General features: G+C 35.0%; 463 protein-coding genes, 15 tRNA genes, 3 rRNA genes and 1 pseudogene (2 of these 482 running past the window's edge). 168 read left to right on the top strand and 314 right to left on the bottom strand.

All coding sequences use genetic code 11. The features are described from left to right. The 4 genes from SAUT_RS05365 to gltB all read right to left on the bottom strand — a co-directional run. Window positions 1–236: the 5' portion of a thiamine phosphate synthase gene (locus SAUT_RS05365; RefSeq protein WP_013326857.1), read on the bottom strand. 328 nt of this gene lie to the left of the window's left edge; the window shows 236 of its 564 coding nt (coding positions 1–236); its start codon is at window positions 234–236; the stop codon falls past the left edge of the window. Window position 237: 1 nt separating this feature from the next. Next, complete coding sequence (accD, locus tag SAUT_RS05360; RefSeq protein ID WP_013326856.1) at window positions 238–1083, bottom strand: acetyl-CoA carboxylase, carboxyltransferase subunit beta; 846 nt, start codon at window positions 1081–1083, stop codon at window positions 238–240. A 119-nt stretch (window positions 1084–1202) separates the two neighbouring features. Beyond that, the gene (locus SAUT_RS05355; protein ID WP_013326855.1) at window positions 1203–2585 is read right to left on the bottom strand and encodes a glutamate synthase subunit beta; all 1383 of its coding nucleotides are present in this window, start codon (window positions 2583–2585) and stop codon (window positions 1203–1205) included. A 1-nt stretch (window position 2586) separates the two neighbouring features. Next, window positions 2587–7026: a glutamate synthase large subunit gene (gene gltB, locus SAUT_RS05350; RefSeq protein WP_013326854.1), complete on the bottom strand. Its 4440-nt coding sequence runs from the start codon at window positions 7024–7026 to the stop codon at window positions 2587–2589. Window positions 7027–7205: 179 nt separating this feature from the next. On the opposite strand from gltB, the gene recO reads away from it, so the two are divergent. Beyond that, on the top strand, window positions 7206–7823 hold the full coding sequence (recO, locus tag SAUT_RS05345) for a recombination protein RecO (protein WP_013326853.1): 618 nt from the start codon (window positions 7206–7208) through the stop codon (window positions 7821–7823). Here the strand turns inward: recO and SAUT_RS05340 are convergent. Together SAUT_RS05340 and SAUT_RS05335 are read right to left on the bottom strand one after the other, a co-directional pair. Continuing rightward, complete coding sequence (locus SAUT_RS05340) at window positions 7818–8420, bottom strand: 3-methyladenine DNA glycosylase (protein WP_013326852.1); 603 nt, start codon at window positions 8418–8420, stop codon at window positions 7818–7820. The two genes, recO and SAUT_RS05340, sit on opposite strands and share 6 nt — an antisense overlap. A gap of 13 nt (window positions 8421–8433) precedes the next feature. Then, the gene (locus tag SAUT_RS05335) at window positions 8434–8988 is read right to left on the bottom strand and encodes a class I SAM-dependent methyltransferase (RefSeq protein ID WP_013326851.1); all 555 of its coding nucleotides are present in this window, start codon (window positions 8986–8988) and stop codon (window positions 8434–8436) included. A gap of 89 nt (window positions 8989–9077) precedes the next feature. On the opposite strand from SAUT_RS05335, the gene SAUT_RS05330 reads away from it, so the two are divergent. Continuing rightward, entirely contained in the window at window positions 9078–10085 is a 1008-nt protein-coding gene (locus tag SAUT_RS05330) for a hypothetical protein (RefSeq protein ID WP_013326850.1), read from the top strand. Window positions 10086–10093: 8 nt separating this feature from the next. Here the strand turns inward: SAUT_RS05330 and nspC are convergent, their stop codons facing one another. Genes nspC through SAUT_RS05295 form a run of 7 tightly spaced genes read right to left on the bottom strand, consistent with a single transcriptional unit; the run spans window position 10094 to window position 16995 of the window. Further along, window positions 10094–11233: a carboxynorspermidine decarboxylase gene (gene nspC / locus SAUT_RS05325; protein WP_013326849.1), complete on the bottom strand. Its 1140-nt coding sequence runs from the start codon at window positions 11231–11233 to the stop codon at window positions 10094–10096. Further along, a complete protein-coding gene (locus tag SAUT_RS05320; protein ID WP_013326848.1) occupies window positions 11230–12063 on the bottom strand; it encodes an HDOD domain-containing protein in 834 nt (277 codons plus the stop codon). Before SAUT_RS05320 ends, nspC begins: the two co-directional genes overlap by 4 nt. A 10-nt stretch (window positions 12064–12073) precedes the next feature. Next, the gene (locus SAUT_RS05315) at window positions 12074–12901 is read right to left on the bottom strand and encodes an HDOD domain-containing protein (RefSeq protein ID WP_013326847.1); all 828 of its coding nucleotides are present in this window, start codon (window positions 12899–12901) and stop codon (window positions 12074–12076) included. A gap of 6 nt (window positions 12902–12907) precedes the next feature. Next, the gene (locus SAUT_RS05310; RefSeq protein ID WP_013326846.1) at window positions 12908–14086 is read right to left on the bottom strand and encodes a saccharopine dehydrogenase family protein; all 1179 of its coding nucleotides are present in this window, start codon (window positions 14084–14086) and stop codon (window positions 12908–12910) included. A gap of 12 nt (window positions 14087–14098) precedes the next feature. Then, window positions 14099–14464, bottom strand: a complete 366-nt coding sequence (locus SAUT_RS05305) for a diacylglycerol kinase (RefSeq protein ID WP_013326845.1) — start codon at window positions 14462–14464, stop codon at window positions 14099–14101. Next, complete coding sequence (locus SAUT_RS05300) at window positions 14451–16280, bottom strand: MFS transporter (RefSeq protein ID WP_013326844.1); 1830 nt, start codon at window positions 16278–16280, stop codon at window positions 14451–14453. The genes SAUT_RS05305 and SAUT_RS05300 overlap by 14 nt, the downstream gene beginning before the upstream one ends. Next, entirely contained in the window at window positions 16273–16995 is a 723-nt protein-coding gene (locus SAUT_RS05295) for a DUF695 domain-containing protein (protein ID WP_013326843.1), read from the bottom strand. The genes SAUT_RS05300 and SAUT_RS05295 overlap by 8 nt, the downstream gene beginning before the upstream one ends. A 160-nt stretch (window positions 16996–17155) precedes the next feature. Here SAUT_RS05295 and SAUT_RS05290 point away from each other — a divergent pair, with 160 nt between their 5' ends. From SAUT_RS05290 to SAUT_RS05270, 5 genes are read left to right on the top strand one after another with little or no spacing between them, the layout of a single operon-like run. Continuing rightward, window positions 17156–18379, top strand: a complete 1224-nt coding sequence (locus SAUT_RS05290) for a porin family protein (RefSeq protein WP_013326842.1) — start codon at window positions 17156–17158, stop codon at window positions 18377–18379. A 44-nt stretch (window positions 18380–18423) separates the two neighbouring features. Further along, complete coding sequence (locus tag SAUT_RS05285) at window positions 18424–18957, top strand: FMN-binding protein (protein ID WP_013326841.1); 534 nt, start codon at window positions 18424–18426, stop codon at window positions 18955–18957. Beyond that, window positions 18958–19434 carry a hypothetical protein gene (locus SAUT_RS05280; RefSeq protein WP_013326840.1) on the top strand — a complete coding sequence of 159 codons (477 nt, stop codon included), beginning with the start codon at window positions 18958–18960 and terminating at the stop codon, window positions 19432–19434. Next, window positions 19424–19873 (top strand): hypothetical protein, encoded by a 450-nt coding sequence (locus tag SAUT_RS05275; protein WP_013326839.1) that lies wholly within the window; start codon window positions 19424–19426, stop codon window positions 19871–19873. The genes SAUT_RS05280 and SAUT_RS05275 overlap by 11 nt, the downstream gene beginning before the upstream one ends. Window positions 19874–19891: 18 nt before the next feature. After that, window positions 19892–20995, top strand: a complete 1104-nt coding sequence (locus SAUT_RS05270; RefSeq protein WP_013326838.1) for a cytochrome c3 family protein — start codon at window positions 19892–19894, stop codon at window positions 20993–20995. Here the strand turns inward: SAUT_RS05270 and SAUT_RS05265 are convergent. Both SAUT_RS05265 and SAUT_RS05260 read right to left on the bottom strand, forming a co-directional pair. Further along, entirely contained in the window at window positions 20981–21913 is a 933-nt protein-coding gene (locus SAUT_RS05265) for an FAD:protein FMN transferase (RefSeq protein WP_013326837.1), read from the bottom strand. The genes SAUT_RS05270 and SAUT_RS05265 overlap by 15 nt on opposite strands. Beyond that, window positions 21913–22941, bottom strand: a complete 1029-nt coding sequence (locus tag SAUT_RS05260) for a bifunctional 3,4-dihydroxy-2-butanone 4-phosphate synthase/GTP cyclohydrolase II (RefSeq protein WP_013326836.1) — start codon at window positions 22939–22941, stop codon at window positions 21913–21915. The genes SAUT_RS05265 and SAUT_RS05260 overlap by 1 nt, the downstream gene beginning before the upstream one ends. Window positions 22942–23107: 166 nt before the next feature. On the opposite strand from SAUT_RS05260, the gene SAUT_RS05255 reads away from it, so the two are divergent. Together SAUT_RS05255 and SAUT_RS05250 are read left to right on the top strand one after the other, a co-directional pair. Continuing rightward, window positions 23108–23184 (top strand) — tRNA-Met (locus tag SAUT_RS05255). A 19-nt stretch (window positions 23185–23203) separates the two neighbouring features. Beyond that, window positions 23204–23278 (top strand) — tRNA-Gln (locus SAUT_RS05250). Between the two features lie 198 nt (window positions 23279–23476). On the opposite strand, the gene SAUT_RS11055 is transcribed toward SAUT_RS05250, so the two are convergent. The 6 genes from SAUT_RS11055 to SAUT_RS05220 all read right to left on the bottom strand — a co-directional run bounded on the left by SAUT_RS11055 (window position 23477) and on the right by SAUT_RS05220 (window position 28280). Further along, a complete protein-coding gene (locus SAUT_RS11055; RefSeq protein WP_169302251.1) occupies window positions 23477–24598 on the bottom strand; it encodes a PDDEXK family nuclease in 1122 nt (373 codons plus the stop codon). 144 nt (window positions 24599–24742) lie between these two features. Then, a complete protein-coding gene (locus SAUT_RS05240; RefSeq protein ID WP_148218510.1) occupies window positions 24743–25687 on the bottom strand; it encodes an IS3 family transposase in 945 nt (314 codons plus the stop codon). Further along, window positions 25621–25941 carry a transposase gene (locus SAUT_RS05235; protein ID WP_013326833.1) on the bottom strand — a complete coding sequence of 107 codons (321 nt, stop codon included), beginning with the start codon at window positions 25939–25941 and terminating at the stop codon, window positions 25621–25623. The genes SAUT_RS05240 and SAUT_RS05235 overlap by 67 nt, the downstream gene beginning before the upstream one ends. A 141-nt stretch (window positions 25942–26082) precedes the next feature. Then, window positions 26083–27054, bottom strand: coding sequence for a Fic family protein (locus tag SAUT_RS05230; RefSeq protein WP_013326832.1), 972 nt, complete (start codon window positions 27052–27054; stop codon window positions 26083–26085). Window positions 27055–27145: 91 nt separating this feature from the next. Beyond that, complete coding sequence (locus SAUT_RS05225; RefSeq protein WP_281046545.1) at window positions 27146–27724, bottom strand: tyrosine-type recombinase/integrase; 579 nt, start codon at window positions 27722–27724, stop codon at window positions 27146–27148. Window positions 27725–27740: 16 nt separating this feature from the next. Beyond that, entirely contained in the window at window positions 27741–28280 is a 540-nt protein-coding gene (locus SAUT_RS05220) for a hypothetical protein (protein WP_041675161.1), read from the bottom strand. A gap of 581 nt (window positions 28281–28861) precedes the next feature. On the opposite strand from SAUT_RS05220, the gene SAUT_RS05215 reads away from it, so the two are divergent. Together SAUT_RS05215 and SAUT_RS05210 are read left to right on the top strand one after the other, a co-directional pair. Then, window positions 28862–29116 carry a hypothetical protein gene (locus tag SAUT_RS05215; protein ID WP_013326830.1) on the top strand — a complete coding sequence of 85 codons (255 nt, stop codon included), beginning with the start codon at window positions 28862–28864 and terminating at the stop codon, window positions 29114–29116. Further along, on the top strand, window positions 29116–29397 hold the full coding sequence (locus tag SAUT_RS05210) for a type II toxin-antitoxin system RelE/ParE family toxin (protein ID WP_013326829.1): 282 nt from the start codon (window positions 29116–29118) through the stop codon (window positions 29395–29397). Before SAUT_RS05215 ends, SAUT_RS05210 begins: the two co-directional genes overlap by 1 nt. 395 nt (window positions 29398–29792) lie before the next feature. Here SAUT_RS05210 and SAUT_RS05205 read toward each other — a convergent pair whose 3' ends face one another. From SAUT_RS05205 to efp, 18 genes are all read right to left on the bottom strand, one after another. Beyond that, window positions 29793–30101 (bottom strand): hypothetical protein, encoded by a 309-nt coding sequence (locus SAUT_RS05205; RefSeq protein WP_013326828.1) that lies wholly within the window; start codon window positions 30099–30101, stop codon window positions 29793–29795. A gap of 9 nt (window positions 30102–30110) precedes the next feature. Further along, complete coding sequence (locus tag SAUT_RS05200) at window positions 30111–31310, bottom strand: molybdopterin-dependent oxidoreductase (protein ID WP_013326827.1); 1200 nt, start codon at window positions 31308–31310, stop codon at window positions 30111–30113. Between the two features lie 66 nt (window positions 31311–31376). Next, a complete protein-coding gene (locus tag SAUT_RS05195) occupies window positions 31377–32591 on the bottom strand; it encodes a coiled-coil domain-containing protein (RefSeq protein ID WP_013326826.1) in 1215 nt (404 codons plus the stop codon). Window positions 32592–32631: 40 nt separating this feature from the next. Next, window positions 32632–33264, bottom strand: coding sequence for an HAD family hydrolase (locus tag SAUT_RS05190; RefSeq protein WP_013326825.1), 633 nt, complete (start codon window positions 33262–33264; stop codon window positions 32632–32634). Then, window positions 33264–34214: a ferrochelatase gene (hemH, locus tag SAUT_RS05185; protein ID WP_013326824.1), complete on the bottom strand. Its 951-nt coding sequence runs from the start codon at window positions 34212–34214 to the stop codon at window positions 33264–33266. Before hemH ends, SAUT_RS05190 begins: the two co-directional genes overlap by 1 nt. Before the next feature lie 3 nt (window positions 34215–34217). After that, window positions 34218–34517 carry a cupin domain-containing protein gene (locus SAUT_RS05180; protein WP_013326823.1) on the bottom strand — a complete coding sequence of 100 codons (300 nt, stop codon included), beginning with the start codon at window positions 34515–34517 and terminating at the stop codon, window positions 34218–34220. Beyond that, window positions 34510–35214, bottom strand: a complete 705-nt coding sequence (locus SAUT_RS05175) for a DUF2461 domain-containing protein (protein WP_013326822.1) — start codon at window positions 35212–35214, stop codon at window positions 34510–34512. The genes SAUT_RS05180 and SAUT_RS05175 overlap by 8 nt, the downstream gene beginning before the upstream one ends. A 169-nt stretch (window positions 35215–35383) precedes the next feature. Then, on the bottom strand, window positions 35384–38506 hold the full coding sequence (locus SAUT_RS05170) for a cytochrome c biogenesis protein (RefSeq protein WP_013326821.1): 3123 nt from the start codon (window positions 38504–38506) through the stop codon (window positions 35384–35386). Between the two features lie 77 nt (window positions 38507–38583). Continuing rightward, window positions 38584–39267, bottom strand: a complete 684-nt coding sequence (locus SAUT_RS11050; protein WP_013326820.1) for a toxin-antitoxin system YwqK family antitoxin — start codon at window positions 39265–39267, stop codon at window positions 38584–38586. A 5-nt stretch (window positions 39268–39272) separates the two neighbouring features. Further along, window positions 39273–41450, bottom strand: coding sequence for a hypothetical protein (locus SAUT_RS05160; RefSeq protein WP_223175434.1), 2178 nt, complete (start codon window positions 41448–41450; stop codon window positions 39273–39275). A 2-nt stretch (window positions 41451–41452) separates the two neighbouring features. Beyond that, window positions 41453–41656, bottom strand: coding sequence for a hypothetical protein (locus SAUT_RS11425; protein ID WP_013326818.1), 204 nt, complete (start codon window positions 41654–41656; stop codon window positions 41453–41455). Between the two features lie 174 nt (window positions 41657–41830). After that, a complete protein-coding gene (locus SAUT_RS05155; protein ID WP_013326817.1) occupies window positions 41831–42148 on the bottom strand; it encodes a hypothetical protein in 318 nt (105 codons plus the stop codon). Between the two features lie 57 nt (window positions 42149–42205). Next, window positions 42206–43189: a sensor histidine kinase gene (locus tag SAUT_RS05150; protein ID WP_013326816.1), complete on the bottom strand. Its 984-nt coding sequence runs from the start codon at window positions 43187–43189 to the stop codon at window positions 42206–42208. Continuing rightward, a complete protein-coding gene (locus SAUT_RS05145) occupies window positions 43189–44451 on the bottom strand; it encodes a M18 family aminopeptidase (protein ID WP_013326815.1) in 1263 nt (420 codons plus the stop codon). Before SAUT_RS05145 ends, SAUT_RS05150 begins: the two co-directional genes overlap by 1 nt. Window positions 44452–44460: 9 nt before the next feature. Further along, a complete protein-coding gene (locus SAUT_RS05140) occupies window positions 44461–46239 on the bottom strand; it encodes a sensor domain-containing protein (protein WP_013326814.1) in 1779 nt (592 codons plus the stop codon). 24 nt (window positions 46240–46263) lie between these two features. Continuing rightward, window positions 46264–49878, bottom strand: coding sequence for a DNA polymerase III subunit alpha (gene dnaE, locus SAUT_RS05135; protein WP_013326813.1), 3615 nt, complete (start codon window positions 49876–49878; stop codon window positions 46264–46266). Window positions 49879–49897: 19 nt separating this feature from the next. Further along, window positions 49898–51319, bottom strand: a complete 1422-nt coding sequence (locus SAUT_RS05130; RefSeq protein WP_013326812.1) for an ATP-grasp domain-containing protein — start codon at window positions 51317–51319, stop codon at window positions 49898–49900. Between the two features lie 29 nt (window positions 51320–51348). Beyond that, on the bottom strand, window positions 51349–51915 hold the full coding sequence (gene efp, locus SAUT_RS05125) for an elongation factor P (protein WP_013326811.1): 567 nt from the start codon (window positions 51913–51915) through the stop codon (window positions 51349–51351). 94 nt (window positions 51916–52009) lie between these two features. Between efp and tgt the strand changes: the two genes are divergently transcribed. Continuing rightward, a complete protein-coding gene (tgt, locus tag SAUT_RS05120; RefSeq protein ID WP_013326810.1) occupies window positions 52010–53134 on the top strand; it encodes a tRNA guanosine(34) transglycosylase Tgt in 1125 nt (374 codons plus the stop codon). A gap of 34 nt (window positions 53135–53168) precedes the next feature. On the opposite strand, the gene SAUT_RS05115 is transcribed toward tgt, so the two are convergent. Further along, the gene (locus tag SAUT_RS05115; RefSeq protein ID WP_013326809.1) at window positions 53169–54356 is read right to left on the bottom strand and encodes an amidohydrolase family protein; all 1188 of its coding nucleotides are present in this window, start codon (window positions 54354–54356) and stop codon (window positions 53169–53171) included. A 55-nt stretch (window positions 54357–54411) separates the two neighbouring features. Between SAUT_RS05115 and lpxB the strand changes: the two genes are divergently transcribed. After that, window positions 54412–55458 (top strand): lipid-A-disaccharide synthase, encoded by a 1047-nt coding sequence (gene lpxB, locus SAUT_RS05110; RefSeq protein ID WP_013326808.1) that lies wholly within the window; start codon window positions 54412–54414, stop codon window positions 55456–55458. On the opposite strand, the gene SAUT_RS05105 is transcribed toward lpxB, so the two are convergent. Beyond that, window positions 55455–56207, bottom strand: a complete 753-nt coding sequence (locus tag SAUT_RS05105) for a hypothetical protein (RefSeq protein ID WP_013326807.1) — start codon at window positions 56205–56207, stop codon at window positions 55455–55457. The genes lpxB and SAUT_RS05105 overlap by 4 nt on opposite strands. Before the next feature lie 105 nt (window positions 56208–56312). On the opposite strand from SAUT_RS05105, the gene SAUT_RS05100 reads away from it, so the two are divergent. After that, entirely contained in the window at window positions 56313–57566 is a 1254-nt protein-coding gene (locus SAUT_RS05100; RefSeq protein WP_013326806.1) for a DEAD/DEAH box helicase, read from the top strand. Between the two features lie 4 nt (window positions 57567–57570). Here SAUT_RS05100 and SAUT_RS05095 read toward each other — a convergent pair whose 3' ends face one another. The 14 genes from SAUT_RS05095 to dsbD form a co-directional block, all read right to left on the bottom strand. Further along, window positions 57571–58494, bottom strand: a complete 924-nt coding sequence (locus SAUT_RS05095) for a DUF302 domain-containing protein (RefSeq protein WP_013326805.1) — start codon at window positions 58492–58494, stop codon at window positions 57571–57573. A 9-nt stretch (window positions 58495–58503) separates the two neighbouring features. Beyond that, window positions 58504–58938 (bottom strand): DsrE family protein, encoded by a 435-nt coding sequence (locus SAUT_RS05090; RefSeq protein WP_013326804.1) that lies wholly within the window; start codon window positions 58936–58938, stop codon window positions 58504–58506. Window positions 58939–58948: 10 nt separating this feature from the next. Then, the gene (locus tag SAUT_RS05085) at window positions 58949–59323 is read right to left on the bottom strand and encodes a thioredoxin family protein (protein WP_013326803.1); all 375 of its coding nucleotides are present in this window, start codon (window positions 59321–59323) and stop codon (window positions 58949–58951) included. Further along, window positions 59316–60224, bottom strand: a complete 909-nt coding sequence (locus tag SAUT_RS05080; protein WP_013326802.1) for an MBL fold metallo-hydrolase — start codon at window positions 60222–60224, stop codon at window positions 59316–59318. Before SAUT_RS05080 ends, SAUT_RS05085 begins: the two co-directional genes overlap by 8 nt. Before the next feature lie 23 nt (window positions 60225–60247). Then, window positions 60248–61462, bottom strand: coding sequence for a porin (locus SAUT_RS05075; protein ID WP_013326801.1), 1215 nt, complete (start codon window positions 61460–61462; stop codon window positions 60248–60250). A gap of 106 nt (window positions 61463–61568) precedes the next feature. Further along, a complete protein-coding gene (soxB, locus tag SAUT_RS05070) occupies window positions 61569–63329 on the bottom strand; it encodes a thiosulfohydrolase SoxB (RefSeq protein WP_013326800.1) in 1761 nt (586 codons plus the stop codon). A gap of 10 nt (window positions 63330–63339) precedes the next feature. Then, on the bottom strand, window positions 63340–64110 hold the full coding sequence (gene soxA, locus SAUT_RS05065; protein ID WP_013326799.1) for a sulfur oxidation c-type cytochrome SoxA: 771 nt from the start codon (window positions 64108–64110) through the stop codon (window positions 63340–63342). A gap of 4 nt (window positions 64111–64114) precedes the next feature. Continuing rightward, complete coding sequence (gene soxZ / locus SAUT_RS05060) at window positions 64115–64453, bottom strand: thiosulfate oxidation carrier complex protein SoxZ (protein WP_013326798.1); 339 nt, start codon at window positions 64451–64453, stop codon at window positions 64115–64117. 51 nt (window positions 64454–64504) lie between these two features. After that, the gene (soxY, locus tag SAUT_RS05055; RefSeq protein ID WP_013326797.1) at window positions 64505–64972 is read right to left on the bottom strand and encodes a thiosulfate oxidation carrier protein SoxY; all 468 of its coding nucleotides are present in this window, start codon (window positions 64970–64972) and stop codon (window positions 64505–64507) included. Window positions 64973–64989: 17 nt separating this feature from the next. Next, window positions 64990–65544, bottom strand: coding sequence for a sulfur oxidation c-type cytochrome SoxX (soxX, locus tag SAUT_RS05050; RefSeq protein ID WP_013326796.1), 555 nt, complete (start codon window positions 65542–65544; stop codon window positions 64990–64992). A 79-nt stretch (window positions 65545–65623) separates the two neighbouring features. After that, entirely contained in the window at window positions 65624–66781 is a 1158-nt protein-coding gene (locus SAUT_RS05045; RefSeq protein ID WP_013326795.1) for a sensor histidine kinase, read from the bottom strand. Continuing rightward, window positions 66771–67424 (bottom strand): response regulator transcription factor, encoded by a 654-nt coding sequence (locus SAUT_RS05040; RefSeq protein WP_013326794.1) that lies wholly within the window; start codon window positions 67422–67424, stop codon window positions 66771–66773. The genes SAUT_RS05045 and SAUT_RS05040 overlap by 11 nt, the downstream gene beginning before the upstream one ends. After that, a complete protein-coding gene (locus SAUT_RS05035) occupies window positions 67421–68518 on the bottom strand; it encodes a cache domain-containing protein (RefSeq protein ID WP_013326793.1) in 1098 nt (365 codons plus the stop codon). Before SAUT_RS05035 ends, SAUT_RS05040 begins: the two co-directional genes overlap by 4 nt. An 11-nt stretch (window positions 68519–68529) precedes the next feature. Further along, window positions 68530–70281 carry a protein-disulfide reductase DsbD gene (gene dsbD / locus SAUT_RS05030; protein WP_013326792.1) on the bottom strand — a complete coding sequence of 584 codons (1752 nt, stop codon included), beginning with the start codon at window positions 70279–70281 and terminating at the stop codon, window positions 68530–68532. Between the two features lie 131 nt (window positions 70282–70412). On the opposite strand from dsbD, the gene SAUT_RS05025 reads away from it, so the two are divergent. Further along, on the top strand, window positions 70413–70634 hold the full coding sequence (locus SAUT_RS05025; RefSeq protein WP_013326791.1) for a bacterioferritin-associated ferredoxin: 222 nt from the start codon (window positions 70413–70415) through the stop codon (window positions 70632–70634). A 1-nt stretch (window position 70635) separates the two neighbouring features. Here SAUT_RS05025 and SAUT_RS11045 read toward each other — a convergent pair whose 3' ends face one another. From SAUT_RS11045 to SAUT_RS05010, 3 genes are all read right to left on the bottom strand, one after another. Continuing rightward, entirely contained in the window at window positions 70636–73230 is a 2595-nt protein-coding gene (locus SAUT_RS11045; protein ID WP_013326790.1) for an ABC transporter substrate-binding protein, read from the bottom strand. Next, window positions 73227–73727: a nucleoside 2-deoxyribosyltransferase gene (locus tag SAUT_RS05015; protein WP_013326789.1), complete on the bottom strand. Its 501-nt coding sequence runs from the start codon at window positions 73725–73727 to the stop codon at window positions 73227–73229. The genes SAUT_RS11045 and SAUT_RS05015 overlap by 4 nt, the downstream gene beginning before the upstream one ends. A 64-nt stretch (window positions 73728–73791) precedes the next feature. Then, complete coding sequence (locus tag SAUT_RS05010) at window positions 73792–74568, bottom strand: DnaJ domain-containing protein (RefSeq protein WP_013326788.1); 777 nt, start codon at window positions 74566–74568, stop codon at window positions 73792–73794. 137 nt (window positions 74569–74705) lie between these two features. Between SAUT_RS05010 and SAUT_RS05005 the strand changes: the two genes are divergently transcribed. The 11 genes from SAUT_RS05005 to SAUT_RS04955 all read left to right on the top strand — a co-directional run bounded on the left by SAUT_RS05005 (window position 74706) and on the right by SAUT_RS04955 (window position 86543). Next, a complete protein-coding gene (locus SAUT_RS05005; RefSeq protein ID WP_013326787.1) occupies window positions 74706–75068 on the top strand; it encodes a response regulator in 363 nt (120 codons plus the stop codon). Between the two features lie 9 nt (window positions 75069–75077). Further along, a complete protein-coding gene (locus SAUT_RS05000) occupies window positions 75078–75341 on the top strand; it encodes an STAS domain-containing protein (RefSeq protein WP_013326786.1) in 264 nt (87 codons plus the stop codon). Then, window positions 75338–77422, top strand: coding sequence for a chemotaxis protein CheA (locus SAUT_RS04995; RefSeq protein ID WP_013326785.1), 2085 nt, complete (start codon window positions 75338–75340; stop codon window positions 77420–77422). The genes SAUT_RS05000 and SAUT_RS04995 overlap by 4 nt, the downstream gene beginning before the upstream one ends. 14 nt (window positions 77423–77436) lie before the next feature. Then, entirely contained in the window at window positions 77437–78291 is an 855-nt protein-coding gene (locus tag SAUT_RS11040; RefSeq protein ID WP_013326784.1) for a PAS domain-containing protein, read from the top strand. Between the two features lie 11 nt (window positions 78292–78302). Beyond that, on the top strand, window positions 78303–80291 hold the full coding sequence (locus tag SAUT_RS11035; protein ID WP_013326783.1) for a methyl-accepting chemotaxis protein: 1989 nt from the start codon (window positions 78303–78305) through the stop codon (window positions 80289–80291). A 9-nt stretch (window positions 80292–80300) separates the two neighbouring features. Then, window positions 80301–80801 (top strand): chemotaxis protein CheW, encoded by a 501-nt coding sequence (locus tag SAUT_RS04980; protein WP_013326782.1) that lies wholly within the window; start codon window positions 80301–80303, stop codon window positions 80799–80801. Window positions 80802–80812: 11 nt separating this feature from the next. Then, the gene (locus SAUT_RS04975; protein WP_013326781.1) at window positions 80813–81751 is read left to right on the top strand and encodes a chemotaxis protein CheV; all 939 of its coding nucleotides are present in this window, start codon (window positions 80813–80815) and stop codon (window positions 81749–81751) included. 1 nt (window position 81752) lies between these two features. Continuing rightward, window positions 81753–82559, top strand: a complete 807-nt coding sequence (locus SAUT_RS04970; RefSeq protein WP_013326780.1) for a CheR family methyltransferase — start codon at window positions 81753–81755, stop codon at window positions 82557–82559. Continuing rightward, window positions 82559–83467, top strand: a complete 909-nt coding sequence (locus SAUT_RS04965; RefSeq protein WP_148218506.1) for a hypothetical protein — start codon at window positions 82559–82561, stop codon at window positions 83465–83467. Before SAUT_RS04970 ends, SAUT_RS04965 begins: the two co-directional genes overlap by 1 nt. Then, a complete protein-coding gene (locus tag SAUT_RS04960) occupies window positions 83467–84531 on the top strand; it encodes a protein-glutamate methylesterase/protein-glutamine glutaminase (RefSeq protein WP_013326778.1) in 1065 nt (354 codons plus the stop codon). The genes SAUT_RS04965 and SAUT_RS04960 overlap by 1 nt, the downstream gene beginning before the upstream one ends. A gap of 80 nt (window positions 84532–84611) precedes the next feature. Beyond that, a complete protein-coding gene (locus SAUT_RS04955; RefSeq protein WP_013326777.1) occupies window positions 84612–86543 on the top strand; it encodes a thioredoxin domain-containing protein in 1932 nt (643 codons plus the stop codon). Here SAUT_RS04955 and SAUT_RS04950 read toward each other — a convergent pair. Then, a complete protein-coding gene (locus SAUT_RS04950) occupies window positions 86515–87387 on the bottom strand; it encodes a CHAD domain-containing protein (RefSeq protein ID WP_013326776.1) in 873 nt (290 codons plus the stop codon). The genes SAUT_RS04955 and SAUT_RS04950 overlap by 29 nt on opposite strands. A 96-nt stretch (window positions 87388–87483) precedes the next feature. Here SAUT_RS04950 and ppk2 point away from each other — a divergent pair, with 96 nt between their 5' ends. The 5 genes from ppk2 to SAUT_RS04925 all read left to right on the top strand — a co-directional run bounded on the left by ppk2 (window position 87484) and on the right by SAUT_RS04925 (window position 92086). Beyond that, on the top strand, window positions 87484–88425 hold the full coding sequence (gene ppk2 / locus SAUT_RS04945) for a polyphosphate kinase 2 (RefSeq protein WP_013326775.1): 942 nt from the start codon (window positions 87484–87486) through the stop codon (window positions 88423–88425). A gap of 61 nt (window positions 88426–88486) precedes the next feature. Beyond that, window positions 88487–89194: a lysophospholipid acyltransferase family protein gene (locus SAUT_RS04940; protein ID WP_013326774.1), complete on the top strand. Its 708-nt coding sequence runs from the start codon at window positions 88487–88489 to the stop codon at window positions 89192–89194. Between the two features lie 5 nt (window positions 89195–89199). After that, window positions 89200–89982: a pyridoxine 5'-phosphate synthase gene (locus SAUT_RS04935; protein ID WP_041675404.1), complete on the top strand. Its 783-nt coding sequence runs from the start codon at window positions 89200–89202 to the stop codon at window positions 89980–89982. Beyond that, window positions 89979–90932 (top strand): 4-hydroxythreonine-4-phosphate dehydrogenase, encoded by a 954-nt coding sequence (gene pdxA, locus SAUT_RS04930; RefSeq protein WP_013326772.1) that lies wholly within the window; start codon window positions 89979–89981, stop codon window positions 90930–90932. The genes SAUT_RS04935 and pdxA overlap by 4 nt, the downstream gene beginning before the upstream one ends. Window positions 90933–91072: 140 nt before the next feature. Then, the gene (locus tag SAUT_RS04925; protein WP_013326771.1) at window positions 91073–92086 is read left to right on the top strand and encodes a cytochrome-c peroxidase; all 1014 of its coding nucleotides are present in this window, start codon (window positions 91073–91075) and stop codon (window positions 92084–92086) included. Between the two features lie 33 nt (window positions 92087–92119). On the opposite strand, the gene SAUT_RS04920 is transcribed toward SAUT_RS04925, so the two are convergent. From SAUT_RS04920 to SAUT_RS04895, 6 genes are all read right to left on the bottom strand, one after another. Next, window positions 92120–93484: a BatD family protein gene (locus SAUT_RS04920; RefSeq protein WP_013326770.1), complete on the bottom strand. Its 1365-nt coding sequence runs from the start codon at window positions 93482–93484 to the stop codon at window positions 92120–92122. After that, window positions 93462–95009, bottom strand: a complete 1548-nt coding sequence (locus tag SAUT_RS04915) for a VWA domain-containing protein (RefSeq protein WP_013326769.1) — start codon at window positions 95007–95009, stop codon at window positions 93462–93464. The genes SAUT_RS04920 and SAUT_RS04915 overlap by 23 nt, the downstream gene beginning before the upstream one ends. Beyond that, window positions 95009–95923: a VWA domain-containing protein gene (locus SAUT_RS04910; RefSeq protein WP_013326768.1), complete on the bottom strand. Its 915-nt coding sequence runs from the start codon at window positions 95921–95923 to the stop codon at window positions 95009–95011. The genes SAUT_RS04915 and SAUT_RS04910 overlap by 1 nt, the downstream gene beginning before the upstream one ends. Beyond that, complete coding sequence (locus SAUT_RS04905) at window positions 95916–96176, bottom strand: hypothetical protein (RefSeq protein ID WP_169302250.1); 261 nt, start codon at window positions 96174–96176, stop codon at window positions 95916–95918. The genes SAUT_RS04910 and SAUT_RS04905 overlap by 8 nt, the downstream gene beginning before the upstream one ends. Before the next feature lie 128 nt (window positions 96177–96304). Beyond that, the gene (locus tag SAUT_RS04900) at window positions 96305–97165 is read right to left on the bottom strand and encodes a DUF58 domain-containing protein (protein ID WP_013326766.1); all 861 of its coding nucleotides are present in this window, start codon (window positions 97163–97165) and stop codon (window positions 96305–96307) included. Window positions 97166–97169: 4 nt separating this feature from the next. Next, complete coding sequence (locus SAUT_RS04895; protein ID WP_013326765.1) at window positions 97170–98117, bottom strand: AAA family ATPase; 948 nt, start codon at window positions 98115–98117, stop codon at window positions 97170–97172. Window positions 98118–98246: 129 nt separating this feature from the next. Between SAUT_RS04895 and SAUT_RS04890 the strand changes: the two genes are divergently transcribed. Both SAUT_RS04890 and amrA read left to right on the top strand, forming a co-directional pair. Continuing rightward, window positions 98247–100535 (top strand): sensor domain-containing protein, encoded by a 2289-nt coding sequence (locus SAUT_RS04890; protein WP_013326764.1) that lies wholly within the window; start codon window positions 98247–98249, stop codon window positions 100533–100535. Window positions 100536–100547: 12 nt separating this feature from the next. Beyond that, a complete protein-coding gene (gene amrA / locus SAUT_RS04885) occupies window positions 100548–101102 on the top strand; it encodes an AmmeMemoRadiSam system protein A (protein ID WP_013326763.1) in 555 nt (184 codons plus the stop codon). A 2-nt stretch (window positions 101103–101104) separates the two neighbouring features. On the opposite strand, the gene SAUT_RS04880 is transcribed toward amrA, so the two are convergent. Genes SAUT_RS04880 through SAUT_RS04840 form a run of 9 tightly spaced genes read right to left on the bottom strand, consistent with a single transcriptional unit; the run spans window position 101105 to window position 106949 of the window. Continuing rightward, complete coding sequence (locus SAUT_RS04880; protein ID WP_013326762.1) at window positions 101105–101362, bottom strand: hypothetical protein; 258 nt, start codon at window positions 101360–101362, stop codon at window positions 101105–101107. 27 nt (window positions 101363–101389) lie between these two features. After that, window positions 101390–102073: an SAM-dependent methyltransferase gene (locus SAUT_RS04875; RefSeq protein ID WP_013326761.1), complete on the bottom strand. Its 684-nt coding sequence runs from the start codon at window positions 102071–102073 to the stop codon at window positions 101390–101392. Beyond that, the gene (gene hisG, locus SAUT_RS04870; protein ID WP_013326760.1) at window positions 102066–102689 is read right to left on the bottom strand and encodes an ATP phosphoribosyltransferase; all 624 of its coding nucleotides are present in this window, start codon (window positions 102687–102689) and stop codon (window positions 102066–102068) included. The genes SAUT_RS04875 and hisG overlap by 8 nt, the downstream gene beginning before the upstream one ends. After that, window positions 102683–103306: a type III pantothenate kinase gene (locus tag SAUT_RS04865; protein WP_013326759.1), complete on the bottom strand. Its 624-nt coding sequence runs from the start codon at window positions 103304–103306 to the stop codon at window positions 102683–102685. Before SAUT_RS04865 ends, hisG begins: the two co-directional genes overlap by 7 nt. Next, window positions 103306–103626 carry a hypothetical protein gene (locus SAUT_RS04860; RefSeq protein ID WP_013326758.1) on the bottom strand — a complete coding sequence of 107 codons (321 nt, stop codon included), beginning with the start codon at window positions 103624–103626 and terminating at the stop codon, window positions 103306–103308. The genes SAUT_RS04865 and SAUT_RS04860 overlap by 1 nt, the downstream gene beginning before the upstream one ends. A gap of 7 nt (window positions 103627–103633) precedes the next feature. After that, window positions 103634–105964, bottom strand: a complete 2331-nt coding sequence (locus SAUT_RS11030; protein WP_013326757.1) for a bifunctional diguanylate cyclase/phosphodiesterase — start codon at window positions 105962–105964, stop codon at window positions 103634–103636. Between the two features lie 6 nt (window positions 105965–105970). Further along, a complete protein-coding gene (locus SAUT_RS04850) occupies window positions 105971–106183 on the bottom strand; it encodes a hypothetical protein (protein WP_013326756.1) in 213 nt (70 codons plus the stop codon). 16 nt (window positions 106184–106199) lie between these two features. After that, entirely contained in the window at window positions 106200–106412 is a 213-nt protein-coding gene (locus SAUT_RS04845) for a hypothetical protein (protein ID WP_013326755.1), read from the bottom strand. Window positions 106413–106448: 36 nt separating this feature from the next. Then, entirely contained in the window at window positions 106449–106949 is a 501-nt protein-coding gene (locus SAUT_RS04840) for an HIT family protein (protein ID WP_013326754.1), read from the bottom strand. Window positions 106950–107007: 58 nt separating this feature from the next. Between SAUT_RS04840 and SAUT_RS04835 the strand changes: the two genes are divergently transcribed. Together SAUT_RS04835 and SAUT_RS04830 are read left to right on the top strand one after the other, a co-directional pair. Then, a complete protein-coding gene (locus tag SAUT_RS04835) occupies window positions 107008–108051 on the top strand; it encodes an inorganic phosphate transporter (protein ID WP_013326753.1) in 1044 nt (347 codons plus the stop codon). After that, a complete protein-coding gene (locus SAUT_RS04830; RefSeq protein WP_013326752.1) occupies window positions 108048–108674 on the top strand; it encodes a DUF47 domain-containing protein in 627 nt (208 codons plus the stop codon). Before SAUT_RS04835 ends, SAUT_RS04830 begins: the two co-directional genes overlap by 4 nt. 12 nt (window positions 108675–108686) lie before the next feature. Here the strand turns inward: SAUT_RS04830 and SAUT_RS04825 are convergent, their stop codons facing one another. Genes SAUT_RS04825 through SAUT_RS04795 form a run of 7 tightly spaced genes read right to left on the bottom strand, consistent with a single transcriptional unit; the run spans window position 108687 to window position 116187 of the window. Further along, window positions 108687–109970, bottom strand: coding sequence for a TRAP transporter large permease (locus SAUT_RS04825; RefSeq protein ID WP_013326751.1), 1284 nt, complete (start codon window positions 109968–109970; stop codon window positions 108687–108689). Then, complete coding sequence (locus SAUT_RS04820; protein WP_013326750.1) at window positions 109967–110455, bottom strand: TRAP transporter small permease subunit; 489 nt, start codon at window positions 110453–110455, stop codon at window positions 109967–109969. Before SAUT_RS04820 ends, SAUT_RS04825 begins: the two co-directional genes overlap by 4 nt. 8 nt (window positions 110456–110463) lie before the next feature. Next, window positions 110464–111909: a Mur ligase family protein gene (locus tag SAUT_RS04815; RefSeq protein ID WP_013326749.1), complete on the bottom strand. Its 1446-nt coding sequence runs from the start codon at window positions 111907–111909 to the stop codon at window positions 110464–110466. After that, window positions 111910–112644 (bottom strand): alpha/beta fold hydrolase, encoded by a 735-nt coding sequence (locus SAUT_RS04810; protein ID WP_013326748.1) that lies wholly within the window; start codon window positions 112642–112644, stop codon window positions 111910–111912. Continuing rightward, on the bottom strand, window positions 112645–113682 hold the full coding sequence (locus tag SAUT_RS04805; protein ID WP_013326747.1) for a D-alanine--D-alanine ligase: 1038 nt from the start codon (window positions 113680–113682) through the stop codon (window positions 112645–112647). It abuts the gene before it with no gap. Between the two features lie 13 nt (window positions 113683–113695). Beyond that, window positions 113696–114265: a Holliday junction branch migration protein RuvA gene (ruvA, locus tag SAUT_RS04800; RefSeq protein ID WP_013326746.1), complete on the bottom strand. Its 570-nt coding sequence runs from the start codon at window positions 114263–114265 to the stop codon at window positions 113696–113698. Between the two features lie 14 nt (window positions 114266–114279). Next, the gene (locus tag SAUT_RS04795) at window positions 114280–116187 is read right to left on the bottom strand and encodes a flagellar assembly protein A (protein WP_013326745.1); all 1908 of its coding nucleotides are present in this window, start codon (window positions 116185–116187) and stop codon (window positions 114280–114282) included. A 101-nt stretch (window positions 116188–116288) separates the two neighbouring features. Here SAUT_RS04795 and murJ point away from each other — a divergent pair, with 101 nt between their 5' ends. Genes murJ through SAUT_RS04775 form a run of 4 tightly spaced genes read left to right on the top strand, consistent with a single transcriptional unit; the run spans window position 116289 to window position 120970 of the window. After that, window positions 116289–117695 carry a murein biosynthesis integral membrane protein MurJ gene (gene murJ / locus SAUT_RS04790; RefSeq protein ID WP_013326744.1) on the top strand — a complete coding sequence of 469 codons (1407 nt, stop codon included), beginning with the start codon at window positions 116289–116291 and terminating at the stop codon, window positions 117693–117695. Further along, window positions 117682–119082 carry a cysteine--tRNA ligase gene (gene cysS, locus SAUT_RS04785; RefSeq protein WP_013326743.1) on the top strand — a complete coding sequence of 467 codons (1401 nt, stop codon included), beginning with the start codon at window positions 117682–117684 and terminating at the stop codon, window positions 119080–119082. The genes murJ and cysS overlap by 14 nt, the downstream gene beginning before the upstream one ends. Before the next feature lie 7 nt (window positions 119083–119089). Beyond that, window positions 119090–120043: a WD40 repeat domain-containing protein gene (locus SAUT_RS04780; protein ID WP_013326742.1), complete on the top strand. Its 954-nt coding sequence runs from the start codon at window positions 119090–119092 to the stop codon at window positions 120041–120043. Between the two features lie 12 nt (window positions 120044–120055). After that, complete coding sequence (locus SAUT_RS04775; RefSeq protein ID WP_013326741.1) at window positions 120056–120970, top strand: class I SAM-dependent methyltransferase; 915 nt, start codon at window positions 120056–120058, stop codon at window positions 120968–120970. A 7-nt stretch (window positions 120971–120977) separates the two neighbouring features. On the opposite strand, the gene SAUT_RS04770 is transcribed toward SAUT_RS04775, so the two are convergent. After that, window positions 120978–121538: a DJ-1 family glyoxalase III gene (locus tag SAUT_RS04770; RefSeq protein WP_013326740.1), complete on the bottom strand. Its 561-nt coding sequence runs from the start codon at window positions 121536–121538 to the stop codon at window positions 120978–120980. 151 nt (window positions 121539–121689) lie between these two features. Here SAUT_RS04770 and SAUT_RS04765 point away from each other — a divergent pair, with 151 nt between their 5' ends. The 8 genes from SAUT_RS04765 (at window position 121690) to olsF (ending at window position 133538) form a co-directional block, all read left to right on the top strand. Further along, window positions 121690–122592, top strand: a complete 903-nt coding sequence (locus SAUT_RS04765) for an ABC transporter substrate-binding protein (protein ID WP_013326739.1) — start codon at window positions 121690–121692, stop codon at window positions 122590–122592. Beyond that, complete coding sequence (locus SAUT_RS04760) at window positions 122589–124574, top strand: putative bifunctional diguanylate cyclase/phosphodiesterase (protein ID WP_013326738.1); 1986 nt, start codon at window positions 122589–122591, stop codon at window positions 124572–124574. Before SAUT_RS04765 ends, SAUT_RS04760 begins: the two co-directional genes overlap by 4 nt. A gap of 48 nt (window positions 124575–124622) precedes the next feature. After that, window positions 124623–125681 carry a quinone-dependent dihydroorotate dehydrogenase gene (locus SAUT_RS04755; protein WP_013326737.1) on the top strand — a complete coding sequence of 353 codons (1059 nt, stop codon included), beginning with the start codon at window positions 124623–124625 and terminating at the stop codon, window positions 125679–125681. Further along, window positions 125681–126973, top strand: coding sequence for a M16 family metallopeptidase (locus tag SAUT_RS04750; RefSeq protein WP_013326736.1), 1293 nt, complete (start codon window positions 125681–125683; stop codon window positions 126971–126973). The genes SAUT_RS04755 and SAUT_RS04750 overlap by 1 nt, the downstream gene beginning before the upstream one ends. A gap of 132 nt (window positions 126974–127105) precedes the next feature. Beyond that, window positions 127106–127855: an outer membrane lipoprotein-sorting protein gene (locus SAUT_RS04745; protein ID WP_013326735.1), complete on the top strand. Its 750-nt coding sequence runs from the start codon at window positions 127106–127108 to the stop codon at window positions 127853–127855. A 1-nt stretch (window position 127856) separates the two neighbouring features. Then, the gene (locus SAUT_RS04740; protein ID WP_013326734.1) at window positions 127857–129479 is read left to right on the top strand and encodes a hypothetical protein; all 1623 of its coding nucleotides are present in this window, start codon (window positions 127857–127859) and stop codon (window positions 129477–129479) included. A 16-nt stretch (window positions 129480–129495) separates the two neighbouring features. Next, window positions 129496–131787 (top strand): efflux RND transporter permease subunit, encoded by a 2292-nt coding sequence (locus SAUT_RS04735; protein ID WP_013326733.1) that lies wholly within the window; start codon window positions 129496–129498, stop codon window positions 131785–131787. Between the two features lie 20 nt (window positions 131788–131807). After that, window positions 131808–133538 (top strand): bifunctional ornithine lipid synthase OlsF, encoded by a 1731-nt coding sequence (gene olsF, locus SAUT_RS04730; protein ID WP_013326732.1) that lies wholly within the window; start codon window positions 131808–131810, stop codon window positions 133536–133538. Between the two features lie 11 nt (window positions 133539–133549). On the opposite strand, the gene SAUT_RS04725 is transcribed toward olsF, so the two are convergent. From SAUT_RS04725 to SAUT_RS04715, 3 genes are read right to left on the bottom strand one after another with little or no spacing between them, the layout of a single operon-like run. After that, the gene (locus SAUT_RS04725) at window positions 133550–135442 is read right to left on the bottom strand and encodes a putative bifunctional diguanylate cyclase/phosphodiesterase (protein WP_013326731.1); all 1893 of its coding nucleotides are present in this window, start codon (window positions 135440–135442) and stop codon (window positions 133550–133552) included. Continuing rightward, entirely contained in the window at window positions 135442–135855 is a 414-nt protein-coding gene (locus SAUT_RS04720) for a hypothetical protein (RefSeq protein ID WP_013326730.1), read from the bottom strand. Before SAUT_RS04720 ends, SAUT_RS04725 begins: the two co-directional genes overlap by 1 nt. After that, window positions 135852–137714, bottom strand: a complete 1863-nt coding sequence (locus tag SAUT_RS04715; RefSeq protein ID WP_013326729.1) for a TonB-dependent receptor plug domain-containing protein — start codon at window positions 137712–137714, stop codon at window positions 135852–135854. The genes SAUT_RS04720 and SAUT_RS04715 overlap by 4 nt, the downstream gene beginning before the upstream one ends. Before the next feature lie 169 nt (window positions 137715–137883). Between SAUT_RS04715 and dapA the strand changes: the two genes are divergently transcribed. Continuing rightward, the gene (gene dapA / locus SAUT_RS04710; protein WP_013326728.1) at window positions 137884–138777 is read left to right on the top strand and encodes a 4-hydroxy-tetrahydrodipicolinate synthase; all 894 of its coding nucleotides are present in this window, start codon (window positions 137884–137886) and stop codon (window positions 138775–138777) included. A gap of 3 nt (window positions 138778–138780) precedes the next feature. Then, complete coding sequence (locus SAUT_RS04705) at window positions 138781–139548, top strand: enoyl-ACP reductase (protein WP_013326727.1); 768 nt, start codon at window positions 138781–138783, stop codon at window positions 139546–139548. 92 nt (window positions 139549–139640) lie between these two features. Here SAUT_RS04705 and serA read toward each other — a convergent pair whose 3' ends face one another. Genes serA through pheS form a run of 7 tightly spaced genes read right to left on the bottom strand, consistent with a single transcriptional unit; the run spans window position 139641 to window position 148872 of the window. Further along, the gene (gene serA, locus SAUT_RS04700) at window positions 139641–141227 is read right to left on the bottom strand and encodes a phosphoglycerate dehydrogenase (RefSeq protein WP_013326726.1); all 1587 of its coding nucleotides are present in this window, start codon (window positions 141225–141227) and stop codon (window positions 139641–139643) included. Beyond that, window positions 141228–141707, bottom strand: coding sequence for a hypothetical protein (locus SAUT_RS04695; RefSeq protein ID WP_013326725.1), 480 nt, complete (start codon window positions 141705–141707; stop codon window positions 141228–141230). Window positions 141708–141721: 14 nt separating this feature from the next. Beyond that, the gene (locus tag SAUT_RS04690) at window positions 141722–143380 is read right to left on the bottom strand and encodes a 30S ribosomal protein S1 (RefSeq protein WP_013326724.1); all 1659 of its coding nucleotides are present in this window, start codon (window positions 143378–143380) and stop codon (window positions 141722–141724) included. Window positions 143381–143430: 50 nt separating this feature from the next. Then, on the bottom strand, window positions 143431–144261 hold the full coding sequence (locus tag SAUT_RS04685; protein ID WP_013326723.1) for a 4-hydroxy-3-methylbut-2-enyl diphosphate reductase: 831 nt from the start codon (window positions 144259–144261) through the stop codon (window positions 143431–143433). Continuing rightward, window positions 144258–145538, bottom strand: a complete 1281-nt coding sequence (aroA, locus tag SAUT_RS04680) for a 3-phosphoshikimate 1-carboxyvinyltransferase (RefSeq protein ID WP_013326722.1) — start codon at window positions 145536–145538, stop codon at window positions 144258–144260. The genes SAUT_RS04685 and aroA overlap by 4 nt, the downstream gene beginning before the upstream one ends. Continuing rightward, window positions 145535–147871, bottom strand: coding sequence for a phenylalanine--tRNA ligase subunit beta (gene pheT / locus SAUT_RS04675; RefSeq protein WP_013326721.1), 2337 nt, complete (start codon window positions 147869–147871; stop codon window positions 145535–145537). Before pheT ends, aroA begins: the two co-directional genes overlap by 4 nt. After that, on the bottom strand, window positions 147868–148872 hold the full coding sequence (pheS, locus tag SAUT_RS04670) for a phenylalanine--tRNA ligase subunit alpha (RefSeq protein ID WP_013326720.1): 1005 nt from the start codon (window positions 148870–148872) through the stop codon (window positions 147868–147870). The genes pheT and pheS overlap by 4 nt, the downstream gene beginning before the upstream one ends. Window positions 148873–148970: 98 nt before the next feature. Between pheS and SAUT_RS04665 the strand changes: the two genes are divergently transcribed. Then, the gene (locus SAUT_RS04665; protein ID WP_013326719.1) at window positions 148971–149327 is read left to right on the top strand and encodes a histidine triad nucleotide-binding protein; all 357 of its coding nucleotides are present in this window, start codon (window positions 148971–148973) and stop codon (window positions 149325–149327) included. 14 nt (window positions 149328–149341) lie between these two features. Here the strand turns inward: SAUT_RS04665 and SAUT_RS04660 are convergent, their stop codons facing one another. The 14 genes from SAUT_RS04660 to SAUT_RS11350 form a co-directional block, all read right to left on the bottom strand. Further along, a complete protein-coding gene (locus tag SAUT_RS04660) occupies window positions 149342–149806 on the bottom strand; it encodes an OsmC family protein (RefSeq protein WP_013326718.1) in 465 nt (154 codons plus the stop codon). A 3-nt stretch (window positions 149807–149809) separates the two neighbouring features. Continuing rightward, complete coding sequence (gene argH, locus SAUT_RS04655; protein ID WP_013326717.1) at window positions 149810–151192, bottom strand: argininosuccinate lyase; 1383 nt, start codon at window positions 151190–151192, stop codon at window positions 149810–149812. Window positions 151193–151307: 115 nt separating this feature from the next. Next, complete coding sequence (locus SAUT_RS04650) at window positions 151308–151643, bottom strand: hypothetical protein (RefSeq protein WP_013326716.1); 336 nt, start codon at window positions 151641–151643, stop codon at window positions 151308–151310. A 100-nt stretch (window positions 151644–151743) separates the two neighbouring features. Continuing rightward, a complete protein-coding gene (locus SAUT_RS04645; protein WP_013326715.1) occupies window positions 151744–153558 on the bottom strand; it encodes a menaquinone biosynthesis decarboxylase in 1815 nt (604 codons plus the stop codon). A 2-nt stretch (window positions 153559–153560) separates the two neighbouring features. Next, window positions 153561–154520, bottom strand: coding sequence for a hydroxymethylbilane synthase (hemC, locus tag SAUT_RS04640; protein ID WP_013326714.1), 960 nt, complete (start codon window positions 154518–154520; stop codon window positions 153561–153563). Beyond that, a complete protein-coding gene (locus SAUT_RS04635) occupies window positions 154520–155353 on the bottom strand; it encodes a DsbA family protein (RefSeq protein ID WP_013326713.1) in 834 nt (277 codons plus the stop codon). Before SAUT_RS04635 ends, hemC begins: the two co-directional genes overlap by 1 nt. Continuing rightward, window positions 155307–155738 (bottom strand): FxsA family protein, encoded by a 432-nt coding sequence (locus tag SAUT_RS04630; protein ID WP_013326712.1) that lies wholly within the window; start codon window positions 155736–155738, stop codon window positions 155307–155309. The genes SAUT_RS04635 and SAUT_RS04630 overlap by 47 nt, the downstream gene beginning before the upstream one ends. Continuing rightward, window positions 155739–157445 (bottom strand): proline--tRNA ligase, encoded by a 1707-nt coding sequence (locus SAUT_RS04625; protein WP_013326711.1) that lies wholly within the window; start codon window positions 157443–157445, stop codon window positions 155739–155741. A 3-nt stretch (window positions 157446–157448) separates the two neighbouring features. Next, window positions 157449–158729 (bottom strand): glutamyl-tRNA reductase, encoded by a 1281-nt coding sequence (gene hemA / locus SAUT_RS04620; RefSeq protein WP_013326710.1) that lies wholly within the window; start codon window positions 158727–158729, stop codon window positions 157449–157451. Then, window positions 158729–159616 carry a polyprenyl synthetase family protein gene (locus SAUT_RS04615; protein WP_013326709.1) on the bottom strand — a complete coding sequence of 296 codons (888 nt, stop codon included), beginning with the start codon at window positions 159614–159616 and terminating at the stop codon, window positions 158729–158731. Before SAUT_RS04615 ends, hemA begins: the two co-directional genes overlap by 1 nt. Continuing rightward, window positions 159617–160024: a hypothetical protein gene (locus SAUT_RS04610; RefSeq protein ID WP_013326708.1), complete on the bottom strand. Its 408-nt coding sequence runs from the start codon at window positions 160022–160024 to the stop codon at window positions 159617–159619. It abuts the gene before it with no gap. Window positions 160025–160051: 27 nt separating this feature from the next. Continuing rightward, a complete protein-coding gene (locus tag SAUT_RS04605) occupies window positions 160052–160339 on the bottom strand; it encodes a DUF2018 family protein (RefSeq protein ID WP_013326707.1) in 288 nt (95 codons plus the stop codon). A gap of 45 nt (window positions 160340–160384) precedes the next feature. Beyond that, complete coding sequence (argB, locus tag SAUT_RS04600; RefSeq protein ID WP_013326706.1) at window positions 160385–161236, bottom strand: acetylglutamate kinase; 852 nt, start codon at window positions 161234–161236, stop codon at window positions 160385–160387. Window positions 161237–161618: 382 nt separating this feature from the next. Next, window positions 161619–161780, bottom strand: a complete 162-nt coding sequence (locus SAUT_RS11350) for a hypothetical protein (RefSeq protein WP_169302249.1) — start codon at window positions 161778–161780, stop codon at window positions 161619–161621. A 77-nt stretch (window positions 161781–161857) separates the two neighbouring features. Between SAUT_RS11350 and SAUT_RS11345 the strand changes: the two genes are divergently transcribed. Genes SAUT_RS11345 through SAUT_RS04590 form a run of 3 tightly spaced genes read left to right on the top strand, consistent with a single transcriptional unit; the run spans window position 161858 to window position 163874 of the window. After that, complete coding sequence (locus SAUT_RS11345) at window positions 161858–162028, top strand: hypothetical protein (protein WP_013326705.1); 171 nt, start codon at window positions 161858–161860, stop codon at window positions 162026–162028. A 16-nt stretch (window positions 162029–162044) separates the two neighbouring features. Beyond that, window positions 162045–162590, top strand: coding sequence for an HdeD family acid-resistance protein (locus SAUT_RS04595; RefSeq protein ID WP_013326704.1), 546 nt, complete (start codon window positions 162045–162047; stop codon window positions 162588–162590). Next, a complete protein-coding gene (locus SAUT_RS04590; protein ID WP_013326703.1) occupies window positions 162591–163874 on the top strand; it encodes an APC family permease in 1284 nt (427 codons plus the stop codon). On the opposite strand, the gene SAUT_RS04585 is transcribed toward SAUT_RS04590, so the two are convergent. Genes SAUT_RS04585 through SAUT_RS04570 form a run of 4 tightly spaced genes read right to left on the bottom strand, consistent with a single transcriptional unit; the run spans window position 163855 to window position 167582 of the window. Beyond that, window positions 163855–164748, bottom strand: coding sequence for a tetraacyldisaccharide 4'-kinase (locus tag SAUT_RS04585; RefSeq protein ID WP_013326702.1), 894 nt, complete (start codon window positions 164746–164748; stop codon window positions 163855–163857). The genes SAUT_RS04590 and SAUT_RS04585 overlap by 20 nt on opposite strands. Before the next feature lie 4 nt (window positions 164749–164752). Continuing rightward, the gene (locus SAUT_RS04580) at window positions 164753–165889 is read right to left on the bottom strand and encodes a DegT/DnrJ/EryC1/StrS family aminotransferase (protein ID WP_013326701.1); all 1137 of its coding nucleotides are present in this window, start codon (window positions 165887–165889) and stop codon (window positions 164753–164755) included. Window positions 165890–165905: 16 nt separating this feature from the next. After that, window positions 165906–166712, bottom strand: a complete 807-nt coding sequence (locus tag SAUT_RS04575) for an NAD+ synthase (RefSeq protein WP_013326700.1) — start codon at window positions 166710–166712, stop codon at window positions 165906–165908. Between the two features lie 45 nt (window positions 166713–166757). Further along, complete coding sequence (locus SAUT_RS04570) at window positions 166758–167582, bottom strand: ferritin-like domain-containing protein (protein ID WP_013326699.1); 825 nt, start codon at window positions 167580–167582, stop codon at window positions 166758–166760. Window positions 167583–167622: 40 nt separating this feature from the next. Here SAUT_RS04570 and SAUT_RS04565 point away from each other — a divergent pair, with 40 nt between their 5' ends. Next, a complete protein-coding gene (locus SAUT_RS04565; protein ID WP_013326698.1) occupies window positions 167623–168216 on the top strand; it encodes an MBL fold metallo-hydrolase in 594 nt (197 codons plus the stop codon). Between the two features lie 11 nt (window positions 168217–168227). After that, a complete protein-coding gene (locus SAUT_RS04560) occupies window positions 168228–168827 on the top strand; it encodes a class I SAM-dependent DNA methyltransferase (RefSeq protein WP_013326697.1) in 600 nt (199 codons plus the stop codon). On the opposite strand, the gene SAUT_RS04555 is transcribed toward SAUT_RS04560, so the two are convergent. Both SAUT_RS04555 and cmoB read right to left on the bottom strand, forming a co-directional pair. Then, the gene (locus SAUT_RS04555) at window positions 168824–169333 is read right to left on the bottom strand and encodes a PaaI family thioesterase (RefSeq protein WP_013326696.1); all 510 of its coding nucleotides are present in this window, start codon (window positions 169331–169333) and stop codon (window positions 168824–168826) included. The genes SAUT_RS04560 and SAUT_RS04555 overlap by 4 nt on opposite strands. Continuing rightward, window positions 169333–170226, bottom strand: a complete 894-nt coding sequence (gene cmoB / locus SAUT_RS04550) for a tRNA 5-methoxyuridine(34)/uridine 5-oxyacetic acid(34) synthase CmoB (RefSeq protein WP_013326695.1) — start codon at window positions 170224–170226, stop codon at window positions 169333–169335. The genes SAUT_RS04555 and cmoB overlap by 1 nt, the downstream gene beginning before the upstream one ends. A gap of 54 nt (window positions 170227–170280) precedes the next feature. Between cmoB and SAUT_RS04545 the strand changes: the two genes are divergently transcribed. Further along, window positions 170281–171174, top strand: coding sequence for a cation diffusion facilitator family transporter (locus tag SAUT_RS04545; protein WP_013326694.1), 894 nt, complete (start codon window positions 170281–170283; stop codon window positions 171172–171174). 6 nt (window positions 171175–171180) lie between these two features. Here SAUT_RS04545 and SAUT_RS04540 read toward each other — a convergent pair whose 3' ends face one another. The 9 genes from SAUT_RS04540 to SAUT_RS04500 form a co-directional block, all read right to left on the bottom strand. Further along, window positions 171181–173178: a diguanylate cyclase domain-containing protein gene (locus SAUT_RS04540; RefSeq protein WP_083778301.1), complete on the bottom strand. Its 1998-nt coding sequence runs from the start codon at window positions 173176–173178 to the stop codon at window positions 171181–171183. Between the two features lie 35 nt (window positions 173179–173213). Further along, on the bottom strand, window positions 173214–174236 hold the full coding sequence (locus tag SAUT_RS04535; protein ID WP_013326692.1) for a tRNA pseudouridine(13) synthase TruD: 1023 nt from the start codon (window positions 174234–174236) through the stop codon (window positions 173214–173216). A gap of 8 nt (window positions 174237–174244) precedes the next feature. Then, window positions 174245–175066 carry a bifunctional riboflavin kinase/FAD synthetase gene (locus SAUT_RS04530; protein WP_013326691.1) on the bottom strand — a complete coding sequence of 274 codons (822 nt, stop codon included), beginning with the start codon at window positions 175064–175066 and terminating at the stop codon, window positions 174245–174247. Window positions 175067–175156: 90 nt separating this feature from the next. Further along, window positions 175157–175864: a 23S rRNA (cytidine-2'-O)-methyltransferase TlyA gene (tlyA, locus tag SAUT_RS04525; RefSeq protein WP_013326690.1), complete on the bottom strand. Its 708-nt coding sequence runs from the start codon at window positions 175862–175864 to the stop codon at window positions 175157–175159. Continuing rightward, window positions 175861–177813, bottom strand: a complete 1953-nt coding sequence (gene ligA, locus SAUT_RS04520) for an NAD-dependent DNA ligase LigA (RefSeq protein WP_013326689.1) — start codon at window positions 177811–177813, stop codon at window positions 175861–175863. Before ligA ends, tlyA begins: the two co-directional genes overlap by 4 nt. Before the next feature lie 33 nt (window positions 177814–177846). Continuing rightward, window positions 177847–179112, bottom strand: coding sequence for an MATE family efflux transporter (locus SAUT_RS04515; RefSeq protein ID WP_083778300.1), 1266 nt, complete (start codon window positions 179110–179112; stop codon window positions 177847–177849). Window positions 179113–179159: 47 nt separating this feature from the next. Further along, window positions 179160–179432: a hypothetical protein gene (locus SAUT_RS04510; RefSeq protein ID WP_013326687.1), complete on the bottom strand. Its 273-nt coding sequence runs from the start codon at window positions 179430–179432 to the stop codon at window positions 179160–179162. After that, on the bottom strand, window positions 179429–179680 hold the full coding sequence (locus SAUT_RS04505; RefSeq protein WP_013326686.1) for a hypothetical protein: 252 nt from the start codon (window positions 179678–179680) through the stop codon (window positions 179429–179431). The genes SAUT_RS04510 and SAUT_RS04505 overlap by 4 nt, the downstream gene beginning before the upstream one ends. Beyond that, window positions 179677–180882: an MFS transporter gene (locus tag SAUT_RS04500; RefSeq protein ID WP_013326685.1), complete on the bottom strand. Its 1206-nt coding sequence runs from the start codon at window positions 180880–180882 to the stop codon at window positions 179677–179679. Before SAUT_RS04500 ends, SAUT_RS04505 begins: the two co-directional genes overlap by 4 nt. 120 nt (window positions 180883–181002) lie before the next feature. Between SAUT_RS04500 and SAUT_RS04495 the strand changes: the two genes are divergently transcribed. The 18 genes from SAUT_RS04495 (at window position 181003) to SAUT_RS04410 (ending at window position 198647) form a co-directional block, all read left to right on the top strand. Next, the gene (locus tag SAUT_RS04495; RefSeq protein ID WP_013326684.1) at window positions 181003–181404 is read left to right on the top strand and encodes a flagellar protein FlaG; all 402 of its coding nucleotides are present in this window, start codon (window positions 181003–181005) and stop codon (window positions 181402–181404) included. 164 nt (window positions 181405–181568) lie between these two features. Next, window positions 181569–182795, top strand: coding sequence for an argininosuccinate synthase (locus SAUT_RS04490; protein WP_013326683.1), 1227 nt, complete (start codon window positions 181569–181571; stop codon window positions 182793–182795). Between the two features lie 9 nt (window positions 182796–182804). Beyond that, complete coding sequence (locus SAUT_RS04485; protein ID WP_013326682.1) at window positions 182805–183542, top strand: ferredoxin-thioredoxin reductase catalytic domain-containing protein; 738 nt, start codon at window positions 182805–182807, stop codon at window positions 183540–183542. A gap of 21 nt (window positions 183543–183563) precedes the next feature. Next, window positions 183564–184010, top strand: coding sequence for a 50S ribosomal protein L9 (gene rplI / locus SAUT_RS04480; RefSeq protein ID WP_013326681.1), 447 nt, complete (start codon window positions 183564–183566; stop codon window positions 184008–184010). Window positions 184011–184097: 87 nt separating this feature from the next. Continuing rightward, window positions 184098–184637: an ATP-dependent protease subunit HslV gene (gene hslV / locus SAUT_RS04475; protein ID WP_013326680.1), complete on the top strand. Its 540-nt coding sequence runs from the start codon at window positions 184098–184100 to the stop codon at window positions 184635–184637. An 88-nt stretch (window positions 184638–184725) separates the two neighbouring features. Continuing rightward, a complete protein-coding gene (hslU, locus tag SAUT_RS04470) occupies window positions 184726–186054 on the top strand; it encodes an ATP-dependent protease ATPase subunit HslU (protein WP_013326679.1) in 1329 nt (442 codons plus the stop codon). A 9-nt stretch (window positions 186055–186063) separates the two neighbouring features. Then, window positions 186064–186948, top strand: a complete 885-nt coding sequence (gene era / locus SAUT_RS04465) for a GTPase Era (RefSeq protein WP_013326678.1) — start codon at window positions 186064–186066, stop codon at window positions 186946–186948. Beyond that, on the top strand, window positions 186938–187930 hold the full coding sequence (locus SAUT_RS04460; protein WP_013326677.1) for a L,D-transpeptidase family protein: 993 nt from the start codon (window positions 186938–186940) through the stop codon (window positions 187928–187930). Before era ends, SAUT_RS04460 begins: the two co-directional genes overlap by 11 nt. Then, window positions 187931–189223, top strand: coding sequence for a M99 family carboxypeptidase catalytic domain-containing protein (locus SAUT_RS04455; RefSeq protein WP_013326676.1), 1293 nt, complete (start codon window positions 187931–187933; stop codon window positions 189221–189223). Between the two features lie 11 nt (window positions 189224–189234). Continuing rightward, window positions 189235–190770, top strand: a complete 1536-nt coding sequence (locus SAUT_RS04450; protein WP_013326675.1) for a hypothetical protein — start codon at window positions 189235–189237, stop codon at window positions 190768–190770. After that, entirely contained in the window at window positions 190767–191399 is a 633-nt protein-coding gene (locus SAUT_RS04445; protein WP_013326674.1) for a hypothetical protein, read from the top strand. The genes SAUT_RS04450 and SAUT_RS04445 overlap by 4 nt, the downstream gene beginning before the upstream one ends. Further along, window positions 191399–191845, top strand: coding sequence for a hypothetical protein (locus tag SAUT_RS04440; protein WP_013326673.1), 447 nt, complete (start codon window positions 191399–191401; stop codon window positions 191843–191845). Before SAUT_RS04445 ends, SAUT_RS04440 begins: the two co-directional genes overlap by 1 nt. A 9-nt stretch (window positions 191846–191854) precedes the next feature. Beyond that, window positions 191855–193483: a pilus (MSHA type) biogenesis protein MshL gene (gene mshL / locus SAUT_RS04435; RefSeq protein WP_013326672.1), complete on the top strand. Its 1629-nt coding sequence runs from the start codon at window positions 191855–191857 to the stop codon at window positions 193481–193483. Window positions 193484–193486: 3 nt separating this feature from the next. After that, window positions 193487–194296: an ATP-binding protein gene (locus tag SAUT_RS04430; RefSeq protein ID WP_013326671.1), complete on the top strand. Its 810-nt coding sequence runs from the start codon at window positions 193487–193489 to the stop codon at window positions 194294–194296. Next, the gene (locus SAUT_RS04425; protein WP_013326670.1) at window positions 194289–195116 is read left to right on the top strand and encodes a CDC27 family protein; all 828 of its coding nucleotides are present in this window, start codon (window positions 194289–194291) and stop codon (window positions 195114–195116) included. The genes SAUT_RS04430 and SAUT_RS04425 overlap by 8 nt, the downstream gene beginning before the upstream one ends. Beyond that, on the top strand, window positions 195113–195658 hold the full coding sequence (locus SAUT_RS04420) for a hypothetical protein (RefSeq protein WP_013326669.1): 546 nt from the start codon (window positions 195113–195115) through the stop codon (window positions 195656–195658). Before SAUT_RS04425 ends, SAUT_RS04420 begins: the two co-directional genes overlap by 4 nt. Before the next feature lie 8 nt (window positions 195659–195666). Continuing rightward, window positions 195667–197403 carry a GspE/PulE family protein gene (locus SAUT_RS04415; protein ID WP_013326668.1) on the top strand — a complete coding sequence of 579 codons (1737 nt, stop codon included), beginning with the start codon at window positions 195667–195669 and terminating at the stop codon, window positions 197401–197403. Beyond that, a complete protein-coding gene (locus SAUT_RS04410) occupies window positions 197400–198647 on the top strand; it encodes a type II secretion system F family protein (protein WP_013326667.1) in 1248 nt (415 codons plus the stop codon). Before SAUT_RS04415 ends, SAUT_RS04410 begins: the two co-directional genes overlap by 4 nt. Window positions 198648–198652: 5 nt before the next feature. On the opposite strand, the gene SAUT_RS04405 is transcribed toward SAUT_RS04410, so the two are convergent. Together SAUT_RS04405 and SAUT_RS04400 are read right to left on the bottom strand one after the other, a co-directional pair. Then, window positions 198653–199231: a YigZ family protein gene (locus SAUT_RS04405; RefSeq protein WP_013326666.1), complete on the bottom strand. Its 579-nt coding sequence runs from the start codon at window positions 199229–199231 to the stop codon at window positions 198653–198655. Between the two features lie 5 nt (window positions 199232–199236). After that, complete coding sequence (locus SAUT_RS04400; protein WP_013326665.1) at window positions 199237–199947, bottom strand: YebC/PmpR family DNA-binding transcriptional regulator; 711 nt, start codon at window positions 199945–199947, stop codon at window positions 199237–199239. 82 nt (window positions 199948–200029) lie between these two features. Between SAUT_RS04400 and SAUT_RS04395 the strand changes: the two genes are divergently transcribed. From SAUT_RS04395 to SAUT_RS04370, 6 genes are read left to right on the top strand one after another with little or no spacing between them, the layout of a single operon-like run. Further along, on the top strand, window positions 200030–200482 hold the full coding sequence (locus SAUT_RS04395; RefSeq protein ID WP_013326664.1) for a hypothetical protein: 453 nt from the start codon (window positions 200030–200032) through the stop codon (window positions 200480–200482). 3 nt (window positions 200483–200485) lie between these two features. Continuing rightward, window positions 200486–201751, top strand: a complete 1266-nt coding sequence (locus SAUT_RS04390; RefSeq protein ID WP_013326663.1) for an O-acetylhomoserine aminocarboxypropyltransferase/cysteine synthase family protein — start codon at window positions 200486–200488, stop codon at window positions 201749–201751. A 51-nt stretch (window positions 201752–201802) separates the two neighbouring features. Next, the gene (metX, locus tag SAUT_RS04385; protein ID WP_013326662.1) at window positions 201803–202909 is read left to right on the top strand and encodes a homoserine O-acetyltransferase MetX; all 1107 of its coding nucleotides are present in this window, start codon (window positions 201803–201805) and stop codon (window positions 202907–202909) included. Beyond that, entirely contained in the window at window positions 202902–203090 is a 189-nt protein-coding gene (gene xseB / locus SAUT_RS04380; RefSeq protein ID WP_013326661.1) for an exodeoxyribonuclease VII small subunit, read from the top strand. Before metX ends, xseB begins: the two co-directional genes overlap by 8 nt. Continuing rightward, window positions 203087–203881 (top strand): carbon-nitrogen hydrolase family protein, encoded by a 795-nt coding sequence (locus tag SAUT_RS04375; RefSeq protein ID WP_013326660.1) that lies wholly within the window; start codon window positions 203087–203089, stop codon window positions 203879–203881. The genes xseB and SAUT_RS04375 overlap by 4 nt, the downstream gene beginning before the upstream one ends. A 14-nt stretch (window positions 203882–203895) precedes the next feature. Next, window positions 203896–204570, top strand: a complete 675-nt coding sequence (locus SAUT_RS04370) for a HesA/MoeB/ThiF family protein (RefSeq protein ID WP_013326659.1) — start codon at window positions 203896–203898, stop codon at window positions 204568–204570. On the opposite strand, the gene SAUT_RS04365 is transcribed toward SAUT_RS04370, so the two are convergent. From SAUT_RS04365 to rsmH, 12 genes and pseudogenes are all read right to left on the bottom strand, one after another. Further along, window positions 204536–205339, bottom strand: coding sequence for an inositol monophosphatase family protein (locus SAUT_RS04365; protein WP_013326658.1), 804 nt, complete (start codon window positions 205337–205339; stop codon window positions 204536–204538). The two genes, SAUT_RS04370 and SAUT_RS04365, sit on opposite strands and share 35 nt — an antisense overlap. A gap of 15 nt (window positions 205340–205354) precedes the next feature. After that, window positions 205355–206503 carry a murein transglycosylase domain-containing protein gene (locus tag SAUT_RS11565; protein ID WP_013326657.1) on the bottom strand — a complete coding sequence of 383 codons (1149 nt, stop codon included), beginning with the start codon at window positions 206501–206503 and terminating at the stop codon, window positions 205355–205357. A 107-nt stretch (window positions 206504–206610) separates the two neighbouring features. Then, window positions 206611–206811, bottom strand: a pseudogene (locus tag SAUT_RS11560) (ATP-binding protein); the annotation flags it as partial. Window positions 206812–206910: 99 nt separating this feature from the next. Continuing rightward, window positions 206911–208938, bottom strand: a complete 2028-nt coding sequence (locus tag SAUT_RS04350) for a bifunctional DedA family/phosphatase PAP2 family protein (RefSeq protein ID WP_013326656.1) — start codon at window positions 208936–208938, stop codon at window positions 206911–206913. 96 nt (window positions 208939–209034) lie between these two features. Continuing rightward, window positions 209035–209118, bottom strand: coding sequence for an LPXTG cell wall anchor domain-containing protein (locus SAUT_RS11640; protein ID WP_425358061.1), 84 nt, complete (start codon window positions 209116–209118; stop codon window positions 209035–209037). Between the two features lie 85 nt (window positions 209119–209203). After that, window positions 209204–209467: a BrnA antitoxin family protein gene (locus SAUT_RS04345; RefSeq protein ID WP_013326655.1), complete on the bottom strand. Its 264-nt coding sequence runs from the start codon at window positions 209465–209467 to the stop codon at window positions 209204–209206. After that, window positions 209460–209759 (bottom strand): BrnT family toxin, encoded by a 300-nt coding sequence (locus tag SAUT_RS04340; protein ID WP_013326654.1) that lies wholly within the window; start codon window positions 209757–209759, stop codon window positions 209460–209462. The genes SAUT_RS04345 and SAUT_RS04340 overlap by 8 nt, the downstream gene beginning before the upstream one ends. Before the next feature lie 376 nt (window positions 209760–210135). Then, a tRNA-Ile gene (locus SAUT_RS04335) sits at window positions 210136–210212 on the bottom strand. Window positions 210213–210276: 64 nt separating this feature from the next. Next, window positions 210277–210714 (bottom strand): globin domain-containing protein, encoded by a 438-nt coding sequence (locus SAUT_RS04330; protein ID WP_013326653.1) that lies wholly within the window; start codon window positions 210712–210714, stop codon window positions 210277–210279. A 2-nt stretch (window positions 210715–210716) separates the two neighbouring features. Further along, complete coding sequence (locus SAUT_RS04325) at window positions 210717–213818, bottom strand: efflux RND transporter permease subunit (protein WP_013326652.1); 3102 nt, start codon at window positions 213816–213818, stop codon at window positions 210717–210719. Between the two features lie 9 nt (window positions 213819–213827). Further along, window positions 213828–214106 carry a hypothetical protein gene (locus SAUT_RS04320; RefSeq protein ID WP_013326651.1) on the bottom strand — a complete coding sequence of 93 codons (279 nt, stop codon included), beginning with the start codon at window positions 214104–214106 and terminating at the stop codon, window positions 213828–213830. Next, window positions 214103–215029 (bottom strand): 16S rRNA (cytosine(1402)-N(4))-methyltransferase RsmH, encoded by a 927-nt coding sequence (gene rsmH / locus SAUT_RS04315; RefSeq protein ID WP_013326650.1) that lies wholly within the window; start codon window positions 215027–215029, stop codon window positions 214103–214105. Before rsmH ends, SAUT_RS04320 begins: the two co-directional genes overlap by 4 nt. Window positions 215030–215137: 108 nt before the next feature. Here rsmH and SAUT_RS04310 point away from each other — a divergent pair, with 108 nt between their 5' ends. The 10 genes from SAUT_RS04310 to cobA all read left to right on the top strand — a co-directional run bounded on the left by SAUT_RS04310 (window position 215138) and on the right by cobA (window position 224119). After that, window positions 215138–216127 carry a response regulator gene (locus SAUT_RS04310; RefSeq protein WP_013326649.1) on the top strand — a complete coding sequence of 330 codons (990 nt, stop codon included), beginning with the start codon at window positions 215138–215140 and terminating at the stop codon, window positions 216125–216127. A 214-nt stretch (window positions 216128–216341) separates the two neighbouring features. Continuing rightward, on the top strand, window positions 216342–216668 hold the full coding sequence (locus tag SAUT_RS04305; RefSeq protein WP_013326648.1) for a hypothetical protein: 327 nt from the start codon (window positions 216342–216344) through the stop codon (window positions 216666–216668). 42 nt (window positions 216669–216710) lie between these two features. After that, complete coding sequence (locus tag SAUT_RS04300; RefSeq protein ID WP_013326647.1) at window positions 216711–217364, top strand: c-type cytochrome; 654 nt, start codon at window positions 216711–216713, stop codon at window positions 217362–217364. Next, window positions 217354–218802 (top strand): cbb3-type cytochrome c oxidase subunit I, encoded by a 1449-nt coding sequence (locus SAUT_RS04295; protein ID WP_013326646.1) that lies wholly within the window; start codon window positions 217354–217356, stop codon window positions 218800–218802. Before SAUT_RS04300 ends, SAUT_RS04295 begins: the two co-directional genes overlap by 11 nt. Window positions 218803–218811: 9 nt before the next feature. After that, the gene (locus tag SAUT_RS11340) at window positions 218812–218964 is read left to right on the top strand and encodes a hypothetical protein (protein ID WP_013326645.1); all 153 of its coding nucleotides are present in this window, start codon (window positions 218812–218814) and stop codon (window positions 218962–218964) included. Between the two features lie 58 nt (window positions 218965–219022). Next, window positions 219023–220660, top strand: coding sequence for a nitrite reductase (locus SAUT_RS04290; protein WP_013326644.1), 1638 nt, complete (start codon window positions 219023–219025; stop codon window positions 220658–220660). 195 nt (window positions 220661–220855) lie between these two features. Continuing rightward, the gene (locus SAUT_RS04285) at window positions 220856–221164 is read left to right on the top strand and encodes a c-type cytochrome (protein WP_013326643.1); all 309 of its coding nucleotides are present in this window, start codon (window positions 220856–220858) and stop codon (window positions 221162–221164) included. Beyond that, window positions 221164–222285, top strand: a complete 1122-nt coding sequence (locus tag SAUT_RS04280) for a radical SAM/SPASM domain-containing protein (protein WP_013326642.1) — start codon at window positions 221164–221166, stop codon at window positions 222283–222285. The genes SAUT_RS04285 and SAUT_RS04280 overlap by 1 nt, the downstream gene beginning before the upstream one ends. A 2-nt stretch (window positions 222286–222287) precedes the next feature. Continuing rightward, window positions 222288–223385, top strand: a complete 1098-nt coding sequence (locus SAUT_RS04275) for a cytochrome D1 domain-containing protein (protein WP_013326641.1) — start codon at window positions 222288–222290, stop codon at window positions 223383–223385. Continuing rightward, window positions 223385–224119: a uroporphyrinogen-III C-methyltransferase gene (cobA, locus tag SAUT_RS04270; RefSeq protein WP_013326640.1), complete on the top strand. Its 735-nt coding sequence runs from the start codon at window positions 223385–223387 to the stop codon at window positions 224117–224119. Before SAUT_RS04275 ends, cobA begins: the two co-directional genes overlap by 1 nt. Here cobA and SAUT_RS04265 read toward each other — a convergent pair whose 3' ends face one another. Both SAUT_RS04265 and SAUT_RS04260 read right to left on the bottom strand, forming a co-directional pair. After that, window positions 224120–224605 carry a tetratricopeptide repeat protein gene (locus SAUT_RS04265; protein ID WP_013326639.1) on the bottom strand — a complete coding sequence of 162 codons (486 nt, stop codon included), beginning with the start codon at window positions 224603–224605 and terminating at the stop codon, window positions 224120–224122. Window positions 224606–224618: 13 nt separating this feature from the next. Next, window positions 224619–224813, bottom strand: a complete 195-nt coding sequence (locus SAUT_RS04260; protein WP_013326638.1) for a hypothetical protein — start codon at window positions 224811–224813, stop codon at window positions 224619–224621. Between the two features lie 66 nt (window positions 224814–224879). Here SAUT_RS04260 and SAUT_RS04255 point away from each other — a divergent pair, with 66 nt between their 5' ends. After that, window positions 224880–225218, top strand: a complete 339-nt coding sequence (locus SAUT_RS04255; RefSeq protein ID WP_013326637.1) for a hypothetical protein — start codon at window positions 224880–224882, stop codon at window positions 225216–225218. 53 nt (window positions 225219–225271) lie between these two features. After that, window positions 225272–226165 (top strand): glycosyl transferase, encoded by an 894-nt coding sequence (locus tag SAUT_RS04250; protein ID WP_013326636.1) that lies wholly within the window; start codon window positions 225272–225274, stop codon window positions 226163–226165. Here the strand turns inward: SAUT_RS04250 and SAUT_RS04245 are convergent. From SAUT_RS04245 to SAUT_RS04225, 5 genes are read right to left on the bottom strand one after another with little or no spacing between them, the layout of a single operon-like run. Beyond that, complete coding sequence (locus SAUT_RS04245) at window positions 226162–226560, bottom strand: thioredoxin family protein (protein ID WP_013326635.1); 399 nt, start codon at window positions 226558–226560, stop codon at window positions 226162–226164. The genes SAUT_RS04250 and SAUT_RS04245 overlap by 4 nt on opposite strands. Then, window positions 226553–228358 carry a multiheme c-type cytochrome gene (locus tag SAUT_RS04240; RefSeq protein WP_013326634.1) on the bottom strand — a complete coding sequence of 602 codons (1806 nt, stop codon included), beginning with the start codon at window positions 228356–228358 and terminating at the stop codon, window positions 226553–226555. Before SAUT_RS04240 ends, SAUT_RS04245 begins: the two co-directional genes overlap by 8 nt. Further along, window positions 228355–229557 carry a cytochrome-c peroxidase gene (locus tag SAUT_RS04235; protein WP_013326633.1) on the bottom strand — a complete coding sequence of 401 codons (1203 nt, stop codon included), beginning with the start codon at window positions 229555–229557 and terminating at the stop codon, window positions 228355–228357. Before SAUT_RS04235 ends, SAUT_RS04240 begins: the two co-directional genes overlap by 4 nt. A 24-nt stretch (window positions 229558–229581) precedes the next feature. After that, a complete protein-coding gene (locus SAUT_RS04230; RefSeq protein WP_013326632.1) occupies window positions 229582–229959 on the bottom strand; it encodes a hypothetical protein in 378 nt (125 codons plus the stop codon). Next, a complete protein-coding gene (locus SAUT_RS04225) occupies window positions 229960–230526 on the bottom strand; it encodes a precorrin-2 dehydrogenase/sirohydrochlorin ferrochelatase family protein (protein ID WP_013326631.1) in 567 nt (188 codons plus the stop codon). A 137-nt stretch (window positions 230527–230663) separates the two neighbouring features. Between SAUT_RS04225 and ahbA the strand changes: the two genes are divergently transcribed. Genes ahbA through SAUT_RS04210 form a run of 4 tightly spaced genes read left to right on the top strand, consistent with a single transcriptional unit; the run spans window position 230664 to window position 232527 of the window. Further along, window positions 230664–231668, top strand: a complete 1005-nt coding sequence (ahbA, locus tag SAUT_RS04220; protein ID WP_041675147.1) for a siroheme decarboxylase subunit alpha — start codon at window positions 230664–230666, stop codon at window positions 231666–231668. Window positions 231669–231681: 13 nt separating this feature from the next. Next, on the top strand, window positions 231682–232086 hold the full coding sequence (locus tag SAUT_RS04215) for a hypothetical protein (RefSeq protein WP_013326629.1): 405 nt from the start codon (window positions 231682–231684) through the stop codon (window positions 232084–232086). 16 nt (window positions 232087–232102) lie between these two features. Continuing rightward, a complete protein-coding gene (locus SAUT_RS11555; RefSeq protein ID WP_281046543.1) occupies window positions 232103–232237 on the top strand; it encodes a hypothetical protein in 135 nt (44 codons plus the stop codon). Next, entirely contained in the window at window positions 232234–232527 is a 294-nt protein-coding gene (locus SAUT_RS04210; RefSeq protein WP_013326627.1) for a hypothetical protein, read from the top strand. Before SAUT_RS11555 ends, SAUT_RS04210 begins: the two co-directional genes overlap by 4 nt. 12 nt (window positions 232528–232539) lie before the next feature. On the opposite strand, the gene SAUT_RS04205 is transcribed toward SAUT_RS04210, so the two are convergent. The 5 genes from SAUT_RS04205 to SAUT_RS04185 all read right to left on the bottom strand — a co-directional run bounded on the left by SAUT_RS04205 (window position 232540) and on the right by SAUT_RS04185 (window position 236411). Next, on the bottom strand, window positions 232540–232839 hold the full coding sequence (locus tag SAUT_RS04205; RefSeq protein ID WP_041675381.1) for a metal-sulfur cluster assembly factor: 300 nt from the start codon (window positions 232837–232839) through the stop codon (window positions 232540–232542). A 16-nt stretch (window positions 232840–232855) separates the two neighbouring features. Beyond that, window positions 232856–234034: a hypothetical protein gene (locus SAUT_RS04200; protein WP_245534125.1), complete on the bottom strand. Its 1179-nt coding sequence runs from the start codon at window positions 234032–234034 to the stop codon at window positions 232856–232858. 66 nt (window positions 234035–234100) lie between these two features. Beyond that, window positions 234101–234448: a hypothetical protein gene (locus SAUT_RS04195; RefSeq protein WP_013326624.1), complete on the bottom strand. Its 348-nt coding sequence runs from the start codon at window positions 234446–234448 to the stop codon at window positions 234101–234103. An 86-nt stretch (window positions 234449–234534) separates the two neighbouring features. Then, a complete protein-coding gene (locus SAUT_RS04190) occupies window positions 234535–235179 on the bottom strand; it encodes a Crp/Fnr family transcriptional regulator (protein ID WP_013326623.1) in 645 nt (214 codons plus the stop codon). Beyond that, complete coding sequence (locus SAUT_RS04185) at window positions 235179–236411, bottom strand: glutamate-5-semialdehyde dehydrogenase (protein WP_041675145.1); 1233 nt, start codon at window positions 236409–236411, stop codon at window positions 235179–235181. The genes SAUT_RS04190 and SAUT_RS04185 overlap by 1 nt, the downstream gene beginning before the upstream one ends. A gap of 67 nt (window positions 236412–236478) precedes the next feature. Between SAUT_RS04185 and SAUT_RS04180 the strand changes: the two genes are divergently transcribed. Continuing rightward, entirely contained in the window at window positions 236479–237237 is a 759-nt protein-coding gene (locus SAUT_RS04180; RefSeq protein WP_013326621.1) for a pyrroline-5-carboxylate reductase, read from the top strand. Between the two features lie 12 nt (window positions 237238–237249). Here the strand turns inward: SAUT_RS04180 and SAUT_RS04175 are convergent, their stop codons facing one another. From SAUT_RS04175 to SAUT_RS04140, 8 genes are all read right to left on the bottom strand, one after another. Continuing rightward, window positions 237250–237657, bottom strand: coding sequence for a hypothetical protein (locus tag SAUT_RS04175; RefSeq protein ID WP_013326620.1), 408 nt, complete (start codon window positions 237655–237657; stop codon window positions 237250–237252). Window positions 237658–237748: 91 nt separating this feature from the next. Continuing rightward, a complete protein-coding gene (thrC, locus tag SAUT_RS04170) occupies window positions 237749–239221 on the bottom strand; it encodes a threonine synthase (RefSeq protein WP_013326619.1) in 1473 nt (490 codons plus the stop codon). 63 nt (window positions 239222–239284) lie between these two features. Continuing rightward, complete coding sequence (locus SAUT_RS04165) at window positions 239285–240511, bottom strand: murein hydrolase activator EnvC family protein (RefSeq protein ID WP_013326618.1); 1227 nt, start codon at window positions 240509–240511, stop codon at window positions 239285–239287. Beyond that, window positions 240511–241323, bottom strand: coding sequence for a hypothetical protein (locus tag SAUT_RS04160; protein ID WP_013326617.1), 813 nt, complete (start codon window positions 241321–241323; stop codon window positions 240511–240513). Before SAUT_RS04160 ends, SAUT_RS04165 begins: the two co-directional genes overlap by 1 nt. After that, window positions 241310–241981, bottom strand: a complete 672-nt coding sequence (locus SAUT_RS04155; RefSeq protein WP_013326616.1) for a cell division ATP-binding protein FtsE — start codon at window positions 241979–241981, stop codon at window positions 241310–241312. The genes SAUT_RS04160 and SAUT_RS04155 overlap by 14 nt, the downstream gene beginning before the upstream one ends. Next, the gene (gene trmB, locus SAUT_RS04150) at window positions 241974–243146 is read right to left on the bottom strand and encodes a tRNA (guanosine(46)-N7)-methyltransferase TrmB (RefSeq protein WP_013326615.1); all 1173 of its coding nucleotides are present in this window, start codon (window positions 243144–243146) and stop codon (window positions 241974–241976) included. The genes SAUT_RS04155 and trmB overlap by 8 nt, the downstream gene beginning before the upstream one ends. Next, window positions 243146–244531 carry a fibronectin type III domain-containing protein gene (locus SAUT_RS04145; protein WP_013326614.1) on the bottom strand — a complete coding sequence of 462 codons (1386 nt, stop codon included), beginning with the start codon at window positions 244529–244531 and terminating at the stop codon, window positions 243146–243148. Before SAUT_RS04145 ends, trmB begins: the two co-directional genes overlap by 1 nt. Continuing rightward, on the bottom strand, window positions 244479–245453 hold the full coding sequence (locus tag SAUT_RS04140) for an RluA family pseudouridine synthase (protein ID WP_013326613.1): 975 nt from the start codon (window positions 245451–245453) through the stop codon (window positions 244479–244481). Before SAUT_RS04140 ends, SAUT_RS04145 begins: the two co-directional genes overlap by 53 nt. A gap of 53 nt (window positions 245454–245506) precedes the next feature. On the opposite strand from SAUT_RS04140, the gene SAUT_RS04135 reads away from it, so the two are divergent. Then, the gene (locus SAUT_RS04135) at window positions 245507–246619 is read left to right on the top strand and encodes an FtsW/RodA/SpoVE family cell cycle protein (protein ID WP_013326612.1); all 1113 of its coding nucleotides are present in this window, start codon (window positions 245507–245509) and stop codon (window positions 246617–246619) included. Between the two features lie 43 nt (window positions 246620–246662). On the opposite strand, the gene SAUT_RS04130 is transcribed toward SAUT_RS04135, so the two are convergent. The 15 genes from SAUT_RS04130 to SAUT_RS04060 form a co-directional block, all read right to left on the bottom strand. Then, window positions 246663–247331 (bottom strand): hypothetical protein, encoded by a 669-nt coding sequence (locus SAUT_RS04130; RefSeq protein WP_013326611.1) that lies wholly within the window; start codon window positions 247329–247331, stop codon window positions 246663–246665. Window positions 247332–247349: 18 nt separating this feature from the next. After that, window positions 247350–248579: a restriction endonuclease subunit S gene (locus SAUT_RS04125; RefSeq protein ID WP_013326610.1), complete on the bottom strand. Its 1230-nt coding sequence runs from the start codon at window positions 248577–248579 to the stop codon at window positions 247350–247352. Continuing rightward, window positions 248572–249162 (bottom strand): Abi family protein, encoded by a 591-nt coding sequence (locus SAUT_RS04120; protein ID WP_013326609.1) that lies wholly within the window; start codon window positions 249160–249162, stop codon window positions 248572–248574. The genes SAUT_RS04125 and SAUT_RS04120 overlap by 8 nt, the downstream gene beginning before the upstream one ends. An 89-nt stretch (window positions 249163–249251) precedes the next feature. Continuing rightward, window positions 249252–250739 (bottom strand): class I SAM-dependent DNA methyltransferase, encoded by a 1488-nt coding sequence (locus SAUT_RS04115; RefSeq protein ID WP_013326608.1) that lies wholly within the window; start codon window positions 250737–250739, stop codon window positions 249252–249254. 146 nt (window positions 250740–250885) lie between these two features. Beyond that, window positions 250886–251953, bottom strand: a complete 1068-nt coding sequence (locus SAUT_RS04110) for a Fic family protein (protein WP_223175433.1) — start codon at window positions 251951–251953, stop codon at window positions 250886–250888. 118 nt (window positions 251954–252071) lie between these two features. After that, window positions 252072–252449, bottom strand: a complete 378-nt coding sequence (locus tag SAUT_RS04105) for a hypothetical protein (RefSeq protein WP_013326606.1) — start codon at window positions 252447–252449, stop codon at window positions 252072–252074. A gap of 3 nt (window positions 252450–252452) precedes the next feature. Next, window positions 252453–253505 (bottom strand): hypothetical protein, encoded by a 1053-nt coding sequence (locus SAUT_RS04100; protein WP_013326605.1) that lies wholly within the window; start codon window positions 253503–253505, stop codon window positions 252453–252455. A gap of 25 nt (window positions 253506–253530) precedes the next feature. After that, on the bottom strand, window positions 253531–255843 hold the full coding sequence (hsdR, locus tag SAUT_RS04095; RefSeq protein ID WP_013326604.1) for an EcoAI/FtnUII family type I restriction enzme subunit R: 2313 nt from the start codon (window positions 255841–255843) through the stop codon (window positions 253531–253533). Window positions 255844–255933: 90 nt separating this feature from the next. Then, window positions 255934–256010 (bottom strand) — tRNA-Asp (locus SAUT_RS04090). Between the two features lie 25 nt (window positions 256011–256035). Then, a tRNA-Glu gene (locus SAUT_RS04085) sits at window positions 256036–256111 on the bottom strand. A 119-nt stretch (window positions 256112–256230) separates the two neighbouring features. Further along, window positions 256231–256306, bottom strand: a tRNA-Val gene (locus SAUT_RS04080). Between the two features lie 16 nt (window positions 256307–256322). Continuing rightward, window positions 256323–256399 (bottom strand) — tRNA-Asp (locus SAUT_RS04075). Between the two features lie 14 nt (window positions 256400–256413). Further along, a tRNA-Val gene (locus SAUT_RS04070) sits at window positions 256414–256489 on the bottom strand. A gap of 17 nt (window positions 256490–256506) precedes the next feature. After that, window positions 256507–256582: transfer RNA gene (locus SAUT_RS04065), tRNA-Lys, on the bottom strand. A gap of 74 nt (window positions 256583–256656) precedes the next feature. Next, entirely contained in the window at window positions 256657–257745 is a 1089-nt protein-coding gene (locus SAUT_RS04060) for a CinA family protein (protein WP_013326603.1), read from the bottom strand. Between the two features lie 113 nt (window positions 257746–257858). Here SAUT_RS04060 and ileS point away from each other — a divergent pair, with 113 nt between their 5' ends. The 8 genes from ileS to SAUT_RS04020 all read left to right on the top strand — a co-directional run bounded on the left by ileS (window position 257859) and on the right by SAUT_RS04020 (window position 267969). Further along, window positions 257859–260627: an isoleucine--tRNA ligase gene (ileS, locus tag SAUT_RS04055; RefSeq protein WP_013326602.1), complete on the top strand. Its 2769-nt coding sequence runs from the start codon at window positions 257859–257861 to the stop codon at window positions 260625–260627. Between the two features lie 127 nt (window positions 260628–260754). Next, entirely contained in the window at window positions 260755–261078 is a 324-nt protein-coding gene (locus SAUT_RS04050; protein WP_013326601.1) for a c-type cytochrome, read from the top strand. A gap of 78 nt (window positions 261079–261156) precedes the next feature. Continuing rightward, complete coding sequence (gene gatA / locus SAUT_RS04045; RefSeq protein WP_013326600.1) at window positions 261157–262497, top strand: Asp-tRNA(Asn)/Glu-tRNA(Gln) amidotransferase subunit GatA; 1341 nt, start codon at window positions 261157–261159, stop codon at window positions 262495–262497. Between the two features lie 51 nt (window positions 262498–262548). Next, window positions 262549–262959, top strand: a complete 411-nt coding sequence (locus tag SAUT_RS04040) for a hypothetical protein (RefSeq protein WP_013326599.1) — start codon at window positions 262549–262551, stop codon at window positions 262957–262959. 89 nt (window positions 262960–263048) lie between these two features. Next, window positions 263049–263390 (top strand): hypothetical protein, encoded by a 342-nt coding sequence (locus tag SAUT_RS04035; RefSeq protein ID WP_013326598.1) that lies wholly within the window; start codon window positions 263049–263051, stop codon window positions 263388–263390. Between the two features lie 57 nt (window positions 263391–263447). Beyond that, a complete protein-coding gene (gene guaB / locus SAUT_RS04030; protein WP_013326597.1) occupies window positions 263448–264893 on the top strand; it encodes an IMP dehydrogenase in 1446 nt (481 codons plus the stop codon). A 79-nt stretch (window positions 264894–264972) separates the two neighbouring features. Then, window positions 264973–267453, top strand: coding sequence for an EAL domain-containing protein (locus SAUT_RS04025; protein WP_013326596.1), 2481 nt, complete (start codon window positions 264973–264975; stop codon window positions 267451–267453). Window positions 267454–267468: 15 nt separating this feature from the next. Continuing rightward, window positions 267469–267969, top strand: coding sequence for an RDD family protein (locus SAUT_RS04020; protein ID WP_013326595.1), 501 nt, complete (start codon window positions 267469–267471; stop codon window positions 267967–267969). Here SAUT_RS04020 and SAUT_RS04015 read toward each other — a convergent pair. From SAUT_RS04015 to SAUT_RS03880, 28 genes are all read right to left on the bottom strand, one after another. Beyond that, a complete protein-coding gene (locus SAUT_RS04015) occupies window positions 267953–268675 on the bottom strand; it encodes a tRNA 2-thiocytidine biosynthesis TtcA family protein (RefSeq protein ID WP_041675376.1) in 723 nt (240 codons plus the stop codon). The two genes, SAUT_RS04020 and SAUT_RS04015, sit on opposite strands and share 17 nt — an antisense overlap. Before the next feature lie 16 nt (window positions 268676–268691). Then, window positions 268692–269384 carry a 5'-methylthioadenosine/adenosylhomocysteine nucleosidase gene (locus SAUT_RS04010; RefSeq protein ID WP_013326593.1) on the bottom strand — a complete coding sequence of 231 codons (693 nt, stop codon included), beginning with the start codon at window positions 269382–269384 and terminating at the stop codon, window positions 268692–268694. Window positions 269385–269386: 2 nt separating this feature from the next. Further along, entirely contained in the window at window positions 269387–270109 is a 723-nt protein-coding gene (locus tag SAUT_RS04005) for a nitrilase-related carbon-nitrogen hydrolase (protein ID WP_013326592.1), read from the bottom strand. Between the two features lies 1 nt (window position 270110). Further along, entirely contained in the window at window positions 270111–271049 is a 939-nt protein-coding gene (gene fabD / locus SAUT_RS04000) for an ACP S-malonyltransferase (protein ID WP_013326591.1), read from the bottom strand. Beyond that, window positions 271046–271846, bottom strand: coding sequence for a helix-turn-helix domain-containing protein (locus SAUT_RS03995; RefSeq protein ID WP_245534124.1), 801 nt, complete (start codon window positions 271844–271846; stop codon window positions 271046–271048). The genes fabD and SAUT_RS03995 overlap by 4 nt, the downstream gene beginning before the upstream one ends. Continuing rightward, a complete protein-coding gene (locus SAUT_RS03990) occupies window positions 271797–272321 on the bottom strand; it encodes an FKBP-type peptidyl-prolyl cis-trans isomerase (protein ID WP_013326589.1) in 525 nt (174 codons plus the stop codon). Before SAUT_RS03990 ends, SAUT_RS03995 begins: the two co-directional genes overlap by 50 nt. A 70-nt stretch (window positions 272322–272391) precedes the next feature. After that, a complete protein-coding gene (locus SAUT_RS03985; protein WP_013326588.1) occupies window positions 272392–273306 on the bottom strand; it encodes a tetratricopeptide repeat protein in 915 nt (304 codons plus the stop codon). A 9-nt stretch (window positions 273307–273315) separates the two neighbouring features. Continuing rightward, a complete protein-coding gene (pal, locus tag SAUT_RS03980) occupies window positions 273316–273858 on the bottom strand; it encodes a peptidoglycan-associated lipoprotein Pal (RefSeq protein WP_013326587.1) in 543 nt (180 codons plus the stop codon). Window positions 273859–273929: 71 nt separating this feature from the next. After that, on the bottom strand, window positions 273930–275180 hold the full coding sequence (tolB, locus tag SAUT_RS03975) for a Tol-Pal system protein TolB (protein WP_013326586.1): 1251 nt from the start codon (window positions 275178–275180) through the stop codon (window positions 273930–273932). A 3-nt stretch (window positions 275181–275183) separates the two neighbouring features. Continuing rightward, the gene (locus SAUT_RS03970; RefSeq protein ID WP_013326585.1) at window positions 275184–275888 is read right to left on the bottom strand and encodes a TonB C-terminal domain-containing protein; all 705 of its coding nucleotides are present in this window, start codon (window positions 275886–275888) and stop codon (window positions 275184–275186) included. Further along, on the bottom strand, window positions 275881–276273 hold the full coding sequence (locus SAUT_RS03965) for an ExbD/TolR family protein (RefSeq protein ID WP_013326584.1): 393 nt from the start codon (window positions 276271–276273) through the stop codon (window positions 275881–275883). The genes SAUT_RS03970 and SAUT_RS03965 overlap by 8 nt, the downstream gene beginning before the upstream one ends. Window positions 276274–276276: 3 nt before the next feature. Then, entirely contained in the window at window positions 276277–276843 is a 567-nt protein-coding gene (locus tag SAUT_RS03960; RefSeq protein WP_013326583.1) for a MotA/TolQ/ExbB proton channel family protein, read from the bottom strand. Window positions 276844–276850: 7 nt separating this feature from the next. After that, window positions 276851–277243, bottom strand: a complete 393-nt coding sequence (atpC, locus tag SAUT_RS03955; protein ID WP_013326582.1) for an ATP synthase F1 subunit epsilon — start codon at window positions 277241–277243, stop codon at window positions 276851–276853. Window positions 277244–277268: 25 nt separating this feature from the next. Next, window positions 277269–278663 (bottom strand): F0F1 ATP synthase subunit beta, encoded by a 1395-nt coding sequence (atpD, locus tag SAUT_RS03950; protein ID WP_013326581.1) that lies wholly within the window; start codon window positions 278661–278663, stop codon window positions 277269–277271. Between the two features lie 11 nt (window positions 278664–278674). Further along, window positions 278675–279565, bottom strand: a complete 891-nt coding sequence (gene atpG, locus SAUT_RS03945; RefSeq protein ID WP_013326580.1) for an ATP synthase F1 subunit gamma — start codon at window positions 279563–279565, stop codon at window positions 278675–278677. Between the two features lie 10 nt (window positions 279566–279575). Further along, on the bottom strand, window positions 279576–281093 hold the full coding sequence (gene atpA / locus SAUT_RS03940) for a F0F1 ATP synthase subunit alpha (protein ID WP_013326579.1): 1518 nt from the start codon (window positions 281091–281093) through the stop codon (window positions 279576–279578). A gap of 23 nt (window positions 281094–281116) precedes the next feature. After that, complete coding sequence (locus SAUT_RS03935) at window positions 281117–281650, bottom strand: F0F1 ATP synthase subunit delta (RefSeq protein ID WP_013326578.1); 534 nt, start codon at window positions 281648–281650, stop codon at window positions 281117–281119. Continuing rightward, on the bottom strand, window positions 281651–282163 hold the full coding sequence (locus SAUT_RS03930) for a F0F1 ATP synthase subunit B (RefSeq protein ID WP_013326577.1): 513 nt from the start codon (window positions 282161–282163) through the stop codon (window positions 281651–281653). Window positions 282164–282172: 9 nt separating this feature from the next. Continuing rightward, window positions 282173–282595 carry a FoF1 ATP synthase subunit B' gene (locus tag SAUT_RS03925; protein ID WP_013326576.1) on the bottom strand — a complete coding sequence of 141 codons (423 nt, stop codon included), beginning with the start codon at window positions 282593–282595 and terminating at the stop codon, window positions 282173–282175. 85 nt (window positions 282596–282680) lie between these two features. Beyond that, entirely contained in the window at window positions 282681–283529 is an 849-nt protein-coding gene (locus SAUT_RS03920) for a ParB/RepB/Spo0J family partition protein (RefSeq protein WP_013326575.1), read from the bottom strand. Further along, window positions 283529–284311, bottom strand: coding sequence for a ParA family protein (locus tag SAUT_RS03915; protein WP_013326574.1), 783 nt, complete (start codon window positions 284309–284311; stop codon window positions 283529–283531). Before SAUT_RS03915 ends, SAUT_RS03920 begins: the two co-directional genes overlap by 1 nt. Then, entirely contained in the window at window positions 284308–284943 is a 636-nt protein-coding gene (locus tag SAUT_RS03910) for a biotin--[acetyl-CoA-carboxylase] ligase (RefSeq protein ID WP_013326573.1), read from the bottom strand. The genes SAUT_RS03915 and SAUT_RS03910 overlap by 4 nt, the downstream gene beginning before the upstream one ends. Beyond that, the gene (gene fmt / locus SAUT_RS03905) at window positions 284924–285838 is read right to left on the bottom strand and encodes a methionyl-tRNA formyltransferase (RefSeq protein WP_013326572.1); all 915 of its coding nucleotides are present in this window, start codon (window positions 285836–285838) and stop codon (window positions 284924–284926) included. Before fmt ends, SAUT_RS03910 begins: the two co-directional genes overlap by 20 nt. 2 nt (window positions 285839–285840) lie before the next feature. Further along, window positions 285841–286602: a glutamate 5-kinase gene (gene proB / locus SAUT_RS03900; RefSeq protein ID WP_013326571.1), complete on the bottom strand. Its 762-nt coding sequence runs from the start codon at window positions 286600–286602 to the stop codon at window positions 285841–285843. 2 nt (window positions 286603–286604) lie between these two features. After that, on the bottom strand, window positions 286605–287705 hold the full coding sequence (gene obgE, locus SAUT_RS03895; RefSeq protein WP_013326570.1) for a GTPase ObgE: 1101 nt from the start codon (window positions 287703–287705) through the stop codon (window positions 286605–286607). A 152-nt stretch (window positions 287706–287857) separates the two neighbouring features. After that, the gene (rpmA, locus tag SAUT_RS03890) at window positions 287858–288115 is read right to left on the bottom strand and encodes a 50S ribosomal protein L27 (protein WP_013326569.1); all 258 of its coding nucleotides are present in this window, start codon (window positions 288113–288115) and stop codon (window positions 287858–287860) included. Between the two features lie 162 nt (window positions 288116–288277). Further along, window positions 288278–288586, bottom strand: a complete 309-nt coding sequence (gene rplU / locus SAUT_RS03885; RefSeq protein WP_013326568.1) for a 50S ribosomal protein L21 — start codon at window positions 288584–288586, stop codon at window positions 288278–288280. Between the two features lie 173 nt (window positions 288587–288759). Beyond that, window positions 288760–289080 (bottom strand): hypothetical protein, encoded by a 321-nt coding sequence (locus tag SAUT_RS03880; RefSeq protein WP_013326567.1) that lies wholly within the window; start codon window positions 289078–289080, stop codon window positions 288760–288762. Window positions 289081–289220: 140 nt separating this feature from the next. Between SAUT_RS03880 and SAUT_RS03875 the strand changes: the two genes are divergently transcribed. Then, window positions 289221–290306 carry an Mrp/NBP35 family ATP-binding protein gene (locus tag SAUT_RS03875; RefSeq protein ID WP_013326566.1) on the top strand — a complete coding sequence of 362 codons (1086 nt, stop codon included), beginning with the start codon at window positions 289221–289223 and terminating at the stop codon, window positions 290304–290306. A 5-nt stretch (window positions 290307–290311) separates the two neighbouring features. Here the strand turns inward: SAUT_RS03875 and SAUT_RS03870 are convergent, their stop codons facing one another. The 14 genes from SAUT_RS03870 to SAUT_RS03805 form a co-directional block, all read right to left on the bottom strand. Beyond that, the gene (locus tag SAUT_RS03870; RefSeq protein WP_013326565.1) at window positions 290312–290878 is read right to left on the bottom strand and encodes a 4Fe-4S dicluster domain-containing protein; all 567 of its coding nucleotides are present in this window, start codon (window positions 290876–290878) and stop codon (window positions 290312–290314) included. Next, window positions 290878–293187 carry a molybdopterin-containing oxidoreductase family protein gene (locus SAUT_RS03865; RefSeq protein WP_013326564.1) on the bottom strand — a complete coding sequence of 770 codons (2310 nt, stop codon included), beginning with the start codon at window positions 293185–293187 and terminating at the stop codon, window positions 290878–290880. The genes SAUT_RS03870 and SAUT_RS03865 overlap by 1 nt, the downstream gene beginning before the upstream one ends. Window positions 293188–293243: 56 nt before the next feature. Beyond that, on the bottom strand, window positions 293244–294431 hold the full coding sequence (gene nrfD / locus SAUT_RS03860) for an NrfD/PsrC family molybdoenzyme membrane anchor subunit (RefSeq protein ID WP_013326563.1): 1188 nt from the start codon (window positions 294429–294431) through the stop codon (window positions 293244–293246). A 10-nt stretch (window positions 294432–294441) separates the two neighbouring features. Beyond that, complete coding sequence (locus SAUT_RS03855) at window positions 294442–295005, bottom strand: 4Fe-4S dicluster domain-containing protein (protein WP_013326562.1); 564 nt, start codon at window positions 295003–295005, stop codon at window positions 294442–294444. A 3-nt stretch (window positions 295006–295008) separates the two neighbouring features. Continuing rightward, on the bottom strand, window positions 295009–297417 hold the full coding sequence (locus SAUT_RS03850) for a molybdopterin-containing oxidoreductase family protein (RefSeq protein ID WP_013326561.1): 2409 nt from the start codon (window positions 297415–297417) through the stop codon (window positions 295009–295011). Between the two features lie 197 nt (window positions 297418–297614). Beyond that, window positions 297615–299192: a DUF3373 family protein gene (locus SAUT_RS03845; protein ID WP_013326560.1), complete on the bottom strand. Its 1578-nt coding sequence runs from the start codon at window positions 299190–299192 to the stop codon at window positions 297615–297617. An 89-nt stretch (window positions 299193–299281) separates the two neighbouring features. Further along, complete coding sequence (locus tag SAUT_RS03840) at window positions 299282–299674, bottom strand: RidA family protein (RefSeq protein WP_013326559.1); 393 nt, start codon at window positions 299672–299674, stop codon at window positions 299282–299284. Continuing rightward, window positions 299652–300083, bottom strand: coding sequence for a DUF255 domain-containing protein (locus SAUT_RS03835; protein ID WP_013326558.1), 432 nt, complete (start codon window positions 300081–300083; stop codon window positions 299652–299654). Before SAUT_RS03835 ends, SAUT_RS03840 begins: the two co-directional genes overlap by 23 nt. After that, window positions 300083–301183 (bottom strand): succinyl-diaminopimelate desuccinylase, encoded by a 1101-nt coding sequence (dapE, locus tag SAUT_RS03830; protein ID WP_013326557.1) that lies wholly within the window; start codon window positions 301181–301183, stop codon window positions 300083–300085. The genes SAUT_RS03835 and dapE overlap by 1 nt, the downstream gene beginning before the upstream one ends. Window positions 301184–301186: 3 nt before the next feature. Next, a complete protein-coding gene (locus SAUT_RS03825) occupies window positions 301187–301537 on the bottom strand; it encodes a hypothetical protein (RefSeq protein WP_013326556.1) in 351 nt (116 codons plus the stop codon). Then, on the bottom strand, window positions 301524–302327 hold the full coding sequence (trpC, locus tag SAUT_RS03820; protein ID WP_013326555.1) for an indole-3-glycerol phosphate synthase TrpC: 804 nt from the start codon (window positions 302325–302327) through the stop codon (window positions 301524–301526). The genes SAUT_RS03825 and trpC overlap by 14 nt, the downstream gene beginning before the upstream one ends. Continuing rightward, entirely contained in the window at window positions 302324–303619 is a 1296-nt protein-coding gene (locus SAUT_RS03815) for a tetratricopeptide repeat protein (protein WP_013326554.1), read from the bottom strand. The genes trpC and SAUT_RS03815 overlap by 4 nt, the downstream gene beginning before the upstream one ends. Beyond that, on the bottom strand, window positions 303612–303992 hold the full coding sequence (locus tag SAUT_RS03810) for a YkgJ family cysteine cluster protein (RefSeq protein WP_013326553.1): 381 nt from the start codon (window positions 303990–303992) through the stop codon (window positions 303612–303614). The genes SAUT_RS03815 and SAUT_RS03810 overlap by 8 nt, the downstream gene beginning before the upstream one ends. Further along, a complete protein-coding gene (locus tag SAUT_RS03805; protein WP_013326552.1) occupies window positions 303980–304675 on the bottom strand; it encodes a tRNA1(Val) (adenine(37)-N6)-methyltransferase in 696 nt (231 codons plus the stop codon). The genes SAUT_RS03810 and SAUT_RS03805 overlap by 13 nt, the downstream gene beginning before the upstream one ends. A gap of 52 nt (window positions 304676–304727) precedes the next feature. Here SAUT_RS03805 and kdsB point away from each other — a divergent pair, with 52 nt between their 5' ends. Continuing rightward, window positions 304728–305444 carry a 3-deoxy-manno-octulosonate cytidylyltransferase gene (gene kdsB / locus SAUT_RS03800; protein ID WP_013326551.1) on the top strand — a complete coding sequence of 239 codons (717 nt, stop codon included), beginning with the start codon at window positions 304728–304730 and terminating at the stop codon, window positions 305442–305444. Window positions 305445–305507: 63 nt separating this feature from the next. Here kdsB and rpsO read toward each other — a convergent pair whose 3' ends face one another. After that, window positions 305508–305783, bottom strand: coding sequence for a 30S ribosomal protein S15 (gene rpsO, locus SAUT_RS03795; protein ID WP_013326550.1), 276 nt, complete (start codon window positions 305781–305783; stop codon window positions 305508–305510). Between the two features lie 190 nt (window positions 305784–305973). Between rpsO and SAUT_RS03790 the strand changes: the two genes are divergently transcribed. From SAUT_RS03790 to SAUT_RS03780, 3 genes are read left to right on the top strand one after another with little or no spacing between them, the layout of a single operon-like run. Further along, on the top strand, window positions 305974–306378 hold the full coding sequence (locus SAUT_RS03790) for an RrF2 family transcriptional regulator (RefSeq protein ID WP_013326549.1): 405 nt from the start codon (window positions 305974–305976) through the stop codon (window positions 306376–306378). Between the two features lie 20 nt (window positions 306379–306398). Further along, window positions 306399–308585, top strand: coding sequence for a flagellar biosynthesis protein FlhA (gene flhA / locus SAUT_RS03785; RefSeq protein ID WP_013326548.1), 2187 nt, complete (start codon window positions 306399–306401; stop codon window positions 308583–308585). A 10-nt stretch (window positions 308586–308595) separates the two neighbouring features. Beyond that, window positions 308596–309675, top strand: a complete 1080-nt coding sequence (locus tag SAUT_RS03780; protein ID WP_013326547.1) for a DHH family phosphoesterase — start codon at window positions 308596–308598, stop codon at window positions 309673–309675. A gap of 11 nt (window positions 309676–309686) precedes the next feature. Here the strand turns inward: SAUT_RS03780 and SAUT_RS03775 are convergent, their stop codons facing one another. The 13 genes from SAUT_RS03775 to SAUT_RS03715 form a co-directional block, all read right to left on the bottom strand. Next, window positions 309687–311072 carry an N-acetylmuramoyl-L-alanine amidase family protein gene (locus SAUT_RS03775; protein WP_013326546.1) on the bottom strand — a complete coding sequence of 462 codons (1386 nt, stop codon included), beginning with the start codon at window positions 311070–311072 and terminating at the stop codon, window positions 309687–309689. Between the two features lie 6 nt (window positions 311073–311078). Next, on the bottom strand, window positions 311079–312170 hold the full coding sequence (locus tag SAUT_RS03770; protein ID WP_013326545.1) for a nitronate monooxygenase: 1092 nt from the start codon (window positions 312168–312170) through the stop codon (window positions 311079–311081). Between the two features lies 1 nt (window position 312171). After that, a complete protein-coding gene (tyrS, locus tag SAUT_RS03765) occupies window positions 312172–313371 on the bottom strand; it encodes a tyrosine--tRNA ligase (protein ID WP_013326544.1) in 1200 nt (399 codons plus the stop codon). Between the two features lie 22 nt (window positions 313372–313393). Further along, window positions 313394–315547: a RelA/SpoT family protein gene (locus SAUT_RS03760; protein ID WP_013326543.1), complete on the bottom strand. Its 2154-nt coding sequence runs from the start codon at window positions 315545–315547 to the stop codon at window positions 313394–313396. 4 nt (window positions 315548–315551) lie between these two features. Then, window positions 315552–315773 carry a DNA-directed RNA polymerase subunit omega gene (locus tag SAUT_RS03755; protein WP_013326542.1) on the bottom strand — a complete coding sequence of 74 codons (222 nt, stop codon included), beginning with the start codon at window positions 315771–315773 and terminating at the stop codon, window positions 315552–315554. A 19-nt stretch (window positions 315774–315792) separates the two neighbouring features. Further along, a complete protein-coding gene (pyrH, locus tag SAUT_RS03750) occupies window positions 315793–316500 on the bottom strand; it encodes a UMP kinase (protein WP_174250634.1) in 708 nt (235 codons plus the stop codon). 83 nt (window positions 316501–316583) lie between these two features. Further along, window positions 316584–317177, bottom strand: coding sequence for a GGDEF domain-containing protein (locus SAUT_RS03745; RefSeq protein ID WP_013326540.1), 594 nt, complete (start codon window positions 317175–317177; stop codon window positions 316584–316586). Between the two features lie 60 nt (window positions 317178–317237). After that, entirely contained in the window at window positions 317238–319526 is a 2289-nt protein-coding gene (locus SAUT_RS03740; RefSeq protein WP_013326539.1) for a molybdopterin oxidoreductase family protein, read from the bottom strand. Window positions 319527–319540: 14 nt separating this feature from the next. Continuing rightward, window positions 319541–321106 carry a DmsC/YnfH family molybdoenzyme membrane anchor subunit gene (locus SAUT_RS03735; protein WP_013326538.1) on the bottom strand — a complete coding sequence of 522 codons (1566 nt, stop codon included), beginning with the start codon at window positions 321104–321106 and terminating at the stop codon, window positions 319541–319543. Window positions 321107–321280: 174 nt separating this feature from the next. Continuing rightward, window positions 321281–321769, bottom strand: a complete 489-nt coding sequence (locus SAUT_RS03730) for a hypothetical protein (RefSeq protein WP_013326536.1) — start codon at window positions 321767–321769, stop codon at window positions 321281–321283. Next, on the bottom strand, window positions 321762–322367 hold the full coding sequence (locus SAUT_RS03725; RefSeq protein ID WP_013326535.1) for a hypothetical protein: 606 nt from the start codon (window positions 322365–322367) through the stop codon (window positions 321762–321764). Before SAUT_RS03725 ends, SAUT_RS03730 begins: the two co-directional genes overlap by 8 nt. A gap of 122 nt (window positions 322368–322489) precedes the next feature. Then, on the bottom strand, window positions 322490–324178 hold the full coding sequence (locus tag SAUT_RS03720) for a cbb3-type cytochrome c oxidase subunit I (RefSeq protein ID WP_013326534.1): 1689 nt from the start codon (window positions 324176–324178) through the stop codon (window positions 322490–322492). Next, complete coding sequence (locus SAUT_RS03715; protein WP_013326533.1) at window positions 324175–324789, bottom strand: cupredoxin domain-containing protein; 615 nt, start codon at window positions 324787–324789, stop codon at window positions 324175–324177. Before SAUT_RS03715 ends, SAUT_RS03720 begins: the two co-directional genes overlap by 4 nt. Window positions 324790–324998: 209 nt before the next feature. Here SAUT_RS03715 and SAUT_RS03710 point away from each other — a divergent pair, with 209 nt between their 5' ends. The 7 genes from SAUT_RS03710 (at window position 324999) to SAUT_RS03680 (ending at window position 335324) form a co-directional block, all read left to right on the top strand. Beyond that, on the top strand, window positions 324999–326279 hold the full coding sequence (locus SAUT_RS03710) for an MFS transporter (RefSeq protein WP_013326532.1): 1281 nt from the start codon (window positions 324999–325001) through the stop codon (window positions 326277–326279). Between the two features lie 20 nt (window positions 326280–326299). After that, window positions 326300–328216: a ferredoxin--nitrite reductase gene (locus SAUT_RS03705; protein WP_013326531.1), complete on the top strand. Its 1917-nt coding sequence runs from the start codon at window positions 326300–326302 to the stop codon at window positions 328214–328216. Window positions 328217–328290: 74 nt separating this feature from the next. After that, entirely contained in the window at window positions 328291–329931 is a 1641-nt protein-coding gene (locus SAUT_RS03700) for a bifunctional protein-serine/threonine kinase/phosphatase (protein WP_013326530.1), read from the top strand. Between the two features lie 10 nt (window positions 329932–329941). Continuing rightward, window positions 329942–331255: a hypothetical protein gene (locus SAUT_RS03695; RefSeq protein ID WP_013326529.1), complete on the top strand. Its 1314-nt coding sequence runs from the start codon at window positions 329942–329944 to the stop codon at window positions 331253–331255. 3 nt (window positions 331256–331258) lie between these two features. Continuing rightward, window positions 331259–332347 (top strand): trypsin-like peptidase domain-containing protein, encoded by a 1089-nt coding sequence (locus SAUT_RS03690; protein WP_013326528.1) that lies wholly within the window; start codon window positions 331259–331261, stop codon window positions 332345–332347. Between the two features lie 11 nt (window positions 332348–332358). Next, window positions 332359–334311, top strand: a complete 1953-nt coding sequence (locus SAUT_RS03685) for a M3 family metallopeptidase (protein ID WP_013326527.1) — start codon at window positions 332359–332361, stop codon at window positions 334309–334311. Between the two features lie 53 nt (window positions 334312–334364). Beyond that, window positions 334365–335324, top strand: coding sequence for an endonuclease/exonuclease/phosphatase family protein (locus SAUT_RS03680; RefSeq protein ID WP_245534123.1), 960 nt, complete (start codon window positions 334365–334367; stop codon window positions 335322–335324). Here SAUT_RS03680 and SAUT_RS03675 read toward each other — a convergent pair. The 14 genes from SAUT_RS03675 to aroQ form a co-directional block, all read right to left on the bottom strand. After that, on the bottom strand, window positions 335287–335973 hold the full coding sequence (locus SAUT_RS03675) for a uracil-DNA glycosylase (RefSeq protein ID WP_013326525.1): 687 nt from the start codon (window positions 335971–335973) through the stop codon (window positions 335287–335289). The genes SAUT_RS03680 and SAUT_RS03675 overlap by 38 nt on opposite strands. 99 nt (window positions 335974–336072) lie before the next feature. Next, window positions 336073–336188 (bottom strand): 5S ribosomal RNA (rrf, locus tag SAUT_RS03670). Window positions 336189–336421: 233 nt separating this feature from the next. After that, window positions 336422–339310, bottom strand: a 23S ribosomal RNA gene (locus SAUT_RS03665). A gap of 286 nt (window positions 339311–339596) precedes the next feature. After that, a tRNA-Ile gene (locus tag SAUT_RS03660) sits at window positions 339597–339673 on the bottom strand. 287 nt (window positions 339674–339960) lie between these two features. After that, a 16S ribosomal RNA gene (locus SAUT_RS03655) occupies window positions 339961–341479 on the bottom strand. Together the 16S, 23S and 5S rRNA genes with 1 tRNA gene alongside form the textbook arrangement of a ribosomal RNA operon. 432 nt (window positions 341480–341911) lie before the next feature. After that, a complete protein-coding gene (gene mnmA / locus SAUT_RS03650; protein ID WP_013326524.1) occupies window positions 341912–342937 on the bottom strand; it encodes a tRNA 2-thiouridine(34) synthase MnmA in 1026 nt (341 codons plus the stop codon). 20 nt (window positions 342938–342957) lie between these two features. Continuing rightward, on the bottom strand, window positions 342958–343842 hold the full coding sequence (gene fliY / locus SAUT_RS03645) for a flagellar motor switch protein FliY (RefSeq protein WP_013326523.1): 885 nt from the start codon (window positions 343840–343842) through the stop codon (window positions 342958–342960). Between the two features lie 3 nt (window positions 343843–343845). Beyond that, entirely contained in the window at window positions 343846–344946 is a 1101-nt protein-coding gene (fliM, locus tag SAUT_RS03640; protein WP_013326522.1) for a flagellar motor switch protein FliM, read from the bottom strand. A gap of 1 nt (window position 344947) precedes the next feature. Continuing rightward, the gene (locus SAUT_RS03635) at window positions 344948–345634 is read right to left on the bottom strand and encodes an RNA polymerase sigma factor FliA (RefSeq protein ID WP_013326521.1); all 687 of its coding nucleotides are present in this window, start codon (window positions 345632–345634) and stop codon (window positions 344948–344950) included. Continuing rightward, a complete protein-coding gene (locus SAUT_RS03630; RefSeq protein ID WP_013326520.1) occupies window positions 345631–345966 on the bottom strand; it encodes a hypothetical protein in 336 nt (111 codons plus the stop codon). The genes SAUT_RS03635 and SAUT_RS03630 overlap by 4 nt, the downstream gene beginning before the upstream one ends. 18 nt (window positions 345967–345984) lie before the next feature. Next, window positions 345985–346863, bottom strand: coding sequence for a P-loop NTPase (locus tag SAUT_RS03625; RefSeq protein ID WP_013326519.1), 879 nt, complete (start codon window positions 346861–346863; stop codon window positions 345985–345987). Further along, window positions 346860–348140: a flagellar biosynthesis GTPase FlhF gene (gene flhF, locus SAUT_RS03620; protein ID WP_013326518.1), complete on the bottom strand. Its 1281-nt coding sequence runs from the start codon at window positions 348138–348140 to the stop codon at window positions 346860–346862. The genes SAUT_RS03625 and flhF overlap by 4 nt, the downstream gene beginning before the upstream one ends. Continuing rightward, complete coding sequence (gene folK / locus SAUT_RS03615; RefSeq protein ID WP_013326517.1) at window positions 348137–348625, bottom strand: 2-amino-4-hydroxy-6-hydroxymethyldihydropteridine diphosphokinase; 489 nt, start codon at window positions 348623–348625, stop codon at window positions 348137–348139. The genes flhF and folK overlap by 4 nt, the downstream gene beginning before the upstream one ends. An 8-nt stretch (window positions 348626–348633) precedes the next feature. After that, on the bottom strand, window positions 348634–349110 hold the full coding sequence (gene aroQ / locus SAUT_RS03610; RefSeq protein ID WP_013326516.1) for a type II 3-dehydroquinate dehydratase: 477 nt from the start codon (window positions 349108–349110) through the stop codon (window positions 348634–348636). A 379-nt stretch (window positions 349111–349489) separates the two neighbouring features. Here aroQ and mqnF point away from each other — a divergent pair, with 379 nt between their 5' ends. Next, a complete protein-coding gene (gene mqnF, locus SAUT_RS03605) occupies window positions 349490–350713 on the top strand; it encodes an aminofutalosine deaminase family hydrolase (RefSeq protein WP_013326514.1) in 1224 nt (407 codons plus the stop codon). Then, entirely contained in the window at window positions 350714–351583 is an 870-nt protein-coding gene (gene sppA, locus SAUT_RS03600) for a signal peptide peptidase SppA (protein WP_013326513.1), read from the top strand. A gap of 12 nt (window positions 351584–351595) precedes the next feature. Here sppA and SAUT_RS03595 read toward each other — a convergent pair whose 3' ends face one another. From SAUT_RS03595 to nadA, 16 genes are all read right to left on the bottom strand, one after another. After that, window positions 351596–352195 (bottom strand): FmdE family protein, encoded by a 600-nt coding sequence (locus SAUT_RS03595; RefSeq protein ID WP_013326512.1) that lies wholly within the window; start codon window positions 352193–352195, stop codon window positions 351596–351598. Further along, on the bottom strand, window positions 352192–353445 hold the full coding sequence (xseA, locus tag SAUT_RS03590) for an exodeoxyribonuclease VII large subunit (protein ID WP_013326511.1): 1254 nt from the start codon (window positions 353443–353445) through the stop codon (window positions 352192–352194). Before xseA ends, SAUT_RS03595 begins: the two co-directional genes overlap by 4 nt. Window positions 353446–353455: 10 nt before the next feature. Continuing rightward, window positions 353456–354181 (bottom strand): bifunctional demethylmenaquinone methyltransferase/2-methoxy-6-polyprenyl-1,4-benzoquinol methylase UbiE, encoded by a 726-nt coding sequence (gene ubiE, locus SAUT_RS03585; RefSeq protein ID WP_013326510.1) that lies wholly within the window; start codon window positions 354179–354181, stop codon window positions 353456–353458. Beyond that, complete coding sequence (gene ribD / locus SAUT_RS03580) at window positions 354174–355193, bottom strand: bifunctional diaminohydroxyphosphoribosylaminopyrimidine deaminase/5-amino-6-(5-phosphoribosylamino)uracil reductase RibD (RefSeq protein WP_013326509.1); 1020 nt, start codon at window positions 355191–355193, stop codon at window positions 354174–354176. Before ribD ends, ubiE begins: the two co-directional genes overlap by 8 nt. Beyond that, on the bottom strand, window positions 355184–355636 hold the full coding sequence (locus SAUT_RS03575) for an LSm family protein (protein ID WP_013326508.1): 453 nt from the start codon (window positions 355634–355636) through the stop codon (window positions 355184–355186). Before SAUT_RS03575 ends, ribD begins: the two co-directional genes overlap by 10 nt. Continuing rightward, window positions 355633–356001, bottom strand: coding sequence for a 30S ribosome-binding factor RbfA (gene rbfA / locus SAUT_RS03570; RefSeq protein ID WP_013326507.1), 369 nt, complete (start codon window positions 355999–356001; stop codon window positions 355633–355635). The genes SAUT_RS03575 and rbfA overlap by 4 nt, the downstream gene beginning before the upstream one ends. A gap of 9 nt (window positions 356002–356010) precedes the next feature. Further along, window positions 356011–358650, bottom strand: coding sequence for a translation initiation factor IF-2 (gene infB, locus SAUT_RS03565; protein WP_013326506.1), 2640 nt, complete (start codon window positions 358648–358650; stop codon window positions 356011–356013). Next, the gene (locus SAUT_RS11605) at window positions 358634–358867 is read right to left on the bottom strand and encodes a YlxR family protein (protein WP_342610117.1); all 234 of its coding nucleotides are present in this window, start codon (window positions 358865–358867) and stop codon (window positions 358634–358636) included. The genes infB and SAUT_RS11605 overlap by 17 nt, the downstream gene beginning before the upstream one ends. Before the next feature lie 61 nt (window positions 358868–358928). Then, window positions 358929–359810 (bottom strand): homoserine kinase, encoded by an 882-nt coding sequence (gene thrB, locus SAUT_RS03555; protein ID WP_013326505.1) that lies wholly within the window; start codon window positions 359808–359810, stop codon window positions 358929–358931. A gap of 8 nt (window positions 359811–359818) precedes the next feature. Beyond that, window positions 359819–360277 (bottom strand): hypothetical protein, encoded by a 459-nt coding sequence (locus SAUT_RS03550; RefSeq protein WP_013326504.1) that lies wholly within the window; start codon window positions 360275–360277, stop codon window positions 359819–359821. Further along, window positions 360270–361154, bottom strand: a complete 885-nt coding sequence (gene lpxC / locus SAUT_RS03545; RefSeq protein WP_013326503.1) for a UDP-3-O-acyl-N-acetylglucosamine deacetylase — start codon at window positions 361152–361154, stop codon at window positions 360270–360272. The genes SAUT_RS03550 and lpxC overlap by 8 nt, the downstream gene beginning before the upstream one ends. Before the next feature lie 10 nt (window positions 361155–361164). Beyond that, on the bottom strand, window positions 361165–362532 hold the full coding sequence (pgp6, locus tag SAUT_RS03540; protein ID WP_013326502.1) for a peptidoglycan metallopeptidase Pgp6: 1368 nt from the start codon (window positions 362530–362532) through the stop codon (window positions 361165–361167). Window position 362533: 1 nt separating this feature from the next. After that, window positions 362534–363202: a hypothetical protein gene (locus SAUT_RS03535; RefSeq protein ID WP_013326501.1), complete on the bottom strand. Its 669-nt coding sequence runs from the start codon at window positions 363200–363202 to the stop codon at window positions 362534–362536. Window positions 363203–363231: 29 nt separating this feature from the next. Beyond that, complete coding sequence (gene flhB / locus SAUT_RS03530) at window positions 363232–364284, bottom strand: flagellar biosynthesis protein FlhB (RefSeq protein WP_013326500.1); 1053 nt, start codon at window positions 364282–364284, stop codon at window positions 363232–363234. Window positions 364285–364296: 12 nt separating this feature from the next. Then, the gene (gene nadC, locus SAUT_RS03525; RefSeq protein ID WP_013326499.1) at window positions 364297–365112 is read right to left on the bottom strand and encodes a carboxylating nicotinate-nucleotide diphosphorylase; all 816 of its coding nucleotides are present in this window, start codon (window positions 365110–365112) and stop codon (window positions 364297–364299) included. Further along, window positions 365109–366107 carry a quinolinate synthase NadA gene (gene nadA / locus SAUT_RS03520; RefSeq protein WP_013326498.1) on the bottom strand — a complete coding sequence of 333 codons (999 nt, stop codon included), beginning with the start codon at window positions 366105–366107 and terminating at the stop codon, window positions 365109–365111. The genes nadC and nadA overlap by 4 nt, the downstream gene beginning before the upstream one ends. Window positions 366108–366200: 93 nt before the next feature. Here nadA and plsY point away from each other — a divergent pair, with 93 nt between their 5' ends. From plsY to SAUT_RS03490, 6 genes are all read left to right on the top strand, one after another. Continuing rightward, window positions 366201–366815 carry a glycerol-3-phosphate 1-O-acyltransferase PlsY gene (gene plsY / locus SAUT_RS03515; RefSeq protein WP_013326497.1) on the top strand — a complete coding sequence of 205 codons (615 nt, stop codon included), beginning with the start codon at window positions 366201–366203 and terminating at the stop codon, window positions 366813–366815. Between the two features lies 1 nt (window position 366816). Next, window positions 366817–367146, top strand: coding sequence for a dihydroneopterin aldolase (locus SAUT_RS03510; protein ID WP_013326496.1), 330 nt, complete (start codon window positions 366817–366819; stop codon window positions 367144–367146). Window positions 367147–367245: 99 nt separating this feature from the next. Further along, window positions 367246–367917 (top strand): homeostatic response regulator transcription factor HsrA, encoded by a 672-nt coding sequence (gene hsrA / locus SAUT_RS03505; RefSeq protein ID WP_013326495.1) that lies wholly within the window; start codon window positions 367246–367248, stop codon window positions 367915–367917. 50 nt (window positions 367918–367967) lie between these two features. Next, complete coding sequence (locus tag SAUT_RS03500) at window positions 367968–369269, top strand: sensor histidine kinase (protein ID WP_013326494.1); 1302 nt, start codon at window positions 367968–367970, stop codon at window positions 369267–369269. A 78-nt stretch (window positions 369270–369347) separates the two neighbouring features. After that, window positions 369348–369599: a YfhL family 4Fe-4S dicluster ferredoxin gene (locus tag SAUT_RS03495; RefSeq protein WP_013326493.1), complete on the top strand. Its 252-nt coding sequence runs from the start codon at window positions 369348–369350 to the stop codon at window positions 369597–369599. Window positions 369600–369603: 4 nt separating this feature from the next. Next, a complete protein-coding gene (locus SAUT_RS03490; protein WP_013326492.1) occupies window positions 369604–371070 on the top strand; it encodes a Ppx/GppA phosphatase family protein in 1467 nt (488 codons plus the stop codon). Here SAUT_RS03490 and bamA read toward each other — a convergent pair. Beyond that, window positions 371067–373328, bottom strand: coding sequence for an outer membrane protein assembly factor BamA (gene bamA, locus SAUT_RS03485; protein WP_013326491.1), 2262 nt, complete (start codon window positions 373326–373328; stop codon window positions 371067–371069). The two genes, SAUT_RS03490 and bamA, sit on opposite strands and share 4 nt — an antisense overlap. Window positions 373329–373426: 98 nt before the next feature. On the opposite strand from bamA, the gene SAUT_RS03480 reads away from it, so the two are divergent. Then, window positions 373427–374257, top strand: a complete 831-nt coding sequence (locus SAUT_RS03480) for a prephenate dehydrogenase (RefSeq protein ID WP_013326490.1) — start codon at window positions 373427–373429, stop codon at window positions 374255–374257. Here SAUT_RS03480 and SAUT_RS03475 read toward each other — a convergent pair. The 8 genes from SAUT_RS03475 to SAUT_RS03440 form a co-directional block, all read right to left on the bottom strand. Then, complete coding sequence (locus SAUT_RS03475; RefSeq protein ID WP_013326489.1) at window positions 374254–375693, bottom strand: BatD family protein; 1440 nt, start codon at window positions 375691–375693, stop codon at window positions 374254–374256. The two genes, SAUT_RS03480 and SAUT_RS03475, sit on opposite strands and share 4 nt — an antisense overlap. Then, complete coding sequence (locus SAUT_RS03470; protein WP_013326488.1) at window positions 375677–377572, bottom strand: VWA domain-containing protein; 1896 nt, start codon at window positions 377570–377572, stop codon at window positions 375677–375679. Before SAUT_RS03470 ends, SAUT_RS03475 begins: the two co-directional genes overlap by 17 nt. Continuing rightward, window positions 377569–378501, bottom strand: a complete 933-nt coding sequence (locus tag SAUT_RS03465; protein ID WP_013326487.1) for a vWA domain-containing protein — start codon at window positions 378499–378501, stop codon at window positions 377569–377571. The genes SAUT_RS03470 and SAUT_RS03465 overlap by 4 nt, the downstream gene beginning before the upstream one ends. After that, entirely contained in the window at window positions 378494–378901 is a 408-nt protein-coding gene (locus SAUT_RS03460; RefSeq protein ID WP_013326486.1) for a hypothetical protein, read from the bottom strand. Before SAUT_RS03460 ends, SAUT_RS03465 begins: the two co-directional genes overlap by 8 nt. After that, window positions 378902–379732 (bottom strand): DUF58 domain-containing protein, encoded by an 831-nt coding sequence (locus tag SAUT_RS03455; protein WP_013326485.1) that lies wholly within the window; start codon window positions 379730–379732, stop codon window positions 378902–378904. Window positions 379733–379742: 10 nt separating this feature from the next. Continuing rightward, a complete protein-coding gene (locus SAUT_RS03450) occupies window positions 379743–380690 on the bottom strand; it encodes an AAA family ATPase (RefSeq protein WP_013326484.1) in 948 nt (315 codons plus the stop codon). Between the two features lie 94 nt (window positions 380691–380784). Beyond that, the gene (locus SAUT_RS03445) at window positions 380785–381771 is read right to left on the bottom strand and encodes an LPP20 family lipoprotein (protein WP_013326483.1); all 987 of its coding nucleotides are present in this window, start codon (window positions 381769–381771) and stop codon (window positions 380785–380787) included. After that, window positions 381768–382769 (bottom strand): CsgG/HfaB family protein, encoded by a 1002-nt coding sequence (locus tag SAUT_RS03440; protein ID WP_013326482.1) that lies wholly within the window; start codon window positions 382767–382769, stop codon window positions 381768–381770. Before SAUT_RS03440 ends, SAUT_RS03445 begins: the two co-directional genes overlap by 4 nt. Window positions 382770–382923: 154 nt before the next feature. On the opposite strand from SAUT_RS03440, the gene SAUT_RS03435 reads away from it, so the two are divergent. Together SAUT_RS03435 and SAUT_RS03430 are read left to right on the top strand one after the other, a co-directional pair. After that, window positions 382924–382999 (top strand) — tRNA-Lys (locus SAUT_RS03435). Window positions 383000–383013: 14 nt separating this feature from the next. Continuing rightward, window positions 383014–383088, top strand: a tRNA-Glu gene (locus SAUT_RS03430). A gap of 157 nt (window positions 383089–383245) precedes the next feature. On the opposite strand, the gene SAUT_RS03425 is transcribed toward SAUT_RS03430, so the two are convergent. From SAUT_RS03425 to SAUT_RS03415, 4 genes are all read right to left on the bottom strand, one after another. Further along, complete coding sequence (locus tag SAUT_RS03425; RefSeq protein WP_013326481.1) at window positions 383246–383773, bottom strand: methyltransferase family protein; 528 nt, start codon at window positions 383771–383773, stop codon at window positions 383246–383248. Between the two features lie 9 nt (window positions 383774–383782). After that, window positions 383783–384421: a sulfite exporter TauE/SafE family protein gene (locus SAUT_RS03420; protein ID WP_013326480.1), complete on the bottom strand. Its 639-nt coding sequence runs from the start codon at window positions 384419–384421 to the stop codon at window positions 383783–383785. A gap of 34 nt (window positions 384422–384455) precedes the next feature. Then, window positions 384456–384653: a flavin reductase gene (locus SAUT_RS11250; RefSeq protein WP_223175432.1), complete on the bottom strand. Its 198-nt coding sequence runs from the start codon at window positions 384651–384653 to the stop codon at window positions 384456–384458. Between the two features lie 77 nt (window positions 384654–384730). Then, window positions 384731–385099 carry a NifU family protein gene (locus SAUT_RS03415; RefSeq protein WP_013326479.1) on the bottom strand — a complete coding sequence of 123 codons (369 nt, stop codon included), beginning with the start codon at window positions 385097–385099 and terminating at the stop codon, window positions 384731–384733. A gap of 180 nt (window positions 385100–385279) precedes the next feature. Here SAUT_RS03415 and SAUT_RS03410 point away from each other — a divergent pair, with 180 nt between their 5' ends. Continuing rightward, window positions 385280–386875: a Na/Pi cotransporter family protein gene (locus tag SAUT_RS03410; protein ID WP_013326478.1), complete on the top strand. Its 1596-nt coding sequence runs from the start codon at window positions 385280–385282 to the stop codon at window positions 386873–386875. 15 nt (window positions 386876–386890) lie between these two features. Here SAUT_RS03410 and SAUT_RS03405 read toward each other — a convergent pair whose 3' ends face one another. From SAUT_RS03405 to SAUT_RS03390, 4 genes are all read right to left on the bottom strand, one after another. Next, complete coding sequence (locus SAUT_RS03405; RefSeq protein ID WP_049765261.1) at window positions 386891–387490, bottom strand: energy transducer TonB; 600 nt, start codon at window positions 387488–387490, stop codon at window positions 386891–386893. Window positions 387491–387625: 135 nt separating this feature from the next. Next, the gene (locus tag SAUT_RS03400) at window positions 387626–388801 is read right to left on the bottom strand and encodes an ammonium transporter (protein ID WP_013326476.1); all 1176 of its coding nucleotides are present in this window, start codon (window positions 388799–388801) and stop codon (window positions 387626–387628) included. Between the two features lie 185 nt (window positions 388802–388986). Further along, the gene (locus SAUT_RS03395; RefSeq protein ID WP_013326475.1) at window positions 388987–389325 is read right to left on the bottom strand and encodes a P-II family nitrogen regulator; all 339 of its coding nucleotides are present in this window, start codon (window positions 389323–389325) and stop codon (window positions 388987–388989) included. Between the two features lie 83 nt (window positions 389326–389408). Then, on the bottom strand, window positions 389409–390737 hold the full coding sequence (locus tag SAUT_RS03390) for an ammonium transporter (protein WP_013326474.1): 1329 nt from the start codon (window positions 390735–390737) through the stop codon (window positions 389409–389411). 198 nt (window positions 390738–390935) lie between these two features. Here SAUT_RS03390 and gyrA point away from each other — a divergent pair, with 198 nt between their 5' ends. From gyrA to SAUT_RS03345, 9 genes are all read left to right on the top strand, one after another. Then, window positions 390936–393416 carry a DNA gyrase subunit A gene (gene gyrA, locus SAUT_RS03385; RefSeq protein WP_013326473.1) on the top strand — a complete coding sequence of 827 codons (2481 nt, stop codon included), beginning with the start codon at window positions 390936–390938 and terminating at the stop codon, window positions 393414–393416. A gap of 63 nt (window positions 393417–393479) precedes the next feature. Then, complete coding sequence (locus SAUT_RS03380; protein ID WP_013326472.1) at window positions 393480–394004, top strand: LPP20 family lipoprotein; 525 nt, start codon at window positions 393480–393482, stop codon at window positions 394002–394004. Beyond that, entirely contained in the window at window positions 393953–394363 is a 411-nt protein-coding gene (locus tag SAUT_RS11415; RefSeq protein ID WP_013326471.1) for a hypothetical protein, read from the top strand. The genes SAUT_RS03380 and SAUT_RS11415 overlap by 52 nt, the downstream gene beginning before the upstream one ends. A gap of 22 nt (window positions 394364–394385) precedes the next feature. Then, a complete protein-coding gene (locus SAUT_RS11245; protein WP_013326470.1) occupies window positions 394386–395525 on the top strand; it encodes a sigma-54-dependent transcriptional regulator in 1140 nt (379 codons plus the stop codon). Between the two features lie 15 nt (window positions 395526–395540). Further along, window positions 395541–396572, top strand: a complete 1032-nt coding sequence (locus SAUT_RS11240; RefSeq protein WP_013326469.1) for an aspartate-semialdehyde dehydrogenase — start codon at window positions 395541–395543, stop codon at window positions 396570–396572. Beyond that, window positions 396573–397088 carry a YqhA family protein gene (locus SAUT_RS03360; RefSeq protein ID WP_013326468.1) on the top strand — a complete coding sequence of 172 codons (516 nt, stop codon included), beginning with the start codon at window positions 396573–396575 and terminating at the stop codon, window positions 397086–397088. It begins immediately after the preceding gene. A 49-nt stretch (window positions 397089–397137) separates the two neighbouring features. Then, window positions 397138–398175 carry a uroporphyrinogen decarboxylase gene (hemE, locus tag SAUT_RS03355; RefSeq protein WP_013326467.1) on the top strand — a complete coding sequence of 346 codons (1038 nt, stop codon included), beginning with the start codon at window positions 397138–397140 and terminating at the stop codon, window positions 398173–398175. After that, the gene (locus tag SAUT_RS03350; protein WP_013326466.1) at window positions 398159–399115 is read left to right on the top strand and encodes a radical SAM protein; all 957 of its coding nucleotides are present in this window, start codon (window positions 398159–398161) and stop codon (window positions 399113–399115) included. Before hemE ends, SAUT_RS03350 begins: the two co-directional genes overlap by 17 nt. After that, window positions 399116–400786 carry a Na/Pi cotransporter family protein gene (locus SAUT_RS03345; protein WP_013326465.1) on the top strand — a complete coding sequence of 557 codons (1671 nt, stop codon included), beginning with the start codon at window positions 399116–399118 and terminating at the stop codon, window positions 400784–400786. Here the strand turns inward: SAUT_RS03345 and SAUT_RS03340 are convergent. From SAUT_RS03340 to SAUT_RS03320, 5 genes are all read right to left on the bottom strand, one after another. Then, complete coding sequence (locus SAUT_RS03340) at window positions 400770–401051, bottom strand: DUF2905 domain-containing protein (RefSeq protein ID WP_083778297.1); 282 nt, start codon at window positions 401049–401051, stop codon at window positions 400770–400772. The genes SAUT_RS03345 and SAUT_RS03340 overlap by 17 nt on opposite strands. Continuing rightward, the gene (locus tag SAUT_RS03335; RefSeq protein ID WP_013326464.1) at window positions 400999–401496 is read right to left on the bottom strand and encodes a SixA phosphatase family protein; all 498 of its coding nucleotides are present in this window, start codon (window positions 401494–401496) and stop codon (window positions 400999–401001) included. The genes SAUT_RS03340 and SAUT_RS03335 overlap by 53 nt, the downstream gene beginning before the upstream one ends. Before the next feature lie 79 nt (window positions 401497–401575). Beyond that, window positions 401576–401650, bottom strand: a tRNA-Asn gene (locus SAUT_RS03330). A 25-nt stretch (window positions 401651–401675) separates the two neighbouring features. Then, window positions 401676–401750, bottom strand: a tRNA-Asn gene (locus tag SAUT_RS03325). A 24-nt stretch (window positions 401751–401774) separates the two neighbouring features. Further along, window positions 401775–401851, bottom strand: a tRNA-Met gene (locus tag SAUT_RS03320). A gap of 213 nt (window positions 401852–402064) precedes the next feature. Between SAUT_RS03320 and groES the strand changes: the two genes are divergently transcribed. The 5 genes from groES to SAUT_RS03295 all read left to right on the top strand — a co-directional run bounded on the left by groES (window position 402065) and on the right by SAUT_RS03295 (window position 405570). After that, entirely contained in the window at window positions 402065–402325 is a 261-nt protein-coding gene (groES, locus tag SAUT_RS03315; RefSeq protein WP_013326463.1) for a co-chaperone GroES, read from the top strand. Between the two features lie 35 nt (window positions 402326–402360). Beyond that, on the top strand, window positions 402361–404004 hold the full coding sequence (groL, locus tag SAUT_RS03310; protein ID WP_013326462.1) for a chaperonin GroEL: 1644 nt from the start codon (window positions 402361–402363) through the stop codon (window positions 404002–404004). Window positions 404005–404256: 252 nt separating this feature from the next. Continuing rightward, window positions 404257–404808, top strand: a complete 552-nt coding sequence (locus tag SAUT_RS03305; RefSeq protein ID WP_013326461.1) for a YceI family protein — start codon at window positions 404257–404259, stop codon at window positions 404806–404808. Between the two features lie 75 nt (window positions 404809–404883). Continuing rightward, the gene (locus tag SAUT_RS03300) at window positions 404884–405333 is read left to right on the top strand and encodes a hypothetical protein (RefSeq protein ID WP_013326460.1); all 450 of its coding nucleotides are present in this window, start codon (window positions 404884–404886) and stop codon (window positions 405331–405333) included. Further along, entirely contained in the window at window positions 405334–405570 is a 237-nt protein-coding gene (locus SAUT_RS03295) for a hypothetical protein (protein WP_013326459.1), read from the top strand. A gap of 9 nt (window positions 405571–405579) precedes the next feature. Here SAUT_RS03295 and exbD read toward each other — a convergent pair whose 3' ends face one another. From exbD to SAUT_RS03255, 8 genes are all read right to left on the bottom strand, one after another. Continuing rightward, window positions 405580–405972 carry a TonB system transport protein ExbD gene (exbD, locus tag SAUT_RS03290; protein ID WP_013326458.1) on the bottom strand — a complete coding sequence of 131 codons (393 nt, stop codon included), beginning with the start codon at window positions 405970–405972 and terminating at the stop codon, window positions 405580–405582. Then, complete coding sequence (gene exbB / locus SAUT_RS03285) at window positions 405959–406408, bottom strand: TonB-system energizer ExbB (protein WP_013326457.1); 450 nt, start codon at window positions 406406–406408, stop codon at window positions 405959–405961. The genes exbD and exbB overlap by 14 nt, the downstream gene beginning before the upstream one ends. After that, window positions 406409–407185 carry a sensor histidine kinase gene (locus tag SAUT_RS03280; RefSeq protein ID WP_245534122.1) on the bottom strand — a complete coding sequence of 259 codons (777 nt, stop codon included), beginning with the start codon at window positions 407183–407185 and terminating at the stop codon, window positions 406409–406411. A gap of 52 nt (window positions 407186–407237) precedes the next feature. Then, entirely contained in the window at window positions 407238–407897 is a 660-nt protein-coding gene (locus tag SAUT_RS03275) for a response regulator transcription factor (protein ID WP_013326455.1), read from the bottom strand. Beyond that, window positions 407887–408894, bottom strand: coding sequence for a dihydroorotase (pyrC, locus tag SAUT_RS03270; RefSeq protein ID WP_013326454.1), 1008 nt, complete (start codon window positions 408892–408894; stop codon window positions 407887–407889). Before pyrC ends, SAUT_RS03275 begins: the two co-directional genes overlap by 11 nt. Window positions 408895–408942: 48 nt before the next feature. Beyond that, window positions 408943–409284, bottom strand: a complete 342-nt coding sequence (locus SAUT_RS03265; RefSeq protein WP_013326453.1) for a hypothetical protein — start codon at window positions 409282–409284, stop codon at window positions 408943–408945. A gap of 71 nt (window positions 409285–409355) precedes the next feature. Then, window positions 409356–410726, bottom strand: a complete 1371-nt coding sequence (locus tag SAUT_RS03260; RefSeq protein ID WP_013326452.1) for a phosphomannomutase/phosphoglucomutase — start codon at window positions 410724–410726, stop codon at window positions 409356–409358. 79 nt (window positions 410727–410805) lie between these two features. Beyond that, window positions 410806–411120, bottom strand: a complete 315-nt coding sequence (locus tag SAUT_RS03255; protein WP_013326451.1) for a hypothetical protein — start codon at window positions 411118–411120, stop codon at window positions 410806–410808. Window positions 411121–411337: 217 nt separating this feature from the next. Between SAUT_RS03255 and SAUT_RS03250 the strand changes: the two genes are divergently transcribed. Then, window positions 411338–411556 carry a cold-shock protein gene (locus SAUT_RS03250; RefSeq protein ID WP_013326450.1) on the top strand — a complete coding sequence of 73 codons (219 nt, stop codon included), beginning with the start codon at window positions 411338–411340 and terminating at the stop codon, window positions 411554–411556. A gap of 30 nt (window positions 411557–411586) precedes the next feature. On the opposite strand, the gene SAUT_RS03245 is transcribed toward SAUT_RS03250, so the two are convergent. Both SAUT_RS03245 and pta read right to left on the bottom strand, forming a co-directional pair. Further along, window positions 411587–412639: an acetate/propionate family kinase gene (locus tag SAUT_RS03245; protein ID WP_013326449.1), complete on the bottom strand. Its 1053-nt coding sequence runs from the start codon at window positions 412637–412639 to the stop codon at window positions 411587–411589. Then, on the bottom strand, window positions 412636–414720 hold the full coding sequence (pta, locus tag SAUT_RS03240; RefSeq protein WP_013326448.1) for a phosphate acetyltransferase: 2085 nt from the start codon (window positions 414718–414720) through the stop codon (window positions 412636–412638). The genes SAUT_RS03245 and pta overlap by 4 nt, the downstream gene beginning before the upstream one ends. 59 nt (window positions 414721–414779) lie before the next feature. On the opposite strand from pta, the gene SAUT_RS03235 reads away from it, so the two are divergent. Both SAUT_RS03235 and SAUT_RS11135 read left to right on the top strand, forming a co-directional pair. Then, window positions 414780–415223 (top strand): YchJ family protein, encoded by a 444-nt coding sequence (locus SAUT_RS03235; protein ID WP_245534121.1) that lies wholly within the window; start codon window positions 414780–414782, stop codon window positions 415221–415223. Between the two features lie 25 nt (window positions 415224–415248). Next, window positions 415249–418059, top strand: coding sequence for a bifunctional diguanylate cyclase/phosphodiesterase (locus tag SAUT_RS11135; protein WP_013326446.1), 2811 nt, complete (start codon window positions 415249–415251; stop codon window positions 418057–418059). On the opposite strand, the gene SAUT_RS03225 is transcribed toward SAUT_RS11135, so the two are convergent. Then, the gene (locus SAUT_RS03225) at window positions 418039–418455 is read right to left on the bottom strand and encodes a GNAT family N-acetyltransferase (protein WP_013326445.1); all 417 of its coding nucleotides are present in this window, start codon (window positions 418453–418455) and stop codon (window positions 418039–418041) included. The two genes, SAUT_RS11135 and SAUT_RS03225, sit on opposite strands and share 21 nt — an antisense overlap. Window positions 418456–418529: 74 nt before the next feature. Between SAUT_RS03225 and SAUT_RS03220 the strand changes: the two genes are divergently transcribed. The 6 genes from SAUT_RS03220 to SAUT_RS03195 are packed head-to-tail and all read left to right on the top strand — an operon-like array spanning window position 418530 to window position 426362. Continuing rightward, entirely contained in the window at window positions 418530–420305 is a 1776-nt protein-coding gene (locus tag SAUT_RS03220) for a hypothetical protein (RefSeq protein ID WP_013326444.1), read from the top strand. Then, window positions 420295–422253 carry a sensor histidine kinase gene (locus tag SAUT_RS11025; protein ID WP_013326443.1) on the top strand — a complete coding sequence of 653 codons (1959 nt, stop codon included), beginning with the start codon at window positions 420295–420297 and terminating at the stop codon, window positions 422251–422253. Before SAUT_RS03220 ends, SAUT_RS11025 begins: the two co-directional genes overlap by 11 nt. Continuing rightward, a complete protein-coding gene (locus tag SAUT_RS03210; RefSeq protein WP_013326442.1) occupies window positions 422240–423511 on the top strand; it encodes a GGDEF domain-containing response regulator in 1272 nt (423 codons plus the stop codon). The genes SAUT_RS11025 and SAUT_RS03210 overlap by 14 nt, the downstream gene beginning before the upstream one ends. 47 nt (window positions 423512–423558) lie before the next feature. Further along, on the top strand, window positions 423559–425166 hold the full coding sequence (locus SAUT_RS03205) for an ABC-F family ATP-binding cassette domain-containing protein (protein ID WP_013326441.1): 1608 nt from the start codon (window positions 423559–423561) through the stop codon (window positions 425164–425166). A gap of 2 nt (window positions 425167–425168) precedes the next feature. Continuing rightward, window positions 425169–426017, top strand: a complete 849-nt coding sequence (locus tag SAUT_RS03200) for a DUF5718 family protein (protein ID WP_013326440.1) — start codon at window positions 425169–425171, stop codon at window positions 426015–426017. Then, window positions 426018–426362 carry a translation initiation factor gene (locus SAUT_RS03195; protein WP_013326439.1) on the top strand — a complete coding sequence of 115 codons (345 nt, stop codon included), beginning with the start codon at window positions 426018–426020 and terminating at the stop codon, window positions 426360–426362. Here SAUT_RS03195 and SAUT_RS03190 read toward each other — a convergent pair. Further along, window positions 426359–427594: a diguanylate cyclase gene (locus SAUT_RS03190; protein WP_013326438.1), complete on the bottom strand. Its 1236-nt coding sequence runs from the start codon at window positions 427592–427594 to the stop codon at window positions 426359–426361. The two genes, SAUT_RS03195 and SAUT_RS03190, sit on opposite strands and share 4 nt — an antisense overlap. 214 nt (window positions 427595–427808) lie before the next feature. On the opposite strand from SAUT_RS03190, the gene SAUT_RS03185 reads away from it, so the two are divergent. Further along, window positions 427809–428240: a hypothetical protein gene (locus SAUT_RS03185; RefSeq protein WP_013326437.1), complete on the top strand. Its 432-nt coding sequence runs from the start codon at window positions 427809–427811 to the stop codon at window positions 428238–428240. Here the strand turns inward: SAUT_RS03185 and SAUT_RS03180 are convergent. From SAUT_RS03180 to greA, 11 genes are read right to left on the bottom strand one after another with little or no spacing between them, the layout of a single operon-like run. Beyond that, complete coding sequence (locus SAUT_RS03180) at window positions 428212–429498, bottom strand: aminopeptidase P N-terminal domain-containing protein (protein WP_013326436.1); 1287 nt, start codon at window positions 429496–429498, stop codon at window positions 428212–428214. The genes SAUT_RS03185 and SAUT_RS03180 overlap by 29 nt on opposite strands. Further along, window positions 429488–430105 (bottom strand): ABC-type transport auxiliary lipoprotein family protein, encoded by a 618-nt coding sequence (locus tag SAUT_RS03175; protein WP_013326435.1) that lies wholly within the window; start codon window positions 430103–430105, stop codon window positions 429488–429490. Before SAUT_RS03175 ends, SAUT_RS03180 begins: the two co-directional genes overlap by 11 nt. Then, window positions 430095–431057, bottom strand: coding sequence for an MlaD family protein (locus tag SAUT_RS03170; protein WP_013326434.1), 963 nt, complete (start codon window positions 431055–431057; stop codon window positions 430095–430097). Before SAUT_RS03170 ends, SAUT_RS03175 begins: the two co-directional genes overlap by 11 nt. Next, window positions 431054–431791: an ABC transporter ATP-binding protein gene (locus SAUT_RS03165; protein WP_013326433.1), complete on the bottom strand. Its 738-nt coding sequence runs from the start codon at window positions 431789–431791 to the stop codon at window positions 431054–431056. Before SAUT_RS03165 ends, SAUT_RS03170 begins: the two co-directional genes overlap by 4 nt. Continuing rightward, window positions 431791–432897, bottom strand: coding sequence for an MlaE family ABC transporter permease (locus SAUT_RS03160; RefSeq protein WP_013326432.1), 1107 nt, complete (start codon window positions 432895–432897; stop codon window positions 431791–431793). The genes SAUT_RS03165 and SAUT_RS03160 overlap by 1 nt, the downstream gene beginning before the upstream one ends. Before the next feature lie 12 nt (window positions 432898–432909). Then, window positions 432910–433404 (bottom strand): chemotaxis protein CheW, encoded by a 495-nt coding sequence (locus tag SAUT_RS03155; RefSeq protein WP_013326431.1) that lies wholly within the window; start codon window positions 433402–433404, stop codon window positions 432910–432912. Then, window positions 433404–435806 carry a hybrid sensor histidine kinase/response regulator gene (locus SAUT_RS03150; protein WP_013326430.1) on the bottom strand — a complete coding sequence of 801 codons (2403 nt, stop codon included), beginning with the start codon at window positions 435804–435806 and terminating at the stop codon, window positions 433404–433406. Before SAUT_RS03150 ends, SAUT_RS03155 begins: the two co-directional genes overlap by 1 nt. An 11-nt stretch (window positions 435807–435817) precedes the next feature. After that, window positions 435818–436759, bottom strand: coding sequence for a chemotaxis protein (locus SAUT_RS03145; protein WP_013326429.1), 942 nt, complete (start codon window positions 436757–436759; stop codon window positions 435818–435820). A 3-nt stretch (window positions 436760–436762) separates the two neighbouring features. Then, complete coding sequence (locus tag SAUT_RS03140; protein ID WP_013326428.1) at window positions 436763–437503, bottom strand: UDP-2,3-diacylglucosamine diphosphatase; 741 nt, start codon at window positions 437501–437503, stop codon at window positions 436763–436765. Then, on the bottom strand, window positions 437493–438506 hold the full coding sequence (gene argC, locus SAUT_RS03135) for an N-acetyl-gamma-glutamyl-phosphate reductase (RefSeq protein ID WP_013326427.1): 1014 nt from the start codon (window positions 438504–438506) through the stop codon (window positions 437493–437495). Before argC ends, SAUT_RS03140 begins: the two co-directional genes overlap by 11 nt. A gap of 2 nt (window positions 438507–438508) precedes the next feature. Continuing rightward, complete coding sequence (greA, locus tag SAUT_RS03130) at window positions 438509–439006, bottom strand: transcription elongation factor GreA (RefSeq protein WP_013326426.1); 498 nt, start codon at window positions 439004–439006, stop codon at window positions 438509–438511. A gap of 159 nt (window positions 439007–439165) precedes the next feature. Here greA and SAUT_RS03125 point away from each other — a divergent pair, with 159 nt between their 5' ends. From SAUT_RS03125 to SAUT_RS03105, 5 genes are read left to right on the top strand one after another with little or no spacing between them, the layout of a single operon-like run. Then, complete coding sequence (locus tag SAUT_RS03125; RefSeq protein WP_041675127.1) at window positions 439166–440509, top strand: porin family protein; 1344 nt, start codon at window positions 439166–439168, stop codon at window positions 440507–440509. 10 nt (window positions 440510–440519) lie between these two features. Then, on the top strand, window positions 440520–441026 hold the full coding sequence (locus tag SAUT_RS03120) for a DsrE family protein (protein WP_013326424.1): 507 nt from the start codon (window positions 440520–440522) through the stop codon (window positions 441024–441026). A 30-nt stretch (window positions 441027–441056) separates the two neighbouring features. Further along, entirely contained in the window at window positions 441057–442148 is a 1092-nt protein-coding gene (locus SAUT_RS03115) for a cache domain-containing protein (RefSeq protein WP_013326423.1), read from the top strand. Then, complete coding sequence (locus tag SAUT_RS03110) at window positions 442145–442807, top strand: response regulator transcription factor (protein WP_013326422.1); 663 nt, start codon at window positions 442145–442147, stop codon at window positions 442805–442807. Before SAUT_RS03115 ends, SAUT_RS03110 begins: the two co-directional genes overlap by 4 nt. Next, window positions 442794–443993 carry a sensor histidine kinase gene (locus SAUT_RS03105; protein WP_013326421.1) on the top strand — a complete coding sequence of 400 codons (1200 nt, stop codon included), beginning with the start codon at window positions 442794–442796 and terminating at the stop codon, window positions 443991–443993. The genes SAUT_RS03110 and SAUT_RS03105 overlap by 14 nt, the downstream gene beginning before the upstream one ends. 101 nt (window positions 443994–444094) lie before the next feature. On the opposite strand, the gene SAUT_RS03100 is transcribed toward SAUT_RS03105, so the two are convergent. From SAUT_RS03100 to surE, 4 genes are read right to left on the bottom strand one after another with little or no spacing between them, the layout of a single operon-like run. Next, window positions 444095–444346, bottom strand: a complete 252-nt coding sequence (locus SAUT_RS03100) for a hypothetical protein (RefSeq protein WP_013326420.1) — start codon at window positions 444344–444346, stop codon at window positions 444095–444097. Continuing rightward, window positions 444330–444713, bottom strand: a complete 384-nt coding sequence (locus SAUT_RS03095; RefSeq protein ID WP_013326419.1) for a hypothetical protein — start codon at window positions 444711–444713, stop codon at window positions 444330–444332. Before SAUT_RS03095 ends, SAUT_RS03100 begins: the two co-directional genes overlap by 17 nt. 3 nt (window positions 444714–444716) lie before the next feature. Next, window positions 444717–445361, bottom strand: coding sequence for a ThiF family adenylyltransferase (locus SAUT_RS03090; protein ID WP_013326418.1), 645 nt, complete (start codon window positions 445359–445361; stop codon window positions 444717–444719). Next, the gene (gene surE / locus SAUT_RS03085; protein WP_013326417.1) at window positions 445361–446146 is read right to left on the bottom strand and encodes a 5'/3'-nucleotidase SurE; all 786 of its coding nucleotides are present in this window, start codon (window positions 446144–446146) and stop codon (window positions 445361–445363) included. The genes SAUT_RS03090 and surE overlap by 1 nt, the downstream gene beginning before the upstream one ends. Window positions 446147–446232: 86 nt before the next feature. On the opposite strand from surE, the gene SAUT_RS03080 reads away from it, so the two are divergent. From SAUT_RS03080 to rho, 3 genes are all read left to right on the top strand, one after another. Beyond that, window positions 446233–446757 (top strand): hypothetical protein, encoded by a 525-nt coding sequence (locus SAUT_RS03080; protein ID WP_013326416.1) that lies wholly within the window; start codon window positions 446233–446235, stop codon window positions 446755–446757. 25 nt (window positions 446758–446782) lie between these two features. Further along, complete coding sequence (locus SAUT_RS11550) at window positions 446783–447895, top strand: methyl-accepting chemotaxis protein (RefSeq protein ID WP_041675126.1); 1113 nt, start codon at window positions 446783–446785, stop codon at window positions 447893–447895. A gap of 115 nt (window positions 447896–448010) precedes the next feature. Next, entirely contained in the window at window positions 448011–449369 is a 1359-nt protein-coding gene (rho, locus tag SAUT_RS03070; protein WP_013326414.1) for a transcription termination factor Rho, read from the top strand. A 17-nt stretch (window positions 449370–449386) separates the two neighbouring features. Here rho and SAUT_RS03065 read toward each other — a convergent pair whose 3' ends face one another. The 4 genes from SAUT_RS03065 to SAUT_RS03050 form a co-directional block, all read right to left on the bottom strand. Next, the gene (locus tag SAUT_RS03065; protein WP_013326413.1) at window positions 449387–449716 is read right to left on the bottom strand and encodes a thioredoxin family protein; all 330 of its coding nucleotides are present in this window, start codon (window positions 449714–449716) and stop codon (window positions 449387–449389) included. 3 nt (window positions 449717–449719) lie between these two features. Further along, complete coding sequence (locus tag SAUT_RS03060; RefSeq protein ID WP_013326412.1) at window positions 449720–450949, bottom strand: Mur ligase family protein; 1230 nt, start codon at window positions 450947–450949, stop codon at window positions 449720–449722. Then, on the bottom strand, window positions 450927–452279 hold the full coding sequence (locus tag SAUT_RS03055) for a MurL-like N-terminal domain-containing (protein WP_148218499.1): 1353 nt from the start codon (window positions 452277–452279) through the stop codon (window positions 450927–450929). The genes SAUT_RS03060 and SAUT_RS03055 overlap by 23 nt, the downstream gene beginning before the upstream one ends. Window positions 452280–452366: 87 nt before the next feature. After that, window positions 452367–452810 carry a host attachment protein gene (locus SAUT_RS03050; protein ID WP_013326410.1) on the bottom strand — a complete coding sequence of 148 codons (444 nt, stop codon included), beginning with the start codon at window positions 452808–452810 and terminating at the stop codon, window positions 452367–452369. Window positions 452811–452918: 108 nt separating this feature from the next. On the opposite strand from SAUT_RS03050, the gene SAUT_RS03045 reads away from it, so the two are divergent. The 3 genes from SAUT_RS03045 (at window position 452919) to SAUT_RS03035 (ending at window position 456484) form a co-directional block, all read left to right on the top strand. Next, the gene (locus SAUT_RS03045) at window positions 452919–454094 is read left to right on the top strand and encodes a hypothetical protein (protein ID WP_013326409.1); all 1176 of its coding nucleotides are present in this window, start codon (window positions 452919–452921) and stop codon (window positions 454092–454094) included. 11 nt (window positions 454095–454105) lie between these two features. Continuing rightward, a complete protein-coding gene (locus tag SAUT_RS03040) occupies window positions 454106–454717 on the top strand; it encodes a protein-L-isoaspartate O-methyltransferase family protein (RefSeq protein WP_013326408.1) in 612 nt (203 codons plus the stop codon). 69 nt (window positions 454718–454786) lie between these two features. Continuing rightward, complete coding sequence (locus tag SAUT_RS03035; RefSeq protein ID WP_245534120.1) at window positions 454787–456484, top strand: DNA polymerase III subunit gamma/tau; 1698 nt, start codon at window positions 454787–454789, stop codon at window positions 456482–456484. Here the strand turns inward: SAUT_RS03035 and SAUT_RS03030 are convergent. The 4 genes from SAUT_RS03030 to SAUT_RS03015 all read right to left on the bottom strand — a co-directional run bounded on the left by SAUT_RS03030 (window position 456481) and on the right by SAUT_RS03015 (window position 458310). Then, window positions 456481–456693, bottom strand: a complete 213-nt coding sequence (locus SAUT_RS03030; RefSeq protein ID WP_013326406.1) for a hypothetical protein — start codon at window positions 456691–456693, stop codon at window positions 456481–456483. The genes SAUT_RS03035 and SAUT_RS03030 overlap by 4 nt on opposite strands. Window positions 456694–456772: 79 nt before the next feature. Continuing rightward, on the bottom strand, window positions 456773–457201 hold the full coding sequence (locus SAUT_RS03025; RefSeq protein WP_169302248.1) for a hypothetical protein: 429 nt from the start codon (window positions 457199–457201) through the stop codon (window positions 456773–456775). A gap of 51 nt (window positions 457202–457252) precedes the next feature. Next, entirely contained in the window at window positions 457253–457642 is a 390-nt protein-coding gene (locus tag SAUT_RS03020; RefSeq protein WP_013326404.1) for a hypothetical protein, read from the bottom strand. Next, window positions 457636–458310, bottom strand: a complete 675-nt coding sequence (locus tag SAUT_RS03015) for a response regulator transcription factor (RefSeq protein WP_013326403.1) — start codon at window positions 458308–458310, stop codon at window positions 457636–457638. The genes SAUT_RS03020 and SAUT_RS03015 overlap by 7 nt, the downstream gene beginning before the upstream one ends. Window positions 458311–458394: 84 nt before the next feature. Between SAUT_RS03015 and SAUT_RS03010 the strand changes: the two genes are divergently transcribed. Next, a complete protein-coding gene (locus tag SAUT_RS03010; protein WP_013326402.1) occupies window positions 458395–458844 on the top strand; it encodes a hypothetical protein in 450 nt (149 codons plus the stop codon). A 2-nt stretch (window positions 458845–458846) separates the two neighbouring features. On the opposite strand, the gene SAUT_RS03005 is transcribed toward SAUT_RS03010, so the two are convergent. Continuing rightward, on the bottom strand, window positions 458847–459653 hold the full coding sequence (locus tag SAUT_RS03005; RefSeq protein WP_013326401.1) for a TIGR00282 family metallophosphoesterase: 807 nt from the start codon (window positions 459651–459653) through the stop codon (window positions 458847–458849). Between the two features lie 126 nt (window positions 459654–459779). Here SAUT_RS03005 and SAUT_RS03000 point away from each other — a divergent pair, with 126 nt between their 5' ends. Together SAUT_RS03000 and SAUT_RS02995 are read left to right on the top strand one after the other, a co-directional pair. Next, window positions 459780–460790 (top strand): amidoligase family protein, encoded by a 1011-nt coding sequence (locus SAUT_RS03000; protein WP_013326400.1) that lies wholly within the window; start codon window positions 459780–459782, stop codon window positions 460788–460790. Further along, window positions 460769–461373, top strand: the 5' portion of a protein-coding gene (locus tag SAUT_RS02995; protein ID WP_013326399.1) for a gamma-glutamyl-gamma-aminobutyrate hydrolase family protein. Its footprint extends 79 nt past the window's final position; the window shows 605 of its 684 coding nt (coding positions 1–605); its start codon is at window positions 460769–460771; its stop codon lies beyond the right edge, outside the window. Before SAUT_RS03000 ends, SAUT_RS02995 begins: the two co-directional genes overlap by 22 nt.

The following is a 461373-nucleotide window of genomic DNA, read 5'->3' as shown; positions in this document are numbered from 1 at the left end:
CCTACATGTACACCGTCACAAAACTCTACAAGTTCATACGCATCATTGACTATTAAAAAACCGTCATATTGTTGTCTTATTTTAATTAACTGCTCTTTTATAAAAGCAATATCTGCATTTTTATTTCTATATTGTATAACTTCTGCATTATGTGATTTTGCAATATCTAAAAATGTCTCAAGAGAAATTCCTTTCTCATTAAGCATATCTTGGTCGCATAACGCATAAAGTCTCATACTAATCTTTTTTTAATAAAGTAAGCATATCAGAAAGAGTTTTTTTCAACTCATTTCTATTTACTATCATATCTATAGAACCGTGTTCGAGTAAAAATTCAGCTCTTTGAAATCCATCAGGAAGTTCTGAACCGATAGTCTGCTCAATTACCCTTTGTCCTGCAAAACCGACCAAAGCACCCGGCTCTGCTATAATTATATCACCAAGATTTGCAAAAGATGCACTCACTCCACCCATTGTAGGGTCTGTAAGCACTGATATAAAAGGCAGTCTATGGTTTGAAAGTTTTGCTAAAGCTGCAGATGTTTTACTCATTTGTAAAAGTGAAAAAGTAGATTCCTGCATTCTTGCACCGCCCGAAGCACTTAAAATAATCAAACCCTGCTTTTTCTCAATAGCTCTCTCAGCCGCACGGACAATTTTTTCACCTTCAACTGAGCCTAATGAACCGCCCATAAATGCAAAATCAAAAATGACAAGCTGTACATCAACACTGTTCATTTTACATTCACCGCTTACCACAGATGAATTTCGCCCTGTTTTTGTATAAGCTTCTTCAAGTCTTTTTTTATAAGGTTTTTTATCAACAAACTTCAGTGGATCGACAGGTTCAAGTGACTCATCATATTCTACAAATGTGCCCTCATCTGCAAGCATTTTCAATCTTTCTTTTACGCCTATACGAATATGATATCCACATTTAGGACATACATAATTTTGGTTTTCAACTTCTTTGTAGTACATTAAAGAGTGGCATGATTTACATTTTATCCAGTGAGAACCTGCTTCAGCTTTTTCGGGTTGTTTATTATCAAATGTTTTAGTAAAAAGGTTTAGTAAATTCAAAAAAAATCCTTAAATTATATAAATAGACTCTATTATAGCAAATTAATGCTGATTTTGAAGAATTTTTTTAGAAGAAAAACAAATTTACCCATTAAAAATGAGTAAATCTGTTTGAATTATTAGAGTAAAGAGTCTATGATACTTCTAGCTGCTTCACGACCGTCAAAAGCTGCCGTTACAACCAAATCAGCACCGCGGAAACAGTCACCGCCGGCATATATACCGGGTGTTGTTGTCTCATGTGTTTCTTCATCTACAATAATCCCACCCCATGAATTTGTCTCTATACCGTTTTCAGCCAAGAAAGGCGGAACAACAGGATCAAATCCAAGTGACATTATAACTACATCGGCATTTACTCTGTATGCAGAACCTTTAATTTCTTCCATACATTGACGTCCAGATTCATCTTTTGCACCTAAGGTTGTTTTAACAACTTCTACAGCTACAGCACGTCCCTGCTCATTTACTATAATCTCTTTTGGAGAAACTAAAAATGTAAAATCTACACCCTCTTCCATAGCATTTTTATACTCTTTTTTAGATCCCGGCATATTCTTTTCATCGCGACGGTATAAACATGTAACAGATTTTGCACCTTCACGTTTTGCAGTTCTTAAACAATCCATAGCCGTATCACCGCCGCCGATGACAACTACATTTAGATCTTTAAAGTCAAATTTTTTATCATATGTTTGTTTGAAATTTTTTCTTTGAATATTAGTCAAATAATCCATGGCTTTATAAACATTTGAAGCATTTTCACCCGTAATTCTAGCACTTTTGGCTTTTGTAGCACCGACACCGATGAACATTGCATCATGCTCATTAGCTATAGTCTCAAAATCAATATCACGCCCTACTTCACTGTTGAGTACCAGTTTTAGTCCTGCCTCTTCTAGCAGTTTTATACGTCTCTCAACTACCTTTTTATCAAGCTTGAAGTTAGGAATACCATATGTTAAAAGCCCGCCTGCACGGTCACTTCTTTCATACATTGTAACAGCAACTCCAGAACGTAAAAGATAGGTTGCAGCGGAAAGGCCTGCCGGTCCGCTTCCTATAACCGCAACTTTTTTATCAGTTGTAATACCCGGAAACTCAGGTTTGTACCCTGCTTTGAAGCCTAATTCTGTGATATGTGTTTCAACAGAACCGATAGTAATAGCACCGTGACCGTCATTTAGTGTACAATCACCTTCACAAAGTCTGTCATGAGGACATACTCTTCCCATTACTTCAGGGAATGGAGAAGGCTCATTTGAGAGCTTAAATGCAAATTCCAAATCTTTTTCAGCTATAGATTTCAGCCATTGAGGAATATAATTGTGTAAAGGACATTTATTTAAACAAAACGGATCCCCGCATTGAATACATCGCTCACTCTGCGTTGCTGCTTCATCTTTGTCGAAGACTTCATAAATTTCACCAAAATCTTTGGTTCTGTCAACAACCAGTCTCTTTGCCGCCTCAATTCTTTCAGTATTTAAATATTCACGCATTTTAGTCTCCGTTCTCTAGATTAAGAGGTAGTTTTGTTAAGTTTTTAGGTTTTACCAGCCAGAAGTTTCTTACTTCTACTCTAAAGTTCTCAAGTAAATCCTGTGCTTTTTGACTTTTTGTTTCTACTAAATAATCTTTTAGTAAACGTTTTAAATAATGTCTTGCTTCATCACCTTCATCCGTATCAATTCTTACGGCTTCAACAAGTTCACCATTGACATTTTCTATAAAATTATGATCTTCATCATAAACAAAACTTACACCGCCTGTCATTCCGGCACCAAAGTTAATACCAGTTTTTCCAAGAATTACAACCACACCACCTGTCATATACTCACAAGCATTGTCTCCCGTACCTTCAACGATTGCAAATGCACCTGAGTTACGAACAGCAAAACGCTCACCGACACTTCCTGAAATGTAAAGTTTACCGCCTGTGGCACCGTAAAGACACGTATTTCCACCTGCAGAGAATTGTTCACCCTCATTTTGTGATGTTATAATTATTTTACCACCGTGCATACCTTTTCCAATGTAATCATTTGCTACACCATCAAGATAAATTGAAACACCCGGAATCAAAAATGCACCAAGTGCCTGACCTGCTACACCGCTGAGACTTATTTTAATAGTATCTTGCTTGAGTCCCTCATCACCGTAATACTGTGCAATTTCGCCAGAGATACGTGCACCAAAACTTCTATGAATATTTTGAATTTCTCTTTGAATTCTTATCGGGTGTTCTGGATGTTTAATTGCATTCATAGCTTCTTTGAGCACATCTTTTTCAAACTCGTTATCATCAAATGGAGGATTAAACGGCTGCTGATGAGTATTTACACCCTCTTCTTCATGTAAAACAGCAGAAAAATCAAATTTCTTTGCAAATGTATCATCTTTAACCGCGAGTAAATCAACACGGCCTATCATCTCTTCCATTGTTTTGTAGCCAAGTTCAGCCATAATTGCTCTTACATCTTCAGCAAGATATGTGAAGTAGTTTATAACCTGATCAACATGTCCTTTAAAGAACTCTTGGCGAAGTTTTTCATTTTGTGTTGCAATACCCACTGAACATTTGTTGACATGACAGATACGAAGCATTTTACAGCCGACAATCGTTAAAACACCTGTACCGAATGCAAAAGATTCAGCACCTAAAAGAGCGGCTTTTACAATGTCAAGTCCTGTTTTTAATCCACCGTCTGTTTGTACTTCAACAAGACCACGAAGATTATTTGCTTTGAGAGCGTTATGTGCTTCAGAGAGACCGATTTCCCAAGGATTTCCGGCAAATTTAATAGAACTTAACGGTGCAGCACCTGTACCGCCGTCTCCACCAGATATAATAATTTTATCTGCATACGCTTTTGCAACACCTGCTGCAATGGTTCCAACGCCAACAGTAGATACAAGTTTTACAGCAATGCGTGCTTTAGGGTTTACCTGTTTCATATCAAAAATAAGCTGTGCCAAATCCTCAATAGAATAAATATCATGATGTGGCGGCGGTGAAATCAGTGTAACACCCGGCACAGTATGACGCAGTTTACCGATTAACGGTGTCACTTTATGACCAGGAAGCTGCCCTCCCTCACCAGGTTTTGCACCTTGTGCTACTTTAATTTGAATTTCCTCTGCTGAACGAAGATATGCAGGAGTAACACCAAAACGTCCAGATGCCACCTGTTTAATTTTTGAAACTCTCTCGGTTCCAAAACGTGCTTTATCTTCCCCTCCTTCACCAGAATTTGATTGACCTCCGATTCTGTTCATTGCAATAGCAATTGTTTCATGGGCTTCAGGAGAGATAGAGCCTAAACTCATCGCTGCCGAGGCAAAACGTTTAAATATAAGCTCTTTTGATTCAACTTCCGAGATATCAATCGGTTTTCTATCTGATTTTAAATCAAAGAAATCACGAATAAATTTTAATCCGCGTTTATTAACGAGATTTTTCAATTTGTCAAAATTTTCCTGTGAAGGATTTTTAGAGACATCATGAATAGCATGAATAACTGCAGGACCGAAATCATGGTGTTCCTGCCCTGTATAAAACTTATAATATCCACCGATATTCAATGGGAATATTTTATTAAAGCCATTCGTTTTAAAAGCAGCTTTATGCGCTTTTTCAAGTCTCTCATCAATATCACTGTATGTGAGTCCGCTAAGCGTACAGTTAGACGTTTCAAAACACTCTTTTACTATATCTTTATGGAGCCCCATTACATCAAAAAGACCGGAATTTCTATATGAAGCAATAGTTGCAATACCCATTTTTGACATAATTTTCAAAAGTCCGCTGTTAAGTGCCGTGTGTACAGATTTATAAGCATCTGCGCATGTTAGATTTAATGATTTTGATCTTTCAAGCTGTGATGCAATTGTTGCAAAAAGTACATTAGGGTAAATCGCAGAGGCACCATAACCGAGCAGTACTGCCGCACTGTGTGAATCAATAACTTCACCTGTTGAAGCAATCAAAGAGACCAAATGGCGTACTTTTGCTTTGAGTAGAGCAATGTTTAAACGCCCTATCGCCATTGCCATTGGAATAACTTTGTTCTCTTCGCTAAACTCACTGTCATCTAAAATAACTATTCTTATTCCATCATTTTCAACTGCTGAAATTACTTTTTTAACTAAGCTTTCCAGTGAAGCTTTTAAGTCTGACTTATATGCGGTTGAGAAAGTAGCATTTTTGTAAAATTCTTGATATCTAGGAGATGTTTCCTCACCGAATGATTTAAGAACTTCAAGTTTTTCACTTGTAATAATCGGAGAAATAGATTTTAATCTATGTGCATGTGACGGAATTTCATCTAAAATATTGTGCACTTCACCGAAACCTGTATTTAAACTCATAACAACTTTTTCACGAATAGAATCTATCGGCGGATTTGTCACCTGAGCAAATTTTTGTTTGAAAAAGTCTGTAAAATTTCGTTGTTTTTGTGAAAAAGCCGCAAGTGGAGTGTCATCACCCATAGAACCGACTGCCTCTTTGCCCTCTTTTATCATAGGTTCAATGACTTGTTCTACGATTTCTTGTGTCACATTAAAATATCGCTGTCTTCTTATTAAAGCATCTTCATCCATCTCTCTACATGTACTATACTGTTCTTCTACATGCTCTTGCAAGTAAATCATATGCTCATTGAGCCACTTCATATAAGGGTTGGCACCTTTTAAATAATCATCAATTTGGTGACTTTTAAGAAGTTTTCCGAATTTCAGATCAAGTCCAAGCATTTCACCTGACTGCAGACGTCCACGCTCTTTTATATCTTCTTCGGAAATGTCAACAACACCGTATTCTGAAGCTATTAAAAGGTTATCATCTTTTGTTACTATATATTTAGAAGGGCGTAAACCGTTTCTGTCAAGTACACATCCGATATATCTGCCGTCTGTAACTGAAAATGCTGCCGGACCGTCCCATGCTTCAAAAACAGTTGAATAATATTCATAAAATGCACGAAGTTCAGGATCCATATGCGGAGCATTTTGCCATGCAGCAGGAATCACTGCACGTACAGCCTTGAAAAAATCCATTCCATTGACAATTAAAAATTCAAAAAAGTTATCGGCTGAAGCACTGTCAGAAGAATCAGGCTGTAAAATAGGAAGCAGTCTTTTAATTTCTTCATCACTAAACACTTCACTTTTGATTGATTCTGATTTAATAGCAACATTGATACGGTTTGCCTCAACAGAATTAATCTCTCCATTATGAGCCACGGCACGAAACGGCTGTGCAAGACGCCATTGGGGAAGCGTGTTTGTTGAAAATCTTTGGTGAAAAAGTGAAAAAGATATTTTAAAGTTTTCATTTTGTAAATCTATGTAAAATTCTTTAATATGCGTAGGCATAACAAGTCCTTTATAAGAAAGAACTTTTGAACTCATAGAAGCTATATAAAAATCTCTGTCACTGCCGAGTTCATGTTCGGCTTCTTTGCGAGAAAGATATAAAAGAGCATCAAATCTGTTTGTTGCCATGATTGAGTTAGGAACGATAAAAAGCTGTACAATATGAGGCAGTGAAACAAGTGCTTGATCACCCAGTGCATTGGTGTTAACCGGTACATCACGAGAAAGTACTACTTTTAAATCGTTATTTTGGCAAATTGCTTCTAGAGCATCTAACTGTTTTTTATTCTTTGTAAAAATACTAGCCACTGCAAACTGACTCGGCAATTCGATACCTTTGGCTTCTGCTTCTGCTCTCAAAAATTCTTCCGGCATAGAAAGAAGTAAACCGCTTCCGTCCCCTGTTTTTCCATCTGCAGCAACAGCACCGCGGTGCATCATACGCTCTAATGCAGTAACTGCATCATTAAGCACTTTATGTGAAGGTCTGTTTTTGATATTGGCAACAAGACCAAAACCACAATTATCCTTAAATGATCTTAATAAATCATGATGTTCAATCATTTCAACTCCCAAATTTGTAAATTTTATACGAAAAACATATAAATTTAATCTCTTTTTAAAGAAACTTAGTCTATTTAAGACAAAGCAGATAAATTATACTTTCTTTTGGTTTAAATAAGCATAATAACTGTAAAATATTTTAAAAAAATTCACAAAGTGTGTATATAGGAAGCAATGAGGTGCAAGGTTTTATCATCAACTTAAATCGTGTCAAAGATGAAGATTTAATAGTAAGTATTTTATCACAAAAGAGCTTAGATACCCTTTATAGGTTCTATGGTGCACGCCATGGAGTTATAAATCTCGGTTTTAAAATTGATTATGAAACAGAGGCATCTGCCAAATCTACTATAGCAAGACTTAAAGATGTTATACATATCGGATATAGTTGGATCAATGATTATAAACTTTTACGTTTATGGCAAGATTTTTTGGGTCTTTTTTATAAACATCTTAAAGATTCTGAAGATATCGGTTCTTTTTATTTTGACTTGGTAGAACAGGCGTCGAAAAACTGGGACAAACAAAATCCTAAACGCGTAGCCGTTGAAGCCTATGTCAAACTTTTAGAGCATGAGGGACGGCTGCATAAAGATATGCACTGTTTTTTATGTTCTAAAAAAATCGAAGAAGATGTTTCTCTTTTACGTGCATACCTGCCGACACATGAACAGTGCTCACATACTTTGGCCATCAATAAAAAAGGGCTCAACGAACTCTTTGAAAACAAATCTTCTCTGTTTCTTAGTAATACAGAAGTAAACAGACTTTGGAGTGTATTGCTTGAAGGATTATAATTTATACAGTTTGTTATATTCTACAATCATACCGTGAAATCGTGAATAGACCAGATTTAGTTCTTTACATGTAAAGGCCTTTTCTAAATCATATTGTAAAAACTCTTTATATTGTTTATAGGATTTAAATTCGATATCAAATGTTTTTAACAGCCTTTTCGTGTAACTGTCCACAACCATTTCATTTCTAAAACAGCCATAACAAAGAATAGCATCTGCACTCTCTTCTCCTATGCCCTTTTGTAAAAGCAACCATTCTCTTGTCACCTCTTGTTGAAATGTTTCAAAATCATGAAATTCATTTTTAATATTTGCAGCAAGTGCCAAAAGTCTTGGAGCTTTTTGATTGTAAAATCCGCTTGGGCGTATTTGCTCCTTTAGTACCTTTACATGTAAAGAGGTAAAAGCATCTAAATCCATATAATTTTTTAAATTTTTTAAAGATTTTTCTACATTTTTCCAAGTTGTATTTTGCGTTAAAATTGCACCCACCACCACTTCAAATGTTCCGGCATTTGGCCACCACTGTTTTGGAGAATTTTGCAGTAAACTTTTCTCTTGTAAAAAATTGTATATTTCTAAAGAATTACTGTACATGTAAACAAAGCTCTTAGCATCTTTTTCTGGCAACAAGAGAGGCAACACGAGTATTTTCACCTCTTAGGTTTATGTCATCTTTTTCTTCATAGTAAACAATATCAAGTCCGATAAAGGCATGTAAAAGTTCATTGACTCTTAAAAGATATTCAGGGTTTGCCGGTTGATTAAAATCACCGTGCGCCACAATAAAAGTTTCAAATATCAGTAAACCGTTTGGTTTAAGTGCTTCTTTAATTTGAGGGAGCAATCGTCTACTGAGATAGTTAATATTTACAATCAAATCATACTCATTTTTCTGCAAATTATAACTATCTAAATCAACTTCTATTTTTTTTATTTTTGCATCATTTTTCACTTGAGAAAGCGCATAATCACTCAAATCAACCGCATCAACACTAAAGCCTTTTTCTGCCAAAAAATGTGTATTCCTACCAACTCCGCAAGCAATATCCAAAGCTTTGCCCACATTTGCCATCTCTACATATTTTTCGACAATCGGTTCCACATTTGTTCGCATTGGCTTTTCAACATGGCGTATATTCCAACGTTCTTTATCTTCTTGCATAGTAAACCTTGCTATAATCTTTTTATAGATTATTATATAGAAATTTTATTATATATATCTTGAAATATAACTCTTTAGGAAATTTTGTTATGAAACTTATTTTATTACTTTGTTGTCTATACCTCTTTAACCTTTATGCTGAGGATGTAGATACTAATTCATCCTATATTGATACAACACATAAAATAATTTCGAACAAAGTAACGGATTATTCAAGCACTTTAGACCAAGGAATAAATACACTTTTTACAGATAAAAATGCACAGAATAAACGTGATAATTCTAAAAATTCAACTAATGCTATTGATAATTTCTTTAAAAATGAAAAATATATAAATGAAACAGATGAATCATTTGTGAGTGTAAATTTCAATACCAAGTTTCAATCTAAATATGGGCATACCAACACAATGAGTGTCAATGCACATATTGCTTTAAAACGAACAAATAAAAAACTTAACCTCTTTATAAAAAGCGTGAATGAGAGTAATACCAATACTAATATAGAAGGAAATAAAGATTCACATACCGAAGTGGGAATGGAATATTTTAGAGCAGACTACTATAAGATTCAGAGTAAGTACTCGATAGGAATTAGGAGATTATACCCATTTATCAGAGCCCGATATTTTAAAAAATTTACTACTGGCAACTGGGAAATAGAACCGATGCAAATTTTCGAATATTCGACAAAAGATGATTTCAAAGAAGCCACGTATCTTTATTTTGACAGAACACTCATGGATAAAGCACTCTTTAGAATTGCTTTACATAGAGAGACACGAACAAAACTGACAGGAATGGATTATGATATTTCTGCTCAATATTACTGGAATTTCAACAAAAAGACTGCTCTAAATATATCTGAAATATTTTCTGGAAATACAAAATATAAAATGAATCTATCTTCCCAAGAGTATAGTGGCATAAATAATTATACCACTGTAGTGAATTTCAGAAAAAACGTATGGAAAAAATGGTTTTTTTATGAGATAAGCCCTTCACTAAACTTTCATAAAGAAAACGATTATCAAGCTAACTATGCAATAACGTTTTTAATAAATATCTATTTCGGTAATTTTGGCAATAAACTTTAACACAAAAATTATGAAAGCCTATTTTTATAATCTTCGTACCCAAACTCTTTTATAATCTCAATCTCTCCATTCTTACGCTTTATTGCCAAAGATGGAAGCTTAACACCGTTAAAAGTAGTATTTTTCACAAAAGTATAATGAATTTGATCTTCAAATATAATAGTATCGCCTACATGTAAAGGTGCATCAAAAGAATAATCACCCATAATATCTCCGGCAAGACAGGTATTTCCCCCTAATCGATAGGTATATTTTTTCTCATTTGCCACGCCGGCACCTCTAACCTCTGCTCGATACGGCATTGCCAATGTATCAGGCATATGAGCTTCTGCCGATGTATCAAGTATAGCTATATTCATACCGTTTTCAAACACATCTAAAACTGTCGATTCAAGATAGCCTGTTTCCCAACCGACTGCTTCACCAGGTTCTAAATAAACATCAACATTATATTTATTTCGAAATTCTTTGATTATCCAAATAAGTTTTTCAACATCATAGTCTTTTTTAGTAATATGATGTCCTCCGCCGAAATTAATATACTTCAGATTTGTAAAATATTTTGCAAATTTTTCTTCAAAAGCTGCCAAAACTTCTTCAAGTGCATCTGCATTTTGCTCACAAAGGGCATGAAAATTGAGTCCATCTATATATTTAAGTACTTTTTCGTCAAAATTTTGTAGTGTTGTTCCCAGTCTGCTGTATAAACCGCATGGGTTATAGATATCGACCGGTGAAGATGAAACTTCAGGATTAACTCTTAACGAAACATGAATATTTGGATTTATTTCTTTGACTTTACAAATATATTTTTGTAATTGATTTGGAGAATTAAAGACTATATGATCAGAAATTTTGGCTATTTCTTCTATTTCTTCTTCTTTATAGGCCGGGGAATAAGTATGAACTTCTGCATTTTTATTATATTTGCAAAATTCTTCACGTGCGAGTTTAGCTTCATATAATCCGCTTGCCGTGCAGCCTTTTAAATATTTTGCCGCCAAATCAAAAGTGCTCCACATGGCAAAACCTTTGAGTGCCAAAATAATTTTGGCACCGCTTTGCTGCTGTACATATTCTAAAATTTTTAAATTCTTTTCTAAAAGTTCTTCTTCACATATATAACAAGGCGTACTTATTTGACTCATCTGCTATTTCCAATATATGCCATTTGTATTTCTTCTGCCGTATCTATAAAGTTATCTACATTAAAGCCTAATTCTTCTACCATTTCGGAGGCTTTGGCAATTGATTTTTCATTTAGAATTTCTTTTATATTTATAGCTGTTCTCACTATATCCAATATATCTACATGTACATCTATTTTTGTCTTAGATTCATATTCAAAATCCAAACTTTTAAGAATATCAACATATCTGGGATTAAGATTCCAATGCTCAAAAAGTAAGCCGCCAACATAATAAGAAGAAGTTCCAAAAATATCATTTTCATACCGAGGTATATTTTCGCTCATTGATAAAGCGAGATTAAATTCTTTAATTTGTGAAGCACTCACTATCTCTTTTGCCAAAATGAGCTTGCCTGACTCCATTATTAAAGCCAAAGGTGATAAATATTTTGCCGTTTTCTTATCTATTTTGGAAAACCATTGTGAAACTAACCTACTTTGCAAATGGCTTATATCATTAAATACTCTGTTTGTAACTCCATAGGGTCTGATATTTGCACGAACAATGTTATTTATAGAATAAGCCAAAGCCAAACCATAAATTTTTTGTGTTCCAAAAAGAGTCACTGCTTGCGTTACAGAAACTATCTGCTGAGACAAACCATATAAAGGAGAATTAACCATTTTTAAAATATTAATACTTAAAAGAGAGTCAGATTCAATCGCAACTATAAGCTTTCTGATATCTATGTTTTCATCACCATCTGCATACAACTTGTTTATTATAAGTGTCGTATCTAATAATGGAGGCAAAGAATCAATAGTGCTTACAATCGCTTCAAAATTCATTTTATATTCCTTATAATTTCAAGTAGTTTTCTTTAATTTCATTCGCTACAGTAATAAATATTTCATCATCCATCCCCAATTCTTTTACTAATATAGAAGCGTTGCTGATTGCAGTGTCGGATAATATATCTTTTACATTTATACTTACGCGTATTATCTCTATAATATTAGCATAAAATAAAATCTGAAGATCATCTTCGTTGTCTGAGTCTAGAGCCTTTAACACTCTTATATATTTTTCATCTAAATTCCAATGTTGAAATAACAATGCACTCAGATAATAAGAAGTTGTACCAATAAGGCTTTTTTCAAATTCTTGAATATTTTGACATTCATTAAAGTATTTTCTAAATTCACCGACATAATCACTTTCTATCACTTCTTTTGCAAGAATTAATTTCCCACTTTCCATCATCAAAGCCAATGAAGTTAGATATTGTGCATCTTTTAAATTTATTTTAGAATACCATTGAAACAACAGTGCACTTTGGAGGTGACAAATTTCATTGAATTGTAAATTATTAAAGCCATATATACTTGGATCAGCTTTGACATGTTCTCTTATAGCATAATTAACAACTAGCATTTGTATTCGTCTGGCACCTATTAGGGGAATTGCCCTTGGTATGCTAGTTATTTTATTACGCATGCCAAAAAAAGGTGCATTTATGGTTTTTAATATATTGGCACTCAGCATTGCATCGGATTCAATGACTTTAATCAGCCTTTTCACGTCGATATTTTCAACTCCCGAACTATACAGCGACTGCACTATATTTGCAGCATCTGACAAAGGAGGCAATGAATCAATACCGTTGACTATATTGTTAAAAGTCATCTATTTTCACAATTCTTGAATCTTCCATGGAAGCCCCTGCTTATTTAGTTCTTCCATAAATGGATCCGGATCAAACTCTTCCATATTATGCACACCTTCTTTGTACCAAACTTTTTCAAGCATCAGTTTTGCACCTACCATTGCCGGTACACCTGTTGTATAAGATACGGCTTGAGAATTAACTTCTTTGTAGCACGCTTCATGATCACTAACTTGATATATATAGATCTTTTTCTTTTTGCCGTCTCTTATACCCTCTGCCACAATCCCGATATTTGTTTTTCCTTTTGTGCGTGATCCAAGAGAAGCAGGATCAGGCAGCAGTGTTTTTAAAAACTCTATCGGAATTATCTTTTGCCCTTTATATTCAACAGGCTCTATACCAAGCATGCCGATATTTTGTAGACATTTCATATGAGTAAGATAACTCGCGCCAAAAGTCATAAAAAATCTAATACGTTTTAAACCTTTAATGTGTTTGACTAACGACTCCATCTCTTCATGGTAAAGCAGATAGCTATCCTTAGGACCTACTTCAGGATAATCCCACACCATTTTTATTTCCATAGGCTTTGTCTCTATCCATTTGCCGTTTTCCCAATATCGTCCGTTTGCGGAGACTTCACGAAGATTTATTTCAGGGTTGAAGTTTGTTGCAAAAGGGTAACCATGGTCCCCTGCATTACAGTCAAGTATATCTATGGTATGAATCTCATCAAAGTAATGTTTTTGTGCATATGCGCAAAATACATTCGTTACACCCGGGTCAAAGCCGCTGCCAAGCAGTCCCATAATACCTGCTTTTTTAAAAGCTTCATCTTTTGCCCATTGGAGTTTATATTCAAACTTTGCTTCATCCGGATGTTCATAATTTGCAGTGTCCAAATAATCTGTCTTCGTTGCAATACAGGCATCCATAATCGTCAAATCCTGATACGGCAATGCAACATTTATCACTATATCTGCTTTGACTTTGTTTATCAAATCTGTAATTTCCTGCGTATTATCAGCATCAAGAGCATAAGTCTCAATGTCTGCATCAGGCAGCTCTGATTTTATATCATCACATTTTGATTTTGTTCTGCTTGCAAGCACTATTTTTCCAAAGACATCTGCATTTTGCACACATTTATGTACTACAACACGGCTCACACCGCCTGCACCTATAATTAAAGTCGTATTCATTATAAATTCTCCCTATGCAAAAGCATCTATTAAAGTAAAAATCCATATCATCAATGTGACTACTAAGCTCAATAAAACTAAAGTCGCACCGGCATCTTTTGCCTGTTTGGCTAAAATATGATAATCACTTGTCACCAAATCTACAACTCTTTCTATGGCAGAGTTTGCCACTTCTGCTAAAACAGGTATAAAAAGAGACATAAAAAGTATGCTAGAATGCACAAAGCCTACAGGCAGGATCCAAGCAACAATACCCATTACAAAAAGCATTAAAAGCTGCCATTTAAAAGATGTTTCATTTTTCACAATATCTATAAAACCCTCGACTGCATACATGCCATTTCTATAAAGGTTGTGTTTTGGTTTATTCAGCTTCATATTTTTCTCTCATTTTTAAAATTATATCTTGTAATTCTTTTGCTTTTATATCAATTGGCAGAAGTTTTCCGAAATAGATTTTAACTATTCTGCGCTTAAAAATATTTCTTTTACTGTTTTTTGGTTTATATTTTGTAAAAGAACTTCCAAATATTCCTTTATCTATATAAAATGGCACTATCACACCGTCGTAATCCTTAGGAATAAGCTCGTATCCTCTGTGAAATTCGTGTATTTCTCCGTCTTGTGTTATTTCACCTTCTGGAAACAGAGCTACAACACTCCCGTTTTGCAATCTTTTATGAGCCTCTTTAATGGCATCTTTAAAAGCTTTAGGCGAGAGAGCAATTGCTTCTCCTTTTTTAAAAATCGGATGAAAAAACTTCCAATTATAAATATCTTTGTCCATCATATAATTGATACGTCTTTGCAGTGGAAGCTGCAATATAATCCAATCAAGCCAGCTCACATGGTTACCAAGCAGTAAAACAGCTTTATCTTGCGGTATGTTCTCCAAACCGGCATATATATATTCATGTCTTAGTGTTGAAAATAAGCCCATCAATGACCAAAACATGTCCACAGCATACCTTTTATACAAATTACGTACCAAATAAATACCTACAAAAGTCATTAAATAAAAAAGCAGCTCGGCATTCATACCAAAATATGCAAAGAGTGTTGTTATGGTAAGAAAGGAGAACATGAAAATATTTTGTATAAAATTATTTGCCGCCAAAATAATGCCTAAATGTACACGTGAAGCCAAATACTGAATTCTTGCATTTAACGGAACCAAGATAAATGCCGCAAAAATACCAAATAATGTAAATACAACTGCCATCAGTACCATTGAATGCAAAAAGGGAACTATAAAAACTATAATTGTTATAATCGTTGCACCAATTCCGGCTAATCCCACATTAATATAAAATCTTGAAAGTTTTGAAACCATAATAGAGCCTGTAACAATGCCTATACCCGCGAGTGCCATAACACCTTGAACAAAAATAGTATTGGTTACATGTAACACATCTTTGGCATACTCGCCAAATACCGCCAAAACAACCTGCGATATAGACCAAAAAAGGCTGAGTGCAATAATTGCCTCAAAAATTTCTCTATTTCTTGTCACTGTTTTAAGATTTTTAAATAAATAGACACCGCCCATATATTTTCTCAGTTTAAAATCACGTTTACTGGCTTCTATCATTTTATTTGGCAGTTTGGAGGCCAAAAACCACTCTACCACCGAACCAATCACCAAAAGCCAGCCCAAAGGAGCAATAGCTTGTAAAATTTGGGACTCTGTTATTAATAAATCATTATACATCCCTTCAAAAAGAACCGTGTAAAAAATAATACCGCCCAAAATTGCAACTGTTGTTGTCGCCTGAACGGCACTGTTGCCACTACTGAGAAACTTTACGCCCACTAACTCTTTTATGTAGCCATACTTTGCAGGTCCGTAAATTGCACTCTGCATAGCAAGTAAAAAAGTCAAAATAAATGCAAAAATAAAATAACCGTGATAATACGCATAGGTAATTCCTAAAGTAATAACAACAGCAAAAACAGCAGAATACTCCATTATTTTATTTTTAGGAAATCTGTCAGCTAAAAAGCCCGAAGGAGAAAAAACCAAAATAAAAGGAAGCAATACCAAGGCATTCACAATTGCCGTCAGTACTATTTGTGTACTGCCGTCATAGACCTTAAATATAGTGTTTTGTATAATTATTTTATGCCCAAGGTCAGTAAAAGCGTTCATAAAAACTACAACTATGTAGTTAATAACACCTGCTATCTTAAACATTCTCATCTTGTGCTAAAAGTGTACTCCAGCCTTCATAATATCCCTGCTCTTTTTTAATTACTTCAAAGAGCTCGTTTACAACTTTTTGTATTTCCTCTGATGTAACAGCATGAGTTTTGACAAGAGCTACACCATGCTCAAATTCATCACTGCTGATTTCATCTTTAAAGCTAAAACCTTCAAGTTCTAATGAATTTATAAATCTATTTTTTTGTGTCGGCGTTGTAAATGAAACATAATGTTCCACTGTTCTGGGAATTTCTAAATTATCACCCTCTTCTTGAAGTAAAAAGATTATCTTTTCACTCTGTATATGGCATAATTCTAATTCAGTCGGAGCAAGATTGCGATAATGAAAATCCCATTTGGAATCACGAACCACATTACTTTCATACACATAATTTGCCGGTTGTAAAATACTTTTTACGACAAAATCCAAGCCTTTTGAATCAGCCGCATAAAAATAGAGTTCACTCCAGCCATCTACAACGCGTGAACCGACATATTTAGCCTTTTCTTCATGCTCCAGTGTGATGATTAACGACTCTTTTGCATCTAAAAACTCTTCAAATCCCTCTACACTTTCATCTAAAGCATCAAACTTTATAAATACACTCAATAACCATCCATACTTATTACTATATGCATATGCATTTAAATCAACTTCTATATATACTTTACTGCCGTCTTCATCTCTTATAAATATTTCTCTCATAAACTCTCAATCTAATTTTTTCTTTATTATATCAAAGAATTTGATTATATTTTAATAATAATTATCATAACTATTGACATTTATAAAAAAATATTATACACTTTCTCCATTCAAAAAGATTTTGATAGTAAATATCATAATCACATTAAAAGGATTAGCAATGAATAAATCAAAAATCTCACTAGCATTAGCGAGTATGTTATTAGTAAGTAGTGCCTCTTTCGGGGATGATAAAGCAGATATACAAATGCTCAAAGAAGAGATAAAGCAGCTTAAAGAGACAACACAGTCTCTTATAGACGAGACAAGTGATTTAAAAACAGGTTTCAGTTATACAACTGTTGATACAAAACAATCTCACAGCGGGTTAGGTGCTGCAGCTTCTAAAATCTATTATTCAAAATCACCTTTAAGTATCGGCGGATACGGTGAAATGTATTATGCGAATACTGATTCAGATGATAACAGTGCTGATTCTTCTGAGACACAGGTAAAAAGACTCATTATGTATTTAGGATACAAATTCAGTGATAATATTATTTTAAATACAGAAATAGAGTATGAAGGCGGCGGTGTTACTGCTGACGGCGGCGGTGATGAAGTTCTTGTTGAATTTATGTATCTTGATTTTTTGATAAACAAAAACTTTAATGTACGTCTGGGTAACTTTTTAATGCCTGTAGGATTAATCAATCAAAGACATGAACCGACACTCTTTACAACAGTACAGCGCCCGCAGACATCAAAGTATCTTATTCCTACTACCTGGAATGAAAGCGGTGCCATGCTCTATGGTAATATTACGGATGATATTGAATATAAACTAGCAGGTGTCAGTGCGTTACAGCCCGATGATACAGCAGGTGCGAAATGGTTACGGTCAGGTCGCGGGGGTTCTTTTGAAGTTGCAAATCCCGGTTTTGCAGGTGTCGGGCGTATTGATTATACCGGTATAAACGGTTTACTCGTCGGTGCATCTCTTTATGCTGATAGTAAAATAACAATGTACGATGTTCACCTAAACTATGAATATAACGGTGCTAGAGTATATGGTACATATACGCAAACAAGTCGTTCTGAGACAACAGGTACACAGGTTAAAGATATGAGCGGCGGTTATATTAATGCCAGTTTTGATGTACTTAGCCTGACATCAATTGAGAAAAAATTACCGGTGTTTATTCAGTATGAGACGATAAATCCTCAAGAAACACTCGCAAACGGAACAGGTTTTGACTCTGTTGATACGACAACAGTCGGTGTGAACTTCTTTCCACATGAGCAGGTTGTTCTTAAAATGGATTATGCAATGGCAAATAATGATTTAGCAAATACAAAAATAGATTCTGATACATTTAGTGTCTCTCTTGGTTTTATTTTCTAGAGTTTTGATATAATCATAAAAAATTTATAAAAGCGAGATAAAAAATGAAGCATATTCTTCTCCTGTCTTTACTCATTTTCTCTCTTACAAATTCTCTATCGGCGGAAGTTTTACTCTCCCCGATAGATGCAATGAAAGAAAATTACTCTCAAACAGCGACAATACGTAAAAAAAATATTCTGCTCTCTTCTGCTATGTTTAAAAAGATACAATCCAGTGCAAAAGTAAAACTGCAAACAAAAATTTATCGTATCTATATAGCCGAGAAACGTGGAAAAATTTTAGGGTACGGTATTTTAATCAATAAAAAGGTTCGTTCTAAAAATGCGGTAGTTATGTACCTTATTACAAAAGATGGTGTATTAAAAGGTATAGAAGTCATCGCTTTTAACGAGCCTCACGAATACATTCCTTCTAAAACATGGACTTCTCAGTTTCAAAATATACCGACAAATAAAATGCTCAAGCTCTCACGTGATATTCCTACCATTACGGGAGCGACTCTTAGTGCCAGAAGTATAACCGACGGCTCACGCATTGCCTTTGCAATCTACAATGAACTTTTACAAGAAAAATAATTGCGTTTTACTCTTATAAAAAATGTCAAACAAGACAAAGGTATGAAGCCTCTGCTCAACGGGCTTTTAATTTTTATAATGCTTTATCTTATCTTTGATATATTTGTAAAAAATCATACACTCGGCTTAAGTATTCATACAGTCAGTACAACACTTTTTGGCAATGCAGATGAATTTTTAGACCCCATGAACAAGTCTGTGTTTTTGGAATTTATACATATTCAGATTTTCTTTTTGATGATGCTGCTTCTGACCTTGAGTGCTGTTTTTATACGCCTCTTGTACAAAAAACAAAATACAATACTTATAATGAATCTTTTAATGGTATTTGGCATACTCTGCCCTATTGCATTAACAGCTGCTTATTTTTACTCTGCAGAATTTATAGGTATATACTTAGTATGTTTTTTTTCCTGGCATGTTATTGCATTTTACATGGCACTAAAATCCTTATGGGAACTTAATTTTGCCGAGTAAAGCCTACAAATATGCAATAGGCTGGTTTTTACTTTTTACTGTTTTACTGCTTGTCAGTGCAGCGCTTATTTTTGCCGATAAAATAGGCTTTTCATATGAGAGCATCCGGCAGTATTATCTTGGCAGTGAAGCTGCTTTTTCTACAGCAAAAACTTTTAACGGTCTTTTAAAAATAATAGTGCCTCATATTTTTGCTTTTGGGCTTTTTGTCATGGTTGTGCTGCATTTTTTAATTTTTACGGGCAAAAGAGATACTAAAGAGATGCAAATAATAATTTACAGCGCATTTATAACCGCCTTTTTGGAGCTTTTTTCTCCTTTTTTGATTATTTTTGGGCTTGATTTTTTTATTTTTATCAAATTAATTACCTATTTTTTCTTTAATTTTATTATTTTATATGGAATATTTATTCTTTTTAAAAGTATAATTTATGATTAATCCGCTACAATATTTCTTATGAAAACACTTATATTACTCTCACTGATTATACTTACATGTAACGTCTCTTTTGCAAATGACAATAAAGTTTGTCAAAAATGCCATCCTCTTATTTACAAAGAATACTACAACTCTATTCACAGAAAGTCATCACTTGCTAACGATAAAACATATAAAGCTCTTTTTGAAAAAGAGCATAAAAATAAAGAAAAAAACAATTGTAAGAGCTGCCACTCACCAAGTGCAAAGACTCCACGTGAAGAAAAAGAAGCTCCTATTTCATGTATTTACTGTCACACCATAAAAGATGTTCAAGAAGGTGATAAAGCCAACAAAAACATACTTAGCGGCGAGAAAAAGGACTTTTACACAGCACAAGCAGATAAAAAAAATGAATCAAAAGTAAAGTACGAGACAACAAGCTCTTTCTTTGGACTCGTAAAACATTCTAAAAATTCTCCTTATCATCAAATAGAATACAACAATGAAAACTACTATAACGGCAATGTCTGTATGGGATGTCATTCACATGTAAATAATAGTAATGATTTTGATATTATAATGCTAGATGCCTACATAGACAAAAAAGACAAGCATACATGCATATCGTGTCACATGCCGCAAATCATGGGCAGTAAAACAACACTTAGAGACAGTAAAACGCACGCTTATCACGGTATAGCAGGTGTACATATCTTTAGTGAAACTCTTGGCAAATATATAGATTTAACAGTAGAAAAAAACAGCAATGGCTTTGATGTAAAAATTATAAACCAAGCTAATCATGCTCTCTTTGGACAGGCATACAGAGAAGGTGTTCTTGATATTCAAATCAGAAGAGGGGATAAAACTATTTCTTTAAAACCATACATTTTCACACGTATTTTTGGGAAAAACGGCACCCAAAGTATGCCGTTTGAAGCAAAAAAAGTTTTAAAAGATACACTCATTTACGCAAAAAAGAATGTCAAATATAATACAAAACTCCAAAAAGAAGACAAAGTCATCATTACACTCGGCTTTCGACTTATTTCCAACAAAGCGGCAAAAGAACTGCATCTTCAAAATGATAAAGAGCTCAGCAAAATAAGAGTGTTAAAAACGCAATCATTTCAATTTTAAATCACTTATATAGTGGATAATATTTTGACTGACTATAAGTTTTTTATCTGCTTGTAAAATTATATATGCCAAAGGTTGAGAGTTTAAAAAAGCATATGCTTTTTTTACAGGCATAACACTCACAGCCGTTGCATATGCATCAAGTGTAGCCGATGGCAGGTTTGAAACAAGTGTGACAGAGAAAAAATTTTGTTCTGATTGTTTTGTTTTAGGATTTATAAGATGATTGTATTTTGGACTCTTAATATATCTGTTATAATTTCCGCTCGTACTCACACCGCTGTTGTTCATTGTAAAAAGGGCCAAAGGCTGATTTGCATCCAAAGGATTATTTACAGCAATCTTACATGTACCTATACATCGAATATCACCGCTTAAAGCTATGACGGCTTTTTTAACGCTGTTTTTCACTAAAAATGCACTGACTTTATCAACGCCAAACCCCTTGCCCATACCTCCAAGGTCTATTTTTATAGTATTATTAATATATGCCGTTGATTTATCAAATACAAGCCCGCCGATAGATGTAGAACTTTTTTGCAGCTCTTTAGAAGAAGCTACTCTTTCTTTTTCGCCAAAATGGTATAAATCTTTTGTAATCTTTCCTACGGCAATATCAAAATAACCGCCTGTCTCGTTATAGTATTGCAAAGAGAGCTTTAATGATTCATAGCTATAGGCATCTAAGTCTGCTTCTTTATTTTTATTGAGTTTAGCAATAGGAGATGTTTTTTTGTAAGAAGAGAGAGAGCTCTCAACTCCTTTTATTATTTCAAAGGATTGTTTTATAAGCTCTTTATGCCCCCTCTCAACAGAAACAGACACAAAGGTCCCCATCATTACTTTTGAACGCTGTGTCATCTGTATATCTGCATTACATGTAAGAAACAAACATGCAATGAGTAACAATTTATGCATTAAATATCTATAATTTCATTTACTTCCAGCCCGAATCCACCCAGCCCGACAAAATCAGTTTTTTTCATAGAAGTAATCAGGTTCATCTTTGAAACACCGAAAGATTTGATAATCTGCGCACCGATGCCGAATTCTTTCATAGCTGCATTGTCCTGATGGTTCGTTTTGTTGATAAAAACCAATAAACCACTGTTTTGCTTGAGATATTCTATAGAGTTAATAAGATTATTATATTTGTCTTGATTTAAAAGCAGTTCACAATCAGGTATAACGTTATGAACTCTTACATTGGCAACCTCACCTGCATTGTAAAAAAGTATAGCCGTATGATGAATGCCGTCATGGTCTTGGAATGTATGTCGCTGTACTTTTACACCGAAAAACTCTATCTCTTGCACATCTATCTCTTTTACGAGTCTTTCATTGGCAAGTCTGTATTCAACAATATCGGAAATAAACACCGTATGCAGATCATGCTTTTTTGCAAAAATATCTAAATCATCCCGACGAGCCATCTCACCGTTATCTTTAATAATCTCACAAATCACACCGGCCTCGTTAAGCCCTGCCAAACGGCATAAATCAACGGAACCTTCTGTATGCCCCGTTCTCACAAGCGTACCGCCTTCTTTTGCTATCAAAGGAAAAATATGTCCCGGTTTTACCAGCTCATCCGGCTTTGAAATAGGATTAGCCAGTATTTTTATAGTATCATCACGCTCTTTTGCAGAAATACCTGTCAAAGCATCTTTTGCATCCACAGAAACAGTAAAAGCAGTCTCATATGAAGATGTATTTGAACTCACCATAGGATTTAAATTGAGTCTGTCTGCAATAGATTTAGACAGAGCAACGCATATAAGCCCTCGTGCATGCGTTGCCATAAAGTTTACATGTGCAGGAGTTGAAAAAGCAGCAGCATAAACCAAGTCACCCTCATTTTCTCTGTCTTCATCATCAATCATAATTACCATCTTGCCTTTTTTAATATCTTCTATAGCCTGTAAAACTCTCTCTATCGGTTTCATATTTTCTCTTTATTTATTAATATTTTTTATTTTCTTTATTATAGGAAAATATTCATTAAAAAGAGTTCAAAAAAAATTTAATATTTTTAACAAAAAACTCTTGACATAAAAGAGATTTTTGTCTATAATTTCGCTCACAAACACAGAGTGAAAGTGTTTGAAACACCGCGGAATAGAGCAGTTCGGTAGCTCGTCGGGCTCATAACCCGAAGGTCGCTGGTTCAAATCCAGCTTCCGCAACCAATTTTTTTCTACAAAGCATTGGGGTATCGCCAAGCGGTAAGGCACCAGTTTTTGGTACTGGTATTCGGGGGTTCGAATCCCTCTACCCCATCCACCCGATAACACTCTTTAAATCCCTAAAATAAGCACTTCTTAGCTACTTTAAGTTTACAGATAAAGACTTTTTGCTACCCTATTGCTACCTATTACTTAAAAAAACACTCATTTTGATACATTTTTTTACATTATTAATATTGTCTTTAAAGCTAGTTCCACATTTTCATCATAACGAATTCTAAAAAGTTTATATTCACTATTTTTCAGCCCACTTAGTTTTAATCGCATCTTTTCGTTTCCTATCTATAAAACCCACTTCTCCACCAAAAAGTTCTATAGCCATATAATGCTGAGCACCATCAAATTCTATAAGTATTTTTAAAGTAGGGAGAAAAAAATCGAATGGTAATGTTGATTTATCTATACAATCTGAAAATCGTTTCTGCTCTTCAAACTCAATATTTTTATTTATAAGCCATTGTCTAACTATTTTTTCTCCTATAGAGCCCGACTCAATTAGGTATTCATCAAATTCATGTTGATATTTATTAAGTTTATCTTTGAGTGTCCTAATATTTGAAATAGTTTTTTTAATCCATACTTTACGTTTTTTTTCTTTTTGTGCAAAAGGAATAAGAGCATCCTCTGTAATTGTTTCTACTGTATACTCTTCCCAATTTATAGTATAAATCTCATATTCACTTTCCCCTCGCATAAACTTTTCTAATCGTTTTTTTCCTTTTCTATTTTGATATAAATTTTCTATATGTAATTTCAATGTATTAAATTTATTCTCAATTTCTTTAGTAACCTTTTTTATTCGTTCTGAATGATCTTCTTTTTGCTTAATTCCTTTATTTATTTGAGATATAGTATATGTTTTTTTATTATCTAGATTTTCTAAACTTTTCTCATGTTTTACGAGTGTGCTTTTAATTTTAGTGACTTCTGGACTGTAATCAATCATTGCTTCTCGTTCATAACTTGCTCTACTTTGCAAAAGACTTAGATATCTTCTAAAGTACAAATCAAACTCTATTTGATTCCCTACAAGTGTGTCTGAACCGGAATAGGTAGAAGCTATGTTATCTATTTTTTCTATGTAACTATCAATAGATTCTATAGTTTTAAAATTACTCTGTTCTAATTTAAAATCATTTATATACATAGGGATAACAAATGATGAAGGCTCTTCTATCCACCTATTAAAATATGAAATAATATTTTCTTTTTTCAAACTTACGTTAGTCTCATCAATATTTCTTTTTACATATTCATCTATGTTTTCAATAAAAGTTAAACGGCTATTTATTCTTCCTATCCAACTACTTAGCGTTCTAACTTTATTTTTCTTTTCTTTATGTGTCAACTTTCTCATAAACATATATTAGCATTTTTGAATATATAAACAAATAAGTTTAATTCATATTAACTATTACTTTATGAAACTCTCTTGATTGCTTAAAAAGTTTTCTTGACTGCATGATATGTCAACCCTATATCATACTCAGAACAAATATATCTAAGCTGCTGTTTCAACCTGTAACATCATTTTTTCTTCAAACTCGACAGGTGACAAATTATTATTTGAACTATGCATCCTTTGTCTATTGTAATAAACTTCAATCCATTCAAAAATACTCTGATTAGCTTGAGATTTTGTTTCATAAATCTCATGGTAAACAAGTTCAGTTTTCAAGGTATGAAAAAAGCTCTCTGCTACTGCGTTATCCCAACAATTACCCTTTCTTGACATGCTTTGAACGATTCCATATTTTTGCAATAAATCTTTATGCGCATAAGAAGCATATTGGCTGCCTCTATCTGTATGCCAAATTAAACTTTTTGGCGGTTTTCGGCTGATTAATGCCATATTTAGGGCATCATTTACAAGTGAAACTTTCATGGTATCATCCATTGACCAACCGACTATTCGTCTTGAGTACAAATCTATGACAGTGGCTAAATAGAGCCAGCCTTCATTTGTTGGAATATAAGTTATATCTCCAACATATTTCTCATCTGGAGTAGAAGCATAAAAATCTCTCTCTAAGAGATTGGGTGCAATTGGTAGATTGTGATTTGAATTTGTTGTATTGATTTTATATCGCTTTTTGGTCTTTGCGACAAGCCCCAAGTCCTTCATAATATCGCCTATACGGCGTCTTGAAACAAGAAATCCATATCTTTGTTTCAGTTTCTCTTTGATGCGTCTTGTACCGTAGTTCTGCCTTCCTTGAACAAATATTATTTCTATGAGTTCATTGAGCTTTTCATCAACTTTTTTAACAATACAACCCGCTTTTATCCAATGATAAAAGCTTGATTTGTCAACTTTTAAAACTTTGCACATTACTGTAATATTGAAGTTCATTTTATTCTTTTGAATCCATGCGTATTTTACAGAACTTCTTTTGCAAAGTACGCTGTTGCCTTTTTTAAAATGTCTCTTTCTTGCTTGAGTAATTTGTTCTCTGCTCGTAAGCGTTTGTTCTCTTCTTCTGCTGTCTCTTTTATGTTCTTCTTTCCATCTTCAGAAGCAGAATAACCCCTTGGAAATATAGGAATATTATTGGCTTTTTTATATTCCCTAACCCAATTATAAAGAGTCTTCTCGTTCACATCTAAATCTTTGGCAATTTTTGCAGTTGATTCGTCTGAATTTATCACCAATTGAACACTAGAATCTCTAAATTCTCTGGTGTATTTACTATTTCTCATCTTGTTCTTATCCTTACTCATACTGATATTTTATCTCAGAATCGCTAAATATTCTAAGTATGAATTAGTGTAGCCACATCAAAGGTCTATTTGGTATATGTCATTTAAAGATTGTCTACTTTTGCTATATTTATTCATATTTTAAATTACTGCCAGTAATTCCCAGTAACCTCTAGTTCCACCAACTCTTTGTAAAATCCCTTGCTCTTTTAGTTTGGCTAAATTTTCTTCAATCTTTCTTTTTGAAATACCTACAATATCAGATAGTTTAGATGCAGATATTTTATTATTAAGTTGAATCTGTTCAAGTATCATTTGTTGATTATCAGTTAGATTACCGACCTTATTACTGACTCTATTGCCGACCTTATCAATTGCTTCCAAAATTGATTGAAGTGCAAATTCTATAAACAGTGTACTCTCTCCACTGCTTCCACACTCTTCAAGCACATTATAGTATTCCTGCTGTTTGTCCCTTATGATACTCTCAATAGGAATAACACTAAAATAGTTGTTCCAATTATAAAGAATCAAACTCTGCCAAAATCTTCCCATTCTCCCATTACCATCTATAAAAGGGTGTATAAACTCAAACTCATAGTGGAATACGCTACTTACAATTAAAGGATGTTCATCTGTTGTACTTAACCAATCAAATAGGTCACTCATAAGCTTTGGTATATGTCCATTAGGAGGTGCAACATGAACTACACCACCTTCGCCACCCACACCTACATCTTTTGTTCGATATGTTCCAGCATTTTTTAAAAGTTCATCCATCAAAACCTTGTGTGATTTTAAAAGTTCTTGTTCATCTTTATAATTCAAATTATCAATCTGTTTATATAAAGCAATAGCACCATTTGCTTCTGCTATCTCATCAACTTTACCTAAAACTCTCTTCCCTTCAATAAGTGCAGTAATTCTCTCTTCATCAAGACTACTACCTTCTATTTGAAGTGTTCCAGTAATTGTTCTAATTTGATTTACTTTCCTCAGCAGAGGTAGAGTAGATGATGAATCAATTACCTCAAGTTTTCCAATATTCAAACTGATCTTACTGATTAAGTCAATTATTTTAGTAGTGATTTTAAATGGTGGTGCATAATTCATTTATTTCTCTTTTTTATATTAATCTTAATTTTAGCATAATTACTACTTTAATAGAGTTAAAGAATATCTGCAATCCCTTCCATATCTCCTGCTACATTTGAGTAGTTTTGACTGATGTATGATTTAAGAACAACATAGCGTGCATTATTCCTTTTGCCTTATAAACTTTTGTGCCAGCAGTTCTTCTTAAACTGTAAAATGAAACACGATGCATTAACTCTGTATTTGGTATTCCTACATTAAAAATTTTGTTAAAAACTTGTTGACCTTGCTTTCTGTATCCACTGTAAGCGGTAGCCTTATCTTTACCTTTCCCTGTTCTTATGAAAGTCTGCTGTGGATAAAATATATAATCGTTAAAACCAAGACTATGTTCTGAAATCCACTCTTTAATTAGCTCCATTAACTCTAGTCTTACCTGAGCCTGATAGCTTTTTCCTTTTTTCATAGCTTTGATAGTAATCTTATTTTCATCAAAGTTACAATGTTTTACCTGAATATCAATCACACCACTAGGCCTTGCTCCAGTAAAGTACAATATTTTAGAGAATAGATATAATGTAGGTCTAGGTTGAATTTCTAAATCATAATCTCCATTTTTAAATGTATTAAACATTAGTTCTAATTCTTCGTTTGTTAGTACTTTCCCTGGTTCAGTATTTTGTTCAATTTTTTGAATATCATCACTACTTATAACTACAGGATTGGAACCTACTAACCTCTTTTTTTTTAATTGCTTTATTATACAAAGCTCTCAAGCTATTTATAGTTTCATTTGTAGTCTTTGGGGCATACTTTTTAATCAGTTTGTCTTGAAGCTTTTGAATATCGTCTGTAGTAACTTTAGTTGCTATCTTAGAACCCAATATAGGAGCTATCCTATTTTTATAAGCTTGGTAATCTTTAATATTATCTTTAGCTTTACGTTGACCGAAATACCATTCTACTATTTGGTCTAAAGTAAGTTTATTTTTTATGGATTGTCGAGTAAAATCTCTTTCTTCGGCACTTAGTAGTTTCTTTTCCCTTTCAACCTCATGTTTAATATCAGATAAAATTTTACCTGCTTTTACAAGGTCTAGTGTTTCAAGTTTTTTCTTAACTGAAGTTCCACTTACATCTCTATATGATATATATAATGCTCTTGTTTCTTTATCATCAGAATTAGGATTAAAGTATTCTGTTATACCAGTATATTTTTTCTGCTTTAATTTTCTAAATGCCATAAATACTCCAAAAGTTTCCACAAAAAGTTTCCACAATTATGTCTAAAATATGTGGAAAACGCAAATAATTGCCAAATTAGGAAAAAAGAAGAAGTATGCTACAATACCTAAAATAAAGAGGGTTTACAAGGTTTGAAAGGATGTGAAAAGAGTGATATTCGTGGATTCGAATCCCTCTACCCCATTCACAACTTCTAAACTCCCATAAAACAGGCACTTTTAATAAACTGATTTAACAACTGTCAGTTGATTTTATAGGATTTTTACTGACAATTTTACTGACACTTATATAATCAATCTAAACCACTTATCAAACACGACAACTATTCTAAAAAAAGCTCCTGTTCAATAATTTTCTTATGAGCCTAAGTTCAAATCATAAATGCAATTTTCTTGAAAGTGTCTATATAGATAGAGCAAATTTAACTAGTAGTTAATATTATCTAGAAAAATAAAGTATAAGTTTATATTATTTTATTATTTATAGTAACAAGTGTAAAAAAGAGAGGTTTTGCTTGTATATTATCAGAGTATCAATTAATCTATGATATACTTCTTTAGATTAAAAAGTGAGGTTTATTATGCAAATATCTTTAAATATTCAAGATGATGTTTATCAAAAGCTTGTGAATGCTGGTGTAGATATGCAATCAAAAATAAATGATTATCTTGTGAGCCTTGCAGATAAAAAAGATGATTATCTGAACTCGAAGCAATTTCAAGAAGATAAAGCTTATTTTCATCAAACTTTAGAAGATATAGAGAGTGGTAAAACAGAACTATTAAGCCAAGAGCAGTATGAAAATGAGATGGAAGCTTTTGAAAAGTCTTTATAGTGCGAATAGTTAGAAGTAAAAAATACACAACATCACTTCAAGAGATAATGAAGTTTATATCTTTTGATAGTAAGAATAGAGCTTTAGGATTTAGGAATCAACTAGATAAACAAATCTCAAATATTGTAAATATGCCCTACAAGTGCAGAAAGTCAATTTACTTTGATGATGAAGATATAAGAGACTTAATTTACAAGGGTTATACAATAGTGTATAAAGTTGATGAAGAAAAATCCACAATCACTATTGCAGGTATTAAAAAATACAAGGCTGAGTTATAGGTCACTATAATTTTTAGGGGTACACATAGGGGTACTATTTTATATAGTATCTCTTAAAGTACCAGATATAGGATTGGGTAGAATCCCTCTACCCCATCCACAATTTAAATTCTCAAACAAAAGACTTATTATGAATGAAACAACTGATTTAACAACACTTACTATAAGAATGGGTATTTTTTTAATTATCGCAGGAATATTCTTTTTTGTTTTAAAATCAAAAAAAAAAATAAAAAGTTAGCTAAAGAAAATTATAACTTTTAATACACTAATATTTCCTTCGACTTCACTCATAGCTTTTTTTATAGTTTTATGAAATATTGATGATATTTTAATGAAGGGAAGCAAATTCTAAACTATATGTACTTTAGAATTTGCTTCTTTTTTTTGTAAAATTATTTTAGTTTACCATTACCATAATGTTTAAATAAATAATCCGTCACAATCCCCGCATCTTCTTTTGTTATCGGTGCCTTAAAATGTGTTACCATTTTTTCAATTTTTTTCGCCCAAAAATCGCGTGATTGTGGGCCTTGGTTTATAATGTAACCAAAAGAGTGGCACATCAAGCAGTTTGCCTGTACGGCATCAAAACCTTTACCCATTTTTATCTGATATGATATATATGGTACTTCGACATCACCTTTTACCTGTGCAAACAGTGAACTAACAGATAGTATTGCTATTAATAATAATTTTTTCATTTTTTCTCCTTAAACCACTTCTACTGTAACTTCATCAATACCATTATATTTGTATCCACCATGGTTCCATCCAATATCTTTTGCAAATGGCTGCTCATCTCCGAGACGATTTACCGCTTTTGTCATAAATGTTACTTTTCCATAATCTGCGGGCTTATAGGCATATCTAAACTCTGTATATGCATATCGTCCATTTTCTTGTTTTAGCTCTGCTTTATCCCATGTTTTACCACCATCAACAGAGACTAAAACTTCTCTAATTCCATGTCCGTCATCAAAGGCTACACCACGCACAACAACATGAGAGTTATGATATACTTTCATACCATTTTCAGGGTAACCAATGACTGACTTTACGTTCATATTTGTAATCGGCTTTGTAGGCTTAAAATGATGCTCGGGTGTTTCACATTCACATTTATTGTCTGGAACTCTGTATGCCATATCCATAAAGAAAAGAGATTTATATTTATCTGTTACGGTAATATTACTTAACATTTTAACCCAGCTGTCTGAATAATATCCAGGAAGAACCAAACGAAGTGGAAAACCATTTAAATAAGGTAAATCTTCACCATTCATTTGATAAGCAACAATAACATGATCATCAAGTTCTGTGAGTTCTAGCTCTCTGACAAAATTCGGTGTTTTATAATAAGCTGCTTTTTCAAGTCCGTTGAAGCCTATCCAATGTGCATCTTTTTTCAATCCTGCACGATTTAAAAGGTCACTTAATCTAACGCCTTTCCATTTTGCACAACCCATAGCACCACTACCCCACTGAATACCGCCAGGAATCGGTGTAAAAGCCGAACGAGAATTTCCACCACACTGTAGCACTGCCGTAACTTCTACCTGTTCAAAATCATTTTTTAATTCCTTAAGAGAAATTTCCAAATCTTGTTCTACAAGACCATCTATTTTAATGGTGTAAGAATCTGTATCTATATGAGTTGGAATATCCGGAAGATGCCATCTTACAAAAAATTCATCATTTTGTGTAATCCCTCTTGCAAATGTACTTCTTGGTGATTCCAAAAGTGGAGGTCTGTCTGAGTAAGTAATTAATGGTCTTTTTTGAGGAAAAGCCATATCAGACACTTTTCTGTTATCAATAGGCTGACGTGTTTCGCCAGCTGATAATGTAGTTGTACTTAAAATAGCAGCAGAAGCAGCTATAGAAGTTTTGAGAAATTCTCTTCTTTTCATATTTTTCCTTATAATTATTATTTATTTTGGATTATATCTATAAATATTTAAAATGACTTAAAAAAGCTATTTCTCCAACTCACTATAGCCTTTTTTAAGCTGTGCTTTTTTGGCCAGTAAATTTACATTTTGTGCTTTATCACTATCAATTTTGGCATAGTGTTCGCTTAATTTTTCTAATGAATTTTCTAATTTTTCATTCATTTTGTATAATTCATCTGCCGTTGAGGATTCTAAAGTTTTCAAAATATTACCAAGTTGTGATTGTGATTTAACATAATCTGATTTTATTGCTTCTATATCTTCGATTAAACTACTAAATTGAGAAAATATTTTAGGCAAATCTGCTGTTTTAGATTCAAGTTCGTGCATATTTTTTACCGATAATATCATTTGCTTAATTATCATTTCACTTTGATTTTTTACATTTACTAATCTGTTTTCACTCTCACTTAATGTTGTATCCATACTGCTTGCATGAGATTTTAAAAGCAATATTTCATTTTCAAAAGCTTTTGTTAAAGTGGATAATTTAGATGACGTTTGTGAAACAATGTCTTGTGAAATATCACCTGCCATCATTTTAAGTTCATCCAACTTAACCTTAACTTCATTAATTTCATTTGTAAAATTAAATCTGTTGTCAAGTGCTTCATTAAGTAAGTTTTGCAGTTTTTTATAGTGGTCTTGTTCTGCCACTCTTAATATGTCTATATGCGTGTGAACTATGTTATCAAGCTCCGGCAATTTCACTTCACTGAAATAATTAAATGATTTACTGACATCTTTAGATATATTTTCCATCATATCAAACTTATTAATCAGTTTTGTTTGATTTAACTGTATGCTATCTAATGCTTTTATGTCTTCTTTAAATTTTTCACGAATTTCTTCTTGAGCATTTCTGTCTTCAGAGCGTGAGATTGCTATTCTTTTTTCAATATCAAGTAAAAAGCTTTTAAGCTGATTCATTTGTTGCAGTAAAACTTTTATAAATTCTTCTTGTGTTTTTGCAAGTTGCGATTGCTGTGTTTGATGAAGAATATTCATTATTACATACAGAATTAAAGCAAATAACAGAGGAAAGAGGGATTCTCTTATAAGAAGTAAAATATTTGTATTTTGGGTATGAATAATAAAATGGACAATACTGCCAATCGCGCCGACACCAAGTATTAAGGGAGCATAATTAATTTTATTTGGACGTTTTAAAATAACTATTTGTCTTAAAAACAAAATGCCCATTACAATAAAAGCTATCATCAAATCATCATGGAGCATTTTCTCTCCCTTTTAGTTGCTTTTATTGTATCATAATTTTCTATAAAACAATATCCAATATTTCCTTGGGATGCTTCACAATCACAGAATGAGTGCCATGTGCAGAAAAGCCCCATGCTGCAAAAATTGCTCCAATTTCGGCATTATTCGCACTTTTTATATCTTTCGAGTTATCTCCAACCATCCAAGCTTTGTCTTTAGACTTATCATAATGATAAAAATTCAAAATTTTATGTATCATATCAGGATTGGGTTTTGATGCCTTTACTTTGTCTGCCCCTACTATCATATCAAACATATCAGCTACATGTAAATGCTTAAGCATTGTCAATGCAAATTGTGTCGGTGCATTTGTCGCCACAGAAAGTTTTACCCCATTTACATGTAAAGCTTCGAGCATCTCTTTTACCCCTTCATACAGGTAAGGATGTTCTATACACTGCTCTTTATAATGCTTTTCAAAAAGCTCTCTGTCAGCTGTTTCATAGACTTCGGTATTATAAAAAAGTTTAGGCAGATTTCGCACTTCTTTGTTAATCGCATCTACTATGAACTCTTCACCGAGCGGCGGCAGATTATGATTAATTTTTCTTACATAGTTTACTGATATAGTAATATCTTTTTTCGAATCAATCAACGTACCGTCCATGTCAAAAATAACTATTTTCTGCATTACTTCATCTTCTTATAAACTTCAGCCAAAGCATCTACAAACAAGTCGCTGTCATTTGGACATTTACATACACGATAGTCTTTAAAACCTAACTCTTGGGCAATTTCTCTATACTCAATATCTAGTTCATAATCTGTTTCTGAGTTATCAATAGTAAAAGCAATAGGAAAAATAATAACGCCTCTGTTTCTGACCGTTTTTAGCTTCTCTTCAAGTGAAGGTGTCAGCCATTGCATCCGCCCTACTTTTGACTGGTATGCCAAATGAACATTATGAAACTCCATCTCCTCTTGCTGCATCATCTCTTTTAAAATGCTTACATGACGGTTAACATGTTTTTCATACACATCACCGGCATCTATAATCTTTTGAGGCAGCCCGTGTGCAGAAAAAATAATATCAAAATCACGATATTCACTCTCTCCTACCCTTTTTTTGATGCTTTCAATTACAGCATTATTATATGTTGTATTTTCAAAAAAATGTTTTATTTCCACTAAAAGCGCATTGCCTTTACTATTATGATAGCACTCTTCGAAGTCTTCAAGCGATGACTTTGTCGTCGTTGTAGAATACTGCGGATACATTGGAATAAGATATATTTTATCAATATCTTCTTTGTTTAAACGATCCACCACTGCACATGCAAAAGGTGGAGTGTAGCGCATAGCAAAATCGACAATAAATTTTTCACCGAGTTTTTTTTGCAGTTTTTGCACAAGTTTTTTTGTATGTCCGACAATAGGTGATTTTCCGCCAAGCTCTCTGTAAATTTCTTGAGAAGACTCTGTGCGGTTAAAAACTATCAGCCCACCCACCATTTTTCTTACAAGGCTGCTTTTCATAGTAAGTATGTTTTTATCTGCAAACATATTTTTTAAAAATATTTCAACTTCATTCAGGTTGTTCGGTCCACCCATATTCAGTAAAACTATTGCTTCTTTTTTCAATCTTTATCCTATATATACACTCAGCCAGACAACAACTTTTTTTGTTTTAAGCAGTGTATGCTTTGTATTTGCGGCTATAAACAAAGTGTCTCCGCTTTTTAATTTGTGTACTATACCATTTATTTCTAATTTTGCACAGCCTTTTAAGACAACTACCCATTCGTCTTTCTTATCAACAAATGTCTGCGGTGTTTTCAGTGCGTTGCTTACTACTGTTTTTATCTCTACATTTTTTTCTTTGAGGAGAGTTTTAAAATGTTCACTGTCAGGTTTAGGCAACTCATAATCAAAAATATTAGTCATGTTCAACTCTGAGGCTCACTGCATACATAAACTGCTGCAAAGGCAGCATATCCTCATAGATTTTATAAAGTGTATTTATAAGTTTATCCCCGTCTTCGATGAGATGCGGGTCAAGCATCTTATATGTTGCCATACCTTTATAGAGACTCAAATCAGCATGTGCCATATCTGCAGAAAATCCTTTAGGGTAACGTTTATAGCCCTTTTCAAGATGCGTATATCCTTTGTCTTTGGCTTTTATATCTTCAAGTATTTTTGCAAGTTGGGTACGTTTATCATCATTTTTAATAGTTTCTCGAAAAGCATCAAGCATAGGTTTTTCAAACCATCTCACACCGACAGCCACATAGAGTTCATCAGGGGAAAAGTGTAAATAAAATGATGAACTTTGCATTCTTTTAGTATTTCCCTGCCAAAATATAACACCTATTCGCTCTTTAATAGGCATAGCTAGTGCATTGGGGCGTCTTGTATCACGATAGATTCTATAGAGAGATTTATTTATTTTTGGGATTGCATTTATAAAAGGTTCGAGAGCTTGAAGGTGTTCTCCCATCTCTGTAACAAAAGCACGAGATGGATTTAAAATGAGTTCTTCATACTCTTTTTTATGGGCACTAAACCACTCTTTATTATTATTTTTGCGTATTGATTCTAAAAATGGAAGTGTTTTTTTACTAAAACCTTTAAACTCCAAGGGTATTTCCTCTTTATATTACAGATATATTTTAGCCTAGGTTAAAACCTAGGTTCCGAAAAAATTTAGTTTTTTATAACTCACACTTTAGTGTTTGAAAACCTGAATTCCGAAAAAGTTTCAAGCTTTTCGGAAGCAAGGTTTCAACCTTGCCTAAAGTCTATCATATCTATGCTAATTTTCTGTTTCTAAAGGCAAGTGCAATGATTACAAATACTATGGCATACGTTACCGGAACAAAGTCAGGAATAGGAACAGGGTCGCCTTTTGCGTATGAATGCATACCTGCAAGATAATAATTTACTCCAAAGTAAGTCATTAAAACTGAGGTAAAGGCTAAAAGTGAAATAACACTGTAATTAAAATCATTATAGATAGATTTAATAAATCTTACATGTACAACAACGGCATAAACCAAAATAGTCACTAATGCCCAAGTCTCTTTTGGATCCCATCCCCAGTATCTACCCCATGATTCATTTGCCCAGACACCGCCTAAAAAATTTCCAACAGTCAATAGAACGAGCCCTATCATCAAACTCATTTCATTGATTGCATTCAACTCTTTAATTGAAAGTGATATCTGTTTGTCATTTTTATCATTTTTCACTATAAACAGAATCAGAGTAATAAATCCAAGCAGAGCGCCAAGCCCTAAAAAGCCGTAACTTGCCGTAATCATCGATACATGTATACTGAGCCAGTAAGAATTAAGTACAGGTACAAGATTTGTAATCTGTGGATTCATCCAGCTTAAATGTGCTACAAACAGAATCAAACCTGCCAAAATTGAGGTGGATGCCAGCGTTATCGGTGACTGTTTAGAGAAGATAAATCCTGCCAAAACTGTTGCCCACGCGATATATGTCATTGACTCAAAACCATTTGACCATGGTGCATGCCCTGAAATATACCATCGAAGAGTAAGCCCAAGCGTATGTACAATAAAGAAAATGGCTAAAAGTCCTAAAGAAAGCTTTGTGATTTTTTCCATTTGAAATTTAGGCTTTAAAATTTTTACAAAACTCAAAATCAACAGTACAAAACCCATTATAAAATATAATGGCCAAAGAATTTCAAAAATATTTGAGTGATTGTAAAAAATTTCTGCTTTTATTTTATTTTCACTCGGATAAACTGCTGAACCGTAAAACTTTTGATATTCATCTATCTTTTTCAATCCTGTATCAGCTTTACTCCAGTCTCCACTTGAAAGAGCGGCATCAACAGCCGTAAAATACTCTATGGCTATCGTTCTGACTTTTAAAGCCTGCTCGGCATCAAAAGTTTTTAAAGCTTCAATTGTTGCATACCATTTGTTATTTAAATCATTTGGTTTAGGCCAAATTTTCAGGAGTGAACCTGTAAAAACCATATATACAACATTCACTTTTTCATCAATTTTTAGAGCAGCTTTGTCTAATTTATTTCTGTCTTTTGGTGCCTTTCTTGAAGCTTCATCAACAAGATTTAAAATTTTATACCCTCTCATACCTTCAGGGTCTTGAAAGAATTGAGCAAAAGAAGCATATTTTGCATCTTTTCGTACACCGATAGCTTCATTTATTTTTTCATCATTTGTTTGAATGAGTTTTATATCTCTATATATATCAGGACGTATCATCATTCCAAGAAGAACCTGATTTGAGCTTAACTCTGTTTTGCCGACTTTTAATGTAGCACTTCTGTGTATTTTTGCCAACACTTCCAAAGAGAGCGTGTCTATAGGCTTCATACGTCCTTTTGTATCTTGCACTACCAAGTGTCCAAATTTTTGCGCATGATTTTTATCAAAAGAGAGTATTGTTTTAATCGCCGGATCAAGCTCGGCAGCCTTTCCCGGTGTAACAGCAAACGCTAACCCTGCAATAAGCAATGCCGGAACGATTTTACATTCACTTGCTTTTTTTGCTTTTGCCGAGAGCTTCGCAAATCTGTGTTTTTTTGAAAAAAGTGCCCAAAACATACCAAGTGCCAATAAAAAATAGCCTATATAAGTCGGCAATGTTCCCGGATCATGATTTACTGACAATACTGTTCCTTTTTCATCCATATCATAAGAAGCCTGGAAAAATCTGTAATGTCTATGCTCTAAAATGTGGTTCATATATATTCTGTATTTCATATCTATACCCATCTCTTTATCAATAAGCTCAACTTCACTTGCATACGATGCAGGACTCATAGAACCGGGATATCTGTCTAACTGAAAATCACGAAGCTTAATTTTAAACGGAATTTTTATCTCTTTTGAACCGTAAGCAATACTTACATGTAAACCGTTTATATCTACATTAGCCGGCATACCTTGAAGACCTTTTTGTGCATATACCAACACTTCTTTTTGCGCATCACTACTACGGACCAAAAACTTAAGGGCATCTACACCTGAAGCTCTCAATATAGATTTAGGGTTTGAAACAACTTTTTTATGTGCATGCAGCATAAAGTTACGTAGCACAAAACCACCTAAATCAGTACTGTACAAGACTCTTTTGTTGAATATTTCATTCTCATTTGCATTTAAATCGCCTTTAGAACGATCAGTCATTTTTAAATAAGAAAGTTTCATATTGTGTTTCATATACAGCGTGCCGTCTTTTATATACATAGCTATAACAGGCTTATTAAACTCTTCACCTGAATTAAAATCCAAGATAAAATTTCCCGCATTATAAAACTTGCCCTCTTCCAAAGCTACAGGTTTTCCTTTACCTCCGCCTGTAATCATGAGTTTAGCTATAGCTTTGCCATTTTTATCTTCCACCAAAGTTTCTATAGCATTAGGAATATACTCTACAAGTTTTACATCAACTTTTTTATCTTTAAATTTGAAAGATGCTTCAAAATCATTATTGCCTCTTTTAGAAAGATATAAAATTTTAGAGAGTTGCTTTTTATCACTACCCTCATTCACCTGCACATTCATATATGGATCTGCACTTAGAATAGACGAAGAAGTGCCTCCTTCACGAATATGCATAGTACCTTCATAACCAAAGTATCTGGTTACTGCCGCCCCAAACAATATGACTAAAAATGCCACATGAAATATAAAAAGAGGAGCTTTACTCAGCTTATACATCTTGAATTTATAAATATTATATGAAAGATTAAGTGCCAACAAGCCAAGTAAAACTTCAAACCATCTCGCATTATAAATTTCTGCTTTTGCAGTCATCGTTCCATAGTCATTTTCAACTATAGTCGCGTACCCTATGGTAAATGCAAATATAAGCATTAAAATTGCCATAGTATGCATTGAACCAATTAAAGAGAGAATTTTTTTCATTATTTAAGCCTTTTAAAAAAAAATTATTATACTGAGAATAAGATAATAGAGAGTGTCAAACAGCACTTAAAGAAGTGTTATTTTTGTTTTTGGGGAGAAAAATCAATATTGTTTATTAGAATATTAGCCTCTTTATTTTTATTTTTAATTTGCTTCATAACATTGACCGGTATGTCATGTTTAAATAGTTCAGTTTTCGTTGTTTTTCCATTATTATCATACCATTTTTGCAAACCTTCTTTATAATTATTTTTATAAAGAACTTCGCTGTATAATTTGCCTTCGTAGGTATATTCTTTTTGAACGCCCTCTTTTTTATTGTTAATATACTCTACATGTAATGCAACAATACCGTTATCATAATACTCTTTTAAAAAGCCTTCTTTTTTGTCATCAATATACGTCATAGTATGCTTTATGCTTCCATCTTTATAATATGATGTCTCTCGTCCATGCATAAGTCCCATTTTATAACTCACATCTGAGAGTTTATTGCCGTCTCTGTCATACCATGTCAAAATACCGTCTCTTTTTCCATCTATATAATTAACAACATATGCCAAAGCGCCAGATTGATAGTAAATTTTTTCTATACCGTCCTTAATTCCTTTAGCTATTTTTGTATGCGTACCGTCTATATAATGTGTTTCGCTTTTTAGCTCTTTATGGGTTTTATCAAAATACTCTTTAACAAGTTCAGCACTTAATGTGCTTGAACTTATACATGTAAAAAATACAATGAAATGTATATATTTATTCATAAATACTACTTCCACCCTTTTTTGACGATATTTGTAGATTTAGAATATGGATATTTTTTCACCAATTCATCTACTGAAAGTTTTTGGTCTCCACTTCTCATAAAGTGCGCCAAAGTAACAGAAGCCCAATAATCATTTGCATACTTAGTATCTTTAAGCTGTAAAGGAACACCTTTATCATTGACCGTATGACATGCTGAACATGTAACAGGTCCTGCATATTTACCATCAGGAGAATACTGAAGTGCCTGTTCGTGAGTTGTAACATCTACAGAACGCTCTTTTCCGTCATATCTCGTAGAGTACAGACCATGTGTTGATTCATGACAAGATTGACAAGCGATGTCTCCGTGTCCTTTTGAATATCTGTATAAAGAGTATTTATTCGGCAAATCAATCGGAAAGTATTTTCCACCTGTTTCACTCTCTACAAACGGAGCAACATGACAGTCCGCACAATGCGGCTCAGATGCTGCCAACCACCAGTCATTACCACCAGATGCCGCAGCATATGGAACAGCGCCGCCTTTTGGATGATTCCAAGGTTTAAGGTCTAACTTGCCATCTTTACCAACATTTTTCACCAATGTTGCAGATTTGTGCTCTGTATAATACTTCATAACTTCATTATTGCCGGTTGTTTTAGGATCTGCAATCGCGGCAAAAGCTTTGGCATCACCATGTGATATTGCTTTAATCATCTCTTTGAGTGTTTTATTTCTCAGAGTTTTACCTGACTGTGTACTGTCATGCTTAATATTATCATAATTTTGAAAAGCCTGTGCTGCTTTTGTATGACAGTTTGTACAGTATAAGCCTCTTAACTCTTTCGTAGGTTTACCATGTTCATCTTTTATAGAAACATTTTTATATTGCCATTTTCCATAATCATTTAGGAAAAACGGTGGTTTCGCATTTGGATTTGAGTGCGCATCACGACGTACATAACATCCGCCGCCTGATTTTCTAATATCTCCTTTAGAAAATCTTCCTTCACCGTATCTGTCTGTTACTCTAAATGGATTAGAGTCATCATTCATATTCGGATTCTGAAAGTGTGTCGGGTGACATGACTGACATGCTTGACTTCTTCCACCGCCATCAGGCATAGGAACCATTCCAAGGTGAAAACCGTGAATTGCTTCACTTAAAGGCATTGCTTTTACAGCTTTGTACCCTGTTGCAGTAGGACGAGGTTCTTGCAAGTTACCTGATACATTATCACCATGACAATCAGCACAGTTTACAAGTCCTGTTGAGCCAAGTCTATTTCCCGAAGCATTCTCTCTATAGTCTTTTAAAAATGTTGTCTCATGATGTTTATCATGTAATGAAAGAATATTTATAGAAGATTCCGCAAGTCTTGCCATATATTCACTCTCATCGGGATAGCTTTTCCAGTATTTATACTCTTTGTCAGAATATTTAATCCCTTCATCCCGAGCCATTTGTGCTGCCTTACCGTTTCGTGAGTGACAAGCATAACAGTTTGGTATATCTACAGGGTTTGTACCAAAATATGAAACAGGCATACCAGAAGAGTTTTTCATCCCTTTTCCTGTTCTGTCATGCATTTCAACTGTAGAATACTGGAAGGGTTGGAAATCTTTTTCTGTTACAGAACGAATAGTACCTTTTCGTGTTGTATCATTAAAAGCAGTAAGAGGAAGGCCGAGTGCATCCCAAAGGTGAGAAGCAGTAAGTACTAATTTAACATCTTTTACAGGGGGAACGAGTGTATCTGTCATGACAATATTTCCACCATTTTTTCCTGCATATTCCAAATAACCACCGGAGAGAGGTTTTCCAGAAGGTCCGCTGTCAATGTTAACAGGAATTTGACGTCCTATACGAAGGCGATCTTTATCTGTTGCACCTGCAGGTTTTGTGCCTTCTAAATCTTTATATATAAAAAGGTGTGTCCAAACATAATTGGCAACATTATCACCCGGAGAGTCAAAATGCCCATCGCCGTCTGCATCTTTTGCTACAGACCAGTATTTCATTTTATTACCTTCACTATAAGAGTTGTCTCTAGTATAATAATAAAGTTTTACATCATCATCAGGACTTAATAGCTTAGGTAATTTTCCGCTTTCGCCCGCTGCAACAGCCTGTGCCTGAATAGAGTTGTATGGAGGAATTACACAACAGTAACTCATCTCAAATCCAACACAATGCATGCCTAGTTCATAATTAATAAAAACATTGTAATCATTTTTCGGCTCATAGCCTCTAATTTTTTTCCATCTGCCCCAACTTCAGTATACTGCTTGAGCTTATCTAATTTGAACGGTGGGTTCTTATCATAAGCTAAAACAGAAGATGATGTTATGGACATAAATGCAACTGATGCAACCAAAGAAACTAATATCTTATTTTTTCTCATAGTTTCAAATCTCCCCTTTTCTAAAATCAAATTGAGTATCAAATTTTGTAATTTAAGGTAAGATTAAAAAATAAAAAAAACTTATATTATAGTAATTTTACTTATGTGATATTTATGTGATAAAAGTAATTAAAATAGATTATATAAAAATTCTATACAGCTTATACCATTAGACTAAAGACAAATATATTTATTATTTTGTGCATTCCATCTAAATTTATTGGATACTTTTTTAAATGCTTTATAGACTATTGTATTTTCATTTTCATTGCCATAAATGACAATTGGTGTGTGATAATATCTATTATATGACTTGAGAGGATGAAGTAAAATATCTTTATATGACAACTCTATTTTTCCATCATAAGGTTCAAATGGCACGATAGACACAACACTCTTATTTGTTTGAGAACACTTAAAATAACAAGTAACTGTATTTGAATCAATCTTAATATGGTCAAGTAAACTTAGAATATCTCTGTCTTTTATCATAAAGTGTATCCCTTATATTTAACTAAATGTTAGCAAATGTTATTCCAATTATATATTTTATATTCTAATTTTTACTTCAAAACATTTTTTTTCAGTAGTATATAAACATACACTCCCACCATGTGCTTCAGCTATTTGACGGGAAAGAACCAGGCCTAAACCATTTCCTTTTACTTTTGTACTTTTAAATGCTTCAAAAAGCTCTTTTTCATTGTCTATTGCTATACCGCTGTCATAAATTTTAAATATGTGATATTGTTCATCATTGTCATATATTATTTCGACAAGTCCGTCTTCATTATCATCTTCTTCTATAGCATCTATGGCATTGGTGATAAAGTTTGAAAACAACATTTCAAGCAAATCTTTGTCTGCATTCATTGTAAAATTATCTTTTGGAAAGTCAAATCTTATCTCTTTAGAATATCCATAATACGTAATAGACATATCTATGGACTCTTTGAGCTGACTCCAACTAATTTCATGTTTTTGAGCTTCAACACCCTTTGAAAACATCAAAGTTGCTTTTATTATTCTATCAATTCTGTATACCGATTTTTGTATCTCTTCGACTATAGGAATATTTTCAGGAATAACCCGTTTTTTCAACGTCGAACTCATAAGAGAAATTGCACCGATAGGATTTCTGATTTCATGAGAGAGATGTGCTGCCATCTGCCCCATTGTAGCAAGATTTTCTTTGCGTTTTTGCTCTGTAATATCTGTTGCACTGAGCATAATTTTATCTTTGTATGAAGAACTTTTTACAAGGTATGAGCGGGCATTAAACTTAATTTCATAATCTTCATCACGATATTGTAAAAGTTTTAGAAGTTCCCATAACTCTCTTGCATGCGAATTTTGTAAAAATACACTGTTGTCGCTGTTGAGAATCCAAATAGCATTAGGTAAAAATTCTACAACTTTTTCAACGGTATCCTGCAAATGGGCATAGGATGCTTTGAGTTCATTAAACTCGTTTTCTACTTTATAGGTCTGCTGAATTAAAACATCAAGTTCTTCTGGAGTAATAGATGCCATTAGGCCCTAAGTCCTATCAGTATTTTATATAAAGAGTGTGCATCATCACTCCCTGCAATCTCACGTATAGAGTGCATAGCCCAAGTTGGCAGGCCTACATCTATTGTGTCTATTCCTATTCTTGTTGCTGTAATTGGTCCTATGGTAGAACCGCAGCCCATATCACTTCTTGTCACAAAGTTTTGCAGTGGCTCATGAAGCGATGAAGCCGTATTCATAAACTTCGAAATAGTAGTTGAGTTTGAAGCATATCTTTGATTTGCGTTGACTTTTATAACGGCCCCCTTGTTTATATATGGCGCATGATTAGTGTCATGTTTTGAAGGGTAATTTGGATGAATTGCATGTGCATTGTCCGCACTAATCATTAAAGAGGCTCTTATCATCTGCATATACTCTTCATAATCATCAAACATTCTGTGCAGAGTATTTTCCAAAAAGCTGCCACCTGCCCCGCTTGTCGATTCACTCCCCACCTCTTCATGATCACTTGCAATAAAAAGCATCGGTTTATCTGCATTAATACTGCAAATACTAAGCATACCTGTGTAACAACTGAGTAAATTATCAAGTCGTGCGCTTGCAATAAAATCATCTCGTAAGCCTACAAATGCAGCCTTTTGCGTATCATAAAAACTCAGTTCATTCGCATATAATTCTTTTACATCATTAATACCGTTATTTGAGAGCTGCCACTTAATAAACTCATCAAAATCAAAATCTTCATTTGTTGTCAAAATTGGACAGATATCGGTTTGTTTATTGACAGTTCTGTCTTTATTCGCTTTGTCATCCAAATGAATAGCAAGTGATGGAATAACAGCTATTGGCTTTTGCACATTAATAAGAGCGCTTTGAAGTCTGTCATTAGAATCAAGATAACTTACACGACCGGCCAAAGACAAATCTCTGTCAAACCAAGGGTTTAAAAGAAGCCCTCCGTAGCTCTCTACTCCAAACTTTACAGCACCGTGCTCTTTTATAACAGAATTAGGTTTTAGTTTTAGATTTGGGGAATCTGTATGCACACCAACCATTGTATACTTTAGATCTGTTTTAGGGTAAGTAAAAGCGATAATAGAAGAATCATTACGGGTGACATAATACTTTTGTCCTGCCTCCAATTCCCATTTATCAACTTCATTGAGTTTTATAAATCCGGCATTCTCAAACATCATCGACATATTGTTTGTTGCATGAAAAGGTGTTGGCGAAGCATCTAAAAAGCCTAGAAGACCTTCATTGAAATCTTGTTTATTCAAATTATATCCTTAAGTATGTTTTTTTATAAATTCTTCCATATCTTTTACATTGATTGGATGAGAAAAAAGAAAACCTTGTATATCTTCACAATTATTTTCAAATAAAAAATCATTTTGATTTTCTTCTTCAACACCTTCTGCAATCACTTGCAGTTCTAAATTTTCACATAAATTTATTATAGTTTTTACTATGGCAGAATCAGATAAATCTTTAGGTATATTATCAATGAATGATTTATCAATTTTCAATTTATTAATAGGAAGTCTTTTTAAATAAGTTAGCGATGAATAGCCTGTTCCAAAATCATCAATAGCAACTGATATGCCTAATTCATTAAGTTTTTCTAAAGCCTTTATGGATGCATCTGGATTACCCATAATTTCTCTTTCAGTAATTTCAAATTCCACTTCACTTGCCGAAACATTTTCATATTCTAACAACTCTTTTATAAACTTATAAAAATCTCCTTCTGCCAATTGTGTCATTGTCAAATTAATAGAAACTTTTTTTGGCTCAAGACCGCTTTTTTTCCAACGAGAAAATTGTGAAATTGCTTTTTTCATCACTATCCTGTCAAGCTTTATAATCATTCCCGTTGATTCTGCCAAAGGAATAAATCTATCAGGATAAATAAATCCCATATCAGGATGTTGCCACCTTACAAGTGCTTCCATACCTGTTAAGATCTTTGTTTTTGCATGGACCTGCGGTTGAAAATAAACAACAAATTCATCTTTTTCAAAAGCTTTACGCATCTCGGTTTCAAGAAAAATTCTTTCGTATGCTTTTTTTGTCATTTCTTCATCATAAAAGCTATATCTATCTCGAGTATTTTGTTTTGCTTTATACATTGCAGCATCTGAATTTTTCAATAATGCAATAGCATCTTTTCCATCATTTGGGTACAAAGATACACCAACACTTATACTTATATATAAGGTATGCTCCTGAGTAATAAATGGATCTCTAAAAACCTCCATTCCATTTTCGATAATTTTGGACACATCATCTATATCTTTAATATTATTTATTATAATACAAAACTCATCACCACCAAGTCTTGCAAGTGTGTCAGATTTTCGCATTTTGAGTAACATTCTTTGTGTTACTTCAATTAGAATTTCATCCCCTACATGATGTCCCAATGAGTCATTTATCTTTTTAAAATCATCTATATCTAAGAAAAGAACTGCAACATGTTGTTTTTCTCTTTTAGCTAACTTAATTGCTTGCGTTAGTCTGTCCATAAAAAGAACACGATTTGGCAAACCGGTCAGAGCATCATGATTTGCCTGAAACTCCAATTGATCTCTTTTTGTATCTAATTCTTCTAAACTGTTTTCTAAATCAAATTGGATTTTTTTCAACTGTGTAATATCACGGCCTGCTCCCACAGTGCCTATGATATTTCCATCTTTATCATAAAATGGAGCTTTATATACCTCCAAATACATAAGTTTACCCTTAACATTCCCATACTCTTCAAACTTCATAGCCTTGTTGCTGTCAATCACCAATTGATCACTATTAAAGCAAAGTTCTCCAAATGTATGCCAATCAGCAATTTCTTTATGTGCTTCTCTTTCTCTTAATGCAAAAAAGATATCACCTTTTCCTATAGGCTCCTGTGTGTCTTTTGCCATCAATAAATCATTACATATAGCTTTGTTTGCATATATATATTTACCTTCTAAATCCTTTACCCACAACATATCTGGAAGATGTTGTGTTAAAAGATTTAGTAAACTCGAATTATTTTGTTTCAAATCCATAAGTTCAAACGCCATAGTAAATACCCTTACAATTATTTATTATATTAAATCCACAAATTCATTACCATCCAAGGCAGTAATAATTTTACTATCTACGCGTATTGCAGAGTCTATAACAACATTATGAAGTTTTGAAATTATTGTTATTTTGAGCGGTCGATTCCCCGGGTTTTGTCTTATCATACTATAGAGATTTTCCAATACATCAAAATTATTACTAAGTCTTACAGCCAGATTTATTGGTTCAGGCGGTGCTTCTTGAATCTCTGTTTTAACTTTTTTTGTCTCTTTTTTTGCCTGTTTGAGCGTCATTATTTTTGTTACATTCAAGCGTGGTCCAAAATCAGTATGTGTTACTCTTGCCTTAAATGCAACCGGTTCTTCCAAATCCATTTCACCTAGTTGTTCTAACTTGTCGGAAAAAAGCATAATTTCTATATTTCCATGAAAATCCATCAAGTTCACTATACCGAACTGATTTCCTTTTTTAGAGATTTTTTTCTGTATTTCTTCAACTTTTCCGATAAATATAGCGAATGAACCATCTTTAATACTCTCAAGTTCTGAAGAGAGCGTATAGTTTAATTCATCCAACTCTTCACGAAAATCATCCATCGGGTGCCCTGAGACATAAAAGCCCAGCGTGTCTTTTTCAAATTCCAAGATTTCTTTAAGTTCATACTCATCCGAATTTTTAAGTTCAAGCCTCACTGTTGTAATTTCTTCGTCATCACCAAAAAGACTGCCGACTACATTTTTCTTTGCTTCACTTGCTTTTTTTGCAGTATCAACTATAAGTTCTATTTGGTCCAATAGTGCTTTGCGCGAGTAGCCGTATCTGTCAAATCCGCCTGATTTTATAATTGCTTCAACAACACGTTTATTGACTTTTGAAGGTTCAATTCTATTGACAAAATCCTGCAAAGAGGCATAATCACCATTTTCTTCACGCTCTTCGATCATTGCATGTATGGCAGCTTCACCGACACCTTTTATGCCGCCCAAACCAAAAAGAATAATTTCACGATTCTCTTTGGTAATAGCTGAAAACTCCAAATATGAGTCACAGATATCAGGAGGAGAAAGCTCAATACCCATACGCTTTACTTCATCTATGTAGCGGACAACCTTTTCAGTATTGTCTTTATCGGACGTTAAAAGGGCTGCCATAAATTCATTTGGATAGTAAGTTTTTAGCCATGCTGTTTGGAATGTAACCATTGCATAGGCTGCCGAGTGAGACTTGTTAAAACCATATCCGGCAAACTTTTCAATTAAATCAAAAAGTTCTGATGCAGTCTTATAATCTAGTCCCTGTTTTGCTGCACCTTCTGAGAATTCTTTGTTATATTTGAGCATCTCATCGACTTTTTTCTTCCCCATAGCACGACGAACAATGTCTGCACCGCCAAGACTGAATCCTCCAATGGTCTGCACAATCTGCATTACCTGTTCTTGATAAACAATTACTCCGTAAGTAGGTTTTAGTATCTCTTCAAGCGCTTCAAAAACATAGGTAATTTCCTGACGTCCGTGTTTACGCTCGATGAAGTCATCAAGCATCCCCGACTCCATAGGACCCGGACGATAGAGTGCCAAGACCGCAATTAAATCCTCAAAATTTGAAGGTTTTAATCGTTTATTCAAATCCTGCATACCGGAGGATTCAATTTGAAACATCCCTACCGTTTCACCTGTTTGAATGACATCATAAACATTTTTGTCATTTTCATCTATCGTATGCCAGTCTATATCTTTATCATATCTTCTCTTAATCAGCTTAATTGCATTGTCAATAACATCAAGCGTTTTCAGCCCCAAGAAGTCAAACTTGATTAAGTCTACATCTTCCATATAGTTAAGCGAGTACTGTGTTACAAAGGTATCCTCACCAGATGGCTTATAAATAGGTGTCTTTTTCCAAAGCTCTTCATTGGAAATAACGACACCAGCTGCATGCATTCCGGCATTTCGTTTGAGGCCTTCAAGTTTTTTGGCAAATTCCCAAACACGCCCAACTTGAGGATCACTCTCTACAAGCTCACGGAGTTTCGGCTCTTTTTGAAAAGCACCATCTTTAAATTCACCGTTTTTTGTTTTACCATTGAGCGTAATACCAAGTTCATCAGGAACAAGTTTTGCCATCTGATCTGCTTTAGAGAGCGGCATATCAAGTACGCGAGCAACATCACGGATAACTCCTTTTGCAAGCAGTGAACCGAAAGTAATAATCTGTGCAACCTGATTACGCCCATATTTTTTCGTTACATAATCAATAACTTCTCCACGACGAGCCTGCATAAAGTCCATATCAATATCGGGCATACTTACACGCTCAGGATTTAAAAAACGCTCAAACAGCAGGTCATATTTCATAGGATCAATATCTGTAATTTCTAAAGAATATGCAACTAAACTCCCAGCAGCACTTCCTCGGCCAGGTCCAACCGCAACACCTATACGTTTCGCCTCTTTAACAAAATCCCATACAATCATCATATAACCGGGAAATTTCATAGAGTTAATAATATCCATTTCAAACTCTAATCTGTCACGATATTCTTGATGACGTTCTTTTGGAACTATTTTCAGGCGTTTTTCCAGCCCCTCTCGGCACTTAATTATAAAGTACTCGGCATCATTTTTATCAGCCGCGCTCAACCATTTTTTCTTTTCCTCTTCACTTGCATCATCAGCTAAAGGAGGGTCATCTTGATAATCTATATCCAAACCCTCTTCTTTTGCATATTCTTGTGTAAATTTAAAGTTGGGCGGAGTTGGTGTTTTTACAATCGGCACAAAATCTTCTATCTTATTTGTAATCTCCTGGGTATGTTCGAGCGCTTCAGGAATATCAGCAAACAGTCTTGCCATTTCATCTGGAGATTTTATATAAAACTCATGAACAGAGTGACGCATACGATTTGGATCATCATAAAGTTTATTCATACCAATACACATAAAAGCTTCATGATATTGTGCATCATCCGGGTATGTATAGTGCGTATCATTTGTTGCGACTATTTTAATACCTGTCTCACGAGAAATTTTAAGTATCTGCTCATCTATATAGAGCTGGTCACCAATCCCGTGACGCATAAGTTCAAGATAAAAATCATTTCCAAAAATATCTTGATATTCTCGTGCGACATTTAATGCACCTTCATACCCTAAGGCACCGTTTTTTACATTTCTTTCATTTTGAAGATTTAAGTGCCAGTTTACTTCGCCCTGAAGACATGCAGAAGTACAGATAAGCCCTTCACTATGTTCACGAAGCTCTTTTTTATTGATACGCGGAAAGTAGTAAAAGCCTTCTATAAAAGCTTTTGAAGAGAGATACATGAGATTTTCATATCCCTTTTTATTTTTGGCATATAAACAGATATGAAAACGCTGTTTTGTACTTTTATCACCCAAAGTCTCACCATTATGAATGTAACCTTCCATTCCGATAATTGGTTTAAGTCCTGCGCCCTTCATCTGCTTGTAAAAATCAATAGCTCCAAACATATTGCCATGATCAGTCATAGCTACTGAAGTCATGCCAAGTTCTTTGACTCTCGAAACAAGATTCGAGAGTTTATTTGCACCGTCAAGCAGTGAATATTCTGTATGGAGATGTAAATGTGTAAAAGAGGGTTGTTTGCTCAAAAGTATTGCCTTTTTTATATTATTTTAGAAGCTTTTTCCATGCTTTTTTTACTTTTTTTACAAGCTTGTCGGTAATACCTTTTATTTCTGTGAGCATTGTAGGATTTTGGTGAAGTACACCAATCACTTCTTCTACATCACCAAAATGTTTTACTATTTTTTTAACTTTCTTTTTACCAATTCCATTTATAGATGTTAAAAAATCACTCAGTTCATCCTTTGTAATTTTAACTTCATCTTTTGTAAAAGACTCACTTGATTCATCTTTGGTCGGTACAGGCACTTCTATATTAGAATCTTTTTTCAAAGAACGCAAAGGTTTTAACGCCAGTTTGTCTTGATAGTTCCATGTTTCGCTCGGCCACTCTTCGCTGTATCTTGGTTTTACAGGGTATATTTTATATTTTTCATCAAGTTCATGCATATAAACTTCTTTTTTACCATACATTTTTTTCTTATTTCCAAAGTATGCACCGTCATAACTGGCATTAAATTGACCAAATGTGATATGACGCATTGTTCTGAGTAAATCAGGAGAAATTTTACCCAGCTCTTCCCAGTTAAACATTGGAATATGCGGTTTTCTAAATCTGCCCTCACTTAAAAGCCACATTAGATACTGACCAATCCAATCTCGGATATAAGGGAATGCAGCAAATGCAGTAGCACACTCTAAAATGCGTACTTTACCATCTTTACCGTAAGCAACATCACAAGCCCAGTATTCTGCTTTTGCAGCTTTTGACACCTTTACTGCTAGATCAAGAACAGATTTTGGAACATCCATATAATCCATACTTCCGCCTTGAGAAGTGTTTGTCAGCCATTCACCCTCAGGAGCACGACGCCAGAACGCACATACCGGTTTGTGACCTATGAGCATAACACGGATATCTGCTTCCATTGGTACAAAATCCTGAAAATACTGAGGATGGTATCTTTTTTCATCAAAAAGTTCTCTAGCTTCTTTGTAACTGTCTACTTTATGCACAAAATAACCACCGTAGTTTGACGGCCCGTAAGATTTTTTAATTATCTTAGGATATTCACATTTTTGCAAAAATTTATCTGCATTTTTATGATTATAATAAATATATGTTTTTGGAATCGGCAAATCATATTTCCAAGCAAACCTTGTTACATTTTCTTTAGATTTGTTTGAAAACTGTGTATCTAGTGATGGAATAAATCTCACATGAGGAAGAGCGCGTGCAATCTCACGAAAAGTTTCATAAGCAGTAGCGGGAACATTACCTATAAGAACATCAATTTTTTTATCTTTGACTTCTTGAATAAATCTCTTTTTATCATTTTTCCAATGATATATTACAGTTTCTATTTTATTTGGCCAACCTTTAAAATTTGAATGGTCAAAAAATCTCAGGACATAGTCCATATACAAAAAGCCTAATTTTGGTAATTCTTTATTACTTAATCCCATGCTGCTTATTCCTTATAAGTTTTGTTAAATTATTTAACTTTTTCTAAATACTCGCCATCGACAGTATTAACTTTAATAGTATCACCCTCTAAAACATGGTATGGAACCTGAACAACAGCACCGCTTTCAAGTGTTGCAGGTTTTTTACTTCCGCTTGATGTGTCACCTTTAAAGTTTGGCGGTGTTTCAGTAATAACAAATTCCATAATTTCAGGAGCCTGCACAGAGATGGCATTCCCTTTATAAAATACTATATCTACATTTATACCGTCTTTGAACCATTTTGAAGCATCGTCACACTGCTCATAAGTGAGACCGAGCTGTTCATAAGTTTCATTATCCATAAACTGGTACATATCACCATCATCATATAAATACTGCATAGTTTTATAATCAATCACAGGTACTTCAAATTTATCACCTGCATGAACAGTTTTTTCAACTACCTTTCCATTTAGAAAACTTTTCATTTTCATACGAACAAATGCAGCACCTTTCCCCGGTTTTACATGTTGAAATTCTACTACTTTATACGGAACTTCACCTACTATTAAACGAACATTTTTTTTAATATCACTCATACCGACAGTTGCCATCAATACACCTTTGAAAATATTTTTAATAATTTTACAATAAAAGGGCTTAGAATGCTATAATTCTACTAATTATTTATATAGGATTTTTGCAATTATGGAATTTACTTTAGACGCTACTTCAAAAAATGCCCGTGCCGGGACTATTACCACGGCTCACTCAACCATCAAAACACCGGTTTTTATGCCTGTTGGAACTATTGGGAGCGTCAAGTCTTTAGATGCTCATGATGTTTTAGAGCTTCTTGGTGCTGAGATAATTTTAGCCAATACCTACCACATGTACCTTCGTCCTGGAGATAAAACAGTTGCAAAAATGGGAAAACTACACGGTTTTACAAAATACCCTAAAAGTTTTTTAACAGACAGTGGCGGCTTTCAGGCATTTTCTTTAAGCGATATGTCAAAACCAAAAACTGACGGCATCGAATTTCGCTCACACATTGATGGAAGTAAACATTTTTTTACGCCTAAAAAAGTTATAGATATTCAGCACAATCTAGGCTCAGACATTATGATGATTTTAGATGATTTGGTCGCACTGCCAGCAACACAGGAGAGAATTAAACTCTCCATTGAGCGAACAACTGCCTGGGCAAAAGAGTCTATAGAATATTTTCGCATGAAACAAAAAGAGGGTGTGGGAACCGAACAAAACATTTTTGCCATTATTCAAGGTGGGACGGACAAAGCATTCCGCACAAAAAGTGCAACAGAGTTATGTGCATTGGATTATGACGGTTTTGCCATTGGCGGGCTTTCTGTAGGGGAACTCAACAATGAAATGTATGATACCGTTGAACATACTGTACAATATATGCCAAAAGACAAACCGCGTTACCTGATGGGTGTTGGAACACCTGAGGATTTAATAGAAAATATCGAGCGAGGTATTGATATGTTTGATTGTGTAATGCCGACAAGAAATGCAAGAAACGGAACACTTTTTACTTCATTTGGAAAAATGAACATCAAAGGTGCAAAATTTAAAGAAGACCCTGCACCGATAGACCCAGAATGTCAGTGTCTTACATGTAAGACTTACAGCCGAGCCTACATAAACCACCTCTTTCGCTCACGTGAGATAACATACTTTAGACTCGCAACTATCCATAATCTTCACTACTATCTTACTCTTATGCGTGAGGTGCGTGAGGCTATCTTAGAAAATAGATTTGCGGAGTATAAAAAAGAGTTTTACAAAAAAAGAAGTAAATCTTAGGCTAAATGCTTTTCGGAAACCAGCTTTTCAAACGCTAAAGCACAACTTTTCCAAAAATTTCTTCACCATTATAAAGTGACTGTGCATTATCTACAACTCTCTTCTCGTTTAAATCAAACAGCACTAGATTTGCATTTTGCCCTACTTCTATAACTCCGGCTTCAATATTTATACTTTTTGCAGGATTTTGTACAGTAAGTTTTACTAATTCACTCATTGAAATCATGCCTGACTTTACCAGTTTTGTATAATAAATCGGCAGTGCATCTTCAAGTGCTTCACAGCCATACGCCGCGTCAAAAAATGCCACTTCTTTATTGACAGGTGAATTTGGCTGGTGCAGTGTTGTCAACACGTCAATTTCTCCGCGTTTGAGCGCATTTTGTAGTTCTTTGACATCATTTTTTGAAGCGAGTGGCGGGTTGAGTTTTGCTGTTGTATTAAAACCTTCGCACGCTTCATCTGAATTTAGTAAATGATGCACAGAAACTTCACAACTGACCGCCACCCCTTCACTTTTTGCTTTTGTTATCAGCTCGACCGAACGTGGTGAAGCGATGGAGTTAAAAAGTATTTTAATCCCGAAATGTCTTGCTATTTCTATCATTCTTGATACATGTAAGACTTCACTCAGTTCAGGAATACCGGCAAGTCCGAGTTTTGAACTTACATCACCTTCGAGCATCACACCGGCATTTATTAAAGAGTTGTCTTCTGGCTTACAAAAGAGTGTCACGCCATACATTTTAACATATTCCGCTATTTTGATGGCAACATTATTTTTTGCTATGGTACTCATATATGGAGCCACTATTCCTTTTTTAAGTAAAATGGCAATATTTGAGAGACTCATATCTTCTTTTAAGGAGTTGAGCATAAAATCAATTTTTACATCATTTATATCTTTGATACCATTTTGTGCAAATTCTAAAACGACTTCGTTATCTATGGCAGGGTTTGAATCAGCATTTAAGACAATATGCCCTACTCCACCTTTTCTTGCCTCTTTAGCAATGGCTTTAATATTTTTTGCATTCAAAGATGAGTCCAAGACTCTAACATTTGTATCAACAAGGCTAGGAAGCAGATAAATGCTTTTGGCATCTATAACGTTTTCATCACGTAAATTAGAGCCTATTTCTGTAATCATTCCGTTTTCTATTTTGACATCTACTTCTCGCTCACCGTTTACATCACAAACTATTGCGTTTGATATAAGCATTTCAGACCACCTTTGATATAATGACGGTATTATAAATTATTAAGGCTTAAAACTCATGAAAATTCTTGTATCAGCATTGGAACACTCTGCAAATGTGCATTTGAAATCTTTAAAAAAAGAATTAAGTGACGACATTGAGTTTATAGGTATCTTTGATGAAAGTCTGGGAGAGCCTATTGTTGATTTGAGAAGTCTTGCCATTATGGGGTTTGTCGACGCCCTCAAAAAACTGCGATTCTTTTTTAAACTCAATGATGAAATGCTCCAACTCAGTGAAGATGCCGACAAAGTTTTATTGATTGATTCTTCCGGTTTTAATCTCCCCCTTGCTAAAAAAATCAAGAAAAAATACCCTCAAAAAGAAATAATCTATTATATACTCCCTCAAGCCTGGGCATGGAAGAAAAAACGCATTCCTGTACTTGCAAAAACCATAAATAAATTATGTTCTATTTTGCCTTTTGAAAAAAGTTACTATCCAAAAGATGCACCTATAGAATATGTAGGACATCCACTATTAGACCAAATCAAAAATTTCAAAGAGTCACTTAATGCTGAAATAAAGGATGTTGCTTTTATGCCAGGCAGCAGAAAAGGTGAAATTAAAAAGCTTATGCCTGTTTTTAAACAACTCGTACAGAGTTTACATGTAAACGCGACAATCATCATTCCAAAACACTTTTCAGAGGCAGATATACAAGAGTTATACGGAGATTTAAGTGCTTTTTCTATTTCAAATGAGCCGCATGAAACACTCTATAAGTCTGATTTTGCCTTTATATGCAGTGGAACGGCTACCCTTGAAGCAGCTCTTATAGGAGTGCCTTTTGTTTTAAGCTACATTGCAAAACCGCTTGATTATTTTATAGCCAGCAGACTTGTAAAATTGGATTATATAGGACTTGGAAATATTATGTTTTCTCAGTATAAAAATGAGGCCCTGCACCCCGAATTTATACAAGAAGATGTTACAGTGGAAAACCTTTTAAAAGCCTATCATGATTATGACAGAGAGAAGTTTTTGCAAAATTCAAAATCTTTAAGAAGCTACCTGCAGCATGGCAGTTCAAAAAGAGTTGCGCAAATTATCGAAGAAAATTAATCTTCTTTTGGCTTGCGAGCTTTGATATTTATTTTTTTACCTGTAACTTTAGGTGCATCATATTTATCACGTGGTGTACCGTCATGACGATGATTTCTCTCACCGCTTTTACCTGAAAATATTGCTTTTCCATTTTCATCTTTGCCTAAAAATTTGTTAGGTGATTTTTTCTTTTTCGCCCATTTATCATCTTTTTTGTCATCATTTTTAAAGTCACGCTTTGGTTTGTCAAACTTTGGTTTTTCCTGTGTAGAACTTTCATAACGCTTTTTGGCAACCTCTTTGATTTCATCTTTGGAGAGCTTTTTCTTTGTGTGTTCTGCTGGTTTCTTGCTCTCTTTTACTTCATACTCAAAACCTTCAATGCGTTCTTGTTTAATTGCACGCCCGAGTAGTGTTTCTATCGAATGAAGTGCTTTTTGTTCACTCTCATCCAAAAGCATTACAGCTTTTTGGACAGCTTTGGAGACTCTTGCCATATAAACGATGGCTTTTATCGGCATATCATAGCTGATAAGATACTCACATGTTAAATCTTTCTCTTTGATAAGTTCCTTGTCTTCAATGACACGCACATCTTTATTTTGAAGTTTTTCTTTGATTTGCTGAGGATTTTTAGAACACATTACCAAAATATCTGCATTTGGATTTTCTTGAATTAGTTTATCTAAAAGGTCTGATTTTTTATCATTTGGACATTGATAAATACGGTGATTGTTTGGTTTAATTGAGATTGTATCTGCAGGCATTTGGTGTCCTATAAAAGTATTTTTGAAATTATACCCACAATTGCCATAAATTATGCTATTATGAAAGAATACACAAAAGGCAAAAGCCTTCATTAGGAAAAAACGATTAAAAAAGAAACTACATTTAACTCACTCGGTTTATCGGCTCCGATTTTAAAGGCCATCAAAGAGCAAGGATATAATACACCTACTCCAATCCAACAAAAAGCAATTCCGGTAATTTTAGAAAAAAAAGACATCTTAGCAGGTGCGCAGACCGGGACGGGAAAAACAGCAGGTTTTACACTGCCACTTTTAGAACTTCTTTCACGAGAAAAACCTACAAAACAAAAACATAAAATAAGAGCATTAATTCTTACACCAACACGTGAACTAGCTGCACAAGTCGGCGAAAGTGTTGCACTTTATGGTAAACATTTACCTTTTAAATCTACTGTGATTTTTGGCGGCGTCAAAATAAACCCTCAAATTTCAAACTTGAGAAAAGGTACGGATATAGTCATAGCAACACCGGGGCGTTTGCTTGATCATATTTCACAAAAAACTATTGATCTGCGTGAAGTTGAATATCTCATACTTGATGAAGCAGATAGAATGCTTGACATGGGTTTTATAAACGACATCAAAAAGATTTTAAACATTATTCCAAACCAGCGACAGACACTACTGTTTTCTGCAACTTATTCTGATGCAATAAAAAAACTCTCAAACCAGTTTTTAAATGCCCCAAAACTCATAGAAGTGGCTCGTGCAAATACTTCTAGCGAGATTGTAAAACAAGCCGTTTATCATGTAGATAAAACACGTAAACGCGAACTTTTAACACACCTTATCAATGAAGGGAAATGGCAACAAGTTTTAGTCTTTACAAGAACGAAACACGGCGCTAACCGTTTAAGCGGACAACTTGAAAGTGACGGCATAACTGCTGTTGCAATTCACGGCAATAAAAGTCAAAATGCAAGAACAAAAGCGTTAGCTGATTTTAAAAAAGGTGACGTACGCGTTTTGGTGGCGACTGATATTGCAGCAAGAGGTATAGACATTGACCAGCTTCCACATGTAATCAATTATGAACTTCCAAATGTAAGTGAAGATTATGTGCATAGAATCGGTAGAACAGGACGTGCAGGTAATGGTGGAGAAGCTATTTCACTTGTATGTGTAGATGAAGATGAATTTTTACAAAATATAGAAAAACTCATAAAAAAAGACATACCAAAAGTATGGCTAAAAGGTTTTAAACCGGATCCAAGCATAAAAGCAGAACCTATCAATATGGGTGGGAATCGTGGTGCAAGGAATAAGCCCAGAAGTGGAAATTCCCGCGGAAGAAATAGTAACAGAGGTAGAAGATAAACTTCTACTCTGTTATATCTTTTAAGATACTCTCAAAATCTTTCTGAGCTTTTAAAAGCTCTTTTTTTGCGTCTTTATTTTCAACTTTTGCAGAACTCAGCCAGTTGTAAACAGCAGGAAAACCTACAACGACTTTATTTTCATTTTTTTTCTTATATATTATCGTTGTACATGGTGCAAATGCCGAAGCTTCCGGTCTTGTTTTTGAAACAGTGTAGATAACCGGCAGTTTACAGATAGAGTATGTCAAATAAAAATCATATGGAGATTCTACTTTCCCATCTTCAGTAAGCACTTCATTAAGGTCCATATACTCCGGAACAACAAAGCCAAACGGTTTAAACCCTGCTTCAAGATTCATTATGAACTCGTCTTGCACATCATCAATATCTTCATCCTCATCGACTTCCATCTCATAGGTCGTTACAAGATTATGTGAAGTTTTCAGACTATCTTCACTCAAAGTATGTTTCGCTTTTGGAAAATTCTTTTTAATAACAGCCAATACCTGAGCCTCTATCTTTTTAAGAAGTGGATCTTGAATGCCAAGAATTTTTCCCTGCGCTTCTGCCGTTAAAACAGAAAAATGCAGTGTATCTTCATTCCTAGCTTGATAAATTCCCATACCCATCGGTGTAAAAGCACCCGCTTTTGGATATTTATTGACTAATTCTCTTGTATATTTCTTACTCCAGAATGTCATCAAAGTAAAGATTTTATACTTTGTCTCTTTAAACTGCTTTTTAAAAGGTCCTATCATATTACTGTTAAGTTCTACATGTAAGCCGTTTTTATTAAGTGCTTCTTCTATCATATAAGGAGTAATTTTTTCATCCTTATTATCAACACTAAAAAGATGTAAATCTCCTTTTGCCTGTAGTGAAGCAGCAAAGAATAATGCTGCGATTAAAAGTAAAATCTTTTTCATTGTATTTTCCTATGGTTTAATATATATCCAACCTGCTTTTACGCTCTCTAGTAATTCTACAACGCCTGCAGTTACTATTACAGAGCCGTCAACAAGGTCTTCTTTTTTTATATGCAGTGTTCTCATGGTATTACCACAAGCTACGAACTCCACATCATACTGCATCAGAGCATCCACTCGCAGTGCAGTTTCTCTCACATGTCTGTCTAAAAGTTTAATGCCCTTTGAATAAGCAACGATTTTCATCTCTACTTTTTCAGGTCCGTAAAACTTTAAAACATTGTTTGCGACACTGAGTATATGATCCAGCGCATGCGGACTGTCTTCCGTGACGGAAAAGACGATTTGTCTCGGATTGTCAATCGAAGGTTTAGGATCGGCATACTCTGTATCTGCAAATGAGAGAATACAAAAGCTTAGTAAAATTAGTGTAAATTTTATCATTAATTATCCTTTATTTTATGTTTTTTGTTAAATCTTTAAAGTCTTGAATATTCCATGAACCCGGAATTTTCTTTATAACTTTTTGATTTTGATCTACGAAGAAAAAAGTCGGCGTAAAATAGACATGTAAATTTAAAGGCAGCTCATCAAAATCAAGATTAAGTTCTACAGGAATAAAACGCTTTTGTATCCATGCAGACATCTCAGGATTGTCAAATACCTCTTTTTTCATTTTTATGCAGTAGTGACAATCTGAACGCATAACATCAATCATAATAATTTTATTATTTTTCTTTTGCAGTTTCAATGCTTCTTCATAACTGTGAAATTCAACACCCCATAAAGAAGTAATACTCAGCACAAGCAATAAGAATAAATTATTCACTTTCCCACTCCAACATTCTATAAGCTGTTTCTACATTTTGTCTATGAATAGAGTCGTAAAAAGGCACATTTTTATATTCTTTCATCTTCACTTCATTGACTACATCTGCGATATCTTCGCCATCATCGAGTCTTTTTTTCACTTCATTTCTTAAAGTTTTGAGATAATTATAGGTAAAATCTACTGCTTTTTTATCTATATTTTCTCCATGACCGCCGACAATATAATCAACATTTATTTTTTTGATTCTCTCAAGAGCCTCAAACCAGCCGTTTATGTCTCCGTCTCGTAGTGAAGGGAGTCTTTGATTGAAAACCAGATCACCGACAAAGACGATTTTTTCACTTGGTATGTAAACGTAAAGATCACTGTTCGTGTGCGCTTTATGATTTACACTTTTTATAACTATTTTTTTTCCATTAATATCTAAAACTTTTTCTTTGTCTACAAAAATAGTCGGAAAAACTTGTTTCGTCTGTTGATATGCCTCGGCAGAAATTCTTCTTTGCATACGTGTTTTTTCTTCTTTAGGAAGCTCTTTGAATGCCTCTGAGCCTATGATTTTAGCTCCAAGCGTAACATAATAACTGTTACCCAACCAATGGTCATCGTGAACATGAGTGTCAATGACATAAGAAACAGGGAGATTTTTGAGGTTTTTTATTTTTTTGTATGCCTGAGCAGCATACTGATACGTGGGACCACTATCTATCACAAGATAGCTGCTCCCAAGGTTAACAAAACATGAATTAGACATGTTACCGTTGTTATGCTCGTCCATTACTTCTGGTAGACCAAAAAAGCAGTAAGCAGCGGACTCACCAGCTTTTATGGGCTGAAGTTTGTAATCGTAAGAAAGGAGAGAATGAAATAATACAACACTCAACAAAAGTAATTTCAAAGCATAATCCTTAGTAATTTAGTCTAGAATTTGAATTGGTACTGAATGATGAATGCATCGTCTCTATACCCGCTTAATCCAGTCCATTTTTCTGCACCTTCTGTAGCACCGGAACCACTTGCTAAGATGTAGTTCGCTACAACTTTATGCTGGTTTCTTGCACGTTTTGCTTTACGTGAATAATCAGAATACGGCTGAGATAAGAAAAGGTTAAAACCTAAATATGTGTTTCCTAAATGTGTAGTATTTGCATTTGTACCTTTTTGTGCATTTCCTTGAATATGTTTTGCAACGAGTTCAAGATTTGGCATTACAAAATACCCTGCAGTTGCAGTATAAACATCTTCATCATAATCTTTTACACCTTTAATATTGTGTGCATTAAAATATTCTGCTTTTAAGCTTAACTTTTGAAGATTTGAGTCAATACCAACATTGATGTTTGAATAATCTTCACTATTCGTTGTTAATGCATCATTGCCGTCAGCATTTTCTGATACTGCATAAGAAGCTTCTACATGTATTTTTTCAGTATAATCATACATACCACGAACTGCGTAAGAGAGTCCACCAAATTCTTTACTACTTGCAGCAGCACTTCTACTTGCCTGGTTTCCTACCATTACATCATAACCAAATCCTTTCCAAGGACGTTCATGACCCATTTCGAACCCATTTACTTTATTTCCTTCATAACCTATGCCACGACCAGAAACCATCAAACCGATATTTCTTTCAAGAACTAAAGATTTATCAAAAGCACGTTCTGCAATATCTAAGTTCCAACCCGGCATAGTAAAACTCATACCATTTGGCATTTTGATAAGACCGGCTTTGATTACAAAAGCAGGATCAGCAACATAAGAGATAAATGCATCTTTAATGTATTTAGGCATAGAAGCACCATCTGTTGCATCACTACCAACAGCATTTACATCGCTATTTTGATTAAAATCTATAAAAACTTTTCCGCGGACTTTGCCGGCTACATATTTCCAACCAAGACGAATGCGCTGCGCACGAAATGCTACATCACTGTTAGCTTTTGCTACAGAACCTGCTTCTTTAATTTGCATACCGTCTCCACCGACTGCTTCAAGCTGTGCAAAACCAAAGAAAGTAAGTTTTGTATCAACATCACCTACTTTTTTCTTCATTGTGTAACCAGCTTGTGCTGAAGTAGCCATTAATAATACTGCAGCAGCACCAGCTGCTAATTTAATCATATTTTTCTTCATTTCTATTCCCTTTTATTAATATAAAAAGTGTTATAATAACTATGTTTGTTTATGTTATTATTAACACATCCAGATACAGGAGACAGTTGCAGCTGCCTCCTGTCAATTAGCAGCCTCTAGACCCCTTCGTAGGACAGCCACAACTGTAGTCAACCAAAGTAACATTACCTTTATTACTTACATCAACTACTTTTTCTCTTTTAATGTAATCACGCACTACATCATAAACCGGGCGAATTTTATCAGTCTGCAAGTTAGCACCTGCTTTTTGTAAATTACCACCCCATGAAGAGACTACATAAGTTTTTTTCAAGTCTATAGGTTTACCTCCAATCTTAAGATTTGATATTCTTTTGCCTGCTTTATTCGCAACAGCGATAGAATACGTTACACCGCCAAGACGGCTCATATCACCACCTTGTTGATATAAAGGATTTGCATTAAAAACATTGTCCGCAATATCTTCTAAAAGTGTTGCGATTTTTTCACCTTTTAACTCAAATGTATAAACATCAGGGTATGTAATACCACACATTTCATATACATTATCCATTAAAATATTATCACCTGCAAGAACTGTTGTTCCCCATCTATACCCAGGTGTAAAAGATATATCACATTTCATTTCATCTATAATCGCATCATTTATAAGCTGATCGAATGTTGAAAAGAATGTATCACGCTTATAAAGCATACCTTTTGTCTGACCTAAAACTTCATTAAACTCTTTGTCAAACGGAGCATATAACTTATTTACAAGCTTAACACCTTCCGGGTCAGCCGGAATGATGTTTGACGCAATCGGAATAAGTTTATACTCATAGCCATTCACTTTTCCGTCTTTTGCATCAATGTCTAAACGACCGATATATTTACCATGGCTTCCTGCAATAACAATAACAGTATCATTAATAACAATAGGTTCCGGTGAAGGGTCATGTGTATGACCGCTTAAAATAAAGTCAATACCTTTAACTTTACGCGCAACTTCTTGATCCACACTGAATCCATCGTGAGAAAGCACAACAACACAGTCAACTTTTTTTTCATTTTTCAACTCATCTACATATTCTTGAAGTGTTTCTAATCTTAAACCAAAACTCCATCCCTCAGTAAACTCTTTAGGGTTTGCAGTAGATGTAAACGGAAAAGACTGACCGATAATACCAATCTTGGCACCACCACGCTCTTCAATCGTATACGGTTCAAATATTAACTCTTCATATTCATCAGCAAAAGGATCATCGCCTACAATATTTTGAGAGATAAATTTCGCATCCAGCATATCTATAAGCTCTTTTACTCTCTCTTTACCATAAGTAAATTCCCAGTGACCAACCATAGTGTCAATACCAAGGTAATTTTGTGCTTTTACAATAGCTTCACCGCCGGTTTTAAGTGCTACACCCGTACCTTGCCAAGTATCACCAGAGTCAAGGAAAAGTACATTCTCTTTTCCACGCTCTTTTATAATGTGATTTGTCAAAGTTTTAATGTGAGCGATACCACCCATTTTCCCAAACTTTTTAGCTAGTTTGCTAAAGTCTATATATGTATCAAAATAAGCATCAAGAGAACTAGGTTCCAGTCCATAATGCTTCGCAAATGCTTCACCACATAAAAATCCAGGTGTTCCCACAAGGTTTGGAGCAGAAATCAAAGTAGACGGCTCTCTCCAATATAGTGGTTTTACATGCGCATGCAAATCACATATGTGCATAAGTGTAAAATTACCCATAGAGTTAAATTGATATATATCTTTTAAACCTATTTGCTCTATTTTTTGTGAACTTGCAAAACTACTCGTAGCTGCAGTCAGTCCAAATATAGCTGCAATATGCATAAAATCTCTTCTAGAAATTTCCATTATTAGCCTTCTATCTTTTTAAACCAGGGATTACAATTTCAGCACCCTTTGATTTATCTGTTAAATACACTTCAAGTGCTACCATCTCTTTAGAACCGATTGGTATAACTTTCAGCAGTGCATTTTTCATACATCCCTGGAAACGACGCTGCATAGTTCTTAAAGATGACTTCGTCATTCTGTATGCCGGCCATGTAGCTGCAGATTTTGCTCCTTTTGTACCCAAGTCAGGAAGCGGTTGTGTTCTTAATACTCGACCGACTACATCAGGTGAGTGACAAGAGTTACATGAAAGCCCGCGACCACCTCGTTTTGTCATAAACGTTTTCTCACCTAAAGCATATGCTGCTTTCATTTGCGGGTTCGCATTTACATCTATGTTAATTTTTTCATCATTAGCAATAGATTTAATATATGCCAGCATTGAAAACATATTTCCACTTTTAAGCTTCAATGGTTTATGCCCGCCGTCTGCCATCATAGCCTGAACAACCTGATCCAATCCTACAACCATATCAAACTTTTTGATATAACGAGGAAACCCTGCTATATATGCCGGTAAATCATCTTCACTGACACCAAGGTACTTGGCAAGACCCGCGTCTCCACCCATGTAACTTAGTAATTCCTCACCGTCTGCAACCATAATATCTGCAGGATTGTTTTCTGACATCTCTGCATACATTGCACGGTCTGCGTCGCTCATTGCAAATTGCTCACCACCAAATGATAATGAAGCAAGCATTGCAACCGATAGAGCTATTTTAATACCTGTTTTCATTTGATTATCCTTTTGGTTTAATCTTTTTAGTTTTTTCGTGCGCTTCACCAGTATTATCTGTATACTTAACAGTAAGTTTACCTTTGCCGTTAATTTTCATGTATGTTGTAAATACAGGGTTTACAGATAATGATTCCCAAACTTTCATGTTTGTAATCTCTTTTCCGTTATAAAAAAACTTCACGCTGTCAATATATTTAGCCGGAATAATTTTTTTAGTCTTTTTATTTTTACCCATACCAGTATCCATTGGGTGCATAACCATAAAACTAACTTTTACTACTTCGCCATCTTTATATTTCTTAGGTTTGATTTTAATCAGTGATTTTCTTTTGTCTGCCATTTTAATATCCTCTTATTATTATTTTTTTATCTTAGTTTAATATGGCTAAAATCAACCACAACCACCGATAGTTACTTTTACACTTTGAGAAGCTGTTAAAAACTCTCCATCGCTTAACTCTACTAAAGCAGTGACGTTTTGTGTACCGCCAAGTTTAATACGAGTCGCAAACATTGCTTTACCGTTTGCAGGAGTCAAAAATACATCTATACAACGTGCATTTGAATTTTTACCGCTTAAAATATGAATAGCTTTTACATAGTTACTCTGTGTCATTGGAGAATCTACTTCAACGGTTACAGGAACAACTGCACCGTTCTCAGCAATTTCCGGTACTTTAAGCTTTACTTTCTTAGATGGTTTAGGAGTTTTCCCGCCTGTTATAGCATTTACTGCTGTTTGAAAATCCATCTTGTTCGGACTTACAGGTTTTGCATCATCGGCAAAACTCATCGCTGGAATGACAGCTGTTACAGCAGCTGCAGTACCTAGTTTTTTGAAAAAATCTCTTCTTTGCATAGTTTAAATTCCTTTAATTATTTTGGAGATACAATATATGAAGTAATATCACATATTTCTCTTGGAGTGAATAACTTTGTTGTTAAGTTAATTGTCATATGAGTATCAGGATTGTCAATACGTGCATCAGCTATTTTTTGAAAAACAAACTGATTGTCTCTTGCTCCGCTGTCCACAAAGTTTTCTTTGTAATCAGTTAAATCTGGACCAATATTACCGGCACCTTTTGCACCTTCTATATTATGACATGCGACACAGTTTCCATATTGCTTGAATGGTACTTTTTGACCCGGTAAATATGTTTTTCCTGGTTTCATTTGTTTACGGGCAAGACCTTTAGGTGGTGCTTTTTTTGCTTTTTTTCCATTTAAGTTATGGAAAATATACTCACCTCTTGCTATTGCATCAGGGTCTGTTGTTACACAACCAGCCGGCATAGTATATACTTTTGGTGGTGCTAACAAATCTTTTTCTATCATCTTACTTGCGTCTGGGTGCGTTATAACTTTGCTATAATCAGTAGCAAATAATGAGGCACCTACAAGCAATGACATCATAACAGTTTTCTTCATTCTTGTTCCTCCTATTTGTTTTGTGGAGTAAGTTTAACTGCTAAGTGTAAAATTTATGTAAAATCAGTTTTATTTATATTTAATTTACGTTTTTTGGGTGAAATGTGTAGATAAATAGGCTTCCCTGACTGGGCAGAGACTCTATTTGAAGTTCTATATTTTCTTTCTCTATTATAGATTTGACAATATTAAGCCCTATTCCAAAGCCGCCTTTACTGCTGTTTTCTCTATAATAACGGCTGAATATTTTTTCAACTTTTTCAATACCGACGCCATAATCTTTAAAACTCAAGTGGCATCTTCCATTCTCTGCATGTAACTTTATATCTATATAGGAATTCTCATATGAGTACTTTATTGCATTAGATATATTGTTATCTATGAGACGCTGCAGCTCTTTATCATTTATATATATAACTCCGCATTCCTGTATAGAAGCATTTATGGTAATATTTTTCATACGGGCAACTTCATTAAAGTATTCTATACGCTCTTTTAGAAACTCACTTAGTTTGATTTCTTTTTTCTCATGCTCCAAGCGCTCGTGTTTTATCAAGTAGTCCATATCGTTGTAAATATTTGAGAGTACCTTTGCCGCGGCTTTCATTCTCTGCATATATTTATTTTGTTCATTTTTTCTGTTATATAAATCAATATTTACATTAATAATTGAAAGTGGTGTATTTATTTCATGCATAGAATCTTTTATAAAGTTATCTAGCTGTTTATTTATTTTTTGAAAGGGTTTTGCAAAGCTTCCTAAAAAAAAGAGACTGAGTATAAAAACAAAGATGACTATAGTAAAAAGTATAATAAAAACCTTTTCATAGACAGGTGCATAAGATATTTTATTTTTCAAGACAAGATATCTCGCACCGAAATATCTGTTTTTTGGCAGCTTCACAATAAGATAAGCATCATTCCCGTCCAAATAATACCCGCCTTTAAAATAATTAATAGGTGTTTTTATTAAAGTAAAAATCGGATGAAAGCTCTCATTATATAAGCCTGACTCGAATGTTTTAAATCTTGGATATTCAAAAAATTCATCATTTTGATTGAACTCCTGCATAGCTTTTACAACTAAAAGAGACTTTTCTTTTAAGAACAGTTCATTTTGAATCGAATGAATATTTTTCATATAGACAAAATAGAAAAACAGGGGTGTAAGCAAGATAACCGTAATTAAAGAGGTATAAATAAGAGCATATTTTGCCGAGTATTTATTATCTTTCAATAATGTATCCTAAACCGCGTCTATTTTGTATAATAGTGTCGGGAAGTTTCTTTTTAAGGTTATTCAACTGTACTCTGATTGTAGCGGGTTCAACATACTCTCCCCACACTTCATCTTGAAACATCTGCGTGGAGACGACAGAGTTTTTATGTTTTATCAATACTTCGAGCAAATCTTTTTCTGTCTTCCTTAAAACAATTTCCTCATCATTCTCTGTCAATTTACTTTTTTTCAAATCATACAGTAAACCGCATCCAAGTTCAACGGTGTTGCCGTCATTTTTGAGGTGACTTGCTATTGCCTGGTCAATACGCAATTCAAGTTCTTCCAAATCAAAAGGCTTGCGGATATAGTCACAGCACCCTCTTTTGTACCCCTCTTTTAAGTCATCCATATCTGTCATAGAAGTTAAAAATATAGCTGGTATTGTAATATCATCAACACGTATTTTTTTTAAAAGTTCAAACCCGTTTAATGATGGAACATTTACATCTAGAAGAAGTAAATCGTATGCTTTGTCATATACGGCATCATAAGCTTCAAGTCCATCCATAATGCCATCTACTTCATACCCCAAATCTGTTAAAAATTCTTCTATACTAATACGTAAAGAGTATTCATCTTCCAAAAGTAAAATTTTCATTTAATGTTCCCGTCTATTTTTTTGACTATTTTTCTGTCAAGCATCATTTGAATCAACTCATCTTTAGAGTATTTATCAAATTTTTCGTATGCTTCATCCAAAAAGAGCTGTCTGTCCTCTTTGTCGATAACATCTTGCAGATATACCATTGATTTAGCATTATAGTCTTTGTATATTATATTGTTTTCATACTTTTCTTCTTTAACAACATCATATAATCCGCTTCTTGTTACATTTATTAAAAAAGAGATGTCATCTTCTGGATTTCTAAAATAATCCAAGTACCTTTTTGGTAATACGAATACAAAACCACCTATTATTTTACCACTTCCGTCTTTCATATTTTCATAAAAAATATATTTTTTGTCAGCATAAACAACACCGTTAAGTTTTAGTTCTTTAAAATCTATATGATTGAGTGTACGCAAATGGGCATAGTTATAATTTCTGTTTGAGAGCACATATTCATCAATAGTTAAATTTTCCATCATTAAAACGGCTGTATCTGTATGTTTCACATCAAGTAAAACATATAAATCCACACCCATTGAACTAAAAAAATCTGTAATTGATTTAAAAAAAGAGATAACTTCTACAAAACCTAAAAATTCACCGTTTTTATATATAGGCACCGTAGCTTTTATACCCAAACGACGCCCGATTTCTATAGAAGTACGGGGATTTGTATGCGTATCAAAATATTGCAAGTCTAATCTGTAGTCACCTATAGGCATACCGGCATAAATATCATCCCAGCTTCTTGCAAATATATTCAACTCTTTAGTAATAATCTGAGCACGTATGCGCATAGCGGTATTTTTTTGAATAGATTTAGTAATATCATCAAGAATTTTATAACCTAAATCTTCATCATCATTTTCCAAGGCATTGACTAAGCCTTCATTTTTTGAAAGCATTAATGCAACTTTTAAATCATCCATTTGATGAGATTTCAACTGTGAATCAAGCGTTAAGCGTATTTGATCCATAATATGATAAATTTTTTCTTCTTTTACTTCATTTTTATAATAAAGAGCGACCAAAAGGACTATAAGTATCAGCCCTGAAAAAAAGATAACTATTTTTTTTAACAAACAGAACTTACCTATAAAGCATTAAGATGAGCCAAAAATTCTTGTGGCTCTATAAAACCTACAATTGTTTTTGATTTCTTTACATGTAAGTCTTTGTCAAAGAATAAAATAACAGGAGGACCAAAAACACCATATGCTTTGCTGAGAGCTTTTTCTTTTGCTCCGTTCGCTGTAACATCTGCACGAATCAACACAAATTCACTTAATTTTTCTCTTATGTTAGGGTCTGCAAAAGTCACCTCTTCGAGTTCCTTACATGCAGTACACCAATCTGCCGCAAAGTCAAGCATGATTTTTTTGCCTTTGTTTTTTTGTAAGAGGGCATTGAGCTCTTCCAGTGATGTTACTTTTGTAAATGTTAACTTTTTCTCATTTGCAGAAAATACTGTGCCGGCTGCTTGTGATTTTAAAAATCCCAGCGGTTGTTTTATACTTGGTGCACCTGCTAACACACTTATAAAAAGTGCTAAAGAGTAGATAAATAACATTAAAGATACAGTACGTTTAAAACTATGCCCTTCTTTATCAAACGCTCCAAAGTGCACACTAAATCCAAGTCCAACGATTGCATACATCAAGATAGTAATCGATGAAGGCAGTACTTTTTCAAGCATCCAAATAGCCACACCCAACATTAATGCGCCGAATATCTCATTAACCATAACCATCCATGGACCAGGTTTAGGCATAAATTTACCGGCACTCACACCTACTAAAATAAGTAAAATCCCCATACCTATACTCATACTAAACAAAGCCGCACCGCCAAGCAATGCATCGCCTGTTTGTCCGATGTATACTAAAGCACCGGCAAGAGGAGCGGCGACACATGGACCAACAATAAGTGCTGATAAAAATCCCATAATGGCTACACCCGCAAAACCGTTACGATTTGAGTTTGAGCTTACTTTTGTCACAAGTGCATCAGGAAGTTTCAATTCATAAAAACCAAACATACTAGCAGCAAGGGCAACAAAGACACCTGCAAAGGAATAAACGACCCAAGGCGTTTGTAATGCGGCTTGCAAATTAGATCCAAACAACCCTGCTAAAACACCCGCGATTGTATAGGCAATAGCCATTGCAAGTACATAAACTAAAGATAAGGCAAAAGCTTTTCTGGTTGTCAGTCCTTCTCCTTGAGAAATAATTACACCGGAGATTATAGGAATCATAGGAAAAACACATGGTGTCAAAGACAATAAAACCCCAAATCCAAAAAAAGTTGCTAAAACAACTAAAAAGCTGCTTGATTTTATCGTGTCAGCAATAGAATCTGTTTCTGATTTTACATTTTTTTCTGCAGTTTTTTCTACGCTTTTCGCGGTATTTGCAGAGAATTTGGAAGTGTCAATTTTTAAATTAAAAATTTTACTGCTCGGCTCATAGCATAGACCCTGTTCAGAACAGCCTTGATAAGAAATCTTCAACTTTACATCTTGCAGACCGCTTACTGAAGCATCTTTTTGAAGAGTAACAATAAAATTCGGTGATTTTAAATATACATTATCTCCACTATGCTTTGTTGTTGCAGGTTTTTGAATATTTTCAATCGACAATCCCTTGGCATCAACTAACTCAATCTTTAATTTATCTTCATACAGATATATATCTTTGGCTATTGTAACACCTGCTTCTATCTGTATTTCATCATTTACTTTTGCATAAGGTTTAAAAGCTTGATCGGGCATTAAAAAATCAGCTGCGTTCAGAAGCCCTAAACCCAAGGCAAATGCAAAAAATATTTTTAGTAAAAATTTCATATTTCCATCCTTCAAAAAAAGAATATAACATTTTTGTGTGTATTCTTTGTGCAATTGTATCTCATAAATGTAAAATTTGTATTAATTAAAATATATTATAATTGTGCAAAAAGAAAACGAGGTTTTAAATAATGATAGACTTAGATACTGAAATTTGTGTATGTAATTCATTGACTCTAAAAGATATAGCCCAATGTATAAAAGAAAATAATTTTACAACACTCCAAGAGCTTTTAGAAAACGACGTATGTCCTATGGGTGACAAATGTGAATCGTGTAAAGATGAAGGCTTTAACAATGATGGACTTAACCTTCCGATGGTTTTAGCAATGGTGAGAAACAAACAAGTATAAATTATTTTTTTTGTATATCTTTTGGTATAACTAGAGTAAAAGTCGTACCGAATATTGAACTTTTGACACTGATACTCCCGCCAAACTGCTTTTCTATAATCATTTTCGACATATACAGACCAAGTCCTGTTCCGTTTTTTCCTTTTGTAGAAAAATATGGTTCAAACAACTTAGGCAAGTGTTCATCACTGATTCCTCCGGCTCTATCTGTTATATTTATTTGTACATTTAAACCACTTTTTTTACATATAATTGTTATGATTTTATCATCCATATTTCTATTTTCATACACATCAACAGCATTATTTAAAATATTGAGTAAAACCTGTATAAGTTCATTTATATAAACATGTACATGTATAGATGAGTCACACTCTATTTTGAGTTCTATTTTATTTGATTTAAGTCTTGGTAAAATAAATTTCACCGCTTTATTAAGCAATGATTCAAGTGCTATATCTTCAGGGGTTTTGTTAGGGTGAAAATAAGTTTTAAAATCATCAATCGTATCTGAGAGATATACAATAGAGTTGCTGATATCTTCTAATGTCTGCATCACCTCTTCTTTTAAAATCTCTTGTCCCATCATGTATTTTAACTGCAAATTTGACACCTGAAGAGTAATTGTATTTAATGGTTGTCTCCACTGATGGGCAATCATACTTATCATTTCACCCATAACGGCCTGCTTGGATTGAGAAGTTAAAATTTCATCTTTTTTTATGAGTTCTTGCGCTTTTTTTTGTACTTTATGCTCTAAAAGTTCGTTTGCTTCTTGTAGTTCTTTTGTTTTTTGCGCAACTCTTTTTTCGAGTGCTTTGTTAAAGTACTTTAATTTTCTTTGATAATAGATCATAATAAGAAAGATAACACTAACAACGCCTAAAACAGCCCATAAAAGAATATAATCCACTCGCTCATGATACCGTGTTAATCTCCAGCTGTTTTGAATTGATTCTATCTTTTGTTTTGGAATATTATCAAGAGCTTTTTGTATAATGGAGTATAAAACAGGTTCATCTTTTTGTACACCGATACTCCCATGTAAAAGTTTATCTTTTGCCAAGAAGCCATTAATTTTCAACTTCCCGTAACCATACTTATCAATAAAATAATCCGCCTGTTCATCTATAGATGCAATAGAATACGCTTTGCCATCAAGAATTTTTTGTACCATGATATTTTTGTTATCTTCTACTTCAATATTTAAATATGGATACAAATAGTTCAAATAATTTTTAAATGATTCTTTTTGTACCAATAACAATTTTCCTTTTAACAACATAGGATTGTCAATAAAAGATCGGTCAAGTCTGCTTAATAGCGTAAAATTAGTTGCACTAAAAGATTTTGTCGGTTTTATGGTACTAAAATGCACATTGTCCGTTGCCACTACAGAGAGAAGTTTACATCTTTTTTCTTGTAAGTGTTCATACAAACCTTTTTCTGATTGTGATTCTAAAGGAATAAATTTCAAGCCTGTTTCATTTGAAATCAATTTAAACACATCAGCCATAATACCTATGTGTTTTCCGTCTTTAAAGCCGTCAATCGGAAAGAAATCATAATTTATGCACATAGGTATTTTCTGATGAGTTTCTATATACTTTTGTTCAGTTTCTGTCAAATCAAGTTTGTTTATTCTAGGTTTTAAAATAAAATCATCTAAACTTTTCCCCTCTCCAATATGAAAATTACTTTTAAAAAGCTGTATCTGTTTATTTAAAAAATTTCTGTCTATGGAGCCTATATCATATATAAAAGGCAGTATCAGTTTATTGATAGCCTCTGCTTCATACTCCAACGTGTCCATATCAAGTTGCGGCGCATATTTTTTTTTGATTATTTGTGCGATCTCTTTTCTGTGCGAAAGTGCATATTCCCAACCTTTTATGGAGGCTTCCTTAAATGCATAAACCTGTTGTGGATGATTTTTCAGTTCATCAGCGGAGGTAAATAGCTCCTCTTGAAGAACAAATAAATTATCATTTGATGGATTTAAAATATTATATTTTATACCAAGTTTATCGAGTTTGTAGGGTTGGTCGGAAACAAAGGCAGTCATAGCATCCACTTCACCTTTTGCAAACTCATCAACTCTATATGTCTGATTAACCATTTTAATATCATTTATATTCACACCGTAGCCATCTAAATAAGGTTTAAAATTTAGTGCAAAATCATCAACAAGAGAGGACATAACTGTTTTTCCGACTAAGTCCTTAGGTGAGTGAATGTATGGCTGTGTAATTAAAACAAGAGCCGAACGTTTAAAAAATGATGCCAAAAGGACAATAGGCTTTCCTTTTAAATACTCCAATAAAATAGATGAATTGTAAATTCCAAAATCAGCTCGATGAGAAAGGACTTCATCAACAACATTCATACCGGTTTGATACTCTTTGAGTTGGACATCCAAACCGGCATCACGATAAAAACCTTTCTCTTTTGCAGCAATAAAACCTGCGAATTCAAATTGGTATTTCCAATGCAGTTGCAAAGAAACTTTTTGTAAGTTATTAGAAGAATGCCCGGTTTGAGCGTTTAAAAAAGAAGAAAAAGATAAAAAAAGCAATATAAAAATAAAAGATTTCATTCTTTGCCTTTGAGGAATTTTAAAACAGTTTCAAAGTCACCTTCTAAAATTTTAGTAGAACAAGAGAGCATTAAATTAAGTGGATAATCAAAATCTTCTATAAGTCTTTTTTTATCATCACAAAAATACCCCTCTTTAGCAAATTTTTCATCTTCATTGAAGCTGTCTAGATAGTTACATGTATGGCTCAAATACCCATACACTTCTTTTTTTAACCCGTAAGCAAATCCGCATTCAAAAACAGTACCACTATCCGGCTCTTTTCCTCGAAACGGATTTAAATTAGCAATGACAATATCAGCTTTTTGTATCATTGCAATGTTTGCATCAAATATATCTTGCGCTGTTTTATGTTTACTTTGTGAAAAATCGACAACATTATCAAGAGGATACAGACCCTCATAGCCATACTTTTTACACATTTTCACTAATTTTTTTCCAATCTCTATGGAATTTTGTTCAAAAACATCAGGACCGGCTATATAGATTTTTTTCATGCACTGCTCTGTTAAATAAATTAGATACTATTGTATCATGTTTTTATATAATTAGTGTAAAATGTTATCCCACCTGTTTTAAAAGCATCTCATACGCTTCTAAAATATTTTGAAATTTTTGTGTATATAAGGCCACATTTTTATCATCTTTTGTATTGGCTTTATCAGGATGATATTTTTTTGCCAGTTTTTTATAACGTTTTTTCAGCATCTCCGCATCATCATTTGGCAATGTACCCAAAATAGTATGTGCTTTTTGTAAAGGAGTCATATGTAGTTTTTCCTTTTTACTAGGAACATACACAAATTCATTCATTTGCTTTGTATTAAATATATGTTTATGATTCATGAAAATAATGTCAGAAGAATCTAAAAGTTTTTTCACAAGCGCTTTTTCTTTTGGCGAGCTAACATATAAAGAACAATGTGTTTGAGTTACATGTAACGAAGTCGTAAAGTATGTTTGTAGTACATTTATAATACTACTGTTATATGGTTCAATCTTTAGTGCTATCTTTTGAGCATCAATTATATTCCAAATGATTTTATAGATAATATCGTGGGCCAATAAGATTTTTATAGCTTTATGCTGCCTGTTTAGAAGTGTATCTTTTAATTCAAAAAAATCATTATGAGTCTTCTTTGCATACAGCGCATAAAGCCATTTGAGTAAAAAAATACGATAATGACGGTTCTGATGTGATGCAGGTATATGTAACACCCTTTTGTTTATTATCACATCGCTAAAATGCTGATGTATAAAATACTGTATATAATCTATTTTGATCGACATAGAATTTATTTTTATAATAGTTTCGTGTACGCCGAGTAAAATCTGCATTAATAAACCTTTTGTAAGACAAAGCAAAAAACATACCAAATATCACACTTTTACACTTAGAGTTTACAGCTCAATTAAATTTAAGTTTTAAACAGTTAGAATATTATAAAATAATTTTATAATACAGGGAAACTCAAATGGGTAAGATATTAATAGTAGATGATTCAAGTCTGATTCGTGCTGTTGCTTCTTCGGCAGCAGTTGAAGCAGGACATGAACCGATAGTTGCTGAAAACGGTCAAGAGGGGTTGGATAAATTAGCTCAAGATAAATTTGATTTAATATTTAGTGATGTAAACATGCCTGTTATGGGCGGGTTGGAAATGGTTGAAAACATTAAAGCAAATGATGCATATAAATATATACCGATTGTTATGCTTACTACAGAATCAAACCCGGACTTAAAAACAAAAGGTCAGGCACTAGGCGTCAAAGCATGGATGCTTAAGCCATTTAATAAAAAGAAATTTTTTATGGCAGTAAAAAAACTAATTGCGTGAGTATAATTTATGAAATTTAATAACAACGAATTAAATATTTACGAAGTTGAATCACTTCACAAATCTTTACTTGAAGAATTTGCAAAGGGTGACTTGCTTTTAGATATGCAAAATGTAAACAGAGTAGATATGAGTGTTATTCAACTCTTTATATCTGCTCAAAAAACTGCCGGGGAGAGTTCAAAAAAATTCGCACTTCAAAATGTCAATGAAGAACTGGCACAAATCATCAAAAATTCTGCATGTGACTTTTTATTGGAGGAGACTGGATGAATGAAGAATTAGAACTATTTTGTGAAGATGCAGATGAGCAGCTTACCTTTATGGAAAATGCTCTAATCACGATGCAAGAAGATGGAGTCGATGAAGAAAGCATAGGTGCCCTTTTTCGTGCTATGCACACCATAAAAGGTACGGCAGGAATGTTTGGTTTCGATGCCATAGTAGGTTTTGCTCATGTGGCTGAAAGCCTTTTAAGTGAAGTCAGAGATGCTAAAGTTATGCTTACACCGGATATGATAGATATATTTCTCAAAGCAAAAGACCATACGCAGCATTTAATTGATTTGGCAATAGCACAAGAAGAGATAGATGAATTTACACAAGTTACAAATGATGAACTCTTAAAAATGCTCGAAGCATTTATGCCAAACCAACAAACAAAACCTGCTATAGAGGCACAACCTACAACTGAAATACAAGAAGAACAAACAAGTGAAGAAGAAATATTATGGCATGTTTCTTTTCGATTAAAACCAAACTTTTTTGCAACAGGTATGGATATTGTCAATATTTTAAGTTTCTTTCATGAACTTGGAGAGATAAAAAAAATATTTCCAATTACCTCAAATATCCCGAATCTGCAGGAGATAAACCCTACCCAAGCCTACATGGGTTATGAAATTCTTTTTCTGACTGATGTAGAGTATGAAGATATTGAAGAGATATTTGAATTTGTTTTAGATGATATTGAGCTCTCTATATTCAAAGCCAGCAATAAAGATGCATTAAAAAAATTAATTCAAGAATCCAAAGACAAGGCAAGCCTTAAAGATGAACTCATAAAACATGGCTTTTATGATGCTTCACTCCTTGAAGAGCCTCCGTCAGAAGAGGCTACACAAGAAGTACAGCCAGAAGCAGAACAAAAACAGGCCGCGCCTCAAGCAAAAAAAACGCCGCAAAAAGAACAGAACAAAAGCTTTTCTCTGCGTGTGGATTCATCAAAAATAGACCAACTCATCAACCAGATTTCTGAAATGGTTATTGCAAATGCAAAAGTGACACAAAGAGCAGATATTTTAGATGACAATGAACTGAGTGAATCGGCAACTATTCTTACCGATATGCTTGAAGAGATACGAACAGGAGTTATGAATATTCGTATGGTTCAAGTCGGTGACAGTTTTAACAAATTTAAGAGAATTGTTCATGATGTTGCTAAAAAAGTGAACAAGGAAATTGACTTTGAAATTATTGGAGGTGAAACAGAACTTGATAAAATGGTTGTTGAAAAAATTTCTGATCCGCTGATGCATATGCTAAGAAACTCTATTGATCATGGCATAGAAATGCCTGAAGAAAGAGAAAAGCTCGGTAAAGAGAGAAGCGGAAAAGTAACACTTACAACTTACCCGGATGCAGGTACTATAGTAATTGAAATAAGAGATGACGGAAAGGGTCTTCCAAAAGACAAAATCTTACAAAAGGCAATAAAAAACGGTCTCGTGCCTGAAAATAATAATCTCAGCGATAAAGAGATATATAATCTGATATTTGTGGCAGGTCTCTCCACTGCTGAAGAAGTTTCTGACATATCAGGACGCGGTGTCGGCATGGATGTTGTTAAAAGAAATATAGAAAGCCTCAGAGGAACAGTCGAAATTGATTCCAAAGAGGGAGAAGGCAGTCTCTTTACTATCAGGCTCCCTCTAACGCTTGCCATCATAGATGGGTTTTTAGTCCAAAGCGGTGATACAAAATATATTATACCGCTAGAGATGATACAAGAGTGTATAGAGTTAGACACCAACTACAAAAATCAAATGAACGGTAATGAATTTATAAACCTCAGAGATTCAATGCTTCCATTGCTTGATATAAGGAAATATTTTTCTGAGGCTGCATCACACAGTGAAAGAGAAAATGTTGTAGTGGTACGTTATGGTGATTACAAAATAGGAATGATGGTAGATGAACTTTTTGGTGAATTCCAAACTGTTATCAAACCTTTAGGTGAAGTGTTTAGTAATGTTCCGGGAATTAGTGGCGGAACTATATTAGGAAGTGGTGAAATAGCCCTTATATTTGATATTCCAAAACTAATGGAACACAAAATTAGAGAAATCAACTAAAAAGGAGGAAGTAAATGTTAGAAAAAGAAAAGATATTGGATGATGAAGATTTCCTAGTAAGCACAACAGATAAAAAAGGGGTTATTACGTATACGAATTTTGGTTTTGCAAACATGGCAGAATATCCGATAGAAGAGCTCTACGGAAAGCCTCATAACATTGTTCGGCATCCGGGTATGCCCAAAGCGGTATTTAAACTAATGTGGCAAAAACTCTTAAACAAAGAACCGGTTGTAGCATATGTTAAAAATCTTACAAGCAATAAGGAGAGTTTTTACTGGGTTAAGGCGTTTATATTTCCTGTAGTCAAAAACAATGAAATTGCTTATATTACTTCCTATCGAACAAAACCTTCACGTTTTGCAGTCGACCAAATAGAAAAAGTATACAGCCAAGTAAGCAACTACGAACAAGGGCACAGTATAGATGAGTCATTACAGTTTTTAAATTCTTTTTTAGAAGAGCGCAACTTAACATACGAATCATTTATAAATCGTTTAAATACACAAAAGCAAATTTTAAATTCCACTTTACTCAATATGAATCTTTCTAAATATAAAGCAGACCATATTGCGTTTAAAAGCAATATAGAATCACAGGTAAAAAGAGGGGTGCAAAACATCGAAGTTACTGAGAGTTGTTGCTGTGCGTTTGGAAAAACTTTAGAAAGTTATAAAAATGAACCATTTGCAAAAGACAGGCTTTTTTCAACACTTAAAAAACTCCACGACGGCGTACATAGTAATCTCAAAACGTACACTACTACGGAAGCTTCTCAGCGCCCTCAATTGGAAAGTGATATTAGTAGGGACACACAGGAACTTTTCGAGGCTCTCAATGGGCTTGTAGACAACTTTGTAGAACAATAAAGGAAAATATAATGGCAACTGAAAAAACAAAAACAAAAAACAAAAAAAAGGGAAATGCTATGGCAAAAATTTCTAATACAGATATGGAACTACTTACAAGCACATTAGAACAACTTTCAAAAGGTGATTTTAATGTCGACTTGAATTTAGAAGGTAAACATACATCAGTTTTATCAAAATATATCAATGACATTGCAAATAATCTTACACAGCTTCAAGACAGCAGTTTAGATGTGGCTGATGCTGTCAAAAATGGCACACTGGATCAGCGTATTGATCTTCGCAAATTAGAAGGTGGATACGCCGAAATAGCAAACAGTTTTAACAGCACCTTAGACATCATTAACGGAGCCAATCGTGATATACAAACTGCACTTAACGGACTTGCCAAAGGTGATTTCAGTGTACAAGTAGCTAGTAATTACAGTGGTGATTACGCGCAAATGAAAAATGCTGTAAATGATTTAGCCAACTCTCTAGAAAGTCTTATAAGCGACAGTAATATTGTGAATGAAGTTGTAAGCCGCGGAGAATTAAATATAACATTAGACACAACAAAACATCAAGGTGATTTTGCAACCATTATAGAAGGTATGAATACTTTCCTAAAAATTGTTAATGATGCATTTGCCGACACTATTTACGGTCTGAATGCCTTGCAAAACGGTCAGTTTGATGCAAGAATCACAACAGAGTATCAAGGTGACTTTGATGTAGTCAAGCAGGCAGCAAATGATACGGCTGCAAAACTCCAAGAACTTCTTACAAACTATGAAGAAGGTTATTCCGAGATAGAAAAAGGGAATGTAAAAGCAAGAGTTACTACTGAAGGTATGTCCGGGGATTACTTAAAACTTACGGCAGTCGTTAATGATACATTAGAAGTAGTAGACAAAGCATTTGCCGACACTATTTACGGTCTGAATGCTTTGCAAAACGGAAATCTTTCTGAACGTATTACAACAGAATACCAAGGTGATTTTGATGCAGTTAAACAAGCAGCAAATACAACTGCCACGGTTTTACAAGAGCTTTTTAATGAAGCTGGTGATGTGTTAGAAGGCATGGCAAACGGAGACATGACTGTTCGAATTGAAAAAGAGTTTGTCGGTGATTATACCCTTATAAAAACTGCAACAAATTCTATGGCAGAAAAACTTCAAACTATCGTAAGCCGTGTCAACAGCGGTGTAACAGAAATAAGTGCAGCATCAACACAGGTCAGTGCATCTTCTCAGTCTCTTTCTCAAGGGGCAACGGAGCAGGCTTCTTCACTTGAAGAGACAAGTGCAGCCTTAGAAGAGATGAGCGGAAGTGTCGCCGAGAGTGCCAAAAATGCCCAAAAAACAAATGATTTGGCGAATGAGGCTTCTTCAATGTCTATTGAAGGCGGGGAAGCTGTGAGTAAAACTGTTTCAGCAATGCAAACCATCAGTGAAAAAATCGGAATTATTGAAGATATCGTGTATCAAACAAATCTGCTTGCACTCAACGCTGCCATCGAAGCGGCACGTGCGGGTGAACACGGAAAAGGATTCGCAGTTGTTGCGGCAGAAGTAAGAAAACTTGCAAAACGTTCACAAATTGCGGCACAAGAAATCAGTTCTATTACAACAGACAGTGTAAAAATCAGCGAACGTGCGGGCGAGCTAATAAGCAGTGTCGTTCCAAAAATCGAAGAGACTGCAACGCTTATAAAAGACATAGCAAATTCGGCAAAGGAACAAGACATTGGCCTTGGACAAATCAGTACAGCTATGAGTCAGCTTGATCAGGTTACACAGACTAATGCAGCTTCAGCACAAGAGATGGCAAGTGCGAGTGAAGAGCTTAACTCTCAAGCAAGCTCGTTAGCGCAAATGATGAGCTTTTTTACAGTAAATGAAGGCGATATGTTTTCAAAACCTGTGCCTCTAGCACACTCGCCACATAACACATCCGCTCCTCAAGTTGCTTCACCTTCAAACGGTTTAGATTTGCGTGATTTTGACCGTTACTAGGAGACTTATATGAGGACTCTAGATGATGATTTAAATGCTGATACTGATAATACACAAGATCAATACCTGCTTTTTGTTGCAGGCGGTGAGCTTTACGCTATGGAAGCACTAAAAGCGCAAGAAATTGTGGAGTATATAAGTGTAACAAAAGTACCAATGATGAACTCATTTATCAAAGGGGTTACAAATATACGGGGTAATATTGTTGCAGTTGTTGATCTTGTAGATAGATTTGAATTATCAAAAACAAAAGTAAGTGACAAAACATCTATAGTTGTTATTAACTATAAAAAAAATGATGTAACCACACAAATAGGCATAATGATAGATGAAGTTTATGAAGTTGATACGATTGAAAAATCAAATATCAAAAATGCGCCTGAATTTGGTGCAAAAATAGACTCCAAATATATATTGAACATGGGTAAATATGAAAATAAATATATACCTATACTCAATATGGACACTATCTTAAATGTAGATGAACTCTCGACATTGTCGAGTGAATAAAAGAGATGCCCATGGAAGATTATAAAGAAAATATTGAAAACAGTGTTGAAGATGATGATGAACTAGATCTGGTTGCTCTGGTTAGCTCAAATGCAAACGATACAAGTCAGTATCTTGTGTTTAAAGGCAGTGATAATCAATACTATGCAAAAAATGTATCTAAAATTGAAGAACTTTTAGTTTATAAAGATATAGATATAGCTAGAACACATGATGCAAACCTCATCATAGGTACTGCTGATATACGCGGAAATATGACGACTATTATTAATTTTGACAAATGGTTTGGAAATGAGGTTTTACCTGATGAAGAGTATGAACTTATTATTGTAGCCCATTATGGCGGGCATAGACTAGGTATAGTTGTGAAAAGCGTAGAGTATATTGTCAACATTCCTGCAGACACTATGACTGACAACTCTCAAAATGATGAAAAAACCTCTTTTATAACCAAGGTACAAATAGGACAAAAAAAAGAGATGTGTATTATTTTTGACAGTGATAAAATGCTTCTTGACACTTTTGAAACTATAGACACCAAGGCTGCTGAAGAAACAAACAGACTGCACAAACTCCAAAATGACAAATTAGTCATTTTTGCCGATGACAGTCGTTTTATACGTAAAATGGCCCAGAGCCTCTTTATCAAAATGGGCTTAAAATATAAAATGTATGAAAATGGTCAGCTTTTACTTGATGATTTGCCAAATATTGCACCTGAAGATATAGGCCTTTTTATAACCGACTTGGAAATGCCTGTTCTTGGCGGTAAAGAAGTCATAGACTATATTAGAAGTCATAAAGAGTACAATAATATAAATCTTATTATACATACAAATATGTCTAATGACAATATGGGTGACAATTTAAAGCAAAACGGTGCTCAACAGATTATAGGAAAGGTAAATATGCTTGCATTAAGTGAAGCTATTGAAAAGCTGATGGTATAAAATGGCAATTATCTTAAATGATAATGAATTTAAAACAATACAAAAGTTAATTTTTAAAGAAGTTGGCATTGACTTGCAGTCTTCAAAAAAAATGCTTGTGCAAAGCCGGCTTTTAAAAAGATTACTTTTTTATAAGCTTAATTCTTATCTCGATTATATTCGTCTGATACAAATTAACGAACAAGAGCGTATTGAGATGATTAACCTCATCACAACAAATGAGACCTATTTTTTTCGGGAAATAGAGCATTTTGAGTATTTGCAAAGAGTCATTATTCCAAATCATCCTTTTAAAAAGAAATTTCGTTTTTGGAGCGCGGCTGCATCTGTCGGTGCAGAAGCTTACTCCGTTGCGATGCTTTTAGATAAAACTATGGCAAAAAGTGATTGGGAAATAGTAGGTACAGACATCAATACAAAAGTCATAAAAAAGGCAAGAGTAGGTTTGTACCCTGAAAAATGGGTAGATAAAATACCTACTGAACTAAAAAAAGAGTATTGTCTCAAAGGCAGAGGCAGCCATGAAGGACAGTTTTTAATTGACAGAAAACTCGTTGAAAACATTGACTTTAGAGTCGGGAACCTTCTGAAACACAATGGTGACGTTGGAGAGTTTGATGTTATATTTTTAAGAAATGTCCTTATTTATTTTGATGATGCAACAAAACAGCTTGTTGTAGACAATGTACTTAAAAATTTAAAAATAGGCGGATATTTTGTAATATCATTAACAGAAAACTTAAACATGGTAGATACTTCACCCCTTGAAAATATCACATCTTCTATCTATAAAAAAATAAGGAAATAATGATGCATAAAGATTACAGTGCATATATACAATTTTTAGCCGCTGATTACAATATTTTATATATTGGCAAAGAGAATGAAAACTTAATTGATAAAATATCAAGTTATTTTAAAACATTATCAAAAATAACCATGAATGAAAATATGCTAAACAAAATAGCTACCACACTGAGTAAACGCGATATTAATGTAGTTGTTATTGATGCAAAAGAGAATGAAACACTTGCAAATCAATTTTTTCAACGTATTCATGAATATGACAGTGATATTATAACTATATTGCTATTTGATTCAAAACAGTATGAAAAGCTGTCTGAAACTATCTATTTTGTTGATGCTGTCATCTTTTATCCTATAATTGAGCAGTTATTTTACAAAAAGCTTTTTAGTGTTTTAAGCACACCATACGCCATTAAATCAATAGGAAGACGAGAGATTGCTATAAAACAAGATGTTGTCAAAGAGAACTCCATAGATAAGTTTTTTGACACATATGAGGGAAGCTCCCTCTTTATAGCAGATGATCTAACAGATATAGTTATGCGGCTTAATGCAGGAGAACTTTCACAGGAACTTTTTAGTCAAATAGCAGAGAAACTCGATGATGTTGCAAATATTTTTTCTAAATCATCACAAACAATATCTATTACACCTATTTATCAGGAATTAGCATCATATTTAAGAAATATAAAGATTCAAGAGATTAAACCTGAACATTTAAAAGCTTTTGATTATCTCTCAGAAATTTTAAGTGATGTGAGTGTATATTTGCTCGATATGTTTGTTGACAGAATTTTTAAAGATGTCTATATATTTGAACACTCTTTAGAAAATAATATTATTTTTATGAAAAGTCAGTTAGAAGGAAAAGAAGATGATGAAGACAACAGCGAATTGGAATTTTTTTAATGATTAAAGTATTTATAATAGATGATTCAGCACTAGTAAGAAACGAGTTAAAAAAGATTTTTGCCTCTGCTCAAGATATTGAAGTAATCGGCAGTGCACCAAACCCTGTTGATGCTTTTGATATCTTTAAAAAAGTCGGGCTGCCTGATGTTTTTATACTCGATATAGAAATGCCAAAAATGGATGGACTTACATTTTTAGAACAAATTTCAGAACAAAAACCAATACCGACCATTATCTGCTCCACTCTCGTAACACAGGGAAGCAGTTCTGCTATTGATGCTTTAAGAATGGGCGCTGTTGACATTGTACTCAAACCTACCTCTGAGATAAATTCGTTTTTTAAAGATAAACAAAATGACTTTATATCAAAAGTAAGAATTGCAACACACTCGCATGTAAAAATACTTCATAATATTCAAAGACGCAGTTCAAGCAAAGTGCTCAATGAAAAGCAGGTCTCAAGTAGTGTTAAAGCTGCAAGTTCTCTTCCCGCATCGAAAAAAATCATAGCTATAGGAGCATCAACAGGCGGTGTTCAAACACTAGAAGAGATATTTATGATGCTAGAGCCAAATCATCCGCCTATTGTAGTGACACAGCATATGCCTGCAGGCTTTACTGCTTCATTTGCACAAAGACTCAATGAGGTACTGCCCTCTTCTGTGGTCAAAGAAGCCCAAGAAGGTGACACGCTTATGCATGGTAGAATTTTAATAGCACCGGGACATTTACATATGGAAGTCGTTAAAAGCGGGTTTATGTACAAAATTGCTTTAAAAAACTACCCAAAGGTAAATTCTCATAAACCCAGTGTCAACGTTTTGTTTCGCTCTATGGCAAAAGAGGTCGGCATATTTGGAGTTGGCATTATACTCACAGGAATGGGAGATGATGGAGCGACAGGTCTTTTAAAGATGAAAAATGCAGGAGCGGCCACTTATGCTCAGGATGAGCGAAGTTGTATAGTCTATGGTATGCCAAAACAGGCAGTAGATATCGGCGCTGTCATAAGTTCTTTGACACTTGGCGAAATAGCAAACCTTATTAACACGGTGAGGTAAGTAGATACAAAACATTATTTAAGCAAAGCATCAGCCTTTTTTTCATACCCTATCCTACAAAATAAAAGAGGTTATAGATTATGTCAAACAGATTAGCAAATGAAGATTCCCCATACCTGCAGCAGCACAAGGACAATCCGGTAGACTGGTGGCCGTGGTGTGATGAAGCTTTTGAGCGCGCAGAAACTGAAAATAAAGCAATTTTTATAAGTATTGGCTACAGCTCTTGTCACTGGTGCCATGTTATGGAAGAAAAAGTTTTTGAAGACAAAGAGTGTGCCCAAATTTTAAATGAGAGTTTCATTTGTATAAAAGTTGACCGTGAAGAACGCCCCGATATTGACAAATATTATCAGGAAGTGCATATGCTGCTCAACCGCCGTGCAGGCGGATGGCCGACGAGTATTTTTTGTACACCGCAAAACAAACCGTTTTTTGCCGGAACCTACATTCCTCCCGAATCCAATGCCGGCAGTATTGAAGGCATGGGCTTTAAAGAACTTACTCGTTTGATTGCTACAAAAATCAAAGAAATGGATCCAAAACTGTTTGAAAATGCAGATGAAATAGAAGGATTTTTAAATCATAAAGATCATCCAAAAGAGGCAACTGTTTTAAAAGAGGATTTTTATAAAAATCTTCTACTGCAGGCAAAAAACAATTATGATACAAGAAACGGCGGTTTTTCAGACAAACCAAAGTTTCCGCACTCTTCAACACTTACTGCTTTAATGGTTATTGACAGACTCTATAATGATGCCAGTGCAAAGGCCATGACAACAAATACACTTGAGCATATGATCAAAGGCGGTATATACGACCTTGTTGACGGCGGTTTTTGCAGATACTCCGTAGATGAAAAATGGCTCGTACCCCATTTTGAAAAAATGCTCTATGACAATGCTCTGCTCTGCGGCGTATATACTGAGGCTTATTTGACATATGAAGATGAAAAGTATCTTCATACGGCCAAAGAAGTGGCAGATTTTTGGTATAACTTTATGAGCGAAGATGACCTATTTTACAGTGCCAGCGATGCAGACAGTGATGGGAAAGAAGGAACTTACTTTGTTTACACCTATGATGAAGTTTACACCGTACTTACCCAAAACGGCTATGAAAATGCAAAAGAAATGTGCCAAGAGATGAGTGTCACTCATCACGGAAACTTTGAAGGTAAAAATATTATTCGCTTTGAAGATGAAATTCCTGAGTGGTTCAATGATATTAAACCACTTTTACAAAAAATAAGACAAAAAAGAAGTTATCCGTTTATAGACAAAAAAGTGCAAACATCATGGTCTGGTATGATGATAAATTCTTTGTTCAAACTTGGAGCCATCGATAGAAAATACAAAGAAAAGGCTATAAAAACTCTTAATAAACTGCTTGACACTCTGTTTATAGACGGTAAGCTGTATCACACGACTCTAATTCATAAAAAACCAAAAGTAGAAGCATTTTTGGAAGATTATGCATTCCTTTCTCAAGCACTGCTGAGTGCCTTTAAATATACACAAAATGAGGTCTATCTCATACATGCACAAAGATTTGTAAATAAGGCACTGGAAGAGTTCTATGACAAAGGCGTATGGAACTTCAGCAGCGGTGAATTTGCCGTAAAAGCTGAAATAACTGACACAACATATACAAGTTCGGTCAGTATTATGATAAATGCTTTAATAACTTTGGGAACGCTTCTTGAAGATGAGAAATACAGACATTTTGCTTTTAAAACAATGGAATATAACTCTTATGAACTGGGGCGCAGACCGATTTACTACCCTTACATGCTTACGCAGGCACTCAGATATGTCAAGGGAGACAGAATTATAAAAACAAATGAGCAAAATATTAATAACTATGCTTATGCACTTGCAAAAATAAAATATCCGTTTGTAGAATTCAAAAAAAGTGAAGATGATGACTTTATGATATGCGGAGACAAAAGCTGTTTTGCCAATACACAGGATTTACATCAAATTAACAAACTGATTGAACAATCTTTGTAAATAGTTTCCACTTTAGAAAAAAAGCTTCTTTGAGCTTTTCTTTCTTATATGTGTTGACTAATTCAACCTTTTTTATGTATGCATAAAGTTTTTTATCTTGCTGAAAATGTAAAAAAATTTTGTGCAGCTTTTTTGTTATATAAATATCATGCAGTTGTCCTAAAATATCTTGAAGCTCTTTTAGTATTTTTTTTAAATTATCTAATCTATTTTGAAAATACGGAGTAAATAACTCAGTTGCATACCTTAATTTTTTCAATTTTATTCGTAATTTATGTGCTTGTTCATCTTCCAATACAGGACCTATAGCAGAACCGTACAAGCATATATCATTTTGATAACTTTTTAAAAAATTTGCAGCAAAAGGAATTATATTTTCTTCAAGTACAGACAACTGTTTTTTAGTAAGCTTTTTTCTCCATTGTTTTGTTTTTATCCATTTTTTCAATTCTTTTTTAAATTTTTTATATTTTTTTGATTCTAAATACTTTTTGATTTTTCTGTACTCTTTTTCTCTGCATTTTAAAGCAATATTATAAAGCAACAACTCAGTAGAAGTTAATGCATCTTTATTTAAATATGTCTCTATATATACATCAATATCGCGAGCTTTGTCATAACAAGAAGCGACTGTTGAAATATTGGCATAAATATTTTTTGTTATTTTTTTTGGTATTACCGATTGAAAAGTAAAGAACACAGAACGCATCCTTCTCAGGGACACACGCATTTGATGCAGAGCATCTGTATCTTTTGATGCAAGCACTGCTTTTTCATATTTTTTTACTTTTTTTAAATCAATTTCTAAAAACTCTCTAAATGTAGCTTCAATTGTTGCGTGCATATTTTCATACCTTATTGCATTATTATAACAATATATATGTTAAGGTAAAACTGATATTAATATAATTTGATTTATAATAAAAAAAAGGATACGAATATGGGACATGAAAGAGATATACTTGATGATGAGATGAAAGATGGTGCCAATTTAGAAGAAATTGTGCATGAAGAGAGAAGAAAAAATAAAACAAATAAAAAGAATATTCAAGACAAAAGAGAAAAGGATCCGCACAAAAAGCGCGTTGCCGTCTGGGTAAAAGATGAAGTTCTGCGTTATGAAAGTGAGCTAAAAGAACTGCAGATAGAACTGTTAAAAATGCAAAACTATGTCAAAGAGACAGGACAAAAAGTGCTGATGATTTTTGAGGGTCGTGATGCCGCAGGTAAAGGCGGTACAATTAAACGTATTACGGAACATCTTAACCCTCGTGGTGCAAGAGTTGTCGCTCTTGACAAGCCGAGCGACAAAGAGACAACGCAATGGTATTTTCAAAGATATGTGCAGCATCTGCCCTCAGCCGGAGAAATTGTTCTTTTTGATAGAAGTTATTACAACCGTGCAGGGGTTGAACCTGTTATGGGGTTTTGTACACAAGAGGAACATAAAGAATTTTTACATGAGGTGCCTGAGTTTGAAAAGATGCTCATTAACTCCAATATAAAGATTTTTAAGTTTTACTTTTCTGTATCAAAAGCCGAGCAAAAAAGACGTTTTGACAAACGCAGAACCGACCCGCTCAAACAATATAAGCTCTCCCCTGTAGATGAAAAATCCCAAGGACTGTGGGACAAATATACTATAGCCAAATACTCTATGCTTTTAGCATCACACACAGATTATGCACCTTGGACAATCATTCGTTCCGACAACAAGAAAAAAGCCCGTATAAATACTATCAAACATATTTTAAATCATTTTGATTACCCCAATAAAATTGCAGATAAAAAGCTCAAAGCAGATGATAAAATTCGTATCTTTGCCAATGATGAAATCAAATTGATGGAAACAGAAATGACACTGAAAAAAAATAATGCCTAAAAGTGTTAGAAAATAGTTACATATTTTTAGCTATAATTTTCTTTTTATAAAAGAGGGTTATATGCTAAAAGACTTAGGAAAATATATATTTATGATAGAGCTCGGATATAAATATATAAAAATTTTCAAACAAACTTATTTTCATCCGTTTATTACTCAAAAGTATGCCTATCAAGAACTTTCAAAAGCACGTCAAGAGTATTCAAATCAGGTCTTGGACTTTTTAAATATTAAGATCAAACTTATCGGTGAACTTCCAAAAAAAGATAAAATTTTATATGCTATAAATCATCGTTCTCTGCTTGATATTCTCGTTATGGAAAATATTTTTTCAAAAAATAACAAAAGCGGTGCATGGATAGCAAAACAGGAACTTTTTAACGACCCAATATATGGAAAATTTTTTCAATACAGCGGATGTATTCCGGTTGACTTGGAAAATAAAAAAGGATTGGTGAGATTTTTTAAAACAATCAAAAGGACGCTTGCAAAAGTGGATGATATGAATATATATATTTTTCCAGAAGGTGAAAGATATAACGGCGAAGGCATTAAAAAGTTTCAAAGCGGAGCTTCAAAAATAGCCAAAGCCAATAACCTTGATATAGTACCCGTGTATATCAATAATAAACTTGAAAAAGTATTTAAAAGCTCTCCATACAAAGAGCCTTACACTGTGGAAGTTCATGTTGGGGATATAACAAATTACGAAAATTTAGAAGAAAAATATCTTAAATTTTATAAATCAGTAAAAGAGAAGAAATCATGAAACCAATGAAACTTGGCGTCAATATAGACCACGTAGCAGTTTTAAGAGAAGCAAGACAGGTGAATGACCCTGACATTTTACAGGCACTTTATGTTGCATGTGAGAGTGGAGCCGAACAAATTACCATCCATTTACGAGAAGATAGAAGACACATTCAGGATATTGATGTAAAAAATATTTTACAGTTTTCAAAACTGCCTGTAAATCTTGAGTGTTCCATCAATAAAAATATATTAGACATTGTCAGTAGAGTGAAGCCTCATCGTGCCACTTTGGTTCCAGAAAAAAGAGAAGAAGTCACCACGGAAGGCGGACTTGATGTGTTTAGTTATGAAAATGAAATAGCTTATGCAATAGAACAGCTACATGACAGTATTATCCCCGTCTCTTTGTTTGTTGATCCGAGCATTGAAGCGATGGAGCAGTCAAAAAAACTCGGAGCCGAGATGGTTGAGCTGCATACCGGTCTTTTTGCAAATCTTTTTGCGATGCTCAATTCCTCTTTGCCAAAATCAAATCATTCTGTAAAAGAGTTGGAGTTTCCGCGCTATGAACTTAGCGACAGGCTTGAGATGGCAATAGAGCAGCTAAAACTCTCTGCAAGACATGCCGATAAACTCGGACTCGAAGTAGCAGCAGGTCATGGGCTCAACTATCATAATGTGCATGAGATGATGCAAATAAAAGAAATAACAGAGTTAAATATCGGACAAAGCATTATTGCTCGCAGTGTTTTTACTGGTTTAAGTGAAGCCATAAAAGAGATGAAAAGTCTCACAACTCGATGAGTAAGCCAATTATAGCCGTAAGTATCGGTGATTTAAACGGTGTCGGTATAGAAATAGCACTCAAAGCACATGAAGTAATTTCCAAAATTTGTCATCCGATTTACTGTATAAACAGGACTATGTTGCAAAAAGCCTCTGCACGCTTACATGTAACGGTTCCTGATGATTTTGAGCTTTGTGAAGTTGAGGGAGAGTTTGATATTCAACCAGGAAAAGTAGATGCCGTAAGCGGTTTGTATGCTTATGAATCTTTTATGGCTGCAGTGCATTTGTGCGAAGAAAAAAAAGCGCAAGCAGTCGTCACCATACCAATACACAAAGAAGCCTGGATGAAAGCAGGACTTGAGTTTAAAGGTCATACTGACCTGCTGCGTCAACATTTTAACAAAGAAGCCATTATGATGCTTGGCTGTCAAAAAATGTACGTGGCTCTTTTTACAGAACACATTCCACTCAAAGATGTTGCAAAAAACATCAAATATAAAAAACTCAAGCAGTTCTTTTTGGATATGCACAATTCTATTCCTGAGGCTCCAATAGCAGTGCTCGGTCTCAATCCGCATGCCGGGGACAACGGTGTTTTGGGTCAAGAAGAGCTTATTATTACCAAAGCAATAAAAAGTGCCAACAAAAAAATAGGTTTTGAACAATTTGTAGGTCCAATCGTGCCTGATGTTGCCTTTGCACCCTATTGTCGCAATAATTACAACTATTTTGTAGCGATGTATCATGATCAGGGACTTGCACCGCTTAAAGCACTTTATTTTGATGAGAGTGTTAATATTTCACTCAATCTGCCCATTGTACGTACATCAGTTGACCACGGGACTGCTTTTGACATCGCTTATAAAGGCGAGGCCAAAACACTGAGTTATGTCAATGCTGTACAATCTGCATTGGACCTAATAGATAACAAGACGCACAGGCAAGGTTACAAAAAAGAAATTTAGTTTTTTCTAAGTCACGCTTTAGCATTTGAAAACCTTGCTTCCAAAGAGCCAGAAAAGCTAAAATTCCTTAAAAGATAATTATTTTCCTTTAAGATATTTTCTGCTACAATTTTATAAATACATCCCAGAAGGAAAATAAAATGAAAAAAATCGTAGCTCTAACACTTACAGCGGCTTCACTCATGGCAAGCTCATTGGTTCAAGATGCAAAAAATGCAGGACTTGCACCAATTCCAACAGAAGCAAGTAAACTGTTAAAATTAATTGACAATCCAAAAAACCCTATTACAAAAGCTAAAGTAGAACTTGGTAAAAAACTTTACTTTGACCCGAGACTTTCCAAAAGTGGTCTTATCTCTTGTAATACTTGTCACAACCTAAGCAAAGGCGGCGATGACGGTATGCAGGCGGCAGTCGGTCACAAATGGACAGCTAACCCGCATCACCTGAGCTCTCCGACTGTATATAATGCAGTGTTTAATGACAAACAGTTTTGGGATGGTAGAAGTCCAGACGTAGAAGATCAGGCTCAAGGTCCTATCCAAGCGGCTCCTGAAATGGCTGCTACACAAGAGCATGTCGTTGCAGTAGTAACTTCTATGCCTGCATATGTGAAAGAATTTCAAAAAGCATACGGCAAAAATGTAAAAATCACATTTAAAAAAGTGGCTGACACTATCGGGTTGTTTGAGAGAACACTTGTAACACCTGCTCCTTTTGACGCATTTATGAACGGCGATGAAAATGCCATGACGAAAAAGCAAAAAGAAGGTTTAAAAACTTTCATTCAAGTTGGTTGTGCATCATGTCATAACGGTGTTGGTATTGGCGGTGGAATGAATGCCTTTAATGTAGTTGCAAAATACAAATATATGAACGTAGGGGACTTTAAAGGGGATGCCAACGGTATGGTAAAAGTTCCGACACTTAGAAATGTAACCCAAACTGCTCCATACTTTCACAACGGTATGATACCAACACTCAAAGATGCAATCAAAGAGATGGGTCGCATTCAACTTGGAGCTAACATCAGTGACAAGCAGGCTAAATCTATAGAAGCATTTTTAGGTGCACTTGATGGTAAAAAACCATATGTGAAATTGCCAATGCTTCCAGCTACAAATGACAATACTCCTAAACCGGAGTTAAACTAATTTTATAGCAACATAATGTTGCTATAAATACTCTTATTTGCAAATATAAGTAATTATCTCTTTTTTTAGTTTCTTAAATTCAAAATTTTCTACATTCTCAAGAGTATATATTAAACGATTTAATGATCTGTCTTTCCCTAAATACGGCACGACTTTTTTCAAAAATTCCTCTTTTGACTGAATATTTTGCAGCTCTTTTTTGACTCTTTTTTGTTTATCAGTTGTTTTAGTATTTTTCAATACTTTATACATGTAAATTAAAAACAGTGTTACAAATACTCCCGACATAAAATAAAGTATTTTTTCCATAATAGTAAGTTTCTCCTCTTTAGTTGTTGTTTTTACACGCACAGAATCTTTTACAGTAATAGCAAAAGCCTGGGTATTTATGTTTTTTATTTTTTTCTCTTTAATATCAAAATATTGCAATGAAACAGAGGGAATAGTAAAATTTTTATCTGAAACTATTTCAAAGCTTTTTTGATAGATGTCACGTTGTCCTTTATGCAGTTTTTTTGTACTTTTTTCATATACAGTCGCACCCGGCACTCTAATATTCAAATCATCAAAATTATTGATATTGCCGCTGCCTTGTAGATAAAGTGTAAATTTTACCGGCTGATTTTTATGAATGAATTTTGTATTGACACTCGCATTGAGTTCATAGGATCCGACAATAGAAAGGTTGTTCGGAATCACTGTTACTGAGAGTGTAAGGGCATTAGAATAAATATTGCGTTTTTTATGTTTTGGAATTGAGAGTTCTATCTTGGCTTTTGCCGGGTATAAAACAAATGTACCACTTCTTTGAGGTGCTATATCATAAACAATCTCTTCTACCCATTCGCCTTTGTCATTTTTATACTCTTTGTCACTGAGTTCTTGCAGTGAAAAATCATTAAAGACAGGTGTAAAGAGATCATAATCTTGCAAATCTTTATATACAAGCTTTACATGTAATGTCAATTTTTCTCCTACCATAGGAGTTTTATTGCTTATGTCCATACTGAGTTTATAATCTGGTGAACGTGTTTGGGTGAGTTTTTTCACTGTTACATGTAAGGGTTGTGTTTTTTCAACCTTGCCATCCACTTCTATATTAAAAGCGGGTAATGTAACATCCTTGTCTGGAGTCAAAGAGTATATTTTACTCAACTTGTCTGCTTTTTTGGCATTGATTATCACCGCTTCATGTGAAGTCTTAATATGTTTTACCACATATCCGTCTATATATTCTACCTTGGGAAATTTGACATTAAAGCCCTTGGCAACGACAGTAAACTCCAATGCTTCTGTTTTCATAATATATTGGGGAGCAAATGTTTTAACCCATGCATGCGCATCAAAATAGATAAAAAGCAGCAGAAAAATTATATTACCAAGGTTTTTGCGCATCATCACTCATCCTTTTTATCTGAATTTTTTGTAAGAAAACCGGAGTTTTTTGCTTTTGTATTATTTTTATCCACTTTTCTTCCTCCGACAAGACTAACTTCTGCAGTTTTATCTTATATTTTGAACTGACTTTATAATCATTGTTGCGTTGTTCAAGCGTATTTTTAAAACATACTTTTGCCGAGCCTCTGTTAAAAATTTTTTTCAGTTTTTTTCTTTTTTTCAGCTCCTGCGTGATTATTTGTAAATTGTTTTTTGTCTGCTTAAAGAGATGCAGTTGTAAAGAGTGCTCAAAATTAGACTTTGCCAACTCCAGTTTGTCTCTTTGGACATAACAGTTTCCGATATTATAAAAAATTTTTGCGTTAAGCAGCTTATCTGTTGATAGAGCACGTTTATAAGAAATTACAGCTTTTAAATACTTGTGCTGTTTGTATAAAGCATTGGCAATATTGTAATTTACTTCGCTTGTCGGTGTTAGCTCTTTATAGTGTTGGATTGCTTTTTCATACTGCTTTTGCTCATAGTATGAGTGTGCCTTTTGTAATTTTATAAAGTCAAAAACACCGGCACTTGCAGGAGCACTTAAAAGAGTCAGTTGCATCAGACCGACTAACAACGAAAGTTTCACTATATACTTTTGCTTCAAGCCTATAATAAAAACAAAATAGAGTATCAATAATGCAGTGCCCAAAGGGTACACAAACAATTCTTGATACTGCTTCATATTATATTCACTTGTAATTATTTTTTGAGAGCTCTTTTGTATGGCGTCTAAAATGCCCTCAATATCACTTTGTGTCCATTGATATTTCATATAATACCCTTCACTTTTTTGCGTCATATTTTTTAAAGAATTATTCGGTTTGGGACCAAAATCAATTGCATAAAGCTTTAAATGATTTTTCAAAATATAAGAGATTTCATCTGCCCGGCTGACGTCTTCACCGCCGTCAGTGAGTAGAATTATATTTTTTGTTTTTTCTTTCTCCAGCATTTTTTTACCTGATTCAAGCACTCCAAAGAGATTGGTATTTGGTTCTAGTTTCTGCTTGATATCGGCATTTTTGAGCATATATGCCAATGCCTGTGTATCTTCGCTTAGTGGGTAAAGCATATAGGAATTTTTTGCAAATATAAGTATGCCTACATGTAAGTTATTCGCTTTTTGGATGAATTTTAAAAGTTTTAGTCTGGCTAAACCTAAACGGCTTGGATAGATGTCTGATGCATGCATAGATTTTGACACATCAAGAGCAATAACCGCAGAACTGCTCATCTGTTTTGTAACTGCATTTTGTTTCAAATAAACAGGACGAGCCAGAGCTATAATCATAAGAGCCATAACCAGTAAAAAATATCTGTAACGGGCCGAAGTTTTCAGTAATTGTGTGTTTAATGCGAGCTGCTTAATCACTGCTTGCGAAAAAATGTTTTCCATAGAATTTTTCGTTTTTTTGAAAGAGAGAACAAAGAGTAGCATAGGAATAAGCAAAAAATAGAGTGCATAACTGTATAAAAAAAACATTACAGCACTCCTCTGTTTTTAACATATGGCAGAAGCGCCGCAGCACATGACAGCGATATAATTAAAAAATAAAAATATATATGTTCATGCACACTCAGAGTATTATATTCCAGCTCACTCTTTTCTAAGCTATCAATACTTTTGTATACTTTTACTAAATCTTCTTTATTTTGTACCTCAAAGTTTTTTGCACCGTTTTTATTTGCAATCACTTTCATCATATCGCTGTAACTTTTGTCTATAGTTATCGTGTATATTTTTATATTGTACTTTTTTGCCAATTTCAAAGCAAATTCAAGCGGTATTTTACTTGCAGAATCCTCCCCGTCACTAAGCAGAATAATAATCTTCGATTTACTTTTTGAATTTTTCAAAAGCTGTATGGAAGAAACTATACCATCAATTAATGCTGTACTTTTTCCAAGCACTCCCACGTTAATGTTGCCAACTATATTTTTTTGAGCTTCTTTATCAAAACTCAAAGGAGAGGCTATACCTGCAGTTGTACCAAAAACCACCAGTCCTATTCTGTCTTTCACTCTTGAATTTATAAAATTTTGCACGACCTCTTTTACGACATTCAATCTGCTTTGCTTGTACTTTTTTTCATTAAAGCCGTAAGTGCTCATAGAATCGCTGGTGTCCAATGCCAAAACTATATCAACGGCATTGCTTTTTACTGCTTTTATTTTTTTCGTTATAATCGGGTCGCTTAATGCAAAAATCATACATGTAAACATTGTCCATTTTAAAATTTCTCTTACATAATGTTTTTTATTTGCGTGAGGCAGCAGTTGATAAAAATGCGGCATATAGTAGGATTCTTTCTCTTGCTTAAAGAGTAAAGCACTGAGTATAAACAAAGGCAGTAACAATAAAAAAAGAGGATATGTAAAACTAAATGAATCAAGCATAAAAGTCTCTTAATTCATCTAAAAATTTTCTTATTTCCTTTTGTAGTTTTTCAGGTATATTAAGCGATTTTTGTTGATACTTATAGATATAAAGTTGAGAAATTATGCTCTCAAGTTCTTTTTTCTGCTCTTTTGTTTTTGCCAACCTTCTTCCATAATATGTAAACAGATAAGCACTTTGTTTTACATTATAAAAATTTGAATGCAGCAATATATTCAAGTAATATGCTTCGTCTTTTTTATTTTTTTGCACTCTTTTTTTATAAAAAAAGTAAAGTATCAAAACAATTACTACACATAAGACTAAAGACAATAGAAATAGACTCAAAGAGTTGTCCGGTACTGTTTCGAGAGGAAAAATATCATTTATATTGAGCTGTTTCATATTCTGCTCATTAAGCTAATGATTTTTTCAGCCGGATCCTCATCCGTATAAATTTTAATAAAACGAATGCCTGCTCTTTGTAATTTTTTATATAACTCATTATCGTGTTCAAATATTTTTTTTGTATAAGACTTGAGAGTCGCTTTATTTAAAGTCATATCCGCACTCATACCTAGAGCAGGGTCAGTAATATTGAGCTCGCCCAGCTGGGCAGGATGTTCTTCAAAACGATCACGCACAATAATAACTATCACCTCATGTTTCAGACTTAATGCCTTAATATTTAAGTTTTGCGTATCAAAAAAATCACCGATTAAAAACAGAATACTCTTATGCTGCAACTGTGTATAAAGAGTCTGTGTTATCTGTACATAATCCAATGTTTTTCCAAGGACGTCATAAGCATCAATTTTTTCTACCAAGGTTCTCACACCAAACTTCTGTTTTGTTTTTTGAGTACACAAAAACACTTCATCACTGCAAATATAACTTTCAAACGGGTCATTTTGTTTCACACAGCTGTAACTGATTAACGCGCAAATCTGAGTCAGTAAATCTTTTTTTAGCGCTGTTGTTCCAAAATGGAGCGAACCGCATAAAAGAGGAGCGATTACTACATTTAATTCTCGCTGCTGATGAAAAAGTTTTACATAGGGCTTGCCTATTTTGGAACTTACTATCCAATCTATATGTCTTATATCATCACAGCTTTCATACTCTCTGAGTTCTATAAAATCATAGCCCTCTCCTCTTCTTTTGCTGGTATTGTCGCCTGTAATTTTACTAAAGACTTCCCTTTGTGTTTTAATAAGAATTAATGCCAGTTTCTTATTGGATTTGAAAAGTGTTTTTAGCATATTATTATGGTATTTCTATAGATTCTAATATTTTTTGAATAATATCATCACTGCTCAACCCCTCGGCAATGGCATCATAGCTTAAAATTATGCGGTGTCGCAATACATCTTTTATAGTCAGTGCAATATCGATAGGAGAGACGAAATCATGACCTCGTAAATACGCTCTTGCCTTTACAGCCTTTAACATGTCGATGGTTGCACGCGGGCTTGCACCAAATGCTATATAACGTTCTAACTCTTCAAGGCCGTATTTTTTTGGATCTCTTGTTGTAAAAACAAGTTTTACAATGTAGGCACTCAATTCCTCTTCAATATGGACAGCTTTAACTTCTTCTTTAATTTGTTGCAACTCATCAGCAAAGATGACCGGATTTATAGGTTCAAAAGTGTCATTGGCAACTTTTTGTGCTATTTCATACTCTTCATCCTCTGTGTTGTAGCCAACGACTACTTTAAACATAAAGCGGTCTAATTGTGCTTCAGGCAAAGTGTATGCACCTTCTTGTTCAATCGGATTTTGGGTTGCGAGCACTAAAAACGGATTCTGGATTTTAAAACTGCTGTCACCTATAGTAACCTGTCTTTCCTGCATAACTTCTAAGAGTGCCGATTGTACTTTTGCCGGAGCTCTGTTTATCTCATCAGCCAAAAGTAAATTTGTAAAGACAGGTCCATATTTGATTTTAAAGTCTCCGGACTTTACATCATAAATTTCTGCTCCAATAATGTCTAAAGGCAATAAATCAGGAGTAAACTGCACACGTTTAAACTCTAGACTCAATGCTTTGGCTATAGCATTGACAGCCGTTGTTTTGGCAAGACCGGGAACACCTTCAAGCAGTATATGCCCATTTGTCATAAGTCCAATCAGCAGAGCATCAATCATATCTTTATGACCGATTACGCCTTTTGCTATCTCTTGTTTTAGAAGTTTTATTTTATTTTTCATTTAAAGAGTGTAGTATTAATTTGTAAAAGATATGTAAAATATATTTCATGAAATTATATTTAGACTTCAGGGTTGAATAATAGATAATGAGGCATAATTCTTACTAATAATTAGCAAGAGGATTATTTTTTGAATTTATATGGTACACAACTCATAGACAATGCCTATAATAATCTCAAAATCTCGTCATCTGGTGCCTTCATAAACGCTACTGTCCTTGTTGGAATCTTTTATAACCATGTCAATAATAAAGAACTGTTAGTCTGGTATTTTTTAATAAGTTCTGTTTCCCTTCTTCGATTTTTTTCCTACAAACTTTATAAAAAAAATAATCATAAATTCAGTATACAACGATGGAAACAAATATTTTATGGTGGACTTATTGTTTCTTCTATTTTATTTGGACTGACACCATTTTTATTTTTTGTGCAACAAAGTCCTCTGCATCAAGCGGCACTCATTATCATTATATCCGGCTTAAGTGCGGGAGGTGTCAGTAGTCTCTCTTCCTTAATCCGTGCCGTACAACTGTTTTTAGTTTTTATTTTAACCCCGTTAATTATAAAACTTTTAATGCAAAATACACTACTCTATAATTCAATCGCATTTCTTGTGTTTTTATACTTAATACTTATGCTATACATAGCAAAAGAATTTTATAAAAATTATTTAAATATTTTAATCTCTAAACAGATGTATAAAAAAACAGCAGCAGAACTATCAATATCCGAGAATCGCTTTAAAACAGTTTTTAAGCAGGCTCCTCTTGGAATTTTTATGTATGATACAAATATGATTATTCATGAAGTCAATCAAGAATTTATGAATTTCTTAGAAGCCTCACAAGAGTTTTTAATCAGTCTTGATTTGCATACTCTGCCAGATCAGAGAATATTTCCATCACTTCAAGCTCCTTTAGATAATATCGAAGGATTTTATGAGGGCCAATACACAACAAAATTTAAGCAAAAAAATCTATGGATAAGTATGAACACATCGCCACTCAAAGATATAAACAATAATGTTATAGGCGGCATAGGAATCGTTACCGATATTACACACAGAATACAAACACAGCTCCAGTTTGAACATCAGGCAAAACATGACACCTTAACAGATATTGCAAATCGTTCTTTACTATTGGAAAAAATAGAACAAGAGATCATTCGTTATAAACGGCATAATATTATTTTTGGTGTTATTTTTTTAGATTTGGATCATTTTAAAAATATCAATGATTCACTTGGACATGCTGTAGGTGATGAACTTCTTATCCAAACTGCCCATAGATTAAAAGATGTCATTAGAGTTGAAGACACCATAGCAAGAATCGGCGGAGATGAATTCGTTATTTTATTACCGGATTTAGCCAATGAAATGCAATTTGCAGCTACAAATGCGGAACGCATCGCAGAAAAAATACACAATATTTTATCTAAAAGTTTTAAGATAAATGATCTCACACTCAATGTATCGGCAAGTCTGGGGATTGCTTTTATAGGAAATGGATCACAAAGTCCGGATGATATTTTAAAATATGCCGACATTGCTATGTATGAGGCTAAAAAAGCAGGCAGAAATACCACAAAATTTTATCAACACAAGATGGATGAATGGATAAGCAGACGAATGGCTATAGAAAACGGCCTCAGAGATGCTGTAAAAAATCAAGAACTAGAACTTCACTATCAGCCTATTATAGATTTCGCTACGTCAAAAGTCATAGGTGCTGAGGCACTGCTGCGATGGAATACACCGAAATTCAATGATGTTTATCCAGATGAATTTATACCTATTGCAGAAGAAAGCGGATTGATTTTAGAAATAGGTAAATGGGTTTTACAAACAGCACTAAAACAATTTGTTGCATGGCAAAAAGAGTTTACAGGCGTTATAGAACTTCAAAAAATAGCCGTAAATATCAGCGCGCACCAGTTTGAAAATTCAAATTTTTTACATGATGTAGATTCAATTATAAAAAAGACAAATATAAAACCTAGCTGTTTAGAACTGGAATTAGTTGAATCGGCACTAGTTGAAAACCTTAAAACTGTCAGTACAAGAATGCAAAAATTGCGAGATTTGGGAGTCAGTATTTCAATAGATGATTTTGGCACAGGATACTCTTCTTTGTCATATCTTAAAAAACTTCCATTTACAACACTCAAAATTGACAAATCCTTTGTCATGGATATTCAAAATGATGTAGATGATAAAGAGTTAATCAGTGCCATTTTAATGATTGCGCAAACTTTTAATTTTGAGGTAGTTGCCGAAGGCGTTGAAACGCAGGAACAATATCTATTTTTAAAAGAAAAAAAATGTACCTATCTACAGGGCTATTATTGTTCTAAACCTCTACCAAACGAACAGTTTATTCAATTTCTAAGAAAAAATAGTGTAAGATATTCCTTTTAAAGGAGTATTATTATGAATACAGATGAATTTTACCTCACGGATGAAGAAAAAAAAGCTTTAAAAGAGATAGCAAAAACGGCACTTTATGAAGCTGTTATAAATAATCAAAAAATAGCACTTGATGAGAGCAAACTGCCTGATAAATTCAAACTCCATCTCGGTGCCTTTGTCACACTCAAAGAAAACGGCATGCTAAGAGGCTGCATAGGTCGATTTGAACCTGATGAGCCTCTGTACAAAGTCATTATAGATATGGCCATATCCGCTTCACGGTATGATACACGTTTTAATCCTGTAACAAAAGAAGAACTTGACAATATAGAAATTGAAATTTCAGTGCTTACGCCGAGAAAAAAAGTAAATTCTATTGATGATGTGGTTGTCGGCAAACATGGTATATATGTTGAATACGGTTCAACAAACGGCACATATTTACCACAGGTAGCAACAGATATGGGATGGGATAAAGAACAGTTTGTCAGAAGTTGTTGTGTGGAAAAAGCGGGTATTGCACCCGAGCATTGCAAAGATGCAACGCTTTATGTTTATGAAGCTATAGTATTTTAATATTATAGCTTGTCTGGAGTAAGACCGACACTCTCTAAAAAGTGACGAAGTTTTACAATAGCATCTTTGGATAATTCCGGTCTGTGTGAAAGTGTCATTGAATGTTCTTTCCCATTAAGGTGAATAATTGCACGATGTTCTTTGTTTAAATCAATTTTTGCACCATAATGCTCTAACGCTGAAAGAAGCTTTTTGCTGTCAATATTTCCAGACATTGGATGTTCAAATATTTTTGAAAGTTTTGTTTTATGTTTACTCATTTTTTCTCCTGTGTTTATATACTTCAATTATCGTCTTTTAAAGATTAAAAGTGTCTTATCTTCAGTGTCATAGAGTGAAAAAGTCTGTTTTTCTACAAGCTTGAGACCTGAAAGGTTTTGAAATGTTTGTATTTTATGAAAATACTGCACGATTGTATCCTGATGCTTTGTATAGTTGCCATCATCATTTTTTTCAAAAAGTGTAAACCTGGTGTGGAGTTCATTGTTTTCAAATACGGCATCCACACTTAAAAATTCATTTTCACTTTCACTGCTCATTGTGCCCTCTGCAACATCGCTAAAGCCGTAGAGAGTATTGATATCTGCTATAAATATACCCTCATCATTAAGTTTGTCTGCTATTGTCTCCAAAAATGCAACAAGAGCCTCTTTATCCATAAAATTGAGTACATCAAAAATACTTACAACCGCATCAAATTTGCCCTCAATCTCTTTTACATCTATACACTCAGCGTCAAGTCCCTGTGCTTGGCACTCTTTAACCATCACAGCACTTAAATCGACACCTTTACATGTAACGCCGTCACTTATCATTCGCTGCATAAATCCGCCGCGTCCACAGCCGACATCAAGCAGTGTTTTTACATTGTATTCATCAAGCTCTGAGCGGTACAAATCATAAAGCGCTTCTGTCGCTTCTTCTATACCTAAAAGGTGTTCGGCTTTGGCATACAGGTCGAGATTAGTCATTTTCTGCTTTTATAACTTCATTTATTTTTTCATAAATATCTAAAACTTCATCTTTTTTACTGATGTAACTGTTCTTGTTTGCTATAAGGTAAGTAGAACTTGTCATAATGTCCTGCACAACTTCCAAGCCGTTTTGTTTCATAGTTGTTCCGGTTTCTACAATGTCGACTATCATATCCGCAAGACCGATTAAAGGTGCAAGTTCGATTGAACCGTAAAGCTTAATGATTTCTACACTTACCGCTCTCTCTTCAAAGTAACGCTTTGTAATGTTGACCATTTTTGATGCTACTTTGAGTTCAGGTTTTGTAAGGTCAAGCTTTTCGCCTTTTCGCATTCCTATGGCAACTTTACAGACTCCGCGACGCAAATCAAGCAGACGCACTACGTCAAGCCCCTGCTCTTCTAACGTGTCAAGCCCTACTACACCGATATCGGCTGCTTGATGATACACATAGGTTGCAACATCCTGATTACGAACCAGTAAAAAACGAAACTTTGGAGTCTCTAGTATTAATTTTCTGTCATCAAATTTAAAACCCTCACCAAAAATAGTTTCAAAAATTTCTAAAGTCTCTTTGGCAATACGACCTTTTGGCAATGCAACTGTTAACATAGTCTATCCTCGTTTTCTTTTATAATCTTTTTCATAGCATGAAAAATCAATGCTGTATCAATCTTCGCATCAGGAAATATTTTTTTAAATTCCAATGCATTTCCGCCTGTCAAAATAATAGGCAGTTGATGAGACATCACTTCACAATAAAGCGTTTTTAAGTATCCGTAACTTATCGCATCTTGTGAATTTTTTGGCATTATATCCAAGTCACACTCAAAGTTAAATGAATATGCCAATGCGGGAGAAATATTTTCATAAGTTTTTTGCATCGCTTTGATTCCCGGATAAATAAAACCGCCCATAAATTCGTCATTTTTTACAACATCAACAGTCACAGCACTCCCGGCATCAATGATAATACCGTTTGAAACTGATTCTACTGCAAAGATTCTGTCAATTCCCATTGTTTTATAATATTTCTCTTTATCAATATACTCAGATAAATCTATCCAGTTTGACAAAGATTTCAACCTTACATGTAAAGTGTTATTCACACAAATAAAATATACTTTTTCTTTTATAGATGAAGGATCGAAAGTTTTGACATCCTGTTTGTATTCTCTACTTCCATCAAGAAAATGATATGAAGTATTGCCTATATCACACAACAGCATTACTGAATTTTCCAGCCTGCTTCTTTAAAGGCTTTTGCAGCTTTAGAGCACAAAGGCGCATCTATAAAAATAACTTTATATTTAAAATTATGTTCACAGAAAAGTGTCAGTTTTGCATAAATTTCTTCAAATCTATGCACATCTTTCATAAGTATTCTACTCTTTTGACTCACAGAAAAAATAGCCCAAAAATAACCATGAACATCTGTTGCTTTATATATTTTTATTTTATTTCTTATGTCCAGTTCTTTTGGAGAAATCTCCTGCATTTTTTTAAATATTTTCCCCTTTTGTCTCAGGGAATCTACAACCATTTGCATATTTATACTATTTTCCTTTAGAATGTGCAATTATAAACTCTTTACATTCGTCAGCAGGCAGCGGTCTTGAAAAATAATATCCTTGGATATTATAACAGCCTTCATTCACTAAAAAGTCAAGTTGCTCTCTCTTTTCCACTCCTTCTGCAATTATTTCAAGCTTTAAATTTTCAGCCAAATTTATAATTGTTCTCACTATTGCCACATCATCTTTACTCGTAGGCAAATCTATCACAAAACTACGGTCAATTTTTATTTTAGTCACCGGCAATTTTTTCAGATAAGATAATGATGAATATCCTGTTCCAAAATCATCAATAGATATAGAAATACCTAAATCACGCAACTTATTTAAAATTTCAATAGATTTTTGTGGATTTTTCATAATTTGACCCTCAAGTATTTCCAGCTCTAAAACACTAGTATCAAATTGCAAACTGTCAATAATATATGTAAGTTCCTCTATATAATTACTACTCTCTATTTTTTTGGTAGAGACATTGACTGATACTTTGCCAAACTCAAGCCCCTCTTTTTGCCACTTCATTATCTGTTTTATGGATTGGATTAACATATATTTGTCGATTTCTAAAACTAATCCTGTTTCCTCACAAAATGGAATAAACTCATCTGGAACCATCATTCCTTTTTGAGGATGCATCCAACGGATAAGCGTTTCGAAGCCGACAACTTTTCCATTTCTTGCATCAATTTTAGGTTGAAAATAGGCTACAAACTCTTTATTTTTCAATGCTTTTCGTATATCTGCATCAAGTTGAATTTTTTGCAGTGCCATCTCTGTCATTTTCTTGTCATAAAACTGATAGGTATTTTTACCATCATCTTTTGCTTTATACATGGCAGTCTCTGCATTTCGCAAAAGCTGATTAGCCTTTGCAGAATCTTGAGGGTACAAAGCCACACCAATACTAAAGCTGGTAAATATTTCTATATTTTTCACATGAAATGGTTTTTTCATACGAATCAATATGTTGTCTATTAAATTTATTGTACTGATTTTTGTAGCATTTTTATGAAGTATTGCAAACTCATCGCCACCAAGTCTTGCTAATGTATCATCACTTTTTATACATTGTTTTAATCTGCTCTTTATTTGCAGTAATAATTCATCACCTATCTCATGCCCGTAAGTATCATTCACTTCTTTAAATTTATCTAAATCCAAAAAGAATACACTAAACTGTTCTTCTGTTGTTTTTGCATGTTTTATAGCTTCTTCTATTCTGTCTAACAACAAAACTTTATTTGCCAATCCCGTTAAATGGTCATGATATGCAATAAAAGTCAAAACATTCGTCTGTAATTCCAACTCTTCTGTTTTCTCCTGTACACTTGATTCAAGTATCTCATTTTGTTCTTGAATCAAACGCTTATAGTTTGCACTGTAAATATAATAAAAAAGGATAATAATCAATAGTAAAATCAATAAAGTTACTTCTAAAACACCATTTTTTGCTTGTTCAATCTCAGACAGATCAATCTTTTTCAAATCTTTTGCTATGATGAAATAGCCCATCGGGTTTCCATTCATATCGGGTAGCTGCAGTGTTGTTAAAAGCAGAGAGTTTTCTGTATCAACCATATAGGTTGTAATTTTGAGATATTTTTCAATTGTACTCTTTTGCACAATATGCAGAAGTTTTTCATTTTCAAATGGATTGGCTATATAATAATCATCTACAAAAGTTTGAGAATATGCTTCACTTAGTTGTTTTTTATAGCTTTTATCTACAACTATCAACAACTCATTGCCATGATTTTTCAACTTTTGAGTAATAGAGTAAAATTTCGCCAAAGTTTCAATAATACCTATAAATTTTCCATTATCAAAAATAGGCACCATCGCCTTAAAAGTCATATCATATTTACCGATGCTAATTGTAGACATAACTTTGGGTTCTAGTATTATTTGTTTGATATCTTGTCGTACACTCGACACATTATCACCTTTTTTATCAGTCCAACTTCTGTAAAAACTTTTCCCTTCAGGTGTAATGAGTTGAAACCAGACATTTTGTAATGACGAGTAATGCTGAAGTGTTATACTTAAGTCGTTAAAACCAATATTTTTGTAATGTTTCTTTTTTATTACATTTTTTATATTTTGATTTGCAGAAAGTCCAAGGGTCACAAGTAAGATGGCTTCAGATTTTTCTTTTATTAAACTCTGAAGTTCATCTCTCATATCTCCACTTGTGTCAAGATACTTTTCATTTTTTAAAGTATCTACTTTGTGTGTCAAGTAAATATAACTGCCCGTAAAAAAAATTGTAATTAGCAATAACGCTACAACAATAATTCTAGAAAGTTGATTCATTTATACTTATTTACTCAACCCTAATTCTGCAAACAGTGTTTCAAAAAACTCACTAATATTTAGCAACTCTTCTTTTAAAGTTCCAAAAGCTTTATCTTCTTCTATCCACTCTTCGATTCTTTTTACACTGTCACTTTTCTGCTTTTCATCCAGTTTATCACTCTCAACAACTGCATCTTTAATTTTTTCTAAATGTTCTTTATGTTTATGTGCGCTCATTTTATTTTCCTTTTTTTTAATAGTTTTCGTATTTTCCGGCTTTTACGTCACTCTTAAGTTGATGTATCTTTTTTTCCATAATATTGAGTATGATATCTGCCGCCTCTGTATCATCAGCTTCAGGAACATCCCAGTCTGTTATTTTCATATTTGCTTTAAAAAGTAACTCTAACTCTTTTTCAATTTCAGCTTTTCTTACTGCCAGCTCTTTAATTACAGCATCTGTCATTGTTACATCCTTTGTTTTTTTTAGTATACATCAAATTTATTTAATATCTATATAGTTTGGGATTAAACTTTTAATTTTTTTATAAATCTTTTCAAAATCTGTTGAGTATACTCTTGTATTACCAATAGCAGTAATAAAGTTAGTGTCTCTCTCCCAACGGGGAACAAGATGCATATGTATATGTTCGGCTATTCCTGCACCTGCAGATTTACCAAGGTTCATCCCGATATTCACCCCATGAGCACCAAAACCTTCTTTTAAAAGTCTTACACTCTGCTGGGCAAGTTTTGACATGTGCAGCCATATTTGTGCAGGTAAATCTTCAAGTTTATCAGTATGTAAATGAGGAATAATCATAAAATGACCCGGAGTATAAGGATAGCGATTCATAACGATAAAGCAGTATTCATCTCTGTATAGTACATGTAAAGTTTCATCTTCCTCGGCATGTCTGCTTATATGACAAAAAACACAACCTTCAATTTTCTCTTTGCTAACATACTCATCCCGCCACGGGGCATATAAAATATCTCTCATCTTTTCTCTTTTTTAGTTTATTATAACTATATTTAAATAAAAAGGAGTAAAATAAATTATGGATTTAACGACTATACTCATTATTTTAACTGTTATCAGTGTTTTTATTTTTGACTTTACAAACGGTTTTCATGATTCTGCCGATATGGTTGCTACCGCCATCGCTTCACGTGCAATGAAAGCGAGTGTAGCCATAGCCATTGTCAGTATTTTTACTTTTTTGGGACCTCTGTTGGCAGGGCTTGCTGTTGCCGACACAGTTGGTACCTTTGTTAATATTTCCAACGCACCGCTTAGAGATGCACAAGCATTGGTTATTGCAGCTCTTTTGGCCGCTGTAACATACAACTTAATTACATGGCGCTTTGGACTGCCCTCATCTTCTTCCAATTCACTTGCAGGCGGACTTGTAGGAGCCGGACTTTATATAGTAGGCGAGGCCCAAATCAACTGGGGTATAACAGCACTGCAAAACGGTGAACTTACAGGCGTTCTGAAAGTTGTTACAGGGCTTTTTGCTTCACCTTTTTTAGGTTTTATTATCGGCTTTTTAACAATGAAAATTTTCTTTTTTGTTTTTAAAAGATTTACAATGAAAATTCGTCCTTTTTTTGTTGTTTCACAATATTTCAGTGTTGCCTGGCTCGGATTTTCCCATGGTGCGAATGATGCACAAAAAGGCATGGCAATAATAGGGATGATGCTTTTGGCATCGCATGAAACACAAAGTTTTTCTATTCCTTTATGGGTTATTTTAATGTGTACGACAGCCATAACACTTGGAACGATGTTTGGCGGTTGGAGCATTATAAAAACACTTGGGTTTGAGCTTTATCATGTAAAACTCATCCACTCGGTTGCCAACCAACTCGGAGCTGCGCTTGTAAATACTTTGGCAACAATGATTGGTGCGCCTACCTCTACAACACAGGTCGTAACGGCGACGCTGCTTGGAAACGGAGCTGCTGAAAAACCATCACATGTAGGATGGAGGCGTGCCACAGAGATCATACTCGGCTGGCTTGTCAATGTACCGACATCCATGCTTTTTGGAGCACTCTATTCTTTCTTACTTATAAAATTACTGGAGATTTTATCATGATTACATCATTTATAAAAAAATATATTTTACCAAAAGAGGTCGATTTTTTATCAGCTTTAAATGAACATTCAATGATTATAAAAGATATTACAGATGACCTGTATAAATGTTTTTTAGAGTCCAACACTAAAAGTTGTAAAGCGATTCTTGAAGACCAGCATAAAGCAAAAGAGGTACGTGATACCAATATGAAAGAACTTCTCAACACTTTTATAACGCCTTTTGACAGAGAGTCCATTTATCGCGTTATTACAGAGCTTGACTGGATCGCCATCAGTGTCAGACATTTTGTCATAGAAACGCAGGCCTACAACATACACAAGCTGGATGAAGAATATGGTGTTATTATCAAGCATATTCAACTACAGGCAGAACTTTTAACAGCCGGCTTTAAAACGCTTAAGAAGAACTCAAAAAAAACAGCAAAAAATACAAAAAGAATCAGAGATACCTATGATGAGCTGATGGATTTGTATGTCAAAAAAATGGCAAAGCTAGCCAAATCTGAGAGCATTCAAACAATGTTTATACAAAAAGAGATACTCACACAGCTTAAAGAAATAAGCAAAAGAATGCGAATGACAGCAAACTCTTTGGAAGACATCGTAATGAAAATGTCTTAAAGAATCAGCCGTTTACAAAAATGCAAAAACCAAATCAGGAAAAACAACGACAAGCCCCAACCCTAACAACTGTAAAAGGATAAAAGGAATAATACCTTTGTATATATCCAGAGTTGTTACACTCTGCCCTGCTGCACCTTTTAAAAAAAAGAGTGAAAGACCGAAGGGCGGCGTTAAAAATGAAGCCTGCAAATTCATAGCTATAAGTACACCAAACCAAATCGGGTCGATTCCAAAAGCAGCCATTACAGGCACTAAAATCGGCACGATTATAAAACTTATTTCTATAAAATCTATAAAAAAACCGAGTATAAAAATACTCAGCATTGCAACGCCTATAAACACCCAGACATCACCGATATCCTGCGAGAAAAACTCCAAAATCAAATCAGTTCCGCCGAGTTCGTTAAAAACAAGGCTAAAAGCAGTCGCACCGATTAAAATCATAAAAATCATACCGCTGAGTTTCATAGTCTCAAAAAGCGCATATTTTATCATCTCAAAATTGAGTGTTTTGTTATATGCCGATAACAGCACACCGCCAAGTACACCAAAAGCAGCTGATTCAGTCGGAGATGCAATACCTGCAAAGATACTGCCCAGAACCGCCAGCATTAACAGAAGCGGTGGAACTATAGCAGACACTACATCAAACATACTTATTTTTTCTTTACTGACAAGGGCCGGAGCATCTTCTTTGTTAATGTAGGCACGAATAAGAATATATGTAATGTAGAGCGAAACAAGCGTAAGCCCCGGCAATACCGCACCCATAAACAAATCACCTACACTTACACTCATAACATCACCCAAGACAATCAAAATAATCGAAGGCGGTATAATTTGTCCGAGTGTTCCGCTGGCAGCTATGGTTCCAGATGCCAGTCCTTTATTGTAGCCCGCACTCAGCATCAAAGGCAGAGCGATTACACTCATCATAACCACAGAAGCCGAGACTATTCCCGTAGAAGCCGCTAATATTGCACCTACAAGCACGACACTTACGCCCAAACCGCCGCGAACACTTTTAAAAAGCGAACTCATAGAAATCAGCAGTTTTTCTGCCATGCCTGATTTTTCAAGAATTAAACCCATCATGATAAACAGAGGTACAGCCATTAGTGTTGTATTGCTCATAATACCGTAAATTCTAAACGGCAGTATATTAAAAACATCAAAGCCGAGAGAAGGGATAAAAAAAGCAAACATCATTGCCACACCGCCAAAAGCGAAAGCTACAGGAATGCCAAAAAGCAGTAAAATCAAAGCGGCCGCAAACATTATAAGCGCAATCATAGCGACTTCCATTTTTTAATGTCACTTATCAGTTCTTTGAGAGCCTGCAATAATAAAAATATAAAACCTAGCGGCATCAAAGCTTTCACTATCCAGCGGTATTTCAAACCACCCGGGTCTGAAGATGCTTCATGCTGCACAAAACTCATCTCCACAAAATCTATACCAATATAAATAATCAAAAAAGAGAGAGGGAGCACAAAAAACAGAGCTGAGACAATGTTTATAAAAGCCTGTGTTTTGGGTGAAAATCTGTCATAAAAAATATCAACACGAACATGGGCATTATAACGCAGAGTAAAAGCGATGCTGAGTAAAATCACAACATCAAAAAAGTGCCATTCCAGCTCTTGAAGTGCAGTTGAACCATGCGAAAAAAGGTAACGGCTTGTTGCATCAAAAACAACTAAAACAACAAGCAACGCAAGGATTACAGCGGTCAAATAAGCAACATATTTCATAAACTTATCGACTACATGTAACACTAAAAATCCTATATAAAATTCGGTGCATCATTTGCAAAAAGTATGATGTCACCTGATTTTGTCTGATTTGCCAATACATCCACCATCGCTGATTTGTCTTTGAGCATTATTTTATTCTTTACATGTAAGTTCTTGTCAAACAGTTCCGCATTTAAAGAACCTGTAACTATAACAATGTCAAATACTTTGTTTATAGCTTCAATCAACTTCAAGTTTAACTCATCACTGCTCTCAACAAGCCCCGGCGTTACTATAACTTTTCTGCCTTTATGAAGTGAGCACAATCGTATGCCCTCAAGCATTCCGTCAATATTACCGTTATATCCGTCATCCAAAATGATTTTTCCGCCGGCTTTTATAAGCTGGAGTCTATGCTCAACCGGTTCTAAATTTTTCACAGCGTCTATTATTTCATCATCACTCAGCCCAAAGCTTTTTGCTATTCTTACCGCTACGGCGATATTCATCGTCTGAAATGCACCCAAAATATCTGTATGAAGATGAAGTGTTTTACCCTCTAGTTCAATATCAAAATCGGTACCTTCAAGCCCTGCATCAATGTTTTTAATTTCATCACCGAAAAAGGTCACTTTTTCATGCGGCTCATCTGTTACAGAAGTATGAATAAAAGCCTGTTTCAGTTTAGGTGACTGCATAATCTCAAGCTTGGTGGCTATAATATTCTTCAAAGATTTAAAATACTCTATATGAGCCTCACCGACACGCCCGACAACAACTGTCTGCGGCTCTAAAAATGTAGTGATTTCATAGATGTCACCACTCTGGCGTGCCCCTGCTTCACATACATATATCTCTGTATCTTGGGACAGATTATTATTTATATCTGCAATAATTCCGCCTAAAGTATTGACACTTCTTGGGGTCGCATAAACTTTAAATTTATGAGAGAGTATCTGTGCTGTAAAGTTTTTAATACTTGTCTTACCGTAACTGCCGGTGATACAAATGATTTCTAAATCTTTCATAGAGCGCAGTTTTTTCTTTGCCTCTTTCATATAAACTTTAAAAAGAAACTTTTCTATAATATAACTGCCGATGTAAGCAAGAGCCAAAGGCATAAACACACCATAAACGGCACAGCCTTGTTTGAGCGTACATAAAACATCTTGAAAAAGTGTCAAAGAGACTAAAAGAATTAAAAAACGTTTGACACGCCAGGTTAAGACCAGCTTTTTATCAAGCTTTTTATACCAGATAATAATACCCGGAACAAAGGCAAATATGAAAAATATAACAAAAAACTTACCCGTCGTATAGTAGGCTATAAAAGGAATAATAAAATATAAAATGTGCCAATGCGGTTTATGATGTTTAAATAGTACACGTTCTAACTTATAATCATACCATTGCAGGTTTGTAATTAAGTACCAGCCTAAAAGCGTTACGAAAAGCACATTGGTTACAAAGGCTGTCAGTGTTTCATACTCTTGCATTTATTGTCCCAGTGTTTCTAAAAAAGCAGTTTGTATTTTTGCAGAAATATCTTGTGCATTTTTCATAAAAAAGTAGTGATCGCCATCATAGGTTTCAAGTGTTGCATCATTTATAAGTGTATTTATTTTCTTTGCAGAATCCAGCGGTGTGGCTGTGTCATCTTTGCCCCAAAAAAGGAGTGCTTTTTCATCAAATTTTGCAAATTCGTCACTAAAATCTTCATTTACCACATTTTTAAAAGTTTGGTACATATACTCACTGAGCTCTTTTGCATCATTCGCTACAAAGAGTGAACGGAATTTGGACAAACCAAGACCTTTTAATGCTTTAAAAACAGCTATTTTTGCCTGCACCTTTAAGGACTTAGGTGTATATATACCTGCACTTGCGACTAACACCAAAACTTTCGGTTCAAGCAGCAATGCAACTTTTCCGCCAAAAGAGTGTCCAAGTATAATATCTTTAGAAGCATTCATATGAATCATCAGCAACTCTACTATTCTTGCCACATCAGCTGTCGTTAATGCCGCACTGCATGTAGAGTTGCCAAAACCCGGTAAATCTATATAAATATGACGAAAAGCACTCATATAAGGTGAAAATGTCTGCTTCATCAAGTTTTTATTGCTTCCCCAGCCGTGCAAAATAATCAAGTCGACTTTTGCCTCCGGGTTAACAATTTCATAACTTATATCAAAAGTGTGTTGATTGTGCTGAATAGACTTAACCGCCATCTATTTCCCTTTCGCCTGAGAAATTGAATGAATGTACTCGTAAGTCACTTTCGGGCGTTTTGAATGCGGCAGAGATGATGAAAGTTCTTCAAGAGATACAGCAAAGTCTTCAAAAAGGTAATTTGCCATGGAACCCGGTATAGGATTAATTTCATTGAGTAAAACTTCATCATTGAAAACAAAGAAATCACAGCGTATCAAAGCACCTTCAAACAAACCGCGATAAACTTTTTCAAAATTGGTTTTCAGACGCAGAGTCAGTTCTTCGCTTACATCTGCTGTAAGTACCTGCTCACTTCTTGAAAAATCCATATATTTTTTTTCAAAGTCTAAAAATTCTTCTTTATGCGGTTCTTCAACGATTGAGTAATGCATAGCTCCGTTTGCATAATAACCCGCCAAATTGTACTCTTTTACACCCTCTAAAAAAGGCTCTACTATAACCGTATCATCAAATTCAAAAGCAACATCCAGTGCATAATCAAGCTCGCTTTCATCTTTTACTATACTTACGCCGATAGAGCTGCCAAGAGAAGAAGGCTTTATTATAATAGGATAAGGTGTTTGAATATTACAATGTTCATTTTTATGCATCACTTCATACTTCACACTTTTTACGCCGATAGCTTCACAAAGATATTTTGTATAGCGCTTGTCATAGGAAAATGTACAGGCATCAACACGCGGACCGATGTACTTTATAGAGTAAAAATCAAGCAGTGCAGCTATTGTTCCGTCTTCTCCGTCAGCTCCGTGAATAAGATTTAAAACAACACTGTTGTATTCACTCTTTGAAAACATACTTTTTTGCACAAATGCACCCTGAGCAAGTGTTAAAACGGGCATCTTTTTATGCTCACCCTTAGAAAATGTAACTGCTTTCATTTTAGAAGCTTCTACCAAATAAAAAGTATGATCACTATCACAAAATATAAATGTCAGATCAAAATTTGATAATTTTTCTTTTAAAGTTATTGCACTGACTATACTGATTTCATGCTCGAAACTTGCACCGCCGAATAAAATTGTTAATTTCAATAGATATTTCCTTTTAAATTGTTTGAAGTTGTTTTAGTGCACCTTTTACAAGTGATGCTGTATCATCACCTTCACATGCACTCAATGCTTTTGAGATTTTATCTTTTTTAAAGCCTAGGGCTTCAAGTGCTTCACTGGCTTCATTGAATGCCTGTGAGGCTTGAGGCGTCGCACTGTCACCGAGTATTTCAGCATCAAAACCGTTAAGTTCTACTAAAATACGTCCTGCACTTTTAGGACCGATTCCCGGTACCTTTTTAACACCGTTGACATCTTTGTTATTTATAACCGTTGCAAATTGTGAAGGTGTGTATGTGGAACATATGGCCATCGCTACTTTTGGTCCTACGCCGTTAATTTTAATCAAACGAGAAAACATTTTTTTCTCTGACATATCCATAAAACCAAAAAGAAGCTGTGCATCTTCACGAATAATTTGCGTCGTAAATAACGAAACATCTTCTTTTGGCAGTGCAGAAAAAGTATGCAAAGAGATAAAAACTTCATATACTATACCTTGTACGTTTACATGTACATATGCAGGCTCTTTGTATTCAACTTTTCCGTGTAAACCAACTATCATACTTCATATATTCCTTATTCACTCATTGGGCGAATGACATACTCGCCTTCATCTAATTGCACCAGACCAAAGACCTGTTCATGGGAACCTTCCATAGGTTTGTAAACCACTTCAATCGGAGGGTCAACCAGCTTAAATTTAATTTCGTTATACCCAATCCATTTATCTCTGTTTATAATTCTTGCATCCAAAATGTTGTCTTGAAAAGACGAAGTTCTTGTTGTTAAAAGATTTAGCTGGTCTTGCGTCACTTCATACTCTGCTTTTAAATTCTTCACATTTTCCTGCATTGACTGAAACTGCTTATACTTTTTTACAAAAGAATCAGGCATTTTTACACCATTTTTCTTGTAATGCATCAATCTTTTTTTAATTTCTATAAAAGCAGGAGTAGCTTCTTTAATCAAATGAGTCTGTTTTTTCAGCTCTTGTTTGAGCTCTTTTAATTCTAACTCTAAATTTTCTATACTCTCTTGATTTGAATCTAAATCTTCTTTCGCATCTTTTTTTAATAAAGGATCAATAGTAAAGACGTTCTCACTGCCCTGGAGTTTTTGAATTTCTATTCGTTTCGTTGCAGTTGCTTTTACATGTGAGGCACAAATGTCTATGTCTATTTCCTTGCCCAGAATTATACCACCTAAAGCTTGTGCTACCTTTACCTTCTCACCTTGTATCTTTCCATGCTCAAGTCTGGTAACTCGAATATTTTTTCCATAGGCTTTGCCTTTATGGACATTTATTTCCAAATCATCTGCTTGCACAATCGCTGTTTTATGCGTCTGTCCATGTATTACAGCTTCTTTAGCAATAACTTTTGCATTGGAGCCGACATTCCCCTCAATATTGATTTTGCTTACTTCAACAATCATACCTGTACCTACAGCATCTTTGATTGCATCTGTCTCTTTTACGGAAATGTCGACATCGGAATCCACACCGCTTTGAATGGACCCTGTCGTTTTAAAACTAATTTCACCGACATCTACTTCATTTTTAATGACATACGTCTCATTCTCAAAAGCAATATAACCGTTTTCATTTGCATAGTATTTTATTGACTCTTCATCTTCTACCACTTTAATCGTACTGTCAACTTTAAATGTCGGTTCATGTTTAACAACAGGTTCAGAAGGATTCATATACTCCCCACGACAGTTTCTTCCCGGTTTTCCGAGCTTTGGCTTGATGTATTCTATAAGTAATTCATCTTTTTTGACACTTTGTATAAACCCTCTCGAGGCATAATCTATCTTTTCATTATCTTTTAGCTCTTTATTTTTTTCAAAATGTAGTATCAATGCATCATCTGTTGTGGGTGTTGGTTCAAACCCTTCTGCAATTAAATGTGTTTCACTTTTTTCAAACTCTAAATGCTGTGCAACCCTTATACGCGCAGAAATTTTTGAAACCACATCTGGCAGCATTTCATCAAAAACATACACAAGAATTCCGGCTCTTATTTTTTTCTTATTAATCAAATCTATAAAATTATCTTCAAATCTGGGGTTATAATCAATACTCGACCCGGCCGAAATACTCAGGTAAACTTTACATTTTGTTGCATTGGCACCGACAGCTGTTATAAAGTTTTTACAAAAATCTTCTTCTTGAACTCTTTTTGAAAAAACTTCCACTTCATATGTCTGTTTAATTTGGAAATCAGGATTCAGGTAGGTTTTCTCATCATCAAGCTCACGCAATTCATCTTGTGATACTTCTTTCCATTCTGTTTCTTGTTTATCACTTTTTATTCTTGTGTAGGTTTGAATATCAAGTATATTAAAATCAAGCAGTTCCGGCTTTATTTCATAAGACTTTGCTATATTAAATATCTCTTTAGCAACGTTTTGAGTTCTTATAACTGTCGGACGGACTTTTCTTGCTGTTTTAGTCTTTTTATCAGAGCCAAATAATGCCATAATTAAGTTACCATACTTTTTTTTAATTTTAGTTATAAAAGATTTTAACCAAAAATTTGTTAAAATTGTGTAAAACTAATATTATATCGACAAAGAAGCCTATGTTTAAAGCAATATTTACTAATAGTTTTGGAATTCTAACCTCCCGTGTGTTAGGATTTTTCAGAGACCTTTTAACCGCATCAGCTCTTGGCGCAAACATATACAGTGACATATTTTTTATTGCCTTTAAACTGCCTAATCTGTTTCGTAGAATATTTGCAGAAGGTGCTTTTACCCAAGTTTTTATACCTGCCTTTACGCGAAGCAGACATAAGGCTGTATTTAGTATAAATATATTACTTATTTTCTCTTCTATAATACTCCTGATAACCTTACTTGTAAACCTTGTGCCCGGACTTTTCACAAAAGCAATTGCCACAGGTTTTAATGCAGACACTATAGCATTGGCCGCGCCCTATGTTGCCATTAACTTTTGGTATCTTCCGCTTATATTTTTTGTCACCTTTTTAAGTGCCATGCTGCAGTATAGACACCATTTTGCAACCTCGGCATTTTCGACTGCCCTGCTAAATCTTTCGCTCATTGGTGCGTTGTACCTCTCACAAGACAAAAGCCAGAGCCAAATCGTTTATTATTTAAGTTTTGGTGTGGTTATCGGCGGACTGCTGCAGCTTAGTGTGCACTGTATCGCTATATATAAACTGGGGCTTACAAAGCTGCTTCTGGGCGGGCTGAAATACTTTAAAGCCAAATCAGCATCCATAAAAAATGAAACAAAAAAATTTCGTACAAACTTCTTTCCGGCTGTCTGGGGTAACTCTACAGCACAGGTTTCTGCTTTTTTAGATACATTTCTGGCTTCATTTTTAGCAACAGGCTCAATCTCTTACCTTTACTATGCAAACCGTATTTTTCAGCTTCCTTTAGCGCTTTTTGCCATTGCTACTTCTATAGCATTGTTTCCAAGAATCGCACGCTATTTAAAAAATAATGATGAAACAAAAGCTGTGGCAAACCTGCAAAAAGCTTTTTGGTTTTTGGCCTTTTTACTTACCCTCAGCACTATCGGCGGTATTATACTCTCACACGAAATTATCTGGCTTCTGTTCCAAAGAGGTGCTTTTGACGCACATGATACAAACAACACAAGCGCCGTACTGCAAATGTATATGCTCGGACTTTTACCTTTTGGCATACAAAAGCTTTTTGTTCTATGGCTTTATGCAAAAGAGATGCAGGCAAAAGCTGCAAAAATAGCCACTATTTCTCTTGTTGTCTACATTACTTTTGCCTTAGCTTTCATTGCCCCTTTTGGTGTGGCAGGTTTGGCACTTGCAAGCACCATAGGCGGTTTTATAAGTCTCTTTTTTACACTGAGGGTTTTTGGGATGCAAAACTTTTTTGCTATACTTCGTTCAAAAAATCTCATCTATCTGGCTGTAAGTTCTTTTGTTCTTATCGCATTACTACTACTTTTAAAGGAATACCTCCGTGCATATATTTGATTCTGTACAAAAAACAAAACGTAAATTCACTCCGCTTAAAGAAGGAAAAGTCTCACTCTATGTCTGTGGTCCCACTGTATATGATGATGCTCACCTCGGGCACGCGAAATCAGCTCTTGTATTTGATTTGCTCACGCGTGTTTTGAGGGCAAACGGTTATGATGTCACTTATGCCAGAAACATTACCGATATAGATGATAAAATCATTAAAAAAGCCATAGAGCAAAAAAAAGAGATAAAAGAAATCACAGACTTTTACACAGAGACTTTTCATACAGAGATGGAAGCTATCGGCGTTAAAAGACCTACCATTGAGCCAAAAGCAACCCACAGTCTTGAAGCTATGGTTGATTTAATACAAAAACTTATAGACAAAGGGCATGCCTATCAAACACCTGAAGGTGATGTTTACTTTGATACGGCGAGTGACAGTGAGTATTTGAGTCTTTCACACCGTATGCAAAACGAAGAAGACAAACAAGAACGTGTGGTAAGTTCAACATATAAAAAAAATCATGCCGATTTTGCACTCTGGAAAAGTGTCAAAGACAACAGCATTACATTTTCCAGTCCTTTCGGAGCAGGCCGTCCGGGATGGCATTTGGAGTGTTCTGCCATGATTGAAAAACATTTAGCATATCGTGATACGCCTTTTGCTATAGATATTCACGGCGGCGGGGCTGACCTGCTCTTTCCACACCATGAAAATGAAGCGGCACAGACACGCTGTGGAACCAACCATGCACTTTCAAACTACTGGATGCATAACGGTTTTGTCAACATCGAGGGCGAAAAGATGAGTAAATCCTTGGGCAACAGCTTTTTTCTCAAAGATGCACTCAAAGAGTATGATGGCGAAGTGCTTCGTTTTTATCTTTTAAGCACGCATTACAGAAGTAATTTCAATTTTAACACGCAGGATTTGGCAGCTTCAAAAAAACGCCTTGACAAGCTCTACAGACTCAAAAAACGTCTTTTTGGTCTTGCACCGTGTAGTGACGAAACAACCTTTAAAAAAGAGCTTTTAGAAGCGTTAAATGACGATATGAATGTATCTTCAGCCCTTGCTCTTATAGATGAGATGATAAGCGGTGCGAATGAAACACTCGATATATCAGGCAAACATAAACAGCTCAAGCGTGAGACAATGGCAAATTTGGCTTATATAGAAGAACTTTTGGGCTTTGGTGTAAAAAATCCTTTTGAGTATTTTCAATTCGGTATAGATGAAGATACAAAAGGAAAAATAAATTTCTTGATAAAAGCACGAAATGGGGCAAAAGCAGAGAAAAACTTTGAGTTAGCCGACACACTTCGAGATAAGATTTTATCATATGGTGTCAATCTTATGGATACCCCTCAGGGAACTTTTTGGGAAAAATTTTAGATAAACTATGCTCAAAATCATACTTTTATTCTCTCTATTTTCACTTTTACAAGCAAGAGAAATCAAACCGATTTTCAAATATAAATCTGTCGGTTTTGTAAATGATTTTGTTGTAGCATATAACAAATTATATGTGGCAAATGATGTAGGTGTCATAGATATATTCAACTTAAAAACAAAAAAAATACAAGAGCAGATACCACTAGAACTCGTAACGAGTGATACTGGTGAACTCCGTTGTGCAAACATTATAAGCATTGACTATAAAAACGGCAAAATTCTTGCTGTGAGTATTGGAAAAAATGCCTATAGAAATGTTTGGGTTTATGAAAAACATCAACTCAAAAAAATTATAGATGAGCGTGCAAAACTCAGTATAAAAGAGGCAAGATTTTTAAATGACAATAAAATTCTTCTTGCTACCTTTGCCTCGGAAATCCTTGTTTATGATATTTCTGAAAAGTATATAAAATATAAAAAGCATATTACGCAAAGTGCATTAGGAGACATTGTTTTAAGTGAAGACAAAAAAAGAGTCATTATGGCAGATGAAAGCGGCGAGGTCAGAATTTTAGATACAAACAGTTCAAAAACACTGCAAATATTTGATTCACAAAATGTTGACAATATATTTCATCTGGCCCATGCCAAAGGTGTAACCATTACTGCAGGACAGGACAGACGCGTCGGTGTTTATCAAAAAGGCAAAAGTGATTACCATATAAAGAGCACTTTTCTTGTCTACTGCGTCGGAATAACACCCAGTGGAAAAACGGGAATCTACTCCAGTAATGAAGCAGGTGATTTACAGCTCTTCGAAACATATACAAAAAGAAAAACAAACATACTAACCGATCACACTAGTACCGTTAATCAAATCAGGTTTATAAATGAAAAAGAACTCTTCAGCAGTGAAGCCGGTCCTTATATTTATCATTGGAAACTTGATAAACTTCCATAAAGGCATTTTAAAATGACACTTACACAACTGCAGCAGCATATAGAAAAAAATTCACTTACATGTAACCAAGAGTTTAAACGATTGTTTCACGGACGCGGCGGTCTTTATGAAGGATGGAATCATCTCACTGTGGACTCTATTGATGAAATACTCAGTGCTGCTCTTTATTTTGAGAAGGAGAATGAAATCGAGCTTATAGAAATGCTCAAAGAGTTTACATGTAACACTAAATATACAACACTTGTAGTCCAAAGAAGATACCTCAAAGATGCGCCGAGTGAAGTACTCATCGGTGAAGTACCTGAGGCGTTACATGTAATAGAAAACGGCATAAAAATCAAACTCAATCTTCTCTCAAACAAAAACAGCGGTTATTTCCCCGATATGAAAAACGGGCGTACCTTTGTTAAAGAAAATGCCAAAGACAAACATGTACTTAACCTTTTTTCTTATACCTGTGCATTTAGTCTTGGGGCAAAAGTCGGCGGTGCAAAAAGCGTTGTCAATGTAGATATGAGCAAAGGTGCTTTAAAAACAGGCATGGCAAACCACTCTTTAAACAATTTGGACCCAAAAGGTGTGAGTTTTCTACCTTATAATATTTTAAAATCTTTCTCTTCATTAAAAAGAAAAGGTCCTTATGATTTGATTATCATCGACCCGCCAAGCTTTCAGCGAGGAAGTTTTGAAGCTACAAAGGATTATGAAAAACTCATAAAAAAACTACCCCAGATTGCCGGTGAAAACTGCATAGTTCTCTCCTCTTTGAACTCTCCGGAACTTGAAAGCAGTTTTATAATCGATATGATGCGTGAGTGGGCACCGAGTTTCACATTTGTAAAGCGCCTACAAAACCTTCCTGAATTTGCCAGTGCGGATGAAAAAAGAAGCCTTAAAAACCTCATTTTTCAAAGAGATGTAAAATAAAATGGATTTATTTACAATATGTAGCTAAAAGACCCTCTTTTAGTGCCTTATATGTATCTTCACCTTTTAATTTTCTCGCGATTGCCAAACCAAAACATATTGCAGTACCCGGTCCGCGTGAAGTCATCACATTTTCATCTTCTACTACCATCGCTGTATCGCCCATATAACCCTCTTGGCGTATCTGCTCTTCTACAGATGGGTAGCATGTGTATTTTTCTTTTAACACACCTGCTTTGTTTAGAGCAAACGGTGCAGCACAAATTGCACCGATATTTTTGCCTTTTGCATCCATTTCACGCAGGAGTCTTTGTACATTCTCATCGTCTGCAAGAGCATGCGTTCCGCCCCATCCACCTGGAAGCACCATCATGTCTATCATATCAGAGTTAATATTTCTTATGTCATAATCAGTTTGAACTGTAATACCGTTTACACCCTTTATAAGCATATTTTCACCCAGTGATGCAACAAGCACTTTAATTTCTGCACGTCTTAAAACATCTATAATGCTCACTGCTTCTATCTCTTCAAATCCGTTTGCCAACGGTACCAAAACTTTACTCATAATACACTCCTTATTATAGAACTTTTTATAATTTTAGCATGAATTCATTAATAGACTCCTTGCCAAACTCCTTACAGTCTCAGAGAGCTAATAAAAAAGTTAAGTACAATTAAAGGACAAAGATATTAAAATATTCAATATAGGTTATTATATGTTAAATTTAAATATTGGAGATATTTTGATAAGATTACTGTTCATACTCATATCTATATTTTTCATCTTCAGTGCCTGCTCTTCAAAGCCGCAAAAGCAAATAATCATATCTACAAACCAGTGGATCGGGTATGCTCCTTTGTTTTATGCGTTTGAAAAAGGAGAGCTTAATAAGTTAAACATTAAAATAATTACTAGCGTCTCACTTGCAGAAGCAGCCGATTTGTACAATATTGGCAAGGCTAACATGGTAACTACTACTCAGCATGAATATAATGTTTTAAAAAATACCACCCATGACATTAAAGCAGTTATTTTAATGGATCGTTCAAACGGCGGAGATATGATTTTATCAAACAAATCTCTCGATGAACTGAAAAAAAGTAAAAAAATAGATGCATATCTTGAAGTCGATTCTATCAATCAGGAAATTTTACTTGATTTTCTCAAAAAAAATGCTATCAGTGAAGATAAAATAAATTTTATAAACAAAGACCAGCGACAAATTCAAGATGTTAAAAATGATAAAACTCAAGATATACTCATTGTTACCTACAGCCCTTATAACATTGCTTTAGAAAAAAAGAGCTTTAAAGAAGTTGCATCGACAAAAAATATCAACAGTATTATCGTCATAGATGCTCTGTGTGCAACAAATGAGATTATAAAAAGTGACAAGAAAAGACTTATTCAACTCAAAAAAATTATAGACAATGCAATAAAAACAATTGAGAATGACCCTGAAGCATCTTATAAAGTTATTTCAAAATACTTGTCAGGCTTAAGTTACAAAGACTATATTGACTCTCTTAGTTTGATAAAATGGATTAACAAACCATCAAAAGAGTTGTTAGAGTATATACAAAAATACGGTTATAACAAGGATGATATTATTCAATGAACTCCATTTCTATAAAAAGTTTTATTATTTCTACTATGTTTGTTGCTTTTTTACTTGAAGCTTATATTTTTTATAATTTTTTTGAAAATTCTAAAGCAAGTATCAGTAAACTCCTTCAAACCAGTATACAAACTGATATACTAAATCTCAAACACTATATGGAAAAAAATTTAAAACTAAAAGACATAAATGAAATTGCCTCACATATCGATAATATCATTATTATTAACCCTACAATCAAAGATATACATATACTAAATAACAATAAAAATCTTATTTACCACCCTAAACTCAGATATAATGGGCATACACATCAAGCACAAAAATGTCTTCCAATATCTGCCATCACGGCTGCAAATATCTTTAAACAACAATGCTACTCCTTTTCTATAAAAACTTTTCATAAACTGCGAACAAAATACTATTATGCAAATGTATATATAGATGAAACTTATATAAACGGACTCATCACAAAACAGATTGAAAAAACACTCATTACATTTCTCATAACTGCTTTAATTTTTTCAATATTTTTATGGATACTATTTAGAGCATACATTATAATCCCTCTTGAAAAATTGCATCAGTATGCCTACTACAGTGAAAATCCTCCGCGAAACTTTTTTATAAAAGAGATTGAAAGCATTCGCTTTTCACTTAGCATGACATTTAAAAGATTAAAGCAGGAACAGGAAGAACTTTATAATTTATCTACAAAAGATCCTTTAAGCGGACTTTATAACAGGCTTAGTCTTGTAGAAAAACTCAACTGGCTGATTTCAAAAGGAAAAAGAGATAAAAATGAATTTGCCATGATTTTTCTGGATTTAGATAATTTTAAAAATATAAATGATTCAAAAGGGCATGAATTCGGCGACAAAATTTTAAAGTATATTTCCGATATTCTCTTAAATGCGACAAGAAACAATGACATTGTATCCCGCTTGGGCGGTGATGAATTTGTTGTAGTTTTACCTGATTATAAAGATGAAAATAAAATTGTAGAAATTGCCCAGAGACTCAAAGAAAAACTCTCAACACCTTTTAAAATTGATAATGAAGATTATCAAATAACTGCGAGTATGGGTATTGCGATTTATCCTAAAGATGGAGATAATGTACAAACACTGCTCAAAAATGCAGATATTGCAATGTACAAATCAAAAGAACTTGGAAAAAATAACTTTCAGTTTTTTACGGATGCCATCAATAAAGCAGTTCAAGAAAAAATCAGCATGCAAAGAATCATTAAAGATGCTTTGAGTCAAAATCATTTTAAACTTTTTTACCAGCCTAAAGTAGATATAAAAACAAATAAAATAGTCGGATGCGAAGCGCTTATACGACTCATTGACCCAATAGAGGGGTTGATTCCTCCGTATCAATTTATTAGTATCGCGGAAGAAAACCTGAGTATTATTCCTCTTGGAGAATGGATCATACAAGAAGCAGCATCTCAGATAAAAAAATGGGAACACACGCCGCTAAGAAACATAAAAGTCTCCATCAATCTTTCAGGTGTGCAATTTAAAGACCCATACCTTTTGCAAAAATTACAAACTTATACGCAAGAGATTGACAGAAGCAAATTTGATATAGAATTAACCGAATCTGTACTTATTGACAATTTCAACAAAAGGCTGGATATTATCAAAGGCATAAAAGAGTTGGGTATTTCACTCTCTTTGGATGATTTCGGTACGGGGTATTCCTCTTTGTCGTACCTCAAAGATATTCCTTTTGATACACTCAAAATCGACAAATCATTTATAGATAATCTTTATACGAAAGATGATTTAACATTTGTAAATATGATTATAGGCATTGCAGAAGATTTAGCACTTAATGTAGTTGCTGAAGGTGTTGAAACAGAGGAGCAGCTCAAACTCCTTAAAGAAATAAACTGTGAGTTATATCAAGGATATCTTTGTTCCAAACCAGTTGTGCCAAAAGAGTTTGAGGAGTTATTTATCTTAAATTGAGTATAATCTACTAGACTAAGTCTAATCATTTTAAATAAGTGGATAACTATGCTAAATTACGAATCTATAAAACCTTTACTTTTTAAGTTTGAACCTGAAACAGCTCATCACATTGCAGAATGTGTTTTAAGAATGCCAAATATTTGTCAAATACCTTTTAATCCTTTTTTAGAATCGCACTTTGTTAATGATGCAAGCCTAAAACAAGAAATTTTCGGCCATACTTTTTTAAACCCGATAGGCCTTGGTGCCGGATTTGATAAAAATGCGACAATGATACGCGGTATGCAAATCTTAGGCTTCGGCTTCACAGAAATCGGTACAGTCACACCCAAGCCTCAGCCCGGAAACCCAAAACCGAGAATGTTTCGCCATATAAAAGAGGAAAGTATTCAAAATGCTATGGGGTTTAACAATGACGGCGCCTATAAAGTTGTCAAAAGACTCAAACAACGCTATCCATTTACTACACCAATTGGTGTTAATATCGGGAAAAATAAAGTAACACCTGAATATGAAGCTATCAATGATTATACACATCTCATTAAAGCATTTGACGGTTTAGGCGATTATTTTGTAATAAATATTTCATCGCCAAATACACCGGGGCTTAGAGATCTGCAAAATGAAGAATTTATTAAAAATCTTTTTTCACAGGCAAAACAGCTTACTTCTATGCCGATACTGCTAAAAATTGCACCGGATATGGAAATAGAAGCTGCCGTAAATTTGACAAAAATGGCAGTACAACACGGTGCGGACGGCATTATAGCAACAAATACAACGATTGATTATTCGTTGGTAAAACATCCAAAAGATATTGGCGGACTCAGCGGTGCCGTACTCAAAGAAAAAAGTTTTAAAATATTTGATGCTGTTGCAGCAGAACTTTATGGAAAAACAATACTTATCTCTGTCGGCGGTATAGACTCGGCAAAAGAGGCTTATAAACGAATCAGAGCCGGTGCTTCTTTAGTGCAGATTTTAAGTGGACTCATTTTTCACGGACCGGATATGATTATGAACATCAACAATGAACTTATACAACTGCTCAAAGCAGATGGCTTTGAAAATATTTCACAAGCCATCGGAGCCGATAGAAAATAATGAAAACACTTCTTGTAATAATATTAACTTTAGGAACACTTATGGCATCATCATTACCAAAATATGAAACAAAAACACTCAAAAACGGTCTACAAATTGTAGTTATACCCTTAAAAAACCACTCAAATGTCATCAGTACGGACATTTTTTACAAAGTCGGAAGCCGTAATGAAGTAATGGGGAAAACAGGTATTGCCCATATGCTTGAGCATATGAATTTCAAATCAAGTAAAAATCTGCAAGCAGGTGAATTTGACAAAGAAGTAAAAAGTATCGGCGGTGTAAACAATGCTTCTACAAGCTTCGACTATACACACTATTATATAAAATCAAGTACGGACAATTTAAACAAATCAGTAGAATTGTATGCAGAGCTTATGCAAAACCTTAATCTCAAAGATGAAGAATTCCAACCTGAACGTGATGTTGTAACAGAAGAGAGACGTTGGAGAACGGACAATAACCCGCTCGGATATCTCTACTTCAGACTTTTTAACAATGCCTATATTTACCATTCATATCACTGGACGCCTATCGGCTTTATGAACGACATACGAACATGGAGTATTAAAGATATAAGAGATTTTCATGCGACCTATTATCAGCCGCAAAATGCCATTTTAATGGTTACCGGCGATGTCAATCCAAAAGATGTATTCAAATCTGCAAAAGCAGCATTCGGCAAAATAAAAAATCACGGAAAAATTCCAAAAGTAAAATTTATAGAACCCGAACAAGACGGTGCAAAACGCGTTATAGTCCATAAAGAGAGCGAAGTTGAAATGCTGGCAATTACCTTTCATATACCTGACTTTAAAGACCCAGACCAAGTTACACTCAGCGTAATTTCCGAGATTCTTTACTCAGGTAAAAGCTCTCGTCTTTATAAGGAGCTTGTAGATAAAAAACGTCTTGTCAACACTGTTTATGCATACAATATGGAAAATACAGACCCGGGACTTTTTATATTCATGGCTACATGTAACCCAGGTGTCAAAGCCGAAACAGTAGAAAAAGAGCTGATGAAACAGATAAACCTGATGAAAGAGACAAAAGTAACAAAAGCAGAACTTGAAAAAGTCAAAATCAATACAAAATCTGATTTTATTTACTCGCTTGAGAGTTCTACCTCTGTTGCAAACCTTTTTGGAAGCTATCTTGTCAGAGGTGATGTTACACCGCTTTTAACTTATGAAGATGATGTCAACAAAATAACTGCAAAAAAAGTACAAGAAGTTGCTAAAAAATATTTTGATTTTAACAAATCGACAACACTTATTTTAAAAAAATAATAAATACTTATATCATAAAGTTACAAAATGTAATTATTTTGTAACTTTATAAAAAAACATCACAAGATTATCACAAAAAATAAACTTCTATGCTATTATAAATAAAAATAATACTTTATAAGGTTCCTTCTCGTGTTAAAAACTTTTCTCTCTTTGCTTATTTCCCTTAATCTTTTTGCTATTTCAAACCAAGAAGTTGCTAACAAATGTGAAGCCGTTATGGACGGCTTTAAAGACTCTTCATCAAATATGAAAATGACGCTTATCAATGCCAACAATCAAAAGCGTGAACGTCAAATGAAAATGATAATGCTTGAAAAAGAGTCCGGCAACAAATCACTGATGACTTTTCTCTCTCCTGCAGACGTTAAGGGGACAAAATTTCTCAATTATGAGCATATTAATAAAGATGATGACCAATGGCTTTATCTTCCGGCTATAAAACGTGTTAAACGCATAGCTTCAAAAAACAAATCAGGTTCTTTTATGGGTTCGGAATTTTCTTATGAAGATTTGAGCTCTTTTAGTGTCAAAAAGTATATTTTTTCCGGTAATGCCAAAGAAGAAACAATCAATAAAGTGAAGTATTATATAGGAGAGAGAATTCCTGTGAGTAAGAACTCCGGCTATACAAAACAGATTTCATGGGTTGATGCAAAAACATTTTTAATCAAAAAGGTTGAATATTACGATAGAAAAAAAGAGCTTCTAAAAACAGCAGTTTTTGATGATTACAAAAAAATCAAAGGCATATGGCGCGTCGGTATGATGAGTATGACAAATCATCAAAACGACAAAAAAACAATTTTAATCTGGGAAAATGAGAAAATAAAGACCGGACTCAAAGACAGAAACTTTCATAAACGCGTATTGAAAAAATAGTATGAGAGTGCTTCTTCTACTGCTTTTGAGCATAAGTATCACCTATGCCAAATCAAATGACACCTGCTATTCTGTACAGCTTACAAGTTTTAAATTTAAGAAAAACTCAACATACGATTTTGCAAAACAGAATTATCCTGAGTCATGCAGGCTTATATCTTTTAGTAATATTAACAGTATACGATGCGGATGTTATGAGAAATACAGTGATGCACGAAAAGCACTTAAAAAATTATCTAAACATTATCCAAACCCTCTCATTGTCAATACCTACAAATACAGATTTAAGAAAAAAACAGTCAAAATTGCTAAAAAACCTGTAAAAATCACACCTAAAATAGAAACAGTTCAAAAAAAGACTTTACATGTAAACAAAGAAGTAAAAGAAAAAGAGGAGTCCGGTTTTTTAGATAATGTCACTTATCAGGGCAATATTGATATGACGCTCCAGTCATATATGAAAGCGCCGGCAGGTAAAGAAAAACAAAATGCTCTTCTATCTGCCAATCTTGAAACAAAATATATTCAGGAGAACTTCACCGCCTTTGCAAAGGTGCGTCTGCAGCAGGATTATTATGATTTGCAAGGTACTGCAAAACATACAAAAAGAAGTTCTGTCCGTCTTGATGAGCTTTACGGCAGTTATGATTTTGATGATGACACCATTCTTTTTGGAAAAAACATTCTCTTTTGGGGTGCGCTTGAAGTGCGAAATTTAGTCAATGTTTTTAATCCTGATGAACTCAGATCAGACCCTTTTTATACAGACAAACTCGGCGTCATCAATTTTGCATATACGCACTATACAGAGAGTGGAGAACTCTCAGCCATTATAAAACTCTATGAGCAGGACAGAAATATGCCGGCTTACCCTTATGTTTATTACTATTTTTCTGCCACCGTACGTGTCTCACCAAATGTCAATCTCCCTTTGCTCTATGATGACACGCTCAAAACAAAGGCAAGCCGATATAGACCGAGCATCTACCTGAAATACTCAGATTCTACAGACACAGAATATGCCCTTGATTATGCCTTTATATTTGAAAACGGTTACGATTCACAGCGATACTATACAAAAACCCTTCAAATAAACAACATAGTAACAACACAAGAAAATGCCTATCTTGTCAATAAGTTTATGACCTATGACACGCTTGTAATCGGCGCTACACTCTACAAACTTGAAGCCGCCTATACCGACATCATTGATGATGCATTAATTTCTGATTATATACATATTGGACTCGGTGCAGAACACACCTTGACACAAGTATACAAAGAAGCTGATTTAGGACTGCTTGTAGAGTATTACCGCTACATTACCTTGCAAAATGGTAAAAAAGATGATTTAGACCTTTTTGAGCTTTTCCAAAACGACCTCTTTTTAGGACTGCGTTACAGTTTTAACCAAGGCAATGATGCAAGTATAGTCGGAGGAGGTATCTTTGATCTTGATTACAATGAACAGGTCTATTATATGGAATATCAAACACGCCTCATGGACACTTTTAAACTCAATTTTGATTACAGATATATATCTCCCTCAAAAAATTACAATACTGCTTTTAAACTGATGGGTGCGCATGAACGTATAAGTTTAAAACTCGGCTACTACTTCTAAATATGACAGGAATAAAATGAAAAAATTTGTAGACTTACTCATTAAATTTCGCTGGTATATAGTTATAGTAATTCCTCTTATTACTATTGTACTCTCTTATCAGCTTAAATATGCACAGTTTGACGGTTCATACAGAATCTGGTTTGGTAAAGATTCAAAAACACTCCAGCAATATGACGCATTTAAAAATACCTTTGGCAATGATGACTCCATCATTATAGTCTTTCGTGATAACAATGGCATTTTTAACAAAAAGGCCTTACATGTAATAGAGCGGCTCACCGAAAAACTCTGGCAGACAAAATATATAGCCAGAGTCGATTCACTTACAAACTACCAGTATGTTCATAAAAATCCGCAGGACGCGGATGATATACTCATAGATAATTTTATAGAAGATATTGACGCCTTACATGTAAAGGATTTACAGAAGAAAAAAAAGATTGCTTTACGTGAAGATTTGATTGTCAACCGCATCATATCTAAAGATGCAAAAACGACAATGATTGTCGGACGTCTCACACCAAAGGCAGGAAATACATTCGGTGCATCCAAGCATATTATGCACGATATTAATAAATATATTAAAGAGGAACAAAAGAGCGGCTACAAGTTTTATCTCGCCGGCGGTCCTGTAGTAAATACAACATTCAGCTCACTCGGTCAGTATGATGTAAAAACCTTTACACCACTTGTCATTCTTATAGCTATGGTGATGCTGTGGGTTATTTTTCGTAAAATTTCAGGTGTATTGTTAACAATTCTTGTCGTTATTTTTACCTTCAGCATTGTTTTAGCGCTCCAAACTATCTTTGGCTATAAACTCAACAACTTTACCGCTAATATGCCTGTATTTATCATTGCTATCGGTATTGCCGATGCGATGCACCTCTTTTGGATTTATCTCTTGGGCAGAAAAGCGGGACTTGATAATTATGCGGCAATTCACGATACTATAGAAAAAAATCTTGTACCGACTTTTTTGACCTCTCTTACAACGGCAGTCGGTTTTGCTTCTTTGGGGATTTCCGACATTGTGCCTATAAAAACCTTAGGACTTGCAACGGCAAATGCAGCTATACTTGCTTTTATTCTTACTATACTTTTTATTCCTGCAGCACTCGCAATTTTAAATATAAAAGTAAAAGTAAGCAAAAAGCCGACATCACAGCAGGGCCTTGGAGACTTTGCGAAAAAATATGCAAAGTTCATCATTAAAAATGACAATAAAATCATCTTGGCAACACTTGTTCTTTTTTGCTTTATAGCTTTTGGACTGACAAATCTCAAAGTAGATTCAAATGCTGTCAGATACTTTAGAGAAGATGTTCCCTTTCGTCAAACTGTCAATGTCATACAAAAAAATCTCACCGGTCCTATGAGCTATGAAATCGTCATAGATTCAAAAAAAACAGACGGCATAAAAAATGCCCTTTTTATGAAAACTGTCGATAAATTCTCAAAAGAATTCAAAGCAAAGTTTCCTGATGCCAGACATACATCTTCACTTGTTGATGTGGTTAAAAAATTCAATGAAGTTATAGACGCGAACAAGAGCATACCAGACAACAACAATCTCATAGCTCAGTATTTACTGCTTTATTCCCTTTCACTCCCTCAAGGCATGGAAATCAATGATAAAATGGATGTTGATGAACGACTCCTGCGACTTACCGCTTCTATGAATGTTGTTGATACGTCAAAAGATTTACAGATGATAGAGTGGATAGAAGAGTGGTGGAAAAAGACACCCTACTCGGCACAGGTAAACGGTCAAACCCAAATGTTTGCCCATATGCAGGCAGATGTAACAGACACGCTGATTGAATCAATTTTACTCGCAATTGTCGTAACCTCGCTGTTGATGTTTTTCATTTTTAAAAAACTACGAATGATACCGCTCTTTTTAATTCCAAATATACTCCCGATAATTTTGGTGATAGGCGTTATGGGCTGGTTGGGAATTAATATAGATCTGGGTGTTGCCATCTCAGGTGCTATTATCCTCGGCATTGCCATAGATGATACGATTCACTTTTTAGTAAAGTATAAAGAAGCACGAAAAAAAGGCTTTAATTTTGAAAACTCACTCGCGTATGTTATGCAGTATGCAGGCTTGGCGATGGTGCTTACAACGCTTGTTTTAAGCACGGCATTTATTGTCTTTCGTCTCTCACAATTTATGCTCAATGCAAATTTCGGACTTATCACAGCCATTGCTTTAATTATTGCTCTGCTCGTAGACCTGCTTCTACTGCCCGCCCTGCTTGGCAAACTTGATGCACAAGATAAAAGTTTCTTAGAATAAAAAAAAAGGTATAAAATAATATGTTAGATATAGAAAAATCATATAAACAAAATTTTCCAAAAGCAGTAAAATATCTGCCAAAAAGTGTAAATAACTTTTTTATTAAAAGACTCAAAAAAGTATTTCATGAAAACAAATATAATGAAATTTATGAAAAAAATCATTACCTCAAAGGTCTTGAGTTTGTAGACAGTATGCTTGAACTTTTAGATATAGATTATACAATCAAACCAAAAGAGATTAAAAACATACCCTCAACTGGTAAAGTTCTTGTCGTAGCTAATCATATAACAGGGGCATCGGACGCCTTTGCACTTGTACAGCTCATAGCCAGTGCAAGAGAAAACAAAAAAGTCAGATTGATGGTCAACGGTATGCTTATGGGAGTTACACAGGCAAGTGATATTATTATTCCTGTTGATAACATTACAGGTGCTATAACAAAAACAAGTATAAAAGCCATTAATGAAGCGTTGACAAATGAAGAAGCGGTTGTCATTTTTCCCGCAGGTGTTGTCAATAGATGGTCATTCAAAGGGATTAAAGACATGCCTTGGAAAGCAAGTTTTTTAAAAATAGCCAAAAAGAACAATACACCTGTTTTACCGGTAAAAATCGAAGGAAGGAATAGTATTCTTTTTTATTTTGTTTCTCTTATATTACCAAAAAAACTAAGCGGTCTGTTAATGCTTCCCCATGAATTTGTAACAGCAGGCGAGCAAAAACCACTTACCTTTAACATTGGACGAGTTATACCCGTTGCGTCTTTTTGTGATGAAAATATTAGTATTAATGAATATTTAAAACTTTTTTATCAGCATCTTTATACACTCGGAACAAAAAAAGAGTGTGTTTTACAAACAGAAACAACTATCACGGCAGCGCATAATAAAATGCTTCTGCGCGGGGAAGTAAACAAAGCAGAAGTTTTGGGACAAACACTTGACGGCAAAAAAATCATATTGGCGCAAGCAGATGAAGCACCTTTTTTAATGCAGGAACTTGGACGTGTAAGAGAAATCTCTTTTCGCGCCATAGGCGGTGGAACAGGCGGTGCAAAAGACAATGATTTGTATGATAATTATTACAAACATCTTATACTCTGGGATGAAGATGATTTGGAGATTGTCGGAGCATACCGCATCGGAGAAGTTGCCCAAATAATTAAAAACCGCGGGATGGAAGGTTTATATACCTATAACCTGTGTGATTTCAATGAACATTTTCAAGACTACTGTCATAACTCCGTAGAGCTTGGGCGCAGTTTTGTTCAGCCAAAATATTGGGGCTCACGTGCACTCGACAATCTCTGGCAGGGAGTCGGCGCCTATCTGGCTAAAAATCCTCATATTGTCTATACATACGGTACAGTTACCATTAATGCCGATACACCAAAACAGGCAGTCGCTGCACTCGTATATTTTTACTCTCTGCATTTTTCCTGCGACACAGATATGATGAGTGCTAAAACGCCTTATTTTATGTCATATGAGCAAAAACAGGAGTTTGATATGCTTTTTAAATACAGATCTTATAAAGAGGGTTTTGTGGTTTTAAAAAAATATCTCAAAGATTTGGGAACATCTGTGCCGACTCTTTTTAAACAGTATGCAGAACTGTATGATGAGGGTGCTGTGCGATTTTTTGATTTTAGTATCAATGAGGGACTTCATGGTGTTGTTGAAGGGTTCATCATTGCAGATAATTCTAAAATGAAAGAAGCCAAGAGAAAACGTTACATTAAAAATTGATAAAATAAAACCTATAATATCTTAAAGCCAGGGCGACCTAAATAGTAGCCCTGAAGACAATCAACACCAAGTTCCACAAGCGTATCCATCTCTTCTTTTGTCTCAATCTGTTCTGCTACTGTTTCCATCTTCATACTGCGTCCAAATGCAACTATCGCTTTTACAATATTATAAGCCGCTTTATCTTTATCTATATTTTTAATGATAGTTCCGTCAATTTTAAGTATGTCTAAATCTAAATTCATCATATAGCTGAAGTTTGCATAACCACTGCCAAAATCATCTAAGGCAATTGAAAAACCTAACTCTTTTAACCCTGAGATACTCTTTTGAATTGCTTCAAAATTTGTGATCTCTTCATGCTCCAATATCTCAATGGTAACTCTCTGTGCCAAATCCTGCTTAGATTTAAATGTAAATTTTAGCAGTTCAATAATATCTTCATTTAAAATATCTTGAATGTCTAAATTTATTGACAAATGTACATCTTGCATGCTTTGAAGAGTTTCAATAGCTTTTTGTAAAACAATAGATGTCAGTCTAATGTAGATTTGTGTATGGCGAATAGAGGGTAAAAAGCTGTCAGGAGGAATCACTTTTCCCTCATGGTTTATCATACGAATAAGCATCTCATACTTGACAATTTTTCCTGTTTTTGCGAAATAAATTGGCTGAAAAGCACACTTGATTCCATCTTCATCAATTGCCAGACGAATATCACTGATACGGTTGGAAGCTTCACTCTCATATTTTTTTCCGTCATCGAAAATCTCTACTCTGTTACGACCTGAAGATTTGGCTACATAGAGCTGTTCATCTGCTATTTTTATAGCTTCATCCATATTTTTGGCACTATAAGGAAAAGGATTAACTCCGATAGAAAGAGTCATACTAATCTGATTATCATGACTCTGTATATCAAGATTCATAACAGCTTGCCTAATGCGTTCTGCTACTCCTATAGACTCTTTATTCTCTTTTTTATCTACAAGTAAAATAAACTCTTCACCTCCAAAACGGATGACAATATCTTCCTGACGAACAGTCGACTTTATCTCTTGTGCTACAGCTACTAAAACATCATCTCCGATATTATGTCCATAATTATCATTAACACGTTTAAAGTTATCTAAATCTATCATCATCAGATAATAGTTTTGCAAAGAAGTCGTCTCTAAAAATTCAGAGAGATATTGACGATTGTAAACTTGGGTCAAAGGATCAATAAAAGCTTTTTTTCTGGTTTTATAATAGAGATAAACAAGCACATAAGCCAGTATAAGCATAATAAACATAAAAAAACTAATATATAAAAATACATCTTCCATAGGTTTTAATATTTGCACAATACGTGTATAAACATCATACGTAAAGTCAGCACCAAGAACTGCTACTACATTATCGTTCACGACTACAGGGTATGCAATTGTAACCCAGAGTTTATCCAGTGAGTTTTGCTGAGTTATTTGGTATTTTTTTGTACTATATGCCTTTTCCCATATATCTGATTCTGTATCAAATTTTTGATTGAAAAATGCTCTATCTTGGGCTTCTTTTGTCGTATCTAATAGATATCTGTATTTATGCTCTTTATCTCTGTACAAAAGATACAAATATTTAACATCTTCTCCTTGCAAAAGTGAAAGTTGTGCTTCAAGTTTTTTTGCAGTATCGGGATGCAGCATGATTGTTTTGCGGAGATTATCACCATAATCTTTTTCTATATGAGTTACATATTTTTGAAATGTATATATCTTTTGATTGACAAGATGCTCTTTTATAACACTAAAAACATGTTCTTTTGTTTTAATAAACTCAATATATATGACTATGGAAGCAAGTGTTACCAAAGGAATAACAATGGCAAGCATGATAAAACTTCTGTTTAGTTTTGCATTTTTCATTATTGCTCAATATATTTATTAAAACTTTTATCAAGTTTTATATGGTTTTGATCTAATCTATACTTATAAAAAAGGATGTTTGGTCGTCCTTTTTGCCAAAAAAATGCTCCAAGAACATTAGGGTTTTTCAAATGTGAATATTTTGTTCCAAACATATTTTTGCCATAACAGACTTTTGGAATATCTTTTAACGTTGTAACTATAACAATGTCTGCATCTTTACAATTAGAGACCAGTTTTATATTGCCAGGATATTTTTCTAATGATTTACAATGTTTGTAAATGTAAACTTTAGGTTTTTCCTTTTTTGTAACAGCACTAATAATCTTATTATATATAGCTGATTCTACTTGTAGATCATCTGCCGATAAAATAGTGCCAATAAAGAGAATAATAACTAAGAGTAGTTTCAAAACAGATACTCCATACTCACCATAAATTTTTGTTCAATTACAGGAACTTCAAGCTGTTTTGGAGTTGGTGTAATATTGTAATAGTATTTTCTTGTCAACCCTGCATTAAAAATATTTTCACCCTTAACATTGATGTGCAGATCAGGGGTGACACTGTATTTTACACCGGCAGAGTAATCATAACCTGTATCTAAATTTTCAAATCCATGGTTAATAACAAGCTCATTGAAAATATCAAACTTAGAGATGCTGTTTACCATTCTTATAAGGTAGTTATAGTGTTCAACAACTCCACTACTGTCACCGGGAAACTTAAGTTTTGCATAATCAAATTGCAGTTGCAGTTTGTCTTTTTTTCTAAAAAAATAATTAAACTCCAAAGCACTGTAATATGTTATGAAATCATCTTTAGCATTTTGCATTACGCCTGAAGCATCTGACACAAGGAAGTTTTTTGTTTTAGCATATCCTAAAATCAGTTTTGACAAGGTCTGTTCATTTGTATAACTTGTTTCTTGTGTCAACGAGAGATATTTTTCAGGTTCTAACTTTGGGTTACCAACATGTGCTTCTGCCGTCATAAATGGTTCAGGAACAAACTTCTGGCTTGCTAAAAAGGTCTTTGAAATCCACTTTTTGTTCGAATAGATATAAGAGAGTCGCAGTTGAGAAATATCTTCATCCTTCATGGCTTTATTTCTATCATAATGCTGTTGCATAACAGAGAGACATACTAAATTATTCTCTGAGAGTGAAACAGCATCTTCTAAAAAGAGTGAGTAGATATTTTCATTATCATATTTCTGTTGAACCGGACTTTGAACAGAGTCATATTTTACATCATCCAAATCAAATTTTTTATATCTATACTGTACACCGACAGAAAGAGTATGATTACTAATTTGAAACTTTTTCTTTACAATTGCTGTCAGCACTTCAGAATCATACTTCTGCTCTATCAAAGAATAACCTCCAAATACAACTGGGGCACTGTATGCTGCATCATAACTTCCATAACTGTTTATGTAAGAGAGGTTAAAAGTCAAACTGTCATTTTGAAATTTTGAACCAAATGAAGCATTAATAAATTTCTTTTCCATATTTGTATCATTTGGAACAGCATAAGGCAAAAGCCCTAAAAAGCCATCATGTTTTGTTGCAAATGCATTCAACTCCACCTTATAGCTCTCTTTTTCTAAGGAGCCATAAAAATGATTTGTCGTCATATCTCTTTTAACATTTTGAGAATTTACTGTATATGTGTCTTGTTTATTCTGTGAATGGTTTGCATAGACAAAATAGGCTACATCCTCAGCAAATCCTGCGTTGTATACATTTTCTTTGTTTGAGCCATGTGAAGCACCAAGAACTTTTACCCGTGTTCCTGCATCTCGCTTTGCCTCTTTAGAGTAAAGTCTTATAACCACAGTAGCCGGCTCAATTCCAAAATCAAAAGAGGGAAATCCTTCATATATCTCAACATGATCAACGAAGTCCATATCGATGTTTCCAAACATTGAAAAACCGCTTCCTGTAATTGGCAGAACAAGTTCATTGTCATTTAAGTAAATTCTGATAGATTTGGAACTAAATACTACAGGATCAAGATTTATCATATCAGGTTCGCCAACACGATTTTCCAAGTATCTGAAAAATCGAATGGATTTTAAAACATCTTTTAAAGACTCTACCTGCATACGCTCCAACTCATCTCTGGTATAAACAATCAAATGACCCGCATTTTCATCTTTTGTTTTTTTAGAAAGTTCTGATTCTGTTTTATAATCTTCCAAAAGTGCATCAAGCCCATTTGCCCAACCAAAAGTTAAAACAATTAGCAATAAAATAATTATTCTCATCTATTCCCCTCTATCATTTATTATTATCTTCTTATGTGACTTAAAGTGTGATTAATCAAAGCAAACATATTCAAATATTTTCTCATTATATCTTTTGAATAAAAAACAAATAAAAGTTTTAAAACTTTTTAGATATAATTCGCCTATCAATTTTAAAGGGTAAAGTCTAATGAATATAGTAACAGGTTCTTCAACCGCACTTATTACTCCATTTAAAAATGGAAAACTTGATGAACAAAAATATGCTGAACTTATCAAACGTCAAATCAACAATGGTATGGATGCAGTTTGTCCAGTTGGGACAACAGGCGAGAGCGCGACACTTACACATGATGAGCACAAACGCTGCATAGAAATAGCTGTAGAAGTTTGTAAAAATACACAGACAAAAGTTCTTGCAGGTGCCGGAAGCAATGCAACGCATGAAGCCATAGAGATTGCAAAACATGCACAAAGCTGCGGTGTTGACGCTATTTTCTCAGTTTCACCATACTATAACAAACCTTCGCAAGAAGGTCTCTACCAGCACTACAAGGCTATTGCCGAGGCTGTAAGTGAGCTTCCTTTTATGCTCTACAATGTTCCGGGACGTACAGGTGTTGACATCTCTGCGGACACCACTATCCGTCTTTTTGATGATGTTAAAAACATTTACGGTGTTAAAGAGGCAACTGGAAGCTTAGAACGTACAGTTGAGCTGCTTTCACGCAGACCTGAGCTTAAGGTATTTTCCGGTGATGATGCTATTGATTACCCTATTTTGGCAAACGGCGGGGCAGGAATTACTTCTGTGACGTCAAACCTTATGCCTGATTTAAAATCAGAACTTGTACGCAAGGCACTCAGCGGTGACTTTATCGGTTCAAAAGCGATTAATGACAAACTCTACCCTTTAAATAAAGTGATGTTTTGTGAAGCCAATCCTATTCCGGTAAAAGCCGCAATGTATATAGCAGGGCTTACTGAAACACTCGAGTACAGACTTCCTCTTGTTGCTCCAAGTAAAGAAAATATGAAAAAAATCGAAGACGTAATGAAAAATTACGACATAAAAGGACTCTAAAATATGAAAGATAAAACTCTCTTTGTAAGCGGCGGAACGCGCGGAATCGGGAAAGCAATCGTATATGCTTTTGCAAAAGAAGGCTGTAATGTAGCTTTTACATATGCATCAAGTGCTGATACGGCAAATGAGATTATTGCTGATATTGAAGCAAACTACGGTGTAAAATGTCGCGCATACAAATTAGATATATTAGAGCCCAACACATATAAAGATGTTTATAAAGAGTTTGATGAAGATTTTGACAGACTTGATTATTTTATATCAAATGCAATCATTTCAGGTCGTGCCGTTGTCGGCGGATTTGGGCCATTTATGAGGCTCAAGCCAAAAGGACTTAATAATATTTACACTGCCACTGTCGATGCCTTTGTCGTCGGTGCTCAAGAAGCTGCAAAAAGAATGGAAAAAACAGGCGGCGGAAGCATCATCTCAATGAGTTCTACAGGCAATCTTGTATATACTCCAAATTATGCAGGTCACGGAACAAACAAAGCTGCTGTTGAAGCTATGGTGCGTTATGCTGCTGCTGAACTTGGTGAAAAAGGAATTCGCGTGAATGCTGTAAGCGGCGGACCGATTGATACCGATGCATTAAAAGCATTTCCAAATTATGAAGAAGTAAAAGCGGAAGTTGTCAAACGTTCACCGCTTTCTCGTATGGGTGTACCTGAGGATTTAACGGGAGCATGTAAGTTTTTATGTACTAACGAGTCATCTTGGCTGACAGGTCAAACAATAGTAATAGACGGCGGAACTACTTTTCAATAGTATGTTACGCACTATTATGAGCAATACTCAAAAGTACGAGTACATGACTCCATTATAGTGGCAGGGAGCAAAGTCTCCCTACAACCCCCTACTTATAAACGGGCGTAGTTAACGCTTATGCAGGCATCTAAAGATGCTAATTCACTGAGTGTCGTATCATTTACCGCATTATCTACTAAAATCACTGCAAGTGCTTCTGACTGTTCATTTCTTGCCAAAGAAAAATCTGAAATATTCACATTGTTATTTGCAAGTATAGTTCCAACACTTCCAATCACACCCGGAACATCCGAGTTTTTAAAGAAAATAATATCGCCTTTTACCGGGAACTCTATATCAAAACCGTCAGTCGCTACAATACGCTGCAGTCCGTCTTCAAAAATTGTAGCAGAAACAGAGGTTGTTCCTTCATTTGTAGTGATTTTTACAGTAATAAGGTTTTTATACACTTCTGAGTCACCAAGGTTTACAGACTCTACTTCTATACCTTTTTCTTTGGCAACAAAGTCAGCATTGACATAGTTAATTGATTCCGTAGAGTGGCTAAGTGCACCGACAGTTACAAAAGTTGCAAGAGAATCAATATAGTTTGCAATATCGCCCTGTCCTTTTACTTTTATAGATACTATTTTTGATTTATTTATCTGAGATTCTAAGAAACCTATTTTTTGACCCATTTCTAAAAACGGTTTAACAAAAGGAGGTATTTTACTCTCATCTATCGGCAGATTCATTGCATTTGGATATGCTATGCCTTTTGCTGCAGCAATAGCATTTCCAGCTGCCTGCGTACCAATATTGTACTGAGACTCATACGTATTTGCTCCTAAGTGAGGAGAAACTACGATATTATCCAAGTCAAGAAGCTTGTTATTAATCGCCGGTTCTTTTACAAATACATCTATACCGGCAAAACGGATTTTACCTGATTTTAGACCGTCATAAAGAGCATCTTCATTATACAAGCCGCCTCTTGCACAGTTTACAAGAACGACACCGTCTTTCATTTTTGCAACTTCTTCTTTATCAATGATATTAATCGTTTCTTGATTTTTCGGTGTATGAATTGTTATAACATCACAAGCCAAAATATCATCAAAATTTTTCGTATATGTCATTTCTAAATCGGTTACTTTTGAAGGGTTGATATATGGGTCATATGCAACGATGTCCATCTCAAAAGCTTTTGCGCGTTTTGCTACGCGAGAGCCGATATTACCAAAACCGATGATACCGAGTTTTTTACCCTTTAATTCATAACCGTACCATTTTTCACGTTTCCAAATTCTTTGATTTTTTAAATGATCATGAGAATATGGAAACATTCTCATACATGAAAGCATATGTGTCATTGTAAGTTCAACCGCTGCGATTGTATTGGCAGTCGGTACATTCATTACGATAATACCTTTTTTAGAACATTCAGGAATATTCACATTATCAACACCTACACCGGCGCGAACAATAGCTTTCATATTTGTAGCATGCTCTATAAAAAACTCATCTACATCTGTTGAACTTCTGGTAATTGCTACATCAGCTTGTGGAATAATAGTTTCAACCAGCTCTTTTTTATCAACGTCTGCTGCCATGATAAAGTTAATATTTTCATCTTCTTGAAGCATTTTTAAACCGGCTTCATGGATATGGTCACATACGACTACTGTATATTTTTGCATCTAATAATCCTCTTTATAAGGCACAATACTGGCCTTGATTTTATAATTTTTTAATACTTGCACTAACTTGTTCAATTTATCTACATTTTGTGAATAAATAAGTAAATCTACGCCTTTAAGATCTTTTTTTAGATAATACTTCAATCTGTATCTTTGCAGTTCTTCTTTTAGACAAAAAAGCTGATATGGGTCTAAAAGTTTTGCAGACAACTTATAGGTTATAGTTTTAGTTATTTTTTCATCTAAATCCAGTTTGACATAGACTTCATTTACAGGATAAAAATAGCCGAGTCTCTCAGATTTCGAAAAATGATTTAACCAAAGCTTTTCCGGTTTGCTCGGAACCGCTTTGGTTTTTAAAGCTAAAGGTTTTGTATCAACGATTTCCTCTTGGGAATTGATAGATACTAAAAAAAAGATAATAAACACTGCAACTCCCGCTGCCAAGAGGGGAGCAAACCATTTTATTATCTTTTGCATTTAAATAACAAAGCTTATTTAAATTTATCTTTTATCAAGTCACCAAGAGAGTGTGATTCAGTATCATTGATCTCTTCAAGCATTTCTTGATTTTTGATATAGTCTAATTTTTTAACAGATAAGCGGATACGGTCACGACGAGTATCAATATTTGCAATTGCAGCTTCTATTTCTTGACCAGGTTCTAACTCTTCTTTTACCAGTGGAGCTAAATCTTCATCACGAATAAGTGCATCAACACCGTCTTCTAGTGAAACAAATACACCGAAATCTTTAATATCACGAATAGTTCCTTTTACTACAGAGTTCACTTTATGCGTTGTAGCAAATTTATCTATTGGCGATTCTAAAAGAGTTTTACGGTTTAGTGATATTTTTTGCTCATCTTCATTGATTTTAGCAATTTTTACTTCAACTTCATCACCGGATTTTAATACATCTTTAGCTTTTGTGTTTTTGTCCCAAGATATATCTTGATTATGTAAAAGACCTTCAACACCGTCAATACGAACAAACGCACCAAAATCAGTAAGTGAAGTAACAGTACCTGTCACAACATCACCTTCATTGTATTTTTTCATAAATTCATCAAATGGCTTTGGTAAAAGTCTTTTTAATGAAACACGAAGTTTGTGTGTTTTAGAATTAATTTCTATAACTTCAACATCAATTTCTTGACCTACTTCTAAATAATCATTTGGATTTTTAACATTTTTATTCCAAGTAATTTCTGAAATATGTAAGAAACCTTCTATATCATTTCCAAGGTCAACAAATACACCGTATGCTTCAATGTTTGAAACAGTAACAGTAATTGTATCACCTTCATCTAGTTCACTTTCAACTTCTGCCCAAGGGTCAGGCTGAACAGCTTTAATAGATAATGAAAGATGACGCTTGTCTTTGTCATAAGAAATAGCTTTAACAGTAACTACATCACCCTCTTTATAAAGTTTTGACGGATTAACCGGACCTTTATAAGAAATTTCATTGTAATGTACTAAACCGTCAACACCGCCGACATCAACAAACATTCCGTAGCTGGTAATTTTTTTGATTACGCCTTCAACAATAACATCTTCTGCCATCAGCTGGTCAATAATCTCTTTTTTCTTCTTACGCTCTTCATTAAAAAGTTTACGACGTGAAAGAATGATTGAGTTTTCAGCAGGGTCAATTTTAACAACCTGTGCTTTAATTTTACGGCCTACAACATCATCAGTATCTTTAAACGCTGCTAATGAACGTGGCATAAAAAATGAAACAGCATCTGCTTCAACTACATATCCACCACGGTTTTTCTTAGTGATTATACCCTCAACAACTAAATCTTCATAGTCATCTTTGTGTGCATCTATAAATTCAATTGTTTTTTCCTGCTCTAAAACTTTTTTGTATGATATTTTAGGACGCTCATTATAGTATCCCATTACCATTACTTTGATTTTATCGCCGGTATTAAACTTCAGTTCACCGTTTTCATCACGGATTTCATCAAGAGAAATAATTCCCTCCAGCTTATCACCTACGCCAACTAATGCTCTGTTCTCATCAGCCTGTATCTCTACTACCTCACCTTCTACGATGCGGCTAGTTTCCTGTTGCTTTTCACTTGCAGCAAACATCTCTGCAAAATTTTCTTCTTCTTCAAATGATTCGTTATCGAACGCCATTGCCTATCCTCTGTTACATAAAAATTGTCGTGATTATAACTAAATTATGATTAATTTATACTTTTTTCAATTGAATTGATGACATTTTGTATTATCCAGTCCGGAGTAGAGGCACCCGCAGTAACACCACAGTGCTTTTTATCTCTAAACCACTCACTCTCTAACTCATTTTCATCTTCTATATGATGACTATTTGGACAGTTTTCTTTTGCGATACTAAATAACTGCTTTGTATTTGACGAGTTTTTACCGCCTATGACTATTATAATGTCTGCTTTTTTTGAGAGTTTGCGTACAGCATCCTGGTTTTCAAAGGTTGCATTACAGATAGTATTAAACACCCTTACCTCTTTATGGCGGGGAATCAAATAATTAGCTATTTGCATATACTCTTCTACTTTTCTCGTCGTTTGTGCAATAAGTGCTATGCGTTCATGCAGTTTTACATTTTCAAGTTCTTCTACAGATGTGACAACTCTCGCACCATACGTTGCATAAGATTTTACACCTTTAATTTCAGGGTGTGCTTCATCACCGAAGATAACGACATCGTAGCCTTCTTCACTCATTTCTTGTGCAATCTCTTGAGGTTTTGTTACAAACGGACAGGTTGCATCTACAACTTCAACGCCGCTTTGTTCTAAATCTTCAAGTTCTTCTTTTACAATTCCATGTGTTCTGACAATAGCTTTGTCCCCCGGTTGAAACGCTTTAAAATCCTCAATAAGGCTGACTTTAAAATCATTATCAAGTCTTGCTATCTCTTTAGAGTTATGAATCAGAGGGCCGTAAGTAGCCGCATTTGTATTCTCTTCTGCAATTTTAATCGCACGTTTTACACCAAAACAAAATCCGTAATTTTCAGCTAATTCTATCTTCATGAAAATTCCACCTGTGTAATCTTTTGTAAAAGTTCAAAGAAATTCGGAAAAGATGTATTAATACATTCCAAATCTGTCACTTCCATTCCGCATTTTAGTCCGGCGATAATAAAACTCATAGCAATTCTATGATCACCGTCACTGTCAACCTGAGCTTTTTGCAACTTAGAGCCGATAATTTTATAACCGTCTTCATATTCATCAACTTCTATATTGCAGGCTCTAAGTCCCTCTACAACAGTAGAAATTCTGTCAGACTCTTTAACCCGTAACTCCTCTGCATTTTTAACAAGACTCTCACCGTTGGCACATGCCATTGCAATGGAGAGTGCCGGCAGTTCATCGATGAGCCATGAGATATTCTCTTCTATAACAATTCCATGTAGAGGCGCATATTTTACATGTATATTGCCGACCGGCTCATATTTGTCATCACGCAGTTCATAAGAGATGTCTGCACCCATACGTTCTAAGGCTTTAAAAGCTTCAATACGTGTAGGATTAAGTGTCACACCTTCTAAGGTTACATGTGAATCAGGCATTATAGCTGCCGCAACAGCAAAGAAAAAAGCAGACGAAGGGTCAGCGGGAACTCTGATTTTTAAAGGAGAGAGTAAATTTTTTAACGGCGTAACAGTCGTTTTCAACCCCTCTACTTTTATATCTGCTCCCATACCTTTGAGCATTCTCTCCGTATGATCGCGTGAGAGTTCCGGTTCTATATATGTACAAACACCGTCTGCTCGCAAAGCTGCTAAAATCATCGCACTTTTAACCTGTGCAGAGGCAATTTTACTCTCATAATCAAAAGCTTTGAGTGAAGCACCGCGAATACTAAGCGGTGCTAAATCACCATTTTTCCTTCCGTCAAGCTTCGCACCGATACTTATAAGCGGTGCTGTTACACGCTTCATTGGGCGGCGGCGGAGGTATTTATCTCCGGTTAGAACAAAATGACCTTCAGCAGAACTCAGCAGTCCGCAAAAAAGGCGCATACCCGTTCCCGAATTTCCGCAGTCGAGTATTTCAAACGGCTCTTGTATACCACTTGAAGATATTTTAATTATTTTACCGTCGTCTTCAACTTTTGCGCCAAGATTTTTTACTATTTCCAAAGAGTTGATCGTATCTTCAGCCCGTAAAAAATTTTCTATCTCATTTACTCCATTACTCAGCATTGCAAACATAACGCTGCGGTGTGAAATCGATTTATCAGGTGCAATTTCTGAGATATTCAAAGAAAAATTCTGTGCAGGTAAGACAACTACTTTACTCATCGCAGACCAATTCCCAATTCACTATTTAATGCATTTAATATAGAATTCATTGCAGATGTAATGTCTTCTTCTTCCAATGTTTTTTCATCAGACTGCAGCACAAAACGCAAAGAAAGACTCATATTTTCACCCAATGATTCATCGCTGTATCTATCAACCGGATAAAAACGCACGACCTCTTTGAGAGCATGTGCATTTATAACATCTTTAACTTTCTCATAACTCATATCTTTTGGCATTATTATGCTTAAATCTCTAAAAGATGCTTGATATTTAGATTTTTGTTGCGCAGTTTTCAGTCCATAAGGTATTTTTGCAAAATCAAGTTCACACATAAAAGTTGTATCTAAATCATAAGCTTTTTCAACCTCAGGATGGACTCTGAAAAGTTCGCCTACGGCTTCACCCTTTAAGAACACCTGCGCTGACTGATATGTATGTGAAAGTTTATGCTTTGTTTCATACTCGCTTAGTTCAACATCACCTATAATATCAGCTATTTTTTGTGTAAAGAAAGCAAAATCTACTTTTTGCGGTTTTCCGCTGTTTGCAAGACTTTCGTTCTCTTTATCACCGCTAAAAATAAATGATATTTTATATGATTCTTCTCTTAAAGGTGTAAAAACAGAACCTATTTCAAAAAGTTTTACTGATGCATATCCGTTTTTTACATTTGCGGATGCTGCTTTTAATAAGCCTGTCAAAAGTGTCGGTCTGAGCGTATCTAAAGTCTGTACAATAGGATTTAAAAGTTCCAGCTCTTTTTTTGTCGTTTCAAAACCATAAGACTCTAAAACTTTTTTCTCATCAAAAACAAAATGAACAGATTCAAAAAAGCCGCTTTGCGCACATCTATGTCTAAAAAGGGAACGCTTTTTATACTCAAAATAATTATCTTCAAGCCTATTTGCTTCTTGGAGAGCAAAAGGTTTTGACGGAATATTGTCAATGCCTACCATACGTACAATTTCTTCTACAATATCCTGCTTATTGACTATATCATGGCGAAACTGCGGCACAGACACAACAAATTTATCAACAGATGATTTTGAAACATCAAAACCAAGATTTTTAAGAATTTTTGTAATAACAACTTTATCTATATCGGCACCGATAATTGCATCAATTTCCTGTTTTGTCACAATAACTATTTTTTCTTTAAAAGAATTAGAAAGCTCTATACTTCCGCTAAATGTTGATGATACAGAATTTGCTTCTATTAAGTCAATACAGTAAGAAAGTCCGCCGGTCAGTTCCGGTTCACTTCCTCTTGATGTTTTATAAAACATCGGACCAGATTCTATTTTACTTTGGGACATTTTTTTGGAGATAATATCCGGCGGAATATAACTTGCTTCTAAAAGAACAACACCCTCATTTTTCGTCACTTTAGACTCATCTTTTTGAATAATTCCGACTATAGAAGCAATTTTTCCGTCTTGTGTTTTAATACAAGCATAATTATTCTTATCTTCACCAAGAATAACTTTTGCCATAGGTTCATCATCATTAGTAAAAAATTCATGCTTATACGCTCGTAGTATTACACCTGTAGAGTGTGTTACATACAGTGTTATTGCTTCTACATCGCATTTTCTTGTATCTTCAATCTGACCAAGGCGCAGTTTGACAATAAATGGCAGTGTCAACTCTTTTAAATCAATAGCTTTATAGCGTAAATTTACATCTAAATCTTTTTCATGCGACAAATATAAAATACGTCCGATACCTCTTTTTTCATCATTATCTGTTTTTTCATACTCTTTGATAGGTCTGTCAAATGCAGCACTTAAATCTCGTGCAACACCACGAATACTCAAACAGTCTCCACGGTTTGCAGTGAGTTCTATTTCAATTAAATCATCATTAAAAAGAGGATTCTCGTTTACTTCTTGACCGAGCACAAATTTCCCAATGCTCTCATCGAGTTCCATGATTCCTTTGCCCAAATCAGGCAGACCAATTTCAGACGCTGAACATATCATACCCTCTGAATCAACACCGCGCAGTTTTACCGGTTTTATAGCAAGACCTGATGGCATTATGGCACCTACAGTTGCCACAACTACATAAAGACCTGCTCTTACATTTGATGCACCGCATACAATTTGGCGTACACATGAACCGATATCTACTTTACAAATATTTAATTTATCTGCATCGGGATGTTTTTCACACTCTAAAACTTTTCCGAAAACTATTTTTGCAGGCACTTGATACTCGTGAATTCTGTCAACCTCAAGACCAATAGAGTTAAAAGTCTTAGCTAATTCCTGTGTTGAAATCCCTTCAAGATCAATCCACTCATTTAACCAACTCTTAGTAACTATCATTGAAACTGCTCCAGTAACTTAATATCTCCCTCGAAAAGTGAGCGAAGGTCACCTATTTGATGAATCAGCATCGCAAAACGCTCAACACCTAAACCAAAAGCATACCCGCTGACATTTTTGTAATTGACCGCTTCAAAAACATTTGAATCGACAATACCGCAGCCAAGTACTTCAAGCCAGCCTGTATGAGAACATACACGGCACCCTTCACCTTTACAAAAAACACAAGAGATATCTACCTCTGCAGAAGGTTCCGTAAACGGGAAAAATGACGGGCGAAAACGTACATCCACATCACTGAACATATACTTTAGAAAATCTTCTAAAATAAATTTGAGATTGGCAAAAGAGACCTTGCCTTCTTCATCAACAAGCAAACCCTCAATCTGATGAAACATCGGAGTATGCGTTAAATCATAATCACGGCGGAAGACTGCTCCCGGTGCTATCATACGGATAGGTGGTTTTGATTCGAGCATAGTTCTGATTTGCACAGGCGACGTGTGTGTACGTAAAAGCATCTCATCTTTAAAATAAAAAGTGTCCTGCATATCACGTGCCGGATGGTACTTAGGCAGATTAAGTGCTTCAAAGTTATGAAAATCATCTTCTACAATCTGACCGGTCTTTACAGCAAAATTCATAGATGAAAAATATTCTACAATTCTATCCATTGTCTCCATAACAGGATGCAGGGCACCTGCTGAAGATTTTGTACTAAACATAGAAACATCTATAGCCTCTTCTTTCATAGCACGCTGTAATTCTTGCGTCTGAAGTGCAATCTTTTTTGCACTAAATTCATTCATAAGCGCACTTTTATGCTTATTTAAATCTTTTGCTATTTGAGCTTTCTGCTCATTAGGAGCATCTTTCATCTTAGCAAATTCGGCAGCAAGAACACCTTTTTTACCAAATACTGCAATGCGAATTTCTTCTAAACTTTCAACATCTTTTGCATCGTTTATTTTATCATACCACTCTTTCAATAGAGTCTCCATAATTATTAATTTAGCACCGATTATACTCAAAAATTTGTTATAAATAGCTTCATTTGAATATTTATATGCTACAATAGTCAAAAATTAAGGAATAAAGTATGTGTCTGTTTTGTAAAATTGTAAATAAAGAAATACCCGCAAATGTCGTTTTGGAAAATGAGAATTTTTTAGCTTTTCACGACATCAATCCAAAGGCCCCTGTACATATTTTAGCTATTCCGAAGTTACATGTAGACAGCTTTAATGAAGTCACGGGTGAAACGATGGCAGGAATGACAGAGTTTATTCAAGGATTAGTAAAAGAAATTAAAATTGATGCAAGCGGATACAGAGTTATTTGTAATGTAGGAGAAGACGGAGGACAAGAGGTAAAACATTTACATTGTCATATTTTAGGAGGAGCAAAACTCAAATGGGAACATTTTAGTGATGCAGACCCAAAGGACTTTTTATAGCTAGAGATTTTTCTCTAGCTAGGACAGGACTCTATTTCACCCATATCTATTTTACTTCCACCACCGCTAATCATTTTTTCATTTTCACGAATTAAGTTGCCGTTATGTGTGATAGAGTAAGAGATTTCCGTAGTATCTCTTATGGTATTGATAGTTGAGCAATATGTCTCAAGCGATGCCATAACCCATCTAGCAGCTGTTACATCATCAGCATCAGAATTAAAACTGTATGTTAAATGTAATTTAGTGATTTTTCTAGGATGATCTTCGGCACGCTCGGCATCACCGTCTACAACCAAATTTGTAACAGTTTTTCCTTGATTTTTCGGTATTAAAATCAAGTCAGTTGCACTGCAGGCAATAACGCCTGATAAAAAATACTCAACAGGTGAGATAACAGGACAGTCTATAATAAAACTACTTTTTGCGGTTTTAGCCTCAAACTTCATGCCTTCTTGATGGGATACACTTACTTTCATTGCTTATTTCTCCTCTAAATATTTTTTAAAATAATCTAACTGCTCTTTTGTTCTTTGTGTTGCCGTACCGCCTTGGGATTGTCGTGCATTCATTGAATTTTCCAATACAAGACAATCAAGTACATCTTCAGAAATTCTCTCATCAATTTCTTTCAAATATTTCAATTCAATTTCACTTAAATCAATGCCTAACTCTTCACTTTTTGCAACCGCTTTTCCTGTAATGAAATGTGCTTCACGAAATGGAATATTGCATTTTTCAACCAGATAATCAGCCAGGTCCGTTGCGGAGAGGTGTCCGACTTTACAAGCCAAATTCATATTTTGTGGTTTAACCTGCATCGTTTTTATAGCTTCTTTTAAAATCTCCAAAGAAATTTCAGCAGTCTCAACTGAATCAAATACACCCTCTTTGTCTTCTTGAGTATCTTTGTTATATGCAAGCGGCAGACCTTTCATAACGGTTAAAAGACCAATAAGTGCACCGTAAACACGCCCAGTTTTTCCACGAAGCAATTCAGGAACATCAGGGTTTTTCTTTTGCGGCATAATCGAGCTTCCTGTTGAATACTCATCACTCAGCTCTACAAATCCAAATTCATATGATGACCAAAGTACCAGTTCTTCACTTAAACGGGAAATATGCATCATCATTGTTGAAATATTAAATAAAATTTCAAGTGCAAAATCTCTGTCACTTACCGTATCTAAACAATTTACACTTACACTGTCAAATCCAAGAAACCCTGCACTATATTCTCTATCAATATTATGCGGTGTTCCTGCAAGAGCCGCACAGCCAAGCGGTGATATATTATTTCTTTTGTACGAGCTTTCAAATCTCTCAATGTCACGCTTAAACATTGAGAGGTATGCTCCAAGATGAAAACCAAAGTTAATTGGTTGTGCATGCTGCAAGTGTGTCATACCCGGCAAAAGCGTATCTGTATGCTTATCTGCGACAATAACAATCTCTTGCATTAAAAGTTTAAGAAGTTCTGCAATTTCAAGATTTTTTCGCAGTACATAACGACGAAAATCAACAGCTACCTGATCATTTCTGCTTCTTGCCGTATGGAGTTTTTTACCGGTGTCGCCTATAATTTGCGTTAAACGTTTTTCAATGCCCATGTGCAAATCTTCATCAGAAATTTTCCATTCAAACTCACCGGATTCTATCTCTTTTTTCACCTGAGCAAGACCATCTTGAATCTGCTTAAACTCATCTTGCGTTAATATGCCCTGTTTTGCAAGCATTTGCGCATGTGCCAATGAACCTTCAATATCTTCACGATATAACTTTCTGTCATACATAATTGAGGCATTAAATTGATCTAATAGATTTGAAGCAGATGCTGAAAAACGGCCTGACCACATTTTTTCCATAATTTTTCCTTAGTTTATAAATAGTATTAAAAAGTTTGATATTTTATCTAAAAAGAAGCATTTTACAAAGAGAGAAAAATAAAATAAAGCAAATATGCTTTATTTTACAGAGTGCTTAGTTGCAGGCAGGAACGTTTCCACTGTCTTTTGCATATTCAACTAAAAACTGTTTGAGATGTTTTGATTTTTTAGCATATTTTTTACTTTTAAAATATTTCCATGATTTTTTTGCTTTTTGACTTTTAAGATGGATTGCCGCTAAAGGCTTCCCCTTCTTTCTCATAAGTTTTTTCCATTTTTTCATTTTATATTTTGCAATAAAACTTTGTCCCGACTTATGGCATTTTAAACATTTTTTTATAAAGATTCGCTGCCCTTTATAAATAGCAGCATCTGATGAGGAGAGTGTAAATATGGCTAAAGAGAGTACAATCAATAAAAGTTTATTCATATATTAATCCTGAAATTTAATTTGTTAGACTGATATTACATTAGAAGTTATTATAGATTCCTTACACTGCTTGATTTTGACACAAAAAGAATATAAAAAGTTATAATTGAAACTTATTATAAAATTTTTCGTCTAATCCCCAAAGTCCTTTTTCTTTCAGACTCTTAACAATGCTTTGCGTGCACTCGACATCATCAGGCCATTCCCTTGTAAAGTTATCCAAAGAGTTTTTATTTGTACCGTCTAAACCTACCATTAAGCCTGATTTATATACATCACGAAGTGCATCCATATTATTTGTTACACGCCAAATCAACATATAAGAGTTATATATATCGTTTTTCTGGGCATCGACAAAAACAACGATTCTCATATGTGTACTCAGCACTAATAAATCATCAAAATATTCTTTTACATTTCTAGTTTTATTCACACTGATGACAGTTATAGGATTATTTGTTCGTCGCATAAACTGATGCAAATCAACAACATCAGGAATTAATTCTTTTACTCTGCTGAGGAGTTGTGCATCGCCTAAAAGCTGAGGACCTTCAACACTGTTTGCTGCTGTTGCGTCTATACCGAGCTTCCCGCCTACAAGTGTTTCGGGAGATGAGTGATCAAGCGCATCTAAAATACCCTCTGTGATAAACATAGATTTTGGTGTAAATCTATTTAACACATATGTAGCAAAAGCTTCATAATTTTCCAGTTTCGGAGCTTTTTCATCAACAAAAACAGCATGTTTTACAAAACTCATTTGTCCTGCACCCCAAAATGCATGCATAAACTGTTTGGCATGTCCCTTATACAAAGGCTGCATTTTTGCCAAAATTAAATTATGAAAGCCTGCATTTTCTGGCATATGATAATCTAGCAGATCCGGCGCAGTTGTCTTTAAAAGCGGAAAAAATATTTTTCCGGTCGCCCAGCCCATATATTTGTCTTCCAACGGCGGTTTACCGACAACCGTTGCCAAAAATGTTCGTTTTCTTTGCATTGTTATAGCAGAGACTTCCATTACAGGATATGGTTCTTCTAAGGTATAGTAGCCGGTATGGTCACCAAAAGGACCTTCGACTTTTAAGTCATCAGGATCAACCCAGCCTTCTATGACATAATCAACATCTTTTGGAATATATAAAGGTGTTGTTAAAGATTTTACAAGCTGTGCAGGTTTTTTTGTAATGAGTCCGTACATTAAAAGTTCATTGACACCATAAGGCAGCGGAGCCGTTGCACACCAGGTATAGAGCGGATTACCGCCGATGGCAATACTTACAGGCATTTTCTTTCCTGCTTTTTGATACTGGTCAAAAAAGTGTGAAGAGTCCTTATGTATCTGCCAGTGCATACCCAAATGATTTTTATCATAGACCTGCAGTCTGTACATACCAAGATTTACCATCGCACCGTCAAGACTCTGTGTATACACCTGCCCCATAGTGATAAAAGGTCCGCCGTCTTGTTCCCACGTTGTTAAAACAGGCATCTTGTAGAGGTCAATTTCATCTTCAAGATATTTTATCTGCTGGCATTCACCCTCGCCTTTAAGACGTTTTGGAAAAATATTTTTGAGTGAAAAAAGTTCACTTGCCATAGATATTTTCTCTTTCAAACCTGCAGGCGGCTTCATATGAAGCAGTTTGGTTATTTCATCAGCGACTGACTCAATTGTTCGTCCAAAGAGAAGTTCACAGCGCTTATAAGAGCCGAATACATTCATCAGCACCGGTTCTTCAAACTTTTTACCGCTTTTTTTATCAACAACATTGGTAAAAAGCAATGCTTTGCCGCCATCTTCTTTTTTTACTTCAGCATATGCCAAATGTGGAATTTCAAGATAAATATCGAGTTCAGTGTCAATTACTGTGAGTTCATCATTTTTTTTTAAAAGTTTTATAGTTTTATGCATTTTTATAATCTTTGTGGCATTTCATCTTTAAATGCAATTTTTTCTGCATTTTTTAAGAGTTTTAAAGCCCCGTTATTTATCATTTTCTGAGCAAGTTCTTTGCCTAAATTTTCACTCTCATTTTTTGATTTTACAACTTTTTTCTGCATAATATTTGTTCCGTCAGGAAAACCTATCATCGTTCTAAAAACAACATTATCACCGTCAATAACAGCATTACAAGCAACCGGCGCAGAACATCCCGCTCCGATTTTAGATATAAAATCTCTCTCAATCTGTGTACATGTAAAGGTATCTTCATCATTAAGACTTTTTGCAATTTCTCTCACCTTTTCATTGTCGCTTATAATTTCTATCCCAAGAGCAGCCTGTCCCATAGGCGGTATCATCATATCAAGTGAGAGTTTTTGCGTATAAGGAATGTCTTTAAGCAGGTCAAGTCTGTTCAGTCCTATCCATGCCAAAATAATAGCATCGTACTGACCCTCTTTGAGCTTTCTTAATCGTGTATTTACATTTCCTCGTAAATCTTTTACTTTTAAATCAGGACGTTTTTGCAAAAGCTGCATTCTGCGTCTGAGACTTGTTGTTCCCACTACTGCACCTTTTGGCAAATCATCAAGTGTTGCATAGGTGTGCGATAAAAAAACATCGCTTTGGTCTTGTCTTTGCGTTACAGCAACAAGTTCCAAACCATCTGGTATATATGTCGGAACATCCTTTAAACTGTGTACCGCAAGTTCGGCATTCCCTGCAAGCATCTCATCTTCAAGTTCTTTTGTAAAATGTCCTTTTCCGCCTATTAAAGCCAAAGGTTTATCTAAAACTTTATCACCGTTACTCACTATTTTATTAAGTACAACTTCTATTTCAGGGTAATTTACTTCAACCCTTTCTTTGATATGATATGCCTGCCAGAGTGCCAAGTCTGAAACACGTGTTGCTATTGTTAATTTTTTCATTACTTCACTTTCAAGTATTTTTTCTTGGTGTTGTCTACTGATCCATCTAAGTAAACTGTCGGAGTTCCTCCGACCATAAGGTCATTAGCCACCAATTTGTCATGGTTTAACTGCTTTATTACTGCAGGAGTGTTGATATCTTTAAGTGTAATGTGTGTCCCTTCAGCTTTATTAAACGCATCAAGTATTTTTTGTGCGTTTTTTTCTCTTGGGTTAATTTTCACATTATAAAGTTTTAATATTACATCCTTTGTACCTTTGTGTTCAGCAGCAACCGCAGCTTTAACCAAAGTTACAGAAGCAGGATGAATACGTGCCAGTGGAAAATGATAATAATAAATTGCAAATTTTTGAGGCTCTTTTTTCATATTTTTAATGGCACCAGGCACAAAACCTTTACAAAAAGGACATAGCGGGTCTGAAAATATCACTACTTTATGTCTTGCATCTGTACTGCCGTAAATGAGATGGTTTTTGGCATAATGTTCAGGCTTAACTTTCGGTTTGACACGTTCAACCAGACTCTCGCCTGTATTGATATCTGTCAAATCTTTTGTAATCATCTCACCGTTTGAGAACCAAATCATTTTTTGCTTTATAAGCTGTTTGGGTTTGTTTTTCAACACAGCTTGAACATCTATAATATAGGCATTCCATTTAGGCAGCTGCTTCAAAGCTCTAACTTCTTCTACCTGTACATCAGCTGATTTTAATTTAGGATTTTCACTAAATTTATCTTCTAAAAAATCTTCGATTTTTTCACTTGCTGTGCTGGCATAAACAAAACTACTTAAGAGTAGTGTCATGCTCAATAATTTCAACATCAATGACATCTGAATCCTTTTTAATATTATTTTGTTCTTCAAAAGAACTGTTACATTTTCCTGATTTTACATTATAACGGTTAACAATCATACTCGTAAAAACACTAAACTGCATTAAAACACCCAATATATCCGTTAAAAATCCGGGAATAATAAGTAAAATAGCCCCGATAAGAGTAAAAAGGTTCAATTTTTGAAACTGTTCCAAATCAATGCAGTTATATGAAACAGCCGTCATATTTTCAATCAAATTTTTCCTGAAATTCACCAATATTGACAACCCTATAAATGCAGTAAAAAGTATTTCAAAAAATGTAGCAAGTCCACCTATGGCAGAGGAGATTTGTACCGATATAAGGACTTCTAAAAAAAGATATACCAAAAAATAAATCATCTAAACTAATTCCATAATTTTATTAAAAATTTCTTCACTTTTTATATCTGTTTTTTCTTTTGTTACTCGCTCGAAAATCTGCATATGACCGTTTACAAGTTCTTTTCCAATGACAATCGTATATGGAAACCCGATAAGCTCCGCATCTTTCATTTTAAAACCGAAACGCTCTTTTCTGTCATCAAGCATCACTTCCACATCTGCATCCTGGAGTTGTTTATAAAGTTTTTCTCCTGCTTGAACCTGTGCTTCATCTTTGATGTTGCTTATCATAATATTTACCATATACGGCGCAGTTGCTTTTGTCCAAATACAGCCGTTGTCGTCATGGTGCTGTTCAATCACAGCCGCAACCATTCTTGAAACACCCATGCCATATGTTCCCATAATAAAAGGCTGTGCTTTGCCGTTTTCATCTAAAAATTCAGCTTTTAATGCCTCAGAATAAGTCGTTCCAAGCTTAAAAATATGCCCGACTTCAATGCCTTTTGTAAATGAAAGCGTACCTTCCTCACAATGAGGACAAATATCACCCTCATTTACCTCTGCTATATCTTCAAAATAGGCTACATCACTCAGGACTGATAAATCAACGCCTATATAATGATAACCTGCCTCATTCGCCCCGCAAATCATATCTTTGGCATCTTTTAAATCACTGTCTATCACATGCTTTGCCTTGTCTTGATCAAGCGGTCCTATAAAACCTGGCACAAGTCCGATTTCTTTAAGCTCTTCTTCTGTAACATCTACTATGTCAAGCGCTTCTGTCGCATTCACAGCTTTTACTTCTTGAAGATTATCGCACCCGCGTACAAAGAAAAGAACGATTTCACTTTCATCTTCATAAATAACTCTTTTTGCAATACATTTAATAGTGTAGTAAGGGTCTATTTTAAAGAATTCTGCAAGTTCATCTATGGTTTTTACATCAGGTGTTTTAAATTTATTGAATGTTACTTCAGGAGCCTCAGGAATATGTGAACGTTTGCTTCTTGAAGCCGCTTCTATATTTGCACCGTATTCGCACTTTGAGCAGACGGCAATTGTATCTTCACCACTGTCTGCCAATACCATCAGTTCTTTAGAACCGCTGCCGCCGATAGCACCGCTGTCAGCCTCTACAATTCTAAAATCAAGACCCAAGCGCGTCAATATTTTTTTATACGCTTCTTCAACCGTGTCAAATTCTCTGTCTAAATCTTCTGTCGTCGCATGAAAAGAGTAGCCGTCTTTCATAATAAATTCACGACCACGCATCAATCCAAAACGAGGACGGGCTTCATCACGAAATTTTGTCTTAATCTGATAAAGATTCAATGGCAGGTTTTTATATGAAGTCACACGGTTTCGGACTACATCAACCATCATCTCTTCATGCGTAGGACCAAGTACAAATAAGTTGTTTTTTCTGTCGTGAAAACGAAGCAGCTCTTTGCCGAACTTTTCTATTCTTCCGCTTTCCTGCCATAATTCAGCCGGTGTTACAAAAGAGAGTTCGACTTCCTGCGCGCCGATTTTTGTCATCTCTTCATTGATGATGTTTTCTATTTTTTTAATAACTCTTTTTGCAAGAGGCAGATAATTATATAAACCGGCGGCAACCTGTGTTATAAATCCTGCGCGTGATAAAAATATATGACTTGGAAGTGTAGCATCGGAAGGTGCTTCTTTTGTTGTCGGTATGAAAGCTTTACTTCTTCTCAAATTTTAATCCTTTTTCAAATGGTGTTTGTATTGGTCGGGAATGTTGTCATGTTCATCATTGAGAATATACTGCATAGCTCCCGTTACTGTGTCACTTTTGGCTTCATGCGAAGCCTTACGCATTTTTTTCGTCATATCATGCAAAAATCTTTTTATTGCCTGATGTGCCATTTTTTGCGCTTCTTGTTCATACTCTTTTGGAATAAAGCCTTTTTTTATGGCCCTTTGCGTCTCTTCTTTAACGGAGATATCTGCTTTTTTATAGATCTCTTTTATAATCGGTTCCACATTAAGTGCATCCAGCCATTCAAAAAATTCTACGACACCTCGTCCGACTATTCCATGCGCCTGTCGTACATACTGTTCACGTTCTGATTTGTTTGCATCGACTATAGTTTTTATATCATCCACAACAAAAAGATAAATATCTTCTCTGCCGTCTAAATCAATATCTCTTGGAATAGCCAAATCAAACCAAAATCTCTCAAACTCCACATCTTCTATTAAATCATTTGTAATAATCGGATATGCTGCACTCGTAGCGGTAAATATAATATCAAACTCATTGACCGCTTGATCTAAATTTCCAAACTCATACACTTCGGCACGACACTCTTTTGCCAAGGTCTCAGCCTTTTGTTTTGTTCTGTTTGTAATGTATGTTTTTACACCGTCAGAGATGAGATGTTTTGCACATATCTCACTCATTTCACCCACACCGATAACAAGTGCTTTTTTCTCTTCTAAATTTTGTATCTTTTCTTTAATCTGTTTAATCGCCACAGAGGCCACAGAAACCGGTTTTGAAGAGATATCTGTAAGATTTCTTACTTTTGCAGCACATTTAAATGCATGAGAGAGTGCTCTGGACATTTTTTTTGCCGAGTAACCTCTGTCATATGAAAATTTAAAAGCATCTTTTAGCTGTCCTGCAATTTGTGTCTCACCGACTACCATAGAGTCTATAGAGCTCGCAACCGCAAAAAGATGATGAATAGCACTACTGTCATCCACTATTTCAGCCGTTTCATATAAGAATTCTTCACTCAAGCCGGCTTTAAATGTCAAAAGCTTAATAATATGCTTTGTCGCTTCTTCAATATCGCTGCAGCAGACATACAATTCCATTCTGTTACATGTAGCGAGCATCATGGCTTCACTTACATTAGGCGAGCGCAAAAGTCTTTGCAGACATGCCTCTTTTTCTTCATCTGTATAAGTGAATTTTTCTCTGATTGTAATATCACTGTTTTTATGTGAAAGGCTAACGGTTAAATAATGCATTAATAACTTCTTTTTATCATAGTATCTAAAATATTGACTAAATCTTCATCTTCACTCATAGCCTGTTTTGCTTCATCCGAGAGCTGCTTTGCAAGTTTGAAAGATTTTTCTATTGTTTTATGCTCTTGCATTTTTTCCTGCATCCAAAGCAGTTCCTCCGGTGCAGGCTTCTTGGCATGAAGTGCAACAAGCTTTTCTCTCTCTATATCATCCAATTTTTCATAAAGATAAATATACGGCAGCGTACATTTCCCCTCAACATAATCATTCATTGCAGGTTTACCAAGTGTAGCTTCATCTGCCGTAATATCAAGAATATCATCAATAATTTGAAAAGAGAGTCCAAGGTTTCTGCCGTAAAGTGCATGCTTATCAGCATCTTTACCCGCCAAAAGCGCACTGGCTTTTGCAGCAGCTTCTATAAGTGTTGCCGTTTTAAGATAAAGCATATCAAGATAACGCTCTTCATCAGCATTAAAATTTTGTGCCATTTCTACATCCATCATCTCGCCTTTTGAAAGTGCTGTAACTGATGATGCGATTGTTTGTGCTACTTTTTTGTCAAAGGCAACCAGTTCCGTGAATGCTTTGGAGTATAAAATATCACCGAGCATTACAGCTGTTTTACTGCCGTCTGTTGCGTTGACAGAGGCTTCACCGCGTCTCGTCATTGCATCATCAATGACATCATCATGCAAAAGTGAAGCCGCATGAATAAGCTCAACAATAGCAGCCAGCAAAGGTGCATCTTTATGCTCTGGGGCAATTTTAAGAATAAGTTTTGCCCGAAGTCTTTTACCGCCTTGCAGTGTTGCAAATAGACGAGTTACCTCATCATAATCACACTCGTCAATCAGTCTTTTTATTTGTGCTTCTACTCTTTGCATTTATCTCGTCTTTTGTTTATTTTTCAATATTTCTAAACTTATTTGGTCTTTATCATCAGATAAATAAAGCTCAAACCTTGCAATATTTTTTTTTGCATCAAACTCTTTAAATTTAACCAGTATATAAGGTACATTATAAAAATCTGCGCCGCGGGTTTTTAATTCAACCCGAAAACTTTGATTTTTATGATTTAAGTACAGTATATTTTGCGCCACCGTTTTATCATATGAGCGTAAAATTACAAGTCCGTCATTGATGTACAAAGTCCATCTAAATTTAAAGAGTCTTGTTTTGTTGTCGTATTTTACAAGAATTTTCTTTTGCTCATCCTTTTTGAGTGAAATTTCTTTCACATCTTGTAAATCATTTGCAAAAAGAGCAGCGTTAAAAAGTAATAATACTGTCAAAAAAACCTGTAAAATACTTTGCAACAATTATTCGCTTTGAGAAAGGATACTGCCCATAATTTCAACAAAAATACTTTTTGTTTTTGTATTGACATCATCAAGATGACTATTTTTGTATCTTGCAATTGCATCATCGACATCTTCACCCAACTGCTCTTCAAGCATCAGCTCCATTGTAGCGGCTTTTTCTATAAAGTTTTCTAACTCCTGTCTCACAATATCGTTGTTTGCATTAAAAACCACATCCATAAATTTTGATCTTGGAGAACCTCCAAAGATATCTTCTTCATCTTCAAACAGTGCGCTGTAACTCATATTTTTCTTTCCTTTATTTTAAAATTTACGCGATTATAACAAAGCTTACTTAACTATTTGTGTGCCTACACCCTCTGATGTAAAAAGTTCAAGTAACATTGAGTGTTCAAGTCTGCCGTCAATGATATGCGCCTTTTGCACCCCGCCGTCAATCGCCTCTAAACAGGCATCAACCTTAGGCACCATGCCGCCATGAATCGTTCCATTGTCTTTAAGTAGTTTTACCTCATCTTTTGTAAGGGTTGAGAGCAGTTGTTTTTCATTGTTAAGCACGCCTTCTGTGTCTGTCAAAAAGATTATTTTATTAGCCCCTATTGCTTTTGCAACGTATGATGCACATAAATCTGCATTAATGTTATAGCCCGGATGTCCCATCTCCTCACCGGCTGCAATCGGTGCGATAACCGGCACAAAATTCTCTTTGATTAAGTTAGAGATAACTTCTGCTTTTACATTGGTTATATTTCCCGTCAATCCCCATTTAGAAAAATCTTTGGCACGGGCACTGATAAAATGAGCATCTTTCCCGCTGATACCTATTGCTTTGGCTCCGTGAGAATTCAGCAGTGAAACTATCTCTTTATTTATCTCACCGCTAAGTATCATCTCAACGATTCGCATGGTCTCTTTTGTAGTGACACGCTGCCCGTCTATAAACTGTGTATCAATTTTAAGCGCATCCAGCATATCGGTAATCTTTTTCCCGCCGCCATGTACGATTACAGGTTTGATACCCACAAGATACATAAGTAAAATATCTTCGGCAAACTTCTCTTTAAGCTGTGGAGAGGTTTGTGCGGAACCGCCATATTTTATAACGACTATCTCTTTTCTAAACTCCCGTATAAACGGCAGCGCGTCAAGAAGTGTTTTTACTGTTTCGATTTTTGCCTGCAATATAATTTCCTTAGTGCAATAATAATGCTGCAATTTTATCCAAGATTAGATTATTTAAAGATTATTTGCTAAGTTTTTTTCTGTAGTCTGGGCTAAATTGCTTTGAAGCCTAGAAAACAAGGTTAAAACCTTGCTTCCGCAAAGTAAAATACAAACTAATTAAGATACAATTTCATATGGATATTTATAACTTTTTATACGAACACTTTTCTTATGCAGAAAATATACTAAGAAACTATGAAACCAAAATAAAGAGTATAGAAAATGGTTTCAAAAATATGGCAGCTGGATTATTATATTTGAACGTTTTATATATGGTACGCACATTCCGGCACTTTTAGTTCTTGGCAGTTCAGGATACAGCTTTATAAAATTTCTTATTTTAGATACTCTCGGAGTAGTACTTTGGGCGGTAACTTTTACCACACTCGGATTTTATTTTGGACAAAATGCCATTGATGTTTTGGTATTTATACAGCATCATCTTTCTGTTGTCATTTTTTTGTTTTTCTTCTTTTTCATCATCTATCAATATAAAAAACAATAAATGTTACTTTTGTGGTATTACGTTTACAGCATTAATGTTACAATCTGTCTGAAAAAGAATATAAAGGATTTCTTATGGAAGACAAAGAGGTCATAATAAAAGGTTTAGATATACCCTTTTTAGATTTAGTTGTATTTTTAGTAAAATTGGCATTGGCATCTATTCCTGCTATTTTCATACTTTCTGTAGTCATTTGGGCTATCAGCGCACTGTTTGGAGCTGTCATGTTCCCACCAGTTTTATAATTACTAGGAGAAAGATATGTGGAACTATCCTATAAATGAAAATCTGTTTGACAAATTTAGTAAATATTCAAAAATTACGGGTGTAATTTTTATTATTTTAGGTGTAATTGGTATTATTTACCCTGTCTTTATGACACTTGCAACGGTAACTTTTGTTGCATGGCTGATGATATTTGGCGGTTTTATGGCCGGGTATTTTACCTATTTGAGTGACAAAAGAGATTATTTGGGCTGGCTAAAGAGTTTTATACTTATAGGCATCGGACTGCTTATGATATTTTATCCTATGACGGGTATCGGTACGGTAGGTCTGCTTTTGGCAATTTACTTTTTTATGGATTCATTTGCAAGTTTTTCTATTGCTATGACCATGCGCCCGGCAAAAGGTTGGGGCTGGTGGCTGATTAATGCAATATTTTCAATGCTTATCGGTATTTTATTCATCGTCGGCTGGCCGTTTACATCGACATATCTTATAGGACTGCTAGTCGGTTTCAGTCTGTTCTTTGACGGGTTTGCTCTTATTGTAACAGGCTCTATTTTTAAAAAGATGACAAAATAGATGAAGAATAAAGCATTTGGACTCTGGAGTGCTGTCTTCTTAGGCATCGGCTCTATGGTTGGAGCCGGTATTTTTGTTCTGCTCGGTGAAGCGGGTGCGATTGCAGGTAATTTAGTGTGGATATCTTTTATACTCGGCGGCATAATAGCACTGCTCAGCGGATATTCTCTTGCCAAACTGGCTTCGGCATACCCAAGTCGCGGAGGGATTGTAGAATATCTTGTGCAATGTTATGGAGAAGGAGTTTTTTCCGGATCTGTAGCTGTTCTTTTTTATCTCTCTGCCATTGTAGCTATTGCTATGGTTACAAAAACATTCGGTACCTATGCTTCTATGATGATGACCTCTCCCAGTACGGATTATGCAAATATCTTTGCCATAGGAATTCTACTTACTTTTGTAGCAATTAATCTCGCAGGAAGTACACTCATAGCAAAAAGTGAAAATACAATTGTTATAATAAAACTCTCAATCATTATATTATTTACCGTTGTAGTCTCGTTTTATATCCATCCATCTTATTTATCTATTAAAGATGCACCGCCTGTTTTAAATATATTTTCGTCTATTGCTTTGACATTTTTTGCTTATGAAGGCTTTCGTGTCATAACCAATACGGCAGAAGATATGCCAGACCCTTCAAAACTTATGATGAAATCTATGACGGTTGCCATTCTTTTAGTTATGGCTCTTTATATAACTGTAACATTTGCCGTATTTGGAAACTTGACTCTGCCTGAGATAATCAAAGCGCAGGATTATGCCCTTGCCGAAGCCGCAAAACCTGTTTTTGGGCAGATTGGCTTTACTATCATGGCAATAGCAGCACTTATTTCTACTTCATCATCAATTAATGCAAATCTTTACGCAGTTACCAATGTAACCTATGATATGGCAAAAAACGGGGATCTTCCCGAGGTGTATGAAAGAAATGTTTACAATTCGACAGAAGGGCTCATTATTAGTGCTGTCTTTTTGATATTTCTCATACTGTTTTTTGATTTACAAGAAATTGCGGCAATCGGGTCTATTTCAATGCTGTTTATTCATGCGCTTGTGCATATTGGCCATCTGCTTAAAAGAAAACATACCGGTGCTTCAACTGTTCTACTGCTTTTAGCGATTGTAACTATGTTTATAGCCATAATTTTGGCACTGCAATATACATCCAAACATATTCCGAATGTTGGGTATTACATTGCTATAGGATTTGTATTGGCATTTCTCATAGAAATCGGTTTAAGAATTCTTACAAAAAGAATAATTAAAAAACAAACTTTTTAACTACATCCTCTTTCACTTTTACTTCCAAATCCAGAAGTGAAAGCGGCAGTCCGAAGGTTTCCATCTTTACGTAATCTTTAAATGTTACCAACAAAGATGTTGCCTTATCTTTTTGCAAAATTGCTTCAAGTTCTTCTTTTGTAAAATTGTGATGGTCTTCAAAATAGTGTTTTGCTATCACGGGAGGCAGGTACTCATCGAGTCTTTGGGGTCTGGCTATAGCGGTAACAAGACTCATTTTTTGTGTAGGGTTTTGTACATGTACCTCACGTGTAAAGTCTATGCCTTCTTGGACAATAAGAGCTTCTTTACTCTGCCATAATCTTTCACGATACGGACCCGAGGGCAGACAAAAGTTGTTTTGTGTCTCTACATGTATAAGAATATCTTTCTTTTTAATATTATGCTTGGAGTAGGCATCATCTAAAAAAATAACTTCACAGCCCAGCTCCTTTGCCTTATGTATCGCCGTTTTTCTATTTTCACTGACTATAACCACTGCATGTGAAAGTTTTTTAGCATATATCATCGCTTCATCACCGCTTTTGTCTACATCGCAAAGTATGCCGTTTTCATCTTTGACAACAATCATTCCGCTTGATTTACGGCCGTACCCGCGAAGAATCACTGCCGGTTTCGCATATTTTTGCGCCAAAGCCGTCACTAGCGGTGTTTTTCCACTGCCGCCGACAGTCAAATTTCCGACACTGATAATATTTATGTCGAAATCTTCAGCTCTTTTCAATCGAAAACGCAGGTACATAATAAAACAATAAAGCCAACTAAGTGGGAGCAGTAAGTATGAAAGAAGTTTTTGCAAAAGGTTTGGGTTGTAAAAATATTTTTCAACCCAAAAAACAAGTGCTTTTTTCAAAGAATTAAACTCTTGTTTTTGCTATTTTTTTGATTTTGCTTATAACGCTTTTCACGTCTTCATCACTCATACTTGCATAAATAGGCAGTGAAAGCACCTGTTGAAATGAGCGCAATGCTACAGGAAAATCATTCACACGAAGCGAATATTTACTTTTATAGTATGTTAAAAGGTGCAGTGGAATATAATGCAGACCTGTACCGATGCCCTCTTCTTTAAGTGCTACGGCGAAAGAGTCACGGTTTTTGTCTATTTTTACAATATACAAAGAAAAAGGATTCTCTTTATTGCTCATATCAGGCGTAGTAACATGTTCAATACCATTAAGTGCCCCAGTATACATTTTTGCAATCTCTTTTTGTCTTGCTATATTGGCATCCTGCTCTTTTACCTGTGCACGAATATATGCAGCATTTAAATGACTCAGTGAGTAGTCATTTCCTATATCTATAACATCATAAATATATTCTAATGCATCTTCATCACGTACCATCGCATGATTTGCCAGCAGTCTTGCTCTTTGCATTATATCTTCATCATTGCTTACAAGCATTCCACCATTACAAATGTTTTTCTTCAGGTGTGGAGAAAAATTAAAACAAACTATATCCGCACCTGTTGCACCTATTTTTTGTCCCTTGTATGTAGCACCTAGCGCATCACTTGCATCTTCAACGATTTTCACGCCATAAATAGAAGCCATTGAATAAACTCTGTCCAAATCAACAGTAACACCGCCAAGATGAGTAATAATGACAGCTTTAAGTTTTTTTGATTTGTTGTCTTCTAAATAATTTTCTAATTTATCAAGATTAATATTATATGAATCTTCTGCTATATCTATAAACACAGGTTCTGCATCAAAATGACGAACAACCTCAGGCACGCTTGGGTGCGAATTTACACTGCAAATAACTTTATCTCCGCGTTTTAAATCAAGAGCAAGCATGGCAAGATGAAGCGCTGATGTGCCATGAGAAGTAGCAAGTGCATATTCAGAGCCGACATACTCACAAAATTCTTCTTCAAGTTTTTCAACCTGATGTATATCTTCTCCATCAAGTGCATCACTCACATTTGAATGTGCATCTCTTGAACTTTCGTATTTATTAAATGGTATATTTAATTCTTCATTTTTCATTTCTTACTCCTTAATCTTATAGTGTAATATCACGAGGATAATTAAAGTCATGATTCAATGTTCTTGATGTCAACTTTGCAATTACTGGCATTTTTCTTTTAAATTGATTTCTAAAAATTCTTTTTATTATCATGTCCAACATCTTCTCATCGACACCTTTTGCTATAACTTCTTCACGTGAAAGTCTCTCATCCACATAAAGTTTCATAGCTTCATCAAGCTGAGAATACGTGTAACCTAAATCGGCTTCATCACTTTGACCGCTCCATAAATCAGCCGAAGGCGGTTTTTCAATAATACTTTTACTTACTTCCAAATAGCGTGCTAATTCAAAAACTTCGCTTTTATATAAATCGCCTATGGGATTTATTGCTGATGCCAAATCTCCATACAGTGTTCCATATCCAAGCATTAACTCACTTTTATTGCTTGTTCCTAAGACCAAAGCATTTTCTCTTGCTGAAATATCAAACAGCGTTGCCATTCGCATACGGGCAGAAAAATTTCCTTTTCGCAAATTATCCAAATCAGGGTTCATCTCTTCATACGCTCGAAGCATCGACTCAACTGAACAAGTAATTGCTTTGAGTCCAAAGTCTCTGCAGAGTTCATCTGCATCATCTAGGGAACTTTGCGATGAATATTGTGAAGGCATCTTAACACACAACAAATCATCTCCAAAAGCTTTGTGAGCTAAAACAGCAACCACAGCAGAGTCAAGTCCGCCACTTAAACCGAGCACAACTTTTGTAATCCCTGTTTTTTTGACTTCATTATCCAAAAAAAGCGTCAGGTAATCGGTAATCTGTGAATATTTGCTCATTGTGTCTCTTTAACCTTTAGAAATTATTAACAAAACAGATTATATCTAATTTTCCCTGCAAAGCTCTTTTTTAGCCATAAAATTCAACTCTTTACAAGAAAACCCAGCCTCTTTTCTTGCCTGCAGGTTTAAATTTTTAGGGCGCAAAAATCCTTGCGGATAATATTTATCTATTATATCAAAATATATATCATTTGTCACACCCTCGCATTGACATGCATAAGAGAACCAAGCATCACCTTTTTTTACATGTGAAACTTCTTCTTGCAGTATTACATGTAAGGTATTTGTGATTTTCTCAAGCATTTTATTTTTTGGCATTCTTTGTATTTTTTGCAGTATCATCGGTGTAGCATCCAAGCCGTTTGCTTCAAGATAGCGCGGTACCACTGCCATTCGCTCAATCAAGGTCTGTGTTCTTTGGCTTGCTTCAAATAGGGCATTGTGCACTTCCGCATCCCCGTACTCGGCACCAAGTTCATTTAAAAGTTTTTCAAGCAGTAAAAAGTGGCGTATTTCATCATCTGCAACTTCGAGCCAGTCATCATAATAGCTTTTTGGTAAATCGGCAAACCTATATGCCCCGTCAAGTGCTAAATCTATGGCACTGTACTCTATATGGGCAATGGCATGCAGCAGATTTATCTGTCCCTCTTTTGTGGTTAAGTTGCTTCTTTTTGGCACATCATGAGGCGGTACTATGTTACATGTAACACTGTATGAGGGCTCTAAAAACTCTTTTGCTTTATAGTTTTTTTCAAATTTTACATTACCGGCTTTATATTGTGTATAAAAATCATTAAATTTACTGATTTTTTCTTTGGGCGATTTTATTTGTAAAATTAACTCTAATTCTTTATAAAAATTCATACCGATATAATGGTATAATTATGCTAAAAAAGAGATTATGATGCAGATAAAAAAGCAGCCTATGGGACCGTACCAGACCAATTGCTACATTGCCACCATTGATGGCAAAGATTTCATTATAGACCCCGGTGTCGGTGCAACAAAGTGGGTTTTGGACAATGTCACTAACCCTGTGGCAATTTTAAATACACACGGGCACTTTGACCACGTCTGGAGCAATGCCGAACTGCAAGAAAAACTGGGCATTAAACTCTACACGCCAAAAGATGATGTTTTTCTGCTTCAAAGTAGTGAATGGATGCCTGATCTGCCGCCTTCTATACCTGATGTGGCAGTTGAGGGCGATGAAGAGATTGATTTTGACGGTGTCAAGGTTAAATTTACCCATTTTCCGGGACACAGTAGAGGATGTTCTACAATTGAGATAGGCAATGCAATGTTCAGCGGTGATTTTATTTTTAACCGCAGTATCGGAAGAACAGATTTTCCATACTCCAGCCCGCAAGATATGAAAAAATCTTTACAAAAATTTAAACAAATTCCTTATAATAAAACTGTCTATCCGGGTCATGGTGAAAACACAACAATACAACAAGAACAGCAGTATGCAGATTACTGGATAAATCAACTATAAAGGCAAAACAGATGCAAGACCACTTCAAAGATAAAGCACAAAACTGGGACAGCGGTGACATACGCGTCAATGGAGCAAAAATAATTGCAGATGCCATAGAAAAAGAAATACAGCTGAGTAAAGATATGGAAATTTTAGATTTTGGTGTCGGTACAGGATTGCTAGGCTTCAGTGTTGCACCAAAAGTCAAACAGGTTTACGGTATTGATACCTCTGCAAAAATGCTGGAAAAACTTGAAGAAAAAAATACGCCCGAGTTACAAATAAAAGCTTATCATCAAGATATTATAAAAGAGCCTCTTCAACAGCAATTTGACGGGCTTATCAGCTCTATGACACTGCATCATGTAGAAGATTTAGATGCTTTTTTCAAAACTATTTATAACAATATTAAAACAAACGGATTTATAGCCATCGCTGATTTAGAGAGTGAAGACGGAAGCTTTCATTCAGACAACACGGGCGTTCACCATTTTGGGTTTGATGCACAAACTCTATGTGAAATCGTACAAAAGCATGGATTTGATGATATAAAAATACAAAATATAAACACTATCAACAAACCTCGTAAAGATTTTGGAGTATTTTTACTCACTGCTAAAAAATGCTAAGACTTCTGTCTTTGCGAATTTTGGGTTCCGCTCATTTTCTCTTCATCTTCTAGTAGTTTTAACTTAAGAATATGCTTTTCGGTTATAACAGTTTTAAATTCTCCTTCAAAAACTTTTATGTCAAGGACAAAGGCCTGTACATGTACATTTCTTTTTCGTCCTTCTTTGTGCCGGAGGCGGGCTACTACATCGACAACATCATGCAGCTTGACAGGGGAGAGAAACTGGCAGTCACTTGCAACCAACACCACATTGCGCTCATTAACCGCAAGCATAGCCGCATAATCGGCAGCACCGAAAATAAAGCCGCCATGAATCAGTCCGACATCATCGGCAAGCATATCAGGAATAGTTGTGAGGCTGAGTTCAACATAGCCCTCTTCCATCTTTACAATTTCACCGCAAAGATTTTGGTTTATTCTTTCATGCGTTTTAATCATCACCTGATTTTCAGGATTTTGATACTCATCAAGTTCTAAGTCATCTTCAGCTTGTTCATTTTCCATTATTTTTTATCCTTTATCAATCTTACATACACTCTTTGGGGTGCCGGGTAACCTTCCACTGTTTTACTGCTGTCCTCAGGGTCTAAAAAATCTTCTAATGACTGTCCCTCTATCCACTCCGTTTTACGTTGTTCTCCGGCATCAGTTACAGAAGTATGTAACACTTCAAAGTCATTAAATCCTGCTCGCAGACACCAATTTTTCAATGCTTTTATCGTCGGTACAAAATAAATATTGGGTATTTTAGAATACGAAAATTTCGGACATAATGCCGTTTCTTCCTCCCCGTCTATATAAAAGGTATCTAAAATAACTTCGCCTTTTTTATCCAGCCCTTTATATAATGACTTCAGCATTGCAACAGGATCGCTTCTATGATACAAAACACCTAAACAAAAGATGGTATCAAACTTCTCTTCATAAAACTCAAGATGTTCAACACCTAAGAGCTCATACACAATATCACTTTTGACAAAATGATTTATAAAATCAAACTGCGTTTTATACAGCGGTGACGGGTCAAAACCTACCAACGATTTCGGCTCATCTTCCTGCATACGAAACATATAGTAGCCGTTATTACACCCTATATCGGCAACTCTTTTATCTTTTAAATCAAAATAGGGTCTAAGCAGATTATATTTTACATAACTTTTCCACTCACTGTCTATAAATGTCTTCCCAATTTCAAAAGGCCCTTTACGCCATGGCATAAGCATTCTTGCTGTTTCATAAATCTTTTTTTCATCGAAATCGCCAGATATTTTTACAACATCGCCAAGAGTAACATTACATGTAACATCTTCAAGACTTTGTATTGCTTCTCTGAGCGGTGCTATATTTTTCCATGTCATCCACTTTTGTCGTTCTTTTCTTAATTCTTCTAAGTTCATTTTATGCTTTTTATATATAAATTTGAATATAATTGTATCTAAAAAAGGTTTTTTATGCGATTAGAGAAAAAAGCAACTGTTGCCTCAAGCAGTGTAGCAGCTCTCCTTGTTTTACTGAAGTTAACAGTGGGTATTTTAAGCGGCTCTATCGCTGTTTTGGCATCAGCTATTGACTCTTTGCTTGACTTAACTGTTTCTATGTTTAATTACTTTGCTCTTCATAACGCAGAAAAACACCCTGATGAGCAGTTTCATTTCGGTCGTAGTAAACTAGAACCGCTTGCAGCTGTAATTGAGGGAACGATTATCTCGTTTTCGGCACTCTTTATTCTCTATGAAGCTATATCAAAAATTATGCATCCTGCGCCTATGGAATATATGGGTGCAAGTATTTATGTTATGGTTGCTTCTTTTATAATTACCGGTTTTTTAGTTGTATTTCTTAATTATGTCGCAAAAAAGACAAAAAATATGGTCATTCGTGCCGATGCTCTTCACTATAAAACAGATATTTTTTCAAACGGTGCAGTTCTTTTCGCACTTGTTGCTATTGAGTATACGGGAGAACAATTAATTGACCCGATTTTAGGTATTGCTATTGCATTTTATATGATTTATTCTGCTGTTCCTATCATAAAAGAGGGTGTGTTAATGCTTCTTGATGTTGCACTTGCAAAAGAAGATGTACAAAAAATAGAAGCTATTTTGAAAAGTGAACCGGAAATTACCGCTTATCATTATCTGCAAACACGAGAATCCGGTTCACACATCTTTATCTCCTATCATTTAGTCTTTAATATCAGTATCTCTTTATATGATGCTCACCTAATCGCCGATAAAATAGAAGCAAAAATCAAAGCTCTTTTTGATGATAAAAAAGTCCATATTTTAACACATATGGACCCTTATGATGATTCGGAAATAAATGAAGAAGAGGAAGAGTGGTAAAATAACTTATAACTGAAGGTCATGAATAATATCTCTTTGATGATTTGCAATATAGTGTGACAACATATCTTGATTCTCATTGTTTAAATGACATAATAAAACCAGTTTATATCCACCTAGTATTTTTTCAATTCTTGTTACTGTACAATTTGAACTAAATTGTTTAAAAACATCTCTTAGAGGTAACTGCATCTCCAAATATACTTGCGAATTAATATCCAAGCTTCTTTTTCTGCCTATTTTTACTGCAATATATTGTATATTCATATTTAATACCTCAACATCATCTTCTCTCTCTCCAGCTGCAAGATATGCTTTGATATTTTTATCTGCTTCAATTCTATATAGTTTTCTTCTTAATGGGGAATGTTTATCAAATCTAAATCTATCAATCCAAACAGTTTGATTATCTATATCTATGCTTTGTATAGAAGCCTTAACAGTATCAAACAATGTTAATTTAAAATAAATTATCATATCATTTTGAACTGCTTTTATCTGCTTCAATGATAATTTTACATTAATACGCTCATCTGATACCGATAAAATTTTTGCATTTGAAACCAAAGGTAATTCCTTATAAAAAACAGTTATTTCTATAGAATTTAACTTCGATAATTTATCCGTAAACTGACTTTGTAACGGCAATTTATTATATTCAATAATATCTTGAAAGTCATGAAGAACAAAACTATCTTCTATTGTATTTGCCTGATCGATTAATGCATAAGCTCTCACCATAAGTTTGCTGATACTTTCCGTTGCATCAACTTCTGTTATTGCTAAAGTCTTTTTTTCAGCTCTTTGTTCCATTTTATTAAATAACTTAACACACCAATCATAAGCTGTTTGTTCATTTTCATACTGTATTAATATACCGAATCTGCTCCCTTCTAATCTTGCAAGATATATATGACTGTCAACTAAATATCTTAAATCCTCTGCAACTTCACAGATAACCATATCTCCTCTGTTTCTGCCCTTGTTTTCATTTATTTCTCGTAACTCTGGAATATCAGCAATGGCCAAAAAGAGTTTTATGTCATTTCTTTGAGCTCTTTGAATTATTTTTCCAAGCAATTTTTCAAAAGTTGCATAATTTCTAAAACCTGTTAATTCATCATGGGTAAGCATATCTTTTAATATTTTTTCATCCAGTATATATTTTGAAATATTATTCAGAGTGATTATATACTGGGTCGTTTGATGCATCTGCATCGTTGTTATATTCCCACTGAATACAAACCCTTTTTTTAGTTTTTGATTATATATTTTTGTCTTAAAAGTTTTATTGCTTTGATGTACTTTTTCTATCCACTGTTGTATATTCTTTTGATACTCATCTTCATAAACATCCACGCCTTCTAAAAAATAAAATACGTTTGTGTGCTTTTGATATAATTCCTTCAAATTGTCAACATTGAGCATCTCTAAAAATGTTTTATTTGCAAGTATGATGCGCCCATCTTCTACAATAATTATTTTTGTATTTATTGCATTTATAATCTGCGAAGTTTGCTGCCACCTTTTATTTTTCATCTTTGCATGTTCTAAATTTTCTTGCATTTTATCATAGAGGTCTGTAAAACTTTCAAGAACTCCGGATAGGTTGGCATCAAACACCATTGCCATTTCATCCATTAGCAATGCTGGATTTGCTATATCTTTTCTTAGCAAAAATGCTACTAGGCTTTTGCGTAATCCCATACAGATATCAAAAACTTCTCTAGGTGTAATACCTTTTTGCATCAAAAAATGCACCAATTTACTCATAAAAGGACATGCACCCAAAGGTTTTTCACCCTCTACGACAGCTAAAAAATATTCAATAATTGGAATACCATAAGAGTCTCTAAACTTTTTTGCAGATATTTTTCTTCTCTCAAAAATTGCTTCTACAGTATCGACTTTAATCCCGCGAGTTGCTATTAGAACAATATTCTTTTCTATTTCTTTTGAGAATTTCAGCAGATTTGAAACATCTTGATTTGTAATTAGCATCATGTCATCCTGAGTTAAATTCTACAAATTATAACATTTTATTTAGTAGTTTTTGAAGTTAATCTTTTAGCTCTAAAATTGTTATTTGCTATCGCTTCTAGAAAAACTGTCGCATACGAGCCTTTTGGAAGCATAAAGCTGATATTCAAGATATCAAAATTATTTTTATAGTCAAGTTTTATATCAGTTGGGAAGATGACAGCTTCACGACGCAATCCTTTGTCATATAAAAAAGCATCATCATATTTTGCCTCTATCTCACCCGCTTTAGCACGCGCTCGATAAACATCACGTCCACATAAAAGTCCTGTTGGTACGACCTTATGAGCTTCAAAATCTTTTTGCACAATATTTTTAGGTGTAAAGAGTTTACCATCTTGCGTGAGATAAATATCCCCCTCTAAAAGTAAAAATTTTCCTTCATTTTTATTGCGTGAGAGTACAACACGTTCATGCAGCCACTCGTTAAAGTAATAAGATTGATAGATAGAGATAAGAAATTTTTTCAGTTTTGCATCATTTATGTGTAACTCACCGGCTATCATCTCACGTGCCTGCTCTATAGAGTCCTCATCACGTCCAAAACGCTGATAACCAAAATAATTCGGTAGTCCGTTTTTCGCAATCTTGGCAGCTCTTTTTTCAATCTGCCCTGCTTCTATGGGGCTTACTCCAAAAAGGTTAATACTAAAATGGTTCCCCGCCAAATCACCCATTCTGATGGAGTGTGTGTGCCTTGTGCTATTTAGTATTTTAATCTGTGGATGCTTGAACCTTTTAAGCTGTTTTTCATATTTGGCTTCAACCGAAATATACTGCGTCGTAGTAGCATGTTTGTCTTTAAGTCCTGCATAGCCGATTTTTTCAGCCGAAATGTTTAAAAATTCGGCGAAAGCCGCTATCATATCCCAGGTTGTGAGTTCCACCTTCTTTACATGTAAAATGGCAAAATTACCGTTTCCTTTAAATGCAAGAGGAATTTCATCCACTATAAAGTCTTCTTTGTTTTGTTCAAATTGAAAGTGTATGGTGTTTTTGTTTTCTAAATATTCTCTGTTCAAGTTTTTCCTTAGAGTTGTAAGAACTTCAGTTCTTTGCCAGCTTTTGCTATATCTTTTTTAATTGCCTCTTTGAGCTCTTGTATCGAGTCAAACTTTTCATTGTTTCTTATAAAATCGACAAAGCTTATTTCAGCCTTGTCTTTACATGTAAGCTCTCCGTCAAGTATATGCGACTCCACTGCAAAAGTGCCGTCCGTACTTACACGATGTCCTATAAAACTTACAGAAGGATGATAATGTTCTTCATCATCTATTCGTGTGAGTGTTGCATAAACACCCTCTTTTGGCAATAAAAAGTCCTTTACATCTAGATTGATTGTGGCAAAGAGTTCTTTTGAGCCAAGCCCCTGCCCGTCAATTCTTTTGCCTACGACCATATAATTATGTCCGAGAAATTCATTGGCGCCTTTTATATCACCAATTTGAAGTTTGGCACGTATTTTATGCGAATGTACCGAGTCATTATTATGTTTTACTTCTTCTACCACCACAACTTCTCCTTTAAATATGTTTTTTAAATCATCATAAGAGTATTTTCTGTCTTTACCGAAATGAAAATCATACCCAACAACGATTTTTTTTAATTTTGGAAACTTAACTTTTAAGAGGTTGACAAAGCCTTTTGCGTCCAAATGACGTATATCATCAAGCTTCAAGTAAACAATACGATGAGTTGTATAACGCTCTCTAAACCTGTCAGGTGTAAGATTTGCATAGCCTGTTTCAATAACTACAATAGTACCCTTGTCATCAAGCTTGTCAAAAAGTGCCTGATGACCAATATGCATACCATCAAATCCGCCTATGGAAATTGTCGTCGTTTTGTTCATTCACACCTCTTAATTATAAATCATTCTTTGTTGAATTATAGTATATATTAACTTATTTAACTTCTATAATTTTTTCTCAATTAAAAGAAATCACTTTTTAAAATAGTAGCAGTACTCCAAGTTACCTTCTTTTCCTGTGAGTTTTGAAGGAGACTTTTGCAATAACTGCCAGTTTTTCAGTCTGCAGGCATCTTCAAACTTTGTCATGGCATTAGCTATGGCTTTTTTGTCTGTAACAACACCGTTTTTATCTCGTTTTGCCTCACGCCCTACTTCAAACTGCGGTTTAAAAAGTAGAATAATGTCTTCACTGCCAAGTCTGTCGACATCGTCTAAAATATAAAGCAGTGAAATGAAAGCCACATCACTTACTATCAAATCAAATTGCTTGTCAGGTTCAAATTTGCGAATATCACAGTTTTCATATACATGTACCCGTTCATCTTTACGTAAAGAGTGATGTAACTGCTCTCTTCCGACATCCACGCAGCTTACCTTCCCTGCACCTCGCTCAAGTAAAACCTGAGTAAATCCGCCGGTAGAAGAACCGATATCCAATGCTGTTTTACCCTTTACATGTAAACCTGTTTCATTTAAAAATTCATCAAGTTTAAAGGCCGCACGCGAGACATAAGACCTATGTTCCAAAACACGCACCTCATCACTCTGCTGCACTTGAAAAGCAGGCTTCTTAACAAGCATATTATTAACATAAACAAGCCCTTCTTTAACAATAGTCTGAGCTTTATTCCTGCTCTCTACAAAATCGTTTTCTACCAAATAGTTATCTAATCTCACTGTAATAACTCTTTAAGTTCATCTTCTGTAAGTGTTTTCACACCTAAACTAATGGCTTTGTCATACTTGCTTCCGGCATCTTCACCGTAAATGACATAGTCTGTTTTTTTACTCACACTGCCGCTTACTTTTGCGCCTAAGTCTTCGAGTTTTTCTTTTATAACCGGTCGCGGTTCGCTCATTGTTCCTGTGAGTACAATTCTTTTGCCTTTAAAAGGATTATCTTGTGCTTCTTCTCGTTTTTTTGGCTCTACGGGACGGAGTATCTCTTGAAGTTTGACTACTGTCTCTTCGTTGACCCGCATAAATTCTAAATAAGACTCCGCCATCTCATCGCCTATACCTTCTATAGTAAGAAGCTGTTCTTTATTCTGATGAATATACTCCAGACCAAAAGCCTCAGCTATCCTTTTTGATGCCACTTCTCCGATATGCTCAATCCCCAGTGCATTGATAAAACGCCAAAGTTCACACCCTTTTGCATTCTCTATGGAACGAAGTAGATTTTGTGCTTTTTTCTCTTTAAAGCCTTCAAGTTCAAGCAGTTTTTCTTGAGTTAGTGAAAATAAATCAAGTACACTTCTTACAAGTCCTGCATTAAAAAGCTGTTCAACTATTTTATTGCCCAGTCCATCAATATTTAGACACTGTTTTGAAGCAAAATAGATAATGGAATTTACAACACGCGCTTCACATTTAAGGTTTTGACATTTTATAAGCACCTCTTCTTGCAGCAGTTCACTCCCGCAAACAGGGCAATGCGTAGGACGCTCAATTTTCACTTCACTGCCGTCTCTCTCCTGCGTAAGCACTTTTACGATTTTAGGAATGACATCCCCGCTTCGCAAAATTATCACTTGATCACCTATGCGGATATCCATACGCTCTATCTCATCGAAGTTATGCAGCGTTGCCCTCTCCACCACGGCACCTTCTATCTCTGTCGGTTCAACCACGGCAACAGGTGTCACTACCCCTGTACGCCCCACCTGTAATATGATATTTTTGAGGCGAGTAATCTTTTCAACTGCAGGAAACTTGTAAGCCACTGCCCAGCGCGGAACCTTTACAGTATAGCCCATATCTATTTGCGCGGCTATTTCATTCACTTTTACCACCATACCGTCAAGCATCATAGAGTAACTCTCACGTTCTTCTTTCATCCTCTCATAAATGGCTTCTATTTCATCATACCCTTTTGTAATGGCACGAAGCGGCGGTTTACGAAATCCAAGTTCATAAATATAAGACATTTTATCATTCAAGAGTTTATGAGGCAGCGTATTGACACCTACACCGTAAGGAAGAAAAACAAGATTGCGGGCAGCGGTAATACTCGGGTCAAGCTGACGAAGACTCCCCGCAGCCGCATTACGCGGATTTGCAAAAGGCGGTTCTCCTTTTTTTAATCGTTCTTTGTTTATTTTGTCAAATTCATCTTTAAAAATCACAACCTCACCGCGAATCTCTATAAGCTCTTTATGCTCAATGCTTAAAGGAACAGTGTGTATGGTTTTGACATTTTGTGTAATACGCTCACCGACTGTTCCATCTCCTCGAGTAATTCCTTTCTGCAATTCACCATTTTCATATACAAGATTGAGCGAAGCACCATCATACTTTGGTTCACAATAAAATGTGACATGAGAATCAAGCCTATATACTTTCTCCAGCCATTTTTTCAGCCCATCAGCATCAAAAATGTCTTCTAAAGACCACATACGCGAAAGATGCGGCTCTTTTGCAAAACCCTCACTGACAACATCACCCACTCTTTGTGTCGGAGAATTTTTTAATATATCTTCAGGATGTGCCTCTTCATACTGCTCAACTTCTTTATAAAGCTTATCATAAACCTCATCCGTCATTATAGGATCATCCAAAACATAATAGTGATATGCCCAAAGATTCAATTTTTCTACTGCTTGTTTATACTCTTGTTTATTCATACTGTGATTTTATCTTAAACTTGCTAAAAAAACTTAGACTTTGGTATAGAGCCACTCTTTTTTCGAATATAAATAAGAGTAAATAATCCCTTTTATCAAGGTTTCTATATTCATAATGGCAAATATAACTGCAAGACCAAAGCCCATTTTATAAGCTATATAAGAGGGAATAACACGAAAAAGCCATAAAGAAGTTACATTGACTTTAAGTGTTGTTTTTGTAGCCCCTGCGCCTCGAAGTGCCGCAGAGTAAACAAACATAATTGCAAGTGGAATCTGAGCAAGCCCGACTAAAATCAAATACTGTGACGCAACGGCAATCGTAAGCGTATCTTTGGTAAAAAAGCTGACGAGAAACTCAGGAAAAAGTATCATAACAAGACCAACACTCCCCATAAAAATATAAGCAATTCGTCCCGAAATAATGCCCATATTGTATGCCTGTTCAAAGTTTTTCGATCCTATATTCTGCCCGACCAAAGCCATAGCGGCAATGGCAAAACCAAAACCGGGCATAAAAGCAATACCCTCAACCCGAAGCCCGACCTGATACCCTGCAAGTTCTGCCGTTCCGTATGCTGTTATAATGGAGACAAAAACCAGAAAGCTCATACTTGATATACCACGGTCAAGTGCTGCACTCCAGCCGACTTTCAGCACTCTTTTCACATCTTTTATCCGTATTATCGGTACAAAATCAAGACTAGAATTCATCTTTTTTATCAATATATAGTAAGCAATGACATTAAATATATAAGAGATAACCGTTGCAATAGCCGCACCCTCAATGCCCATCGCTTCAAAGCCGAAATGACCGAATATCAATACATAGTTCATAAAAGCATTCATGCCTGCTGAGGAAAGCTTTATATAAAAAGAGCTCTTTGTATCTCCCGCAGCACTCAGGGCATTATAAAGCAGGTTATCCAAAAATATCACGACAATGCCGAGGGAAAGGATTTTAAAATAAATACTTCCCTGCTCTACAACAGCCGGTGTTGCACCCATCCAGCTGTAAAAATGTTCACTCCCGAAATAACCGCCGATGGTTACAAAAAAAGCTAGAATGACGGCAAGAATTACAAGAGAAAAGAGCAGTGCAGAGGCTCTGTTTTTTCTCCCCTGCCCTATAAAACGCGAAATGAGCGCATTTCCACCAATGACATAAAGTGTCATCAAAACATTGACTATCATCATAAACTGCATACTCATACCTACAGCTGCAAGTGCTGCAACACTTACCGTTCCGACCATCAGCATATCTATAAGGACTTGAAGAATATCTACAAGATGTTTCAGTGCCGCAGGAAAAGCCAGTGAGAGTACTTTTTTAGTATCTTGTGAAATTATTTTTGAAAAAATTGTGCTACCTCTTGCATCGTCTCTATAAGTGCCTCTTTTGTATCAAATTCTAAGACTTTTTTATCTCTGACATTTTCTCCCGGCAATGTATAATCAAACACAAGTACATAATGCATCAATTTAACTTTATCGCCATACAGATCAAACCATTCCAGACTCATTTCGGCAATTTCACCCTGCATGTCTATCACAACTGCACCGTAAAGCCGGGTTAACTTCTCCAGACTAATATCACCTTCTTTTGATTTATATATCATTCAGTTTCCTCTTTGTTCAAACTTTTCTCCATTGCACCATTTTTCATCTTTATGAATGCTAAAAATCCAAATATCGTGCCTGTAATAATAAACCCCGCACCAAGCATATCCTCTTTTTGCACTGCCATCACTATCCAACAGATATCCGCAAATATATAGACAATAACTGCCTGATATATCTTTCCTTTATATGTAAGGTATGCACCGATATTTAAAAGTATGCCGCCTATAATTGCAAAACTTATCATGAAATCTCTTTAATTTTTTGACTTTTTAGTACGTATTTATAGTAAATTGCTCCTATAAAAAAACCACTGCCCATTATAGCTGTAATTGCCTCTAAAGAAAATGAATGTGTCGCCAAAAATCCAATCATATAGGATGTAAAGGCAGCGGATGATAAAAAGAGCATATCATTATAGGCAACAATACGCCCATAATATTTTTTTTCTATATTTTTTTGCAACAGCGTATAACTGTAAGACCATAAAGTCGTCGTAAAAAATCCCACAATGACACTTGCTGCAAGTGACAAATAAAAATTGTGCATCACAAATGCCCATAGCCAGACGGCCAATCCCTGCGCTATGAATATATACATTAGTCTTTTATTGTTTATCCATTTGCCAATATATATGGGACCGATTACAAGTCCGACTGCCCGTGCGGAGTGCAAAAGACCAAGAGCCAAAGATGTAGCTATTACAGATGCATAATATCTCTCTACCATTAATGCTACAAGAGCATCAAAAGCCGTTAACCCGACAAAAGAGTGTACCAGCATCAAATGCAGTGCTTTAGGATTCTTTTTTACATAGACAAAAGTCTCTTTCATCATTGCAAAAATATTTTCTTCCACATGAAGCATCTCAATTTGTATCTGCGTTTTATAAAGCAACACAAAAGCTATAACAAACATAAAACCGTCAAGTAAAAAAGCGGTTTTAATGCCAAACCAATAAACGACAAAACCGCTTACAGCCATTCCCAATGTATATGAAAGCGACCAAATAATAGAATGCAGTTCATTCGAGCGCTGTAATTTACTGCCATGCAAAATTTTCGGCAAAAGTGACATTTCCGTCGTAAAATAAAACGAAGCTGCCGCCATTTTAAAAAAAATCAGCAGGTATAAAAGCCATAAATCTGAAATCTGTGTGACAAATATCAAAGAAATCGTAGCAATAATTTCCACAACTATAAGTGAAAGCATCAATTTTTTCGGGTTCATTCTGTCGATTATAGGACCAGAGAGCGGTGCCTGAATAACACCTGCCAAAAAATTCAGCATTGCTACAAAACCAATAACCCAAGCCGATACATGTAACTCAATAAGCAACGTATAAATAGCAACGTTGGAAAACCATGCGCCAAAATAGGAAATCAGCTGTATGGCAGAGAGTTTTCTGAGTACTTTTTCTTCTTTTAAAAGTGTTATATATTCTTTCATCAATGCAAGATTATCATAAAATTTTTAGGATAAACAAAAAAAAATCAAATATTTTCTAAAGTTATTAAACTAATGGTCGATTTTGTCACTAATAATTATACTTTTCAAGAGGAGTAAGTCATGGATGGCATTGCAAACGTTGCAAGACAGCAACAATCACAGGTAGGTTCTGCAGAAGTTCAAGGAAGAGCACAAGAACAGTCTCAACAGGTACAACAAAGTACGCAAACAAGAACAAAACAGTCTGATGTAGTCAAAGAAATACAGGAATCTGCAGTAGACAATACAAAAAGAATGGATTCGAAAGAAAGTGTAGAAGATTTGGTAAAACAACTCAATGATGCACTTGCACCGCTTAACACAAATATAAAATTCGGTGTGGATAGAAATGACATCTTTTATGTTGCGGCAATAGATGTAAAAACAGATAAAATGATTAGAAGATTTCCAGCTGAACAAGCACAAGATTTTCTTCCAAAGATGCAAGAAGTAAGTGGAATATTATTCGATTCAAAAGGATAATTTTCCTTGCTTGCAGACATTAATCTCTCTGCGGCACTTCTTTACATGTAACCCTTTCCTTTACTAATCTTTATCTAAAACCTCAAATACAAATATCATAAGAAACTTCTCACTTATTTTTCGCTATAATCGCGGTAATTATTTTATTATCAAAGGTTTTTTACATGAAAAAAAGTGTTAAAAAAGTTGTTTTAGCATACTCTGGCGGACTCGACACAAGTGTTATACTAAAATGGCTGCAGGATGAATACAAATGCGAAGTTGTTACATTTACGGCAGATTTAGGACAAGGCGAAGAGCTTGAACCCGCACGCACAAAAGCACTTGAACTTGGCATTAAACCTGAAAATATTTTTATTGATGATTTACGTGAAGAATTTGTAAAAGATTTTGTTTTCCCAATGTTTAGAGCCAATGCAATTTATGAAGGTGAATATCTTCTTGGTACTTCTATTGCCCGTCCTCTTATAGCAAAACGTCAAGCAGAGATCGCAAAAATTACCGGTGCCGACGGTGTTGCCCATGGTGCCACAGGAAAAGGAAATGACCAGGTTCGTTTTGAAATGGGCTACCTTGGACAGGATTCAACACTTACTATCATTGCACCTTGGCGTGAATGGGATTTAAACTCTCGTGAAAAACTTTTGGCTTATGCAGCCGAGCATGGGATTCAAATTGAGAAAAAAGGAAAAAAATCTCCTTATTCTATGGATGCGAACCTGCTTCACATCTCTTATGAAGGCGGAATTTTAGAAGATCCTGCAGCAGAGCCTGAAGAGTCTATGTGGCTTTGGACTGCTTCTCCTGAAAAAGCACCTGATGCTGCTGAGTATATTGAACTTACTTACAAAAACGGTGACCCGATTGCACTTAACGGCGAAGAGTTAAGCCCGGCGACAATGCTTAAAACACTAAATGAAATAGGCGGCAAACATGGTATTGGTCGTGTTGATATCGTTGAAAACCGTTTTGTCGGCATGAAAGCCCGTGGATGTTATGAAACTCCGGGCGGAACTATCATGCTAAAAGCGCACCGCGCAATGGAATCAATCACACTTGACCGTGAAGCGGCACATTTAAAAGATGAGATGATGCCTCGCTATGCAAAACTTATATATAATGGTTTTTGGTTTGCACCTGAGCGTGAAATGTTACAAGCAGCAATTGATCAAACACAAAAGTGGGTTGAAGGAACTGTAAGATTAAAACTTTATAAAGGCAATGTTACAGTTGTCGGAAGAAGCTCTGATGTATCACTTTTTAACCCGGAATACTCAACTTTTGAAGAAGATGAAGTCTATAATCAAAAAGATGCGGAAGGTTTTATTAAACTCAATGCATTACGTTTTATCATTGAAGGTAAAGCAAGAAATAAATTCAAAAACAAGTAGGAAGTAAAGATGAGTATGATTAAAATTGATATGAATTCGCCGGAGTTTCAGGCTGAACTAGAAAAAACAATCAAATTTACCGATAAAGTAAATGCGCAGTTTGGCTGGGTGTACAACCCTCAAGAAGATGTAAACGAAGGTGTGCAGATGGGTCTTGCGCGTAACAAAATGATGTACAAAAAACGTTTTTGCCCTTGTTTTATGGTTGACACTACAGGTGAAAAGCCAAAATCTGTTGATGACAGAGTCTGCCCATGTAAGCCTGCCATAGAAAAAGAGATACCACAAGACGGTGTCTGTCACTGTGGAATTTTCTGTACTCCAGAATATGCTGAGAAAAAGCGCGTTGAACTAGGAATGGAAGAGGTTTCCCATACACATTCAAGAGGGCTTACAAAAGAAGAGTGTGAACTGCTTGTAAACAAAAATGAGTTAGATGGTGATGAACTTGTTTCACTTCTTGAAGCACGTGAACTCGGGATGGTTAATTTTAAACTTGTGGATGTTCGTGAGTACATGGAGTGGCAAATGGGGCACATTAAAGGTGCGGACAAATTGGTACCTACAAGTTCATTTTTCCAGACATGGGAAGAAGCAAAAATCGGCAAAGATGAAAATATCATACTTTACTGCCATGTAGGAAGCCGTTCTGCACATGTTGCGAGAATTTTAACAGATAACGGTTACACAAAAATTGGCAACCTTACAAATGGTATTGTTTCTTACTCTGGTGAAATTGAAAGATAATATAAAAATTAGGAATAATATATGAAAGTATTGTTAGTAAAAGATGTTAAAAGTTTAGGTAAAGCCGGCGACGTCAAAGAAGTAAAAGATGGTTACGGAAAAAACTTTTTAATAGGTAAAGGCTTTGCAAAACATGCAACACCTGAAATTTTAGCTGAGCATAAAGCTGAACAAGAAAGACTCAAAGCAGCCGAAGCAGCCGAAATTGCAAGTCTCAAAGAAATAGCACAAAAACTCGATAAAATTGAAGTTGTTATCACGAAAAAAGTAGGAAACAACGGTCATCTTTTTGGTGCTATTACAAAAGAAGAAGTTGCCAATGTCCTCAAAGAGCAGCATGGTATTGAAATAGACAAAAAAGCAATTACAGATAAAATGGCTGTAAAAACAGTCGGTGAACACGATTTGGATTTAAAACTTGGTCATGGTATTCATGCCAAATTACATGTAGACGTGCAGGGAGAATAAGAATATGTATTATTTCTCACCGCTAGGTGTAGCTTCAGCGAGAGGAATTTTTCAAAGAATTCACTTCTTTGTAAAAGGAGACAAATAATGTTTGATGCCACTACCATACTGGCCTACAGAGGCAAAAACAAATCCGTTATCGGCGGTGACGGTCAAGTCACCTTTGGAGACAGCGTATTAAAGGGTAATGCAACTAAAATTCGTACACTGTATCACGGTAAAATCCTTGCAGGATTTGCCGGAAGCACTGCTGATGCTTTCAACCTGTTTGATATGTTTGAAGAGTTTTTAGAAAATAAAAAAGGGGATTTGCTCAAGTCCGTTGTTGAGTTTTCTAAGGCTTGGAGAAAAGACAAGGTTTTACGCCGTCTTGAAGCCATGATGATTGTTTTAAACAAGGAACATATTTTTATACTGACAGGAAACGGTGATGTTGTCGAGCCTGAAGACGGTGAAATAGCTTCCATTGGCAGCGGCGGAAATTTTGCTATATCCGCTGCACGCGCTTTGAAAAAACATGCTTCGCTCGATGAGGAAGACCTTGTCAAAGAATCTCTACACATCGCAGCTGACTTATGTATATATACAAATCATAATATAAAAACTTTAATTTTAGAGGATGCGTAAAATATGAAATATTTTTTCTCGCCTTCAGGCGTAGCTTTAGTGAAAGGAATTGAAGCGGAATTACTTCCGATTCAAGGAGATAAATAGTATGAATTTAACACCTAAAGAAATTGTAGAGTATTTAGACAACTATGTGATTGCTCAAAAAGATGCGAAAAAAACTATCGCACTTGCTCTGCGCACACGTTACAGACGTATGCAGCTTGATGATGAACTTAAAAATGAAATTACTCCCAAAAATATTTTAATGATAGGTTCAACAGGGGTCGGAAAAACTGAAATTTCTAGACGTTTGGCAAAAATGATGAAGGTGCCTTTTATTAAAGTGGAAGCAAGTAAATACACAGAAGTCGGTTTTGTCGGTCGTGATGTAGAGTCTATGATTCGTGATCTAGTTGTGAATTCTATCTCTATAGTAAAAGCTGAACAAGAAAAAGCCAACAAAGAAAAAATAGAAAACTACATCATTAATAAAATTACAGAAAAACTGCTTCCCCCTCTTCCTGCAGGTGCGAGTGAAAGTAAAAAAGACGATTATCAAAGACTGCTTGAAGCGATGGAAAAGCGCATAGAATCAGGTGAAATGGACGACAAAGTAATAGAACTTGAAATTGAAAAACTCAATGTAGAATTTAACGATACAAACCTGCCGCCGGAAATGGCAAAAGTCCAGGAAAGTTTTTCCAAAGTATTTGCAACAATTAACAAAGAAGACAACAAAAAAGAAGTGACTGTAAAAGACGCAAAAATACTTCTTCGACAAGAAGCGGCTACAAAGCTTCTTGATATGACAAGAGTCAATGCCGAAGCACTCAGACGAGCTGAAAACGGAGGCATTATTTTCCTTGATGAAATAGATAAAATAGCACTTAGTGAAAAAAGCCAGGGTAGAAATGACCCTTCAAAAGAAGGCGTACAAAGAGACTTACTCCCGATTGTAGAAGGAAGCAGTGTTTCAACAAAATATGGAACTATTAACACCGACCATATCCTTTTCATTGCAGCCGGTGCTTTTCATGTCAGTAAACCGAGCGATTTAATTCCCGAGCTGCAAGGAAGATTTCCTTTACGTGTTGAATTAGAAGCATTAACAGAAGATACACTTTATAAAATTTTAACACAAACACAAAGTTCTCTGCTTAAACAGTATCAAGCCCTTTTGGCTGTTGAAGGGATGGAATTAATATTTGAGGATGAGGCTGTCAGAGCTATTGCAAAACTTGCACATCGAGCTAATGAAACGGCTGAAGATATTGGAGCAAGACGATTGCACACAGTATTAGAGCTTATCCTTGAAGACATTAGCTTTAATGCTGCTGAGTACAAAGGAAAAGAGTTCATTATTACAGCAAAACTAGTACATGAAAAACTGGATGACGCCGTAGAAGATGAAGATTTATCAAGATATATATTATAGGACAATTAAATGACTAAAGCTGGTTTCGTTTCCTTAATCGGACGTCCAAATGCGGGTAAAAGTACCCTTATGAACTCACTCTTAGGTGAAAAAATTGCAATGGTAAGCCAAAAGGCAAATGCTACAAGAAAACGCTCAAATGCAATTGTTATGCATGAGAATGCACAAATTATTTTTGTTGACACACCCGGTCTGCATGAAAAAGAAAAAATGTTGAATCAATTTATGCTTGATGAAGCACTCAAAGCGATGGGTGATTGTGATCTCATCGTTTATCTGGCTCCTGTTACTGACTCCACAGAGCATTATGAAAAATTTCTGCAAATCAATAACGGACGAGTGAAGCATATAATAGTACTGAGTAAAATTGATCAGGTTTCTCAAGAAAAACTTTTTAAGGCTATTGGTTCATATAATAAATATGCTGATCATTTTGAAGCACTTATTCCTGTTGCTATACCTCGTAAAGTCGGACATAAAGATTTACTGGATATTATTGCAAAAAATTTGCCGGACTCACCTTATCTTTATGATCCCGAGGATTTAACAAGTGAACTTGTTCGTGATATCTATGCAGGATTTGTCCGTGAAGCTATTTTTGAAAATATCAGCGATGAAGTGCCTTACGAATCTGATGTCATTATTGATTCAATTGAAGAAGAAGCCGGCATTGACAGAATTTATGCTACTATTATTATAGAAAAAGAGTCTCAAAAAGGTATTATTATTGGTAAAGGCGGAGAAGCAGTAAAAAGAATAGGAAAATCTGCTCGTGAAAAAATTGAAAGACTTAGTGGAAAAAAAGCTTATCTTAATCTCCAAGTAACAGTAAAAAAAGGCTGGACAAAAGATAAAAACTTCTTAAAAGAGATAGGATATGACAATGGAAAATAAGTTCTACACTAGAACTGTCAATATCTTATTGACTCTTTTTCTTTCAACTTCTATTTTTGCTTCAGACAATAAAATATTAACAAATTATAGACTCCATGGTATTAAAAATATCGAAAAAGCACTAGATAAAAGTCTTACAGAGACAACGTATTGGAAAGAATATCTCAAAAATAAAGACACAAAATTTGGCTATATAGAATCATATACAAATATCTTATTATGTGACAAGTCAAAATCAGAGCTTTTAATCTATTCAAAAGATTCCAACAACACATACAAGCTCCGAAAAGAATACAGCGCATTTACCGGAAAACTTAAAGGGGACAAAAGAAAGGAAGGAGACCTTAAAACGCCTATTGGTGTTTATGATATCATAAAAAAAATATCTAAAGTTGATTCTTTTTACGGTCCGATGGCTTTTGTTACTTCTTATCCAAATTTATATGATAGATACGAAGGTAAAACAGGACAAGGTATCTGGATTCATGGTTTACCTACAAATCAAGAAAGAGATGCGTTTACAAAAGGCTGCATTGCTATTAACAATAAAAGCATTGAGTGTATGAATAGGAATATAGATATTAAAAAAACAGTTCTTATTATTAAAGAAAATGCGAATGACAGTACTACTCCTTCTAAGAAAACACTCTCACAGCTTCTCTCTACACTTTATGCATGGCGCTATGCTTGGCTCTATAATGAAACAGAGAATTATCTTAATTTTTATGCACCGGAATTTAAAAGATATGATGGAATGGATTTTAAAAGATTTAAAAAATATAAGACAAGAATTTTTGCCAAGTATGAAAGTAAAACTATACTGTTTCGCAATATCAATATTGTCACCTATCCAAATATGAAAAGTGTGTATAGAATAACTTTTGATGAAGAGTATAAATCCAATAGTTTTTCTTTTAATGGACGAAAAGTTCTAATTGTTAAGCTGCAAGATAATAAATTTAATATAATAACAGAGAAATAGATGTCTCCTGTTTTCAAAATATGTATAGCGCTTATTCTCTCATCTGTCCTGAGTGCAAATATCAATTTAATAAAAAAAGAAAATAGTGACTCAAACACTACTCTGTTAGTTATAGGCGGTATTCACGGCAATGAACCCGGCGGCTATTTTGCACCTGAAATTTTAGCAACACATTATACAATCAAATCAAAAAATTTATGGATAATTCCAACCTTAAATAAAGCGAGTATTATTGCAAACAAACGTGGTATACATGGTGATATGAATAGAAAATTCAACCACATCAAAAACAATGATAAAGATAAAAAAATTGTTGAAGAAATCAAAAAAATTATTCTTTTACCCAATATTTCACTAATTTTAAATTTACATGACGGCCATGGATTTTACCGCAAAAAGAGTGAAGGAAATATTTATAATCCCGATGCATGGGGACAAACCTGTGTTATAGACCAGTGTAAGCTCTTGCGAGCACAGCCTTTTGGTGATCTCAACGGCATAGCATTAACTGTAAAAGACAATATAAATAAAAAACTGCTCAAAAAACACCATAGTTTTAATGTTAAAAATACAAATACTAAAAATGAGGATATACAAATGCAGCAATCCCTTACTTATTTTGCAGTAAAACATTCAAAACCTGCATTTGCTATAGAAACAAGTAAGAACTTATCTTCTTTGGCTCAAAAAGTATTTTATCAATTAGTCGCCATTGAAGAATATATGAAAATCATGGATATCGACTATACAAGGGACTTTAACCTAAATATAGAAGAGATTTCAAAAATAATAAAAAATTATGGCACTTTAGTAATAAATCACAATTTTTTGTTAAATTTAAATAATATAAAAAAATCTTTAAGCTATATTCCGATAGAATCAAAAAGTAACGAGTTTTATTTTTCCAATCCATTGGGCGAAGTAAAAAAGAAAAGAGGTAGATACTTAGTGTACATAGGCAACAAATTAGTGACCACACTGAGACCTCAGTACTTTAAAATGTCGAAAAATTGTCAAAATAAATTTAAGTTTGTTGTAGATGGCAAGGAAGTTTCTCTACCGAAAGCTTCAGAATTTTATGTAAATGACGATTTTAAAGTTATCAAAGCTAAGAACTACCGTGTTAATGTTATTGGTTATTATAAAAAAGGCACATCTGACGAGAGTCTGATTGATATATCTTTAAATAATTTGAATAAAAAATATTCGATTGATAATACTAACAAAACTTACAGAATAGAAATTTACGACAATGATGAATTTTGTTCCATGTTACTAGTTCATTTTAAATAGGATTATAGTTAATGAATACATCAACACAACACTCTTTTTCAAGTGTATTGTCTGTTAATCCATACAAAGAGACATACTTTAATGGAATATCAAGTTTCATCACTGAAACAACAACAGCGGAATTTTCAAAAGATCAATTTGTAATTTCATATATCAGTACAAAAGAGTTTATAAATGCTCAGATTGAAATCAGTAAAAATATTCCTGAAGAAGACTTATTTGACGCTATCAACAACAAAGCATATGACGAATTAGCACTCGACCAGGCAGTTGAGTATAAAATTCAATACATAGAAACATTTAATACACTTGATGAGGAGAATAGATATTTTCATGTTTTTATTGTAGACCCTTTAGATATAACAAATACTTTTTTAAAAGTAGTTGAAAAAGTAAAATATATTGATGTAATAATCCCTTCTCCTCTTTTAATAAAATCTCTTTATACAAAAGAACTAATTGATAGTAATGGTGTTCACTGTTTCATATATATTCAAGAAAATGATGCTTTTTTAACTATTTACGGGAATAAAGAGTTCATATATACAAAATCTTTAAAATATTCTCTTTTGGAAATGCACGAACGTTTTTGCGAATTACATGGTGAAAGAATTGAATATGAAGAATTCATACATTTTTTCTCTAAAGAAAATTTAAAAGAAACTACGAGCGAGTATAAAGAATTCTTTATTCGTCTTTATAAAGAATTTTTTGCGAATATTAATGATATTCTTACATATGCAAAAAGAGCCTTCGAAATTGAAAAATTTGAGCATGTTTATATAGGAACGCAACTTCCGACTGTCACAAAACTCTATGAAATGTTGGAAGTCGAGTTAAATATAAAATCAAGTGAATTTGAATTTGACTACGGTTTTGAAACAGAAAATAGCTATGTAGATCAATTACATGCACTTATGCATCTTTATACAACATTACCAAAAGATGAAAGGTACGAATGTAATTTCACCGAGTACAAACGTCCTCCAAAATTTATTAAAAGAGCAAGTGGTAAACTTATAATTTTAATATTGGCTTCATTTGCTCTTGCATTTGCTTATCCGATCACATACTGGATTTTAACTTATGCACAGGCACTTCAAGAGGATTTACTCCAACAAAAATATAAAGAGCTTCATAATATTAAAATAACAAGAGAAGCTACAATTAAAAATAGACGGGCAGATAAAGACAAAGCGTTTACATTGCTTGCTAAAGAGAAAAAAGAATATACAGACAAGAAAAATACACTTGTTAAAATTCATGAGGTAAAAGTAGATTATCCTATGAAAGCAAAGCTCTTAGCGATGTTCACCAAAGATTTAAACAAACATGGTGTTAACATTGAAGCGGCCAAATATAGTGAAGGAAGTAAAGGAAAAATATTAACACTTTATTTAGTTTCAGACAAAGACAGAAAAATTACTCAACTGGTTGAGTATGTAACTAAAATTCATGAAGGAAAATACAAGTTCACATTGGAAGAGATTACTTTTGATGTAAAAACAAATAAATATTTTAGTGAATTAAAGGTGAGCATATTATGAAAATAAATATTGAAGATTATCTCCATAGAATAGATGCTGCTTTTAAAGATAAAAGTCAAAAAGATACATATATGACGTATGCAATGGTTGTGGGTGTTATTTTTGCCTTTGCATATCTCCTTTTTTGGGACAGTTCTTTTGAAAAGTTTGAACGTACTAGGGCAAATGTAAATAACCTTCAAACTAAAATTAATGAAGATAAAGTATTTTTACAAGGAAATCCAGAGTCGAAGATTGTACAACTTGAAAGAGAAATAAACAAAGTAAATAATGAAATTATTGCATTAAAAGATACAAATGCATATATAAAAAGTAAAATTGAAACAATTTCATCTTTAATATATGATGAACGTGCGTGGGGTGAATATTTAGATTCTATAACCAAAAATGCTCAAAAATATGATGTCAAATTAATTACTTTAACTAATAGGTATGCTCAAGCTGACAGTTCATTTGGTCATATATTGGATATCACTATTAAATCAGTAGCAGATTATAAAAATACCTTAAAATTCATTAATTCACTAGAACAAAGTGAGCTAGTGGTTGATATACACAACTTTGATATTAAAGCAAATCAAATTCTAGATTCTGATTTAAACATATCTGTATGGGGGATTACATACTAATGAAAAATTTATACTTACTATTAACACTCCTCATAGTAACACAACTGTTTTCTAATGAATTAGCATGGGTTGATGAGCAGGTTGAGGCAATTAAGCCGGCAAGAGTTGGAATTTCTGACAAAGAGATTTCTAAAATCAAAGACCCTTTTATTTTCTTGCATAAAAATGATGATTCAAAACTATCAGGAGCAAAGAAAGGGATCGTTCCTGCTGCTTATTCAAGATACAAAAAAGTCGTCAAACGCAGAACTTTACACTTCAGACTAGAGGCCATCTTAAATAAATCAGCAATGATTAATGGAAAATGGTACAAACAAGGCAGTTATGTACATGGCTATAAATTGGTTAAGGTTGACAGAAAATCTGTTCTATTAATTCGAAAAAACAAAAAACTTCTTCTTTCTACAGTGAGCAGAAGTAAAAAAATTAAAATCAACAATAAGTAGGGATCTCAAATGAAATTTATAAAAACATCGGTTTACACGGCTATGATTACCGTTATGCTTTCAACAAGTAGTTTTGCAGACTGTTCTTATGAACTTTTTAGTATCAGTTCTGCAAAAAACACTAAAATAGTTGATTTTATAGAACAACTTAGTGATGAATGTGGTTTTAGTATCATTGTTACTGATCCAAATGCCAAAAAGTTCTTAAATACAAAATTGAATAAAACAAACTTAAAAAATTTAACGATTGATGAAGTACTAAATATTATCTTAACAGAACACAACCTTTCTTATACACTTGAGAACAATTTACTGAAAATCTCTTATTTAAAAACGAAGGTATTTAATATAGACTATATTCTTTCACAAAGAAAAAGTAGTGGCAGTACTGATGTTACCCTCAGTTCTTCATCTAACTCCCAGCAAGGAAGTACAGCAGGTGGTGCAACTGCTTCAACTTCCACACAAGGTGGAAGCGAATCTGGAACAGGAGGCAATTCTACATCTGAAACAGGCATACAAATTGTAAGTAGTGATGAAGTGAAATTTTGGGAACAACTTGACACAGAATTTCAAAGTGTTCTCAACCGTCCACATGACATATATAAAGCAACTCCTCCAATTATTAATAAAAATGCAGGGCTCATTACTGTTACTGCAACTGACAAGCAATTAAAACGTTTTGAAAGCTATTTGAAAAAACTGCAAGATAAGGTAAAACTACAAGTTCTTATAGATGTACAGCTTTTGTCTGTAACAATGAGTAAAGGAAAATCTACAGGTATTGATTGGAAGCAGCTTTATGCACTTCAAAATATCAAGCTTTCTGCTAGTACAGCCAACTATAACAATATAGGTACAACAATACCTGCAGATGGTATCATAACTGATACTGCTGCTGTAGGTGCAGGTGCATCACAGCTATTAAGTATGAGCGCTAGTGGCCAACTGACAGAAGTTATCAAGTTCTTAAAAACTCAAGGAGATGTAAACTCTATATCAAACCCAAAAGTACTCACTTTAAATAATCAACCAGCACTTATTACCGCTGGAACTGAGTATTTTTATAAAATTATTTCTTCCACAAATCAACAAGGAACAGGTGGCGGAGTGGCTGCGACAACACAAAATGATACAGTTAATTCTGTATTTGCCGGTGTCCTTTTAACAATTACTCCAGAGATTTCGGATGATAAAACAATTACACTTAAAATAAATCCGTCATTGTCAGAAACAACAACAGACATTTCACAAACGTCAAATAGCGGAAGAGATATGCCTCCGGATTTAAACCGCCGTCAACTCTCTTCTGTTGTAACAGTTAAAGATGGTAATAGAATTATATTAGGTGGTCTTATTAACTCCAAAAACACAAGTGATACGAATCAGGTGCCGATTTTAGGCAGTATTCCTGTCCTTGGTTATTTATTTAAACATGAAGAAATAGTAAAAACTGTTGAAGAACTTGTAATTATTATAGAACCGCATATTATCCACAAAGAAAAAGATTCAATTTCACTCAGTGATTTAGGATACGAAGGTCTTAGTGATGATTTACTTACACTTGAATCAGCTTCAAAAGAAAAAAAAGAAGTCAAATTAAATCAAAAAGATGATGAAGAGAAAGAAGGTAAATAACATATGGACAGTATCTTTGTAAATTCCAAAAATGTTTTCTTAGATACAGTCAATGCAAAAGATTATATACAGTTAAACAGAGTGTCTACTATATACCAATCTTTAAAAGACTCAATAGAGAAACCTCTTAAAATGATACTCCTGTTTGGAAAACCGGGAACGGGTAAAAGTATATTTCTAACAAAACTCCATAATGATTTATGCCAAGAAAATAATATTTACCTCTATCAAACACCTATTTTAGATGAAAATGAATTCTATAAAACACTTGCACAAGATATATTTAATATAAAATATAATGACACGTTAAATTTCACCCAATTTATGAAAATTGTAAAAGATAGAGAAATAGAGCAAATTCCGATTGTTTTATTAGATGAAGCTCAGCTTTATTCTGAGACATTGATGGAAAAAATAAGGCTTTTGTCTGATACCAGAAGTATTAAATTTGTTATAACATTACATAAAACAGAAAAAGAAGATCTCATTGCAAAAGAGCACTTTCAAACCAGAATTTGGGAAACATTTGAGCTTGAAAATGCCTCAACTACAGAACTGAAAATTTATATACAAAAAAAACTTATGAAGGCAAACTGTTTTGATACTGCAAATATGTTTAATACAAAAACAGTAAATAAAATTTACAAACTTACAAATGGAAACTATAGGGACACAAATAAATTGCTTTATACACTCTTTGATATTTATGATACCTATGAGCAAAACAGCCGTATATATCCAATTAACACAACCCATATTCCAAATAAATTTGTAGAAATGGCTGCAATACATACAGGGCTCATTAATGCTTAATATTCATGATTTAGAAAAACGTTGGAAAATATATAAAATAAAATCATTTTTGCCTTATATAATAATAGGAATAAGTCTATTAGTAATTATTCCCATTGTATATAGCTTTTACACAAATATAAATAGTAGTATTCCTCCAAAAAAACAAATTCTACAAAAAAAGAATGTTCAAGTAGCGGTTGTTCAAGAAAAGAAAAAGACCAAGGCAAAACCAGTTGCAGTGAAAAAAAAAGTTCTAATTACAAAACCGATTCCAGTCAAAAAAACGCAAAGAAGTATTCAAACACCTGTACAAACTCAGAAATTGCAACCATCAATGAATTTTATGAAAAATATTCAACATCAAGCATCACAACCACAGTATTCAAAGCGACAAACCCCAAAAAAACAGCGAATTGTGAAAAAAAAGAGAAGAGTAGTAAAGCCAAAAGTAGTGCAGGAAGTCATTCAGGATATTACACCTGAAACTACTGTTAAACAAGAACCAAAAGTTGCCATTACAATTGAAAGAAAAGAGACTCAAAACGATATTTTTGAAATTATTAAACGCTTTAAGAAGAACAACAACCCTGCTCTTAGTCTGTTTGTTGCAAAAAAATATTATGAACTTGGTAACTATGAACAGTCATATAATTATGCGCTAATTACCAATCAGATTAATTCCAATATAGAAGCCAGCTGGATTGTTTTTGCAAGATCACTCGTAAAACTTCATAAAAAAGATAAAGCAATTCATACACTTCAAGAGTATATAAAAGTTTCGCATTCAAGTAATGCTGAAATACTTTTAAATGAAATCAAATCAGGAAAATTTAAATGAAATTAATCATACTTTTTATACTCACTTATAATCTTTTTGCATATGATATAAAGCAGAATTTATTTACTTTATATCAAAATAAAAAATATGAAAAAGTTTGTAGTATAGGTTTTAATAATTTTCAAAAATATAAACAAGATGAAGAATTTGTCAGTTTATATGCATTTGGATGTTTAAATTCCGACTATATAGATAGATTGGCTATACCAATAGCCACATTGAAATTTTCAAAAGAAGCTCGCGCAAATTCAGCTTATTTTTCAGTTATTTTAATGCAAAAAAAGCTTTTATACCATGCTCTAATTGACGGATATGATTTGTCTAAGTATATTCTTCCTTCAACAGATTATGTTTTATCAAGAGTCTTTGATTTGTATATAAAACTCGGTAAACATGAACCAAGAGCTTTTTACCTGTTTGAAGATCCAACTGATATGAAGCTAAGTTACAAACTATATATTTCAAAAGGTGATAGAGTCAGTAAAATGGTTATTGAAGAATATTATGATACAATAATTTTAAAACGTCACGTATATTGGTAGGAGTTATTGTGGATAGAATAACAACTGACTTACTTGCTAACGGTTCAATAATGAAGGGGCAAGTAGACAGGCTTTTATCAAAAGGTATTAGTGAAAACCTAATCCTTCGAGATATTACTCTCTCTGGCTTTATGACTATGGAACGACTTGTCAGGTTTATTGTTCATCAAATAAGAGAAGGTGTTTATGACCTTTCTATCATTGATAATTATGATTACATAGAAGAAAAAGCAGTACTTGAAAGACTGGCACAAGAGCTTGACCTTCTCTTTTTAGATCTTGATTCTATTGACATGGATTATAATCTTATAGAAAAAGTCCCTCTTAATCAACTCGAAAAGCACAATGCAATACCAATATCTCAAGATGATATGAGTGTCACTGTTGCTTTTAGCGATCCATTGGATATAGATGCTCAAGAGGCCATTCAAAGACTATTTCCAAGAAAAATTCTTAAAATCGCTTTAGCTACAAAAAAACAAATTTTGTCTTCTTTGTATAAAATTAGTCTCAAAGACAGTATTAAAGATTTGGTAAAAAAAATACGCGATGAGTTAAACTCTATCAGTACTATAGAAGAGCAACAAGAGGCATCTTCAATTTTACTTCTTATAGATGTTGTTTTAAAGACATGTATTAACTCCAGATCAAGTGATGTCCATATTGAACCAACTGAAAAGAACTGCATGGTTCGAGGGCGTGTAGATGGAAAATTAACTGAAATGTTTATTTTTGAAAAAGATATTTATCCACCTCTGGCTTCCAGGCTAAAACTTCTTGCAAATTTAGATATTGCTGAAAAAAGAAAACCACAAGACGGCCGATTTTCTACCATGGTTGGAGCCAGAGAATATGACTTTCGGATATCAACACTGCCAATACTTTACGGTGAATCAATTGTTATGCGTGTTTTAGATAAACAAAAAGCACTTGTGAGACTTGAAGATGCAGGCATGGATTCTGTTAGTTATCAAAAACTGCTCAAAGGTCTCAAAGCACCATATGGGATCATTTTGGTTACCGGGCCTACAGGAAGTGGTAAAACTACTACATTGTATGGTGCGTTAAATGAACTCAGAAATGTCGAAGATAAAATAATTACTGTTGAAGACCCTGTTGAGTATAGAATGAATCTCATTCAGCAAGTCCAGGTCAATGCGAAAGTCGGTCTTAGTTTTGCTGATGCACTAAGGTCAATTCTAAGACAAGATCCTGATAAGATTATGATTGGTGAAATTCGTGACCAGGAAACACTTGAAATTGCGATTAAAGCAGCATTAACAGGTCACATGGTCATTTCAACACTCCATACTAACGATGCCATTAGTGCAATACCACGTATGGCAGATATGGGTATCGAGCATTACCTGATCAGCGGTGCTCTTGTAGCTATTCAGGCACAAAGACTCGTTAGAAAAATATGTACGTATTGTAAAGCAGAAGACACACTCTCTGCATCCGTTTTAGAAGAAATAGATGATGTTGTACCAGAAGGTACAATTTTTTACAAAGGAAAAGGTTGTAAAGAGTGTGCAGATACAGGTTATATGGGAAGGGAAATGATATGTGAAGTACTTAATATTTCAGAAGAACTCTCTTCTTTAATTGCTAAAGGTGCTTCCAAAGAACAGATGCTTGAACAAGCTAAAGGAGAAGGGTTTATAGGACTCTTTCAAAATGGTATCCAAAAAGCAATTGATGGCATAACCAGTATAGAAGAAGTATTAAAGGTGGCAAAAGGATGAAATATTTTGTAGCAACTGTTTTAACAAAAGGGAAAAAAGAAGAGATTGGACTCTATGCTGAAAACAAAAAAGAGGCAAATAGTTACGCTAAATTAAAATTTCCCGGCATTATCATCAAAGTCACAGAATCCCAAGAACCTCTTGAAGCACAATTTAAAAGATTTAAAACAAGTTTTTTATCAAATATAAAAAAGAGAAAAATCAAGCCGGATGCACTTATTGCAGCGATTCGACAATTAGCCGTTATGACGAATGCAGGTATTTCTATACATGATTCACTCAGTGAAATTGCAAGTGCGACAACAGATGAAGCACTAAAATTTGTCTTTTCAAAAATTGCAGAAGATATTAATGCCGGGCACTCGATTTCCTCAGCAATGCAAAACTTTCGCTATGAACTTGGAAATTTAACTATTGCAATGGTTGAACTTGGAGAAAAAACCGGTAATTTGGATGAAGCTTTATACTCTTTAGCAAATATGCTTGAAGAAATAAGAGCCAATGTTGTTAAATTTAAAAAAGCAATGGCATATCCTAGAAATGTTATGATTGCGATGGCTATTGCATTCACCGTTTTAATTTCTTACGTAGTTCCTCAGTTTAAATCAATTTTTGAAGAGCTCCATGCACAACTGCCTTTACCAACACTTATTTTATTAAAACTTGAATATATTTTCAACAATTTTGGTCCATATGTTTTAGCCATTATTGCTATTGTGTTTTTTGTTTTTAAATACTTAATCAATAACTATGAAAATTTAAGATATGGTTGGCATAAATTTTTGCTCAAAGTATATTTAATAAAAAACATTATAAAGTTTGCGACTTTAAGTAGATTTACACTTGTCTTTTCTGAACTTATTCGTGCCGGCATTCCTATAGCCGAAGCCCTGGATACTGCTACTTCAATGGTAGACAATCTACCTCTTAAAAGGAAACTTCAATCAGTAATAAGCACTGTAGAAAAAGGCGGTACACTCAATAAGGGTCTTGAAGAAACAGGTCTTTTCGAAAATATGATTATTCAAATGATTCGTGCAGGTGAAGACAGTGGTACACTTGATACTATGATCAAAAAAGTGGCTGAATACTATAAAATGCGATTTGATGCAATTATAGATGGCTTAAGTGAAGCTATAGAACCTATTATGCTACTTATGATAGCATCAATGGTTCTATTACTTGCGCTTGGTATTTTCTTACCAATGTGGGATATGGGTAATGCAGTGCAAGGTAGACGATAGTTTATCTATCTCTCTACTATTGTAATTATTCTAGCAGCTTTAGTGAGAAAATTTTTCATATTTTCTTCACTCGCTGTAATTTTGTATGATACTTTTGAGTCAAATTCTTTGTGGGATATAGTAATGTCAAACTCTTTACATTCATAATCTATAAAGCGAACATCACTATAATCAAAGACAATATTTTTAGTCAGCTCTTTTTTATACTCATACAAATCTGCTTTTTCAATAACTAAATTGACAGCATCACTGTATGCTCTTACTAAACCACCTGTTCCCAGCTTTGTTCCGCCGAAATAGCGTACAACAATTACAGCAGTATTAATAAGTTCCCTACCCTGCAAAACCATTAATGAGGGCTTGCCTGACGTTCCGGCCGGTTCACCGTCATCGCTGGAGTGTTCAACAATCTGCTCATATTCATTTAAATATCTATAAGCTGTTACAAAATGCCGTGCTTTAGGATGTCGTTGTTTGAGTTTTTGCAGAAGTGTTTCATATTCGGCATAAGGTGTGAGATGTGCAATAAACTTTGACTGCTTCACCTCAAGAGTATTTTCATACTCTTTTTTTATATAGTACATTTATCTTATGCTAAATTTGTATAAACTTTTTGAACATCTTCATCATCTTCGAGTCTTTCTAAAATTTTATCTACATCAGCATGTTCTTCATCACTGATTTCAATCGGGGTATTTGCAATTCTTTCCAGTGTAGCTTTCGTTATCTCTACACCCATTTTTTCTAAAGCTTCATTCATCGTACCAAAACTTGTATAATCAGCTGTTACCAAGACAACACCGTCTTCTGCTTCTATCTCTTCAAGTCCTGCATCTATAAGTTCCAATTCCAACTCTTCAATATCCATATCGTTTGAAAGTGGAAATTCAAAAAGAGCTTTACGGGAAAACATAAATTCTAAAGAACCGTTTGTAAGCATTTCTCCACCGTTTTTGTTCAAGGTACTTTTTACATTTGCAACTGTTCTTGTATTATTATCAGTTGCACACTCTATGAAAAGAAGTACACCATGGGGTGCTTTTCCTTCAAAATTTACTTCTTTCATATCAGCACTGTCTTTGGCAGTCGCTCTTTTTATAGCTGCATCAATATTATCTTTTGGCATATTTTCAGCTTTTGCATTTAAAATTGCAGTTCTAAGCTTTGCATTCATATCCGGGTCACCACCACCCTCTTTTGCCGCCATAGTGATAACTTTCCCAAGTTTTGGAAACAATTTAGACATTGCTCCCCATCTTTTTAACTTTGATGCTTTTCTATATTCAAAGGCTCTACCCATAAAAAAATTCCTTATTACAATTATTTTTGAAATTATACCATTTTCAATGGATAAAATGTATAATACGACATAAGGAAGATTAATGAGACTCGGTTTTAGACTAAAACATCATTTTTTTAGTGCATTTCGGGAACTATTTGTACACCATCACGGTTCACTGGAATTTCGTGCAAAAATTTTTGCCCTCTTGATTGCAGCCAATGAAGAAGCAACTGTAGAAAACTACGTTCTAATTAAAAATATCGGTCTCAAATTATATAAGGATGATACAGATAGAGCAAATCTGCTCATGTTATCATCCAAAGAGCTTGTCAAAAAAGTAAAAGAAAATAATGGTTTAGATATTGATTCATTGGCATTCAATATACAAAAAGAGTTGAAAATTGTCCCTCGTTATGCAAAAAAAATAGATGTCGATGCACTCAGAGAATTTTTAAAATATACCTACGACAATGACACCTTGGCATATCAAGAAAATATTTTAGAATTTTTACAAAAAATCAAAGATGAAACACTCAATCAGAATAAAGGTTAACCTATGGATTTACAAACACTAGCGCTTCATGCCGGATATGAAAAAGACTCCCAGAGAACAATGGCTGTTCCAATTTATCAAACTACTGCTTATGAATTTCGTGATGTTGAGCATGCGGCAAACCTCTTTGCGCTAAAAGAACTTGGCAATATATATACACGTTTAAATAACCCTACAACTGATGTTTTTGAAAAACGTTTTACCGCACTTGAAGGCGGGGAGGCAGCAATCGCTACTGCAAGCGGTATGAGTGCAATATTTTTTGCACTAGCCAATGCGGCCCAAGCAGGAGACAATATTATTTGTGCTAACCAGCTTTACGGTGGAAGCTTAACACTCAGCACGCATACGCTTAAACGATTCGGCATTGAAGCCAGATTTTTTGATGTGCATAAACCGCAACAGATAGAAGTACTTATTGATGAAAAGACAAAAGTGATTTTTTTTGAATCATTGACTAATCCGAGTATTGATGTTGCCGACATAGAAGCACTCACTGCTATCGCGAATAAGCATAATATTTTAACAATTGTTGACAATACCGTAGCAACACCTGTTTTATGCCGTCCTTTTGAATTTGGTGCAGACATAACTGTTCACAGTGCCAGCAAATATACAACAGGTCAAGGATTGGCAATAGGCGGAATTTTAGTAGAGAGAAAAGGACTGGTTGACAAACTAAAGAACAATCCGAGATACAGCCATTTTAACGAGCCTGATGCTTCTTATCACGGACTTGTATATACTGATACCGGGCTGCCTCCATATACACTGCGTGCCCGTTTATCACTTCTTCGCGATTTGGGTGCAGTCGTTTCTCCATTTAATTCATGGCTTTTTATTCAAGGTATTGAAACACTCTCTTTAAGAATGAAAGAACATTCCAAAAATGCGCTTATGCTCGCAGAGTTTTTAGAATCACACAAAAAAGTAAAAAAAGTAAATTATCCCGGGTTAAAAAGCAATGCAAACTATAAGAACGCACAAAAATACTTTCAAGACGGTTTGTGCAGCGGACTGCTGAGTTTTGAAGTTGAAGATTTTGATGAAGCGACAAAAATAGTAGATGCAACAAAACTATACTCTCTTGTTGTCAATATCGGTGATTCAAAATCTATCATTACACATCCCGCTTCTACGACACATCAGCAGCTTTCGCATGAAGAATTAATTGCCTGTGGTGTTCCCGAAGGACTCATACGAATTTCCTGCGGTTTAGAGAGTGTCAAAGATTTAATAGAAGACTTGAAACAAGCACTTGAAGCATAATTAAGACTCTTTTGCTAAAATACCATTATTAATTTTTGGAGTATTATTCACTTGTCTTTAAACCTGCAAACATATACAGAACACTTTACTAATCCGCTTTATCTTGAAAGCGGGCGTATTTTGGAGCCGTATGATATAACATATGAAACATATGGAACCATGAATGAAGACAAGAGCAACGTAGTTGTTGTTTGTCATGCACTCACAGGGTCACATCATGCTGCAGGTTTGTATGAAGATGAAACAAAACCCGGTTGGTGGGACGGCTTTATTGGCTCCGGCAAAGCAATAGATACTGACAAATATTTTGTTATCTGCTCAAATGTTATAGGCAGTTGTTTTGGCTCGACCGGTCCTATGAGCCTACAACATCCATACCAAGAACCTTATCGTTATAAATTTCCGGTTGTCAGCATAAAAGATATGGTCAAAGCACAAAGAATTTTGTTTGACAGACTTGATATTCACAGAGTACATGCAATTGTCGGCGGTTCTATGGGCGGTATGCAGGCACTCCAATTTGCTATTCACTACCCGAATTTTGCCAATAAAATCATAGCACTTGCCACCACACACGCAACCCAGCCATGGGCTATTGCATTTAATAAAGTTGCTCAAGAGTCTATCCTCAATGACCCTGACTTTAAACAAGGTTATTATGACCCGGATCTACTCAAAGAACAAGGCCTTTCTGGGATGGCAGTCGGTCGTATGGCAGGACATATCAGCTTTTTATCGCATGAATCTATGCGTGAAAAATTCGGCAGAGACTATAAACTCACAGACGGACTTTATGAACTTTTTGGAAAGTTTCAAGTAGAGTCTTATTTGGAGTACAACGGCTATAATTTTACAAAATGGTTTGATCCGCTGGCGTATCTCTACATAACAAAAGCAATTAACATATATGATTTGTCTCGAGGGTTTGATTCTTTGGCTGAAGCGCTTAAGCGCGTAACTTCTGCGCTTTATTTGGTAAGTTTTAAAAATGATTTGTTATTTAAAAATTTTGAGATGAAAGAGATTGCTGATGAATTAGATAAGATCGGCAATAAAAACCATAGCTATATAGATGTGAAGAGTGACTACGGTCATGATGCATTTTTAGTAGAACTAAATAAATTTGAAAACCATGTAAAGGATGCACTCAATGGCTAAAGAAAAATTTGAAACAAAACTGCAAAGTGCCAAAGAAATTTTGGAAACACTTATGAATCCGGAAATCACCCTAGAAGAGAGTGTCAAAGCCTATGAAAAAGGGATGAAAGAGTTAGCCCAGGCACAAAAAATGCTCGAAGATGCTCAAATTAAAATTCAAAATCTAAAAACTGAGCGATGAAAGCCGCAGTTTTACAACTCAATGCTCAGGGCATGAGTTCAACAAAACTTTATAATTATGTAAGAATCGCAAGTAAAAAAGAGGTAAGAGTATTGCTGCTTGGTGAATATGTCTTGAACCCTTTTTTTAAAGAGCTTGAACATATGTCTGTATCTATGATAAAAGAACAGGCTCTTCACCAAATTAAAATTTTAAAAGAACTCTCTTTAACATATAATATGACGATAATTGCTCCTCTTGTCATTGTAAAAAAAGATGAAATCTATAAATGTATAGCAAAATTTGCGCCTGCATCTACCTCTTACTATAATCAACAAATTCTTATAAACTATGCGCACTGGAATGAAGAAAAGTTTTTTGCAAATGAGATTACACAGCTACAGGCACCTATGGTTTTTAAAATTGACGGCTTTAAATTTGCAGTGATGAATGGATTTGAACTTCATTTTGATGATTTTTTTGCTAAACTTAGGAATAAAAATATAGACTGTTTACTGGTTCCGAGTGTTTCGACTTTTGAATCTTATGAAAGATGGAAAGCGTTAGTACTTACAAGAGCGTTTACACACAATATATATATACTAAGAGCCAACAGAATCGGTGAGTATCAAGATAAAGAGTTTATATGGAAATTTTACGGTGATTCTATTTTGGCATCTCCCAATGCGGAACTGCTCAACCATTTAGGCAACACAGAAGAGTTAATGATAGTGGACATGAGCCATACTGATGTTGTACGTGCCAGGCGCACATGGGGATTTAAAGAAGCTATAAGTAAAAGAACTCACTAAAAAAAGGATTTATGATGATGCAATATTTTCACAGACAGGTACAGCTTTGGGGAGAAGAGACGCAAAACAGACTTCAAACTAAAAAAATAGCAATCGTTGGTGCAGGAGGACTTGGTTCTTCACTTGCTTTTGCATTAGGTTCAACAGGAATCGGAGAAATACATATTATAGATTTTGATGAAGTAAGTCTGCACAATATTCATAGACAGATTGCATTCAAAATGGGGGATGAAGGAAAAAATAAAGCCAAAATCAATATCCAGACTATAGAGCAAAAATGTCCATTTACAAAAGCAATTGCCCATGAGTGTAATTTCGAAGAGTGGACGAAAAAGAATATTTCCGTTGACCTCATCATAGATGCAACAGACAACCTTCCTACACGCGGGGACATTAATACCTATGCAAAAAAAGTCAATATGCCTTGGATATATGGAAGTGTTGAAGCTTTTCACGGACAGGTTTGTTTTATCGATAAATCCTCATTTAATGACGCTTTTAAAATCGTGCAAAAAACACCTGCCGGAATTGCAGCACCTATTGTTATGCATATAGCATCTCTGCAGGCAAATCTTGCTTTAAGATTTTTGGCAGATTTGGCTGTAAAAAAAGACCTGCTGTATTATCTCTTTTTTAATGATGAAGGAGAACTTATTACTCAGAAGTTTGGACTGCCAACAGAGGATTAATCATATTTAAAAAATCATTACGCGCTGTTGCATTTGCACTTGCCACTATATAACCTTGATGATTGATAGGATCAATTTCCACCCCTTGTAAATCAGTAACAAAACCTCCGGCATTTTTTATAATCAAACATGCCGCTGAGAGATCCCATGCATTGGCAGACTTAGGAAAATACGCTATATAATTGCTGTAAGCACCTTTTGCAACCATACACATTGAGTAGGTGATAGAACCGCCTATAGACGTTAGCTTTTTCACCCTATCCTCTTTAAAAAGCTGATTAAGACTTCTTACAATAGGATGGGAACGTTCAGGCTTGAAATTAACTACAGCAACTGTAGGATTCTCCCTTAATGGTAAGGTCAACATCCCAATATAAGACTTCGCACCCTTTTCAGTTTGAAAAAATTCATTTGTAAACGGATTAAAGACTATACCTACACTCACCTCCCCATTTTCTATAAGGGAAAGATTTATCGCAGCTGTATTCTCATGCGTTATAAAAGCCCATGTACCATCTATTGGGTCGATTGCCCAGTACGGCTGTGAAGTGTCAATATCATCGCACTGCTCTTCTCCCATGACCTGTATATCAAAACTATCTTTTAAACGTTTTGTCATATAATCTTGAACCTGCTGATCGATATTACTTACAGGTGTATCATCATCTTTAAATTCATAAGAAAACGTATTTGTTTCTCTAGCTTCTTTAATAATTCTACCTGCTTCTTCCACAATCTGCTTGGCAATAATCAAATATATGTTTCGCACTGATATTCCTTATAATTATATATGTACAAACTCTTTTTTGGCAGTAACAACTTTTTGTAAATAATCTCGTGTTTCTTTATAAGGAAGATTATTACGCAACTTAGTATATACAACGTTTGGTTTTAAAGTATTAATAGTTTTTTTTGCCCTGTTTCTGTCTTTATTAAAGGTCTTTAATACATTTCCGCTTCCGGTATTGTAAGCACTGATAACACAATACTCGCGTGATACAGGATTGTAAATACCGCTCAAGTATTTTTTATTTAATATATTTAAATAGGCTACACCCAATTCAATATTATTCTTTGCATTAAAAAGATAGATTTTTGACGGTGTATGTTTTTGGCCCTTTACATGTAAGTACGCATCACGCCCTGCAGTTTTTGGCATAATCTGCATTAGTCCGTAAGCACCGGAACCACTGACGGCAAATTGGTTAAAATCACTCTCTGTTTTTATAATGGCATAAACTAAATTTTCACTTATATTGTACTTTTTAGCATACTTTTTTACCAGTGGTTTAAATTTTGCAATCCGTATATTTGCATGGTCACGCACCATAGGAAATTCAACATAGCTCATTTTTACAGGTTTGCCCTTACGCTTGATAGTTGCAGTTTTATAGTTGTTTTTCAGCAAGATATTCGCATATCTGTTTGCCCGCCACTGGTAGCGGATATTTTTATTCATATCATCTTTAACTTCACCAAAAAGATAAGGTGTGCCTCCGAGCTTGGCATTTTTGGTCCCAAACAGATCAACACTTCTTGGGTCATCAGGCAATAACAGTGTAATAACTATACTCTGCTTTAAATTTTTTTTATCCCCGAGTGTTTCTACCCGTACAGTGCCTTTTGTAAAATCAATTAATGCTCTGCTCTTATAGTTTTGCAGGTATTTTACATACTCTTTTTTCTGAGGTATAAGCACATTCTCTTTACCCCATGATTTTGAAATATTCTTCATAAAACTAGTTAAAAATCTAATGTCTGATTGTAGCTGTTTTGGATGTTGTATATAGTGAACGGATTTATTACGCGCAAAACCTTTAAAAGCAGCGGATGGATTTTTTGACATACCAGCCCGCACAATTGCATTGTAATCACTGCTTGCACAACCGGCCAGAAGAAATGTAATAAGTAAAATTGTTAAATACTTTTTCATAGAAGAATTATACTGAAATTTTTAATTATTTTTGGAAACGATATAAGTAGTGGGTTCTGAATGACTCGAAGACCAAATAAAACACTTTTTCAGACTTCAACAAAGCCCTACAATTCCTTTATTATTGGAGTTTTAGATATTCTCAATCGTTTCAACATTGTAGCAAAAAAGAGTATAATTTTGTTGAAACTTACTAAAATGTGTTTTTGTACAGCAACATAAGCAGATGCAATCGTCAAATGAGTTTTTCCAACATCTGATTGTCCAAGTAATATAATATTCTCTTTGCGTTTTACAAACTCCAATGTAGAAAGTTCTTCTGTCTACCTGCAATTTACACCAACTGTAAAATCGAAATGCGCGAAGCCTGCCCTTGAGGTATATCTGTATGCATGAATGATCTGGTATTATTTTTCAAGCAATAACACCTCCGCCCCTCCATCGCTAAAATAGGAATCTCCAAAAAGATTCTCTTTGATAAAAGGTTTATTTATCTGAACAGGTTTATCCTTTTTGAAATGGGCCTTCATTAGAAGATCCTTCACTACAAAATCTCTGGCATCGTCAAGATCTTTTATAAAAACCGGTATAATGCCCCACCGTTCACCTACAATGGCATTGGCACCGGTAACATATACCCGCTTACCTTTATATAATGCATTTGTATCCCATATTTGCAATATATACAGTCTGCTTTCTTTCTTCATATTCAAACTGCATATCGGTTCTTTAGCCTGCCAGAAGATAGGTATATTGAGATTTTCATTATTGTGCAGATCTTTCCAGCCGACTTTTTTCAGAATAGGGCAGATCTCTTCTTTCTGCTCTACTGTTATAATGATATTTATCGATTGAGAGTCAAAACCAAAGATGTTTTGAGCAAACCTGTTGGAATTTATATCAAACAATGTTTTGAACTTATCGAGTTTGACTATTTTTATTTTGGGATGAACGGCAAGTTTGTAATCAACATTCAAACCAGAAAACAGAAAAAGTCCTACTCCTATGGATGCTACTGTTATACTAATTGTTTTTGCTTTACCAAAAGGTTTATCCTGCAGAAAAAACTTTTGGTAAGAGAGCCATTGTAGTAAAACAATTGCTGTAATCACCCACAAAGAACCTATCAAATATCCGCTGTAGACATCACTGATATAGTGCTCTCCCAGATATATACGACTTAAACCAATCAACAGAACTAAAATAGTTGTAATAAAAAATATGTTGATCTTGCTTTTTAAAGCATCTACATGCCGTATCAGAAGATAGCCTAAAAACCCGTAAAATGCTACAGCAATAGTCGCATGTCCACTTGGAAAGGAGTAAGATGATTCAATATAGAGTGCTGTTTCTGGCCGTGGGCGCTGAAAAACAAGTTTACATAAATACAGAAAAACAGCTGATCCCAAAACAGAAAGATAGAGTGCAACAAAGTCATTATATTTTTTATATAAAACTAAAACAATGGTAGCTGCTGCAAGAAAAAGCATAACAATATCTTTACTACCAAGATAGGTGATCCAGGTAAAGAAATTGGTTATCTCTGGTGTTCTCCATCCCACCATGAGGTTGGCAACAATGTGATCAACATACACAATTGGATCCTGAGTAAGAAAATCTTCGATAATACCAGTAAAAAGAGCAAGTACAAAAACCAATGCAACACCAAGCAGTGTAAGCGGCAAGCCATAAAATTCTGTTTGATCAAAACGACTTTTGATGAATACTGCGGATTTAGGATGGGCTTTTATTATTCCTGATACAAAAGGATTTCGTAAAAAAGAGTGGCACAATGAGAGCAGTACTATTTTGGCTGAGTGTGCATTGCTTACAACAAACTGTTTTAAGAGATATAGCAGGGCTAAAAGAAAAATGAGTATAGCTAGGACAGTGATCGTACGACCCAGCCATATTTGTGCAAGGACAAGTGATGCAGAGAAAAGATATCCTATGCCAATAACTTCAAAGCTCCAGCCAATTGTTCCAAAGAAATCCCAAAATAGGAATTTACTTTGTTTCATTTTCACAGAACCTGCAAGAAAAGGCACACTTTCTTTTAATCCGGGTAAAAAACGTGCTAAAAAAACAGACTTTGCCCCATGTGTATTTAAAAACTTATGAGCTCTACTAAGTTGCTCATTGGAAAAAGGCATCCATGTTTTACCCAATAGTGCAGTACCATAATGTTTACCGATATGATAGTTGGTAATATCTCCAAGATAAGCTCCTGCTACTGCAAACAGCAGCAGTGATGTAATATCAAAATATCCCTGCCCCGCCAGAACACCGAGAAGAAGTAGGAATGTTGATCCAGGTAATAAAAAACCAAGACCGATCAGTGTTTCACTGAATGCTGCAAAAAAGACCACCCATACAGCATAATGCTGAAAATGCTCAACAAAGGGTAAAATAGAATGGTTCAGTATATCTGACATTTGATGATCCGTTTTTTCTAATTTCTGCAACTATATAAACTGTAAAATGATATACTCAATAATCACTTTATAGATGTTGAGTCAACTCATATTTTTTTACACATTCTTTTTTCTTCGTATCCATACAAAAGTCATTAAAAGTAGCAGAGCAAGTGGCATACCCAGTGCAACCGGCCAGATTCTGGAAGTGGAATGTCCCCAATAAACTAAACAAACTTTAATTCAGTAATTGCATTGACAATAAACTGATTCTCAAAAATTATCACTAAGCAGTTTTAAGAGCGTTAGTTAAAAACATTTTAATAAGCGATTGATAAGGCACATCCATCGCATTAGCTTTAACTTTTAACTCTTCTATCATATCTACAGGCAGACGAAGAGATATACTTTTAGTTGTCTTTTTTAGATGTGAGAACCTAACAGGCTTTGCTTGTTCCATATCATAATAGTCAGTCACATCATGCTCATCCCAAAAAGCTGCCTCTTCTATTTCATTTTTAAATTTAGGTAATGTTTTAAGCTTATTCATAAATTATCCTCTCTTTTTTCCTCATAGCTCTTGCAGAGATTACTCTGATTTTTTTCTCTCGTAAGGTAAAAATAACTGTAATCAAATCATCAAAATCATTCTTCCCTAACGCTACACATCTACACTCACCAAGGGAGTTTTTAAAATCCTCTACAACAAGTAATGGCTCATTAAAAAATATCTCTTCAATTGTTGTCCACTTCAGTCCATGTTTCTTTTCATTTTTATGGGTATTTCCTTCATCCCATTCAAAACCAACAATAGCTTTTGTGTCTAAACAATCAAATTCCATCTCTATCCTTGTATATTGTTATTATATACAATTCAAATTTGATTGTCAAATGCAGTTACAACTTCAACTCATATTAACCGCCTCAATCATAGCCCCATCATCATTCCGGCATAGATCATAGTAGTTTGAATATTCTCATGTTGTCAAACAAAGGATAGATAACAGTTAAATATAATGATAGGGTCAGATATGTAAAAGCCTAAAATTGGAATAGGTTGCAGTTGAAATTTATCATTTTTTTGCAACATGAATAAAAGTGTTGCTTTTTTACAAATTTTATCAAATTTATGCATATTTTTATCTATTTGTTGAAAAATATTATTGTAAAAGTAGTTTGAAAATATCTTAAATTATCGTTATTAAGAGAGTTTGTAAGTGGTGGGTTCTGAGTGACTCGAACACTCGACCGCTCGGTTATGAGCCGAGAGCTCTAACCAACTGAGCTAAGAACCCACTTTTTGTTGGTAGGTCGGAATTATACAAGGAGCTTCCTTATATAATCCTTATTATAGGAGTGTTACTGTGTATTTATCATCCAAATAGAAAATATATTTAAATATCCCCAAAATGAGTTTAATGAAGTCTCTGTAACACCCTGCTCTTTTAATTCTTTCAAAAGAGGTTTGTAAAGTTCCAGCCATGTTTGACGTGCTTTTGCATCAATTCTAAACGGTGCATGGCGGCCAACCATTTGCGGTGCACCTCTATTAGTATTAAAATATTTAGGTCCTCCGCATATTTGAATAAAAAAGTCTGCCGAGTTTACTGTTGCTTTTTCAAACTCTGCATTGTCTTGAGGAAAAAGATGGCTAATATCACTCTGCTTAATTGCATCATAATGTTTTGAAATGAGCTCTCTTATTCCTTCTTCTTTAACTTCTAGTAAAAATTCCGGTATTGGTTTTGTAACAGGCGGTCTGACGCCAAACTGTGCCCGGCTTATTTCTAAATTCATTTTTATCCTTTATTTTCTTGTGGTGCTTTAATTCTATATACAACGGCATAAAGCAGTGGAACATACAGTAAGTTCAGTACTGTTGCCCATGCAATACCGTATCCTAAAGATACTGCCATTGGTTGTAATATTTTTGCTTGGCCGGAAGCAAAGAATATGAGTGTTAAAAGGCCAAGCACTGTTGTCAGTGATGTCAGCAGAATCGGTCTGAGTCTTGTTTTAGCCCTGTTCATCAGATCTTCAGTATCTTTGGCATTTTTAATAAAATCAACCATAATGAGACCGTCATTGACAACTACTCCTGCAAGGCCTACTATACCGATGAGTCCCGGCATTGTAAGGTTGAGCCCCATAAGCCAGTGTCCAACATAAACACCAAGAAGTACTAGAGGAATAGTACTGATAACAATTAAAGATTTTTTTATAGAATCAAAGAGCCACACCAACGTAATAAAAATCAAAAATATTGCTATGAGTGCAGACTGCATCATCTCCTTTTTGTTTTTGTTATTCTCTTTTTCTTCCCCTTTTATATCTACTACAATGTCATCTTTTTTAAATTTTTGCAGTGTCGGTTCTATTTTTCTCATAAGTTCAGAGGATGTAATGATTTTTTTATCAGTAGAGGCATATAAGCTGCGCACTCTTTTTCCATCTTCTTTTTTCAATGTTACAAAACTTTGTATATATTCAAAATCACATATCTCTTTTAATGCTACATATTTATCTGAGGATGGAATCTGCAGTTCTATTGTATTTATTGAATTGATGTCTTTATCAACATTACTTTCAAGCCGTATGCGGACCAAACCTTTATCATTAAACAACTTGCCATACTCACCTTTGAGGTAATATGCTCGTAATTCATTGGAAATATCCTGTTCGGTAAAACCTAATTCCTGTCCATATCTGTTTACATGTAACTTTAACTCTTTTTCGCCTAAAGTTGCATCATCAGCTATATTAAATACACCTTTGATGCCGGACAACTCTTTTTCTAAAGTTTTGAGATACGGCACAACATTCTTGCCATTTTTAGCGCTCAAGCCAATTTCAACATCATGGGCTATAACACCGGCACCAGGAACTTTTACTACAAGTTCTTCAAAATTTTGCTTTTGATCTGCCAATTCTTTTTTAATTTCTTTAGCTATTGCTTTTGCATCTTTTTTACGAGTTTGGACACTTGGATTATATTCGATTGAGAGATAAGGGCTTATATATTTATCAAAAAAGTTTTCAGGTGCTCGCTCATGTAAATCAATAAAAATATGAAACATATTTTCACCCAGTTCAGCTCTATTTTTGGCATCCATTTTGAAACCTATTACAGACGTAACAGAGGAGACATTTTCGCCATTAATATTTTTAAGTATGATATTTTCAAGTTTTGTTACAATTTTTTCAGTATCTTTAAGTTCATTATTTATATTTACTTTTCCATATACGTAAATTTGAGTATTGTCAAAATCCGGAAAAAGCTGAAACTTGGCATTTTTAATCATCACAAATTCAAGAGAAATAATGCTCAAAACAATCAAAACAAGGGAAACATACTTTCTTCTAAAAAGAAAATGCAATGCTTTACTGTACCACACATACATTTTTTGCCAAAATCGTTTTGTAAAACTTCCTTCTTTAGAAACTTTTAAAAAATCATGCGCATGTAATGGCAGGAAATAAAATGCTTCAAATAATGAAGAGAGTAAAAGCACCGTAATCATAATAGGGATTATTTTTATAAACATTCCCATCTCACCCGTCATCAGCAGCATAGGTAAAAAGGCAAAAACTGTTGTCAGTGTTGCTGTGAGCACAGCTGGAAACATCTCTGCCGCACCATTGATAACAGCTTCTTTTCTATCCATTCCCTCTTCAAGATGCCTGTAAATATTTTCAGCAACCACTATTGCTTCATCAACAAGCATCCCCAACGCAATCAATGCCCCCAAAAGAGAAAGCATATTTAAACTGTCACCGAGTATTTCAGTGACTATAAGACCTATCATAAAACTTACAGGGATTCCTAAAGCCACGACAAAAGCAATACCTCTATTTATAAAAACAAGCATGGCCAAGAAGACAAGCATTAAACCAAATACTATATTTGAAAAGACAGTATTCAAGCGGTTTTTAATCCAGACAGATGTATCTGTATAAATATTATAATCCAAGTCAGAATGTTTTGCTTCTTGTTTTTTTAAAAGATTTCTTATCTCTTTTACTAAAGCTATGGCATTACCGTTTTCACTTTTTGTTACATTAATAGAAACATTTCTCACACCATTGTAATGAGAAAGTTCTACTTCATCGCTCAATTTAAAAGAAACCTCTGCAATATCACCTATTTTAACCTTTTTTCCACCTACAGCTATGAGTGTATTGGCAACCGCTTCTTTTGTTTTTTCACCATTATATGTCGAAATATAAAGATGATTTGCTTTTTGCTTGATAGTTCCAATAGGAAAAATTGAGCTTATTTTAGAGAGCTGTGCTATGACTAATGTTGAGGAAAGTCCATAAGCTCTTATTTTTTGAAGGTTAAGTTTTATATCTAACTCTTCTTCCGCATCACCGCGAATTGTTATATCGCTTAAATCTTTAAACTTACTCAGCTCAGTTTTGAGTTCATCTGCACGTTTAAGTAACATCTCTTTTGATACATCCCCTGAGAGGGCTATTAAAACAAGAGGAAATGCATGTGTTTTAATTTTGGCAACAGGTTCATTCATATCTGCAGGCAAGTCTTTTTTAACACTGCTGACAACATCTTTAACATCATTGAGCACCGTAATGTTGTTTGAACCATTTTTGATATCTGCACTGATAATAAATGAGCCGTTTTTTATACTGCTTTTTATCTCTTCAAGCTCATCAATATTTTGCAAATCATCTTCAATAGTCTGCACAACCATCTTGTCAAGTATATCAGCCGATGTTCCTGCATAAGCGCCTTTTATGGTTATTTTATCCATATTCATAGGTGGGAAAATTTCTTTTGGAATATTTATGTATGCAAAGATGGAGAGCATAAAAATAAATAGTAATAATATATGATTTAAAAGCGGTTTATCTATAGCAAACTCTATAAACTTACGAATCACTGTAATTCCTTAAAAGAGTGTATCAAGTATTTGATTTTTAAATTTTATCGACTCAACAGAGGCACTGATGAGTTTGTTCTCTTCTTTAAGCGTATCATACTCTACTTTCAATTTTGCGATATCTCTACTTTTAAAGTAAATCTGCTGTGTAATATAAATCTTAGGAAACGCAAACATTGCTATAAATGTTAATACAAGTAACATATATAAAAAGTAATTGAGTCCTAATTTTTGTTTTGATGCTACTAATGTGTCAAGTTCATCTAATAATTCGTTCTTTTCACTCATTTTACATCCATTTGAAACAGACGCATTTTTGCACTACGGCTTCGTACATTCTCTTTAAGCTCATCTTCCTGTGCCATAATAGGTTTTTTAGTTAAAATTTTTCCCAACTGATGGTTGTTTCCACAACTGCAGCGAAACGCTTCGGGAGGACAAATACATGATTTTGACCACTTTGAAAATTCTTTTTTTACAATTCTGTCCTCAAGTGAATGAAAAGATATAATGGCTACTTTTGCTTCTGGCAGTTTTGCTTCTTCTATACTTTGCAGAAGTGATTTAAGTTCGCCAAGCTCATCATTTACCTCTATACGAATCGCCTGCATAAGAAGTGTTGCAGGATGAATCTTTTTTCCTCTAGACATATGTGGTCTTACTGCTTCGCTTAACTCTTTTGCCGAAACAAATGGACGGTTTTGCACAATAACATCTGCTATTTTTTTATAGTTTCTGAGTTCTCCATATTCTAAAAGTATTCTTTCCAATTCAGTTTTTGAGTACTCATTGACAACATTTGAAGCATTAAGTTGTGCATCTTTATCCATACGCATATCAAGATTATCGCTCTCATAAGAAAAGCCTCTCTCCTTTTGGTCAAGTTGTAAAGAAGAGACACCGATATCTGCGAGGATACCTTTTATTTCATTGGGGTTTACTTCTTGGAGTATCTCTTTAATGACAGCGGAAAAACGCCCTTTTCGTATACTAACTCTTTCTCCATACTTTTCAAGCCGTTTTGAAGAAAAATCTATGGCAGTCTGGTCTTGGTCTATTGCAATAAGTTTTATATTCTGGTTGGCTTCAAGCAGCAGAGATGAATGACCACCATAACCCATGGTACAGTCTATAACAATACCCTCTTTCAAGTCTTTAAAAGCCTCTATAACTTCTTTATATAAAACCGGAATATGTGGAATATTTTGCAAATGACACCCTATCTATAAAAATTTATTAATGATTATACAGCAAATTTGATTTAGGTTTAATTTTTTATAGTGTATGATTGAGACTTAACAAGAAAAAGGGGTCTTTTTATGATTTTACAATACCAAAATGAGCTACTCGCTTTGGCAGCAATTTTTATACTTCTACTCATTTATTTATATATCAAAAGAAAAACACTCCCTGCACAAAAAACTGCACAAGACCTCTCTCAAGAAAAAACAGCCCAAAAAACTGTAACCGATGACGTTAATAAAGTCGAAACTGTTGCGCATACGGCTCCTCAAAAAAAAGCGGAAAAACAAATAACTCCAAAACATGGAAAAATTACAAAAGATGATTTTAAACTTTTCAGCGGAAAGAGAATACTTTTAGCCGAGGACAACCTTATTAATCAAAAGGTAATTTTAGGTGTTTTAGGAGACAGCGGTATTGAAGTTGTTGTAGCAAATGACGGGCAGGAAGCACTTGACATACTGCAAAAAGACAAAGACTTTATAATTATATTAATGGATGCCCATATGCCGCAGGTCGATGGCTTTGAAGCAACAAGAATTATCAGAAAAGATTCTCAATATGATCATATAACAATCGTCGCATTGAGCGGAGACATTGCAAGTGATGACATTAAAAAGATGAAAGATGCCGGTATGAAGGAACATCTTGAAAAACCGCTAAAAATAGATGCTTTGTATGACATTCTTTATCAATATTCAAATATATCAAAAGCAGAAAAGACTTCTGCAGATTTAGAAATTCTGGACACACAAAGAGGTTTGCAAATATCTGGTAATGATGTGAACTTTTACCATGATATTTTAAAAGAATTTTTATCTACATATAGTAACTCGGCGCAAGAATTGGAAGTTTTATTAAAAAACAACAAAGCAGTCCAAGCAGATCAATTATTGCTTGACATCGTTGGTGTTTCGGCAAATATTGGTGCCGATGCACTGACTTCTTGTGCAACCGACATAAAGAATAGTATAAATAGTAATGAACCAGTAAATCTTACTGATTATAGTAAAAAACTTCAAGAGTTAATCCAAGCTATTAACAATTATTTTCTTACATGTAACTAGCTTACATATAAGAAAAAACTATTACGAATCTACACATATTAATCATTCCTTAAATAAATAATAAAATTCTTTCACGTAATGTAACACTAATTATAAAATTAAGCTAAAATCATTATGTTAGTTAATAAAATTGATTTATATCAACTTTATTAGTATCAGAAAAGACTAGAATACATATGATTCTAAAATATTAACAGAGTTCAAGGAGAGCAAAATGATAGATCCATCTATAATAAGACCAGAGATTGCATTGGATGATTTTCTACCTATATTTGTATCGTCAGCACTTGTGTTAGTTTTTGGAGGATTTTATGTTGGTATATATACTGCAGTAAAAGTTAAACTACTAAAACCATGGACTATGCTTTTTGCATACATGTTTTGGGTATTGACTGCCTATTGTTTGTATTTAATGGGAAGTTTAATGCATGTCGGGGAGTTTACTGCAAAAGCTTTAGTTGTCGCAGCAATTGGATTATTTTTACTTCCATTTGCCGTTTATTATATGCAAAATCAAGTTCATGAAGAAAATGAACATTGATAGTTAATATATATTTTGACAATAAATTTATAGGAGGATACAGTGGCTAATAAATCTGTATGGAGTGACAATCGTTTCTGGCAGCGTACAGCAACGTGGGTTACAGGTTTTGCATCAATTCTTTTAATTTGGTTAACGTTTGATACGTCAGCTCAAATTGCAATGGGAAATGATCAAGATTTACAAAATAAGGTGACGAAGAGGGTTCCAGGACCTACCGTTATAAATTACAAAATTACGTATGAAATGAGCGCTAAACGTGGTCATGAAGTTCCGGTGATTGGGGAAAAAGAAAAGTTTTTTGGTCGTGATGACTATTCTGAAGAAGAAGCTGGTGCTTTACTTCACTTAGGTAAACTCGGTTCACAAGCGAAAAACTGTATGGATTGTCATACACTTTTAGGAAATGGCGCTTACTATGCACCAGATTTAACAAAGGCATGGTTAGACCCAGCATGGGGACCAGATGGTGCTATGCAGGCTTTAACAGGAAAAAGTACAAAAGAAGAAGCTATGGCTGAATTCTTACAGCACCCGGACCAATACCCTACACATGCTCGTATGATGCCGGATTTAGGCATAACAGCAAAAGAGGCTAAAGGTTTAGTTGCATTCTTGAAACATATGTCATCTATAGACACAAATGGCTTTCCAAGAAACTTTGGAAAAATAAAAGGAGCAGTTCATGGCAAGTAAATATTTAACAGGTGCCGGAAGTGAATCAAAACAGTTAGCAACATGGTATTTTACTTTTGCAGCTATTATTTTTGGCGCTCAATTACTTTTTGGGTTAGTGGCAGCGATTCAGTATGTAATGCCTGGTTTCCTTTATGGGGTTCTAGACTTTTCAATTGCTAGAATTATACATATTAATGCACTCGTTGTTTGGATGGTATTTGCAATGTTTGGTTCTGTTTACTGGTTACTACCAGATGAAACAGGAATCGAAACTGTTGGTATCAAAATTGGAAAGCTTTTATTTTGGATTTTTGCAGCGGCAATCGTTGTAGTTGTTCTTGTATACCTATTTATCCAAGTAGGTCCTGCAGATGCAACAACTATCTGGTTTATTACAGAAGGGCGTGAGTATATTGAAGCACCTCGCTGGGCTGACTGGGGTATCGTTGTTGTTGCATTAGGATTTGTTGGAAATTTATTTTTAACAGGTATGAAAGGTAAGCAAACTGGTATCGTAACAGTTCTAATGGCAGATATGATTGCTTTCGCAGGTCTTTATTTAGCCGGTATGTTTTTTACAGACAATATTTCAGTTGATCAGTACTGGTGGTGGTGGGTAATCCACTTATGGGTTGAGGCTACTTGGGAAGTATTTGTTGGTGCGATTGCTGCATATGCTCTTATTACTATGATTGGCGCACACCGTAAAGTTGTTGAAATGTGGTTATGGATTGAGGTAGCTATGCTGTTTGGTTCAGGTATTCTTGGTCTTGGTCACCACTATTTCTGGATTGGAACACCTGAGTATTGGTGGGAAATCGGGGCACTATTCTCTGCACTAGAGCCATTACCGCTTGTAGCAATGTTTATCCACGTACTTTATGACTGGGGTAAAGAGACAGGTATCCAAATTGCAGAAGGCAGTGAAGGTCATTCCATTACTGGTCATACTGTTAACAACAAGCCAGCATTTACATGGGTTGTACTTAATGCATTCGGTAACTTTTTAGGTGCCGGTATTTGGGGATTTTTCCACACATTACCGCAGGTAAACCTTTATACACACGGTACACAGTTTACTTCAGCGCACGGTCACCTTGCATTCTTTGGAGCATATGCAACTATTCTTATAGGTATGATGTATATCGCTGTTCAAGGTACAAATGGCATCAAAGTACTCAAAAATACAAAAGCTTCTATTTGGGCTGTTAGTATGATTACTAGTGGTGTTGTAGGAATGGGTATCGCTCTAACAATCGCAGGATATGTACAAGTTCTTGTATCTCGTGCACAAATGGGTGCAACATGGGCAGCATACTTTGACGGACAAAGCGGAATGTGGTTTTCTCAAGCAATGGACTGGAGACTTATTATGGGTACAGTTACATTCTTAGGTTTCATATTCTTGGCAAAAGATTTACTTACTACTGGTAAAAACCCAGTACATGAAAGATAAGGAGATAAAATGTTTGAACCATTTACAGATGTTGTGCCTAGCTTTTTTGGCTGGCTCAACCAAGGTCCTTTAACGTTAACAATTTTTCTACACACTGTGATAATACTTCCAATGATTTGGATTTATTTTCAAGAGAAAAAACGTTTAGAAAACGAGAACTAGTCGGTATTGACTCCTTATTCGGAGTCATACCTAGTCATATTTTAGAAGGAGAAATAAAATGAGATTAAATAAATTAGTTACATCAGTAGCAGCTTTAGCAGTTGTCAGCTCAGGTCTATTTGCAGGCACTTCACATATGAATGTTGCAAAAATGTTCGAAAAAGAGTGTCAAGGGTGTCACGGTCCAAACCATGAAGGTGGTGTTGGTGCGGATTTACGTCCAAATAAAATAGCTAAGAAAAATGCTTATACTTTATCAGAGGTCATTCTCAATGGTCGTCCAGGTACGGCAATGCCACCATTTAATGAAAAGATGAATCAGGCAGATGCTCAAAAAATGGTTGATTATCTTCAACATTTTAAAGGCAAAAAAATGTCTGTTCTTTCAATGGAAGCTGTAAAAGCTGGTTGGAAAAAACTCAATGATAGAACTGCATTATTGAAGAAATATCCACATGCTGTTGATGTTAAAAAAGTCACAGACATTTGTTTTGTAACTGAAAGAGATGCAGCACGTGTTGTTTTTATTGATGGAACAAGTGGTAAAGTTTTATCTAAACACCCTGCCGGTTTTGCTGTACACGTAACTGTGACAAATAAGCGTCAGCCACGTTATGCTTACTCGATCTCTCGTTCAGGTTTAGTAACAATGTTTGACCTTGCTTCAAAAGGGCAACAAAAAATTGCTCAGGTACAAGTTGGTTCTGACTCTCGCGGTCTGGCAGTTTCACCAGATGGTAAATACCTTATGGCAGGAAACTATGTACCGGGTGGAGCAATTCTTATGGATGCAATGACTCTTGAGCCATTAAAAGTTTATCCTACTTCATCTGTAATTAATATGGACGGAGACATCGGTTCATCTCGTGTTGCAGGTATTTATGACACTCCATACGGACCATATATTGCATTTGCTCTTAAAGATGCGGGACATGTGTATATTGTAGATTATTCTAAACCTAATTTCCCAATCGTTGGAGATATTCCAAATATTGGTAAAATTCTTCATGATGGTTTTGAAAATGAGGGTAAAGAGATTGGTCGATACTTAATGCAAGCATCACAAGGTTCTGATGTTATGGGTGTAGTTGACTTTAAAACTAAATCTTTAGTTGCTAAAGTTTACACTGGTCCAGGAAGCAAGCCGCACCCAGGACAAGGTTCATCTTGGTATAATGACAGATATGGTCAGCTTTATGCTACAAACAGCATGAATGTTGGTGATGTTGTTATTTGGGACAGCAACTGGGATGTTGTAGCTCATGTTAGAACTGCAGGTGGTGGTCTTTTTGTCGGTACAAGTGAACATACACCATTTATCTGGTCTGATAATGTTTTAGGTGGTCCGGACAACTGGAATAAAATTCATCTTATCAATAAACAAACTTTAGAAGTTGATAGAATTTTAACTGTTGGTACTAAACAAGGTACTATCACTGATCCTGTTACTCATAAACTTCTTTACAAATGGAAAGTTCCAACTGTAAAAAATAAAAAAGGTAAAGTTGTAGTTCCTCGTATCTTACATGCTGAACCTGCTAACCATGGTCACTGGACAATGGTTTCTGAGTGGAATGCTGGTCGTATCGGTATTTATGAAGCTAAAACTGGTAAATTTGTTAAATACATTAAAGGTTTAACAACACCTACTTTTACTTACTCTATCGAGCATAGACAATCTATTCCTGGTGCATAAGCTGCACTTCTAATTTCTCCCCCTTTCGGGAGAAATTTTCTTCAAATTCTTCTTCAAAACTAATAATTTTATAAATAATTCTTATATTCTTTTTCCTAAACGAACTCCTATGAAATTACGAAATTTTCGGCTTTCTAAGCTATATTTCAAGCTATATTTTGCTAGAATATATATACTAAAAAGAAAGAAGTACAAATGAAAAAAATTACAATTTTAATAGCTTTGCTCTTCTCTTTTGCTTCTGGGCATGACTCAGACGGCAAAAAAGTTTTTCAAACCTACTGCTGGGGATGCCATCATCAAACAGCAATGGCTTTTGGCCCTCCATTTTCTCAAATTGCAGCAAAAAGAAGCAAAGCCGAAATCGAAGCCTACATCGCTTCCCCAAAATCCATGTATAAAGCTTTCGGCTATAAGCGAACGGTTATGACACAGCTGCATCTCAATGCAAAAGAGCTGGATGCCATCAGTGACTATATTCTCTCATATAAAGGAAAAAAATAATGTTTAGATTGTCAAATCTCATATCTTCCGTTGTCGAAGATAAAAAAGAGAGAGTTTTAGACGGGAGCATTGCTATATGGAACTTTACAAACCGCTGTAATCTTTCGTGTCTGCACTGTTACTCCAAGTCAACTTTGGATGAAGTAGATACTTTAACAACCGAGCAGATTAAAAAAACTATTTTAGAGATGAAAGACAACGGCGTCAAATTTATCATATTCTCAGGCGGAGAACCGCTTACAAGAAAAGATTTGTTTGAAATAGCTGATTTTTGTAAAGAAAACGGTATTATTACCTATCTTTCCAGTAATGGTCTTTATTTTACAAAAGGCAATATTAAAAAAATTACAGATACCTTTAACTATGTCGGCGTAAGTATAGACGGTGATGAAGCAACACATGATTATTTTAGAGGTCTTAAAGGCGCTTTTAAAGAGACATTAAAATCTGTTTTACTAGCCAATGAAACAGGCGCAAAAGTCGGCATACGATTTACAATGACAAAAGATACAATCGACTCACTCGAGTATATTTTTGATTTGGTCGAAAAACATAACATTCCAAAAATATATATTTCTCATTTGGTATATTCCGGGCGAGGATTAGATAACTTAAAAATGGACTTAACAAAAGAGCAAAGAAGAAAAGCAGTTGATTTTATACTAGACAAAGCATTTGAGTATTATGATACCGGACGTGACATAGAAATAGTAACCGGCAATATGGAAATGGATGCTGTTATGTTTTTAAATAGATTTGCACAAAAATATCCACAGCTCAAAGATAAAATGAGGGATAGACTTGTCAAATGGGGCGGAAATTCCGCAGGACGTAAACTTTTAAATATAAACAGTGAAGGAGATGTACGCCCTGACCCGTTTTTTCCTTTAATAGTAGGAAATATTATCAATCAGGATTTTGGCGATATCTGGCAAAGCGGTCAACTCTTAGATGAACTGAGAATTCATCCAAGAAAACAAATCAGCGGTATCTGCAGTACATGTAAGCAGATAGACATATGCAACGGCGGTTCACGCGCTCGTGCTTATGCGATAACAGGCGACTTATGGAGTGAAGACCCGTCTTGTTACTTAAATAAAGAAGAAAGAGAGAATATTTAACCATGATAAAAAAGTTATTACTTGGAGCTATTACAGCGACCTCATTATATACAAATGTTTGTGCACATGAAAAAGTTTTCGTAGTTGAGAGAGAGAGCAGCTCTATTGCAGTCATAGAAGACGGATTGCCGAGAAATCATATGAAAAATATGCACAATATGAACCATGGAGTTATGAAATTTTATGGAGATGATGGTTATCTTATATCACGTGACGGTTATATAATGAGATTTGATCCACGCAGTGAAAAAAAGCTCAATGAATATAAAACAAGTAAAAGTGCCATTGGTTTTGTCATTAACAAAAACTATGTAGCCGTTGCCAATTATGATGACAAAAGTGTAGATATTCTTACACGGGATTTAAAACCAATAGAAAAAATCAAGACAGGCTCACGTAACGTGGGAATAAAAATCTATAAAAATTACCTTGTTTTTTCTGAAATGGACAATGATACCATCGCCATTTATGAAAATACAAACAAAGGCAAAGGCAAACCTCATTTTAAACTTGTCAAAGAGTTTAAAAATGTTGGTGTGATGCCTTTTGATGCCATGATAAAAGGTGACAAATATATCAATGGATTTTTTCAGTCCCCATGGTTTGGTGTTGTAGACTTGGACACGCTCAAGTTTGAAAAAATTCAGCTCAAACTCGATGACAGAAAACCGGTACTTAAAGTTCCACACTTTGGATTTTGGTCTATCAGTGATTCTAAAGTATTTATTCCCGCAGTAGGTGACAATAAAGTTTTTGTCTACACGCCGGATTTTAAATTTATTAAAGCTATTACAACAGAAGGTTTACCAGTATTTACAGCACTCTCTCCTGATAAAAAATATTTGGCAGTTACATTCAGCGGTAAAAAGTTTCCTGTTATTCAAATTATAGATACAAAAACATTAAAAGTTATCAAAAGATTTGAATTTGACGGAAAAGTATTACATGTAAGATGGTCTCAAGAAAAACCTGAACTATATGTCTCTGTAAATGACACAAATAAAGTGGCAGTTTTAAATACAAAAGGATGGTGGTTAAAACGTGAAATATTCACAATACAAAAACCATCAGGAATTTTTATCTATGAGGAAAGTAAATAATGAGTAGAGTATACTTAACCGGAGCTGGACCTGGGGATATAGAACTTTTAACTATGAAAGCACACAGAGTTATTACAGAGGCTGATGTTATAATTTATGACCGTCTGGCAAATCCGCAATTACTCGAAATGGCAAAAGACGGATGTGAATTTGTATATGTCGGCAAAGAGGATGGCAGACACACTCTTCCTCAAGATGAAATAAATGAGGTTATATATCAAAACGCGCTTAAACATAATGTTGTCGTACGTTTAAAGGGTGGAGACCCTTTTGTATTTGGACGCGGCGGTGAAGAAGGTGCCTATCTTCAAGAAAGAGGTATCAAATTTGAAATAATTCCGGGAATCACATCTGCTGTAAGTGTACCTGCATATGCAGGTATCCCTGTTACACATAGAGGAGTTGCCGTCAGTTTTAGAGTTGTAACCGGGCATGAATCACCAAATAAAGAAACATCACAAATTCCATGGGAAAATTTTAAAACAGATGACACGATTGTCTTTCTTATGGGACTGCACAATCTCAAAAAAATATCTTCAAAATTAAGAGAAATAGGAAAACCTAAAGAGTATCCATGTGCTGTAATTTCACGAGGTACGACAAAAGATCAAAGTGTTGTTGTCGGCACATTAGAAGATATTGTGCAAAAAGCCAAAGGAGTACCTACTCCGGCACTAATTATAGTTGGAAAAGTTGTTCAACTTAGAGAGCAACTTGATTGGTTTAATACATAGTTAATAATTTTGTAAATTATACTCTTTCCACAATATAGAAGCCTCTTGGCTTCCGGCTTCAATCGCTTTTTTTGCCCACTGCTTCGCTTTTTTGAATTTTTCTTGCTCTACATAAATTTCACTCAGTAGATAATATGCGCCTATATCACCCTCTTTTGCATTTTGTTCAAGCCATAAAGCAGCTTTATCAAAATCCATTGCCTGCATGTAAATACGCCCCACATTTTGCACAGCTTTTTTGTGTCCTGCTTTGGCAGCAACTTCCAAAAGCTGGGCTGCCTTTGAAATATTTTGATCTACTCCGTAACCGTTATAATACATCAGTGATAAATTATAGGTTGCATTTATGTTTCCATGCTTGGCTTTTGTATCCAATATACTGAAAGCTTTTTTATAATTTCCTGCATTAATTGCATCCATCGCAGCATCAGAGGATGCATACAGGATAGATGTCAATAATAGAAGTATAGTCATTAATTTTTTCATGCTAATTCCTGTTTTATACATAATACAATAATGAAGAGAGTAACAATGCACCCAAAAATGTTATAACAATCATAACAGTACGTTTTTGTGATTCTTTTATATTATGATGCTGTTCCAAATAATCACTCAGCCAAATGCCCGGATAGATTGTAAAAATGAACATTGGAAAAGTCATCACCAAAATAATCATAATATCGTGCGCTGTCATTCAAATTCCTCTAAATTAAATTTTTCTTTAGAATTATTATTATATCATATAACAAAGGGGTTAGCTATGAAAAAAATTATAATTTCAACCATTTCAATAGTTTTAAGCGGTGTTATTTTTAATGCCTGTTCAACAACATCTATGAATGCAGAAGATACAAAAACTGCTTCATTTACACATTTAGAACATGAGATGCCATTAGGAAAGGTTCATAAACTGATTTTAAAAGCAGGTGAAGAAAATGGCTGGAGAATGACTGAATTTAAAGAAAATGAGCTTATTGCTGAAAAAGAAGAAAATGGCAGTATGAAAGCAGTAACTATTACTTTTACCCAACATTATTTTGGTATTTCACCAAAAGACAGTGATTTACACGAAGCAATAGAAAAAGAGCTAAATAACTAGTTATATTTCTCTAATTTTGATACACTTTATAAGATAATTTATAAAGGTATAAAATGGATTTTTTTAAGTATATACATGCAGTCGGCACCGGTCCCAAAGGGAACAGAGACTTAAGTTTTGAAGAAAGCAAAGACATGATGCAGCAGGTTTTAGACCAAAGCGTGCCGAGTGAGCAGATTGCTGCATTTTTACTTGGCTGGAGGCTGAAGCCGGAGACAACAGAAGAGTTTCGCGGAGCACTGGCTGCATGTGATGAACAGACACAAAAAGAAAACGTACCAAATTCTATAGAACTCGGCTACCCGTTTGACGGCAAAGCAAAAAATCCATATATTTTTCCGCTTGTTGCAAGAATGCTTGAAAAAACAGACCTCAATTTGGTCATAATGGGTGATGAGAAGCAACCGGCAAAAGACGGTATTACCATTAAAAACATATGTGAAAATATATCTTTACATAAAAACATCAAATATTTTGACAGAAAAAACTACCTTAACAAACTTCATAATCTTACCAATACAAGAAATAAATTAGGACTTAGAAGCGGTTTTAACACTATAGAAAAACTACCAAAAGTTGCCAACAGCAGTTATGCCATTACAGGGGTATTTCATAAACCTTATGTCAAGAAATATGTTGAAATTTTCTCAGATAAATATGAAAGATTTGCACTTATTCAAGGGAACGAAGGAACACCGGAACTCTTCAGTAAAGGCCGTTTATGGATTGCAAAGGGAGATGATGTAGAGGAAATAATAATAGACCCAAAATATTACGGCATTCACTATCAAAAATCATGGGATAAAATAACACTTCAAGACTCACTAAATCAGCTAAACAATCCTTCTGACGAATATTTGAAACTAGCACAGTTAAATGCTGCCGTATATCTTTTTATAGCACAGAAATATGATAGTATTGAGGAAGCTTTTGAGGCTTTAAATTAGTTATACCAATCTCCGTTAAAAGAAAAACATTGAATAATATGTTGAATGTCAAACTTCGCAATTGATGCACTGCATTGAGGCAATTCATTATTATCAAGGATAAAGAGTGCAGGATATTGTGTTGTATAAAGCATTTCTATAGGATAACTCTCTTTTTGCCCTTCTTTTATTATAACAAAAACAGCATACTTGTTAATAGCCAAGGATATTGCTTTATTATGAATAATTTTTGCAAGTTCTACATTGCACTGCGGACAATTCTTTTTCGTCAAAAAAACGACCAAAGATTTTCCTGCTTTTAGAGCCTTTGCATGTGCTTTTTCATAAGAACTCTCCACCATAAAAGCATTAGCATAGAAAGTCAAAAGAGTAATAATAACTATACTTTTAATCAAACTGCTTCTCTACTTCTTTGATTGTAATAATGGGAGGATCAGTCAACTGGGGATATGCCGCCTTGACTATATTTGTTACCCATTGCGGATAAATTCTAAAGTTGAGTTTTATCTCTACACTCAATGGATACTGGATATTTTTAGGAAGTGTAAATCTTTCTACAACTCTTTTGCCTGCCGGTATTCTTGTATCTTTTAATAATTTTTCATACCGCCAAAAAAACAACCCTACCGGTTTCCCGTTTTTATCGCCAAAAATCTTGTTATAAATGATAGAATTTTTTTCTATATCGCCCTTTTTATCAAGTTTTCCACTGCTGAATACAGTTTTGCCATTGCTGTCTTTTACTGTTATGTCAAGCCATAACTCTCTAAAGTCAGCTGCCCCTGTTGGAAGTTTATGCCCTGCTCCTACATTTTTCACACCCACAAAAAGCTGATTGTTTTTTAAAGCGACATCTAAAGCTGCTGATGTTTTTAAAAGTTCTATAGACTGCTGTTCATGTTCCTTGCTCTTAAGTCCTGCCAGAAAATGATTTGCTCCGGTAAAATAGTGTGTTTTTATTGCCTTTTTTTTCTTGCCGCCCACTGTAGAAGTACCGCTTTGCCCAATAAACTCTCCATCTTTTATATAACTCATATGACAATCAAGGCATTCCTTATGTTTTTTAGGGTCTTTTGATTTGTTAAATGAAGACTCTTTCCACTGCTCATAAGTAGAGACTACTTTTTTTTGCGAATGCGGTAAAAACTCATTATGACAAGATGCACAGTATTGGCTTTTTTTATACAAAGGCTTCATATATTCTTCTTTGTGAACTGTCGGCTTGGCATTAATAAGCTTATGACTTATCCAAACTTCTGCCTCGGAATGAGAGTCTTCAAAGAGGTATTTCTTTCTTTTACTGAGGCTGAGTGCATAAGAGCTGTTCCCTTTTGGTTTTGCATCGACTATTCTATGACAGGCTATACACGAAACACCCTGCTCTAATCTGTTTGGATGCACTTTATATTCATTTATAAGATTTTGAGACCCGCTGACAAAAAGAGGCTCCGGCATAATATTATCTTTCATAAAGTGTGTTGTTCTTTCTTGATGCATACTCACAGCACTCGGATTATGGCATCCCATACACCATTTTCTAAACTCTTTGCCTCTATCCATTTCTGCCAAATTTTCAAGCACCATATAATATGGATTTGAATCTGCCAGATGTCTATGATTTGAATCAGCCCATTGTTGAAAAATCTTTGGATGACACTCTTTACATGTAGTGGAATTCGTCCAGTCTATATTATGGTATCTTTTTACACCATCAGCATAAACAATATTTGTAAGCTTTTCCTCTTTTGCATAAGAGTTACTCGGCAGAAACAGGATAAATACAGATGCGACAACAGAAGCATATTTTAAGAGAAAATATTTCTTTAAATGCACAATCAACAATAAAACAAGAACAAAAGAGCCGTAAAGATGAATATAATAAGAGAGAAGACCAAAAACATCTCCTCCTCTGTTTCCAACTAAAAAGAGATAAACTCCGCTTACAATAATAATAAAAAAGACCAGCCCGAATAAAACACCACTCAAACTTTTATGCTTGAACTGCACCATGCTTTCTTTGATGTGTTTATATAAAAAAGGTAATACAAACAAAACAGTCACAGCGATAGAACCAAATACATGTAGAAACTCAATAACTCTGAAATAGGACCATATTACATGAAAGTAGTCCATTAATAAAATACCGCTTAGAAACATAAAAAGCATATCAAGGTTTATCAATAATATTTTCATTTTAATTCCTTATACTCTACTACATCACCCTCAAGTGACTTTAAAAAGGCAACAAGCTCATCTATCTGTACTTCTGTCAGTTCCATACTGAGTTGATATTTTCCCATTATACGTACAGCCTCACGTATATCAAATACAGCCCCATTATGAAAATAGGGAGAAGTTTTCGTAACATTTCTTAAAATTGGCACACGAAAAAGTTGATTATTGTCTTTGCCTAAATACTCACCTTTATTTTCAAAAGGGTACCTGTGATATTGTTTAAAATTAAAGTTAAATGCAGCAACATCTCTTCCTATATACTCTGTACTGAAAATTCCCGTAACATCAATGATATGGTTATAGTTACGTACAGGAAACTTTTGTATTGTCTGTCCACCGACTGTTATACCGGTATGACAACCCTTGCAGCCAAGTTGTATAAAATTTCTAAACCCTCTTTTTGCTTCTTCACTCAGTGCTTGATTGTCTCCTTCTAAAAATCTGTCATAGGCACTTCTTATAAGCAGTGTCTTTTGATAAACATCCAATGCCTTTTGTAGATTTTCAAATGTTACACCATTTGTAAAAACCTGTGCAAATATTTGTTTATAAGCAGTATCGTTTTTCAATCTTTTAACTACTTCTGCGGATGTAAGATTCATTTTGTATTTATCATGTATCATAGGAGCAACGGCATCTAGTGAAGTTTTGGCTGAGCCGTCCCACATTCTGTACTTTGCCAGGGCAGAATTCAAAATTGTAGGTGTATTTAAATGATTTGGGGCAGTTCTGCCTTGCACTCCTATAGCAGTTGCGAGTCTATCCGAACCGCTTTCATCTTTTATATGACAAACCATACAGTCTGTTTTACTCTGAGGATGACTGATATCATCTAAAAACTGATTTTTATTATGAGGATTTTTACCTAAAAGGTGACAGGATGCACAACTGATGGTTTTATCACTTGAAAGAATTGTATCAAAAAAAAGTTTTTTTCCAAGTGTAACTTTTTCTTTTGTAATAGGGTTTTCTTTAGAATCAAGAAGTTTTAAAAATGCATCATATTCTTTTGGAATAGGATGCATTCCCCTACTCAGAGCAATTTCGCGTAACTGTTCGTCACTATAAGTCTTTTTTGGTTTTTTCGGTATTAAATAGGGAAGGACTTCTATCCAGGCAACAATAATAATTATTGCTAATAAACTTAATCGCAACATATTAAACTCCCTTCTTACATGTAATTAAATTCCGAAAAACTTCTTCAACCAGTCTCTTTCTTTTTGTGTTTGAATAAATATTTTGCTAACAGTTTGGTTGTTATCGCCTAGCACAACGACATCATTTTCAACAATTTTTAAATGATTTTTTCCCCACTGTTGGTCAAGTTCATCCATTCGGTAGAGTGAATCTGCAGCGTCAGGTTTTTCTTTTGTTCCAGTCCTACTGTCAATTATTGCTAAACCGCCAATTGTCTTTTCAAACTTATATGGGCTGTACACTTTAATTTCTTTATAAATTCTATGTGGTTTGGCATCCGGCGTAGCCTTTTGTATGGCTATAAAACCTATTGCAAAAAATGCGAATAACAGTCCTAGAAACAATCCTTTTTTAGCGTTCATTTACTTACTCCAATTTTCTATATAGTTTTTTGCTTTTTCATCAAGCATTTTCATTCTCTCTTTGCCTTTAGGCAAACTTTTACGTAATGCCTTCATCTCTTTTAAAAACTCAGATATTGTGTTTGGAATCATATTTTGCAAATATCTTCTCAAATGTTTTGCCATAGCGGGAGATGCTCCTGAAGTTGATACTGCAATTGTTAAGTCACCCTTTTTTATATATGAGGGAAAAATAAAATCACAATAATCCACCGAATCGACAGCATTACACAAGCAGTTATATTTTTTTGACTCTTGAAATATCTCTGCCTGGAGTTCTATAGAGTCTACTGCTACTATGACAACAGCAAATTCTTTTATATCACCCTCTTTGTATGCACGTTTTTCATACTCAAGATTTTCACTCTTTATGCGTTGGAGCATTTCATCAGAATATTCCTGCGCTATTACATGTATATCTTTTGTAAAGTCTAAAAGATGATCTAATTTTTCATATGCAATATTTCCTCCGCCTACGATGAGAATTTTTTTATTGTCAAGTTTTAAAAATGCGGGGAAATAAGCCATATCCAAATATCCTCAATTAAGTTTTTGTAATGTAATCATAACATATAGAACCATAAAGTTATTGACAAATATCAATTTAAATTCAGATAAAGATAGATACAATCATTATGCTAAAAAATTAAATGAAAGTTACAAAGATGAAACAAGAAATACTCTCAAGAATACAAAAGAAATTTCCATTGGTGCAAAAGCCTTTTGAGGTCATTGCAAATGAACTTGGCATGAGTGAAGGTGAAGTGTTAGAGATACTTCAAGCAGAAAAAAAAGCAAATATTATACGACAGACTTCTGCCATATTTGACACAAAACGATTGGGATATAAGTCTTCTTTGGTTGCTTTTAAAATTCCTGAGGAAAATATCAGCGCAGCCGTAAAAATTATTAATTCACATCCCGGTGTTTCTCACAACTATGAAAGAAATCATGATTTTAACATCTGGTTCACTATGGCAGTTGCCCCTGATTCTTCATTGGGTCTGGAAAAGACTATAGAAGTACTTGCAGAGCTTACGGATGCGGATGATTATATTGTGCTTCCGACATTGAAACTCTTTAAAATCAACGTAAAACTCAATACAACCGGAAAAGATGAGAAAAAAGAAGAGGTAAAAAAAGTTGTTCATACCGATATAGAACTCACGCCTTTACATCATGAAATCATTCAAAGAGCACAGTATGATATTGATTTTGTCAGTGAGCCATTTGCAAACATTGTCAATGAACTTGATATAGATTATGAAACATTCTTTAATATTCTACAAGAACTGCAAGAAGCTGGCGTCATGAGACGTTTTGCCTCAATTTTAAATCACAGAAAAGCCGGTTTTAATGCAAATGCCATGGTTGTTTGGGATGTAGATGAAGAAATAGGTGAAGAGATAGGAGCAAAAGCAGCGGCTTTTTCTGCTGTAAGCCACTGCTACCTGCGTCCAAAATATGAAAATTGGCCATATAATCTTTTTACAATGGTTCATGGAAAAACAACAGAGGAAACAAATGCGATGATTGAAGAGATGGCACAAGAGATCCAGTCAAAATCACACATGCCACTGTATTCATCAAAAGAGTTTAAAAAAGTACGTATAGAATACTTCACACCAGCTTTTGCCGAGTGGGAAGAAAAACACACAACAGTCGCTTAAAGGAGCATATATTATGGAAAGATTTTTTGAATTAGAAATAGCATATATTGTAATAGGCATATTTTTTCTCGTTATTACAGCTTTTGTAACCACAAGAGACTTTATGCCCAAAGGTGCCTTCAAAAAAGGTATGACTGGTATATTTGCCATATTTGCAATTATGATAGGCATTCATTACTTTGTGACAACAAAAAGAATGAATGGTGTCAAAGAAATTTTCAATGAAGGCAAAACTATCATATGTGAAAATAAAATGAGAAGAACAATCTCACAATCTGTTTTAATTTCTAAAGAACTCGGCTGGAAACTTGATGGTGATTACTTTAAAAATCCAGACTTTATAAGAGATTTTCATACGGCAAGATGTGTAGACTATTCGCCTATTGCACCAAAAGATCAAAAACAAAATGATAAATAGATTTAAAAGATACGGTATGGCTATTGTCTTTTTGCTTCTAGTAATAGCCTTGATGCTATTAGGAACTTTAGGCGTTAAAGATTTTGGAGATCAAATGTTTAAAGATGCAAATATAAGTATCACACCTGAAGGAGAAAGGATAAAGTTATGAGTTTAACACTTTTACTGGCTATAGGTATAGTTATTACAATTATATTTCACTTTATAGGTGTTTATGCGGGGGCTAAAAAAATAGTCTGGATTGCTATTGTTCTTATATGGGCGGCTGTAATTTCTGTTGCGACAAGTGAAGTAAAACCAAAAGCATATGATGAGATAAAACAGATGCAAGGAAAATATTCTGACACTGATAAACTTATCAAAGAGGCTATACCTAATGTATCAGTATATGAGATGATAGTGATAAAAAACAGTTTTTTAAAACATGAGCCTAAAGAGTAGGCTCATAGAGTATTAAGCGCCTAATGCCTTTTTAACATTATCATCAGCCATTGTAATATTCCACTCCGGCTCCCAGACAACTTCTACATCAACACTTTTAACATTTGGCAGTTTTTCTACTGCTTCTTTTACCCATTGTAAAATCATTTGATGCAGAGGACATGCTTTTGTGGAAAGTGTCATAGTAACTTTTACATTTCCTTCATCATCACTGCTTGCATCATATATAAGCCCCATCTCCACCAAATTAAAGCCGACTTCCGGATCTATTACTGTTGAAATTGCTTGAAATAATTCATCTTTTGTATACATACTCATTTTTTATCCTTTATTTAAAATTTATCATATAGAGCATACTTCTTACAAAAGCAAGTCCACCAAAAAATAAGAATGATGCACCTCCGTGTAATAAAGTCTCGCTCTTTGTTAAAATAGCAAATGTTACCAAAACTACACCTATACTTGAAAATACAAACTGTGCCTGAGAACTTTTGTATGGCACCATATCTGCAAGCATCGGAATTTTTTGTTTTCCAACGAGTGGAGAAAACCTTTCAAACCAAACCAAAAATGGAATAATTTTATAAATATGCCCAGTAATCATAAATCCGAAAAATCCAAAAAACAATACCCATGCAGATGCTAATAAAAACACCTCTTTATGCAGTAAAAAATACACTATAGCCAAAAGTAATGCTACCAACATTGCAGAATATGCGAACATCATGGATATGGCATAAATATCATTCTCTTTTCTTGGTCGCGTTTTATAGATGATATAAATAATATAAAAATAAAAAGGCAATGCAAGAAATGATAAAAAGTAGCCTATATATTCCAAAACCTTTATATTTAAAAGTGCAGAAAATATAACACTTGCGACGCCTAAGCTCATCAAGGTTATTGATATTCTAAGGGGCGTTAATGAAAAACTATGAGAAAGTGTAAACATTGGCACTAAAACGATAGAAAGCCCCATAATAGTAATACCAATATAGCCACCAATAACTGAGTAAACATGAGCACGAAGCATTTGTGAAATATCCAAAGAAATTGTTCCAGCATACGAAAGTGCCATTAGTAAACCAAAAATAATTCCAAAAAATAAAAATGTATTTGAGATCAAAACACTACTCATAACCAAATTAAGTTTTTTTACTTTTTTAATTGTTAAAAATATTTCACCGACAAAAATCATCATACTTATAAGCACAACTGTCCCACCATAAGGCAGTAAAGCAGGTGAATATAAAAATCCAACTACCATCAACAGTGTACCAATAAGAAGAAGCGGCCAAATAGCATAAAAAAGTTCTACACCAAAATGCCCTACTTCAAGCACAACAGGTACAAGCTGAGCCATAGCCCCAAAAATAGTCATCATTACAAATCCCAATAAAAACAGGTGTGTAAAACTGATAACAGCAGGCGATGTATAAACTAAGTCTTGTGCATGAAATAAAAAAACGGCTAATGTTGCTAAAACATAAAAGAAGCCCCCAATCATAAAGAAAGGAGCTATAAGTTTAAACGGGGGTGCAAAATCTTGCGAAATGCTATTCATTTTATTTGACTATCCTGCACAAGAAGTTTGTGTTAAATCAGATTTTGCAGCGGCATCATCATTATAAGAAAAAACAACTTTAACCAAACCGTCATCTAAATCTTCAATTACATACTTTACATCATCTTCAAGCTTTGCAAACAATCCTCCCGGTGCCTTGTGGTTTATCATAACCAGCGTGTCATTTGTTCCTTTAATCAATCCCAAACCGGCCATTGCGTTAACCATTGGATGTGGTGGACCCTCTTTTGATGTATCAAAGTAATATGTACTCTGTCCGTCTTTTTCTAGTTTGTAAAAATCAACAGTAGCACCGTCAACAACTATTTTTTCTGCTTCACTCGGAATATGTAACATTATCAATCCTTTTACAATAATATTTTGTGATTGTAATCAAGAAAGATAACACAGGAATTGATTTATATCAATAAAGATAACAAATATCATTCAAAAAGTATCGTAAGTGCCTCTTTATTGACAATTTTATAAGAACTGTCTTCTTTTTCTACAAAACCTAATTTTGTAAATTTTTTAAGTATACGAGAAAGTGTCTCCGGTGTCATATGCAAATACTGTGCAAGTTGATTGTTTTTCATCTTGAGTGCATCATCATTTTCACATATATATTTTGCGACTCTTGCCGTAGAGTCCAAAACAACATTCAATGCTATCACGTTATCAAGATATTTAATCTTTTGTGTCAGAGATTTAAAAAGAGCACAGGCGACATCTTCATTTGCAAAAAAGTATTCCCTGAATTTATCAAAATCTATTTCTAAAACACTTCCGTCACTCTCAAATGCAGCAGAAGCGGGATAAGGAATTCCCTCAAATACCGCCATCTCTGCAACCAGATTTTTAGGTCTGAATCTATGCAGTACAATTTCATTGTTTTTCGGGTCAATTTTGTAAATTTTAACAACACCCTCAAGCACCATTGTCAAGTGCTGGGCTTTGTCTTTTTCATAAAAAAGAATCTCCCCTTGGGAAAAAGTTCTTTTTCTTGAAATTGAAAGTAATAATTTCAACTCTTTTTCATCTAAATTTTCAAAAAAGTTTATGCTTTTTAATTCATCTATACTCAACATTATCTTATCTGCCCGTTTCCGTAAACTTTGTACTTATATGTAGTCAGTCCTTCTATGCCCATAGGTCCCCTGGCGTGAAGTTTATTGGTACTTATCCCCACTTCTGCACCAAATCCAAAGGCTCCGCCGTCTGTAAAACGTGTAGAAGCATTAACATATACAGCTGCGGCGTCAATGTTATTTAAAAATTCTTCTGCCGTTGTAATATTTTGGGTAATGATAGCCTCTGAGTGTCCTGAGCCAAAACGTACAATATGTTCTATCGCTCCGTTAACGCCCTCGACAACTTTAATGTTTAAAATATTTGCCAAATATTCAGTGTCATAGTCTATATCACTAGCACTTGCAACATTAATGATTTCCTGAGTCGCACTGCATCCTTTTAAATCCGTATGCGCTGCATCAAAAGCCTCTTTTAAAAGTGGAAGTGTCTCTTTGGCAATGGCTTTGTCTACAAGCAGCGTCTCCATTGAATTACAAACACCAGGTCTTTGTACTTTTGCGTTAATTGCAATTTTTATGGCATTGTCAATATCAGCATCTTTATCAATATATGTATGGCATTGTCCTTTGTCATGTTTTACGACACTTACCGTTGCATTTTCACTGACATACTTAATAAGCCCTGCACCGCCTCGAGGGATAATCAAATCTACATATTTATCCATTTTAATAAGCTTTGCAACACCTTCGCGTGAACTGTCAGGAATCAAAGATATAAGCGAGGTCGGCAAATCGTGATTTTCCAAGACTGCTTTTAAAACTTTTGCTATTGCTTTGTTTGAACGTTGGGCTTCTTTTCCGCCTTTAAGTACACAAACATTTGAGCTTTTAAAACAAAGTGCTGCCGTATCACTTGTAACATTTGGACGAGATTCATAAATAATGCCGATAACACCGATAGGAATACTCACTTTTTCTATTTTCAGTCCATCTTCAGTAACCCAGCCGTCAAGTACGCGTCCGACCGGTTCTTTGAGCGCGGCTATTTCTTCCACAGCTTTTGCCATAGATTCCACCCTTTCTTCATCCAAAAAGAGCCTGTCCATTAAAGCCGAAGAGAGTCTGTTTTTTTCACCTTCAAGCATATCTATAGCATTGGCTTCCATCAAATCCATAGTATTGGCACGTAAAGCATTTGCCATCTCTCTTAAAATTTTGTTTTTATCACTGCCGCTTAAAGTATTTAAAACTCTGCTCGCAGATTTTGCTTCTTTTAAAAATTGTTCCATATCTCTACCCATTTTTTTTGTCTTAATTCTAATAATGCTATACTACCATAAAACATTTAGGACTTTTATGAAAACTATAACATTTATCGGAAATGGCAATATGGCACTCAGTATTGCCGAGGGTTTAAAAGAGAACTATAAAATAGAAGTTGTTGGAAGAGATAGTAAAAAATTGGATGCATTTGAACAAAAACTTGGTTTACATGTAGAAAAATCTCTTCTTGATAATTACAACATTGAACAAAAGACGGTTATGCTCTGTGTCAAGCCGGCAAATGTGGAAGAAGTATCGGCAAAACTTCAAGGAAAAGCAGAAATACTTTATTCGGTTTTAGCCGGAACAAGCATAGAAAAATTAAAAAATAATTTTAATACATCCGCTGTTGTAAGAGCTATGCCAAATCTTGCAGCAAGCGTCGGTAAATCTATGACAACTTTAACAGGTGATACCGCTTATAAAGAAGAATCCCAAACACTTTTTTCTTCTATCGGTACAACAAGATGGCTTGGCAGTGAGAAAGAGATAGATATTGCAACAGCACTCGCAGGAAGCGGTCCTGCTTATCTTGCCCTTATTGCAGAATCTTTAACCGACGGTGCGGTAAAACAAGGACTCAAACGAGATGATGCTATGGCGATTATGAGAGGTCTATTTGACGGTTTTGGAACACTAATACAAGACATACATCCTGCTCTGCTTAAAGATGGTGTAATGAGTCCCGGTGGGACAACTGCAGCCGGTTACGCTGCACTAGAACAAGGCAACGTCCGTAATGCATGTATAGAGGCTATCGAAAAAGCCTATAAAAAAGCAGTTGAACTTTAAAGTTCAGCTGCTTTAAAATTCATCTTCCGTATCGTATGTTAAATACAAAATCATAATCCAGATTAACAGACAAATTGATACTATTTCATACCCAATCAGCCAAACTATAGGAAATGCGTTAAGATTCAGCAATTGAAAATTTTCCCAACTGGCATTTGCTACAAACAAAAATAAAAAGAACGCACCTGTAATATAAGGAACACCAACGACATAAATTGTATATGCAACAAATTCCCATTCATCAGGAACAAATAAATAATCTTTAAAGTCAACTTTTTGAGCGCCGAAACTTGCACGTTTTTTTGCAACTTTCGCTTTTTTTTCATGCATAGACTTCGCGCGTCTTTCATTCATAATCAGCTGATTATAATAAAGCATATTTCGCTTTTGATTTAACTCATCTTCAGTAGTCTCATTCATTATCTTTTCCTATTAAAGTAATTTTACATCTTTAATAGTTAATGACAACTTAAACCGTTAATTATTATTATTTAAGACTTTTAGGCGAAAATTATAAAAACTTCAGTATCTCATCTTCTATATTCTCTTTTTCTATCACTGTTGTTTGTGCTATTGGTTTAGAAAAGAGTTCTTTTATCATCTGAGGAATTTCAAGATTTGCCACTTTAGATATAGATTCCAATGCTTCAATATCTTTTGTATCTACTTCTCCCGTTAATGCATTTGCAATCACAGGAGAAAATTTTGTCCACTCGGCAGTTGAATAGGCAATCGTTTTGATTTCAGGGTTTGAGCATGTTTCATATGACTTCATACATGTAGCCGTATGCGGATCCATCAAATAGTGATACTTTTGGAATGTTTCTTTAATATATTTTTTTCCCTCTTCACCGCTGCAATAGTCAGCATCAAAACACTCACGGAGTTTTGCAAGCTCATCAGCAGTTAATTCATAGAAATTATTCTCTTCAAGATTCTGCATCAACTCTTTTGTTCTTACTTCACCGAACAAATCAAATAATACACGCTCAACATTAGATGATTTTAAAATATCCATTGCAGGTGATGTTGTGCCCACTACTTCACAATTTCTTAAGTCGTACTTTCCATTACGAATTAAACGTGTAAGTACATTATTTTCATTGGATGAAATAATGATTTTTTCAACAGGAACTCCCATTTTCCAAGCGTAATATCCGCCAAGAGCATTTCCAAAGTTTCCACTAGGAACATTAAGGTAAACTTGTTCGCCCATAGTAATTGCATTTTGTCGAACCAGTTCCAAATAAGAGTGAATGTGATAAATAATTTGAAATATAATACGTCCAAAGTTGACAGAGTTTGCTGCTGAGAGTTTTGTATCTTTCTTTTGAAGTGCTTCTTTAAAACTTTGTGAAGCCAACAAACGTTTGAGTGCATTTTGTGCATCATCAAATACACCGTTAATTCCGATTACTTTTAAGTTAGGCGCATCTTCTGTAACCATTTGCAAACGCTGTACATCACTTGTCCCGCCATCAGGATATAAACATGCCACTTTTACATTTGCACGATTTTTAAATGTTTCAAGCGCTGCCGGACCGGTATCACCGCTTGTCGCTGCCAAAATCAAATAGTTTTCATTTAATCTTTGGGCAATTGAAGAGAGTACTACACCAAAGGGCTGCAGAGCCATGTCTTTAAACGCACGCGTAGGGCCATGATAGAGTTCGCTTATATAAAGATTTTCTTTTACTTTTACAACAGGGACAGGATTAGAAGCATCATCAAATTTATCATATAAAGATAACGCTTCCTCAATAACTTTCGCATCAATGTCAATCTCAAAACAGCTTAACATATCAGATGCCAGTTCTTTATAAGAAGAGTTTAAATGCTTTTGTAAAAATTCTTCTCCTAGCTCGGGAAGCATCTGGGGAACGTAAAGACCGCCAAAAGATGCGATAGGGCTCAGTATTGCCTGTGAAAAAGTTACAGTTTGCGGTCTATTTTCATCTACGCCGCGTGTTTGAATAAAGTTCATATTTTTTTCTCTATTTTTTTATTTTTGAAATTATATCAAAATCCAAGTGCCAAACCAAGGCACCTATTTAAATAAACGTATCGGATTGATATGCTTTGTTTTTTGTGTCACTTCAAAGACAAGTTCATCTTTGACACGTCCAATCGTTGCACCTTTAGCAATTTTTTTGCCCTTTTTAATATTTGGTGCTATTTGTGAAAGATTTGCATAAATCGTATGCAGTCCTTTTTTGTGTTCTACAATGACAACATTGTCTAAAACTGCCGTGTTAGCTGCATATATAACTTTCCCGTTAAAGACAGTTTTAACCTTTGCATTAGGTTGTTTTGGTTTGAGAGAAATAGATTCATTAAATATTTTTATACCATAAATAGGGTCTGTATATGTACCGTATTTTTTGGTAATAGTATAGGAGTTAAGCGGAGCAATTGTTTTTCTGCCTCTATACCTAATTGTTTTAATTGCCTGATAGCTACTTCCGTGCTTTTTCACTTTCGGCAAATTTTTGTTCAGCTGAATCTTTTGTTTTTCAAAGGCAATTTTTCTAGCTTTTTCTTCTTTTGCCCTTTTTATTTCGTCTATTTTTATAATGTTAAGCCTTGAAAGTGTTTTCTTCAAAGCATTTTGTCTTTTTAAAAGGTTTTTTAACTCTTTTTTATATGATGCTTTTGCCGAGGTCAACTTTTTTAAAGCTTTTTTATTTTCATTTTTTGTTTTAATTAGCTCTTTTCTTTTTTGATCTATATTTGCAATAGCAACTTCTAATGAACTTACATGTAAGCTGATTAAATCTATATTTTTTTCATTTTCAAAGAATTTTTTACTTAAAAGTTTTGCTTTTTCTTTTGAAGCTTTCAACATACCTTTTAAAACTTCAAACTCCATAATTGCCTGTTCGTTTTCAGGGTATTCTTCTTCTAAAACAACAGACAAAGAAACCGTCTGTGCAATAACAAAAATCAGTTCTTCTTCAAGTTTTTGCTGTTTTTTCTTTAACTCAGTTTGAGATTTTTTTAAAGATTTAAGCTGTTTTATATTTTCACGGTGACTTCCCTCTTTTAAAGAGAGCTCTTTTTCTAATTTTTTCAGATAAATTGTTTTCTTTTCCAACTCAGCTTTTTGCTTGATAATAGCTTTTGCCGTTTGTGCCATTTTGGCATTAAGTCTGGAGTAGTTTTTCGTGTATGAATGCAGCTTGGAGCTTGTTTTATTTATTTTTTTATCTATCTCTGTTGCAGCGAACATTGCAGAGGTACATGTAAAGAGTAAAACAAATAGTATAGTTCTCATCAGACCTCTTCTTTATGCCCTAAAACTATAAAACTCGCAAGTAAGATAGAAACTATCACAGAAACACCAAGCATAATCAGCGAATCATAAATTTTATCAAATACCACTACCGATATACCTATGTTAGCAAACTGTTCCCTTACCCAAGAACTCGATGAAAAATATGAAAAAATCACAAAAGAGATACCAAATGCTATAAGTGCATCTACAATGGAAAGTCTGAACAGTACTGCCGAACGCAGCCATACAGGAGCACCAAAAAGCCCCATGATATTCATCCTCTCATTATGTTTAAACTGCCATATTCTTAACTCTTTAAATATCAACAGTATGGTGACAAGTAAAATTGAAACAGCCAAAACAGATATAACATTTTTAAAAAGCAACAGTAATTTATACGTCGTATCATGAGTATTTGAAAAAGTTTCTACTTTTGTAATATATGGGTATTTTAAAAGCTGTTTTTTTATTTTTTGTAGCTGGGCAGGTGTCGGATAAGTTTTTAATTTAAATTTATAAAACTTTGGCAGTGTTACTTTAAGCAGCTGGATATTTTTTTTGCTTATGCCTGTATTTAATTTTTTTATTACGCTATCTGGCGAAAGCTGTTCAACAGATGCGAGTATGTTTATTTTATTTAATAACTTTTTATTTTTCAGTATTTCTTGACTGACTACAACCAGTGAATAATTCTTTGCCAAATTCTCTTTATATGCATCAATAGATCTGTCTACTATTGTAAAAATCTGTAACGAAAAAAGTATACTCACAAGAGCAATAACAAGAGATATATGATTTTTAAACGACTTCATGAATATCTCCAAATTCTATATGATAATGCTTATACTCAACCTTCATAGCTTCAGGAATATGGTGTGTCACGACTATAATAGTAGTTTTCAACTGTTCATTTGCACCCTCTAAAAGATTCCAGATAAGCTGTGAAGAATAATCATCAAGGTTACCTGTAGGCTCATCAGCAAGTATCAGAATCGGGTTATGCGCCAAAGCTCTTGCCATTGCCACGCGCTGCTGTTCTCCACCGCTGAGTTCTAACGGGTATTTTCCCGATTGATGTTTCAGTCGTACATGTTTGAGCAGAGAGTCAACCTGACTTTCCATTATACTTTTTTCATACCCGTTTATAATCAAAGGCAGCATGATATTTTTTTCAATCGTCCACTCTTTTACAAGTTTATAGTCTTGAAAAACGATGCCGAGGTGTTTTCGTAAAAAATTAAGCTTTGAATTTGCCACACCTCGAAGCTCAACGCCTCCAACTACCAAACTTCCCTCAACAGGTTTAAGCGCACCATAAAGTGACTTTAAAAGTGTAGATTTACCGCTTCCGCTCGCTCCGGTAATAAACACAAAACTCCCTGAGTCTATAGAGAAATTTGCTTTGTTTATAATAGTTTCATCTTTGGAATAAGCAAGAGACAAATTCTCTGCGATTATGACTTTATCCATGTAAAATCTTGCCCAGTTCTTTATGGGCTTTTAAATTACTACGTGATTTTAACGGCAAATCAGGATAATATGAAATGCCCTTTTCATCAATAATTATATATAAATGTTCAGGTCTGTCGAAACTACCCATAGACAAACGCAGCATGACGCCATTTTTTGTTTTATATACCCGTTCAAAATGCATAAAACCATCTTCAAATCGAAAAGTTTTATTATGCAGTCCTGTAATCTCGTCAAAACTCAAACCGGGTTTTGAAAAAGTAAAATCCCCTTCTATTGTCAATGGCTCGGAGAGTTCATCATTTATCATTGTTACATCATAAATGTTTTTCTCCATTTTTTTCCATCTGTCTTCATACTTGGAACTTATGGCAATATCTTTGTTTTTATTGATTTGCAGTGTAGTTTTATTAAAAGCTATAAAAGTTTCATAGGAGTAGGCATAATAATTTTCACTGTCAGTTCTAAGTTCCAAAGTTCCACCGACTTTTAAAACACGACGAGCTTCTTCGATAAATGAAGTCGAAATTACTCTTCGATGCGGTTTTTTGTCCCATGGAACAGGGAAATGCACATAAATTGCCCCGACAATATTTGAAGGCACAAGCTCCATAAAAAGACGAGCATCATAATCAAGCACAAGCAGATTATTCAACTTTTGAATAACACTTTGTTTAAGTACCTGCTCTATTGAGGGACGATGAATCTCTATGCCTATAAATAGAACATCAGGATGAGTTGCCGCCTGATGAAGTAAATGACGTCCTGAGCCAAATCCTACTTCAATTCTTACTTCTTTATCCAGGGGGAATTTATTGGCAAAGTATTCTATTTTTTTCAGTGCCGTCACTTCTTGAAGGTGTATATTTTTTTGTGTCTGAGGTACGTTGGAGTTGATTACATGTAATCCGGCAGCTTTTGCATATGCGAGCAGTGCACGATGGACATTATGTATGGAAGCCGGACGCGTGAGCTTATCTGTTTTTAGCAGGCTTTTATTTTCTTCTTCTTTTACTAAAAGAAAAAAGTCTTCATCCTCCACTGTCGTTGAGATGAGTTTTTCATCTTCATGCATAGCGTTGGATGCGATGAAGTTAAAACTCACCTCATCATAAACTTTTGGAAAATCAATTTGTTTAAATTCTTCTATATGTAAATGCGGCATTAAATCTCGTTTAAATCTAAATCTTTAGCAGGTGTTAGTGTTTCTTGCGTACTTTGAGTATTATCTTCTTGCCCTCGTACTTCCACTTCTTTAATAGGCTCACTTTTTTCACCGTCAACTATTTTGTCAGATTCTGCTGTTTTTATTTTTACTTCTGTACTTGGTTTTGAGATAATTCCATTTTCATCTATGCCATATACTGTGTATGTATATGTACTGTCCGGGTTTATGTTATTGTCCACAAAACTGGTTTTATAGATGTTTTTATACTCTTTTGTCGTCTCTTTGAGCCAACCTGTTCTGTGTTTTCTGAGTATCTGAAAAGATTTTATTCTCGGATCTGTTTTCTTCCATGAAAGTTCTACTCCTGAGTTGATAAGTTTAATCCCTGTAATAACAGGCGCATCAGGTTTTGGCAGTGTCATACCCATTATGGTATTTTTATCATGTTCACTTTCAAGCCCGTCGTTATCAACAACACTGACCCTGTAAAAGTACACTTTCCCATCTTCATCAATATTGTCTGTGTAATGATTGTTATACAACTTTGCTATAAGGTCAAAAGAACTGTCTATATCTTTTCCTCTATAAAGGTAGTACTGATTAAAGTCTTTTTGCTTTGACGCAGACCAGTCGATTTTTATTTTTTTTGGTAAATCTTTTGTTGCACTGATGTACTCAACACTTTTAGGCAATGCTTTTGTGACAGACTTTACAATCTCTGAAGGTGTTGAGATGATTCCATCATATGTTTCTACACGTATACGGTATAAATAAACTGCATTATCTGCCAAACCTTCATCAATATACTCAGCGTTTAAACGTCCTTTGAGTGTAGCAATCTTTTCAAACTTTTCATCTTCAAATGTTTTTCGCTCTATGATGTAAGATTCAACTCTTTTGTTTTCATGCGGTCTCCAAATAATTTTGGCACTTCTTGGAAGTCCGGCTATTGAGTGTATCCACGCTACAGACTGTAAAACAGGCAGCGTACTGACATCATACGTTTCACTCAATTTTCCCTGTGCATCTTTGGCAACTACTCTAAAAGCATAACTATATTTTGTATTTGGTTCATCATTGGCATCTAGATAATGTGTTTTAAATCGGTTATCAATACTGTCATAATAATCTAACTTATTAGAAGTTTTTTCGCCTGACACTCTTTTGTAAACATAAACACCTTGTACTCTTGGGTCTTTAATGCTCTTCCATTCAAAGGCTACTGTCTTCATATCACGCATAATTCCGTTTTTTGTCAATGTAACAACCGGCAATGTAGAATCTATAACAACCTTTTTCTTCGGTAGTGGATTAATTCCCTGACAACCGCTAAGAATCAGCAGTGAAACTGCGCATAATGTACTCAGGCTCAATAACTTCATTTAAAATCTCCGTATCAAATTTTTTATAAATTGTTTCTCGCATTATATCATCAAATTCCGCCTTAAAGGTTACTTTTTCCTTTGTCGTCGGATGAATAAAGTAAATCATATAAGCATGTAGCAAAATACGTTCCGAATTCTCCTGTTTTGGGCTTAGTCCATAAATATGATCTCCCAAAATATGACGGTTCATACTCTCTAAATGCACGCGTATTTGATGTGTTCGTCCAGTAAAGAGTTTACAGGCTATGAGCTGTGTATGTTCATCTTCACTTAAAGCCAACTGTTTAAACATTGTTTTGGCATATTTTCCATGTTCTAAGCCGCAGGCCATTTTTAAACGGTTGTGAGAACTTCTGCCTATATTTGATTCAACAACTGTAATATCTTCTTTTAAAGGCGGAACAATAACAGCTATATAATAACGTCCCATACTTTTGTCTTGAAGCTGCTTTGACAAAAACTCATGCGCTTCATTGTTCTTTGCAACGACCATTGTTCCGCTTGTGCCTTTGTCAAGACGGTGAACGATTCCATGGCGTTCTTCTCCGCTGATAGTCGAGAGCCTGATGCCTTTATGTTTGAGCCAGTCAACCAAAGTCGCTTCTTTGACACTTGGTGCCGGATGCACTGTCACGCCGCTTGGTTTGTTTATAACCAAGACATCATCATCTTCATAAAGAATCTCAACATCAAAGTTTACATCAAGAGCTTTTTCTTGTTTTGCCTCTGGAAACTCTACTTTGACAACCTGTCCGGCTTTGAGTTTCACACCCGGACGAGGTACTTTTTTACCATCTACAAAAACACATTCATGTTTAATCAGCCCCGCTATTTGTGAACGTGTTTGTCCAATTTGTGAAGTTAGAAAAGTATCTAATCGCTCAGGGTTTTTACATATGTATTCTTGTGTGTTTATCATTCTTTACAGCCTTTATGATACAATCATAATAATTTTATTTTGGAGTTACAAACTTGTGGAGATTTGATAAGAGTATTTTATCACAATTTGACTTTTTTTCTATCATTCTTATCATTCCTTTGGTAATTATGTCGCATTGGCTCATCGGTGAAGCTGTTCCTGCTCTTGCGGACAAACAGCTTGCTTATGTCGGTATTGCTTTTATAGTCTTTTTAATTGTTTTTGTACTGCCTATCAGGCGCATGAGCTGGCTTATTCCTTTTATATACTGGGGGAATATCGCCCTGCTTTTAGGTGTTGAATTTTTCGGACATTCACGGCTCGGTGCACAACGCTGGATAGACATTCCTTTTATTAACGCTACCATTCAGCCCTCAGAGTTTGTAAAACCGGCACTTATTCTGATGCTTGCATATCTTATACACAAAAATCCACCGCCTCTTCACGGCTACAGGCTCAAAGATTTTTTACGTATCAGTTTATATATTTTGCTCCCCTTTGTTCTCATTGCAAAGGAACCAGATTTGGGAACGGCACTTGTGTTATTACTCATCGGGTATGGCGTTTTATTTTATGTAGGCGTTTACTGGAAAATAGTTGCCGCTATTGTTGCAGGTATTTTACTAATATCACCGCTTGCGTATAAATATGGGCTGCATGACTACCAAAAAACAAGAATTACAGACTTTTTAGGTGCCAAGCCATCATACCACGTACAACAATCCATAATTGCAATAGGTTCAGGCGGATGGACCGGAAAAGACAAAGAAAATGCAACCCAAACACAAATGAAATTTCTGCCTATTGCCACGAGTGATTTTATTTTTGCTTTTGTGGTCGAGAGGACAGGATTCTTAGGAGCTTTAGCCCTTATTTTGCTGTATGCTATGCTTATATTGCATCTGTTGAGTTTAAGTATATTTAACAATGACTATTTTATAAAAGTAGTTACCGTCTCCATCTCTTTTATGATTTTTATATATATGGGAGTAAATATTTCCATGACCATAGGCTACGCCCCTGTCGTAGGTGTACCACTGCCAATGTTTTCATACGGAGGCAGCAGTTTTTTAAACTTTATGGTACTTTTTGCCATCATGGAAAACCTCATCACATTCAGGTACAAAGATATGTATGATAAGAGCGGAACAAAGAGTTTTGTGTAACTAAACTTAGTTATTGTTGGTTAAAGTTGGCACTATCCTGATATTAACTTAACTCTCTACTAAATAATTTTTTTGCTTCTGGAATATAGTCTTCTAAATGTAAATAATAACTTGCATACCCATCTATTTCATCATCTAAATTTCCATAAGACTCTGGTTTTTCTAAATATATTGCAACCGTTTTAAGCCATTTCTCACTTCCTTCTACAATATCAAAAATTGTCTTAATTTCGTGACTATCTAGATGTATTAATGTATTTTCAGATTCAAGGTATGTAAGTGTTTTTTTATAACGTTTTAAAAGTTGATTTATATCCTCAGTCTTATGTGCTAACGGCTCTCTATTCAAAGAAGAATATAATTCTCTATTAAGATTGCTTAGCGAATCTTGCAAGTTGCACAAAAGCTGCAAAACAAAATTCTTATATTTTATTATCTCTTCAAATCGCTTTTCTTCTTCCATTAGAGTCGAATGAATAATTGAACGCATTACAGAAAAAGAAGCGGTAAATGCAGCTATCAGAACAGTAAAAGCTCCTATAAGTAATGCAGGTTCTGTTACTCTAAAAATAGCTACTATTAGTATAATTAAAGTTAAAAGACCAATGCTCCATAAAATTTTCAATATACCATCAATACAAAAGCTTTGATAAGTTATTTTTTGAATTGCTATACATAACCATCCAAATTCAATATCTTTTTTAATTCTCATTTTAAATCCTAATATCTCTCATAATTTTCCTCGAAATGCCTCATCTAAAATGGAAGCCTTGAGGGCTTTTAAATTTTCCATCTTCTCTTTTTGCACCTCTTTTATTCTCTTTAAATATAAAGAGATTTTGTCTAGGTAAGTTACTGTTTTTTGTTGGAGAGAAAGAGAGATAAGTGGTACTTGAAATTCTTCTAACATAGTTTTAGTAATAGCTTCTCTTGTTGCTCCACCAGAAGAGTTAAATAATAATTCAGATTTGATAAATGGACTTATTAAATAATAATGTAAAAAACTTGGAATAATCCTATCTTTTAATCTTAATATAGAAACATGCTGATTTACTCTAGCCGGTAAATACTTTTTATCTACAATACAGCAACGAGCAACAGAAGCACCTGTAATGTTTATTAATACATCATTTTCTTCTATAGTTACATTATTAAGTTTTTGTGCTTGTTCATCATCTATAAAAGCCAATCCCTTTTCTCTAAAACCTGTGTCATATATATTCATGCTTCTAATGAAACTTATTCCCTCAGTTTTATAGGATTTTTGTCCACCTCTAGGCGTTGCCCCACTTCCAATTTTTGAAGTAATTCCTTTTAATGCTACTATTTTCTTATTACTAAACTTCCCAAAAACATCATTCAAAACACTGCCCATAAAGGCATCAGCTTCATCCATATTTTTTTGATGCAGGGCTACGACTCTGTCTATCTTCTCAAAAAGCGAATCCAGTTTTCCAACTATTCTTTTTTGTTCTTGGAGTGGAGGGAGAGGATAATTTGTATTTTTCATATCTCCTAATGAAATATTTTTAATTGCTCCACCTCTTTGTTTATCCTTTGTATTCTGCGAAACAATTGATAACAGCGAATATTTCAAAAATTTTGAATTTAAACTTTCTTTTGGTCTTATAAGAGCAATAGCTTGATTAATATTCATTGGTAGATGTTCTTTTTTTACAATAGCCGTATCTCCAATCGTACCTGCGATTGAGAATAAAACATCATTTTCTTTTAACTGCGACCTTCTTTGTGCTTGATGAGCTTCTTTTGATATAAACATTTCAATTGTTGATAAGTCTATTTCTCCACTAACTATATTCTCTATTTTTAGAAAATTTATTCCTTCATTTAAAAATTTATACCCATTAGTAGTTGGCGTAGTTCCTTTTGTAATAAGCTCAGTAATTTCTTCTAACTTCTTCCACTCCCACCCATCAGGAAGTTCATACAACTCATTCATGTGTCATTTCCCTTGAAAATTTTACTATATCGGCATGTAAAAATCCCAGTATCTCATCAATATCGTGTTCAATATTATTAAATTCTTCTTTATTTACAATTTTTTCAAAATGAAAAATACGATTTCTAAATTTTCTTATATGATTTAATTTAGCCGATATAGTTTTTCTATCTATTGGTTTAGCTTCTGTTCTTGGTAAATTTGAGAAAATCCCCCTCAATGTTTGTAAACGCATTGTTTTATCATAAGGCTTCTGAAAGAGTGATGTCCAAAAACCAAAGGTGAGTTCTGCAGTAAGCTTTGCATGTGTTAAAGTTTCATTTCTAGATTGTAACTTCATCTTCGCCTGAGCTATTTTTTCTAATGCATCTCTTTGCAAAAATTGTGCTTCGTTGAGTATCCAGTTTTGTCCATAAAAAACTATAAATTGACTATTTATTGCATTTCGTAATGAAACTTCTAAGATTGATAAAGGTATATAAAAACTATTTGATAAATAAATATTTTTTTTATACTCATCCAACGAACTATATTTACTCAATCGTGCTGAACTAATATATTTTTCAATTATCATCTCATCCATTTGCATTCTTTCCTAAAATTATGTTATAATCTTCATTGAAATTCCCTTGTAAGCCTGCATCCTTTGAGGTGTAGCCAAGGGTACTGAACTTATTCAATATCTTTCCCAACCAAAACAGCTTCAATTTCATCCATCAAATCATTTATTTCTTTATTATTGGTTTTAATGTTTTCTACTAATTCTAATGGTGATTTATGCTCTATAACTTCATTTTTATTTGGGTTTTTAGCACTTATATCATAATCTTTTATATTATTTACATGTACTACCCACGAATTTTCCGTAAGTGTTCTCTCTTGCCAAGTATCAAGAAACTCTTTGAAGTGTTCATACTTTATAGGCTTGTTTTTTGTGAGCTTGTAAGGAGGATTGACCTCATAGTAAAATATCTCAGAAGTTGCACCCGCTCTGTCAAAAAAGATGACATTTGTTTTGACGCCGCTGTAAGGCAAAAATATTCCTGCAGGCAGTGAAAGAATCGTATGCACGTTGAAACGCTCCAAAAGCTCCTGTTTTACTGCCTGGAATGCTTTATTTGTTTGAAATAACACGCCTTCAGGAATAACCACGCCGCATTTGCCATTGAGTTTTAAATAGTTCATCATGTGCTGTAAAAATAGTAACTCCGTCGCATTTGATTTTATAGGAAAATTTTGCTGAATGGAGTCATTTTCTTTACCGCCAAACGGAGGATTTGCCAAGATGCAGTCAAATCTCTCTTTTTCTTCCAAGCCTCGTATGTCTTTTGTAAGTGTATTTGTTTTAGCAATGTTTGGAGACTCTATGCCGTGAAGTATCATATTCATCACACCCATCACATAAGAGAGCGGTGTCTTTTCATTGCCGAAAAATGTATCTTCATTTAAAAACTTCAACTGCTCGGTTGAGAGTTCTCTTTGCTTATTTTCCTCAGCGTTTATGTACCTGATGTGATTATATGCTTCTATGAGAAAGCCGCAGCTTCCTGCTGCCGGATCATATACCGTTTCTCCTATGACAGGGTTTACAACATCGGCTATGACTTTTATAAGCGGACGGGGCGTATAAAACTCCCCGCTGTTTCCGCCGTCACTTCCCATATCTTTAAGCAGTTTTTCATAAATGAGTGAGAGTTGAAACAAGTCAGCCTGATTGTGAAAGTCCAGCTCATCTATGATGTCCAACACCTCACGCAGCGTATGCCCATTGGCAATGCGGTTATCTAGGTATTCAAAGATAGCACCTATTTTGTACTTAATGGATTTAGGGTCTTGCGTGAGTGACTTAAAACCTTTGAGATAAGGAAACAACTCCTTGTTCACAAACTCCAAAAGGTCTTCACCACTCTTGGCGTTTATGAGGTCAAGTTTGCCCTTTGCATCTTTAGGACAAGCCCAAGAACTCCACTTGTAATTGTCATCAAGTATGTAAGTGTACTCCTGTCCGTTTAAAAGTGCTTCATCAGCCTTAGAGTCTTCCAAATCATTCAAAAATTTTAAAAAAAGCACCCAGGAAATTTGTTCAGTGTACATCATAGCCCCACTAATCCCATCATCCCGTCTCAATATATCTGTTATTCTATTTATTTTACTTTCCAAGTTTTGCCTTTTATCTATGGGTAAATTTTACTGTTTTTTATACATAGTTCACAATCTATGGGTAAATTATTGACTTTTTTACTCATAGCTTTATATCTATGTGTAAATTTTATGATTTTTTTTACATATAAATTTTAATTGTTGAATTATATACCTTTTTTCAACATATCAAAAAGTTCTTCATTGATAAAAAATTTACTATTTTTTATCTGTATATTTTTCAGTATACCGATTTGCTCTAATTCATTGAGATATTTCGATGCAGTTTTTCGAGTAATCCCCAAGCCATCGACTAAAAATTCTATCTTTGTATAAGGATGTACAAAAAGTATCTCCACTAAATCTTTACTATATATTTTTGGCAACTTCTCTTTTATCGTACTTTTTGTTTTATTCATTAGTTCATAAATATTATTGATGAGTTCAATAGTATCCAATGAAGTCTGTTCCACTCCATTAAGTATGTAGAGAATCCACTCTTCCCAATTTTCTTTTGTTCGTACCTCTTGCAGTAGTCTGTAGTAATCTGCCTTGTTTTGAATAATGTAAGAACTCAGATATAAAATAGGCAATTCAAGTAAATCTTTTAACACAAGATACAAAATATTTATAATTCTGCCAATTCTACCATTACCATCATAAAATGGGTGAATAGATTCAAACTGATAATGAATAATCGCCATATTGACAAGTGGGTCAATTTCATTTGGTTCGTTTATGTAATTTTCGAGATTGTCTAGTAATTTTTCTATAACAGCATACTCCTGTGGCGGTTCAAATACTACGTCACCCGTAGCCATATTACGCAACACCGTTCCGGCTTGGCGTCTTACCCCTGCATCATTTTGTTCTAGTTCTTGCTGAATAGCTATGATGTCTCTTTTAAGTAAAAGCTTATGCTCTTGAACCAATGCATACCCTTTAAGTAAAGCCTGTCGATAATGTTCCACTTCTTTAGTTTCATTTGTAACAGAGTTTATATCCAACCCTGCACGAAAAAGCTCATCATGTGTAGTGATGATGTTTTCTATTTCCGAACTATCTTTTGCTTCTCTGAGTACTAAAGAGTTGATGAGGATTTGAGAGTTTGGGATGATTTGAGCCACCCCATTAAGTTTTGCCAAAGCACGATTGGCAGAAATTGCTTTTTTTAGGACTTTTGGGGTTTCTATATCTATAGGCAAAGGAAGAGTTTGGAGTTTATATGATTTCATTGACATGTATTTTTTATCCTTTGTCTTTTATATATTATTACAACACCAATACTATCGCTTTGTTTTAGCATATTCATTATCTTTTTTATTTTACTTTCCAATTATTTATCTTAAACAATTATGTATTATTTTTTAAAGATGTTTTCGCTATTTCTTGTAAAATATAAACTATTACAAATAGACTATATGCTACATATACTAACCCAGTAATGTATAAAATTGACACACTAATTTTCACATAAAATTCATTATCATGAATATATTCAGTAAATAATGACAATAAAAATAAAATCACTAAAATACTTGCTGTATAAAAAATTCTATCTATAAATATATAGATATTTTTATGTTTTTTGAACTTTTTTATATTAGAATGATTATTATCTTTTAGGTTAATCACTAATGATAAAGTAGTTATCAATAAACCAATTAAGATAAGTGGAGAAAATATCATTTTATCCATTAATGTAAAAGTAATTGTAATAAATTCTTCCATAACTTATCCTATTCTCTCACTTAATATATCTTCTTTATTCTCAAAGGCTTCTTCAAAAAAATCATTTGCTTGGTCTATATTATCTATTTTATGTTTGGTTGTATAGTTTAATTCTAGACCTTTATCTGTTGATTTTATTTCTTTAGAAGTCCCAAATTTTTTGATTTTACACATGTCCAACATTCCCGCTTCATTAGCCATCTCAAAAAATCTTAGTAACTTTTTATTATCTAATAAGTCTTTATCATTATTAACACTAATTGTTATATTTGTCCCTAACATTTTTGTTAAAAAATATAATGGTGTTGCAAAGTTTTCTTCAATTAAGTTATTTTTAGACTCAGAACTATATGAGAATTTAAAACTTTTTAAATCTGAATTTTGTAAAGCATCCATAAAAGACATATCATATATTTTTTTAAAATGTAATCTCAAATTCTCATTTACCAATAAATGTGAATTTAAGTATTCAAGTAAATGTTCAACATCAAATCCATGAACAGCTTTTTGAAACATGAGAATATAGCTTTGTTTATATCTTGTAATATTAAAAAATATTTTTTCTTTTTTCATACGTTGTATCGTTTTAGAACAAAACAATTCTAATTCATAAGGTGTAATTAATTTCCGATTATCTCTTAGGATTTTGTAAATAGTAAAATACTCTATTTCACTTTTCATCAGCTTGTTTACTAAGTCATCATTTTCATATTCGGAAGTTAATCTAATAATAAATTCTATCTCTTCAACTGTTGGGAGTGCTTTATCTGATTCCATATTGTTAAATTCTTCAAAAGTATCGATACTATCAAGAGGTTTGGAAATAATCGTGCTATTAATCACTTCGTTAGTAAGTTTTGAAAAGTCAAATGTTATAGAATTTTTATTTTCTTTAAATTCAGATAAAATAGCTAGACATGTCTTGTTACTACAAAGTAAATCATTTTCTGGTAGTTCTAATAATCTATTTTTTATTTTATTTACAATGTTTTCATCAATAGCTATTCCATTTTTAGTATCTCTTATATTTATTTCATAAAATTCAACTTTTGCCATATTCTCTCCAAATTTTTTATATTAACTATCTGTAAATCTCTTTTTGTAACTCAAAATACTCATCTCGCATTTGAGGAATTCCGCCAAAGTTGTTGGCGACTTCTCTTACCGTTCCAAGTCCGCTTAAATCAACCAGCTTGCCAAGCTTGTCTTCACCGAGTTCTTTTACCCCGTCTTTTTTGTAACGTTCGAGTATAAATTCTATGAACTCTTTTGCTTTTTCGTTGTGATGTTTTTCTATAAACTCTGAGTGTTCAACGGCAAATACTCTTTCACTTCTTGTTTTAATATTCAGATTAAAAGATATATGCGCCAATACATCATATATATCACTATTTTGGGCTTCAAATATTTGTTTTAAATCATTGAGCTGTGACTCGTCTATATTCATCTCTTTAAGTTTGTTGAGTAAATCTTTTCTATTTTTTGGGTTACTCCATATCTCGCGTAAACCTTCTTCATTATTGTAAAATTTACCCAGTACGCCTATGAGAAGTTCTAAGTAATCCTCTGTTCTTAAAGGAATGCCGTCTAAGCCGACATACGTTGTCTCAATGTTAATGACTCTGAGTTTTTTGCCTTTTATGTCAATGGTTACTTTTTCATTTTTTGATTTATCTTCTGCTGAACCGTCTGCACTTTCTGGTTCTGAATTATCTTTAGTTGTTTCTTTTTTTTCTTTTTTAGAGGATTTTATAGGCACTTCATTTTCGCCATCCCAAGCAGGGTCATAAAAGAGATTTGTAGCACCTACAAAATCCATGATAGTAAAAAAATCTTTGCCTTCAAAAACTCTCGTACCGCGCCCTATAATTTGTTTAAATTCTGTCATAGATTTTATAGGGGCAGTCAGTACTACATTTCTGACATTTTTGGCATCCACTCCGGTAGTCAGCATTTTTGACGATGTAAGAATAGCAGGTATATCTCTATCATTATTTTGAAACATTTCTAAAAATTCACGACCTATGTCACCTTCATCAGATGTAACTCTCACGCAGTAGTTATTGTCTTTTACCGTTTTATATTTATCTATGGCTGTTTTCATATCAAGTGCATGTTTTTGATTGACACAAAAGATTATGGTTTTATCCATCGGATTCATATTTTGCAAAATAGTTTTTGCAATAAGTTCCGTTCGTTTGGGAATTACTACCTGTTTTTCAAACTGTTCAAGTTCTACTATCTGCTTATCTAATTCTCCGGTTATTATGTCGTTAGGGTCAAACTTGTATTCGTCTATGTTGGTTTGAATTCTTTTTACTTTATAAGGCGTCAAGAAACCATCATTAATACCGTCTTTCAATGAATACTCATAAATTGGATCGCCAAAATATTTGTAAGTATCGCCGTTATCATCTCGTTTTGGTGTTGCTGTGAGTCCCAAATGAACCGCACTTGTAAAGTGAGTAAGTATCTCCCGCCAAGAACTCTCATCATTAGCACTCCCGCGATGGCACTCATCAATGATGATTAAATCAAAAAAATTTGATGGGTACTGTTTGTAGTACCCTGTCACATCATCTTCATTTTCATTCTCTTCTTCTACGGCAAGAGATTGATAAATAGCAAAAAATATATTTCCGGCTGTCGGAACTTTGCCACCACGTTTCTTGATGATTTTGCCGTTTATTTCTACACAATCTTTTTCTAGTGGATTGAAAGTATTCATTGATTGGTCTTTGAGAACATTTCTATCTGCTAAAAAAAGTATTTTAGGTCGTCTATCGCTATTATCTCTATTCCATTTTGACTGAAACAATCTGTATGCGATTTGAAAAGCTATATATGTTTTACCGGTTCCGGTTGCCAAAGTCAAAAGAACTCTATCTTTGTTATCTGCTATAGCTTCTATGGTTTTTTGAACTGCAATTTGCTGATAAAATCGCGGTTTCATCGTTCCTTCAATATAAAAAGGATTTGTGATTATATTTGTGGCTTTAGGCGTTTTTTTACCGTATTTTCGCTCAAATAGTTCATCAGGAGTCGGATAGTTCTCTATAAACTTACCATTTCCATCTACAAGAGAATGCTCATATATTTTATGCCCGTTAGTAGTATAAACATAATCTATTTTGAGCCGCTGAGCATAATTAATAGATTGTTGTAAACCGTCTAACGGGTCTTTTGTTTCGGCTTTGGCTTCAATGATGGCAAGATTTGTGTTTTTGTAAGTAAGGAGGTAATCAACGAAGTATCTTTTGCCTCGTTTTCCGCCGATAAGCTTTCGTCCGTCAGTAAAATAATACTCTCTGACAATATTTGATTCCAGCCATCCGCTCTCTTTTATTAAAGGGTCTATGAGTTTAGAACGAGTATCTGATTCTGAATATGCCAAAAAACAACCTTTAAATGAATAAAAGTATTTTATCACAATATTTTAAGTTTTGATTGAATAAATTAAATGTTTGAAGTTTAAAAAAGGGAGTGGCGCGGTGGATGGGGCTCGAACCCACGACCCCCTGCGTGACAGGCAGGTATTCTAACCAACTGAACTACCACCGCGCATATAAAAAAACACCAGTCAAAATGGCGACCCCTAAAGGATTTGAACCTCTGTTACTACCATGAAGTGATAGTGTCCTTGGCCACTAGACGAAAGGGTCATTATCTTTCATTAAAACAAAAGGTTGTTAACAAAATAATTTTGATTTAGTTGTGCTAAAGTTTTTGTCGAAGCGTACTAAAGTACGTGAGTCAAAAGCTAAAGTGCAAATAAACAAAATGGTGGGCATTACTGGACTCGAACCAGTGACATCTACCTTGTAAGGGTAGCGCTCTACCAACTGAGCTAAACGCCCATTTAAAAGTAAAAAGTGGCGCGGTGGATGGGGCTCGAACCCACGACCCCCTGCGTGACAGGCAGGTATTCTAACCAACTGAACTACCACCGCGCATATATTTTAAATGGTGGGCACTACTGGACTCGAACCAGTGACATCTACCTTGTAAGGGTAGCGCTCTACCAACTGAGCTAAGCGCCCATTTAAAACTGTAAAAATGGTGTCCTGTGATGGATTCGAACCATCGGCCACATCATTAAAAGTGACGTGCTCTACCAGCTGAGCTAACAAGACATTTGTCTCTTATTGTTAAGAGGTCGAAATTATAGGCAAATGATTCTTAATTGTCAAGATATTTTACGCTAAATTTAGAAAAAAGTCTCTTTATCAAGTAAAAGCAACATTTTTATAGCCATAAGAGCACTTTGGTCTTGCACATAGTTCCTGTCTCCATGAAAATGAAGATGTTTTTCTACATGTTGTATTTTACTTCTTGCACTTATATAAACAGTTCCGACAGGCTTGAGCGCTGTTCCTCCCGTATCGCCGGCTATGCCGCTTACTGCGAGTGCATAATCCGCTCCGCTTACATTTAATGCACCCTCACTCATCTCTTGCACAACCTCAGCACTCACTGCACCGTTTTCTTCAAGTACGGTATGCTCCGCCGCCAGCCAGTTTTCTTTGAGTGTGTTTGAGTATGTCACCAGAGCACCGTCTAAAATCTTTGATGCTCCATTATGTTTTGTAAAGTAGTAACTCAGCAATCCGCCCGTACAACTCTCGGCAAATGTTACTTTTTTACCGAGATGTGACAGCCTTTCTATGATATACTCAATAATATTTGAAGAGGCTATGAGCTTTTTGGGCAGTAGGTTTTTTGAAGCATGAATAAATTTGGCAATATCACCATACTTATTACTTGTTACATCAATTCTATGCCAGCTCTCTACTTCTTGGGTCACATCAAAATTCACTTCATAAGTTTGTGCGATAGGCGTTAAAATAGTTATGATCGTGGATTTTTCTTCTTCAAATACATGTATAGTTGCCCGTATCTCTTCATTTTTTAGCAGTAATTCTGGCATTTTCTGACCTTCATCTATCTGCACAACATTTATTATTGCATTTTGATACTCTAAAAGATAAGAACGTTCTTCAAATAAAGAGGCTTTTTGCGGTATAAGCATCCCCTCTTTTAAAATCTGGTTATCGCTTGTTGCCGTACATATGACTTTTCCGACTGTTGAAAAGTTTTGCTTACATGTAACGATAATAAGTCTGTTAGATGCGTTGAGTTCTTCTTCCAAATAAAGGAAAAAAGAATTATCACTATCTTTAAAATAGGTTATATTGTCTATAAAGCCGCTGTTTCTCTCAATATCTCGTAAAATATACTCTTTTAATGATGTGTTATAAACAAATTTATTGCCTATGATTATCAGATGCGTTTTCATACTACATGTAGCCTTGTTTGAAGAATTTTATTTGGCTTATTATAGCACTTTATCAGCTTTTAAACACATAAAGGGTACAATGCAAAACTTTTTAAAAACAATTTGGGGTACCTATGGATTATAAAGACACACTACTTTTACCGACAACTACGTTTGCTATGCGAGGCAATTTAATAAACAATGAACCAAAGCGTTATGCCGCTTGGGATGAAAAAAAAGTTTATCATAAAATGAAAGCAAAACGTGCCGGAGCTAAGCACTTTACACTTCACGACGGTCCTCCGTATGCAAACGGTCATATTCACATTGGTCACGCGCTCAACAAAGTGCTCAAAGATATTATTATCAAAAACAACTATTTCAACGGTAAATCTGTCCGTTTTACTCCGGGCTGGGATTGTCACGGGCTTCCGATTGAACAGCAGGTTGAGAAAAAACTCGGTGGAAAGCAAAAAAAAGAGCGGCTTGAAACTGCCGAGATTAGAAAACTTTGCCGTGAACATGCAGCTAAATTTGTAGACATTCAAAGAGGTGAGTTTAAACAGCTTGGTATCATTGCCGACTGGGAAAAACCTTATGTGACTATGGATTATAAATTTGAAGCAAATATTTTCAGAACACTTTGCAGTGTTGCAAAAAAAGGACTTTTGATTGAGCGAAGCAAACCTGTCTTTTGGTCTTGGGCTGAAAGAACTGCACTTGCTGAAGCCGAAGTTGAGTATGAAGACAAAGAAGATTACTCAATCTTTGTAGCATTTGAGCTAAGTGATGAAGCCAAAGAGAAACTCGGACTCACAAAGAATGAAAAAGCAGCTCCTGTTATCTGGACGACGACACCATGGACTATTCCGGCAAATACAGGAATCTCGCTCAATCCTGAAGAAGAGTATGTACTGACGACTGACGGCTATATAGTTGCAAAAAAACTACTCAACTCTTTAGTAGAGAGTGGTGTTCTGGGCGGTACAATTACGAAAACTTTCACAGCTAAAGAGCTGGAAAACCTTACAGCTATTAATCCGCTGAACAACAGACCGTCTCGTATCGTTTTAGGCGAGCATGTTTTAGTGGATAATGGTACAGGTTGTGTTCATACCGCTCCGGGACATGGTGAGGATGACTACCGTGTCGGTTTAAAGTATGACCTTGAAGTTGTTATGCCTGTTGATGAGACGGGATGTTATGATGCAACTGTTGTTCGTGATGCTTTAATTCCAAATGCCCAAGAATTTGTAGGCCGCCACATCTTTAAATCAAATGAAGATATAGTAGAGATGATGGGCGAGAGTGTATTACATGTAAGCAAGTTTATGCACTCCTATCCACACTGTTGGAGAAGTCATACACCGCTTATTTACCGTGCAACAAAGCAGTGGTTTATTTCAGTTGATGAAAAACCGCAAGATGAGGACAAAACACTTAGAAACATTGCACTCGATGAAATAGAGAAGACGCTTTTTGTTCCTCAAACCGGAAAAAACCGTTTGACTTCCATGGTAGCAAACCGTCCTGACTGGTGTATTTCCCGTCAACGTGACTGGGGTGTACCTATCGCATTTTTCAGAGTAAAAGAGACAGGCGAAGTTCTTTTGGATGAAAAAGTGCTTAACTTTACGGCAATGATATTTGAAATGCAGGGAAGTGACGCATGGTACTCTATGGACATAGCACAGCTGCTCTACCCCGGAAGCGGTTATAAGCCCGAAGAGCTTGAAAAGGTCAATGACATCCTTGATGTATGGTTTGACTCAGGTTCAACTTGGAACTCAGTTTTAAAATCCCGCAACTATGATGCGGGGGATTACCCTGCTGATTTATATGTAGAGGGTTCTGACCAGCATCGCGGCTGGTTCCAGTCATCTCTGTTTTTATCTTCTGCGGTTGAGCATAAAGCACCATACAAAGGTGTACTAACTCACGGTTTTACGGTAGATGAAAAAGGCGAGAAAATGTCTAAGTCAAAAGGCAATGTTATCGCACCGGAAAAAGTTTTAAAAGAGTATGGAAGTGAAATCCTGCGTTTATGGGTTGCTTCATCTGATTATCAGGGTGATTTGAAAATTTCTCAGGGTATTTTAAAACAGACTTCTGAGAACTATCGTAAACTGAGAAACACTTTTAGAATTATGCTTGCAAACATCAATGACTTAGAGAGCCTGACGCCATATGAAGATATGGGTGATTTGGATAAATGGATTTTAAATGTTGCACAAAGCACACTTGATGAAGTGCATAAACAATTTAGCGAATATAACTTTGTAAATGGTATGAGCACTCTGAATAATTTCATCGTCAATGAACTCAGCGGTATGTATATTGATATGACAAAAGACAATCTTTACTGTAACGCAAAAGAGAGTCAAAGAAGACGAGCCAGCCAAAGTGCCATGGCAATCATTACAAAAACACTGCTTTTAATTATGGCACCTATTATTACCTATACGGCTGATGAAATAGTAGAAAATGCACCTGCTATTATAAAAGGTGATGCCCAAGATATTTTTGATATGACATATGAGAAAATCGAACCTGTTGCAGTGCCGTTTGATGCTGAATATATGGTCAAAGCGCGTGAAGGTTTTGGCGCAGAAGTTGATAAACTCAAAAAAGAAAAAATTATCAAAAATACGCTTGAATTAGTCATTTATACAGAGTCTAAAGCAACGTTGGAGATGGACAGAGTCGATGCTGAAGACTGGTTTGTAGTTTCTGGCATATTTGAAGACAAGCCCGAAGAAGAAATCATTGCCAGTTTCAAGGTTGATGAAGATATATTCTCAATAGCAAAAGCAAGCAAATTTAAATGTCCTAGATGTTGGAAATATCAGGCAGAAGCAGAGGATTGTCTTTGCGAACGATGTCAAAGTGTAGTAAATGGTTGATTTTAGCCAACCGGTAGAACCATCATTTATAGCCCTCTCAGTAGGGGCTATATTTCTTATTATCGCGATCGGAATCTTTTTCGTTAAAAGATTTAAATAACTATTTTAATGTAGTATGGAATATACAATGAAACTTTTTTTCACTCTTCTTATAATTACGAACGCACTATATGCAAACATTGAAAATGGCAAAGATGTTTATATTCAAAATTGTGCAAACTGCCATAGTGTCAATATGAGGGGAGGTATGGGACCTGATTTTAATATTGTCTCTTACTCACATAAAAAAGCAGATATTGCCAAATATATATCTTCACCATCAACCATGTTTCGATCATTTGGCTATACATCAAATGCTATGCCGGAGCTGCCTCTTTCACCTCAAGAAATAAAAGATGTAAGTGAATATATAGACTCACTTCAACCATTTAAAAAATGGATGAAAAAATAATTAGTAAGTTTCTCGGTAAGTACTAAACCCAAATTTAGCTATAATAACATAAATATTTAAAAATAATAGGAAAAGCTGGTGATCACATTAAAAGAAGCTCTTTCTCTGAGCAAAGATGAATTAAATAAATTTAAAAAAGAATTACATACAAAAATAGAAGCGAACAAAGATTTGAATGCATACATTGATGTAAACAATGTCGGTGAAGGTGTTCCTATTGCCATTAAAGACAATATTCAGGTTAAAGAGTGGTCTGTTACATCTGGCTCTAAAATCCTTCAAGGCTACATTGCTCCTTATAATGCGACAGTTATCAACAAACTTTTAAATGCAGGACTCAGCCCGTTTGGACGAACAAACATGGATGAATTTGCCATGGGTTCAACAACAGAATCAAGCTGCTACGGCAAAACACTCAACCCTGTAAACCCTGAGTGCGTTCCGGGTGGAAGTTCAGGCGGATCTGCCGCGGCAGTCGGTGCAGGTTTAGCTATAGCTGCCCTTGGTTCTGATACTGGCGGTTCTATTCGTCAGCCTGCGGCTTATTGCGGCATAGTAGGAATGAAACCGACATACGGAAGAGTGAGTCGTTACGGTCTTGGTGCGTATGCATCGAGTCTTGATCAAATCGGGCCGATGACACAAAATGTTGAAGATGCCGCCATACTTTATGACATTATCAGCGGAAGTGATGAAAAAGACTCAACGAACGCCATGATGGATGACAAAGTCAGCGACAAGCTTGACCCGAGCAAAAAACTCACAATTGCCGTATTGCCAAAGTACATTGAAAATGCAAGTGATGACATTAAAGAGGCTTACGCAAAAGCCATTGATGCACTCAAAGCACAAGGGCATACAATAGCAGAACATGAGATGATGGATGCTAAATATGATATCTCAGCTTACTACATCACAGCAACTGCAGAAGCAACAACCAATCTTGGAAGATATGACGGCATTCGTTATGGAAACCGTGTTGAGGGTGCGAACCTTGAAGAGACTTACTACAACACAAGAAGTGAAGGCTTTGGTGATGAAGTCAAGCGCCGTATCTTACTTGGCAACTTTGTTTTAAGCAGCGGATATTATGAAGCGTACTATGTAAAAGCCCAAAAAACACGTCATCTTATTAAAGATGAGTATGCAAAAATATTTAAAGATGTTGACTTGATTCTCTCTCCGGTTGCACCGAGTGTTGCACCAAAATTTGGAGAACTTGCAAACCCGATGGAGATGTATTTAAGTGATATTTATACAATCAGCGTGAACCTTGCCGGTCTGCCTGCTCTTTCACTGCCTATTATGAAAAACAGTGACGGCATGCCTATCGGACTGCAGCTTATTGCAAATGCTTATGATGAGCAGACGCTTTTTGACGGTTCACTTAGTCTTGAAAAAGAAATTGCTTACAACTAATGTAATAATAATGAAATAATATTTCGGTATTATTTTAAAAAAGGAGAAAAAATGGCATATTTTGACAATGTAAAAGTAAAAGATAAACTCTACGGTTTAGTATTTGGCCGCGGTAAAGTTTCTCAGGTTTTTGAAAATTCTCATTACAAAATGATGGTAAAATTTAAAAACGGACATGAAGTTCCATACACGGAAGACGGCATCCCCGGATGGGGAAACTTTAAAAAACAGACTATCTTTTATAAAGACGATATAGACTTGACAGATGTTGATTTTGCTCCTGTTACAAAAGTTTTAAGTCCCAAAAAAATAATCAAATTACGTGAAAAGAAAAAGCTTGAGGTCAGACTCCCTTCAGGTGTTTGGACGAATTGTACAAAATGTGTCAACGGCTACATAGAAGACATGTTAGAAGCCGAAAACTATCATCTCTTTAGAAAATCACTAAAAAAGGATAAGTAATTTTATACACGTTAATACATACCATTCATATTTATTCTGTTTTTATTTACGGCGGTTTTTTATTTGTAGATATACTTTTTTTATCTAAAATGAAACAGACTCTCAGCGAAGAAGAACATAAAAAAGCCCGAGAAGCCATCATGATGAATGTAAGAAAGGTTGTTCCTTATGCATTAATGGTTGCAGTTGCAAGCGGACTCTATCTTTTTAGCCAGGTTTTTGGAAAAATTGGACCCGATGGTCCTACAACCTTTCAAGCAGCACTCTCTATCAAAGCATTTTTAGGTTTATGGCTCGGTTTTCGCGGAATTAATCAAAAACTTTTCGGAATCAATCCCTGGGTATTTAAAAGCCACTTCTTTCCCTTTACTTTAGTCGGTATAATTATTCTGCTTTCCCAGTTTATGTTTTTAGATTTTACCTCTTTTTAACCACAAAAGAGGTATAATGCAAAAATTTTAACTTCTATACTCTACAAAAGGATACCCATGAGAATTCGTAAACGCGCCCTGACATTTGAAGATGTACTTTTAGTACCACAATATTCGGAAGTACTTCCAAAAGAGGTCTCTCTTGAAACAAAATTAACTCGTAACATCAGCCTTAAAATTCCTATGGTTTCCGCTGCTATGGATACTGTAACGGAGTATCGCGCGGCTATTGCAATGGCAAGACTTGGAGGTATTGGGATAATTCATAAAAATATGGATATTGAGACACAATGCAAACAGGTTAAAAAAGTAAAAAAATCTGAAAGCGGAATTATCATTGATCCGATTTATGTCCATCCTGATGCAACATTGGCAGATGCTGAAGCATTGATGAAAGAATTTAAAATCTCCGGTGTTCCTGTTGTAGACGGGCATAATAAACTTCTTGGAATTTTAACAAACCGTGATATGCGTTTTGAGAAAAATATGCGTAAAAGTGCAGAAGAAGTTATGACAAAAATGCCATTGATTACTGCTAAGAAAGGTATCTCACTTGATGAGGCTGCTGATATTATGCACCAAAATAAAATAGAAAAACTCCCTATTATTGATAATGAAGGCTTTTTAAAAGGTCTTGTTACCATTAAAGATATCAAAAAACGTATAGAGTACCCAAATTCAAACAAAGATGCTTTTGGTCGTCTTGTAGTCGGTGCAGCTATCGGTGTTGGACAGATGGACAGAGCAAAAGCACTTGTCGATGCCGGTGCAGATGTGCTTGTACTTGATTCTGCGCATGGTCATTCAAAAGGTATTTTAGATACGGTAAAAGCGATTAAGGACTCTTTGGAAGTAGATATAATTGCCGGTAATATTGCCACTGCAGAAGCAACTGAAGCACTAATTGAAGCAGGTGCTGATGCTGTAAAGGTAGGAATTGGACCAGGTTCTATTTGTACAACCCGTATTGTTGCAGGTGTCGGTGTTCCTCAAATTTCTGCTATTGATGAATGTGCCGCTGCTGCAAGAAAACATGGAGTGCCTGTTATAGCAGACGGCGGTATTAAATATTCCGGAGATATTTCTAAAGCTCTTGCAGTCGGTGCTGCATGTGTTATGGCCGGTTCACTTTTAGCAGGTACGGAAGAATCACCGGGTGAAACTATTATGTTTCAAGGGCGTCAGTACAAGTCATACCGTGGAATGGGTTCAATCGGTGCTATGCAAAAAGGAAGTAACGACAGATATTTCCAAGAAGGGACAGCAGCCGATAAACTTGTTCCTGAAGGAATCGAAGGACGTGTACCGTTTCGCGGTTCTATTGCGGGAATCGTTCATCAAATGATGGGAGGACTACGTTCTTCTATGGGTTACTGCGGAAGTGAGAGCATAGAAGCGTTTTGGGATAAAGCGGAATTTGTTGAAATCACATCAGCAGGTTTGAAAGAGTCGCATGTTCATGATGTTATTATCACACAAGAGGCGCCGAACTATCATGTATAATTAATCTTTAGTTACATACTTTAATTTTAAATCAATGTTTTATTATATATAATAAATTATAATATCAAGGGATTAAAGTATGAATCTTCTTCAAGATCTAAGAGCGTATGCAGATTTAAAAATTTTATATGTTGAGAGTAATCTTAGTGTAAAAGATGAAATCTCTGCACTCCTGAAGAAACTTTCTCCTCATGTAGTCGTAACTAATACTGCGCAAGATACACTTACCCTATATAAAAATCATTATTCAAAGCATACAAAATATTTTGACATTGTTATCATCAGTCTTGAGTTAGCAGATGCTATCATTTTGGTAAAAGATATTAAAAAGTGTCATGAATCCCAAGTCATTGCTCTTATAACACAAAATCAAAACGCACACTATTTTCCCGAAGTTATTAATCTTGGCATAGATAAATACATCAGTGAACCTCTCACAAATATAAATGATACACAGTTAGCATTGTTAGAACTTGCAAAAAAATCCGTGCTTATGGAAGAACTAGAAAACAAAGCATTTTTACTTGAACAAAAAAACAAGCTCATTGATGAAAATATTTTTTTAACAGTTGCAGATATTGAAGGAAATATTAAAAATATTTCTCAAGCTTATTTGGATTTTACCGGTTATACAAAAGCAGAAATACTTGGAAAAAACCACAGTATTTTTAGAAATCATGATGTACACAGAGATATTATAAAAGATTTGTGGCAGACCATCTCTACCGATAATGTCTGGGAAGGAGATTTAAAGAACAGAAAAAGCAGCGGGGAAGAGTATTGGATACATACTGTAATTTCACCTTTGTATGATAAAACGAATAAAACAATAGGTTTTACTTCCATCTCAAAAGATATAACATATCAAAAAAGACTTGAGTATTTCTCAACCTTAGATCCGCTTACCTCTTTATATAACAAACAATATTTTCACAACTATTTAAAAGTAGAATATAAACGGGCAATTTGGAGAGAAGAATCATTTGCTCTTTTATTAATCGCTATAAACAATGAGACTTTAAATGATGATTTGATTATACAGGTTGCTGACTTTTTACAAGAACGTCGCAATCCTCAACATTCTGAGTTATTTAGAGTCTCCCAAAATGAATTTGCATTAGCTATACGCAATAAAAATGACAACTACGTCAGTAATGTATCAGATGAAATTATAAAATTTAAGGCTATAAAAAATTTGCAGCTCTCTATTGGAGGTATTAACCTTGATACATCAAAATTTTATCTTAACTGTGATGATTTATATAGCATAGCTGATGAAAACTTGCATAAAGCTCAAAAAAATACTGTGGTGCTTGATGTTAATGAATACGCCATTAAAAATCTCAAAAGCCTTGATAGATTTACAAAGCTTCCAAATCATACTGCACTTAACGAAGACCTTTCTCTTCTTAAAAAAGAGGCAATGCTTGTTATTTTACATGTAAACCAGCTTAATGTACTCAAAGAACTCTATGGAAATGCTATTATCCAAGATATCATTCGGAAAAAAGCCAAAGAACTGCATGATATAGTCCATGATGAGCAGGTGACATTATATAATCTTAATTTGCAGGAGTTTGCATTTTTAATTACAAATAAAAATCTTTTTGATAAATATTTACTTTTAGTACAGCACTCTCTATTACTCCCGAGCGAATCCGAAGACAATCCGGATGATGAGTCAATAGTTGCTGATTTTACAGCAGGCGTAGCTTACGGCGTCAACAATATTTTATCACATGCAAACATTGCACTGCAAGAGGCACTTATTTCACAAAAAAAATTTAGAATCTATAAAAATAAGCAGTCGCTAAAAGATGAAAAAGCACAAAAGCTGCAAAGACTTAAGGTATATAAAACTGCACTCTACAACGGGGACATTATTCCCTATTTTCAGCCTATTATAGATACGCAGAGTGGAGATATCGTAAAGTATGAAGCACTGGCAAGGATACAAACGGACAGCGGCGAAATTATTTCTCCCTACTATTTTTTGGATGTAGCAAAAGAGGATAAAACATTTGAATATTTTACGCGGCAAATGATGCAAAAAGTATTTAATATTTATGCAAAAAATAATACGAATATCTCTATAAACCTCAGTTATGAAAATCTTAATTCTCCTAGCATGCTTGATTATATAAAAAACCGTTTAGATAAATACGGCGGAGAGGGCATAACCTTTGAAATTTTAGAATCAGAAGATATAGACGATTACAGTATAGTTGAAACTTTTATTTTACTGGTAAAACAATATGGATGTAAAGTTGCCATTGATGATTTTGGTTCAGGATATTCAAACTTTACTACTATACTTAGACTTCATATTGACTACATAAAACTCGACGGTTCCCTTATTACACAGCTCAATAAAGATGAAAATATAAATAATATGGTCCGGGGCATCATCCAGTATGCAAAACAGGCCAATATACGCACTATTGCAGAATTCGTCAGTAATGAGGAATTAGCCGACCTTGTTAAAGAATTCGGGGTAGATTTGATACAAGGATATTACTATGGCGAACCGCAGGATCCAAAATATTATGGACTTATATAAGGAAACAATGCTAAGATGAAAAATGTAAAATATGCAGGATTCTGGATGCGGTTTTTCGCTTCATTTTTAGATACACTTTTCTTAGCTCTGCCTGTAGGTATTATTATTTATTTTATAAGCGGCGGACACTGGTTTGACTTTTCACAATACCAGCAAAATATACAAATGGCAATGAGCGGTAATGTGCATGCTCTAGACAAGCAGCCGCGTACTTCTTTTACGTGGGAACTTATTTTTGAAATTTCCGTTTTGGTTGTTACCATCCTTTTTTGGGATAATTGGCGGGGAGCTACACCGGGAAAAAAGTTCTTACATGTAAAGATAGTCGATGCACATACGGGTAAAGACATAACTAATAAGCAAGCGTTTACACGTTCTTTAGCCTATATTCCTTCATTGCTCTTATTTGGCATAGGCTTTTTAATGGTGGCATTTAGACAAGATAAAAGAGGCTTGCATGACTTAATTGCAGGGACTGCCGTTATTTATGATGAAGAGACTAATCCTCAGTCATAAAAAAACTATCAACAGATATATTTTTAAATGCAGCATTCAGTGAAGTAAAAAGTTGAGGATGCTCTTTTTCCATTTTTGCAAGCATATCTTTCATCTGTGCTCTTGCATAGGGCATTTTTACATCAAAACGCATAGCCGGGCAGGCTTCATCTCCTATTGCTTCAATGCCGTTATCTTCCACAAAAGCACGAAGCTGACGTTCTCGCATTTGAATAAGAGGGCGAATCACAACAAGTCCGTTTTGCGCTGTATATTTTGGAGCGAGACTTCTCATCTGTCCGTTATAGATAAAGTTCATAAAAAAGCTCTCAGCCGCATCATCCATATGATGTCCAAGTGCAACCTTATTGCATCCAAGTTCTTTGGCAACACTGTAAAGGTAGCCTCGTCTCATACGGGAAAAAAAACTACAAAATGAAGAATTTTTACGAATTTTTTCTTTTGCCAAATCATAGGTCTGTGTCTCTTTTATTACATGCTGTATGCCATGCTCCCTGCAATGAGCAGAGAGTTTATCAAAATTTTCACCCATACCGTAGCTTACCGTAACGGCAATAAATTCAAATGCAAAAGGAGCACGGCGTTGTTGCTCTTTCATTGCATGAATCATCGTCAGGGAATCTTTTCCTCCGCTGAGTCCGACAAGAATTTTATCACCCTCTTCTATCAATTTAAACTCGGCATTTGTTTTACCGAGTTTTGACATAATTTTTTTAGAAAGTTTAACGGACAAGCTTATCTACCATTTTCATGACAAATTCAGCAGATTCGACCGCACTTGTTTCTAAAAATTCATCAAAAGAAAAACTTGCATCCATATCCGCTGCATCACTGATAGCACGCAGTATAAAAAACGGCACGTCCAAAGCATCACAGACAACAGCTACACTTGCACCCTCCATCTCTAACGCATCAGCCTTAAAGGTCTCACCAATCCAGTTTTTTCTTTTCTCATCGGCTACGAATTGGTCACCTGTTGCAATAATACCTTCTTGCACACTTTTACCCATCTCTACCGCTACTTCTTTTGAAAGCGCAATTAACTCTTTATCAGCCTCAACATATACAGAACCCTCAGGCACATATCCAAACGGATGGCCAAAAGCAGTGATATCCAAATCATGCTGAGCAAGTTTTGTTGCCACAATCAGGTCACCTACTTTTAGTTTTGGAGATATCGCTCCGGCAACACCGGAAAACAAAAGCTTTTGCGCGCCAAAATGTTCACACATAGTAGTTGCGGTCAATGTTGAAAATACTTTTCCTATTTTTGAGTATGCTATGACAAGATTAATGCCTTTATAACTCGCTTCGTAATATGTATTTCCCGCATAAGCTGTTGTCTTATACTCACCTACTCTTTCTAAAATCGGTGCAATTTCTTCGGACATTGCTCCCATTATTGCTAATGTCATATTTATTCCTCTATTGTAAATGTTTGTATATCTTTTTGAAAAAGCGGCAGTTTGTGAGTAATCTTACCATAAATATCTACAACACAGCTTCCACCCCAAAACCCGAGTCCGTCTTCAAAACCCACACGGTTGACAAAAAGAAGCTGTGAATTACACTCTTTTGCCACATCTGTTATGATTTTGTACCATTTTTCCTGTATTTCAAGACTCTTATCATTGAATCCGCGTGCAGGAGATGCTACAAGGACTATGATCAAATCAGGATTGAGAGCCATCAATTCTTTATGGACACTTTTATGCCATAAATCTTCACATACAAGCATTGCTATAGTTTTATTATTAACCGTAAATGCTTCAAATTTATTACCACCCTCAAAATATCGTGCTTCTTCAAACATTCCATAATTGGGCAGATGCACCTTTATGTGCTTAGATATAAATTTACCGTTTGCATAGTAAAGTCCTACATTTCTAAAGACTTCACCATCTCTTAATGCAGCACCGATGACAATGTCTATATCTTTACTTAACTCTTCAAAAACTGTGAGTTCTTCAAGCGACCATGCATCTTCAAAAAGTTTATCTTGCAGTAGATACCCGCTTAAGGAGAGTTCAGGAAATACTATTAAATCTGAGCTTTGTTTTACCGCATTAATAATTGCAACCACATCATTAAAATTTGAACGATTTAACTTCGGTGAAGTTTGTGCAAGTGTAACTCTCATCTTATGAGCAAACTTCTTCTTTTACTTTTTCTAAAGATGCCATATCAGAAATATTCACTGTTTTTAAATCTTTTGCGATTCTTCTGTTAAGACCTTTTAGTACCACACCGTTTCCAAACTCAATTGCCATATTAACTTTAGGGGCTATTGCCTGTATAGACTGTTTATATTTTACCGGTTTTACAAGCTGGTCTTTTAAAAGCTTTACAGCCTCAGCTTTTGTGCTGTACGGTTTTGTTGTAACATTTGAAATAACAGGTGCTTCAAAAGTATCTTTTATATATTTTTCCATAAGTTTAGCAAGCGGTTCTTGTGCAGGAGCTAATATATCACAGTGTGATGCAACCGACATATTTAATAGCAACGCTCTTTTTGCACCTGCATCTTTGAAAGTCTGTTCTAATGAAGCTAAATCAGCTCTATTACCGGCTACAACAAGCTGACCGTCTTGATTATAATTTGCCGGCCATACTTGTTTACCCTCAGCTTGAGCCTCTGCACAAATTTTTTCAACACCTGCATCATCAAGACCCACAATAGCCATCATACCTGCATCTTTGCCTTCGCAGGCTTCTTGCATTAAAGCTCCACGTTTATGCACAAGCTCAACAGCATCCACATAATCAATAGCACCTGCTGCACATAAAGCTGAAAATTCACCTAAAGAGTGACCTAAAAAATAAATAGCTTTCACATCAGGACATTGGGCTTTAAAAAGCTTATAAGCTATCATTTGAACCAAAAGAATTGCAGGCTGCGTGTAAGCAGTTTGCCCTAGTTTTTCATTCTCTTTGAAAATAATTTCTTTAAAATCAACACCTATTCTATCACCTGCTTTTTCAAACATTTCACGTGCAAGTTTAGAATTTTCATAAAAATCTTTTCCCATGCCAACTGCTTGAGAACCTTGTCCTGCAAATATCATTGCTGTTTTTTTCATATCTTATTTCCTATATATTTTTTATGTTCTGCTATTTTTTTTCTTAAAGTATTTCTATTTAATCCCAATTTATCAGCTAACTGGACCTGCGATTTAAATTTATGCAATCCGGCTTTTATTAAAGGTACTTCATATAAATACAAAAGAGTTCTATAATCACTGTTAGAACCGAGTTTATCATATAAATATTGTTCTATAATATCCATCAGCTCCGTATCTTTGACATCTTGAAGTAAATAATTCATCATAACCTGTCTTTTCAAAGAAAGCGCATTTTGCGATAAATCGGGTTTAAAATTACTTACATCAAAATCATTATTACTGCCAAAGAGTACCATCGCATCTGAAATAAATTGCTTCAGGAGTTCTTCAACATCTTCCATTCTTTCTCTTAACGGAGGTACATTAAATTTCACGCTAAAAAGATCATCTGTCATTTTATGTGAAAATGACTCTTTTGCAGTAGCCACTACTCTTACATTATTTTCTTTAATAGCCTGCATTAAACGTTCAAAATTGGGTGAATTGTCAAGGTTAGTGATTATGATATTTTCTGAATTTTCCAGAGAAAGGAGTAACTCATCAAAATTGGATGCATCAATAAGAAATGCATCCGGAAGTATAAAAGAGGCTAAACTCTTTTTTCCAACACCAACTTCACCCGTAATAAGGGCATTAACGCTCAGTGTTTTTAAAAGAGTAGCTGTCTTTTTAGCTTGGGAAGAAGCTTCGCAAGCGGTTATAAACTTAGTTACATCCACAGCCGCTGCCGCCACCTGTACCACAACTATGTGCATCTTCAGAAGGTTTATTTTCTTCTGGTACGCCAGTCATAGCCTCTTCAGCAGAAGCATCTCTTACATTGTTGATAGCAACACTAAACATTAAATCTTTTCCTGCTAATGGGTGATTAAAATCAATAACAACACTGTTGTCTTTAATTTCTTTAACAGTAACTTGTACAGTTCCGCCATCTTCACCCTGACCGTAAAGAGTCATACCCTCTGTTAAATCAATACCAGCGAACTGTTCTTTTGGAACTTCTTGTGTCGCTTCTGCGTTATACTCGCCATATGCATCTGCAGCTTTTACTAAAACATCTGCTTTATCACCAATATTCATATCTTTAATTCCACTCTCTAATCCTGGAATTATTTGCCCTTTTCCATACATAAACACTAATGGAGCGCCGCCCATATTGCTATCTACTACTTGATCACCATCACGTACTTCGTACTCTATTGACACTATTTGATTGTCTTGAATTGCCATTATTACACCTTTATTTATTTTTGAGATTTTATCATAATAATATATATTATTGCTGAAAATCAACGTTTAACTAAGTTAATCCTAAATGTTTTTTAGCCTCTTTTGCCTCTTTTGACTTAGGATATTTTACAACTACCGCATTATAAAATGCTTTTGCATGTTCTTTGTCACCTGTCTTATCCATGGCTATTGCAGTATGGAGCATTAGCTTGGGCATATACGAAGCTTTATCATATAAAGAAGCACTCTTTTTAAAATATGAAATCGCCTGAGCATAATTTTTTCGCTTAAAGTTCATTTCGCCAATCATATAATGAGCATATGCCGGTTTGTATTTTCTTTTAATAAGTTCTTTATAGTCTTGTATCGCTTTCGTATAATACTTTTTGTCAAAATATGCTTTTGCCTGATTATAGAGTTCTGCACTGCTGATTTTTGAAGACTTTGCACTGCTTTTTCTTGATTTTATCTCTTTTGCCACCAATGCTTTAAAATTATTGACATCTGTTACCAACGTATTAAATTCATCTTTGCTGACATAATCGGCATTTATTTTATCAACAACTTTAGAAAGTTCCAAGATCATAACCCTGAGCTTTTCTATAGCCTGCGTATTCTTTTGAATCTGTTCACCCAATCTGGTTTGAAACTCATGGATATTGTCGATATTTGCTTTATTGTCTTCTTTGAACTTTTGTAAGTTTATTTTATTGTTATGCGACTTTATACTTAAATTTTCTACAATGCTTTGTATACCGTCTATTCTCTCACGTAAAGAGTCAAGTTCACTGGCTTGCGATTTAGTATTGATAGCAACTTTTTTTAAGGTCTTTTTTGTTTGTAAAATAACTTTTTCACTCGAAGTGAGTCCATACGGACTGGCTGCAGTAAGGTCACCTGCTCCAAACGCAGAGGGTTCGGCGGCAAATGACACTGAAGATACAAAAGCGACTAGCAGCAATGCTGCTTGTACAGTACTTTTCATGTAAAAAACTTACGGTAAAAGTTTAAAATTTACACGACGATTTTTTGCCCAGCATGCTCTCGTATGCTCTGTACATACAGGATTACTCTCTCCATAACTAACCATCGAAATACGAGAAGGATCAATACCGTCTGCAACTAAAGCTTTTTTCACGGCATTTGCACGCTTAAGTCCAAGTGCGAAGTTATACTCATCGCTTCCCCACTCATCACAGTTGCCTTCAAGTTTTACACTAAATGCTTTTGCACCTGTTTTACCAAGTTCAGCTGCTGCATCAATTCTTTCTTGCATCTCAGGTTTGATGTTATACTTGTCAAAATCAAAGTAAATCGTTGGAAGTTTAGACTCTATTGCGTTCATGCTTAATTCATTAGTCGATGAGTTGATAGTGCTATTTTCACTTGCAACAGTTTCTGTCGTAACCGCTTCAACCTCTTGTACTACCGGAGATGCCACCTCTTCAGTTTTCTTTTGAACTGCCGGTTCTTTTGTGCTACATCCACTAAAAACTAAAAGTGCTGTCACAACACTAGAAAGTACTATGCTTTTCATTATTTATTTCCTCAATTTTAAAATTAATATATTATACCAAAAAAATGTAATAAGTGAATAACACTTAATGTTTACCAGTCCATAGATTGTATTTTTCCTGATTTTAATGGAAAAAGATAGTTTTTATTATGCATCAATCGTATTATTCCGATAGCACTCTGTGATTTATAATTTTTAATAAATATAATAGCATCACCATCTTTTGAAAATCTTGGAAATTCATTTATACCTGTAGCCGTCAATCTTCTGATAAAATCTGTTTTTGTTGAAATAAGATGCAGATTAAATGTATTCACACTAAAAGCATTTGAACTTTCACGCGCTTCATACACTATATACTGTCCTTGCGCACTACATGAAGAATTACTTTTTCCATAATAGACCATTTGTTCAACTATCCCTGTATCCAATCTTTTTGAAAAAACATTTGGATATCCCAAACGAGATGAAATAAAAATTATTTTATTATCTCCCATAAATTGGCCATTTACATCTATTCCGCTATATGTAGTAATTCTTTTATACTTTTTTGTCGTTGTATTGTATAAATAAATATCCGGTTGTCCATTTCTTGCCATAGTTAAAAGGATGCTTTTACCATCTTCACTTACATCAGAACATACCATCATTCCATCAGAAGATATAATATTTTTTACTTTTGCAGTTTTTATATCTACATATTTCAAAGTAGGTTTTAATGGATCCAATGATGTATAATAAAATGCATTTTGCGCTTTGTTTGCCCATTTTGGAAAAATATCAAGTCCGCCTTTGATAATAACATGTTGATAAGACAATGTATAATCGGCAATAATTATTTCACTCTTTTTGGGAGCAATGATGCGGGCAAAGATAACTTTTCTTTTCATCCATTCAACTGAGGGTTCACCCATAAACTCATTGATATCATAAGCCATTGCATGAGATATAAACATGTAGATATTTTTTTTATTTACTCTGTAGCGTTTTGAAAAGACTTCTTCATCTCTGTTAAAGAGTTTCATTTCAATATTTAAAGCTCTATTATCATCTTCAAACATTTTATATCGTAAGACATAGCTCATATCTTTATTTTCAACTAAAACATTTGTATCATTATAGTTTGCGAGTCTGTGGTGTCTGTTTACATTAAACAAAGATATAACATTCAAGTCAGCTACCAAAGATTTAAAAAAACGTAATTTGAACGTATCATCATAACTGATAGATGCATCTTCAACTGCCATCGAAGGCAAAGAATCTGCTTTTTTCACTACTTCTATAGTTGCATCACTTGCAAATAAAAGGCCTACCAAAATGAATAATGAAAAAAATATTTTCAAAATCTACTCCTTAGAAATTAATATTACAATCGTTTTACTCGATCTGTTTTTTGGATTCACAGGGAATACAATATTTTTTAATCGTTCTTTCATCATATCTGCCTCTTGGTTAAGTGCTTCGTTATTAGAATAACTCAGTATTCTAAAATCAATCAGTTTACCAAACGGATCAAGTTCTATTACAGTTTTAACACTATTACCTTCACTGTTTTGAGGCACATTAAAATGCTGATAAACAATATCTTGAATTTTAGCTAAATATTCATTAACTTCATTTGCAGCTGATGTAGCCTTTTGTGTTGAGGAATGACTTGTTTGCAGAGCATTAAGCTTTTGAGTCACTGACTCAACATTATTTTGTTTTGTTGTACTAATCTTTTTTTGTATTTGCTCAATTCGTCTTTTATTTTCAGGTTTTTTCACACTGTTATTTATTTTTTTTGTCCATACATCACTGAAAAGATTATTTATATCTACATTTTTTACAGCTTTTTTATTTGGAAGGGGAGCTTTAGACGTCTTCTTCTTTGCAGAATGCTTGCTGCTTGTCATTTTAATTGAAACTGAAATATAATTTTCTTTTTTATAGCCATACTTTTTTGTTTTTGATACATTGAACATCATATATATGAATGAAAATAAGAATAACGCAAAAAGAGAGAGTGATATAAAACCACTTATATAAAAATAACGGCTGTTGTTATCCATTTGTAGCTAAAGATACCTCAGTAAAACCAGCTTGCTTAACCGCTGCCAATACTGACATAACCACACCATAATCCAGACGTTTATCTGCGCTGATAAGAACAGTAGCTTTTTTATTTAACTTATTCGCATACAGGGAAAAATTATCCATAAAGGCATTTAAAAGGTAAATATCTTTATTGACTTTTACATTTCGCTCTTTATCTATAGTAATGTGTACCGGAGGAATTTTTGAAAGTTGCTGTGATGCCGAACCTTGAGGCAGTTTTATATTTTCTTCATACATAATATTTGGAGCAATAACCATGAGTACAACAAGAAGAACCAGCATAACATCCACAAGCGGCGTAATATTCAGCTCTGGTTTTTCATCCCAATCATAACTCATTTTTTATGCCTTGCGAGCTAAAATTGCGTCACTTTGCATTTGAAGATAGCTGATAATTTCATAAGATTTTCTTTTTAATATCTGATGATAAGTATAAGCAAAGGTTGCTACAAATATACCCGATGCGGTTGCGATTAATGCATCAGAAACACCGGCAGCTATTATTGACATACCGCCGCTATTTTGCCCTATATGTGCAAAAGTATCCAGGATCGAAACTACGGTACCAAAAAGTCCTATAAAAGGAGAGGTAGAAGCAAAAACAGAAAGTACAGAAAGTCCTTTTGTAGCCTCTTTAGTTGCGGCAAGCATACCAAGTCCTAAAACTTCTTTTGAAACAATATTACTTGTTTTTATAAAATTATTTAAAAAAGAGTTTTCATTAACTGTAGTGGCCCCAAGTAAAAGTGATTCAAGAGAAACACTTTCACGAGAAAGCCAATTATTAAGAGAAAAATAGCGGTAAAAAAACACCCAGTTTAATACAATGAAGTATACAGACAAAAGCAGTAATACGCCAAGAGTCACAGGATGGCTTTTTAGGTAAAAATCTATTAAATTATTAATCATCTATCTATTATATTAACTTTTGTGCAGCAGATTCAATTTTTGCTGATACAGATGCAATTGCAGAACTTGAATCTGCAATTTCATTGATAAGCTGTTTTGCTTCGTCAAGAGCTTTAGCAATTTCAGATTCAGTTTTACCACGAATAGCAGCAGCACCTTCAACCAAAATAACAACTTTTTCTTCATCAACTTGAACAACACCCCAATTAACAACAATAGACTCGACTGATTTATCTTCTTTTTCGACATCTACAACGCCAGCTTCTAACAATGTAGTTAGAGATGCATGACCTGCAAGAACACCGAATTCTCCCTCTTTACCAGGGAGAACAACACTAACAGCTTCACCATTATAGATTTCACCGTTAGGAGTTAGGATTTCAAGTTTAAATGTATCCATTACAGTCCTTTACTAAGCAATATGCTTATTTGTTTTTCTCGTGTTTAGCAAGTGCTTCATCCATGCCGCCAACCATATAAAATGAATTTTCAGACATGTGATCATAGTCACCGTTTAAGATACCTTTGAAACCAGCGATTGTATCTTCAAGTTTTACATATTTTCCTGGAGCACCAGTAAATACTTCTGCAACAAAGAATGGCTGAGAAAGGAATTTCTCAATTTTACGTGCACGTTCAACAACATTTTTATCATCTTCAGAAAGTTCATCCATACCAAGAATAGCAATGATATCTTGAAGATCTTTATATTTTTGAAGTGTTTGCTGCACACCACGAGCTACATTATAATGCTCTTCACCTAAAATTTGCGGGTCAAGTAATCTTGAAGTTGAATCCAATGGATCAACTGCAGGATAAATACCTTTTTCCGCAATTTTACGGTTAAGAACTGTTGTTGCATCCAAGTGAGCAAAAACAGAAGCCGGAGCCGGGTCAGTCAAGTCATCCGCAGGTACGTATACCGCTTGAACAGATGTAATTGAACCATCTTTTGTTGATGTAATACGATCTTGTAATGCACCCATTTCACGAGCTAGTGTCGGTTGGTAACCAACAGCTGACGGAATACGACCAAGAAGTGCAGACATCTCTGAACCTGATTGTGCGAAACGGAAGATATTATCGATAAACATCAATACATCAAGTTTCTTTTCATCACGAAAATACTCGGCCATTGTAAGACCAGTAAGTGCGATACGGTTACGTGCTCCTGGAGGCTCACTCATCTGACCATAGCACAGTGCAACTTTATCCAAAACGTTCGATTCTTTCATCTCATAATAAAGGTCATTTCCTTCACGAGTTCTTTCACCAACACCGGCAAATACTGATAACCCCTCATGACCATGAGCAACATTGTGAATAAGCTCCATGATAATAACTGTTTTACCAACACCGGCACCACCGAATAGTCCAACTTTACCACCCTTAGCATAAGGAGCAAGTAAGTCAACAACTTTAATACCTGTTTCAAACATTTCTGTAGTAGTTGATTGATCAACTAATGCAGGTGGTTCACGGTGAATTGACCATGTAGGAGCATCGCTAACCTGCTCTCCACCATCAATAGTTTCACCAATAACGTTAAAGATACGACCCAGTACTTTTTCACCGACCGGTACACTTATCGGTGCACCTGTAGCTTTAGCAGCCATACCACGAACTAAACCTTCACTCATATCCATTGCAATCGTTCTTACACGACCGTCACCTAAATGTGCTGCAACTTCTAATACTAAACGATGTTCACTACCTTCTAAATTAACATTCACTTCAATTGCTTCGTTAATTGCTGGAAGATTGCCATCGAAATCAACATCAACAACAGGACCCATTACCTGGCTAATTTTTCCAATCATATTTTTCTCCATTATTTCATAGACTCCACACCGCTGATAATTTCTATCAGCTCTGTAGTAATAGCGGCTTGACGCGCTTTATTGTATTGTACATTTAAACTTTTTACCATCTCTTTTGCATTGTTCGTTGCCGTATCCATAGCCTGCATACGTGCAGAATGTTCTGCCGCAACCGAATCAATTAAAGAGTAGTACATATTATAGTTCACATACTTTTCAACCAAAGAATCAAGCATTTTCTCTTCATCTTCTGCTTCAACTTCCATCATAGATTTTGACTGCACTTTTTGACAGTCAAAATCTTTAACATCAACAGGTAAAACCTTGTTTACATGTAACTCTTGTGTTATCATGTTTTTATAACCATTATATACAATATGAATGGCGTCAGTTTTTCCCTCTTTATAGTCTTGGATAGAAGTTATAATAAATTCATCAGACCTCGTCTTATCCGGTTTAGAACTTAAATTAGCGACAGTGTCAAACATTTCCACTTCATTATATTTAAAGTATTCTATACCTTTTTTACCGATTCCACGTAAACGCACTTTTACGTTTTTATCTTTGTACTCTTTTAAAAGTTTGTTGACGGCTTTAATTGTTTGAATATTAAAACCTCCACATAAACCTTTATCTGCAGTTACAAAAATAATGTCAACCATTTTTGGATTTTCAATCTCTGTAAAACAGCGATTTTCTAATCCTCCAATTTTGTTACAGTCGATGCGTCCAGCTATTTCGGCAATTACCTGATTCATTTTTTGAGCATAAAGACGAGAGCGTTTTGCAAGCTCTTCTGCACGGCGAAGCTTTGCAGTCGATACAAGTTTCATCGCACGAGTCGTCTTTTGAGTGTTAGAAACACTCTTAATCTGTCTTTGAATATCTTTCAAGTTTGCCATAAATTATTCCTTAGTTAGCTACAAAGCTAGCTTTGAATTCTTCTAATGCTTTCATTAATAATGTTTTTGTTTCATCATCCACTTTCTTAGAACTTCTAATGTTCTCAAAAATTTGAGGATAAGATGCTTCAATAAATGGATAAAGTTCAGCTTCAAAACGAACAACATTTGATGCATCAAAATCATCTAAGAAACCTTCATTACCGGCAAAAATAATTACAACTTGCTTTTCAGCAGGAAGTGGCGAGAACGGCCCTTGTTTTAGAACTTCAACCATTCTTTGTCCACGTTCTAATTGGTTACGAGAAACTTCATCAAGATCAGATGCAAATTGAGCAAATGCCTGAAGTTCACGATACTGCGCAAGATCAAGTCTTAAAGTACCGGCAACTTGCTTAGTAGCTTTAATTTGTGCAGCACCACCAACACGAGAAACTGAAAGGCCTACGTTAATCGCAGGACGAACACCCGAGTTGAAAAGGTCAGTTTCTAAGAAAATTTGACCATCAGTAATTGAAATAACATTTGTTGGAATATATGCCGCAACATCACCAGCTTGTGTTTCAATAATTGGAAGAGCAGTTAATGAACCAGCTCCCTCTTCATCAGAAAGTTTTGCAGCACGCTCTAAAAGACGAGAGTGAACATAGAAAACATCACCCGGATATGCTTCACGACCCGGAGGACGGCGAAGGATAAGTGACATTTCACGGTACGCAACTGCATGCTTAGATAAATCATCATACACAATCAGACCATGTCTTGCATTGTCACGAAAGTACTCACCCATAGTAACACCGGTATATGGTGCTAAAAACTGGAGTGCAGCAGCTTCAGCAGCAGTAGCAGATACAATAATTGTATATTCCATTGCTCCATGATCTTCTAAACGACGAACGATTTGTGCAACAGTTGATTCTTTTTGACCAACAGCAACATAAATACATACAACACCGTTACCTTTTTGGTTAATGATTGCATCCAATGCAACAGTAGTCTTACCTGTTTGGCGGTCACCGATGATAAGCTCACGCTGTCCACGTCCGATCGGTACCAATGCATCAATCGCTTTAATACCAGTAGCTAACGGTTCATGTACAGATTTTCTTTCCATGATTCCAGGTGCTTTTTCTTCTACAAAACGAACTTCTGTAGTCTCAATCGGACCCTTACCGTCAATCGGCTCACCAAGTGCATTTACTACACGTCCAAGAAGTGCATCACCTACTGGAACTTTAAGAAGTGTTCCTAAACGCTTAACGCTCATTCCCTCACGAAGTGCATTACCTGCACCAAGAATAACAACACCTACGCTGCTTTCTTCAAGGTTTAAAACTAAACCTCTTGTTCCGTCCTCGAACTCTACCATTTCTCCTGCCATAACATTGCTCAGTCCGTAAACCTGTGCAACACCATCAGCATAAGAAACAATTTTACCTGTTTCATTGATATCGACACTTAGTTCAAAGTTGTCGATACGCTCTTTAATTATTGAGCTGATTTCATCAGCTTGAATTTTTGCTACCACTATTGTTCTCCTCTCATTGAAAGTTAAATTGCTTTTATTATATGTTCTATAATTTGACTGTCTATTCTGTCTTTAGAAAAATTAATTTCTATACCAAGACCATCTACTTCTACTTTTATACCGTTAAAGTCATTTTTTATAAATGCCAACGAAATAGTCGCATCATATTTTTTACTTAAACCGGCACTTAATTCTTCTATTACCTTTGCATCAATATCAGTATCGCTGCAGATAACACCTTCATAAGTTTTAGTAGCTACTGCCAAATCATTTTTCAATTCTTGCGCAATCGCAGGAATGATATTGATACGTCTGCTTTCTACTAACAGTTTAATTAAATTATTTATTTTACTAGAATCTGCAGCTTTAACTGCATCTAATAAAATTGTTGATTTTTCTTCAGCTTTTACACTTGGGTTAGCAATTATACTAACAAATTTATCATTCTTAAATGACTCTGCCAAGGCAGAAAATACTGTTGTAATATTTTGCATAGATGCTAAGTCAGAACCCTCACCTAAAGCTTTTATGTATCTTTTTGCAATCAGTTCTTCCATTTAAGCAACCTTTTTCAAAATGATATTAGCCATAGTTTCTCTATCGAAACTATCACCGCTTTGTTTCAATGTCTCTTTAATAACATCTTCAACTACGTTACGAATCATTTTCTTTTCTTCAAATTCTTTTTTAGAAGTATGTTTTTTTATCATTGCTTCAATGTCACTCTCTGCTTGCGCAATGATAGTGTCGTTAAGAATTTTGTTCTCTTTTTTAGAAATAACAGCCAACTCTTCTGCAAACTTCTCAGCTTCAGAAATTTTTGCCAATGCCTCTTTTTTAAGATTGATTGATTCATTCAGTTTTTCCTGAACCTTTTTCAATTCATCAGCAATACTCTGACTTCTTGATGCAAAGAAATTCTTTACAGGCTCCCCAACTAGATACCAAATTAGCCCAGCAAATAACAAGAAGTTTACAGTTCTTTGAACTATATCTGTACCTGCATGCTCGTGCTCAGATGCTAATGCATAAGTTGATATCATTAGCATTAATACTAAAATTCTACTCACATTACACCCTTATATCTGACTAAATTTAGCTTTTACAGCTTCTTTAAATACCGGAACTTGTGACATTAAGTCAGAAGTCAACTCATCTTTAGATTTTGCAAGTGATTGCTCAAACTCTAAATATTCTGCCGCGAGTTCAGCACGTTTTGATTCTAACTTACTGTCAGCTAATTCCTTAGCATCCGCGATAACTTTTTCTCTTAGGGCCGTAGCTTCTAGTTTAGCATTCATAATTATTGACTCTGCTTTTGTGTTAAGCTCATTGATTTCATCATCATTAGATCCTACTTTTTCAAGATCTTTTTTAATGTCATCATCACGCTTTTGCATAAAAGAAAGTAATGGATTATAAAGCCAACTGTTCAGAACGGCTATAAGGGAAACAAATACAACAAATGTAGCCAAGAGTAGTATTGGATTTATATCTAACATAGCACCTCCTAAAAGTTGCGTGATTATACTATTATAAAATTGAAACGATAGTTAAATGAAGATATAAATTTGGTATTTTTTTTAATTAATTTCTAAAATGTGACAAAAACTCATCAATTTCATCTTGCGAATCAAAACTGATTGTAATTTTATTGTTTGAAGCTTTTACATGGTAACCGAAGTCACTGAATTTTTGTTTCACATTTGAGAAATCATAACCTGGAAGCTTGTTTCTTTCTGGAACATGTGAAGAAGTCTGCGTATTTTTCATACTTTTAATCATAGTCTCAACTTCGCGTACACTCAGTTTTTGACCAACTATAGAGTTCAAAATCAACTGCTGTTCTTTCTCATCCAAGCCAACCATTACTTTTGCATGACCTGCCGAAATCTTTTTTTCAATCAGTGCTTTTTGAATTTTTGGAGAAAGTTGCAGTAAACGCAGTGTATTGGTTATATGTGCCCTGCTTTTATGAATAATATTTGAGAGTTCATCATGTGTTACATCATGCAGCTTAATGAGTTCTGTATATGCTTCAGCCAACTCCATTGCATTTAATTCTTCTCTTTGAATATTTTCAATCAGAGCAAACTGTCTCATTTTTTGCTCATCAGAATTTAATACTACAGCACGAATCTCTTTGAGTTTTGCAAGTTTTGAAGCGCGAAATCTTCTCTCACCCGCTATTAGTACATACCCATCGATATCTTCAGTTACGACAATAGGCTGAATCAGTCCGTCTTTTGTAATAGATTCTGAAAGTTCTAAAAGTGCCTCTTCATCAAATGATTTTCTCGGCTGAAAAGGATTAGGACGGATATCTTTAAGCGGTATTTCTAAAACAACATCATTTTGAGAACCTTCATTTTCATATGCTTCGTCCATTTCTCCAAGAAGAGCATCAAGTCCTCTGCCTAACTTTTGTGACTTCATTACTTTATTATCGCCTGTGCTAAATTTTGATATGCAATAGAACCGCTTGATTTTACATCATAAAGAATTGCAGGTTTTCCAAACGATGGAGATTCGGCAAGTTTTACGTTACGCGGAACTACTATATATTTATCTGTTTCATCTTTAAAGAGTTTACCTTTAAAATGCTGACGCAAATCTGCGAAAACTTGTTTAGATAAATTGTTCTGGGAAGAAAACATAGTTGGTAAAAACCCTTTAACAGCCAATTTTGGATTAATTGATTTTCTTACAAGCTTGACTGTATTTAAAAGTTGTGCCAAACCTTCAAGTGCAAAAAATTCACATTGAATAGGAATAATTACTGAGTTTGCTGCTGAGAGTGCATTAATTGTCATCGGACCAAGTGCCGGAGGAGAATCTATAATAATGTAATCATAATCTTTTTGAATATTTGCTATTGCTTTTTTTAAAACAAGCTCACGACCTTTTGCTTTGTCCGCATCATAGTACTCTTTTTCTATTCCTACTAGACCAATATTAGAAGGTGCTAGATGCAGTGTAGGTAAATCTGACTTTAGTATAATGTCTTTGAGTTTTTTTGTTCCAATCAATACATGGTAAATATTAAATTCATAATCATTTCTATGGAACCCCAGTGATGTCGTGGCATTAGCCTGCGGATCAGAGTCAATCAAAAGCACTTTTTTTTCTGCCACAGCAAGTGAAGCTGCCAAGTTTACAGCAGTAGTAGTCTTACCTACTCCGCCCTTTTGATTTGCAATTACTATTACTTCACTCATCGCCTGCTGTATATCCTCTCACCATTTATATTCAAACTACCATCACTCTCGAGTATAGAAGACTCAAGTGATACCTTTTTACCATCACTATGCGTAAAAAATTCCTTGTTGTTTTCAAATTCTAACTTATATTTGCTAAAAACTTGCTTCCATAAAACTTTTTTTTCTATATTTTTGAAATATGTTTCTATTAAAATTTCTCTATTTATTGTTATATCCAGTGATTTAAACTCTTTTGGTGCTGCTATAAGGTTTATTCCTACACCGCAAATAAGCGTATCATCTACAATATTTGTAATCATTCCACCTATTTTTTTGTTGTCAATATAAAAATCATTTGGCCATTTTAAAAAAACTTTTGAGCCATATTCATTCAAAATTTCTTTTAAAATATAAGAAAAATATATAGAAACAGACTCTAATTTTAAATCATGCGGCAATTCATTCACATCAAGAGCAAATGATAAAAAAAGATTCCCTTTTTGTGAAGTCCACAAATTTCCTCTGCTACCGATTCCATCTGTTTGAATATTTGCAACTACAGCTACAGGAGGTGTCAACTTTTTAGATTTAAGCTGTTCTTTTAAATAAAGCTGTGTTGATTGAAGTGTCTTAAAGTAAAGTGTCTTCAAGAGTCACTCTTTTACCGTTTATATATGAAAGCACATCCATCTCTTTTTTTGACTGGGGCTGTACTTTATAAATACGCAAAGAGCCCTGCTTACATGTAACGACAATGCTCTCTTTATCAATAGTAATAATTTTGCCTGCATCTTGATGCGCTTCGTCGGCACTTTCAAGCTTCATCTTTTTTAGTTTGAGTCCGCTTGAAAGATAAATACCGGGCCATGGTGTAAAAGCGCGGTATTTGTTATAGAGTTCCTGTGCATTGTCAAAACTAACTTCACCGTCTGCTTTTGTAATTTTTTTACAATGCGTAGCCTCTGCTTCATTCTGTTTTTTTGGTGTGTATACATTAAAATTATGCAATACATCTATTGTTAAAGCAGCTGCAATTTCTGTGAGCTGTTCAAACAACTCCTCGACCATCATATCATCATCGACAGCTATTGTCTCAATTTTTAAAATATCTCCTGTATCAAGCCCTTCTTCCATCAGCATTGCAGTTACGCCTGTAATTTTATCACCATGAAGCAGCGTTTGCTGAATCGGACTTGCTCCGCGGTATTGCGGCAGTATTGAAGCATGCAGGTTTATGCAAGGCGCATGATCTAAAACTTTACGTGGCAGTATCTGTCCATAGGCTGCTACCACTATAAAATCACAGGGAATTGTCAAAAGTTTCTCTACTGTTTTTTCATCACGGAGTTTCTGCGGCTGATAAACAGGAATGTTATATTCTTGTGCCGTTGTTTTTACAGGAGGAGGCGTGAGCACTTTTTTTCGCCCGACAGGTTTGTCCGGCTGTGTATAGACTGCAACAACATTTATGTCACCTGTATCTATGAGTCTTTGAAGAATTTTTTGAGCATAATCTGGTGTACCCATAAATATAACATTTTGCATTATTAGCCTTTACATGTAAAGAGTGTGCCGCCCTTATGGGAACCTTCAAGCATAAAACTTCTTACATCGCTCAAATCAAATCCGCTTGCAAGAAACGTATCTATATGTGCTTTTAGTAAATAGTCCGCTGCTTTAAGTTTTGTCACAATTCCGCCTGTGGCAAAAACATTGTTTGGACTGACTTCTTTGGCCAGCTCTTTTTCATCAATTTTATTAACGATTTTGAGTGCTTTTGCATCGGGATTTTGCCTTGGGTCACTGTTATAATAAGCATCTATATCAGAAAGTATTATAAGCATATCGGACTCTGTATCTTTTGTTATATATGCAGAGAGCTGATCATTATCACCCAGTTCAAGTTCATCTGTCGCCGTTGCATCATTCTCATTGACGATAGGGAGCACATCATTTCGCAACAATGTCTCAACCGTTGCACGGATACGTGTTATATCATCCGTAGAATTTAAATTAGCTGCAGTAACTAAAACCTGTGCCGTAAGGGTGTCATATTTTGCAAACTTTCTTGCATATTTATGCAAAAGCACCGGCTGACCGATTGCAGCGAGAGCCTGCTTGTTTGCTATAACCGTTCTGTCAAGTTTTAGTTTTGTGTAGCCGCCTGCAACAGCGCCTGAAGAGACTAAAATTACTTCATGCTCTTTTTTCAACTCAGCCAAAAAATCTACAAGAGCACGCATGCGCTTAAGTGCTATAGTCCCGTCTTGCGTTAAAACAGCACTGCCTACTTTAACTACAACACGCATGCTTACTGTCTCGTTTGCTGTACTAAGTTAAAAAGTGCATATTTTAAAGGTTCTATATTTTTACTGATAGCAGAAGATATAGGAACAATAAAATAGGGTTTTTCGATTTCATATCCAAGTGTCTCATCTTCACTTTCTTGAATAAAATACGGCAAATCTTTATCAAAATCAAATTCACTGCCTTTACTTGGGTTAAGATCAAGCATAGATATAAATTCGGCTACTTTTTCACTAATCTCTTCTTGAGGCACTATATCTGTACGTGTGAGTGCTATAGCATATCTTGATGCGCCTAGTTTTTCTGAAAATGAAGCCACTTCATTTTTAAGTGTTTCTATCTGCTCTTTAAGGTCTCTGTATGAAGCCAAGTCAATCATAAATAACAATATCTTTGTTCTTTCAATATGACGTAGAAACTCAATTCCAAGTCCTTTTCCTTCATGTGCTCCACCAATAATTCCAGGAATATCTGCCATAACAAATGATTCATAATCCCCAATATTTACTTGACCGAGTTTCGGGGTAAGCGTTGTAAATTCATAATTTGCAATTTCCGGTCTCGCATTTGAAACAGTAGAAATCAGTGTAGATTTTCCGACATTTGGAAAACCGACCAAGCCGATATCTGCAATAAGTTTCAAATCAAGTTTTATATTTTTCGTTTCACCTTTTTCACCAGGTTGTGCATAGGTTGGTCTTTGGTTGGTAGGTGACTTAAAGTGCGTATTACCAAGTCCGCCTTTTCCACCTTGAAGAAACTTTTCTTCCTGTCCGTCTTTAAGCATATCAAAAAGAACTTCACCGCTCTCTTGATCTATAATCTGTGTTCCCGGTGGAACAATAATAACTTTTTTAGCGCCAGATTTTCCGGTACAGTTTGAACCCTCTCCGGGCTTCCCGTTTTCTGCTTTTATATGCATACGTCTTTGGAAATGAGAAAGTGTGTGTGTATTGTTATCACATTTGAACCAGACATCGCCGCCTTTTCCGCCGTCACCGCCGTTTGGACCACCGTTGAGTACAAACTTTTCACGACGGAATGCTACACATCCTTGCCCGCCTTTTCCAGAACTAACTGTTAATTCAACACTATCTGTAAACATTGTGCAATCCTTTTTTTATGACTCTGTGTCATTTTAAATACTTAAGAAAAAACTATTAATTATAAAGTAAATTATTAAATATTTTGAAATTTTCTTTGTGGAATATATTCCCATCTTAAGAGGATGGGAATAAGGGGTTTTATACTGTAGAATTATGCAGCAGGTATAATTGAAACTTGTTGACGTTTTTTGTCTTTTCTTTCAAATGCAACAATACCGTCAACTAAAGCAAATATAGTATGATCTTTACCCATACCTACATTTTTACCTGGATGAACTTTAGTTCCACGTTGGCGAATAATGATGTTTCCGGCAATTACAGCCTCTCCACCAAATTTTTTAACACCAAGTCTTCTACCAGCCGAATCACGATTATTCTGTGTACTACCCTGACCTTTCTTATGTGCCATCTTCTGTCTCCTTAAATTTGGTTCCCAAATTTAAGGGAACCTCTTATTTATTTTTACGAGTAGGGAAGTAATTCCCAACTCTAACGTTAGCACTAGGCTTCACTCAGCGTGAAGCTCACGGTGCTAGCACCTTTAATGCATTTTACTTTTAAACTACTCGATTTAAGCAGCTATTTTTGTGATACGAACACGAGTATGATCTCTTCTGAAACCACGTTTTACTTTACTATCTTTACGACGACGTTTTTTGAAAATTACAACTTTCTTGTCACGTCCTTCGCTGATAACTTCAGCAGTTACAACAGCACCGTCAACATACGGAGCTCCCATTTTAAGTTCGCCAGCATTAACTGCTAGAACTTCTTTGATTTCGATAGTAGCTTCAGGTTCTAAAGATAATTTGTCTAATGAAAGAACATCACCCTCTTGAACTTTATACTGTTTACCACCATTTTTAATAATTGCGTACATCTATGGTCCTTAAATATTTTTAGGTTGTATTTCTACAAAAGTCCGGAATTATATCTAACTAAGCTTTAAGTTATGTTTAATTGTTTTAAAATTAATTATAAATCTGATATTTTGTAGATGTTTTCTAGTATAGTAGAAGGTTTTAAACTACTCAAATGAGTAGTTTAAAAAAATTAACACGAAGGTACGTTTCCGCTGTCACTTGCAAAGTCATGTGCAAAATCATAATAATGTTGTAAATATTTAGATTTCAAAGCCTTGTCTTGCACTTTTGGACAAATGTTTTTAATCTCTTTTGCCATACCTTTTACACCAATTTCATCCCACTCATCTTGAGTATGCTTTGCTGCAAATTTCGCACCATTCATTCCACATGCTTCTTTAAGCTTTTTAGCATAAAGTTTTTGACCTTTTGCAGCATCTGCACTTGCAACAGTAGCACCTAAACTTAAAATAACAGCTGCACCTAGTGCAATTTTTACAATTTTATTCATGTAATCTCCTTAAAAATATACAATAATTTTATCTCATATAATATAAAAGTAATATTTATTATAAAAGTAATTTATACTTTTAATACAAATGTGTAACTATTTGTTATAATATCATTCACAAAAAGACAAGGTTGTTTAAAATGATAAAGCAAGAAATTATTGAAGATTTATTAAAACAAGTAATATATCCAGGTTTCACTAAAAGTATAGTCCATTTTGATTTTGTTCGAGAAATCAAAATCATAGAAAAAGAGATCTCAATAACCCTCTCTATTCCATCTACTTCCATAGAAATAGAAACACAACTTAGAGATGAAATCACAACAAGAATTAAAACTAAAACAGATATGCCTGTTATTGTAAAAATTTTAAAACCAAAAATGCCAAAAGAGACAAGCTCTAATGGTAAAAACGTACTGCCAAACATTCAAAATTTTGTAATGGTTAGCAGCGGTAAAGGTGGTGTAGGTAAATCTACTACAACTGTTAACCTTGCTATTGCATTAGCGCAACAAGGCAAACGTGTCGGACTTTTAGATGCGGATATTTATGGTCCAAATATTCCTCGTATGATGGGTATAGCAGATATTCAACCCGTATTTTTAGGCAAAACTATAAAACCAATTCCTGCACATAACATAAAAGTTATGTCCATAGGTTCACTTGTTGAGAGAGGTGCCTCTCTTATATGGAAAGGTGCTATGGTCACACAAGCAATAGAACAGATGCTTGAAGATATAGAGTGGGGAGAGTTGGATGTCTTACTTTTTGATATGCCTCCTGGAACTGGTGATGCACAACTGGCTCTTGCACAAAACCTGCCGGTAACTGCAGGCGTATGCGTAACTACACCGCAAAAAGTAGCCCTAGATGACACTATACGCAGTATGGATATGTTTAAAAATCTTCATATCCCAATAGCTGGTTTAGTTGAAAATATGAGTGGTTTTATTTGCCCTAGTACAAGTGAAGAGTTTGACATCTTTGGAAAAGGAACAACACAACCTTTAGCTGATGCGTATGAAACAACCGTTTTAGGAGAAATCCCTATAGAACCTGCTATTCGTGAAGGTGGAGATAGTGGACAACCTATCACAATTATCGCACCAAATTGCGAAACATCTAAGCGCTATCAAAATATTTCTACAAAATTATGGAACTACCTACTAAAAGTCAATGAAGATGGTGGCGTTAATAATGAAGAGATTCAGCCTACCATTTTTTAGTCTATTCATTCAAGATAAAAGAGTTTTGGCTTTGTGCCAAGCTCTGATTTTAAAGTAAAATGCTTTCTCTCTTTTAATATTCTGCTAATCTCACTCTTTTCATCATCCAAATCGCCAAAATATCTTAGTTTTGCCGGACAGGTAATCTGACATGCTGTTGTAGTTTCACCCCGAGCCAGTCTCGTATCTGCACAAAATACACATTTATCCGTTATATGATTTTTTTCATCAACATATCTGGCATCATAGGGACAGGCTTCCATACAGGTCATAGTCAAATCACATTTCTCTTTATAAAGTCGTACAATACCATTTTTATCTCTATATATAGCATCATTTGGACAAGCTTCCATACAGGGAGCATCTTGACATTCTTGACACTGCATCTGCATAAACTTTACTTCTGAAGTTTCAAGATTCCAAAAATCTCCTTGTGTTGCACCATCTTCCTGAATCCAAAGTCTATGATTCTTTGCGCCTAAATCTATACCATTCTCTTCTTTACAAGCCACTTCACATGCGTGGCAATTTATACATAATTTATAATCAAATGCCATCCCATAATTTGCCATTAGAGCTTCCTTATCTGTACATCTGTATGATGCATTGTTGCGCACCCATAGACTTTCTCAAAACTGTCTTCTATTATCTGGTTATCGCAAGCTCCATTCCCAAAAGCACTCGTCAACTCTTCACTATCCATACCAAAACCATGAGCAAACCAAACAACATCCGGTGCTATTTTATTGGTAGGGTATGCTTTAATGACAACTCTTGATATAGGACTAGATACCGCTACACTATCACCCTCTTTTATATCTAGTTTTTTTGCAACACTATCATTTATCCAGATATGATTCGTTGCTTCTATATCTCGCAACATTACATTATTTGTTGAGGCTGTTTGCGTAGAAGTCACATAACGACCTGTTATCATTCTAAAACTCTCTTTAGCTACTTTAAAATCATAACTATCATGCCAAGTTGGGAGTGCATCACTTCCATTTTTTGCCAATTTTTCTATGTAACACTTTACTCTATATTTTTTATCTACACTGTAGTATCGTTTCTCTTCTGGATAATATTCATAGAGATTATTTCCCAAATCTTTTTGTTTCTCTATAAACGGATGCCAAACTCCTTTTGTTTTTAAAGAGTTATAGACTGCTTCTCCAAACTGTTTTATAATAAGATTTTTATTTCGTCTAGCTACACTGTGTTTATATAACTCGGCTAAATCATACCCACCTTCTTCAAAAGCTTTTACTTTTCCTAACTCTGCTATACTATCCTGTAAATCTTCATCATATTTTGCACTCACTTCAAAAAGAGGAACTGAGAGTTTTTTGCCTAAGCCTTTTAAAATATCTTGCATAGTTTTACTCTCATAAAGCGGTTTTATCACTTCATTTCTCAAAGCCAATGATGGTTCAAGTCTGTTAAAACTCACAACCATATCTTCACGCTCTAAATAAGTACACTCCGGAAGTATTACATCCGCCATCATAGCTGTATCACTAGGCATAGTATCAAGCACTACTACTAAATCCATCATCTCCAGCATTTTTCTAGTCTTTGCAATATTTGGCATATTTTGCATCAAGTTATGTTTTCGTATAAACATCGCATTTACTGGATAAGGAGCAGTTTTTGAGATGACTTTATCTCTAAAGTTTAACCAACTACCCCCTTTACTAGAGCCATAAATAATACCATCTAAATCAAATCTTCCCTCTGCTGCATTATATAAAGGTTCCACGATCTCTTCCTGATTTAACTTTATAGGTTTTCCAAAAATAATGCCACCTTTACGGTTTACACTTCCGGCAAGTGCATTTATAAGTACCATGGCTCTACGAAATTGAAAATCATTTTGAGACCAGACACTTCTTCTACCCAAATAATAGAGTGGATTTTTGGCACTAAAAAATTCTCTTGTCACCTGCTCTATTTTCTCTGCAGGTATATGCGTTTTACTCTCTGCCCATTTTGCTGTGTATTTATGAGACAGTATATGTTGTTGTAATTTATCAAAATCATCAAACTGTTCTTTTACATATTTCGCATTATAGAGTTTCTCTTTTATGGCAATATAAACCATACTTAAACAAAATGCCAAATCAGTTCCAGGATTTATAGGTAAAAATTCATCTGCTTTTATAGCAGTCATTGTGCATCGTGGATCTAAAACAACAAGTTTTTGCTTTGTGTGAAGCATATCTACACTATCAGGAGTGATTAGAGATTCATATCTATTTGCCCCACTTATTATAAGGTAATCACTTCCAGCCACATCCATCTCACCAACATCACCAATTGTAAGCTGTGTCGCACCTAGTTTGGTATTTAAACAGATAGAACCCTCATCTAAAAAGTTTGCACTGCCTATTTTTCCACCGAAAAATTTGATATACTCATCTTTATTAAAACCTTCTCCGTTACAATAAGCTAAGCTAGAGCGATTATCCTTTTGCTCGTCAATTATCTTAACTAACTTATCTTTTATATATTCGTTTGCTTCATCCCAAGTAACACGTTTAAACCTGCCAGATCCTCTCTCCCCTATTCTAATAAGAGGGTATTTAAGTCTGTCTTTATCATATACAGCTTGAATCCCTGCATTTCCTTTTGGACAAAGCATATTTCTTGATTTTGGAAAGTATTGGTTTGGATTGAGTTTTGTAATCGTACTATTTTCAACTCTAGCAAAGCCAGCACACTTATTTCTACACATATTACAAAGATAAGGTATATCTTCTGCATCGCGTTTAGCAGTTGTTTTTATAGTAATGCATGAATTTGCAAGAGATGAAGTAGCATAAACACAGAGTGAAATGCTACCCTGCAAAAATTTTCTTCTGGAAGTTTCTATGATTTTCATAGTGAGATTGTAACTAAGTTAATGTTAGGTGCGACTAAAGTCACACCTAAAAATAGCTAATGAGCTCCGCCTTCAAGATCAAACATTTTTTGACCAAAATAGTAAAGCATAAAGAAAATACCAATACCACCAAAACCAATAGCTATTTCAGCAGCACTTGGAAAGTATTCAACCCACTCAGGTGGAAGCTGATACTCTACAGTTTTCATCATTTGAAGTGGTTTAAGTTGTGTATCATGAACTAAATCATATCTCATAAAGAAGATACCAATCATACCAATAAAGGAAGTAAATACATAAAGTTTAATGGATTGCCATTTCGTGGCTAACATAATTACGAATGGAATAACCATACCACAAAGAACTTCTCCATATAAAAAAGCGCCACTATGTAAAATATGTTCTGCAGTATCGGCACGACCTGGCATACCACCATAAATAGCAGTCAAAAATTTCCAAGTTTCAAAGAACATCAATATTGCAAGAAGCAATGCTTGAATTTTAGCAAGTCCTAAAAGGCCCTTTTTAATATCATCTGGAATTTGCATTTTATATCTAAATCCATACATTAAATATATTAAGTATATACCTGTAATAAATGCAGTTAAAATAAAATATGTTGGATAAAATACACCATTAGAGATAATTCTTGCATTTAAAAATCCAAAAACACCACCAAGATTTGAGTGTGCTGCAAGACCTACTAAAAGACCTGTAAGCCCAAATATTCTAGCATTTTTCATATCATTACGCATTAAGAAAATAAACTCAATAATCATAAATGTTAAATAAAGACCATAAAGTGTTCCCATCCACCAAATAGCAGAAGTCAGTCCTGGACTTAATACGTTATAGATAAGCATAGTTACCGGGTGGCCAATCTCAAATGCAATAACAGCAAAACCAGCCAAAATAGTAACAATAGAGCCAAAAATAGCTCTCTTACTCATTGCCATATAATCTTTAAAGCCAAATACGTCTCCAAGTGATCCAACAATACATAAACCAGTTGAACTTACAACAAAGAAAATATACATTGCAATTAAAAGACCCCATGGATGTTCTCTTGTTACATTATATGCATGATGTGAATGCATTAAGTATTCAACAACACCCCATCCAAAAGCACCTAATAAACCTACTGTTATAAAAAACATTAAAAGATTTAACGGAGTCTTTTCAAATGTCATTAAAGATTTCAATGTGAAATCTTTCATTGGTATTATTTTTTTAATAAAATTCATCATTTCCTCCTTATGTTAGATAGAACAGTTTTGGATTTGTACCAAGATGAGATTTTAGACTGAAGTGTTCTCTTGTTCTTAGTAATTCACTAATTTCACTCTCTGGGTCATCAAGATCACCAAATGTTCTTACTTTTGTAGGACAAGTGTTTTGACAAGCTGTTGTAGTCTCACCACGAGCAAGCCTTGTATCTGAACAGAAAGTACACTTATCTACAGTCATAGTTCGATCATCCACATATCTTGCATCATAAGGACAAGCATTCATACAATATGAACATAAAATACATTTGTCAGCATTTACTCGTACAACACCATTTTCATCATAGTATGTTGCATGTGTCGGACATACCTCCTCACAAGGAGCATCATCACAATGCTGACATTGACTTGGTAAAAAAGCAGCCGAAGCTATATCTAAAAGTGGCCATTGCCCCTCTGGATTATTTCCACCTACCCAAATTCTATGCTTTTCTGCACCTAATTCTACGCCATTTTCTTCTTTACATGCTACTTCACATGCTTTACAGTTGATACAATTTTTGTAATCAAGTGCCATTCCATATCTAGCCATAAGTTACACCTTTCTTATTTCTACATTAGTTTCATGCATAACAGCTGCACCATACACAGGCTCTATCTTATCTTCAATAAGTAGAGCATCATTTGCACCCATACCATAAGCCATTTCCATTTTTTCACTGCTTCCACCGAAACCGTGAAGCATAAAGATTTGATTAGGCGCTATTTTTTCCGTTGGATACGCTAAAATTTCTACTTTTCCGATATTACTTTTCACTTCAACTTTGTCACCAAACTTAATACCACGCTTATCTGCAACTCTTTGATTAATCCAAATATAGTTTGTAGGGATTAAATCTCTTAACATTGCATTATTTGTAGTACCACTTTGTGTAAACTGTGCATGACGACCCGTTACAAGTCTAAATTGACCTTCAGGCACTGAAAATTTATAATCATCATGCCATGTAGGAACTGCATCTACACCTTTTTTCGCTAAATTTGGAAGTGTAAAATGAACTTTTAATTTATCATTTTGCGTTGTATATTTTTTCTTATTGTCAGGATAATACTCTGATTCATTAGGATTGAGTTGTTTATGATACTCTTCTATATGTGGATAATAAACACCTCTCTCTTCTAAAATTTTCCAAGCTTTTTCACCATACATAGAAACTACTTTTTCTTTGTTTTGCTCTTCTACAGGTTTTTCCCATGGATCAGTTAAATCAAATCCATTCTCTTTATAGTAAGCAAGAATTTCCTTTGGACTCATACCTTCAGTGTCGTCTTGAACATCTTCATCATACTTTTTGGTAATTTCCCAAAGAGGTTTTGAAAGTTTTTCTGCTAATTCTTTATAAATAACCTCAGGAGTTTTTGTTTCATAAAGTGGTGCAATAGATGCCTTTCTTTGTACAATTGCAGGTTCAGTAGCACCATAAGAGCTAACTGGAGATGTTCTCTCTAAGTATGATGCTTCAGGTAAAACAACATCTGCATACATCGTAGTATCACTAGGCAAGATATCTATCATAACATTCAAATCCATCATTTTTAGGAACTGCACCGTTTTTTTCGTATTTGGCACCCCTGCTAATGGATTATGTTTTCTCATAAACATACTTCTTACTTTATAAGGAGCTTTTCCTTCCAGAACCATATTTCTAAAAACAATCCAAGAACCAGTTTTTTGAGATGGAATAGCAATACCTTCTTTATCAAATCTAGGTTGTGCTTGTCCATAAATCGGAGCATTTATATCTTCTTTTGGAAGTGCTAATTTTTCACCGTAAACAAGCCCGCCTTTTTTATCAAGATTACCACTAAGTGCTTGAAATGTTGCCATAGCACGACGAAGCTGGAAGTCATTTTTACTAAATACACTTCTTCTGCCTTGATAATAAATAGGACTACGAGCTTGCATAAATTCACGAGCAGTTTTATAAATCTCTTTAGCAGGAATATTTGTTATCTCTGCTGCCCACTCTGGAGTATATTTACTTGAAAGAATTGTGTTTTTATATTCATCAAATCCAATACCATGTTCTGCAACAAAATCTTTATCATATAGTTCTTCTTTAAGAACCACATATGTCAAAGAGAGCACAAATGCAAGGTCAGTACCAGGATTTACCGCATACCATCTGTCAGCTTTTGCAGATGTATTTGTAAAACGCGGATCTAGAACAATAGTTTTAAGTCCTCTTCCCTTGCTGCGTTTAAACATATCCATAGTATCTGGAGTAATAATAGCCTCTGCACGATTTGCACCAGCTATAATCAAATAATCTGCATTATTCAAATCTGCTTCGCCATACGTACCAAGAGTATTAACATATCCACCAAGTGTTGTTTCAAGACAGATACTTATCTCATCTACATAGTTTGGAGAACCAATTTTCTCACCAACTAATACTTCAAAGCCCTCTTTAGAAAGCCCCTCACCGTTACAGTAACCAATAGTAGCACGGTTATCTTTCTCTTCATCAAGAATCTGTTTAATACCTTTAAATTTATTGGTACCATTTAAGATTGCTTCATATGCTTCATCCCATGTTACACGTTTATATTTACCATCGCCACGTTCACCAATTCTTATCATTGGATATTTGAGACGATCCGGATCGTATAAAGTTTGAATACCGGCATTTCCTCTTGGACATAACATATTTCTCGATTTTGGAAAGTATGGATTCGGATTTAGTTTTGTAATAATTCCATCTTCCACTCTGGCAAAACCTGCACATTTATTGACACATATACCACATAAGAATGGAACATTCTCTGCTTCTTTTGTACTTGTCTTTGTTGTTATAGTACTTGGTATACGACCGTTAGCTGATTGATGTTTACTAGCATGCTCGCTAGAAAAAAGATTTGTAGCACTAATCGCCGATGCACCAGCAACACTTAATGCCACACTTCCTTGAAGAAATTTTCTTCTAGAAACTTCTACACTCATAAGCATTTCCTCTTTTTAAATTTTCTAAATGGTCTATAAATTTAAGACAAACTTATAATATTATTTTAGATACTTATATTCTAATTCAATTATGCTTATAATAAACTTTTATTCGTCTAATATTAATAATAAGTAGAGGTAATGGATAGAAATGGAATAACTAAAGCGTGACAGACGTCACACTTTAAGAAGAAAGGTTAGTATCTATATCTTAGATATACTCGTACATCTTGTGCGGACTCTACTGGATTTTGGTTTTGTGCAACAGCTTCATCCATTGTCATTGGTGTTCCACCATCTCCAAAGAAAGCATGACTTCCTGTGTATTTATAGTCCAAATATGTATAACGTATCTGTGCAGTTAAAATTTTACCTATAAGATCTTTATTAAACCATACTTCATAGGCATCTCCACGTGTTGCAAGTTTACTGCCAACTAAAGTATCTTCACCATATGTAAAACTTCTCCAGTATTTACTACCATGATTATACTCTATACCAACCCTTGCATCATCAATCAATTGACAAGGCCAATTAAAACCGGTATAAAAAGACGTTCCTGTCTCTTTTTTGTCTGAACCAAGCATTGTGTGTCCATTATCCGGATTTGTTTGGCTATATGCAAAAGATGCAAAGAAAACTGTATCATCAAGCATATCAGTAATGCCGTCACCTATACCATCAGCTATAAAACTAGCTGCTCCACCCTGAACATCACCATGTTGTTTAAATTCATATGTATTAGGAGTACCAGTAGCATACATACCAGGAAGATTAAATGCATCAAACCATACCGTATGAAGTGAATATTGACCATCATCATAAGGATTAAAGAGAACACCAACTAAATCTGTATTGGAAAAACCTGGAGTATCACCATAATTATTTGAACCATTCATACTATAGGTTCCATTTGTGCTATTATAATCTATGCCACTATATCTACTGTTAACATCGCTCATACCTCGACCGAAACAGAACTTAAGTGACATTCCCGGTACATCAGTTACATTTTCAAGTTGATAGTTAAAACTTGCTCCATCAAACTCCATATTGATATTATGTCCAATAGCAGATTTTGCTTTTTGATCATCTCTGTAATTTACCAATAAACCATCAGTTGATGGACGACGACCAAAACTTGCTGTCCATGGAATATCCATACCTAAGAAAGTATCATTTTTATATAAGAAAAATGCCTCTTTTACTCTTAAAGTATTCGTAGAACCAGCTGTACCACTAACAACCCAGTCCATTTGATCCATTCCTGGATGTGGTTGTGCTACTTGACCATATATTTTATAGTATGAGAGTGTTCCAAAGAAAGAGATATGATCTGTTGGAGCATACGCCATTTTCATCCAAAGTCTATTGCTAAATACATCATTTGTATCTTTTGTGCCATCCGCCTTTTTATAACTTACATTATCATAAGCAGTTCTAAAATCAACACCAAATTTCAAGTTATCATTATTTGCTAATTTATTAACAGCACTGATTTTTTTCGTGTTATGTTTTTGTTTTTTTTCAAGCTTATCAACTTTTTTAGTTAACGCATCAATTGTAGCTTGCATTTTAGCTTTTGTGTTACTTTCATCAACTGTTGAAATTGTTGTAGATTTTAAGTTTTTATCTTTTTTTTGATTTGCTTCAAGCATAATCACTTTTTGCGTAAGCGCGTCTAGTTGTGCCTGAATACTGGCATTAACGGTAGAGTTTGCGAATGTTGCAGTTGACAAAAATGCAACCGCTGAGAGGGTAATGAGCTTTTTCATTTTATTTCCTTATAATAATAATAAGAAAATTATATTTACTTCTTCTTTAAGAAGAAGTAAAAAGTGCTTAAATACTTATAAAATGAATATTAAAACGAATAATTTGTCACTAATGCAACTGCATCTATTTCGACAAGTGCATTTTTAGGAAGTGTTTTTACTGCTACAGTTGAACGTGCCGGTTTATGTTCACCGAATGCTTTTTCATATACCGCATTCACTGCTGCAAACGAGTCCATATCTGCTAAAAAAATTGTTGTTTTAATAACATCATTTAAAGAGCTTCCGGCTTCTTCTAAAACAGCTTTAAGGTTTTGCAACACTGCAACAGCCTGAACACCTACATTTTCTTTTAACAACTCATCACTACCCTCTGGTGTTAATGCAATTTGCCCTGATGTGTATACTACTCCATTTGCCACTATTGCCTGTGAATATGGTCCAATTGCCGAAGGTGCTTTATTTGTTTGTACTGGTTTCATCGTTTTGATCCTTTAGTTTTATATAATTTTCCTGTGCATTATCCATAAATGAATCGAATAGTTCTTCATCTCTGTAACCCAAAGATGAGTAAAGTATATTCCCCTCTGCATCTACAAAATAATGTCTTGGAACCGGTGACACTTTAAAACCTTTTGGTATAAAATGGCGGTCTCTAGAGAGTAAAACTGTAACAAATTCTTGATTAACTCTCTCTTTAATCTTTTTGTTTTGCAAAGTTGTGTTTTCAAACTTTTCACACCATCTACATGTATCTGAAACTATTAAAACATAGACAAGTTTGTGCTCTTTTTTGGCAGTTAGCAGTGCTTTTGAATAATCGCACGGCCATTTAAGTTCTGCTCCAAAAATCATTTCACTGAGTAAAAACAGCATCAAAATAAATTTCATTATTTATTCCAGTTTTCTATGAGGCGGCTAAAAACTCTATATAAATCTTCTACCTCTTTTTTTGTTGTCCTCTCATTTGTTGAGTGAATCGTATCATTACGTACACCAAATTCTATAACATCTACACCAAGAGGCGCTATGAATCTTGCATCGCTAGTTCCGCCGGCAGTAGAGTGTTTTGGCTCTTTACATGTAACCTGTTTTATGGCTTCATCTATCTTTTTGACCAGTTTTGTATCTGTATCTGTTTTAAAAGGGTATGAACCTTGTGTCAGACGAAGTTCATAATCAAGCCCCTGTAAATGTTTTGCAACAAATTCACGAACCTCTTTTTGCGTTGTTTTTGTATTGTTTCTGACATTAAACATCATTTGAAGTTCATTTGGGGTTACATTTGTCACCTGCATCCCTGAACGTATATCTGTAATGACAAACTTTGAAGGAGCAAAAAACTCGTCACCCTCATCTAAATCAACGCCCGCCATATCACCCAATACTTGTGCTATTTGGTGTATTGGGTTTATTGCCTTCTCAGGGTATGCAGCATGTCCCTGCTTGCCTTTAACTGTAAGATACCCGTTAATAGAGCCTCGACGTCCAACTTTTATGGCATCTCCAAATTTATCTTCACATGTAGGCTCGGCAACAACACAGGCATCGGGAAGCATATTATGTTGCTGTAAATACTCTAATGCTTTTACGGTGCCTGCTGTTGCCTCACCCTCTTCATCTGATGTTAAGATCAAAGAGAGTGTGCCTTGAAAGTTTTTTGCTTCTTTTACAGCCTGTGTAAATGCAGCAACACCGCTTTTCATGTCCTGTGTGCCACGTCCATAGATAAAGCCATCTTTTTCTACAGCCTCATACGGATTGGTATCCCAGCCATCTCCTGCGGGAACAACATCAACATGCCCTGCAAAGCATAAATGTTCTCCATCACCAAATTTTTTATAAATAAAAAGATTTTTCACATCTTCTACATCAATTCTAACTGCTTTAAAGCCTTCAAGGTAATCTTCTACAAAGTTCAAAATACCGCCATCATCAGGCGTTTCACTTTTTGAATTTATCAGATATTTAAAAAGTTGAATAACATCCACGGTTTAGTTCTTCGGATTTTCATAAAATATATAAGGCGTTGAAAAGTTACTGATTTCAAAATAAACTTTTTTTTCACCGTTGTCAACTACATAGTTTTCATTTGTATCAATATAACCATAGCCGTAGCGGTAACTTCTCGGTACACTGCCATCTGTACTGGTAGCCGTTGTGAGTTTATCAATTTTTATAAATCTTTTAACAAGCTTGCCGCCCATATATATATCAAGTACGCCGTTTGTTCCAGTCCAGTTTTGAATAGAGCGTCCTATTTTATTTTGTGCTTCTTGTGTACATCCGCTAAACATTAACACTGCTGCTGCAACAAGCAGCATGATTATTTTATTTTTTATCATAATTTTCTCCGTATTTTAATTTTTTCAGAGCTGTTTCTTCATCTTCTTGACGCATTAATGATTCACCAACTAAAAATGCATCTACACCCGCTTTACTCAGATCTTCCAACTGTCCATGCTCATAGATACCGCTCTCTGCAACAATAATTTTGCCGTTTGGAATAAGAGGAATCAATTCATAAGAAAGATTCATATTCATCTCAAACGTCTGCAGATTTCTGTGGTTGATGCCGATGATGTCAGCACCTGCATAAATAGCTTTAACCAAATCTTTTTTATCATGCACCTCAACTAAAACTTCCAACCCTAAATGTCTTGCATAGCCCAGTAACTCTTTAAGCTCTTTTTTGCTTAAAGCTGCAGCAATAAGTAAAATAAAATCAGCCCCAAAAACCAAAGCTTCAAGTACCTGATATTTTGAAATTATAAAATCTTTTCTCAAAAGCGGCACAGAAACATATCTTCGAATACCCGCGAGATAATCTAGCGAACCTTGAAAAAAATGTGGCTCAGTTAAAACAGAAATGGCACTTGCCCCGCCGCGTTCATACGCTTGTGCAATAGCAAGAGGATCAAAGTCTTCACGAATCACACCCTTAGACGGCGATGCTTTTTTCACCTCAGCAATAATTCTGTAGGGATCTTCCTCCGTTGCTTTTAAAAACGGTATAACATCACGAGGTTGTCTAGCATTAAAAGCCAATGAGCGTCCTAACCAATCTAGCGAAAATTCTTTCTCTCTTTCTACTAAGTCTTCTTTTGTTTTTTTGATAATATCATCTAAAATCATTTTTTCTTTTTACCTTTTTTTTGTTGAACTAACTTTTTATAGCATTTGTCTATCTTCTTTACATGTAACAATATTTCAGAATTGTCTCCACCTTCCATATTGACTACTTTATCCATTATTTTCTTTGCTTTATCACACTGATGAAGCTTATAATAACCCCATGCTAAAGAATCCAAATAAAATGCCGAATCAGGGCTGTTTTTTAAAACTTTTTTAATGTAATTCATCCCTTTTTTAATATTGACATTATGATCAATAAGAATATAGCCCAAGTAGTTTAAATACAGCGGTTCATCCGTTTCATTGGTAACTTTTGTCAACTTTTCTATCACGGATGTCAAAACTTTTTTGGACATCTTTTTACTATGTGCTTCATATTCATAAATTGCACTTTGTCCCAAATATCTTATATCACCCGTATCTTCATAAAGTTTTTGAGCAAGCGCACTCGCTTTTGCATAATTTTTTCCCGTAACATAAAGTTCTAAAAGCACTCCATCATCAGCTTTTGTCTCTTCTAAAAAATCTATGAGTTTTACATAATCTCTTTTATAGGCATATATTTGAATGATTTTTTTTGCTACTGCTTTGTCTTTTTTTAAATTGTAAAGTCTTTTATATACAGACAGCAACCCTTCAATATTATTCTCATTACTGTAAATCCCGATCAAACGCTTACAAATAAGTTGTGAGCACCCATGAATGCGGGTATGTGTTTCGAGGTAAGCTATTGCATCTTTTTTTCTGTGTAAATTCACATAAAGAATAATTGCCATTTTATCAAGTATTTTTTCATTATATTCTTTCATATATGCACTGTCTAAATATTTTAAAGCTACATCATACTCTTGATTTTTAATGTATACATCACTTGCCAAAAGATAATCATCTGCTTTTTGTGTGTTTTTTGCAAGAGAAATGGCTAGTTTTTTTGCCTCATCAAGTTTTCCCATTTCAATCAAAGCAATAGTTTTCAGTCGTACTAAAATTGGATCAGATAAAGAGTCACCTGCAATTGCATCAACTTTTTTACTAACTTTGACATTTTCTTTTGCCAACAAGTAATTCTGCAGTGAACGATACAGATACTCTTTTTTTGATGATTTTTCATATAATTCTTCAAAACGTTTTGCTGCGATTTTATAGTGCTTTGTTTGTTCAGCATTAAGCGCCAACATAATATAAAAATCTTCCCCCTCAAAGGCTTTTTCATCTGGTTTTATCGGTTTTGGGTGCATTGAACATGAAATAAAAAACAGTGACACCATTGCTAGCAGTAAAATTCTAATCATCTATTATTCCTGGACACTCAAGGTTTAACTCATCAACTCTTGTTTTATAATAATCCCAAAAAGGAAATGTCTTACACTGATTTGGACGGGCATTATATATTTTACATCCGTTTGATTCTCTGTCATAAAAAACACATTCGTATGAGTCATTAATTTTATTCTCTTTTATAGAGTATTTGTAACCCTTTTTAAAGAGATATTTTAACGCAAATTCATTAACATCCATCTCTAAAACTTCTGCAATAGCGAGAATCTCATTTTTTGTTACATATATATAACCACTCTCACCCGTACAGCATCTCCCCTCACATGTAGAGCAGGCACTCGTATCAAAAGCATACGGATACTCTTCTTTTTTTATTATATTTGACATTTTATACTCTGTGTATTGGCTTTTTTATATATATTTTGTACTTTTTTTGAAGGTTCATTCCCTTCAAAACTGATAAACGGCGGCCAGACCTTGATCATAGACTTTGAACCGTTTCTTGCATGTATCATCACTAGTGATGCACTCCTGTCAATTTTAGGATGCACAAACTGCACATCAACAATTTTCATTTTTACTTTATCAAGCTCTGCGCAGACAAGCCCGAACTGTGTGGCATCATAACAAAATATAAAATGCGATTGCGGGCGTAACAGGCGCGATACCTTTTGAAAAAATTTATCTAAAGGCAGATTAACATTATAGCGTGCATTAAATAACATCTCATTTTGGCTTTTTTGTACACCTGCAGGATAAAACGGCGGATTGGAAATAATATAGTCATATTTGTTTTTTTCTGTAAGTTCCAAAAAATCACACTCATAAAGTTTATAAGATATATTATTGACCCTTGCATTTGTTTTACAAAAGTGTATAAAAGCCTCTTGTTTTTCTACTGCCTCCAACTCTACTTTTTTGTTGTCTCTTGCAACGAGCAGACCTACAATTCCACACCCTGCGCCCACATCCAACACTTTGCCTTTAGGATGAAAAGAGTTGATAAAATCATATAAAAACAGAGAGTCACTGTTGTAACAGTAACCGGAATCTGGCTGATAAAGAAGCATGAATTAAAGTCCCTTGGGTTATAATATTGCAATTATATCTTAAAGGCTTTAAATGATAATTATTCCTGCACGCTTAGCTTCCTCGCGTTTCCCACAAAAAGTTTTAGCAGATATCGGCGGACTGCCGATGGTAGTGCGAACAGCAAAAAGAGTTGCCCATTTAGACAGAGTTGTCGTAGCTGCCGATGATGAACGCATCATAGCTACATGTAAAGAGTACGGCATAGAAGCAATGCTTACTTCAACGACACATAAAAGCGGTACAGACAGAATCCATGAGTGTGCTACGATTTTAAACCTGGACGATAATGAACTTATCATAAATGTTCAGGCAGATGAGCCTTTTATAGAGCCAGATGTCGTAGAATCACTGATGAAAAAGCTCAAACAACTCCAAACAGATAAAGAAGATTTTATTATGGGAAGCTGCTATAATTCTATCAATGCAGAGGCTGCAACAGACCCGAATCTCGTAAAAGTCGTGCTTAATGAAAAAAGTAATGCCATCTATTTTTCTCGCGCAAAAATACCTCACAATCAAAGCGGAGAAGCTGTTTATTTTGGACATATCGGCATTTACGGATTTTCTAAAAAAAGTTTGAAAGATTTTTGTTCGTTGCCTGATGCTCCCATTGAAGACATTGAAAAATTAGAGCAGCTGCGTGCAATTTATCACGGAAAAAACATAGCTATGGTAAAAGTGGCAAGTACAGGTTTTGGAATTGATACAGAGGATGATTTAAAAAGAGCAGTTGAGATTTTTTTGTAAAAAAGTTTACATGTAAAAAAAGCCCCAAATAATGGGACTTAAATATAAGAAAAAGTTTAAAACTTAGATATTGTCGCGAATACCTAAATCTTCGATTAGTTTTGCATAAGCATCTTTGTCTTTTCTTTTGAAGTATTTCATCAAACGACGACGTTGACCAACTAATTTTAGTAGTCCTAAACGAGATGCATGATCTTTTTTGAAAACTTTTAAGTGATCAGTTAATTCTTTAATTCTTTCAGTTAAAAGTGCAATTTGAACTTCACTTGAACCAGTGTCGTTTTCTTTGCGACCGTATTTCGCAACTATTTCTTGTTTTTTAGCCGAATCTAAAGCCATAATAGCCTCCTGATGGGTATAATAATCTAACTCAAATGCATAGTGCAGAAGAATTGAAGCGTGATTATACCAAAACTTTTCTTTAAATTTTATTTTTATATTTCTTTTGTATAAATCATCATCTTATATAGTAATAAAACAGTAATTTTAGATATAATATAATTTTAAAAGTCTAAATGAAAGTAAATATATGCTTATAACCCGTGCCAGCGAATATGCCATCTTGTCACTTATACTGCTCTCAAAAGCAGAATCTCCAATGGATAGTGACACTCTCTCTAGAGAACTCTCTATTTCTAAAAGCTTTTTGGCAAAAATACTTCAGTCACTGGCAAAAGCGCAAATATTAAACTCCTATAAAGGTGTGAACGGCGGTTTTGCTTTAAAAAAAGAGCCTCAAGATATTAATATGCTTGAAGTTGCATCTTGCGTGGAAGGCAAAGCTCCTGCCGTTTTTGAATGTGCTCCATCTTTAGAAGACTGCCCGTCTGAAAAAGCCAGCACATGTTCGATATGGCCTTTTTTACATAAACTCCAAGGTAAAATAGATTTGTTTTTGGCAAATTTAACTTTGGCAGACTTATTAAACGACTAAACTTGGTGAGATAGTACAACTTGGCAAGAAAACTGACAACAAAACAAAAAATTGGAACTTCACTCAACTTTTTACTAGGGAAACGTGATCTGGGTGTTGTCATTTTTGTAATGGCAATATTAGCCATTATCATAGTACCTTTGCCCTCTTCAGTTTTAGATGTTTTACTGACGATTTCTATTGCCCTTTCTGTTTTAATACTTCTTATATCACTTTATGTTCCAAAACCGACAGACTTGACAACATTTCCAACTCTTATACTTGTTTTAACACTTTTTAGACTCTCTTTAAATATTGCAACAACCAGAATGATTTTAAGTCACGGCTATGAAGGGCCTGAAAAAGTCAGTGACGTTATTACAAGCTTTGGTGACTTTGTTGTCGGCGGAAATTATGTTATTGGTATTATTGTTTTTTCTATCTTGGTACTTATCAACTTTATGGTTATCACCAAAGGTTCTACAAGGGTTGCAGAAGTTGCAGCACGTTTTGTACTTGATTCTATGCCAGGAAAACAGATGGCGGTGGATGCCGACTTAAATGCCGGCTTAATTGATGATGCCGAAGCAAAACAGCGCCGTGCAGAAATTCTTCAAGATGCCAATTTTTACGGAGCAATGGACGGTTCGTCAAAATTTGTCAAAGGTGATGCTGTTGCCGGCATTATCATTACTCTTATTAACATAATCGGCGGATTTTTAATAGGTGTTTTCCAATATAGCATGAGCGTCTCTGACAGTGCCTCAGTATTTACTCTCTTAACAATAGGTGACGGTCTTGTAAGTCAAATTCCTGCACTTATAATATCAACAGCAACGGGTATTATGATTACACGTTCATCTAACGATGGTGGTAGTTTTGCCGAAAGTACCATCTCGCAAATGATCGGCAATGCAAAAATCTTGATGATAGTCGGCTTTATTATGTTTTTATTTGCTCTTGTACCTGGTCTGCCAACTGCCTCTATGGGATTTGTCGGGATCCTTTTTGCTCTGCTTGGATGGTCTATATACAAATATGAAAGAGGTGAACTCACCATTTTAGATGTCGAAAACATGCTCGGCGTGAAGACAAAAGAAGAGATAGAAAAAGAGAAAGAAAAAATCAAACCGAAAAAAACAAATGAAGAGATTGCCAAAGAAGAAGAGAGTGCACTGGAAGACATTCTCAAAGTAGAAATGCTTGAACTTACTCTTGGCTACCAGCTTATAAAACTCGCCGACAGTTCTCAAGGCGGTGATTTACTCGAACGTATTCGTTCAATGAGAAGAAAAATTGCAAGTGATTTTGGATTTTTAATGCCGCAGGTCAGAATTCGAGACAATCTTCATCTCAAACCTAATCAATATCAGGTTCTGCTTAAAGGAATTGCCATTGGAGAGGGTGAGATTATGCCTGACAAATTTCTTGCTATGGACAGTGGTATGGCAACAGGGGAAATTCAGGGTGAACCGACAAAAGAACCTGCTTTTGGGCTCGATGCGATATGGATAACTCCTGAACAAAAAGAAGATGCAATTATAAACGGTTATACGGTTGTTGACCCGGCTACAGTTATATCGACACATATGAGCGAACTGATTAAACGCAATGCTGAAGAGCTCTTAACCCGTCAAGAAGTACAGTCGCTCATCGACAAAATTAAAGACGATTATCCGGTAATTATTGATGATGTATTAAAAGTAGCTTCTATTGGTTTAATTCAAAGAGTCCTAAAAGCACTGCTGCATGAAAAAATTCCACTTAAAGATATGCTTACAATTTTGGAAACGATTGCAGATATTGCAGAATACACAAAGAATGTTGACCTGATAACTGAACAGGTTAGAGCAAAACTCTCCCGTGTTATTACACAAATGTATGCAGGTGATGACGGTGTCATCAGGCTACTAACATTTGATACACAGACAGAACAGCTGCTACTGCAAAAATCGCAAGAACAAGACGGGGTAAGAAACCTTATGCTCAATGTAGGAGAGATTAATGCCTTGATCCAGGCAACAAGTACAAAAGCCGCAGATTTACTGCAAAAAGGGGTATCACCAGTCATCATTATCGTTGATCCACAAATCCGTCGCAGTGTTGCTGAAATATTTGAGAGATTTTCTCTTGATGTCGTCACACTTTCTCATGCAGAAATTGATTCGAGTGCAACCTTTGAGGTTATGGGCTCTATTTCAATTCAAACACAAGAAACAAACAATTAAAAGGGTAAAAATGAAAAACAGAACAATCCACCATCTCTCACACATTGACTTAGATGGATATAGCTGCCAGCTGGTTATGCAGTATACACCATACAAAAAGTTAAATTATAATGCCAATTACGGACCGGAGGTAAAACAAAAACTTGATTTAATTTTGGAAAATATCAGAAAAGCCAAAAACAAAGCCTATATTTTAATCACAGACTTAAATCTTACGGCTGATGAATCAAGATGGCTCTCTCATGAAGTAAAAAAGATGAATGACAACTCTTTTGACGTCAAATTACAGCTTTTGGACCATCACGGAAGCGGCGAAGAGAGTGCAAAAAAGCATGAATGGTATTATCTTGATACAAGTCGCTGTGCAACAAAAATCACCTATGATTATGCAAAAGAGCACTTTGAACTTGATGAGCCGGTATGGATGGAAAAATATGTTGATGTTGTCAATGCCGTTGATTTATGGAAACAAGAAGAACATGATAATTTTGAATACGGAAAAGTATGCATGCGTCTTGTCACTGAAACAAGAGAGCTTAACCGCATCATGTTTCCCCAAGAAGACTCAGAATATAAACTCACTCTCCTACATAAAGCTGCTAGTTTAATCCACGAGCCTGATGCACCTATCTTGCTGGATGATAAAATACACTCATTGAAAAAAGATTTTTTCAAAAGAAATGAAAATAATACGCTTGACAACCTTGCTACGCGTTATGTAGTAGAGCTACTAGGTAAAGCCCGTGATGAAAAAACAATTTACTACAAAGGCTATAGAGGCTACCTTAGTTACGGTGTAGGAAATACTTCTATAGTCGGTAACGGTTTTTTAACGGCTTACCCTGAATATGACTTTATAGTAGATGTCAGTTACCGCGGAACTATGAGTCTGCGTGCAAATAACAATGTAAGCGTTTCACAAATTTCTAAAGAGTGGGCAAACGGCGGCGGACACCCTAATGCAGCAGGTGGAAGGATCATGGGCTTTAAAGAACAGTTCCGTTATGACAAAGTAAAGCAGCAGATTGAAAAAATCATCAACGACAAAGAAGCCGTTGCCGGCGATTTGGAGTATAAAAAAGAGGACTAAGTCCATCTTTTTTAATTATTTATAAAATACCTTTCTACTCCGTTTGCAAGCCCTTTTGCCATCGTCTTTTGATATTTTCTGTTTACAAGTTTTCTAGCCTCATCCGGATGCGTAATAAAACCGACTTCTACCAAAACAGAAGGCATTTGTGCACCTACAAGTACCCAAAATGGTCCTTCTCTTACACCTGCATCTTTCACATTTTTATATCTGCTTTTAAGTGTTGATAACGCACCTCTTTGCAAATCAATTGCCAGCTTATTAGATGCTACTATATTATGAGAGTTGATAGTATTTAAAAAGCTTTGTTTTCCATAATAATCCATCTCATCCAAATCAGCAGAATTTTCCATTGCAGCTACTTTTTTAGCTCTGCTTGAGCGTGAAGTTGAAAGAAAATAACATTCTAGTCCACAAACTTTTTTGGCATCTTTTCGCCCCACAGCATTGGCATGAATACTGATAAAAATATCTGCATTTTTTTTATTGGCATATTTTGTTCTGTTTCTCAGTTTTATAAAATGATCACCCTCTCTAGTCATATATACTTTGTATCCACGTGAGCGCAAAATATTTCTTAGCTCTCTTGCTATGCTCAGCACTACCACTTTTTCTCTGTATTTTCTATATCCGATAGCTCCGGGATCTTTTCCGCCGTGTCCTGCATCTATAACAATAATCTTATCTCTGTCCAATCTTTTGGGCGGTGCTTTTTTGTACTTCTTTGATGCAATCGCAGTTTTGGCTTTTTTTGATTTATTGGCTACTTTTATAGAAAGCTCTTTAGCTTTTTTTGTAAAACGTACACTCAGAGGAGTTCTATTTTGAATGACAAGTCTTAAAGTATTCGGATTATATTGTGCCAGCTTTATTTTATCAATACCCTCTTGTCTGAGCGTCGTCGAACTCTTTAGCATAGAAGCATGAATATCAAAAATATATTTATAGACTCCCTTTTTTCTATCATGCAGCGTAAAATAGTTTACCTGATTTTTCTTAAGATTTTTGTCAAATCGTAAAATCAATCGTCCATTTTTAAAACGCACAGCACTTAATTTATGAGAAGATTGAATCTTAATGACTTTTTTTGTTTGATGTCTTTTTTTAGAAGAGTGTGTTACATGTATTGCTTGTTTATACTCTTTTTCATATTGTTTCACGTCAATATGGAGTTTATGTCCGCTGTATACTATACCTTTGAGTGCAGAATATTTCAGTTTTTTGTCATTATTCATTAATGCACGTAAGTACAAATTCTTATAATCATTATATGCACGAAATTGATTACTTTTACTCGAAGATTTTGAAAAAGAATCTGCCCTTTTCAAAATTTCCAGATTACTTAGGGCATGCAGAGTAGTAATAAAAAAAAGTACGAGAGCAACAACTTTTATCATAAAATATTATTCGCCCTGCATCAACTTGTCAATAAGTTCTTTTACTGTAATGATTTCATTTAATTTATAGCCGTTTGTTCCTGAGAAAAAGAGTCCTGTTTCCAAGTTGCCCTCATAGGCATCACTGAGTCTGTCCGCTATACAAAAACCGACGACTTTAGCCTCTTCTCCACGGTTACATGGTGCGACACAATTTGATATACATTTAATAGCAGGACCTTCTCTTTTTTCTACCAAATGTGTCAAGTTTGTTACGACACCTTGTGCAGGATAGCCCACAGGAGAGCCCATAAGCTTAATATCACCCTCTTTAGCATCAAGTAAAACTTTTTTAAAGTTTGCATGTGCATCACATTCAAATGTTCCAATAAAGCGTGTACCCATCTGAACACCGCTGGCACCGAGTTCCATCATTGCTTCTATATCATTTTTATCCCATATACCGCCCGCAGCGATAACAGGCATACCACCCCATAATGCAGCCTCTTCAACAACAGGTTTTACAAGATTTTCAAGCTGGTATTCATCCATTGAACACTGCTCATATGTAAACCCTTGATGCCCGCCGCTTTTAGGACCTTCAAGGATTACTGCATCAGGAAGACGGTTATATCGTTTTTGCCATCTTTTACAGATTATTTTTAACGCTTTAGGTGATGACACAATAGGTACAAGCGCTACATCAGGATACCCTTCTGTAAATTCCGGCATATTTGTAGGAAGCCCGGCTCCTGTAATGATAATATCTATACCTGCTTCACATGCATCACGTACTACACGTCCGTAGTCATTAATAGCATACAAAATATTTGCAGCTAAAGGTTTATCACCACAAATTTTTCTGGAATTTTTCACAATTTCATGAAAACCCTCTTTCGAATAAAAATTCACTTCACTCAAAGGTCTGTCCGCCACCAATTTTTTTGCAAATTCTTTATCTTTGTAGTAACCTGTTCCAACAGAACTTATAACACCGAGTCCGCCTTCTTTTGAAACAGTTCCGGCTAATTGATCCCAGCTGATACCGACACCCATACCACCTTGCACTATTGGCTTTTCTATTTCATATTTACCAATTTTTAAAGACTTGAAACTCATTTTATTTAACCTTTAACTTTGCAAATTTTCTTTTTCCAACCTGTAACAGGTACTCTCCGGATGACAACTCTAATTTATCATCAGAAACTTTTTCTTGATCTATTTTAACACCACCCTGCTTAATATCTCGTCTTGCCTGAGATGTTGAGGGCTCCATGTTACATTCTAGCAATGCTTTTGCAATCCAAATCGGTCCATCACAGCTAAATTCTGCAATATCACTTGGAATTTGACTTTTTGAATGCACTTTATCAAATTCCACTTTTGCATTCTCTGCTACTTCTTTGCTGTGAAAACGTGCTGTAATTTCCAATGCCAAATCTTCTTTGACTTTTTTAGGATGCAGCTTTCCTTCTTTAACCGCTGTTTCAAGTTCTGCTATTTCATCCAAACTCTTATCACTCAATAGTTCAAAATAACGCCACATAAGCTCATCAGATATACTTAGAACTTTACCAAACATATCATTTGGTTTATCTGACACACCTATGTAATTACCCAATGACTTACTCATTTTTTGTACGCCGTCAAGCCCTTCTAAAATAGGCATCATCAAAACAGCCTGCTGCTTTTTAATGTCATACGCTTTTTGCAACTGTCTACCCATTAAAAGATTGAATTTTTGGTCTGTTCCGCCTATTTCAATATCAGACTTTAAATATACACTGTCATAACCCTGCAACAACGGATACATAAACTCACTTGTAGCAATTGCCACATTTGTTTTAAATCTTTTTGAAAAATCATCACGTTCAAGCATACGTGCCACTGTTAAATTAGATGCAAGTGATATTAAATCAGATGCACTCATTTTCCCGAGCCAGTCATCATTATAGACTATATCTGTTTTACTCTCATCTAAAATTTTAAAAGCCTGTGTCGTATAGCTCTCAATGTTTTTAATAATATCTTCTTTTGATAAAACCTTACGTGTAGCATTCTTACCCGTCGGATCACCGATTGTCGCCGTAAAACTTCCTATCAAAAACTGTACACGCGCACCGTATTTTTGAAATGTTGCAAGTTTTTGCAAAAGAACTGTATGTCCAAGGTGCAAATCCGGCGCTGTAGGATCAAAACCCGCTTTTACCATATATGTTTTACCCTCTTGAAAATAAGCTTTTAAAAGTTTTTCTATTCTCTCGTTGTCAATAATCTCTGCACAACCTCTGTTTATCTCTCTTAAAGCTTCATCTATCATCTATTATTCTCTCTATATTGATTTAATTTTTATAAGCATCGTCAGTTCTAACCAAATTGACAACTTTTATTTTTGACTCTATTTTAACACGAAGTGAGTTAATATCAGCTTCTTTTGACTCAAAAACCAGATCACAATACTTAATATAATCAGAATTGTCTTTTCCTAATTCGATTGAGTTAATATCTACATCGAGTTTTACCAGAAAACTTAAAAACTCAGCTAAAGCACCTTTTTCATTATGAAGAGAAGCAATAAGCTTGTATCTATATATTTTTTCTTGTTTCCATCGGACAAATACCATTGGCTCATTTTCTTCAAGCATTTTTGCAGCATGATTACATAGTTTATGATGTACATGTACTTTTGTTTTGTCTAAAAAGCCCATGACTTCATCACCATATTTTGGATGACAGCAATAATCAAAGACAATGTCGGTAATATTTGTCGTAGAATAAATCTCAAGACCGGTAATTTCATAACGCTTAAGCTTAAATCTATGACGAGAAATAAAATTTTTAAACCTGTTATTTTTACTGATATCCGTTATATATTTGTGAATAACATTTTTAAAATGTTCTATATCATTAGGAATTGAGGTCACACTGTCACAATGTTGCTTAACAAACCATTCCTGTACTCTTGAATGATTCAAATTCATTGCCGTAGCAACTATGTTTATAGCCATTTTTGCATTAATTTCACGAATTCTTGCGTTACAGTTTAATTTCATATTTGTTTTGGCTTTTGAGGTTTTTACGGCATCAATCCAAGAACATCTCGTAATAATTTCATCACCGGTAATAATTTTTACAATATCTCCGTTATTTAATTCTGTAAGTAATGAAGCTTTTGTTTTGTTTACTAAAGCATTTACAGCTTTATTGCCGACTTCAGAGTGCACAGCATAAGCAAAATCAAGTGCCACAGCACCGCGAGGAAGGGTAAAAGCATCCCCTGTTGGAGAAAAAACTGAAATATCTTCAGAATATAAATCATTTTTTATAAGCGCATAAAAGTCCTCGACAGATTCATTTTGATACTGCAGGCTATTTAACCAGTCAAGCTTAATGTTATTCCCGCCACTTTTATATTTCCAATGCGCGGCAACACCGAGTTCTGCAGTTTTATGCATTTCATAAGTTCTGATTTGCACTTCAAAAATTGTAGCATTGTGAAAAACTGTCGTATGAATAGTTTGATATCCATTGTCTTTTGCTACAGCAATATAATCCTTAAATCGTGATGCAAGCGGACGAAAGTTTAGGTGAATCAGGCCCAAAATCGTATAACATTTCACAGGGTCGGTTGTAAGAATTCTCACGGCAAGAAGGTCCAGTACCTCATCAATACTCACACCTTTTCTTTGCATCTTTAGATAAATGGAATACTTATGCTTAATTCTTGAGAGAATCTCAAAATCATCTTCACAAAAACCATTTTTGACAAGAATCTTCATAATTGATTCTTTGATAGCATTGAGCTTCATCTCAATAGCATGATAGTTTGTGTCAAGATAATTTTCTATATGGTGTTTTTCTTCCGGAAATAGATAACCAAAACTCAAATCTTCAAGCATATTTTTTAAAAATGAGATTCCAAGCCTGTGTGCAATAGGAGCGTATACAACCAAAGTCTCTTCAGCAATCCGTTTTTGTTTGTGTCCAGGTAAAGCGTCCAACGTCAACATGTTATGCAGCCTGTCACAAAGCTTGACAACTAAAACCCGAACATCTTCAATACTTGCAATCAGCATTTTTCTAAAAGAAAGTGCCGATACCACAAGTTTTTCATCAGAATTTGATGGAATAAGTTCATGATCTCTAATAGCATCAATTTTTGTAAGACCAGCCACTAAATGAGCAACATCTTTACCAAATAAATCTTCAATTTGCTCAATGGTAATTGGAGTATCTTCTACAACATCATGTAACAATGCGGCAATAGCCATGGACTCATCATTGGTTATAGATGCAACAATAGAAGCTACTAAAATGGGATGAATAATGTAAGGTTCACCGCTCTTTCTATACTGTCCCTGATGTGAATCTATAGAAAATTGTAAAGCCTTTTCAAGCGGTTGGCTTTTAGGTATTTGAGAAAAAAGATAAGAAGTCGCAGATTCAATATCATGAATATGTTTGACTTTTTCTATATCTACTTGACTCAGAGGCAAAAGATTACTTTTCTTTGTCTGTAAAGCCTTTAACCGTTATAAGGCCTTCAGCTATTTCCATCAATGCTAAATCAGCTGATTTAATATTGCTTGTATTGACATTTAATTTGCTTGGAGCACCATTTTCTAACTCATCACATCTCTTCGCAACTGCAATTGCCAATTGATAGCGGTCCATATTTGGATGGTCTTTTAAAACTTTTGCTGTTAATTCTTCAACTTTCATTCTCTGTTTTTCCTTTAGTTTATTTTACTATTGAGCAGTTACTCATATTTCCGTTCAAAATATCTAACAAATTTCCTTGCTTTGACATGTCACAAACAATAATTGGCAAACTATTGTCTTTTGCCAATGCTATAGAAGTATCATCCATAACCTTAATATGATCTTGTAATGCCTGATCATATGTAAGTTCAGCTAATTTTACGGCATCGCTGTATTTAGCAGGGTCTTTATCATAGACCCCATCAACTTTTGTAGCTTTAATTATAACTTCTGCACCAATTTCAACAGCTCTAAGTGTTGCTGCTGTATCTGTAGTAAAAAACGGATTTCCCGTTCCTGCTGCAAATATAACTACGCGTCCTTTTTCAAGATGACGCGTCGCTTTACGATTAATGTATGGCTCTGCAATTTGTTCCATTTTAATCGCTGTCTGCATACGAACCTGCATTCCGGCATGTTCGCAAGCCTCTTGCATAGCTACACCGTTAATCACAGTTGCAAGCATCCCCATATAATCACCAGAGGTACGCTTAATAATTCCATCTTGTGCGGCAGTAACACCGCGGATAATATTTCCGCCTCCGATGACTATACCGACTTCAATACCTGCATCAACAAGAGTTTTAATCTCTTGGGCTATATACTTTAAAATCTTTGTATCGATTCCATGACCTGCTTCTCCAGCAAGAGCTTCACCCGAAAATTTAACTAAAACACGTTTGTTTATCATGCATATACCTTTTTATAAAAATCTGGGTATTATACTTAAAAATGGCTTTTGTTTTGCTTTGGACGTTTTAGAGATGCTTTTTAATCTATATCAATAGCCTCGTTTCTTGCCTTTTCTATTAATGAATCAACATCATTCGCTTCCTCTGGGTACTTACATGTACCTATAGAAATTTTAAAATCTATATTGTACTTTGTATCGAGCTCCGGTGATTCTGCGAAAGATTCTTCCACCCTTTTAAGCACAATATTATAGTTTCTTTCTTCAAGGTATTCGTTAAAAACAACAACAAAGGTATCATCACTCATATGTCCTATGATATCTTCATCACGCGTGCTTTGCAATAATCTGTTGCTCGCTTCTAAAATAAATTCTTCCGCTAAAACCTTAGCATGCAGCTTAACTTCATGATAATTTTTTATTTTTACCAACATAATTAAAAAAGACTTGTCATGCCTCAATGCTCTGTCTATTTGTTCAGAAATAACAATTTTAATATTTTCTTTATTTGGTAATGAAGTCACAGGGTGATAATAGGCATTTTTTATCAATATATTTTCATTTTCTTGACGTTTTTGAATAGTTTGTTTATATCTCAAATTAAAAAACAGACTCACCAATAAAAGTGCTATAACTAAAAATATGTAATATTGGTACAGTTCACATTCTTGCATAATTATCACCGCCATAATTTTGGTTTAATTTATTGTAACATAAAATATCATTATTTTGACTTATACTTTTACGTCCTCTTTTTCCTTATGCGTAACACCCTCATAGACTACTTTATGGTGTGCTATAGCTCCGCTGGACTGTTCTTTTTCAATTGTTAAACCCTCAGGAACCTCAACAGAATGAAGTTGAATAGCCGTTTGTTTAAAATTTGGTTCACCTGATTTTGGACAAAAACTTTCATTTGTCAAAGTGTTCACGAGTTGCTCATTAAAATGAAATGGAACAAAAACTGTCCCTTCTCGTACACTTGATGTCACTCTAACTATAACATCATCAACCCGCCCGCGAGGAGATGAAAGACTCATCCTGTCTCCACTTTTAACCTTCAGTTTTTGTGCATCTATTGGCGATATATCCACCCACGCTTCAGGAGCAAGGTTATCAAGTATAGCTATATCTCTCGTTTTGGTACGGGTATGCCACTGCTCAACCGTACGCCCGGTATTTAAAATCACCGGAAACTCAGGGCTGACAGGCTCTGCCATCGGATACCACTCTGCACAAACCAGATTCGCTTTTTTATCGGCTGTTCTAAATGGAGTATCAGAAGAGTAGAGTCTTTTCGTTCCTTTTGGGTGCTCTTCATTACAAGGCCATTGAATCCCGCCAAGTTCTTCTATAAGCTCATAACTCATACCGCTGTAATCACACAGCTGCCCTTTTGAGACTTTTTTCCACTCTTCAAAAGCATCTCTAGGTTCACTCCAATTTGGAAAGAGCATTTCATTGACCCCTTCAAAATATTTAGAAAATTCTATTATGATATCAAAATCACTTTTTGCTTCTCCGATAGGTTCTACTGCCTTATTTGCTTTGTTGCATCGTCTTTCACTATTGGTGTAAACACCCTCTTTTTCACCCCATGTAGCTGCTGCAAAAACTACATCCGCTATTTGTGCGGTATCACCTAAAAATGCATCCTGTACGACGAGCAAATCAAGTTTTGCCAGAGTTTTACGCAATTTATCCTGATTTACAAAAGAGACCAGTGGGTTTGTAGCCGTTATCCAAAGTGCTTTTATCTCTCCTCTGTCTATTGCATCAATTATTTCAGCATATTTGTATCCACGCTCACGTGGAATAATATCTTGCGGAACATTAACAATTTGAGCATACTCTTTTAAAGCCTTTTCATCTCCGTAATTTCTATATCCCGGCAGAGATGAAGTAAACCCTGTCTCTCTTGTACCCATAGCATTACACTGCCCTGTAATACTAAAAGGACCTGTTCCCTCACGCCCGATATGCCCGGTTAAAAGGTGCAGATTAATGATTGCACTGACCGTATCTGTTCCCATAAATGACTGATTTATTCCCATCGTCCAACCTGTGATCACTTTTTCATTTGAGACAAATTCACGCGCAAGTTCATACAAAGTTTTTACATCAATACCCGTAATATTTGCCACTTCTTGAGGCGGATAATCCTGCAGGTGTTTTTTCAGTTCTTTCAAACCGTTTGTATTTGCTTTTATATACCCTTCATCTTCCCATCCCTGTTCTAACACAATGTATGCCAAACCATTATAAAGCGCCAAATCGGTGCGAGGCCTTACAGGCACATACACATCAGCCATTTGTGATGTCTTTGACGCTCTAGGGTCAATAACTATCACTTTTTTCTTTGGATTCTTGTTTACATGTAAGGTTAATATTGGATGATTGTCTGCAATATTTGCCCCGACCAAAAATATGGTGTCTGCGTGTTCAAAATCTTCATAAGAGCTTGTAGGACCGTCACTACCGAGTGACTGTTTATACCCCATAACGGCTGATGCCATACATAAAGTGGTATTTCCGTCATAATTATTTGTACGAAGTCCCAATTGGACAAATTTGCCCAAAGTATAGAACTCTTCTGTCAAAAACTGCCCTGTTCCTATAACTGATACAGCTTTGTTTCCATGCTCTTTTTGAATTCTTTTAAATTCATTGCTCACTTTTGTAAAAGCTTCATCCCATGTTACACTTTGTAACTCTCCATTACGTTTAATAAGCGGTGTTTGGATTCTATGCGGAGAGTTTATCATTTGGTGCTCGCTCAAACCTTTTGGACAAAGTGTACCCTGATTAACAAAGTGTTTTGGGTTTCCTTTTGTATAGACTGCTTTGCCATCTTTAACACCAATGTAAAGACCGCAACCAACACCGCAATATCCACAGGTTGAAAAAACCCATTTATCTGGTTTTTTTTCATCAGCTATCATCCCAAATGTATCATCATGAGAAAGTTTATATTTCTCCTCTTTTATATCAAAACCCAAAAAATCTTTTATTTTAGTTATCATCACAATTCCTTTCTCTAACGCTGTTTGCCAACAAAAAATCCACCTGCCATACCCAGTGGAACTACTGTCGTGTAAAATAAAAACCTGTCACTTATCTCACTCATAAAAGCAATAACTATTGCCAAAAAGAGTATCACCGATGCAGCTGTTATAAAACCCGCACTTACAAAAATTAAAGCAAGCAGAGGTAAAATAACACCGCCTGCTATCAAGCTTGTAAAACGAATTAGTTTAATATTTTTAAAATTTTCATTTAAAAGTCTTTTTGTACGTTGTAATTGATATGCATTATCTTTTGTATCGAGTGTTCTTATATCTTCATAGGAGAAGAACAGTTGTGCCAATGAACCGAGCATACCCAGAGTAGTCAGAGGAATAATCGCTTCATGCACACTTGATACACTACTCATAAATGCCACTAAGAACACCCCAATATAAGCCACTCCAAAAAATTTAAAGTTTGTTGTTATTCTGTTCCATGAAGGACGCGCGCGAATACGATAAATCATACTTTGTGCATAAATTCCATAAATTCCTATAGTCAGCGTAACTGCTTCAAGTATAAGCCGTAAAAGAGTAGAGAACTCAAAAAAGTAACTTGCAACAACAGCTGTCATAAGTCCTGTAAAGACGCCAAGAGCTAATGCTTCACGCGAAAGCCATGAGGTTTTTATATTTTTCATAGCAGTTATTGCTAAAAATGGTCGTCCCAGGTGTAAAGCTGAAAGAGGCAGACCAACAGCTGCAGGAAGCATCACAAGCAGTGCCATTATCCAATTTGTACTCTCAAATCCGAACAGACTCATAAAATCACCTAAAAAGAGTGCTAAAAAACCACCAAGCGAAATTTGTGTCAGAACCGTCATAAATACAAGAGGAAGTTCTTTATGTGCTGGTTTTAAAATATGTTCATCCATCTCTTTCATATTATCAGGAAGAGTATCAGGGAGAGTATAGCGTGTTGTTGAATTGGTAATTCTCGCATCAGGTAAAAACGGCATATTTGCCTGTTCATCAATATCACGATTCAACCACTCTTCTACATTGACGACTTCAATTTCAATTGCACCGGCTGGACAAGCTTGAACACAAGCTGGAGATTCTTCAACATCGAGTCTTTCATGACACATATGACATTTTGTAACAATATTTCTCTCCTCATGAAATACAGGAACACCATAAGGACAATTCCATGTACAGTATTGACAACCTATACAAGTATCATCATCATGCACAACAATACCTGTTTCTGCTATTTTGATATAAGATTCAGTTGGACATCCTATCAAGCACTCTGGATCTATACAATGATTACAGCTCATGGAATTTAACATCTGTGTAAATGCAGGAAAATCACCACCTTCCATTTCGCCAACACGACGCCATTTTATATCGGCTGGGTTATTATTTTGCTCATTACATGCAACTTCACAACATCTACATCCGACACAAGCAACAGCATCAAAGTGAAAACGGTACTGTTCACCCTCTTTTAAAGGCGGAATATCTATTGAATAATTACCACATTGCATACCTGTATCTGCTTTGTAATCTATAAAATTCTCTAGGGGTGTTTGCATGTAAGTATTCTCCATATATAAGTGATGAAATCATACTCTATGTAAATGAATATTTTTGCAATTTTCTGTTTAATTTTTAATCATCATCCCTCATATCATCCTTATCCATTACTGCACCAACAATAAATAAGCCTATTACAAATAAGCTAACAGCTCCAATAAAAAAATAATGCATTAAATTTTGCCTTTTTCTTTAGTAATCTCTATAAATTTCATTCTATCATCAGATGATTTAAAGGCAGAATTCTCAAAGAACAATGTATTTTGTATACTTTGTATTAAAATGCCCTTATCAAGTTTTATAACTTTATGAATATCATTCCAACTAATCAAATCATTATCACCATGCAAGCCATCATCCTTTACTATAAAATGAATGTGTGCATTTTTGGGACTCTTTTTCTTATAAAAGTTTAATAGCATCCTTTTTCGTAAATACCATCTACCATAATACCAGTACAAAACTAAAAAAGTTGAAGCATAAAGCAGACCGTAACTATCATGCTTTAGCGCTCCAACAATTCCAAATTGAACCAAGCCTACAAAAAACCATCCTATATATCTTTTATTGGAATGTCTCATATCATAATCATAATAGAGTTTACTTGTTATTAAAGCCAATTCTTGATTCCATATAAAATTAATCTCTATTTGCTTAGACATGTTCTTCACACTCCGAAATTAAAAGATCACTTTTTTTAATACAACTATTATTTTCAAGCTCTTCTATTATCTTTAATGTTTCAATATAAAGTTCATCATATTTTTTTTTATTTTTCTCATAGAGTTTGCTCTGTTTTTTACCATACCAGTAAGCTATTGCCACAGAAGATGCGAAAAGTGTATATATCCACCATTGCCAATCTTTAAGATTCAGTAACACTATAAAATACTGCACAGAAAAAAGTACAAAAAATTCAATTGAAAAAATGATGACAAGCGTAGCACTTTGTTCAAAATCAAGTGTATATTTTTCAAGTTCTTTAAGCTTTGCTAAATTTTCATTTATTTGTATTGCTTTTAATTTGCAATCATCTTTTAAATCATCTAATTCTATATCTTTTAAATGTATATTACTTAAATTATATTCAACATTCGTTTGCATATAATCTTTTAGTATTTCCGGGGTTTTATCTAGTATTTGAAGAATTTCTTCTTCATTTACTCTATTTTTTCCAGCAATTCTTTGCACATCTTGCAAAACCAAATCATAAAGTCCAATAGTCTTTATTTCACGTGCAACTCTTTCTAAGTTTATCAACTATTTTTTCCTATCATTTTAATCCCTCAAACAAGGTTTTAATCTTACTATTTAAATGTTCCAGCTATTTCAGCCCAGGTTAAAACCTGGTGCCGACACAATTAAGTTCAAAAGTTAAACTTTTACTTTGCAAATGCAGGATCATCTGCCGGTTCTATTTCTTCATCTATTCCATAAGAAGCAGTTTTATCATCTGCTGGTAAGAATATACCAATTAAACCTTTGATACCAACACTCATAATTATATTGTATAAAAATACTGCCCATGCAACAAGTAACATAGTTCCAAAGATAGCCGCAAATATCATATCTGGATTAAATTGTCCATCTACATATAAGTGGCGGCGAAGCATACCATCAAGACCTGCCATTCCCATAAATGCTCCCATACCTATACCGCCGATTAGATGTAACCAAAAGTGCGTATTAGCAAGTTTATGAGAATACAGTTTTGTATCATTTGTTACAAGTGGCCATAAAACATATACAGCACTGTAAAGTGTCATATACAGTCCAACAATAAGAGCAATATGCACATGAGCACCAATAATCCATTGAGTATTATGTAAAACTCTATTCATACCCATATCTGCTTGAATAATTGCAGCAGGCACAGCTAAACCAAAACCTACCAAACCGCCAAGAAGATATTTTAACTCCATAGTCATCTTAAGAGGACGTGCCTTCCATAAAGTAACTAGTGTAATAAAAAGTGCGAGTCCCTGTGTGAGAAGCTCAAACGCAGTAACCATCTCACCCGAAATCAGTTTCATCATTTCAGGCTGTCCCTGATCGGCAAGTAAATGATGCGACCAAACCATCCATGAAACTAAAAGCTCAAGCATTAACGCAGCACGAGCAACATTTTCCATAAAAAGTTTTTGTCCAGTAATTAAAGTAGCAAGTAAATACCAACTTCCTGCAACATAAATCAGTACAAGACCATCAGCAACAAGATCAAGACCCCACCAAAAAAAGTTTTTATATAAAAGAGCATCTATCGCTATTACATCAAGAACATGTCCACCTGCATCAAAGAGAAGATAAACTAAAATTAAAATTCCTGCACCTAAAATGACAAGTGCGTCTAAAAATGTATCAACCGTACCACGAAAGATAGCAACAACAGGAAGAGCAAGTGCAGGTTCTTTTGTATATGGCTGCTTGCCGCGAAGCTTATTAATAAGGTTTAAGAATCCATCTATACCAAAGCCAGATATTAAAAGTTCTTTTGTTGTTTTGTTTTTATGAACACCAACACGAGCAAAAATCGTGGCATAGATATTATAAATAAATCCCAAAGTACCAGCCATTATTAAAGCAATACCTAAGATAAACACAATACCACCTATCACATTAAACTGATGCGTATCAGCAGGAAGTGGCCAGTAAAGTGTATAAAGCGGTGCATACTGCCATACAAACGCAGCAATCCATGCAAGTGCCGTTCCTATTGTGATTAGCAGCCATGTTATATTTGCAAGTTTCACACTGTAAAGCGGTTTCTTTGTAAGATACGGTACCAAGAAAGTGAAAGCACCAAAGACCAACTGATACGTTGAACCGAAAATTCCCACAATCGGATGTACCGTCATAATAGAGAAGAAGTGCCCTGGATGAAAAAATTGTTCAGGAAGTGGATTAAGTGGCACATGACCAACTTCAACCATTCTCATAATCATACCCTCAAGAGCTACTAATCCATAAAATAAAAATGCCATTACAACTGGTCTAAGCGTAACCTTCTGCAAAGCATTTAAGCTCGTATGGTCAAAATTTGTACCATTTACTAATGTTTTTATATAACTCATTGGATACCTCCATTATCTCTACAACCGATAACTTTCACAAAATCTTTTACCAACATTAAATCTTTACCATTCTCACTATATTGCTCTGGCCCTGAATATTCAGTTGAAGTCAGATCAAAAACACCATTATGATTAAATGTCCAAAGTATGTCATTAGAATCCAAAATTCCATTTACATCAGTTCCCGGATTTACCTGCATCTGCATAACCATTGAACCATTTTGACGGAATAGTCCAAAACCATACACTAAATCCCTACTATGCACATCAAATTCTACTGTTTGACCGCATTGAATCACTATCTGTTTTGGTAAACCTATCCATTTGTGATCTTCAATCTCAAATTCATACTTTGCATCAGGCTTGATATTATGTCTGTCTATATCTTGTGACACCCAAGGTATTGTATTATACGTGAAAATATGGTGTCCCACACCGCCTGCAACTAAAAATGCCATATACCAATAAAATGGAATACGAAAAACTGACTTAGCATCTTTTCTTGTCAAGTTATATCCAAACCATGCAACAACTGAAATAATCATTGCAGCATATATAGAGTAAGCAACCCAGTGAAAAGACAATAACTCAGCAGAGTTTGTAAATGTCATATTATGTCTCCTTAAATTTTCATAAATTCTATATAAACCGAAGATATAAAAAATTGATATATATCAATAATATTATTCTTTAATATGAAAAATGTATATTTTTTAATCTTTTAAATTTTTACTATTGCTTATTTTTTAATCAGTTACTATTCTATATTCAGAATGTTTTTAACTATAATTACACCATTAATTGAATTGGAGAAAACAATATGGCAAGTTTTAAAGCCCTCAAAGGTCAAGGAGATGCAAAAACACTTTTTGCAGCTTTCTTATATTTCGATTTTAGTTTTATGGTCTGGACAATGCTCGGACCCTTAGCGACAGAAATCAGTGAGTCATTAGCAACACATGGATTTATCATAAGTGCTTCGCAAAAAGCAACACTTCTTTCTATTCCTATTTTAGCAGGTGCACTGCTTCGTATTTTACTCGGTTTCGGCGTTGATAAGTTTGGAGCTAAGAAAACAGCTTTAATGGCACAGGCAGTTGTTATTTCTGTTTTGTTTTACGCATTTTTCAGAGGAGAAGGCATCACATATAACGAGCTTTTGGTTGTTGCGACAGGCTTAGGTTTTGCCGGAGCGTCTTTTGCAGTTGCGCTGCCACAGGCCGGTCAATGGTATCCTCCTAAACTGCAAGGTATCGTTTTGGGTATTGCAGGAGCCGGGAATATCGGTGTTGTCATTGATTTCCTTTTTGCACCAAAAATTGCAGAAATATGGGGATGGCAGGCAGTATTTTTAGTCGGCGGTGCATTATCAACTATAATTTTTGTAACATACATTTTTTTAGCAAAAGATGCACCCAAAGAAGTTTATACACCTCGTCCTAAAAAACTAAAAGATTATGGCAAACTGTTAAAAGATAAAGATACATGGTGGTTTAACCTTTTTTATGCAGTAAGTTTTGGTGGATTTGTCGGATTTGCCGGATATATGAAAGTATATCTTATGAATACATATCAAGCTGATATGAGTAATTTCGGAATAAATGTTTTTGATGAACCGAATGTAAAAGTAATCGCAGGTTATTTTGGAGCATTAACTATTTTTGCCGGTGCTGTTTTAAGACCTGTCGGTGGAGCTGTTGCCGATAAGATGGGCGGCGTTAAATCACTTTATATTTTCTTTGGTACGGTAACTCTCTTAGCAATTGTAAATGCAGTTATCACATTGCCTTTTTGGGTTGCAATCGTTGTACTTTTTTTAATTATGGCAAACCTTGGTATGGCAAATGGAGCAGTTTTCCAACTTGTTCCACAAAGATTTGGTAAAGATATCGGTATTATGACAGGTATAATCGGTGCAGCCGGCGGTCTTGGCGGTACTGCACTTATTAAAACACTTGGTTGGAGTAAAGGTGCTTTTGACGGCTACTCAGCAGGCTTTATGATTTTCACCGGTGTTGTTCTTGTTGCTATCATGGGTATATCTTTAGTAAAAACAAGATGGAGAACTACCTGGGGTGTTGCAGCTGGTGGAAGAATATAAATTAAATGATGGAGAATATTTTGCAATTAGAAGTATTAGAAAAAGCATACGAAGCTAGAAATAAAAAAGTAAATAAAATTGAAAAAGTAAAAGATCTTAAGAAACCTATGCAAGCTTTCGAGAAGATAACACAGTATGCAAAAGAGGGGTATGACGCTATCCCTGATGAAGATAAAAAATATTTTTTAAAATGTTTCGGTATTTATGACAAGGACGCTCAGACACCTCAACAATTTATGATGAGAGTCAGAGTTTCAGGCGGACATCTGGGCGCAGTTCAGGCAAAAAAAATCGGAGAAATTGCAAAAGAATTCGGCCAAGACTACATTGATATTACGACAAGAGCGCAGATTGAACTTCGCTTTTTAAACATTGAAGATATGCCTGCTATTTTAGCAGGTCTTGATGCAGTTGGACTTACTTCTTACCAGACAGGTGTAGACAACTTTAGAAATATAGTCACAGACCCGCTTGACAAAGACGGTTTTGACAATGTGCTTCCTTCATATAATTTACTTAAAAAAATTGAAAAAACTTTTTTAAAAAATCCTGACTGGATTTCTACACTTCCAAGAAAATTCAATACAGGAATTTCAGGTTCACTTGTAAACAGATGTAATGTTTTTGGACATGACTGTTCTCTCGTTCTTGCACAAAAAGATGGAGTTTACGGCTACAACATGTTTCTTGGTGGCAAAGTAGGCATGATTGCCAAAAGTGCTGACATCTTTTTAACAAATGAAGAAGAAGTTTTAAAAGCCTATGGTTCTCTTATTGAAATCTTTAGAAAATACGGTTTTAGAGACAACAGAAATAAAAATAGACTTCACTTTCTCATCGATGCTGTGGGAATGCCTGAAATTTCTACGGCTATTCGTGAGGTTGCAGGTGTTGACTTTGCAACAGCCGGTGATACAATGACGCAGATGAATCCGGTAGATTCTGAGCATGGAAAAGTACAACTGCGTGACGGTTCATTTGGTGTGCATGTTATTGTGCCTTCTGGAATATTTGCAGGAAGTGATCTTATCAAAGTAGCCGAGTTAAGCCAAATCCATGGCAGTGGCGAAATAAGATTTAGTGTTGAGCAAAATATTTACATTTTAGGTGTCAAAGATACTACTGCACTTTTACAAGATGCTTTTTTTACAAGATACAAAAATATAAATACGCCTTATTTTAACAACCTTGTCGCCTGCGCAGGAACAAAACATTGTGCTTTTGGTGTTATTGAGAATAAAGCAGATGCTATTGAAATGGCTGAGTATTTAAGCACTAAAGTTCCACTCAAATCCGGTAGAGTAAGAATGTATTGGTCGGCTTGTGTCAAAGGCTGTGGAACTCATGAAATAGGAGATATCGGTTTTGAAGGCTGTAAAACAAAAGTAAATGGACAAACCGAAGACGGTGTGCATATAACCATAGGAGGAAAGATTGTCAGTGAAGGTAAAAATGGTTATACTGTTATAAAGGCATCCCCTCTTAGATTTTCAAGATTTTTCGTTGAAACGCTTATACTTGAATATAAAAAACTACGTCTTAAAAATGAATCATTTGAGAAATTTCATGATAGAGTTTTATCGCAATATTCTCATGCTTATATTGGCTTTTATATGCAACTTCAAGCCTATTTACGGGCAAAACACATTGATATTAATTTAGATATTAAAAAGATGACAAAAACAGGTAAGAATGAAGAGTTTGAAATCTTTGAACTGGGTCGTAAAATTTATTTTTCATTCTCCAAACAAGAAGCATACTCTGCATATGATAGATTTACAAATGAAAATCCGAGGGAAAAGCTTACAAATATTAAAAAAATATTGCCTGAACTTGATGAAAATATTGCAAATTTACTCACAAAAATGCTCGATAATAATGAGAGTAATCGTGCTGTTGTATTTTCTGAACTTAGTTCATATATCAATTTAGCTTAGACAAATGAATTTACCTGTTCATGCTGTATTGTCTTTGTATCAAGAAATTTATCTACATGTAAAAAAGGCAAATAATGAATAAAAGTAATATTAAAACTTCAGGTTTCACTCTTGCAAAACAAAAAGAACTCATAGGTGATGATTTTTACGATATTAAAACTATTGGCAACTTGAGCATTGCCATAGTCTGTGATGGTGTAGGCAGTGCCGAAGAAGGTGCCCAGGCTGCAAAAAGAGTCACTTCATACCTTATAAACAATTTTAAAATCCGTCCAAAAACCTGGTCAATTGAAAAATCAATAAAGACGTTTATAAATTCTATAAATTCTATTCTCTACAAAGAGTCACAACTCAACTATGAACGCAGTGAACTTGTAACAACACTTGCAATTGTTGTGATAGAAGGAAACCGTTTATACGGTGCTAATGTTGGAGACAGTAGGGTCTATCTGCTCAGGGATGACTCATTAACACAGCTTTCATCTGATCATGTAATGCAAGAAGAGGGATATGAAAATGTCCTTACCCAAGCTATAGGAATCAGTGAAGATGTGCAGCCCTTTTATTTTGAAAATATTGTCCAAAAAAACGATAAAATTCTTCTTTGCAGTGATGGTCTGTATAATGAACTATCTGAAGAAATCATTAAAAATAATATTTCAAAAGGTGCTATTGCTCTTGTGAAGCAAGCAAGTAAACTAGCGAATGATCCTCTCAGAGATGACACAACAGCAGTGGTTTTAGAAATTGTGCATGCAGATGAAGTAGAGATACTCAAACAACAAAAATTAAATATTCCGCAATCACTCAAAGCAGGTCAAATAATAGATGGCTATCGACTCGAAAAACCTCTCATTCAAAATGAAAGGACTTGGCTTGCGAGTAAAAAGACAAAACAATATGTGATTAAATTTGCACCGATTGAAGCAAAAGATGATAACCGTATTCTTGATTTATTTGTTAAAGAAGCATGGAATGCAAAACGCCTAAAAGCAAGTTTTTTTCCAAAGGCTGTTATTCCAAAAAACAGAACCTGCCGATATTATGTCATGCAGCTTTTTAACGCAGATGATCTAAACAGTTACCTTGCATCACATTTACATGTAAGCATAGATGATGCAGTAGAACTTGCGCGAACACTTCTAGATATGTCTCAATTTTTACTTAAATATGACCTTGTCCACGGAGATATTAAACCAAACAACATAATGATTGCTAAGACAGGTGAAGATACTACCGAGTATAAAATTATCGACTTTGGCAGTATTACAGAAATATTTTCTGAAGAATCTCGAGCCGGCACGCCCAGCTTTTTAGCACCTGAGAGATTTCAGGGCGAGACTATAAGCGAAACAACCGAAATTTTTGCTATCGGTGTTACACTTTACCTTAGTTTAACAGGAAAATACCCTTATGGCGAGATAGAACCGTTTCAAAACCCATCATTCAAAGAAGCTAAAAAACCAAGTCATTATAATTCAAACATACCTGATTGGCTAGACAGTGTAATAATGCGCTCAATTGCCTTAGACAAAGATCAAAGGTATGAGCACTACTCTGAAATGAAGTATGAGCTTACTCATCCACAGAAAGTAAAACCATATTTTATCAAGAATGCTCCATTAATTGAAAAATCACCCTTGCTCTTTTATAAGAGTGCTTTTACTATAATGACAGTTATAAACTTTATACTTATCTATTTAGTATTAAAATAAGAGGAAATTCATGAGCTGGTTACATTTTTTTCGACCAAAGCCTCATTGCTTAAAAAGCTTTGGAAGAGGCATCAATGCAGATATTGCAAAGAATGAAGGAGAACTGTTCAACAAAGCATATGAAGCATTTGAAAAAAAAGAAATTTTAAATGCCTATGAATTCTTTTTCAATTCTTTAATGAATTACAAAAATGGGATCTCTAATGAAAATATTATACTTACAAAAGAAAATGAGACACTAAAATTTATAATTTATCAAGGCACTGCAAAAGTCAATGGTTTTACTACAAACAAAAAACTCTATGCTGAAGTGACTATGGTTAAAGCAAAAAGTGCCAATGTTGCGCTCAAACGCTATGTTCTTGAGAGAAATTACCAGTTTACTTATATAAATTACTGTAGTGACAGCAACTATATAAAATTAAAACTCAACCTTGATAATATTACAATGACACCTCAAAAAGCTTTTTACCCTTTAAGAGAGTTGGCATTAAATGCAGATTATGATAAAGAGCATATGCTCAGTGAGTTTGAACAAAAAGAATTAGAAGATATACAGCATATCAAAAAGCTAGATGCTACAGAACTAAAAGTCAAATATGAATTTTTGCACAAATGGATAGATGAATTAAATGAAAAAATACACTCACTTCCATCAGATGACAGCATAGGTATGCAGTCATTTTTATATCTTAACTTTTTGTTCAAAATTGACTACCTTATTGTTCCAAAATGTAAAATATATCAAAAATTAACGAAACAACTTCAAGATTATTTTGGTGATGAAGAGATTTTACCCGAAGTAAAAAATGCAGAACTTGCAAAATATATTTTGACGCTTGAAAAGCTCAATTTTGACGAATTTAGTTTAAATTTTTATAAAGCAAAATATACATTCAGCCAAATTGAAAAAAGCTCCTATGACGAGCTTATAAATTTCATAGAAGAATCTCTTATAAAACTCAGATGGTATAAAAATAATCGCCATCCTCAAATTATACCAACCATTTACAGTTATATAGCACTTTATGCCCTTTACAACTATGGCTTAAATCCTCCGGCTAGAAAACTACTTCATGTTTATATCTCTGTTATTTATGCTGAGTATTTCAAGGCCTTAGGCTGCAGTGGCTATTATGATACAGATAAAAATAAATTTCTCAAAAGTGATATAATCTCCCAAATTGAAAATATTATTTCAGAATATAAACATCAGTACAAATTACTCAAAGCTTTTGGTGATGAACTTGATTTTAGTTCACTCAATGATTTCTCAAACAGCTACTTTAGTGCATTAAAAAATTTAAATTTTCATGAGGCATAAGAGATGAATACACAAACTCTATTAGAAACCTATATTGAAAACATTATACAGATTATGACACCATACGGCAGTGGAACCGGCTTTATAATAGATGATTTAATCATAACGAATTCTCATGTATGTTCAGGACTCAAAGAAGTTGTTATTAAAGCAGAGCATATACCAAGAAGTATTGCGAGAGTTATTTATGATGATCCATATTATGATTTGGCTTTTATAAAATATGATTTTAAAAAACCGAAAAATCCACTGAAACTTGCCCAAGAAAATGTAGAAAATGGAGATACAACTATAGCAATAGGACACCCTTACGGTCTTAATTACACAGCAACAGAGGGCATAGTCTCACGTGCGGCCAGACTTATGGGTGATTTGGAGTATATTCAAATTGATGCTGCCATCAACCCGGGAAACAGCGGAGGGCCTCTTTTAAATGACAAAGGAGAAGTCACAGGAGTCAATACCTTCATTATTCAAAATGCAAATAATTTAGGTTTTGCTCTGCCTGTTCACTACCTTAAAGATGCACTTTTAGCTTTTAAAAAACTTGCTGTAGAAAACATTATAAAATGCCCCTCTTGTAAAAATCTCATTCAAGAAAAAGATATAAAAAACGACTATTGTCCCAAATGCGGGGCAGAGCTAGAAATAGCCAGACTCAGGAGAAAAGGCTACACACCTATCGGACCGACAAAACTTATCGAAGATATACTTGGATCCTTAGGCATTAATGTCACACTCGCGAGAAGAAGTCAGTCCTCTTGGAGAGTAGATGAGGGGACTTCAAGAATAAATATCAATTATTATGAAAACGGCATAATTATCGGAGATGCAAAACTTTGCGGTATTCCAAAAAATAATATAGAAAAAATGTATGATTTTTTACTCGATGAAAATAATAAACTCTCTTATTTACAATTTTCCATCAATGAAAACAGTGTATATCTTTCTTATTTAGTTATAGACTCTTCCTTAACAAAAGAAGAGGGGAAAATTGCAATAAATAAGTTAATAAAAGATGCAAATAAGTATGATAATATTCTGATAAATAAATATGGTGCTTTACGACAAAAAAAAGACACTGACGACTAAAGGAAAAATATATGGCAAAATTTTTAAAATTTGATTGTAATTTAGAAAATTTCATATTACAACTGAGACAACACTTAGATGATAATAATAAAAAAATAGATAATCTGCTTAAACAAGAGAAAAAGACCTATGCAAATTTTGTAAAACCTTTGGAAATGATGGATGAATATTTGGAACAATTTTTTACGCCATTATCACATCTTAACTCTGTAAACAACTCTGAAAAAACGCAACAAGTCTATACAGAATCATTACCGCTTATTACAGAATACTCGACACAACTTTTACAAAATATTGATATATACAATGCATACAAAAAAATTTTACAAAATGAAATAACATCACTTAATGTTGAACAAAAAAGAGTTTTAGAATTAAATATCTTGCATTTTGAGTTAAGCGGTGCCCATCTTGATAAAAAAACAAAACAGAGGCTTCAAGAAATAAATATAAAAAAGAGTGAACTCTCCAATAATTTTTCGCAAAACCTGCTTGATGCAACAAATGCTTATGAATACATAATAACGGATGAAGCAGATATAGAAGGAGTGCCTCAAAGCGAAATCAAAAATGCGAAATTTGAAGAGGACGGTGTTACAAAATATAAATTTACTCTGCAGATGCCCTCATATATAGCTTATATGACATACGGAAAAAACAGAGCAATTAGAGAAGAACTCTACCGTGCCTATGTTTCACGCGCACCACAGAATGCAAAAATTATTGACGAGCTACTGGCACTGCGAAATGAGATGAGCCAACTGCTTGGGTTTAAAAACTATGCAGAGCTCTCCCTTGCTACAAAAATGGCTAAAGATGAAAAAAGTGTTTTAGGATTCTTGGAAAATCTTCTGCACGACTCAATTCCTCAGGCAAAGAATGAACTTCAAGAGCTGCAAAACATAGCACCGCATAAACTGAAGAGTCACGATACATCTTATTACGCTGAAATACTAAAAAAAGCCCAGTATGATATAGATGAAGAAGAGTATCGTCCCTATTTTGAGCAAAAGAATGTTGTTGAAGGGATGTTTTTATTTTTAAACAAGCTTTTTTGCATTACATGTAAACAAGTAGATGAAGAGTTATGGCACGAAAAAGCTTATGCGTATGACGTTTATGAAAATAACATTTTAAAAGCAAGAATATATCTTGATTTAGAAGCAAGGGAGTCAAAACGCGGAGGTGCATGGATGCATAATTGGCAAACGCATTGCAGCGATGAAAAAGGCAATCAGCAACTTGCCTCTGCTTTTGTAGTGTGTAACTTTCCACCCTCTAGCGATACAAATCCATCACTGCTTCGTCATGATGATGTCGTTACTCTTTTTCATGAGACAGGACATACTTTGCACCACATACTCAGCGAAGTCAATGAAAACGAAGTAAGCGGTGTAAACGGTGTTGAGTGGGATGCAGTAGAATTTCCTTCTCAGTTTTTAGAAAATTTTGTATATGAACCTCAAGTGCTTAAAATGTTTGCAAAACATTACGAAACGAATGAAATAATTTCCGATGAAATGATAAACAAGCTTGTACGAAGTAAAAACTTTTTATCTGCTATGGGAATGCTCAGACAACTGGAGTTTTCACTCTTTGATTTTAAACTCCATACAAAAGTATATCAAGGAGATGAAGTACAAAATTTACTTGATAGTATCAGGAATAAAACTGCACTCATAAAACCGCCGAAATATAATAAATTTCAGAATGGATTTGCTCATATATTTTCAGGCGGCTATGCGGCAGGATATTATAGCTATAAATGGGCAGAAGTACTGAGTGCAGATACTTTTTATGCTGTTGTTGATGAAAATATATTTAATTCACCTATTGCAAAACAGTATCAAAATATCATTTTGCATCGCGGCGGTTCACAAAGTATGCAAAAGCTCTATCATGCACTGATGGGCAGAGATGCAAATACAAGCCAGCTGCTAAGACTCAACGGCATTAAAAAGTGAAACTTTTACTTTTACTGGCTTTGCTGGTATCATTTGTTTATGGAGAAAAAACTTTGAAAATAGCAACATATAATGTCGAAAATCTTTTTGATTTACAGCGAAACGGCCATGAATATAAAGAGTACATTCCATATACCAAATCAAACTGGAATGATACAAACTATAAAGTTAAATTGAAAAATATTGCAAAAGTCATTAAAGATATGAATCCTGATATTATCGGACTGCAAGAGATAGAATCACTTCAAGCACTCAAAGATTTACGATATGCCTTAAAAAGAGAAAGTATTTATTATCAATACTACAAAATAGCTAATTTAAAAAGAACAACGGTAAAAGTGGCGATACTGAGTAAAATTCCTTTTGTTTACACACATGAGATTGCCGTCACTTCTTCTTATAGATACAGAAATATACTAGAAGCGAAGTTTAAAATTAACAATGAAGATTTATATGTTTTAGTCAATCATTGGAAATCTAAAGCAGGACCTGAAAGCATGCGAATTGTATCTGCTAAAAAATTAAAAAAAAGAATGCAGGAACTTGGAGCAAAAAAAAATATAATAGCGCTCGGTGATTTGAATTCTGATTATGAAGAGTATAAAATTTTTAAAAGAAAAAGAAAACATAACGATACAGATGGAATCACCGGCATCAACCATATACTTGGTACTATAAATTATCAACAGGATGCGAAACATACTAAAATTGATTCAGATGAGCTTTATAACTTATGGTATGACACTGATTCAGCAAAAAGGTACAGTTATATATACAGAGGCAAAAAAGAAGCAATGGACAATATCCTTATATCAGCCGCTTTGCTTGATAAAAAAGGATTAGACTACAAACTTCACAGTATAAGTGTATACGAAAAACCATATCTCTTTAAAGGAAAATCAATTTTTAGATGGCAGACAACAAGAAGCAGACTCAGACGCCATAAAGGAAAAGGTTATTCTGACCATCTCCCCGTCATAGCAGAGTTTGTTCTGCGTCAAGACACCAATTAATAGGCTTCTTTTTCTGAGCAATCAAATACTCATTTGTTTTAGAAAAGGGTTTTGAACCAAAAAATCCTCTGTATGCCGAGAGCGGAGAGGGATGAGCAGATTTAACAACAAAATGCTTTTTTGTATCTATGAATGACTCTTTTTTTTGAGATGGAGCACCCCAGAGTATAAATACTAAATTTGTCTTTTCATCAGAGAGTTTTTTAATAACAGCATCAGTAAATTTCTGCCAGCCAAATTCTTTATGCGAATTTGCTTGCCCTTTTTCTACTGTTAAAACAGCATTTATAAGTAAAACACCTTCAGCCGTCCATTGCGTCAGATTACCACTTTTAGGATATTTACAGCCTAAATCATCTACCAATTCTTTATATATATTTCTCAATGAAGGCGGAATTTTACATCTGTCACAAACAGAAAAAGCAAGTCCGTTAGCCTGATTCATCCCATGATATGGATCCTGCCCTATAATTATAACTTTTACCTCAGAAGGATTTACTAAATTAAAAGCTCTAAATATATTTTTATAGCTTGGAAATACGGTTCTTGATTCATATTCTAAAGATACTTTTTTCATAAGTTCAATAAAATATTCTTTATGAATTTCATCACTAAGAAATTTTTTCCATTCATCGTCTAAAATTATCATATTTGTACTTTTTTATAATTATATAGAAATAATGCTATATATAAGATTATGTATTGTATATAAAATGTGATTAATGGATTGTAGAAAAGAATCTGATCAACTAGGCAGCGACCTACATTTCCACACCTGAAAGGTGCAGTATTATCAGCGATGAGAGGCTTAGCTTCTGGGTTCGGAATGGGACCAGGCGTTTCCCTCTCTCTATAGCCACCTAGACAAGATCAGATATAAGGATAACGTTTATACTCCACTTACGCTTTAGCGACGGGAGTATCGGCATTTAGTGCCAGATATACTTATATCTAATCTCATAAAGATTAGTTGAGTGAGTTAAAATTGTTAAAGTCAACAAAGGCAATAAAGCCTAACTAAATAACTTAACATATCTCTTATTAGCGATATACACTAAATAAGGTAGTGAAGCAATTGTGTTCAAATAAATGAACGTAAAAAAAAGACAAACGTACTATTAGTACTGGTCAGCTAAACAGATTGCTCTGCGTACACATCCAGCCTATCAAGCTTGTAGTCTTCAAGCGTACTTCAGGGAACGTTCATCTTGGAGTTGGCTTCCCGCTTAGATGCTTTCAGCGGTTATCTCATCCGTGCGTAGCTACCCAGCTATGCCCTTGGCAGGACAACTGGTGCACCAGTGGCACGTCCAACCCGGTCCTCTCGTACTAGGGTCAGCTCTCCTCAACGTTCCTACGCCCACGGAAGATAGGGACCGAACTGTCTCACGACGTTCTGAACCCAGCTCGCGTACCGCTTTAAATGGCGAACAGCCATACCCTTGGGACCTGCTCCAGCCCCAGGATGCGATGAGCCGACATCGAGGTGCCAAACCTCCCCGTCGATGTGAGCTCTTGGGGGAGATCAGCCTGTTATCCCCGGCGTACCTTTTATCCTTTGAGCGATGGCCCTTCCACACAGAACCACCGGATCACTATGACCGTCTTTCGACTCTGCTCGACTTGTATGTCTCACAGTCAGTCCGGCTTATGCCATTATACTCTACGGTGGATTTCCAACCCACCTGAGCCGAACTTTGTAAGCCTCCGTTACTTTTTAGGAGGCGACCGCCCCAGTCAAACTACCCACCAGACATTGTCCTCGCACGAGATAATCGTACGGAGTTAGCTATCAGAATATTCAAGGGTGGTATCTCAAGGATGCCTCACCATGAACTGGCGTCCATGGATCAAAGGCTCCCACCTATCCTGCACATGAATATCCCAATAGCAGTGTCAAGCTATAGTAAAGGTGCACGGGGTCTTTCCGTCTTTCCGCGGGTAGGAGGAATTTTCACCTCCACTACAATTTCACTGGATCCCTTGTTGAGACAGCTCCCATCTCGTTACGCCATTCATGCAGGTCGGTATTTAACCGACAAGGAATTTCGCTACCTTAGGACCGTTATAGTTACGGCCGCCGTTTACTCGGGCTTCAATTCATGCCTTCGCTAATGCTAAGCAATCCTTTTAACCTTCGAGCACCGGGCAGGCGTCACACCCTATACATCCACTTACGTGTTAGCAGAGTGCTGTGTTTTTGGTAAACAGTCGGGAGGGACTCTTTGCTGCGACCCGTCATTGCTTCACAGAGTAAATCTGTTAACAAATAGGGCACACCTTATACCGAAGATACGGTGCTAGTTTGCAGAGTTCCTTAACAAGGGTTCATCCACGCGCCTTAGAATACTCATCTCACCCACCTGTGTCGGTTTACGGTACGGGCAACATTACATCTCGTTTAGAGGCTTTTCTCGGCACGACAGTATCGACGATTCAGTTCGCTCTCCGAAGAGATTGAACTGCCTGTAAGATCTCGGTTGCATGAAGAGCGGATTTGCCTACTCTTCAACCTACTTCCTTCGAGCCACTATTCCATCAGTGACCTCGTCTAACTCTATGCGTCCCCCCATCACTCAAATGATGTAATGTCGGTATCGGAATATTAACCGATTTGCCATCGTCTACCCCTTTCGGACTCGACTTAGGTCCCGACTAACCCTACGATGACGAGCATCGCGTAGGAAACCTTGGGTTTACGGCGAAGGAAATTCTCATTCCTTTTCTCGCTACTCATGCCTGCATGCTCACTTCCATCCGCTCCAGTACTCCTTACCGGTATACCTTCAGCGCTGAATGGAACGCTCTCCTACCACTTACAGTAAACTGTAAATCTAAAGCTTCGGTGTTTATCTTAGCCCCGTTATATTTTCGGCGCAGAATCGCTAGACCAGTGAGCTGTTACGCTTTCTTTAAAGGATGGCTGCTTCTAAGCCAACCTCCTGGTTGTCACAGCAACTCCACATCCTTTTCCACTTAGATAAAACTTTGGGACCTTAGCTGTTAGTCTGGGTTGTTCCCCTCTCGACATAGGATTTTATCACCCTACGCCTGACTCCCGAGGTTACACGTATAGTATTCGGAGTTTGATAGGGTTTGGTACCGCGGTAAGCAGCCCTAGCCCTGTCAGTGCTCTACCCCTATACGCTAATGCTCGAGGCTATACCTAAATATATTTCGGAGAGAACCAGCTATCACTGAGTTTGATTGGCCTTTCACCCCTATCCACAAGTCATCCGAAGAATTTTCAACTTCTACCGGTTCGGTCCTCCACTGGCTCTTACACCAGCTTCAACCTGCTCATGGATAGATCACTCAGTTTCGGGTCTGCAGCATCTGACTATGTCGCCCTATTAAGACTCGCTTTCGCTACGGCTTCTCGTTCGATTAACCTTGCCAGATACCACAACTCGCAGGCTCATTATGCAAAAGGCAGTCCGTCACACTTATTTAATAGTGCTCCGAATGATTGTAAGCCATAGGTTTCAGGTTCTATTTCACTCCGCTCACCGCGGTCCTTTTCACCTTTCCCTCACGGTACTTGTTCGCTATCGGTCTAGTAGTAGTATTTAGGGTTGGAGGGTGGTCCCCCCATATTCAGTCAAGATAACACGTGTCCCGACCTACTCGTTCGTTAACCTAGTACCACATAAATGTTTTCGCTTACGGGAGTATCACCCTCTATGCTCACTCTTTCCAAAGTGTTCTGCTAACAAATATGCTATCGCTAACCGCCCTACTCCAATTTCGCTCGCCGCTACTCTCGGAATCTCGTTTGATTTCTCTTCCTTCAGGTACTGAGATGTTTCACTTCCCTGAGTTCGCCCCCCGTAGGGTAACATGAATCGCTCCATGCTGGGTCGCCCCATTCAGAAATTCCCGGATCAAAGCTTCTTGGCAGCTCCCCGAGACTTTTCGCAGCCTAGTACGTCTTTCATCGCCTCTACTAGCCAAGGCATCCACCTATGGCCCTTAATATCTTTTTATTCTATGTTGCGTTCACTACCTTATTTAATGTATCTCTACAGAAAATAAGATGAATGATCTGTTATTGTAGTTATTTAGTTTATAATAAATTTCTTTATTATAGTTGTTGACTTTAACAATTGTAATTTAATGATCGTTTGGTCTTAAAAACCAAATTTAAACTTTTAAAATAAAAAGCTTAAATTTAATTTCTGAAAACTCGTTTTGAGATGAGTTGTGCTAAAAAAAGAGGCGAAGCTTGCTATAGCAAGTGAGTCTCATTTTTTAGTGCAAATCGCTCAAAAATGGTGGGCCTACCAGGACTTGAACCTGGGACCTCACCCTTATCAGGGGTGCACTCTAACCAGCTGAGCTATAGGCCCTTTTGGGGTGCTTTTTGCTTTTCTCGGCGTCAGAACCTTTGTTCCGTTTGTCACGTACATTTAGTACGCTCCGCACTCCACAAAGAACTTTCCTTGATAAAAACAAAAATCCCTTCCAAAACATCTTGTGAATGTTTTAGAAGTTACTCCCTCTGACATAATCAATGTTATAGAACATAGATCACTGAAAACTAAGCAAGTAAGATTAGAAAGTAACTAAATAAACGATCTCTTGTGAGATTTTCTTTTTGTATGTCAATTCAAATGAATGATTGACTTTACTCTAGAAAGGAGGTGATCCAACCGCAGGTTCTCCTACGGTTACCTTGTTACGACTTCACCCCAGTCGCTAATTCCACCGTAAGCGGTAGCGCCCCGAAGGTTCGCTTCCCGATTTCGGGTGAAATCAACTCCCATGGTGTGACGGGCGGTGAGTACAAGACCCGGGAACGTATTCACCGTAGCATTGCTGATCTACGATTACTAGTGATTCCAGCTTCATGGAGTCGAGTTGCAGACTCCAATCCGAACTGAGAGACGCTTTAAGTGATTAGCTCCACCTCGCGGTATCGCAACACTCTGTACGCCCCATTGTAGCACGTGTGTAGCCCTAGCCATAAGGGCCATGATGACTTGACGTCGTCCTCACCTTCCTCCTCCTTACGAAGGCAGTCTCCTTAGAGTGCTCAGCCGAACTGCTAGCAACTAAGGACGAGGGTTGCGCTCGTTGCGGGACTTAACCCAACATCTCACGACACGAGCTGACGACAGCCGTGCAGCACCTGTTTTCATGTTCCCCGAAGGGCACCACTCTATCTCTAAAGTGTTCAATCAATGTCAAGGCTAGGTAAGGTTCTTCGCGTATCTTCGAATTAAACCACATGCTCCACCACTTGTGCGGGTCCCCGTCTATTCCTTTGAGTTTTAATCTTGCGACCGTACTCCCCAGGCGGAACACTTAATCTGTTAAGTGCATCACCGAGATGACTAGCATCCCGACGACTAGTGTTCATCGTTTAGGGCGTGGACTACCAGGGTATCTAATCCTGTTTGCTCCCCACGCTTTCACGCCTTAGCGTCAGTTATGTTCCAGGAGATCGCCTTCGCTTTCGGTATTCCTAGTGATATCTACGGATTTTACCCCTACACCACTAATTCCATCTCCCCCTCCCATACTCTAGATTGGAAGTTTCAAATGCAGTTCTACAGTTAAGCTGTAGGATTTCACATCTGACTTTCCAACCCGCCTACGCGTCCTTTACGCCCAGTGATTCCGAATAACGCTTGCACCCTCCGTATTACCGCGGCTGCTGGCACGGAGTTAGCCGGTGCTTATTCATATGCTACCGTCATTTTCTTGACATATAAAAGGAGTTTACACACCGAAATGCGTCATCCTCCACGCGGCGTTGCTGCATCAGGGTTTCCCCCATTGTGCAATATTCCTCACTGCTGCCTCCCGTAGGAGTCTGGTCCGTGTCTCAGTACCAGTGTGGCGGATCATCCTCTCAAACCCGCTACCCGTCATTGCCTTGGTAGTCTCTTACACTACCAACAAGCTGATGGGATATAGACCGATCTCTTAGCGAAAAACTTTCCCGACTTACCTTTTGGTAAGAAGGAGTATCCAGTATTAATCATCGTTTCCAATGGCTATCCCAGACTAAGAGGCACATTATCTATATATTACTCACCCGTGCGCCACTCGTCAGCAAAGAAGCAAGCTTCTCTCTGTTACCGTTCGACTTGCATGTGTTAAGCACGCCGCCAGCGTTCATTCTGAGCCAGGATCAAACTCTCCATAATTGAATTATGTAAAGAACACATTACTGTGCATTACTGATCTTTGCCCAAGATTTAAAAATCATTGGCTTTATTAAGACATTAAGAGTGCTTAAGCTCTTAATGAATATAGTTATCTATTACTATAGGGAAACTAACTATAAATAGTTAGATTTCAAAATAGAATAGACGGTTGTTGTTTTATTAGTTATTTCTAAGTAATTTATCTCTTTATCTTTATGATAAAAAGTCTCTTACTTGCTTAGTTTTCAATGATCTCAAACAATTTCAATCGGCTTCAACTCGAAGTCTCTCTAGGCCTTTTAAACAAGGTCTCTCTGTTTGTGGATGGGAATTATAGGGGAGTGTTGCTTAGAATTCGCTTAATGTTTATAAGGATTTATGAGAAGTTTTTGAAGTTTTTTATTTGTTACTTTTTATAGAACTTTTGGATGGCTAAGATTCTATAATCCAGCCACCACCAATTAGCTTGTCATCATCATAAAATACTGCAGCTTGTCCAACTGCAACACCAAATACACTCTCTTCTAATTTTAGGTATGCAACATCATTTTCTATCTTTACATTACATTTTACTGCTTTAGTTCTATAGCGCAGTTTTACAGTTGTATCAAACTCTTTTCTATCATCAAACATATTTAAATTATTGAGCTTTACATCATAGCAGGCTAAATCTTCTTTTTTTCCAACAACTATTTGATTTTTTTCAGGGTTAATACTCAGTACAAAATGAGGGTCATGTGCGCCATGCACTGTAAAGCCTTTGCGCTTTCCAATTGTATAGTGCATATATCCTTTATGCTCGCCAACCACATTACCTTCTTGATCAAGTACTTCTCCGACCTGATCAACTTTTACATAATCTTTTAGTAAATCTGTATATGTGGTTTCCACAAAACATATTTCACTCGATTCTGCCTGTGATGAAAATGATTCTAATCCTTTTATAGATGCAGCCAACTCTTTTATATCTTTTTTATGACGTTCTCCTAAAGGAAATTTTAATCTTGGAAGAATTTCTCTATTAATATAGAAAAGAAAATAACTTTGATCTTTTGTGTCATCATCAGCAGCATATAAATACTCCCCATCTGTTTTAATATAATGTCCGGTTGCCAAATACTGAGCACCTATCTCATCAGCAAACTTTATCATCTCACCAAATTTAAGATTTCTATTACATAATGCACATGGATTTGGAGTTTTACCCTCAGCGTATGTATCTATAAACGGCTGAAATACTTTTTCATTGAATGTTTCTTGTAAATCAAGTACATGTAACTTAATACCGACAAAATCAGCGGCTTTTTGTGCACGTGCTTGATGAATTTCATGATATCCCGGTTTTGAGTGAAGTTTCATATATAAACCTTCTACTTCATAGCCTTGCTCTTTTAACAATAGAGAAGTAATTGTTGAATCAACACCCCCGCTCATTCCTACTAAGACTTTTTCTTTCATTATTTCCTCAAACTTTTCTTTTAGCCCTTAAGCTGTGTCAATCTTTCTTTTTTTGTACCTATAGTTGTCACTTGTATACCAAAGTTACCATCTACAATCACTACTTCACCTTGTGCTACAACATGATTATCTACTAAAATTTCTAGTGGGTCATTAGCTAATTGATTCAATTCAATAACTGAACCAATATCCATATTTAATACATCTTTTAGCAGCATTCTTTTTTTACCAATTCTTACTCTTACAGGAAGTTTTACATCCATTATAAGTGCAATATTTTTCATCTCTTCATTGCTTAAAGTAATATCTTCTTCGCAATTTGATGATATGTGTGACGAAGCTGCTGCAGTGCTCCTATTTTCTTCAATTTCAGCACTCTCTGATGAAGTGTCTGAAGGAAATAATACATTTTTTAATTTTTCATCTATAATGAACATCAATAATGAATGTACTGATTCTAAGTTAAACTTATAAACATACATTCTGCTGAAAGCTTCCAAGCTTACTTCATCATCATCACCGACGAGCTCTATATTCTCAATACTAAAAGATAAAACAGGTAGTTCTTTCTGCGCAGAAAGTGTATTGCTAATAGCTCCAAAAATATTTGAAACTATCTCTTTTGCTGCATCAAGATCATCTTCACTTACATCTTCTCTATCACTAGCTTCTTCACCCATCATCATATCTGAAAGAGAAGCTGCCAAATTTGGCGGTAATGCTATCATTGCATCTGCGTCAACATCGCCGCTTACTTTAATTTTTACCAAAACAATTGGAGGCACGATATTGGAGATAATACTTAATTCTTGTTCTTCTTTTAATTCCAAACTCGGAGCAGTTCCAATAAGTGCTTCAATAGTACCAACTGTTTCATCTTCAAATAGTTTCATAAAGTCACTCATTTTTTACTCCTCACTCTCATTTTCAAATTCTTCTTTATCTTCATGTATTATATCTTTTACACCGGAAATTTTTTCATGTCTTTGTTTTTCTAAATTTTCTAAGGCACGTTTTACTGTGTCTTTTTCTGTTTCAATAATTTCTGTAATACTAATAGATTTTCTAAATCTTCGTAATCCTATTTCACCGCGAAATCTCTCTTTTCCATCTACTGCGACCGTGACAATATCATTTGCAGCACTTGAAAGTCGGATCACATCGCCGACTTTCAGTTCAAGTATATCATGCATACTTAAATCTGCATCACCCAAATTGGCCTCAACGTTTACTTTTGCACCACCGAGTAAAACTTTTAACTCTGTATTTCTACTTTTTTTAGAACTTGTTTCGTTCAACATTAAATCACGACTCGCAAGTTTTGGTAAAACCGGTTCCAAAGAAATAACAGGGTAGCATATATTCATCATTCCCGAACTATGCCCTATTATAATCTCCATAACCACCATAACAACAATTTCATTTTGTGCAACAATTTGAACAACATTAGGAGAAGATTCTTTGGACTCTATTGTCGGGTAAATTTCCATGACCGGGCCCCAAGCTTCTTTCAATGTACTCATCATAACACGAAGAATCGTTTCAAACAGGCTTAATTCTATATCTGAAAACTCACGACTTGCATCAAAAGGTTCACCTTTACCGCCCAGTAATCTGTCAAGCATCGGAAAAGCAATTGAAGGGTTAATTTCTATAATACCGCTTCCCTCAAGTGGTTTCACTGAAAACACATTAAAACTTGTAGGATTCGGCAGACTCATTAAAAATTCACCATAGGTCATTTGGTCTACTGAATGCAGCTGTATCTCAACAATTGAACGCATAATAGAAGATATTTGAGATGCCAAACTTCTTGCCATTTTATCATGGACACCGCGAAATGCACGAAGCTGTTCTTTTGAAACCCTGTTGGGACGTTTAAAATCATAAAGAGTTACCTGTCTTTGAGGCAGTAAATTCTCTTCATCACTCTCTAGGACATTATCACCCTCATCTTCAACAACGTCCAAAAGAGCATCAATTTCTTCTTGTGATAGTATATCTGCCATATTATGCTCCTATACTCTCTTTGATTTTTTGAATCACTGATTTATGAATTTGTGAAATACGTGATTCTGTAATATCTAAAATACTACTTATCTCTTTTAAAGTCAATTCTTCGAAGTAGTATAACTGAATTATCATCTGTTCTCTCTCTTTATATGAAGAAAGAACTTTTTTTATCACGGTGATTAATTCCTCTTTTTCAATTTGAACAAGAGCTGCACCTTCATCACCGACCTGTAACTGATCGTGAAGAGGCATCACAGTATAAATACTCGAAGCAATACGTGCTTCATGGATTTTTTCTACGCTCTCATCCAGCACTTGAGCAAGTTCTTCATCACTTGGTTCTTCATCATGTGTCAACATATACTCTTGGACTGCGTAATCTATAGCTTTTACAAGTTTACGGCTTGCACGGCTTAAAATATCCAAGCTTCTTAAATAATCAAGCATTGCACCATAGACTCTTTTTTTTGCATAGCCCCAAAAAGAGTCATTGAGTTTTTCGTCATATCTTCTTGCTAGTTTTATAAGTTCTTCTGTACCAATTGCACAAAGATCACTAAAGTCTACTGAACTCGGAAGTCGCTCTTTAAGCCGGAAAGCCATTGCTTTTACCGCCGGAAGATACTGAATTGCCAATTCATCTTCTTTGTGTTTTAAATCTTGAACGTACGCATTTCTTGTCATAATTTTTGTCCGGCTATATCTTCAGAATTCATTTTAATAGCAATATCAGTAATTTTACATGCAGAGTCTATTAACTTTTCTCTTTTATTTATCTCTTTAACAAAAATGTCCAACTCTTTTTCATGTATATCTTTTGGAAAGTTATAGGCTTTTCCCGTTATAGTTCTGTAATACAGCGCGATAATTACATGTGAAAAAAGGTAAAAGAAAATAGTAATAAAAAATGTATATACCAATAACCCTTCAGCATCAAAAGATTTTAATATACCAAAGATTATTCCTATAAAAAACCCTTGAACAGTAAAAAAATAAACAAAATTTTCACCAAGCATATATACCCCAAATAAGACTTAAAAATGGTCCATTAATCTTTTAAACAAACCAGATAATCCACTTTCATTGGATGTAACCAGCACATTTCGTTCCAGCTTCTGCGCAATTTTATTTACGATGGCATCTATATCTTTACTCGGCTGGGATGCAGGATAAAGCGTTGTAAAAAGTGCCCGTTGTTTTACAGATGATGAAACTTTAATATCAGCATTTATTTTCCCTATCAATTGCAGGTCTAGTTGCGAACCAATATTTGCATTGGCAACTTTTTTAATTTTTTCAAAAACACCAAGAGCCTCTTTTTCACTTTTGACCTGATTCATTATCATAGAGACATCATCTCTCAATGTTGCTATTGTTTTAATCGTTGCATAAGCATCTGTAATAGCTGCAGGATCCGGAACAGTTACTACTATAACATCATCCGCAGCATTTAAAAACATTTGTATATGTTCCCCTATTCCTGCACCGGTATCTATTATCATCACATCCAGTTTATCCAGTACCTGTGCTTCTTGCATAAACCTTTCAAAAAGTGCCATATCAGAATATTTTAATATTTCATCACCACTCTCACCCGGAATAAGAATGAGATTACGCGTAATAGGAATCAAAATATCAGAAACCGTTGCTTCGCCTTTGAGTACATGTAAGATGTTTTTTTTAATTTTCACATTAAACATAACATCTAAATTTGCCAATCCGATATCTGCATCAAATATACCGACATTCAAACCCTGCTTAGATAAAGTATATGCAAGATTTGAGCTTATAGTGCTTTTCCCGACACCACCTTTTCCACTGGTAATTGCGATAAAGCGTGTTTTTTTTGATTTTTTCTTTTGAGAGCTTGCTGCAACGAGTTTTTCAAGCTTTTGGGCTTGATTACCAATCATACCTTACTCCTGTTAAATCCGTTAAGCAGGCACTCTATTAAAAAATCACTGCTTGCACATACTAAATCTTCCGGCACTTCCTGACCTACGGAAAAGTAGCTTATCGGCTTTTTTGTCTCATAAGCCAAAGAAAAAATATTTCCAAATCCCATCGTCTCATCTAATTTTGTAAACATCAAAGTATCTACACCAAGTGTTGAAAAATTATCATATGTCACTTTTAAATCTTCATATTTTATAGAACTAGGCATAACAAGTACCACGTCAACATTATATTCTGTATTATTTGCATTTAAACATTCATAAATTTTTTCAATTTTCACTCTGTCGTAAGGACTAGAGCCCATTGTATCAATAAGTATGTAATCGCAGTATTTAAGTGATTCTAAAGCATTTGAAAATTCAGGAGGGTCCACAACCGTTTCAATTCCCAGCTTCATCATTCTTGCATACTGCATTAACTGTTCAACTGCTCCAATACGATATGTATCAAGTACTACCAGTCCAACTTTATACTTTTTCTCCATTAAAAATGAATATCTTGCTGCAAGCTTTGCTATTGATGTTGTTTTTCCTACTCCCGTCGGCCCGACAAGCATAATAACTTTTTTCGTTCCTACACTGGGAATAGCTTCTCTTCGAATAGGAACCATTTTTCGTAGTATTGTTTGAAAATATCTTTTCACAGTTGATGAATTTTCTCGCATTTTTAATGGCATATGTTCCAGAGTAACCTGCATTAAACTATCTAAATGATCTCTATTCATCCCGCTTTGTGATGCAAGACGATAAATTTCAGAAAATTCCGGCGGAATCTGGCTTGATAAATCCGGTGACCTTTCATCCCAAAACATATTTTGAATAATTTTCACTTTATCGGTCAGTTTATTTATCTCAGATTTTATTTCTTTGAGTTCTTTTGGTTCTACAGACGGTGCAATATTTTGCTTGGATAAAGGTTGGTATAAATCTTCTAATGGGTCTGTGACATCTGATATTTTTGATATTTGCTTTGCCGCATTGGAAATATCAAATAGTATTTCTTGACTTTCTTCTTTTATAGGCTGCTGTTTGGAGAGTGGTTTTTTTGCCTTTTTGTATGTAGAAGGAATCATCTCCTCATCTATGCCGATAACTATTTCATAAAGTGCTTCTCTGCCTAAAGCTTTTTTTTGAACTTCTTTGGTCTCAATGAGCATACCTTCATCACCAATTTCCATTTTTGCTTTTTTGAGTGCTTCTGACGGGCTACGTCCCGTAAATGTTAAGATTTTCATATGCCAACACCGGCTAAAGGAATAACCACACTTTCTCTTTGTGCATAAAAAGGGTGCGGTACGATTAAATCTTTCGTATTTATTTTGCGATTATCAAAAAATATAATATCCAAATCTAATGTCCTTGGTGCATTGGCAAAACTTCTACGTCTACCGAATTTTTTCTCTAATCTTAGTAAATAGCATAAAAAAACTTTTGGTTGCATTGAAGTTTTTAGAACCAATATTGAGTTGAAAAAATCATCTTGGTTTTTATAACCAAAAGGAGGATTTTTTAAAATCAATGATGTTTTTACTAATGATACTCTTTTGTCTTTTTGTAATACAACAAAAAGGCGTTCAAACCGGCGACGGACATCTCCGACATTTCCGCCGATTCCGACTACTGTTTCATATCTATGCTTACTTTTAGCGAGAGCATGAAAAGGAAACCGCAAGCTGTAAAAAGAGTCTAATCTTTCATTTATCTTGCGTTTTCTATACATGTAACCGCTTATGCTTGCTGCTGCTGTGCCTGAGCTTCTTGAGCTGCTTTAATTTCATTCATAATTTGAAGCATACCCATCATCGCTAAATGATAGCCAAATGGTCCAAAACCTACAACAGATGATGTACAGACAGGTGCAATCATATTTTTTTGTCTGAATTCTTCACGTCTATGAATATTACTGATATGCACTTCTATTGCAGGCAGGCTAACAGCAGAGATAGCATCACGAATTGCAATTGATGTGTGCGTATATGCAGCAGCATTAATAATAAGTCCTTGTGCCTCGCCGTAACACTCTTGAATTTTATCTACAATTTCACCCTCGAGATTACTTTGAAAAAACTCTATTTCAACACCATTTTGTGTTGCTACATCTTTCATCTGTGCATGAATTTGCTCTAATTTCATTGGACCGTAAATATTTTGTTCACGAATACCAAGCATATTTAAATTTGGACCTTGAATGACTACTATTTTCATTTTTACCCTTTGATTATCATAATTTTATCTTCTCAAGGGCTATTTTATCCAAACTAATATTAAAAAAAAGTTGCATTACATGTAAACTTAGTATTTTTGTTCAACTAGATTATCACAATTTTTTATCATATCATACAAGTCTAGTTCTCTGCCTGATATAGTACATACACTATTACCTGTTTCATCAATAAATACAAATGTTTCAGATTCATGATAATCTTTACACATATGCACTGAGAATATGACATACTCGGCATTACATAGATTACAAAATCTATCTACAATTGAGTTAAATTTTTCTCCGGCTTTATCTATTTTTCCTTAGATATTAAAATTAAAAAGTGTATAATTTCATTAAATATATTTAAAAAGAAAACAGATGACAATACTCGTTCCAAATTACATACTTACACCCAATCAATTATTAAAAGACAATGCGGTTGCATTTGATAAAACTATCAAAGCAGTAGGACCTTTAGCACAGCTGCAGCAAAAATTTCCCGCAGCAGAAGTTATACAACTTCAAAAAAATTCACTGCTTATGCCGGGGCTTATCAACGCACATGTGCATATAGAGTTCTCTGCAAATAAAAATCAACTCAGTTACGGTGATTTTTTAAACTGGCTTTACAGTGTAATAGAAAACAGAGAAGAACTCATCAGTAGCTGTGACCTTACATGCATGGGTAAAGCAATAGATTCTATGTTGGAGAACGGCATTACAACTTTTGGTGCTATCAGCTCGCATGCTATGGACCTTGAAGCTTGTGAAAAGGCAAAGCAAAATATTGTGTTTTTTAATGAACTTATCGGCTCACAAGCCGGTATGGCGGATGCACTTTTTAGTGATTTTCTTGCACGGCTTGATGCTTCCAAGGCTGTTACAAGAGAAGGCTTTCATCCTGCTGTGGCAATTCACTCACCCTATTCCGTTCATCCGATTCTTATACAAAAAGCTTTGGATATCGTTAAAAATGAAAAATTAAAACTTACGGCACACTTTATGGAAAGCGAAGCAGAGCGCAACTGGCTTGATTCGAGCAGCGGTGATTTTAAAGATTTTTTTCAAACCCTGTTAAAACAAGATAAAAGTGTCAGTAATGCCAAAGAGTTTTTAAGCTATTTTGACGGGTATGAAACACTTTTAACCCATGCAGTCAAAACTAATGAAGAAGAGCTTGATCAGATTGCACAGCAAAAGCACACTATTATTCACTGTCCGATTTCAAACAGACTTTTGAGCAACCCTACGCTTGATATCAAAAAATTAAATGAAAAAAAGATTCGATGGATTGTTGCTACTGACGGGCTCAGTTCAAATTATAAGCTCGATTTGTTTGAAGAGATGAAAATTTCTCTTTTTATGCACAGTGATGCCCCGCTCTTAGCATTTGCGCAAGAGCTTATAAAAGGCGTAACCATCCATGCAGCTGAGGCACTCGAACTCAATACAGGAGAGATAAAAGAGGGAAAAAATGCCGATATGCTTGTTCTTGACTTAGATGCCGAACCAAACGAGGAGTTAGCCATTCATTTAATACTTCACCGCTATAATATCTCAAAAGTTTTCATTAATGGAAAACTTGAAAAAGGAAATGAATAAATGGAATTTTTAAAGAAAATCTTTTCACCCATAACTGCAACGATGAACTATATACAAAATCACTTCAAAGCAATGGTATTTGTACTGATTTTGATCTTAATATTTGCTCCGGCAAGTAAAAAAGAGTTTACAAACTATAATCTACAAAAAATTAATCTCAGCGGTCCTATTGTGGATGCAACAGAAATAGTAGAAAAAATAAATAAAGCAGCGAACAATAATGCCATAAAAGGTGTACTTTTAAGCGTTAATTCGCCGGGTGGGGCCGTCTCTCCTTCTATTGAAATTGCCTATGCGATAAAAAGGCTCAAAATAAAAAAACCTGTTGTTGCTTATGCAAAAGGCACTATGGCGAGTGGAAGTTATTATGCAAGTATCTGGGCTGATAAAATCATTGCAAATCCCGGAAGTATGATAGGCAGTATCGGGGTTATTATGCAGGGTGCCGATTTAAGCGGTCTGATGAACAAAATCGGTATAAAATCTCAGGTGGTAAAAGCCGGTCTCTATAAACAAATCGGCACACCGGACAGACCGTGGAAAAAGTATGAAGTGGCAGAATTAAATAAAGTCATTAAGGGCACATATGATATGTTTACCAAAGACGTCGCAGATGCAAGAAAACTCGACTTTAAAAAAAGAGACACTTATGCAAATGCACACATATTTACAGCAGCGCAGGCAAAGAAAGTCGGTCTAGTTGATCAGCTCGGTGTTGAATATAATGCTAAAAATGAGTTGGAAAAGTTAAGCGGTGTTGCACATCCTGTGTGGAATCAAGAAGACAAACTGGACAAAATAATGAAAAAACTCACTGCATCTACTGCTGTGATTCTCAACACATATTTTCCCGATTTAGTTCTAAAATAAGTTAGTGAGCTTTTACAGCTCAGTAACCTCTACTACGTCTTCTAAATTTTCAAAAATTCTTTTTACTCTCTCTTGCCATAACTGACCGAATTCTTGAACTTCTTGGGGTGTAGCAGCACCAGTTGTCAGTTTTTGCATTAACGGCATCATTTTCGGTGAAGCAGGTACAGCTGAATGATTATAGTTTACGTCAACACTTTTACCTGTGTCTACTCTTGTAAATCTAGCAGAGGAATTAATATTTGCATCAAAAAACATCAGTGAATGTCTGGCAAACTGACCGTTAAGTCCTTTAAATCCACTCTTATATGTTGCTCCCGTAATGTGCGAAACAACATTACCAACAACACCGGCAACACCTTCTTCTACAGATTCTTCAAATTCAACTTTAATATTTCCCCGTACTGCTCGCTCATTGGGATATAAAATTTTTATAGCTTCACTCGCCATAATATAAGCACCGGCAACTGTCGGACAAGAGTGCCCTGCAGCTTTTACAACTTCTAGGTATGTTATCTCATATTCACCGTTTTTAAAAGCTCCTAAAACCTGAGCCAGAGGGTCTTTTACTTTTACACTCGGCACTTCATCAAAAAATTGCGGATAATTCATCTGATTTTTTCCTTTTTTAAAACTTTTGCACTTACAATGTATTCATCACTCTGTGCCTCAAAGACATCATCGACATTCAGTGAAGACAAATCCACTACATGCGAATCCTTTACAATCTGTGCAAAACCTTTTTTGTTTTTATATTTTGGATTATTGGATTCTAACATTTTTTGCAAATTTAAAAGTTGATTTTGCGCAATATTTATAATACTCTCAATTGTTTGCGGAAAACGTTGCTGTAAGGAATCCACATCTTTTTTGTAATTTTGTAATCGAAAAGCAATAGTCTGAGCAAAATCTTCTTTTAGTTTTTTAATCTCATTTAAATTAAATTGTAATTTTTTCTCTACAGAGTGCTGTATGTAAGAGTTCTTTACATGTAACAGCTCTTGGCTCAAATTATATATTTTATGATGCAGTTTTTGGCTCAACTGTGTTGATAAAGAGTCTAAGTACTGATAAAGTTCATTGGTATCTGGCAGTATCATCTCCATAGCAGCACTCGGAGTAGGTGCTCGTAAATCCGCAACAAAATCACTGATTACCCAGTCTATTTCATGTCCCACGGCTGAAACTACAGGAGTTTTGGCATGAAATATTGCATCGGCAACAATCTCTTCATTAAATGCCCATAAATCTTCTATACTTCCGCCGCCACGACCTATGACTATAATATCATATTCCCTTGAATCGGCAATTTTTAAAGCATTCGCTATGGAGAATGCAGCCCCTTCCCCTTGCACAAGAACATCATACACATCGATTTCTAAAAGTCTGTATCTGGAATTTGCTACTCGCAGCATATCTTGAAGTGCTGCTCCTGTTCCTGAAGTGATGAGTGCAGTACGTGAAGGAAACTTAGGGAGTTCTTTTTTTCTCTCAGGGTTAAAATAGTCTTGTGCAGAAAGCTTTTGTTTAAGCTGTTCATATGCTAAAGCCAAAGCACCCTGTCCTGCCGGTTCAATGGAAAAACAATTTATCTGATAGCTTCCACGGGGCTTATAAAGCGTAATAGTACCGTCAATGATGACTTTCATTCCTTCTTCAAGACGAAATCTCAGTTTTGAAGCATTACCGCGAAACATTACAGCACTAATGGCAGAGGAACTGTCTTTTAAAGTAAAATAGATATGACCGGAGTTATGAAAAGTAATGCGGGAGAGTTCACCCTCTACAAAAACACGTTCAAAAGTACTTTCAAGAACAGTTTTTATCTGTTCATTGAGCGCGGATACACTAAGGGTGTTCATATGAGGCGTCTTACTTTTTTCGCGCTATCATTAATGTAGAAATATCCATAGAAAAGCTCTGCGTATGAAGCATTTCAAAGCCGGCTTTTTCCAGCTCTTTTTGCATGCCTTGAATAGTCACGAAATTTTCTATGGAATCAGGCAGGTATGTATATGCTGCCAGGTTTTTAGAAATTGCTCCTCCAACATATGGAAGAATTTTATGCATATATATATCACGTATTTTTTTCAAAATATTTTTATTTTCATCTTTCATAAATTCTAAAATCACGACCAGTCCGTCTTTTTTAAGAACACGGTTAAACTCATAAAAAGCCTCTTGACGCTCCATGACATTACGAATTCCATAGGTAATGCTGAGTATGTCTGCATTTGCATCTTCAAGCGGAATCTCGGTCGCTTTTGAAATATGATAATTAAAATTAGGAAATTTTTTACGGGCGACATCTACCATACCGTTTGAGGGGTCAACACCGACAAGGGAGTTTACATGTAAATCTGCTTTTTGTGCCTGCTTTTTCCAATAACCCATCATATCACCGGTACCGCATGCAACATCAACGATTTTTTCTATATTCTCTTTCCCATAGTAGTCAAAAGCCAAATCACAAGCTTTTTTTCTCCATGAAATATCTACACCCATACTCATTACACGGTTTGCAGTGTCATATGTAGGGGCGATATCATCAAACATTGATACAATATTTTCTTGTTTTTGTGCCTTTGCATTACTCATAATCTTCTATCCTTTTCATCCACATTATTATATCTTCCTCTTCTTTGTCCGCATTTAAAATTTGAAATTTATCTTCAATGTTTTTAAATCCATCATGCCCGCCAAAAGCAGGGGCAAGGTAACATAGATAATAATCTACAATATCACGACTGAGTTCATACATTTTTGCACTACCCTCAATCATAATATTTTTATAGTCATTCATTCTTGAAAAATCACTCTCTATATATACTTTTCTGTTTTTTACATGAAAAAGAGGAATGGCAGTGTCAAACTCTTTTTCGCGTGAAAGTATTAAAATATCAGGGGCTTTGCCATTTACCAGCCGTGCATCAAGTGTCGGTCTGTCATTGCGGACTGTATTGCCTCCGATAACAAGCAGGTCACATACATCACGCATGGCATGTACATTTTTTCTTGACTCTGCAGAACTTATAATGCCTGCATCTGTTGTGCCGTTGAGCCTTTGCGCCCATTTAAAAAAAACAAACTTATCGCTCATAAACTTTTTAAATGGAAAAAGCAGATCTTCGCACTTTTGTTGCTCTACATGTAAACTTATATTTGCACCGCTTTTTTCTAAAACAGTATTGCCATTTGCAGCGTCGGTGTTAAAATCTTCTACACCGACAAAAACATTCTTGATACCCAGCTCTGCTATTAAATTGGCGCATGACGGTGTTTTCCCTACATGCGAGCAAGGTTCCAAGGTCGAATAAAGAGAACATTTTTTAAAAATATTGTTATGATTTTGCAGTAAATATATATGTATCTGTGAAGAAGATATAAGTTGCAAAATTTTTTCATCTTGTGTAAGCTTATAATATGCAGCCTTAATAGCATTTACTTCAGCATGAGGCTCTCCGGCTTTATGGTGCGCTTCAACGGCTAAGAGTTCACCGTGTTCGCCTACAATGCTGCAGCCGACTGCAGGATTTGCGTATGTCAGACCTTGATACTTCCAAGCCTCGCTAATTGCGAGGTTCATATAAAAGTTATGATCTATTTCCATTCAAAGTAGGTTTTTGCTTTTTTCACAGCATTAAAATCAACTTCGTGTATTTGTCCCTCTTTTTCTACAAAAAGTTTATTCCCCTCAACTTTAACGAGTTTACCTTTGAGTTTTTCTTTTTCATCTAAAAGTAAAGAGACATTTTCACCCACTGATTTTTTAAAATGATCCAATGTAGTAAGTTTTCGTTCTATACCTGGGCTTCCTACTTCTAGTCTGTATTCACCTGAAATAGGCGGTGTAACATCAAGTAAAGGAGAAATTAAATGTGTCAGTTCAACACACTCATCAAGACTCACACCTTTTTGTTTACCCTCTTCAACATCATTTGATATGACACTCACACGAAAAATAGTTTCATCATTTTCATTTACAATAACTGTATCGTAAAGTACTAAACCAACTGATTTAACGACTGACTCTATATCACTTTGTAAACTCATGATTCATCTCCCGTCTTTTCTTTTGCTATCTTTTTAAATAAATCTTCGATATTTTGCGATTTTTTCAACTGCTCGTCAAATTCAAATGCCAGTTTCGGACATCTGTACCAGCCTTGGTCTTTTAAGCAAAAATCTTCAACCAAAGGACGTGCTTTTCTTAACTGTTTAAGATATGCTCTTTTTTCTTCTTCAGTGAAATTACTCGGGTCAATATAAACTTTTGCATCACTTCTTCCGCGAGAGCACTTTACCTCAATCACGCCAAGTTCATGCAAACGGTTGTCATTGAGCTGACTCAGTGCTTCAGGAATTAGTTCAGCCAAAAGAGCCTCTGTTCTTTTTAGCTTTATTTGTGCTTCATTCATCTGTTTTCTTTATAGTGAAACTTTTTGCTCAACTTTTTTGAATGTTTCAATTACATCACCGACTTTTACATCATTATAGTTAGATATAATCACACCACATTCATAGCCGTTTCCGATTTCTTCAACATCTTCTTTAAAGCGTTTAAGTGATACAAGTTCACCTTCATATGCAACAACACCTTCACGAATAACACGAACAAGTCCACCGCGGATAAGTCTCCCATCAACTACAAGACATCCTGCAACCATGCCTTTTGGTGATTTAAAGACATCTTTTACTTCTGCCTGACCTGTATTTTCTTCAGTAAATTTCGGTGCCATCATACCTGTTAACATTCCGGTCATGTCATCGAGTAATTGATAGATTATAGAGTATGTTCTAATATCTACATTTCTTTGTTTTGCAAGTGCTTTTACCGAACCTGTAGGACGAACATTAAATCCGAGAAGAACACAGTTTTCAGAGTTGCTCACCAGTTCTACATCGCTCTCTGTAATTCCACCGACACCGCTTGAAATAACATCAATTTTGACTTCGTCATTTCTGAGTTCTGTTAATGAACTTCTAATTGCTTCAAGTGAACCGTGAACATCAGTTTTAAGAACTACTTTAAGAGACTTAAGTTTGCCCTCTGCAATCATAGAAGTCATATCTTCTAACGTTGACTTCGTTGATTTTGAAAGCTCTTTATTTCGCTCATATTCATAACGTTTATGTGCGTACTCTTTTGCTTCTTTATCGCTGTTCATTGCCATCATAATTTCACCTGCAGCAGGCACTTCATTAAGTCCTACGACAACAGATGTATGTGATGGTCCAACTGATTTAATTTGTTTGCCATTTTCATTGACAAGTGCTTTTACACGACCGTATGAACTACCACACACAACATTGTCTCCGACTTTCAGTGTACCGTTTTGAACTATTACAGTTGCAACAGGACCGCGGCCTTTTTCTAAAGATGATTCAACAACTGCAGCTTTTGCCGGTGCCTCAGGATTTGCTTTGAGTTCAAGTACTTCTGCGGTTAAAAGAATATTTTCCAGTAATTCGTCAATGCCCATGCCTGTTTTTGATGAAACAGGTACAAACTCCACATCTCCGCCCCAATCAACAGGAGAGATGCCATGTTCTGCCATTTGACCTTTGACAAGGTCAGGGTTTGCAGTCTCTTTATCCATTTTAGTCAAGGCAACAATAACCGGCGCGCCTGACTCTTTTGCAATATTTATAACTTCTAGTGTTTGTGGTTTCACACCGTCATCTGCAGCAACAACTATAACAACAACATCTGTAATATCTGTACCGCGTTGACGCATAGAACTAAATGCAGCATGACCAGGAGTATCTATAAATGTAATAGCTTTATTATTTTGTTCAACTGTATATGCACCGATATGCTGTGTTATTCCACCGGCTTCGCCTTCTGTTACTTTTGCTTTTCTAATAGCATCAAGTAATGACGTTTTACCATGATCGACATGTCCCATTATAGTAATAATCGGTGGTCTTTCAACTGCATTAATATCTTCAACTTCAGTTTCTTCAACATAGTTAAATTCATCTTTAGGATCTACGATAGTAACTTCTACACCAAACTCTTCAGATAATATTTCAATCTCATCGGCACCCAAAAAGTCATTTTTCGTCATCATCATACCAAGGTCAAAAAGAACTTTGATAATATCTGACATCGGGCGTTTCAATTTTTCTGCAAACTCATAAACACGAATATCTTCAGGAATTTCTACATGTGTTACAACTTCCTCTTCATGTGTTACTTTAGCATATTTTTTTCTTTTATCGCGAGAAACTTTTCTACCGCGTGGTGCTTGCTTTTTATTTGCATTTCTACCTGCCGGCTTTGGTGCTCTTGGTTTTCTTGGTTCTTCTGGAGCTATTGGAGCACGTTCAGTTGAGTTCAAATCTAAAAGAGTTACCTGGTCATCCATATCCATAGACACGTCAGACAGAGAACCACCGAATATATCAAGCTTTGTTCCCTGATCTTTCTTTGATGTCGGTGACTGTTTTGTTGTTGATTTCTTTTTTCTTGATAATTCTGCAAGTGCTTCTGCACTCATCTTTCCATATGATGAAACAGACGCTTGTTTTTGAGGAATAGAATAGTTCTCCTCAACTTTTGGCTTTTTCTTTTTAACAATCTTTAATCCCGATTTTTTAATAACGGGTCTTACAGTAGGCTGTACAACTTTTAGTGTACTTTTAGCAGTTTCTTTTTTAGGTGCTTTGGGGGCAGAAGCATTTTCTTCTTTTTTTGCCTCAACTTTAGGAGCTTTTGCTTCTTGTTTTTCTTCTGCTGCAGGTTTTACTTCAGGTTGCGCTTCCTCTTTTTTTGCAGGAGCTTCTTCTGATGCTTTAGCTGTCTCTTTTACATCTGTTTTTGTTTCTTCAGGAGTATCTTCGTTCACTTTTTTAGATGTCTTTTTTACAACTTTAGGTTTTTGCACTTGGGCACTCTCATCACCATTCATTATGTAATTTGCTATGCTTTCTGCTTGTTCCATCGTCACTACACTTTGTGCAGATTTTACTTCAAGACCCATTTTTTTTGCTTTATCTAAAACATCTTTAGAAGCTATTCCTAGCTCTTTTGCAATTTCGTGTACTCTAACTTTTTCTATCATCAGTGATGATCTCCTTTAGTTTATTCATAAGTTTATCTTTATCTGAGCTTCTACATTGACGCATTAAAGCTCTAAAAAGTTTTTTATCTTCTTGTAGACAACTTTGACATAAATAAAAACTTCTTCCAATCCCGTCAAATGATGTCAATTCACCATTAAGACACTGTAGTCTTAATAAATTATATTGCGGCTCTCTTGTTCTGCAAGAAACACACATTCTAGTTGGTTGATGAAATTTTTTTGCCATTATATCTAAATCTTACTTTATTTAATAGGGCTTATCGCTCTATTATTAAGCCATCGTTGTCAAAATCCAAAACTTTCACACCAAAGTCAGGAAATTTCTGCTTCATTCTATTTGCAATCATCGCAGAATCATCATCATAGACAAGTGAAAAAAATGTAGAACCGCTTCCTGAGAGTGTACTCATTAAAGCACCGCTTTCGTACGCAACTTTTTGCACACTAAAGAGTTCCGGCAATGTTTTCATTCTAGCTTTTTGATGAAATCTGTCTTGTGCGGCAAGTTTTAGCATCTCCCAGTCTTCATTAAAGAATGCTGCTACGGTTAGTGCAGTATGAGAAAGGTTATAGACTGCATTTTCTTTCGAATATGATTTTGGCAGGACTGTCCTTGATTTTGAGGTATTCATCTGTTTGTTTGGAATAACCACTACAGCTTTCAAATAATCAGGAAGGTGTTTTTTTTGAGAAAACACCTTGTTCTTTTCAATAGTAGCCGCATTGAATCCGCCCATAACAGCAGGTGTAATGTTATCAGGATGGGATTCATAGACGAGTGCATGATTGAGAATTCTACGCTTTGAAACACGAATGCCTGCTGCTTCATGTGCAGAAGCAATTGCTGAAACTATAACAGCAGAAGAACTTCCAAGACCGCGGGACATTGGAATTTGATTATAAAATGTAAACTTGAAATTTTGTTTATTTTTTGTCAGTCTTGAATAATGCTCATTAAAAATACTAATAAAAAGGTTGTTCCCTTTTAATCTTGGATTATTTTCACCTTCACCTTTGATGCTTACACTAAAAAATTTTGACGGGTGAAACTCAACTCTGTTTCTTAAATCTACTGCCAAACCCAAAGTATCAAAACCTGGTCCTAGGTTTGCAGACGTTGCCGGTACGCTTATTGTCACTGATTATCCTATCCAACAGCCCCTATCATATACAAGGGTGTTGTATTTGTACTAAACTCATTATAATCCAGCACATCCGGCAATCTAAAATCTGCCTGTGGTGCTGTTTCTATTTTTTGAGTTTTTATCTCTTGATTGATTTTAACAAAATATAGCTTTCCAATCGCTTTGATGGGTTGATTTTTATTAAAATAAAAGGCATCTGTCGCAAAAAGAGGTATTTTTTTTAAAATACTTAATGATTTTAAAAATATATAAGCAACTTTTATAGCCATAAAACTGCCTGGTCCATTAGCATAAAATAATTTCTCTACATCATATTTATTGAGTATATTTTTAAAAATCAAAGGCAGAACATCAGAGCTTTTTTCATTACTCTCTATCACTTCAAGAATTTTATTATTTTCATAAACACCAATTTTTATCGGCGATGAAAGTGTTATACATAAAACATCAACTTTAGGCATATGCTTTTTCTAACTCTCTTGTTTTTTCGCCTACGAGTTCAACAACCTCGTAATTATCCGCATCTTTAAGCAGTTCCAGCGTTAGTTTGTGGTTTAAATCATGACTGCCTGCCAATGCTTCATAGTTTCCTATAAAATTCATGCCAATCAGACTCATATCACCAATTGCATCGAGAATTTTATGTCTTACAAATTCATCACTAAAACGCAGTCCTTCGGGATTTAATATTTTTTTTTCATCCAAAACTACTGCATTTTCAAGTGAACCTCCCAGAGCCAACCCTTTTGAACGCAAATATTGAACTTCATGCAAAAAGCCAAATGTTCTTGCCCGAGATATTTCATTTTTATAACTTTCTTTGGTAAACTTCAAAACATATGCCTGTTTTTGAATAACCGGATGAGGAAACTTAATAGTAAAATCATAATTTAAATCAGGCGAAGGTGAGAGTTTGACATATTTTTCTCCCTCTTTTATTTTGACCTCTTTTTTAATCATCATAACTTTTTTAGGCACATCTAGTTCTTTAATGCCGGCTTCATCCAAAAGCATGCAAAAACTTGCACTGCTTCCGTCCATTACAGGAACCTCATCAGCATCAACAATAACGCGCAGATTATCAATTCCGTAAGCATATACAGCCGATAAAAGATGCTCGATTGTAGAGATAACATGATTATCTTTACCTATAACTGTTGCCATTTTCGTATCAACAACATTCTCTGGAATCAAGGGAATAGAAACGTCCACATCACTTCGGTAAAAGACGATACCGCTGTTTGATTCTAAAGGTTCTAACTTTAATCTTACAGGAGAACCTTTATGCAAGCCTATTCCAACAAGTTCTACGCTTTTTTTAATTGTTGTCTGATACATTTGCTATCCTTTACTTGCCATCAATAATTTTTTTAGCACGCTTAATAATATCATTAATATTGAGTTTTATCCACTGCTTATCCATCCACTCTTGAGGACGTACTTCTATACCTTGGACCAATACGCCAAAATGCAGGTGGTCTCCCATTGCATAACCAGTTTTACCTGTTTTTGCAATAACTATATTTGGTGCCACCTCATCGCCCGTGGTAACTTCTAAACTTGAACAGTGTCCATAAAGCGTATACAAACCTAAACCATGCGCAATGATAGGTGAATTTCCATATAATCCATTATAATTTGCAAATATAACACTTCCACCGTTTTGTGTTTTTATAGGCGCCATAGCATGACTTGCCATATCTAATCCCAAATGATATGCTTCACTGATAAAGTGGCCCTTATAATAATATTTTCTATGATCTCCAAAATATGCAACTACTTGTCCATTTTTCAGAGGATACATTTTTTTAATTTTAAAATCACTAATCATTTCCTCGGGTACATCTGAGGTAAGTTTATGAATCAATTTTTCATTTTTTGCTCGTACATCTTCATTGATTATTTTAAATCTTTCCAGCGGAACTTCTATTCCTTGTGTCTCATCAAACTGTTCAGCCAGCTCGGCAATTTTTCCATTTAAAAATTTATCAGAAAGTGTAATTTTTGAAAGTCTGTATGCTTTGTTTTTTAAATATAATGGAACATACGATTTTGTCATATTTCCTGCAGCATCATTTACCACAACTGTCGCTTTAAAGCTTTCATCCTGCACAGGCCACGCAAGTAAAGCTATATAATAACCCTCTTTGTAAAAAGGTTCAGCCTTAAAATGTTTGTTGTGATTTGATTCTATATACAACTCTTTTAAATTTTCATCTTCTGCTTTAAAAATAACGAGAGCAGAACCTCCACGAGATATTTTGTATGAATTGTTAACAATACTAACCTGAGGTCTTTTCTTATCAATTTTAAGTTTAAAGGATTTCAGTGCTACATTGCCATTAAGAAAATTCCATTTACTAGCATCCTGTGCCTGTACAATAATTTCAATATCTTTGTCTTTAATTGCATATGCACCTCGTGGCGGTTGTAATTCCAGTTTAATTACTTTTTGAGGAGTAAGCAGTCGGTTATATAGCAGTTCACTATCACCGCTTTTTGTTCGCACTATCACTTTATATGATTTTATCCCGCTGCCATCTTCTATTTTTAACTGCAGTGGCTTTTTAAGATTCCAGTAACCGTTCGTTTGCAGTGTAATTACAGGCGCATTACGCTCAAATGTTACAGAAAAATAAACGTATAATCCAGCTCCTACAAATAATGTCATTAGGAATAATGCACCAAATGAAGATTTATTTCTCTTGTTTCTCAAATTATATTTCCTTAATTGATTTTAAAATTTTGTTATTGTCGTCACTTTTATAAAGTCTGACTTCTTTTACATGTACTATTTTAAGCACTTCTTTTAGTACTTTTTGGACATCTTTTTGGGTCGCACCGCTGCATTTCAAATCTTCATCTGATATATACATATTTACAATCTGTGCATTAGAACTCTGCACCATGTTTTTATACATCAAAGATTTCAAACGAAACAGCGCCAGCGACTCTCTTTTTTGCAAAAACTCTTTACATGTAAGATACTCTGCTTTTAGCTCTATCAATTCACTAGCAACAGCAAAAGCTGTACCATTACATGTATCATTTAAAAAGCCTTCAGTAAACTCTAAAAGACCTGCAAACAGCGCTGTTGCCATTTTTTGATTTATTGTAATATCATTTTTTTTCAATGTATCAAAAAGAGCGATAGTATCAGGCTGCGCTTCAATTATCAAATCAGCTGAGGCAGGAAGACTCTCTCTTTGCTTTGCATACCAGGGTAAAAATAAAACCCTAGCATCAATCTTTTGTGTTATGACTAAAGAAACTTTTTTGTGTTTGCTCAATATATAAGAATACAGGGCATTTGCGTTTGCAAATGAGTTGGCATCAGTCCTAATTACAATATGCTTTGCATTGTCTATATCATTAAAAGCTATCAAATGTCTACTTTTTTAAATCAAATTATATACTATTTCTTATTCATCTTGTAAACATATGCCAAAACTTCGGCTACTGCGCTAAACAATGCTTCAGGTATGGGCTTGTCCACGTCAACTTCTTTATAAAGACTTCTTGCCAAAGGAGGATTTTGAACAATATGCACACTGTTTTCTCTTGCAATTTTCTTAATTTGCTGGGCTATATTATCCATCCCCTTTGCAACGACCAAAGGTGCATGTGATTTGCTTTCATCATATTTTATGGCGACGGCATAGTGCGTAGGGTTTGTTATAACCACATCGGCGTTTGGTACTTCTGCCATCATTCTTTTTTTTGATGCTTCCATCTGAATTTGTCGAATTTTAGATTTAATAAGCGGATCACCTTCCATATTTTTCATCTCATCTTTAATCTCTTGCTTAGACATTTTCAAGCCGTCAAAATACTGTTTTCTTACAATAATCACATCTATAATCGCAAAAATAAAAATAATAAAAAGCATCACAAAAGCGATAATTATCATTTTATCTTTAAGCCACATTAGCTGATCATGCAGTCCAAAAAGTGCGACCGTCGGCAGTTCTTGAATAAAATAAAAGAAAAATATAAAACCCACACCCAAGGTTGTGAAAGATTTCAGCGTTACTTTGACGCCTTCAATTAATTTTTTTAAGGAAAAAAGATTTTTTGTTCCTTTAATCGGGTCAATCTTTTTAAAATCCGGCATAATAGCTTTTGTAGTAAATAAAAATCCAAATTGTGCCAATGCGGCGATCACACCTGAAATGGCAACTGCAGTAGCCAAAGGAAGAACCATGAGTAAAAATTCTTTGATTGTGACTATTGCAATATCCATTGCAAATAATTTATCAACAGGCATACCGATAAGAGAGAAATAGTACCGAAAAAGATGAATCATGTGCTCTGCCATAAAAGGAAAAAGCATTAACACGCCCAATATTGCTACAAAAAGAGTAAGAACTCCCGAAGCATCCTGAGATTTCGGAACATTGCCTTCTTTTCGGGCATCTTCTATTTTTTTGGGGGTGGGTTCTTCCGTTTTTTCCTGATCATCAGCCATATATTATGACCTTTAATCCATTTTCATTGAGAGGTCTATCCAGTTTGCCTGATGCACAAGTGCTCCTGAGCTGATAGCATCAACACCTGTTTTTGCATAAGATTCAATAGTTTCTAAAGAGATATTTCCACTAGCTTCCAAAAGTATATGCGGATAATTTTCATTTCTAAAAGCAACAACTTCTTCAACTTGAGCAGGTGCCATATTGTCGCACATCACTATATCAGCCTGTGCCGCCATAGCCTCTTGGGCTATAAAAAGTGTATCGGCTTCTACTTCTATTTTTGCCGTAAAAGGAATAACCTTTCTGGCATCTTCTATATAATCTTGTAAATTTTTGATGGTTTTTAAATGTGTGTCTTTTATCATTAAAGAGTCATCAAGGCCCATTCTATGATTAACAGCACCACCGCAGCGTGTTGCATACTTTTCAAATACCCGGAGCAAAGGCCTCGTTTTTCTCGTATCAAGTAATTTTACATTGTACGGCTCTACAATATCAACATATTTTCTTGTCAGTGTTGCTATAGAGCTCGCATGTAAAAGCATGTCTAAAAGTGTTCTTTCACAGCGAAGCAGTGTATGAGAATCTGCTTCAACAGTTGCTATCGTCTCGCCGTTTAAAAATGTCTGCTTGTCAGATTTGAGCCATGTAACTGAAAAATTTTCCAATTTTGCCATAGCATCTATATATTTTCTCCCCGCAACAACACCGTCACTTTTTGCAATTATTTTAGCACTTGCAGGCATAGCGGCTTCAACCAGAGCATATAAATCTCCGCGTCCGACGTCTTCTGCCAATGCTTCTTTTACAAATTGCTCTATCATAATGCCAACATTCTCTCTAATGCGACTTTCGCCCATTTTTGCGTTTTTGGATCTACTTCTATCTCATTTATCGGCTCACCCTCATCTATAGCCTTGAGTGTCAAATAAACATCTTCGAGTGTCGTTTCATTCATTGTCGGGCATTCCGGTTTTGTAGAACTCAGCACGTAAGTATTTTTCGATCGCAAGCGGTTTACCATGTTAAACTCTGTTCCAACAGCCACTTTTTGCTCTTCAGGTAACTCTGTTATATATTTAATAAGCTGCGATGTTGAACCAACGAAATCACTCGCTTCACAAATTGCAGGATCACATTCAGGGTGTGTTGCTATTAAGATACCCGGAAATTTTTTACGATAGAACTCTATGTCTTCAAGCGTAAAAAGCTGATGCACTGAACAAAATCCGTCATAACATATGATATCAGCTTCTTTAGGATCGCCTTCTTGTCCGATTACCATTGATTTAAGACCCATTTGGTTGGCAATATTTTGTCCTAGACATCTGTCAGGTACAAAAAGTATTTTTTTACCTTCATCCAAAGCGGTAGTGATGATTTTTTTTGCATTGGAACTTGTACACACCATTCCGCCCATCTCTCCGACTTTCGCTTTAACATCAGCATTTGAATTTATATAGGTAATCGGTAAAATATTTTCTTTGGCAATACCGTTGTCTTGTAAATACTTCACAGAATCATCATAATACATTGAGTCAATCATTCGAGCCATTGCACAGCAGGCAATCTTTGGCATAACTACACGTTTGTTTGGAGAGAGTACTTTTACACTCTGCCCCATAAATCCAACACCGCAAAAGAGTACATATTCGGCATCATCAGCTATTGTTCTCATAGCCAACTCCAACGAGTCACCTGTAATGTCAGCAAGTTCAAATACTTCATCACGCTGATAAAAGTGTGCAACAACAGTCACACTCAGCTTTTCTTTGAGTTCATTAATTCTTTTTTTTAATTCATCATTTGTTAACTGCAAAAAATCATCCTGTATTTTATAATTATGCAATTATATCAAAAATTTAGTATAGAAATTGTAGAATGTCATCATTCAAATAATTTAAGGTAATTTATGGATTTTTTATTTAATATCAATGTTGATTTTTACATTGCGGCATATCTCATAGGCGGTATTCCGTTTGGTCTTTTACTCGCAAAAAAATTTGCAGGTGTTGATGTAAAATCAGCAGGAAGCGGTAGTATAGGTGCAACAAATGTACTCAGAGTTGTAAAAGAGACAAATCCGGCTTTGGCCAAGAAACTTGGCATTGCGACACTTGTTTTAGATGCGCTTAAAGGTGTTGCAGTTTTGAGCGCAGCCTATTTTATGGGACTTGATGAATCTGTTTTATGGGCTGTAGCGGTACTGGCAGTTCTTGGACACTGTTTCTCTCCTTATCTTGGATTTGAAGGCGGTAAAGGCATCGCAACGGGAATGGGTGTGATGATGTTTATGCTGCCTGTTGAGACGACTATTGCATTAATAGTCTGGCTAGTTATGGCAAAAACTGTCCGTATTTCTTCAGTTTCATCCCTTACAGGTGTGCTTGCCCTGCTCATCTCAAGTTTTATAATTCATCCGAATATGGCACATGCACCGGTTGTTTTCATTGTAGCAATTCTCTTTTACAAACATATTCCAAATATCATCCGTGTTATCAAGGGTGAAGAAAAAAGAGTCATATAATTTGAAAATCCACATTGAAAATTTAACCTTTACATGTATCATAGGTATTTTGGAATTTGAGAGAAACAATGCACAAGAAGTTATCATCAATGTAGAAATTAAATATGCATATGATGATGAATTTATTAATTATGCAGAAGTAGCAGATTTTATTAGAGCAGCTATGATTCATCAAAAGTTTTTACTTATTGAAGATGCTCTTCAATATTTAAGTGTACAACTCAAAAATAAATTTTCAAAAATAAACACCCTCTATCTAAAAATCACAAAACCCTCAATATTGCCCGATTGTATGGTCAGTGTAAGCGATACTACACACTTCAATTCTTAATCCTAACTTCATTTTTTTTTAAAAAAAATTGAAAAAAACTTTAAAGTAACCTAAAATTATGCTATTATTCCACCAAATATTTAAGCACAGGAAAAATGAATGCGTATTCTCATTATAGAAGATGAAGTTACATTAAACAAAATGTTGGCAGAAGGACTCAAAGAATTTGGTTATCAAAGTGATGTTGTTGAAACGTTAAAAGACGGTGAATACTATCTTGACATCCGTAACTACGATTTAGTTCTTATGGACTGGATGCTTCCGGATGGAAACTCAGTTGATATTATAGGTGATATTAAAGCAAATACACCAAAAACAGTAGTTGTTGTTATTTCAGCAAGAGATGACAATGAAAGTGAAATCGAGGCATTACGTGCCGGTGCTGATGACTACATTAGAAAACCATTTGATTTTGATGTCTTAATTGCTCGTATTGAAGCACGTCTTCGTTTTGGCGGAAGTAATATTATCGAAATAGAAGATTTAACAATTAACCCTGAAGAAGAAAAGATTACATACAAAGAGACAGAAATAGAACTTAAAGGGAAACCTTTTGAAGTGCTTACCCATCTAGCTCGTCACCGTGATCAAATTGTTTCTAAAGAGCAGCTTCTTGATGCTATCTGGGAAGAACCTGAACTCGTTACTCCAAATGTAATCGAAGTTGCCATTAATCAGATTAGACAAAAAATGGATAAACCTTTATCTATCACAACAATAGAAACTGTACGCCGTCGCGGTTATCGTTTTTGTTTTCCAAAAGAAGTTTAATTAAACTCTAAAATGATATAATCACATAAATACAATTATGAGGTTATATCATGTTTTCCAAGCGAAGTATTCGAACTAGCTTTCTTATTCAACTGATTTTTTCATCAGTAACACTCATAATTATCTTTTCATCTCTCTTATATTTTTATATAGAAAAATCCATTTATGATGATAAAAAAGCAGAGCTTATACAGTATGCGAAAAATATTTCTGCCTACAAATCAGTGTTTCAGGCCGATGAGTCTATTCCTGAAAATTTTTTCTCCCTAAATGTCGGAATAATTTATTTAAAAAATCCCGATACACAGATGGATGTATATGAAAAAACAGATCATAAGCATACCTACTTAACACTTGTATACCCTTTTAATCTTGATGACAAGAGTTATCTTAAAATTACAAAAGATATTACGCAGACAAAACGATTGCTAAAAAAAATTTTAAGATATATCTTTATAATAAATATAGCCGGTGTACTTCTAGTCATAATTTATGCTATAGCATTGTCAAAAATGCTCGTTGCTCCGATACAAACACTTACAAAAAAACTGGCAAATATGAATGAACATCTTATAAAAGAGATTGATACACAAAGACTTCCTGCAGAGTTTGAACCTTTGGGAGAAACACTTAATCACCTGATTTCTAGAATTCAAAACTTTGTCAAATACCAAAAAGAACTTTTTATCGGAACAGCACATGAGCTCAAAACCCCTTTGGCTGTCATAAAATTAAAAAACCAAGTTACACTCATTAAAAAACGAACGCCAGAGGAGTATATAGAAGCAATTAAAACAACAAATAAAACTGTTGACGAGATGAACATAATCGTTTCAAATATATTAAATATAGGTCGCCAAGAAGGTGCTCAGCTTGACAAACCGGTAGAAGTAGATGTTATAGCATTTTTAAAACAAAAAGCGAATGATTTTAAACTGCTTGCAGAGAATGAAGGCAAAGTACTGCAGATGCATTTTGAGCCGGATGGATTTATGGCAACGCTGCAACTCAGCCTTTTAAATCAAATCATTCAAAACTTTTTGCAAAATGCTCTTAAATTCACACCTAAAGAGAAATCGGTTACGCTCAGAAGCTCTCAAGATGATGTCGGGCTTCTTATAGAAGTCATAGATGAAGGATGCGGAATTGATGATACAATTGATTTATTTGCTCCGTTTAAGAGACAAGGAAACAAATCAGGTGTCGGACTTGGTCTGTTTTTAGCAAAAAGTGCTGCAGATGCCTTAGGTGCTAGAATAAGTATAAAAAACAGAGAAGACGGAATTGATGGAACAATTGCATCATTACAGCTAAATTCTAAACTCTCTTGCATAATTCCAAGAAATCGATAACGTTTCAAAAATAATAAAGCTTTAATTTGATATAAATCGTCAGATAAAAAATAAGTATAGAATATAAGGTTTTTGAATATGGCTCTAATAATTAATGATGAATGTATCGCATGTGATGCATGTAGAGAAGAATGTCCTACGTTGGCAATAGAAGAAGGTGATCCAATTTACTATATTGATCCTGATAGATGTACCGAATGTGTCGGAATATATGATGAACCTGCTTGTATATCTGTTTGCCCGGTTGACTGTATAGTTCCAGACAAAGATAATGTTGAGACAATAGCAGAACTTCAATTTAAGTATAAAAACTTAGAAATAGAAGAATAGTACCTTGGCAAAACGTGTTGCAATCATAGACATTGGTTCTAACTCAGTTAGAATGGTGATATACGAGAAAGTATCCCGTTTTGCGTTTCATCTACTTCATGAAGCAAAATCAAAAGTCAGAATTTCTGAAGATGCCTACAAACACAATGGATCCCTGCAGGAAGTTCCAATGCAGAGGACTTTTGATGCACTCAGTGATTTTATACAAATCAGTAATTCGTTCAAAGTAAACAAACTCTTATGTGTCGCGACTTCAGCATTAAGAGATGCTCCCAACAAAAAAGATTTCCTGCAAAAAGTAAAACAAAAGTTAAAACTCAATATCAAAATTATAAGCGGTGAAAAAGAGGCCTATTTTGGGGCTATTGCCTGTGCAAATCTTTTACCCCAGCAACACAATGCGCTTAGTATAGATATAGGAGGAGGTTCTACTGAGCTTGCCTATATAGACAAAAACAATGTTTCACATCCTTTATCTTTAAAACTTGGAACTGTCCGCCTTAAAGAGCTTTATTTCGACTCTAATGATATTAAGGGTGCGGTTAAATATATTGATAAACAGCTAGAAATGCTGCCAATTGAAAAAATCAACACCCTTATTGGGATTGGTGGAACATTTCGAGCAATTTCAAACTCCATAATGAAACGTACAACATATCCTCTGAACAAATTGCATGCATACGAGTATGATGCAACAACACTAAAGCAATTTATAGAAGAGCTTTTACATACAAAAAACAATAAAGAGTTAAAAAATCTTTTTATTGACAACAATAGATTTGATGTTATAAAACCCGGTACGCTCATTTTACAAAGAGTGCTTAAAAAAATAAATATCTCAAAAATTATTACCAGCGGTGTTGGTGTAAGAGAGGGTGTTTATTTAGCAGATTTGTTAAGAAACTCTAAGCATAAATTTCCCCACAACTACAATACTTCAGTACGATATCTCATAGACACACATGTGCAGGATAAGCAATTTTCAAATAATTTAAATTTACTCAGTAAAAAGATATTTGATTTAACATATGAATATTTTGGTATAGACTATAAATACAGATATAATCTTGCCATAGCAGCGAAGCTTTATCCTGCGGGGAGCAGTGTACACTTTTATTCACAAAATAAGCATACATATTATTTGATACAGAGTGCCCTGGAATATGGATTTACACATCATGACATCATGCTGATAGCCACACTGACAAAATATGCTAAGAACAAACTGCCTTCAAGTACACATTTGCAGCTTTATAAACAACTACTGCCTAAAGAACAAGTCACAAAAACACTGAGTTTTCTGCTCTCATTAAGTATTGCACTTTTGAGCCATAGGCCAAGAAATCTAGATTTTGAATTGAATTTTAAGGGGAATGCTTTACATGTAAGCTCCACTAAAAAGCTTTATCTTTCCAAAGAAGCAGTGGCAAAATTAGAATGCGGGCACCAAGACTTTAAAGTATTATTTTAAAATCTCTGTCCCATTGTAAATTCAAAGCTTGATGTTTGATCCCCTTCTTTAGGGCTTATTGGACGAGCAAACATCAACTGAATAGGTCCGACAGGTGAAAACCATTCTATCCCCGCACCATATCCGGCTCTTGATATATTATTTGTCAATAAATTGTTTGTAATATTATCTGAAATCGTTCCCCAGTCTACAAAAGCCACCACTCGCATTTTTGCTTTTGGAATTAAAGGCAAACTCAGTTCTACATTATTTGAAAAAGTTTGTGTTCCGCCGACTCTTCTAATGCCGTCTGTTGCTGTTGAGTCAGCTACTGTTGGCGAAAGGGAATATGATTGATACCCTCTCACACTTCCAATACCACCCATATAAAATTTTTCAGCTAATGGAATATAGCCGTTATCAATCACAGCATAATATCTTGCTTTATATCTAAAAATAGCATCAACCCCCAGTAAATCCTGAAGTCCATAATATTTAGCAAAATTAGTTCTTGCTTTTATAAAATCAGCTGTACCGCCAAGGCCTGATTTTTCAAGACTCTGTGTTAGTTCAAATCCTTTACGCGGAAGATAATAATCATCTGTATTATCCCATTTTGCACTTATTGTCACACCGCTTTTTGTATAAGATTCGAATGGATTTACTCCGCCATATACACTTGCATTAAAATCATTTCCAAAAGTATAGCTGTTGCTTGAATAACCATAACCTACATATCCACTTATATGACGGGTAAATCTATGTCCTAATCCCATTGTTAAACCATTACTCAAAACAGAATAATCAATATAATCATATGCTGAATGATAAATAGAAAAATTTCCACTAAAGTCACTATCATTTAAACGTGGATTCGAAATATTAAAAGAATAGTTTTGTGTTGTTTGAGATTTTTCAGCTTTTACTCCAACATTAATACCTGATCCCCAAATATTTCTATCACTCACTCCTATACTCACCAAAAGACCGCCATAGCTTCCATATCCACCACCAAGTTGAATATTACCAGTCGGAGCTTCTTTTACTTTGACAATTAAATCCATAGTTTTATTGTCAATTCTTTTTTCTTCTATTGTATTGCCGTCAAAAAATCCAAGTCTTCCAAGGGCTGTACGAGAATCAGTTAAATCAGTTAAAGAATACATATCATTTGGACCCAAATACAATTCTCTACGAATTATCCTGTCAAGTGTTCTGTTGTTACCTGAAATCAATACATTCCTAATTTTGACCTTATCACCCGGCATGACTTTAAATACTACTTCAACTGTATGTTTTTCTTTGTCTTTTTTCAAATCTGGCACAACCTGAACAAAAGCATAACCCAAATCCGCTACAAGTGTTTTAATCTTTTTAGAATCATCTCTAAAAGTTTTTATGTTAAATACTTCGCCTGGTTCAAGAGATATAACCTCTTGTAGTTTTTCATCATCAGCTACATGTTTCACTTGATTAATGGAAACTTTACTGATTATATAAGGTTTCCCTTCAGAAACCAGGTAACTCATATCAGCACTGTAGTTATCAAAGTCAACTCTTACAAGAGGTTCATCTACTTTGGCATCCAAATACCCATACTGCATATAATAGTCACGAATTCGCAAGTTATCATATTCTAAATCTCTAAGGCTCATTTTTCCGTCATTTTGACCCCAGAACCAGCCCATAAATTCTTGTTCTTTATTTGCTAATACATCATCAAAATCATCTGGATCTAAGCCATAAACACCGCTATACTTTAGCTTTTTAATGATAATTTCTTCACCTTCATTGACAATAAATGTAACTTTTACACTTCCATTTTCCAAGTATGTTGTCTCAACTTCTACAACACTGTCAATTTTACCTTCTTGTGAAATTGCGTCGATGATGCGTTTTTTAGCAGCTTCAAGTTTTTTCTCATCATACAACGTTCCCTTTTTAATTTGTATGACCGAATCTTTTACTTCTTCATCACTCTCTTTCCAACCTTTGAGTTCTACTTGAGAAATAATCGCTTTTTCTTTAAAATAAAAAGTTAATTTCCCATTTCCATCAAATTCTGTCCATATATCATTAAAATAACCTTGATCAAAATATTTTTTGATTGCTTTATCAACTACCTCTTTGTCAACATCATCACCCTCTCCAAAACCCAGCATTCTCAATGCAACTGGCTTAGAGAGATGAACAAGACCATTGTATTCAATTGTTTTAACTACTTGCGCGTATATGTTCGTTGTAAAAACAACCAATAAAAAAGATAAAAGTATTTTCATTCATATTCCATTTAAAAAATTAGTAAAGATTTTACCCATTATGAGGTTAATATTAAGTAAATTTAGTATAATTTTGCAAATTAACATAAAGAATAAACATGAACATTGCAATTATTGGATTAGGTTTAATGGGTGGTTCGCTTGCTCTGTCTTTAAAAAAACAAAATTATGTTGACTCGATTGTGGGGTATGACCATAATGAAAAGCATAAAAAAGATGCCCTTTGTCTTGGTTTGGTTGATAAAACAGTCTCTTTTGAAGAGGTCAAAAAATGTGACGTTATCTTTCTTGCTATTCCTGTCAATGGTGTCATCAATACTTTAAAAGAACTTACTGATGTGGATACTGATACTACTATCATCGATCTTGGCAGTACAAAAGAAAAAATCGTTGCCTCTGTCCCACCTCAAATACGTAAAAACTTTGTAGCCGCACATCCTATGACAGGAACGGAAAACTTTGGTCCCCATGCTGCTGTTGAAAATCTTTACTATGATAAAGTTGTCGTTTTATGTGATTTACAAGACAGTGGAGAGATTCAAAGCAAAACTGCAAAAAAAATATTTAAATCACTCCATATGAAAAAGTATTTTATGAAGTCCCATGAGCATGACCGCCATGCGGCTTTTATTTCTCATATGCCTCACGCTATCTCTTACTCAATTGCAAATACTGTTTTAAAACAGGAGAACAAGCACAATATTTTGGCTCTTGCAGCCGGTGGATTTCGTTCAATGAGTCGTCTTGCGAAGAGTTCACCTTATATGTGGGAAGATATTTTCAGACAAAATAAAGAGAATCTGCTTGAAGCGATAGAACTCTTTGAAGCAGAATTAACAAACCTCAAACAAAATATTCAAAATGAAGAGTGGGACAAAGTTCATCAAGAAATGGCAAATGCAAATAAACTGCACGATATCCTAGATTAGGATATATCGTACTTTTTCAATATCTCTTTTAAAATCTTCTTATCAATTTTTTCTTTTTTAGATGCATACAAGTTTGCTTCTAAAACATCTACTATTTTTTTCACTTCTTCATCTTTATCTTTATACGGCAGTAGTTTTATAAGCAATAGCTTCTCATCATTTAAATTCAATGCTTTTTCTTTTTTAAGGAACTTGACAGGCTTCACAAACAACATAATTAAGATACCTATGAGCAGTCCTGCGACAAATGCTGCCACTATCCATACTTTACTGAGTACTTCTCGCTTTTGTGTTACATGTAATGATTTTTCAGAAGTTTTTATAGAATCATCTCTTTGTATTTTAAGCTCAGTTTTTTTAACAGCACCATTCACCTTAATATGAATCGGCTGTGTAGAAATTTTTTCTACTCTTTTTGTTTTAAGGTTATAAAAAGCTAGTGAAAAAGGAGGAATAGTAAAATCTTTATCTGAAACAAAAGCTAGTTTTTGTGTAAGCGTATTGCCTTTGATATTTATTTTCTCATCAAAAACATTCACATCCGGTATATAAGGCTTAAAACTTTTAATATCTTCCAAGTTTCCATCGCCTACAACTTTTACAGTAACATTAACAGCTTCATTTGGATTAATCTCTAATTTATCAGCAGTGGCAGAAATCGTGAAATTTCCGACAATTTTTGCATTATTTGGCAGAGGCTTTGCCTTTATGTGCCCTTCATTTGAAAAGTAACTTTTCCATTTTACCTGAGGCATAAAACCACCCCAGACATCTCGTGAAGAAATCCTTGTTGCTATCTTTAATTGTGCCGGTTGAATCGTCAGGTTACCTTCTCTTTGGGGAGCAAGTCTATACATCGCTTTGGTGATGATAAAATCACCTTCTTCAGTTCTTGTCGCTTGTGATTCGCCTTTCACCCAGAAGCCTTTAAAATCCGGTGCTATAAACTTACTGTCAACTGCCTCTGCATCTTTTTTTTGTTTCAAAACAAGCTGTAAATTAAACGGTTCACCTACAAACAGCTTCGTTTTTGAGGGAATGAGATTGACTACAAAATCTGCATTTTTATCTTGTACAGCCGGTTTTACTGTCACTTTTACACTGTTTGACTGCTCCATTCTACCATCAACTTCAACATTAACAGGGGCAATCACACAATTTTTTTGCGGCATAAATTGGTAACTCAATACATAACTTTTTTTATAGTCATTATTTATCATTTGAATACTTGTCTGAGAACTCGTACCCAGTACATTGCTGCCGCATATTGTACTGATAACCGGTTTATTCACTTCACCGCCGGTTATAGTTAAAGTATATGTTGCCACTTCTCCGCTGACAACATTTTTGGGATACACTTTTGCAACTACATTTGCATATATGGCAGTCGCAAGTAAACTAAAAATTATTATGATTTTTTTACCAAGGTTTTTCATTACTGTTTTCCTTTTTCTTACTACTTTGGTTTAGTCTGTATAAATACGTATTTTGATTATTGTTTAATGCTTTAAGCCATTTAGCCTCTTCTGCATCACTCATTTTATTTTTCATTTTTGCCGCCTTTGCAGCTGATCCGGAAGCAGGCTTCTTTTTATCTTTTTTCTGTTTTTTCTCAGCAGCTTCTTTCTTTTTTTGGGCCTCTTGCTTTTTCTTATCTTTTTGCTTATTTTTATCAGCTTGCTGCTTTTGCTGTTTTTTCTCTTCTTCACTCGGCTTTTTGGATTTTCTTTGCTCATTATTTTGATCTTTTTTCTTGGAACCCTTAAAAGCTTTTTTATCTTGAGAATCTTGTTTATTTTTTTGATTCTGCTGATTTTTCTGGTTTTGTTTGTTTTTTTGGTTTTTATTATCCTTGTTTTTCTTATTGTCTTTATTTTTTTGGTTTTTATTTTTCTGCTGTTGCTGTTTTTTCTGCTCTTTTTTCTTTAACGCTTTTTTCACAGCTTCCAAATTCTCTCTTGTATCTTTATCTTCATGCAGTTTTAAGGATTTTTCATAAGATTCTATCGCTTTTTTCAAGCTTTTCTCATCAGCTATTTTTGCATAGGCATTTCCCATATTTGCAAAATTTTTCGCACGCGAGATTTTGTCACTAAATGTTGCTTTTTCATAATTTTTTATCGATTCTTTATATTTTTTTTGCTTATACAAGGCATTTCCCGCATTATAATAACTCTCATTATGATTAGCCTTTTTTGCATATGCATCATAAATTTCGGCAGATTTGGCATAATTCTTTTGTGTATACGCTTTTTTCGCTTCATCAAGATGCATAAAGTCCAACAGTCCTGCATATGAAGAAGAACTGTTAAACAATAACAATCCCAAAATAAACAAGCCAGGCACCTCAACTTTTACACGCTTGCTCATAGAAGATGTTGCTATTAAAAGAAGTAAGAGTGCCAATCCTAACGGATAGTAAAAGAGTGGTATATATTTTTCAATCTCTTCGGATTTGAGCTCTTTTTTCTTGCTGTGACGTTCTATCTCGCTAAGCATCGCTTTGACATCTGCATCTGAATTTACACCTTGAATGTACACAGCACCTGTTTTTGTTGCCAAGTCAGCAATTTTATCATTGAGTTTGGAGACAATGATTTTTCCGTTTTGTTTTATAAACTCACCATCTTCAAGTTTTATAGGCGCACCCTGCGGTGTACCGACGCCCAATACAAAAACCGCTATGTCTTTTTCTTTTGCAAAGGTAATCTCTTTTGAAAAATTTTTTTTATCTCCGCCGTCACTTAAAATCAGCAGGTACTTTTTAGAGTCCTTTTTTATACTCTTATCAACAACCTGCAGCATTGACATAAGGTCTGTTCCCTGCTCGGTTATTGAATTAGTATCGAGCTTTTTAAGCAAAAACGCTACTGCTTCATGATCAAAGCTCAGAGGAGAAACCAAATAAGAGTTTTTTGCAAATGCTATCACACCTATACGCTCATTTGGAGCCAGGCGCAACAGCTCCAATGCTTTTTGCTTTGCCAGTTTCAAACGATTCGGGTAAACATCTTCAGCCAACATCGAATCCGATATATCCAAGGCTATCATTATGTCAGCACTTTTTGCTTTGATCTCGATTTTTCCGTCTTTTATAACAGGGCCCGCTAAGGCTATGGTCATCAAAACAGCAATAAGCATAAAAAGTGCATTTCTTGCCTTGAGTGTCAAAGTATTTGATGAGACTCTCAGTTTTTGAATGACCTCATCTGAAAAAAATGTCGCATGAGACTCTTTTTGCGTGAGCAAAAGTCCAAAAAGTATAAATATCAGCGGCAGCATATAATATAAAAATTCCGAATGTAAAAAACTCATATCGCACTCCCTCTTTTATTTCGTATATATACATACAACAGCAATGATAACAATGCTATAAACAACGGATAAAAATAGTAATAATTTTTATATGAAAATGTTTCATTTTTTATCTCTGATTTTTCCAATTCATCTATTTTTTTATACACCTCTTTTAATTGTGAGGCATTTGAAGCACCAAAGGCAACCCCTCCTGTCTCTTTTGCAATTTTTAGCAGTACTGCTCTGTTGTATTCATCAGGACCGCCTATGCCTATAGGGTAAACTTTTACACCCTCTTTTTTCGCCATATCAAGCACTACGTCAAGAGGGATCTTGTCTGCACCTGCTGTCGAGTACCCGTCTGTAAGTAAAATGGCTACTTTTGACTTTGCCTTGCTCATTTTCAACAGGTTCACACCCTGTGCCAATGCTTCATATAAAGCCGTATATTTACCTGCCATGCCCACTTCAAGCTGAGAGACTATACGTGAGAGTATATGCTTGTCATATGTCAGCGGTGAAGCTATAAATGAGTAAGAGCCAAAAACTACAAGCCCCATATTGTCATTTGTTCGCTGACTTATAAAATCTTTTACTATTGACTTGACAACATCAAAACGTGATGCAGCCGGATTCACAGGGTCAAACCCTCTCTCTTTCATAGAACCTGATGCATCCAATATAAGGGCTATTTCATGCCCGTGCTTTGGTTTCAACTCATAAGGTTCATCTTTTACAGGAGACATCAAAGCTAAAATCATCATAATTATTGTCAGCCATTTTAAAAAGAAAAGTAATTTTGATGCGGCAACATTGCTTTTCATAAACTGTGATGCATGCGGAAAGTAAATTGAAGGCAGCTTCATTTTACATAAGGATTCACATGCTATAAAAAAGAATATTACAAATAATAATTTTGGAAATTCAAAATATATGCCGTCAAACATCTATCATTCCCTTATATAAATCTATTACATGTAAAGTGTCCGCATCAAAATCTTCTACATTTTTCTTATATTTATATTTTTCTAGTTTTTCTATCATTTCTTCGTACGCTTTATGGTGACGTTCGCTGTCATCCTTAAATGTTACGCCGTAAAATGTCAAATCATACGCTGCTTTTTTCGGATTTGAATAATCAACAGTGTTGAGTAATTTATAATGTTCTGCTCTTTTATTAAATTTTTTCTTACTTTTAACCCATTTGTATGCCAAATATAAAAAGCCCATAAGTATCAGCGCAACCAATAGGCTCACTCCGATAAAATAGTATAAAGAGTACTCATGTATCTCTATAAGCGGCTTTATGTCATGCAAAGGAATTTCGTTTTGGTTTATATTTTGCATTTATCTGCCTTCAAATAATCTTCTTAATGAAACACCGATTTTTCCGTCTGTATAAATCTTTGTAAATCTAATCTGGTGTTTTCTAAATGTTGCATAGAGTTTTCTGTCATGTACTAAAACTTTTTTTGCATACTCTTTTACAGTTTGTGCGTTAAAATCACCTTCTAATACAGCACCACTCTCAGGGTCTACTAACGATGTAAATCCCATCTCAGGCGGGGTCTCTTCAAGTCTGTCTCGAACTATGACGGCAACAACTTCATGTTTTTTTGCCAATACTTTAAAATCAGGAATTTCAAAGAAATCACCGACAATGACAATTAACGACTTTCTTTTAAGTCTTTTAAACAGAGTATCTGCCAAAACTTTATAGTCTGCCTTTTTGTTCAGCGGATCAAAGTTTAGAATTTCATCCGTACTTTTATGTACCGAGAACAGCTTTTTACTCGGTTTCAAAAAAGACTCCATCTTGTCACTAAAAATATATGAACTCAGTAAATCTCCATTTTTAATGGTAGAAAAACTAAGCATAGCCGTAATTTCTGCTATAACATCCTGCTTGAATCTTTTAGAACCGAAATAGACGCTGCCGTTTAACATTGAAGCAATGACAACATTGAGTTCTCTCTCTTCACGAAAGATTTTAATGTAAGGCTTTTGGAGTTTTGCCGTAATGTTCCAGTCTATATGACGAATATCATCACCCGGCATATACTCGCGCAGTTCTATAAAGTCATAGCCCTCGCCTTGAAAGATTGACGGATTGTTTCCAACCATCTCACTAAAAACTTGACGGCGGGCCCGTACAAGAATTTTTTGTAATTTACTCATTACAACGACCTTATGGTATCGCTACAGTTTCAAGCACTTTTTGAATGATTTCATCCGTTGTTATACCTTCAGCTTCAGCCTCATATGTCAGCACAATACGGTGACGCATCAGCTCTTTTACAATGTATGCAACATCTACAGGTGTTACAAAATCTTTACCGCGCATAAATGCCATTGCTTTGACTGCTTTAAACATATCAATACTTACACGAGGTGATGCTCCAAACTGTATATACTCTTTGATATCATCCAGTCCATACTCCTCAGGATGCCTTGTAGCGTTGACAAGTTCTATCATATACTCTTCGACTTCTTCATCTACATGTATATCTCTTACAGCCTTTTTAAGCGCTTCTAATTCACTTTTATTGAGTACAGGATTGATTGTCTCAAAATTACCGCTTGAGATTCTTCTTGCGATTTCAAGCTCTTCTTTTTTTGTATTGTACCCGACAACAAGCTTGAGCATAAAACGATCAAGCTGTGCTTCCGGAAGCTGATAAACACCTTCTTGTTCTACCGGATTTTGTGTCGCCATTACAAAAAACGGCAGATCAAGTTTGAAAGTTGTATCCCCGATTGTTACCTGTTTCTCCTGCATTACTTCAAGAAGTGCAGATTGTACTTTTGCCGGAGCACGGTTGATTTCATCTGCAAGTAAAAGGTTTGTGAAAATCGGACCTTTTTTAATTTTAAACTGGTTGTTTTGCGGGTCATAAATTTCGGCCCCTAAAATATCTGATGGAAGTAAATCCGGTGTGAACTGTGCACGTTTAAAATCAAGCCCTAAAGCCTTTGAAAGAGCATTGACTGTTGTTGTTTTTGCAAGTCCGGGAACACCTTCTATGAGTATGTGCCCCTCACATAAAAGTGCAATGAGCAATGAATCTATCATTTTCTCCTGACCGACAACAACTTTTGAAACTTCATTTTTTACATTCTGTATTTTATTAATCATAATTTATACCTCATATTAATATTTCTTTTTATTATTTATGTAAGTATATTCCTAAGAAGTAAACGATTACTAAATACTATAGACTTCATACAGTCTAATAATTTAACACTTTCGAAATGCCCTCTTTATGTATCAAATCATTGAGCCTTTTTACAAGATTTTGCTTGGCTATGGCGTAGCCTTGCGAAGATTGTCCCGTTACATGTATGACATTCGATGCCAAAACTTCTTTTTTGTAGTCTTTGGTTATAAATGATATTTCGCTGCGGGCAAGAGAAAAGCCGTATGCATTTGCCTTTTGAATTTTTACTTTGATGTAAATATCAAAATGCATTTTTGATTTCATTTTTTTAATGATGAACTTCTGCTGTGTTAAAGCACTTATGACAGGTTTAGTAAGACTTTTTACATTAGAATATACCCAAAAACTTATATGCTCTAAAAGATATTGATGTTTTGTATTGATTTCATTCATTGCTGCAAGGTATTTTTTATCATCAAATCCTTTATTAAGTACTTTCATAACAATAAGTGCATTTTTTATATATCCAAAAGCTTTTTTCATATTTTTATAATATGCCAATTGCTTGAGCGCATTTAAACGTTGAATATTTTTTATATCATTCCTGTAAATTTCAAATTTTTGATCTATTTCATTTTTTAAACCCTGAAATAATTTTTGCTTATTTACTTTTATAACAGCGGCATATCTTTTAAAACCGAGTCTTGTTACATGTAGTATTTCATATTGGCTTATACGTATCTTTTGAACATTACTCTGTGTTTTATTTATATAGGTTGCATCAGAACTGTTTACACTGCCCTCTTTTACAACTGTTTTTGCCCTAAAACTCGATGAGATAGAGACACTTAATGTGGAGACTACAAGACTCAGCGCATTATTAATGGCATCTTGTTGATTTCCCCCCTCTCCAAGGGCAAAAAGCTCATATGCATCAGATTTAGGAGGATGCACATACCAAGACGGCAGCTCTTTTTTTGGCACTACAACTTTTTGTTTTGAGGCACAAGCGCTTAAAAGCAAACCAAAGACAAGTAAAATTATGCTAAATTTACTCATCTGCTTAGCTGCTCAAGTGTTTTTTGTTTGTTGGCAATTAATGAATTAATACGAACCATTGCTTCATTTATCTCATCCACCGGTTCTAGCATCAAATTATCTGCATATTCATAATACTCTTTTGCCTCTTTATATTTTCCCTGGGCTTCTTTAATAACACCTAAATTATAAAATGGAACATAACTCTTCATATTTGTCGAATCAACGAGTTCCTTTAACAATTGTTCTGCCTTGCTATAACGCCCTTTTTCAATGTATTTTAAAGAAAATTCTAACAGTTTTTCCTGCTCATCCGTATAATCCAAATCAGGATCCTCTAAAAGTTTTACATTAAAACGCCTATAATGCGGAGTTAATTTATAAGTAAATTCATCTGCTATATCTTCTGCGAGTTTCTGTGCCACCATTGTTTTAGAGGGAATCGCCCGTGAATCATCCGCGCAATGTTTAAATGAAGTAGATCTGCTTAGGGTATCTGCATAAATTATGTCACCTTTTGTAACGTCAACAATTTTAATCTCAGCTGAAAGTCCTACCAGCCGTTTCATACAACGAACATTATATGTTTCAAGTTCCGAACACTTTTTATTGGCACAACGTACACGAGGCTCATAAAAATAACTGTCCTGCTTTGTTACAGGGCTCACATTTCCCGAAATTATGGCCTGTGCGCCTATGAACTCTCCAACTTTGACAATATTTTCATCATTAACAAGACCGCTGTTTTGCAATTTTTGTTCTTCAATGACCTTATTAATATCATTTCGACTCACAATAGTAAAATATTTCTTATTATCTATTTGATAATTAGATAACTTCGCTTCAATCTTTCGAGAGAGTCCAACTCTGTCATGTGTGAAATCAGTTACAGCTATTATTTTCGTTTGCGATATTCTGTCAACCTGGGCAGGTACAAGTGCTTTAACCCCGACTTTTTGAGAACATCCACTCATCAAAAGAACATAAAAAGCCAATATTATATATATTTTTTTCCTCATAACAATCCTCTTTGCTAAGAGATTGTAGTTAAAAAGCATTGAATTATAAATAAATCTATTGCTTAAAATAAAATTTGTAAATTTACACTCTTTTTTCTTGACATATCATCTCTATTTGTCTATAATTTCGACCTCTTAACAATAAGAGGCAAACGTCTTGTTAGCTCAGCTGGTAGAGCACGTCACTTTTAATGATGTGGCCGATGGTTCGAATCCATCACAGGACACCATATATACATTTGTTGGCCCCGTCGTCTAGCGGTTAGGATCCATGGTTTTCATCCATGTTACAGGAGTTCAATTCTCCTCGGGGTCACCAACTTTCATAAAATCATCATCATAAAAAAACATTAGACTATATTTTAATTACAGTTATTAACTACTTACATTATTATTTTGCCGAGCAAAAGAAGTTTGCGCTAACATTATTTTTAAAGAAGAATATATTGATGGACTTCAAGATTTAGAATTGGCGTTTATCTTTTATATTTTCTAAAGACTTTTCTTAAACAACTACGTTTAAAAGAGACCATAGGAACTTTCTTTGCATAGTCTTTATACTCATTAGCAAATTTTTTCTTCACTTCCATCTCTTCAAAAATTATCACCATAAAAATGATAAAGAGCATTTCCAAAGGAGCAATAATAGTAATAAAAGTAGGCATTCCTAAAAGTAAAGCCCAGCCAATAGGTAATAGAGTCAGACCAAAAAGCATAGGGTGACGCATACATTTGTAAATGCCTGTTGTGATAAGTCTGTTCGTTTCTAAACGCGGCATATCTTTACCTCTGCCTTTTGCAAGCTCTTTACCTCCATTTGCAGCAGCGCGGAATGCAAGACGTAAAATAAAAAGACCAATGGGGGCAGATAAGATATGAAAAAGAGGAGAGTGAAAGAGCAGGTTATTTTTATCAAATGAGTAAGCATACATTGCACCGCCCAGCAGTATAATAAGCCACAAAGTAATGCGGATAACAACGGATAAAGAGGTATTGATTTTCATAAACGTCCTTTAAATGATAAAGTGCCACAGTAGCTTAAGCGCTAAAAGATATAAAAGCCCAGCCATAAGTTTTTTTATATGGCTTTGTTTTAATTTAAAGTGCATAAAATAGTCCCCGATGTATCCACCAACAATCGCTGAAAATGCAACAACACTGAGTAATACCCAATCAAGTGGGACATACGTCGCATAAGTAAAGAAGGAGCCAAGTGCCGAAAAAGGCACAATACAACCTACAGCTGCCCTTACTGTAAAAAGAGTAAATTTCGATTCTGCATGAAAAAGTCTTTTTTTCTCGCTAAACATCATCATAGCAGCTGAATAAAAGAGTAAAAGCATATAGATAAATTTTACAAGATTTTCATCTATAAAACTACTGCTGTAAGCACCAAGCGGTGCACAAATAACCATCATTAAAGCAATAGGAAAAACAAATTTAAAATCAACTGCCTTTCTTTTGATATTCATAACACTAGACGTAATAGTAGTAGATGCTCCGGTAAAAAGACCGACTGCTTTTGCTACTGTAAATCCAAGCCCTAAAAAGTTAAATATAGGGATAAGGGCTAAACCAGCTTCCGCTCCACCCATCGAAAATATGCCAGAGAGAATAAGAGTAATAAGTAAATAAAGTACATAATCATGCATTAGCATTTATTTACTTATTGGCGGAGTAATTTTTTTACCAAGAAGTGCATAACTTTTTCCTATTGAGATGCGCTTCATCGACCATACATATAGTACATTTACCACTCTCTTTAATGTTTCTAAGGGTGTCTTTTTCGCTTCCGTCACTTTTATGCCCTATACTCACTATCATGGTAGCAGGTTCAGAACTAAACCCCATAAAATAGTTAAAAGGTGCGATGTTACCAGGCAATCGGTCTAGGAATAATTGTCTGCGCCATAAGCTGGTAACACTGCATAAGTTCTTTGTCTGCATAATCTATAAGCATCTTAAAGTCCTATCATATTTTTAATATTATCGAGCATTCCATGTTTTTCTTCTTCCATACTCGCATGATCTTCATCATCTTTTTTAGTACCGATATAAGCATCTTCGGGCATCTTATTTTCAGGAGTTCCATCGACGTTTGTAACTACAAGTTCAGGGTGTATGAGCTCTCGTAATTTTTTTTGTACAACTATTTTTGTCGTCATCAGACTCATAGAACAGCCACCACATGCACCAGTTAGTTCTATGTAAACAGTGCCCTCTTTTGCTCCAAGAAGTTTGATATCTCCACCATGAGAATTCACATATTCACTCACTTTTGGAAGATAATTTTTCACAGCCTCATAAATATCTTCATCTAAAAAATGCATTACCCAACCTTTATTAATATTTATAAATTGTATAATATTATATTTAAAATAAGATTATGAAATAATTTTACCGTCATTAATGTATTTCTCCTCAAGCTTGCCAAGTTAACTCAGATTAAAAATAATCATTAGAAACTTATGCCATAATAGCATTATCTTTCATAAGGTAGTTCAATTATTATGAATTCATGGATCACTCTTTCCCAGGCAGTTGGGGGCATTGGTATCTTTATACTAGGTATGATTATCATGACACAAGGGTTACATGCCCTTGCCGGAGATACTATTAGAAATGCTTTAGTGCGCTTTACAAAGACACCGACTAGCGGAGTCATGACAGGGGCAATCAGTACTGCCATTTTGCAATCTTCGAGTGCTACAACAGTTGCTGCTGTGGGGTTTGTAGCCGCTGGGTTGTTAGCCTTCCCTGAAGCACTCGGCATCATATTTGGTGCAAATGTCGGGACTACAATTACGGGTTGGATGGTAGCCCTGCTTGGATTTAAACTCAAACTCGGCACTATAGTTTTACCTTTTATACTCTTGGGTTCAAGCTTAAAACTTTTTTCAAAGGGAAAAATAGCAGACATCGGTTTTGCAGTTGCCGGCTTTGGTTTAATTTTTGTAGGTATTAGTTTTATGCAAGACAGTATGTCTGTCTTTAAAGATATTATTTCTGTGCAAAACTTTCCAGGGGATTCTTTTGTCGGCCGCTTTGAACTGTTTTTACTCGGAATTCTTGTTACAATTATCACGCAATCATCAAGCGCAGGTGTTGCTGCAACACTTACTATGATTTACGGCGGTGCTATAAGTTTTGAACAAGGGGCAGCTTTGGTTGTCGGCATGGATGTTGGAACAAGCTTTACAGCCGCCATTGCAACTATTGGAGGTTCTACAGAAGTAAAAAGAACTGGCTTCTCACATGTTGTGTATAATATATTTACCGGCACTGCAGCGTTGTTTTTGATTGCACCATATACAATGCTGTTTCAGTCACTTGCACCCGCTTTTTTAATGCAGCAAGCTGAAATAGTCTTAGTTTTATTTCACACATTTTTCAATCTTTTAGGTGTTATTGTAATTATTCCCTTTACAAAATCATTCGCACATCTTATGCAAAAAATTATACCCACTCCAAAACAAAAATATATACAAAATTTTGATCCTGCATTGCTTGAAAATATACCTTTGGCTTTAAGTGTTGTTCAAAAATCTCTTGAAAATGAGTTTAAAACATTACTACAACATATACTGTATTTACTTGGAGAGAAGAAAAATGCAAACAAAATTAATATACATGCGTTTGATAAACTCTTAGACGAGACACAAGATTTTTTAGATATGATTAATTTAAAAAATACGCAAGATGCAAATTGGCAACGATTAATCAATCTCATTCACGTTATTGATCATCTTCAGCGACTTTTTGACAGATGCAGTGAAGATGAACATAGAATTTTGTTGCTTAAGTCATCAAGTTTACTGACAAAAGAAAAAAATCAATTTATTCAACTCATTCAAACAATACTTCAGCTCTTAGAAAAAGAATCTCTTGAACAAATGTCAAATTTTGCACAAAACAATGATACAAACGTAGTAAAAACTGTGAAACAAAAAAGACAAAACATAACATCCTTAATGGCAGATGGAACTGTTAATATAGATGAGGGAACTTATCAGCTAGAAGCAATTCGATGGCTACAACGTTCATCTGCACATATTGCCCGTATTGCTTACCACCTTGAACAGGCAATACTAAGCGCAGGAAAATAAGACATCAGCAATGAATCAGTGCAAAGAATATTGTATAGGTACAGTTAACATTAGATCTGTTTTTGGCTTTGGAAATTTTCCTGAAAGTTCGGCGATTGTTTTAATTGCAGCACGTGTTAAAATTCCACTGTTGGAAGATATCGTAGTTATTTGTGTCACGGTAGCGTCTTTGAGTAACATAAAACGGACTGTGACAGAGCCTTGTATGCCACGTTTACGTGCCATTCTCGGATAATATAAATTTTCTTTTATCAATTGGGAAATTTTTGCCAAATTATTTTCTAAATACTGTTCTTCATCACTCATCTTCTTTTGAGGAATTTCGTTTGCAACAATTTTATTTGCAACAACTTCAGTTTTTTTTTCTATTTGTGGTGGTTGTTCTGCAGGTTCGACAGATTTTATCGGTTCAATTGGTTTTTCTATAACTTTGGGCTCTTCTTTTTTAATCTCTTTTTTAAGAGGAACTTTTTTCTTTACTCTCTTAGGCTTTTTTGCAGGAGCTTTTTTGTGTATAACAGGTTTTTTGACTATTTTTTTGTGAAGAGGTTTTGATTTCTGTACTTTTTGTTTTTGCGCAACTACTGCTTTTTGCTTTATACGCGTCAAGTTCACACAAATTCTCTTCTCTTTTTCTATAGGTTTAACAGATGAAAAAGCATACTTATAGATTCCAAACAGGCTCAGCAAAATTAGAACATGAATGGATAAAGAAAGTAAAAGAGATTTTGAGTGATTATGCATAAATCATTAAATAGCCCGTTTGAATTCTGGGTATGCTTCAACTCCTACTTCATTGACATCAAGTCCTTCGACTTGTACATCATCTTCTGCTCTAAATGCAATAATTTTATTTATGACATAAATCACGATAAAAGAGCTGATAAATGCAAAAATACCGATAACCACTATACCTTTAAGCTGTGCAAGTAATGATACTTTATCAACAAAAATACCTACCGCTAATGTTCCCCAAATACCGTTAACAAGATGCACAGAAAGCGCTCCAACCGGGTCATCAAGTTTTAATTTATCAAACATAGGTACAGCAAAAACTACAAGTGTTCCACCGATTGCACCGATAAGTATCGGCGTATACATATCATAAAGGTCCGGCCCTGCAGTAATTGCTACAAGTCCTCCGAGTGCACCGTTAAGAATCATAGTAATATCCAAAAGCTTATATCGTGCATACATAATAATAGCGGCAATTATCGCACCGGCTAGTCCTGCCGTATTTGTATTCATAATTGTTTTTGCGACAGCATTGGCATTTTCAACAGAAGATATAGAACCAACACTCCCACCGTTAAAGCCAAACCATCCTATCCATAAAAGCAATGCACCAAGCACAACAAGAGGGACGTTTGAAGCAGGAATAACTTTTATTTTTCCATCTTTATATCTACCTTTACGAGGACCCATAATCAAAATAGCAGCAAGTAATGCCCAACCGCCGGTTGAGTGAATCACCGTAGAACCTGCTAAATCATACATATTTATGTCAAACATTGTCCCTGCAAGTAAATCTGCTCCCCAGCTTACATTTACTATTAATGGATAAATCACTGCACCCATAACAACAGTAAAAAGCATCAATGGAAGAATTTTCACTCTTTCGCTTACTCCTCCACTCATAATATTTATAGTTTTACCGACAAAAGCCATTTGAAACAAAAATGCAGCCCAGATACTCATAGATGAATTTTCCCAAGAACCAAATGCTATAGTGTAACCGATGAGTAAAAATGCCATTGAAGCAACAGCATAAATCATAGTATTGACAGTTAAAACAGATGAAACATTTTTAGTTCGAACAAGACCAGCCTCCAACATAGCAAAACCTGGAACCATAAAAATGATGAGCACCATCGCAAAAAGTGTAAAAAATGTGTCTATTATATATTTAATATCAGCTTCTGACATAAATAAATCCTTAAAGTAAATTAAGTATTGAGTGTATCAAAAATTAGATATTTTAAAAATTAAATAGTTGTTTTTAGGTATTAAAGAAGTAAATATGTAGATTTTCTACTCCTTGTCAAGGAGTTAGCTTAAGTGTCTGAGCGGCTAGCGAAGCCAAAGGGATGAATTCCTTTGGCGTTATATAATTAAATCGCTTCTTCGTCAGTTTCACCTGTACGGATTCTAATAATTTTTTCAATATCACTTACGAAAATTTTACCATCACCGATTTTTCCAGTTCTAGCAGCTTCAACAATAGTTGCAGTAACTTGTTCTACCATGTCACCTGCAATAATCATCTCCATTTTGATTTTCGGTAAAAAATCCACTACATACTCTGCACCACGGTAAAGTTCGCTATGCCCTTTTTGACGGCCATACCCTTTTACTTCACTTACTGTCATTCCATCAATTCCAATTTCTGCTAATGCATCTTTGACATCTTCTAGCTTAAAAGGTTTAATGATTGCTTCTATTCTTTTCATTGTTATTTCTCCAAAAAGTTTTATTATTTGTCAATTGTAACCATTTTTGATTACAAAATCAAGACACTAATCTCAAAAAGAGATTAGTTGTTCATGTATCTTTCACCTTGAATAGATTCATCAAGACCCATTACTTCTTCATCTTCACTTACACGTGAACCACCCGTTAATGCAGTTGCAATGTAGTAAACAATAACAGTACCTACAAGAGTAAACAGACCAACGATTACAACAGATTCTATTTGAACGATAAACTGTCCCATTCTGTCACCTGATTCTTTCAACGGTCCGTCCCATAGTAAATCATTGTCTTTTAACGCTAAAAGACCAGTTGCAAGTGCACCAAACAGACCTGCTAAGAAGTGAACACCAAATGCATCAAGAGAATCATCATAACCAAGTTTCTTTTTAAGTACTGTAACACCCCAGAATGCGAATAGTGTACCAACGATACCAACAATGAATGCTCCGCCAACACTAACAAAACCTGCAGCAGGAGTAATAGCAACAAGACCTGCAACAGCACCTGTAGCAATTCCTAAAAGAGTAGGTTTTTTATACACAGCCCATTCAGCAAGCATCCAAGTAATAGCAGCTGCTGCTGTTGCAATTGTAGTAGTAAGCATTGCTACACCGGCAATTGCATTTGCACCGAATGCACTCCCTGCATTGAATCCATACCAACCGAACCATAAAAGAGCCGCACCAAGAGCAGTTAAAAGCACAGTAGCAGGTTTCATAGCAGACTTAGGATATCCGGCACGTTTACCGACTAATATAGCAAGAACAAGACCTGCTAAACCACCATTCATATGTACAACAGTACCACCGGCAAAGTCTAGAGCACCTAAATCAAAAAGAAATGCACCGTCTCCACCCCATACCATGTGAGCAACAGGAGCATAAACTACCAGTCCCCAGATAGCTACAAATACCAACCAAGTTGAGAATTTGATACGCTCAATAACTGAACCCGCAGCAATAGCTACAGTAATAGCAGCAAATGTACCTTGAAAAGCAACAAATACATAAGTAGGGTATGTCCCGCTTAGATCATGCCAGCTGATTCCATTTAAAAACACATTTGAAAATCCACCCATAACATTTTGCACAGCAGCAGATTCCGCTGTACCGAATGCTATTGAATAACCAGCAGCAATCCAAACAACAAATGCAACTACAAATGCCCCAAATACCATAGCGTATGTATTGAGTACATTTTTACTTCTTGTCATACCTGCGTAAAAAAGTGCAAGACCTGCAGGTGTCATAAGTAATACTAATGCAGTAGATATCATCATCCATGCTGTATCTCCTGTATCTAATGTCGGTGCAGCCTCTGCAACAACCTCTACCACTTCTTCAGCAAATGCCGGTATGGCAAATAATAGTGCCAATAACCATTTCTTCATGTGAATCCTTTAATTGAATATTTTCAAGGCAAAGTATAGAATAAAAAAGGACTGTAATTTAAATTTAACTGATTAATTTTTAAGCAGCTTTAACAATTCTTCCTTTTTTCCATAAATTGTATAAAAGTTCATCATCTTTAAACATTTTATTAAGCCAAAATAAGATAATATGTATAAATTTAAATTTTAGGTGTTTCAATGAGCAACTTGTTAAACAATGGCGATGTACAAAGTATAAATATAGAAGAAACTCTTCAAAACAGCTATCTTGACTACTCGATGAGTGTTATAGTCGGTCGTGCTTTACCTGATGTAAGAGACGGACTAAAACCTGTTCACAGAAGAATCCTCTATGCAATGGACAAACTCAATCTTTCTTTCGGTGCAAAATACAAAAAATCAGCACGTATAGTCGGTGATGTAATTGGTCAGTATCACCCACATGGTGACACGGCAGTATATGATGCACTCGTACGTATGGCACAAGATTTTTCTATGAGAATGGAACTTGTTGACGGACAAGGAAACTTCGGTTCTGTTGATGGCGATTCTGCAGCAGCAATGCGTTATACGGAAGCACGTATGACAAAGTATGCAGGAGAACTTCTTAAAGACTTAGAAAAGAACACAGTTAATATGATAGATAACTATGACGGGACAACAAAAGAACCAGATGTCATGCCTACTCGTGTACCGAATCTCCTTATAAACGGTTCTTCCGGTATTGCCGTTGGTATGGCGACAAACATTCCTCCGCATAACCCTACGGAAATTATGAACGGTTTAAAAGCACTCTTGGAAAACCCAAATATTACTCTGCCTGAGATTATGGAACATATCAAAGCACCTGATTTTCCAACCGGCGGTATTATTTTTGGTAAAAAAGGTATCATGGATGCCTATGAAACAGGGCGTGGACGTATAAAAGTACGCGCTAAGACGCATATTGAGAAAAAAGGAAACAGGGATGTCATTGTCATTGATGAACTGCCTTACCAAGTCAATAAAGCACGTCTCATTGAAAATGTAGCAAATCTTGTTAAAGACAAGATGATAGACGGTGTCAGCGAAATTAGAGACGAATCAGACCGTGACGGTATGCGTGTTGTCATTGAGCTTAAGCGTGATGCAATAAGTGAAATAGTTTTAAACAATCTGTTTAAACAAACATCAATGCAAACGACATTTGGTATTATCATGCTATCTATATTAAATCAAGAACCGAGAATTTTTGGTCTTATTGATATTCTCAAGCATTTTATCAATCACCGTAAAACTATTATTATCCGTCGTACGATTTTTGACCTTGAAAAAGCAAAAGCACGTGCACATATCCTTGAAGGTTTGAAAAAAGCTATAGATATCATTGACGATGTTATCCGTGTTATTCGTGCTTCAAAAACTGAAGAAGCGGCAAAAGAAAATCTTGTATCTGAATTTGATTTTTCAGAAATTCAAGCAGCAAGCATTGTTGCAATGAGACTTGGACGTTTAACCGGTCTTGAAATAGAAAAAATTGAAAACGAACTTGCAGAGTTAATGAAGTTTATCGAGTATCTTGAATCAATCTTAAAAAGTGAAGATGTACTTCATGGTATTATCGCAGAAGAATTTGATGAAGTGCTTACTACTTATACAACAAAAAGAAGAACAGAAATCGAAGATGACTATGATGACATAGATATAGAAGATTTAATTCCAAACGAGCCAATGGTTGTTACTATTACTCATAGAGGCTACATTAAGCGTGTACCACTAGCAAGTTATGAAAAACAAAAGCGTGGAGGCAAAGGCAAAACTGCCGTAACAACATATGAAGATGACTTTATAGAAAACTTCTTTACATGTAACACGCATGATACACTTCTTTTTGTGACCGATCGTGGACAGCTTCATTGGTTAAAAGTATATAGAATTCCTGAGGGCAGTCGTACTGCAAAAGGTAAAGCAGTTGTAAATCTTATCAATTTACAAGCAGATGAACAAATCCAATCTATCATTCCGACAACAGACTTTAGTGAAGACAAATCATTAGTCTTCTTTACAAAAAATGGGATTGTCAAACGTACAAATTTAAGTGAATTTAGCAACATTAGAAGCAACGGTGTAAGAGCGATTGTTCTTGACGATAATGATGCACTTATTACTGCAAAAATTGCCGATAAAAGTATTAAATACCTTTTCATTGTTACGAAACTTGCACAATGTATAAAATTTGAAATAGAAAAAACTCGTGAACAAGGACGTAGCACACGTGGAGTAAGAGGTATTAAGTTTAAACATGAAGGCGATGAAGTCGTTGATGCAAACATCATAGCAAGTGATGATCAAGAGATTTTAATCGTCGCAGAAAAAGGTATAGGTAAACGTACTGATGCCGGAGAGTACAGACTTACAAACCGTGGCGGTTCTGGTGTAATAGCAATGAAAATGACAGCTAAGACAGGTAAATATATAGTAGGCTGTTTAATGGTTGATGAGAGCATGGATATGATGGCTCTTACAAAAGCCGGTAAAATGATACGTGTTGATATGCAGACTATTTCAAAGTCAAGCAGAAACACTTCCGGCGTATATATAGTAAAAGGTGATGAAGTTGTAAGTATTTCACGCTGTCCAAAAGAAGAAAAAAATGAAGATGAAAATGAAGAAACATCTTCATCTTTAAACTTGGAATAATAGTTGCTTAATAAAAAGTTATAAAATCTGGAGCTGTAAAAGCTCCTCCTGTAAGGATATTCTATGAAATACTCTGTAGTATTACTAACATTGCTGAGTGTTGCATCTTTTGCAGCTGATGCAACAATTCAAAAAATGCAACCTGAGCAAACAATTGCTGCACCCACTGAAACTACAATTCATGTAGTATGCCCTCATCATACTGCCAACAAGAAAAAAGAACCTGCAGTAGTACAACCAAGTATGCCGCAAACAAATGCTGCTGTTCTTGCACAAGACAAACCATTACTCATCAGTGTACTAGGACAAGGGGTTGCACCTATGAATACAACTTCACCGGCTCAAGCCTATGCATTGGCAAAGCGTGCCGCCGTTGCAGATGCATATAGACTTATCGCTGAAAAAGTCAAAGGTGTTAGAGTAGATGGCCAGGACCTCATTAAAAATATGATGGTAAAACGTTCTACTGTAAGAACATCAGTAGATGCAATGGTAAGAAATGCCAATGTAGTAGAAACAACTTTTAAAGAGGGATTATGCGAAGTAGAGATGGAAATCACACTTTCTCACTCTCAATTTGCACAATAATATTTTTTCATTCACTTGCACTTCATGCAGGTGAATATCTTATTTCTTACCGATATCTTGTAAAAGATACGATAGTCTACAATGAAACATTAGATATCTCTAAAGCCATGCATAAATGTAAAGGCACTCCATCCAACACTCTTCTTTTAGAATCACACAATAGTAAAAATTTAAAAAAAATCATTGCCCTAAATAATGAAAAATTCATAGACTATATTTACAAACTAGGGCTTAATGTAGAACATAAAGAATGTACAACAAACCTTCAAAACACCTCCACAACGATTCTCATACTAAAAACAACATGTTTCAAAGTCGATTTTAATGATAATTTTGCTAAAATTTCAGTTCTAAAATAGCCGAATATAAATAGGACTTTTTGTGAAAATAGCCATAGTAGAAGATGATATTAATATGCGTAAATCTCTTGAAATTGCTATGAGCGATTACAAAGAGTTTGAAGTAAAAACATTTAAAAATGCCAAAGATGCACTCAAAGGTCTTGATGATAGTTTTGATTTAGTCATTACAGATATCAATATGCCTGGTATGGACGGTATTGAATTTGTTAAAGAATTAAACGGCAGATATGAAGTCATTATAATGACCGGAAATGCAACACTCAGCCGGGCTATTGAATCTATACATTTAGGTGTCAAAGATTTTTTATTGAAGCCTTTTGATGTTGATACGCTGGTTGATGCAATCAAGCGTGAAGAAGTGGTGCAAAAAGTAAAAAAATCAGTAGCGAAAACAAAAAAAACAGCAAATGATTTTTTGGGTTCATCACAAGCACTCAAAAAAGTTTTAGCGATTACGGATAAAGCATCCAAAACAGATGCCAGCATTTTACTTCTTGGTGAAAGCGGTGTGGGAAAAGAGGTCTTTGCTTCTTATATACACAAAAATTCTCCAAGAGCCAAAAAACCATTTGTGGCTATCAATATGGCGGCAATTCCTGAAAACCTGATAGAGAGCGAACTTTTCGGTTTTGAAAAAGGTGCTTTTACCGATGCAATTGAAGCTAAAACCGGACAGTTTGAACTGGCAAACGGAGGCACTCTGTTTTTAGATGAAATAGGAGAGATGCCTTATGGTGTTCAGGCAAAACTTCTTCGGGCATTACAGGAAAAAGAAGTTCGCAGACTCGGCTCTTCAAAAGCTATAAAAATAGATATACGGGTTATTTCTGCCACAAATGCAAATTTGGATGAAAAAATAAAAAATGGAGAATTTAGGGAAGACTTGTACTACAGACTCAATACGATTCCGCTCAACATTCCGCCTTTAAGAGAAAGAAAAGACGAAATACTCGAAATAGCAGAGGCAATGATCGCACAGAACTGTCAAAAGTACGGTTTTGATGTTAAAACATTGTCGCCCGAAGCAAAAAGTGAACTTTTATCTTATAACTGGCCCGGAAATATCCGAGAACTTCTTTCAGTAGTTGAACGTTCTGTAATACTGAGTGAAAACAATGAAATTCAAAAAGATGAACTCTTTTTAGATGTCAGAAAATAAAACAGGAGAAAATTAATGAAAAAATATAATGTAGCAGTCGTCGGTGCAAACGGCGCTGTCGGTGAAGAAATTTTAAGAGTTTTAGAAGAGATAGATTTTCCTCTTAACAAACTGGTTCCGCTTGCAAGTGCGCGAAGCGTAGGGCTCCAAGTGCACTATAATGACCAAAATTTTGACATTTTAGAACTTACACATGATGTTTTTGAGCAAGAAGAGGTAGAAATTGCCCTTTTTAGTGCAGGCGGCAGCGTAAGTGCTGAATTTGCTCCCTCTGCAGTTGCCGCAGGTGCTGTTGTTATTGACAACACTTCTCACTTTAGAATGGATCCAAACGTTCCTCTTGTTGTGCCTGAAGTAAACCCTGAAGATATAGCGCGATGGAGAGAATCAGGAATTATTGCCAATCCTAACTGTTCAACCATACAGATGGTACAGGCACTCAAACCGCTTGATGAAGCTTATGATTTGGTTCGTGTTGATGTTGATACATATCAGGCAACCAGTGGTGCAGGTAAATCTGCTATGGAAGAGCTAGTCAATCAGATGCAGGCATTTTTTGCATTTAAACTTGATGAAGCGGAGCACAAAGCATTTAACCAGCAAATTGCACTCAATGTCATCCCTCAAATTGATGTTTTTACCGATAATGGCTATACAAAAGAAGAGATGAAAATGGTTAATGAAACAACAAAAATCATGCACAAAGAAGTAGCACTCAGTGCTACCTGTGTTCGTGTACCGACACTTCGCGGTCATGCGGAATCAATCACTATGACTTTTGATTCTCAGGTTGAAGCCAATGAAGCAAGGCAAATACTAAGCAAAGCGCCAAACATAGTAATTTTAGACAACCCGGATGAAGCGCTCTACCCTATGCCGGCTACATGTATAGACAGGAATGAAACATTTGTCGGACGTATCAGAAATGATTTGTTTTCAAATAATATGCTGCATATGTTTGTTGTTGCAGATAATTTAAGAGTAGGTGCTGCTACAAATGCTGTAAGAATTGCCCAAAAATGGATAGAAATGGAAGAAGGGGCCTAAATGCTTGAAAGACTCTTTGAAAATGGACTTTGGGGTTCAAGATTTATGGTCATTCTGGCCGTTATCTTTGGACTTATCGGGGCTATTGCACTTTTTATAGTCGCTAGTTTTGATATATATGATACAGCTAAGATGGTACTCAATGTTTACATTAACCACGAACATCCACAGCATTTTCATGAAGATGTAGTCGGCGGTATTATCGGAGCGGTAGATTTATATCTTATAGGTGTTGTGATGCTCCTTTTTGCATTTGGTCTGTATGAGCTTTTCATTTCAGACATTGACCCTGCAAAAGGGAATGAAAAAGAGAACAAAATTCTTGCAATTCACTCACTTGACCAGCTCAAAGATAAAATTTCGAAAGTTATTGTTATGGTGTTGGTAGTAAGTTTCTTTCAAAAAGTCGGTCATACCGAATTTAACGGCGCACTAGAGATGCTTTATCTTGCGCTTTCAATCACAGCTGTATCCGTTGGTTTATACTTTTTGGGTAAAGTTGGACATAATCATTAAGGAATAATAATGGGAATAAGAATTAAAATTCAATGCAGGGAGGCACTAAATGCCGACTCGTAAAATATTTGTAGATGCATGTTTTGGTAAAGAGACACCGTACACACCCGTATGGATGATGAGACAGGCTGGTCGTTATCTGCCGGAATATATGGCAGTACGCGCGAAAGCCGGAAATTTTTTAAACCTTTGCCATAACCCTGAAATGGCATGTGAAGTTACGCTTCAGCCAGTAGATATTGTCGGTGTTGATGCTGCTATACTTTTTAGCGATATTCTTGTCATACCTGATGAAATGGGAATGAATTTATCATTTGTAAAAGGAGAAGGTCCGAAATTTTCAGACCCGATTAAAAATGAAGAAGATATTGACAGACTTATAGGCGGCGAAGAAGCGGCAAGCAAACTTACATATGTATATGACACAATAAAGCTTATTAAGACAAAGCTTGCTGATGATAAAGCCCTCATAGGTTTTACAGGTTCACCTTGGACACTTGCAACATATATGATAGAAGGACAGGGAACAAAAACATACAATGTATGTAAAAAAATGATGTACGCAAACCCTGAACTCCTGCATAAAATTCTGGCAAAAGTAACAGAAGTTGTAAAACTTTACATGCAAAAGCAGATAGAATCTGGCATAGATGTTGTGCAGATTTTTGACTCATGGGCTGCTGCAATTGAGCCAAACAAATATGATGAATTTTCTTGGAAATATATGGTAGAGATTGCCGAGTATCTAAAAGAGAAATACCCACATATTCCTATCATTATGTTTCCTAAAGGTATTCCTGCATTTTTAGATAACGTGTATGGTAATTTTGATGTTTTCGGTGTCGACTGGTCTACTCCAATGGAGTTAGCAAAAGAAAAACTCGGAGACAAATATGTTCTTCAAGGAAATATGGAACCATGCCGTCTTTATTCTAAAGAAGCGACAACTGAAGCGGTAGAAGATATTCAAAATGTTATGCAGGGTAAACGCCATATATTCAACCTGGGTCATGGAATTCTTCCTGATGTTCCTGTTGAAAATGCAAAGCACTTCATACAAGAGTGCCATCGTGTCAGCAAAAAATAATATAATTTTCGGCCCTGTAAACTCACGCCGTTTCGGCATGAGTTTAGGCATAGACCTCTCTCCCTCAAATAAACAATGTAATTTTGACTGTCTTTACTGTGAACTCGCTCCAAGTGCGACTGTAGATAAACAAACAGAGGTTGTCTCAGTCGATGAAATCATAAATGAGCTTACAAAACATCTCCATGATAAAATTGATGTGATAACACTCACGGCAAACGGTGAGCCTACACTTTACCCTTACCTTGATGAACTCATTGATGCAATCAATAAAATAAAAGGTGAAACAAAAACGCTGATACTCACAAACAGTGCAAGTTTGGTTGATGAAAAAGTATTTGCTTCACTCTTAAAACTTGATGAAGTGAAACTCTCACTAGATGCCGTAAGCAGTGACATTTTCAAAAAAATAGACAGACCGCATCCCTCTATAACAGTAGAAAATGTTGTACAAAAAGTTATAGAATTCAGCCAGACCTATAAAGGAAAACTTTTTATTGAGATACTTTTTGTACATGGTTTGAATGATACAAAAGAGGAAATACAAAAACTCAACGAAGTGCTACATAAAATAAAATGTCAAAGAGTAGACATCGGCACCATAGACAGACCGCCTGCGTATCCGGTTATGGGGGTAAGCTATAAAGAGTTACATGACATCGCTCTTAAATTTGATTCTACTCTGCCTATACATATAGCTTCAAGAATACATGCCGAACCAAATAATGTATATCATACAAAAGAGGAAATACTCAACACACTTGATAAACGACCTTTAACAATGGAAGATATCAATTTACTTTTCGATGAAAAAAGCAAAGAAAATTTAAATGATTTGCTTACATGTAACGAGATAGCAATCAAAAAAGTCGGAAATTTAGAGTTTTATATACCTGCAAACAATCTAAAAAGAAAGCGTAATAATAGTAAAGAGCGTTAGATGGAGCATTATCAGATTTGGATTGAAGCATTTTCCGGTTTAGGGCTTTTCCTCTTTGGGATGCTCTACCTTGAAGAGCAGATAAAGTTTTCTGCAGGGCATGCATTCAAACAAATCGTTCAAAATGCAACAAAAACACATTTTAAAAGTCTTTTAACCGGTATTTTCTCTACTGCACTTTTTCAAAGTTCTTCCATTGTGACACTTATGGCCCTCTCTCTTGTCGGAGCACAACTCATGAGCTTAGAAAGCAGTATAGCCATTATACTTGGCAGTAATATCGGTACAACAGTCACGGCTTGGATTGTTGCTATTGTCGGCTTTAGTATGAACATTAAACTCCTCTCATATGCTGTTATAGGCATAGGAGGGTTAGGACAGGTTTTAAGTTCTGATGCATCAAAATGGAAAAATTATTTTGGTATTTTAGTCGGTTTTGGTCTTATATTTTTAGGACTTGAAGGCATGAAAGAGAGTTTTGGCGATGTAGCCCAAAACTTTGATATATCAGTATATGCGTTTTCCACTCCCTACTGGTATGCTTTAATAGGGCTGACACTTACTGCTGTAATTCAATCTAGTTCTGCTTCTATTGCCATAGCACAAAGTGCCCTGTTTACACATGTAATCGGTTTTGAAGCGGCAGCTGCTTTTGTTGTTGGAGCCAATATTGGGACAACTATAACTGCTCTTCTTGGTGCCATTGGAGGAATTCCTGACAAAAAAAGAGTAGCCTTTGCCCATTTATTGTTTAATCTCTCAACAGGAATTGTGAGTCTACTCTTCTTATACCAATTAATTACTCTGGTAAACATTGCATTTTCCCACGTAAACGGAGTTATTAAAATTGCAATTTTTCATACACTTTTTAATGTTTTAGGGGTTCTAATATGGTACCCGTTTATTGCATTTTTAACTGCTTTTACACAAAAATATTTTCATAAAACACAAGACAAGGTGACAAAATTTATATGTAATGTATCTACAGAGGTACCCGAAATTGCAATAGAAGCACTAAAAAAAGAGATAAAAAACCTCTCAAAAAAAGTTGAAGAATTTGCACTGCTTGCTATAAATGTACCGCCGCCAAAAGTTCTTGATGAGAATATGGCAATAGATAAAATTTTAGATAAATACACCAGTAATTTTAATGTTGAATATGAAAAGGTATATGAAAAAATACGTCTTTTAGAAGGTGAAACATATCGTTATGCTTCTGAACTTTCAACTGTGAATAATGATGAAGAATACAATAAGGATTTAAACAAGCTAACTGAAGAGGTAAATCACCTCGCCACCGCTGCTAAAGTCATAAAAGATATGCTGTATGATTTGGACTATTTTTATAATTCCAACACAAAAGAAGAGCAGGAATTTTATAAAAATATACGCTACCAGATACTTAAAAATATACAAGCTTTCAACAAAGCAATGCAAGGTGATGAAAACTCAATCAAAGAAATGGATGAAATTTATAAAAGAATTTCAGATGCTTATAAAAAAAGCACACTCATTATAAAAGATATTGCGAAGGACCATAGCATCAAGTCTGACGTAACAACAATGGCAATTAATGATATGCATTCAATCAAAAGTTTTTCAAAAGCAATGTACAATATATTAAAATTAAAAATTAATGTCAATGGAGATGGTCTTAATGAAAAAATTTAGAGTAGAGTGAAAACAGGATACTTAAAACTACACTTATCAATATCATACTTGTTATTGGAAAATAAAAACTGAAATTCTCTTTTTCAACAACTATGTCACCAGGTAACCTGAAGAGATGTCCATTAAATAGATAAGCCAAGATTCCTAAAACAATAAATAAAAATCCGATAGAAAAAAAGAGTTTGTACAATTTTTGGCCTTTTTTTATAATTTTATGATATTTTATTAGACTTCTTAGGATAATCAAACCATAGCAACTCAGCATATTTACGACTAATATTTTTCCACTCTTTTGTATCAAATTTTATACTAACAACACCGCCTGTAGGTATGTTTTCTTCAAAGTCAACATACTTCTCAACAAGCATATTCAGTCCGGGATTGTGCCCTATCAAAAAAACTGTTTCATATTTATCATCTAGTGAGTGTAAAATATTTTCTAAAGTATTCGGCGATGCTTCATATATATCTTCTATATATCTAATCTTTTCATCATAGCTAATCTCTTTAGCTATTGCTTTAGCTGTCTGTTTTGCTCTTTTTGCAGGACTGGAGAGTATAATATCAGGATAAATGCCTTGTTGTTTCAGGCGTTTACTCATTTGGGGAGCATCATTTTTACCTCGTTTATTTAAAGGTCTTTCAAAATCGTCTAAATTCAAATCTTTCCAGCTTGATTTTGCATGTCTGATTATGTAAAGTGTTTTCATTGATTCTATCCTCTTTTTATTTTTGACAGGACTAAGTAAAATTAGATTATTTTTAAAATATATTATATTGAAAGGAATGTGGCTCCGGATACTGGATTCGAACCAGTGACCAAGTGATTAACAGTCACCTACTCTACCGCTGAGCTAATCCGGAATATAAAAAAGTTGTTTAAAAAATATGGCTCCGGATACTGGATTCGAACCAGTGACCAAGTGATTAACAGTCACCTACTCTACCGCTGAGCTAATCCGGAATATTTATAAACACTCTTAATAAATGGTGTCAGAGGGGGGACTTGAACCCCCGACCCCCGGCTTATGAGACCAGTGCTCTAACCAGCTGAGCTACCCTGACATCGTTTAAGAGGGTGGAATTATACATATATTAAACTTTATTTTTACTAAAATAGGCTTTTTTTTAGTAATTTAAACTCAAATAAAAATTTATCAAATAAGTTTACATGTAAACATAAGATAAGCTTAGTCAATATGACTAAAGGTATTGACATTTTTACTTTTTTTTTGTAATATTCTTCTCATAAATTAATAATATTTGTAAGGAGATATAATGAATTTTACACCTTTAGGAAAAAGAGTATTGGTTAAGCGTGTTGAAGAGACTAATACTACGAGTTCAGGTATTATTATCCCGGATAATGCGAAAGAGAAACCTTCTCGCGGAGAAGTTGTAGCGGTAAGTTCAGAAGTAAATGAACTAAAAAATGGAGATGAAATTATTTTTGGTAAATACTCCGGAAATGAAGCTACACTCGATGGCGAGCTGTATATAGTGTTAGATGTTGATGATGTTTTCGGAATCATTGGTTAAGTAAAAAAATTAAAAAGATATAAGGAGTTTAACAAATGGCAAAAGAGATAATATTTTCAGATAATGCAAGAAACAAACTCGCACGCGGAGTTGAAAAACTCACAGATGCGGTAAAAGTGACAATGGGACCTCGCGGTCGTAATGTTTTAATACAAAAAAGCTACGGTGCACCTGTAATCACTAAAGACGGTGTTTCAGTTGCTCGTGAAGTTGAGTTACAAGACAAACTAGAAGACATGGGAGCACAACTTGTAAAAGAAGTAGCTTCAAATACTGCTGATGAAGCGGGTGACGGTACTACTACTGCAACAGTTCTTGCAAATGCCATATTTAGCGAAGGGCTTAGAAACATTACAGCCGGTGCGAACCCTGTCGAAGTAAAACGCGGTATGGACAAAGCCTGTGACTCAATTTTAGAGAACTTAAAAGCAGCTTCTAAGTCTATCAAAGACAAAAGTGAAATTGCACAGGTTGCAACTATTTCGGCAAACTCTGATGCAGAGATCGGTGCAATGATTGCTGAGGCTATGGAAAAAGTCGGGCAAGACGGTGTTATCACTGTTGAAGAAGCAAAAGGTATTGTTGATGAGCTTGATGTTGTTGAAGGTATGCAGTTTGACCGTGGATATTTAAGCCCGTATTTCATTACAAATACTGAAAAAATGACAGCTGAGATTGAAAATCCTTGGATTTTACTTGTTGACAGTAAAATAGCGTCACTCAAAGATTTGCTTCCGGTGTTAGAACAGGTTCAAAAAACAAACCGTCCTTTACTTATCATCGCTGAAGATGTAGAGGGTGAAGCATTATCAACTTTAGTTGTAAACAAACTTCGTGGTGTGCTTAACATTTCTGCTGTAAAAGCGCCAGGTTTTGGAGATAGAAGAAAAGCTATGCTTCAAGACATCGCAACACTTACAGGTGGTACTGTTATCTCAGAAGAGACAGGCTATACACTAGAAGGTGCAGAAATTTCTATGCTCGGTCAAGCAGCACGTATTGTTATAGACAAAGACAACAGTGTCATAGTTGACGGCGCAGGAAGCGAAGAAGCGGTAAAAGCTCGTATTGCTGAAATCAAAACGCAAATCGAAGCCACTTCAAGCGAATATGACAAAGAAAAACTGCAAGAACGTCTTGCAAAACTCAGCGGTGGTGTAGCAGTAATCAAAGTTGGTGCTGCAACTGAGACTGAAATGAAAGAGAAAAAAGACCGTGTTGATGATGCGCTTTCAGCTACAAAAGCAGCTGTTGAAGAAGGCATTGTCATCGGTGGTGGAGCGGCACTTGTTCGCGCTGCTGCAAAAGTAAGTATAGATGACCTTGAAGGTGATCAAAAAATCGGTGCTGAAATCATATTACGCGCTGTAAAAGCTCCTGTAAAACAAATCGCGCAAAATGCAGGATTTGATACTGGTGTTGTTGTCAATGCAATCGAAAATGCAGACAATGAAAACATTGGTTTCAATGCTGCAACAGGTGAATACGTAGACATGTTTGAAGCAGGTATCATCGATCCATTCAAAGTTGAGCGTGTTGCACTTACAAATGCTACGTCAGTTTCAAGTCTACTTCTTACAACGGAAGCGGCAATTTTTGAACTTCCAAAAGAAGAAACTCCAGCACCGGATATGGGAGCAGGAATGCCTCCACAAATGGGAATGCCGGGTATGATGTGAGACACGTAAAGAAAACGACACCTGCGTGTCGTTTTTAGTGTCGGAACCGGAAGCGTTGTCTGAAAGACCGACGAGGACTTACCTTTTACGAGAACTTCTTCTCGTTTTTAGCGTCGGAACCACAGATGATGTCCGAAGGACCATCGAGGACTAACCTTTTTCTCCCTTTTAATCTCTTCTATAAAATAATTATCTTATTTTTATAAAAAATATCTATGTTACAATGCTTCTAACTAACTCTTGGAGCATACTATGAAAAAAGTAATACTTATACTTCTCACGCTGGCGACTATTGTCTTTGCAAATGAATGCAGATATGATGCAAAAACCTTACATGTAACGTGGGAAGCTTATAAAACACCCCTGAAAATCGGTGTAGGAGGAACATTTGACAATATTTCGATTAAAGCTGCAGATACAAAATCTGAAAAGTCATTTTTAAAAACGAGTACTGTAATCATAGACACATCCTCTATAAATTCAAAGAACAAAGGACGTGATGCAAAGCTCGTAAAATACTTTTTTGCCGTGCAAGGTGTCAAAAACATCACTGCAAAAGTTGTCTCACTCAGTGATAAAATTATCAATATAGATATCACAATGAACGGAGTAACAAAAAATATACCTATGAAACTCAATACTTCTGATAAAATAGAAGCACAAGGCTATATTGACCTTGCGGACTTTAATATGCTTCCATCTCTTGCGGGCATCAACAAAGCCTGTTTTTCAAAACATAAAGGCAAAACATGGCAAGATGTTACAATAAAATTTGAGTTGCAAACACATAAGAACTGTAAGTAAAAACAACCTTTTGCAGCCTGTTTATAATTGATTATCCAAATGTCACTACACTTAGAAAACAAAAAGGACTAGCATATGAGTAACAAAATTTTTATCATAACAGTTTTTATAAGTAACATTGCGTTTGGTTCCGTTCTGCCAAAAATCGACCTGCAAAGAGTAGTAAACACTAAAAGTACAAACAAACTTACTACAAAGATAAGTACACAGCTTTTTAATCGCGGGCTTGAAAAACATATTGCCAAAGCAAAAGTAAAAAATTCACTTATGCATGACGATGAACTCAATGCTATAATGGCTCACAACATTGTCAAAACTCTCAAAACAGTAAACGAGAAAGATATTGTTGATTTTTTAGCGCAATCTGCCTTGAGAGGGAAAAAAGTTGATTTAAGTTCTTATTCTACTCTTATTGCTTTAGTACAAAAAAGTTCTCAAGCACTTTTAGACAAAGAGACTCTTTTCCATATAGAAAAGGTCTCTCTTGAAAATGAAAGCCTCAAAGCGATGAGAGTTGTTTCGTAAATGAAAATTGAAAATCCTTTTGAATCAGGGCATATAAAAAACTATATTTTGTTATATGCAAGTGTTGTCGTTATTATGGTATTATTTTTTATCGCTACAACACTTTTTAATGATGTAGATAAAGTAGAAAAAAAGAGTTTTAATACAGATGTTTCTACGATAAAAAAACTGCAAACATCCGAAAAAAATACTCCTAAAAAAGAAAAAAAGTTCAAACTGCTTGACAAAGCATACTAAAGTATAAAACTACTCTTTAGTAACAATATACAATTGTTCATGCCCCAGTTTTTTCAAGATATCCATCACACTCACAAAATCCTGAAATTTTGAATTTTTATCACTTCTAAGTACTACTGTTTGGTCTTTTGCAACAGCGGAGAGTTTTTGTTGCAGGGCTTTTAAATCGACTTTTTCTTTATCAAAATACATCTCACCTTTTGCATTGACATAAACCGTGACCTCTTTTTTTGTATCTTGCTTTTCTGTCGCTTTTGCTTCTGGTAAATTCACGGGAATAACACCCTGCTTTATAAAAGTTGCCGTTGTAAGAACCATAACTAACAACACAAGCATAATATCTATAAAAGGTATTACATTTATCTGGTCAAACTTTTTAAAATGTTTTTTACACTTCTTCATGAGCAACATCAAACTTTGTTAAGATTCTTTCGACTTTTCTCAGTACAATTGTATAGGCTACAATTGCCGGAATAGCTACAACAAGTCCCATTGCCGTTGCTTTAAGCGCAAGGGCAAGTCCTACCATGATTTTTTTGGCATCCACAGCACCCAAATCACCCAGACTATAAAAAGTAATCATAATACCTATAACCGTTCCAAGAAGTCCGACATAAGGAGCATTTGCACCTATGGCACTGATAACATTAATATTGTCTGTTAAATCAAGTTCCAGATTATCTCTGTGTTTATAATCGTCTATGCGTACACTCTTGTAAAACATCATTCTCTCTATAAAAAGCCATAAAGTAACAATACTCATAAGTATTAAAGTTCCCATAACACCGTAGTCAAGTGCCTGTTCTGCATATGCCATAAAATCATTTGTTATTTGCATTTATTTTCCTGTTTGTTCTTTAAATTTTAACTCTACTGTTGTACCGATATTTTTTGATGATTCAAATATCAACTCTATATTATTTCTTTCACAAAATCTCTTCACAAGGTTTAACCCTATACCAAAACCCTGCATATTCTTATTTGACTGGTAGTAATTATCAAATATACGGATAAGTTCTACCTCATCCATGCCTATACCATAATCTTTTATTGTAATAGAACTGTTTTGAACTTCAATATCTATATTTTTTGAACTCTGTGAGTATTTTACCCCATTATCAATAATATTGTCAATTACTTTACTTAGGCCTTTTTTATCGCCAAAAATCTGCATTTCTTCTAGAAAGAGACTAAAGTTCATTTGAGGATATATTTGTTTTACAAATGCCACTCTTTGTTCAACCAGCTTATCAACAAAAAAGGCCTCTTTTATATTCTGATTCGTCTGCATTCTAATCAAATAATCAAGCTCATTATAGCGCTCTTTAAGCATCATACAGGCAGAGTCGATGCGCCCTATACGTTTGAGTGTTTTTTCATCATCGCTGTTTTTACTTAGAAGCTGTGTAGTTGTAGTAATTGTACTGATGGGAAGATTCAATTCATGCAGGGTCTCTTTTGAAAGATTTTGCAAATCATGCACATATTCAGCCAAAGGATCAACTGCAAGTTTAGATATAAATATACCTGAAAGAATGACAAAACAAAGAACGATTACAGCAAACAGGTAGAGATTTTCTACATGTAACACATTTAAAAAATAATATGCAAGCAACAAAAATCCTATAATCGTTGAGAAATAATAGATAAATATATTAATACGAAGGCTACGAAACAAGTTTATACCCGATACCACGAATGTTTTCTATGCTCATTGTCGGAAGTAACTGCTTAAGCCTGTTAATATAAACCCGTATAGCACCATCACTCCCTCCACCCTCAGAACTGGTCCATAATTCATCATAAATGAGCTCTTTTGGCACAGGTGAATTACTATGATTCAGTAGCAACACAAGCAGTTCATACTCTTTTTTGGAAAGTTCCAAAACTTCTTCATTATAATAGATACATTTGTGAACTTTATCATGGCATAGTTGTCCAACACATTCCGCTTCTTTTGCTTTGCTTCTTTTCATAAGAGCCTGCATACGCAGTAAAAGCTCAGTATTGTCAAATGGCTTTGTCAAAAAATCATCACAGCCACTTACAAAACCGCGTTGGAGCATCTCTTTTTCTTTATGGGAGGTTAAAAATATTGCGGGAGTGTTATCTTCGGCACCTCTTAAATCACCAAGGAGTGAAATACCGTCAATAAGAGGCACGTTAATATCTAACAGGTAGATATCAAACTTATTGTCATATGTTGCATCAAGTGCATCCTGTCCATTTGGAAAATGGACTACATCATGTCCCTCTTCCTCTAGCAAATCAACTAAAGTCTCCCCAAACAAGAGGTCATCTTCGAGCAGGAGTATTTTAATCGACACTCTCTATAGCCCACCCAATCACTTCACCTGCGTACATAGGCACGACACCCGCATAATTTTCAGGAACTAAGAACGGCCTTTTTTCCAATGTAACTTCTTTAAATTCTGGGCAAATTCCATAAATATTTTGCGCATTGTCACTTACAAAGGCTTGCAGGTTATCAAGCTTGTCAAACTGCTCAAAAATTTCTACAAGAAGCTGCAAGGAAATAGGTGCTGTGAAAATACCGGCAGCACAACCGCAAGACTCTTTTTTATGCTGTGGATGCGGAGCAGAATCAGAACCGAACATTACTTTTGGATGGGCTTCAAGCGCTACACTTAAGAGTGCATCCAAATCTTCGGGTCTTTTTGCAATCGGCTTGCAAAAAAGATGCGGTCGCATTAAGCCGCCTATAACATCATCAAGTGTCAGTAAAAGATGATGCACGGTAATAGTTGCATACAAATTTGGATATTTGTCCAACATTGCAACAGCTTCTTTAGTAGTGATATGCTCCATAATGATTTTCAAATCAGGAAAGTTCTGCGCCAAAAGTTCATAAATACTCATAAATTCGGCTTCTCTGTCCATTACAAAGCCATCTGTCTCGCCATGCACACACAAAGGAATACCTAAGTTGCTCATTGTCTCTAAAGTAGTACGCATCTCTTCAATATCAAAAGAGCTGACACCTTCCTCTGAGTTTGTAGTAATTCCTGCAGGATAAAGCTTAATAGCTGTTATTTCATCCACTATGCTTTCTAAAAACGCTTTGTCATAGTTTTTATAAAAAAGTGTCATATATGGTTCAAAATAATCATTTGGAACCGCTGCCATAATACGATCTCTATATGCCAAAAGATCTTCTCTAGTTTCAACAGGAGGTACAAGGTTAGGCATTACAATAGCCCCGCTGTAAGTATAGGCGGTTAATGGTGCTACATTTTCAAGCATTACACCGTCACGAAGATGCAGGTGCATATCCAAAGGCATTAAAAGTGTATGAGTTTTCATCGAGATTTCCTTAATTTTATCAGTAGACTTATTATAGCTAAATCGTTGTTAAATACCCCATAAATATACATCGCTTACTGTAATAATCATACCGATAAACGCAAGCAATTTGTATAAATGGCTGATTTTAATAAAAGGCTTTCCATCTATGAAAATACCAAGCTGAACAGCGGAAACAAGCAGTGATGAGAGAATAAGAAACCCATAAGAAGCGAGTAAAACTATGTACCACGTTTTGTGTGTCAAACCATATACCAGTAGAGCGACAATAGCAGCAAAAACAATAGCATTTTGAATGTTCATATTTAAATTTGATTGTTCTTCTTTTTTATAAACACGGGCTATTTTAAAATATAAAAAAGCGAGAAAAAGCATAGTATAGTAAAGCATTAGGTGAACTCCGTAATTTTTAAAAGAATTTTATCTAATTAAGATTAACTAATCTTTATTATAGCTATAAATTATAAACTTTCTTTTGCTTTTACTATTAAATCATTTATTGCTTTTTCATAATGTTTTGCTTCTTTTTCTGCTGTTGACTCAAAGCGTGTAACTAAAACAGGTGTCGTGTTACTTGCCCGTACAAGACCCCAGCCTTTTTCAAAGTTTATACGCACACCGTCCACGTCTATGATATCTTTGATGGCAGGAAAATCTGATGGTGGATTTTGAAGCAGTTCTTTTACCTTGTCGATAATTTTAAATTTCTCGTTCTCAGTAGTCTCTACTTTTATCTCTTCGGTAGAATAAACTTTTGGCAGTTTGGCAAGTTCTGCATCTAAATCTATACCGTCTTTTATAAGTTCAAGTACTCTGAGCGTCGCATAAATAGCATCGTCATACCCGAAGTAACGGTTTTTAAAGAAAATATGCCCACTGACTTCACAAGCCAAATCTGCATCTATCTCTTTCATTTTTACTTTTAGGTTTGAGTGCCCTGTTTTATACATAACAGCTTTGGCACCGCGACGCTCAAGTTCATCATACATCACCTGTGAGCATTTTACCTCTCCGACAATGGTCGGTTTATCCATTTTCATAGCAAACAAAAGAGCGAGCATATCGCCTTTAATGTTATTTTTGTGTGTAAGAACGGCTATGCGGTCTGCATCACCGTCATAGGCAAAAGCAATGTCTCCCTCTTTTTCAAGCAGCTCTTTTACATCTTGTAAATTTTCTTCTACAGAAGGATCGGGATGATGATTTGGGAAAGTTCCATCTGGTTCAATATAGAGCCCTTTTGTATTAAGTTCTAACTTCTCAAAAATCTCTGGAAGAACCACACCGCCTACGCCGTTCCCACAGTCATATACTATTTTAGTGTCCATGCCTTTGAGATGTTGAAATTCATTTACCAAAAAGTCTATGTATCGCTCTTTTGCATTTATTTTTGTCACATCTCTTGGTGCAGGTTTTGGCATATCCAAAGTTGCGCACTCACGTCCAAGCGCATAAATATCTTCACCAAAAAATGGAGATTTGTCTACTGTGATTTTAAAACCGTTGTATTCACTTGGATTATGTGAGCCAGTTATCATCACCGAAGCAGACGGTGTAATCATTTGATTTTCTACTGCCCATTCCTGATAATTTGTAAAGTAATTTACAGGAGTCGGAACAAGCCCCATATCAAGCACTTTTTTCCCGCCGGCATTAAGACCTTTTACCAAATATTCAAAAAGAATCGGTGAGTGACTTCTTGCATCATAGCCTACAGCGACAAATTCACCATCTATTTTAGAGGAAAGTGCAAATCCTATTTTCGTGACACTTTCTTCATTTAATTCTTTTTCGTATATTCCACGTATGTCGTATTCTCTATAAATGCTCAAAATCAAAACCTTCTAAAATTGTTGAGAGAATTTTACAACAATATTAGTTAAGCTTTGCTTCTCTTTTAGGTTAAAACCCTTATATCTTTATATCGAGTTTTTTATAATCCCTTTTTTCAAACATCTCTTTAAGTATACGTTCACCATCTTCTTTTGACAAATCAGCTATAGATTTTTTACCGTCATATCCAACGTCTTGTAAAAACTTTTGAAACTCTTGAAAATTGGAAACTATTTTTTCAACTGTCTCATCTACACTATTGTGCTTTTCATTTACATGTAAAGAAATATCTTTTAGATTTTGAGCAATCTCTTTTTTGATTCCTTTAACTTCATCTGAAGAAAGTTTTTTTGTATATAAATTTTTAATTACATTATTTGATGCTACATTCATACTTATAGTATCGGTTTTTCAGGGGAAAAACCTTAATAAATTAATAAAAATTATACAAATTTGCAAATTTGTTTGGTTATTTTAAAAAAAGCTGATATACTGTTGCCAAGTGAAAGATGAGGCGTGAATTCATCTTTAGTGTGATTTTTGATCTATGTGTTAAAACCTCCTAAAGACTCTCCCAATTTTTTGACAAATTTATATAAAAGGCTAGACAATGGCAGAATTACAGGACGGATCAGTTAAATGGTTCAACGATGAAAAAGGTTATGGTTTTATTCAACAAGACAATGGTGGAAAGGATGTATTCGTACACTTCCGTCAAGTAAATAACAATGGTGGTGGACGTGTTTCACTTGCTGAAGGTCAAAGAGTAACTTTCGAAGTTGGTGAAGGTCAAAAAGGCCCACAAGCTGAGAACGTAACTCCACTTTAGTAGTTAACTTCACACCCTTTATACAGGCTTTTATGCCTGTGTAATTTTTCTATTCTTTAAAACCCACAAACACTCATTTATAATTTGCAGCTCTTCATTTGTTTTTATGACCAATGATTTTATATTTTTCAATATTTTATTATTCATGACCTTTTCCCGTACATAAGAAGAATTTTCTCCTATACCGCCGCTAAATACAACGGCATCTACCTCTTCAAGTACAATCATATAGGCTCCTATGTATTTTTGAATACGACGCACCATAATATCGAGTGCCAATTTTGCTCTCTCATCACTGCGACGTTCTATATTTCTGACATCATTTTCACCGCATAAACCAAGCAATCCTGATTTTTTGTTAAGTGTATTATCGACTTCATCAGCACTTAAACCCAACTCATTTTGCATAAATAACGCTATAGCAGGGTCAATATCGCCACATCTCGTTCCCATAACAAGTCCTTCAAGCGGAGTAAAGCCCATAGAAGTATCACAGCTTTTTCCATTTTTAATCGCGCAGGCACTCGCTCCGTTTCCAAGATGCAGTGTGATGATATTAGTCTCTTGTACTTTTTTATTTAATAGTGCTGCCGCTTCTTGAAGTAAATAGGCATGGGATGTTCCATGAAAACCGTAACGGCGGATTTGATTTTTTTCATACATCTCATAAGGCAATGCGTACACAAATGCCTCTTTTGGAAGGGTTGCATGAAAAGCTGTATCAAAAACAGCTATTTGCACAGTATCGGGTGCTTTATGGCGTATGACTTTTATACCTTCGAGATTTGCCGGATTATGCAGAGGTGCCAAAGGAATCAAATCTTTTATTGCTTCAATTACCTCATCATCTATCAATACAGAATTTCTGAATTTCTCGCCGCCGTGAACGACTCTGTGTCCTACCGCGTCAATGTCTGCGAAGTTTACATGTAAACTCTCTATGGCCTCAAAATGATTTTTTACAGAGGAGTTCGGCTCGCCGATATGTTCTACCAGTTTATTTATTATCACTCTGCCGCTTGGCATCTCAAAGAGTTTAAACTTCAATGAAGAACTGCCTGAATTGATGACAGCAATTTTCATTCGTTTTCTCCCGCCTGAATGGCTGTAATAGCTACGGTATTAACGATATCTTCCACAAAACAGCCTCTGCTTAAATCATTGACCGGTTTTTTGAGTCCCTGCAGGACAGGTCCGATGGCAATTGCACCGCTGGAACGCTGCACTGCTTTGTAGGTATTATTGCCGGTGTTTAAATCAGGGAAAATAAATACCGTTGCCTCTCCTGCGACTTTTGAGTGTGGCAGTTTGATTTTTGCCACGCTTTTATCTATCGCTGCATCGTATTGGATAGGACCTTCGACAAGCAAATCCAGTCTTTTTTGCTGGACTATTTTTGTCGCTTCTCTCACTTTATCTACATCAAAGCCATGCCCGCTCTCCCCTGTTGAATAAGAAAGCATAGCTATCTTTGGCTCAATTCCAAACATTTTTGCACTTTGTGCTGAAGCAATGGCAATTTCTGCAAGTGTGGGAGCATCCGGGTCTTGATTAAGCGCACAATCACCATAAACAAGCACCTTAGTTTTAAGACACATAAAAAAGACGCTTGAAACAACAGAAAAACCGGGCTTAGTCTTTATAATCTGCAAAGCCGGACGAATGGTATCTGCCGTTGCATGGTTGGCTCCGCTGACCATACCATCTGCATAATCAAGATAGACCATCATTGTTGCAAAATAGTTTACATGTAACATTGCATCTTTTGCAGCGTCTTTTGTAAGCCCTTTGTGTTTTCTAAGCTCATAAAAAGTCTCTGTAAACTTTTGTATAAGGGGGGATGTGAGATGATTGACAATCTGGGCTGCTGACAAATCAAGCCCCAGACGCATATAACGCTCTTTAAGTTCTTTTTCGTCCCCTATAAAAATGATGTCTGCTACATCTCTTCGCAAAATTATCTCCGCCGCTCTTAAAATTCTCTCATCACTTGATTCTGGCAGAACAATTCTCTTTTTATTTTGTGAAGCCATAAAGAAAAGTTTATACTCAAACATCTGCGGTGTCATAATGTCATTGTATGTCGTTGCAATTTTTTCTTCAATACTTTGAATATTTACACTGCTATTAAAAAGCCCGAGTGCAAGAGCAATTTTTCTCTGTGCGTTGACGCGCAGTTTTGAGTGGACGTTCATTATATTTGTCGCAGTTTCAAAAGTATCGGTATCAACGGAAAGAATAGGTACTTTAAAACTGTTCAGTCCGGCTATAAGTTTTTGTATATTTTTGTTAAGCTTCATGCTGAACGGGAAAATAATAGCACTGATATTTGGATAACTTGAAGAATGCAAAGCTCCAAAAAGCCCCAATATTATGTCTGATCTGTCAGCGGGAACAATAATCAAATCTTCTTCTTCAATGTGTTCTAAAAAATTATCGAGCGTCAGCGCGGCAACTTTTACATTTTTTATAACCCTTGCATGGTCATACGCTCCAAGCATAACCTCTTTGGCTCCAAGAGACTCAATAACATCATCAATAGTAGGCAGATTCAACTCCTGCACCTCTTTTAAAAGGTAAACAGTATAAGAAACTTTTTCAAACATTTTTTGAAGCTGCTTATGTTTTTCATCATCAACCCGATTTACAAAGGTAGCAAAATGCGTACATCCCTCAGAGGTTAAGTACTCATTTTCAATTAACATATTTTCATAAATCTCTTTTGCCGTAGCATCATCCGCTTTTATGATATTTATCGTCGGTGCTGCGAAATTTTGGGCAATTTTCACGTTTAAATCATAACTGATAGTCGAGGTTAAAAAAGAGCGCCTGATGCCTTCGCATAAAACAAAATCATACTCACGTTCAAGTTTTTTAAATTTATCTATGAGCTGGGTTATAAGGGAATTGTCCTCTTTTTTGGAAATCATCTCTTCGACTTCTTTAATATCAAAACCGTAACATTCTTCATAGTTCATATCTAAATTATAACGCTGTAAAATAAAGTCTATATCACCGTTTCGTATATTTTTATCAAAAATTATTGGACGGAAAAAAGCGACACGATGCAGTTTGCGCTTGAGAATTTCCATCATCCCCATAGAGACAAAGAGTGTTCCGGCATTTTTTTCCTGTGCAGATATATAGAGTGACTTTATTTTCATTTTTCTACCCTTGTCATAAACCTTATTGTAAACATAGTATAATTCTATCTAAAAAACGGATGAGTATGTGTATTTGTGGAAATGATTTAGATTTTAATGAATGTTGCGGTCCGGTAATTGAGCAAAAAAAAGCCGCGCAAACGCCTGATGAATTAATGCGAAGCCGTTACAGTGCTTATGTTTTGGCAAACGGTGAGTATCTGGTTTACAGCAGTGCCGCACAAAACCGTTATATGAATGATATTACCCTTATAGAAGAGTTTTCAAATTCTGTCAAATGGCTGGGACTCAATGTGTTACATGTAAAGATCGACAGCGTAGAATTTAAAGCATATTATCGTGATAATGAGGGCATAAAAGTCCTGCATGAAAAAAGTAATTTTATTAAAGAAAATGGTTTATGGAAATATGCAGATGGAGAACTTTACAACTCAAAAATAGAGAGAAATGAAAGCTGTCCCTGCGGCAGCGGTAAAAAATATAAAAAGTGCTGCGGCAAATAAACTGGATATATATAAAGGAGTTCATGTGAAAAAACTTTTAGCAAACACTTATTTAATCCCTGTATTACTGGCACTATTTTTAATTATAGTAAGGTATAATTATAATTATTTGGTTTTTCATACCTTTATTGAATTTTTCTCTGTTTTTGTCAGTTTTTCCATTACACTCGTCACCTATTACACATATTCTTTTACAAAAAACAGATATCTTCTTTTTATAGGTCTTGGATATTTTTGGATTGGATTCTTAGATTTATTTCATATACAAACGTATCCTGGCATGCAAATATTTATGATAGATTCGCCAAATAACACGCTTACATTTTGGGTTTTAACAAGAACTCTTGGTGCTGTTATCCTTTTAACAGCACCATTTATGAGATATAGAACGTTTCGTAATATTACTGTAAGTTCAATTTTTGGAGCCACAGCACTTATTATTACTTACCTTGCAACGATGCATCCTCTTTCGCTTTATATACAGGGGCAAGGACTTACAGACTTAAAAATAAATTTTGAATATTTTATAATTGCCATACTTGCAGTTACCCTTTATATAAATAAAAAACACAATCAAGAATTTTCCAAAGGTATTTACTCAGCCGTTATGCTAAGCATTGTATTTAATATTCTCTCAGAACTTTCTTTTACCCTCTATAATGATGTGTATGGTTTTTTAAATCTAGTTGGGCATATATTAAAATTTTTATCTTTTTGGGTACTTTTACAGGCTATTATTAAAACATCTCTAAAAGAGCCTTTTACGTTAATGCAAAAAGGTGCTTCGACCTATGATGCAATTCCTGTTGCTGCAGCAGTAGTTGATGAATTAGGTATGGTAAGGCAAATCAATCATGCTGCTTGTGAATTTTTATCTTTAGCAGAAATTGACATAATTGGTAAATCAAATCACGAGCTTTTTCATCCAAAAAATTCACAAAAATCCCAATGTTCTATATGTCAGGCAATAGAGCAAAAAAAATATATTGAACATTATGAAAGTGAAGACACCTCTTCTGGAAAATACATAGAATTTTCACTCTCTCCAATAAGTAGCAGTGAAAAAAACATTCAAGGTGTTGTTCAGATAAGTATAGATATTACCGAAAGAAAAAATTTACAAATAAATGTACAAAACCAATTTAAATTGCTTCAAAATATCATAAACACTTTGCCGGTACGGGTTTTTTGGAAAGATACAAATGGAAAATATTTAGGCGCCAACAATCTTTTTTTACAGGATGCAAAACTTAACTCCATTGATGAAATTTTAGGAAAAACTGACTTAGATATGGTTTGGGCAAAAACTGATGCTAAAAAATATATGAATGATGATCAGGAAGTAATCAAAGAAAGAATAGCAAAATTACAAATTGAAGAAAAACAGACTGATGAGAATGGCCAAACAATTATACTCTCCACCTCAAAAGTACCACTTGTAGGGATAAATGACGAAAATATTGGAATACTAGGTATTTATGAAGATATCACCGACACAAAGAACATGCAGCAACAAATTGTGCAACAGTCCAAAAAGCTTCATTTTCAAGCAACACATGATGAACTGACACTTTTACCAAACAGGGCACTCTTTCAAGACAGGCTTGCACTAAGTATTGATAATGCCAAAAGAAATTCTCAAGATTGTGCACTCCTATTTATTGATCTGGATGAGTTTAAAGAGATTAATGATTCTTTAGGTCATCATATGGGTGATAAAGTTTTAAAAATTATTGCACAAAGATTCAAGCAAGCCATTAGGGAAAAAGATACACTTGCAAGAATTGGAGGTGATGAGTTTGTGATTATTGTTGATGATTATAAAAATATAGAAGCTCTTTCAACTTTAACACAAAAAATTCTAGATACAACGAACAAAGGCATAGATATCGGCGAACATGTATTATATATTTCTGCAAGTGTGGGAATAAGCGTGTATCCTAAAGATTCCACTGATGCACAAAATCTTCTTAAGTGTGCTGATGCTGCTATGTACAAGGCAAAAGATGAAGGAAAAGGTAATTATCAATTTTATTCCCAAGAGATGACACAAAAAGCTATGAAAAGAATCTCTATGCAGTCTAAACTTAGAAATGCAATAAAAAATGAAGTGTTTGATGTCTATTTTCAACCTCAGATTAATGCTCAAACTAAAGAAATCATAGGACTTGAAGCTTTAGTCCGATGGATTGATGAGAATGGAAATATGATTTATCCTGATGAGTTTATACCTTTTGCAGAAGAAACAGGCATGATAGTAGAACTTGACAGAATTGTTATGAAAAAAGCTCTAGCACAAGTAATGCAATGGCGAAATGAAAATATATTCACGGGAAGCTTATCACTCAATCTCGCTATGAAACAACTGCAAAAAGATGATTTTGAGCTATCTATAAGTAATCTTATCTCTTCAAGTAAATGCCCCCCAGAGAAAATTGAACTTGAAATCACAGAAAGTGGACTAATGCAAAAACCAGAAGAATCCATTGCTAAACTAAATCGACTAAAAGAGCTAGGCATAAAAATTTCAATAGATGACTTTGGAACGGGATATTCCTCCTTGTCATACATAAAAAAACTTCCTATTAGTAAGATTAAAATAGACAAATCATTTGTAGTGGAACTTCCAGACAATAAAGATGATATTTCTATAGTAAAAGCCATTATTGCGCTTGCATCAAGCCTTGGATTAAAGACCTTAGCTGAGGGTGTTGAAACAGCGCAACAACTTGAATTTATGTTAGAAAACGGATGTCATAACATTCAAGGGTATTATTTTGCAAAGCCTATGTCCATAGAAGACACAACACGATTTTTAAAGAACTTTCACAAATAGGTAGCTCTTTTTTTCAAAGCCTGCTTTTTCATAAAAGCTGTGGGCTTCTTGCCTTTGCACTCCTGAGGAGAGTACGAGATTTTCACAGGCGGCTGTTTTGGCATAATCATGTAAATATTCCAGCATCATTTTCCCATATCCTTTATAGCGGTATTTTTCATCTGTGACCAAATCAAAAATATATAAATGTCTTTTGTGGTACAAGTTTGTCTGCACAGCAGCACCGCTGTAGCATACCAATTTACCCCGTTCGAGTATGCCAAACATTTTATACTCCATATGCCGCATATCGTATATAAGGTCTTCAAACTCTTCATAACTAAGCTCGGTTCGGAGTTGTTTTATTACATCATAAACAGTGTAGAGTTCTTTTAATGTCATTTCTCTTATTTGCATAAAGAATTGTAACAAAATTAATAATAATTTAGAGAGTTCTTTTGTATAATATTAAATATAAAGAGGGATAATATATGAAAAAAATATTTTTGCTGTTATATTTATGCTGCTTGATAGGATTGTATGCAGATGAAAAAACACCTTCTGATGTTTATTCGCAGTCAATGGTACTTAAACAAATGGTTGGAGAACTACGCAGGGAAAACGGTATCACGCAACCACTCAAGAAGGTAGAGCAGCAGCATAATAAACTTCCGCGTCATGTTATTCAAAAAACACTCGAAGTTTTGACAAAGGTAAACAAATATCGTGAAATATATAAATTTGGACTTATTACAGTTCCACCTGTACCGCCGAGAAAAATTACACCTCAGGATGTTTATAACAATGTTATCCGATTAAAAGAGGAAATACATTACCTTTTAAAAAATCAAAAAACACACTTTACGTTTAAACAGTACAAAGGAAAAACTCCAAGTGATGTTTATCAGGTTCTTTGGACTGTTTCTCTTGGTTTTGACAGTTTAATCGGGCAAGGCTTCACACCAACAGATGTTTATATTCAATCAGAGCAAATTGTTGAGAGGATTAAATTTCTACGTTCTTCACAAAGAGAATACAATGATATAAAAATGCCGTCTAAAAAGCCCAATCTTCATCCAAATCATGCACTTTATGCCTCTCGTGATTTAATAAAAGCGATAAGTGAAGATGAAAAAAAGCTCTGGATGGCACCCGTACCCGTACCAAGAATCAAACAAAAAGTCATCTCACCTACAGAAGTTTATGATTCACTTCAAACAGTAAAAGCAGAGCTTAACAGACTCTCGCGCCGTTTGGGAATTGAGCGGAGTTTTCCTCCGCAAAAGCCAAAAACCAAAAAAACACCTTCAGATGTTGTACAAAATCTTGAATATGCAAAAGCACTGCTTCCTACTTTTTCCTTTTCACATCGGCTCAATCAATACCCGCAAAAATCACTCATAAAAACGCCAAATGAAGTTTATGCCTTGAGTGAGTTCATTCTTCATAAAATTATGCATATTAAAGAACAAGGGGGCATTCAAATCAAGGCTAAAAAAGTTCCTTATGTTTACGGACTACAGCCTATTTATGTTTATGTAAAAGGTCTTGAAGATTTGGAAAAAGTGTCAAGACTTAAAGCCCTTGAAGGGTTTTATCCATCTCAGATTCCTGATGCACCAAACACAAAAATCACACCAAGTGAAGTATATGAGCTTATCTTACGCCTTGATGATGAAATAAATCTTATTTACAATGCAAAAAAATACAACTACAACTTTATCTCTTACAGAAACTATCTTGATAAAAAAATATACCAAGATAAAACACCTTCTGATGTTTATAATAAGCTGTGGAAAATATCATATGAACTTGATACTATTTTAAATCAGCAATATACCCCGAATGAGACCTATACGCTTGCCCTCAAGCTATATAAGAATGTGCAGATAATCAGCGATAATTTTTTACACAAACATATCAATATAGCCATGTTGCCACATGAAGCACGATCACCTCATGATGTGTTTTTACAGAGTTTACAACTTATGAAAATATTAACAAAAATCAAAAAACGAGGTAATGTTGACTCTGCCACTATCGCCATTCCTCGTGATAAAATAATTACGCCAAACTCTGTTTATAATGCGCTGCGTCTTATCAGCGGTACGGTTTCAGAACTGCATATTTATTATGGAATGGAGTATAAAGGCAATAAAAGTAACAAAATATTTCAAGGTAAAACACCATCTGATATTTACAGCGTAATAGAAGCAACCAATACACTTACCAAACAAATACTCAAAGACGGCAGTTATGCGCATTAGTCTCTCAACAAAAGTTGCTATCGGTACTTTTATCATTGCGGCAATCGGTGTTGTCACCATTGCTTTATTATCATACTCTTTAATGACAGAATACTTCAAACAAAATAGTTTGGAAAATTTACAATTTGAACTCAAAGAAGATGCTAGAAGTATAAACGGCAGTATAAACAAATTGGTTTATGATGCAAAAATTCTCTCTAAAGATGATGATATCATTGCTTTTTACAGAGCCTTTAACAACAAGTACAACTATGACGCTGTTACAAACAGAACTTTAGCAGGTATTATATATTCACTGCAAGACAATTTCACCTCTCTTTTGTCTCACAATAAAGCATACTTTAATATCCGGCTTCTCTTAAACAACGGAAGAGAAGCAATTGTGGCATATAAAGATAAAATGGGCATTCATCTCAGACCGGAAAACAAACTCCAAGACAAATCAAAGAAAAAATATTTCAAAGAAGCTATGCAGTTAGCCGACGGAAAAGCTTATCTCTCAGATATCAATCTCAATCGTGAATTTGGGCGCATCAGCCATCCCTTGACTCCAACTCTGCGTACAGCACTGCCGATCTATCTCGGGGGTAAACTTTTTGCAATTTTAATCATCAATGCCAACGTAGATAAACTCTTTACGGTTTTAGAGCAGTATAAAGATGCAAACAATCATAAAAACATCTACCTTGCCGATAAAAACGGTTACTATATTTACAACAAAAACAACAAAAAAATCTTTGGCTATGAATTCGGTAATAATGATGCTACTTTGATGCATGATTTTAGTTTGAACAAAAAGAGTTATTTTACAAATAACCTTCTTTTTACCTATACTACGCTGATCTATACAAAAGACAAGCATATCTCTGTTGCACTCAGTTCATCTGAGACTTTTTCAAAAGAACAGTATGACAATTTTATCGGTTCTTTGTCTGCGTACATAACTATAATCACATTAATTATCGCATCAATATCTTTGTTTTTAGTGCGTCATCTTATAACACCGCTTACAAAAATCACAAAAACGGCAAAAGAGATTGCTCAAGGCAACAACCGACAAGAGATAGATTTTGATGCCATTCATACAAAAGATGAAATAGAAGAACTTGCAAGTTCCTTGCAGATAATGCTGCAAAAGCTCGAAGAGAGCAAAAAAGATATCGAACAAAAAGTACATGAACGTACCCAAGAACTGAACAGACTTAATGAAAACCTTGAAAACATCGTCAAAGAAAAAACCGATGAGAACATCAAACAACTCGAAGCACTCCAACAGCAGAGCAAACTTGCTTCCATGGGTGAGATGATAGGCGCGATTGCGCATCAATGGAGACAGCCACTTAATGAAATAGGTATCGCGATACAAAACCTCAAATATGACTATGAAGACGGCTTGATTACTGAGGAGTATTTGGATGAATTTATTCAAGGAACTAAAAAAGTCATCAAATTTATGTCTGATACGATTGATGACTTTAGAAACTTTTACAGAGTTGACAAGACAAAAGAGCGTTTCAATGTTAAAGATGCCGTAGAAAGGGTTCTTTCCATTCAAAAAGCACAACTGGTAAATAATCATATTGCCGTTGAACTTATCGGTGAGGGTTTTGAAATAGTCGGATATAAAAATGAATTTCAGCAGGTAATTCTGAATCTTATTAACAATGCAAAAGATATTTTATTACAAAACAAGCAAAAAGATGCAAAAATTACCATAGAGTTAAAGAACAAAACAATCTACATCAGAGATAACGGAGGCGGTATTCCTGTGGAAATTCTTAACAGAATCTTTGAACCTTACTTTACAACCAAAGAGCAAGGCAAAGGTACGGGTATGGGTCTTTATATGTCAAAAATGATCATTGAAGAGAATATAAAAGCAAAACTCGATGTAAGCAATACTGCCGAGGGTGCAGAATTTAGGATAAATCTTAATGAATACAAATAATACAACTATTCTTTATGTGGAAGATGAAGAGAATGTCAGAGAGATGCTCTCTCGATTTTTAAAGCGATTTTGTAAAGAGCTTTATGTGGCACAAGATGGTGCAGAGGGTTTAGAGCTCTATAAAAAACACCGTCCAGACATCGTTATTTCAGATATTCGTATGCCTAAAATGAATGGCTTGGAGATGGTAAAGGCCATCAAAGCCATAGATGTATCACAGCTTATTTTACTCCTGAGTGCGCACAGTGACAGTGAGTTTTTATATGAGGCGATTAATCTCGCTGTAGATGGTTATATACTCAAACCTATAGATTTGGACATGGTGAATGAAAAATTAAAGAATCTCTTAAACCGCATACAAAATAGAAAAGCGGCTCAAAAACTTAAAGAGAGTGAAAAAAAATTAAAACTACTTTCGCAAGCAATTGAGCAGATGGAGGAGATGGTTCGCATCACCGATGTAAAGGGAAATATCATCTATGTAAACCCGGCATCAGTCAAACATACCCAATTTTCACAAGATGAGAGTCTTGGGCAAAATAACCGTATATTCAAGTCCGGAGTACATCAAAAAGAGTTTTATGATAACCTATGGAAAAGCATTTTAGGCGGCAATACATATCAAAATATATTAATTAATAAGAAAAAAGACGGTTCTCTTTACTATGATGAAAAAATCATCTCTCCATTAAAAGACGAAAATGGAAATATCAATTACTTTGTCTCTACAGGCCGTGATATTACTGAACGCATAGCATTGGAAAAACAGCTCAAAAAGCTTGCGACAAAAGATACACTCACAGGTATTTATAACCGCTATAAAATCAATACAATAATTGAAGATGAAATAAAAAGAGCAAAGCGCTATGGTGAAATATTTAGTCTGATAATGCTTGATATAGATAACTTTAAAAAAGTTAATGACACATATGGACATGATACAGGAGATTATGTTCTTCAGGAGATTAGCCGTGTTGTTTTGGGTACTATTAGGAAAACAGACAGTTTTGGAAGATGGGGTGGAGAAGAGTTTATACTTGTGGCACCCCATACAAACAAAGATGAAGCACTAGAACTTGCTCAAAAAATACGTAAAAATATAGAAAAACACCTTTTTGAGTATGTGAAACAAATTACTGTCAGTATTGGAGTCACACAATATACAACAAATGAAGAGAGTACAACACTTATAAAACGTGTAGACAACGCACTCTATGAAGCAAAAGCAAATGGACGCAACCAAGTAGCCTTTCTTTAACCATATTTTAGATATAATCGCGAAAAATATTATATAGGCTAAACATTATGGTAACAGTACAAAATTTAACTATGCGCTTTGGAAACAGAGTACTCTTTCAAGATATAAACTTAAAACTTGACCGTCACAAAAGATACGGTCTTATCGGTGCAAACGGTGCCGGTAAAACAACATTTTTAAAAATTCTTTCCGGACAAATTAATGAATATGATGGTGAAGTAATCATCCCAAAACAAAATAAAGTCGGCGTTTTAGGGCAAAATCAATATGCTTATGAAGACTTTACTATTATGGACGCTGTTTTGTATGGAAACAAGCGCTTATATGATGCCATCAAAGAAAAAGAAGAAATCTATATGACGGGTGACTTTGAAGATGATGCGGTGAACAATCGTCTTGCAGAGCTTGAGACTATTTGTGTAGAAGAAGATCCAACCTATGAGTATGATGTAAATATTGCAAAAATTCTTGAGAATGTGGGAATTCCTGCTGAGAAACACAATGATCTTATGAGTACTCTTGATTCTGCCGACAAATTCAAAGTACTTCTTGCACAGGTTTTATACCCAAAACCTGATGTACTCTTTCTTGATGAACCTACCAATAACCTTGATATTGAAACAATCAGCTGGTTAGAGCATGAACTACAGCGTCACGAAGGTACAATGGTCGTTATTTCTCATGACAGACACTTTTTAAATGCTGTTGTTACAAATATTCTTGATGTTGACTATCAAAAAATTCGTGAATTTACAGGAAATTATGATGACTGGTATATTGCCGCAAATGTTATGGCAAAACAGATGGAACTTGATAATGCAAAAAAACTCAAAGAAAAAGATCAGCTTGAGGCCTTTGTGCGTCGTTTTAGCGCAAATGCATCAAAAGCAAAACAGGCTACTTCAAGACAAAAACAACTCGATAAACTCCAAATAGATGATATTAAACCATCATCCCGTCGTGATCCGTCTATTGTTTTTAAAGCAAAAAGAGTTATGGGTGATGAAGCGCTCAATGTAGAGCATATTTGCCATTCTTATGGTGATAATGAAGTTCTTAAAGATATCACTTTTAAAGTAAATCCTGGTGAAAAAATCGCCATTATCGGTGGAAACGGTGTAGGTAAAACAACACTTATAAAAATCATTATGGAAGAGATGCAACCAAGCTGCGGCGGAGCTGTTACTTGGGGTGCGACTATTGAGCCCTCATACTTTCCACAAGATACAGCAGACATTATTAAAGGTGACGGTACACTTTACGACTGGTTACGCGCATTTGATCCTAAGCGTGAAATAGCAGAAATAAGAAACTGTCTTGGTCGTATGCTTTTTAACGGTGAGCAGCAGGAGAAAAATGTAGAATCAATCTCCGGTGGAGAAAAACACCGTATGATGCTTTCAAAAATGATGCTTGAGGGCGGAAACTTTTTAGTACTTGATGAACCGACCAACCACCTTGACCTTGAAGCGATTGTTGCTCTTGGTGAAGCACTTCATGAGTTTAACGGCAATGTGGTTTGTGTTTCACATGACCGTGAATTACTTGATGCTTTTGCTACACGTATTATAGAACTGCATGCAGACCATACATACACTGACTTCCAGGGAAGTTATGAAGAGTTTGCTGCTGCAAAAGAAGCCGGAACACTCTAATTATGCAAAAGTATAAAAACTACTTAGGTTTGGGCATTGCAGGTAATTTTGCACTGCACCTTGCTCAAGCCGGAGAACTCGAAGATTTTAAAAATATTATCACAGAAGATGAAGCGGCACCAAAGGGTATGTTTCCATTTTATCTTCCTTGCAAAAAAACTACAGGTACTCCTCGTCCAAAAGAGATGCTCTTTACCTACCCTCTTTCTTCTACCGGCATCAAACTTCCAGAAGAAGATGTCAATGTTCAGGCTGAACCGGAAGTCGGACTCATTTGTGAACTCAGCTATAAAGATGGCAAAATTAGCGGCATTGCTCCAAAATATTTCGCTGCATATAATGACTGTTCTATCCGAATCGGCACAGCTGAGAAAATCAGTGATAAAAAGAACTGGGGAGAAGATTCCAAAGGAATTGCCTCAAAGCTTCTAAAAATTGATAAGTTTGCACAGGGCGGTGTGATGGATGACTTTAGTATCTGCAGCTTTTTGCGCCGTGATAATGAACTGCATGCTTATGGCGAGAATGTAGAACTCAGCGGATACAGCTACTTTTATGACAAACTCACTGAGTGGATTCAAAATCAAATAAATACGCAAGAAGATTTTGGACCACTAGAAGATATAAAAACTTATATTACTGCATGTAACAATCCGACAGATGCTATTATCAGTATAGGAGCAACACGCTATACTCCATATGGAGAGACGACTTTTTTACAAACAGGTGATGAAGTTTTAGTGGTTGTATATAATCATAAATCTTATTCTTTGGATGATGTGTTAAAAACACTTCAAGACAAAGAATATAACAAAGAAAATATGAGTATTTTGGTTCAAGAAGTACACTAGATGAGTAGAGGCAAAAAACTCGATTTATTCATAGGTGCTGATATTGATGATGGCTGGGCACAAGTGCAAAATTCGCGCAAAACAAAACTTTCAAGTGAAATTCAAGAGAGTGGCAAACATTTTTTAGTATTTCAAAAAGAGAAACGCAGAGGAAAAACAGTTACACTTGTCGGTGAATTTCACAGACCAAAAGAGGAACAAACTGCACTGCTCAAATTGCTCAAGAAAAAACTAGGTTGCGGAGGCAGTGTCAAAGATGGCTGGATGGAATTTCAAGGAGAACTAAAAGAGAAGCTTCGTCCTCTTTTAGTTGAGCAGGAATTTCGTTTTAAACACGGGCACTAAGCAATTTTCGCCTTTGAGGCGTTAGATGTTATAACATACCTGTCTCTTCCGCCCTCTTTTGCTTCATACAACATTTCATCAGCACGTGAAATTAACACCTCTTCATCCAAAGCGTCATCTGCTATGCAGCAGACAACACCCACTGAAATTGTAAGAAACTGATTCACTGTTGAAGATTCATGTATAATTTCAAGATCTCTAACGGCATCACCAATTTCTCTAGCAAGGTTTGCACTATTGGTTTCATCTGTATCGCTGAGCAGCACGCCAAATTCTTCTCCGCCGAGTCTAAATACATAATCACCCGGACGTTTAAGCGTCCCTTTTAAAACTTTTGCAACGCTTTTAAGTGCATAATCTCCCTCGACATGACCGTAGGTGTCATTGTATTGTTTAAAGTAATCAATATCTAACATCATAAAGGTTACGTAAGCCTTATTACGCTTTGCACGTTTGATTTCTCTGTCATATATAAAGTTAAAATATCTTCGGTTATGAAGATTGGTCAACGAATCTGTGTAAGAAGCATTTTCTAGTTTTTTGTTAGCAAGTTTTAGCTTTTTAGACGCTACTTCAAGTCGTGTCTGGTCTTTTTGAATACTCTCAAATACATAAAATAGCATCACCAGTACACCCAATATAATAACACCTAGTGAAATACCTATCTTCATCAGTATTGAATGGTATGCGTATAGAAATTTTTTTCTTTCATAATTTGCCATATTAACTTCATAATTAATCAATTTTTGTAAAATATTATGAATCGATTCAACTTTTTTTTCAAGTGTCTTGATTGATATACGGCTTAAATCTTTTGAAGATTTCACGGCATTTAAAACTTTATAAAAATAATCGTTTGTGCGGTTAAGTTCTAAATCAGCATACTCCAAATAATGAAGTTCGTCTTCTGTTTTAAAATGAGACGAGTAGCTTTTCCATTTTTTATTGATGTACTCTAGTGATGATTCTATTTTAGATGCTGCTTCACTTGGACTTATTTCAGCTCGACTTGCCTTGTAAACAGTGTCGGCTAAGCCATAGTTATATGTTTGGACTATTTCATTTAATTCAGTAACAGGTATTAAAGAACCAAAATACAAAGAATCCATATTTTTTTTCATTGCATTGACATAGGTCGCTCCTATAAAACCAAAAGCGAACAAGCCCATAGTTATCAATAGAAAAAGAAAAAAAAGCTTACTTTTAAGTTTAAGCGCTTCAATAAACTGCATAAATGTCCTTACTTTGTACAAAGTATATAGCATATTTTGTACCATCTTTTAAGAGAGAAAATATCTATAATTTATGATAAAATTCTAAACAGATTTAAAAAACTGATATGTTTTTTTTCGGAAGCAAGGTTTTAACCTTGCCTTTTAGACATTTAAGCAAATAGGCCTAGGTTAAAACCTAGGTTCCGAAAATAAAATAGATAAAGAGAGAAACATGAAAGCCCAGGCAATAAAAACAGAACAATATTTAAACCCAAAAGAGATAAAAGAACATTTAAAAAATGTAGAGTATATCATTATGGCAGCACCGGCACCCGAACATTTTAAACAAACCCCTGTTCATTTCACAATCTTTTTAAATACCGATGAAAAACTTCCAAAAGAGATACAAGATGCCATACTTGAGAAGTTTTTACAAGAACATAAAATAGAAAAACCGGCAGAACTGATGAGTCAGCTTATGCCGGTAGGTTTTGCGCTCACTAAAGCCCAAGACACGCCAATGCCTATGCTTTTAGTAAAGCCCGAAGACCAGAGGAGTATACCACATGCTGTGATGCATGTCATGGACTTTTTAGCAGATTCGGATGCATTTAATGAAGCTAAAAAAGACAATCTTACCGGTTGGAGTTACTCTTACGAGTAATATCTTTGATCTCTTTTGCAATTTTACAGGAGAGATTTTCACACCCGTTTTTCGTTACTAAAATATCATCTTCAATTCTTATGCCTATACCTCTGTACTTCTTAGGAATATTGTCGTCTTCTTCATCAAGATAAATACCGGGTTCTATTGTCATTACCATTCCCGGCTGCAGTGGAATTTCTTTGCCGTTTAGCTTTTTATACGGGCACTCATCATGAACATCAAGTCCTATCCAATGTCCAATACCATGCGGATAATATTTTTTATGTGCTTTTTCTTTTATAAGAGCTTTTAATTCTCCTTGAAGAATTTTCAAATCAATCATGCCTTTGCAGAGCAGTTCTTCAGATTTTTTTTGCAATGAACTTCTTAAAATGCCCGGCTTAATCATTTTAATAATCTCTTTTTGAACATTTAAGACCATTTCATATACCTCTGCTTGAGCTTGAGTGAATTTTACGTTAACAGGTATGGTTCTTGTAATATCACTGGCATAATATTCATATTCGCAGCCGGCATCTATGAGGATGAGTTCCCCCTGAATAAGTTTTTTATCATTGTTTATGTAATGCAGCGTGTTTGCAGAGTTCCCGCAGGCAACTATGGAGGTATAAGCATCACTGTATGCGCCGTTCTTTTTAAAAATATACTCAATATTTGCCTGAAGCTGATACTCATACTGTAGTTTTTTACTTATTTTCATCGCTTTATTATGTGCTTTTTTTGTAATGCTCAATGCTTTATTAATAAGCTTAATTTCACTTTTGGATTTAATTAAACGCATACTTTCAATATAGCTTGCCACATTTTCATAGCTTTGTATACTTTTACCGTGACGTTTTAAAATTTTTACTTTTGAGTAATCCAGCTTAAAATCATAATATATATGATGCTTATTTTGCACAAACTCTTTAAGTTTAGTATTAAACTCATCAAATTCAAAAACATCATCCACCATAAAAAGTGCTTTAGCCTTGTCTTTTCCCAACCTTTTTCCATGCCATAACTCTTGTGTTTTGTCTTTTTTTGCCACAAATAAATAGGTATGAAAATTTTTAGCCCCTTTGACAAACACTAAAGCTGCATTGTCTTCTTTAAAACCGCTCATATAGTAAAAATTACTATTTTGTCTGTATGGGAACTCCGTATCGTTTGAACGTATTTTTGGCGATGCACTAAAGAGTACTGCCACACTAAAAGGCTTCAGTTTACGCCCTAAACGTGTTCTTCTTTTTCTATACTCTTTCTCACTTATCAAGACAGACTCCCTGCAGCCATAAGCCGCACTCTTTTAAGATTTTGTTTAAAGCACTCTCAAGTGCTTTCACACCGCCCAGTGCATTATTTGAGCTGGTCTTTTCTTTTGCATGAAAAGTTTTTGTAGCAACTATTTTATGTGTTGCAGTATTGATTAGGCTACATGTAAAGGCAATATTTACATAGGAATTTTTTTCATTTTCGTCAAAATACTGCATAAAGTCTTCTATATTTATTTCCAGCTTAAAGTCATTTTTTGTTTTTGAGTCTGCAGTTTGCACACTTTTAAAAAGTTGCATTGCTCGCAAAAATCTTGTTATTTCTTCTGTGACTTTATCATTTGGGCTCTGTACCCATCTTGCGCGTGTATATGCATACTGTGCGTATTTTCCTTTAACATAGTACATTTTTAAAGACATAAAAAGTTTGTCGCTAAAAGCCTGCTCCACTTTAAGAGTTTTTTGACTGCATTTGGTTTTACCTGCCTTTAGGACTTCTAAATTCATGTTTAATCTATACTCATTCTGTGCCGGTGTCGGTGAAGTACATCCAGTCACCAAAAATAATCCCATACATGTAATCCATAAGGTTATTAGTCTATTTTTCACCTGGTCCCCTTTTCATTTGTTCTTTTTTAAACAATATATCGCTCGGACTACGTTCATAATGATTGATTAACTCATCTAAATTTATAAGCGTTTGCTGCATCTCCAGCATAGTACTGTTCATCAACGGCAGCGTTTGCACTGTTGCATCTTCTACATTTTCTTCTACATGTAAGAAAGACTTTGCCATATTATTCATAATGATTCCCATGTGAAGATATGTCTCTTTAATACTCGTGAATGATTTATTGATTTTATTTTCCCATTCAATACTCTTATTTACAAATTTATTAATATTTGGAACACTTTCATCTATTTTTAGCGTCAAACGGTCTAAATTTTCGGCACTTTTTTGGATATGTGCCATCGTTTTTTCATCAAGTATACTATCAACTTTCGCCATTACTAAAGCACTTTTGGCTAAAAGTTTAGAAAATTGCTTTTGATTACCATCATTAAGCAGCTGATTTGTTCTGCCCAACGTTAAAAGTAGTAATTCAGACACCGAATCCAAAGATTGCTCAACATTCGCAAAGAATGAAGGAGCTGATTTAATAACAGGACAGCTTTGTCCCTCTTTTATTTTGAGCGGCGGCGCATGATTACTGCCCTCCGTTAAATTTATATAACTCAATCCCGTAATGCCCTGTGCTGTGAGTTTTGCAACGGTGTCTTCTTTTATTGGTGTAGTTTTTAAAATCTGTACCGTTACTTCTACTTGCTCACTGTTGTTTGGATTGATACGCAGTCGCGTTACTTTACCCACTTTGATACCTCTGTATTTTACCGGTGCATTTAGATTAAGACCAAGTACAGACTCATTAAAATATATAATATATTTTTGTGTTTCTTCCGCCTTTGCGGGTTTAAGCATCCAGTATGTAAAACCGAGCATACTCACGATGCCAAGTAAAACTATCAATCCGATAAAAGTATAATTTACTTTATTATTCATTTGGTATGCCCTCCAAAAAAAGTTTGTATAAAATCATTCTTCACAGAAGTGACCTCTTCTAAAGAGCCTTCGTAGGCAATTTTTTTATTGTCAATTATAGCCATTCTATCTAAAGTATTATATATTGAATGTAAATCATGGGTTACAATCACCATAGTAAGACCAAGCATTGTACGTAATTGGAGGATAAGTTCATCAAACTCTCTCGCTGATATAGGATCAAGCCCGCTTGTAGGCTCATCCAAAAACAACAGCTTCGGGTCCATCGCCAAGGCTCTTGCAATACCCGCTTTTTTGCGCATACCTCCGCTTATTTCTGAAGGATATAAAAATGCATCACTTGGTTTTAAACCGACAAGATCAAGTTTAAATGCAACTATCTCTTGTATCATTGCATCTGAGAGTGTTGAGTACTCTCGCAAGGCCAAAGCTATATTTTCTGCTAAAGTCAAAGAAGAAAAAAGAGCACCAAATTGAAATAAAACACCCCATTTACGTCTGAGTTGCTGTGCCTGTTCTTCACTTATATTTTCAATTTTTTGACCTAAAATTTCAATACTCCCAGCGTTAAACTCCTGCAGTAAAACCATTTCACGTAGCAGTGTCGTTTTTCCGCAGCCACTCGGGCCTAACAAGCCATAAATTTCACCTTCATTTACATGTAAGTTCAGTCCGTCATGTACCACTTTGTCACCAAAATCAGTTTTGACATTTTTTACTTTAATAAGCTCCATTATATCCCCAAATTTGTAAAAGCTATTGAAAAAATTGCATCACAGACGATGACTGCAAAAAGTGACTCGACGACACTTTTGGTCGTATTAAATCCTATGCTTTGAGTATCATCTTTAACCATTAAACCTCGGTAAATACCGATAGATGCAATCAAAAATGCAAAAAACGGCCCTTTTACCAGTCCAACATAAAAATGCTTGATTGCCACTACTTCACTCAGTCTATTGATAAAGAGCGAAGGTATCAAATCCAAACTTAAATCTGCTACTATAATTCCACCAAGCATTGCCATCATATCTGATACAAAAATCAATATTGGCAGCATAATGATAAGAGCAATAATTCTAGGCAGTACCAAAAAAGTATAAGGGTCAAAGCCCATAGTCCGCATCGCGTCAATCTCTTGTGTTATTTTCATAGCCCCTATTTGTGCCGTATAAGCAGAACCACTTCTACCCGCTATAACTATTGCCGTAATAAGCGGTGCCAATTCCCTAAATACAGAAATACCCATCATATCTACTATAAAAATATTGCCTCCATAACGCTGGAGCTGATACGCGGCCTGATATGCCGTAACCAAACCGATTAAAAAACTTGTAAGGGCAACAATACCAAGTGCGCGTACTGCACTTTCATTAATTTCAAATGCTATCTCTTTTATGCGAATATTTTTTATACTTTTAAAATAGAGTAAAAAAGATATAAAAATTTTGCCTATGAATTCCATAAAAGAGATAAATGAAAGATAAGATTCATAAAAAATTTTGCCAAAATATTCAAATATACTTTTTTTATGTATATCATCATTGCTATCAAGTCTTTTTTTATGCTCTCGTGTCAACTCAAGTGTATGCAAAAAGTTTTTATTATTGCACTCTATCTCTGCATTATACTCTTCTTGTATATCAGTTAAAAACAGAGCAAATGCAGTATCAAGGTACTGAGCATTTGCCAGGTTGATAATTATTTTTTGAGAATTGGAAAGTTTATTTGTTTCAATGAGGTTTTGCGCTTGAGTAAGATTATACAATGTCAATTCCCCTGAAAAATCAAGGGAGAGACCATCTTTTTGAACATCAATATGAAACGATTTTTTATTCATAATATGAAAATGCTAAAAATCTCTTTCTAAAAGTTTATTAACTTTTAAAATCGTAATAATTTTGTCTTCTTGTTTTCCGACACCGTCTATGATTGTATCATCTCCGTTAACCGTATCAGGCGGCGGTCCAACATTTTCTTTTTTGATGCGTATTGCCATTGTCAGTCTGTCGATTACAAAACCTGCAACTTCATCACCGTGACGCATAACGATAAAACGTGTTTCATCACTCTGTTTTTTTGTCGGCAGTCCAAATTTTGTACGTAAATCTATAAGCGGAATAACGGAACCACGAAGATTAAACACACCCAAAACATATTTTGGAACCTGAGGAACTCTTGTCCAGGTAAAAGGTTTGATAATCTCCTGAATAGACAGAATAGGCACTGCATATTCTTCATCACCTATTATAAAGCCGACAAGTTGAACAACATCATCTAATTGACCTACGACACTCTCCTGCTGTTGTCCTTGTTTATTAATAATATCTTTTAATTTATCACTCATTATAAAAACTCCGCTTTAAAATTAACATTTCTTTGAACTACACTGGCTAAATAATCTGCCGAATAAGGTTTAGTAATATACTCTACCATTCCTGATTCAACACCACGCATACGGTCTGATTTGCCTGTGCGCGATGTTACAGCAATCAATGGCAGATTTTTATATCTGTTATATTTTTTAATTTCACTTGCAAGTGTATATCCATCCATTCTCGGCATTTCTATATCAATAAGCATTGCGTCGATATTATATTCACCGGATTTTAAAATATTGAGAGCCTCTTGACCATCACCCGCTTCAACAATAGTAACACCTAACGGCTCTAATGATTTTTTCATAATCGTTCTATCTGTTTTAGAATCATCAACTACCATTATAGTATAATCACTTGCCTTCGTCTTTTCATTGCTTACAGCTTCACCACCGTCACCATTTGTAAGGGCTGTTGCTTTTACATCTTTTGCCATACTCATCAGTGCGACAACATCAACGATGAGTGTCACACCTCCATCGCCTCTGATTGTAGCTCCGGCAATGCCTTCAATACCTTTGAGATAATCACCTAGAGATTTAATAACAATCTCTTCCTGTCCAACCAAAATATCTACAATGAGGCCCAGTTTGCTTGTTCCTAAACCTAGAACAACAACATAAGCATGCTCACTCGCATCCAAAATTCTCTCAACTTCAAAAATATCCCCAATATGTACCAAAGAGAGAACATCGTCACGCAGCCTCATAACAGAACGGCCTTCAACCGTATAAATTTCATCTTTTGAAATTCTTACTGTTTCAAGTACAGACGCCAAAGGAATTGCATAATGTTCTTCTTGCACACCAACAAGCAGTGCCTGAATAATTGCCAAGGTTAATGGAATTTTTAACTTTATAGAAGTGCCGACATTTACTTCACTGTCAATATCAATAATACCGTTGAGTTTTTCAATGTTAGTTTTGACAACATCCATACCTACACCGCGTCCGGAAACACTCGTTACTGATGCCGCAGTTGAAAAGCCCGGTCTAAAAATAAGGGTATATGCCTCTTTATCACTCATAGTCTCCGCTTCTTTTTCGGTAATAATACCTTTTTGAAGCGATTTCTCTTTGAGCATTTGAGGGTCAAGTCCCTTCCCGTCATCATCTATTTGAATGACGATCTGATTTCCTTCGTTATATGCTTTTAACGCTATTGTACCCTCTTCCGGTTTTCCTTTTGCAATACGCTCCTCGGGTGTCTCGATTCCATGATCACATGAATTACGTATAATATGAACTAAAGGATCGCCGATCTCTTCAACGATTGATTTATCAAGCTCCGTATCTTCACCTGAAATGACAAGTTCTATTTTTTTATTAAGTTCGCGCGAAAGGTCTCTAATCATTCTAGGGAATTTGTTAAACACTTTTCCTATTGGGAGCATACGTGTTTTCATAACTGCAATTTGCAGGTCAGTTGTTACAAGCGAAACTATTGAGACAACTTGATTCAACTCTTCTAAAAATTCCTCACCTTCATAGCGCTCTTCTACATCATCATTTATTTTAATAAGTCTGTTTTTAGCAAGTACAAGCTCACCGATAAGATTCATTAGGTGGTCTAGTCTTTTTACATCCACACGAATTGTCTGCTCAACCGTAGCAGGAGCACGTTTTGCCGGTGCTGCTGCTTTTGCCTCTTCGGATGAGGGTTTTTGTGATGAATTTTCAGCCGATGGAGCAGGCGTTGGTGCCGGTGCTTTTGGTGCTTCGGCTTTTTCTTCTTTCTTTTCTTCTTTTGGTTCTTCTTGAGGTTCTTCTTCGCTCGGTTCGGGCGGCATCGATGGAACTTCCTCACCGGCAGCTATTTTTGCTTCTCTTTTTGCTTTGTCTTCAGCTTGACGCTGCGCTAAAAGTCTTTCTATTTCTGCTTCTACATCATCAGGATCCATGTTCTCATAATCGGGTTCTTCCTCTTCAGGGGCCTCTTCTACTACTTCAACAGGAGCCGCTGCAACAGGTGATTCAACTTCGCCTGTACCGCCACTGACTTTGTCTAGTCTTGCAACACATGCTGATACATCTATGCCATCATCACTGCTTGTATCGCGGATTTTTTCCAAAAGCGCTTTCATAAGGTCAATTGACTCTAAAATCACATCCATAATATCAGGAGTAATAGTAAGTTCCCCATGACGTGCTTTATTCAGCACATCCTCCATGTGGTGTGTTAAATGCGTCAATATATCAAAATTTAAAAATGATGAAGCCCCTTTTACGGTATGTGCAACACGAAATATTCCGTTTAGCAGTTCCAAATCATCAGGATGAGACTCCAGCTCAACCAAATCTTCATCTAATTTTTCAACAAGCTCAAACGATTCAACTAAAAAATCTTGTAGTATTTCTTGAAATTCATCCATATTTACACTCCCTATTTCTTCATATGTGCACGAACGATACGTGACACTTCATCAAAAAATGAACTCGCTTGAAACTTAACTAAATAAGCTTCTCCACCAGCTTCTTCGCCTCTTGCTTCACTAAAATGATCACTTATTGAAGAGTTAAATACAATAGGAATATTATTGAATCTTTCATCTTCTTTGACTTTTGCTGCAAAATGAAAACCATCCATTTTAGGCATTTCAACATCTGAAATAATTATTTTTAAATTATTGGCTATTGAATCGCCGTATGTTGTATATAAATCATCGAGTTTGCTAAGACCTTCTTCCCCATCCATCGCTTCAATAACATGAAAGCCCATTTTCACAAGTGCATCTTTTACAATTTTCCTCGCAGTTGCACTGTCATCCAAAACAAGAGCAAGTCCTGAAAATTTTTCTATTGTTTCCGGCGCTGCATCTGTTTCAGGCTCATAAAGTCCTAAATCTTGCACAACACTTTCTAAGTCCAGTATCAGTAAAACATTATCACCCTCTATTTTTGTTACACCGGTAATTTTATTACTTTCCAATCCTGATGAACTACTCATAAAAGATGTCGGTTCAATATCGCTCCAGCTGATCCTTCTAATACGTTTCGCCTCATGCACTATAAAACCTATAAGGACATTATTAAACTCTGTAATAATTACACGGGCGTTTTTTATTGCATTTTCAGGTTCGGCAACACCCATCCACTTTGCCAGATTTACAACAGGAATAACAACTTCTCTTAAATCAAAAATACCTTCTATAAATTCTGGTGTACTTGGAAGTTCTGTTAAATGGGGAATACGGATAATTTCACGTACTTTTGAAACATTAATTCCATATATACCTTCATATACTTTGTCTTTTTCTTGTTTAAATATACGAAAGTCAACAAGTTCCATTTCATTGGAACCGACTTTTAGAGATTTGTTGTCCATTTTTTATATCTCCCTAGGGGAATTTTTTTCTTCTAATAACTCTATATCTTGAGCTGATTTTACAATAAAATATCTTTGATTGCAAGCAAAAGCACCTAGATTAATGTAATGAAAATGTGCTGTATCAAATTGGGTGTTTTGATGAAAATGCCCTTCTATAAAGTAATCACAGTCATACTTTTTGGCCAAGCGTTCTTCTATAAATTCTTTGAAATTTTTAAACTCTTTACAATCATTCTTTTGACTCAAATAAGCATCTAATTTCTTTAAGATTGCATGGTTTGAAAATATATCTATATATTTAAGCAAAAACAGAACAAAAGCGTTTCTGATAAGAGATGTATAGACTTTATACATAAACTCACCACCAAAGTCGCCATGTGCAAGATAGACTTTTTTGTCTTTATATACCGCTTCTACAGGCTGGTCTTTAATGGAAAAGACTTTTGCTTTTGGGAAGATGTTTTTTAGATTAAAGTCATGGTTGCCTTCTAAATATATCACTTCTAAAGTTGTCGAAATATCATTGATAAGTGCAATTATTTCACTGTTTTGTTTACATGTAAACGCAATAGAGCCAAAAAGAGCATCAAATATATCGCCCATGAAAATGAGTTGTGTCGGAATTATTTTTTGAGAATGAATATCTTGAATAAGATAAAAAAGTTCAGGACGTAAATGTGAGTAGTGCGCATCGGAGACAATGAACGCACCTTCTTTAATTACAATTGGATTATGGGACATAGGCTATATCTGGAATTGCCATCGTTTCATCAAAACCCATCATCAAGTTGGCATTTACAACAGCCTGCGCGGATGCACCTCTCATAAGGTTGTCTATGCTTGAAGAAATAAAAAGCATATTGCCTTTTCTTTTTACATAAATGTCGCAAAAATTTGTCCCTGCGACATTTTTCATATTAACAGGCATGTCACTTACTCTTACATGTATATCATGTTTATAAAACTCTTGCAATACTTTCATTGCATTAAACTCTTCATCTACCTGTATGTAGATCGAGCTTATCATACCACGGGTGACAGGCACCAAGTGAGGCACAAAATTTACTTCATCAAAAGAGACGTCCAGTTTGTTTGCAATTTCAGGAGCATGACGGTGCAGCAGAGGGTTATAGGCAAAAAGATTGTCATTTACATTCACAAAGTGCGTCACTTCACTCAGTTTTTTTCCTGCTCCGCTCACGCCTGTTTTTGCATCAATAATAATAGGTGTATTGGGTATGCGTTTGTCCATGAAAGGAAGCAACCCTAAAATAGCAGAAGTCGGAAAACATCCGGGATTTGCAACAAGTTTTGCAGACTTTATAGCCTCACGATTGAGTTCAGGCAATCCATATACAACATGTTCAAGGTTTGCCCTGTCAGTATGCGGACAGTAAAATTCTTCATAAATATCCTGTGGCAGTCTGTAATCAGCGGAAAGATCAACGACTTTGACGTCCTTTTCCAACAAAGGTTTGACATAGGCCATTGCCGTTTTATGCGGCAGTGCCAAAAAAACAAGCTTACATGTAGCAGCCATTGCATCAATGTCTGCTTTTTGTACTTCATCTTCGCACACACCGTTCAATGAAGGATGCAGCTTATTTATAGTTGTACCACCTTCAGAATTTGCAATATATGCCAAATGAAAATAAGGATGTTTTACAAGCATTTTTACAAGTTCAAGCCCTGTATAACCTGTTGCTCCGACTACACCGACATTTATTTTACTGTTTTGTTCCATCTTTATTTACACTCAAAAACAATATCTTGGTATTTTACTTCATCTATCTCGAACTCTTTTTCACCGCCGGGCAGACGAACCTTTACCTCATCGCCCTCTTCTTTTCCTAAAAGCTGTTTTGCCAAAGGAGAGTTAAATGAAATAAGTCCGATATCAGGATTGCTTTCACATCCGCCTACTATAGTATAGCTCACCTCTTCATCTGTATCGAGATTAGTCATTACTACCGTTGAGCCAAAACTTACTTTTGCATGTTCGAGTTCAGTAGGATCGACAATTTGAGAGTTTCCAAGAATCTCTTGAAGCTCTGCCAAACGATTATCTATATTTTTTTGCTGTTCTTTTGCTGCATGATATTCTGCATTTTCTTTTAAGTCCCCATGTTCTAGCGCTTCTTCAATAGCTTTCACCACACCGGGGCGCTTTACTTCTTTTAAATCTTTTACTTCGGCTTGTAATTTTTCATACCCAAACAATGTCATAGGTTCAATTTTTTGCATATCATATTCTTTGTATTAAATTTTTTAGTTTTATGATTATATCAAAACTTCTCTAACTTAACTGAAAAAATATTTTTACACTTTCTTTTCACTCTTATTTTACACTACCAAAATCTTTCATAGGAGGAAAATATATGAAAACAGTTTTATAAAGTAAAATTGGCAAACTTAGCATTACTTGCACTATCAACACAGATGGATGCAGCTGACTGGCTAATGTTACAGGGTTCACAGCCGGAGTTTGTTGCACCAAAAGGGGTAATAGTTCCTTACCGCAGTCATAAACCAAAAGTTTGGGGATTTGTTCAGGCAAATTATAGAGAAGATTATGGAAAGAGCTTAATTAAGAATGGTAGTAACAAAACACCATTTTCTCTGCTTAATCCTGATTTAAAAGATAATTCCGGGTTAAATGTTTTTAGAGCCCGTTTAGCCCTTAGAGGCATGGCTGACAATGAAAACAAAGTTAATTACTTTGTTATGACAGAATTTGGAAATAATGGTATCAATAACCTTGCAGGACACAGCAATGTTGCTACCTACTTTAGCGATGCTTCTGTAACACTCAAATATATTCCTTATGCAAAAGTACGTGTCGGTAAATTTAAATACCCAGGAAGTGAAGAAGGTCTACAGGCTGTTTTTGTTTCACCTTATGTATCATTTACAACGATGACAAATCAACAGCTTCTTGAGCGTCAAATTAAAAATGTCGGAACTGCTCAAACCGGTGCGGCAGCGGGTGGTGCCTCTACTGTGCATTATACAAGTACAAGTATCGACCAACCTATAGGTGCATTTAGAGATACAGGTGTCCAAATTTTCGATACTGTAAAAGTTAAAGATAATTGGGCTGTCACATATGCTTACATGTATGGAAACGGAACAGGAATAGCAAACAGCAATTCAAATGACAACAGAACACACTATGGATACCTTGCACTTGAAGATACATATGGTGGTAGAGGCTACTTTACCCGATGTATGAAGTTTTATGTTTGGGGACAAACAGGTAAACGTGTACTTCTTTCAAATAACACGAGCAGCATAGAAACAACACGTAAACGTTATGGTTTAGGTATGACTTACTACAATCACGGTATTCGTTTTGAAGCTGAATATATGAAAGCAAAAGGTATGATTTTCACAGGACCTAAAGATACTGATTCAAATCCATTAATTAATGATTGGCAGTTTCAATATGCATTTGGCGAGGAAAATGTAGCAGATGGTGGATATGTCAACCTTCAATATGAACTTATGCCGAAAAAAGTTGAAGTATTTGGAAGATATGACTATCAAAATCGTTTAACAAATGATGTAAAAGGTGAACGCGATTTCAAAACTTTAACCCTTGGTGCTTCATACAGATTTAAAGGCGCAACTCGCATTGACTTCAACTACGCATTTAGAGATGCAAAAGCTCCAGGCAATGCAAATGCACAAAAAGTTTTAGATAATATGGGCAATCGTCTTGAAGTCCAAATAACAGCAGCATTTTAAAGGATAAAATATGAAATATATAAAACTAATTTCCACAATTGTATTTCTTGCTCTGATGGTTACACCATCATTTGCAAATGATAATGAAGATGAGGATGAGACTGTAAAAATTGTATACCAATGTGACTTTGCAGATCCAAAACGTGTACACCTAATGTTAAATACTCTCAATAATGCAGTCAAATACTACAATAAAAAAATGATTGATTTTGAAATAGATATAGTTGCTCTAGGACCGTGTCTTCAGTATGTTATGAAAGACTTTAAAGGTACCGGTTTTGTAAGAAAGCCTTACATTAATCATGGCGGACCAACAGGAGCGGGTACAGCTTCAAGAATTCAAGGACTAAAGCAACTTGGCGGTGATAATATCAAGATGTTTGCCTGCAACAACACAATGAAAAAGAAAAATGTAAAACCCGAACAAATTTCAGACTATGTTGAAATAACACCTGCCGGAATCATCAAAACGGTAGATCTGCAAAGAGATGGCTATGCATATATCAAAATAAAGTGATAGAATGTCAGATATAAAATAAGGAACAGTATGAAACTCTATCAAAAGTATCTCGCTATATTATTGTTACTCTTAGTAGTCTTTATCGGCTACTTCTATTTACAAAATAAACAAGAGTTTACGAATAGAGTGCATACTGTTTTGCTTAATATTTTAAACAAGCAGGTAGAGAATGAAAAAGCCCGCGCCTTTAACTTTGCTTTTGCCTTATCTCAAAATGAAACACTCCAATCATCGCTTAAAAACAATGACGCGAAAAAAGCCTACGAAATACTACAGACACATATGAATGCCCTTGAAACATTCAGCGGTTCAAAAATTCGTATTCAGATTCTCTCAAAAGATTTAACAATATTTGCACGCAGCTGGGATAACAGTGATGCAGGTGTTAATGTCAAAGCATACCGTCCTGATTTGCAGGAGATGAAAAAAACACTTATACCGCATCTCTCTTATGAAGCGGCAAGGCGGCTTGTGCTCATAGCATCTATTCCCATAGTAGATAACAAACAGTGTATCGGATTTGTAGAGGTCATTCAGCGATTTGATTCTTTAGAGCACTACTTTGCGCAGTATGATATAGATATTATAGCTCTGCTTGATGATAAGTATCAAAAGCAGTCAGTACTGCTGCAAAAAAATTCGCGTATTAAAAATATGATAGTTGCCAACAACGGTGCCAATATAAATCACATTCAAAATCTGCGCAGGCTTGATTTGACAAAACTTGAAAACCTCGGTTCACAGCAGACAAAAGATTATCTTTATATATCTAAAGTGATTTTAAATTCCAAAGCCCAGCGCATCGGGTACTTCATACTCATACTTTCCAAAGAAAAACTGAAACTTTTTAACAGCTTTGAGAATGAACTTGAGAGCTTTTTTACCTATTCAAGAAAAGATTTATACTCTACCATTGTCAACAAAGACAAATCTACCAACCCTTACTGCGACTTAACTGCCAAAGGGCTGCTTTCATTAAAACAGTGTGCAGCACAAAAAGACAGAGCCTGCTTAGAAAAACAGTTGCGAGAAAAACTGCACAGTTATACAAAAGAAGAGTTAATATCCCTGCTGCTGGATGCTAACTCTCAAAAAATTTCAAGAGGAAAGATAAAATGAATATACTTTTACTCGAAGATGAGACGATTTTAAAAGAGAGCATTGAAGAGTTTTTAAGTGCAAAAGATTACACGGTAGACAGTTATGAAAACAGCACTGATGCTTTTGATGCAATTTTTAGCAAAGATTATGACTTGCTTCTTTTAGATGTTAATGTTCCGGGAGAGTTTGACGGATTTTCTTTAAGAAAAGAGCTTACAGATGAAGGAAAGAATATTCCCACAATTTTCGTCACGTCCATGTCGAGTGCCGATGCAATGCTCCAAGGTTATGCCAACGGCTGTTGTGATTACATCAAAAAACCTTTTGATTTGATAGAACTGCAGTTACGAGTCCAGCATGCCTTAAAATCAAACTGCTTTAAAACAGAAAATGACTTACTGCAACTGCCGTGTGATTATCAGTATGATGTCATTAACCGTAAACTCATTAGTGCCTCTGAGCAGATACAGTTGAGCAAAACGGAAAATGACATTCTTACTTTATTTATAAAACACCGCAATCAGATTGTCAGTTTTGACATGCTTTATGAGCAAATTTGGCAAAACGATGTCGAAGCTGCTAATGCAAGAGTGCAAATAAATAACCTCAGAAGAAAACTGCCAAAAGACGTTATACAAAATATTTACGGCATAGGATACAGACTTGATTGTCAATGAAGAAAAATTTGTAAAAAAGTACAGCCTTATCTACACGCTGATTGTCTCTTTTATATTGTTGGCACCTTTGTCGCTCTATATCAACCATAAAATAAATCTCCAAGAAGTTCAAACGGAAGTTGAGTTAAAATCAATTCAATCACATATCATCAATGCGATGGACAACTTTGGAAATCATCCGGGTGAAATATTTGAGTTTCCCAAATTTTCCTCTTTTGAATCAGGACTCTATAAACAAGACTTCAGCCCTGTCTATACACAAATCAAAGAGACGCTTCCCTCTTATATGCCGGGATATCATTCTAAAGGCTTCAACAGATACCTCATCACAGAACTTCCAAATAAAAAATACTTTTTTGCAAATTATTTAGTTACCAAGACAAAAATCTCCTTTGCTCCTGTCTTTTTGGAAACAAGTTTAATAGCCTTTGGCATCATCACACTGATTTTATTGCTCTCTTTTTATTTTTTAAACAGTTTTTCAAGACCCTTTAAGCGGGTCAATGAAAAGCTTGATGATTTCATAAAGGAGTCTATGCATGAAATCAATACGCCTTTGAGCATTATTAATGTAAATGTTGATTTATTTAATACAACTTATGGAAAAAACAAATACTTCAACCGTATAAAATCAGCAACAAAATCACTTGCTACAATTTATAACGATATGGATTATCTTATAAAACAAAACAGAGTTGAATATAAAAATGAACCTATAAATTTAAAAGAGTTTTTACAAGAGCGGGTCTCTTATTTTGAATTGATTTGCCAACTAAAAGAGATAGAAATCCTCTTTACATGTAATGTAGGCAAACCTGTATTGTTTTTCAGTACAACGAAGCTACAAAGAGTGGTTGACAACACCCTTTCAAATGCCATAAAGTTTTCATTTACAAAGACTAAAATAGAGTTAAAACTCTTTAGTGATGAATATGGAAACATATGCCTGAGTATTCAAGACTATGGCAAGGGCATTGAAAATCCACAAAAAATCCTTGAGAGATATTATAGAGAAAATGAGTACAAAAACGGTTTTGGCATAGGTATGAGCATAGTAAAATCCATCATAGACGAAGCCGACATACAACTTGACATAAAGTCTGAATTAGGAAAAGGAAGTATATTTACCTACACCTTTAAAAAGTTTATGTTTATCCAAAAAACAGAAAATAAACAAAACGCATAGCCCAGATTACAGAAAAAAATTTAGTTTTTTTCTAAGCCACGCTTTAGCGTTTAAAAGTCTGGGTTCCGAAAAGAGTTACAAGCTTTACATGTAAAGAGATCTTAGACTCTTTTCAATGCCGAGAGATCAAATTCTATAACTTCATCTTCACACTCTATTGTTAGCATACACGTTTTTTTACTGAGTGATTTGGCATTTTTTATGCCGTCAAGAAGAAAGATTTTACTCTGAGTCTGAGGATCATAGGCTAAAAGCGTTTCATTTTCTACAAGAAAAAAACGTCCACCGCCGCAACCGTCACCTATAATACCTTCGCACACCAAAGGTGCATCTACATCAAAACCATGAATCATCTAAACAATCCTCTTTCGCATCTTTTATAAATTCTTTGTATTCACTGCTGTTTTTATCAAGTTTTTTATACTCATCATACATGTATTCTTTAAATGTTGCGTCATCCAAACACTTGCAAAGCTTCGTAGAGTTTTCATCGCCCTTGCAGTGTGAAAGCATCTCTTTTTTCTGTCCCTCTTTCCAACCCATATAAGAAGTATAATAGGGATACAATGCCCAGATACCAAAGCCTATAGTAAGCACAATATTCAATACATGTTCTCTTTTTTTCGTTGCCCGCCACTTTTTTACATCATAATATATTAGCAATACAAAAACAATTTGTAAGCCTATGTTAAACCAGTCACTGTCTAAAAAATCAAACAAATTTTATTTCCCTTCTCTTATTTTTTTAATTGTCTCTGCACACATAGTCAGTCCAAATGTTGCCGTTACACCCATAAAACTGCCTTTTTCTTTTATGGTTGCTTCTTCGCTTGAAAAAATCACTTTATATTTTTTGTTAAAGCCGCGTTTTTTCAGCTCATACCGGATTTTTGAGCCGAACTTATCACCGTAACTTTTCCAAATGTCGCCCACCTGCACCTTTGTCGGGTCAAGCCTTTTGGCACTTCCAAAAGAAGAGATGAGTTTTTTATGACATTTTTGCGCGATTGCAAGTTTTGCATTTCTGTCATCTATGGCATCAAGCACCAAATCAAAGGCATCAAAATCAAACTCCTGCACCCAGGCTTCATCTATACGCTTGTTGATGATTTCAAGCTCCGGATAATGCTCTTTGAGTGCCTCTACTTTTATCTCACCCTCATGCAGCTCTGACCACATTTGACGGTTTTGATTTGACATATCATAGCTATCAAAGTCAACTATAGTAATATTTTTGACACCGCTTCTATATAAACAATCCAGACAAAAACTGCCAACACCGCCGACCCCCAAAAGTATAATTTTAGCATCTTCAAGTTTGTTAAAATCATCTTTAACTACCAGTTTTATACGGTCATATTTTTGCATTAATCCAGCCACTTTTCTAGTGTTTTCATACTTTTGTGTGCACTCAAATCAAGCATTATAGGTGTAATAGATATAAAGCCGTCACGTATCGCCTCGTAATCACTCACACCGGGGACACCCTTTCTTGCCGTAAAATTAAGCGGATGCAAACCAAGCCAATAATGTTCTTCACCTCTTGGGTTACTGTGAACATCTGCTTCATTGGAGTAGATTCTATATCCTGCATAGGTAATCTTCATCTCGGCGTCCTGCACATCAGGCGGAATGTTGATGTTTAAAAATTCTCTATCAGGCAGGGGAAAGTCATTTTCTCTTATTTTTGTCACTATTTTTTGAATTGTTTTTTGCGCAAGCGAAAAATCGCCCTTTGGGTTTGTAAAATCCATCACCTGAGAAATCGCGATGGAGGGAATTTTGTGCAATACGCCCTCCATTGCACCCGCAGCCGTTCCACTGTAGGTAATATCTTCACCCATATTTGAACCTCTGTTTATACCGCTGATGACAAGGTCAGGTTTATGCCCTTGAAAAATTACATTTAAAGAGAGATAAACACAGTCTGTAGGTGTTCCGTCTTCGAGTTTGAAAAAGTTTTCTTCAGTCCCGATAAAACGCAAAGGTCTTGTCAATGTCAAAGAGTGTCCGCAGGCTGATTTTTCATTTGCAGGAGCGACAACCGTCACCTCGACATCTTTTAGTTCACGCAAAGCTTCTACCAAACAGCGCAGCCCTTTTGCCTCATAACCGTCATCATTTGTTACTAAAATTTTATACTTATTTTTCATAACGATATTGTATATAAAACATCATTTACATTTGATAATTTTTCATTATTACCGATATAGATTAAAAGTAAAAAAGAGAGAAGAGCATGAATACATCATATGCAATGGACAGCTATCGTTCCCATGATTTAAATATTGCGATGAAAACATCCAGCGGAGATGTCATTACAATGGACTTTTCAAACGAACAATCTGCATCTCTCAACTACGAAACAGACGGCAAGGCAAGCTCAGCTTCTATGAGTTTTTCTTCTATGCAGTCATTTGCTTTTTCCATAAATTCAAACGGGATTGATGCACAGGATCAAAAAGAGATAGAAGCTTTTATGAAAAAAGCGCAACCCTTTATAAATAAGTTTTTAAAAGAGCTCGATGAAGATGCACCAAAATCACCCGTTACAAAAATTGCAAAGCAGATTGCCGGCATATTTAAACCAAATGAGCACCGCAGTGAAGCAGCAAATAACAACATAAAAACAAACATAGTAAAAATGTTTGACAAATCCCTCCAAGCAATCCAGGAACCTCAAGATATTTTTAAAGAGGCACAAAAACTTCTGGAAAAAACACTCAAAGAGTTTGATGAGTTTAACAAAGAACTTTACGCCTAGGAACAGATTATGCTTAATGCTTTGTATGAAAATACTTATATCCCTCCTACTAATTTGCTTTACTCTTTTTGCTTCAGAGCTTGAAAAAAGTTATGAAAAACTTAACTATGGAATAGATGCCATTTCTAAAAACTTGACCCCTGAACAAAAGGTCGCAATTTATTACCTTGTACTTTCAACACATGACAAAATCACCTCCGCACTTTCCACTGATGAAGAGAAGGCAAATTCGCTTGATGCTATAAGAGAAAAAACACTTGCAGCGCTTGCAACACTTGATAAGTCAGAAATAAGCCCTCAAAGCATTGGGCAAATAAAAGAGCTTTATTTGAAGATGAATGAAGAAGCAAAAAATCTTATAGCTCAAAACAAAAAAACAAAAAAACAAAAAGTTGTTTACAAAGATAAAATAATTTATAAAAACAAGATTATTAATAAAACAAAAACGATAAAACAAACTTCTTACCTACTGAGCATATTCAGTGCTCTTTTCGCTCTTATGATAGGTTTAGGCATAGGCTATATTCTTTTTCAAAAAAAGCGTTCAAATAAAAATACCGCTGAAGTATTTAACGAACTCAATCATGACAATGAACAGCTGCAAAGCCAACTGAATTCACTAAAAAATGAATATGAAACACAATTAGATGAGATAAAAGAACAATATAATTCTTTACAAAATAAACACAATACTCTGATTTCACAAAAACAAAATTTAGAAGAAAAGCTCCAGGATTTAGAGTTTACATGTAAGCAAAATATTACAGATTTTCAAGAAAAGATACAATCCATACACAAAGAAAAAAACAAGCTTGAAGAAGATTGTGCAGATTATAAATCAAATATATCTACCCATGAAGAAGATAATTTTGAATTTGATGAAAAACTCTCTAGCCTGCAGGCACAAAGTCAGGATATTTCCTCTGTTCTTGACACCATAGCAGACATAGCAGAACAGACAAATCTGCTGGCTTTAAATGCTGCCATAGAAGCAGCACGTGCGGGTGAGCATGGACGCGGTTTTGCAGTTGTTGCCGATGAAGTACGAAAACTCGCAGAGCGGACACAAAAAACATTAAGTGAAGCAAAAGTAGAAATTTCGGCTGTTGTAGACGCTATAGTAAATCTAAAAACATAAAAACTTGACAATAGCTCTAGAGTTATTGTAAAATTCCATTAACAAGATAGATACGCAAGGTATTTTTTAATCTTTCCTACAATCCCAATCCTAATCAGTTAAGGCAGTCATACATATGAGTGAAAATGCATCTTCTACACAACCTCGTAAAAATACAAAAAACAATAATAACAGAAACAATAATTCAAAATCAAGAACACATACACCGGTAAAAGGCTCAAGCGTTGAAGAACTACGCACAAAAAGTATTGGTGAACTTGTTGACATTGCTACTAAACTTGGAGTTGAACAGCCAAATGAGCTGAAACGTCAAGATGTTATTTTTGAAATTTTAAAAGCCCAGACTGCACAAGGCGGCTACATTCTTTTTAGCGGTATCTTGGAGATTATGCAAGACGGCTACGGATTTATCCGTTCAATTGATCAAAGTTTTAACGAAAGTATCAATGATGCCTACGTTTCAAACACACAAATCAAGCGTTTTGCTCTAAGAAACGGAGATGTTGTCACAGGTCAGGTTCGCCCTCCAAAAGACCAGGAACGCTACTATGCACTTATAAAAATAGAAGCGGTAAACTCCCTTCCGCCGGAAGAGAGTAAAAAACGACCTCTATTTGAAAACTTAACACCGCTCTATCCGACAGAACAACTCAAATTAGAATATCGTGAAAAAGGTCTTACCGGACGAATGATGGATCTTTTTTGTCCTATTGGTAAAGGTCAGCGCGGTTTGATTGTTGCACCGCCAAGATCTGGTAAAACAGAGCTTTTAAAAGAGATCGCTCACGGGATAACGACAAATCATGCAGAAGTTGATTTAATGGTTTTGCTTGTAGATGAGCGTCCCGAAGAGGTAACTGACATGGAAAGAAGTGTTAAAGGCGAGGTTTATAGCTCTACTTTTGATATGCCTGCAAAAAACCATGTAAAAGTTGCCGAAATGGTTATAGAAAAAGCAAAACGTAGAGTGGAGCTTGGTCGTGATGTTGTTATTTTACTTGATTCTATCACTCGTCTTGCGCGTGCCTACAATACGGTAACACCTTCAAGCGGAAAAGTTCTCTCAGGTGGTGTGGATGCCAATGCACTGCATAAGCCAAAACGTTTCTTTGGGGCGGCAAGAAACATTGAAAACGGCGGCAGTTTAACAATTATTGCGACTGCTTTGGTTGACACTGGAAGCCGTATGGATGAAGTTATTTTTGAAGAGTTCAAAGGTACTGGTAATATGGAAGTTGTTCTTGATAGAAAAATTGCAGATAGACGTATATACCCTGCTATTGACATTTTAAAATCAGGAACTCGTAAAGATGAACTTCTTATTGGTCCTGAAGTACTTCAAAAAGTATTTATTCTTCGCCAGATGTTGCATAAACAAGACAATGAAGTTGAAGCACTTAAATTCATTTATAACACTATGGGGAAAAAACCTACGAATGCAGAATTTTTAGAGAGCATGAACACAAACAGCTAGAATTTCACTAGCTGCTCTTAACACTCTTTTAAAATAACATCTATCATGTCATCAGCAAGGGTTACACCTGTTCTGTAAAACAGTTGTTTCTCAGCCTCTTTAAAAATCACAGTTGTCGGCACTTCTTCAATAAAGAAACGTTGTGACAAATATTCACAAACCCCGCTGTCTATGCTTAATACCGAAACATTTGTTAGTCTGTCACAAAGTTCTTCTAGCTCCATCTCCATAACCTGGCATGCATCACAATAATGGGACCCAAACTTTAAAATAACAAACTTTTCTTTTTCAAATTCTCTTGCTAAAACAGCATCAAAATTATCTTCATCTACATCTATAAACGGCATAATCTATCCTTTTAGTTGGTTCACCAGACTTTTAAATTCATCTCCACGCTCTATAAAGTTTTTATATTCATTAAAACTAGATGCTGCCGGAGAGAACAACACAATACTTCTTGATATATTATAAGCTTTTTTTACACTCTCTTGCAAGTTATTTTGTATAAACAGCCCTTTTTGTTTCTCTTTTACATGTAATGCATCATAAATTTTTTTCCCTGTGTCTGAAAACAGTATAATATTGTCAATATCACTTTTTTGCAAGAAATCTATCAGCACGTCATAATGCACTCCTCTGTCATTACCACCAAGTATAAGTGTGTCTACATTTTTTAAAATTTTCACAGCCTCAATGGTAGCTTGAGGAATAGTAGAAATGGAATCATTTATATAAGAAACACCTTTGATATTTTTTACAAATTCCAGCCTGTGTGGCAGTGTCTTGAACTCTTGTATTGTTCGCAGATAAACTGCATCATCAAGAGCTAAAATCTCTTTTAGTTTTTCAAGTATTTGTAAAGTAGATTTATGTATAAAACCGTTTTGCAGGTTAAAATCCACATTGTACTTGAGTTCATTTTCATGTACATTATAACCTCGTGTCAATTTCTGCGGCAGATTGTAAATAAAAATGTCATTCTTCTTTTGGTGCAAAAAGATATTAAATTTTGCACTATAATATTCATCTACATCTTTATAATAATCCAGATGCTCTTCAAAGAGGTTTGTCAAAATTGCAATATGCACAGAGTAGTTTACATGGTAGAGCTGGTGCGATGACAGTTCCATAACAATTGTTGTCTCATCATCAAGATTCTCAAGTATATCAAAAGCCGGCGTACCAATGTTTCCGCACAAAACACTCTTTTTACCTGCATTTTTCAACAAGCTGTCAATGAGTGTGACAAGGGTGCTTTTCCCTTTTGTTCCCGTCACTCCTATAATCTGATTTTTAAAATGTTTGAGCAATAGTTCTGTTGTAGAAGAAAATTTGTAGGATTTGTAATCAATGCCGAGATTATATAAAGAGATACCGGGTGATTTTACAATCAACTCTACTTCATCCAGCTTGTCCAAATAATTTTCATCACAAGAAGGATGATTTTTATCTATAATGACAAGCTCTGTATTTGGCAGGTACTTTTGTGCAAAATTATAAAATGATTTGCCCTCCATGCCAAAACCGAAAATACCTATGCTGGCATACTGTTCTAAGTCAGAAATTAAGTTTTTCAACATTACTTTTAAGTATCTTTTTGAATTTTTTCGGCAGGTTATTTTGTCCGTTATAGTTTACATGTAAGTCATATGGCGTATCTTTTGGCTTGTAATTTTTCAAAAGATATGGCAATTCTCGTTGAGAATAAGAATGATATTTTTTACTCAGGGCATAATTAACCTCATCATACGTGCCGACGCATTCAAAAGGTTTCAGAGCATCACTTTGTGAGAGTCCGTCAAAAAGTTCTTGTAGTTGGGCATCATCGAGTATATCTTTGCCAAATATTTTTTGCAGTATTGCATCGTCGATATAGTTACACAGCATAATGTAGGTAAAAAGGCATTTTGGGCATTTACCGCACCATTCATTACGTTTGCTCCCGACATTACAACTTCGAAATGTAAAAAAGTACTCTTTTGCAAATGTTGCAAAAAGCTGGGCAATATGTATTTCATCCAAAGGACGTAAAAAACTGAAATACTCCACATCATCTGTTATAAAACTGCTGATGTACTCTCGAAAATCATTTTCAAACTCTATGGATTTTGAGTATTGATGATTGATTCTTTGTCCGTTATAAATAATGTTTTCTTCATTAGCACTTGATTCGTTTGAAAGAACAATATACTTTGTTTTATACAACAACCCCAACCATATAGAAATAAACCCGACAATAGAAGAGAAAGGAATATGCCCGTTTAAATAGCCGCGTTCATTAAAGTCTAAAATCTTTTTCAAATCAAGTTCTCTTTTTAACTCTATAGCGTGCTCTGGGTGTTTTTTGAGTATATCCTCTGAAGCAACTATCGGGTTCATTGAGAACATAAAAGCATCAGGAAATTCATCTTTTAAAAGCTCATAACTTACAAGTGAATCTTTTCCTCCGCCAATCGGGATGATGATATTTTCCTGCGTTTTTAAAGATATTTTATCAAATGTTTTATCGTTACATGTAGAGGTAAAATGTACCAGTTCATCTTGTTTTACATCAATAGAGTTCAGATAAATAAACTCTCCCAAACCGTTAAAATAAAGCTTTGCAAACCACAATTTTTGTGCTTCATTCAAAGTGCCGCATTCTATGACAAACTCTTTTGGCACGGCAATTTTATAATAGCTTATCGCTTCTGCCATACCGATATGAAAAACAATATTTTCCATGGCAAAATCAGTAGAAATTTTTTCATTTTTATCGAGTGAAAGCTGATGAAAAAAGTCGGTAATTTCACCCTCTTCATCCAGCTGATAATGAAATTTCAGAATAACTTTCTCTTCATTGTCTATAATTTCATAGCTTTTATATATAAATGTATTTGATTTTTTGCGCAACTCTTGAAACTTTTTCATTGGAACCATTTTATATTTTTATCAGATTATATACTTATTTAACTCTATATATGCTAAAAGTTTCTTTCTTGCTGCGCTTGGGTGTCATTAAAGAAAATGTGTGAGTATCTTTTCTTTGTCTGCTTTTACCAAGTCCAGTTCCAAATTCTTTTTCAAAACAGCCTTTGTTTCTTGGCTTAGTTTCTCTACCAATTCTTTATTTGACTCTTTTGGAAATGCCAAGAAAAGAGATTTTGGATTTGTCTGTTGCACGATTGTATTGATATCTTGCGCCACCTCTTTAAGTGTTCTTTTTTCAATTTCTTCTTCAACATTATGTTCCTCTATACTCCCGTGGTTAATTCTTCCGTTAGCATCACTTTTAAGCTCTTGTAGTTTTTTTCTGCCCTCAATAAAATTTTCATCATCAATCAATTCCAAAGAATAATTAATTTTTAGTTCATTATTGAAAATATCTTCATGTTTTTTTACCTCATACGCTTTTAATTCCCCTACGTCTGCTACGATTATAACCGTATTGTCTAATTTCATAATTTTTCCTTTTTAAATGCTTTTTATTATCATATGTAAAGAATACTTTATTATAGATAAATTAAGCATTTGATTATTTGACAAAAATTGGTATAATTACTAAAAACCATGAAAAACAATAATATAACTTCAGAATCTCTTATGAATGAATTTGCTCATCAAACGGGCTTAACAGATCTCAATAAACCCTCCAAGCGTTATTTATGGACGGATGCTTTTGCAGTTTGTAATTTTCTGCAATTATACCGTCAAACAAATAATCAACACTACAAAAAGATGGCGCTATTACTTATAGATATGGTTCATTCAGTTCTTGGCAGATACCATCCTCAAGATTCTCGCAAAGGTTACATCAGTGGCATGGATGATAGAAGAAGCAAAGAACATCCGACCATTGGAGGTTTGCGTATCGGCAAACCGCTGAGAGAACGTGCTCCAAATGAAGCTTATGATGAAAAACAAGAGTGGGATAGAGACGGACAATATTTTCATTATCTGACGAAATGGATGCATGCATTAAGTCAGACTGCCAATGTAACAAAAGATGTCAAGTACATCCGTTGGGCAGTTGAACTTGCCAAAACTGCACACAAAGCTTTTACATACAAGATGTCCGACGGATCCAAGCGAATGTATTGGAAAATGAGCACGGATCTTTCCCGTCCTTTGGTCACTTCCATGGGACAGCATGATGCTCTTGATGCATATCTAACATATCTCCAACTTACGGCGACGGCATCTGCACTCGGAGAGGATGCAGATCTATTCACAGAGATTGAAGAAGCCTCTAAAATGTATACAATGATGCCGCTAGAGACAGCCGACTCTTTAGGCATAGGCGGGATTATGAGTGATGCAGGAAAAGTCTCACAACTCATAATTTTTTACAAACTGCCGCTTGAAGGGCTTCTTTTGTCGCTGCTGGATGCTGCGCAAAGCGGATTACAAGATTTTCTTCACACACAAACACTCAATTATCCCCCGCAGTATCGTCTTGCCTTTAGAGAGCTCGGCTTGTCTATCGGAATACACGCCATAGAGCAAACAGTATCTCTTCTAAGTAATCATCCTGATACATTCAAACAAAAAGAAGCACTCAAAGAAATTCTCGCACAACTCTATAAATATCTGCCTTTGGCAAAAGAGATTGAGAATTTTTGGCTGCTTGAAGAACATCAAAAGGTTTCTACTTGGACTGAGCATATTGATATTAACAGTGTTATGCTTGCAACAAGTCTGGAACCTCAGGGGTTTTTAGACATAGCCGTAAAACCATTAGTATAAAAGGAAAAAACATGAAAACAAATAAAGAACTTATTCAAAGTATGCAAAATTCAGGGGTATTAAAAACACCACACATCATGGAAGCTTTTGAAAAAATTGACAGAAAATATTTTGTGCCTGAAGGTTTTGAAGAGGAAATCTATGTAGATGCCCCCTTACCGATTGGAAAGGGTCAAACTATCTCACAGCCATCAACAGTAGCCTTTATGCTTGAGCTGCTTGCACCCCAAGAAGGCGACTCTATACTCGATATCGGTTCAGGTTCAGCTTGGACTACAGCCTTATTATGTGCAATCGTCACAGAAACCGGCAACGTAATAGGAATGGACCGGGTCGATACACTTGTAGAAGCAGGAAAAAAGAAGCTTTCACAGTTTGAATTTAAACATTGTCATATCGAAAAAGCAGGTGATAAACTCGGAAAGCCGGGGGAGCAATTTGATAAAATTCTAGTCTCTGCCAGTGCACCCGAGATCCCTGTTGAGCTTTTTGAACAACTTAAAATCGGTGCAACACTGGTTATACCTGTAGTGAACTCTATTTTTAAGTTTAAAAAACTTTCAGATACGAAAGTGCAAAAAGAAGAATATGCAGGATTTGTATTTGTGCCGCTGATTTACTAAGAGAAATGGTTTCATTAAATCATCTTTTAACCCTATATTTGCTAAAATATATGTAATTAATTATGGAGTATGAATTTGAAAGAAGCGCATGAAGTTTTAGCAAGAAAGTATCGTCCGTCAAACTTTGATGAACTCATTGGTCAAGAGACGATTGCCCAAACTCTCTCACTTGCGCTTGATTCAAACAGACTCTCTCATGCATACCTTTTTTCAGGGCTTCGAGGAAGCGGAAAGACTTCAACAGCTCGTATCTTTGCAAAAGCGCTTATTTGTGAAGAGGGAATGAGTCACCAGCCTTGTGACAAATGTTCAAACTGTGTAATGGCAAAAGAAAACCGTCATATGGACATCATAGAGATGGATGGAGCAAGCAGCCGTAAAATTGATGATATACGTGACCTTATCGAGCAGACAAAGTACAAACCTGCCATAGCAAGATATAAAATCTTCATTATAGATGAAGTGCATATGCTCACAAAAGAGGCTTTTAATGCTCTGCTTAAAACGCTTGAAGAACCGCCTGAATATGTCAAGTTTGTACTTGCAACGACTGATCCTCTCAAACTTCCTGCAACTATTTTAAGCCGAACACAGCACTTTCGATTTAAAAGTATTGCGACAAATAAAATAGTAGACCATCTTGCACATATACTTCAGCTAGAAGGCATAGAATATGAAAATGATGCGCTTGAAATTCTTGCAAGAAGCGGAAGCGGCAGTCTACGCGATACACTTACCCTGCTTGACCAGGCTATCATTTACTCCAAAAATTATGTAAATGTTGCAACAGTTACAGATATGCTTGGATTGGTTGATCCTAAATTTATCAGTGAACTTTTTGATGCTGTTTTTGCAAAAGACTATGCACGGCTTGTGGAATATACAAAAACTCTGGAAGATTATGAAAGTGAAATGGTTGTAGATGAACTCATTGCCTATCTCAAAGATAAAATGTATAATCAAGATGCTCTTTTTTCTACCCTAGTACTTGAAAGATTTTTTAGAATTCTCAGTGAATCCAAATATCTTTTTAGCATTAACGCTGACGGCTCATTTGTGCTTTCAATGATATTTTTCAAGATGATAGAAGCGCTTAAAATACGTGAAATCAACCAAATGATAGAATCTTTTGAAAAAGATGTCAAACGTCCGGACATAATTGTACCTCAAGAAGAAAAAAAAGAAGAGAAACCTTCTCCTATAAAAATAAAAGTTCAAGAAACTACGCCGGAGATGAATGGTAAAATTGCAAATGAAACACCTCTGCAAGAAAAAGTTCAAGAAGAAATTACTCCTCCCAACCAGTATCTTGTAACTTTCAACGAACTTATAGCCAAAATAAAAGATAGAAATTATGAACTTGGTGAGTGTTTTACAAAAAATATTCGCTTTGTTTCCTATGAAAACAACACGCTTACATGGGAGAGTTGTGCGAATGAAGAGTGTAAAAAAGTGCTCAAACACGGATATTCAGTCATTAAGCAACTTGTACGTGAAACATTTAGTTTCCAAACAAAGATAAAAGGCATAGCCTGTACACAAGAGCAAAAAAACGAGCCAGTTGAGAAAAAACAACAACCCGAGATACAAAGTGGTTCTACTGTAGGTGACATTGAAGCCGGAGGGACTGCAAGTTGTGTCACAAACTGCAACGAGTCATCTATACAAGATGAAACAGATGGTACAGATATAACAAAAGAGCCTATGATACAAAAAGCTATAGAGATGTTTGAAGCAAAAAAGGTAACCGTACAGTCAAAAATCTAATCAAAAAATATTTCACTGCAGCACAAACCTTTTTGATGACAATACTCTAATATCTCAACAAAAGGCGTAGAATTTCTTTTTTTAATAGTTGCGAATTTTGATTGTGAGATATGCAGTAAATTTGCCACGTCTTTATCATACACTTTGGCTTTTGTACCATCGGCAATATGTTCTTTTAAAACTTCTATAATCGTTCGAAAATCTCTCATTCTTACTCCTGAAAGTAAAAATATAACTAAGATAAATTAAGAAGCTAAAAAATATGTCAATTTGCTATAATACTAGATCCTATTCAAAATCTTTACGTCTAAAAAAGAGTGCATTTTTTAATTTTTCCTGATATTTGTCTTCATATTTTTCATCATATTCTCTGATAAGATCAGAATATAAAAATAAAAAATCATCTATTAATGAAAGAGTTTTTTTTGTTATATTATTGTATTCTAATATATTGAGTATAAGATCAAAACATTTACCTACTTTATATTTTGCATCATAAATCTCTACAAATCTTCTATTTTCTTTCGTATCTTTTTGAAGTATTTTTTTAATAATTGCATCAATCCCTATCTCGCATGTATTACCATCTTTGAGATAGTTGTGCATATCATAGATATCCATCTTCGCTACTTTTGTTAAAATCTCTTTTTCCTGCTTACAGTCTTGCAGTTTTTTCACCTGTTTGTTAAAAAGTTTTTTCAGCATCATCTTTTCCATTTCTTATTTATCATATGACACAAATTATAATAAAAAATTATTTAAACAATCTTAATCTCTTTTTTTATCCTTGTTTTTCAGTCTTTTAACAAGATTTTTCAAAAGTACTGCTATATGTAAATATTCTGTATAATAGTTTATTTTCAGCACTGCATCATAATTTTTTGCATCTATTGCTTCAAGGTAATCTTGAATTTTAGATGTATCTTGAGAAATTCTTTTTTGTAATCTTCTTATAAAAAAATAACTTATTGTAAAGACAATAATAAACGCAGACCCGATATCAAGCCACAATGCATTGAATCTATCCATAAGTGCACCATCGACATTCTCTATAAAAAAACGTTTTAATAAAACATAAGCAACTAAATAGAGTACAAAAAAACTGCCAACAAATGTACCTAAAAAAGTTAAAAAAATATCTTTTTTCAGTTTTAACATATTTTATAGCCTACACCGCGAACTGTTTGTATATAATCTTTTGATTTATCCGGATCTATCTTCTCTTTTAGTCTGTTTATTGCCACATTAACTGTCCTATACTGGTAGTTTTCACTGTCTCCCCACACGTTTTCAAGCAAATAATCTCTATCTAATACACTGTTTTTATTCAAAATAAACTCACTTAAAAGGTCAAATTCAAGTTTTGTAACCTCAACAGTCTTACTATCAACACTTAATGTTCTGCTACTTTTGTCAAGTAGTAAATCTCTAAAAAGCAACTTTCCATCGTGATGTTTTTTGGAGGTTCTCTTAAGCACAGAACGAATGCGAAGCACTAACTCTTTCATGTTAAAAGGCTTTGTAATATAGTCATCACCGCCTCGTAAAAATCCACTTTGAATATCTTCATCACTGTCTCTAGCACTTAAAAATATAACAGGTATATCAAGCCCGTCATCACGCAGTTTAGCGACAAATTCACTCCCTTCAACACCTGGAAGGTTTCTGTCCATTATGAGCAAATCTATCTCTTCTTCATCTAAAATCTGAACAACTGTTTTTGTATTTAAAAACCCTATTGTTTCAAAGCCCTCTTTTTGCAAGGTGTACTCTAAAAGTTCGAGTAAATCTTCTTCATCTTCTACTACAACTATATTTGCACTCATTACTATGCCTTAAATATTTTTTATAATTATAACAGAGTTAAAAGATGATGTGCTATAATACATTAATAAAAGCTGGAGAATAAAATGTTTGTTTCATCGTACAATACATACATAGCACACAAACCTTCAACGAAGATAGAAGAAAGTACGCAAAGAGAGAATGAGAAAAGTTCTTCATCTGAGAAAAAATTATTTTCAACAGAACTTGAAAAAGTTGTTTCTTCTTCTGCAAAAATACCGCTAAATTATATTTCAAGCTATAAATCATTAAATAATCAACAGTTATTGCAACAACAAAACGAACTCAATAAAGACTACTCAAAAATAAAATTTGAAAAAATAAATAAAATCACCAGTGCACAAAATGCCTATAGTGAAAACTCCAAACTTTTTCCTTTATTGCAAAAGCCTAAAATAGCTTTAGCACAAGAAGTAAAACAGCCTAAAAATATACAGCAAAACAGTGTTTTAAAGCAAAAATTTATCAATACTTATATAGCAAACGACAATTACTACAAAGTAACCGCTGCTTAAATCTAATCGAGCCACGCCTCAGTTTTAATCACTCTGTTATCATCAAATATTTTTAACTTATAAGCCTCGTTGCATCTGCCGTCATTTATTTGCATTACAGCCATCTGCAGAATTTTTTTACATTTTTTAGGAATGTCAAAATGCCCTTTTAAACCTGTCAAAAATTGTTTTATTGGTACTTCTTTATCCATTCCTATTACATTGTCACGACATCCTGTAAGTCCGATATCACTCATATAGGCCGTGCCGTTTACAATTTGAAAATCATCAGTTCCTACATGTGTATGTGTGCCGACAATACCACTCACCTCACCTTGGAGCATCATCATCAATGCACGCTTTTCACTTGTTGCTTCTGCATGAAAATCAATAAAAATATTTTTTATACCCTTACCATGTAACTCCTGCACCGTATTTTTTGCACAACGAAATGCATTATCTGTATAGGGCATTGCATAGTGGCCCATTAAGTTAAGTACTGCAAGTTGTTCACCTTTAATATCATATACACGCAAGCCATTTCCGGGTACATCATCAGGGTAGTTATGCGGACGCAAAAGTTCATGCGTATCTAAAAGAGGAATAATGTCTTTTTTATCCCAAGTGTGATTGCCTCCACTCATAACATCAATGCCATAAGAGAAGAGTTCATTCGCATTTTTCAGTGTAAGTCCAAAGCCATGCGAAGCATTTTCATAATTTGCAATTACAAAATCTATTTTTTCTTCTTCTTTTATTTTTTTGAGATAATCACGCAACATAATGCGTCCGGGTTGACCTAGTATATCGCCGATAAATGCTATTTTCAATTTATAATTCTTTTCGTTTATTTTAATACCAATCCCCATAAAGTGGGGATTGGTATTAGAATTATAGCTAAATCTTTCACCTAGTTTTCTTTAAAAAAAACAGTGAAAAAATAGTATAATACAGCTATGAATCATTTTATACAGCCGCCTGTACTTACAAACTCCTCAAATGAACTTCGAAAAGTTGGCTTTGAGCTCGAATATAGCGGAATTGAATTGCAAAAAAGCGCTGATTTGATTGTTGAAATTGTGGGACCAGCAAAGATTGAACAGATAAATCCCTATCACTACAAAATCAAAGACACACCCTATGGAGACTTTAATCTGGTGCTTGATTTTCAATTTCTCATCTCTCAAGGTCTACAAAAATGGCTTCATAATGTTGGACTTGACCAAATAATAGAGACAGAAATTGCACTAGCTCTTGAAGAGTTTGTTGCCACACTTTCACAAACTATTGTTCCTTATGAGATATCAACACCACCGCTGCCACTAGACACATTGGAATTGATAGAAAATCTAAAAGAGCATTTTCGTGTGCATGGAGCAATGGGAACTGCTGCCAATCCCTTTTATGCCTTTGGTTTTCATATAAATCCACAAGTGTACTCTCTTGAAGTGGAAGAAATTATTGACACTCTCAGAGCATTTTTTATACTCTATGATTATCTTCTTTTGTGGCTTCAACCTGATATTTTACGCCGTATCAGTCCCTATATCAAGCCTTTTGAAAATAAGTATATAGAAAAAATATTGGATGCTTCTTATACACCCGATATGAATACTTTCATCAAAGATTATCTCATCTATAATCCTACGCGGAACCGTGCGCTTGACCTGCTTCCTCTACTTGCATGGATAAATCCTAATCAAGTGTACAGTGCACTGCCCCAAGAAAAAATATCGGCTCGTCCAACTTACCATTATAGACTTCCAAACTCAAAAGTTGATGAAAAGCAGTGGCATACATATCATGCCTGGAATAGTTGGGTAATGGTTGAAAAGCTCGCACATAATAAAGAAACACTCAAAAAGCTGAGCAAAGAGTACACACAATATCTAGCAGAACCGCTTGCTTTTTTAGAAAAAGATGCGTGGATCCAAAGGGTAAAGCAATGGCTAGAAAAACAAATGTGATCATAACCGGTTCTGCAAGGGGAAGTCACAGTGCATGGATAATGAGCCAAGGACTACTGCGTCTTTACGGTGTTCATGCACAGTTTTTTCAGCCTAGTCAATGGGACAAAAAAATCCAAATGGACGGACTCCTCATTACAGGAGGCATCGACATAGATCCTCGAACCTTTCATACACACAAACATTTCAGCACTATAAAAACCGATACACAACGTGATGCTATGGAATTGTTTTTACTTGAACGTGCACAACAAGAAGCCATCCCCGTTATGGGAATATGCAGAGGCATGCAGCTTATCAATCTCTTTATGGGAGGAACACTGCATCCACATATTCCTGAAATGGATTTGAATTTTCAACATCCCCATTCAGTATTTCCTTCAAACATACTAACCATCGAGCCAAAAAGTCGTCTGCATAAAATTCTCAAAACCGACAGACTCAAAGCCAATGCTCTGCATCACCAAACACTTAAAAAAATAGGCAAAGGACTTAGAGTCTCTGCCAGAGATACAAACGCTTTGATTCAGGCAATAGAATCAACAGAAGAAAATTTCACTTTAGGGTTGCAGTGGCATCCAGA

Source organism: Sulfurimonas autotrophica DSM 16294, from assembly GCF_000147355.1.
Lineage (GTDB): Bacteria > Campylobacterota > Campylobacteria > Campylobacterales > Sulfurimonadaceae > Sulfurimonas > Sulfurimonas autotrophica.
Note: the sequence above shows the minus strand (reverse complement) of the source record. Positions and strands in the feature narration are given on the sequence as shown.

What these genes read in the sequence shown, in the direction of transcription:
- SAUT_RS05355 (WP_013326855.1), bottom strand. Translation starts at nt 2,585, where the DNA reads ATGCGTGAATATTTAAATACTGAAAGAATTGAGGCGGCAAAGAGACTG.
- gltB (WP_013326854.1), bottom strand. Translation starts at nt 7,026, where the DNA reads ATGATTGAACATCATGATTTATTAAGATCATTTAAGGATAATTGTGGT.
- SAUT_RS05340 (WP_013326852.1), bottom strand. Translation starts at nt 8,420, where the DNA reads ATGTACAGTAATTCTTTAGAAATATACAATTTTTTACAAGAGAAAAGT.
- SAUT_RS05335 (WP_013326851.1), bottom strand. Translation starts at nt 8,988, where the DNA reads ATGCAAGAAGATAAAGAACGTTGGAATATACGCCATGTTGAAAAGCCA.
- SAUT_RS05330 (WP_013326850.1), top strand. Translation starts at nt 9,078, where the DNA reads ATGAAACTTATTTTATTACTTTGTTGTCTATACCTCTTTAACCTTTAT.
- nspC (WP_013326849.1), bottom strand. Translation starts at nt 11,233, where the DNA reads ATGAGTCAAATAAGTACGCCTTGTTATATATGTGAAGAAGAACTTTTA.
- SAUT_RS05320 (WP_013326848.1), bottom strand. Translation starts at nt 12,063, where the DNA reads ATGAATTTTGAAGCGATTGTAAGCACTATTGATTCTTTGCCTCCATTA.
- SAUT_RS05315 (WP_013326847.1), bottom strand. Translation starts at nt 12,901, where the DNA reads ATGACTTTTAACAATATAGTCAACGGTATTGATTCATTGCCTCCTTTG.
- SAUT_RS05310 (WP_013326846.1), bottom strand. Translation starts at nt 14,086, where the DNA reads ATGAATACGACTTTAATTATAGGTGCAGGCGGTGTGAGCCGTGTTGTA.
- SAUT_RS05305 (WP_013326845.1), bottom strand. Translation starts at nt 14,464, where the DNA reads ATGAAGCTGAATAAACCAAAACACAACCTTTATAGAAATGGCATGTAT.
- SAUT_RS05300 (WP_013326844.1), bottom strand. Translation starts at nt 16,280, where the DNA reads ATGTTTAAGATAGCAGGTGTTATTAACTACATAGTTGTAGTTTTTATG.
- SAUT_RS05295 (WP_013326843.1), bottom strand. Translation starts at nt 16,995, where the DNA reads ATGAGAGAAATATTTATAAGAGATGAAGACGGCAGTAAAGTATATATA.
- SAUT_RS05290 (WP_013326842.1), top strand. Translation starts at nt 17,156, where the DNA reads ATGAATAAATCAAAAATCTCACTAGCATTAGCGAGTATGTTATTAGTA.
- SAUT_RS05285 (WP_013326841.1), top strand. Translation starts at nt 18,424, where the DNA reads ATGAAGCATATTCTTCTCCTGTCTTTACTCATTTTCTCTCTTACAAAT.
- SAUT_RS05270 (WP_013326838.1), top strand. Translation starts at nt 19,892, where the DNA reads ATGAAAACACTTATATTACTCTCACTGATTATACTTACATGTAACGTC.
- SAUT_RS05265 (WP_013326837.1), bottom strand. Translation starts at nt 21,913, where the DNA reads ATGCATAAATTGTTACTCATTGCATGTTTGTTTCTTACATGTAATGCA.
- SAUT_RS05260 (WP_013326836.1), bottom strand. Translation starts at nt 22,941, where the DNA reads ATGAAACCGATAGAGAGAGTTTTACAGGCTATAGAAGATATTAAAAAA.
- SAUT_RS11055 (WP_169302251.1), bottom strand. Translation starts at nt 24,598, where the DNA reads ATGAGAAAGTTGACACATAAAGAAAAGAAAAATAAAGTTAGAACGCTA.
- SAUT_RS05235 (WP_013326833.1), bottom strand. Translation starts at nt 25,941, where the DNA reads ATGAGAAATAGTAAATACACCAGAGAATTTAGAGATTCTAGTGTTCAA.
- SAUT_RS05230 (WP_013326832.1), bottom strand. Translation starts at nt 27,054, where the DNA reads ATGAATTATGCACCACCATTTAAAATCACTACTAAAATAATTGACTTA.
- SAUT_RS05220 (WP_041675161.1), bottom strand. Translation starts at nt 28,280, where the DNA reads ATGGCATTTAGAAAATTAAAGCAGAAAAAATATACTGGTATAACAGAA.
- SAUT_RS05215 (WP_013326830.1), top strand. Translation starts at nt 28,862, where the DNA reads ATGCAAATATCTTTAAATATTCAAGATGATGTTTATCAAAAGCTTGTG.
- SAUT_RS05205 (WP_013326828.1), bottom strand. Translation starts at nt 30,101, where the DNA reads ATGAAAAAATTATTATTAATAGCAATACTATCTGTTAGTTCACTGTTT.
- SAUT_RS05200 (WP_013326827.1), bottom strand. Translation starts at nt 31,310, where the DNA reads ATGAAAAGAAGAGAATTTCTCAAAACTTCTATAGCTGCTTCTGCTGCT.
- SAUT_RS05195 (WP_013326826.1), bottom strand. Translation starts at nt 32,591, where the DNA reads ATGCTCCATGATGATTTGATGATAGCTTTTATTGTAATGGGCATTTTG.
- SAUT_RS05190 (WP_013326825.1), bottom strand. Translation starts at nt 33,264, where the DNA reads ATGCAGAAAATAGTTATTTTTGACATGGACGGTACGTTGATTGATTCG.
- SAUT_RS05180 (WP_013326823.1), bottom strand. Translation starts at nt 34,517, where the DNA reads ATGACTAATATTTTTGATTATGAGTTGCCTAAACCTGACAGTGAACAT.
- SAUT_RS05170 (WP_013326821.1), bottom strand. Translation starts at nt 38,506, where the DNA reads ATGAAAAAAATTCTCTCTTTAATTGGTTCAATGCATACTATGGCAATT.
- SAUT_RS11050 (WP_013326820.1), bottom strand. Translation starts at nt 39,267, where the DNA reads ATGAATAAATATATACATTTCATTGTATTTTTTACATGTATAAGTTCA.
- SAUT_RS05160 (WP_223175434.1), bottom strand. Translation starts at nt 41,450, where the DNA reads ATGCATTGTGTTGGATTTGAGATGAGTTACTGTTGTGTAATTCCTCCA.
- SAUT_RS11425 (WP_013326818.1), bottom strand. Translation starts at nt 41,656, where the DNA reads ATGAGAAAAAATAAGATATTAGTTTCTTTGGTTGCATCAGTTGCATTT.
- SAUT_RS05155 (WP_013326817.1), bottom strand. Translation starts at nt 42,148, where the DNA reads ATGATAAAAGACAGAGATATTCTAAGTTTACTTGACCATATTAAGATT.
- SAUT_RS05150 (WP_013326816.1), bottom strand. Translation starts at nt 43,189, where the DNA reads ATGGCATCTATTACTCCAGAAGAACTTGATGTTTTAATTCAGCAGACC.
- SAUT_RS05140 (WP_013326814.1), bottom strand. Translation starts at nt 46,239, where the DNA reads ATGGCGTTTGAACTTATGGATTTGAAACAAAATAATTCGAGTTTACTA.
- SAUT_RS05130 (WP_013326812.1), bottom strand. Translation starts at nt 51,319, where the DNA reads ATGGGATTAAGTAATAAAGAATTACCAAAATTAGGCTTTTTGTATATG.
- efp (WP_013326811.1), bottom strand. Translation starts at nt 51,915, where the DNA reads ATGGCAACTGTCGGTATGAGTGATATTAAAAAAAATGTTCGTTTAATA.
- tgt (WP_013326810.1), top strand. Translation starts at nt 52,010, where the DNA reads ATGGAATTTACTTTAGACGCTACTTCAAAAAATGCCCGTGCCGGGACT.
- SAUT_RS05115 (WP_013326809.1), bottom strand. Translation starts at nt 54,356, where the DNA reads ATGCTTATATCAAACGCAATAGTTTGTGATGTAAACGGTGAGCGAGAA.
- lpxB (WP_013326808.1), top strand. Translation starts at nt 54,412, where the DNA reads ATGAAAATTCTTGTATCAGCATTGGAACACTCTGCAAATGTGCATTTG.
- SAUT_RS05105 (WP_013326807.1), bottom strand. Translation starts at nt 56,207, where the DNA reads ATGCCTGCAGATACAATCTCAATTAAACCAAACAATCACCGTATTTAT.
- SAUT_RS05095 (WP_013326805.1), bottom strand. Translation starts at nt 58,494, where the DNA reads ATGAAAAAGATTTTACTTTTAATCGCAGCATTATTCTTTGCTGCTTCA.
- SAUT_RS05090 (WP_013326804.1), bottom strand. Translation starts at nt 58,938, where the DNA reads ATGATAAAATTTACACTAATTTTACTAAGCTTTTGTATTCTCTCATTT.
- SAUT_RS05075 (WP_013326801.1), bottom strand. Translation starts at nt 61,462, where the DNA reads ATGAAGAAAAATATGATTAAATTAGCAGCTGGTGCTGCTGCAGTATTA.
- soxB (WP_013326800.1), bottom strand. Translation starts at nt 63,329, where the DNA reads ATGGAAATTTCTAGAAGAGATTTTATGCATATTGCAGCTATATTTGGA.
- soxA (WP_013326799.1), bottom strand. Translation starts at nt 64,110, where the DNA reads ATGAAAACAGGTATTAAAATAGCTCTATCGGTTGCAATGCTTGCTTCA.
- soxZ (WP_013326798.1), bottom strand. Translation starts at nt 64,453, where the DNA reads ATGGCAGACAAAAGAAAATCACTGATTAAAATCAAACCTAAGAAATAT.
- soxY (WP_013326797.1), bottom strand. Translation starts at nt 64,972, where the DNA reads ATGCAAAGAAGAGATTTTTTCAAAAAACTAGGTACTGCAGCTGCTGTA.
- soxX (WP_013326796.1), bottom strand. Translation starts at nt 65,544, where the DNA reads ATGAAGAAAACTGTTATGATGTCATTGCTTGTAGGTGCCTCATTATTT.
- SAUT_RS05040 (WP_013326794.1), bottom strand. Translation starts at nt 67,424, where the DNA reads ATGAAAATTTTACTTTTGGAAGATGAATACTCTTTACGTATTAGTATA.
- dsbD (WP_013326792.1), bottom strand. Translation starts at nt 70,281, where the DNA reads ATGAAATTTTTACTAAAAATATTTTTTGCATTTGCCTTGGGTTTAGGG.
- SAUT_RS05025 (WP_013326791.1), top strand. Translation starts at nt 70,413, where the DNA reads ATGATAGACTTAGATACTGAAATTTGTGTATGTAATTCATTGACTCTA.
- SAUT_RS11045 (WP_013326790.1), bottom strand. Translation starts at nt 73,230, where the DNA reads ATGAAATCTTTTATTTTTATATTGCTTTTTTTATCTTTTTCTTCTTTT.
- SAUT_RS05015 (WP_013326789.1), bottom strand. Translation starts at nt 73,727, where the DNA reads ATGAAAAAAATCTATATAGCCGGTCCTGATGTTTTTGAACAAAATTCC.
- SAUT_RS05010 (WP_013326788.1), bottom strand. Translation starts at nt 74,568, where the DNA reads ATGCAGATTTTACTCGGCGTACACGAAACTATTATAAAAATAAATTCT.
- SAUT_RS05005 (WP_013326787.1), top strand. Translation starts at nt 74,706, where the DNA reads ATGGGTAAGATATTAATAGTAGATGATTCAAGTCTGATTCGTGCTGTT.
- SAUT_RS05000 (WP_013326786.1), top strand. Translation starts at nt 75,078, where the DNA reads ATGAAATTTAATAACAACGAATTAAATATTTACGAAGTTGAATCACTT.
- SAUT_RS04995 (WP_013326785.1), top strand. Translation starts at nt 75,338, where the DNA reads ATGAATGAAGAATTAGAACTATTTTGTGAAGATGCAGATGAGCAGCTT.
- SAUT_RS11040 (WP_013326784.1), top strand. Translation starts at nt 77,437, where the DNA reads ATGTTAGAAAAAGAAAAGATATTGGATGATGAAGATTTCCTAGTAAGC.
- SAUT_RS11035 (WP_013326783.1), top strand. Translation starts at nt 78,303, where the DNA reads ATGGCAACTGAAAAAACAAAAACAAAAAACAAAAAAAAGGGAAATGCT.
- SAUT_RS04980 (WP_013326782.1), top strand. Translation starts at nt 80,301, where the DNA reads ATGAGGACTCTAGATGATGATTTAAATGCTGATACTGATAATACACAA.
- SAUT_RS04975 (WP_013326781.1), top strand. Translation starts at nt 80,813, where the DNA reads ATGGAAGATTATAAAGAAAATATTGAAAACAGTGTTGAAGATGATGAT.
- SAUT_RS04970 (WP_013326780.1), top strand. Translation starts at nt 81,753, where the DNA reads ATGGCAATTATCTTAAATGATAATGAATTTAAAACAATACAAAAGTTA.
- SAUT_RS04965 (WP_148218506.1), top strand. Translation starts at nt 82,559, where the DNA reads ATGATGCATAAAGATTACAGTGCATATATACAATTTTTAGCCGCTGAT.
- SAUT_RS04960 (WP_013326778.1), top strand. Translation starts at nt 83,467, where the DNA reads ATGATTAAAGTATTTATAATAGATGATTCAGCACTAGTAAGAAACGAG.
- SAUT_RS04955 (WP_013326777.1), top strand. Translation starts at nt 84,612, where the DNA reads ATGTCAAACAGATTAGCAAATGAAGATTCCCCATACCTGCAGCAGCAC.
- SAUT_RS04950 (WP_013326776.1), bottom strand. Translation starts at nt 87,387, where the DNA reads ATGCACGCAACAATTGAAGCTACATTTAGAGAGTTTTTAGAAATTGAT.
- ppk2 (WP_013326775.1), top strand. Translation starts at nt 87,484, where the DNA reads ATGGGACATGAAAGAGATATACTTGATGATGAGATGAAAGATGGTGCC.
- SAUT_RS04940 (WP_013326774.1), top strand. Translation starts at nt 88,487, where the DNA reads ATGCTAAAAGACTTAGGAAAATATATATTTATGATAGAGCTCGGATAT.
- SAUT_RS04935 (WP_041675404.1), top strand. Translation starts at nt 89,200, where the DNA reads ATGAAACTTGGCGTCAATATAGACCACGTAGCAGTTTTAAGAGAAGCA.
- pdxA (WP_013326772.1), top strand. Translation starts at nt 89,979, where the DNA reads ATGAGTAAGCCAATTATAGCCGTAAGTATCGGTGATTTAAACGGTGTC.
- SAUT_RS04925 (WP_013326771.1), top strand. Translation starts at nt 91,073, where the DNA reads ATGAAAAAAATCGTAGCTCTAACACTTACAGCGGCTTCACTCATGGCA.
- SAUT_RS04920 (WP_013326770.1), bottom strand. Translation starts at nt 93,484, where the DNA reads ATGATGCGCAAAAACCTTGGTAATATAATTTTTCTGCTGCTTTTTATC.
- SAUT_RS04915 (WP_013326769.1), bottom strand. Translation starts at nt 95,009, where the DNA reads ATGTTTTTTTTATACAGTTATGCACTCTATTTTTTGCTTATTCCTATG.
- SAUT_RS04910 (WP_013326768.1), bottom strand. Translation starts at nt 95,923, where the DNA reads ATGCTTGATTCATTTAGTTTTACATATCCTCTTTTTTTATTGTTACTG.
- SAUT_RS04900 (WP_013326766.1), bottom strand. Translation starts at nt 97,165, where the DNA reads ATGCTAAAAACACTTTTCAAATCCAATAAGAAACTGGCATTAATTCTT.
- SAUT_RS04895 (WP_013326765.1), bottom strand. Translation starts at nt 98,117, where the DNA reads ATGAAAAATAAAATAAAACTTCTAAAACAAGAGATAGCAAAAGGCGTA.
- amrA (WP_013326763.1), top strand. Translation starts at nt 100,548, where the DNA reads ATGAATACAGATGAATTTTACCTCACGGATGAAGAAAAAAAAGCTTTA.
- SAUT_RS04880 (WP_013326762.1), bottom strand. Translation starts at nt 101,362, where the DNA reads ATGAGTAAACATAAAACAAAACTTTCAAAAATATTTGAACATCCAATG.
- SAUT_RS04875 (WP_013326761.1), bottom strand. Translation starts at nt 102,073, where the DNA reads ATGACTAATCTCGACCTGTATGCCAAAGCCGAACACCTTTTAGGTATA.
- hisG (WP_013326760.1), bottom strand. Translation starts at nt 102,689, where the DNA reads ATGTTAACAGTTGCATTGCCAAAAGGTCGTATTGCCAAAGAGACTTTA.
- SAUT_RS04865 (WP_013326759.1), bottom strand. Translation starts at nt 103,306, where the DNA reads ATGCTGTTGTGTGATATAGGCAATACTTCATATCATTTTCTTGATGGA.
- SAUT_RS04860 (WP_013326758.1), bottom strand. Translation starts at nt 103,626, where the DNA reads ATGCAAATGGTTGTAGATTCCCTGAGACAAAAGGGGAAAATATTTAAA.
- SAUT_RS11030 (WP_013326757.1), bottom strand. Translation starts at nt 105,964, where the DNA reads ATGAATCAACTTTCTAGAATTATTGTTGTAGCGTTATTGCTAATTACA.
- SAUT_RS04850 (WP_013326756.1), bottom strand. Translation starts at nt 106,183, where the DNA reads ATGAGCGCACATAAACATAAAGAACATTTAGAAAAAATTAAAGATGCA.
- SAUT_RS04845 (WP_013326755.1), bottom strand. Translation starts at nt 106,412, where the DNA reads ATGACAGATGCTGTAATTAAAGAGCTGGCAGTAAGAAAAGCTGAAATT.
- SAUT_RS04840 (WP_013326754.1), bottom strand. Translation starts at nt 106,949, where the DNA reads ATGAGAGATATTTTATATGCCCCGTGGCGGGATGAGTATGTTAGCAAA.
- SAUT_RS04835 (WP_013326753.1), top strand. Translation starts at nt 107,008, where the DNA reads ATGGATTTAACGACTATACTCATTATTTTAACTGTTATCAGTGTTTTT.
- SAUT_RS04830 (WP_013326752.1), top strand. Translation starts at nt 108,048, where the DNA reads ATGATTACATCATTTATAAAAAAATATATTTTACCAAAAGAGGTCGAT.
- SAUT_RS04825 (WP_013326751.1), bottom strand. Translation starts at nt 109,970, where the DNA reads ATGATTGCGCTTATAATGTTTGCGGCCGCTTTGATTTTACTGCTTTTT.
- SAUT_RS04815 (WP_013326749.1), bottom strand. Translation starts at nt 111,909, where the DNA reads ATGCAAGAGTATGAAACACTGACAGCCTTTGTAACCAATGTGCTTTTC.
- SAUT_RS04810 (WP_013326748.1), bottom strand. Translation starts at nt 112,644, where the DNA reads ATGGCGGTTAAGTCTATTCAGCACAATCAACACACTTTTGATATAAGT.
- ruvA (WP_013326746.1), bottom strand. Translation starts at nt 114,265, where the DNA reads ATGATAGTTGGTTTACACGGAAAAGTTGAATACAAAGAGCCTGCATAT.
- SAUT_RS04795 (WP_013326745.1), bottom strand. Translation starts at nt 116,187, where the DNA reads ATGGCATTATTTGGCTCTGATAAAAAGACTAAAACAGCAAGAAAAGTC.
- murJ (WP_013326744.1), top strand. Translation starts at nt 116,289, where the DNA reads ATGTTTAAAGCAATATTTACTAATAGTTTTGGAATTCTAACCTCCCGT.
- SAUT_RS04780 (WP_013326742.1), top strand. Translation starts at nt 119,090, where the DNA reads ATGCTCAAAATCATACTTTTATTCTCTCTATTTTCACTTTTACAAGCA.
- SAUT_RS04775 (WP_013326741.1), top strand. Translation starts at nt 120,056, where the DNA reads ATGACACTTACACAACTGCAGCAGCATATAGAAAAAAATTCACTTACA.
- SAUT_RS04770 (WP_013326740.1), bottom strand. Translation starts at nt 121,538, where the DNA reads ATGAGTAAAGTTTTGGTACCGTTGGCAAACGGATTTGAAGAGATAGAA.
- SAUT_RS04765 (WP_013326739.1), top strand. Translation starts at nt 121,690, where the DNA reads ATGTTAAATTTAAATATTGGAGATATTTTGATAAGATTACTGTTCATA.
- SAUT_RS04760 (WP_013326738.1), top strand. Translation starts at nt 122,589, where the DNA reads ATGAACTCCATTTCTATAAAAAGTTTTATTATTTCTACTATGTTTGTT.
- SAUT_RS04755 (WP_013326737.1), top strand. Translation starts at nt 124,623, where the DNA reads ATGCTAAATTACGAATCTATAAAACCTTTACTTTTTAAGTTTGAACCT.
- SAUT_RS04750 (WP_013326736.1), top strand. Translation starts at nt 125,681, where the DNA reads ATGAAAACACTTCTTGTAATAATATTAACTTTAGGAACACTTATGGCA.
- SAUT_RS04740 (WP_013326734.1), top strand. Translation starts at nt 127,857, where the DNA reads ATGAGAGTGCTTCTTCTACTGCTTTTGAGCATAAGTATCACCTATGCC.
- SAUT_RS04735 (WP_013326733.1), top strand. Translation starts at nt 129,496, where the DNA reads ATGAAAAAATTTGTAGACTTACTCATTAAATTTCGCTGGTATATAGTT.
- olsF (WP_013326732.1), top strand. Translation starts at nt 131,808, where the DNA reads ATGTTAGATATAGAAAAATCATATAAACAAAATTTTCCAAAAGCAGTA.
- SAUT_RS04725 (WP_013326731.1), bottom strand. Translation starts at nt 135,442, where the DNA reads ATGAAAAATGCAAAACTAAACAGAAGTTTTATCATGCTTGCCATTGTT.
- SAUT_RS04715 (WP_013326729.1), bottom strand. Translation starts at nt 137,714, where the DNA reads ATGAGAATAATTATTTTATTGCTAATTGTTTTAACTTTTGGTTGGGCA.
- dapA (WP_013326728.1), top strand. Translation starts at nt 137,884, where the DNA reads ATGAATATAGTAACAGGTTCTTCAACCGCACTTATTACTCCATTTAAA.
- SAUT_RS04705 (WP_013326727.1), top strand. Translation starts at nt 138,781, where the DNA reads ATGAAAGATAAAACTCTCTTTGTAAGCGGCGGAACGCGCGGAATCGGG.
- serA (WP_013326726.1), bottom strand. Translation starts at nt 141,227, where the DNA reads ATGCAAAAATATACAGTAGTCGTATGTGACCATATCCATGAAGCCGGT.
- SAUT_RS04695 (WP_013326725.1), bottom strand. Translation starts at nt 141,707, where the DNA reads ATGCAAAAGATAATAAAATGGTTTGCTCCCCTCTTGGCAGCGGGAGTT.
- SAUT_RS04690 (WP_013326724.1), bottom strand. Translation starts at nt 143,380, where the DNA reads ATGGCGTTCGATAACGAATCATTTGAAGAAGAAGAAAATTTTGCAGAG.
- SAUT_RS04685 (WP_013326723.1), bottom strand. Translation starts at nt 144,261, where the DNA reads ATGAAGATAGAATTAGCTGAAAATTACGGATTTTGTTTTGGTGTAAAA.
- aroA (WP_013326722.1), bottom strand. Translation starts at nt 145,538, where the DNA reads ATGAGTAAAGTAGTTGTCTTACCTGCACAGAATTTTTCTTTGAATATC.
- pheT (WP_013326721.1), bottom strand. Translation starts at nt 147,871, where the DNA reads ATGATAGTTACTAAGAGTTGGTTAAATGAGTGGATTGATCTTGAAGGG.
- pheS (WP_013326720.1), bottom strand. Translation starts at nt 148,872, where the DNA reads ATGGAGACTCTATTGAAAGAGTGGTATGATAAAATAAACGATGCAAAA.
- SAUT_RS04665 (WP_013326719.1), top strand. Translation starts at nt 148,971, where the DNA reads ATGTGTCTGTTTTGTAAAATTGTAAATAAAGAAATACCCGCAAATGTC.
- SAUT_RS04660 (WP_013326718.1), bottom strand. Translation starts at nt 149,806, where the DNA reads ATGAAAGTAAGTGTATCCCATCAAGAAGGCATGAAGTTTGAGGCTAAA.
- argH (WP_013326717.1), bottom strand. Translation starts at nt 151,192, where the DNA reads ATGGAAAAAATGTGGTCAGGCCGTTTTTCAGCATCTGCTTCAAATCTA.
- SAUT_RS04650 (WP_013326716.1), bottom strand. Translation starts at nt 151,643, where the DNA reads ATGAATAAACTTTTATTGATTGTACTCTCTTTAGCCATATTTACACTC.
- SAUT_RS04645 (WP_013326715.1), bottom strand. Translation starts at nt 153,558, where the DNA reads ATGCATAAAACTATAAAACTTTTAAAAAAAAATGATGAACTCACAGTA.
- hemC (WP_013326714.1), bottom strand. Translation starts at nt 154,520, where the DNA reads ATGAAAAAATTAACAATAGCAACACGTGTTTCAGACTTGGCACTCTGG.
- SAUT_RS04635 (WP_013326713.1), bottom strand. Translation starts at nt 155,353, where the DNA reads ATGTCATTGATGTTGAAATTATTGAGCATGACACTACTCTTAAGTAGT.
- SAUT_RS04630 (WP_013326712.1), bottom strand. Translation starts at nt 155,738, where the DNA reads ATGATTTATTTTTTGGTATATCTTTTTTTAGAAGTCCTTATATCGGTA.
- hemA (WP_013326710.1), bottom strand. Translation starts at nt 158,729, where the DNA reads ATGCATTATTTAACCGTTAGCCTTTCACATAAAAACAGTGATATTACA.
- SAUT_RS04615 (WP_013326709.1), bottom strand. Translation starts at nt 159,616, where the DNA reads ATGCAAAGAGTAGAAGCACAAATAAAAAGACTGATTGACGAGTGTGAT.
- SAUT_RS04605 (WP_013326707.1), bottom strand. Translation starts at nt 160,339, where the DNA reads ATGAGTTACAGCGCACTGTTTGAAGATGAAGAAGATATCTTTGGAGGT.
- SAUT_RS11345 (WP_013326705.1), top strand. Translation starts at nt 161,858, where the DNA reads ATGGAAGACAAAGAGGTCATAATAAAAGGTTTAGATATACCCTTTTTA.
- SAUT_RS04595 (WP_013326704.1), top strand. Translation starts at nt 162,045, where the DNA reads ATGTGGAACTATCCTATAAATGAAAATCTGTTTGACAAATTTAGTAAA.
- SAUT_RS04590 (WP_013326703.1), top strand. Translation starts at nt 162,591, where the DNA reads ATGAAGAATAAAGCATTTGGACTCTGGAGTGCTGTCTTCTTAGGCATC.
- SAUT_RS04580 (WP_013326701.1), bottom strand. Translation starts at nt 165,889, where the DNA reads ATGAAAAATGAAGAATTAAATATACCATTTAATAAATACGAAAGTTCA.
- SAUT_RS04575 (WP_013326700.1), bottom strand. Translation starts at nt 166,712, where the DNA reads ATGAGCAAATATTCACAGATTACCGATTACCTGACGCTTTTTTTGGAT.
- SAUT_RS04570 (WP_013326699.1), bottom strand. Translation starts at nt 167,582, where the DNA reads ATGAATTTTTATAAAGAATTAGAGTTAATTTTACAAATAAAATCGCCC.
- SAUT_RS04565 (WP_013326698.1), top strand. Translation starts at nt 167,623, where the DNA reads ATGCAGATAAAAAAGCAGCCTATGGGACCGTACCAGACCAATTGCTAC.
- SAUT_RS04560 (WP_013326697.1), top strand. Translation starts at nt 168,228, where the DNA reads ATGCAAGACCACTTCAAAGATAAAGCACAAAACTGGGACAGCGGTGAC.
- SAUT_RS04555 (WP_013326696.1), bottom strand. Translation starts at nt 169,333, where the DNA reads ATGGAAAATGAACAAGCTGAAGATGACTTAGAACTTGATGAGTATCAA.
- cmoB (WP_013326695.1), bottom strand. Translation starts at nt 170,226, where the DNA reads ATGAACTTAGAAGAATTAAGAAAAGAACGACAAAAGTGGATGACATGG.
- SAUT_RS04545 (WP_013326694.1), top strand. Translation starts at nt 170,281, where the DNA reads ATGCGATTAGAGAAAAAAGCAACTGTTGCCTCAAGCAGTGTAGCAGCT.
- SAUT_RS04540 (WP_083778301.1), bottom strand. Translation starts at nt 173,178, where the DNA reads ATGATGCTAATTACAAATCAAGATGTTTCAAATCTGCTGAAATTCTCA.
- SAUT_RS04530 (WP_013326691.1), bottom strand. Translation starts at nt 175,066, where the DNA reads ATGAACAAAACGACGACAATTTCCATAGGCGGATTTGATGGTATGCAT.
- ligA (WP_013326689.1), bottom strand. Translation starts at nt 177,813, where the DNA reads ATGAATAAACAAGAGTATAAACAAGCAGTAGAAAAATTGAATCTTTGG.
- SAUT_RS04510 (WP_013326687.1), bottom strand. Translation starts at nt 179,432, where the DNA reads ATGATATATAAATCAAAAGAAGGTGATATTAGTCTGGAGAAGTTAACC.
- SAUT_RS04505 (WP_013326686.1), bottom strand. Translation starts at nt 179,680, where the DNA reads ATGATAAGTTTTGCAATTATAGGCGGCATACTTTTAAATATCGGTGCA.
- SAUT_RS04500 (WP_013326685.1), bottom strand. Translation starts at nt 180,882, where the DNA reads ATGAAAGAATATATAACACTTTTAAAAGAAGAAAAAGTACTCAGAAAA.
- SAUT_RS04495 (WP_013326684.1), top strand. Translation starts at nt 181,003, where the DNA reads ATGGATGGCATTGCAAACGTTGCAAGACAGCAACAATCACAGGTAGGT.
- SAUT_RS04490 (WP_013326683.1), top strand. Translation starts at nt 181,569, where the DNA reads ATGAAAAAAAGTGTTAAAAAAGTTGTTTTAGCATACTCTGGCGGACTC.
- SAUT_RS04485 (WP_013326682.1), top strand. Translation starts at nt 182,805, where the DNA reads ATGAGTATGATTAAAATTGATATGAATTCGCCGGAGTTTCAGGCTGAA.
- rplI (WP_013326681.1), top strand. Translation starts at nt 183,564, where the DNA reads ATGAAAGTATTGTTAGTAAAAGATGTTAAAAGTTTAGGTAAAGCCGGC.
- hslV (WP_013326680.1), top strand. Translation starts at nt 184,098, where the DNA reads ATGTTTGATGCCACTACCATACTGGCCTACAGAGGCAAAAACAAATCC.
- hslU (WP_013326679.1), top strand. Translation starts at nt 184,726, where the DNA reads ATGAATTTAACACCTAAAGAAATTGTAGAGTATTTAGACAACTATGTG.
- era (WP_013326678.1), top strand. Translation starts at nt 186,064, where the DNA reads ATGACTAAAGCTGGTTTCGTTTCCTTAATCGGACGTCCAAATGCGGGT.
- SAUT_RS04460 (WP_013326677.1), top strand. Translation starts at nt 186,938, where the DNA reads ATGGAAAATAAGTTCTACACTAGAACTGTCAATATCTTATTGACTCTT.
- SAUT_RS04455 (WP_013326676.1), top strand. Translation starts at nt 187,931, where the DNA reads ATGTCTCCTGTTTTCAAAATATGTATAGCGCTTATTCTCTCATCTGTC.
- SAUT_RS04450 (WP_013326675.1), top strand. Translation starts at nt 189,235, where the DNA reads ATGAATACATCAACACAACACTCTTTTTCAAGTGTATTGTCTGTTAAT.
- SAUT_RS04445 (WP_013326674.1), top strand. Translation starts at nt 190,767, where the DNA reads ATGAAAATAAATATTGAAGATTATCTCCATAGAATAGATGCTGCTTTT.
- SAUT_RS04440 (WP_013326673.1), top strand. Translation starts at nt 191,399, where the DNA reads ATGAAAAATTTATACTTACTATTAACACTCCTCATAGTAACACAACTG.
- mshL (WP_013326672.1), top strand. Translation starts at nt 191,855, where the DNA reads ATGAAATTTATAAAAACATCGGTTTACACGGCTATGATTACCGTTATG.
- SAUT_RS04430 (WP_013326671.1), top strand. Translation starts at nt 193,487, where the DNA reads ATGGACAGTATCTTTGTAAATTCCAAAAATGTTTTCTTAGATACAGTC.
- SAUT_RS04425 (WP_013326670.1), top strand. Translation starts at nt 194,289, where the DNA reads ATGCTTAATATTCATGATTTAGAAAAACGTTGGAAAATATATAAAATA.
- SAUT_RS04420 (WP_013326669.1), top strand. Translation starts at nt 195,113, where the DNA reads ATGAAATTAATCATACTTTTTATACTCACTTATAATCTTTTTGCATAT.
- SAUT_RS04410 (WP_013326667.1), top strand. Translation starts at nt 197,400, where the DNA reads ATGAAATATTTTGTAGCAACTGTTTTAACAAAAGGGAAAAAAGAAGAG.
- SAUT_RS04405 (WP_013326666.1), bottom strand. Translation starts at nt 199,231, where the DNA reads ATGTACTATATAAAAAAAGAGTATGAAAATACTCTTGAGGTGAAGCAG.
- SAUT_RS04400 (WP_013326665.1), bottom strand. Translation starts at nt 199,947, where the DNA reads ATGGGTAGAGCCTTTGAATATAGAAAAGCATCAAAGTTAAAAAGATGG.
- SAUT_RS04395 (WP_013326664.1), top strand. Translation starts at nt 200,030, where the DNA reads ATGAGACTCGGTTTTAGACTAAAACATCATTTTTTTAGTGCATTTCGG.
- SAUT_RS04390 (WP_013326663.1), top strand. Translation starts at nt 200,486, where the DNA reads ATGGATTTACAAACACTAGCGCTTCATGCCGGATATGAAAAAGACTCC.
- xseB (WP_013326661.1), top strand. Translation starts at nt 202,902, where the DNA reads ATGGCTAAAGAAAAATTTGAAACAAAACTGCAAAGTGCCAAAGAAATT.
- SAUT_RS04375 (WP_013326660.1), top strand. Translation starts at nt 203,087, where the DNA reads ATGAAAGCCGCAGTTTTACAACTCAATGCTCAGGGCATGAGTTCAACA.
- SAUT_RS04370 (WP_013326659.1), top strand. Translation starts at nt 203,896, where the DNA reads ATGATGCAATATTTTCACAGACAGGTACAGCTTTGGGGAGAAGAGACG.
- SAUT_RS11565 (WP_013326657.1), bottom strand. Translation starts at nt 206,503, where the DNA reads ATGAAAAAGTATTTAACAATTTTACTTATTACATTTCTTCTGGCCGGT.
- SAUT_RS04350 (WP_013326656.1), bottom strand. Translation starts at nt 208,938, where the DNA reads ATGTCAGATATACTGAACCATTCTATTTTACCCTTTGTTGAGCATTTT.
- SAUT_RS04345 (WP_013326655.1), bottom strand. Translation starts at nt 209,467, where the DNA reads ATGAATAAGCTTAAAACATTACCTAAATTTAAAAATGAAATAGAAGAG.
- SAUT_RS04340 (WP_013326654.1), bottom strand. Translation starts at nt 209,759, where the DNA reads ATGGAATTTGATTGTTTAGACACAAAAGCTATTGTTGGTTTTGAATGG.
- SAUT_RS04330 (WP_013326653.1), bottom strand. Translation starts at nt 210,714, where the DNA reads ATGAATTTAGAAATAAGCCGGGCACAGTTTGGCGTCAGACCGCCTGTT.
- SAUT_RS04320 (WP_013326651.1), bottom strand. Translation starts at nt 214,106, where the DNA reads ATGAGTGAAAAGAACGAATTATTAGATGAACTTGACACATTAGTAGCA.
- SAUT_RS04310 (WP_013326649.1), top strand. Translation starts at nt 215,138, where the DNA reads ATGATTTTACAATACCAAAATGAGCTACTCGCTTTGGCAGCAATTTTT.
- SAUT_RS04305 (WP_013326648.1), top strand. Translation starts at nt 216,342, where the DNA reads ATGATAGATCCATCTATAATAAGACCAGAGATTGCATTGGATGATTTT.
- SAUT_RS04295 (WP_013326646.1), top strand. Translation starts at nt 217,354, where the DNA reads ATGGCAAGTAAATATTTAACAGGTGCCGGAAGTGAATCAAAACAGTTA.
- SAUT_RS11340 (WP_013326645.1), top strand. Translation starts at nt 218,812, where the DNA reads ATGTTTGAACCATTTACAGATGTTGTGCCTAGCTTTTTTGGCTGGCTC.
- SAUT_RS04290 (WP_013326644.1), top strand. Translation starts at nt 219,023, where the DNA reads ATGAGATTAAATAAATTAGTTACATCAGTAGCAGCTTTAGCAGTTGTC.
- SAUT_RS04285 (WP_013326643.1), top strand. Translation starts at nt 220,856, where the DNA reads ATGAAAAAAATTACAATTTTAATAGCTTTGCTCTTCTCTTTTGCTTCT.
- SAUT_RS04280 (WP_013326642.1), top strand. Translation starts at nt 221,164, where the DNA reads ATGTTTAGATTGTCAAATCTCATATCTTCCGTTGTCGAAGATAAAAAA.
- SAUT_RS04275 (WP_013326641.1), top strand. Translation starts at nt 222,288, where the DNA reads ATGATAAAAAAGTTATTACTTGGAGCTATTACAGCGACCTCATTATAT.
- cobA (WP_013326640.1), top strand. Translation starts at nt 223,385, where the DNA reads ATGAGTAGAGTATACTTAACCGGAGCTGGACCTGGGGATATAGAACTT.
- SAUT_RS04265 (WP_013326639.1), bottom strand. Translation starts at nt 224,605, where the DNA reads ATGAAAAAATTAATGACTATACTTCTATTATTGACATCTATCCTGTAT.
- SAUT_RS04260 (WP_013326638.1), bottom strand. Translation starts at nt 224,813, where the DNA reads ATGACAGCGCACGATATTATGATTATTTTGGTGATGACTTTTCCAATG.
- SAUT_RS04255 (WP_013326637.1), top strand. Translation starts at nt 224,880, where the DNA reads ATGAAAAAAATTATAATTTCAACCATTTCAATAGTTTTAAGCGGTGTT.
- SAUT_RS04250 (WP_013326636.1), top strand. Translation starts at nt 225,272, where the DNA reads ATGGATTTTTTTAAGTATATACATGCAGTCGGCACCGGTCCCAAAGGG.
- SAUT_RS04240 (WP_013326634.1), bottom strand. Translation starts at nt 228,358, where the DNA reads ATGAAAATATTATTGATAAACCTTGATATGCTTTTTATGTTTCTAAGC.
- SAUT_RS04235 (WP_013326633.1), bottom strand. Translation starts at nt 229,557, where the DNA reads ATGTTGCGATTAAGTTTATTAGCAATAATTATTATTGTTGCCTGGATA.
- SAUT_RS04230 (WP_013326632.1), bottom strand. Translation starts at nt 229,959, where the DNA reads ATGAACGCTAAAAAAGGATTGTTTCTAGGACTGTTATTCGCATTTTTT.
- SAUT_RS04225 (WP_013326631.1), bottom strand. Translation starts at nt 230,526, where the DNA reads ATGGCTTATTTCCCCGCATTTTTAAAACTTGACAATAAAAAAATTCTC.
- ahbA (WP_041675147.1), top strand. Translation starts at nt 230,664, where the DNA reads ATGAAACAAGAAATACTCTCAAGAATACAAAAGAAATTTCCATTGGTG.
- SAUT_RS04215 (WP_013326629.1), top strand. Translation starts at nt 231,682, where the DNA reads ATGGAAAGATTTTTTGAATTAGAAATAGCATATATTGTAATAGGCATA.
- SAUT_RS11555 (WP_281046543.1), top strand. Translation starts at nt 232,103, where the DNA reads ATGGCTATTGTCTTTTTGCTTCTAGTAATAGCCTTGATGCTATTAGGA.
- SAUT_RS04210 (WP_013326627.1), top strand. Translation starts at nt 232,234, where the DNA reads ATGAGTTTAACACTTTTACTGGCTATAGGTATAGTTATTACAATTATA.
- SAUT_RS04205 (WP_041675381.1), bottom strand. Translation starts at nt 232,839, where the DNA reads ATGTATACAAAAGATGAATTATTTCAAGCAATTTCAACAGTAATAGAT.
- SAUT_RS04200 (WP_245534125.1), bottom strand. Translation starts at nt 234,034, where the DNA reads ATGATTGGGGGCTTCTTTTATGTTTTAGCAACATTAGCCGTTTTTTTA.
- SAUT_RS04195 (WP_013326624.1), bottom strand. Translation starts at nt 234,448, where the DNA reads ATGTTACATATTCCGAGTGAAGCAGAAAAAATAGTTGTTGACGGTGCT.
- SAUT_RS04190 (WP_013326623.1), bottom strand. Translation starts at nt 235,179, where the DNA reads ATGTTGAGTATAGATGAATTAAAAAGCATAAACTTTTTTGAAAATTTA.
- SAUT_RS04185 (WP_041675145.1), bottom strand. Translation starts at nt 236,411, where the DNA reads ATGGAACAATTTTTAAAAGAAGCAAAATCTGCGAGCAGAGTTTTAAAT.
- SAUT_RS04180 (WP_013326621.1), top strand. Translation starts at nt 236,479, where the DNA reads ATGAAAACTATAACATTTATCGGAAATGGCAATATGGCACTCAGTATT.
- SAUT_RS04175 (WP_013326620.1), bottom strand. Translation starts at nt 237,657, where the DNA reads ATGAATGAGACTACTGAAGATGAGTTAAATCAAAAGCGAAATATGCTT.
- thrC (WP_013326619.1), bottom strand. Translation starts at nt 239,221, where the DNA reads ATGAACTTTATTCAAACACGCGGCGTAGATGAAAATAGACCGCAAACT.
- SAUT_RS04165 (WP_013326618.1), bottom strand. Translation starts at nt 240,511, where the DNA reads ATGAGAACTATACTATTTGTTTTACTCTTTACATGTACCTCTGCAATG.
- SAUT_RS04160 (WP_013326617.1), bottom strand. Translation starts at nt 241,323, where the DNA reads ATGAAGTCGTTTAAAAATCATATATCTCTTGTTATTGCTCTTGTGAGT.
- SAUT_RS04155 (WP_013326616.1), bottom strand. Translation starts at nt 241,981, where the DNA reads ATGGATAAAGTCATAATCGCAGAGAATTTGTCTCTTGCTTATTCCAAA.
- trmB (WP_013326615.1), bottom strand. Translation starts at nt 243,146, where the DNA reads ATGCCGCATTTACATATAGAAGAATTTAAACAAATTGATTTTCCAAAA.
- SAUT_RS04145 (WP_013326614.1), bottom strand. Translation starts at nt 244,531, where the DNA reads ATGAAGTTATTGAGCCTGAGTACATTATGCGCAGTTTCACTGCTGATT.
- SAUT_RS04140 (WP_013326613.1), bottom strand. Translation starts at nt 245,453, where the DNA reads ATGATAAACACACAAGAATACATATGTAAAAACCCTGAGCGATTAGAT.
- SAUT_RS04130 (WP_013326611.1), bottom strand. Translation starts at nt 247,331, where the DNA reads ATGAGAATTAAAAAAGATATTGAATTTGGATGGTTATGTATAGCAATT.
- SAUT_RS04125 (WP_013326610.1), bottom strand. Translation starts at nt 248,579, where the DNA reads ATGAATGAGTTGTATGAACTTCCTGATGGGTGGGAGTGGAAGAAGTTA.
- SAUT_RS04120 (WP_013326609.1), bottom strand. Translation starts at nt 249,162, where the DNA reads ATGGATGAGATGATAATTGAAAAATATATTAGTTCAGCACGATTGAGT.
- SAUT_RS04110 (WP_223175433.1), bottom strand. Translation starts at nt 251,953, where the DNA reads ATGAAATCATATAAACTCCAAACTCTTCCTTTGCCTATAGATATAGAA.
- SAUT_RS04105 (WP_013326606.1), bottom strand. Translation starts at nt 252,449, where the DNA reads ATGGAAGAATTTATTACAATTACTTTTACATTAATGGATAAAATGATA.
- SAUT_RS04100 (WP_013326605.1), bottom strand. Translation starts at nt 253,505, where the DNA reads ATGGCAAAAGTTGAATTTTATGAAATAAATATAAGAGATACTAAAAAT.
- SAUT_RS04060 (WP_013326603.1), bottom strand. Translation starts at nt 257,745, where the DNA reads ATGAAAACGCATCTGATAATCATAGGCAATAAATTTGTTTATAACACA.
- ileS (WP_013326602.1), top strand. Translation starts at nt 257,859, where the DNA reads ATGGATTATAAAGACACACTACTTTTACCGACAACTACGTTTGCTATG.
- SAUT_RS04050 (WP_013326601.1), top strand. Translation starts at nt 260,755, where the DNA reads ATGAAACTTTTTTTCACTCTTCTTATAATTACGAACGCACTATATGCA.
- SAUT_RS04040 (WP_013326599.1), top strand. Translation starts at nt 262,549, where the DNA reads ATGGCATATTTTGACAATGTAAAAGTAAAAGATAAACTCTACGGTTTA.
- SAUT_RS04035 (WP_013326598.1), top strand. Translation starts at nt 263,049, where the DNA reads ATGAAACAGACTCTCAGCGAAGAAGAACATAAAAAAGCCCGAGAAGCC.
- guaB (WP_013326597.1), top strand. Translation starts at nt 263,448, where the DNA reads ATGAGAATTCGTAAACGCGCCCTGACATTTGAAGATGTACTTTTAGTA.
- SAUT_RS04025 (WP_013326596.1), top strand. Translation starts at nt 264,973, where the DNA reads ATGAATCTTCTTCAAGATCTAAGAGCGTATGCAGATTTAAAAATTTTA.
- SAUT_RS04020 (WP_013326595.1), top strand. Translation starts at nt 267,469, where the DNA reads ATGAAAAATGTAAAATATGCAGGATTCTGGATGCGGTTTTTCGCTTCA.
- SAUT_RS04015 (WP_041675376.1), bottom strand. Translation starts at nt 268,675, where the DNA reads ATGTCAAAACTCGGTAAAACAAATGCCGAGTTTAAATTGATAGAAGAG.
- SAUT_RS04010 (WP_013326593.1), bottom strand. Translation starts at nt 269,384, where the DNA reads ATGACATTAGCAATAATGGGAGCAATGTCCGAAGAAATTGCACCGATT.
- SAUT_RS04005 (WP_013326592.1), bottom strand. Translation starts at nt 270,109, where the DNA reads ATGAGAGTTACACTTGCACAAACTTCACCGAAGTTAAATCGTTCAAAT.
- fabD (WP_013326591.1), bottom strand. Translation starts at nt 271,049, where the DNA reads ATGAAAAAAACAGCAATGATATTTGCAGGACAAGGTTCTCAAGCAGTT.
- SAUT_RS03995 (WP_245534124.1), bottom strand. Translation starts at nt 271,846, where the DNA reads ATGCACATAGTTGTGGTACAGGTGGCGGCAGCGGCTGTGGATGTAACT.
- SAUT_RS03990 (WP_013326589.1), bottom strand. Translation starts at nt 272,321, where the DNA reads ATGGCAATTCAAGACAATCAAATAGTGTCAATAGAGTACGAAGTACGT.
- SAUT_RS03985 (WP_013326588.1), bottom strand. Translation starts at nt 273,306, where the DNA reads ATGAAAAGTACTGTACAAGCAGCATTGCTGCTAGTCGCTTTTGTATCT.
- pal (WP_013326587.1), bottom strand. Translation starts at nt 273,858, where the DNA reads ATGAAAAGCATAGTACTTTCTAGTGTTGTGACAGCACTTTTAGTTTTT.
- SAUT_RS03970 (WP_013326585.1), bottom strand. Translation starts at nt 275,888, where the DNA reads ATGGATAACAACAGCCGTTATTTTTATATAAGTGGTTTTATATCACTC.
- SAUT_RS03965 (WP_013326584.1), bottom strand. Translation starts at nt 276,273, where the DNA reads ATGAGTTATGATTGGGATGAAAAACCAGAGCTGAATATTACGCCGCTT.
- SAUT_RS03960 (WP_013326583.1), bottom strand. Translation starts at nt 276,843, where the DNA reads ATGATTAATAATTTAATAGATTTTTACCTAAAAAGCCATCCTGTGACT.
- atpC (WP_013326582.1), bottom strand. Translation starts at nt 277,243, where the DNA reads ATGGATACATTTAAACTTGAAATCCTAACTCCTAACGGTGAAATCTAT.
- atpD (WP_013326581.1), bottom strand. Translation starts at nt 278,663, where the DNA reads ATGATTGGAAAAATTAGCCAGGTAATGGGTCCTGTTGTTGATGTTGAT.
- atpG (WP_013326580.1), bottom strand. Translation starts at nt 279,565, where the DNA reads ATGGCAAACTTGAAAGATATTCAAAGACAGATTAAGAGTGTTTCTAAC.
- SAUT_RS03935 (WP_013326578.1), bottom strand. Translation starts at nt 281,650, where the DNA reads ATGGAAGAACTGATTGCAAAAAGATACATAAAAGCTTTAGGTGAGGGT.
- SAUT_RS03925 (WP_013326576.1), bottom strand. Translation starts at nt 282,595, where the DNA reads ATGTTAGATATAAATCCAATACTACTCTTGGCTACATTTGTTGTATTT.
- SAUT_RS03920 (WP_013326575.1), bottom strand. Translation starts at nt 283,529, where the DNA reads ATGAAGTCACAAAAGTTAGGCAGAGGACTTGATGCTCTTCTTGGAGAA.
- SAUT_RS03915 (WP_013326574.1), bottom strand. Translation starts at nt 284,311, where the DNA reads ATGAGTGAAGTAATAGTAATTGCAAATCAAAAGGGCGGAGTAGGTAAG.
- fmt (WP_013326572.1), bottom strand. Translation starts at nt 285,838, where the DNA reads ATGCAAAATGTTATATTTATGGGTACACCAGATTATGCTCAAAAAATT.
- proB (WP_013326571.1), bottom strand. Translation starts at nt 286,602, where the DNA reads ATGCGTGTTGTAGTTAAAGTAGGCAGTGCTGTTTTAACGCAAGACGGG.
- obgE (WP_013326570.1), bottom strand. Translation starts at nt 287,705, where the DNA reads ATGTTTACAGATAGTGTTGAATTAACAGTTAGTTCTGGAAAAGGCGGG.
- rpmA (WP_013326569.1), bottom strand. Translation starts at nt 288,115, where the DNA reads ATGGCACATAAGAAAGGTCAGGGTAGTACACAGAATAATCGTGATTCG.
- rplU (WP_013326568.1), bottom strand. Translation starts at nt 288,586, where the DNA reads ATGTACGCAATTATTAAAAATGGTGGTAAACAGTATAAAGTTCAAGAG.
- SAUT_RS03880 (WP_013326567.1), bottom strand. Translation starts at nt 289,080, where the DNA reads ATGAATAAAATTGTAAAAATTGCACTAGGTGCAGCTGTTATTTTAAGT.
- SAUT_RS03875 (WP_013326566.1), top strand. Translation starts at nt 289,221, where the DNA reads ATGATAAAGCAAGAAATTATTGAAGATTTATTAAAACAAGTAATATAT.
- SAUT_RS03870 (WP_013326565.1), bottom strand. Translation starts at nt 290,878, where the DNA reads ATGGCAAATTATGGGATGGCATTTGATTATAAATTATGTATAAATTGC.
- SAUT_RS03865 (WP_013326564.1), bottom strand. Translation starts at nt 293,187, where the DNA reads ATGAAAATCATAGAAACTTCCAGAAGAAAATTTTTGCAGGGTAGCATT.
- nrfD (WP_013326563.1), bottom strand. Translation starts at nt 294,431, where the DNA reads ATGAATTTTATTAAAAAAATAATACCAATGAAAGATTTCACATTGAAA.
- SAUT_RS03855 (WP_013326562.1), bottom strand. Translation starts at nt 295,005, where the DNA reads ATGGCTAGATATGGAATGGCACTTGATTACAAAAATTGTATCAACTGT.
- SAUT_RS03850 (WP_013326561.1), bottom strand. Translation starts at nt 297,417, where the DNA reads ATGAGTGTAGAAGTTTCTAGAAGAAAATTTCTTCAAGGAAGTGTGGCA.
- SAUT_RS03845 (WP_013326560.1), bottom strand. Translation starts at nt 299,192, where the DNA reads ATGAAAAAGCTCATTACCCTCTCAGCGGTTGCATTTTTGTCAACTGCA.
- SAUT_RS03840 (WP_013326559.1), bottom strand. Translation starts at nt 299,674, where the DNA reads ATGAAACCAGTACAAACAAATAAAGCACCTTCGGCAATTGGACCATAT.
- SAUT_RS03835 (WP_013326558.1), bottom strand. Translation starts at nt 300,083, where the DNA reads ATGAAATTTATTTTGATGCTGTTTTTACTCAGTGAAATGATTTTTGGA.
- SAUT_RS03825 (WP_013326556.1), bottom strand. Translation starts at nt 301,537, where the DNA reads ATGATAAAAAATAAAATAATCATGCTGCTTGTTGCAGCAGCAGTGTTA.
- trpC (WP_013326555.1), bottom strand. Translation starts at nt 302,327, where the DNA reads ATGATTTTAGATGATATTATCAAAAAAACAAAAGAAGACTTAGTAGAA.
- SAUT_RS03815 (WP_013326554.1), bottom strand. Translation starts at nt 303,619, where the DNA reads ATGATTAGAATTTTACTGCTAGCAATGGTGTCACTGTTTTTTATTTCA.
- SAUT_RS03810 (WP_013326553.1), bottom strand. Translation starts at nt 303,992, where the DNA reads ATGTCAAATATAATAAAAAAAGAAGAGTATCCGTATGCTTTTGATACG.
- SAUT_RS03805 (WP_013326552.1), bottom strand. Translation starts at nt 304,675, where the DNA reads ATGCTTCTTTATCAGCCAGATTCCGGTTACTGTTACAACAGTGACTCT.
- kdsB (WP_013326551.1), top strand. Translation starts at nt 304,728, where the DNA reads ATGATAATTATTCCTGCACGCTTAGCTTCCTCGCGTTTCCCACAAAAA.
- rpsO (WP_013326550.1), bottom strand. Translation starts at nt 305,783, where the DNA reads ATGGCTTTAGATTCGGCTAAAAAACAAGAAATAGTTGCGAAATACGGT.
- SAUT_RS03790 (WP_013326549.1), top strand. Translation starts at nt 305,974, where the DNA reads ATGCTTATAACCCGTGCCAGCGAATATGCCATCTTGTCACTTATACTG.
- SAUT_RS03780 (WP_013326547.1), top strand. Translation starts at nt 308,596, where the DNA reads ATGAAAAACAGAACAATCCACCATCTCTCACACATTGACTTAGATGGA.
- SAUT_RS03775 (WP_013326546.1), bottom strand. Translation starts at nt 311,072, where the DNA reads ATGATAAAAGTTGTTGCTCTCGTACTTTTTTTTATTACTACTCTGCAT.
- SAUT_RS03770 (WP_013326545.1), bottom strand. Translation starts at nt 312,170, where the DNA reads ATGAGTTTCAAGTCTTTAAAAATTGGTAAATATGAAATAGAAAAGCCA.
- tyrS (WP_013326544.1), bottom strand. Translation starts at nt 313,371, where the DNA reads ATGATAGATGAAGCTTTAAGAGAGATAAACAGAGGTTGTGCAGAGATT.
- SAUT_RS03755 (WP_013326542.1), bottom strand. Translation starts at nt 315,773, where the DNA reads ATGAAAGTTGAAGAATTAACAGCAAAAGTTTTAAAAGACCATCCAAAT.
- SAUT_RS03745 (WP_013326540.1), bottom strand. Translation starts at nt 317,177, where the DNA reads ATGCAAGAATGTGAACTGTACCAATATTACATATTTTTAGTTATAGCA.
- SAUT_RS03740 (WP_013326539.1), bottom strand. Translation starts at nt 319,526, where the DNA reads ATGATAACTAAAATAAAAGATTTTTTGGGTTTTGATATAAAAGAGGAG.
- SAUT_RS03735 (WP_013326538.1), bottom strand. Translation starts at nt 321,106, where the DNA reads ATGCAAACACCCCTAGAGAATTTTATAGATTACAAAGCAGATACAGGT.
- SAUT_RS03730 (WP_013326536.1), bottom strand. Translation starts at nt 321,769, where the DNA reads ATGTCTAAGCAAATAGAGATTAATTTTATATGGAATCAAGAATTGGCT.
- SAUT_RS03720 (WP_013326534.1), bottom strand. Translation starts at nt 324,178, where the DNA reads ATGAGTTATATAAAAACATTAGTAAATGGTACAAATTTTGACCATACG.
- SAUT_RS03715 (WP_013326533.1), bottom strand. Translation starts at nt 324,789, where the DNA reads ATGACATTTACAAACTCTGCTGAGTTATTGTCTTTTCACTGGGTTGCT.
- SAUT_RS03710 (WP_013326532.1), top strand. Translation starts at nt 324,999, where the DNA reads ATGGCAAGTTTTAAAGCCCTCAAAGGTCAAGGAGATGCAAAAACACTT.
- SAUT_RS03700 (WP_013326530.1), top strand. Translation starts at nt 328,291, where the DNA reads ATGAATAAAAGTAATATTAAAACTTCAGGTTTCACTCTTGCAAAACAA.
- SAUT_RS03695 (WP_013326529.1), top strand. Translation starts at nt 329,942, where the DNA reads ATGAGCTGGTTACATTTTTTTCGACCAAAGCCTCATTGCTTAAAAAGC.
- SAUT_RS03690 (WP_013326528.1), top strand. Translation starts at nt 331,259, where the DNA reads ATGAATACACAAACTCTATTAGAAACCTATATTGAAAACATTATACAG.
- SAUT_RS03685 (WP_013326527.1), top strand. Translation starts at nt 332,359, where the DNA reads ATGGCAAAATTTTTAAAATTTGATTGTAATTTAGAAAATTTCATATTA.
- SAUT_RS03675 (WP_013326525.1), bottom strand. Translation starts at nt 335,973, where the DNA reads ATGATAATTTTAGACGATGAATGGAAAAAATTTCTTAGTGATGAAATT.
- mnmA (WP_013326524.1), bottom strand. Translation starts at nt 342,937, where the DNA reads ATGAAAGAAAAAGTCTTAGTAGGAATGAGCGGGGGTGTTGATTCAACA.
- fliY (WP_013326523.1), bottom strand. Translation starts at nt 343,842, where the DNA reads ATGAGTGACTTTATGAAACTATTTGAAGATGAAACAGTTGGTACTATT.
- fliM (WP_013326522.1), bottom strand. Translation starts at nt 344,946, where the DNA reads ATGGCAGATATACTATCACAAGAAGAAATTGATGCTCTTTTGGACGTT.
- SAUT_RS03635 (WP_013326521.1), bottom strand. Translation starts at nt 345,634, where the DNA reads ATGACAAGAAATGCGTACGTTCAAGATTTAAAACACAAAGAAGATGAA.
- SAUT_RS03630 (WP_013326520.1), bottom strand. Translation starts at nt 345,966, where the DNA reads ATGCTTGGTGAAAATTTTGTTTATTTTTTTACTGTTCAAGGGTTTTTT.
- SAUT_RS03625 (WP_013326519.1), bottom strand. Translation starts at nt 346,863, where the DNA reads ATGATTGGTAATCAAGCCCAAAAGCTTGAAAAACTCGTTGCAGCAAGC.
- flhF (WP_013326518.1), bottom strand. Translation starts at nt 348,140, where the DNA reads ATGAAAATCTTAACATTTACGGGACGTAGCCCGTCAGAAGCACTCAAA.
- folK (WP_013326517.1), bottom strand. Translation starts at nt 348,625, where the DNA reads ATGTATAGAAAACGCAAGATAAATGAAAGATTAGACTCTTTTTACAGC.
- aroQ (WP_013326516.1), bottom strand. Translation starts at nt 349,110, where the DNA reads ATGAAAATAGTAGTCATTCAAGGTCCAAATTTAAATATGCTTGGTATT.
- mqnF (WP_013326514.1), top strand. Translation starts at nt 349,490, where the DNA reads ATGACAATACTCGTTCCAAATTACATACTTACACCCAATCAATTATTA.
- sppA (WP_013326513.1), top strand. Translation starts at nt 350,714, where the DNA reads ATGGAATTTTTAAAGAAAATCTTTTCACCCATAACTGCAACGATGAAC.
- SAUT_RS03595 (WP_013326512.1), bottom strand. Translation starts at nt 352,195, where the DNA reads ATGAATTATCCGCAATTTTTTGATGAAGTGCCGAGTGTAAAAGTAAAA.
- xseA (WP_013326511.1), bottom strand. Translation starts at nt 353,445, where the DNA reads ATGAACACCCTTAGTGTATCCGCGCTCAATGAACAGATAAAAACTGTT.
- ubiE (WP_013326510.1), bottom strand. Translation starts at nt 354,181, where the DNA reads ATGAGTAATGCAAAGGCACAAAAACAAGAAAATATTGTATCAATGTTT.
- ribD (WP_013326509.1), bottom strand. Translation starts at nt 355,193, where the DNA reads ATGGAAATAGATCATAACTTTTATATGAACCTCGCAATTAGCGAGGCT.
- SAUT_RS03575 (WP_013326508.1), bottom strand. Translation starts at nt 355,636, where the DNA reads ATGAGTTTACAAAGTGATATAGAGTCAGTCGTTAAATCAGTTGGTTTA.
- rbfA (WP_013326507.1), bottom strand. Translation starts at nt 356,001, where the DNA reads ATGAATGAAGCACAAATAAAGCTAAAAAGAACAGAGGCTCTTTTGGCT.
- infB (WP_013326506.1), bottom strand. Translation starts at nt 358,650, where the DNA reads ATGATAGAAAAAGTTAGAGTACACGAAATTGCAAAAGAGCTAGGAATA.
- SAUT_RS11605 (WP_342610117.1), bottom strand. Translation starts at nt 358,867, where the DNA reads ATGTGTGTTTCTTGCAGAACAAGAGAGCCGCAATATAATTTATTAAGA.
- SAUT_RS03550 (WP_013326504.1), bottom strand. Translation starts at nt 360,277, where the DNA reads ATGCCTAAAGTTGATGTTTTATGTATAACACTTTCATCGCCGATAAAA.
- lpxC (WP_013326503.1), bottom strand. Translation starts at nt 361,154, where the DNA reads ATGTATCAGACAACAATTAAAAAAAGCGTAGAACTTGTTGGAATAGGC.
- flhB (WP_013326500.1), bottom strand. Translation starts at nt 364,284, where the DNA reads ATGGCTGATGATCAGGAAAAAACGGAAGAACCCACCCCCAAAAAAATA.
- nadC (WP_013326499.1), bottom strand. Translation starts at nt 365,112, where the DNA reads ATGATAGAGCAATTTGTAAAAGAAGCATTGGCAGAAGACGTCGGACGC.
- plsY (WP_013326497.1), top strand. Translation starts at nt 366,201, where the DNA reads ATGGATTTTTTATTTAATATCAATGTTGATTTTTACATTGCGGCATAT.
- hsrA (WP_013326495.1), top strand. Translation starts at nt 367,246, where the DNA reads ATGCGTATTCTCATTATAGAAGATGAAGTTACATTAAACAAAATGTTG.
- SAUT_RS03500 (WP_013326494.1), top strand. Translation starts at nt 367,968, where the DNA reads ATGTTTTCCAAGCGAAGTATTCGAACTAGCTTTCTTATTCAACTGATT.
- SAUT_RS03495 (WP_013326493.1), top strand. Translation starts at nt 369,348, where the DNA reads ATGGCTCTAATAATTAATGATGAATGTATCGCATGTGATGCATGTAGA.
- bamA (WP_013326491.1), bottom strand. Translation starts at nt 373,328, where the DNA reads ATGAAAATACTTTTATCTTTTTTATTGGTTGTTTTTACAACGAACATA.
- SAUT_RS03480 (WP_013326490.1), top strand. Translation starts at nt 373,427, where the DNA reads ATGAACATTGCAATTATTGGATTAGGTTTAATGGGTGGTTCGCTTGCT.
- SAUT_RS03475 (WP_013326489.1), bottom strand. Translation starts at nt 375,693, where the DNA reads ATGAAAAACCTTGGTAAAAAAATCATAATAATTTTTAGTTTACTTGCG.
- SAUT_RS03470 (WP_013326488.1), bottom strand. Translation starts at nt 377,572, where the DNA reads ATGAGTTTTTTACATTCGGAATTTTTATATTATATGCTGCCGCTGATA.
- SAUT_RS03465 (WP_013326487.1), bottom strand. Translation starts at nt 378,501, where the DNA reads ATGTTTGACGGCATATATTTTGAATTTCCAAAATTATTATTTGTAATA.
- SAUT_RS03460 (WP_013326486.1), bottom strand. Translation starts at nt 378,901, where the DNA reads ATGCAAAATATAAACCAAAACGAAATTCCTTTGCATGACATAAAGCCG.
- SAUT_RS03455 (WP_013326485.1), bottom strand. Translation starts at nt 379,732, where the DNA reads ATGAGTAAATTACAAAAAATTCTTGTACGGGCCCGCCGTCAAGTTTTT.
- SAUT_RS03450 (WP_013326484.1), bottom strand. Translation starts at nt 380,690, where the DNA reads ATGATTAATAAAATACAGAATGTAAAAAATGAAGTTTCAAAAGTTGTT.
- SAUT_RS03445 (WP_013326483.1), bottom strand. Translation starts at nt 381,771, where the DNA reads ATGAGTAAATTTAGCATAATTTTACTTGTCTTTGGTTTGCTTTTAAGC.
- SAUT_RS03440 (WP_013326482.1), bottom strand. Translation starts at nt 382,769, where the DNA reads ATGAGGAAAAAAATATATATAATATTGGCTTTTTATGTTCTTTTGATG.
- SAUT_RS03425 (WP_013326481.1), bottom strand. Translation starts at nt 383,773, where the DNA reads ATGAAAATCAATACCTCTTTATCCGTTGTTATCCGCATTACTTTGTGG.
- SAUT_RS03420 (WP_013326480.1), bottom strand. Translation starts at nt 384,421, where the DNA reads ATGCATGATTATGTACTTTATTTACTTATTACTCTTATTCTCTCTGGC.
- SAUT_RS03415 (WP_013326479.1), bottom strand. Translation starts at nt 385,099, where the DNA reads ATGCATTTTTTAGATGAAGATATTTATGAGGCTGTGAAAAATTATCTT.
- SAUT_RS03410 (WP_013326478.1), top strand. Translation starts at nt 385,280, where the DNA reads ATGAATTCATGGATCACTCTTTCCCAGGCAGTTGGGGGCATTGGTATC.
- SAUT_RS03400 (WP_013326476.1), bottom strand. Translation starts at nt 388,801, where the DNA reads ATGTCAGAAGCTGATATTAAATATATAATAGACACATTTTTTACACTT.
- SAUT_RS03395 (WP_013326475.1), bottom strand. Translation starts at nt 389,325, where the DNA reads ATGAAAAGAATAGAAGCAATCATTAAACCTTTTAAGCTAGAAGATGTC.
- SAUT_RS03390 (WP_013326474.1), bottom strand. Translation starts at nt 390,737, where the DNA reads ATGAAGAAATGGTTATTGGCACTATTATTTGCCATACCGGCATTTGCT.
- gyrA (WP_013326473.1), top strand. Translation starts at nt 390,936, where the DNA reads ATGAGCAACTTGTTAAACAATGGCGATGTACAAAGTATAAATATAGAA.
- SAUT_RS03380 (WP_013326472.1), top strand. Translation starts at nt 393,480, where the DNA reads ATGAAATACTCTGTAGTATTACTAACATTGCTGAGTGTTGCATCTTTT.
- SAUT_RS11415 (WP_013326471.1), top strand. Translation starts at nt 393,953, where the DNA reads ATGCGAAGTAGAGATGGAAATCACACTTTCTCACTCTCAATTTGCACA.
- SAUT_RS11240 (WP_013326469.1), top strand. Translation starts at nt 395,541, where the DNA reads ATGAAAAAATATAATGTAGCAGTCGTCGGTGCAAACGGCGCTGTCGGT.
- SAUT_RS03360 (WP_013326468.1), top strand. Translation starts at nt 396,573, where the DNA reads ATGCTTGAAAGACTCTTTGAAAATGGACTTTGGGGTTCAAGATTTATG.
- hemE (WP_013326467.1), top strand. Translation starts at nt 397,138, where the DNA reads ATGCCGACTCGTAAAATATTTGTAGATGCATGTTTTGGTAAAGAGACA.
- SAUT_RS03345 (WP_013326465.1), top strand. Translation starts at nt 399,116, where the DNA reads ATGGAGCATTATCAGATTTGGATTGAAGCATTTTCCGGTTTAGGGCTT.
- SAUT_RS03340 (WP_083778297.1), bottom strand. Translation starts at nt 401,051, where the DNA reads ATGCTGAGTTGCTATGGTTTGATTATCCTAAGAAGTCTAATAAAATAT.
- SAUT_RS03335 (WP_013326464.1), bottom strand. Translation starts at nt 401,496, where the DNA reads ATGAAAACACTTTACATAATCAGACATGCAAAATCAAGCTGGAAAGAT.
- groES (WP_013326463.1), top strand. Translation starts at nt 402,065, where the DNA reads ATGAATTTTACACCTTTAGGAAAAAGAGTATTGGTTAAGCGTGTTGAA.
- groL (WP_013326462.1), top strand. Translation starts at nt 402,361, where the DNA reads ATGGCAAAAGAGATAATATTTTCAGATAATGCAAGAAACAAACTCGCA.
- SAUT_RS03305 (WP_013326461.1), top strand. Translation starts at nt 404,257, where the DNA reads ATGAAAAAAGTAATACTTATACTTCTCACGCTGGCGACTATTGTCTTT.
- SAUT_RS03300 (WP_013326460.1), top strand. Translation starts at nt 404,884, where the DNA reads ATGAGTAACAAAATTTTTATCATAACAGTTTTTATAAGTAACATTGCG.
- SAUT_RS03295 (WP_013326459.1), top strand. Translation starts at nt 405,334, where the DNA reads ATGAAAATTGAAAATCCTTTTGAATCAGGGCATATAAAAAACTATATT.
- exbD (WP_013326458.1), bottom strand. Translation starts at nt 405,972, where the DNA reads ATGAAGAAGTGTAAAAAACATTTTAAAAAGTTTGACCAGATAAATGTA.
- exbB (WP_013326457.1), bottom strand. Translation starts at nt 406,408, where the DNA reads ATGCAAATAACAAATGATTTTATGGCATATGCAGAACAGGCACTTGAC.
- pyrC (WP_013326454.1), bottom strand. Translation starts at nt 408,894, where the DNA reads ATGAAAACTCATACACTTTTAATGCCTTTGGATATGCACCTGCATCTT.
- SAUT_RS03265 (WP_013326453.1), bottom strand. Translation starts at nt 409,284, where the DNA reads ATGCTTTACTATACTATGCTTTTTCTCGCTTTTTTATATTTTAAAATA.
- SAUT_RS03255 (WP_013326451.1), bottom strand. Translation starts at nt 411,120, where the DNA reads ATGAATGTAGCATCAAATAATGTAATTAAAAATTTATATACAAAAAAA.
- SAUT_RS03250 (WP_013326450.1), top strand. Translation starts at nt 411,338, where the DNA reads ATGGCAGAATTACAGGACGGATCAGTTAAATGGTTCAACGATGAAAAA.
- SAUT_RS03245 (WP_013326449.1), bottom strand. Translation starts at nt 412,639, where the DNA reads ATGAAAATTGCTGTCATCAATTCAGGCAGTTCTTCATTGAAGTTTAAA.
- pta (WP_013326448.1), bottom strand. Translation starts at nt 414,720, where the DNA reads ATGAAAATAAAGTCACTCTATATATCTGCACAGGAAAAAAATGCCGGA.
- SAUT_RS03235 (WP_245534121.1), top strand. Translation starts at nt 414,780, where the DNA reads ATGAGTATGTGTATTTGTGGAAATGATTTAGATTTTAATGAATGTTGC.
- SAUT_RS03225 (WP_013326445.1), bottom strand. Translation starts at nt 418,455, where the DNA reads ATGCAAATAAGAGAAATGACATTAAAAGAACTCTACACTGTTTATGAT.
- SAUT_RS03220 (WP_013326444.1), top strand. Translation starts at nt 418,530, where the DNA reads ATGAAAAAAATATTTTTGCTGTTATATTTATGCTGCTTGATAGGATTG.
- SAUT_RS11025 (WP_013326443.1), top strand. Translation starts at nt 420,295, where the DNA reads ATGCGCATTAGTCTCTCAACAAAAGTTGCTATCGGTACTTTTATCATT.
- SAUT_RS03210 (WP_013326442.1), top strand. Translation starts at nt 422,240, where the DNA reads ATGAATACAAATAATACAACTATTCTTTATGTGGAAGATGAAGAGAAT.
- SAUT_RS03205 (WP_013326441.1), top strand. Translation starts at nt 423,559, where the DNA reads ATGGTAACAGTACAAAATTTAACTATGCGCTTTGGAAACAGAGTACTC.
- SAUT_RS03200 (WP_013326440.1), top strand. Translation starts at nt 425,169, where the DNA reads ATGCAAAAGTATAAAAACTACTTAGGTTTGGGCATTGCAGGTAATTTT.
- SAUT_RS03195 (WP_013326439.1), top strand. Translation starts at nt 426,018, where the DNA reads ATGAGTAGAGGCAAAAAACTCGATTTATTCATAGGTGCTGATATTGAT.
- SAUT_RS03190 (WP_013326438.1), bottom strand. Translation starts at nt 427,594, where the DNA reads ATGCAGTTTATTGAAGCGCTTAAACTTAAAAGTAAGCTTTTTTTTCTT.
- SAUT_RS03185 (WP_013326437.1), top strand. Translation starts at nt 427,809, where the DNA reads ATGAAAGCCCAGGCAATAAAAACAGAACAATATTTAAACCCAAAAGAG.
- SAUT_RS03170 (WP_013326434.1), bottom strand. Translation starts at nt 431,057, where the DNA reads ATGAATAATAAAGTAAATTATACTTTTATCGGATTGATAGTTTTACTT.
- SAUT_RS03165 (WP_013326433.1), bottom strand. Translation starts at nt 431,791, where the DNA reads ATGGAGCTTATTAAAGTAAAAAATGTCAAAACTGATTTTGGTGACAAA.
- SAUT_RS03160 (WP_013326432.1), bottom strand. Translation starts at nt 432,897, where the DNA reads ATGAATAAAAAATCGTTTCATATTGATGTTCAAAAAGATGGTCTCTCC.
- SAUT_RS03155 (WP_013326431.1), bottom strand. Translation starts at nt 433,404, where the DNA reads ATGAGTGATAAATTAAAAGATATTATTAATAAACAAGGACAACAGCAG.
- SAUT_RS03150 (WP_013326430.1), bottom strand. Translation starts at nt 435,806, where the DNA reads ATGGATGAATTTCAAGAAATACTACAAGATTTTTTAGTTGAATCGTTT.
- SAUT_RS03145 (WP_013326429.1), bottom strand. Translation starts at nt 436,759, where the DNA reads ATGGACAACAAATCTCTAAAAGTCGGTTCCAATGAAATGGAACTTGTT.
- SAUT_RS03140 (WP_013326428.1), bottom strand. Translation starts at nt 437,503, where the DNA reads ATGTCCCATAATCCAATTGTAATTAAAGAAGGTGCGTTCATTGTCTCC.
- argC (WP_013326427.1), bottom strand. Translation starts at nt 438,506, where the DNA reads ATGGAACAAAACAGTAAAATAAATGTCGGTGTAGTCGGAGCAACAGGT.
- greA (WP_013326426.1), bottom strand. Translation starts at nt 439,006, where the DNA reads ATGCAAAAAATTGAACCTATGACATTGTTTGGGTATGAAAAATTACAA.
- SAUT_RS03120 (WP_013326424.1), top strand. Translation starts at nt 440,520, where the DNA reads ATGAAATATATAAAACTAATTTCCACAATTGTATTTCTTGCTCTGATG.
- SAUT_RS03115 (WP_013326423.1), top strand. Translation starts at nt 441,057, where the DNA reads ATGAAACTCTATCAAAAGTATCTCGCTATATTATTGTTACTCTTAGTA.
- SAUT_RS03110 (WP_013326422.1), top strand. Translation starts at nt 442,145, where the DNA reads ATGAATATACTTTTACTCGAAGATGAGACGATTTTAAAAGAGAGCATT.
- SAUT_RS03100 (WP_013326420.1), bottom strand. Translation starts at nt 444,346, where the DNA reads ATGATTCATGGTTTTGATGTAGATGCACCTTTGGTGTGCGAAGGTATT.
- SAUT_RS03090 (WP_013326418.1), bottom strand. Translation starts at nt 445,361, where the DNA reads ATGCAAAAATATGACCGTATAAAACTGGTAGTTAAAGATGATTTTAAC.
- surE (WP_013326417.1), bottom strand. Translation starts at nt 446,146, where the DNA reads ATGAAAAATAAGTATAAAATTTTAGTAACAAATGATGACGGTTATGAG.
- SAUT_RS03080 (WP_013326416.1), top strand. Translation starts at nt 446,233, where the DNA reads ATGAATACATCATATGCAATGGACAGCTATCGTTCCCATGATTTAAAT.
- SAUT_RS11550 (WP_041675126.1), top strand. Translation starts at nt 446,783, where the DNA reads ATGAAAATACTTATATCCCTCCTACTAATTTGCTTTACTCTTTTTGCT.
- rho (WP_013326414.1), top strand. Translation starts at nt 448,011, where the DNA reads ATGAGTGAAAATGCATCTTCTACACAACCTCGTAAAAATACAAAAAAC.
- SAUT_RS03065 (WP_013326413.1), bottom strand. Translation starts at nt 449,716, where the DNA reads ATGCCGTTTATAGATGTAGATGAAGATAATTTTGATGCTGTTTTAGCA.
- SAUT_RS03060 (WP_013326412.1), bottom strand. Translation starts at nt 450,949, where the DNA reads ATGTTGAAAAACTTAATTTCTGACTTAGAACAGTATGCCAGCATAGGT.
- SAUT_RS03055 (WP_148218499.1), bottom strand. Translation starts at nt 452,279, where the DNA reads ATGAAAAAGTTTCAAGAGTTGCGCAAAAAATCAAATACATTTATATAT.
- SAUT_RS03050 (WP_013326410.1), bottom strand. Translation starts at nt 452,810, where the DNA reads ATGAAATTAGACAATACGGTTATAATCGTAGCAGACGTAGGGGAATTA.
- SAUT_RS03045 (WP_013326409.1), top strand. Translation starts at nt 452,919, where the DNA reads ATGAAAAACAATAATATAACTTCAGAATCTCTTATGAATGAATTTGCT.
- SAUT_RS03040 (WP_013326408.1), top strand. Translation starts at nt 454,106, where the DNA reads ATGAAAACAAATAAAGAACTTATTCAAAGTATGCAAAATTCAGGGGTA.
- SAUT_RS03035 (WP_245534120.1), top strand. Translation starts at nt 454,787, where the DNA reads ATGAATTTGAAAGAAGCGCATGAAGTTTTAGCAAGAAAGTATCGTCCG.
- SAUT_RS03030 (WP_013326406.1), bottom strand. Translation starts at nt 456,693, where the DNA reads ATGAGAGATTTTCGAACGATTATAGAAGTTTTAAAAGAACATATTGCC.
- SAUT_RS03025 (WP_169302248.1), bottom strand. Translation starts at nt 457,201, where the DNA reads ATGGAAAAGATGATGCTGAAAAAACTTTTTAACAAACAGGTGAAAAAA.
- SAUT_RS03020 (WP_013326404.1), bottom strand. Translation starts at nt 457,642, where the DNA reads ATGTTAAAACTGAAAAAAGATATTTTTTTAACTTTTTTAGGTACATTT.
- SAUT_RS03015 (WP_013326403.1), bottom strand. Translation starts at nt 458,310, where the DNA reads ATGAGTGCAAATATAGTTGTAGTAGAAGATGAAGAAGATTTACTCGAA.
- SAUT_RS03010 (WP_013326402.1), top strand. Translation starts at nt 458,395, where the DNA reads ATGTTTGTTTCATCGTACAATACATACATAGCACACAAACCTTCAACG.
- SAUT_RS03000 (WP_013326400.1), top strand. Translation starts at nt 459,780, where the DNA reads ATGAATCATTTTATACAGCCGCCTGTACTTACAAACTCCTCAAATGAA.